Below are 452,552 nucleotides of genomic sequence, written 5' to 3' on the forward strand. Positions count from 1 at the left end.
CGGAGTCGGCGCGCTCGGCCCTCGAGGCGGCCCGCGCCGCACGGGAGGAGCTGTTTTGAGCGCTGCCCCGACCTCCGGACCCCTGACCTGCCGGCGCGCCGGCCCGCTGCGCGGCGCCATCGAGGTGCCCGGCGACAAGTCCATCTCGCACCGGAGCCTGCTCTTCGGCGCGCTGTCCACCGGCGAGACCCGCGTCGCGGGGCTGCTCGACGCCGAGGACGTCCACTCCACCCGCAGGGCGGTGGAGGCGCTCGGCGCCACGGTGCGCACGGAGGGCGCCGAGGTGGTGGTGACGCCGCCCGCGACGCTGCGCGAGCCGGGGGACGTCATCGACTGCGGCAACTCCGGCACGAGCCTGCGCCTGCTCACCGGCGTGCTCTCCGGCGTGCCCGGCCTGTCGGTGCTCACCGGCGACGCCTCGCTGCGGCGCCGCCCGGTGCGGCGGGTGATCGACCCGCTCCGGGTGATGGGCGCGAACCTGTCCGCCCGCGACGGCGATCGCCTGCCGCCGGTGGTCGTCCGCGGGGGCGCGCTGCGCGGGGCGCGGCACCTGCTCCCGGTGGCGAGCGCGCAGGTGAAGAGCGCGCTGCTGCTCGCCGGCCTGTTCGCCGAGGGCGAGACCACGGTGGTCGAGCCGGAGAAGAGCCGCGATCACACCGAGCGCATGCTGCGCGGGATGGGCGTGCCGGTGAAGGTCTCGGGCCTGGAGGTGTCGGTCTCGGCAGCGCGGCCCGCCGGCGGGCGCGTGGACGTGCCGGGTGACATCTCCTCGGCGGCGTTCTTCCTCTGCGGCGCGGCGGCGCTCCCCGGCTCCGAGGTGACGGTCCGCAACCTGGGCGTGAACGAGACGCGCACCGGGCTGCTCGACGTGCTCCGGGCCATGGGCGCCGACGTGCGGCTCGCGAACCTCCGCGAGGTGGCGGGCGAGCCGCGCGCCGACGTGACCGTGCGCGCCGATCGCCTGGAGGGCACCGAGATCCGCGGCGCGACCATCCCCCGGCTCATCGACGAGCTGCCGGTGGTGATGGTGATGGCCACGCAGGCGCGCGGCCGGACCGTGATCCGCGACGCGAAGGAGCTCCGGGTGAAGGAGTCCGACCGGCTCGCCGCCATGGGCGAGACGCTCTCGCGCGCCGGCGCCCGCATCGAGCTGTTCGAGGACGGCTGCGCCATCGACGGGCCCACGCCGCTGCGCGGCGTCGAGGTCCGCACCCGGCTGGATCACCGCATCGCCATGTCCATGGCGGTCGCGCAGCTGTTCTGCGGCGGGGAGCCGGTGGTGCTCGACGACGTGGCCTGCGTCGCGACCAGCTTCCCGAGCTTCTTCCGGCTGCTCGACCAGGTGTCCGGCCAGGCGTCCGGCGGAGGCGCGCCGTGATCACCGGGCGGACCGCGCTCTACGGCGTCGTCGGCCACCCGGTGGCGCACAGCCGCTCGCCGGAGATGCAGAACGCGGCGTTCGCGAGGCTGGGCGTGGACGCGGTCTACGTGGCGCTGCCGGTCGCGCCGGAGCGGATCGACGAGGCGCTGCGCGGCGCGCACGCGCTCGGCTTCCAGGGCCTGAACGTCACCGTGCCGCACAAGCCGCGGGCGGCGTCGCTCTGCCACGCGCTCGACCCGGTGGCGACCGCGGTGGGCGCCGCGAACACGCTGCGCCGGACCCGCGACGGCTGGGACGGCTTCAACACCGACGCGCCCGCGTGCCGCACGCTGCTCGAGGCGGCCGGGGTCGTGCGCGGGTCGCGGGCGCTGCTCGTCGGCGCGGGCGGCGCGGCGCGCGCGGCGGCCTGGGCGCTCGTCCAGCTCGGGACGGAGGTCCGGGTGGCGGCGCGCCGCGAGGAGGCCGCCGCCGAGCTGTGCCGCGACCTCGCCGCCGCGGTGCCCGGCGCCGACCTGGCCGCCGCCGACTTCGAGGACCTGGAGGCCGAGGCGGACGCCGCCGCCGTGGTGGTGAACGGCACGTCGGTGGGGCTGCCCGGGCACGAGGGCCGCCTGCCGCCGCTCCGGTTCCGCGCCGCCCAGGTGGTGCTCGACTTCGTGTACGGGGACACCGAGCTCGCCCGCGCCGCGCGCGCGGCCGGCGCCCGGCTGGTCAGCGGCGAGCAGGTGCTGGTGCGCCAGGGCGCGCTCGCGTTCACGATCTGGACCGGCCAGCCCGCCCCCGAGGCGGACATGGCCCGCGCGCTCGAGGCGCGCGAGGGAGCACGATGACACTTCGGTACCTGACCGCCGGCGAGTCGCACGGCCCGGCGCTGGTCGCCATCGCCGAGGGCTTCCCGGCGGGGCTGGCGGTGGACTTCGAGGCGGTGGACCGGGACCTGCGCCGCCGGCAGAAGGGCTACGGCCGCGGCGGCCGCATGAAGATCGAGACCGACGCGGCGCAGTTCCTGGCCGGGCTGCGCGGCGGGCTCACCACCGGCGCGCCCATCGCGCTCGCGGTCTGGAACAAGGACCACGAGAACTGGAAGGACCTCGTCTCCCCGTACGCCCGCGGCGGCAAGAAGTTCACCCAGGTCCGCCCCGGCCATGCCGATCTCGCCGGCGCGCTCAAGTACGGGCTCGACGACGCGCGCGACGTGCTGGAGCGGGCCAGCGCCCGGTCCACCGCGGTCACGGTGGCGCTCGGCGCGCTCGCGAAGGCGCTGCTCTCGACCCTGGGCGTGGAGGTGTGCTCGCGGGTGGTGGCCATCGGCCCGCGCGAGATCCGGCCGGACGCGCCGCCCACCCCGGCGCAGCGCGACGCCATCGAGGCCTCCGACCTGCACGTGGACGACGAGGCGCTCGCCGCCGAGTGGCGCGCGCTCATCGACGCGGAGAAGGCGCGCGGCGGCTCCATCGGCGGCGCCTTCGACGTGTACGCCACCGGGCTCCCCATCGGCGTCGGCAGCCACGTGCACCCGGACCGCCGCCTCGACGCGCGCCTGGCTGGCGCGCTCTGCGGCGTGCAGGCCATCCGCGCCGTGGAGATCGGCGACGGCACGCAGGTGGGCCGCCCCGGCTACGAGTTCCACGACGCCATCCACCACGACCCGGCCCGCGGCTTCTGGCGAGACACGAACCGCGCCGGCGGGCTGGAGGGCGGCATGACCGACGGCATGCCGCTCCGCGTGCGCGCCTACATGAAGCCCATCCCCACCATGCTCCACCCGCTCGCCACCGTGGACCTCGCCACCCGCGCGGCCACCCAGGCCCGCTACGAGCGGAGCGACGTGTGCGCGGTGCCGGCCGCCGCGGTGGTGGGCGAGGCGGTGGTGGCCTGGGAGCTCGCGAACGCGCTCCTGGAGAAGTTCGGCGGCGACGCCGTCGAGGACGTGCGCCGGGCGGTGGAGGCGTATGCCGCTCGGATCCGCTGAGACGCTGGCGCTCACCGGGATGATGGGCTCGGGGAAGTCCACCGTGGCCCCGCTGCTGGCGCGCTGGCTGGGCCGGCGGCTGGTGCGGCTCGACGACGAGATCGTGCGCGCGGCGGGCAAGCCCATCGCCCGGGTGTTCGCCGAGGACGGCGAGGGGCGCTTCCGCGCGCTGGAGCGCGCCGCGGTGGCCGCGCTGCCGCCGGGCGCGGTGGCGGACCTGGGCGGCGGCGCGTTCTGCGACCCGCACGGCGCCGCGCGCCTGCTCGCCACCGCGCGGGTGGTGTTCCTCGACGTCTCGGCGCAGGAGGCCGCCCGCCGCATCGGCGAGGATCCGGCCCGCCCGCTCGCGGCGCGCTGGGAGGCGCTCCGCGCGCGCCGGCTGCCGCTCTACCGGCGCGCCCACCTCACCGTCCACGTGGACGGGATGACGCCCGAGGCGGTGGCCCGGCGCGTCCTGGAGTCGCTATGAGCCGGACCCGCAAGCCCGCCGCGGCCGAGGAGGCCGGCGCCGCGGTCACCGAGATCATCCCGGCGCGGCAGGGCGACCACGCCTACGAGGTGCGCGTCGGTGCCGGCGCGGCGGCGGCGCTGCCCGCGCTCGCCGACGAGCACGACGCGGTGGCGCTCGTCTCCTGCCGCCGGGTGCTCTCGATCCCCTTCGGAAAGGACGTGCTCGCCCGCCTGCGGCGGGAGGCGCCGCTCGCGCTCGTGCACGCGCTCCCCGACGGCGAGGCAGGCAAGACGCTCGCCGAGCTGGAGCGGGCCGCGGCGAAGCTGCTCCGCGCCGGCGCCACGCGGCGGACGCTGGTGGTGGCGCTGGGCGGCGGCGCGGTGAGCGACGCGGCCGGCTTCCTCGCCGCGACGTACATGCGCGGCGTGCCCTGGGTGGCGGTGCCCACCACGCTGCTCGCCATGGTGGACGCCGCCATCGGCGGCAAGACCGCGGTGAACCTGCCGGCCGCGAAGAACGCGGTGGGCGCGTTCCACCCGCCCGACGCGGTGCTGGCGGATCCCGCCGCGCTCCGCACCCTGCCGCGGCGCGAGCTCGCGAGCGGCCTCGGCGAGGTGCTGAAGTACGGGGCGCTCCAGCCGGCGCTGCTCGACGCGTTCGCGGCGCTCGGCGCCGCCGCGCCGGACCCGGCGGTGATCGCCACCTGCGCCCGCATGAAGGTGGACGTGGTGGCGGAGGATCCCACCGAGCACGGCCCCCGCAAGCTCCTCAACCTGGGCCACACCTTCGGCCACGGGGTGGAGGCGGCCGGGCGGTTCTCGCGGTACACGCACGGCGAGGCGGTCGCGGTGGGGCTCGCGTTCGCGTTCCGGCTGGCGGCGCGGATGGGCCGGGTGGACGGCGCGGCGGTGGAGCGGGTGGAGGCGGCGGTCGCCGGGGCCGGGCTGCCGGTCCGGGTCCCGCCGGCGATCGCGCGTGCCGCCGCGCGCCTGATGGCGTACGACAAGAAGCGGGCGGCGGGCGGGCTGCGCTGGGTGCTGCCGGCGGCCGTTGAGGACGGCTGGCGGGTGGAGTGGGACGTCGAGGCGGAGCCCGCGGCGGTCGAGGCGGCGGTGGCGGAGATCTCGGAGGCGCGGGCGGGCGGCCGCGCCGGGCGGAGGACGCGATGATCCTGGTCGTCAACGGTCCGAACCTGAACCTGCTGGGCGAGCGCGAGCCGGACGTGTACGGGCGCAGCACGCTCGGCGACGTGGAGCTGCTCGTCCGCGACGCCTGCGCGGCCTGGGACGTCGAGGTGAAGGCGTTCCAGTCGAACCACGAGGGCGCGATCATCGACTTCCTGCAGGAGCACCGGAAGCAGGCGCGCGGGATCATCCTGAACGCCGGGGCCCTCACGCACACGAGCTACGCGCTGCACGACTGCCTGAAGGCGATGCCCGCGCCGGCGGTGGAGGTGCACATCTCCAACATCCACCAGCGCGAGGCGTTCCGCCACGTGAGCGTCCTCGCCCCGGCCTGCCGCGGGCAGATCGTGGGCCTGGGGATCCGCGGCTACCTGCTCGCGGCGGAGTGGCTCTGCGCCGAGATCGGCGCGCAGCCGCGCGTCGCGGCGGACCGCAAGAAGCCGAGCCCGTAGCCGGCGCCGGTGCCCAGGGTCGCCGTCCTCCTCCCCGCGCGCGACGCCGCCCGCACCGTGCGCGCGGCGGCCGTGTCGATCCTGCGCCAGACCGAGCGCGACCTCTCGCTCGTCTGCGTGGACGACGGCTCGCGCGACGGCACCGCCGAGGTGCTGGAGCGGCTCGCGGCGCGCGACCGGCGGGTGCGCCTGCTGCGCGGGCCGGGCGAGGGGATCGCCGGGGCGCTGCAGCGGGGCCTCGCCGCCTGCGACGCCGAGGTGGTGGCGCGGATGGACGCGGACGACGTGGCCCACCCGCGCCGGCTCGCGCTCCAGCTCGACGCGCTCCGCGCCGATCCGTCGCTCGCGGCGCTCGGCGGACGGGTCCGGCTGTTCCCGCGCGCGGCGGTGCGCCCGGGCATGGCGCGCTACGCGGCGTGGCTGAACGGGCTCGTCACGCCCGCGCTGGTGGAGCGCGACCTGCTGGTGGAGGCGCCGCTCGTCCACCCCGCGGCCGCGATCCGGCGCGACGCGCTGGAGCGCGCCGGCGGCTGGCGCGACGGCCCGTTCCCGGAGGATTACGACCTGTGGCTGCGCCTCTCGGCCGCCGGCGGGCGGCTCGGCAACCTCTCCGCCCCGGTGCTCGCCTGGCGCGAGTCGGCCGGGCGGCTCACCCGCACCGACCCCCGCTACGCGCTCGCCCGCCACGTGGCGCTGAAGTGCGCACACCTCGCCCGCCACGTCCTCGTCGGCGCGCGGGAGGTGGCGCTGTGGGGGGCCGGCGAGACCGGCCGTGCCTTCTCCGACGCGCTCCGCGCCGAGGGGATCGCCACCGCCGCGTTCGTCGAGGTCGATCGCAGGAAGATCGGCCGCACCGTGCGCGGGGCACGGGTCGTCTCGTACGAGGAGGTGGGCCGGCTTCGCGGGCTGCCGCTGCTCGTGGCGGTGGGCGCGCCCGGCGCGCGCGACCTCATCCGCGCCGAGCTGGCCCGCGCCGGCTTCGAGGAGCTGGCCGACTTCCGCTGCGTCGCCTGAGCGCTACCCGCCGTCCTTCTTGAGCTGCTCGGTGAGGTAGTTCTGCACGCCGATCTGGTCGATGGCGGTGAGCTGCGTCTCGAGCCAGTTCGCGTGCTCCTCCTCGCCCTCCAGGATGTCCTCGAGGAGGTCGGCGGAGCCGTTGTCGCCGGCGTTCCGGCAGGTCTCGATGCCGCGGTTGAGCGCGCCGATGGCGTGCTTCTCGAGGTCGAGGTCCGCCGCCAGGATCTCGGGCACGTTCTCGCCGATGTTGACCTTCGACAGCTTCTGAACGTTCGGCATGCCCTCGAGGTAGAGGATGCGCTCGATCAGGTGGTCGGCGTCCTTCATCTCGTCGATCGACTCGGCCCGGAACTTCGCGTACAGCCGGTCGTAGCCCCAGTTCTCGCAGATGCGGGCGTGCAGGAAGTACTGGTTGATGGCGGTGAGCTCGTTCATGAGGACCTCGCTCAGCACGTCGAGGACCTTGGCGTCGCCCTTCATCGCTCCTCCGTTCGTGTCCGGGTCCGGCGCCGGCCGGCGCACCGAAGCCTAGCGGCGGGGAGCGCGCGTGGCTCGGGCGAGCCCCAACTGAGCGTCACCGAGGCGTCCTCCGGCCGCTCCGCCACGAGCGCCATGGCCGGATTCCGGCCCGTCTCCGCGCCGGCCAGCGCGCCCGCGAGCGGCGGCGGCGGCGCGACGATCAGGCGGCGTCGCGCCGCGCGGCCGGCTGGGCGCGGGCGCAGGGGGGTGCGGCGGCGGCGCCGCCCGCGTGCACCTTGGCGAGGGCGGCCACGCAGCAGCGGCAGGCGGTGCCCGCGCCGGTCTCGGCGATCACCTGGCGGAGCGAGGCGCCCTCGGCCGCGCGCCGCCGGACCAGCGTGTCGGAGACGTTGAAGCACAGGCAGACGATCATGCCCGGCCCCACCCGCGCGGCAGCGGGCCGGCCGCGCCGGCGCGACAGGCGGCGCAGCAGCCGAACAGGCGCAGGCGCGGCGCGCGCACCTCGAAGCCGTTCCGGGACGCGGCGGAGGCGGCGAGCGCGCGCAGATCGGGGTCGATGGCCACCACCGCGCCGCAGCGCGTGCAGACGAGCGCGCACGACGGCTCGGGGGTGGCGGAGGAGGGGGCGGGATCGCGGGGAGGGTGCACCGGGGCTCCGGAGATGATGTTGAGAATGACTCTCACTATCATGGGCGCGGCCCGCCGTCATGACGCCCATCAAGCGGGGGCCGGAATCGTGCCGGCCGGGCGGGGAGGCGCCCGGCCCGGCGCGCCGGCGGCGCGTTGCGGGCCGGGGGCCGGACGGTCTAGGGTCCCGGAAACGTGCCGGATTCCTTCGACCTGGGCGCCTTCCGCCGCGATCTCACCCGCCGGACGGCCGACGCGGTGCACGCGCTGCGCTCCCGCATCGGGTCCGAGACCCTGTACGGCTTCGCGCTGTTCACGAGCGGGGAGCGGGACTTCGCCTGGGTGCGCGCCTCGGCCAACACCGAGGACGCGCTCACCCGGCGCGCCGCCGCCGCCGCCGCGCTGGACCCGCGCTTCCGGGGCGAGGCCGGGCGGCGCCTGCTGCGCTGGTCGGCCCCGGACTGGGAGTACCACGACTTCGCGCCGGAGGTCCGCGGGCTGGCGGTGCCGCCGCCGGAGGGCCGGCGGTCGACGCTGGACCCGGCGCTCTACGACGCGTTCGTGGGCGCGCTGAAGGCGGTGGACCGGGCCGGGCTGTTCGGCCGCGGCGCGGATCGCGCCTTCCTCACCGTGAACATCCTCTGCGACCACGCCTCGCCGGCGTTCTTCCGGCGCGGGCTCCGCGTGCTCAACCCGGTGCCCACGGCGGAGCGCCACCTGCACGAGACCGCCGCCGCGCCGTTCGTCCGCTGCGTGAACCGCGCCCCGCGCCGCGAGCGGATGCGCATCTGGCTGGCGCTGTACGAGGACCTCTACATGGAGTGGCGCACCCCCATCGCCGAGGAGGCGCGGGCGCGGGGGCTGAGCCCGTGGGAGGTCGAGGAGGAGCTGGCGCGCTTCGGGCCGAAGGTGGTGCCGGCGCTCATCGACCTCCTCGCGCACTACGGCTTCGCGGCGCCCATCGACCACAACCGCGGCTTCGAGACGCGCGAGGTGTGGCTGGCCGGCTCGGCGCTGTTCCTGGTGCGCCGCATCGGGATGGTGGCGGAGGCGGAGATCGCGCGCCTGCAGCGGCTGGTGGGCGACTTCGCCGAGCGCGACCGCCGCCTGCGGGTCGCGTCCACCCTCGCCGAGAACACCGCCCGCGTGCTCCACGAGCTCCGCCCGCGCCGCTTCCCGCCGTCCGAGATGGACCCGCTCACCTTCAAGCTGACGAACCCCGAGCCGTTCCTGCTGCGGCGGCCTTGACCTGCCCGCGCCGTGGCATAGTGCGCCTCCGCGCATGACCGACCGAAGCCGCCGAGCCCGCCCCGCCGCCCCACGCCCGCCGCCGCACGACCGCCACGTCCTGTACGAGCGCGCCGTCCAGCACGCCGACAGCGAGCTCGACCTGGTGGACCGGGCGGTGCGCCGCGGCGGGGGGACGCCGCGGCGGCTGCGCGAGGACTTCAGCGGCACCGCGCTGCTCTCCGCGGCCTGGGTCCGGCGCGGCCGGGATCGCAGCGCGGTGGCGGTGGACCTCGACGCCGCGGTGCACGCCTGGGCGCGCGCCCACCGGGTGCCCGGCCTGGGCGCGGCCGCGGCGCGGCTGCGGCTGGTGGAGGCCGACGTGCGCGAGGGGCCGCCGGGGCCGTTCGACGCGGTGATCGCGTTCAACTTCAGCTACGGCGTGCTCCAGACGCGCGAGGCGCTCGGCGCCTACCTGACGGCGGCGGCCGGCGCGCTGGCGCCCCGCGGCGCGCTGCTCCTCGACGCGTACGGCGGCTGGGACGCCGAGAAGGAGCTGGTGGAGCGGCGGCGCATCGGCGGCGGCGTGAGCTACGTGTGGGAGCAGGAGTCGTTCGATCCCATCACCCGCCGGGTCCGCTGCGCCATCCACTTCGAGCTGCCCGGCGGCCGGCGCCTGCGCCGCGCGTTCACCTACGACTGGCGGCTCTGGACCGTCCCGGAGCTCACCGAGCTGATGCGCGAGGCGGGGCTCGAGCCGGAGGTGCTGTGGGACGTGGCGCCGCGGGGCGCGACCCGCTACGTGCCGCGCCGCTCCGCCTCGAACCAGGGCGGGTGGATCGCGTACGTGGTGGGGCGGCGGCGGCCCTAGCGCTCCGGCGGGCCGACGAGCGCAGCCTCGACCGCGCGGAAGTCCTCGGGCGGCTCGGCCTCGAACACCATCCGCGCGCCGGTGGCCGGATGCGGCAGCTCGAGCCGCGTCGCGTGCAGCATCACCCGCGGCGCCGCCACCTCCCCGACCCGGCGCGGCCCGCCGTAGCGCGCGTCGCCGAGCAGCGGCGCGCCGAGCGCGGCGAGGTGCACGCGGATCTGGTGGGTGCGGCCGGTCTCCGGGCGCGCCTCCACCAGCGCGCCGCCCGGCGCTTCACGCAGGGTGCGATAGCGGGTGGCGGCCGGGTCGCCGGCCGGATCGACGCGGCGCAGGCCCGGGCGCGCCGGGTCCTTGCCGAGCGCGAGCGCGACGCGGCCCTCCGCCGGCGAGGGCGCGCGGGCGCAGAGCGCGAGGTAGGTCTTCTCCGGCGTGCCGGTGCGGAACGCCTCGGCGAGCGCCGCGGCGGCGTCGCGCGTGCGCGCGAACACCGTCACGCCGGAGGTCTCCCGGTCGAGCCGGTGCACCAGCGTCACCGGCGCGCCGAGCAGCGCCGAGACCAGCTCGGGCAAGGCGCCGCGATCGGTCGTCAGCGTCGGCTGCGCCGGGACGCCGGCGGGCTTGTCCACCGCGCACAGGTCCGCGTCGGCGTAGAGCAGCCGCTCCCGGCCCAGCGCGGCCAGCGCCGGCGCGGCGCGGCCGCCCTCCTCGAGGTTCACCACCACCTGCTGGCCGGGGGTGAGCGTGCGGCCCGCCACCTTGCAGCGGCGCCCGTCCACGAACACGCCGCCCGCCTCGATGGCGCGCCGGGCCAGGCCGCGCGAGATCCCGCCGCGCGCGGCGATGAACCGGTCGATCCGCTCGTACCGATCGGCGTCCGGCACGAGCAGGGTCAGGCGGCGCACGGCGGGTGGGGGCGCGGCTAGGCGGCCGACTTGTTGGCCGGGCAGCTCGCGCAGGCCTCGGACTTCGGCTCGGCCTTCTTCTCCGGCTTCCGGTCCGGGGTGATGGCGGCGGCGCTCTTCCCGCCGTAGTCGGTGATGTAGAAGCCAGAGCCCTTGAACGCGAACGCGCTCGCCGACATCAGCTTCCGCACCTTCGAGCCGCACACCTCGTGCACCTGCAGCGCCGGATCCGACATCTTCTGCAGGGCGTCGAACCTCCCGCACTTGGGGCACTCGTACTCGTAGATGGGCATCGCGAAGAATCTCCAGCCCGGAACGTAAAGTCCGGGGTCCTTCTGTCAAGCGATCGGCCGTCCAGCGGGACGGCGCGGGGCGCGCGCGGCGGGCCGGTGGCGATCCGCGCGCCGTGCTAAGTACCCGGGCGCCGGACCGATCCGCGACGGCGGCCGCGGCGGAGGTGCCTTTCTACCATGGACGCGCAGGAGAGGGATCGGCTGGCGGGCGAGCTGGATGCGCTGACCACGGCGCTCGAGGAGGCGCGCGGGCGCCACGCCGCCGGCCTGGACCCCGAGCCGTCGCTCGCGCCGCTGTTCGCGGCGCACTCGGAGGCGGCGCACCGGCGGACGGTGGACGCGCTCCGGGAGGCCGGCGAGGAGGCGCTCGCCGCGCGGGTGGCGGCGCTCCGCGCCGGGCGGGCCGCCGCGGCGGGCGAGGAGGCCTGGCGCGCGGCGGAGGCCGCGGCGCGCGGGCGGGGGCCGGACGGCGAGGCGCCGCTCGCGACCCTGGAGCTGGCGGCGCTGCGCGAGCGGGACCGCGAGCGCCGGCTGGCGCTGGCGCGGGCCGCCGCGGCGGCGCTCGAGCCGGCGGCGGCGCACCGCGAGGCGGCCTGCGAGGCGGCGGCGCGGGCGCGCGCCGAGGTGGGCCACGCGCCCGACTGGCGGGTGGTGGTGGAGGGCGACCAGCTCCTCGCCGCCTCCGACGACGCCTGGCGCGACGTGCTCGCGTACCGGGCCCGCGCCGAGCTCGCGCTCGCGCCGCTCCCCGCCGGCGACCTCACCCGCGCCGACCTCCTGCACCTCGCCGCGCTGGCGCGCTGGGACGGCTTGTTCCGCGCCGGGATGCTCCCGGTCGCGCTGAAGCTCACGCTCGAGCCGCTCGGCCTCGACGGCCGGGCGCGGGTGGACGCGGCGGAGCGCCCGGCGCAGTGGCCCGGCGTGCACGTGCACGGCGCGCGCATGTCCTTCCGCCCCCGCGGCGGCGCCGGCGACTGGCAGGATCTCGCCGAAGGGGTGGGGCGCGCGCTCGGGGCAGCGGCGGCGCCGCCGCACCGGCGCGATCCGGCGCTCGGCGCGGCGCTGGGGTGGCTGCTCGGCTCGCTGCTGCTCGAGCCGCGCTGGCTCGCCGACCGCGCCGGCGTGGAGCGGCGGCAGGCGGCGGACGTGGTGCGGGACCTCGCGCTGCGGCGCCTGCTCGCGCTCCGCGCGCGCGCAGGGGCGCTGCGCGTCGCGACCGAGGTGGAGCGCGGGCTCTCCGGCGCGCGCTGGCGCGAGGCGTACGTCGAGGCGATGGAGGGGGCGACCGGCGCCCGCTGGGAGGGCGTGCGCGCCGCGCGCGACGCGGACGCCGCGGCGCACGCGGCCGCGCTGCGCGGGGCGGACGCCGGCGAGCGGCTCCGGCGCGACCTGCGCGAGCGGCTCGACGAGGACTGGTGGCGCAATCCGCGCGCGGCCCCGCTGCTCGCGGGCCTGCTCGCGGCGGGGGCGCTGCCCCCGGAGCCCGGAGACGCGACGCCCGCGCCGGGGGACGCGGCGCGGGCGCTGGTGGTGCGGCTGGAAGGAAAGGCGCCCTAGAGGAAGGTCTCACGGGGCTGCGCCCCGCCCCACGGAGCGGAGCTCCGCGGGGCCCCACCCTGCTCGCCGGGCCCCGTGCGCCGCGCGGGCGGCCTCGCTGCGCGCGCGACGGCGCCCCGGCCGGCTCGCTGCGCTCGCGAGGTTCGGCGTCTACAGGCCTTTCTTTCGGAGCGCGCGGATGATCTTCTCCTTGGCGCGGGACGGGGCGGCGGCGGCCGGCGCCCGGACCGGCGCAGTCGCCGGCGCGGTGGCCTGCTCGCGCTCCCGCCACTTCATGTACGCCTCGATCTCGTAGGAGAGGACCTCGATCTCGAGGTCGCTCAGCCCCTCGGCGCTGCGCTCGAGGGGCGCCGCGCGGGGCGGGGCCGCACCGAGGCGCATCCGCACGACGCGCTCCTCCTCCGGCGTCAGCTCGCGCGCCGGGCCGCGCCGAAGCGCCGCCTGGGCAGAGCCCTCCGTCACGACCGCCGTGGTGCCCTTCTTCTTCGTCTCCATGCGGGCCATCGTAGGCGCCGCCCAGGGCGTGTCCATTTTTCGAAGGACGCCAGCCTCCCCTCCGCCCGTCCAGCCAAGCCCTCGCGATTCCGGCCGATTTCGCCGCTGACCCCCTACGTTCCGGACGGGTTGCCCGCGGCCCGCCTCCGGACCCAGAGTCGTTGCGGGCGCGCCGCCTCGGGACCCAGAGTAGTTGAAGCGGGCGGGGAGCCGTGGGGCCGGCGGACGCTGGTCACCCCCAAAGGAGGCTGCGATGGCGGATTGGCGGGAGAACCTGGTCGAGCGCGACGAGGACATCCGGAGGCTGCTCGCGCCGGTGCGGCGCGTGGCGGTGCTCGGCATCAAGACCGAGGCCCAGTCCGATCAGGCCGCCTTCTACGTGCCGCGCTACCTGAAGGACGCGGGCGTCGAGGTGGTGCCGGTCCCGGTGTACTACCCGGAGGTGAAGACCATCCTCGGCGCGCCGGTCTACCGGACCATCGCCGCCATCCCCGGCACGGTGGACCTGGTGAACGTCTTCCGGCGCCCGGCCGACGTGCCGGCGCACGTCGACGACCTCGTCGCGAAGAAGCCGGCGGTGGTCTGGCTCCAGCTCGGGATCCGCAACGACCTCGCCGCGGAGGCGCTCGCGAGGGCCGGGATCCGCGTGGTCCAGGATCGTTGCCTGATGGTGGAGTGGCGCAGGCTCGGGCCGGCCGAGGATTGAGCACGGACCGGCCCGGCCCCGGGACTACGGCGCGAGCGGGATCGAGATCTCCTCCAGCACCGTCACCGCGCGCGGCGCGCTCGCCGCCCGGACGACGTCCGCCGGCGGGTTCGACATCCGCAGCGTGAACGCGGCGAGCAGCGCGACCGCCAGCACCAGCACGCCGTAGCCCTCGACCGACTCCAGCTTCGCCATGGCGACCCCCGATCGACCTCGACATCGATTGTACGGCCGGGTCGCAAGTTCATTTCAGGCCGCTCCGTCGCAGGCCCAGCCAAGGCGGGGGACGCTGTGCGTGAACGGAGGCCGGCCGCCGGCGAGGTGCTCCCTGGAGGCGGACAGGAGCGCGCAGGCGCGGACCGGCAGGTGGCCTACCCGAGCGCCGGCGCGTCGCCCGGTCGCGCGCCGGCAGGGCTGGCCGCGCCCGCCGGCGGAGAGAGCGCGGTGGCGGCGAGCACCACCAGCGCGACCCACAGCAGGTCGGCGACGAGCAGGTGGACGAGCTGCATCCACACCGGCGCGAGCAGCGCCACGTTCAGCACGCCCGCGAAGAGCTGCAGGCCGGCGAGCAGCAGCACCGCGAACGACGCCGCGCGCGTGTCCGCGTCCGGCCGGGCGCGCAGCGCGGACCGCGCCGCCCAGCCGAGCGCCAGCGTGGAGAAGACCGCCACGAACGGGTGGAGCACGCGGAGCCGGAGCAGCACGTGCGCCTCCTCCGACAGCTCCTGCCGGAGCCCCTCCGCGAACGAGGTCGCGGGGAACAGCGTGTCGCCGAGCGCGGCGATGGCGCCGCTCGCGCCGGTCAGGACGAGCGCCCCGGCGGCGAGGCCCAGCGCGCCGGTGAGGCCGGCGTGCCCGCGCAGCGCGAGCCCGCGCGCGCGTCCGGCGAGCGCCGCGGTGAGCGCGATGGCACCGACCAGCAGGAACGTGTTGGTGAGGTGGACCGCGACCACCCACCCGCGCGCGGCCGAGTCGTCCTTCGCCACCCAGCCGAACAGCACCAGCCCGGCGCCCACCAGCGCCTCCACCAGCACGAGCCCGAGCGATGCCCAGGCCCAGCGGCGCGCCGGATGGCCGGGCGGGAACGTGCGCCGCGCCGCCACCACCAGCGCGACCACCAGGAGCAGCGCCACGCCGCTCGTGGCACGGTGGGTGAACTCGATGACCGTCTCGAGCGCCGGCGAGCGCGGCACCACCTCGCCGTTGCACATGGGCCAGTGCTTGCCGCAACCGGCGCCGGACCCGGTGGCGCGCACGAACGCGCCCCACACCACCACCGCGAGGTTGTAGGCGAGCACCGACCAGGCGAAGCGGGCGAAGGCCTTCATGCCGCACGGAAGACCACGCCCGTCGCCCGAACGCAACGGCTCCGCCGGGGACCGTCGCTACCCGGTGCCGCCCCGCCCCTGGCTCCGCGCCTCCCACCGCCGCTGCAGCGCCCGCCAGCCGTCCTCGGCGGCCACCGCGGCGCGCCCCGTCTCCCCGGCGCGCGCCTGCGCCTCCCGCTCGGCGGCGACCGCCTTCGCGAGGTGCGCGTCGAAGCGCCGCGCGTCGTACTTGCCGGCGGCCGGGATGCCCGCCCTCGCGAGCGCCTGCAGCTTCGCCTGCTCCAGGCGCGCCTGCGCGGCGTCGGCGTGCGCCTCGGCGGCGTCGACATCCGCCTGGCGGGCCTCGGCCAGCCTCTTCGCGAACACGAGGTGCGCGTCGGCCGCCTGGCGGCGCAGCCCGGCGGTGTCGGCGAGCGCCTGGGCGCGCGCCTTCCAGGCGGTGTCGCCGGCCGAGTTCGCGCCCTTCGCCTCGGTGGCGGCGCGCTGCAGGTCGGCCTCGGCGGCGGTGCGATCCGCCTCCGCGTAGCCCTGCTCGCGCTTCGCCTCCTGCAGGCGCAGCTTGGCGCGGGCCACCGCGTCGTGCGCGGCGGCCGCGTCGGCGCGGGCCGGCCCCACCGGCCCGAGCTGGTCGGGCCCGAGCCGGCCGAAGTCGGCGTCGGACACCGGCGTGAAGTCCTGCCGCGTCTGGACGGTCCGGCAGCTCGCCAGGACCGCCAGCGCCATCCCCGCTGCAAAGGCGGCGCGCATGGCAACTCCCCCGGCGGGAAATCTGCGGCCGCGCGTGGGGCGCGGCACGCGCCGACGCTACTCGCCCTCGTCGGCGGGCTCGCCGGGCCGCGCCGGCTCCTCGCCGCGCTTCTTCAGGCCGGCGGCCTCGAGCGCGGTGGACGGGCCGGCCGGCTTGCGCTCGTCGGGCAGCGCGCCGGCGGGCGCGGTCACCGCCCCGACCGCCGCGCCGAGCGCCTTCACCTCCGCGAGCAGCTCGATCCGCGCCTTCACGCCGGGTGCGTTCGGCACCTCGAAGGCGCCGGAGAGCCGAACGCGCAGCGGCACCCCGGTCTCGGCGTCGGCGAGCAGCTCACCGTCCGCGGCGACCGGCACGCGACCCTGCAGGAACCCGAGGCGGCGGGCGGTGTCGGGGTCGGGCGCGGGCGTCCCCGGCGGCGGCGGCGGCGTGGCGGGCGGCTTGGCGCCGGGCGCCGGGGGCGCGAGCGAGAGGCGGTAGCGGCGGGCGGCGCGGCCGAGCAGGCGCGCCTCGCCGGCGGGCTCGAGCCGGAGCGCCGGGCCGACCAGCGCGGCCACGGTGCCGGCCAGGCGGAAGCTGTCGTCGCGGAAGCGGCGGGCGTCGCGGCCGCGGTCGGTGGGGCGCTCCCGGAACGGCGCGGGCAGCGCGCGGGCGTAGGTCGTCCCGCCCGTCCAGATCACCTGCTTTCCGCCGGACGAGCCGGGGCCGAGGCCGGGGTCGATCTCGGCGCGCACCTCGAACTCGCCGGTGGCGGACTGGCGGAGCTGGTGGTGCTCGGTCACGTGCACCTGCCGCGCCTCGTCGCCGGGCGCGGCGACGGTCCACTCGGCCGCCGCGGTCCAGTCGAACGCGCCCAGCCGGCGCGCCGCCTCGTCGGCGTCGAGCGCCAGCGCGGCCTCGGGGTGCTCCGGGTCGAACGCGGCGGGGGCGGGCTCGTGCGGCCGGTCCTCGCGCCCGAGCACGCGCGCGCGCGCCTCCGGGTCGCTGCGGGAGCAGGCGAGGGCGACGAGGCACAGGGCGAGCGGGGCGCGGCGCATGGCGGGGCATCCTCTCACGAGATCCGGCGGCCCGGGGGGCGCCTCACGAGACGCGGCGCAGCGAGGACGGGAGCAGCCGCGGCGGGCCCGGCTCGCCGGGGCCCGGCACGGAGGCGGCGGCGGGCGCGGGCGGCTCCGGGGCGAGCGGCTCGGGCGCGGCCACGTCCGCGAGGTGCTCGGCGGCGCCCGCACCCTCCTCGCCGGCGGGGGCCGCGATCACGTCGCCGAGCGCCACCCGGCCGTCGGTCCAGAGCAGCTGCTCGCAGCGCGAGAGCAGCCCGGCCAGGCCTGCCCGGGTGACCGCGGACACCGCCGCCGCGTCGCGCCGCTGCGCGAGGGCGGCCCGCGTCTCCGGCGGGAGGCGATCGACCTTGTTGAGCACGAGGAGGCGGCGCTTCCCGTCGAGGCCGAGGCCGCGCAGGATCTCCTCCACCGCCGCGATCTGCTCGTCCTGCCGCGGGTCCGACGCGTCCACCACGTGCAGCAGCAGGTCGGCGTCGCCGAGCTCCTCCAGCGTGGCCCGGAACGCGTTCACGAGGTCGGGCGGCAGGTCGCGGATGAAGCCCACCGTGTCGGTGATGATCACCTCGCGGTCGCGCGGGAAGCGCAGCCGGCGGCTGGTGGGGTCGAGCGTCGCGAACAGCTTGTCCTCGGCGAGCACCGCCGAGTCGGTGAGCGCGTTGAGCAGGGTGGACTTGCCGGCGTTGGTGTAGCCGACGATGGAGAGCACCGGCAGGCCGCGGGCGTTCCGCTGCTTGCGGCGCAGGTGGCGGTCGGCGCCGAGCGCCTCGATGCGCCGCTCCAGCGCGGTGATCCGGTCGCGCACCCGGCGGCGGTCGATCTCGAGCTTCGTCTCGCCGGGCCCGCGCCCGCCGATGCCGCCGGCGAGGCGCGAGAGCGAGTCGTCGCGTCCCACCAGCCGCGGGTACAGGTACTTCAGCTGCGCCAGCTCGACCTGCAGCTTGCCGTCGGCCGACTGGGCCCGCTGCGCGAAGATGTCGAGGATGAGCTGGGTGCGGTCGAGGATCTTGAGGCTGGTGGCCTCGGCGATGTGGCGCGCCTGCGACGGCGACAGCTCGGCGTCGAACACGATCACCGTGGCCATGCGCTGCATGGAGCGCAGGACGATGTCCTCGAGCTTCCCCTTGCCGATGAGGTAGCGCGGGTCCGGGTCGCGGCGGAGCTGCAGCGTCGCCTCCAGCACCTCCACGCCGGCGGTGCGGGCCAGCTCCTTCAGCTCCTCGAGCGAGGCCTCCGCCTCGGCGCGCCCGCGCCCCTTGCCGCCGAACCCCACCAGGATGGCGCGCTCCCGGCCGCCGGTGCGCCGCGCCGCGCGCGCCCGGGCGAACTCGTCCTCGAGCGCGAGCGCGCCGGAGAGCGCGTCGTAGGCGAGGTCGTGGACGGTGGGCGCCTCCTCGTCCTTCCACATGGCGCCCTGCGGGTTCTCCGGCAGCAGGTGGGCGTAGTGCACCCGCCCCGGCAGGCCGTCCTCGCGCACCTCGATGGCCGCCACGAGGTCGAGCCGGAGCAGCGCCAGGTCGGTGTGGTCGTCGCGGGTGAGCGGCTCGCCGTTCAGGTGCGTGTGCACGAGCCGCAGGCCGCGCAGTCGGCTCTCGCCGGCGCGACCGCGGCCGACGTCCGGGAGGTCGAGCTTGCGGGCGTCGCCGACCACCACCGCCTGCACGTCGCCCTTGCGGTCGAGGAGCACGCCGACCTGCCGGTTGGTCTCGCGGGAGACCTCGGCGAGGTGGCGCGCCAGCTCGGGCGTCACGATCGACTGCGCGTCGACGCGGCGGCGGTAGGTGCGGCGGAGGGCGTGGAGCTGCGAGGGCTTGAGGCCGAGGGTGTTGCCGTGGACTTCTTGCATTCGTTGCGGGGAGTCTATCGCGGCGCCGCCGCCGGATCGACGCGATCTGCGGCGGGCGAGGGGCCGACCGCGCGGGGTCGGCCGGCGGGGGCGGGAGCGCCGCCGCCAGGTGCCCGGCCGGCTACGCGGCGACCGCGTCCAGGCCGAGGTAGCGCAGCAGCCGGAGCTGGTGCTGGCCGAGGCCGCGGAACGAGACGCGGATCCCGCGGGCGGAGAGCGCCTGCGCCAGCACCGCCAGGCCGAAGTCGTGCAGCTCGCGCACGTGGGTGAGGTCGATCCGGACGAGCGAACCCGCCGGGGCGATGGCGAGCTGGGCCGCGAGCCGCCGGGCCGTCGGCACGTCGAGCACCCCGTCCATGCGGATGGCGTTCGCATCGAGCGCGATGGCCGGTTCCATGGCTGTGTCCCCCGGGCGGCGCACGGACGGCGCCACCGTCGCTGCCCCAGGATTATCCGCGCCCGCCCGCACGATCCGCAAACTCGCGGTGACGGCATGATGACGCACCGGAGGCGAGGCCGCGGCGGGCGCGGACGGGATCTCACGCGATCGGTGCAGGGGCGCGCCGCCCACAGCGGAGCCTTCCCCGGCGCCGGACCGGGCGCGCCCCATCCCCTGCGAGGAGGATGCGGGGCCGGCCGGGGCGGGGCCATGCTCACCGGGCCCTCACCGTGGTCCGGGATCTGCAAAGCCTGGAGACCGCCATGAACCGGTTCGTCGTCCGCCGTCGCGCCGACGGCGTCGTGCACCTCCGGCGCCGCTCCTTCCGCCACCTCCTCGTCGATCGCATCGCCTGGACGATGGCCCTCCTGTTCGTCGCCACCGCCGCCGGGATGACCGCGCTCGTGGCGGCGCTGGTGGAGTTCCCGCTCGTCGTGATCCTGCTCGCGCCCGTGGTCGGGCTGGGGATCTGGGCCGGCCGCCTGGCCCGCGGCGACGGGCTGCAGCCCGCGCCCGCGCCGGTCGACCCGCGCCCGCCGCGCCGCGTCGCCTGATCCGGCCGCGGCAGCCCGGCGCCGGAAATCCGACACCGGCGGGCCGGTGCCGTGACGCGGATGTCCCGCCGGCGCGCCTCCCCCGCGCGCGATCCCTGCGCGCGGAGCGGGCAGGCGCGCGCCGATTGCGCGGCCCGCGCCGGCGGCGCACGCCTCGACGGGAGGTCTCCGGCGTGGTCATATCGCCGCACCGATGGACTCCCCCGCACAGAGCGCCCGCGCGGGCGCCGGCACCGTATTGAACGCGGCCGTGGTCGTCGCCGCCCTCGGCTACTTCGTCGACATCTACGACCTCATCCTCTTCAACATCGTCCGGATCCCCAGCCTCACCGCGATCGGCGTCTCCGGCGACGCGCTGGTGTCGGAGGGGCTGTCCGTCCTGAACTGGCAGATGGTGGGGATGCTGCTCGGCGGCATCGTCTTCGGGATCGTGGGCGACAAGCTGGGCCGGCTCCACATCCTGTTCGGCTCCATCACGCTCTACTCGATCGCCACCATCGCGAACGGGTTCGTGCACGATCTCGCCACCTACAAGGCGCTCCGCTTCGTGGCCGGGCTGGGCCTCGCCGGCGAGCTCGGGGCGGGGGTGACGCTGGTGGCGGAGATCCTGCCGGCCCGGCTGCGCGGCTACGGCACCATGCTCGTCGCCTCGGTGGGCGTGTCGGGCGCCATCGTCGGGAACGTGGTGGCGAAGACGCTCGACTGGCGCGTGGCCTACTGGGTGGGCGGCGGGCTCGGGCTCCTGCTGCTCGTGCTCCGCATCAAGGTGAGCGAGTCGGGGATGTTCCAGGCGCTGCGCCACACCGCCGTGAGGCGGGGCGACTTCCTGGCGGTGTTCCGCGGGGCCGAGCGCTTCCGCCGCTACCTCTCCTCGATCCTGATCGGCGTGCCGATCTGGTGCTCGAACGCGATCCTGGTCGCGCTCGCGCCCGAGTTCGGGCGAACGCTGGGCGTGACCGGCCCGGTGACCGCGGGCGACGCGGTGATGTTCTTCTACGGCGGCCTGGTGCTGGGCGACCTGTCGAGCGGGTTCCTCTCGCAGGTGTGGCGGAGCCGGCGCAAGGTGGTGCTCCTGTTCGTGGCGCTGCTCGCCGCCGCCAACGTCTTCTACTTCGTGGCCGGCCGCGGCGCGTCGCCGGCGCTGTTCCTCGGCGCCTGCGGCCTGCTCGGCATCGCGGGCGGCTACTGGGCCATCTTCGTCACCGTGGCCGCCGAGCAGTTCGGCACCAACCTGCGGGCGACCGTGGCGACCACCGTGCCCAACTTCGTGCGCGGCCTGGTCCCGGTGTGCACGCTCTCCTTCCAGTGGGCCCGCCCGCACCTCGGGCTGGTGGGCGCGGCGGCGGCGGTGAGCGCGCTCTGGTTCGGCCTCGCGCTCGTGTCCGCGTTCGGCCTGCGCGAGACGTTCGGCGTCGAGCTCGACTACGTCGAGGCGGACTAGGCATGTCGGCGTACGTGGTGGACGTGGAGGCGGACGGGCCCATCCCGGGCAAGTACTCCATGGTCTCGTTCGGCGCGGTGCGGGTGGAGCCGGGGCTGTCGCGCACCTTCCGCGGCGAGGTCCGGCCCATCTCCGACCTGTGGCTCCCCGAGGCGCTCGCGATCTCGGCCGTCACCCGCGAGCAGCACCTGCGCTTCGGCGAGCCGGGCGAGGTGATGGCCGCGTTCGAGCGCTGGATCCAGGAGACCACGAAGGGGAAGCCGGTGCTGTTCTCGGACAACCTCTCCTTCGACTGGCAGTGGATGAACTGGTACTTCCACACGTACCTGGGCCGGAACCCGTTCGGCTGGAGCGGCCGGCGCATCGGCGACCTCTACTGCGGGATGGTGAAGGACGGTCACGCTCAGTGGAAGCACCTCCGCCCCACCGCGCACGACCACGACCCGGTGAACGACGCGAAGGCGAACGCCGGCGTGCTGCTCCAGCTCGTGCACATGGGCCTGAAGCTGAACCTCAAGTGAGCGCCCGGTGACGCCGTTCGCCCAGGGCGCCCTGCTCGGACTCTCCGCCGCCGCCCAGCCCGGGCCGTACCAGGCCTACCTGCTCGCGCAGTCGCTCCGGAACGGCGCGGTCCGCACGCTGCCGGTGGTGCTCGTGCCGCTCACCTCGGATCCGCCGGTCATCGCGGCGGTGCTGGTGGCGCTCGCGCAGGTGCCGGCGGGCCTGCTCCGGGCGCTGCAGCTCGCCGGCGGCGCGGTGGTGCTGTGGCTGGCCTTCTCGGCGCTGCGCGGGCTCTGCGCCCCGCTCGCCGCGCCCGAGGCGAGGGCGCCGCCGCGCGGCTTCTGGCGGGCGGTGCTGCTCAACTTCACGAACCCGAACGCCTGGATCTTCTGGAGCGCGGTGGGCGGCCCGGTGCTCGCGGCCGCCTGGCGGGACGGCCCGGCGGACGCGGGCGGGTTCCTGGCCGGCTTCTACGCGTTCCTCGTCGGCGGCAACGCCGCGCTGGTGGCCACGGCGGGCGGCCTGGGCCGGCTCGGCCCGCGCACCCAGCGCGCGCTCACCGCGATCTCCGGGCTGGCGCTGCTCGCGTTCGGCCTGTGGCAGCTCGCGAAGGGGCTGTCCGGCCCGCGCGCGTAATCGCCGCTACTTGCCCGCGCCCTGCGCCGGCGGCGCGGGCGGCGGCGGGATCGCCTTCAGCCGCTCCTTCACCTTCGCCAGCTCCGCGCCGCTCCGCCCGCCCAAGCCGGTCAGGTGGTGCTCCGCGATGTAGCGATCGACCTTCTCGATCCGGTCCGGCGTGGCCGGGTGGGTCGAGAGGTAGGTGGTCCAGCCCGGCTGCTTGCCCTCGCCCTTCTCCAGCTTCTGGAAGAACGTGGCGATGCCGTGCGGATCGTAGCCGGCCGCGGCCGCGTAGCGGGCCCCGTACTCGTCGGCCTCGCTCTCGTCGGCGCGCCCGTACGCGAGCAGCGTGCCCTTGCCGGCCAGCCCCGCCGCGAGCTGCGCCGCGCCGTTCGGGTTCTTCCCGAGCGCGATGCCCATGACCGTCTCGAGCCCCATGGCGTTCACCATCTGGCGGGCCGAGTGGCGCGCCACCACGTGCCCCGCCTCGTGCCCGAGCACGCCGGCGACCTCGGCGGTGTCGTCGGCGGCGAGCAGCAGGCCGGAGTACACGTACAGGAAGCCGCCCGGGGTCGCGAACGCGTTCACCGTCTTCGGGTCGTTGATGACCTTCACCGACCAGTCCACGTCCGGCCGTTCCTTCTTGGCGCTCGCCAGGATCTTGCCGGTGACGCCCTGGACGTAGGCGTTCACGGCCGGGTCCTCGAGGTACTGGACGTGCTCCTTCGTCTCGAGCTGCTCCTTCACCTGCAGTCCGAGCTGCTTCTCCTGCTCGGTCGGAATGAGCACCGAGGCGATGGAGGTCTCGGTGGCGATGCGCTGCTTGCCGGTGCAGCCGGCGAGCGCCAGGATCGAGAGGAGCGCGAGGAGCGGGGTGCGAGACGGTCGGTGCATGCCGGTTCCCTCCGCCGCGCTTCTAGCGCCGGCCCGGGGCGGGGTCATCGTCCGCACGGGGGTGCGGCGCGAAGCCTGATCGGCCCGGGGCGCGGCGCGGCCGGGCCGCGTCCCGCGGTCCCCGGATTTGAAGCCCGCCGCTCCCTCGCGGTACAAGCGGACGGTCGATCCTTCACGCAGGGGGGCGTCACCATGTCGCGCACGCGGGTCGCGGTCCTCTCGACCGCCTTCGCGGTGGTGGCCGCGGGGGTGTTCGGGCTCGGGTTCCTGCGCGGCGCCGCCGAGGCGTCCGCCGCGCCCGCGCCGCCGCCGCTCTCCAGCGAGTACCCGGGCGGCGCGCCCATCGACGCGGCGCGCATCCAGACCGGCCGGCTCACCTTCGAGCGGATGCCGGCCGAGGTCTCGGGCGCGCTCGAGCTCCACTCCGCGGAGATCGTGAAGCAGGCCGAGGTGCTCGCCACCAAGCAGGCCCGCATCACCGGCACCTGCGCGCCCGGCTCCGCCATCCGCGTGGTCGGCCAGGACGGCACGGTGGTGTGCCAGCGCTTCCCCCGCGGCGTCGTCTCGGTGTCCTCGCTCGCCGGCCTCCCGCGCGTCTCCACCACCGCCACCACCCAGCTCAGCGTGCCTGGCGGCGTGGGGCGCTACCAGTCCGCGGGGGAGGACGACTTCCTGGTGGTCCCGGTGGACCTGCCCGACGGCGCGGTGGTGACGGGCTTCTCGTTCGTGTTCTGGGACAGCGACGCCAGGATCGACGGCGCCGCGTACCTGTACCGCTCCGACGACACCGCCATGGCTGCGCTCGTGACGAAGGAGGCCGCCGACGAGGTGCGGGTGGTGTCCACCCAGGACGTCGCCGCGCAGAAGGTGGACAACGCCGCCTTCGCGTACTTCGTCTACATGCAGCTCTCGGCCGCGGCCGGGCCGCGGCTCGTGCCCATCGCCGCGTCGGTGGCCTACAAGCTGCCGTGAGGCGGCGCGCCGGATCGCGCCGCCGCGCGATCCCCGCCGCGATCGACGCGCGGTTTGCGTCTACAATGCCGCTCCCCATGTCCCGAAGCGCCCTCCGCCGCGTGAAGCGGCTCGTGGTCAAGGTCGGCACCGGCACGCTCACCGACCGCGCCGGCCGGTTCGATCGCGACAACTGCGCGCGGCTCGCCTCCGAGCTCGCCGAGGTGGCGCGCGGCCGGAAGGTGGTGCTCGTCTCCTCCGGCGCGGTGGCGCTCGGCGCCGAGCGGCTCGGCCTCGCGCGCAGCCGGGGCAAGCCCTGGGACATCCCCACCAAGCAGGCCTGCGCGGCCGCCGGCCAGCCCCACCTCATGGCCGCCTGGGGCGAGGCGCTGGGCCGCCACGGGCTCGTCACCGCCCAGGTGCTGCTCACCGCCGACGACCTCGCCAGCCGCAAGCGCTTCCTGAACGCGCGCCGCACCTTCGAGCGGCTGCTCGACGCGGGCGCGGTGCCGGTGGTGAACGAGAACGACACCGTGGCGGTGGACGAGATCAAGGTCGGCGACAACGACACGCTCGCCGCGCTGGTGGCGGGCTGCGTGGAGGCCGACGCGGTCGCGATGCTCACCGACGTGGACGGGCTCTACGACCGGAACCCCGCCGAGCCCGGGGCGCGGCTGCTGCGCGACGTGCCGCGGGTCACCGCCGAGATCGAGCGGAGCGCGGGCGGGGCGGGGAGCGAGCGCAGCGTGGGCGGGATGATCACCAAGGTGAAGGCGGCGCGGCGGCTCGGTGCGCAGGGCGTCGTCACCGCGCTCCTCTCCGGGCGCCGCGCGCGCGCGCTCCCGGCGCTGCTCGCCGGCGAGCCGGTCGGCACCGTGTTCGCGCCCGGGGCGCACCGGCTCAGCTCGCGCCAGGGCTGGCTCGCCGCGGCGGCGCGCGGCAAGGGCGTCATCCTGGTGGACGCGGGGGCGCGGCGCGCGCTGGTGGAGCAGGGCCGGAGCCTGCTGCCGAGCGGCGTCCGGGGCGTGCAGGGCCAGTTCGGGGTCGGGGACCCGGTGGACGTCGCGGTGGACCCGGCCCGCCCCTTCGCGCGGGGCCTGGCGGGCTACGGCGCCGACGAGGTCCGCCGCATCGCCGGGCTGAAGACCGGCGAGATCGAGCGCGCGCTCGGGTATAAGTACCTCGACGAGATCGTCCACCGGAACGACCTGGTGGTCCTCGAGACCGGCCGGGAGTGAGCATGCGCAAGGAGAAGTCGCTGGGCCTCGCCGCCGAGATGCGGAAGCTGGCGGAGGCCTCTCGCGAGGCCGCCCGGGCCCTCTCGCACGCCGACCCCCGCCGCAAGGACGCCGCGCTGCGCGCCGCCGCCGAGGCCATCGGCCGCCGCGAGAAGCGGATCCTCTCCGAGAACGCGCGCGATGTCGCCGCGGCCCGCGCGGCCGGGCAGAACGCCGCCTACCTCGACCGGCTGCGGCTCGACCCGAAGCGGCTCGCCGGCATCGGCGCGGCGCTGCACGAGATCGCCGGGCTGCGCGACCCGGTGGGCGAGGTGACCGCGAGCTGGCGGAGGCCGAACGGCCTCGAGATCCGCAAGGTCCGCATCCCGCTCGGCGTGGTCCTGATGGTGTACGAGGCCCGGCCCAACGTGACCGTCGACGCGGCCGCGCTGTGCCTGAAGAGCGGCAACGCGGCCATCCTCCGCCCCGGCTCCGACGCGCTCCGCTCGTCGCTCGCGCTCGCCGCGGCGTTCGCCGAGGGGCTCGAGAAGGCCGGGCTGCCCGCCGCCAGCGCGCAGGTGGTGCCCACCCCGGATCGCGAGGCCACCTACGAGCTGCTCGCGCTCGACGACCTCATCGACCTCGCCATCCCGCGCGGCGGGCCGTCGCTCATCCGCGCGGTGGCGGCGCGCTCCCGCGTGCCGGTGCTGAAGCACTACCAGGGCGTGTGCCACCTGTACCTCGACGCGTCGGCCCCGCCGCAGCAGGCGGTGGACCTCGCGCTGAACGGCAAGGTGCAGCGCCCCGGCGTGTGCAACGCGACCGAGTGCCTGCTCGTGCACCGCGGCGCCGCCGGCAAGCTCCTGCCGCCGGTGGGGCGCGCGCTCGCCGACGCCGGGGTGGAGCTGCGCTGCGATCCCACCGCGCTCACCATCCTGAAGCGCGCCGGGGTGGCGGCGGTGCCCGCCCGCCCGGACGACTTCGGCAAGGAGTTCCTGGACAAGATCCTGGCCGTGCGGGTGGTCGCGGATCTCGACGGCGCGCTCGACCACATCGCGCGCTACGGCTCGCTCCACACCGAGGCGATCGTCACCCGCGATCTCGCGAGCGCGCGGCGCTTCCAGCGCGAGGTGGACGCGAGCGCGGTGATGGTCAACGCGTCCACCCGCTTCAACGACGGCGGCGAGCTGGGGCTCGGCGCCGAGATCGGCATCTCCACCACCAAGCTCCACGCGTTCGGGCCCATGGGGCTCGCCGAGCTCACCACCCAGAAGTTCCTGGTCGAGGGCGAAGGGCACGTGCGGTAGCGAGAGGAACCTGATGGCGACGAAGAAGAAGGCAGCCGGCAAGAAGCCGTTCGCGAAGAAGACCCCCTCGAAGCGCGCCCCCGCGCGCCGCGGGCCGCCCATGAAGGCGCCCGGGAAGAAGAAGGGCGGCCCGGCGAAGGCGCCGGGCAAGAAGGGCGCGCCCAAGGAGCGCGTCCTCCGCGCCCGCCGGCCGCCTCGCGCCGCCGCGCCCCCCGCCGCGATCGAGGCGGCGCCGGCGCCGGCCCGCCCCGCGGCCGACCGGCCCGACCCGGCGCGCCCCACCGCCATGGCGATCGCGGCGGCCGCGCTCGACAAGAAGGCCGAGGACGTCACCGTCCTCGACGTGCGCGGGCTCACCAGCTACGCCGACTACTTCGTGCTCATGACCGCCGACTCCGACCGGCAGGCGAGCGCCATCGCCGACCACGTCGAGCAGACCATGAAGGCGCAGGGCGTCACCAAGGTCGGCGTGGAGGGCTACCAGGGCGGGCGCTGGATCCTGGTGGACTACGGCGACGTGGTGGCCCACGTGATGGGCCGCGAGGCCCGCGGCTTCTACGATCTCGAGGGGCTCTGGGCCGACGCGCCGCGGGTGGCGGTCGAGGCCTAGGCCGCCGCGGGCTTCCGCCACACGAGCTTCATCCAGGTCCGCGGCGTCCGCGACGGCGGCGAGGCCTCGAGGAGCTCGAGGCCGAGCCCGTCGCACAGCGCCACCGGCGCGGAGAGCCGCCGCCGGCCCGGGGAGCGGGTGCGCAGCATCAGCCGGCCCGGCGGCTCGACCCACAGGTCGTGCCGGTGGAGCCCGATGAACCGCTCGGCGCTGCCCTCGCGGCACCACCCCTGCACGACCAGGTATCCGCCGGGCGCGAGCACGCGGACGAGCTCGCGCATCACCGCGCCGGGATCCTGCGTGTGGTCGAGCGCGTTGTGCATCCAGGCGAGGTCGAACGCGGCCTCGCCGAAGCGGCGCGAGAGCGCCTCGCCGCCGCACTGCACGAGCGGGTAGCGGGTGTGGAGCCCGTGCCGGGCGAGCAGCTCGCGGTAGCCGTCCGCCAGCGCGTCGGAGCAGGTGAGCGCGATCCGGCCCTGCTCGGCCCCGTCGGCCCACATCGAGAGCGGCCCGGAGCCGGCGTCGAGGACGCGCGGCGGCGCGCCGGTCCGGGCCCGGCGCTCCTCGAGGAGGGGCTCGAGGTAGTGCGGGTAGACGAGCGTCATGAGCGCCGGGGTGGAGCGGCGCCGGATGTCCTCCGCGTACTCGCCGCGGCCGGAGAGCTCGCGGTCCCAGAAGGCGAGCTCGTCGCGGAACCCGTCGCCGGGCTCGGGAGGGCGGCCGCCGATCAGCTCGGCGCAGAACGAGAAGGCCTGGCGGAGCACCGTGCGGCACCTCCGGGGGCGATCCGTGCAGACGGCCGCCCGGCCCAGCAACGTTGGCGCGCGCCGGGACGGGCGCAACCTCCGCGCAGGTCCGCCTCCGACGTGGCCGTCAGCGGCGGCGCGGGATGGTGAGCGCGGCGGCGGCGAGCACCATCCCGCCCCCGAGCGCCAGGTTCCAGCCCACCGGCTCGTGGAGCACGAGCGCGCCCAGCGTCACCGCCACCGTGGTGTCGAGCAGCGGCAGCGCGCCGATCGCCGCCATGGGGACGCGCGGCACCAGCCAGTAGAGGCCCACGTAGGTGAGCGCGGTGCCGAACACCGCCAGCCACGCGAGCGCCGCGATCGCGCTCGGGGTGAACGCCGCCGGGCGCCCGTGCTCCAGCAGCGCCGCCGCCGTCAGCAGGAGCGCCGCGCCGAACGCGGTCTGGCCGGCGGTCATGGCGAGCGGCGAGACCGCGGCGAGGTGTCGGCGCACCAGCACGTTCGCGAGCGCGACGATCATCGAGGACAGCACCACCAGCGCGCCCCCCAGCAGGAGCCGGCTCGAGCCCTCCAGGTCGCCGAGGTGCGGGAGCTGCAGCACGGCCACGCCCGCGATCCCGAGCAGCGCCGAGGCGACGCGCGCCGGCGTGAGCGACTCGCCCGGGACCAGCGCGCGCGCCAGCAGCGCGATCCAGACCGGGAAGGACGCGAACAGCACCGCGGCCAGGCCGGACGGGACCCACTGCTGCGCCACGAACATGAGGCCGTAGGGGAGCGCGATCTGCAGCACGGCGACGAGCGCGAGCTGCGCCCGCGCCGGCCCCACCACCTCGCGCCAGGCGCCCCCGCGCAGCGCGAACGGCGCGAGCACCAGGGCCGCGATGGCCATCCGCACCCCCGCGAAGCGCAGCGGCGGCAGGTCCTCGAGGCCGATCCGGATGGCCATCCAGGTCGAGCCCCACAGCGCGGCGACGGCGAGGTAGGTGGCGACGATGCGGGTGCGCACGGCGGGGCGCATGGTAGGCGAAGCCGCGGTGGACGGGGAGCCGTCCGCGCGGCCGGGGGCGGTCCGGGCTCGCGTCAGGGGAGGGTGAGCGGGGCGAGCCACACCGCCGCGGCGGCGGCGAGCGCGAGCGCGGCCTGCAGCGCGGTGGCGCGGCGGCGGCGGCGCACCGGGAACTCGGCCACCGTGGCGGTGCCCTTCTCGTCGGCGAGGCGGGTGGCGTTCAGCGTGGCCACGTCCATGCGCGAGAGCGCCACCTCCTCGGTGGCGAAGCCGCGGTTCGCGAGCAGCGCCACCAGGCGCGCGCGCGGGTGGAGCCTGGCGAGCTTCTTCGCCGCGAACGCGTCGAGGTGGCGCGCCAGCGCGCCGGCGCTCTTCCAGCGCCGCTCCGGCGTGCGCGCCAGGCAGCGCTCGATGGCGGCGGCCACGCGCGCCGGGCAGCCGGGGGCGAGCGAGCGGACCCGGCGGAAGCGCCCGCGCCGCACCAGCCGGAACAGCTCGTCCGCGTTCGCGCCGCGGAACGGCTTCTCGCCGCAGACCAGCTCGTAGAGGGTCACGCCGAGCGCCCACACGTCCGCCGCGGGCCCGCCCTCGTCACCGGCCAGCACCTCCGGCGCCATGTACGACGGGCTGCCCACCAGCATCCCCACCCGCGTGAGCGAGGGATCCTCGGCGCCCTTGGCGATGCCGAAGTCCATCAGCTTCACCTCGCCCAGCCGGGAGATCATGACGTTCGCCGGCTTCACGTCGCGGTGCAGCAGCCCGCTCCAGTGGACGTAGTCGAGCGCCTCGGCGAGGCGGGCGCCGATCACCGCCACGCAGTCGGCGGGCAGCGCGCCGCCCTGCGCCAGGACGCGCGCCAGGTCGGCGCCGTCGACGAGATCGGTGACGAGGTAGAGCTGATCGTCCTTCTCCACGAGGTCGTGCACCGCCACGATGGCCTCGTGGCGGAGCTGCGCGTAGGCGCGGCCCTCGCGACGGAAGCGCTCGACGACCTCGCTGGAGCGGACGAGCTTCTGGTCGAGCGCCTTCACGGCGACGGGCCGCTCCAGGCCTTCCTGGAACGCCTCGTACACCACGCCCATCCCGCCGCGGCCGATCTCGCGGACGATCCGGCTCGTCCCGACCTTCCTCACCATAGGTCGCGGAGGATGACCCGTTCCGCCTATCCCACTCAATGCGCAGCCCGCGCCTTGCGCGCAGAAATCGCGCCGGGGAAGCGCGTCGTGCTGCGGCGGGTTGTCAGGGCGGAGGGTCGATCTGCTACACTTCGCGGCTCCGATCCGGTTTCGCCGCGGCCTCGCAGGAAGGATCGGGAGTTGCACGTTCCCCCTTGATTCTCGTCAATTCCGCAAGCTTTGCGCCGCGGCCCGTGGCGGCCGTGGCGCCCTCACCGGAGGACGCAACATGGCGAGCAGGCGAATGGTGACGATGGACGGCAACGAGGCCGTCGCCTCCGTGGCCCACCGGGTCAGCGAGGTCATCGCCATCTACCCGATCACCCCGTCCTCGAACATGGGGGAGTGGGCGGACGAGTGGTCGGCGAAGGGCCGCAAGAACGTGTGGGGCACGGTGCCCAGCGTGGCGGAGATGCAGTCGGAGGGCGGCGCCGCGGGCGCGGTCCACGGCGCGCTGCAGGCGGGCTCGCTCACGACGACCTTCACGGCGTCGCAGGGCCTGCTGCTCATGATCCCGAACATGTACAAGATCGCGGGCGAGCTCACCGCGTTCTGCATGCACGTGAGCGCGCGCGCGGTCGCGACCCACGCGCTGTCGATCTTCGGCGACCACTCCGACGTGATGGCGGTGCGCCAGACCGGCTTCGGGCTGCTCTCCTCGGCCTCGGTGCAGGAGGCCCATGACATGGCGGCCATCGCGCACCGCGCCACGCTGCTGTCGCGCGTGCCGTTCTTGCACTTCTTCGACGGCTTCCGCACCTCGCACGAGGTGGCGAAGATCGAGGAGCTCACCGACGACGACCTGCGCGCCATGATCCCGGAGGAGCTGGTGGCGGCGCACCGCGCCCGCGCCCTCACCCCGGACCGGCCCACGCTCCGCGGCAGCGCGCAGAACCCCGACGCGTTCTTCCAGGCGCGCGAGGCCTGCAACCCGTACTACCTCGACGCCGCCGGGCACGTGCAGGCGGCGATGGACCACTTCGGGAAGCTCACCGGCCGCAAGTACAAGCTGTTCGAGTACTTCGGGCACCCCGAGGCGGAGCGCGTGGTGGTGGCGATGGGCTCGGCCTGCGACACCGCGCAGGAGACCGTCGAGCACCTGATCGCGCGCGGCGAGAAGGTCGGCCTGCTGAAGGTCCGGCTCTACCGGCCGTTCGACCTGGGCGCGTTCATGACCGCGCTGCCCCGCACCGTGCAGGCGCTGGCGGTGCTCGACCGCACCAAGGAGCCGGGCGCGCTCGGCGAGCCGCTCTACCAGGACGTGGTCACCGCGCTCCGGGAGGCGGAGCAGGCGCACATCGACCGGTTCCACCACCAGATCACGGTCATCGGCGGGCGCTACGGCCTCTCCTCGAAGGAGTTCACGCCCGGCCAGGTCAAGGCGGCGCTGGACGAGCTCCTGAACGCGCGCCCGAAGCGGCACTTCACGGTGGGCATCAACGACGACGTCACCCACCTGTCGCTCAGGGCCGACCCGACCTTCGACACCGAGGGCAAGGACGTGGTCCGGGCGCTGTTCTTCGGCCTCGGCGCGGACGGCACGGTCGGCGCGAACAAGAACTCCATCAAGATCATCGGCGAGGACACGCCCAACTTCGCGCAGGGCTACTTCGTCTACGACTCGAAGAAGTCCGGGTCGGTGACCATCAGCCACCTGCGCTTCGGGCCGCGCCCCATCCACTCCGCGTACCTCATCGAGAAGGCGAACTTCGTCGCCTGCCACCAGTTCGGCTTCCTCGAGAAGTACGAGATGGCCGAGATGACGGTGCCCGGCGCGACGCTGCTCCTCAACTCGCCCTACGGTCCGGACGAGGTGTGGGGCCACCTCCCGCGCGAGGTCCAGGAGCAGATCCTGACGAAGGGCCTCAAGCTGTACGTCATCGACGCGTACAAGGTCGCGCGCGACACGGGCATGGGGGTGCGCATCAACACCATCATGCAGACGTGCTTCTTCGCGATCTCCGGCGTCCTGCCGCGCGACGAGGCCATCGGCCACATCAAGAAGACCATCGAGAAGACCTACGCGCGCAAGGGCGCCGAGGTGGTGCAGAAGAACTTCGCCGCGGTGGACCACACCCTCGCGCACCTGTACCAGGTGAAGGTGGAGGGCCGCGCCGCCACCGGCGCGCCGCGCCCGCCGACGGTCTCGGAGGCCGCGCCCGACTTCGTGAAGCGCGTCACCGCGCTCATGCTCGCGGGCAAGGGCGACCAGCTCCCCGTGTCGGCGTTCCCGGTGGACGGCACCTGGCCCACCGGCACGTCGAAGTGGGAGAAGCGGTCGATCGCGCTCGAGATCCCGGTGTGGGAGCCGAGCCTCTGCATCCAGTGCAACAAGTGCGCGCTCATCTGCCCGCACGCGGCCATCCGGCCGAAGTTCTACGGCGCCGAGGCGCTCGGGAGCGCGCCGAAGGGCTTCCTGGCGATGGACTACAAGAGCGCCGACGTGAAGGGGGCGAAGTACTCGCTCCAGGTGGCGCCCGACGACTGCACCGGCTGCACGCTGTGCGTCGAGATCTGCCCGGCGGAGTCGAAGACGGAGAAGGGCAAGAAGGCCATCAACATGGCCGAGGCCATGCCGCTGAAGGAGAAGGAGCGGGCGAACTTCGAGTTCTTCCTCTCCATCCCCGACGCCGACCGCAAGAAGGTGAAGCTCGACGTGAAGGGGACGCAGTTCCTCGAGCCGCTGTTCGAGTTCTCCGGCGCATGCACCGGCTGCGGCGAGACCCCGTACCTGAAGCTCCTCACCCAGCTCTACGGTGACCGCGCCGTCATCGCGAACGCCACCGGCTGCTCGTCGATCTTCGGCGGCAACCTCCCGACCACCCCGTACACGCAGAACTGCGAGGGGCGCGGGCCGGCCTGGGCGAACTCGCTGTTCGAGGACAACGCCGAGTTCGGCTTCGGCATGCGCCTCTCGATCGACAAGCAGGCCGAGCAGGCCCGCGAGCTGCTCGCCGTGCTCGGGCCGAAGCTCGGGGACGCGCTGGTGGACGAGCTGCTGAAGGCCGACCAGTCCGACGAGACCGGGATCGAGAAGCAGCGGGCGCGGGTGGCGGAGCTGAAGGCCAAGCTGCAGATGATGGACGGGCTCGAGGCGCGCTGGCTGCTCCGCATCGCGGACTATCTCGTGCGCAAGAGCGTCTGGATCGTCGGCGGCGACGGGTGGGCGTACGACATCGGGTACGGCGGCCTCGACCACGTCATCGCGCAGGGGCGCGACGTGAACATCCTGGTGCTCGACACCGAGGTGTACTCGAACACCGGCGGCCAGGCGTCGAAGGCGACGCCCATGGGCGCGGCGGCGAAGTTCGCGGTGGCCGGCAAGAACCTTCCCAAGAAGGATCTGGCCATGCTCGCGATGAGCTACGGGCACCCGTACGTCGCGCGGGTCGCGATGGGCGCGAAGGACGCGCAGACCATCGCCGCGTTCAAGGAGGCGGACAGCTACCCCGGGACCTCGGTGATCGTGGCGTACGCGCACTGCATCGCGCACGGCTACGAGATGAGCGAGGCGCTCGGGCAGCAGGAGAAGGCGGTGGACTCCGGGTACTGGCCGCTGTTCCGGTACGACCCGCGCCGCGTCGCCGCCGGCGACAGCCCGCTGAAGCTGGACAGCGCCGCGCCGAAGATCGACCTCGCGCGCTTCACCGAGGGCGAGACCCGGTTCCGGCAGGTGGAGCAGGCGAACCCGGCCGGCTTCGCGAGGATGCTGGAGCAGGCGCAGAAGGACGTCCGGGAGAAGTACGCGCTGTACGAGCAGCTCGCGAAGGCGATGAACCCGGCGAACCTCGTCCCCGGCGCCGCCGGGGGGAACGGCAAGCCGCGCGCCTGACCCCTGACCCCTGACCCCCGACCCGGAGTCATTGCGCCGGGAACGGAGATGACGACGGCCCGGTCCGCCATGCGCGGGCCGGGCCGTATCGTTTCGGGGCCCACCCGGACGCCTTCGTCGGTGCCGAGGGAGCGGCCGATGCGGGGGAACCGCACGCCGGGGGCGGGGCGCGATACGGGCGGAGCGCGCGCTTCACCGCGTGGCCGCGTCGCAAGACGCGACGGCTCGAGCGCGACCGAGTAGAACGGCGCTCCTCGCGAGCGCGTGAACTTCGCGGGGAAGCTGCGCACTCGGCGGCTCCGACCTCGCTTGGCGGTCGCCGCTCGCCACGCCTGCGGGCCGCGCCTGAGCGCGCGGACGGGGACGAGGGCGGGCGCTCAGCCGAAGCTGGCGCAGGGAACGCCGTGCAGGACGCGCAGCAGGTACGTGCCGGCCGGGAAGATCACGCCGGAGCGCCCGGCGCGTCGCGCGCGCCAAGCCTCCCGGTACGCGCGCAGGAACCCGACCAGCCGCCCGATCGCCTCGATCCGCTTCCAGCGGTCTCGCGCCGCCACCCGTGGGCGGAGGCCGCGCATCGGCGGCGGCTCCGGCGGGCGGGCCGTGGGTCGCTGCGCGAGCACCCGCCGCGCGCCCACGAACCCGATGCCGGCCAGCGCGTGCGCGTGGGCGACCTCGCGCTCCCGCGCCGCGATCGCGTCGACGAGCAGCGAGCGGAACGCATCCGCAGGCTCGAACCCAGGCGGCGGCACGAGCGCGAGCTCGACGACTTCCGGCATCGGACCGCTCCGGCGGAAGAACCCATCCGGTCGCGTCACCCGTAACGCGCCCGCGCCGATCGACTCCGGCGCCGACCAGAGCCCTGGCCACTCCTTGGCGGAGGCGACCAGCCCGGCCTTCACCGGGTTCGTGAGGACGTAGGCGACCTTCTCGAGCACGTCCTGCGGCGACGAGAGCGCCACGGCGCTGTAGCTGCCCGGCGCCCAGAACGACTCCCAGCGGCCGAGCGAGGCGTTCACCGCCCGGGCCACGAGCGCGTTCAGGTACTGCTCGAACTCTGGCAGGCGCGCGTTCACGTCGGTGACGACCAGGTGGAAGTGGTTCGACATCACGCAGAACGCGTGCACCAGGATCCCGTACCGCCGCGCGGCGACGGCGAGCACGTACAGGAAGATCGCGTTCGTCGCGGGTGAGGGGCGGAGCAGGAACATGCGCTGGAAGCAGCGGCGCGTCACGAGGTACGTGACGCCCGGGAGGACCTGACGCGGAGCGGTCATGGCGCGGGTGCAAGGCAGGCGGCGTGCCGCGCGGCCGGCCCCGTGATCCTTGGGCGAAGCCAATGGGCGGGGCGTGCCGTGGTCCGCGGATCGGACCCCTGGTCCGAAATGCACTACTCTGGGTCCGGAACTGCGACAGGAACGTCCATGCCCCCGACCCTGGTCACCGGCGCCGCCGGCTTCATCGGATTCCACCTCGCGAAGGCGCTGCTCGACCGCGGCGACGTGGTGCTCGGCGTCGACTCGATGGTGCCGTACTACGACGTCCGCCTGAAGGAGGCGCGCCTGGCCCAGCTCACCGGGCGCCCCGGGTTCACGTTCGAGCGGCTGGATCTCGCCGATCGCGAGGCGACCTCCCGTCTGTTCGAGCGCGGCGGCTTCGGCGCGGTCGTGCACCTCGCCGCCCAGCCCGGCGTGCGCTACTCGCTCGAGAACCCGCACGCCTACGTGGACGCGAACGTCACCGGGTTCCTCGACGTGCTCGAGGGCTGCCGCCGGCACCCGGTCCGCCACCTGGTCTACGCGTCCTCGAGCTCCGTCTACGGCGGCAACACCAAGGTGCCGTTCGCGGTCACCGACAACGTCGATCACCCGGTCAGCCTGTACGCCGCCACCAAGAAGGCGAACGAGCTGATGGCGTACACGTACAGCCACCTGTTCGCGATCCCCGCCACGGGGCTCCGCTTCTTCACCGTGTACGGTCCGTGGGGACGTCCGGACATGGCGCCCATGCTCTTCGCCCGCGCCATCCTCGAGGGCCAGCCGATCAAGGTCTTCAACCACGGGCAGATGCGGCGCGACTTCACCTACGTGGACGACATCGTCGAGGGCGTCATCCGCGTCCTCGACCGCCCGCCCGCGGCGGGCGTGGTGCCGCCGCACCGGCTCTACAACATCGGCAACAGCCAGCCCGTCGAGCTGCTCCGCTTCATCGACGTGATGGAGGCGGCGCTCGGGAAGAAGGCGGTCCGCGAGCTCCTGCCGATGCAGCCCGGCGACGTCCCGGCCACGTTCGCCGACGTGTCGGATCTGGAGCGGGACGTCGGCTTCCGGCCAGCGACCTCCATCGAGGAGGGCGTGCGACGCTTCGTGGCCTGGTACCGGGCGTACCACCGCGCGTGAGCCGCCGGCGCGGCCCGGTCCCGGCCGGGCGCGCTCCCCACCCTCGCGGACGCCGGACCCGAACGCAGGGTCGCGCCGCGCAGGCAGGCGGCCCACCGTGCAGGAGGTGCCGCCGCCCGTCCCTGCCGTCCGCCGTTCCTCCGGTCGAGACCCTTCCTATCCAGCCGTCGATTGCCTGGGCGTGAAGGTCGCGCGCCTGGAGTGGCCGGACCTCCTCGAGTGGTTCCTCCGCCGCCTCGACGCGCCGGCGCCCGTCCGGTGCGGCACGCTCGTGCTGGCGAACGCGCACACGCTCAACGTCGCGTCCGCGAACCCCGCGGCGCGCGAGGCGATCCGCGCGGCGACCCTGGTCCTGAACGACGGCGTCGGGCTCGACGTGTACGCGCGGCTCCGCACCGGCGCGCCGTTTCCGTACAACTTCGCCGGCACCGATCTCGTGCCGCGCCTGCTGGGGGAGTGTGCCCGGCGCGGCCTGCCGCTGCGCGTCTTCCTGTACGGGGCGCGCCCCGGCCGCGCGGCGGAGGCGGCGCGACGCATCGAGCGCGCGTACGCACCGGTGAAGGTGATCGGCGCACTGGACGGCCACGAGACGACCGGCGACGAGGCACGCCGGGCCATCGACGCCGCCCACCCCGACCTGCTGCTCGTCGGGCTCGGGAACCCGCGGCAGGAGGAGTGGCTGGCGGCGAACGCGCCGGGGCTCCGGGCGCGCATCGCGATCGGGGTCGGGGCGCTGTTCGACTTCATGAGCGGGAGCGTCGTGCGCGCCCCCCGCGCGGTGCGCGCGATGCGCCTCGAGTGGATGTTCCGCCTCGCCCTGGAGCCCCGCCGGCTCTTCCGCCGGTACGTGGTCGGGGTGCCGCTCTTCCTCTGGCGAACCCTCACCTACCGCCCCGAGCCGGTACCCTCCCACCCGACCCAGAGTCCTTTGGGCGCCGGAAAGCCCCGGATCGGGCCACGCAACGACTCCGGGTTCGGCGCGGTGCTCGCGAGGACGGGGACCGACGCGAAGGACTCCGGGTCGGGGGTGAGGATGGGGTCGGCGGGCTGACCCCGCACCGCCGGGCCAGCAGCCGCGGGGCCTTCGCGCCGGTCGCGCGCTGCCGCAACTTCAGACGTGATCCGTCCGCTGACCGCGCGTGTGTCCGCAGTGCTCCTGGTGGCGCTCTGGAGCGCGTCCGCCGCGGTCGCGGCCGAGCCGCTCCTCGTCCCGGGGCGGATGGGCTACAACGCGCTCCCTGCGCTCCGGAACGTGGACCCCGTCGTCGGGAACCGGACCGAGCTGGAGCTGTCCGCCACCGCCCAGCTCGCGGGCCTCGGCGCGCAGGACGCGGCGGGGACGCCCTACGTCCGCCTCACCGTGCCGTTCCGCGAGGTGGCCGCGCTGGAGCTGGACGGGACGCCCTTCGAGCTGTTCCGCACGTCGGCCGCGACGGGGGAGCGGATCGGCGCGCGCGTGCGCTCGGGCGCGTCGCCGGGCGACCTCCGCGCCGGCGCGCGGTTCCTGGTGCTCGAGGAGCGGGGGAAGCGGCCGGCGCTGGGCCTGCGCCTGGTGGTGAAGTCCACCTCGGGCAAGGACCGTGGCGCGCGCCGCTTCACCAACGCGCCGGGGTACGTGTTCGACGTGCTCGCCGGGAAGGACCTCGCGGCGGCGGGTCCGGTCCGCCTGCGGGCGCTCGCGAAGCTCGGCTTCCTCGCCTGGCAGGTGGCGGACGGCCGGCAGGACGACGCGCTCGACTACGGGGCGACGCTGCGCGCCGCGTTCGCAAGCGGCGTCGCGCTCTCGGGCGAGTGGCGCGGCTACGCCGGCTGGCGCGGCGACGATCGCCCGATGGTGCTGGGCCTCACCGCCGACGTTCCGGCCGGCTCGCGGGTGCTGCTGCGCGCGTCCGCCGACCGCGGCCTGACCTCCGACGCGCCGCCGCTCGACGTGCGGCTCGGCGTGGTCCTGTTCCTGGACGCGCCCATGGCCCGCGACCGCGCCGCCGGCCAGGCCGACCCGCGCCTGGCCTCGGGCGCGCGCCCGCGGCGGCAGCCCGGGCCGCGGTGATCACTCGCCCGCGTGCCGCCCGTCGGTCACGCGCACCTCTGCCGCCACCCCCGCGTGATCGCTCGGCCACAGGCCACCCACCCGCTCGTCGGCGGTCTCGCCCACCACCTCCGCGCTCCACGGCTCCACCGGGCCGCGCACGAGCACGTAGTCGATGCGCGTGGACAGGTCGGCGAAGCCGGGGTCGCCCGGGCCGATGCGCAGGTCCTCGGGGAAGCAGCAGGTGAGCCCGGGCGCGTCGCCGTTCACCGCCGCCCAGACGTCGCTGAACCCGGCGGCGGCCAGCACGGCCTCGCCCTCGGTGCCGGGCTGGGAGTTGAGATCGCCGACCAGCACCACCGGGCGCGTCTCGGCGGCGAGCGCGCCGGCGAGCTCCGCCGCCTGGGCGGTGCGCACGCCCGCGTGGTAGGCCTCGAGGTGCGTCGAGACGAAGCGCAGCCACTCGCCGCGGTACCTCGCGTCCACCGACACCCAGCCCCGCTTCACCTGCACCGGGTTCCCGAGCACGGTCACGGGCAGGAGCGTCGCGTACACGCCGCCCGTCGGCAGCGCGGTGGCGAGATCGCTCCGCGCCAGGATCACGCCGCGATCCGTCATGCGGACGTCCTGCCCGGTCGCCACCGGCGCCTCGAAGTCGAACAGCGTCACCTCGGCCGCGACCACGTAGTGGAGGTCGCGCGCGGCGAGCGCGTCGAGGAGGTCCTGGACGTAGTCGTACGCGACCGTGGTGGCGGGGGTGGTTCCGCCGGCGAGGAAGTCGCCCGGGTCCTGCACGCGCCAGAGGTACGCCTCCTGGAGCCCGACCAGGCCGGGCCGCGTGGCGGCCAGCTCGTCGGCGATCGCCTCCGCGCGCACGTGGAAGTCGTTCGCCTGCACGGTGACCCACACCGCGGTCGTCGCCGCGACGAACGCCGCCGGGGTGGCGGCGGCCATGACCGGCCCGAGATCGGCGCCGAGGTACAGGTTCCGGGTGGTCACGCCCAGGATCTTCTTGCCTCCTGCCATGGAATGGGGATCCATGCCGGCGCCATGCGCGCTCGGTGAACCCGCGGCGGGCGGGGCACGGACCGCGTCGGAGGCCGCTGCGGAGGAGCCGTCGCCGTTGCTGCAGGCGACCAGGACGAGCGGGGACAGGGCGAGCGCAAGGACGGCCAGGCGCGTGCGGGACATGGTCACCTCCGGCGGTGGGGTCAGGAGCCGGGCGTGTGGAATGTGGATGGGAACGTAGCACCGCCGGTGCGCTGGCCCGACGCGCCGGGCGGGCCGCCCCGGACGGAGTGCCGGGCGGGGTGTAGCGCCAGCCCCCGGCTGGCCCGCGCGCGGGAGCCCAAGCTGGGCCCAGCGCCTGTGAAGACCGCAGCGTAACTCGTTCCGGGCCGAGATCGCCCGGCAGGTCGTCGGAAGGGAAACGCGATGCCGAGAGCCACCGGACCTCGACACGGATGCAGGCTGCTCGGGCTGGCGCTCGCCGCGGCGGTCGGCCTGGCCGGCTGCAAGCGAGACGGCGGCAGGGCGGCCGAGGCCGCGCAGGAGCAGCCTCCGGTCGCGCTCGCGCCGGAGAACGTCGCGGTGGTGTCGTCCCGCCGTCTGCAGTCCGGCCCGGAGGTGGCCGGCACGCTGCACGCCCGCCGCACGGCCACGCTGCGCGCCGAGGTGGGCGGCGCCGTCGCCGAGGTCCGCGTCGACGCGGGCGAGCGGGTGAAGTCGGGCCAGCTCCTCGCCCGGATCGACGCCTCGGCGCTGCAGGACGCGGTGCGGGCGGCCCACTCCGCGGTGACCTCGGCGCAGAACGCGCTGCGCGTGGCGGAGTCCGGCGCCCGGCGCGCACACACGCTGGCGCGCGAGGGCGCCATGGCCGAGCAGGACGCGGAGCGCGCCGACGCGCAGCTCGAGGCGGCGCGCGCGCAGGTCGAGGACGCGAAGGCCCGGCTCGCCGCGGCCGAGCAGCAGGCCGGCAAGACCGCCGTGCGCGCGCCGTTCGCCGGCGTGGTCTCGGAGCGGAGCGTCTCGTCCGGCGACGTGGTGGCGTCCGGCGCGGCGCTCTACACGGTGATCGATCCCTCGCGGCTCCAGTTCGAGGGCTCGGTGCCCGCGGCGAGCGTGGGCGCGCTCGTGCCGGGCGCGCCGGTGGACTTCTCGGTGACCGGCTTCGGCGGCCGCCGCTTCGACGGCCACATCGAGCGCGTGAACCCCGCCGTCGATCCCAGCACCGGCCAGGTGCGCGTCTACGTGGACGTGCCGAACGCCGACGGCCGGCTCCTCGCCGGCCTCTACGCGCAGGGGCGGGTGGCGAGCCAGGCGAGCGAGGCCCTGTCGGCGCCGGCGACCGCGGTCGACGCGACCTCCACCCCGCCCACCGTCATGAAGGTGCAGGACGGGAAGGTGCAGAAGGTGGCGGTCGAGATCGCGCTCCGCGACGACGTGGCCGGCGCGGTGGGCTTCCGCTCCGGCGTGAAGCAGGGCGACGTGCTCGTGCTCGGCTCGGCCCGCGGCGCGCTCGCCGACGGCACCCCGGTCCGCGTGGTCGAGGACCCGCGCGCGCAGAAGTCGAACTAGCCGCCCCGGGCGCTCCGCATGTTCATCTCCGACTTCGCCATCAAGCGGCCCATCGTCACCATCACGGTGATGCTGGCGCTCGTGATCTTCGGGCTCCTGGCGCTCGTCACGCTCAAGACCGACGAGTTCCCGGACGTCCAGCCGCCGGTGGTGGCGGTCACCATCGTCTATCCCGGCGCCTCGCCCGAGACCGTCGAGCGCGAGGTGATCGATCCCATCGAGGACGCGATCTTCTCCATCAGCGGCATCGACGGAAAGCAGACCACCGCCTCCGCCACCGACGGCCTCGCCCAGTTCATCGTGTTCTTCGACTTCGAGAAGAACCTGATGGAGGCGACGCAGGACATCCGCGACGCGATCAGCTCGAAGCGCCAGGACCTGCCCACCGAGATGGAGGAGCCGGTGCTGGTCCGGTTCGATCCGTCGCAGGAGCCGATCGTCACCCTGACGCTCACCTCGAAGACGCTGCCGGTGCCGGCGCTGACGCGGCTCGCCGACGAGGTGGTCTCGCGCGACCTGCGCTCGGTGCAGGGCGTCGCCGACGTGCGGCTGGTGGGCGGGCAGAAGCGCGAGCTCACCGTCCAGCTCGACCCGGAGGCCATGGCCGCGGCCAGCGTCTCGGCCGCGGAGGTGGTGGGGGCGCTGCAGGCGCAGAACCTGGCCGCGCCGGTGGGACGGGTCAACACGCCGCTCGGCGAGCAGAGCATCCGCCTCTCCGGCCGCCTCGGCACGCCGGAGGAGTTCGAGCAGGTGGCGGTCGCGAGCCGCGGCGGCCAGGTGGTCCGCCTCGGCCAGGTGGCGACGGTGCTCGACGGCGCCGAGGAGGCGCGCACGCTCGCGCTGTTCAACTCGGGCGAGGCGGTGGGCCTGGAGGTCCTGAAGACGAAGGGCTACTCCACCACCGCGGTCGCGGACGCGGTGAAGCAGCGGGCGCGGGCGCTCGAGCCGCGCATGGAGGGGGCGAAGCTCGCCATCGTCCAGGACTCCGGCACGCGCGTGCGCCAGTCGGTGGACGACGTGCAGCGGACGCTCGTCGAGGGCGCGCTCCTCACCGTCCTGGTGGTGTTCCTGTTCCTCAACTCGTGGCGGTCCACCGTCATCACCGGCCTCGCGCTGCCGGTCTCGGTGCTGGCGGCCTTCGTGAGCGTCTGGGCGTTCGGCTTCACGCTCAACACCATGTCGCTGCTGGGCCTCTCGCTCGCCATCGGCATCCTCATCGACGACGCCATCGTGGTGCGCGAGAACATCGTCCGGCACATCGAGCTGGGCGAGGACCACACCACCGCCTCGCACAAGGGGACCGACGAGATCGGCCTCGCCGTGACCGCCACCACCTTCTCCATCGTGGCGGTGTTCGTGCCGGTCGCGTTCATGTACGGGGTGGCCGGCCAGTGGTTCAAGCCGTTCGCGCTCACCATCGCCGCGGCGGTGCTGGTGTCGCTGTTCGTCTCGTTCTCGCTCGACCCGATGATGTCGGCGTACTGGCCGGATCCGCAGGTCGAGAAGGGCGAGCGGCGCGGGCCGGTGGGGCGCGCGCTGGGCGCCTTCAACCGCTGGTTCGATCGGCAGGCCTCGAGCTACCGGCGCGTGGTGGCCTGGGCGCTCGACCACCGCTGGCTGGTGGTGGCGTTCGCCACGCTGTCCCTCGTCGGCTCGTTCGCGTTGCAGGGCGCGTTCGGCGGGGCGGGCTTCGTGCCGGTGTCGGACCGCAGCGAGGTGAGCCTCATCGTGCAGACGCCGCCCGGCTCGTCCATCGAGTACACGCGGCGCAAGGTGGAGGAGACCGACCGCATCCTCCGCAGCCACCCCGAGGTCGCATACACGTACGCGTCCATCGGCACGCCCATCCCGCTCCAGGCGCCGGGCGTGGACCAGGCGCTCATCTACGCGCGGCTCACGCCCAAGCGCGAGCGCGACCTCTCTCAGGACGCGCTCGGCGCGGTGCTGCGCCGCGAGCTGTCGCGAGTGGCCGGCGCGGAGATCTCGGTCTTCACGAGCGGCTTCGGCGGCGCGTTCAAGTCGATCCAGCTCGAGCTGCGCGGCCCCGACTCGCGGGTGCTCACCGAGCTCGCCGAGAAGGTGAAGGCCGTCGCCGCCGGCGTGCCCGGGGCCGTGGACGTCGGGCTGTCCACCCGCGGGCAGAAGCCGGAGCTGGCGGTGGAGGTGGACCGCGGCCTCGCCGGCCGCCTCGGGGTCACGGTGGGCCAGGTGGCGCAGTCGCTCCGCATCGCGTTCGCCGGGCTCGACTCGGGCGACTGGGTGGACCCGACCGGCGAGACGCGCAAGGTGATGGTGCGGCTCGCGCCCGAGGCGCGCGAGCGCGCCTCCGACCTGCGGCAGCTCCCGCTCATCCTGCCGAGCCGGGAGGGCGCGCCGCGGATCCTGCCCGTCGGCCAGGTGGCGCGCATCACCGAGGGGCTCGGCCCCGCACAGATCTCGCACCTCGACCGGCAGCGGGTGGTGAGCGTGCAGGGGAACGTGGCCGGCCGCTCGCTCTCCGAGGTGGTGAACGAGATCGAGCGGCGGCTCGCCGGCGAGGTGAAGCTGCCGCCCGGCTACACGCTCCGGCAGGGCGGCGAGTCGGCGGACCAGGCCGAGGTGTTCACGCGCATCGGCGTGGCGCTGCTGCTCGCCGTGATGCTCATGTACCTCGTGCTCGTGCTGCAGTTCGGATCGTTCCTCGATCCGTTCGCCATCCTGCTCTCGCTGCCGCTGTCGCTCATCGGCGTGGTGCTGGCGCTGCTCGTCACCGGCGACACCATCAACCTGATGAGCCTCATCGGCGTGATCCTGCTGTTCGGGATCGTCGCGAAGAACGCGATCCTGCTCATCGACTTCGCGAAGTGGGCGCGGGAGGAGCGAGGCCTGTCGATCCGCGACGCGCTCGTCGAGGCCGGCGGGATCCGGCTCCGGCCGATCATGATGACGAGCGTCGCCGTGATCGCCGGGATGATCCCGGTCGCGTCCGGGCTGGGCGAGGGCGGCGACTTCCGCGCGCCGCTCGGCCGCGCGGTGATCGGCGGCGTCATCACCTCCACGCTGCTCACGCTGCTCGTGATCCCGACCGTGTACGAGATCATGGACGGCTGGCGGACGCGGCTGGGCCGGCTGTTCCGCCGCGCGTTCGCGCGCGGCGGCGAGCGGCACGCCCGCGAGGCGGCGCAGCGGCGGGAGGAGCCGTAGCCGCGGCCGCCCGCGGGGTCACGCTCAGTAGATCGGCACCAGGTGGTAGCCCTGCGCCTGGTAGCCGATGAGCGAAACGAAGCCGTCCGCCACCACGGTGAGCTCGGGGAGGAGGCGCGCGTCCTCCACCTGGAACACCTTCGTCGCGATCGTGCAGACCTCCAGCGCCGCGCCGCGGCGCTTCAGCTCCCGCACCGCGGCGGCGATCTCGACGGCGGCGGCGCGATCCGCGGCGCGGCTCGGCGCCGGCGCCTCGCCGGTGAGGAACCGGACCGTCGGGCCGATGAAGACGACCTTGAAGTCCGGCGCCACGCCTTGCGCGCGCAGCCCGTCGTACGAGCCCGCGATGAGCTTCAGGTACATGGCGATCTTGGGCCCGTCGGCGAGATCCACGAGGAACAGGCCCTTGCCGCTGGTGACGCCGCGGAGCGCGTCGGCGTTCCCGGGCGTGGCGGAGGCGCGCGCGGTGAGCGGCGTCCCGGCGGTGAGCGCGAGCAGGGCGCCGAGGGCGAGGAGAGGGAGTGGACGGTGCGGGGTCATCGGTGTGGATCCTCGGGAGTGGGGCCCGCGGCCCCGCGCGCCACCATGGCGGGGGAGGGCGGACCGGATGCGTCGCGGTATAGACAGATCTGTCTACCGCGTCCAGCCCGGATTCGTGCGCCTGGCCCGCCGAGGCGGGTGAAATGGCGCGACGAGTGGGTATACTGCGCGCGCCCCGGCCCGGAGCGAGCCATGTCCCCGCGCGAGAAGCTGGTCGAGACCGCCGCAGCGCTGTTCTACCGGCACGGCTGCCACGCCGTGGGGATCGACACGGTCCTCGCCGAGGCAGGCGTGGCCAAGATGACCCTGTACCGGCACTTCCGCTCGAAGGACGAGCTGGTGCTCGCAGCGCTGCGCCGGATGGACGAGCGGTTCCGCAACGCGTTCATGGCCGCGGTGGAGCGGGCGTCGGACACGCCGGCGGGCCGGCTCGACGCGCTGTTCGACGTGGTGCGCGAGTGGGTTCGCGGGAAGGACTTCTACGGCTGCCCGTTCATCAACGTCACGGCCGAGTTCGCCGCGCACGACGACCCGGTCCACGTCGCGGCGGCCGAGCACAAGCGGCTCGCGCTCGAGTACATCGAGCGGCTCGCCGCCGAGGCGGGCGCTGCCGACGCGCGCGGGCTGGCCCGGGCGCTGAAGGTGCTCCTGGAGGGCTGCACGGTGCTCGCGCAGGTCACCGGTCAACCCGGGTTCGTGGACGACGCGCAGCAGGCCGCGCGGCTGGTGCTCCAGGAGGGGCTCCGAGGCGCCGTGCCCGCGCGCGCGCCGCGCCGGCCGCGCCGCGCGCGGACGTGAGCTCCTCCCCGCTCCTTCGGTCGTTCGTGTTCGGTCGTTCGGTCGTTTCCCGTCGTTTCCCGACCTCGTTCGTTTCCCGACCCAGAGTCATTGATCGCGCGGGATGCGAGATCGTCCGCGCCGCGGACCCTTTCGCGCAAGTCGGCGATCTCACGGGGCCGAACGGCGACCCCGGGTCCGCCGGCCGTACGCAGACGCCGCGCGAAATGACTCTGGGTCCGGATCGGCGCAGCGGGATGAGCGGTGCCAGAATGACTCTGGGTCGGGATCAGAGGCCGAGGTCGCGCAGGGCGGCGCGGGCGGCCTGCCAGCCGCACATGCCGTGGACGCCCCCGCCGGGCGGGGTGGAGGCGGAGCAGAGGTAGAGCCCGGGCACGGGGGTGGACCACGGGTCGGGGGACAGCACCGGACGGGCGACGAGCTGGGCGAGCGACGCCTCCCCGCCGCCCACGTCCCCGCCGACCAGGTTCGCGTCCTCCTGCTCGAGCGCCGGCGGACCGCGCACGGCGCGGGCCAGCACGAGCTCGCGGAACCCGGGCGCGAAGCGCTCCACCTGCGCCTCGACCGCGTCGGTGAGGTCCCCGTCGAACCCGCGCGGCACGTGGCAGTACGCCCACGCCACGTGTCCCCCGGGCGGCGCGCGCGACGGGTCGAAGCGCGTGGGCTGCGCGAGCAGCACGAACGGCCGCGCCGGCACCTCGCCGCGCTCGACGGCCGCCTCGGCGGCGGCGATCTCCTCCAGCGTGCCGCCGAGGTGCACCGTGCCGGCGACGGCGCAGGCCGCGGCCCGCCACGGGATGGGACCGGCGAGCGCCCAGTCGAGCTTGAAGGCGCCGGGCCCGTAGCGGAACGCGGCGAGCCGCCGGGCGTAGCGCGCCGGGAGCCGCGCCCCGGCCACCCGCAGCACCTGCCGCGGCGTGAGGTCGAGCATCACCGCGCGCGCCGGCGGGAGGTCCTCGAGGCGGTGCACCTCGGCCGAGGTCGCGAGCTCGCCCCCGCGCGCCCGGAGCTCCGCGGCGAGCGCCGCCGCGATGGCGCCGGCGCCGCCCTCCGGGAACGGCCAGCCCACGGCGTGCCCGGCCGCGCCGAGCACCAGCGCGAAGGCGGCGCTGGCGGCGGCCTCCAGGGGCCGGTTCGCGTGCGCGGCGAGGCCGGCGAACAGCGCCCGCGCGCGCGGGCCGCGGAACCGGGCGCGGGCGAGGCGCGCGGCCGGGAGCAGCGCGGGCAGGCCGAAGCGCGCCAGCAGCAGCGGCCGCCGCGGGCGGTGCAGCACCGGACCGAGCACCTCCTCCAGCAGCGCGGGGAGCTCCCGCGCGAGCGGCGCGAACAGCGCCCGCCAGGCGCGGGCGTCCTCGCCGAGCGTCGCGTCGGTGGCCTCGAACCCCGGCCCGAGCAGCGCGGCGGTGCCGTCGTCGAGGGGGTGCGCGACCGCGGCGGGCGGCGAGATCCAGCGCAGGCCGTGCGCCGCGAGCGGCAGCGTGCGGAGGAACGGCGAGGCGACCGCGAGCGGGTGGACCGCCGAGCAGTGATCGTGCAGGAAGCCGGGGAGGGTGAGCGGCAGGGTGCGCGCGCCCCCGCCGGCGGTCGCCGCCGCCTCGCGCACCAGCACCCGCAGCCCGGCGCCCCCCAGCGCCACCGCGGCCGCGAGGCCGTTCGGCCCCGAGCCGACCACCACGGCGTCCGGCGTGCGCACCGCCCCCTCCTAGCGGCGGTGCCCCGGCGGCGCAGCCGGGCGGCCGGGCACGCGCGTCGGCGCCACCGCGGGTCACCCGACCGGAGCGGCCCGTTTCGACTACACTCCGGCGCCCGAGATCCTTTTCCCGCCTCGCGCGTTCCCCCGGCGAGGCCCAGGCGACACGCGCGTGCCGGACGAGAGCGACGAGCGGCTGATGCTCCGGTTCCGGGACGGCGACGCCCGGGCGTTCGAGGCCCTCGTGCGCCGCCACCGGACGCCGATCTTCTCCTTCCTGCTCCGCCTGACCCGCGATCGCGGCCGGGCGGAGGACCTCTGCCAGGACACGTTCCTGCGGGTGGTGAAGGCTTCCGGCGCCTGGGAGCCGCGCGCCCGCTTCCGCACCTGGCTCTACGCGATGGCCCGCAACCTGGCGGTGGACGAGTCGCGGCGCATGGCGTTCCGCCGCGCCAGCTCGCTCGAGGCGGACCCCGCCGCCTCCGCCCTGGCCGCGGACGATCCGGCGCCCGACCGCGCGGCCGACGCGGCGCTCGTCCGCCCGCTCCTCGAGGCGGCGCTCGCGTCGCTGCCCGAGGAGCAGCGCGAGGTGTTCCTGCTGCGCGAGCACGCGGGGCTCAGGTTCCCGGAGATCGCCGAGGTCACCGGCGCGCCGGAGCCGACCGTGAAGAGCCGGATGCGCTACGCGCTCGAGGCGCTGCGCGAGCGGCTCGCGGCGATGGGCGTGGAGCCGGAGGTGGCCGCGGGCGGCCCCGCCTCGACCCGGAGCGCGGCACCATGAGCGACGAACGCTTCCACGAGCGCCTCGGGGCGCGGCTGCACGACGCCATCCTGGAGCACGCGTACGGCGAGCTGCCGGCGGGCGAGGGGCGGGCGCTGGAGCGCCATCTCGAGGCGTGCGAGGCCTGCCGCGCCGAGCTCGGGCGCATCCGCGGGACCCGCGCGCGCATGTCCGGCCTGGAGGAGGCGCCGGCGCCCGAGCGCGGCGAGGCGGTGCTCCTCGCCGCGGCGCGCGAGGCCGCCGATGCGCGCAGGCGGCGGCGGCGCCTGCCGGCGTGGACGTGGGGCGCCGCGCTCTCCGCGGTGGCGCTCGTCGCGGTGGGCGCGGTCTCCTACCGGCTGCTCGCGCTCCACCCCGGCCCCGCGCTCCGCGACGATCCGGAGGCGCTGCTCGGCCGCGCCGCCGCGCCCGCGCCGCAGGCCGGGACCGAAGCGGCCACGCCCGCCGCGCCGGAGGCCCCGGCCGCCGCCGCGGCGCCGGTGGCCGGACCGGACGACGTCCGCGCCGAGCGGGCCCGCCCCGCCGCCCCGCCCGCGCCGGAGCGCCGGCGCGAGCCCCCGCGTCCGCTCGGCGCGGCGAAGGCGGCGCCGGCCGCTGCGCCAGCTGCCGCGCGCGCCGGCGAGCCGGAGGCTGACGCGCCCGTGGCGCCGCGCACCTTCCGCGCGCCTGCCCCCGCGCCCGCGCCCGCGACCGCCGAGCGGACCGTCGCCCCGCCCGCGCCCGCGCCGACCGCCGAGCGGACCGTCGCCCCGCCCACGCCGGAGCCCACGCCGGCGACGAGGGCCACGCCCGCGCCGGCGCCGCGCGCCCTCCGCGCGGAGGCCACCGAGGCCGCGCCGCCGGCCGCCGGCTCGGCGCCGGCCGCGACGCTCGAGGCCGTGCCCGCGCCCGAGCACGCGGCGGGCGCTCGCCGGGCCGCGACCGCGGCCCGCGGGCAGGCGCCGGACGCCGCCGCCGCGCCGGCGGGATCCAGCGCGCTGGCGCGGTGGCGCGCGCTGCAGCAGGCGGGTGCGCTGCGCGGCGAGGTGGTGACGTTCACCGACTGTGACGGCGAGGCGTGGCGCAAGGTGGAGCGCGACGCGCAGGGCCGGGTGGTGCGGTACGTCCGCCACGGCCGGCTGGCGGGGCGCGCCTTCGAGGCCGACCTCTACTACGGCGAGGACGGCGCGCTGGCGCTGGCGCGCTACCGCGAGGAGGGCGGCCCCTGGCGCGAGGCGCGGCCGCCCGGGACCGACGGCGCGATCCCCGAGGCCGCGCTCCGGCCCGCCCGCGCCGCGGATGCGCGCGCGGACGCGCCGCCCCGCTGCGGCCCCTGATGGACCGGCTCGGCGCCGAGGCCGCGCTCCAGCCCGCCCGCGCCGCGGACGCGCGCGCGGATGCGCCGCCGCGCTGCGGCCCCTGATCCCTCCGTCCGCGCCGCCGTCGACCACCGGCGCCGCCCTGCGCGCCCCGGCCTCGCTCTTCGCGTGGACCCCGCCCCGGCGCGCGCCCCCGCGGCCGCGCCGGACGGCGGCCGCCGGGAGGGGCTACACTGCTCGCATGGCGCGCATCCTCTACGGCGTGGCGGGGGAGGGGATGGGGCACGCGGTCCGCTCGCGGGTGATCATCGATCACCTCGCGCGCACGCACGACGTGCAGGTCGTCGTCTCGGGCCGCGCGCACGACTACCTGAAGGCCCGCGAGCGGGATCGCCTGGGCGTGAACCGGATCTGGGGCCTCTCCATCGTCTACGAGGACAACGAGGTCCGGAGCTTCCGCACCGTGCTGAAGAACGTCGGCGGCGCGGTGGCGGGCGGGTGGCCGCGGAACGTGAAGGCCTACTTCGACCTCACCGAGTCGTTCCGGCCGGAGGTGGTCGTCTCGGATTTCGAGACCTGGAGCTACCTGTACGCGCGCACCCACGGCCTGCCCTGCATCTCGGTGGACAACAACCAGGCGGTGAACCGCTGCGACCACCCGCCGGAGATCCTCTCCGGCCACGAGGCCGAGTACCTGGTGGCGAAGGGCGTGGTGAAGGCCAAGCTCCCCGGCTGCTTCCACTACCTCATCGCCACGTTCTTCCAGGCGCCGGTGGCGAAGCCGCGCACCAGCCTCCACCCGCCGGTGCTGCGCCCGGAGATCCTGGCGGCGCGCGCCGAGCCCGGCGCGCACCTGCTCGTCTACCAGACCTCGACCTCCAACGAGGCGCTGCCGGAGATCCTGCGCGGCGCCGGCGTGGAGTGCCGCGTGTACGGCCTGCGCCGCGAGCTCACCCAGGACCTGCGCGAGGGCAACCTCGTCCACCGCCCGTTCTCCGAGGCGCGCTTCGTGGAGGACCTGCGCACCGCGCGCGCGGTGATCTCGGGCGGCTCCTTCACCCTGATGACCGAGGCGGTGTATCTCCACAAGCCCATGCTGGCCATCCCGGTGAAGCGGCAGTTCGAGCAGGTGCTGAACGCGCGCTACCTCCAGGCGCTCGGCTACGGCGCCACCGCCGACGACCTCGACGCGCGCGTGCTCGACGGCTTCCTCGCGCGGCTGCCCGAGCTCGAGCGCGGCCTCTCGCGCTACCGCCAGGACGGGAACCGCGAGCTGCTCGCGAAGCTCGACGACGTGCTGGCGCGCGCGCTCGACGGCGGCGCGCCCGGGGAGCCGCGGGCGTGAAGGTCCGGGTGGTGGCGGTGGGCCGGGATCGCTCGGGCCTGTACGCGCCGGCGGTGGACGAGTACGCGAAGCGGCTCGGCCGCTACCTGCGCTTCGAGCTGGTGGAGGTGCCGGAGGCGCGCAAGCTCGCCGGCACCGCGGGCGCGAAGGGCGAGGAGGGCGCGACGCTCCTCGCGAAGGTCGGGCCGCGCGAGCGGGTGGTGGTGCTCGACGAGCGCGGCGACGAGCTCACCAGCGTGGCCTTCGCCGAGCGCGTGCGCCGCTGGATGGAGCGCGGCCAGGACGTGGCGCTCCTCATCGGCGGGTCGGACGGGCTCGCGCCGGAGGTGCTGGCCCGGGCCGACGAGCGGCTGGCGGTGTCGCGCTTCACGCTGGCGCACCGGCTGGCGCGGCTGGTGCTCGTCGAGCAGCTCTACCGCGCCATGACCATCCTCCGCGGCGAGCCCTACCACAAGTGAAACCGGCGCGCTGCCCCGCGCCCGCGGGCCCCGCGCACCCATGGGTCACGGCGGTGGGCTTGCGCGCCGCCGCCCGCGCTGCGACAACCAGCCGACCACCTCGGGAGCCCACATGACGCGCCTCCGCACGCCCGCCGCGCTCGCCCTGTCCCTCGCCGCCCTCGCCTGCGGCGGCGGCGGGAGCGACTCGCCGCCGCTGCCCACCGCCTTCACGCTGTCCGGCCACATCGCGGCCACCGCCGGGCAGGACGTGGACCGGGACGTGGCGGACACGTCGACCACGCGGACGCCCAACGACTCGGCCGCGCAGGCGCAGCCGCTCGCGTCGGTGACCACGCTGGGCGGCTGGGCCAGCGCGGCGGCCGGCGCCTACGACACGGGGCTCCCCTACCCGGCGGATCCGCAGGACTGGTACCGGGCCACCCTCGAGGCAGGGCAGACCGTGGTGCTGGAGGTCGCCGACACCGCCGCCACGTTCGAGCTCTGCCTGTTCTCCGCCGACGGCACGACCAGCATCTCCTGCGCCAGCTCGGGCACGGGGACGCCGGTGCTCACGGTGCCCGCGGCCGCCACCTACCTCGTCCGCGTCCGCGCGGCGAGCGGCCTCTCCAACTACGCGCTCACCCTGGGCGTGAACGGCGCTGCGGCGGTCGCCGGCGCGGCGCCGCACCTGGCGCTCCCGTTCGTGCCCGGGGAGCTGGTGGTCCGCTTCCGCGACGACACACTCGGGGTCGCCGCCGCCGGCGACCTGCGGCAGCGCGCCGCCGCGCTGGGCCTCACCGCGCTGGCGGGCGCCCGCGGCCGGGCCGCGCTGCTCTCCATGTCCGGCCCCGAGGCGCGCGCGCGCGCCCTCGCCGCGCTCGGCGTCGAGCCGCTCGCGCCGGATGCGCTCGGCGCCGGCGCCGATCCGGTGCTGGCCGAGAAGTGGGACACGCTCCGCGCCATCGCGGCGCTGCGCCGCCGGGCCGACGTGGAGAGCGCCGATCCCAACTTCGTGTTCCAGCCGGCGAGGGTCCCGACCGACACGTACTACAAGTACCAGTGGCACTACCCGCTCATCTCGCTGCCGCAGGCCTGGGACGTCACCACGGGCGTCGCGGGCGCGGTGGTGGCGGTGGTGGACACCGGCGTGTTCCTCGCGCACCCCGACCTCTCCGGCCAGCTCGTGACCGGCTACGACTTCATCCGCGATCCCACCATGGCGAACGACGGGAACGGCATCGATCCGAACCCGGACGACCCGGGCGACGCGGCCACGCCGGGCGGCAGCTCCTGGCACGGCACCCACGTCGCGGGCACGGTGGCCGCGCGCGCGGACGGCTCGGGCGTGGTGGGCGTGGCGTGGGACGCGCGGGTGATGCCGCTCCGCGCGCTCGGCGTGGGCGGCGGGACCTCCTACGACATCGTGCAGGCGGTGAGCTACGCGGCCGGCCTCGCCAACGACTCCGGCACGGTTCCGGCCACGCGGGCCGCGGTGGTCAACCTGAGCCTCGGCTGCCAGGGCTGCTTCTCGTCCACCGAGCAGGCCGTCTACAACGCCGCGCGCAACGCGGGGGTCATCGTGGTCGCCGCGGCGGGCAACGAGGCGTCGTCCGCGCCGGGCTACCCGGCCGCGTACGCGGGCGTGCTCTCGGTGAGCGCGGTCGACATGAAGGGCGCGAAGGCGCCGTACTCGAACACCGGCAGCACCGTGGACCTCGCCGCGCCGGGCGGCAACACCGCGGTGGACCTCGACGGGAACGGCTACGCCGACGGCGTGCTCTCCACGCTCGTGAAGGACACCACCGGCACCCGCGAGCCCATCTACGCGTTCTACCAGGGCACCTCGATGGCCGCGCCGCACGTGGCCGGCGTCATGGCGCTCGTGAAGTCGGTCTGCCCGAGCCTTGCCCCCGCGGCGGTGGATCAGCTGCTGCAGGAGGGACAGCTCACCCGCGACCTCGGGACGCCCGGCCGCGACGACACGTTCGGCTGGGGCCTCGTCGACGCGCTGAAGGCGGTGCAGGCGGCAGCGACGAGCTGCGGCGCGCCGCTGCCGCCCTCGCTGTCGGTGACCCCGGGGCGGCTCGACTTCGGGCCGGCCGACGCCACGCTGCAGCTCCAGGCGGCGAAGGTGGGCGAGGGCGCGCTCACCGTGACCGCGGTCTCCGACGACGCCGCCTGGCTCACCGTCACGGCGCCCGGCGTGGACGCGAGCGGCCTCGGCGCGTACGCCGCCGCCGTGGACCGGACCGGCCTCGCCGACGGCCGCTACGCCGCCAAGATCACCTTCACGCCGTCGGTGGGTGACCCGGTGGTCATCCCGGTGACGCTGCAGGTCGGCGCCGCCGCGGCGGCCGGCGACGCCGGCTACCTCTACGCGCTGCTCGTCCGCGAGGGCGTGAGCGGCCCGGAGCTCGTGAAGCAGTGGAGCGGCGCGGCGTCGGGCGGCAGCTACGCCTTCCGCTTCGACGGCGTCTCCGCGGGCACCTACTACCTCGTGGCCGGCAGCGACATGAACAACGACGGCTACATCTGCGACGCGGGCGAGTCCTGCGGCGCCTGGCCGACGCTGGGCGTCCTCACGCCGCTCGGCGCGAGCGGCCCGCGCTCCGACCTCGACTTCAGCGTCGCGTTCGACCCGGCCGTCGCCCCGGTGGGCGCGGCCGCGGGCGCGCCGGTGGGCGCCCGGGGCCTGGCGCGGCAGCCGGCGACGAAGGGCGTGGCCGGGCTGCGCTAGCGGCAGGCGGGCGCGCTCCCGGGCCGGGCGGCGTTGCCTCCGGCGCCGCCCGGGCCGATGTTCCTTGAGGCGGAGCGGCCGGGCACCTAACATCTCCGGTCCCTACCAGCCGGAGAGGTGCCCGTGCCGAAGACGAAGCCCGTCCTCCTCGTCGTTCTCGACGGCTGGGGGATCCGCGCAGCGCGCGAGGCGAACGCGATCGCGATCGCCGGAACCCCGAACATGGACGCGCTCCAGCGCGAGTTCCCGCACGCCGCCCTGGAGACGAGCGGCCTGTCGGTCGGCCTGCCCGAGGGGCAGATGGGCAACTCCGAGGTGGGCCACACCAACCTCGGCGCCGGCCGGATCGTCTACCAGGACCTGGTCCGCATCAACCGCGCCGTCGAGGACGGCAGCTTCTACAAGAACGACGCGCTGCTGCTCGCCTGCCGCCGCGCGCGCGAGGCCGGCGGCGCCCTGCACCTGCTCGGTCTGGTGTCCGACGGCGGGGTCCACAGCCACGTGGAGCACCTCCACGCCTGCCTGGAGCTGGCCCGCCGCGAGGGCGTGGCCCGCGCGTACGTCCACGCGTTCATGGACGGCCGCGACACGCCGCCCAAGTCCGGCCTCGACTACCTCGCCGCGGTGGAGCGCCGCCTCGCCGCCACCGGCTACGGCAAGGTGGCCACCGTGACCGGCCGCTACTGGGCCATGGACCGCGACAAGCGCTGGGACCGCGTGGCGCAGGCCTACGCGGCCCTGGTCTCGGGCGAGGGCTTCAAGGCCGCGTCCGGCACCGCCGCGATGGAGGCGGCCTACGCGCGCGGCGAGACCGACGAGTTCGTGAAGCCCACCGTGGTCGTGAACGGCGACGGGAAGCCGGTGGGCGCGATCCGCGACGGCGACGCCATCCTGTTCTTCAACTTCCGCGCCGACCGCGCCCGCGAGATCACGCGCGCGTTCACGCAGGACGGGTTCCACGACTTCGAGCGCAAGGCCGTGCCCCGGCTCTCGGCGTACGTGTGCATGACCCAGTACGACGAGACGTTCACGCTGCCGGTCGCGTACGCCCCCCAGGACCTCACCGAGATCTTCCCGGAGATCGTGGCGCGCGCCGGGCTGCGGCAGCTCCGCACCGCCGAGACCGAGAAGTACGCGCACGTGACGTTCTTCTTCAACGGCGGGCGCGAGACCGTCTTCCAGAACGAGGACCGCATCCTCGTGCCGAGCCCCCGCGACGTGAAGACGTACGACGAGAAGCCGGAGATGAGCGCGCGCGAGGTCACCGACAAGCTGGTCCAGGCGCTCGGCACCGGCCAGTACGGCTTCACGCTGGTGAACTACGCCAACCCGGACATGGTCGGCCACACCGGCCTGCTCGACGCGGCGGTGAAGGCGGTGCGGGTGGTGGACGAGTGCGTGGGCCGGCTCTGGCAGGCGGCCCGCAAGCAGGGCATGGCCATGCTCGTCACCGCCGACCACGGCAACTGCGAGATGATGACCGACCCGGTGACCGGCCAGCCGCACACCGCGCACACGCTCAACCCGGTGCCGTTCATCCTCGCCGATCCGGACCTCCGCGGCGCGAAGCTCCGCGAGAAGGGCGTGCTCGCCGACGTGGCCCCCACCGCGCTGCAGGTGATGGGGCTCCCGCAGCCGAAGGAGATGAAGGGCCTCGGCCTCGTGATCCGCTAGCGCCCACGCGCCGTCCGGCGGACCCGGGCGGCGCCGCGGCGCGCCCAATGCCTTCACCCGGAGAGAACCCAGGATGCTCCGCGCCGCCGTCCGCGCCCTGCTCGACCTCGTCTACCCGCCCCGCTGCGCCGCCTGCGGCGAGCCGGTGGCCGAGGAGCCGTTCTGCGAGGTGTGCGCCGGCGCGCTCGAGCCGGTCCCGCCGGGCTGCGACCGCTGCGGCGCGCCCGGGCCGGGGCCGGCCTGCGGCGCGTGCCTGGCCGCCCCGCCCGCGTTCGACGTGGTCCGGGCAGGCGGGCTGTTCGGAGGGCCGCTCGCCGACGCGGTGCACGCGCTGAAGTACGGCGGCCGGCCGGACCTCGCGCGGCCGCTGGGCGCCTGGCTCGCGGCGCGCGTCCCGCTCCCGCCGGGCGCCGCGGTGGTGTCGGTCCCGCTCGGCCGCGCCCGCCGCATCGCGCGTGGCTACGACCAGGCGGCGCTGCTCGCCGACGCGCTGGCGCGCGCCGCCGGCGCCCGGGGCCGCCGCCTGCGCGGGGTGCTCCGCCGCGCCCGCGAGACGGCGCCGCAGGTGGGCCTGGGCCGCGCCGAGCGCGCCCGCAACGTGGAGGGCGCGTTCCTGGCCGGCCCGGCGGTGGCCGGCCGCGACCTGGTGCTCGTGGACGACGTCGTCACCACCGGCGCGACCGCCGACGCGGCGGCGCGCGCGCTCCGGGCGGCGGGCGCCCGGTCGGTCACGGTGGTCGCGCTCGCCCGGGCCGAGTGACGCCGAAGCTGCGGACCGGCGGCGGGACCGGGGTTACACTCGCTCCTCGCATGCTCGCACGCCTCGCCGCCCTGCTCGCGCTCTGCCTCGCCTGGACGGGGTCCGTCCGCGCGCTGTCGCCGCTCCCGCCGCCCACGGGCCTCGACCCCGAGGCGGAGCGCGCCGCCGCGGCGGTGGCGGCGCTCGACCGCGAGCGTCGCGGGCCCCGCGGCCTCGCCGCGCTGGCCGAGCTGGACGCGCTCGCCGACGACCTGCCCGAGCTCGCCCACCTCGCCGCTGCCTACGCCCGGGCCGCCGACGACCGCGAGGCGCACCCGGAGGTCCGCGCGCTGGCGCGCTTCCGGCTCGCCGAGGTGGAGCGCGCCCGCGGCAACCTGCAGAAGGAGGCGGCCAGCCTGCAGCGGCTCGGCTTCGTCGCGCGCTGGCGGGTGCTCGGGCCGTTCGACGACGAGGGCAAGCGCGGGCTCGCCGAGGCGTTCCCGCCCGAGAAGGCCGTGGACCTCGCCGCCCGGTACCCGGGCAAGGTGCGCGAGGTGGCCTGGCGTGCGCTGCCGGACGACGCGGTGGTGGACGGGTTCGTCCACCTGGGCGCGGCGCTGCGCCCGGCCCGCGAGGTGGTGGCGTACGCGCTCGCCGAGGTCGAGGCGCCGCGCGAGGTCGAGGCCCGGCTCTGGCTCGGCGCGAGCGGCGCGGCGCGGGTCTGGGTGAACGGCGCGGTGGTGCTCACCGACGCGGACTACCACCCGGCCCGGCTCGACCAGCGCGCGGTGGGGGTGACGCTCCGGCGCGGCGCGAACCGGATCCTGGTGAAGCTCTGCCACCAGGACGGCCGCATGGGCTTCTACCTCCGGCTCGCCGACGCGCGCGGCGAGGGGCTGGAGCTGGCGGCCGCGGATCCGCGCGGCGCCGCGCTCCACGAGGTCCCCGCCCCCGGGCCGACCGCGCCGGTGCCGCCCGCGGTGGCGGCGCTGGAGCAGCGGGCGAAGGCCGCCCGCGGCGCGCGCGCCGAGGCGGAGGCCCGGCTCGAGCTGGCGCGGGTGCTGGCGGCGCGGCAGGGCGGGGACGTGCAGGAACGGCGGGCGGCGGCCGAGGCGCGCCGCGCGGCGCTGCTCGCGCCGGGCTGGGTGGAGGCGCAGCTCGAGGCGGCGGCGCTGGAAGAGGACCACGGACGCCGGCGGCAGCGCATCGAGGCGGCGCTCGCGGCGGCGCCGGAGGATTCGCGGGCGCTGCGGGCGCTCGGGCAGGAGGAGCTGGATCAGGGCCGCCCGCAGGCGGCGGCCCGGCTGCTCGAGCGCGCGGTGCGGGCCGCGCCTGGCTGGGCGGCGCCGCGCGTGGAGCTCGCCGAGGCGCTCTCCCGGGCCGGCCTGGAGGCGCGCGGCGCGCTGCTCGCGGAGGCGACCGCGTCCGCGTTCGCCACGGTGCCCTCCGCGGTGCGGGCCGCGGCGCGGTCGGCGCGGCGCCTGGGCCGCACCGAGGAGGCGTCGGCGCGCAGCCGCACGCTCGTCGCGCTCCGGTTCGACGACGCGCAGACGCGCGCCGCGCTGGCGCAGATCCTGGCCGATCGCGGCGACGTGGCCGGCGCGCGGGCGCTGCTCGAGGAGGCGCTGCGCCTCGATCCCTCCGACGCGTACCAGCGGCTGCGGCTCGGCGACCTGCTCGCGGCGAGCGGGCGCGGGGAGGAGGCGGAGCGCGCCTACGCCGCGGCGCTCGCCCTCGCGCCGGACGAGCCGGACGCGTGGGAGCGGCGCGGCCGCGCGCGGCTCTCGCAGGGCCGGGTGAAGGACGCGCAGGCCGACCTGCAGCGCGCGCTGGAGCTCCGGCCGCAGAGCCCGGAGCTGAAGCTCCTGGTGCGGAGCCTCGAGCCGGCGCGCGAGCCGTTCGAGCGCCCCTACCTGCTCGACGCGCGCGCGCTGGCCGCGGCCGCCCCGGCGCCCGAGCCGGACGAGGACGCGCTGGTGCTGGGCGAGCTGAAGGTCACGCGGGTGCTGCCCTCGGGCCTCTCCTCCACGTACACCCAGACCGTGGTGAAGGTGCTGACGCCCCGCGGCGCCGACCAGGCGCGCCGGCAGACCGTGTCCTGGTCGCCGGACCGGCAGGAGGTGCGGGTGGAGCGCGCGCGCATCCTGAAGCCGGACGGGACGGTGATCGAGGCGCACGACGAGTCCGAGCGGAGCGCGAGCGAGCCCTGGTACCGGCTCTACTACGACCTGACCGCGCGCACGCTCTCGTTCCCGGCGCTCGCGCCCGGCGACGTGCTGGAGGTGGCCTGGCGGCTCGAGGACGTGGCCGGGGAGAACCTGCTCTCCGACTACTTCGGCGACCTCACCTTCGTGGACGACACCACCCGCAAGGCGCGCTTCGAGTACGTGCTGCTCGTGCCGGCCGCGCGCGCCATCCACGCGAACGCGCCCGCCGGGATCGCGCACGCGCAGCGCACGCTGCCCGGCGAGGTGGTCGAGCACCGCTGGTCCGCCCGCGACCTGCCCCGCGTCGTGCCCGAGCCGGGCATGCCGGGCTGGAGCGAGGTGTCGCGCCACGTCCACGTCTCCACGTACGCGAGCTGGGACCAGGTGGCCCGCTTCTACTGGGGGCTGGTGAAGGACGCGGTGCGCCCCACCCCGGAGGTGCGGGCCGAGGCCGAGCGGATCGCGGCCGAGGTGCTGCGGGCTCGGCGCGGCGAGGGCACGCGCGTGGCGCGCGCGCAGGCCGCTGCGAGCGCGCTGCCGCCGCCCGGCGGCTGGGACCTCGAGACGCAGCGCGCGCTCACCCGCGCCGTCTACGACTTCGTGGTCTCGCAGACCCGTTACGTGGGGCTGGAGTTCGGCATCCACGGCTACAAGCCGTACCGGGTGGACCAGGTGCTGCAGCGCCGCTTCGGCGACTGCAAGGACAAGGCGAGCCTGCTGCGCGCCATGCTGGAGTCGATCGGGATCGACGCGCGACTGGTGCTGCTGCGCATGCGCCGGCTCGGCCGCCTCCCCGAGGCGCCCGCGTCGCTGGCGGTGTTCAACCACGCCATCGTGTACGTGCCGGCGCTCGATCTGTGGCTGGACGGCACCGCCGCCTACTCCGGCTCCGGAGACCTGCCCGGCGAGGACCGCGGCGCCACCGTGCTGGTGGTGAACCCGGACGGCAAGCCGCGCTTCGCCACCGTGCCGGAGGCGCTCCCCGAGCAGAACCGCGGCGAGACCCGCTTCGACGTGGCCCTCGCCGCCGACGGCTCCGCCGCGGTCCGCGGCGCCTGGCGCGTCACCGGCGCGGAGGCGCCCACCTACCGCCGCGCCTACCTGGTGGAGGAGCAGCGGCGCGCCCAGCTCGAGCAGAGCTTCAACCGCAGCTTCCCCGGCGTGCGCGTCGCCTCCGTGACCGCCTCCGACCTCACCCGCCTGGAGGACGACGTCACCATGCAGTTCGCGCTGGAGGTCCCCCGCTTCGCCCGGCCCGACGGCGCCGGCCTGCGCTTCTCGCCGTTCGGCGCGGCGCGCGGCTGGGGCGAGAGCTGGGCCGCGCTCTCCTCGCGGCGGCACGACCTCGACCTGGGCAGCCCCGCCGAGACGGTGTTCACGTACCGTCACACGCTGCCCGCCGGCTGGCGGATCGCCGAGCTGCCCGACGGCGACGCGGCGAGGACCCCCTACGCCAGCTTCGAGGTCCGCTACCGCCGCGAGGGCGCGGCGCTCGTGGCGGAGGCGCGCGTCCGGCTGGAGAAGGGGCGCATCCCGGCCCGCGACTACCCCGCCTTCCGCGACCTGACCTCGCGCATCGACCGGGCCTTCGCGCGCAAGGTGCGCATCGTCCCGGCCGAGGAGGCGGCGCGATGAGCCGCGCCGTGCGCCGGGCCGCGCCGCGGTTCACCGGGGTCGCCGCGCTCGCGGCGCTCGCGCTCGCCTGCGCCGGACCGCGCGCCGAGCAGGCCGAGCCCGGGCGCGCCACGCGCGAGGGTCTGGCAGCGCTGGAGCAGAACGACGTGGCCCGCGCCGAGGCGCGGCTCGGGCCGGCCTCGCGGGTCCGCGACCCGTGGGCGCGGTTCGGCGCGTCGCTGCTCGCGCGGCGGGCGCTCGACGGCGAGGCGGAGGTGCAGCGGCTGCTCGCGGCCGTGGAGGCCGGGCCGGACGAGCCCATCGCGCTCGTGGCCCTGCGCAGGCTCTCTGAGCTGGCCGAGCGCGGCCCGGCGCTGGCGGCGCAGGTGGACGCGGGCGTGCTGCGGCTCGGGGCGGGCGGCCGCCTGCGCGGGCTCGCCGCCTACCGGGTACGGGTGGCGCGGGTGACCGCGGCGGAGGTGCTCGGGGATCACGAGGCCGCCGCCCAGGCCCGGCGCGAGAACGGCGCGGTCCCGGTCTGGTCGATCGCCGGGCCGTTCGCGGCCCACCACGCGCTCGACTTCGGCGCGCCCATCCCGCCCGACCGCGGAGAGCTGCCGGCCTCGGTGCCCGGTCGTGCCGGCGGGCCCGCGGTGCCGACCCGCGCGCTCCCCGCGCCCGACGGCACCGTCGCGCTCGACGGCGAGCCGGCGGGCGGGGACCTGTTCGCGCTCGCCACCGACGTGGACCTGGCCCGCGGCGGCCGCTACCTCGTGACGCTCGGGACGCAGCTCTCGGCCCGCCTCGTCGTGGACGGCGCGCTGGTGCACGAGCGGCGCGCGTTCGGGGCCTGGCTCCCGGGGCTCGTGCACCTGCCGGTGGAGCTCGCGCGCGGCCGGCACCGCGTGGTGCTGGAGGTGACCCGCGGCGGGCCGAGCACGGGGATCCACCTGGCCTTCGCGCGCGCCGACGGCGCCGCCTCCGACGCCCGCTTCGCCGCGCCGGCTCCGGGCGCGCCGCCCGCGCCGGCCGCCGCGCGGTCCCGCGCCGAGCCGGCGCTGACCCCGCGGGCGCTGGCGCTCGCGCTCGAGCCGGACGTCGGGGCGGCCACCGCGCGCCTGCTGGCGGCCCGGGACGCGATGGTGAACGACCGCGAGGCGGCCAAGGTGCTGCTCGCCGAGGCGCTGGCCCTGCGCCCGGAGGCGGCGGCGCTCCGCGCGGCGCGGGCGGACGCCGCGGTCGACGACCCGAGCCTCGACGAGCAGGTGGCGCGGGCGCGCGCCGAGGCCGACCTGCGCGAGGCGCTGCGGCTCGACCCGGGCGACGCCGAGGCGCGCGTGGAGCTCGCGGCCCTGCTGCGCGGCGCCGAGCGCCACGACGACGCCGAGGCGGTGCTGGCCGGCCTGGCCCCCGAGGCGGCCGCCCGGCCCGCCGGGATCGCCGCCCGGGCGCGCGCGGCCCAGGCCCGCGGCTTGCTGGAGCGCGCCGAGGGGCTCGCCGCCGAGGCGCTCCGCTCGGCGGGGAGCTGCGACGCGGCCGACCTCGCCTACGAGCTGGCGGTCCGGCGCGGCGCCGCCGCCCGCGAGGACGAGGCCATGGCGGTGCTCTCGCGCTGCCGGGGCGGTCGCGAGCGCCTGGCGGGCCACCTCAGGCGGCGCGGCGATCCGGTGGCGGAGCGGGCCGCGCTCGACCCGGTGGTGCGCGCCCGGCCCTGGGCGGTCGAGCCGGGGCTGACCCGCGCCGACGCGCTCGTCGCCTCGGGGGAGACGCGCCGCGCCGTCGCGGCGCTGGAGGCCATCGCGGGGATCTGGCCGCGAGACGCCCGCGTACAGCGGCGGCTCGCCGACGCGCGCGAGCTGTCCGGGGACGCGCCCGGCGCCCGCGCCGCGCGCGAGCGGGCGCTGGCGCTCGAACCGGGCGACCTGCAGCTCCGGCGGGCGCTCGCGCTGGAGGACGGGACCGAGGTGCTCGCCGACGTGGCGGCGGACCCGCGCGCGGCCATCCGCGCGTACGAGGCCGCCGGCCGGCGCAACGGCGCGTCCACCGTGATGGTGCTCGACGCCGCCTACGTCGACGTCCACCCGGGCGGCGCCGCCACCGAGCGCACGCAGCAGCTCGTGCACGTGCTCGACCAGCAGGGCGTGGAGCAGTTCGGCGAGGTGACCGTGCCGGCCGGCGCGGACGTGCTCGCGCTCCGCACCATCAAGCCCGACGGCACCACGCTGGAGCCGGAGCGGGCCGGGAGCGCCAAGGGATCGATCTCGCTGGCCGGGCTCGCGCCGGGGGACTACGTGGAGCTCGACTACGTCCGCGCGGCGCAGTCGCCGCCCGGCCTGGAGGGCTACGTCGCCGATCCCTTCTACTTCCAGGTGCCCGGGAGCCGGCTGTTCCGGTCGCTGTACGTGGTGCGCGCGCCGGCGGGCCTCGGGCTCGAGGCCGATGCGCACGGCATGCCGGCGCCCGTGCCGGTGCGGGACGGCGGGCGAGAGGTGCTCCGGGCCGAGCGGCACGACGTGCCGGCGATCGTCCCGGAGCCGGACGCGCCGGGCGGCGCCGAGTACCTGCCGTTCCTCGCGGTCGGGACCGGCGGCGGGCGCGCGGCGCTGCAGCGCGCGATCGCCGACGCGCTGCCGGAGCGCACCCGCGCCACCGCCGAGCTCCGCGCGTTCGCGCGCGAGATCGCGGCGGGCGGCGGCGGGCCGGCCCAGCTCGCGCGCGCCGCCTACGCCCGGGTGGCGCAGGCGGTGCTCGGGTCGGGCGGCGGGATGGGCGAGGACGCGAGCGTGGCGCTCTCGCGCGGGCGCGGCAGCCGGCTGGCGGTGCTGAAGGCGGTGCTCGCCGAGCTCGGCATCGAGTCGCGCGTGGCGCTGGTGCGGCCGTACAGCGCCGATCCGGCGCCCTACCGCTTCCCGGCGCTCGGCCTCTACGCCGCGCCCCTGCTGCGGGTGCGCGCCGGGGGCGCGACCTTCTGGCTCGACCCGACCGCCCGGCACGCGCCGTTCGGCGCGTTCCCGGCGGTGCTGGCGGGGTGCGAGGCGCTCGTGCTGCCGGAGCCGGGCGAGGCGCCGGAGGTGGACCGGACGCCGGAGAGCCCGCTGGTGGAGGAGGGCCGGGAGACCACGGCCCGGCTGGTGCTCGCCGCGGACGGGTCCGCCGAGGCGAGCGGCACCGATCGCTACCTCGGCTACGGCGGCGCGGAGCTGAAGGCCGCGCTCGAGCGCCTCGACGCCGCGCAGCGGCGCCAGGCGGTGGAGGGGATGCTGGGGCGGGTGCTGCGCGGCGTGACCGTCACCGAGGTCGCGTTCGCGGGCGAGGACGATCCCGCGGCGCCGCTCGAGATCCGCTGGAAGGCACGCGTGCCGGAGCTGGCGCGGGCGGTGGAGGGCGGGCTGGTGCTGGACCAGCCGCTCTTCCCGGCGCGCCTCGGCGCGCGGCTGGTGGGCGTCGCGGCCCGCCGGACGCCGCTCCTCCTGCCCACGCCCGAGCGGCAGGTGCAGCGGGTCGAGGTGGTGCCGCCGCGCGGCCTGGCGGTCGTCGCCGACGCGCCGCGCACCGCGTCGTCGCCCTCGGGCAGGTTCACGCAGACGGAGCGGCTGGACGGCGGCGCGCTGGTCCGCGAGGAGCGCCTCGACCTGCGCCGCGGGCGCATCGCGCCGGAGCACTACGCCGAGCTGGCCGCGTTCGCGGCCGCGGTGGACCAGGCGCAGGAGCGGCCGCTGCTCCTCGCACGCTGACCCACGCCGGTGCATACCCGGGGTCGGGGTCCACCCTGGGGCAGCAGCGCCACGAGTCGCGTGATCTCGCGCAGATCCGCGGCGTGGCCGCGCGGCGCGTGCGGCACGCGCGCTGCATTTCCGGCGGGCGTGCTTCATCGGGTCCGTCCTCCCGAGGAACGCCCGGCGGCAGCTCCCCCCGCTCGCCGCCGCGCCGTCACCTCGTGAGCCCGCGATCCGCGCCCGCCCACGCGCCGTCGCCCCCCCGACGTGCAGCGAACCGCGGCGCGGATCGCGACCCGGACCGGAGCACACCGGAGGGCGCCCGCTTTCCCCGGGCGGGCGCCCTCCGGGCCTCTCTCCCGATCGGCCCGGTGCGCGTGCTCAGCTGGAGGGCGCCGCCGCGGGCAGCGCGTCCACGAAGCGGACCTCGGCGAACCCGAGGCCGAGCAGCAGCCCGCGGATGGCCCGCTCCGCCGACGCCCGCGCGCGGGCGCGGAGCGCCGCGTCCGCCTGCACCTCGCGCTCGAACGCGGCGCGGGCCAGCTCCAGCAGGCGCGCGGTCTCGGCGGAGTCGAGGTTCGAGCCGATCACCTCCGTCTCGCCCGGCCGCAGCGCGATGCGGACCTCGACGGGCGGCAGCGCGATCTCCGCGGTGCGCCCGGTCACCCGCACGCGCGAGGCGTCGAGCCGGGCCAGGTCGAGCCCGAGGTGCGCGTCGGCGAACACGATCGCCTTGCCGTGCGGCGTGCGGAACACGTGGCGCAGCCAGCCGGCCACGTCGCCCCACAGCGACCCCGCCTCGGCCGGCTCGGGCGAGAACGCGACCTTCTTGTAGAGCGTGACGTCGAGCGCCTCGAGCCGCGCCACCTCGCGGATCCGGGTGGCCACGGCGGGCGGATCGGGCAGGGCGGGGGCGCGTCCGAGCCGCAGCGCCAGGCCGAGCCCGGCGCCCGCCGCGAGGCCCAGGACGAGGAGTGCGAGGAGCCGGCGCATCCGCCGATGCTACCGCGGCCGCCGCGCCGACGGTGCGCCGCGCCGCCGCGCGCTGCCGCGCCCACCGGCGCGCACACCGGCGCGCCGCGTCTTCGGGGACGGCGCCGTCGACTTCCGCCCCGCCGCGGACGGCGCCGCCTTCCGCGCCGGCCGCGGCTTCGACGGCCGCGCGCCCTTCCTGCCCGGGCGCGCACCCGTCCCGGCCCTCGCCTTCGCCTTCGCGGCCTTCGCGGCCTTCGCGGCGGCGCCGCGGGTTCCCCGGGCCTTCGCGCCCGCCCGGCGCGGCGCGCGCGCCTTCGCCGCGCGTGCGGCCTGCGCACGGACCGCCGCGTCGAGCGCGAGCCGCGCCCACGGGAGCATCGCCTCGGCGTCCTCGTGCGCCTCGTCGGGCGGCCGGTAGTAGCTCGTCTCGTACATGCCGGGGTAGATCCACATCCGGCAGCCCGCCTCGAGGAACCACGGGCGCGTCTCGCCGTCCGTCTTGAGGAACAGCTCGTCCCCGTCGAGCAGGCCGAACATCAGGCCGTCGCAGTACAGGCCGACGCCGCCGAACATCCGGCGGGCCTGGACGGGACCGAGCGCGGAGACGAGGTCGACGGCGTGGTCCACGAACGAAGGTGAGATGGGCATGTCGGCGCGCCTCCCGGTGCCGCCGAGCGTACCTCACTCGAACAGCCGCTCCGAGATCGCGCTGTGCAGGTCGAGGCCCCGGCTGGTGAGGACCAGCGCGCCATCCCGCCGCACCGCCAGCCGGTGCCGCACCAGGTCGGCGGCCTCGCGCGTCTGCGCCGGGCCGAGCGCGGCGAGCGGCGCGCCGTCGCGGGTCCGCAGCGCCAGCATGAGCCGCTCGTTCCGGTCGGCGCGCGCGTCGATCCGGTCCTCCTCGGCGGTGGGCAGCCGTCCCGCCTCCACCGTCGCCAGCCAGGCGCCGGCGTCGCGCAGGTTGCCGTAGCGCACCGAGCCCGCGTCCCCGCGCCGGCAGCCGTACGCGCCGGCGCCGAGGCCGAGGTAGCTCTCGTGCCGCCAGTAGAGGCCGTTGTGGACCGACTCGCGGCCGGGCCGGGCGAAGTTGGAGATCTCGTAGCGGCGGAGCCCGAGGCGCCGGAGCGCCGCGCGCAGCGCCGCCGCCTGCGCCAGCGCGTCCTCGTCGGAGGGGAGCGGCAGCCGGCCCTCGCGCCGCATGCGCGCGAGCGGCACCTCCTCGGCCATCACGTCGGGATCGAGCGTGAGCGCGTAGGCGGACACGTGCACCGCGCCGGCCTCCACCGCCCGCTCGGCGTCGCGCCGCGCGGTCTCCACGCTCGACCGGCGCGCGCCGTAGATGAGGTCCACGCTCACGTTGCCGATGGCGGCGGCGGCCTCGCGGATGGCCTGCTCGGCGCGCTCCGGCCCGTGGCGGCGGCCGAGCTTCGCGAGCACGCCCGGGTCGAACGACTGCGCGCCGACCGAGATCCGGTTCACCCCGGCGGCCCGCCAGGCCTCGAGCCGCGCCGGGTCGCTGGACTCGGGGTTCACCTCCAGCGTGACCTCGGCGCCGCCGGGGAGGCCGAACCGGTCGCGGACGGCGGCGAGGACGTCGCGGAGCTCGTCGGCGTCCCAGAGCGAGGGCGTGCCGCCGCCCAGGTAGACGCTCCGGAGCGAGAGGCCCTCGAACGCGGGCGCGCGCAGCCCGAGCTCGGCCCGCACCGCGCGCGCGTACCGGCCGGCGCCGGGCGGGCGCTCGGTGGTGACCGCGAAGTCGCAGTAGGGGCAGCGGTGCGTGCAGTACGGATAGTGCACGTACACGCCGAACGGGCGCGCCATCCCGGGGAGGATAGCGCGGCCGCGCGGGCGGCGCCGCGCCGCCGGTCAGCGCCGGTCGCGCCGGGCCACCTGGAACGGCCCGCGCTCCTCCGCGGAGAGGCCGGCCTGGCGGGCGAGCGCGGCGGGCAGGCGCGGCCCGGCCGACACGATCATGGCGGCGCGCTCGAGGAGCAGCTTCCGGACGCGTGCGTGGTCGTCGCGCCAGGGCGACGCGCCCGCCGCGCCGAGCGCGACCGAGAGCTCGCCCTTGCCGGCGAGGTGGGCGAGGACGCCGGGGCTGCGCGCGAGGGCGGCGTCGGAGAGGTCGGCGGCCACGTGCCGGTGGGTGCGGGTCCGGGTGCGGGGATCGTCCCCCCGGCGCACGAAGGTGAGCTCGGAGCTGGCGAGCGGCGCGCGCCCGGCGCCGAGGTCGGCGCGGCCGAGGTGGCGGAGCGTCCCGTCGGGCTGGACGGTGAAGTAGCGCAGGCCGGTGGGCTCGTACCCTTCGGCCGCGAGCGCGGTCAGGAACAGCGCGAGCTGCACGGGGAACTCGCCGGGCCGCGAGGCGCCGCGGGCCGTCGCGCCCTCGCCGCGCAGCAGCGCCTGCGCGCCGGCGCGCACCGCGGCGAGCCCCTGCCGCAGCCGCTCGGGCGCGAGGCCGGCGAGGACGCGCGGGTCGCCGGCGGGCGCGGCCGAGAACGTGGTGACGTTCTTCAGATCGGGGAACGCGCCGAGCGCGGTGAGGAGGTCGGCGCCGCCGGGCACCACGGCGGTGCTGGGCAGGCCGGCGGGGCGGAGCGGCGCGAGCGCCTCGAGCGCCTTCGCGCGCGGGCCGGTCCGGAACGCCTCGAGCGCCCTCCGCTGCTCGGCGCAGAACGCGCCCACGACCTGCGCGTCGAGGCCGGCGGGCGCCGGGCCCCGGCAAGCCACGAGGTCGAACAGCCGGCGGACCTCGGCGCCGAGCTCGGCGGGCGGCTCGGCGGCGGGCGCGGGCTCGTCGGGGATCTCGCACGGCTTCACCGGGACGCAGGGCGGCTCGCCGGGCGCGCCGGCGGGCGGCGGGGCGTGCTGCGCCGCGGCGGGGCGGGCGGCCGCGAGGACGGTGGCCAGGGCGGCCGCGCAGGCGAGGGACGAGCGCGAGGAGGCGGGCATGGACCTCCTCTAGCACGCGTCCCAGGGGCGCGCGACGCAGCCGCGGGTGCGCGGCGCGCGAAACCGCTGCGGCGCTGCACTTTCCGTCTGCCCGCGGCGGGCGGCGAAAGGCCCGCGCGGGGGGTTCCCGGTTGTCGACATCGGCGGGCGGACGTGGTTTTCTCCCGCCGCAACGCGGAACCCCAGCACCGAGGAGACGCATGGCAGAGCCGAGCACGGTGGTGAAGCCCGAGGTGGAGCAGAAGGAGTTCAGGCCGTACATCGGCGCGGATCGAACGCTCCCCGAGTTCACCCCGAAGGCGGTGCTGCTGGGCGCGCTGTTCGGGATCCTGTTCGGCGCCGCCACGGTCTACCTGGCGCTCAAGGCGGGCCTCACCGTCTCCGCCTCCATCCCGGTCGCGGTCATCGCCATCTCGCTGGGCCGGAAGGTCTTCAAGACCTCCATCCTCGAGAACAACATCATCCAGACCACCGGGTCGGCGGGCGAGTCGATCGCGGCGGGCGTGGTGTTCACGCTCCCGGGCTTCCTGTTCCTCTCGGCGGGCCCCGGCGGCTCGTCGGTGGGCGCGGGCTACTTCAGCTACGTCACGCTGTTCACGCTCTCGCTGGTGGGCGGCATCCTGGGCGTCCTCATGATGATCCCGCTGCGGCGGTCGCTCATCGTGAAGGAGCACGGGCAGCTGGTCTACCCGGAGGGCACGGCCTGCGCCTCGGTGCTCATCGCGGGCGACAAGGGCGGCGACTTCGCGAAGACGGCGTTCCAGGGCGTGGGGTTCGCGCTCGGGTACGCGCTCCTGCAGAAGGTCTTCCACGTCATCGCCGAGACGCCGGCCTGGGTGACGAAGCAGACGAACAAGTGGCTGCCGAACGCCACCGTGAACGGCGAGATCACGCCGGAGTACCTGGGCGTCGGCTACATCATCGGGCCGCGCATCGCGGGCGTGCTGGTGGCGGGCGGCGTGCTGGCGTGGCTGGGGCTCATCCCGCTGCTGTCGGTGCTGGTGCCGGGCGAGGTCATCGCGCGGCAGCTCGTCAAGGTGGGCGCGAGCCCGGAGGGCTTCGGGTTCGACGCGGCGGCGGGTACGTTCGCGAACCTACCGCGCGCGGTGTACCTCGCCTACATCCGCCAGATCGGCGCGGGCGCGGTGGCGGCGGCGGGCTTCATCACGCTGCTCAAGACGTTCCCGACCATCGTCAGCTCGCTGCGGGACTCGATCCGCTCGCTGGGCGACAAGGCGGGGGCGGCGTCGGTGTCGCGCACCGAGCGCGACCTCTCGTTCGTGACGGTGATCGTCGGCTCGATCGCGCTGGTGGTGCTGCTGGTGGCGCTGCCGCAGGTGCCGGGCGACACGGTCCTCAACAAGCTGCTCACGGCGGTGCTCATCATCGCCTTCGGCTTCATCTTCGTGACGGTGTCCTCGCGCATCGTGGGCATCATCGGCTCCTCCTCCAACCCGATCTCGGGCATGACCATCGCGACGCTCATGGCGACGGCCATGGTGTTCGTCTCGGTGGGCTGGACGGGCGCGGCCTACGAGCCGATGGCGCTGGTGGTGGGCGGCATGGTCTGCATCGCGGCCGCGAACGGCGGCGCGACCTCGCAGGACCTGAAGACGGGCTACCTGGTGGGCGCGACGCCGCGCGCGCAGCAGCTGGCGCTGTTCGTGGGCGCGATCGCCTCGGCGACGGTCATCGGCGTGACGGTGAAGGTGCTCGACACCCCGACGGCGCGCATGATCTCCGAGGGCATCACCGAGCACGCCATCGGCTCCTCCTACTTCCCGGCCCCGCAGGCGACGCTCATGGCGACGCTCATCAAGGGCCTGCTCTCGCTCAACCTCGACTGGCACTTCGTGCTGGTGGGCGCGTTCATCGCCATCACCATGGAGCTGTGCGGCGTGAAGTCGCTCTCCTTCGCGGTGGGCCTGTACCTCCCGCTCTCCACCACGCTCCCCATCTTCGTGGGCGGCGCGCTGAAGGGCGTGGCGGACTTCGTGTCCCGCCGCAAGGGCGGCGCGGGCGAGGAGGGCGAGCTGGGCAGCGGCAGCCTGTTCGCGACGGGCCTGGTGGCGGGCGGCGCGCTGTTCGGCGTCATCGTCGCCTTCCTGCAGGTGTTCGCGGAGGGCACCATGAAGACGCTCGACCTGCAGGAGTCGATCGTCCACGCGATCGGGTCCACGGGGTACGCGGTGCTGGGCGTCGTCTTCTTCGCGGCGCTGGCCGCGGTGCTCTACCGCGCGGCGCGGAAGCCGCAACCGGGGCTGGAGGCCTAGTCCTCCGCCGCGGGGGCCGCGGCGGTCCGGCGGGGCTCGCCGGGACTTGCGTTCGGGCTGATGGGGTGGCGTGGCCGCGGGGGCCGGTCCCGGGGGGATCGGCGGCGCGGCTGCGCTCCGCGCGGCCCGGGGCGTGGCGGTCGGGGCGGCGTCTGCGCGCGCTCGGGGGCCGCCTGCAATCCCGGACGCGCCGGCCGCGCGATGAGGCCGCGCGGCCGTCACGTCGATTGCAGTGCGGGCCGCTGGGGTGGCGGTGCACAGGGCGCGCTCCGCTCCGCCGCGCCGCGACCCCCCGGGCCCGTGCCCCGGGACGGGTGGGTTGTCGTGGCGGGGTGGATGTGGCGGGGTGGCCTACTGGAGTGACCGCGGTCGAGTGGATGCGGCGGAGTGGCTGCTGGGGTGGATGCGGCGGGGTGGGTCGCGGGACGTCGTGGCGGGGTGGCTGCTGAAGTGGCCGCGGCGCTCGCGCCCGCCCATCCGCTCAGGGTGAGCCCCGTCGAACCCTGAGCGGCGCGCCGGGCCTCACACCTCGCGCAGCGAGTCGAGCTGGGCCTGCAGGTCGCGGTTCTTCTGCTGGTAGCGGGCGACCTCGCCGTTCAGGAAGTCGTTCTCGCCGCGCAGGTCGCCGAGCTCCTCGTCGAGCCGCGCCACGGCGGCCTTCAGCTTCGCGACCTCGGCCGGATCGGCGGCCGGCACGGGCGGCGGGCGCGGGGCGGCGGCGGCCTTCTCCAGCTCCTGGATCCGCTTCTTCATGACGAGCTCGGCGCGGGCGCGCGCCTCGAGGTGCTTCTCCAGCTCCACCATGGCCGCCTTCAGGCGCGCGGCCTCGGAGGCGTGGCGGCGCTCGGCCTCGCCGGCCTCCGCGGCCGCCCCCTGGCGGCGTCGATCGGCCTCGGCCTGGGCGGTCTGCAGCTCGGCCCGCACCTTCTCCAGCTCGGCGGCGCGCGCGCCCCGCTCGGCGTCCAGCTCGGCGAGCTTCCGGCGCACGGCGCCGAGCTCCGACTCGAGCCGCGCGGCGGATCCCTGCAGCTTGCCGGCCTCCACGGCGGCCCGCTCCTCGGCGCGGGCGCGCTCGGCGGCGGCGGCCTGAGCGGACCGCGAGGCGGCCTCGGCGGCCTGCGTGCGCTGCTGCACCATCTCGCGCAGCGAGCCGACCTCCTTGCGCAGCCGCGCGGCCTCCTCGGCCACGGGCTCGAGCTGCGCGAGCCGCTTCACCTCGGCGTCGAGCCGCCGCGCGCGCTCGCGCTCGGCCTCGCCCTCCCGGCGCGCGGCCTCGACCTCGCGCGCGAGCTGGTCGCGCTCGGCGGCGGCCTGCGCGCCCTTCCGCTCGGCCTCGGCCCGCCCGGCCTCGACCCGCGCCAGCTCGCCGCGCGTGCCCTCCACCGAGGCGCGCCCCTCGTCCAGCGCGGCGCCGAGGTCGGCGATGCGCTGCGCGGCCGCGGCCAGCTCGGCGGCCTTGGCCTGGAACGCGTGCTCGGCGGCGACGGCCTTCTGGTCGTACGCGCGGGCCTCGGCCTGCGCCTGCCGGAGCGCCTCCTCCAGCGCCTCGCGCGTCCCGGCGGCCTCGGCCAGCTCGGCCTCGAGGGCGGCGATCCGCTCGCGCGCCTCGGCGTGCTCGCCGGCGGCGGCCTGGGCGCGCCCCTCCGCCTCGTCCGCGGCGGCGCGGAGCGCCTGGGCCTCCGCCTCGGCCGCGCGGCGCGCCTCGCCGGCGCGCGCCTCGCCCTCGGCGAGCGCCCGGTCGCGCTCGCCCAGCTCGCCGCGCAGCGCGGCCAGCTCGGCCTCCAGCGCGTCGCGCTCGGCGGCGGCGGCGGTGGCGCGCGCCTCGGCCATGCCGAGCCGCTCGGCGGCCTCGTCGCGCTCCCGGACGCGCTCCGCCTCGACCTGCTCCAGCCCGCGCGCGGCGTCGGCCTCGGCCTGGGCGCGCGCGGCCTCGAGCGCGGCGCGCTCGTCGGCCCGGTCGGCCTCCACGGCGGCCATGGCCCGGGCGTGCGCCTCCACCGCCTCGGCGAGCTCGGCCTCGAGCCGCGCGCGCGCTTCCTCGGCGCCGGCGATCCGGGCGGAGGCCTCCTGCTCGGCGGACTCCTGCTGCTGCATCGTCTCGTTCAGCACCTCCGAGAGCGAGCGGCGGGTGGACTCGCTCTCCTCGAGCTGGCGCCGGAGGTCCTCGACGCGCGCGGCCTGGGCGGCGGCGTCCTGGGCGCCCTCGGCCAGCCGTGCCTCCAGCCCGGCGGCGCGGTCGCGCTCGCCGGCGAGATCGCGCGCGAGCAGGTCGCGCTCGCCGGCCAGCTCGGCCACCTCCGCCTTCATCGCGGCGATGGCGTCGCGCACGCGGGCCAGGAACGCGTCGCGCGCGCGGAGCCGGTCGCGGAAGTACTCCAGCTTCTCCTCGGGCGTGCCCTTCGGCGGCGCGGGGTCGCGCGGCCACTCCGCGAGCACGTCGGCGGGGTCGGGGCGCGGGGTGGCGCCGGCCACCTTCACCTTGCCGAGCGGGGCGCCGCGCGGCGGCGGGGGCGGGGGAGGCGGGCGGGGCGCGGCGACGGGGCCGGGGCGGGCGCCCGCCACGGGCGCCGGGGTGGCGGCGGCGAGCGCGCCGGCGAGCCCGCGCGCCGCGACCACGCCGGACTCCACCCGCTTCAGCACGGGCGGCGGGTCGCCCTCGCCGGCCCGCGGGGCGCGCGCAGCCGGGGTGGCGGCGGGCGGCGGCGCGGGCGGCGGCGGCGGGGCGGGCGCGTCGCCGTGGAGCAGCGCGGCGGCGCGGCCGAGCAGCTCGGCCAGCTCGAACGGCTTCTTGAGGTAGTCGTCGGCGCGGGTGCGGGTGGCCCGGTGCGCGGCGATGGCGGCGTCGGTGGCCTCGCCGGTGTAGAGCAGCAGCGGCACCGAGGCGGCGGCGCGCTTCAGCCGGTTGCACACCGAGAAGCCGCTCATGTCGGGCAGCTCGGCCGCGAGCAGGATGAGGTCGGGCGCGAGCTCGCGGCAGCGCGCCAGCGCCGGCTCGCCGCTCGCCACGGCGCTCACCGAGAAGCCAGCCGGCCCGAGCGCGCGACGGATCTCTTCGGCGAGGCCGGGATCCGGCTCGACCAGCAGGACGTTCAGGGCCATGGCTGCCGCATGCTACCGCCGATCCGCGGAGCGTGAGAAATGCCCACCCGCCTCGATATCGCCCGCGCGGAGCAGGGGCGGATGTGCGCGGAGCGAGGGGTTCCGGCGCCGCGCGGCGCCGGCCGCGGCGGCGGCCGGACGCCGGCCCGCGGCGGGGCCGCACCCGCGTCCGCGGCGGCGGCTGGCGCTGGCGCGCCGCGCGGCGGAAGGGTAGGAATCGGCGCAACGGAGGCCGCCCTTGTCCACGCACTCGCTCACCCTCGACGTCCCGCGCGCGCGCGCCGAGGACCTCTCCGCCGAGCTCTGGGAGCTGGGCGCCTCCGGCGTGGAGGTGCGCGACGGCGAGGGGACGCCCATGCCCGGCCTGCCGCAGCCGGCGCCGGGCCGCGCGCTGCTCGTGGCCTGGTTCGCGGACCGCGCCTCGGCCGAGGCCGCCGCGGCGTCCGCGGGTGGCGGCGAGGTGGCGGAGGTGCCGGACGAGGACTGGGGCGAGACCTGGAAGAAGGGCCTCGGGCCGATGGTGATCGGCCGCGCGTTCGTGCGCCCGTCCTGGGTGGACGCGCCGGTGCCGCCGGGCCTCGCCGAGGTGGTGCTGGATCCGGGGATGGCGTTCGGGACCGGCACGCACCCGACCACCTCGCTGTGCCTGGCGGGCCTCTCGGAGCTGCTCGCGGCGCGCCCGGGCGCGTCGGTGCTCGACGTGGGCACCGGCTCCGGGCTGCTCGCCATCGCGGCGAGGAAGCTCGGCGCGGGCCGGGTCACCGGCAACGACAACGACCCGGTGGCGGTCGCGGTGGCGCGCGAGAACGCGGCGCGGAACGGCGTCCCGGAGGTCGCGCTCACCGAGGACGCGCTCCCGGCGATCGGCGGCGCCTTCGACGTGGTGGTCGCGAACATCCTCGCGAACACGCTGGTCGAGCTGGCGCCGGAGATCGCGGCGCGGCTCGCGCCGGGCGGCGCGGTGCTGCTCTCCGGGATCCTGGGGCCGCAGGAGGACGAGGTGCGCGCGGCCTACCTGGCGCTGGGGCTCCGCCCGCTCGCGGGCGGCGACCGGCGCGAGGGCGAGTGGAGCCTGCTCGCGCTGGAGAAGCCGCGCGCGTGAGCCTGCGCCGGGTCCACCTCCCGCCGGAGCGGATCGGCGAGGGCCGCGCCGGGCTCACCGACGAGGCGCGCCACTACCTGCGCGACGTGCTCCGGCTCGCGCCGGGCGCGGCGGTGGAGCTGTTCGATGGCCGGGGCGGCGCCTGGGAGGCCACCGTCCTCGACGGCTTCGAGGCGCTCGCGCTCGGCGCCCGCCGCGCGGCGCCGGGGGGCGGCGCGCCGGTGTGGCTGCTCGTGGCGCTCGCCAAGGGCGAGAAGATCGACCTCGTGGTGCAGAAGGCGACCGAGCTGGGCGCGGCGCGGATCGCGCCGTTCGCGGCGGAGCGCTCGGTGGTGCGGCTCGAGCCGGAGAAGGGCGAGGCGCGCGCGGCGCGCTGGCGGCGGATCGCGGAGGAGGCGGCCCGCCAGTGCGGGCGCGCCGACGTGCCGGAGGTGCGGGCGCCGGCGCCGCTCGGCGCGGCGCTCGCCGAGGTGCCGGCCGGCTTCGGCGCGTTCGTGTTCCACCCCGGCGGCGCGGCGCTGTCCGAGGCCGCGCCCTCGCCGGCGGGCGGCTACGCCGCGGTGGTCGGCCCCGAGGGCGGGCTCACCGACGCCGAGCGCGAGGCCTGCGCGCGCGCCGGCGCCCGGGACACCTCGCTCGGGCCGCGCGTGCTCCGCGCCGAGACCGCCGCCATCGTCGCGGTCGCGCTGCTGCAGGCGCGCTTCGGCGACCTCCGTTGAGGTCGCGGGCATCCCGCCCATTCCTTGACCCCCACCGGCGCCGACCGTAGCCTCGGGCCGTGCGATGCCCGAGGTGCCACGGCGAGGCCGGCCAGGGGATGGTGTTCTGTGCCGGCTGCGGCGCGCCGCTCGCGCTCGCGCCCGAGCCGCCGCCGCGGGCGCTCGACGCCTCGCTCAGCATCGACCGCCGCGGCGACGCGAGACCGCCCGGCACGCCGCCGCCGCTCCGCGGCGCGCCGCCGCCGCCCGCCTCGGCCGCCGACACGTTCGTGTTCGGCCTGCCCGCGATGCCGCCCGCGGCGCCGGTGCCCACGGCGCCGGCGCGCACGGGCCGGGCGCGCGAGGTCGATCGCTCCGGCTGGGATCTGGGGCCCCCGCTCGGCGTGCGACAGCCGGACGCACCGCCCCCGCAGGCGGCCGTGTCCGCCGCGGACACTTCGGACGACGACTTCGAGTTCGGCCCGCTCCCCGACCTGCGGGCGGAGCCGGCCCGCGCGCTGCCCCCGCCGGCGGCCGCGTTCGCGAGGGCGCTCGAGGTCGATCGCGAGGTCCTGGGCGCGCCCGCCGCGCCCGCGGCGGTGCCGGCGCTCGAGGCCGCGCCCGACGAGGCGATCGACGTCGACGTGGACGCGGTCGAGGTCCACCTGCGGCGCCCGGCCACCTGGCGGCGCGCCGCCTCGTGGGCGATCGACGTCCTGCCGTTCGCGGCGCTCGCGATCTGGGCGCTGCAGGCCATCGCCGGCGCGGTGCCGCTCGCGCCCGGCGAGCCGGGCGGCCCGGCGCACGCGCTCGACCTGGCGCTCCGCGACGGCGGCGCCATCGCGCTTCCGCTCGCGGCGGGCGCGGTCATCCTGGGCCTCGTGTACCAGACGCTGGGCCACGCGCTCGCGGGCGCCACCCTGGGCAAGCTCGCGCTCGGGCTGCGGGTGGTCGGCCCGGACGGGCGGCGCCCGACGCTGGCGCGGAGCGCGGCGCGGGCGGCGCTGTCCGCCGCGTCGGTGCTGCTGCTCGGGCTGGGGCTGCTCGCGGCGCTGTTCACGCGCAGCGGACGGTCGCTGCACGACCTCGCGGCGGGCACCTGGGTGGTCGAGGCGCCTTGACCCCCACACCGCGAACCCCCTAGAACCGTCCCGTGCGGAGGGACCTGGCGCAGCTCTTGGTCGAGGAGGGCGCGATCCCCGCCGCCGCGGCGGAGCGCGCGGCCGCGCGCCAGGCCGAGGCCGGCGGCGCGCTCGACACCGCGCTGCTCGAGCTGGGCCTCGCCGGCGAGGACGTGGTCCTGCGCGCGCTGGAGCGCGCGAGCGGCCTCCCGGCCGCGCCGGACTGGGCGTGGGACGCGTCCGACGCGCGGGCGCGGCGGGTGTTCCCCTCGCGCGTCGCCGAGCGCCACGGCCTCGCGCCGTTCGCGCTCGAGGGCCGCGAGCTCTCGCTCGTCGCCACCCACCCGGTGGACCTGGCGCTCCTCGACGAGATCAGCTTCATGCTCTCGCTGCACCTCACCCCGCACGTGGGGCCGGAGTGGCGGGTGCGCGCGCTCATCCACCGCCTGTACGGCGGCGCGCTGCCGCCGCGCCTCGCCGCGCTCGCCGCCGGCGGCGCCGCGGCCGCGGCGCCGGGCGCGGAGGCGGCCGCGCCGGAGCCGGCCGGCGCCGAGCCGCAGGCGCCGGACGAGGGCGCGCCGCCGCCTGCCGCGGCCGCCGATCCGGAGCCGCCCGCGCCGCCGCCCCCGGCGCCCGCGGCCGCCGGCTTCGACGAGCCGGGGCAGCTCGAGCCGCTCGCGGCCGCGGTGGCGCAGGTGCTCGAGTCGGCGGACTTCTCCTTCCTGGACGCCGCGCCCCCGAGCCCGGCGCCCGAGCCGTCCGAGGCCGCCGACGCCGTCGATCCCGCGCCCGCCGCTCGTCCCTCGGCGGGCCCGGGGCGCGCGAATGCTCCCGGGGCCGCTCGCGTCGAGCGCGCCGAGCCGCCGCGGGAGCCGGCCTCGCGCCCGGCGCCGCGGCGCATGGGTGAGGCGGCCGCGCCCCCGCCGCCGCCCGCCCCCGGCGCCCAGGGCCGCTGGACGCGGGCGCAGGCGCAGGCGGCGCTCGCCGCCGCGGGCGAGCGGGACGAGGTCCTGCGCGTGGTGCTGCGCTACGCGCGCGAGTTCTTCGCGTTCGCGGCGGTGTTCGCGGTCTCGCGCGACGCGGTGGCCGGGCACGACGCGCTCGGCGAGGAGGAGGGCGAGGACGCGCGCGCGCTGTGCCGCTCGGTCGCGATCTACACCAGCGATCCGGGCGTGTTCCACACCGCCATCGAGACCCACGCGCCGCACCTCGGGCCCATCTCGCCCGAGCCGGAGGGGAACCGCGCCATCCTCGACGGCCTGGGGCGCGGGACCCCGCGCACCGTGCTCGTCCACCCGGTGGTGCTGCGCCAGCGCACCGCCTGCCTGCTCTACGCCGACAACGGCCCGTCGGCGGTCTCGCCGCGCCGGCTCGCCGACCTGGTGCTGTTCCTGGCGGGCCTCGCGCCGGCGCTCGAGCGCGTCATCCAGGCGCGCAAGCGCGCCCGCAGCGGCGTCAGCGGCGCGGGCGAGGTGCCCGCCGCCGCCCCCGCCGCGCCGCCGCCGGTGGCTGCGCCCGCGCCCGGCCCGGCGCCGTCCCCGATCCGCGCCGCCACCCCGGCCGCGCAGGCCCGGCCCACCCCGGCGCCCGTCGCTGCGCCGACCGGCGAGCCGTGGCAGGCGCACGAGCCCGCCGCGGCGCTCGCCGATCTCGAGGTGGACATCGATCTCTTCGAGGAGGAGCTCGGGGCGGCGGCGCCGCCCTCCGGCGCGGTCCGCTTCGATCCGGAGGCGGAGGTCACCGCGCTGCTCGAGACCGACGCCGGCTCGCTCGACCGGATCGCGGGGCTTGCCCGCCTGGCCGCGTTCCCGGAGGCGGCGCTGCCGGTGGTGTGGGCGCGCCTGCCCGGCCCGATCGAGTCCGACGAGGACGGCGCCTCGCCCACCGCGCTCGGTCCGCTCGCCGCGGCGCTCGCGGCGCTCGGCCCGGCCGCGGTGCCGGCCATGGTGGAGGTGCTGCGCGACCGCGACCCGGTCCGGCGGCGCATCGCGGCCACGGTGCTGGGCGCGGCCGGCGATCCGTCCACGTTCCCCGCGCTGGCGGAGCGGGTGCTCGATCCGGATCCACGCGTCGCCGGGGCCGCCATCGCCGCGCTCGCGGCGCACCGCCGCCACCCCGAGATGCGCGCGGTCCCGGAGAAGCTCCGCCGCGCGCTGCTCTCCGGCGTGGCCGCGCGGACCACGTCCGCCGCGCGGGCGCTCGGCGCGATCCGCGACGCGGAGTCGGTGCCGCTGCTGGTCCAGGTGCTGGAGAGCTCGGAGCGCGAGCCGGCCGAGGCGGCCGCCGCGGCGCTCGCCGAGATCACCCTGCAGCGGCTCGGCACCGACGCCCGGCGCTGGCTCGCCTGGTGGAAGCAGAACCGCGGGCGCGGTCGCGCGGAGTGGCTGCTCTCCGGGCTCACCAGCGCCGAGCGCGAGGTGCGCGCCGCGGCCGCCGAGGAGCTGGCCCGCGCCGCCCCGCCGCCGGTGAGCTATCAGGTGGACGCGCCCGCCCCCGAGCGAGAGGCCGCCGCGCGGCTCTGGGCCGGCTGGTGGGCGCGGTCCGGCCTGGTGCTGTGAGAGCACGTGAACCCATCCCCTCCCGTCGCCGCGGCGGCCGATCCGCGTCGCATCGCTTCGTTGCTCCTCCCTCACATGCCGACGGGCATGCTCGGTCGTCGCGCCTCGCGCTGCTCGCGTCTCGACCGCCTGGCTCGGTCCGGGGATTGATTCACGCGCTCTGAGAGCACGTGAACCCATCCCCTCCCGTCGCCGCGGCGGCCGATCCGCGTCGCATCGCGTCGTTGCTCCTCCCTCACGTGCCGACGGGCATGCTCGGTCGTCGCGCCTCGCGCTGCTCGCGGCTCGACCGCCTGGCTCGGTCCGGGGATGGATTCACGCGCTCTGAGCGGCCCCGCAGCGCCCCGGACCTCGCCGCGCCCGCCCGGGTGACGCGGGCGCGCGAATCCTTGCGCCCCGTGGATCGCGGCGCCTATCCTCCGAGCCCACGGCGAGACCACCGGCCGAAGCGTCGGCGCGAGGTGCGCACATGCCCCATTCCGATCCCGATCCGCGCAGGGCCCTCCTCGACCAGCTCGACGCCGAGGCCGAGAAGGGCGGCGGGGACGAGCGGGTGGCGCGGCAGCACCGCGAGGGCAAGCTCACCGCCCGCGAGCGCATCGACGCGTTCCTCGACCCGGGCACGTTCGTGGAGATGGATCGCTTCAAGACCCACCGCTGCGCCGACTTCGGGATGGCCGAGCACAAGGTGCTGGGCGACGGCGTGGTCACCGGCTACGGCCTGGTGGAGGGCCGGCAGGTCTTCGTGTTCGCGCAGGACTTCACCGTCTTCGGCGGATCGATCTCCGGCGCCGTGGCCGAGAAGATCTGCAAGGTGATGGACCGCGCCATGGAGGTGGGCTGCCCGGTGGTCGGCCTGAACGACTCCGGCGGCGCGCGCATCCAGGAGGGCGTGGTGTCGCTGGCGGGCTACGCCGAGATCTTCCTGCGCAACACGCTCGCCTCCGGCGTCATCCCGCAGCTCTCGGTGATCATGGGGCCGTGCGCCGGCGGCGCGGTCTACAGCCCGGCCATCACCGACTTCATCTTCATGGTGAAGGACACCTCGTACATGTTCATCACCGGCCCGGACGTGATCCGGGCGGTGACGCACGCCGAGGTGACGAAGGAGGACCTGGGCGGCGCGCGCACGCACGCGGCGCGCTCCGGCGTGGCGCACTTCGCGCTCGACACCGAGGAGGCCGCGCTGCGCGCGGTGCGCGAGCTGCTGTCGTTCCTGCCGCTCAACAACGTGGACGATCCGCCGATCCAGCCCTGCGCCGACGACCCGGGCCGCCGCGACGAGCTGCTGAAGACCATCGCGCCGGAGAACCCGGGCAAGGCCTACGACATGAAGGAGGTCGTCCGCGCGGTGGCCGACGACCGGCACTTCTTCGAGGTGGCCGAGCCGTTCGCGCCCAACATCGTGATCGGCTTCGCGCGCCTGAACGGGCGGCCGGTGGGCGTGGTGGCGAACCAGCCGGCGGTGCTGGCCGGCGTGCTCGACATCGACGCCTCGGTGAAGGCGGCGCGCTTCGTGCGCTTCTGCGACGCGTTCAACGTCCCGCTGCTCACGTTCGTGGACGTGCCCGGGTTCCTGCCCGGCACCGACCAGGAGTGGAACGGGATCATCGTGCACGGCGCGAAGCTGCTCTACGCCTACGCCGAGGCCACCGTGCCCAAGATCACCGTCATCACGCGCAAGGCGTACGGCGGCGCGTACGACGTGATGGCGTCGAAGCACATCCGCGCCGACGTGAACCTGGCCTGGCCGGGCGCGGAGATCGCGGTGATGGGGCCGGAGGGGGCGGTGAACGTCATCTTCCGCAAGGAGCTGCTCGCGGCGAAGGACCCGGTCGCCGAGCGCGCGCGCCTGGTGCAGGAGTACCGCGACCGGTTCGCGAGCCCGTACAAGGCGGCCGAGCTCGGCTACGTGGACGAGGTGATCCGCCCCGAGGACACGCGGCCCCGGGTGATCCGCGCGCTGGAGATGCTGCGCACGAAGCGCCAGGAGCTCCCGGCGAAGAAGCACGGAAACATCCCGCTCTAGCCCTTCGACGCCGGCGGCGCCTGCGGCACCGCGTACGCTCAGGTGAGCGGGTCATTGGATTCCGCTCGTCCCGAGCCCGTCGGAGGACGAGCGCTCACGAGAGCGGGGCGCCCATCCCGGACCCGTCGGTGCGCGTGCCCGGCGCCGGCGGCACGGCGCCGGTGCCCGCCTCGGCGAGCGGGCCGAGCGCGGTGCGGTCCACCCGCTCGCGGCCGGTGACGGCCCGCGCGCCGCGCGAGAGCAGCCAGCGCAGGCCGCGGACCGCGTCGCGCGCCAGCCGGCCCGGCGCCGCGGCCGAGAAGAGCGCGGGCGCCTCGCTCGCGGCGCCGCCCAGGGCGCGGATGCCGGCGCCGTGGCCGTACACGAGCTCGCCGCCGAGATACGCCGTGTACGTCGCGGCCGCCGACGCCGCCAGCCCGGAGAGCGCGGTGGTGAGGCAGGCCCGGTTCCGGCTGCGCCAGGCCGCCACGCCGAACGCGGCCACCACCAGGCCCAGGTTGCCGATGCCGTGCAGGAACATCGCGTCGCGGGCGTGCTCGCCGCGCACCTCGATCTCCTGCGACGCGGCCATGCCGGCGAGCCCGGCGGCGAGGCCGCCCGCCGCAGCGGACCACCACAGCGTGCGCCCCACCGCGTCGAGGGCGCGGTCGCGCGGCCGGGCGGTCGCCACGAGGTCCGCGATGGCGGCGGCCGGCAGGAGCGCCAGCGGCGCGTGGACGATCGCGGGGTGCAGCTCGTGCGTGCGCATCGGCATCGGGAACCCTCCCGACGGCACGGTGCGGCGGGGGCGGCGCGCGGGCAATCGACGCGCGCCCTCCCCCTCGGCCTCGCCGCGGCCTGCGCGGCGCGCGCCCGCCCGGCGCGACGCCGCCGCCCGAGACGGCGCGGGCCCGGCCCCTCTGCCGAGGAGACCGGGCCCGTTCGCCGCGAGGGTGCGTCCGACTACACCTTGCGGACGTTCGCGGCCTGGAGGCCCTTCGGCCCCTTGACCACGTCGAACTCCACCTTCTGCCCCTCGGCGAGGCTCTTGAAGCCGTCGCCCGAGATCGCGCTGTAGTGGCAGAAGACGTCCTCACCACCGTCGTCCTGCGTGATGAAGCCGAAGCCCTTCGCGTCGTTGAACCACTTCACGGTACCGGTCGCCATGCACTTCTCTTTTCTTCGATTCGACCCGCCGGGGATGACGTTCGATCCAACCGAGCAGACGGTGGACGAAATTTTCTGTATCCGAAATTGATTCGCCCGTCGAGATGTCGTCCCGACCGGGGGTTCCTGACAGTGAACGTCGACCGATCGTTCAGGCGGCCGCGCCCACCGCGGCTGGCCGGGCCTGCGACCCTGCGTCGGAAGGTCGCGCCTCATCGGCGAGCCGCTGCTCGAGATCGGTGAGGATCTCCGCAGCGCGGGGCAGGTCCGACGCGTCGCGTTCCCCGATCCGGGTGATGCTCTGCCCCGTGTAGAAGAGCCCGGCCTCGGTGTCGCCGTGCACCGCCGCCTCGAGCAGCGCGTCGGTGATGCAGAAGCTCTCCTTGAAGCCGGACGCGCGGGCCTTGCAGAGCCCCTCGCCCAGGCACTGGATGCAGGAGCCCCGCCGCCCGCGGTAGCCGTCCTTGCCGAACCACCAGAGCTTGGAGCGCGGCGGCACCGCCTCGCCGCGGGCGAGCCGCTCCGTGAACGCGTTGCGCACCGCGCGCGCCTTCATCCCCTTCACGCAGCTCGTGATGATCACCACGTCGTCCTCGCGCTTCGCGAGGTGCATCTGCTTGAAGGCGGGGTGGACGTCGCCGTCCGAGCAGGCGAGGAAGCGGGTCGCCATCTGCACGCCGGCGGCGCCCGCCGCGAGGAAGCGCGAGACGTCGGCGGCGTCCACGCCGCCGGCCGCGATCACCGGGAGCGACGTCGCCGCGATCACCTCGTCGACCAGCGTGGGCAGCGGGTGGCCGATGTCGCCGATGTGGCCGCCCGCCTCGGCGCCCTCCGCCACCACGAAGTCCGCGCCCCACTTCTCGTACATGGCCGCGAGCCGGCCGGAGGAGACGATGCCGCAGAACGGCACGCCGCCCTCGCGGCACCAGCGCACGATCTCGCGCGAGATGCCGGCGCCCTGCACGAGGAACGACACCTTCTCCTCGATCGACACGCGCGCGAGCGCCTCGAAGTCGTCCTTGTTGATGGCCGCCATCAGGTTCACGCCCACGAACCCGCCCGGCGCCTCGGCCCGCGCGCGGCGGATCTCGCCGCGGAGCTGCTCCGGCGTCTTCAGCACCGCCGAGATGGTGCCGACGCCCACCAGCCGCGCGCCGCGATGGCGCGCCACCTTGCCGGCGAGGCCGTCGGAGGCGTGGATGCCCATCCCGCCCTGCACCAGCAGGCGCTGACCGGCGCGCACCAGCGCCTCGATCGCCGCGCGGTCGAGGCGCGGGAACGGCGCGGGGGTCTCCTCGGGGTGAACGGGGGTCGCGTCGGCGGTCATGTGGGCTCCACCGCGCCCGGAGGGAGGAGGGCGCGAGGAGGCGGAAGCTACGCCCGCCGTGTCACGCGCATGTCACCGCTCCGCCGACGCGGCGCGCCGGCGCGGTGCGGCTCGGACGCTCCGTCTCGCCGATTGGTGAATCGGTCGTCCGGGGCGCACCCGGCGGTCGCGCCCCGCGCGCGGTGCCACCGGATCACGCACCGCGGCGAACTGGGGTACGCTCGGCGCGCCGCGCCATGACCGCCCCCAGCCCCGCCCCGATCGTCGTCGCCGTGGACATGGGCTACGGCCACCTCCGCGCCGCCACCGCGCTCGCCGACGCGCTCGGCACCGAGGTGCTGAAGGTCGATCGCGCGCCGGTGGCCGGGCCGGACGAGGAGCGGCTCTGGCAGCGCGTGCGCCGGGGGTACGAGGCCATCTCGCGGCTCTCGCAGGTGCCGGTGGCCGGGCGGCCGCTCGCCTGGGCGCTCGACTCCATCACCGACATCCCGCGGCTCCACCCGCGCCGCGATCTCTCCGCGCCGACGCGCGGCGTGCGGGCGCTCGAGCGGCTGGCGCGGGGCGATCTCGGCGCCGGGCTGGTGGCGCGGCTCCGCGCCGAGGGCGCGCCGCTCCTCACCACGTTCTACTCGCCGGCCGTCATCGCCGACCGGGCCGGGATCGAGCGGGTCTACTGCGTCGCGACCGACACCGACCTGAACCGGATCTGGGCGCCGCTCGAGCCCGCCCGCACCCGCATCCAGTACCTCGTCCCCACCCGCCGCGCGGCGCGCCGCCTGCTCGCCTACGGCGTGCCCGCGAACCGGATCACGTTCACCGGCTTCCCGATCCCGGACGCGCTGCTGGGCGGGCCGTCGCTGCCGGTGCTGAGGCGCAACCTGGCGGCGCGCCTGGTGCGCCTCGATCCCACCGGCGAGTTCCGCCGCTCCATGCCCGAGGAGCTGGCCGTGTTCCTGGGCGCGCTGCCGCGCGAGGAGGAGGGCAGGCCGGCGCAGCTCACGTTCGCGGTGGGCGGGGCGGGGGCGCAGGCCGCCATGGCCGACGCGTTCCTGCCCGGCCTCCGCCCGGCGCTCGAGTCGGGCGCGATGCGCCTCGCGCTCGTCGCCGGCACGCGCCCCGAGGTGGAGGCGCGCTTCCGCGAGGCGGTGCGGCGCGCGGGGGTGGAGCCGCTCCTCGGCGGCGCGGTGGAGATCCTGCGCGCGCCCTCGTTCGGCGAGTACTACGCGCGCTTCAACGCGCTCCTCGCGCGCACCGACGTGCTCTGGACCAAGCCCTCCGAGCTCACGTTCTACGGCGCGCTGGGCCTGCCGCTCGTGCTCGCGCCGCCGGTGGGCGTCCACGAGCGCTACAACCGCCGCTGGGCCCGCGAGAGCGGCGCCGGCCTGAAGCAGCGCGACGCGCGCTTCGCGGCGGAGTGGCTGTCGGACTGGCTCGCCGACGGGCTGCTCGCGGCGGCCGCCTGGGCAGGCTACATGCGCCTGCCGAAGTTCGGGCTGTACCGCGTGCTGGAGGCCCTGGGCCGCACGCCCGCCGCGAACGTGGCGCCGTGAGCCATCTCACGGGGCTGCGCCCCGCCCCACGGAGCGGAGCTCCGCGGGGCCCCACCTTGCTGCGCGGGTCCCGTGACCTCGCGCGCCCGCCTTCGCGGGCTCGCACGAGGTCCCCGCGGGCGCGGCTGCGCCGCGCGCTGCCTCACCTGTGCCGCGCTCGTGTCGCCGCCCAGCACACCCTTGCGGGATGGCCGGTCCGGGGCGAGGATGCGCCCGCGATGCTGGCCGTCTTCTCCTTCGTCTACTGGATCTTCTTCGTCCTCACGCTCCCGTTCCTGTTCGCGGTGGCGCTCGTCGTGTTCGTGCTCACCGCGCCGTTCGACCCGCGCCGGGTGGCGCTCCAGCTCTGGTCGTGCGCCTGGGCGTCGTTCTACGTCGTGGTGAACCCGCTCTGGCGCTCGCGCGTCGTCGGCCGCGAGAAGCTGCCGTGGAACGGCGCCGCGGTGCTGGTCGCGAACCACCTCTCCATGCTCGACATCCTGGTGCTGTACGGCGTCTTCCGGCCGTTCAAGTGGGTGTCGAAGGCGGAGCTGTTCCGCGTGCCGTTCGTGGGCTGGAACATGTGGCTGAACGACTGCGTGCCGGTCTGGCGCGGCGACCGCGAGTCGGTGCGGAAGATGATGGCCCACTGCCGCGCCCACCTCGCGCGCGGCGCGCCGGTGATGATCTTCCCCGAGGGCACGCGCTCGCCGGACGGGCGGCTGCAGGCGTTCAAGGACGGCGCGTTCCGGCTGGCCGTGGACGCGAACGTCCCGGTCATCCCCATCGCCGTGAGCGGCACCTCCGAGGCGCTGCCCAAGCACGGGATGGTGCTCCGCCAGCGCATGCGCGCCGAGGTGCACGTGCTCGATCCCATCCACCCCTCCGCGTTCGACGGCCCGGCCGCGCTCCGCGAGGCGGTCCGGGACGCCATCGCCGCGGCGCTGCCGCCGGAGCACCGGCCTGGCGCGTAGGTCCCGCGCAGGTCCTGGACGACGCCGCCCGGCCCGCACCCCGCGCAGGCGCTGCCCGCGCGCGATCCCCGCTGCATGTTGCCGGGATGATCACGCACACGTACGAGGTGGCCGGCGGGGTGGGCGCGCGCACGCCCGGCGCGATCGGGCCCGACGAGCTCGACGGGCGCGCGGACTGGGTCGAGATCCCGGCGCGCGGCGAGGGCGAGCTGATGGAGCGGCTCGAGGCGCGGCTCGGCTCCGAGGCGCGGACGCGCAAGGTGCTGCTGGCGGTGCTCGCCCCGGTGCGCGGCGCGCTCGAGGGCCCTGCGCTCGCGGCGATCCTCGCGCACCTGCCGCACCGCTTCGCGCGCGAGCTCCGCGAGGCGGAGTGGAACCTCGACGCCCCGGTGCGCGAGGCGGCCACCGGCGCCGAGTACCTGGCAGAGGTCTCTCGGCTGCTGCAGCGCCCGCCCCGGCACGCGGCCGCGTACGTGCTCGCGGTGCTCGCGGCGGCGCACGAGGTGATGGGCCCGGCCGCCCGCGAGGTGGCGGGCCAGCTCCCGCCCGATCTCGCCGACCTGTGGCGCGGGGTCAGGGAGCCGGGCTCTGCGATCGCGGAAGCCGAGCCGTGATCACCGTCTCGCCGTCGGAGGCGATCGAGATCTCCCCCCCGTGGCCGCGCACGATCTCGCGCGAGATGTAGAGCCCGAGCCCCAGGCCCGAGCCCTTGCGGCTCTTCTCGTCCGGCGGGCGCGAGAACGGCTCGAACAGGTGCTCGAGCACCTCGGGCGGCACCGGCGGTCCGGTGTTGCGCACCCGGAGCACGCACGCGTCCGGCTCGCCCGAGAGCTCCACCCGCACCGGCGAGGCGGGGTCGCCGTGGTCCACCGCGTTCGAGACCAGGTTCGAGATCACCTGCTCCAGGCGATCCGGGTCCCAGCTGCCCGACACGTCGCCCCGGACCTCGACCGTGATCTCGCGCCCCGGGTTCACCGCGCCGAGCTCGTCCACCGGGCGGCGCGCGATCTCGTCGAGCCGCGCCGGGCGGCGGTCGATGGGCATGCCGTTGCCGAGCCGGGTGCGGGTGTACGAGAGCAGGTCGGCGATGATCCGCGCCATGCGCCCCGCCGAGCTGCGCATCCGCTCGATGGCGCGCGCCTGCCAGCCCTCCAGGCCGCCGCGCTTCTGCAGGAGCGCGGCGGACATGTGCACGGCGCCGAGCGGGTTGCGCAGGTCGTGCCCGACGATGCCGAGGATGTAGTCCACCGCCCGCCGGCGCGAGTCCACCTCCGCGAGCGCGCGCCGCGCGGCCTCCTCGGCCGACTCGTGCGCGCGGCGCAGCCGCCCGCGCTCCAGCGCCAGCCCGGCGCGGTCCGCGGCCACGCGGAGCAGCGCCAGCGCCTCGGGATCGAACCCGCCCTCGCCGCGCGTGCCCATCACCAGCACGGCGCCGCCGCCCGCCGGCGCCGCCGCGCCGGCGCGCGCGCCGGCCGGGAGCGGCCAGCCGGGATCGCCGCGCACCCAGGGTGCACCCGCGGCGAGCCCGGCGCCGCCGTCGGCGGGCGGGGGCGGGCGGCCGTCGCCGCCGACCTCGGCCGCGATCGCGAGCCGGCCCTCGTCGCCCGGCACGAGCAGCACCGCCGCGTGGACCGCGGGGACCGCGTCGGCGAGCGCCGAGAGGATCCGGCGGAGCGCGTGCTCCTCGGGCTCGATCGCGAGCAGCCGGTCGAGGGCGCGCAGCAGGTCCACCCGGCCCTGGGCCTGCGCCGCCTGGCCCGCCTCTTGACCGGGCGCGTCGTGCGGGGCCATGAGGGGCATCCTGGGGGCGGTTCGCCCGGCGCGGAACCCCCCGGCACAGGCCGATCGGGGCAGCGCCGCCGGCGCCCAGCGTGCCGTGGCGCGGAGGCCTCGACGCGGCCGGCCGGCGGCGGGCCCGCGCTTTACCGCGCAGGTCCGGGCGGCTATCGTGGCGGACCCCGGGGCGGCCGGGGGCCCCGCCGCGGCCCGCCCCGACCGTTCCGCACATGAGCCCGACGAGACCCATCGAGAAGGTGCTGGTCGCGAACCGCGGCGAGATCGCGGTGCGCGTCATGCGCACCTGCCGCGAGATGCGGATCCCCACCGTGGCGGTGTACTCCGAGGCGGACCGCGGCGCGCTCCACGTCCGCAAGGCCGACGAGGCGGTGTTCATCGGCCCCGCGCCGGCGCGCGAGAGCTACCTCTCGATCGAGCGCATCCTGGACGCCTGCCGGCGCACCGGCGCCGACGCGGTCCACCCCGGCTACGGCTTCCTCTCCGAGAACGCCGAGCTGGCCCGCGCGCTCGACCGCGCCGGGATCGCGCTGGTCGGCCCGCCCGCCGCGGCGATGGACGCGATGGGCGTGAAGACCACCGCCCGGCGCAACATGGCCGCCGCCGGCGTGCCGGTGGTGCCCGGCTCCGAGGAGCCGTTCGCCGAGGAGGCCGAGGCGCGCGCGTTCGCGGAGCGGATCGGCTTCCCGGTGATGATCAAGGCGGCGGCGGGCGGCGGCGGCAAGGGCATGAAGAAGTGCGACCGCGCCGAGGACTTCGCCGCGCTGTGGCAGTCGGCGCGGCGCGAGGCGACGGCCGCGTTCGGCGACGACCGGCTCTACCTCGAGAAGTTCCTGGAGAAGCCGCGCCACGTCGAGATCCAGATCTTCGCGGACCAGCACGGCAACTGCGTGTGGCTGGGCGAGCGCGAGTGCTCGGTGCAGCGGCGCCAGCAGAAGGTGATCGAGGAGACGCCGAGCGCGGTGCTCGACGACCGGCTGCGGGAGGCCATGGGCGAGGTGGCCGTCCGCGCCGCGCGCGCGGTGGGCTACGTGGGCGCCGGCACGGTCGAGCTGCTGGTGGACGCGCACCGCAACTTCTACTTCCTCGAGATGAACACCCGCCTGCAGGTGGAGCACCCGGTCACCGAGATGGTCACCGGGCTCGACCTGGTGCGCATGCAGCTCGAGGTGGCGCGCGGCGCGCCGATCCTGGCGCAGGAGCAGGTGCAGCGACGCGGCCACGCCATCGAGGCGCGCGTCTACGCCGAGGACCCGGCCCGCGGGTTCCTGCCGCAGCCGGGCAAGATCACCTACCTGCGCGTGCCGGGCGGCCCGGGCATCCGCGACGACTCCGGCGTGTACGCGGGCTGGGTGGTGCCGCAGTGGTACGACCCGATGATCTCGAAGCTGGTCGCCTGGGCGCCGACCCGCCCGCAGGCCATCGACCGGCTCATCCGCGCGCTCGGCGAGTACGTGGTGCACGGGATCGGCACGAACCTGAGCTGGCTGGCGGCCGCGCTCGACCACCCCGAGTTCCGCTCCGGCGACTACGACACCGGCTTCTGCGCGCGGAACGCGAAGGCGCTCATCCGGCCGCCCGACCCGTCGCTGGAGCGGGTGGCGCTGATCGCGGCGGCGGTGGCCGCGTTCAGGCGCGAGCGCGACGCGGCCGAGGCGCACGCGGCCCGGGCCGGGCAGGGGGCGGCGCGCTCCGGCTGGGCGCGCGCCGGCCGGCTGCGGGCGCTGCGCGGGGGCGGGCGATGAAGACCTACGTGGCGCTGCTCGACGGGGGCAAGCGCGAGGTGACGCTCGGGGTGACGCGGCTCGCCACCGGGCAGTACGAGGTGCGCATCGGCGACGAGGTGCACCGCGTGGACGCGTACCCGCACGACTACGGGACGCTGTCGCTGCTGGTGGACACCCGCAGCTACTCGGCCATGCTCGACGAGCGCGGGGCGAAGGTGCACGTGCAGGTGGACGGCTCGGTGTTCCCGCTCGAGCTGCTCGACGAGCGGAAGCTGCGCATGCGCCGGGCCTCGCCGCGCGCGAGCGTGGAGGGCCGGCGGGCGGTGACCGCGCCCATGCCGGGGCGGGTGGTGAAGGTGCTGGTGGCGCCGGGCGACGCGGTGCGGGCCGGCCAGCCGCTGGTGGTCGTCGAGGCGATGAAGATGGAGAACGAGATGAGGAGCCCGAAGGACGGCAAGGTGGTCGAGGTTCGCGTCGTCGAGGGCCAGGCGGTCGAGGGCAGCGCGTTGCTCTGCGCGGTGGAGTAGCGGCGCCGCGCCTCCCACTCCCAACCGGCGCCCCCCGTGACGGGCGCGCCGTGCTCCACCCACGGTGAACACATGGCGGACGAGAAGAAGCAGCGGTGGCTCGAGGGCACCTACGCGAAGGCGGTGAAGAAGGGGCCCGAGCGGCGCCCGCGCTTCGAGACGAGCAGCGGCATCCGCGAGGAGCCGGTGTACGGCGCGGCCGACGTGCGCCCCGGCCTCGACGAGCGGCTGGGCCTGCCCGGCGAGTACCCGTTCACCCGCGGCGTGCAGCCCACCATGTACCGCGGCCGCTTCTGGACCATGCGGCAGTACGCCGGGTTCGGCACCGCCGAGGAGTCGAACAAGCGCTACCGCTACCTGCTCGAGTCCGGCCAGACCGGCCTCTCGGTCGCGTTCGACCTGCCCACGCAGATGGGCCGCGACTCCGACCACCCCCGCGCCCGCGGCGAGGTGGGCAAGGTGGGCGTGGCCATCGACTCGATCCGCGACATGGAGGTGCTGTTCGACCGGATCCCGCTCGGCGAGGTCTCCACCTCGATGACCATCAACGCGACCGCCGGGATGCTGCTCGCGATGTACCAGGCGGTGGGCGAGAAGCAGGGGGCCGCGCCGGCGGTGCTGCAGGGCACCATCCAGAACGACATCCTGAAGGAGTACGCGGCGCGCGGGACGTACATCTACCCGCCGGAGCCGTCGCTGCGGATCATCACCGACATCTTCGCCTACACCGCGAAGGTGATGCCGCGCTGGAACCCCATCTCCATCTCCGGCTACCACATCCGCGAGGCCGGCTCGACCGCGGTGCAGGAGGTGGCCTTCACGCTCGCCGACGGCATCCAGTACGTGGACGCGGCGGTGAAGGCGGGCCTCGACGTGGACGCGTTCGCGGGCCGGCTCTCCTTCTTCTTCAACGCGCACAACGACCTGCTGGAGGAGGTGGCGAAGTTCCGCGCCGCGCGCCGGCTCTGGGCGCGCATCATGAAGGAGCGGTTCAAGGCGAAGGACCCGCGCTCGATGATGCTGCGGTTCCACACCCAGACCGCCGGCTCCATGCTCACCGCGCAGCAGCCGGACAACAACATCGTGCGCGTCACCCTCCAGGCGCTGGCGGCGGTGCTGGGCGGCACGCAGTCGCTGCACACCAACTCGCGCGACGAGGCGCTCGGGCTGCCCACCGAGGACTCGGTGCGCATCGCGCTCCGCACGCAGCAGATCATCGCGAACGAGTCGGGCGTCGCCGACGTCATCGACCCGCTCGGCGGCAGCTGGGCCATCGAGGCCATGACCGACGAGATCGAGGGGCGCGCCCAGGAGTACATCCGGAAGATCGACGAGCTGGGCGGCATGGTCCACGCGATCTCGAAGGGCTACGTGCAGCGCGAGATCCAGGAGGCCGCCTACGCCTGGCAGCGCCAGGTCGAGGCGAAGGACCAGGTGGTCGTCGGCGTGAACGCGTTCAGGTCGGACGATCCGCCGGTGCCGGTGATGAAGGTCGATCCGGCGCTGGAGGCGCAGCAGGTGGAGCGGCTGAAGGCGCTCCGCGCCGCCCGCAGCGCCTCGGCCGCGCGCGGCGCGCTCGACGCGGTGCGGGCCGGCGCCCGCGGGACCGACAACCTCATGCCGCTCATCCTCGCCGCCGTGAAGGCCGAGTGCACGCTCGGGGAGATCTCCGACGCGCTGCGCGAGGTCTACGGCGAGTACCGGGAGACGGTGGTACTCTAGCGCGCGGTGAGCGACGCACCCCCGAAGCCCCCCGGCGAGACGCCTCCCCCGCGGCCCCGGCCGGCGCCCCCGGCCGGCCCGCCGCGCCTGGAGCGCGTGCCGGACGGCTACCGCCCGCCGGCGATGCCGCGCGCGGTCGCCCCGGCCGCCGCGCGGCCGCCGCCCCCGCCGCCGCCCGCGCCGACCTACGGCCTGGCGGCGCGCGAGGTCGGCGCCGACGCGGCCATCGCGGCCGGGCTCGCGCACCAGGGCGCGCTCGCCGCCGACTCCGCGCTGCGCCTGTACGGGCTCGCCGCCGCCACGCGCGCGAGCGGCCGGCTCACGCTCGCCCCCGCGGGCCGCTCCTACGCGCTCGTGTTCCGCCGCGGCGCGGTGGAGCACGCCGCGTCCTCCGACCCCACCGACGATCTCGGTCGCTTCCTGCTGCGCAAGGGCGTGCTCCGGCCCGAGCAGCTCGTGCAGGCCGAGGCGGCCCGCGGCGCCGCCGGCGGCGACCTCGCCGCGGCGCTGGTGGGGGCGCGCCTCGTCCCGCCCGGCGACGTGGCCGCGCTGCTCGCCGAGCACGGGCTCGCGCTGGTGGCCCGGGCGCTCGCGGTCGAGGACGGCACCTGGGCCTGGGAGCCGGGGGTCGCGCCGCCGCCCTCCGGGTTCCCGCTGGGCCCGCCGTTCGCGGCGCTCTGCGCCGCGGTCCGCGCGCTCGAGCTCGCCACGGTGAAGCGCCGGCTCGGCGATCGCGAGGAGCGCGCCGCCTCGCGGATGGCCGGTCGGGTCCGGATCGAGGACCTGCGCCTCACGCCGCAGGAGGCGCGCGCCGCGGCGCTGCTCGACGGTGAGCGGAGCCCGGCCGAGATCGCGGCGGCGAGCCCCGCCGACGCGGCGGCGGTGCTGCGGCTGTCGCTCCTGCTCGGGGAGCTCGACCTGCTCGCCTTCGGCGCCAGGAGAGCCCGCTCGCCCGCCCCCGCGCCCGCGAGCGTGCCCACGCCCACGCCCACCCCCCCGCCCGCGTCGACGCCCGTGTCCCGCGCCGCGACCGCGGTGCCCGCGGCGGCCGCGCCCCGCCCCCCGGCGGCGCCTCATCCGCCGGCGACGGCCGCCGCGGTCGCGCGCCCGCCCTCGGCCCCGGTGCGCCGCGCCACCGCGCTCGAGCCGGCCGCGCTGAAGGCCACGCTCGTCTCGCTGGAGGGGTCCGATCACTTCCAGGTGCTGGGCGTGAAGCGCGACGCGCCCGCCGCGCAGGTGAAGGTCGCCTACTTCCAGCTCGCGAAGCTGTACCACCCCGACGCCATCCCCTCCGACGCACCGGCGGACGTGCGGAAGCTCTGCGCCGACCTGTTCGCGCGGGTGAGCGCCGCCTGGGCCGAGCTCGGCGACGAGGCCCGCCGCGCGCAGTACCTCGAGGAGCTGCGGGGCGGCGGGGCGCCCGAGGTGGACGTGATGGGCATCCTCCAGGCCGAGAACCTGTTCCAGGCCGGGACCCAGCTCGTGAAGGCGCGCCGCTACGACGAGGCGCACGCGAGGTTCCTGGAGGCGCTCCAGCTCAACCCGGAGGAGCCGGAGTTCGGCATCTGGAGGGCCTGGTGCGACTTCCTCCGGGCAGAAGACAAGAAGCGCCAGCAGGCGCAGAGCGCCGCCGCCATCGAGGCGGGCCTCAAGAAGAACCCCCGCTGCGCGCCGGGCTACCTGTTCCTCGGTCAGATGGCGAAGGTGCTCGGCGACCTCGCGCTCGCCGAGCGCCACCTGCGCCGCGGGCTCGCCGCCGCGCCGGACAACGCGGACCTCGCCCGCGAGCTGAAGTACCTCCGCAAGTAGGACCCGACGACCATGCCCGCACCCACGAACCCGAAGAAGCGCGCCCTCATGCCGTCCTCCCCGCTGCGCCGCGCGCTGCGCGCCGCCGGTCACCACCTCTCGCCGGTGGTCCAGGTCGGCAAGGAAGGGCTCACCGAGGCGGTCCTCCGCCAGCTGGACGAGGCGCTCCTCGCGCACGAGCTGGTCAAGATGAAGGTCGGGACCGAGAGCCCCGAGGACCGGCTCGAGATCGCGGACCGGCTGCTCGCGGAGGACGTCCAGGTCGCGCAGGTGCTGGGCCGGACCGTGCTCGCGTACCGCCGCCACCCGGAGCGGCCCCGCTACGAGCCGGCGCCCGCGGGCGCGCGGGCGGAGCGCCCGGAGGCGAAGCGCGCGGCCGCGAAGGGAAGGCGCGCCCCGGCGAAGGAGAAGCGCGCGCCGGCGCGGGGGCAGCGTGCGCCGGCGAGGGAGCGGCGCGCGCCGGCGAGGGGGCAGCGCGCCCCGGCGAAGGGTCAGCGCCCCGCCGGGCGCCGGCCGGCCCCGCGCGCGAAGCGCACCAAGCGCTAGCGGACGATCCGCGCGCCGCGCGGCTAGTGCAGCGCGCCGTCGCGCTCGGGCTGGTACGCCGGCGCGGGCGCGTCGTCCTCGTCCACGCGGCGGCGCAGCGCCTCCAGCTCCTCGGGCTCGGCGATGCCCTTGTCGAGCAGCAGGCTCTCCGCGATCTCCGTCTGCGTGACCGCGTGGCCCACGTCGGCCTCGGCGGCGTCCACGCGCTCGGCGAGGTCCTTCACCCGCGCGGTCAGGCCCGCCAGCTCGCCGACGAGCGCCTGCTCCAGGCGGCGGAACCGGATCCACGATGCGACGGCGAGGAGGAGGGCTGCGGCCGCGAGGAGCGCGAACATGGCGGCGCATGCTACGAGCCCCCGGGGGACGGGACAAGACGCCCGTGCGTGTTACGGCCGCGGTAGCGGGTCGCTGCTTGTCCAGTGGACGAAGGTCGGACATGCTCCCCGGTGGTGCGCCGGGTCAACATGACACGTGCCGTGAAGCGGCTGATCCGCGACCTGGCGCTCCGGGTGCCCGAGCTCGGCCACGTGCGCGCCTCGCGCGTGCTGGTGGTGGCCGGCGAGGCCCGGCGCAGCTCGCGGGCGACCATCCGGCCGGCGCACTTCGGCGCGACGCGCCGCCGCGCCGGAGAGGGCGGGGCGGTGAAGCCCCTGGTGCGCGTGAAGGGCCGGAAGATCCTGTATGTGGTGACGCTGCGGCCGCTGTGGTTCCTGGCCTCCACGCCCGAGGAGCGGATCGGCACGATCGTCCACGAGCTGTACCACGCGTCGAACCGCTTCGACGGCACCCTGCACCGCGGCCGCCGGCACTCGCGCTTCCCGCGCGCCCGGTACAACCGCAAGGTCCGGGCGCTGCTCCGCGCCTATCTGGCGCGCGCGCCCGAGGAGGTGGTCGCGCCGTTTGCCCACCAAGGAGTGGTGCGCGCGCGGATGTGGCTGGAGCGGCCCGGGTCGTTCCGCGACGGCGAGTACTCCGGGCGCCGGCTCTACACCGAGAAGCAGCTCTTCTACGGGCTGGTGCGCATGCGCTCCGGCGCGCGCCGCCGCGGTCCGTCGGCCGCCTAGCCGGGCGCGGGCGTCGTCTCCGGCGCCTCCGCGCCGGGCGCGTGCAGCGTCTCCCCGTGCGCGTCCATGGTCACCACCGCCGGGAAGTCGTCCACCTCGGCCAGCCAGATGGCCTCGGTGACGCCCAGCGCGTCGAGCCGCGCCACGTCCAGCACCCGGGTCACGTGGCGCGCCAGCGACACCGCCAGGCCGCCCGCCGCGTGCAGGTACACCGCGCCGTGCGCGCGGAGCGCCTCGAGCGTGCGCGGGCCCATGCCGCCCTTCCCGAGCACGCCCCGCAGCCCGTAGCGCGCGATCACCTCCGCCTCCCACGGCTCCTGGCGCCCCGACGCGCTCGGCCCGGCCGCCACGAAGCGCCAGCCGCCGCCCGGCGCGCGCGCGACCACCGGGCCGCAGTGGTAGAGGACGGCGCCCTCGGTCCAGCGCCGCACCTGCGGGTCGTCGTGCGTCGCGAGGTAGCGGTGCGCCGCCTCGCGCCCGGTGACGATCCGGCCGCGGAGCAGCACCTCGTCGCCCGCGGCGAGCCCGCGCACGTCCTCCGGCAGGGCCGGCAGCGTGAGCGTCTTCGGCATCCGGGCTCCCTTCACGGTCGGTCCGACGTCCGGGCCGGGGCGGCTTCCATAACGGCCGGCGGCGCGCCAGGCCCTTGCCGTCCGGCGCGGCGGGGCGGTATCTCCAAGCGGGGCATCGCCGCGCCGCACCCCTTCCTTCAACGTGGCGACGCCGGCGGCGCGGGGCGAGGGTGCCCCGTCGCACCGCACGAGAGGGTCGCTTGAGACGCGAGATCCGCCTGCCGCTCACCGCCTCCGGTCGCCTCGATCGGGCGCTCGCCGACGCCCTCGGCCTGGGCCGCGCCGCGGTGAAGCGCGCCTTCGCGCTGGGGGAGGTCCGCGTGCGGGGTCGCCGCGCCCGCGCCTCGGACCCGGCCGCGCCGGGCGCGCTGGTGGAGCTCGACGTGGAGCTGCCCGCCGGGCCCCCCGAGCCCGAGCCGGACGCGCCGCTCTCGGTGCTCCTGGAGCGGCCGCGCTACCTCGTCGTCGAGAAGCCGGCCGGCGTGGCGGTCCACCCGCTCGCGCCCGGCGAGGGCGGCACGCTCGCGAACGCGGTGGCGGCGCGCCATCCCGAATGCGCCGAGGCGTCGCCGGAGCCGCGCGAGGGCGGGGCGGTGCAGCGGCTCGATCTCGAGACGAGCGGCTGCGTCCTGTTCGCGCGGGACCCGGAGGCCTGGGAGGCGCTGCACGCGCAGCTCGGCGCCCACACGGTGGACAAGGTCTACCTGGCGCTGGCGGTGGGGCGGCTGCCCGCCGGCGGCGTCTGCTCCGTCCCGCTCGCGCAGCGCGGCGGCCGGGTGGTGCCGGCGCCCGACGTCGAGGCGGAGGAGCGGCTCCAGGCGCGCGGCCTGCGCCCGCGCCCGGCCGAGACCCACTACGAGCCGGAGCGGCGCTTCGCGGACCACACGCTGCTGCGCGTCCGCATCGTCACCGGGGTGATGCACCAGATCCGCGCCCATCTGGCGCTGCTCGGCCACCCGGTGGCGGGCGACGCGCTGTACGGGGGGGCCGCGGCCGCGCTGCCCGGCCTCGAGCGGCAGTTCCTGCACGCCTGGCGGCTCGCGTTCGACGATCCGGACGGCGCCGGGCGGGTGGCGGTGGAGAGCCCGCTGCCGCCGGAGCTGGAGGCGGTGCTGGCGCGGCTGCCGGCCGCCCGCTGAACGACCGCTCGCGACCCGCCGTCACCGCGGTGCTCGCGGGCTCGGACGAAAACGAAGAGGGCCGGCGCTCGGCCGGCCCTCCCACCAAACCGTACGTCCGGGATCGGCTACTGCTGCTCGCCCGCCGCGCCGCCGCCGAGCGGCGGATCGGTCATCATCCCGATGGTGTTCACGCCCGCCCCGTGGGCGGCGTCGAGCACCTTGACGGCCTGCTCGTAGCGGACGGAGTCCTCGGCGTTGAAGAACATCACCTTCGACGGGCGCCCGTCGTAGGCGACGTGCAGCCGCTGCATCGCGTCGTTGATCGTCATCTCCTGCTTGTTCAGGAGGACGTTGCCGTTGCCGAGCGCGGTGAGGACCGTCTGGTCCGGCGGCACCGAGTCGGGCGGGACCGGCTGCATCTCCGGCTGGTACTCCGGGACGCGGATGAACTTCTGCTTCTCCGCGAGCGGCGTGAGCACCATGAAGATGATCAGGAGCACGAGCACCACGTCGATGAGTGGCGTGACGTTGATGTCGGTGACGGGTCGCTTGGACCCGAGCCCCATCGCCATGGCTACTTCTCCTTGTCCTTGATCTGGGACGCGGCGAGGGAGACGCCCATGATGTGCGTCTTCGAGATCTCGAAGATCATCTCGCGGATGGTCTTGTAGGTCACGTCGCGGTCGCCCTTCACCAGCACCGGCGCGCCCGGCTGCATCTGCATCGCGATGGTGAGCATCTGGGAGAGGTCCGCCTTCTGGACCTCCTCCTTGTCGATCCAGATCTTCCCGTCCTTCGTCACCGACACGAGGATCGGGTCACCGCCCTGCTTCAGCGCGGAGACGTGCTTCGCGTCCGGGAGGACGACCGGCTTGCCGCGCTGGAGCATCGGGGTGATGACCATGAAGATGATGAGGAGCACCAACACGACGTCGACGAGCGGCGTCACGTTGATCTCGCTCTTCACCCCCTTGCCGCCAACGTCCATGGACATCGGTCAGGTCTCCTTCGCGGGCCGCGGGGGGGGGGACTACTTCACCTCGCTGCGGCCTTCCTTCATGAAGAAGTCCATCAGCTCGGTGGCCGAGTCGGTGATGTCCACCTGCATGTCCTCGACGCGGTTGGTGAGGTAGTTGAACATCATCACCGCGGGGATGGCGACGAGGAGGCCGAACGCGGTCGTCACGAGCGCCTCGGCGATGCCGGCCGACACCGAGCCGAGACCGCCGGAGCCGGTGGCGGCCATCGCCTGGAAGGCCGTGATGATGCCGGCCACGGTGCCGAGGAGGCCGACGAACGGGGCGGTCGAGCCGACGGTGGCGAGCGCGCCCAGGCCGCGGCGCAGGTCGTTCACGGTGCGGAGCGAGCTGCGCTCCACCGCGCGGTTCACCGCGGCGATCACGTCGAAGTTGCCGACGTCGCGCGGGCCGTGGGTCTTCAGCGCCTCGACGCCGTGGCTGTACTCCTCGATGGCGAGACCGAGCACCTTGGGCAGGTGGCCGCGCTTCAGCTTGCGGGAGAGCTCGACCGCCTCGCCGAACTTCGCGGCCGGGAGCAGGTCGCGCAGCGCGGCGGCGAACTGCCGCGAGGCCTTCTGCGCGCGGGCGAAGGTGACGAGGCGCTCGGCCATCACGCCGAGCGAGTAGATGCTCATCACCGCCAGGACGCCCGCGATGAACTTCGCGAACGGGCCCATCGTCTTCCACATGTGCAGGAGGTCGAACGAGACCTCGGGGGTGGCCTGGGCCGCGGCCAGCTGCTGGAGCGTCTGGATCACCTGAAGCGACATGAAACTCTCCTTGGAGGCAGAATGACTTGGGACGGAAGAGGCGTGCTGCGGATCAGCCGGCGGTGAACCGGAGCGGGAGGATGACCCAGATGGCGGTGGGGCGGCCCTGCGCGTCGGCGCCGGGGACCCACTTGCAGGTCTGCACCGCGTTCCAGATGGCGTCGGCGATCCGCTTGTCGGGGACGTTCGTCATCGCCTCGAAGCGGGAGGGCGCGCCGTCCCGGCCGATCGCGAACTTCACGGTGATCGGGCCGGAGATGTAGCCCAGCAGCTCGCGGGGGAGGCGGACCGACTGCTGGACGCAGTTCGGCTGCGCCATCTGCGGCTTCTTGTAGCCCGCGGTCGCGTAGGCCGGCGCGTCCTCGATCTGGTTCTGCTGCGGGGCGGCGCCCACGACGCCGCCGACCACGCCCTCGCCCGCCGCGGCGTCGCCGTAGTCGTACTCCGGCTCGGGCGGCTCGTTCGGATCGGGCGGCTTCATCTCCGCCTGCACGTCCTTCGGCTGCAGGAGCGCGGTGGGCGGGGGCGGCTTGGGGAGATCGGTCCGCGGCTTCTCGTCCGGCGGCCGCTTCCGCGCGGCCGGCGGCGGAGGCGCCGGCGGCGGCGGCGGAGGCGGCGGGACCGCCTTGACGAACTTCACGTCCACGACCGGCTCGTCGATGACCTTCGCCTTGATGGCGGCCGACGCCGTGATGATCGCGAACACGAGAAGGACTTGGAAGAGGGTCGACCCGAAGACGTAGCCGGCCCGCTTCGCAGCGTTCTTCCCGCCCTCTTGCTTGGTGACCTCGTCGAACACGTTCCGCTCGCTGGTATTGACGGGAGAATCGGCTGGGAAAAGAAGCACCGCTACGTAGTCGTCCTCCAAGCCCTTGTCAATGCTTGTCCATCGCCGCCTCGCGAGGGGGGATGGCGGTGGCCGCCGGGCGACGCGGTAGATCTAAAGGATGGGGTTCGACGGTCGGTACGAGATTGCGCCGCACGGATCCCAATCCTGCCCGCTTCCGCGCCACCCGGTTGCGTCTTTCCGAGGCAACGCGCGAATTGACGCAGGTCGTCGCGATATCGCTCCCCGCGAAGTCGATCCCCCGTCCCCGGCCTGCGAAAAGTCCCGTGTCCGTGGGGTGTTGCGCCCCCGTCGGGGCGCGCACGACACGGCCTTATAACAGCCGCCGCTTGCTTGACATTCCTCACAGCGGAAGCCTAGAACCATCAACCAATTGACCCGTCGGTCGGTCATCCGAGCGGAGTCCCTCCGCACGGAGGTCAGGACCGTCAGGTGCGGCTGAGTGCTCTCTCCCTGGAGGAAGTCATGAGGAAGAAGTTGCTGCGCCTCCTGCGGATCGCGCCGCTCGCGCTGTTGTTCGCGGGAGTCGCGTTCGCCCAAACGACCGGCACGATCATCGGTGTGGTGACCGATGCGTCGACCGGTAAGCCCGTCGCAGGTGCCGTCATCGTCGCGCGGAGCCCGAATCTCCAGGGTGAGCAGACGGCGGTCACCGACGCGAACGGCAACTACCGCATCACCCTGCTTCCCCCTGGCGCGTACTCCCTGGCGGTCCAGCTCGAGGGCTTCAAGCCCGCCGAGCGCGCGGACATCACGATGCGCACGGACAAGACGATCCGCGCGAACATCGCGGTCGTCCCCGAGGCCGTGCAGATGGAGGAGCAGGTCGTCCGGACGGGCGCCGCTCCCGTGGTGAACATCGGCGCCGCCGAGAGCGGCGCGGTGGTCTCCCGCGAGTTCATGGCGAACATCCCGGTCGGCCGCTCGGTCGAGAACGTGGCCACGGTGGTCCCGACGGCGCAGACCGACAGCTACGGCGTCAGCTTCGCCGGCGCCCAGTCCCCCGAGAACTCCTACATCGTGGACGGTCTCAACGTGACCGACCCGGTGTACGGCACGTTCGCCGGCAACCCGAACTCGCAGACGCTCACGCCGACCCTGCAGAACAACTTCGTGCAGGAGATCGACGTCAAGACCGGCGGCTTCCAGCCCGAGTACGGCCGCACCACCGGCGGCGTGCTGAACGTCGTCACCCGCAGCGGCTCGAACGAGTACCACGGGTCGGTGTTCACCGACTTCACCCCCCGCATGCTCATCGACCCGACCGGCAAGACCGCCGGCACCAACGGTGAGGCGATCGGCTGGCGCCGCAAGCCGGACGAGGGCGCCTACGACCTCGACTTCGGCTTCGAGGTCGGCGGCCCGATCATGAAGGACAAGCTGTGGTTCTACGCCGGCTTCGCGCCGATCGTGACCCGCACCTACACCGAGCGCTTCCTGCAGCTGAACCGGATGGAGCAGGATCCCACGTCGCACGCGTGGAGCCCGGCCCTCAACGAGTCCACCGGCCTCATCGAGCAGGACCGGGTGCCGGGGACGGAGCAGGTCTACCGCTCCGGCCGCACCACCTACCAGTACGTCGGCAAGCTGACCTACCTGCTCGACGAGAACAACAACCTGACGCTGTCCGCGGTCGGCATGCCGACCAGCGCGACCAGCATCTCGATGGCCGGTGGCCCCAGCCGCCGCACCTTCGACGAGACCGGCAACACGTTCGACGGCAGCCTGCGCTACGCCGGCAAGTTCCTCGACAAGCGGCTCATCGTCGAGGCGCAGGCGGGCTGGCACTACAACAAGAGCGCCCCGAAGGACAAGACGCAGGCCGGCGTCGATCAGCTCAACACGCCGACCCTGCAGTTCCGCTTCCGGACGCCGGTCACGAACTTCGAGGCGCTGCCCGAGTGCGTCGGCCGTGCGCCGTCGACCGATCCCACGACGCCCCTCGATCAGGGCTACTCCGCGACCGACGTCTGCGGCGTCAACCTCTACAACACGGGCGGCCTCGGCTACCTGAGCGACGCCGTCTCCAACCGCCTCGCCACCCGCGTGAGCGCGTCCTACCTGTCCGAGCTCCTCGGCTCGCACAACACCAAGGTCGGCGTGGACTTCGAGCGGTCCACGTTCGCGCAGGACAAGCGCTACGCCGGCGGGTACTACTACGCCACCACCGGCAACGGCCTCATCTACGCGCGCCGCGGCTACGGCTACGTCTCCACCGCCAACGGCCGCATCCCTGCCACGACCCCGGGCACGAACGTGATCCCGTCCGAGGTGAACTTCGCCACCCGGATCCAGAACACCGCCGGCACGAACAGCACGTCCGTCTACGCGCAGGACAGCTGGCAGCTGCCGCAGAACGTGACCCTGAACTACGGCATCCGCTGGGAGGGGCAGTCGCTGAACAACGTCAGCAACCCCGAGTCCAACGGCTTCACGATCAACAACAGCTGGGCGCCCCGCGTCCAGGCGATCTGGGACTTCACCGGCAGCGGCCGCGGCAAGGTGGCCGGTAGCTGGGGCCGGTTCTTCTACGCCATGCCCCTCGATCTCGGCGACCGCACCTTCGGTGCGGAGCGCTCGCTGATCTTCTACATGCCCACCAGCGCGATCGGCACCGCGCCCGGCTGCGCGATCCCCGGCGGCGCGTCCGAGGCCGGCATGGCCGACCCGACGAACCAGTCGCTCGTGACGTACGACACGCGGCAGCTGAACCCGTCCAACTGCGGCGTGACGAACTCGGGCGGCGGCACCGGTCCGGACCGGAGCTATCTGTTCCGCACCTCCGGCACCTCGGCCTCGCCGGTGTCCCCGGACATCTCCCAGGCGTACGTGGATCAGTTCGGCGGCCAGATCGAGTACGAGGTGCTGTCCGACCTGTCCGTCGGCCTCGAGTACGCCGGCCGCCGCCAGGGCGACATCATCGAGGACATGTCGCCGAACGACGGTGAGGGCTACTACATCGGCAACCCGACCAAGGGCGGCGAGTTCGTGGGCTCCGACGGCGTGACGTACAACCCGTCGGCTCCGACCGCGACCGACACGGCCACCGGCCGGCTCATGGTCATCCCGTTCCCGAAGCCGGAGCGCAGCTACGACGGCGTCACGCTGTCCGTCCGCAAGAACTTCTCGCGCGGGTGGCAGGCGTCGGCGTCTTACACGTACTCGGTGCTCCGCGGCAACTACGCGGGTCCGTACCGCCCCGAGGACGACCAGCTCGACCCGGGCATCACGTCCCAGTACGACATCCCGTCGATCATGACGAACCAGAAGGGCTACCTGTACGGAGACCGTCCGCACCAGGTGAAGCTCTTCGGGTCGTACACCTGGGCCGCCTCGCCGCGCTTCAGCCTCACCGGCGGCGCCGCGTACACGGGCCAGTCCGGCAATCCGATCAGCGCGCTGGCCGGCTACAACGACATCTACGACGTCTCCCAGACGTTCGTGGTGCCCCGCGGCATGGCGGGCCGGTCGCCCTGGACCAACAAGGTGGACCTCCGCGGCGCGCTCGAGTACGTCATCAAGCCGCCGTACGCGCTGAAGTTCACGGTGGACGTGTTCAACGTGCTCAACAGCGAGGAGACCATCCTCATCGACCAGGACTACACGTACGACATGACGCAGCCGATCAGCGGCGCGAAGTGCTCGAGCCAGTCCGCGGTCGGCAAGGCCAACCCGGTGCAGGCGCTCCAGTCGGCCTGCCCCGACCTCAAGTACCTCAAGACGATCGACGGCCGGAACGTGACCGTCAATCCGAACTGGGGTCGCCCGGCCTCCGGCACGGCGTCCTTCATGGCGCCGCTGTCGCTGCGCCTCGGCCTGTCGCTCAGCTTCTAGCGTGAGCCAAGGAGAGACCAACATGAAGACGCTGACCAAGCTCGCGTTGACGCTGATCGCGGTCGCCGGCCTGCAGGCCTGCGATCCGTACGAGGACGAGAACAAGGGGACGCCCTCCGTCACGAACGTCATCGCCACCGACGGTGGCGCGGCGTTCGAGGGCACGAACACGGGCACGAGCTGGACGGTCGCAACCACGTCCGGCACCGTGGTGTTCGTGAAGGCGAACCCGGGCAAGCTGCTCGACGGCGCCTCGATCCAGGTGACGCCCGAGGACTGCACGCCGGCAGGCGGCTGGCTGTCCGTCAACGGCGCCGGCCCGGGCAACTGGATGTCCTGCTACTACCCGCAGTCCCCGGCGTCGTTCGAGGGCGCCTCGGTCGTGCTGTACCCCGGCCCCTCGATCTCGGCAACGGAGTCGTGGTTCAACCTGACGGAGCTCGCCGCGGGCATCTTCAACCTGAAGGGGACGGTCTCGGACAAGCAGGGGCACCCGCTCGACATCGACGTGAACGTGCTCGTGAACGACTTCGCGGCTGCGCAGTCCGACACCGCGGGCACCGAGATCACGGTCGACTTCAGCGACGCGGGCGACAACATGACCGACGTGCAGCTCTGGGAGGCGCCGGACAACAGCGGCGCGCCCGGCAACTGGACGGCGGTCGCCACGACGTCGCCGTACGTCAAGACCGGCGTCACGGTGGGCGCCACCTGGTGGTACAAGGTGAGCGCCGACACGAACGGCTTCCCCACCACGGCCGCCAGCTTCGAGACCGAGCCGGTGAGCGTCACCACCGAGCCGCCCGCTCCGTAGCCTCGTCGAAAGCCTGAAGCACCCGGGGAGCCGGCATCCGTGCCGGCTCCCCTTTTTCGTGCCCGCGCTGCGGCCTTCCGGCGACGGCCCCGCGCCACCACGGCCCCGCGCGCACGGCGCTCGCGCCGACGCGCGTTCCCGGCCCCGCAAACGACGAGGCCCCGGCCCGCGAACGCGGACCAGGGCCCCGGGATGCAGACGCCGGATGGCGGGAGCTACTTCTGCAGGCCGGCCGCCTTGGCGACCTCCTCGGCCAGGTTCTCCTGCTTCTTCTCCAGGCCCTCGCCCAGCACGAAGCGGGCGAAGCGGCGGATCTGGATGTTCTCGCCGATCTTCGCGACCGCGTCGGTGAGGACGTCCTGGATCTTCTTCTTGTCGTCCTTCACCCAGGCCTGCTCCATCAGGCAGAACTCCGAGTAGAACTTCTCCACCTTGCCGGTGGCGATCTTCTCGAGGATGGCCTCGGGCTTCTTCTGCTCGCGGGCCTGTGCCTTCGCGATCTCCAGCTCCTTGGCGACCACGTCGGCCGGGACCTCCTCGCGGCGGACCCAGCGCGGCGAGGCGGCCGCGACCTGCATGGCGATCTCCTTCACCAGGCCCTGGAAGCCCTCGGTGCGCGCCACGAAGTCGGTCTCGCAGTTCACCTCCACCAGGACGCCGATCTTGCCGCCCATGTGGATGTAGCTGGCGACGGCGCCCTCGGTCGCGGCGCGGCCGGTCTTCTTGGCCGCGGCGGAGAGCCCCTTCTTGCGGAGGACCTCCTCGGCCTTGGCGAGATCGCCGCCGGCCTCGGTGAGGGCCTTCTTGCAGTCCATCATCCCGGCCCCGGTCTTCTCCCGGAGCTCCTGCACCATCTTCGCGCTGATCTCGGCCACGAACCTTCTCCTGTCTGTGCTCCGTCTGTGCGGAAAACGATGGGGGCGGGCCTGGTGGGCCCGCCCCCGGAAACGAGCTCACCCCGCGCGGCGCGCGGGGCGGGGGCGGCTACTCCTTCGCGGGAGCGGCCTCGGGCGCGGCGGCCGGGGCGACCTCGCCCTTGCGCACCACCTCGACGTTCGCGCTGGCGGCGGCGCGGTCCTCGCGAGGCTCGCGGCGCTCGCGGGGCCCGCCGCGGCGGTCGCGGCGATCGCGGCGATCCTTGTGGCCGCGCTCGCTGGCCGCGTCGCGGTCCTCCTGCTCGCGGCGCTCGTCGTGGCCGCCGTGCTCGGCGACCCAGGCCGAGTAGCGCCCCTTGCCCTCGATGCAGGCCTCGGCGACCTTGCCGGTGAACAGGCGGATCGAGCGGATCGCGTCGTCGTTGCCCGGGATCACGTAGTCGATGCCCTCGGGATCGCAGTTCGTGTCCACCACCGCGACCACCGGGATGCCGAGGCGGTTCGCCTCGTGCACCGCGATGTGCTCCTTCTTCGTGTCGATCACGAAGAGCGCGGACGGCAGGCGGGACAGCTCCTTGATGCCGCCCAGGTTCTTCTCCAGCTTCTCGCGCTCGCGCTCGAGCTGGGCGACCTCCTTCTTCGGGAGCCGCTCGTAGGTGCCGTCGGCCGCCATCTTCTCGATGGTCTTGAGGCGGTCGATGCCCTGCTTCACGGTCTTGAAGTTGGTCAGCGTGCCGCCCAGCCAGCGGTTCGTGACGAAGAACTGGCCGGAGCGGGAGGCCTCCTCGCGGATCGCGTCCTGCGCCTGCTTCTTCGTGCCCACGAACAGCACCGAGCCTCCCTTCGCGACCGAGTCGGACACGAAGCGGAGCGCGTTGCGGGCCAGGCCGACCGTCTTCTGCAGGTCGATGATGTAGATGCCGTTGCGCGCGCCGAAGATGAACGGCTTCATCTTCGGGTTCCAGCGCTTGGTCTGGTGGCCGAAGTGGACGCCGGCCTCCAGCAGCGCCTTCATCGTGATGGCGGTGCCGCCCTGGCTGAGCGCGGCGGCCATCGTGTCGGGTGCGGGGGCGGCCGCCTCGGGGGCGGCCGGGGGCGGCACGGCGGCCGCGGGCTGCTGCTGCGTCTCCTGCGTTTCCATGGTCTTCTCCGGTTGTTCCGCCACCCCGCCTGGAGCGGCGCGCCGTACGCCCGCCGGACGCCGTGCGGGCCGTCTCGACGGAGCACCGGAGCGCGCCGATGCGGAGGGGTGTGTGAATTTGCTGCGTTTCGCCCTCGCGGGCGCCCGCCGCCAACCCAGGCGACGGGGAGCGGTCATCTAACACAGCGCGGGGCCCGATTCAAGCTCGGCACGGTCCATGCCGGGCGGGCGCGCGCTGCGGAAAAGCCCGGGGAGGACGGAGGCTTGCGGGCGGTCACCGCCGCGGCGGCGGGCCGGCGGGCCGCTTCCACCAGGTGAGCTCGATCCGCGCGCCGTCGTAGCCGCGCCAGGCGATCGGGCGGGGCGGCCGGCCGGGGCACGGATGGCGGGCGATCCGGGCGCCGAACGCGATCGCGGCGCCGCCGCAGTCCGGGCAGGCGAAGCGCGCCGCCAGGTCGGCCCGCTCCGCCTCGGTGAACGGCGCGTCCGGCCCGCCGGCGGCCCCGGGCGCGCCGGCGAGGGCGGGCGCGCGAAGCGCCGGGCCGAGCAGGCCGCGCGCGCGGTAGGCCTCCAGCTCGGCGATCTCCGCCGCCTCCCCGCCGAGCGCCCGGTCGGCGTCGGCGCGGGCGCCGGCCGCACAGGCCGGGCAGGCCGGGAAGCCGAGCGAGCGCACCGGGACGATGGCCACCGCGCCGTCCGGCTCCGCCCGCTCCCACTCCTCCCGCGCGTCGATCTCCACCGCCGGCACGCCGGCCGCGGCGAGCGCCGCCTCCTTCTCCACGTCCACGGCGTGCGTGACCAGGACCTCCAGGGCGAGCGCCGCCCGCCCGGCGCGCAGCACCAGCACGTCGGCGCGCAGCGGGCCGACCGCGCCCTCCGCGGCCGCGGCGTCCCCCTCCGCGGCGAGGTCGCGCGGCGCGAGGCGGCGGCAGGACGGGCAGCGCGCCAGCACGGTCACGGTGCGGCGGCGCCCGAACGCGTCGGCGCAGAGCGCCAGCAGCCGCTCCTTCGCGTCCAGGTGGAGCGCGGTCTCCGGCGCCGTGAGCGGGCAGGCGGAGCCGGGCGCGTGCGCGAAGTGGCGCGCCCGGACGCGCCCGAGGTGCGGGACGAGCGGCTCGCCGCAGCCGAGGCAGGTGAACGGCGCGAGCCGGCGGCGATCGGCGGGGTCGAGCCGGCCGGCGTTCACCTTCCGGCCGTCGCGATCGAGCGCCCAGGCCAGCAGCACGTCCCCCCGCGCGCCGGCGCGCACCGGCGCGCGCACCTTCCCCGCCGCGGCCGGATGGCCGGGGCGCGGGCGCGGGGAGGCGGGACGGCGGCGGGGCATGGACGGGAATCTAGCCGAGATCCTGCCGCGCCTCCCCTCCCGGGCTCCTGCGTGCGGCGCGCGCGCGCGGTAGGGATGGCGCGGCGGCGCGCTCCGCGCCGGACGATTCACGGAGGGAGAAGGCCATGGCACTCGAGGTCGGTCGGAAGGCGCCGGACTTCGCGCTGCCCGACGAGGACGGGAACGTGGTGAAGCTCTCGTCGTTCAAGGGCAAGCGCGTGGTGGTGTTCTTCTACCCGAAGGCCAACACGTCGGGTTGAACGCAGGAGGCCAGCGACTTCCGGGACGAAGTCGACGCGTTCACGAAGCAGAAGGTCGCGGTGGTGGGCATCTCGAAGGACGCGCCCGCCGCGCAGAAGAAGTGGAAGGAGAAGCTCGGGCTGCCGTTCCCGCTCCTCTCCGACGCCGACACGGCCGTGCAGCAGGCCTGGGGCGTCTGGAAGGAGAAGAACATGTACGGCAAGAAGGTCATGGGGACCGAGCGGACCACCGTCGTGATCGGGCCGGACGGCAAGGTCGAGAAGGTGTTCCCGAAGGTCAAGGTGGACGGGCACGTGGCCAGCGTGCTCGAGAGCCTGTAGATTCCGCGCGCCCGCGCCGCCTCCTTCCGTGCGCGGGAGGGAGGCGCCCGCGGGCGCACGCCATGACCCGGAAGCCCCACCCCCAGCGCCCGCCGCGCAACGACCTCGTGGACGCCCTGGTGCTCGAGGTGCACGGCCTCGTGCACGACCAGGGCTGGCTCGCCGACCGGGCGCTGGAGCGCGTGCTCCGGCGCGAGCGCGCGCTGTGGGCGAACGAGCGCCGCGCCGTCGCGGAGGCGGTCTACGGGATCCTGCGCGCGCAGGGGCAGCTCGACTTCCTGCTGGGCGGCAGCCCGCCGCTCGCCACCCGCTACGCCGCCTGGCTGGTGCGGGCGGCCGGGGTGGCGCCGGCCCAGGCCGCGGCGCGGCTCGGCGCGTCGCCGCGCGCGCTCGCCGGGCTGGCCGAGGCGGACGCGCGCGTCGCCGCCATCCCGGATCCGCTGGACCGCTTCGCGGTGGAGGCGTCGCTGCCGCGCTGGATCGCCGAGCGGCTCGTGTCGGAGCTGGGCGAGGCGGAGGCGCGCTCGCTCGCGGCGGTGCTGAACCGCCGGGCGCCGCTCACCGTCCGCGCGAACGCGCTCGCCGGCGATCGCGACGCGCTCCGGGCGGCGCTCGCCGCCGAGGGCGTGCCGGCGGAGCCGACCCGGTTCTCGCCCTGGGGGCTCACGCTCGACGGCCACCAGAACGCGTTCGCGCTGGAGGCGTTCCGCACCGGCGGGTTCGAGATCCAGGACGAGGGCAGCCAGCTCATCGCGCTCGCCTGCGGCGCGCGCCCGGGCCAGGTGGTGGTGGACGCCTGCGCCGGCGCCGGCGGCAAGTCGCTCGCGCTCGCCGCCGAGATGCACAACAAGGGCTCGCTCCACGCGCTCGACAGCGACGCGGGCCGGCTCGAGGACGCGCGCCGCCGCGCCCGCCGCGCCCACGTGCACAACCTCCGCACCCGCGTCGTCCCGGCCGGCCCCGAGGCGGAGGCGGCCGTGGCCGACCTCGCCGGCAAGGCGGACGTGGTGCTGGTGGACGCGCCCTGCAGCGGCCTCGGCACGCTGCGCCGCAAGCCCGACGCGCGCTGGCGGCTCCAGCCCGGCGACCCGGAGCGCTTCGCCGCGATCCAGCGGGAGCTGCTGGGCCGGTTCTCGCGCCTGGCGCGGCCCGGCGGGCGCGTGGTCTACGCCACCTGCGCCATGGGCCGGACCGAGAACGACGAGGTCGCCGACTACGCCGAGCGCGAGCTCGGCCTCGCGCCCGCGCCGCTGGCGCCGTTCCTGGGCGCGGAGCGGGCCCGCGCGCTCGGCGCCGGAGAGAGCCGCTGCGCGCTCTACCCGCACCGCCACGGGACGGACGGCTTCTTCTTCGCGGCGTTTGCGAAGCGCGCGTAGCCGGGGACCTCGCGCATGCCGGAGCTCCCCGAGGTCGAGATCGCGGCGCGGAACCTCCGCCGCTGGGCGGAGGGCCGCCGCGTCGAGGAGGTCGGCTGGGATCCCCGGGCGCGCCGGATCTTCCGCCCGGCGACGCCCGCCGCGTTCGCCCGCGCGCTGGAGGGCGCCCGGTTCGCCGGGATCCGGCGCATCGGCAAGCACCTGCTCGTCGCGCTCGAGCGCGGCGGCGCGCCGGTCGGGCTGCTCGCGCACCTCGGCATGACCGGCAAGTGGGTGCTCCGCGGCGCCGAAGAGCCGGCGCCGCGCCACGCGCGGGCCTGGCTGCGCCTGGACGGCGGCGGGGTGCTGCACTTCCAGGACTCGCGCCTGTTCGGGCGGCTGCGGACCGTGCCCGGCGCGCGCTTCGAGGACGTGCCGGAGGTCGCGGCGCTCGGCCCGGATCCGCTGGAGCACGGCATCGACCCGGCCGCGCTGGCCGGCGCGCTCGCGAAGAGCCGGCTGCCGGTGAAGGTCAAGCTCCTCGACCAGCGGCTCCTGCCCGGCGTCGGGAACATCCACGCCAGCGAGGCCTGCTTCCGGGCGCGCGTCGATCCGCGCCGGCCGTCGCGGGCGCTGTCGCGCGCCGAGGCGAAGGCGCTCGCCGCGGCCATCCTGGCCTCCTTCCGCATGACGCTCGACGCGGAGGACGGGCCGGAGATCACCTACGTCGAGGAGCCCGGGGCGGAGAACCCGTTCCTCGTGTACGCGCGCGAGGGCGAGCCCTGCCCGCGCTGCCGGAAGGGCGGCCGGACCTCGCCCATCGCGCGGGTGGTGCAGGCGCAGCGCTCCACCTTCTTCTGCCCCCGCTGCCAGCGGTAGACTGCGGGCGATGCGCCCCGAGGATCTCCCCCGCCTGTCCGTCGCCGAGCTGCGCGCCCGGCTGCTCGACCGCGGCGAGGCGCTGGGCGACGCGTGCGAGGCGGCGCTCGAGGCGGATCCGCGCGCCGGCGCGCGCGAGGTGCTGCGCCTCGTGCGCAAGCGACGCCGCGAGAACCGGGCCGAGGGCCAGCGGCTCCGCCACCTGCTCCGCTACGAGGCGGAGCTGTGGGAGCGGGGGCTCGTGCGCGTGGCCGGCGTCGACGAGGCCGGGATGGCCCCGCTGGCCGGGCCGGTGGTGGCGGGCGCCTGCGTGCTCCCCCTCGACTACCGGCCGCGCGGCATCGACGACTCGAAGCAGCTCGACCGCGCCGAGCGCGAGCGGCTGGCCGAGGACATCAAGCGGAACGCCGTCTGCTGGGCGGTGGCGCGGGCCGACGTGGAGGAGATCGATCGCCTGAACATCTACTGGGCGGGCATGCTCGCGCTGCGCCGCGCGGTGGACGGGCTGTCGGCGCGGCCGGAGCACCTGCTGGTGGACGCGCGCAAGCTGCCCGACCTCCCGTTCCCGCAGACGCCCATCGTGCACGGCGACGCGCTGTCGCTCACCATCGCCGCCGCCAGCATCCTCGCGAAGACCGCGCGCGACGCGCTCATGGCGGAGCTGGACCTCGTCCACCCCGGGTATGGGTTCGCGCGGCACAAGGGCTACCCCACCGCCGAGCACTTCGAGGCGCTCGGCCGGCTGGGCGCCTGCCCCATCCACCGGCGGTCGTTCACGCCGGTGCGCGTGGCGCTCGGCCTCGAGCCGGCCCAGGGCGACCTGTTCGCGCTGGCGGACGCGGCGGTCGCGGACGACGAGTGACCGCGGCGGGTGCGCGGCCGGCGGCGCGCGGCCGGAACTGTATTTGACGCAACCGCGGGTAATCGCTAGAACCAGCCCCGAGGACGAGCCCGACGGTGCAGGCGCGCTTCCCTCCTACCCGGGATTTCCCCCGGCGAGGGCGCCCCCCGATCCGGCGAACGCATGCACGAGCCATCCACGAAGAACGACCTTTTCCGTCCGGCGTACCCCGCAGAAGACCTCGAAGAGAACCGAGACCGCCGCCCGCCACCGGGCCTGGCGCTCGATCCCCCCGAAGCCCCGCCGCCGGAGCACCCGCCCGAGATCCCCGTCGATCGCCTGGACGGCGACGCGCTGAAGGTGATCGCCCGGCTGCGGCACATGCACCACCAGGCGTACCTGGTGGGCGGCTGCGTCCGCGATCTGCTGCTCGGCGCCACCCCCAAGGACTTCGACGTCGCGACCGACGCCCACCCCGGCGAGGTCCGCGCCATCTTCCGCAACTGCCGCCTCATCGGCCGCCGCTTCCGCCTGGCGCACGTGTACTTCCGCGCCGGCAAGGTCATCGAGGTCGCCACCTTCCGGAAGAACCCGACCGACGTCGCCGAGGACGTGGGCGAGGGCGAGGGCGACCTGCTCATCACCCGCGACAACGTGTTCGGCACCGCCGAGGAGGACTCGGTCCGCCGCGACTTCACGGTGAACGGGCTGTTCTACGACGTCGCCACCGGCGAGGTGATCGACTACGTGGGCGGGCGCGCCGACCTCGAGGCGCACCGGATCTCCACCATCGGCGATCCGGAGATCCGGATGCGCGAGGACCCGGTGCGCGCGCTGCGCGCGGTGCGGTTCGCGGCGCGGCTCGGGTTCACCATCGCGCCGGACACGTTCGAGGCGATGCGGCGGACCTCGGGCGAGCTTGCCCGCTGCGCGCCGGCCCGGGTGCTGGAGGAGACGTTCAAGCTGCTCCGCTGCGGGGGGTCGGCCCGCGCGTTCGAGCTGCTGCGCGCCTGCGGCGCCCTGCCGGTGATCCTGCCCGCGCTCGGCGCGGCGCTGGAGACCTGGGACGACGGGCGGCGCCGCGCGTTCTTCGCGCACCTCGCCGCGCTCGACCGGCTGGTCCGCTCCGGCGCGGAGGTCTCCGAGGCGGTGCTGCTCGGCGCGCTGCTCATGCACCTCGGCGCCGACGCGCCGCGCGCCGGCCGTGCGGACGCTGCGCGCGGGGACGAGGACGCCGGCGCTCCGCGCTGGGACGAGGCCGACGCGTTCCTCGCCTCGCTGGTGCAGACCGCCCGCCTCCCGCGCAAGGTGGCCGAGCGCATCCGGCTGGCGCTGCACGCGCAGCGGCAGCTCGAGGAGCCGGGCAAGCGCCGGCGCCGCCGCGGGCGCGGCCCCGCCGGCCAGACCTACTTCCAGGACGCGCTGCAGCTGCTCGAGATCCGCGTGCGCGCCACCGGCCGCGGGGCCGAGGTGCTGGAGCGGTGGTCGGCCGAGGCGCCGCACCCCCACGCGCCGTCGGAGCGCCCGGGCCGGGCCGGCCCGCGCGACGACCGCCACGAGCGCCGCGACCGCCGCGAGGGCTCCGCGACGCACGGCGCCGACCGCGACGAGGGCGCCGTGCGCGAGGTGGTGATCCCGACCGAGGCGGCCGAGGCCGCGGACGAGGCGGATCCGGAGGTCCGCGAGGTCGACTCCTCGGCCGCCGGCGAGGGCGGGGAGGGCGAGGCGTCGCAGGGCGGACGCCGCCGGCGCCGCCGCCGGGGCGGGAAGCGCCGCCGCCGCCGCGGGGCGGGCGCGTCGGGGCCGGACGGGGGCGCGCAGGTGCCGCCCGCCGAGGCTGGCGGGCAGGGGTGAGCGCGCGCGGGAATCCTCCGCAACACCGCCGCCTTGACCGACCCCACCGCACCCGGTACAACCCGCCGACCATGGCGAGCGAGAAAGCCTCCAACGCGAAGGCCCGTTACCAGCGCATCCTGCTCAAGCTCTCGGGCGAGGCGCTCATGGGGGACGGCAAGTACGGCATCTCGCCGAAGACCCTCACCTCCATCGCCCACGACGTGAAGGACGTGGTGGACCTCGGGGTCGAGGTCGCGCTCACCATCGGCGGCGGCAACATCTTCCGCGGCGTGTCGGGCGCGACCGAGGGGATGGACCGCTCCTCGGCCGACTACATGGGCATGCTCGCGACCGTCATCAACTCGATGGCGCTGCAGGACGCGCTCGAGAAGATCGGCGTGCCCACCCGCGTGCAGTCCGCGATCGAGATGCACCAGGTCGCCGAGCCGTACATCCGCCGCCGCGCCATCCGCCACCTGGAGAAGGGGCGGGTGGTGATCTTCGCCGCCGGCACCGGCAACCCGTACTTCACCACCGACACCGCCGCCTCGCTCCGCGCCATGGAGATCCACGCGGACGTGCTGCTCAAGGCGACCAAGGTGGACGGCGTCTACACCGACGACCCGAAGAAGAACCCGGCGGCGACCAAGTTCAAGCAGCTCAGCTACATCGACGTGCTGAAGAAGAACCTCAAGGTGATGGACTCCACCGCCATCAGCCTCTGCATGGACAACGACCTCCCCATCGTCGTGTTCGACCTCACCCAGCGCGGGAACGTGCGCAAGGTGGTGCTCGGCGAGGAGATCGGCACCACCGTCGGGCGCCCCAGCGCCAGGAACGCGTAGCCTCGGCAAGGAGACGGCCATGGGCACCATCGCAGACGACATCCTCGACGACCTGCACGGGCGCATCCTCAAGACGCTCGACCAGCTCCGGACCGAGCTCGCCGCGGTCCGCACCGGGCGCGCCTCGCTCCACCTGCTCGACAACGTCCGGGTGGACTACTACGGCACGCCCACCCCGCTGAACCAGGTGGCGACGCTGTCCGTGCCCGAGGCGCGGCTCATCGTGGTGAAGCCCTGGGAGAAGTCGATGATCCCGCCGATCGAGAAGGCGATCCGCGACGGGAACCTCGGCCTCAACCCCATGAGCGACAAGGACCTCGTCCGCGTCCCGATCCCCGCGCTCACCGAGGAGCGCCGCAAGGAGATCGTGAAGCAGGTGAAGCACAAGGGCGAGGAGCACAAGATCGCCGTCCGCAACGTGCGCCGCGAGGCGAAGGAGCTGATCGAGGTCGCGGAGAAGGACGGCGACATCTCGGGCGACGACGCCGAGAAGGCGCTCGAGAAGATGCAGAAGGAGACCGACGACGGCGTGAAGAAGATCGACGAGATCGTCGCCGCCAAGGAGAAGGACGTCCTCCAGGTCTGATGGGCGGCGCCGTGGCCCGCTCCCCCGCCGCGCTGCTCCTGCTCCTCGGCCCGCTGCTCGCGCTCGGCTTCGCCGCCGGCGCGGTCCGCGCGCTGGCCGCCCGCCCCGACCTCCCGCCCCGTCGCCGGCGGGCGCTCTCCGCCGCCTGGGTGCTCCTGCTCCTCGCCGGCACGCCGCTCTGGCTCGTGGCCGCGGCGCTGCTCGGCATCTGGTGAGCGGGGGCGGCCGGGTCGGCTAGAAGATCATCCCGGCCAGCGCGATCGCCCACAGCGCGTGGCCCATCCCGCCGAACATGGCGAGCCGCCGCGCCGGCGCGGTCGCGGCCGCGAGCTCGCCCGAGGCGACCGCCGCCTCCACCCGGCGCCACGCCGGCATGGAGGCGAACCCGACGACGAGCAGGCGCGCCAGGGTGGCGGCGAAGCCGACCAGGATGCCGGTGCGCGGGTGGCCGCCGTCGACGCCGATGAGCAGCACGCCGGTCACCAGCACGGCGACGCCGGCGTACAGGTCCAGCTTGAGCGCCGGGCGGGCGCGGGCCGCGAGCTGCTCCACGAACGGGCGGCCCAGGGCGACCGTGCGCTTCACGTCGCCCGGGACCCACAGCGCGGCGCCGATCCAGGTGGCGGCGGACAGGATGTGCAGGAAGACCAGCAGCTCTCTCACGATGGCGTTCTCCTCGCTGGCGCTGAACCTAGCGCGGGAGGGCGCCGCCGGCCGGTCCCAACCGGGACGTCGTCACCCTGCGTCGTCAACTGTCCGTGAAACAGCGACGGCCCGCACCCGCCCCGCGAGCGGGGGGGGGGCGCGGGCCGCCGGGCGCCGCGGAGGCGCCGGGACCGCTAGTCCCAGTAGCCGCCGACGCGGCCTTCCACGATGGTGAAGGTCTTGTCGTGGGTCACGCCGGCCGCGTCCGGGACCTCGACGATGCGCGCGAGCACGCCCGCCTCGACGAACGCGCCCAGGCCCATGACCCCGAGGCGCACGCCCAGCGCGCCGCCGTAGCCGATCTTGACCGGCTCCTCCACCAGCGAGTTCACGGTCATGATGCCGCGCAGGTAGACCGGGAACAGCGGCGGCGAGACCACCAGCATCGGGCGCAGGTCGATGTCGAACTTGGAGTCCTCGACGTCGCCGAGGTTCGCGACCGCGCCGAGCTCGAGCTTCAGCATGTCCGCGAAGCCGTAACCGGCGGTGAGCATCACGTTGGTCGGGATCCGCTCGGTGGGCGACGGATCGATCCGGGCGCCGCTGCCGACCGACAGCTCGAGCAGGCCGCCGGCGCGGGCGGCCGCCGGGGCGCCGAGGAGCGCGAGCGCGAGGACGGACCAGGCGAACTTCGTCATGAAGCCTCCTTCCGCGGCCGCGACGGCGGCCGATCGGGCGGCCGAGTGTATGCCGGGCCCGGCGCGCGACGAAGCGTCGCGCGCGGTGACGATGCGGGGGGAGGTGGGTGCGGCGCCGCCGCGGTGCGCGCGCGTCAGTAGCGGTAGCCCTGGGCGATGGGGAAGCGGCGCCCCTCGCCGAACGCCTTCTCGCTCACCTTCAGCACCGGCGCCGCCTGCCGGCGCTTGTACTCGCTCTGCACCACCATGCGCAGCACGCGCCGCACGATGGCCTCGTCGTGCCCGCGCGCCACGATGGCCTCGAGCGGCCGGCGCTCCTCCACGTACGCCTGCAGGATGTCGTCGAGCACGTCGTACGGCGGCAGCGAGTCCTGGTCGAGCTGGCCCGGCTTCAGCTCGGCCGAGGGCGGCTTGGTGAAGGTGCGCTCCGGCACGAGCGTCCGGCCGGCGCGCGCGTTCGCGGCGCGGGCCACCCGGTACACCAGCGTCTTCGGCACGTCGCCGATGGCGGCGAGGCCGCCGGCCATGTCGCCGTAGAGCGTGCAGTAGCCGACCGCGATCTCGCTCTTGTTGCCGGTGGTGAGCACCAGCGCGCCGGTGTCGTTCGAGATCGCCATCAGGATCTGGCCGCGGACGCGGGCCTGGACGTTCTGGTCGGCGAGGTCGCAGAGCGGCGGCGCCCCGTCGGCGGCGAGCGCCGCGAGGAAGGCGGCGTGCATCGGCTCGATGCCGATCTCGCGGAAGCGGACGCCGAGGTTGCGGGCCAGCTCGGCCGCGTCCTCGCGCGAGTGGCCGGAGCTGTAGCGGGAGGGCATCGCCACCCCGAGGACGTTCTCGGCGCCGAGCGCCTCGGCGGCGATGCAGGCGGTGAGCGCCGAGTCGATGCCGCCGGAGAGGCCCACCACCGCCTGCCGGAACCCGCACTTGCGCACGTAGTCGCGGACGCCCATCACCAGCGCCCGGAGCACCTCGTCCGCCTGCGCATCCGCGGGCGGGGGCGGGGGCGGCGGCAGCGGGCGGCCGTCGAGGCCCAGCGCGAGCGGCGCGCCGCCCTCGAGATCGCAGACCAGCACCGCCTCCTCGAACAGCGGCGCCCGTGCCAGCACCGCGCCGTCGCGCGCGAGGAGCATCGACCCGCCGTCGAACAGCAGGGCGTCGTTCCCGCCCACCTGGTTCACGTAGGCGATGGGCGCCCCGTGGTCCCGCGCGCTGGCGGACAGCATGCGCTCGCGGAGCGGCGCCTTGCCCATGGCGTAGGGCGAGGCGGAGACGTTCACCACCAGCCCGGCCCCGGCGCGCACCAGGTCGGCGATGGGATCGCGCGCGTAGCGCGGGCGCTCCCAGAAGCGCTGGTCGTTCCAGATGTCCTCGCAGACCGACAGCCCGAGCGGCACGCCCAGCCCCTCGGGCGCGGCGGCGGTGGTGGAGGCGCCGGCCGGGAGGAAGTAGCGGGTCTCGTCGAAGACGTCGTAGGTGGGCAGGAGCGACTTCCGCCCCACCGCCACCACCCGGCCGTCCGAGATCAGCGCGGCGGCGTTGTAGACGCCCGGCGGCGGCGCGCCGTCGGGCGCCTCCGGGAATCCCACCACCAGCGCGATGCCCTTCGACCAGGCGGCCGGGCGGGCGAGCTCCTCCAGCGCCTGCCGGGCGCGCTCGAGGAAGTCGGGCAGGTCGAGCAGGTCTCGCGGCGGGTAGCCGCACACCGTCAGCTCGGGGAAGACGGCGAGGGCGGCGCCGGCCTCCCGGGCGACCTCGGCGGCGGCCCGCACCCTGGCGGCGTTGCCGGCGAAGTCCCCCACCGTCGTGTTCACCTGCGCGAGCGCGATGCGTCCGGAACGGGCCATGGGAGAGGATGCTACATTAGGAGCCATCGTGCCGCGCCGCATCCTGGTCGCCGAGGCCTCCGCGCCGCTCCTCGCGCCGCTGCGCCGGCCGCTCCGCGCGGCCGGCGTGGAGCTGGACGCGATCTCGCCCGCGGCGGCGTCGGGGCGGCTCGGCCCGGCGTCGCACGTGGCCGCCATCGTGCCCGGCGGTGCGGGCGGCGCCGAGGCGGTGCGCGCGGTCCGGGCGGCCGATCCGCTGCTGCCGGTCATCGCGCTGTTCGCCGACGAGGCCGAGGCCGCCGCGGCGGCCCAGGGCGAGGCGCTCGGCGCCGACGGCGCGCTGGTCGCGCCGGTGGGGCCGGCGGCGGTGGTGGGGGCGTGCCGGCTGGCGGAGCGGCTCCGGGCGGCCACCGCCCGGGCGGTGGAGGCGGACGCGCGCCGCCTCGCGGCGGAGGCCCCGCGCCACGCGGCCGACCTCGAGTTCCTGAAGCGCCTCCTGCCGCTCGAGGTGAAGCGCTCGCGCCGGTACGGCTACCCGGTGTCGGTGGCGCTCGTGGCGGTGGACCGGTTCGCCGAGGTGGCCGGGCGGCTCGGCCCGCACGGCCGCGCCGCGCTCATGGCCGAGGTGCTCGGGCTGCTGGCCGCGTCGGTGCGCGACATCGACCTCGCGGCGCCGTTCACCGGCGAGCGGTTCGTGGTGCTCATGCCGCACACGCGCGCCGAGGGCGCGCTGCAGGTGGCCCGGCGGCTCTGCGCGCGCATCCGCGAGCGCGGCGCGGGCGAGGGGATCACCGTCAGCGCCGGCGTGGCCGGGCACGACGGCGACGGGACGGTGTCGTTCGGCGGGCTGGTGAAGCGCGCCGCCGAGGCGCTCACGCGGGCGCGCGCCGCGGGCGGCGACCGGGCCGAGCCGGCGGAGCCGCCGCGCCGCCGCGACCGCATCGTCTTGGGGTGACCGCATGCGCCGCTCCCTCGCCGCCGCCGCGCCCGCCCTCGTCGTCGCGACCGCGCTGGTCGCCGCGGGCGGGCTCGCCGCGTGCCGCCGCGCCGCCCCGGCGCTCCCCGAGGTCCGCCTGCACGCCTCGCCCGACCTGCCGGCCGAGGTGGTGCGCGACCTCGCCGCCCGCTTCGCGGTGGCGCGGGTGGTGCTCGTGCCCCGCGCCGAGGAGGCGGAGGTGGCCTGGGCCTCGGATCCCGCGGCCCTCCTCGCGCTCGCGCCCCGGCTCGTGCCCGGCAGCGCCGCGCCGGAGCCGGCCACGGCGCAGTTCGCCGACCCTCAGGGCCGCTTCGCCCCGGTGGCGGCGCGCGCGCGGGTGCTGCTCGTCGCGCGCGACGCGCGGCTCCCGGTGGACCCCACCAACCTGCGCGACCTCGCCGATCCGCGCCTGCGGGGCCGCGTCGCGCTCGCGCACCCGGCGCGCGGCGCCGGCCCGGCGACCTGCGCGGCCCTCTCGCTCGTGTACGGCGAGGCGAGCCTGGGGCGCTTCCTGCGGCTGGTCGCGGCGAACGCGCCGGTGGTGGTGGGCTCGGACGCGGAGGTGCGCGCGGCGGTGGCGGCGGGGCGCGCCGCGGTGGGCCTCGCGGGCTCGGTGGACGGCGCCGCCGGCGCGGCGAGCGCGGCCGCGCTGCGCGTCGTCTACCCGGACCAGGCCGGGCGCGGCGCGGTGGTGCTGCCCACGGCGGCGGCGGCGCTCGCGCCGGCGGCGGGCGGCGCACCCTCGCCCGCGGCGGTGCGGCTGGTGGCCTGGCTGGCCGGCGCGGACGCGGAGCGGATCCTGGTCGCGCGCGCGCCCGGGCTCCTGCCGCTGCGCCCGGAGGTCCCCGTGCCGGTCGGCGTCGAGCCCGCCGGCAACCTGCGCGCGCTCCCGCTCGACTGGGATGGGCTCGCCGCGGAGGCTGCCCGGCTCGCGCCGCTGCTCGAGCGCTGGCCGGACGCGTTCGCTGGCGCGGGGACCGGACGCGGGGCGGCGAGGGAAGCGGCGGCTCCCGAGGGACGGCCGGGGCGCCTCGAACACGCACCGTGAATGCGCTCGCCGCGTCTGCCCGGACCCACGGTCGCGGTCGCCCCCGGGTCGCCCGCACACCCTTCACCGAGCGGCTGCGGCGACGGTTCACGCCCCATTAGGGGTCTCGCGGTTCGGCCCTCCAGGGTTATCTCAGCCGCCCCGGGTGGGATGAAAGCGGGAAATCACCGCGGGGAACGCCTGCTTACCTAGCAGTCCCGTTTGGGGGCTAGAAACCATAGGGGGCGTTATTATCGTCGGGATCGCCAGCAACGGGCGACCAAGCAGGGGCGTGCGAAGGCCCCTCTGGCTCGGCCGACCGGGTGGATGCTGGGTGACAGGCCCCACAGCGGGCACTTCCGGGGAAGGAATCACGATGGCTCAGATCGATATCGAGATCCTCACGCCGTTCGCCGCCAAGTTCATGGAGGGCACCAGCCTCACGCCGGCCGAGCGCGCCGAGGTGCTCCGGATCGCGCAGGGGTTCGCGTGCAAGGACTCGGCGGCCGCGGCCGGCGTCTCGCCCGAGACGATCCGCGCGCGCCGCAAGCGCATCTACCGCAAGCTCGACGTCCCCGGCTCCGGCGAGCTGCTCGCGAGCCTGCTCTCGCTGTCGCTGAAGATGCTGGCGAAGGGCGAGCGGATCGAGCCGCGCCCGGTGGCGCCGGCGCAGCCGCAGCAGGCCGCCGCGACGACCAGCAGCGCCGTGATGGCGCGCTAGCCGCGGCGCTCCTGACCCGGACGTCTCCCGCGTCTGGCGGGCCGCCGCATCGTGGCGGCCCGCCGGGCGCGCCTCACGCCTCGACGACGGCCCGCCTCCGCGGCGCGGCCCCGCGAGCCCCCCTGCAGCGCTCACCCCGCCAGCCAGCGCGTCACGCGCGCGGCGACCTGCGCCGGCGTGAAGCCGTACTCCTCGGCGAGCGCCTTCTCCGGCGCGCTCGAGCCGAAGCGCTCGATCCCGAGCACCAGGCCGTCGCGGCCGGCGAGCTGCCACCACTCGGTGCCGCGCGCCGCCTCCACCACCGCCACCCGCTGGCCGGGCGGCACCACCTCGTCGCGCCAGGCCTTCGGCTGCGCGAGGAAGCACTCCAGGCACGGGATCGACGCGAGCCGGCCCACCACGCCCTGCTTCGCGAGCGCCTCGAGCGCGGCCTGCGCGAGCGGCACCTCCGAGCCGGTGGCGACGAGCGTGAACGTGGCGCCCGCGGGCGCGTCCACCAGGTAGCCGCCGCGGAGGATCGCCTCCGGATCGAGCGGCACCGAGCGCTTCACCGGCGCGAGCTTCTGGCGGGTGAGGACGAGCGCGGTGGGACCGTCGCGGCGCTGCAGCGCGTGCGCCCAGGCGGCGGCGGTCTCCTCCGGATCGGCCGGGCGGCAGACGTGCAGGTTCGGGATGGCCCGCAGCGCGGTGAGGTGCTCGATGGGCTGGTGCGTGGGGCCGTCCTCGCCCAGGAAGATCGAGTCGTGCGTCCACACGTAGACGGCCTGGAGCTTCGAGAGCGCGGCGAGCCGGACCGGCGGGCGCATGTAGTCGGCGAACTGCAGGAACGTGCCGACGAACGGGACGAACAGGCCGTCGTACGCGAGGCCGTTCGCGATCGCCCCCATGGCGTGCTCGCGGATGCCGAAGTGGAGGTTGCGGCCGGCGAAGCTGCCCGGCGCCACCGAGCCTGCGCCCTTGATCTCGGTGAGGTTCGACTCGGCCAGGTCGGCCGACCCGCCCACCAGGCAGGGCACGAGCGGCGCGATCTTCTGCAGGATGGCCTGCGAGACCTTGCGGGTCGCGTCGGGCGCGGGCAGCTCGGCGCGGGCGCGGTCGAGGATCCGCTCCGGCACCCAGCGCTCCACGTGCGCGTCGAGCAGCGCCGCCTGCTCCGGGTTGGCGGCGCGCCAGGCCTGCTCGGCCGCGCGCCAGGCCTGCTTCTGCGCGGCCTTCTCGGCGCGGACCTCGGCCCAGTAGGCGCGGACGTCGTCCGGGACGAGGAACCGCGGCTCGAGCGGCCAGCCCAGCGCCTTCTTGGTGGCCTCGAGCTCCGCCTCGCCCAGCGGCGCGCCGTGCACGCTCGACTTGCCGGCCTTCGCGGGGGAGCCGAAGCCGATGGTGGTGTGCACGCGGATGAGGCTGGGGCGGCCCAGCTCGGCCTTCGCCGCCTGGAGGGCGCGATCGATGCCGTCGTGGTCGCGGCCGTCCACCGACTGGACGTGCCAGCCGTAGGCCTCGAAGCGCCGGGTCACGTCCTCGCCGGAGAAGGTGATGCTGGTCTTGCCGTCGATGGTGATGCCGTTGTCGTCGTACAGGTAGACGAGCCGGCCGAGCTTGTGGTGGCCGGCGAAGCTGGCCGCCTCCGCCGAGACGCCCTCCATCAGGTCGCCGTCGGAGACGATCGCGTAGACGAACGCGTCCGAGACCGGGTTGCCGGGCCCGAGCTTCGCCGCGAGCATGGCGTGGCCGAGCGCGAAGCCCACGCCGTTCGCGAAGCCCTGGCCGAGCGGGCCGCTCGTGATCTCGACGCCGGGCAGGAAGCCGTACTCGGGGTGCCCGGGCGTGCGCGAGTGGAGCTGGCGGAAGTGCTTCAGGTCCTCGAGCGCGCAGTCGAAGCCCGCCAGGTGGAGCAGCGAGTACAGCAGCATCGAGCCGTGGCCGGCCGAGAGGAGGAACCGGTCGCGGCCCAGCCAGCGCGGCTCCGCGGGGTCGAAGCGCAGGTGGCGCGTCCAGAGGACGAAGGCCATGTCCGCGGCGCCCATGGGCATGCCGGGGTGGCCGCTGTTCGCCTGCTGCACGCCGTCGGCGGCGAGCATGCGGATGGTGTTCACGGCCTTCTCGACGAGCTCGGGGCGAGCGTTCGGCACGGGGACTCCTCGCGGGGGTGGGAAGAGGTGCGGAACATCGCCCACCGCACCGTCGAGATCAAGGGGGGCGTCAGCCCGAGCGCCGGCGACGTCAGCCCCGCCCGCCGCCGCCCCGCCCCCAGCGCGCCCCGAGGGCGCGGAGCACCCGGGCGCCCAGCTCGAGCGGTCCCGGCCCGCCGCCGAGCCCCTCCGCCTCGAGCCGCCGCCGCTCGCGCTCGCCCACCTCGCGCGCCAGGGCCTCGGCGAGCGCGCGGCGGGAGCCCGCCTCCCCGGCCTCCTCCCGGGCGAGCGCCTCCCGCCGGGCGGCCGCCGCGCGCGCCTCGACCTCGGCCTGGCGCGCCCGCTCCACCCGAAGCCGCTCGTCCGCGGCGCGCTGCTCCGGGGTGTCGAGCGCGGCGCCGCAGCCCGCGCACTCGACCGCGAGCGCGTGGCCGTCCATGCCGCAGCGCAGGCAGCGCGTGAACGGCAGGCGGTCGCCGGGGTCGAGGAGCTGGAGCGCCGGCTCGGGCTCGGCGCCGAAGCGCTCCAGCCGAGCCCCGGTCGCGGGCGTCTCCGCCGGCGCGACGCCGGGGCGCTGCACCGCGCCGAAGCGGGCGGCGCGGTCGGCGGTCCCGGGCGCCGGGTCGGGCGCGGGGGCGCCGTCGCGCGGGCGCTCGAGGTGGAGGAAGCGGCGGAGGCGGGAGGCCATGCGGGCGCGCTCCGGTCAGCCGGCGGTCGGCGCGGAGGCAGGGCGGGTGCGGGTGCGCGCCCACTCGCGCAGCCGCGCGATGTCCTCGCGCATCGTGGTCGAGAGCGGGAGCGACTCGCGCACGGCGCGCTCGACGTGGCCCTGCGCGAGGTCCACCCCCTCGGCGAACGCGTCGTACAGGCCGGAGACCACCGCCTGCTCGATCTCGGCGCCGCTGAAGCCCTCGCTCGCCGCGGCCAGCGCGTGGAGGTCGAAGCGCGCGGGGTCGCGGCGGCGCCGCGCCAGGTGGATCTGGAAGATCTCGCGCCGCTCCGGTGCGAGCGGCAGGTCGATGAAGAAGATCTCGTCGAAGCGCCCCTTGCGCAGGAGCTCGGGGGGCAGCTGCTCGATGCGGTTCGCGGTCGCGACCACGAACACGGGCGCGGTCTTCTCCTGCAGCCAGGTGAGCAGCGCGCCGAACACGCGCGCGGTGACGCCGCCGTCGCTCACCCCCGAGGACTGCGTCCCGGAGAGCCCCTTCTCGATCTCGTCCACCCACAGCACCACCGGCGCGACGCTCTCCGCGACACGGATGGCGCGGCGCAGGTTCTCCTCCGACGAGCCCACCAGCCCGCTGAAGATCCGGCCCATGTCGAGCCGGAGCAGCGGCAGCCGCCACTGCGCCGCGATCGCCTTGGCGGTGAGGCTCTTGCCGCAGCCCTGCACGCCGAGGAGCAGCAGGCCCTTCGGCTCGGGGAGCCCGAAGCGCCGCGCCGCCTCGGAGAACGCGGCGCCGCGGCGCCCGAGCCAGGCCTTCAGGCTCGCCATGCCGCCCACCCCTGCCAGCCGCGCGTCCGTCGCGAAGTACTCGAGCAGGCCGCTCTTGCGGATCACCTGCCGCTTCTCCTCCAGCACGAGCGGCACGTCGTCGCGCGAGAGCCGGCCGTCGGTGGCGATGGCCTTCGCGAACGCGCTCTCCGCCTCCGAGAGCGTGAGGCCGAGCGCGGCCTGGATGAGCTGGTCGGCGTCGTCCTGGTTCAGCTCGACCTGGGCGCGCCCGCTCTGGCGCACCACCCCGACGATCTCCTTCAGCAGGTCGAGCAGGTCGCGGTACCCGGGCAGCGGCACGTCGAGGACCGAGATCTCCTTCTCGATCTCGGGCGGGATGACGAGCGTGGGCGAGAGCAGCAGCACCGTGGTGTAGGTGGACTTCAGCGCGTGCCCGAGCTCGCGCAGCCCGCGCACCACCGCCGGATCCGCCAGGAACGGGTGGAAGTCCTTCAGCACCACCAGCGCCGGCTCGGCCAGCTTCTCGATGGCGGCGAGCGCCTCGAGCGGATCCTTCGCGCCCTCGGGCGCGGGGCCGCGGGTGCCGCCGAGCCGCCGGAAGCCCCGGGCGATGGACCAGCCGAGCAGCGCCTTCCCGTGGCGGTCGGCGAGCCCGTCGAGGATGGCCTCGAGGCGCTGCTCCTCGGAGGTGACGAGGTAGACGAGCGGGTAGCGGGCCCGCACCAGCGTGTCGAGCTCCTGCACGAAGGCGGGCTGGGGGCGCGGGGCGGCGCCGGAGGCGGACATGCGCGCGAGTGTAGCAGCCGCCGCGCGGCCGCGCGTCGCTCAGGGGGCCTCGAGCCAGGCCAGCGCGGCGGAGCCCGCGCCGAGGTCCACCGCGGCGATCGTCCCGGGCCGCACCTCCAGGCCGCGCCCGGCGGCGAGCGCCACCGCCTCGGCGACCTCCGGGTTGTGCCCCACCAGCGCCGCGCCGTCGCCGGCCGCGCGCGCGAGCGCCAGGAGCTCCGCGCCGCCGCACGCGCCGGCGGCGAGCCGCGGATCCACCTCCAGCGGCGCGCCGGTGGCCGCCGCGAGCAGCTCGGCGGTCTCGCGGGCGCGCGCGTAGGGCGAGGCGATCACGCCGCGGATCGCGAGCCGGCCGCGCAGCCGCGCCACCAGCGCCGCGAACCCGTCGCGCCCGTCGGGCGTCAGCCGGCGGTCCGCGTCGTCGCCGGCCCGTGCCTCCGCCTTGGCGTGGCGGACCAGGTAGACGCGGATGGGCGGCATGGGGGCTCCTGGATTCACTCCGAGGCGAGCAGCGCGACCGGGAAGTCCGCGAAGAGCTCGGCGAGCGCCGGCGCCTCCCCGCGGTGGACGGTGCCGGTTACCACGTCCACCCACCGGGCCGCGAGCCCGCCGAGGGGGAGCCGCCCCTCCCAGCGCGGCGCACCGCCGCCCTGATCCTGCAGCCGGACCACCAGGCGCGGCACCGCGCACGCCACCGCCCGGCCGCCGAGCGTGCGGGCGAAGGCGACCACGTGCCCGGCCTGCGGCCCCTCCGCAGCGAGCGGGCGGTGGTCGCCCTCGAGGAGCAGGGCGCGCTCGCGCCGGCGCAGCCGGAGCCCCTCCGCGAGCAGGAGCAGCTTCGCCTCGCCGCCGGCGAGGGCGTCGGGCGCCGAGAGGCGCCGCGCCAGCGCGCGGCGCGCCTCCGGCCCGCGGGCGAGCTCGGCCTGGATGGCCTCGAGCGCGCGCGCCCGGTGCGCCCAGTCCACCGGCCGCCGGTTGTCGGGATCCACGAGCGAGAGGTCCCACAGCTCGGTGCCCTGGTACACGTCGGGGATCCCGGGCGCGGCCAGCTTCAGCGCCACCTGCGCGAGCGAGGAGATCCGTCCGGCCCGCGCCGCGCGCTCGGCCAGCGCGCCGAGGTCGCGCAGAAACGTGCGGGAGGCCAGCGCGCCCGCCACGAAGGCGCGCACGCCGCCCTCGTAGTCCTCGTCCGGATGCGTCCAGCTGGTGTGGATCTTCGCCTCGCGGAGCGCCTTCTCCATGTAGGCCTGGATCCGCTCCACGTACTCGGCGTGCGCGGGCGTGCCCGGGGTGAGGCCGCCGTCGGGGAACGTGCCGAGGAGCGTCTGGTACAGCAGGTACTCGTCGCGCCGGTCCGGCGCGGTGCGGCCCTCGAGCCGGCGCACGTGGGCGCGGTTCACGCGGCCCCACCGCGAGACCGCGGCCCGCAGCTCGCCCGGGATCTCGGACAGCGCCGAGATGCGCGCCCGCACGTCCTCGCTGCGCTTGGTGTCGTGGGTGGAGCTGGCGGAGAGGGACCCGGGGAAGCGCGCGCGGCGCTCGGCCAGGAGCGCGTGCAGCGCGTCCGCCGACGTGCCGAACCGGCCCGGGTCCGAGCCCACCTCGTTCAGCGAGACGAGCCGGACGTAGCAGTAGAACGCGGTGTCCTCCACCGCCTTGGCCGTCACCGGCCCGGTGACCTGCTGCAGCTTCAGGGCGAACTCCAGCCAGGCGCCGCGCGCCGCCTCGGGCAGGCCGTCCGGGTAGCGCTGCAGGAACACGTCCCGGAGGAAGTCGTAGATCGACGGGTCGACCAGCGGGCTGCGCCGGCGGGCGCGCGCGATGGTGGCCTCCACGTAGGCCCGGTCGCGCGCGTCCACCTCGCCGCGGCGCGTGACGTAGGTGCGGTAGACCGGGAACAGCGCCACGTACTCGACCAGCGCGCGGGTGAGCTCGTTCAGGGTGAAGTCGCGGGTGCGCCGGTCGGTCTCGCTGATGCGCGAGAGCCGGTGCGCCAGCATGTTGATCTCGCTCGCCATCGACGACGACATCACCTGCCGCTTCTTCTCCTCCACCGTGCGACGGTAGTCCTGACGGCCGCCGGCCACGCGCGCGTAGAGCGCGTCCAGGGCGCGCTCCGCGGCGGGATCGACGAACAGCCCGTTCACCGCGGCCAGGAGCTCGTAGCCGGTGGTGCCGTCCACGTCCCAGCCCTCCGGCAGCCGCTCCCCCGCGGCCAGCACCTTCTCGGCCACCACGTAGAGCGGCCGCGCCGGGAGCCGCCCCGCCTCCAGCTCCGCGAAGAGCCGCTCCAGCAGGAGCGCCTCGGCGCCGTTCTCGAGCGCCGTCCCCCGCGCCTGGGCCAGGGCGCGGGCGCGCTCGGCGAGGTAGCACGCCTGCAGCCGCCGGAAGTAGGCGGCCGGCGCGTAGAGGCCGTCGGGGTGGTCGATGCGCAGGCCGGTGGCGGCGCCGTCTCGCAGCAGCGCCAGCACCCGCCGGTGCGCCTCGGCGAAGACCCGCGGCTCCTCCATGCGCAGCGCCGCGAGCGCGTTCACGTCGAAGAAGCGCCGGTAGTTGATCTCCTCGCCCGCCACCCGCCAGAACGCGAGGCGGTAGGCCTGCGCGTCGAGCAGCCGCTGCAGCAGGTCGAAGCTGCGCGGATCGCCGGGCGTGCCGTTGAACGCGGCCACGTTCTCGTCCACGAACGCCCGCACCGCCGGGCTCGCATCGCACAGCGCCGCGAGCCGGCGCTTCGCGACCTCCTTCTCCCTCGCGCGCTCCGCCACCGCCTCGGGCCGGGTCTCGCTGCGCGGCGCCAGCTTTTCGAGCGAGGCGCAGATCGACTCCAGCTCCTGGAGGCTCGGGTCCTCCGGGCCGAGCGCCTCGCGCAGCCGCTCGATGCCGTGGCGCAGCACGAGCGGCACCGAGCGCGGCGCCACCGGGAACACGTGGTCGAAGTAGCGGATGGCGAGCGCGCCGCCCTCGCGCGCCAGGCGCAGCTCGCCGCGCTCCAGCACCCGGCCGAACTGGTCGCCCAGCACCGGCACCAGCACCTTGTTCGCGAGCTCGGACTTGAGCGGCGTCCAGTCCACGTCGAACGCCGGGGCGTGCACCGAGGACGGGCCGTTCTCGAGCAGGTCCATCCACCAGGCGTTCCAGGGGCCGATGCCCATGTGGTTGGGCACGTAGTCGAGCAGGATGCCCATTCCGCGCGCGCGGCAGGCCGCGGCGAGCCGCGCGTAGCCCTCCTCCCCGCCCAGCTCCGGGTCGAGCCGGGCGTGGTCCACCACGTCGTATCCGTGCGTCGAGCCCGGCGCCGACGCGAGCACCGGCGACAGGTACAGGTCGGAGACGCCGAGCGCGTCGAGGTACGGCACCAGCGCGGCGGCGGCGTCGAACCCGAAGCCGGCGTGGAGCTGCAGCCGGTAGGTCGAGGCCGGCCGGGGCGTCACGCCCTCGCCGCGGGCCAGCGCCTCGGCGAGCGCACCCAGGAGCTCCTCGACCTTCGCCGCGTTCGCGCCGTTCTCCGCCGCCCCCAACCCGCCCCCCTTCGCCGCGCCCGGCGGCCCGCGCCGCCTAGCCCGGCGGCGCCCGCCCGGCCCGGACCGCGAGCTCGCGCAGCCGGGTCCGCGTCGCGGCGTCGGCCGCGAGCGCGCCCAGGTCCATCGGGATCCGGAACGTCCAGTTCTCGCCGGTGACCGTGCCGGGCACGTTCACGCGGTCGCGCATGCCGAGCGCGTCCTGGAACGGCACGAGCGCGAGGTCGGAGGCGGCGCCGTACACGAGCGCGAGCAGCGCGTCGCGCACGCCGTCGTCCCAGCGCTCGGGCGCCCGGGCGCGCAGCGGCTCGAGCGCCGGGAGCGCCAGGAGCTGCGCGCGCTCCTCCCTCGCGAGCCCCTCGTACCAGTCCGCCACCGACTCGCTGTCGTGCGTGCCGGTGGTCGCGACCGACACCGGCGGCCAGCGCGCCGGATCGCGGAACGCGTTCCCGCCCGCCTCCCAGTTCTTCTCCCAGCGCTGCACCCGGTAGCCGGGGATGCGCAGCCGCTCCAGCGACGCGCGCACGAAGTCGGGGACGACGCCGAGGTCCTCGGCCACCACCCGCGCCCCCTCGGAGAAGATGCCGAGCACGCGCTCGCCGTTCGCGATCTGCGCGCCCTCCTCGGAGGGCACGAACGCCGGCGGGGCGCCGTCGTTCGGGAAGTAGTAGGTCCGGTACAGGCCCACCACGTGGTCCACGCGGTAGAGGTCGAACAGGTCCGCCATCCGGCGCGCGCGCGCGGTGAGCCAGGGGTAGCCCTCGCGGTCCATCACGTCCCAGCGGTAGACCGGCAGGCCCCAGTCCTGCCCGGTGGCGCTGAACGCGTCGGGGGGCACGCCGACGCGCGCGTCGAGCCGGAAGTCGCCGCGGCGGGCCCACACGTCGGCGGAGTCCGGCGCGACCATGAACGGCAGGTCGCCGCCCAGCTCGACGCCGGCGCCGTTCGCGGCCGCGCGTGCGCGGCGCCACTGCTCCTCGGCCTGCCACTGCACCCAGGCCTGGAACAGGATCTCGCGGGCGTGCCGGGCGCGGGCGGTGGCGAGCGCGGCGGGATCGCGGTCGCGCAGCGGCGCCGGCCAGTCGGTCCAGGCGCGCCCGCCCGCCTCGTCGTGCAGCGCCACGAACAGCGCGTAGTCGTCGAGCCAGCCCGCCTCCTGGCGCGCGAACGCCTCCAGCGCCCGGGCGCGCTCGGTGCGGCGGTTCCACTCCTCGCGCTCGAAGCGGGCGAACGCGATCTCCAGCGCGCGGCGCTTCAGCCGGCGCACCTCGTCCCACTGCACCGCGGGGGCGGCGCGCACCGCGGCGAGCCGGGCGCGCTCGTCGGGCGAGAGCGCGTCGAGGCCGCCGGCGGCCTGGAAGTCGGGCAGCGCCGAGGGCGCGAGGTACACCGGGTCGAGCGCGAACGCGGAGATCGCGCCGTACGGGCTGTTCTGCCCGCGCGAGGCCTCGTTCACCGGCAGGAGCAGGGCCAGCGAGAAGCCCGCGTCCGCGCACCAGCGCGCGAACGGGACGAGGTCGGGGATCTCGCCCACGCCCCAGTCTGCCTGGGAGCGGAGCGAGAAGAGGGGGAGGAGGACGCCTGCCTGGCGGGCCATGGGTGGAGTAGTGTGGCGGTTGCCCCGCCCTCACAAGTTTTCGGCGCGCGGGGGCCAAGGGCAGCGGATATCATCGCAGCGCCCAACCGGCACCGCCCAACCGGCACCGCCCAACCGGCACCGACCTCCCGGGGCACCCGTGTCCAGCCGCGGCCGCTTCGCTCCCTCCCCCACCGGACCCCTGCACCTCGGCAACGCGCGCACCGCGCTCCTGTCGTGGCTCGCCGCGCGCACCGCCGGGGCGGCCTACGTCATGCGGGTGGAGGACCTGGACGGCCCGCGCGTGCGGCCCGGCCTGGAGGCGCGGATCCTGGAGGAGCTGCGCTGGCTCGGCCTGGACTGGGACGAGGGGCCGGACGTGGGCGGGCCGCTCGGTCCCTACCGCCAGTCGGAGCGCCTGCCGCGGTACGGCGCCGCGCTGGAGCGGCTCCGCGCCGCAGGGCTCGCCTACCCGTGCTTCTGCTCGCGCGCCGAGATCGCGGCGGCCTCGCAGGCGCCGCACGGCGCCTCGGACGAGGGGCCGCGGTACCCGGGCACCTGTCGCGAGCTCTCCCCCGCAGAGGTGGCCAGGCGCGCCGCGACGCGCCGGCCGGCCTGGCGGCTGCGCGTCGCGGCGGGCCCGGTCGCCTTCGAGGACGGCGTCCACGGCCCGGTGGCGCACGACGTCGCGGCGGAGGTGGGCGACTTCGTGATCGCGCGGGCCGACGGCGTGCCGGCGTACCAGCTCGCGGTGGTGGTCGACGACGCGGCCATGCAGGTGGGGGAGGTGGTCCGCGGCGACGACCTCCTGCCGTCCACCGCGCGCCAGCTCCTGCTGTACCGCGCGCTGGGCGTCGCCCCGCCGCGCTTCGCGCACGTGCCGCTCGTGGTCGGCCCCGACGGCGCGCGGCTCGCGAAGCGGCACGGCGCGCTCTCGCTGGGCGAGCTCCGGGCGCGCGGCGCGGACCCGCGCGCGGTGGTCGCGCTGCTCGCCGGGCTCTCCGGCCTGGCGGCCGCCGACCCGCACGCCGCGTGTACCCCTCGGGAGCTGGTCGGCCGCTTCTCGATGGCGCGGCTGCCGCGCGAACCCGCCGTCCTCTCCCCGGAACGGATCGCGGCGCTCCTCCCGTGATCGCGTACACTGCGCGCGTGCGCCTGCTCCGCTCTCCCACCGACCCGCGCTGGATCGACGTCGCGCTCGCGGAGCTGGATCGCACGCTGCAGGACCACGCGCACTGCGAGAAGAAGGCCGCGGCCAGCGCGCTCAAGCTGGTGGCGGACCACCCCGAGCGCGCCGGGATGGTGCGGGCGCTCGCGAAGCTCGCGCAGGAGGAGCTGCAGCACTTCCTGGGGGTGCTGGCCGAGCTGGGCCGGCGAGGCACGGCGCTGCCGCCCGACGACGGCGATCCGTACGCGCAGGCGCTGCTGCGCCACGTGCGCGGCGGGCCACGGCCCGAGGACCGGCTGGTGGACCGCCTGCTGGTCGCCGCGCTCATCGAGGCGCGCAGCTGCGAGCGCCTGTGGCTGCTCGCCGGCGCGCTGCCCGAGGCGCGGCTGCGGGAGCTCTACGCCCGGCTGGCGCAGTCGGAGGCCGGCCATGAGCGGCTGTTCGTGGACCTGGCGCGCGAGGTGGACGCCGCGGCGGACGCGCGGCTCGAGGTGCTCGCCGAGGAGGAGGCGCGGGTGGTGGCGGCCCTGCCGCTGCTGCCCCGCATCCACTGATGGCACCCGACGCGTCAGCGCCGCCCGCGGCCCCCGGCCCCGGTGACGCGCCGCGCCCCGGGCGCAGGGCGCCGTGGGGTGGCGTCGCCGCGGCCGCGGCGGTGCTCCTCCTCGGCGGCGCGGTGCTCCAGCAGCACGAGGTCGCAGAGGGGCGGGGCCGGCGGCGCGCGGTGCTCGAGCGCGCGGACCTCGCCGCGCGCGCCATCGAGGACGACCTGTCGCGCAGCCTCGCCGCGGCCCACGCGCTCGCCGCGCTGGTGCGCCACGCCGACGTCGACCGGTTCGAGCAGATCGCCGACGAGCTGCTCTCGCACTACGGCGGCATCAGCAGCCTGCAGCTCGCGCCCGGCGGCGTGCTCACCCGCATCCACCCGCTCGCCGGAAACGAGGCGGCGCTGGGCCTCGACCTGCTCGCGGATCCCGAGCATCGCGACTCGGCCGAGCGCACGCTGGAGTCGCGCCAGCTCACCGCCGAGGGGCCGTTCGAGCTGCGCCAGGGTGGGCAGGGGGTGGTGGGGCGGATCGCGGTGTTCCGCACCGCGCCCGGCGGCGGCGAGGCGTTCTGGGGCTTCGTGGCGGTGGCGGTGCGGCTGCCCGAGGTGGTGAGCCGGACGCGGGTGGCGGCCCTGTCGGCGGGCGGGCTCGACTGGGCGCTCCGGCGCGACGGCGCCGCGCGGCCGTTCGCGTCCTCGGGCGGCGCGCTCCCGCGCGACGCGGTCGCGGTCAAGGTCCGGCTGCCGGGCGAGGCCTGGGAGCTGGACGTGGCGCCGCGCGAGGGCTGGGTGCGCTGGGGCGGGCTGGTCATGCCGGCGGCGCTGCTCCTGCTGGTGGCGGCGGCGAGCGGGCTGCTCGCGCACCGGCTCCTGCGGCTGCCGGAGGAGCTCCGGCGCGCGGTGGACGAGCGGACCGCGGCGCTGGCGCTCGCGAACCGGCGGCTCGCGGCCGAGCTGGTGGAGCGGCAGCGCGCCGAGGAGGCGCGGCAGGCGGCGGAGGCGCAGGCGCGGCACGGGCAGAAGATGGAGGCGGTGGGGCTGCTCGCCGGCGGGATCGCGCACGACTTCAACAACCTGCTCACCGGGATCCTCGGCTACGCCGAGCTGCTGGGCGAGGCCGGCACCGCCGCGGACGAGGCGGCCGCCGGGATCCGCCAGGCCGCGCGCCGGGGCGCCGCGCTGACCCGGCAGCTGCTCGGGTTCGCGCGCCGGGGCAAGTACCAGCAGGTGCCGGTGAACGTCCACGCGCTGGTGCGCGAGGTGTCCGCGCTGCTCGAGCGCACGCTCGACAAGCGCATCGCCATCCGGCACCGGCTCGCCGCCGGCAGCGCGGTGGTGCGCGGCGACCCCGACCAGCTCCAGCAGGTCGTGCTCAACCTGGCGGTGAACGCGCGGGACGCGATGCCCTCCGGCGGCACGCTGACGTTCGAGGTCGCCGAGGTGGAGCTCGACGCGGAGGGCACGCGCGCACGGCCCGGCCTCGCGCCCGGCCCGCACGTGGCGGTCACGGTGGCGGACACCGGCGTGGGCATCCCCGCGGTGGTGCGCGACCGCGTCTTCGATCCGTTCTTCACCACCAAGCCCGCCGGGCAAGGCACGGGGATGGGCCTCGCCATGGTGTACGGCATCGTCCAGAACCACGGCGGCTGGGTCGGGTTCGAGAGCGAGGAGGGGAAGGGGGCGCGGTTCACCGTGCTCCTGCCCGAGGCGCCGGCGCCCGAGCGCGACGAGGCGGTGCCGGCGGGCGCGCCCGAGCACGGCGCCGGGCGCGTCCTGGTGGCGGACGACGAGCGCGGCGTGCGGGAGACCACCGCGCGGCTCCTGCGCCGCCTCGGCTACGACGCGCTCCCCGCCGCCTCGATGGAGGAGGCGCTCGAGGTGCAGGGGCGCGGCGCGCTCGACCTCGCGCTGGTGGATCTCGCCATGCCGGCCGGCGACGGCCCCGAGACGCTGCGCGCCCTGCGCCGCGCCCAGCCCGAGCTCCCCGCCGTGCTCATGACCGGCTACGGGCTCGACGCGCGGGTGCGCGAGGCGCTCGAGGGCGGGTTCCGCGGAATCCTGCACAAGCCGTTCAGCCTGGAGGAGCTCGCCGCCGAGGTGGCGCGCGCCGTTCGTCGGCGCGGCGCCTGATGCCGGCCCGCGGGGGCACGCCGGCGGCGACCCCCGAAGCGAGCGTCGCCGGGCGGGCATCCCAGGAGCGGCGGCTGCGCTGCGGTCCGCCGTCCGTCCGGCGGACGCCGATCTGCGGGCATTCCGGCGCGAGCGGTCGCGGAACGAACGTTTCGCCCCCTCCGCTCCCCCGCCCGCGAAAATTACTCTGGGTCGGGGACGGGGGTGCCGTCGGGGTCCACCACCACCGGCCGCGGGACCCCGGCCTTCTCGAGCTGGGGCAGCACGGCCTTCCGGTCGCCGACCAGGACGACCGTGAGCCCGCCGAAGGCGTACGGCCCTGTCCTCGCCTCGGCGGCGGCGCGGGCGGGCTCGACCGAGGCGAGCGCCTCGGCCTCGCGCCGGAGCGCGTCGGGCGGGCGGCCCTCCAGGACCGCCGCGGCGAGCGCGTCGGCGAGCCCGGCGGTGGTCTGGATCTCCTCCACCGTCCGGTGCCGCGCCGTCTCGCGTGCCTTCGCGGTCTCGGCCGCGTCCACGCCCGCGGCGGCGAGCCCGTCCAGCTCGCGCCGCAGCTCCACGAGCGCCGCGCCCGTCACCTCGGTCTGCACCGCCGCGCCGGCGGTGAACAGCCCCTGCCCGCCCTCGGTCTCGAACGCGCTCCGCGCGCCGTAGGTGTAGCCGTGCTTCTCGCGCAGGTTCTGGTTCAGGCGCGAGGTGAAGCTCCCGCCGAGCACCACGTTCACGAGCTCGCGGAGCGCGCGCGCCGGCTCGGCCGCGGGGGCCACCGGGCGCGCCAGGAGGATGCGGGTCTGCGGGGCGCCGGGTCGATCCACCAGCAGGACGCGCCCGCCCGGCGAGGTGGTCAGCGGGGCCGGCGCCGCCGCGGGCGCCGGGCCGGTGCCGCGCCAGGCGCCGAGCCGCGGCGCGAGCAGGCGCCGGAGCGCCGCCGGATCGACGTCGCCCGCCACCACCAGCGTCGCGCCGCGCGGGTCGAGCAGCCGCGGCGCGAGCCGGCGCACGTCGTCGAGCGTGACGGTGCGCACCGTGGCGGCCCAGCCGTCCACCGGCCGGCCGCGCGGGTCGCCCCTGCCGAAGATCGCCGCCGCGGCCACCACCGGCGCCACCTTGCGCGGGTCGTCGGGCCGGGCCTCCAGGCGCGCCAGCGCCAGCGCCGCCTCGCGCTCGAAGTCGGCGCGCGCCAGGTTCGGGCGGAGCACCGCGTCCGCGAACAGGTCGAGCGCGGGGGCGAGGTGGGCGGAGAGCCCGCTCACCGACACCTGGAGCGAGGCGGGGCGCGCCTCGGCCTCGACGCTCGCGCCGAGCGCGCGGATGGCGTCGGCGTACTCCGCGGCGCTGCGCCCGCCCGCGCCGGACGTGAGCAGCTCGGCGAGGATGGGCGCGAGCCCGGCCTTCTCGGCCGGGACCGCGGCGGCGCCGCCGGGCAGGACCAGGTGCGCCGCGAACAGCCCGGTGCCCGGGCGCGGCGCGACCCGCACCTCGAGGCCGTTCGCGAGCCGGAACACCTCCGGCGCGGGCGGATCGAACGGGCGGGCGGCGAGCGGCGGCGGCGGGGCGTCGGGGATCTCCGCCTTCGCGGAGCCGGCGCGGGCGGGGAGGACGCGCAGGTCGAGCCGGCCCTCGCCCAGGCCGCGGGCGGCCACGCGCAGGCCGGCGGCGGTGGCGGAGGTGATGCGGGCGAGGTCGCGGGCGAAGCCGTCCGGCTCGCCGTAGTAGGCGAGGTACTCGTTCAGCTTGTCGGCGCGGTGCACGAGGTGCTCTCGCTCCTCGCGCCGGCGGCGCTCCGCCTGCGCGCGCACGCGGGCGAGCTCGCGCGCCTCGGGCCCCTTCGCCTGCAGCGCCGCGAGCACCGCCAGCGCCTCGCGCTTCACCCGCTCCAGGTCGGCGCCGGGCGTGCCGGTCACCTCCACGCGGAACAGCGAGCCGAGCCGCCCGGGGTCGAGGTACGCGGTCACCGACTCGGCGAGCCGCAGCTCCTGCACGAGCCGACGGTCGAGGCGCGACGACGGCCCCTCCGCCAGCACGTCGGCGAGGAGCTCCAGCTCCGCCGAGCCCTCGGCGTAGGCGGCGGGCGCGTGCCACGCGAGGATGAGCTTCGGCAGCTCCACCCGGTCGGACAGGATCCGGCGCACCTCGCGCTCGAGCCGCACCGGCGCCGCGCGCGCGGGCGCGGGCGGCGCGCGCAGCGGGACGGCGCCGAACAGCTGCTCCACGAGCGGGCGCACCTCGTCCGGCCGGAAGTCGCCCGCCACCACCAGCGTCGCGTTCGCGGGCACGTACCAGGTCCGGAAGAAGCCCTTCACGTCCTCGAGCGTGGCCGCCTCGAGGTCCGCGTGGCTGCCGATCACCGGGTGGTGGTACGGGTGGCCCTCCGGGTACATGACCTCGGGGACGACCAGCTCGGCGGCGCCGTAGGGCGTGTTCTCGTAGCTCTGCCGCCGCTCGTTGCGCACCACCCCGCGCTGCAGGTCGAGCTTCTCCTGGGTCATCGCGTCGGCGAGCGCCTGCAGCCGGTCCGCGTCCAGCCAGAGCAGCGTGGGGAGGAGCTGCGAGGGCCCGACGCTGTAGTAGTTGGTCCGGTCCGACGAGGTGGACGCGTTGTTGGAGCCGCCCCCCGACTCCATGATCACGTCGAAGCGGTTCCCGGGGACGCGGTTCGTCCCCATGAACATGAGGTGCTCGAACAGGTGCGCGAACCCGGTGCGCCCGGGCGCCTCGTCCTTCGAGCCCACCTGGAACCAGGTGTCCACCGCCACCTGCGGCAGCCGGTGGTCGGGCGCGAGCACCACGGTCAGGCCGTTCGGCAGCGAGAAGCTGGTGAGCTCGAGCGGCGGCGCGGCGGGGGCGGCGGCGAGGGCGAGGGCGGCGAGCGGGACGAGCGGGACGAGCGGCGCGAGCATGCGGGTTCCTCCGGAGCGGGCAGGAAAGCACGCCTGCGGCACGGCGTCACGCAGCGCGAACGGCCGCGCCGGGGTGGTAGAACGGGGCCGTGCGCCAGAAGCTCGCGCTCCTCGCCGCGCTCGCCGTCGGGGTGATCCTCCTCGCCGCGGCGGCGCTGTTCGCGCTGGCCCGGAGCCTCGCGCCGTGAGGGCGGTCCGCCTCCAGGACCTGACCCGGGTCGGCCTCTGGATCGCGCTCTACGTGCTGCTCGCGCTGTACCCGCTGCTCTGGCTCGCCGCGGTGCCGGCGCCCGGCGGCGGCGGCGATCTCCGGCAGGAGCTCGCCGCGGCGCTCGGGTACCTCGGCCTGTCCATCATGGCGATGCAGTTCCTGCTCACGGCGCGCTTCCAGTGGCTGGCGCCGCCGTTCGGGACCGACGTCGTCTACGCGTTCCACCGCCACGTGACCGCGGTCGCGCTCCTGTTCCTGCTGCTCCACCCGCTCGTCCTGCTCGGGCCGGGGCTGGGCGGCATGGCGGAGTGGCTCGTGCCCTGGCGCGCCCCGGGCCCGGTCGCCGCCGGGGTCTGGTCGCTGTACGCGCTCCTCGTCCTCGCGGTGACGTCCTACGGCCGGCGGCGCCTGCGCCTGCCGTACGAGGCCTGGCGCGCGCTGCACGGCGTCGCCGCGACGGCGGCGGTGCTGCTCGGCCTGTGGCACGCGGCCGCGGCCCGGCGGCTCCTCGCCGGCCCCGTCACCCGGGTGATGTGGATCGCCTGGACGCTGGCCTGGGTGGCGCTGCTGCTGCGCGTGCGGATCGCGAAGCCGCTCGCGCTCCGCGCCCGGCCCTACCGCGTCCGCGAGGTCCGGCCCGAGCGCGGCGACGCCGTGACGCTGGTGCTCGATCCCGAGGGCCACGAGGGCTTCCGCTTCCGCGCCGGCCAGTTCGCCTGGCTCACGCTGGGCGCCTCGCCGTTCGCGGCGCGCGAGCACCCGTTCTCGATCTCCGGCAGCTCGCAGCGCGCGCCGAGGGTGGAGCTCACCGTGAAGGCGCTCGGCGACTTCACCCGGCGCGTCCAGGCCACGCGGCCCGGCGCGCGCGCCTGGGTGGACGGGCCCTACGGCACGATGAGCGTGGACGCGTTCCCGGACGCGGACGGGTACCTGTTCGTCGCGGGCGGAATCGGCATCGCGCCCTGCCTGTCGATGCTGCGCACGCTCGCGGATCGCGGCGATCGCCGCCCGCACCAGCTCGTGTTCGGCACCGGCCGCTGGGAGCGGACCCCGTTTCGCGAGGCGCTCGCCGAGCTCGCCACCCGGCTCGACCTCACCGTGGTGCACGTGCTCGAGCACCCGCCGGATGGCTGGACGGGCGAGGTGGGCGTGGTGGGCGAGGACGTGCTGCGCCGCCACCTGCCGCGCGGGCACCGCGGCTGCCTCGTGTGCGGGCCGCCGGCGATGATGGACGCGGTGGAGACGGCGCTGGTGCGGCTCGGCGTCCCGCTCCGCGACATCCACTCCGAGCGGTTCGACCTGGTGTGACGCAGGGTGATGAAGGGCCCGCCGCCCGGGGGGGACGGACGGCGGCGGGCCCACGGCCAGGCGATCCGCCCGGCGACCGCGACGGCGACTGCGACTACTCGACCACCAGGTTGCCGGCGATCATGTCCATGCCGCACGCGAACCGGTACGTGCCCGGCGCCTTCGGCTTCACCGTCACCGTCACCGCCTGGTCGAGCGGCAGCGGCTGGTTCACGCCGAAGTCCTTCATCACGATCTCGGTGGCGCAGGTGCGCTGCACCTTGCGCGTCACCACCAGCTTCACGGTCTCGCCGGTCTTGGCCTTCACCTCGGCGGGCGTGAAGCCGTCGGACGTCACCGTGACCGGGATGGTCCGGACGCCCTTCTTCACCGCGCCCGCGACGGCGGTGGCCGCGGCCGGCACCGCCTTCGCGCCGTGCTCGGCGTGCGCCTTGTGGGCCGGGCAGTTCTCGCACCCGCCCTCCTCGCCGGCGGAGGCGAGCGCGGGGGCGGCGAGGGCGAGCAGGGCGGCGGGGGCGAGCTTCCACAGGTTCATGCGGTTCTCCTGACAGGGTTCGGCCGATCACCACAGCATGGGGCGTGCCGGCCCGCGAACGCGGCGAAGTGCCCGGGATCCGACGGTGGTGGCCGGGCGCGAGGTGCCGCCGTCCGCTACACTGTGACCGGGGCGGTCACGGCCGCCGCGCCCCGCGGCCACCCAGGGCGCCCGGAAGTCCGCCTGGACGCCGCCGGTTCGGATCCTGCAAAGCCGTCGAGGCGACGCCCGAGAGACCTCCCGCGATGATGCACGCCACCGGTACCGCCAAGCGGCTCGCCCTCGGGCTCGGGGCGCTCGTGCTGTTGCTGGCGATCGCGTCCGCGGCGGCGATCATCGGCTCCGCCCGCATCCACCGCGGCATCGCCGAGACCATGCGGCGCGAGGAGGGCGTGCGCCTCTCCCTCGAGCTGGCGAGCGCGGTGCGCGACCAGTACGCGCACCAGGCGCACACCATCATCATCGGCGACGGCAGCCACCTCGGCTTCTACGCCGAGTCGCGCGACACGGTGCTGCGGCTCACCCGCGCGCTCCGGCAGGCGGCCGACCGCCCCGAGGAGCGCTCGCTCGTCGATCGCATCGAGGCGGAGAGCGGCCGCCTCGACCGCATCTTCCGCGACTCGATCGTGCCCGCGGTGCTCCGCGGCGAGCGCCAGAGCGTGCAGGAGGAGCACGGGCGGGCGCAGCTCGTGGTGACGCACATCCAGGACCTCACCCAGGAGCTGGTCTCGCGCTTCGAGGCGCAGATCGCGCAGGCGCGCGCCGGCGCCGACCAGGCCGAGCGGCGCACGCTCGCGGTGCTGGTCGCGATCCTGGTGGCGGCGCCGCTCGTGGCCGCGGCGGTGAGCCTCGCCATCGGACGGTCCATCGCGGTGCCGGTGGCGCAGCTCCAGGCGGGCGCGGCCCGGATCGCGGAGGGCGACCTCGACACGCGCATCGAGGTGCGCGGCGCGCCGGAGCTGGTGTCGCTGGCGCGGCGCTGGAACGAGATGACCGCGGCGGTGCGCGACCACCAGGAGCAGCTCGTCCGCTCGGAGAAGCTGGCCGGCATCGGCCGCCTCGCCGCCGGGGTGGCCCACGAGATCAACAACCCGCTCGGCGTGATCCTCGGCTACGCGAAGCTCCTGCGGAAGAAGGCCGACGGCGCGCTCGCCGAGGACCTGGCGGTGGTGGAGGAGGAGGCGCTCCGCGCCAAGCACATCGTGGACGGGCTGCTCGACCTCTCCCGGCCGCTCCCCCCGCCCTCGGAGCAGGTGGACCTGCGCGCGCTCGCGGAGGACGTGGTGGCGCGGCTGCGCGAGGCGCGGCTGCTGGAGGGCGTGTCGGCGGAGGTGGAGGGCGAGGCGAGCGCGCCCGGCCACGCCGAGAAGCTGCGACAGGTGCTCGTGAACCTGGTGCGGAACGCCGGTGAGGCCTCCGGGCCGGGCGGGCGCGTGGCGGTGCGGCTGCGCGAGCGGGACGGCGTGGCGGAGCTCACCGTGCGGGACTCCGGCCCGGGCATCCCCGCCGCGGCCCGCGGGAAGATGTTCGAGCCGTTCTTCACCACCAAGCCGCGCGGCACGGGCCTGGGGCTCGCGGTGTCGCGCGCCATCGCGCGCGCCCACGGCGGCGAGCTGGCGGTCGCGGCGGCGGCGGAGGGCGGCGCCTGCTTCGCGCTCACGCTGCCCACGGCGCCCGCGGCGGCCCGGCGGCGGGCCGCGGGAGGAGCGAAGCCATGACGGGCGGGCCGGTGCGCGTGCTGGTGGCGGACGACAAGGAGAACATGCGCAAGCTGCTCGCGAAGATCCTCGCGGACGGCTACGCGGTGGAGGAGGCCGAGGACGGCGCCCGCGCGCTCTCCCTCGTCGCCACGCGTCCGTACGACGTGGTCGTCACCGACATCCGCATGCCGGGCGCGGACGGGTTCGAGCTGCTCGGCGCGGTGAAGGCGCGCGCGCCCGACACCGAGGTGGTGATGATGACCGGCTACGCCACCATCGCCGACGCGGTGCGGGCCATGCGCATGGGCGCGTTCGACTACCTCGAGAAGCCGTTCGACCCCGACGCGGCGCTGGCCGTGGTGGCGCGCGCGGCCGAGCACAAGCGCCTCGCCGACGCCGCCCGGCGCGACGACGCCTCCGGCGGCGAGCCGTCCTCCTTCCACAACCTGGTGGGCCGCAGCGCGCGCATGCGCGCCGTCTACGGGCTCCTCGACAAGGCGGCCGGGCTCGACATCACCGTCCTGCTGCTGGGCGAGACCGGCACCGGCAAGGAGCTGGCGGCCCGCGCCATCCACTACCACTCGGCCCGGCGCGAGCGGCGCTTCGTGCCGGTGAACTGCGGGGCGCTCCCGGCGGAGCTGGTGGAGAGCGAGCTGTTCGGGCACGCGCGCGGCGCGTTCACCGGCGCCGCCGCGGCGAAGGCCGGCCTGTTCGAGGAGGCGCAGGGCGGGTCGCTGTTCCTCGACGAGGTGGGCGAGCTGCCGCTCCCGGCCCAGGTGAAGCTGAACCGCGCGCTGCAGGAGCGGGAGATCCGGCGGGTGGGCGACACGCAGCCGCTCAAGGTGGACGTGCGCGTCATCGCCGCCACGCACCGCGATCTCCGCGAGGAGGTGCGGGCCGGCCGCTTCCGCGAGGACCTGTTCTACCGGCTGCACGTGTTCCCGGTGACGCTCCCGCCGCTCCGCGAGCGGGCCGAGGACGTGCCGCTGCTCGCGCAGCACTTCCTCGCGAAGCACGCGCGCGCGCTCCGGCGCGAGCTGGCCGGCGGGTTCGACCCGGAGGCGCTCCGGCGCCTGGCGGGCTATCCGTGGCCCGGCAACGTGCGCGAGCTCGAGAACGCGGTCGAGCGGGCGGTGGCGGTCTCGTCGGGCGACCGCGTCCGCGTCGCCGACCTCCCGGCCGAGGTGGCCGGCGCGGCGCCGGCCGGGCCGGAGCCGGCGGATCTCGCGAAGCTCCCGTACAAGGAGGCGGTGGCGGAGGCGCGCGACCGCACCTCGCGCGAGTACCTGGTGGCGCTGCTGGCCGAGTTCGGCGGCAACGTGACCCGCGCCGCCGAGCGCGCCGGCATGGAGCGCGAGAGCCTCCACCGGCTGCTGCGCCGGTACGGGCTCCGCTCCGACGACTTCAAGTAGGCGGTCCGCGCCCGGAGCCGCGCGCGCCGGCGCCGGTGGACGGCGCGGTCTCGGCGCGGCATACCGGAGGCGGAGGTGGCGATGGAGATCCTGCTCTACGCGCTCGGCGCCGCCGCGCTCGTCGCCGGGGTGGCCGGCGTGGTCCTGCCGGTGCTGCCGGGATCGCTGCTGCTCGTGGCGGGCGCCGTGCTGGTGGCGTGGGCCGGGGACTTCCAGCGCGTGGGCTGGGGCACCGTGGCCGTCGCGGCGGTGCTCTCGGTCGCGATCTGGGCGGTGGACTGGCTCGCGAGCGTGCTCGGCGCGAAGGCGTTCGGCGCGTCCGGCTGGGCCGTGGCGGGCGCGGGCGTGGGGCTGCTGGTGGGGTTCTTCCTCGGGCTGCCCGGGATCGTGCTCGGGCCCGCGGTGGGCGCGATCGCGTTCGAGTACGCGCGGAACCCCGACGTGAAGCGGGCGCTCAAGGCGGGCGTGGGCGCGTTCCTCGGGTTCGTGCTGGGGAGCGCCGTGAAGGTGGCGCTCGCGTTCGCCGTGGTCGGCGCGGTGGCGCTGGCGCTGATCTGGTAGGCGGCGCCGGTCCGGCCGCTACGGCCGGGGCGCGCCGAGCCGGCCGGCCCGCGACGCGTCCGAGGTGCGCGCGCACACCGGGCCCGCCGCGGCCGACGCATTGCCGGCGGCGTCGCGGGCGCGGACGGACCAGCAGTGCTCCCGCCCCGGCACGAGCCCCGCCTCCACCGCGTCCGTCGCGGCGGCGCCCGCGCGCGCCACCACGTGCCCGTCGCGCAGGAGCTCGTAGCCCGCGACCGCCACGTCGTCGTGCGACGGCGACCAGGAGACCATCGCGCTCTCCGTTCCCAGGGCGCTCGCGCCGGGCGCGCCGGGAGGGGTGGGCGCGACCAGGTCCGGCGTCCGCACGCACGCCGCCGGCGACGCCGGCGAGCGGTTCCCGGCGGCGTCCACCGCGCGAACGGCGTAGCAGTAGGCGCGGGCGGGGCCCACCTGGCGGTCGTCGAGCGGCGGCGCCTCCGCGTGGAGCACGCGGTCGCCCACCAGCACCTCGTACGCGGCGCCATCCGTCGCGCCGGCGCCCGGCTTCCAGCGCAGCACCACGTGACGGTCGGTGACGGCGCGTGCGTCGAGGTCGCGGGGCGGGTCGGGCGCGCGCGGCGCGGCGGCGGGCGCCACCGAGGCCGGCGATGGGCCGGGCCGCGGCGCGGCGCGCTCGCAGGCGAGCGCGGCGGCGAGCACGGACGCGAGGACGGCGACACGCGAGCCGAACATTGCCTCCCCCCAGTGCGGCGCCCCGGAGCCGGGAGCACCGCTGCGCGGCGAGGCCACCGCGCACCGGCCGGCAGGTTAGCACGCCACCTTCGGACCGCCCTGACACAGGGGCGGGGGACGGGGTCGTTCCGACGGGTGCGACCCGATGTGCCCCTCCGACGCCTGGCCGGGCAGGCCTCCCCCGGCTCGGCTACCATCTCCGGCCCATGCGGCGCCGGCCACGCCTCGCGGATCCTCGTGCGGTCGCGCTCGCCGTGGTGGGCGGCCTGGTCGCGCTCGCGCCCGGGGCCCGCGCCGCCGCCCCGGCACCCGACGCGCCGCTGGGCGCCTGGACGCCCGGACCGCTGCGAGGGCTCTCGCTCGACATGCCGCTCGACGACGCGCGGGGCGCTCCTTCACCTTTCGTGGACGTGCGCTGGCTCGCGGCGAACGCCTGGTCCGTGCCCACCGTGCTCGAGCGCGGCGGCGACCGCGTGGTCGTCCGGCTCGACGCCCAGACCGACGTGCTGCAGGCGGCGGTCGCGATCCCGTGGCCGCGCGCCTGGGCCGGCGCGCTCCGGGAGCGCCTCGCCACGCGCGTCGAGGCGCGCCTGCTGCGGACCTGGGGTGGCTGGACCGATCGGCCGATCGAGGCGTGGCACGGTGCCATCGGGAGCTGGAACTTCCAGCGCGAGGTCTGGGCGCGTGACGCGGTGGACGTGCGGCTCGGGCGGGAGGACGGACGCGGCATCGGCGTCGCGGGGCCGCGCACCGCGCTCGGCGACGTGGCGGTGCGGACGGCGCTCCGCATCGCGGGCGACGGCGCCGGCGGCCCGGGGCGGCTGGCCCTCGCGCTGCGCCTCGACGTGAAGCTCCCCACCGGCGCGCCGTCGCGGCTGGGCGGCTCGGGGTCGCCGGACGCCGGGGTCGGCGTGGCGGCGACCTGGACGCCGGTGCGCTGGCTCACCGGGCACGGCATGGCCTCGCTCCGCGCGCTCGGCCCGCTCCCCCGCGGCGCCGGGCTGCGGCTGCGCCCGCTGCAGGCCGGGATCGAGGCGTCGCTCGTGGCGCGGCTGGGGGAAGGGGTCGCCGTCGTCGTGGAGGACCGGCTCCTCGCACCCGCGTTCGGCAGCCACGGCTGGACGCTCTCCCCCGAGGTGGAGCGGCCGCAGGCGAGCGCCTGGTACGCGCTGTTCCGCGCGCACAACCAGGTCTCGGCGGGGCTGCGGGTCGGCGAGCTGACGGTGTACGTGTCCGAGGACTTCACGCCGGGCACGCAGCACGCGCGCGACGCGCGCGGCGGCGGGCAGCGCTGGTTCTACGACTCGAACGCGCCGGACCTGGCGCTCGGGGTGGCCTGGACGCGCCGCCTATGAGCCGGCGCCGCCCATGAGGCGGGCGCGCCGCCAGTCCTCCGGCGTGTCCACGTGGCAGCCGCCGTGCGCGAGCGGCACCGGCGCGACCCGGGCCGGATCGCGGGACAGGAGCCGCTCCGCGCCCTCGTCGCCGTCGAGCGCGCGCAGCTCGGGGAACAGCGCGGCGGAGAACAGCGCGGGCACGAGCAGCGCGCCGCCGTCCGTCGAGGCGGCCACCGGCCGCCCGCTGACACGGAGCGCGCCCGCGAGCGCCGCCACGTGGGCGGCGTCCACGCCGGGCTGATCGCAGGCGAGGATCACCGCGCCCGCGAGCGATGGCGCGCACTCGCCGAGCCGGGCCAGGCCGCGCCGCAGCGACCCCGAGACGCCGGCCGCGTGGTCGCGGTTCAGGACGGTCGCGACCGGCAGCCCGGCGAGCGCGGCGCGGACCTCCTCCGCGCACGCGCCCACCACCACCACCACCGGCCACAGCCCGGCCTCGACCGCCGCGCGCGCGGCCCGGTGCACGAGCGGCTCGCCGCGCCAGAGGAGCAGCTGCTTCGGCTCGCCCATGCGGACCGAGGGCCCCGCGGCGAGGACCAGCCCGCCGAATCCGAGCGTCTCGGCGGTCTCGGTCACGGGTGATCCGGCGCCGGGGATCGAGGGGGCGCGGCGGGGGGGAGGCCGGGGAGCGGGCGCGGGGCGTGGCGCTGGGACGAGGACATGGTGCGGCGCGATCTCTTGTCGTCGCCGAGGCCGCGCGGCCGGTCGAATCGACGCCGGCCCCACCTGGGAAGGTCGTCCCCGCGGCGCGTGCGCCCGCCCGCGCGTGCGCCCGGTGGGGCGGGATGCTAGCGTCGGCGCATCCACCGCCGGAGCGATCGCATGTCCCACCCGCCCGCCTGCCGCCTCGTCCTCGCGCTCGCCTGCGCGCTCGCCGCCGGCGCCGCCCGCGGGGGCACGCCGCGCGAGCCCGTCGCCACGTTCTCCATCGCCGGGCGCGACCCGACGACCGGCGAGCTCGGGGTGGCGGTGGCCTCGCGCTTCTTCGCGGTGGGTACGGTGGTGCCGTGGGCCCGGGCCGGCGTCGGCGCGGTGGCCACGCAGGCCTTCTGCAACACGAGCTATGGCCCGCGCGGCCTCGACCTGCTCGCGAAGGGCGCCACGCCCGCCGAGGCGCTCGAGATCCTGCTGCGGTCGGATCCGGAGCGCGACCTGCGGCAGGTCGGCATCGTCTCGGCCGGCGGCGCCTCCGTGACGTACACCGGCAAGGGCACGAACGCGTGGGCGGGCGGGCGGAGCGGACCCGACTACGCGATCCAGGGAAACATCCTGACCGGCGAGGCGGTGGTGGCGGCGATGGAGCGCGCGTTCGTCGCGGGGAAGGGGTCGCTCGCCGATCGGCTGTACGCCGCGCTCGCGGCCGGCGACGCGGCCGGGGGCGACTCGCGCGGGCGGCAGTCGGCGGCCCTGCTGGTGGTGAAGGAGGGCGCCGGGTACGGCGGGTTCGACGATCGCGAGATCGACGTGCGGGTGGACGACCACCCGCGGCCGTTCGAGGAGCTGAAGCGGCTGCTCGACTACGCGCAGATGAACGCGGCGTGGAACGAGGGGTGGACCGCGTTCCGGCGCAAGCAGTTCCCGGCGGCGCTCGCCGCGCAGGAGCGCGCCGCCGCCCGGGCGCCCGGGAACGGGGAGGTGCTCTACGACCTCGCGGTCATCCGGCTCGCCGCGGGGCAGCGGCCCGGGGCGCTGGAGGCGCTGCGCCGGGCGCTCGAGGCGAACCCGAAGCTCGCCGCGCAGGCGCGCACCGACGCGGACCTGGCCGCCCTCCGCGGCGACGCGGGGTTCGAGAAGCTGGTCCGGTAGTGAGCGCCGCCACGCGCCGCGCGGTCGCCGGCGCGCTCGCCCTCGCCGCCGCGATGGGCATCGGACGGTTCGCGTACACGGCGCTGCTGCCCGGGGTGCAGCACGGGCTCGGGTTCGACGACGCCGCCGGCGGGGCCATCGCCTCGGCCAACCTGGTCGGCTACCTCGCGGGCGTGCTCTGGGCGCGGCGCCTGGCCGGGAGCCCGCGGCGGGGCGCGGCGCTGCGGCTCGGGCCCGCGGCGACCGCGGTGCTCACCGCGGCGGTGACCGGGGTCGGCTCGGAGGCGGGGTGGGCCGCGGTGCGCTTCGGCTCCGGCGTCGCGAGCGGGCTCGTGTTCGTGCTCGCATCCGCGGCGGCGCTGGAGGTCCCGCCCGACCATCTCCCCCGACCTCTCCCCCGACCCGGAGTACTTTACGGCGGGGTGGGCGTCGGGATCGCGCTGGCGGCGGTGGTCGCGGCGCTGGCGCCACCCGGCGGGGGCTGGCGCGTGCCGTGGTGGGCGCTGGGAGGCGCGGCGGCTGCCCTGGCGGCGCCGGCGTGGAGCGTCCTCTCCGGCCCCCTCGCGAACGACTCTGGGTCGGGGGGAGGCGTCGCGGCGGGAAGGGGCCGCGCGCCGGTCGGCTTCGGCCGGCTCGCGACCGCGTACTTCCTCGAGGGGCTGGGCTACATCGTGAGCGGCACGTTCGCCGTGGCGGCGGTCCGGCGAACCCCTGGGCTGGAGGGCCTGGCGCCGTGGACGTGGGCGTTGGCGGGCCTCGCGGCCGCGCCTTCTGCGCTCCTCTGGGCCGCGCTCGGGCGCCGGGTCGGGGTCCGGTCGGCGCTGATCACCGCGCACCTCGTCCAGGCGGCGGGCATGGCGCTCCCATCGCTGTCCTCCGCAGCGTGGGCCGCGCTCGCCGGCGCGGCGCTGTTCGGAGGAACGTTCATCGGGATCACCACGCTGACCGTGGCGGCCGCGCGCGAGATCCGCCCGCAGGCGCTGGGGCGCGCGGTGGGAACGCTCACCGCCATCTACGGGGTCGGGCAGATCGTCGGTCCGCTGGCAGCCGGAGCCGTCGCGCAGCGCTTGGGGGACCCGAGGCCCGCCGTCCTCGGCGCGTCCGCCGCCGTCGCCATCGGGGCCCTCGTCCTCCTCATCCCCTCGCGTGCATCGCTGGCGTCGAGAACGGAACCGAACGCGTGAGCGCGACGACGGCGCGCGCTACCCGGGCGCGCAGCGCACGCCATGTGCCACACGCAGCCAGTACGTGCCGTTCGGGAACACCACGTCGCGTAGCCCGGCGCGCAACGCCTTCAAGGCCTCGCGGTACTCGTTCAGGAACGACCTGAGCCGCCCGAGCGCCTCGATGCGCTTCCACTTGTCGCGCGCGCCCACCCGCGGCCGGACGCCGCGGCGCGGCGCCACCGATGCCGGGCGGGCGGTCGGCTTCTGCGCGAGCACCCGGCGCACTCCGAGGAAGCTCCGGCCCTCCGCCCGCATGCGCTCTGCGGCGAGCTGCTCGCGATCGGCGAGCGCCTGGGCGAGGCACTCCCGGAACTGCTGCACGTCGTCGAAGCCGGGAGGAAGCGTGAGCTGGAGCTCGACGGACTCCGGCATGCTGCCGCCGGGGCGGAAGAAGTGCTCGGGCCGGCGCGCGACGAACTTCTCGCCACCGATCCGTTCGGGCGACGACCAGAGCCCGGGCCACTCCGATGCCGTCGGCACCAGCCCCGCGGCCACCGGGTTTGCGAGCGCGTATGCAAGCCGATCGATCACGTCTTCCGGCGTCGCGAGCGTCACGGCGCTGTAGCTCCCCGACGCCCAGAACGCCTCCCATCGGCCCAGCGCCGCGTTCAGCGACCGCGCCACGAGCGAGTCGAGGTACTGCTCGAACGCGGGCAAGCGCGCGCCGGGGTCGGTCACCACCAGGTGAAAGTGGTTCGAGAGCACGCAGAACCCGTGCAGGAGCAGCCCGTACCGGCGGAGGGCGACGCCGAGCACGTACAGGAACGTCTCGTTCACCATCTCCGAGGGCCGGAGGAGCAGCTCACGCTGCGCGCAGCGGCGCGTGACGTGGTAGGTGACTCCGGAGAGAATCTGGCGCGGTGCGGTCATGCCTCGCGCCTCAGGCACACGCCGTGCCGACGGATGAGGCGCCCGATCCGCCTGCTTGCATCGAGGCGACGGTCCGAAACGCGGACGCACCGGCCGAAACGCATTACTCTGGGTCGGGGAGGGGAGGAGGCACGGATGCCATACGTGAACATCAAGATCACCCGCGAGGGCGCGACCGCGGAGCAGAAGGCCACCCTCATCCGCAAGGTGACCGAGCTGCTCCGCGACGAGCTCGGGAAGAACCCGTCCACCACGGTCGTGGTCATCGACGAGGTGGACACGGACAACTGGGGCATCGGCGGGGAGTCGGTCACGGTCCGCCGCAAGCGCGGGAGCTGACGCGCGCTGCGGCCCCCCCGCCGGCGGCGACGCGAGGAATCGAGCCATGCAACCCTGGGAGACGGTCGAACGCGCCCGCGCGCCGGACGGCACCGCGCTCGCGCTCGCGCGCCGCGGGGACGAGTGGGTGATCCGCGCCGCGGGCCACGTGCTCATGTCCTCGCGCGCCCACGGCTCCGAGGAGGCGCTCGCCGCGCTGGCCCTCGAGCGCTGCGCCCGCCCGCGCGCGGTGCTGCTCGGCGGCGTGGGTCTCGGCTTCACCCTGCGTGCATTGCTCGACCGCCTGCCGCCCGACGCGAAGGTGGTCGTGGCCGAGCTGGTCCCGGAGCTCGCCGCCTGGAACCGCGGCCCGGTGGCGGACCTCGCGGCCCGGCCGCTCGACGACCCGCGCGTGCGCCTCCAGCTCGGCGACGTGCTCGCCCGCATCGCCGAGGCGCGCGGCGCCTACGACGCGATCCTCCTCGACGTGGACAACGGCCCGTCCGCGCTCGCGCACGGCGCCAACCACCGCCTCTACGGCGAGGCGGGGATCCGCGCCTGCCGCGCGGCGCTGCGCCAGGGCGGCGTGCTCGCGGTCTGGTCGGCCGGGCCGGACGAGCGGTACCTGGCGCGGCTCGAGCGCGCCGGCCTCGACGCCCGCGCGGTGACGGTCCCGGCGCGCGGCCCGGCCACGCAGGGCGGCGGCGGGGGCGGCGTGCGGCACGTGGTGTTCCTCGCGACCGCGCCGGCCCAGGGCGGCGGCGCACGCAGGCCCGGCTCACCGTCCCGCGACGGAGGCGCCGGACGCCGGCCCGGACCTCACGCCCGCGGCGCGCGCGGCCGCTGACGCTCGGATCCCGCCGCCCGGCCCGCGGGCGCCGGGTACGCCGCCTTCACGGTGCCGGCGAGCCGCCGCAGCGCCTCGGCGATGGGCGAGCTGCGGCGCCACACCAGCGCGACGGTCCGGAACGGCGCCGGGTCGGCGAACGGGCGCAGGCGGAGGTCCGCGCGTCGCGTCTCGGTGGGGACCGCCAGCTCGGGCAGGAGCGTCACGCCGGCGCCGCCCGCGACCATCTGCGCGAGCGTCGAGAGGCTGGTCGCCCGGAACTCCAGCTCGCGAGTGCGCGCGCGAGAGCAGAACGCCAGCGCCTGCTCGCGCAGGCAGTGCCCGTCCTCGAGCAGCAGCACGCTCGCGTCGCGCAGCTCGGCGGCGGAGGCCGGCTCTCGCGCCACGCCGAGCGGGTGCCCGGGGGGCGTCGCGAGCACGAACGCGTCGCGCGCCACCGGCGCCACCTCCACGTCGCCGAGCTCCGCCTCCACCGCGAGCAGCGCCGCGTCGAGCGTGCCGGCGTGGAGGCTCCGGACCAGCTCGGCGGTGCGATCCTCGAGCCAGGTGAGGTGCAGCGCGGGGTAGGCCGCGCGGAGCGCGGGCGCGATGGCGGGCAGGAGATAGGGCGAGATGGTCGGGATGACCCCGACGCGCAGCGCCCCCGCGAGCGGATCCCCGGCCCGGCGCGCAGCCTCCAGCAGGTCGTCCGCCTGGAGCAGCAGGCGGCGCATCTGCTCGAGCAGCGGCCGCCCCGCCCCGGTGACGAGCACGCGCCGCCGGTCGCGCTCGAACAGGCGGAGGCCGAGCGCCGACTCGAGCTGCGCGATCTGCGTGGAGAGCGAGGGCTGGGCCACGCGGCAGCGCTCGGCCGCGCGGCGGAAGGAGAGCGTCTCCGCGACGGCGACCGCGTACTGCAGCTGGCGCAGCGAGAACGGGTGCGGGGGCAGGCGAGTGATAGCCATGGACTAACAACGTAATCGAAACGATGTAATGGCTCAATCAGAAGCCCGCGGGCATGTTGTGTCCCGTCGCGGCGATGGACGCCGCGCCCGAACCGATTCGACGAGGAGAGACACCGATGCTGACCGTGGGCGACCGCTTCCCCGAGTTCTCGCTGCAGGCCGTGACCAGCCTGGAGAGCGGCAACGAGTTCGAGACCCTCACGCAGGCGAGCCACCCGGGCAAGTGGAAGGTGGTGTTCCTCTGGCCGATGGACTTCACCTTCATCTGCCCGACCGAGATCGCCGAGTTCGGCCGCCGCAACGGCGAGTTCCAGGACCGCGACACCCAGGTGCTCGGGGCGAGCATCGACACCCACTACGTCCACCTCGCCTGGCGCAAGAGCCACCCTGATCTGAAGCACCTGCCCTTCCCCATGCTCGCCGACACCCGGCGCGAGCTCTCGAGCGCGCTCGGCGTGCTGCACAGGGACGGCGTGGCGCTCCGCGCGACGTTCATCGTCGACCCGGAGGGCGTCATCCGGCACGTGTCGGTGAACGACCTCTCGGTCGGGCGCAACGTGGACGAGGTCCTCCGCACGCTCGACGCCCTGCAGACGGACGAGCTCTGCCCCTGCAACTGGAAGAAGGGCGAGTCCACGCTCCAGGTGGCCTGAGCCATGGCCGCCCTCGACGCGATCCGGGAGGCGCTCCCCGAGCCGGCCCGGGACATCAAGCTGAACCTGCAGGCGGTGCTGCAGCCCGGGACGCTCACCCCGGCGCAGCGCTGGGGCGTCGCGGTGGCGACGGCCGCGGCGGCCCGCAACGAGCGGCTGCTCGCGGCGGCCCTCGCCGACGCGCGGGCGGAGGTCGAGCCCGCCGTCATCGAGGACGCGCTCGCGGCCGCGGCGGTGATGGCGATGAACAACGTGTACTACCGGTTCCGCCACATGGTCGGGAAGGCGTCGTACGCGGAGAAGCCGGCGCGCCTGCGCATGAACCGGCTGGTGAAGCCGGCCGCGAGCAAGGTGGACTTCGAGCTCTTCGCGCTCGCGGTCAGCGCGGTGAACGGGTGCGAGACGTGCGTGCGCTCGCACGAGCAGGTGGTGGTCGCCGGCGGCCTCTCGGAGGACCAGGTCCACGAGGCCGTCCGGATCGCCGCGGTCCTGCACGCGGCGGCGGTCTCGCTCGAGCTCGCCGGGTACGCCGCGGTCCCGTCCGCGGCGGCCGCGGCCGGGTAGGCTACGCGGCCCGGAAGTACCCCGCCGCCTCCGTCGCGAGGAGGGTGGCGCGGGCGACGGACTCCGCCTCGCGGCGGCATGCGTCCGCCCGGACCGGATCGCCTGCGCGCTCCCAGTGCGCCGCGATCCGGCCCGGCGCGCCGCCGGTCGCCGCGAGCACCTCGGCGGCGCGGCCGTGCAGGAAGCCCCGCAGCGGCGCCGGGGTGGCGGCCACCACCGCCTCCGCGAGCAGATCGTGGCCGAAGGCGGCGCCGCGGACGAGCTGCGCTGCCTCGAGCTCGCTCCACCCCACCGCCACGTCCATCGCGCGCGCCTCCACCACGGCCGCCGCGCGCTCCAGCGTGAAGTCCGTGCCGAGCACGCCGAGCGCCCGCGCGAGCTGGAGCGCCGGCGCGGAGAGCCGCTCGAAGCGCGCGCGCAGCAGCGCCTCCAGCCGCGGCGGCGTGCGATCCGGGATCCCGCGCTCCACGGCGCCGGTCTCCACGAGGTGCTTCACCGTCTCGAGCGCGAACAGCGGGCTCCCGCCCGCGTAGCGCGCCACCTCGGCCGCCACCCGCTCGATCCCCGGCACGTCCAGGCTCCGGACCAGCTCCTCCACCGCGTCGTCCGCGAGCGGCTCGAGCTCGAGGTACAGCGCGCGCCCCGCCTCGGCGAGCGCGCGGATGTGCGCGAGCACCTCCGGCGCCATCTCCGCGGTCCGGAAGCAGTGCACGGTGCGGAGCGGCGTCTCGGCGTCGCGCAGGAGCTGCTCCAGCACGTAGGCCCCGGCCGCGGCGCTGGCCGGATCGACGAACTGCGTGTCGTCGAAGCCGAGCGCGTCGAACCCGGCCCGGAACGCGACCCGCATCGCCTCGAGCTTCGCGTTCCAGAAGCGGACGCGATCCGCCTCGGTGGCGAGCGGGCCGGGCGAGGGCCCGAGCTCGGGGAGCATCCGCGCCAGCTCCGTCCGCACCCACGGCGGCAGCGCCACGCCGGCCGAGGCGAGCGCGCCGAGCGTCTCGCGGAACGTGCGCGCATGCGTGCCGTACGGCACGGCGCGGTCGCCGGGCCGGCCCTCGAAGAAGAGCGGCCGGGCGTGCGTGGAGAGGAAGTCCTGCATGAGCCGGCTCTTCCCGACGCCCGGCGCGCCGCCGAGGGCGATGCCCTTGCCGGCGGCCCAGGCCTCCTCCATGAGCGCCCACTCGCGCTCGCGGCCGGCGAGCGCCGGCGGCCGCGTCACCGACAGTGGAAGCGCCGCCGGGCTGCCCGCCCGGGCCGGGACGCGCCGCCCGCGCGCCACCTCCTCGGCGAGGCGGACCGTCTCCGGCGACGGCTCCACCCCGAGCGCGTCGCGAAGCGCGGCGCGGCAGCGCTCGTACGCGGCGAGCGCCGCGGCCCGGTCGCCGCCCAGGTAGCGCAGCCGGATCTCGAGGCGGTGCGCCTCCTCGGAGAGTGGCTCGAGCGCCAGCGCGCGCTGGGCCTGCGCGAGCGCCGCGCCGAGCTGGCCCGCCGCCTCGAGCCGGGCCGCCGCCGCCAGCGCCGCGTCGAGGCGCGCGGCGTCGAGCGAGCGGCGCGCGCCGGCCAGCCACTCCGACAGCTCCGGCGCCTCGTCCAGGTCGACCCCGTCGAGGAGCCGCCCGTCCGGCCAGGCCGCGTCCGGGCGCGTCGGGTCGCGCGCATCCACGGTCACCCTCGGTGAGAGCTCGAGCGGGTCACCGGCGCCGACCAGGTCCCCTGCCGCGGCCTCGCGCAGCCGGCGCAGCAGCTGGCGAAGGTTGGCGCGGGCCGTCTTCTCCGGCGAGTCCGGCCACAGCAGCCCCGCAGCGCGCGAGCGCGGCTGCGGACCGTCGATGGCGAGGAGCGCGAGCAGCGCCGCCGTGCGACGATCCAGCCGGACCGGCTCGGTCGCGCCCGCGAGCCGGGGTGCGCCGAGCAGGTGAAGGGTCCAGTTCGGTGAGGCGGGCATCATCTCTTCCTGGGGCGGTGAAGCGTGGGTTTCTCGCCTACCTCTCGCCGGACCCGAACGGGCCATTGGGGCTGTGCCCGACCAGGGGGCGCCTTGTGCCGCTTCCACCCGACCCTGAGTCGTTTGCTCTTCGCCCGGAGTCGTTTGTACCTGCTTCGCGCCCCGCCCGAGGCGTCGCGCCCCCTCGCCCGCACTCGCCGGATGGCCCGCACGCCCGCGCGCGCTCCTCACCCAGTCGCGCTCCTCACCCAGAGTCGTTCGGCCTGCTCCTCACCCAGAGTCGTTTGAGCCCAAGCCGTCTCATCCTCCCCGCCCCATCCGGTCCCCCCACACCCCCGCCCCTCCTGGCGCCCGTCACGCGCCGGTCACGCCCCCGGTCCTATGACCCGCACTGGCCGGGCCCCGTGGCCCGCGCCGTTCCCTGGGGGGGAAACACATGATCCGCAGTCCCGAGGCTCACCCGTGCCGCGCGCTGCCGGCGCAAGGCGCCACGCCCGCGCGGCGATCGCTCCTGCGCCTGATCTCCGCGGACGCACCGGACGCGAGCGCGTCGGCGGGACGCGCCCCGGCCGGCCCCGCGCCGGCGGCGGTCGCGCGCGCCATCGCCGACGCCGAGCGCCGCCCGCTGGCCTGGGTGGACCGGGACGGCGTGCTCCGGCTGGTGAACGCCGCCTTCGCGGCGCTGCTCGGGGCCGAGCCGGCGACGCTCGAGGGTCGCAGCGCCTGCGACCTGCTCTGCGCCGACGCGCCGGGCCGCGCCCAGGCCCTGCTGCGCGCGGCCTTCCGCGGCGCGCTGCACCGGACCGACCTGACCGCCCTCCGCGGCGGCCGCGAGTACGGCCTCAAGGTCGAGCTCGCGGCGGTGGGCCGCGGCGCCTCGGCGGCGCTGTGCATCGACGTGCACGAGGTGGTGGAGCGCGCGCCGCCGCCGGTGGCGTGCGGCGCGGCGGGGGACCTCGACTACCGCATCTCGGCCGGCGCGTCGGACTTCGGCCGGCTCCTGGCGCTGTCGGGCGCGGGTGCCGAGGCGGCGCTGCGGGTCGGGCGCCGCTGCCACGAGGTGCTCCATGGGCGGCCCTCGCCGTGCCCGGGCTGCCCGGCGCTGCGCGGCGGAGGCGAGGCGTGGCCGCGGGTGGAGGTGCGGCGCGCGGCGCGCACGCGTGGGTTCGAGGTCGCGACCGCCACGGCGCTGCCCGGCGACGAGGTCCTGGTCGCGGTGCGCCGCGTGGACGACGCGGCGCTCGCGGCGGTGCGGGAGGCGCGCACCGCGGAGCTGGTGCGCCGCTTCGAGCTCTCGCCGCGCGAGGAGGAGGTGCTCCGGCTGCTCCTCATCGGGCGCCAGGCGGCGGACATCGGCACGGCGCTCGGGATCACGCCACGCACCGCGAAGTTCCACCAGTCGAACGTGCTCCGGAAGCTCGGTGCGTCCTCGCGGCGCGACCTGCTGGGGCTCGCCTCGTGACCCGCGCCCGGACCGAGCCGGACTGGGGGGCGGTCGCGCTCGCCATGCTGGAGCGCGGGCGCGAGCCGGCGGCGTGGGTGGACGCGGGCGGGACGGTGCGCCTGGCGACGGCCAGCCTGGAGCGGCTGCTCGGCGCGTCGCCACGCGCGCTGGAGGGGCGCCCGGTCGCGGCGGTGCTCGCGGGGGCGCCCGCGCCGGCGGAAGGCCGGGTGGAGCGGGAGGTGACCACGGCGGCGGGGCGGCGGCTGCGCGTCGCGCTCGAGCCGGGGTGCGAGCCGGCGGCCGAGCCGGGCGCGCTGCTCCGCGTGCTGGAGGTGCTCGGCGATCTCCCGGGGCTGGGGGCGGGGGAGCTCGACTACGCCATCGAGACCGGGCCGGGCGCGTTCGGCCGCCTGGCATGGGTGAGGCCGCTCGGCGGCGCCGCCCTCGATCCGGTGCCGGAGGCCCGCTGCCACGAGGCGCTGCACGGCCGCAGCGAGCCGTGCAGCGACTGCCCCGTCCGCGGCGGCGGCACGTGGCCGCGCGTCCACGCGCGCACGCTCGCGCCCGCGCCGGGCTACGAGGTCGTCACCGCCGCGCCCGAGGGCGCGGAGCGGGTGCGCCTCACCGTCCGGCGGCTGGCCGAGGCCGCGGTGCACGGGCTGGTGGAGGCGCGCGCCCGCGCGCTGGCGCGCGGCGCCGGGCTGTCGGAGCGCGAGGAGGCGGTGCTGAACCGGCTGCTGCAGGCCGAGGGGCTCGCCGACATCGGGCGGGCGCTCGGGATCACGTTACGGACCGTGAAGTTCCACCAGGCGAACCTGCTCCGCAAGCTCGGCGCCGAGTCGCGCGCCGACCTGGCGCGGGTGCTGATGTGAGCTCCCGCGCGGGGCCGGACGCTCCGCCGCGCGACCCCAGACCGCGTTGATCGACCCCTGCGTCCGCTCGTACGGTGCGCGCCCGTAGTTGGGGGCCCAACCATCGGAGCGGGACATGCACGACGACAGCATCGGGCGCAGGGGCTGGATCAAGCTGGTGGGCGGCGCGGCGGGCGCGGGCGCGGCGCTGGTGGTGGCGAGGCAGGCCGGCGCGGCCCCTCCGGCCGCCGGCAAGGGCATGCAGGCCGTCCCATGGCCATACGCGCCCCTCGATCCCGACGCCACCGCGGAGCGCGCGTTCAAGGGCTACCTCGAGGGCCACTGCATGTACGGCGCCTTCGACGCGCTGGCGGGGCAGGTCGCCGACAAGCTGGGCGCGCCGTACACCTCGTTCCCCACCAGGATGTTCACCTACGGCGCCGGCGGGGTCGCCGGCTGGGCCACGCTCTGCGGCGCGCTGAACGGCGCGGCGGCGGCGTTCCAGCTCCTCTCCGCGAAGCCGGAGCCGCTGGTCGACGCGCTGTTCCGCCAGTACGAGCAGGCGGCGCTGCCGGACTGGGTCCCGGCGTCGGCCAAGTTCCCCAACGTGAAGTCGGTGGCGGGCTCGCCGCTCTGCCACGCCTCGATCTCGGCCTGGTGCAAGGCGTCCGGCAAGAAGGCCTACTCGCCCGAGCGCAAGGAGCGCTGCGGCGTGCTCACCGCCTCGGTGGCGCGCCACGCGGCGATCATCCTGAACGCGCAGCACGCCGGGAAGGCGTTCCCGGTGCTCGAGGACAAGGCCACCGCGGAGTGCGCCTCGTGTCACGAGAAGGGCGGCACCCTCGAGAACACCCGTGCCAAGATGGCCTGCGGAGGGTGCCACTTCAACCTGGGCACCAAGCACCCGGCCATCTGATCCGACGCCCGAGAAACGACACCATGACGCTGACACCATTCCTGATCGCACTCTCGCTCGCACAGACCACCCCCGCCGCCGATCCGGCGGCGGCCGCCGCGCAGCCGGCCCCCGCGCCGGTGAAGGCGGCGCCCACGCTCGCGGGCGCGCTCGCGAACGCCCCGAAGCCGACGTTCTGGGGCTTCGTGAACGCGCAGTACTCGCGCACCGAGGGGCTGAACGGCGCCGACGACACCTCCACATTCGAGCTCCGCCGCGCGCGCATCGGCGCCCGCGGCAAGGTCCACGAGCTCGTCGGCTACAGCATCCTGTTCGACGGCGCCGACTCGAAGCTGAAGGACGGCTACGTCTCCCTGTTCGCCCTGCCCGGCGTGGAGGTGCGCATGGGGCAGTGGAAGACGCCGTTCGGCTACGAGCAGTACGAGTCGGACACCAAGTTGCTCTGGGTGAACACCTCGTACGTGGTCGGCGCGCTCGCGCGCGGCCCGGACGCGCGCGACCTCGGCGCCGGGCTCCTCGTCCAGACGCCGAAGGCCGGGCCGGTCTCGGCCGAGGTGCTGGGCTCGTTCGTGAACGGCGCGGGGCCGAACAAGAAGGACGACCTCGAGACGAAGAACTTCTGGGGCCGCGCCGGGCTGACGCTGAAGCAGGGCGCGATCACGCTGAAGGCGGGCGGCTCGTACGGCACCGGCCAGCAGCTGCAGGGCACCGGCGGGAACGGCGCCTTCGACGGCGTGGGCACGCCGGTCGACGACACCTACTTCTACTTCCACACGTACGGCGTCGACGCGACGCTCGACACGCCCTGGCTCTTCGCCGCCGCCGAGCTCATCCAGTCGGAGCGCGACCAGTCGCGCTACGCCACCGCCGCGGCGGTGACCACGGTGACGCGCTCGAGCCGCACCGCGCGCGGCTGGTACGCGGGCGCGTACGGCAAGACGCCCTGGAACCTCGGGCCGATCTTCCGGGCCGAGCGCTTCGACGCGGACCGCACCGCGCCCGGCGGGCGGCTGGAGCGCTACACCATCGGCGCCTACGTGGACGTCATCCCGGTGAACGCCCGGCTCATCCTCAACCACGAGCTCGACCAGGGGCAGACCGGCGCGGCGGGTCGCACCGGCGACCGCACCACGCTGTTCGCGCAGGTCATCTTCTAGCGGAGATCTCCGGCTCGTCGGCGGGCGCCGCGCGCATCGGCGCGGTGGCCGCCGGCGAGCGCCCGAGGAACGCCTCCACGGCGCGCATCGCCTCGGCGGGCCGCCGCTGCAGCACGAGGTGCGGCGCGTCGAGCATGCGGATCTCGGCGTCGGGCCGTACCAGGCGGATCTCGATGGCGAGGCCGGTGCGGAGCAGCCGGTCCTGCCGCCCGCCCAGGAACAGCACCGGCGCCGGGCAGTCGCGGAGCCAGCCGGTCGCGTCCACGTGCAGCGCCTCGTGCGCGCGGCGCGCCATCACGCGCGGCCGGACCGAAGCGACCGCGGCCTGCACGTCCGCCACCAGCGCATCCGGCGCGTCGTGCCCGGCGAGCAGCACCCGCACCGCGTGCGCCGGCAGCGGCAGCCGGAAGAACGCGGGCGAGAGCGGCCGGAGCGCCGACACCAGCCGCGCCGCCGGCCGGCGGTGGAAGCTCGCCGCCAGCACCACCCCGACCAGCCCCGGAGGCCGCCCGGCCGCGACGCGCAGCGCGAGCGGCCCGCCGAAGGACTCGCCCACGAGCGCGAAGCGCCGCCCGCGCGGAAGCTCGGCGCGCACGAGCTCGGCGAGCTCCGCGTACGAGAGCGCCCGGTCCGGCGGGTACGAGAGCGCGCGCAGCTCGAGCCGGCCGCTCGCGGCGGCCACGAACCGATCGAGGAGCCGGCCGGTGCCGTCCAGGCCCGGCAGCAGCAGCGTGAGCAGCGGTCCGTCGGAGGCGGTCATGGTGTGACACGGTGACACGGTGGCCTGACGCGGCGCGTCTGACGCTCGTCATAGGTCAGACGCAGGCCGTCCTGGGCGGCCACCGCGGGCTCCGCCGGACGCCGCAGCCCATGCGGCGTCTCGGTCGTTGGCGGCCGCCCCGGATCCTGAGAGGTTGGGCCGGGTGGACGGCGCGCGGCACGGCACCGCCGCCGGAACGGGGAGGCCCATGATCGGGTGGATCACCGTGCTCGCGCTCGCCGCGACCGTCGCGCTGGTCGGCGTCCGGCGCGCCCGGTTCGCGCGGGAGGTCGCCGCGGAGGCGCGATCGCTCTGGGCGCTCCGGGAGGACGCGCCGCCGGCGCGCCTCGATCCCGGGGCCCTGCCCGCGCCGGTGCGGCGCTACCTCGAGGTGGCGGGGGCGCTCGAGGCGACCCCGCTCGCGGCGGCCCGGCTCCGGCATGGCGGCTCGTTCCGGCCGGCGCTCGACGGCGCGTGGCGGCCGATCCGCGGCGTGCAGTACCTCGCGGCCGAGCCGCCCGGCTTCGTGTGGTGGGGGCGGGTGCGCCTCGCGCCCGGGGTCGAGGTCGCGGCGCGGGATCGGTCGGCCGGCGGCGAGGGCGGCATGCGGATCGCGCTCGCCTCCGCGCTGGTGATGGCCGACCTCTCCGGCCCGGAGCTCGACGCGGGCGCGCTGCAGCGGCTGCTGGCGGAGCTGGTCTGGCTCCCGACGGCGCTGCTCGACGCGCGGCACGTGGCGTGGCTGCCGCGCGACGCGTCGAGCGCGCGGGCGCGGCTCCGCGTGGGCGGGCGGGAGGTGGAGGTGACGTTCCACTTCGGCGGCGACGGCCTGCCGGAGCGGATCACGGCGCTGCGCTACCGCGACGTGAAGGGGCGCGGCGTGCTCACGCCGTGGACCGGGCGATGCGCCGACTGGCGCCAGGTGGGCGGCGTGCGCGTCCCGTTCCGGCTGGAGGCGAGCTGGGAGCTCGACGGCCGGGACCAGCCGTACGCGCGCTTCGAGGTGGAGCGCCTCGAGCACGGGGTCCCGCAGCCGTTCTAGGCCGCGGATCCCTCGCCGGGTGGGGAACCTCGCCACGTCCGCGCGCACCGTCGGTCCGCGCGCGGGGCGCGATGCCCCACGGTGTCATCCGGCGTCGCACGACGTTCGGGTTCCGCCCTTGGGGCGCGGCGCCGGTGGCGCGAAGTGGGGAACACTGCCAGCTCGCCTCACCCACACGCACGTTCACTCGGGGGAAATCGATGCGCACCTCACGCACCACCACGCTGGCCTTGCTCGCGGCGCTGGCGCTCGCGCCATCGGCCGCGTTCGCCGCGTCCGACGAGCCGCAGCTCCCGGACGTCGCCGCGACGACCGACAACCCATCGCACCCGCTCGGCGACGCGCAGGCGGCGCGCAAGGCGATCGCGATCCAGGCGAAGCTCAGCGGGAAGACGAAGGGCAAGACGCACCAGGTGGCACGCGGCCAGTACGTCGAGCTGGAGCGGCAGGGCGAGGATCGGATCTGGACGGTGGTGGGCGAGTTCGGCGAGCAGGTGAACCCGACCTACGGCGGCACCGCCGGCCCGCTGCGCAACCAGATCCCCGAGCCCGACCGAACGGTGGACAACGTCACCATCTGGGCCCCGGACTTCAGCCGCGCGTACTACGAGGACCTGCTCTTCTCGGACGCGCCCGGCGACGTCTCGATGCGGAACTTCTACAAGGAGCTCTCCTCGAACCGCTACACGGTGAACGGCGAGGTCACCGACTGGGTGAAGGTCCCGCTCAACGAGGCCAACTACGGCTCGAACTACTGCGGCGGCATCGTGTGCGCCCGCACCTGGCTGTTCGTCCGTGACGCGGTGAACGCCTGGTACAACGGGCAGATCGCGGCCGGCCGGACGGTGGCGGAGATCAACGCCTACCTGGCGCAGTACGACGTCTGGGATCGCTACGACTACGACGGCGACGGCAACTTCAACGAGCCGGACGGCTACATCGATCACTTCCAGGCGATCCACGCGGGCGAGGGCGAGGAGACCGGCGGCGGCGCGCAGGGCGACGACGCGATCTGGAGCCACCGCTGGTACGCCTTCTACAACAACATCGGCGCCACCGGCCCGGCGTTCAACCGGTACGGCGGGATCCGGATCGGCGCGAGCGACTTCTGGATCGGCGACTACACCATCGAGCCGGAGAACGGCGGCGTGGGCGTGTTCGCCCACGAGTTCGGCCACGACCTCGGCCTGCCCGACCTCTACGACACCTCCGGCAACACCGGCGGCGCGGAGAACTCGACCGGCTTCTGGACGCTGTACTCGGTGGGCTCCTACGGCGCCTCGGGGCGGCCGGAGGACGGCCTGGGCACGAAGCCGATCCACATGAGCGCCTACGAGAAGATCTTCCTCGGCTGGTCGAACTACCAGGTGGTGCGCGCCGGGCAGTACGCGTCGCTGAAGCTCGGCCCGGCGGAGGCGAACACGAAGCAGGCGCAGACGCTGGTGGTGCTGCTGCCGGACAAGATCGTGGAGAGCGAGATCGGGACGCCGTACGCCGGCACGTACTTCTACCACTCCGGCTCCGGCAACGGCCTCGACCACTCCATGACGCGCCAGGTGACGCTGCCCGCGGGCGCGTCGCTCGCGGCCAAGGTGAAGTTCGACATCGAGCTGGACTGGGACTACGCGTACCTGACGGTGAACGGCGCGCCGGTCGCCACCAACCTGTCGAGCTCGACGAACCCGAACGGCCAGAACTTCGGCAACGGGATCACCGGCTCGACCGGCGGGGCCTGGGTGGACCTCACCGCCGACCTGTCCGCGTGGGCGGGCCAGACCGTGACGCTCGGGTTCCGCTACTGGACCGACGTGGCGGTGGCCGAGGCGGGCCTGTCGATCGACGACGTCGCGATCTCCGGCCAGCCGCTGGACGGCGCGGAGACCGATCCGGGCTGGACCTACGACGGGTTCGTCCGCACGAACGGCACGCTCGCGACGCCGTTCTTCAACGCGTACTTCGCCGAGTACCGGCAGTACCGCGGCTACGACCAGTCGCTGAAGACCGGGCCGTACACGTTCGGCTACCTGAACGACCCGACCCTGCAGAACTGGGTGGACCACTTCCCGTACCAGGACGGCCTGCTGGTCTGGTACTACGACACGTCGTTCGAGGACAACAACGTGGGCGACGCCTGCGCGAGCGGCCGCTGCGGCGGCCTGTTCCTGCCGGTGGACGCGCACCCCGGGTTGATCCTCCGCCCGGACAACGGGAAGGCGTGGCGCCCGCGCTTCCAGGCCTTCGACTCGACGTTCGGCCTCGAGCCGACCGACGTGGTGTGCCTGCACGCGAACAGCCAGCAGGGCTGCTTCGGCGGCCAGCCGGGCAACCCGCTCTTCGACGACACGCAGAGCTACTGGGTGCCGCCGGATCCCTCGCTCAACCACTCCGGCTGGTCGAGCGTGATCGTGCCGAACACCGGGACCACCATCCGCGTGGTCGGGACGTCGGCGCAGGGTGACTTCATGCAGGTGGTGGTCGCGCCGAAGCGCTAGCGGTGCGCGGGGCGGGGAGGGGCCGGCACGCCGCCGGTCCCTCCACCGCGCCCGCGCCGCGCGACGGCTCAGGGGACGTACACCGCGGGTCCGGGGCGGCCGGGCAGCCCGTCGGGCGCGCCGCGCGAGACGAACGTGGCGCCGCCGTCGGTCGAGACGTGGAGCAGGTCCCCGCCCAGGTAGAGCGCCGGGCCGCCCGCGGAGACTGCCTCCAGCCACGCCGGCCCGCCGCCCGCGGCGGTGAAGGTGGCGCCGCCGTCCGTCGAGCTGAACAGGCCCACGTTCGAGGCCACGTGGATCGCGCCGGAGGGCGCGACCGCCACGCCGCGCAGCGACAGCGTGTAGCCGCTCGGCGCGACCAGCCCGGCCGCCGCGCCACGCTCGGCGAAGCTGGCGCCGCCGTCGGTGGAGACGAACACCGTGTCGCGCGCGGCGACCGCGACGGTGGCGCCGCGGGCGTCCACGCCGACGGTGTCGGAGAGGTAGCTCGTCGAGCCGACGGGCGGGAGCCGCTGCGCGAAGTGCGCGCCCCCATCGGTGGAGACCTGCAGCCAGGACTTCTGCCCGAGGTAGACCGTGCTCGCGTCCGGCGCGGCGACACAGGCCGCCATGGAGGCGTTCGTGAGCGTCGCCGGCGGCGCGAAGTGGGCGCCGCCGTCGGAGGAGATCGAGAGCCCGAAGGAGGTGACCGCGTACACCCGCGTGCCCACCGCCGCGAGATCCACCACGCCGGGGTTCGCGAGCCCGTCCGCCTCGGTGCGCAGGACGAACGTCCGGAACCCGTCGGTGGAGACGGCCACGCCGGCGTCGAGCCCGGCGTAGAGCGATCCGCCCGCGGCGGCCACGTCGCGCACGCCGCCGGCGGGCAGCTCCGCGGAGCGGAAGGTCGCACCCGCGTCGGTGGACAGGAAGAAGCCGGGCGCGTAGCCGACGTACACGCGCGCGCCCTCGGCGTACACCGTGGAGGCGATGGCGTTACCCCGGTCCGGCGCCACGAACCAGCGCGGCGCGAACGTGGTCCCGCCGTCCGCCGAGGCGCAGAACGCGTCGGTGGAGCCCGACCAGTAGCGCTGGCCGCTCACCACCCAGACGCTCTGGCCGGACACGGCCACGTCGAGGATCGAGGTCTCACCCGCCGGGCACGGGCGCGCGACGGATGTCGCCGAGGCGGGCGCGCCGGTGGCGTCGCGGCCCAGGATGGCGAGGCCGGCGGCGGTGGCGACGTACACGCGGTCGGCGGTCACCGCGACGGCGCGGACGTCGCCGGAGGGGAGGGCGGGGACGGTGCCGGTGTCGAGCCGCGCGAACGTCGCGCCGCCGTCGGTGGAGCGGAGCAGGCCGGTCGAGGTCGCGGCGAACAGGTCGCCGGGGTCGGCGTCGAGCTCCAGTCCGCGACGGCCCGGTCCGCGATGGTCCAGGCGAACGTGCGCGCCCGGTCGTGCGAGACCGCGAGGCCGAGCGAGGTCGCGACGTACACGTCCTTCCCGTCGCCCGCGATGGCGGTCACCCAGGCGTCGTAGCCGTCCACGGTGCGCTGCAGGAGCGGCACGAAGGTCGCGCCGCCGTCCACCGAGCGGAAGAGGCCCTCCTCGGTGCCCGCCAGGACCAGGCTGCCCTGACCCCACACGGCGCGCGCCGGGAGCATCCGGCCGCCGCTCGCGCTCGGCAGCCGGGTGAGCGACCACGCGGCGCCGTCGTCGGAGCCGGCCACGCCGCGCTCGGTGGCGCGCCAGAGCCGGCCGGTGACCGGGTCGCGGTGGAACGCGGAGGTCCAGCCGGCGCCGCCCAGCGCGACGAACCGGGCCGGCACCACCCCAGCGCCGCGCGCCAGCCCGCCGGTGGTCGCGACGTAGGTGAAGCCGGAGGTGGAGACCGAGTACCGCTGCTGGCGCACCGCCTCGCGGTTGCCGGCGCGATCCACCGAGTAGTAGCGGAGCACGGTCTCGCCCTCGCCGACGGCGATGGGGCCGGCGACGGCGCCCTCCACCACCGTGCCGCTGCCCGGCGCCGGGACGCTCCCGTCGGTGGTGTACACGACGCGCGCGCAGCCGGAGCCGCCCGCGTCGGTGCAGGTCAGCGTGACCTGCTGCGGCGCCGCGTACACGCCGTCGGTCACGCTCGCGGTGGTGACGGGCTCGACGCAGTCCGGGTCGGTGGTGAACGTCAAGGCGACCGCGGCGGGCAGCCCGTTGCCGGCGAGGTCGGTGACGCTGGGGTCGAGCGTGGCGGTGTAGGTCGTGCCGCACTCGAGGCGGCGGTCGGGCGGGAACCGCGCCGTGCGCGTCGCGGGCTCGTACGCGGCGCCGGTCGCCTGCGCCGGCGCGAGGGTGAGCCGGGCGGCGGTCACCGTCGCCGGGTCCATGTCCTCGTCGAACGCCGCCGCCGGCACCGCGTCCAGCGCGACGCCGGTGGCGCCGTCCGGCGGGAACACCGAGGCGACGCCGGGGGGATCGACGTCGATGACGTAGGTGCCGGTGCCGGTGGCGCTCCGGTTCCCCTCGCCGTCGAGCGCGAAGAAGGTCAGCGTCGCGCTCGCCTCCAGCCGGACGAGCCCCACGTACGGATGTGGCGCGCCGCCGTTCACCGCGAACACGGTCTGCGCGCAGCCCGAGCCGCCGGGCTCGTCCGCGCAGGTGAGCACCACGTCGACCGGGTGGTTGAAGTGGCCGCCGGCCGGGTCGGCGGCGATGGTGGGGGGCGCCGTGTCCGGCGCGTCGCGCGTGTAGAAGCCGAGCACCCACCCGCTGAACGGCTCGCCGCGCGCGCCGCGAGCGGTCGGCAGGACCATGACCACGTACGAGGTCGAGAGCGCGAGCGGCGCCGCCGGCGTGAGCACCAGGGTGGCGGTGGCCGCGTCGTACGCCTGCGTGAACGGGATCGCGGTCGTGCCGCGCCGGAAGGACACCGCGCCCGCGAGCGTGGGGGTGTCCACGCAGGTGTTGAAGCGGATCCGCACCGCCGCGTTCACCGAGACGCCGTCCGCGCCCTGCCCCGGCGCGGACTCGACCACCTGCAGGGACGTGGCCGCGGGGAGCGCGCAGGACGAGCCGCCGGGGCCGGCGGCGCCGCCGCCGCCGGAGCAGCCGGCGAGCGCGAGGGCGGAGGCGAGGGCGACGGCGACGGGGTGCAGGGCGGCGGTGCGGTGCATGCGGGTCCTCCGAGGAGGCGGGCAGTGTACACGGCGGGTGCGCGCGCGCGAGCGGCAGGCCGGGACGGGGTGGGACGCTGTCGGGCACTTGGCTCCGGCGGGGCGACGGGTGCTAATGGGTGCGATGCCGATCCCCGCGCTCGCACTCACCGTGGCCGCGCTCGCCGCGGCCGCCGCCGGCGACCCCGCCCCGCGCCCGCCGCCGCTCCCGGCCGGCGAGGTCCCGCCCGCCCTGCGCCTCCCCGCGGGCGTGCGGCCCATCCGCGGGGAGGTGTCGCTGACCCTCGATCCCGCCGCCGAGCGCTACCGCGGCCGGGTCCGCTACCCGGTGGTGCTCGACGCGCCGGCCCGCGTCGTCTGGCTCCACGCCGAGGGGCTGGAGATCGAGGAGGCCAAGGTGGGCGGCCGGCCGGCGCGGGCCGTGCCCGCCGCGGGCGGGCTGCTGGGGCTCGTGCCCGACGCGCCGCAGCCGCCGGGCGAGGCGACCGTGGAGATCGCGTTCGCCGGCACCATCGACCGCGTGCGCAGCCGCGGCGTCTACGCGGCCGCGGAGGAGGGGCGCTGGTACGCGTACACGTTCTTCGAGCCCGCCGACGCCCGCCGCGCCTTCCCCTGCTTCGACGAGCCCTCGTTCAAGATCCCGTGGCGCCTGTCGCTCACGGTGAAGCGGGGGGACCGCGCCGTCGCGAACACCCCGGCGCTCCGCGAGGCGCCGGACGGCGGGGGCACGCGCGTGGAGTTCGCGGAGACGCGGCCGCTGCCCTCGTACCTGGTCGCGTTCGTGGTGGGGCCGTTCGACGTGGTGGAGGCGGGGGCCGGCGGCGCCGCCCGCGTGCCGGTGCGCTTCGTGGTGCCGCGCGGGCGCGGCGGCGAGACCCGCTACGCGGCCTCCATCACCGCGCGCCTCCTCGACCTCATCGAGGCCGAGACCGGCGTGCCGTACCCCTACGAGAAGTGCGACGTGGCGGTCGTGCCGCGCTTCTGGGGCACCATGGAGCACCCGGGGATCGTGGCGCTGGGCCAGCCGCTCACGCTCATCCCGCCGATCGCCGAGACGCGCGAGCGGCGGCTGCGCTACGCGAGCATCGCGGCCCACGAGCTCGTGCACCACTGGTTCGGCGACCTCGTCACCATGGCGTGGTGGGACGACACCTGGCTGAACGAATCGCTCACCAGCTTCGTCGATCCGGTGATCACCGACGCGCTCGAGCCGGCCTGGCGCCGCACCGCGCGCGCGCGCGCCGAAGGCCGGGCCTCGGCGCTCGCGGCGGACGCGCTCGCCGCCGTGAAGCGGCTGCGCGAGCCGGTCGGCTCGCGCCACGAGATCGAGGGAGCGTTCGACAACGCCATCACCTACGACAAGGGCGCCGCGGTGGCCGCCATGTACGAGCGGTTCCTGGGGCGCGCGGCGTGGCGCGCGGTGCTGCGCGATCACCTGCTCGCGCACGCCGACCGAACCGCCGCGAGCGAGGACTTCCTCGCCACGCTGGCGGCCCGCTCGACCCCGGCGGTGGCCGCGTCGCTGCGCGGGTTCCTGGAGCGCCCGGGCGTCCCGCTCGTCCGTGCCTCCGTGCGCTGCGACGGGCGCGGCGCCGCGGCGGTGGTGCGCCAGGAGCGCTTCCTCGCCTCGGGCGCGCCGGATCCCGCGGCCACGTGGGCGATCCCGCTGTGCGTGCGCGCCGGCGCCGGCGCGCGGGTGGAGACGGCGTGCGCCCTCGTCGGCGGCGACGGGCCGGAGGGCGAGCTCCCGCTGCCGTTCTGCCCGGAGTGGCTCTGGCCGAACGCGGGCGGGACCGGCTACCACCTCACCGCGCTCGACGCGGCCGCGCTCCCCGGCCTGTGGCCGCACCTCGCGCCGGCGGAGCGGCTCGCGCTCGCCACCGACGCGTCGCTGCTGGCCCGCCGCGGTGACCTGCCGGTCGAGGCCGCGCTGGGCCGGGTGGGACCGCTCGCCGCCAGCGAGGACCGCCTGCAGGTGGAGGCCTCCCTGGCGCTCGCGCGCCTCGCGCAGCCGGAGTGGCTCGGGCCCGACGACCACGCGCGCTGGCGCGCGTTCCTGCGCGAGACGTGGGGGCCGCGGGCGCGGTCGCTCGGGTGGATGCCCCGGCGCGGCGAACCCGACGACACGGCTGCGCTGCGGCGGCTGGTCGTGCCGGCGGTGGCGGACGAAGGCGAGGACGCCGCGCTCGCCGGCGAGGCGGCGGCGCTGGCGCGGCGGTGGCTCGCGGACCGGCGCTCGGTGCCGGCCGAGGCGGCCTGGCCGGCGCTGGAGGTAGCGGCGCGCACCGGCGACGCGGCGCTGTTCGACCGCATCCTCGCGGCGGCGCGCGCCTCGCGGGACCGGACCGTCCGCGCGCGCCTGCTCGCGTTCCTCGGCCGCTTCGAGCGGCCCGCGCTCGCGGATCGCGCGCTCGGGCTGGTCGCGTCGGGCGAGGAGGACCTCCGCGACACCTCCGGGATCCTCCGGGCGGCGCTGGCCGGACGGGAGACGCGCTGGCGCGCCTGGGCGCTCCTGCGCGGGCGCTGGGACGCGCTCGCGCCGCGGCTGCGCAGCGACGAGGCGTCGTGGCTGGTGGCGCAGGCCGCCGGGCTCGCTTGCGATCCCGGCCGCGCCGCCGAGGTCGCCGCGTTCCTGCGCCCGCGCGCCGAGGCGTTCGACGGGGCGCCGGCGGCGCTGGCCCGCGCGCTGGAGGAGGCCGGGGCCTGCCGCGCCGCCCGCGCTCGCAACGGACCCGCGGTGGCGCGCTTCCTCGCGCGCTAACCGCGCCGGCCCGCGCGGATCGGCCGCCGCGGCGACGGGAGGGGATGGGTTCACGTGCTCTCAGAGCGCGTGAATCCATCCCCGGACCGAACCAGGCGGTCGAGACGCGAGCAGCGCGAGGCGCGACGACCGAGCATGCCCCGAGGCATGTGAGGGAGGAGCAACGACGCGATGCGACGCGGATCGGCCGCCGCGGCGACGGGAGGGGATGGGTTCACGTGCTCTTCAGCCCGCGCCGGGCGGATCGAGCGGCGCGCCCTCGGCCACGTGCCGCATGGCCGCCGAGTTCATGCAGTACCGCAGCCCGGTGGGCGGCGGACCGTCGGGGAACACGTGGCCCAGGTGGCCGTCGCAGCGGGCGCACCGCACCTCGGTGCGGCGCATGCCGTACGAGCGATCGTGCACCTCCACCACCGCGTCGGGCGAGACCGGCCGGGTGAACGAAGGCCAGCCGGTGCCCGACTCGAACTTCTCGCCCGAGCGGAAGAGCGGGTTCCCGCAGCCCGCGCACACGTACGTCCCCGGCTCGTGCGTGCCCAGGAAGCAGCCGGTGCCCGGCGGCTCGGTGCCGTGGCCGCGCAGCACCTGGTACTGCTCCGGCGTGAGCCGCGCGCGCCACTCGGCGTCGGAGAGGATGAGCTTGTCCATGGGGACCTCGGGGCACCTCGGGCGCCTCCGCGGCGCACCTCGCGCGCAGAGGGGCGGCCTCGCCGCGCCGGGGTACGTAACCGCGCCCGCGGCCGCGCGCCCGGGCACGGACGGGCCGGGCGCGGGGCTCAGGGCGCCGGCTCGCCGTACTCCTTCAGCTTCCGGTACAGCGTGGCGAGCCCGATGTGGAGCCCCGCGGCGGTCGCCACCTTGTTGCCCCCGGCGGTGCGCAGCGCCGCGAGCACGTGCTCGCGCTCCACCTCGTGCAGCGGCCGGATCACGCCGGGTCGCGCCGGGGCGGGGGGCGCGTGGCGCAGCGCCTCCGGCAGATCGTCGACGCCCACCTGGTTCCCGGCGGACAGCGCCACCGCGTACTCCACCGCGTTCTGCAGCTCCCGCACGTTGCCGGGCCACGGATAGCGCACCAGCAGGTCCGCCACCTGCGCCGTGAACCCGGTGACCGGCCGGTGCGCGCTGCGGGACAGCTTCGCGAGGAAACAGCGCGCCAGCGGGACCACGTCGTCCGGCCGATCGCGCAGCGGCGGCACGCGCAGCTCGATGACGTTGAGCCGGTAGAAGAGGTCCTGGCGGAAGCGGCCGGACGCCACCTCGACGGCGAGGTCACGGTTCGTCGCCGCGACGATCCGCACGTCCACCTTGCGCGAGCGGCTGTCTCCCACGGGGCGGACCTCGCGCTCCTGGAGCGCGCGCAGGAGCTTCACCTGCATCGCGGGCGAGACCTCGCCCACCTCGTCCAGGAACAGCGTGCCGCCGTCGGCGGCCTCGAACAGGCCCACCGCGTCCGTCTCGGCGCCGGTGAACGCCCCCTTCACGTGGCCGAACAGCTCGCGCTCGAGCAGCGTCTCCGGGATCGCGCCGCAGTTCACGGCCACGAACGGCCCGCCGGCGCGCTCCGAGGAGCGGTGGACGAGGCGCGCCACCTCCTCCTTCCCCACGCCGCTCTCGCCCGTCACCACCACCGACGAGCCGGTGCGCGCCACGCTGCGCGCGCGCTCCAGCACCCGGCGCATCGCCTCGCTGCGCGCGACCAGGCCGGTGTCCTGGTCGGAGCAGGTCGCGAGCCGCTCCAGCTCCGCCTGGCGCTCGCGCAGGCGACGCTCGGTGCGCCGCAGCTTGCTCGACACCTCCTGCAGCGCGTGATCGATCGACTCCATGTGGTAGTAGGGCAGGTGGCGCTCCAGCTCCGGGCCCCAGCGCTCCTTGAAGCGCGCGGCGATGTGGCACTCGGAGTCGCCCTTGCCGACGCAGCGGTCCTCGATGACGTAGACCTCGCGCCGCTCCTTGTACGAGAGGTAGCCGCTCGCGAAGGCGGCCGAGGTCCAGCACACCGGCTCGTCGGAGAGCCCGATGTGCAGCAGGTGCTGCTCGGCCTCGTAGGAGCGGTGCCACACCGTCTCGACCAGCGGCGCGTCGCCGAGGCCGTCGGTGCGGACGTTCTCCCCGAGGATGAACTGGCCCTTCAGCGGCGGCAGGAACGGGCCGGCCTTCCCCTCCTTCCAGAGGTCCGGGTGCTCGTGCTCGAGCGCCTCGCCCACGCGCCACCCGTGGGCGTAGCCGAACCGCGTCAGGACGCCGCGGGCCGCGAACGTCCCGAACGCGTTCGTGAGCTCCTTGCGCAGCAGGCCGAGGGCCACCGCGTCGAACAGCACCACGCGCTGGCCCATGAAGCGGATCACCCCGCCCCTGGGATCGAACGAGAGGATCTCCCTCAGGTCGAGGTCCTCGATGCGCATCGCCGCTCCGGTTTCTCGAAACGGGAGGTCCGTTTCTCAGGACGAGTGATGCGCCCAGCCGCGTCCAGGGAAAAGCGGCGTGAGGTCGCAGGACTGCAGGTGTCGCGGGCGGTTCACGGTCCGTGCTGCGGCATGCGGCCGCGCCGGGACGCGGCGCCGGCGCGGACCGCCGGTCGCAGGCGGTTCTCGAAACGAGTCACCGGTTCTCGGAACGAGCGACCGGCCGCGGGCCGGCCGCCCGAAAAGACCCGTGAAGTCCATGAACGGTGCGTCACGCCCCGGGTGGCACGTCGGGTGCTCGAGGGCTCCTCGCCGTGCGCCGGACCGCGACGCGGCGCCGCGGCGCACGGCTCGGCGCACCGGGGCTGACGGAGCGTCCGTCTGCCACCGCCAGGCCGACGCGACCGTCAACGGGTGCGCCCACTGCCACACGTTCGACTCGAGGTGCCGTAGCCGTCCAACCCGCTGCACGACGCAGATCGAACATGAACATGACCCACAGACGCTCCCTGGCGCTCCTCGCGGCGCTCCTCCTCCCTGCGGCGGCCTCCGCGCTGGAGGGCGACGTGACCCTGTACGGCACGCTGATGCCGTTCTTCGACAACGCGCGCGTGTCCGACCCGACGCGCCCCGGCCTCTCGCCCGCGACCGGCGGCGCGACGCAGGTCTCCGATGCTGCGTACACGGGCGTCGCCATCCCGCAGCGCTTCCGCCTCACCTCCGGCACGTCCAACATCGGGTTCAAGGGCGGGTTCGACGTGCTGGGCGAGGACCTGCAGGTGTTCTTCCAGGTGGAGAGCGCGGTCAGCCCCGACGGCGACGCGCCGAACGCCTGGGCCTCGCGCAACAGCGCGGTCGGCGTGAAGGGCAAGTTCGGCCGCGCGTTCTTCGGCAACTGGGACACGCCGTACAAGTACCCGGTGCTGCTGGTCGGCGCGGTCCGCGGCCTGAACCCGTTCGACAACACCATCACCGCGAACCCCGGCTTCGGCGTCCCCGGCACCACCACCCAGAGCGGCCGGGTGAACGGGAAGGCCGACGCGGCCTTCAACCGCCGGCAGGGCAACAGCGTCCAGTACTGGACGCCCGAGCTCTACGGGTTCTCGGCGCGCCTCGCGTACTCGGCCAACGAGTCGAGGACCGTGGCGTCGGCCACCGCGCCGTCCATCAGCCCGACGATCTCCTCGGGCCTGGTGAGCTGGGCCTACGGGCCGCTGCTCCTGCGGTACGCGTACGAGCGGCACCAGGACTACTTCGGCCTGTCGCAGCTGGGCGGCTCGCCGGTGTCGCTGACGAACCGGTCGTCCACCGACCAGGGCCACGAGGCGATCGCGCAGCTGGCGCTCCCCACCGGGACGCGCGTCTCGCTGGTGGGCGAGCGGCTCTCCTACGAGAACGAGGATCGGGCCGTGGGCGCGGTGCGCGAGTACGCCCGGCTGGCCTACTACGCGCTCCTGCAGCAGCGCTTCGGCGCGCACCAGGTGTTCGGCTCGTTCGGCCAGTCCGACGCGGGCGAGTGCAAGGTGGTGGGCGGCGGCGCCTGCACCGTGAACGGCCTCGGCGCCACGCAGTGGAACGCCGGCTACTCGTACGCGCTCACCAAGGCGGCGGACGTGTACGTCGCGTACTACGAGACGCGGAACGACCGCTCCGCCAGCTACGGCGTGGTGGGCGGGCCGGGCGCGGTCGCGCCGGGCGGCGACACCCGCGGCTTCGGCCTGGGCCTGCTGTACACGTTCGCGGCGACGGCCAACGTCGGCGCGCCGAAGGGTTCCCCGTAGAGCGCACGGGGACGAGGGGCACCCCGGCCGCCTTCCTCCGCGGCCGGGGCGCTCCTCGCAGTCTTCGCCGGGCCGGGCGGGCGCCGGGAGCTGCTCGCGCCGCCAGCGCCGAGGACGCTCGGTGGTGGCGGCGCTGCGTCTTGCGGACGTGACGCCCTCGTCCGCCGCCGCCGTCCCGGGATCGTCCGCTCCGGGTCCCCGCCGGCTCACCGCGAACGCTCGCGCGGGTCGGGGCGCAGCGAGCCGCCTCACCCACGTCCCGGAACCGACGGCTCGGACACCCCCGCGGGCGATCACGTCGCCGCTGCCCGCGGGCGGGCGGCGCCGGGCGCGTTTCAGATTGCCCGCGCCCGTTTCAGAGAGAAACCGCGCAGCGCCGCGCACCTCGATATCCGCGCGCAATTGCAGCGCGCCGCGGGCGCAGCACGTGGCACGGGCCATGTAACCCGGACGGGCATGTCGCCCGGTCCCGAGCCCCGAAGCCGCGCCTCGCGCGCCCTGGAGTGGATCTTCGCCGCCCTGCTGCTGGGGGCGTCGTCGGCCATCCTGATCGCAGCGGCGGTGAGCCGGGCGGACACGCACTATGCGTGGATCCGGCCCGCGGGCGATCCCGCGCGCGGCGACGTCACGGCGGCGCAGGTTCGCGAGCGCCTGCACGAGGTGCTCGATCCCGAGCTCGGGATCGACGTCGTCGATCTCGGGCTCGTCTACGAGATCGCCGAGCCGAGGGAGGGGAAGGTGGCCCTGGTGATGACGCTCACCGTCCCCGGCTGCCCGTTCGCGAAGCAGCTCGTCGAGGACGTCCGTCGGGCGCTCTTCGCGCACCCCGGCGTGAAGGAGGTGTCGCTCACCGTGACGCTGGATCCTCCCTGGAGCTGGGAGCGGGTCGCGCCGGAGGTCCGCAAGCGGATGATCGAGCACGGCGCCGGGGCGGAGGAGCGGTCATGACGCTCCTCGGGCCGCTCTCCAGCGGCTTCCTGCTCGGCCTGGGAACCGGACCGCTCTGCTTCATCGGCTGCATCCCGCTGGCGCTGCCCTTCGCGCTGCCCGGCCCGGACGCAGGGCCAGGGTCGCGCCGCGGCGGATGGGGGTTCCTGCTGAAGTTCCTGGCCGGCCGGCTGGTCGCCTACTCGACCGTGGGCGTGCTCACCGGCCTCGCGTCGTCCCTGGCTGGCCCGCTGCGCCGCTGGGTGACGCCGGTGTGGCTCGCGCTCAGCCTGGTGCTGATCCTCCACGGGCTCGGGCGCGGCCTCGGGCACCGCGGGCTCTGCGGCGCGACCACGCGCCTGGTGCGGTCGCGCGCGTTCCCGTTCCTGCTCGGCCTCGCCGCGGCGCTCTCGGTCTGTCCGCCGTTCCTGCTCGCGGTCGCCTACGCGATGGATCGCTCGGGCCAGGTGCTCGGCGGCGTCGCCTTCTTCCTCGCCTTCTTCGTCGCCACCACCCTGTACGTCCTGCCCATCGCGATGCTCGGGTACCTGCCGCGGCGCGAGCTCTGGCAGCGCGTGGGCCGCGTCGCGTCCGTCATCGCCGGCGCCGCGCTCCTCGCGCAGGGGCTGAGGGAGCTCCTGGCGTAGATGCCTGGCGCAGGAGCCCGGGCCTCCGCGTCAGCGAGGTGAATGCCCCGGAATGCAGCACGGACATCCGACCGAAGCAGGAGATGGACAGCACCCATGACCAACCAACACGGACAGGAATCGACCCGAGGGCACGCGCCATGACCAAGACGGACCGTTACGTCCTCTGGGGCATCGGCGCGGTGTGGGCCCTCGACCTCGCCACCTTCATCCTCACGGACTTCCACATCTACGCGTTCCTGGCGCTCTTCGTGATCGCCGCGCTCGGGTTCGCCTGGTGGGGACTCCGCTTCCAGGTGACGGAGCCGATGCGCCGCAACGCGGCGCTCGGGGTGACCGGCTTCTGGACGGTGGCGATGGCGCTGCTCTTCGCGCCCTGGCCCATCCCCGACAAGCCGGAGTACATCGTCGGCGAGGTCCACCGGTTCAGCGAGATGGAGCACGGCTTCTCGCGCGTGCTCACCGGCGTCACCGGCCCGAACATCGCGGCGGGCGGCCTGGTGTACGGCGACCCCGCCGACCAGCAGAGCATGATGACGGAGTGGGGCTGGCCGCCGAACTTCATCAGCGGCTACCCGCTCGCCCGGGCGCTGTTCGGCGGCACCATCCTCATGGAGCGGCTCCGCGGCGCCACCACCATCGGCGGCGAGCCGGCGAACCCGCTCCGCTACAGCTGGAGCAACTTCCAGGGCGAGAAGCGCGACAAGAAGCTCGGCTGGAACAAGGGAGACCTGCTCCTCGGCGAGGTGGCCAAGGCGATGGGCTCGGCGAAGGCGACCTACACGCCGCACGAGAACACGCTCATGGTGAAGTCGATCGCGTCGTGGCTCGGCTCACCGCGCATCGCCATCGCGGCCGTCGATCCCCGCTGGTTCTACTCGCACGACCTCAGCACGTACGGCACGCCGCTGCCGCTGAAGGACGCGAAGGACCTGAAGTACGTCATCCAGATCTTCACCGACCAGGACTGGACCCGCATCCACAACGACGCCGGGACCTCCTGGTGGTCGGTGTCGAACAGCGGCCAGGCGTACTCGACGAGCGCGTGGATCGGCATCCGCATGGCGCAGATGCTCCGTGACATGGGCTACGTGGCCCGCGTCGGGTTCGGCGGGATGAACTACGAGAACATCGAGACGCCGGCCTCGGTGTACAGCGGCATCGGCGAGTACGGCCGGCTCTCCGACGCGGTGGTGCCGACGGCGGGCGGCCTGCGCTTCAAGTCCGCCACCATCTTCACCGACTTCCCGCTGGAGGCGGGCGATCCGAAGCAGGGCTGGGGCATCACCCGCATGTGCGCGAACTGCGATCGCTGCGCTCGCGCCTGTCCCGTGAACTCCGTGCCGATGGGGGAGCCCACCGTCGAGAACGGCGTGAAGATCTGGCAGGTCGACAAGGACAAGTGCACGCGCTTCCGCACCGGCAACCTGAACGGCAACATGTGCGGCGCCTGCCTGGCGGTCTGCCCGTACAACAAGCCGGACACCGCGTTCCACCGGGTGGGCAACTACATCATCCGGCACAGCCCGATCGCGACGTACCTGTTCGGCAACATCCACGGCGTCGGCCTCGAGGACTGGCTCGACTTCGAGTACAGCTCCGAGGCCAGCCCGTACAACGTGAGCCGCCCGGCCCGCTGGATCCAGGAGGATCCCGGCTGGAAGGCCACGTTCCCCTACCAGGTGGGCCAGTACATCTACACCGAGCGTGACCGCTCCAAGAACGAGGAGTGGGCGTCCGGCGTGGACCCGAAGATGGGGAAGGTCGGGCTCAGCTACAAGGGCACGACCTGGGGAAAGATCCCGGACCGCCTGCTGGACGCCAGCGGCCGCAACCGCAACGTCCACTGGGACTACGAGGCCGGCGAGCTCCCGCCGAACCTGCCGCTCCCCGGCAAGCTGCTCACGCCGGAGGAGGCCACCGCGCTGCTGAAGGAAGGCAAGGCGTTCTCCGGCGCGTCCTACTCGCCGGACGACGAGGTCTTCCCTCCGCGCGATCCCAAGTACGAGAAGCAGACGCTCACCTACGAGCAGGCGGCCCGCATGTGGGCGGAGGAGAAGTGACATGACCCGGCTCAAGCGTCTGAAGCTCAGCATCGCGCTGGAGTGGTACGAGATCCTCCTCATCGGCGTCACGGCGGGCCTGCTCGCGTTCGGCCTGTGGGCGCTCGTGGACACGCTCCTCATCTCGTCTCCCGTGGCGGCGTGGCGCTTCCTCGCCCTGTTCGTCGTCTGGTCGTTGCCGGGCATCGCGATCCTCGCGTTCGTGCGCCCCCGGCCTCCGGCGGCCCCGCCCGCTCCACGGCAGCAGGTCACCCCGTAGGTCCCCGGTCCCCGGGGCGGGGCGCTGGCCCCGCCCCCGGGGGCGGATGGGAGCATCGCGTGCGCTGGAAGGCTCGAGAGCTGGGGTGCATGGCGCTCCTCGCCGTGGGGACGGCCGCGTGGACGGCCATGACCTCGGCCGCGCTGGTGGAGCGCGAGTGGCGCGCCACCTGGATCTCGCTCGCGACGGCGCTCGGCTGCGCCGCGCTGGGCGCGGGGTTGCTGCTGGCGAAGCGCCGCGGCGCGCTGGAAGGCTCGCGCGCCCGGTGGACGCTGCGCGGCGTCCTGGGGCTCGCGGCGCTGCTCGCGCTCGCGCTGGTGATCCCGTCCGACCGGAGCTTCCCCGACAAGCGGGTCGGCGCGGCGACACCGACGCAGGCCTACGACGCGACCACCCAGCCCGGCAACGACGTCCTCGGCAAGGTGGAGCGGAGCCGTGGCCCCGACGGCCGTGACGAGCTCACCTTCTCCGTGTACGACGTGTGCGTGGGGAAGGTCGCCCACCGCGCGGCGCGCGACGGCTCGGTGGCGCCGGTCGCGGTCGAGGTGACCGAGCCCGCCGTGCTGGCGGCGCAGATCAAGGACGAGGCGCGGGCGCTCGGGGCGCAGGTGGCAGGGATCACCGAGCTCCACCCGCAGTTCGTGTTCCAGAAGGACAACGACGGCCAGCCGGTCGCGCTCCACCACCGGTACGCCATCGTGATCGCGACCGGCCTGGATTACCGGCTGGCCAGCCCGTCCGCGCCGCTGCCCTGGCGCGACTACTACAGCTCCATCCCGGAGGAGGTCGCGGCGGTGCTCTCCGGGCGCAGCACGAACCCCGCGGTCCCCATCCCTCCCGAGACCGTCCAGGAGTACCGCGACACCCTCGAGTTCTACGCCGAGGGCGGACGCGTCGCGGTGGAGCTCGCGAAGGCCATTCGCAGCCTGGGGTATCCGGCCCGGGCCCACTTCGGCCGGTGGGCGGAGGTGCAGGTGATCCCGCTCGCGATCGCCGCGGGCCTCGGCGAGCTCGGCAAGAACGGCATGCTCATCAACGACCGGTTCGGGCCGCGCGGGAGCTTCGCGGTGGTGACGACCGACATCCCGCTCGCCGTGGACCGGCAGCGCGACCTGGGGGTGCAGGAGTTCTGCCGCGTCTGCAACAAGTGCGCGGACGCCTGCCCGGTGAGCGCGGTGCCGCGCGGGGAGGCGGGCGCGCCGGCCGGCGGCGTCTCGCGCTGGCAGGTGGACGGCCCGAAGTGCTGGACCTATCTCAAGATCAACCCGAAGTGCATGGCGTGCACCGGCGCGTGCCCGTTCAACAAGAAGGATCTGCTCGCGCACCGCTGGGCGGTGGCGCTCATCGCGCGCAAGTCCGTCGCCGCCAATCGCCTGCTCGTGTGGCTCGACGACCTGCTCGGCTACGGCCGGTCCGCGTTCCGGCTCCGCGACGAGGCGCGCAACGCGCTGGGGGCGCCCGGCGAGGCGCCGCGGCCGGCGGGTGCGTTCCCGGGGCCGGAGGCGCGGTCGTGAGGTCGCCCGGTCCGAGCAGGCCGGTGAAGGAGTGGCTCGCGCTGATGGCGGCGGGGCTGCTCGTGGGTGCGCTGTTCAACGCCGCGTTCCAGGCCGCGCCCTGGAGCTCGGGCGGCCTGCTCGGCGGCGTCGTCGCCGCCGCACTGCTGAGGCTCCTGTCATGATCGAGATCGTCACCACCCTGCTGCTCGCGGTGGGGGTCTATGCGCTGCTGCGCCGCCCCGGCGCCGGCTGCGACGCTGGCTGCGACGGCGGCCGTGGCGGCTGCGAGGGTGAGCCGGTGGCGCTGGTCCAGCTCGGCCGGCCGCGCGGGAGGGCCCGCCGATGACCTGGGCCGGCCCCGCGGCGCTGGGCCTCTTCGTGGGCGGGGTGATCGCCTCGCTGCGCGGGTGGATCCCGCAGCGCGTGGTCACCCTCCAGGCGCTGCTGCTCGCGGTCGCGGGGCTGGCGATCGGGTTCTCGGCGCTCGCGGGGCGGCCCATCCCGTGGCCCCAGCTCCTCGCCTCGGCGAACGTGCATCCGGTGCCAGCGTCATCGCCGGCTTCCTGCTCGCCGGCGCGTTGCACGCCGCGGGCGCGTTCGACGCCGCGGCGCGCCTGCTCGGGCGGCTGACGCGCACCCGGCTCGGCGCGCCGTTCGTGATCTCGCTCCTGGTGAACCTCCCCACGATCCTGGCCATGCCGTGCGGCCGCATCCTGGTCTCGCCGCTCATCCCCCTCGCGCTGATGCTGGGCTGGGCGCTCGCCAAGGAGCGCGGCGAGCCGGTCCTGGTGGCCGTCACCGTCTTCGGGCTGGTGGTGAACGCGGCCGCCTCCTGCGGCCCCTCCGTGATCGGCGGGATCGGGATGCTGGGCGAGGGGATGGGGCGGTATCCGCCGGGCTCGTTCTCCAACCCGGCGCAGATCGCGATCCTGGTGATCACCGTCGCCACCATGGCGCTGATCCGGTGGGGCTACGGGACGACCCTCAGGATGCGCGCCGCGCCGCCCGAGGCCGCCGAGCGCCCGGTGCCCGAGCACGGATACCTGGCGCTCGCGATCTTCCTGGCCGTGCTGCTCGTGGTGGTGCTCGTGCGCCCGCCGGTCCCGCTGCAGGTGACCCTCACGATCGGCACGGCGTGCGTCATGCTGGTCGCGCGGCTCGGCCTGGACGATCTGCTGGGCGGCGTGATGCTCCACCCGCTCTCGGCGATGCTGGCGGGGTTCCTGGTGGCGGGCGCGCTCTCGATCGCGGGCGCGTTCGACGCGCTGCTGGCGCTGCTGGTGTGGGCCGCCGAGCACACCCCGCTCGGCTACGTGGGCGTGAGCGTGGTGCTGGCCTACGTGCCGGTGATGCTGGCGATGCCGTGCGGTCGCATCGTGTCGCTGGCGCTCATCCCCGGGGTGCTCATGTTCGGCGTGCGCCTCGCCGACGCGACCGGGCTCGAGCGCGCCACGCCGGCGCTGCTCTCCGCCTTCATCCTCGCCGGCGCGGCGTCGTGCGGCCCCTCCGCCATCGGCGGCATCGGGAGCATCGGCGAGGGGCGGCTGCGCATCCGCGACGCGTGGTCCGGCCGGCCGCAGACGCTCGGGATCTTCCTGGGCGTCCCGGTCACGGCGCTGCTCGTCTCCCGCCTGCCGCTCACCTCGACGGCCCTCGATCCGCGCTACTTCCCGGCGGCGCTCGTCCTCGGGGCGGTGGCGGGGGGCGTGGTGAACCTCGTCTACGGCTACCGGGTGCACCACCTCGGCGGCCTGCTCGGCGGCCTGCTCACCGGCGCGCTCCTGGTGCTCCTGTGAAGCGCGCGCTCGTCACCGTGAACGCGATCGCGGTCGGCGCCACGCTCGCGTACCTGGGCTGGTTGCTCGCGGACGCGCTGCGCGCACGGCAGCCGTGGGCGATCACCTGCTACGACTGCAAGGCGTGCACGGCGCGCTGCGTGCTCGGGCTGGACCCGCAGGGCTTCGTCTCGGCGGCGCTGGCCGGGAGCGGCGACGTGTACGTGTACGCGACGAACGTGCGCCTCCCGGTGCGGAGGGCGCTCGAGATCGATCCGGAGATGCTGGTCACCGTGGCGGATCGCCACCTCACCGCGCGGGAGGCGGCCGCCGCGCTGGGGCCGGACGCGGAGCTGGTCACCTTCAAGATGCGGGCGCGCGACGCGGCGCGCGTCTGCTTCCGTTGCGGCGCCTGCGAGAAGGGGTGCGGGCTGCGGCTGCCGCTGCTGCGGCTGATCGCGCAGCTCCGCGGCGACGCCGGGAACGAGTGGGCGGCCCATGCTCCGTAGCCCTGCGTTCCTCGCCACCCTGACGTTCCTGGCCGTCGCGCTCGGCGCGCGCGTGGCGCAGGCGCCGTGGACGGAGCAGTTCCCGGGCTCCTACCCGCGGGTGCACGCGCCTGCCGACGCGCGGTTCGAGTTCCTGCCGGACGAGATCCGCATCCACCTCGACGAGGAGACCAAGAGCGGCCGCATCATCGTGTTCGCACACGCCGCCGACGGCAGCCTGCTCGGCCTGCTCAAGCCCATCGTCGATGGGGCCGTCACGGTGCGACGAGGGGATCTCGCCGACTACCGCCTGGCGGTCCGGGGCCGTGAGGTGGGCGAGCACCGGCTGCTGAAGGCGATGGACCGCTACGTCGAGCGCGAGGACATGCTCGAGCGGATCCTGGACGCGCGTGCCAAGGGGCTGCGCTTCGGCGTCCAGCGCTGCCTCTACCCCATCTGCAACCGCTGCCTGGATGGCTGCAAGAGCGTCATGCGCGGCGACTTCCCCATCTCGATGCGCGTCGGTGAGCGCGGGAACGTGGAGCCGGTGTTCGCGAAGGGGAGCTGCCCGCGCTGCGGCAAGTGCTTCGTCTGGTGCCCGTCCGGAGTGATCCGCGACAGCGGGTCCCTCACCAACTAGGAGTCGCGGTGTTCGAGGCGATGGAGATCGCGGTGGTGCTGCTCCCAGTCGTGCTGGTCGCCGGGATGGTGGTCCGGCTGGTGGCGCGCGGGCACACGCAGGTGCTGCTCTGCATGGAGTGCGAGCTGTGCATGGGCGCTTGTCCGCTGTGCGTGAAGCGGGGCGAGGCGTTCCCCGGTCCGAAGGGCATCCTCGCGGCGGCGAAGACGGGCAAGGTGGACGCGGCCATCGCCGCCGGCGCGCTCGACTGCACCTCCTGCGGCGCCTGCACGCACGTGTGCCCGCGTGGCCTCGCGCCGCAGCGGGAGGTCGAGCGCTGGCGCGCCGAGGCCGAGCGGGTGGCCTCGCGCCACGCCGCGGAGGATCCCGCATGAGCGCGTCGGCGCGGTTGGCCGCCCGGACGGCGATCGCGCTCGCGTGCGCGACGTGCCCGGCGCTGGCGGCCGGCGCGGCGCCGGGACCGGATCCGGACGACCCGGTGGTGGTGCTGGAGGAGCAGGTGGTCCGCCTGCCGCGCGCAACGACGGAGGCGCGGCCGCTGGCGTCCGGCACGGTGGTGGACCGCGCGACCTTCGAGGGCGAGGCGAAGGACGTCGGCCAGCTCGTCTCCACCGCGCCCGGGATCGCCGTGGAGGAGCACGGCGGCCTGGGCCAGCTCACCACGATCTCCATCCGCGGCTCCCCGCCGAGCGGCGTCAAGGTGCTGCTGGATGGCTTGCCGCTGAACACCGCGTTCGGCGGCGGCGTGGACCTCTCCACCATCCCGCGCTCCTGGGTGGACGCGGTGGAGGTGGTGCGAGGGCCGGAGGGAGCGCGCTACGGCTCGGGCGCGCTCGGCGGCGTGCTGAACGTGGTCACGCGCCGACCCGAGGCGGGGAGCTGGAGCCTCGAGACCGGCGGCGGCTCCTTCGACACGGCGCGGGTCGCGGCCGACGTCGGCACCTCGGTCGGGCCAGGCGCGGTGTTGCTGGGCGCCACCGCCGAGACCACCAGCGGTCGGTTCCCGTTCCGGCTCGATCCGGGTCTACCGGGTGGTCCCACGGTGCGGGCGACGCGAGAGAACGCCGGCGTGCGGCGCGGAGGCCTGCTCGCGAAGCTGATCCGGCCGCAGGAGCACGGCCGGCTCGACGCGCTCCTGGAGGTGTCCGGCGGGCACCGCGGCCTCCCCGGCTTCGCCGCGGCGCCGACCCCGTGGGCCTGGCAGGACGACGCGCGGCTGCTCGCGATGGGGCGGGTCGCGCGTTTCGGTGCGCTCGGCCCGGCCACCCTCGCGGCCCGCGGCCACCTGCGGCTCGACCGGCTGGATGCGCGCCTCACCGGCCCCGACGACTCGCCGATCCGTCAGCGCGGCGCGGCGGCCGGGCTGGCGCTGGAGGCGACCGGGTCGCATCGGCACGGCGTCCTCAGCGCCTCGCTCGAGACCACTGCCGAGCTCCTCGCCGCAGACGGGCTGGGGGGCCGCCGCGACCTCTATGGCGTGGCGGCGGCGGTCGCCGACGACCTCAGCCTCGCCGGCGGCGGTCTCCGCATCGCCCCCGCCGCGCGAGCGGAGCGGGCCGGGCAGTTCGGCGGCGTCTCCGGCTCGCTCGGCCTGTCGGTTCGGCTCGCCCCCGCCCTGCGCGCCCGCGCGGGCGTGGGCCGCACCTTCCGGCCGCCCGGCCTCGCGGAGCTGCACCTGCAGCAGGGGCTCCTGGTCCCGAACCCGGACCTCCGGCCCGAGACCGCCGTCGCGGCCGACGCGGGGTGGGTGGCGGACGGCCGCGCGGGGCTGCTCGCGGTCACCGGGCACCTCACCCGCTACGAGGACCTGGTCGTGTACGAGCCGAGCGATGCGTTCGGTCGGCTGAAGCCCTTCAACTCCGGGCGCGCGTCGGCCACCGGCCTCGAGGTCGAGGGCGCGTCCGCGCCGGTCGGCGGTCCGCTCCGCGCGAGCGCCCGCGGCAGCTACACCCTGCTCGTCACCGAGCTGCTGCGCGGCGCGCCCGCGGAGGTGGGGCACTGGATCCCCTACCGCCCGAGGCAGCGCGCCTTCCTGCGCGTCGCGCTCGCCCCCGGGCCGCTGTCGGCGCACGTGGAGCTCCACCGCCTCGGCCGTCGCTACCGGGATCGCCGCGGCGTGAACCCGATTCCCTCCTCGACGAGCTGGAACGCCGGCCTCGGCGTGCGCGTGGCGCGCCGCCCCGGCGTCCGGATCCACCTCGAGGTCCTCAACCTCGCCGACGATCGGACGCTCACCGACGGCGTCGGCGATCCGCTCCCGCCGCGGACCGTGATGGTCACGCTGCGCGCCGGGTCCTCTGCCCAGGAGTACGCACCATGAGACCGACGTTCCTCGCCACGCTCGCCGCCGCCGCGCTCCTCGCGTGCAGCGCACGGAGCTCCTGTCCCGAGGGGCAGGTCGACTGCGGGGGGCGCTGCGTCGCGCTCTCCGCCGACCCGCTCAACTGCGGCGCCTGCGGCACGGTGTGCGGCGCGGGCGGAGCCTGCCGCGCGGGCGCGTGCGACTGCGGCCCGGGGACGGTCCGCTGCGGCGAGACCTGCGCGCAGCTCGAGAGCGACCCGGCGAACTGCGGCGCCTGCGGGAAGACCTGCCCCGGCGCGCAGGTGTGCGGCACCGCCGGCGGCGCGATCGCCTGCGCGGACGCCTGCGGGGCGGGGTTGACGGCGTGCGACCGCGCCTGCGTGGACCTGGCCTCGGACCGCTACCACTGCGGCGCCTGCGGCGTGCCGTGCGAGCCGGGGGAGGCCTGCGACGGCGGCACCTGCCGCTCGCTCCAGGTCGCCTGCTTCGCGACCGATGACGTCCGCCCGCTCGCGCCCGATCTCGCCGGCACCGGGTCGCCACGACCCGCGGGCGACGGCCCGGTCGCGCTGGCCGGACTCGACGGGGACGTCTGGGCCGCCGCCGCGCTGTCCGGGAGCCTGGTGCGGCTGCCGCTCGAGCTCGCCGCACCGTCGGTCGAGCACGCGCTGCATGCCGCCGACCTGGAGGGGATCGCCGCCGTGGGCGATCGGCTGCTGGTCTCGAACTCCGGGGGCGGCTCCGTCGCGGTGGTGGAGCCCGGGACCGGGCGCGTGCTGGACGACGTGATCCTGCCGGGGCCGCCCGGCGCCAACCCGCGGGGCATCGCGGTCCTGGATGGGCGTGCGTACGTGGCGCTGTACGGGAAGGACGAGGCGAGCGGGGGCCAGGCGGTCGCGGTGCTCGACGTCTCAGGCGTTCCGGGGTGCGCCGGCGCGCCGTGCGCCACGCTGGAGCGCACGATCGATCTGCGCGGCGCGGCCGATGCGGGCGCCCTGCCGTTTCCGGCGCACGCGGTGGCGCTGGGCGCGAACGTCTACGTCACGCTCGCGAACCTGGCGAAGGACTCGGACCCGACGAGCTGGACCTACGGGTACTACGTGACGCCGGCGGGTCCGGGTCGCCTCGTGACGATCGACGGTGCGAGCGGCGCGTCTCGCGTGCTCTCGCTGGGCGATGGCTGCAAGAACCCAGGCGCGCTCGCCGCACACGGATCCACCCTCTGGATCTCGTGCGCCGGCGCGGGCGCCGCCGGGCTGCTGCCGGTGGACCTCTCGAACCCCGCCGCGCCGGAGGTCGGAGGCCTGCTCCTCACCGCGTTCGACGCGCCCGGCGCCGTGGCCTTCTGCCGCGGCGCGGGCTTCGTGAGCGATCAGTATACAGGGAGGGTGCAGCGCTTCGACCCTGTGACCCGGAACGCGCAGGAGGCGGTGGAGGTCTGTCCGATGGGCGCACAGGGATGGGCGTGGGCCGCCGATCTCCTGTGCGCGCCGGGACGCTGACCTGTCGCCACCCGGGCCTCGAGGTGCACGGCGGCGCCTGGAGCGAAGCATCGATCCACCGGAAGGCGAACCATGAAGCTCCACGACATTCACCTGCTGGACCTCTTCGACGTGGGCACCGAGCAGGGCTGGCTCAGCATGCGCCAGCAGCGCATGGTGGTGCACAGCGCGGCGGCGGTCAGCATCATGCGGGCGCAGCTGATCCGCAGCCTGGGCCAGGACGCGGCGCGGGCCATCGTGTTTCGCTGGGGCTTCGCCCAGGGGTACTTCGACGCGATGATGTGCTCCGACCACCTGGCGAGCTTGCAGCCGGTGGACCGATTCGTGTTCGGCTGCACGCTCCACACCATGGAAGGCATGGTCCGGGTGGCGCCCAAGGTCATCGAGGCGAAGGGGCCCGGCAAGCTGCACATGGAGGCGAACTGGTGGCACTGCGCCGAGGCCGACGACCACGCCCGCGTGTTCGGAGCTGGCATGACGAGCTCGTGCTGGGCCACCCTGGGCTACGCCTCCGGGTTCGGCACGTACGTGATCGGGGCGCTCATCCTGTTCGAGGAGGTCGCGTGTCGCTGCTCCGGCGCGCAGTGCTGCTCGGTGGTGGGCAACGATCTGGACGGCTGGGGTGATCGCGCCGCGGAGATCGAGGCGCGCTACACGCTCGCGGGCGAGACCTCGTTCTCGCAGCAGTGGAAGGAGATCCACGCGGAGTGCGAGCACGCCCGCGCCATCGGGACGGCTGCGGCGAGCGCCAAGTCCGCGCCCACCGCCACCGTGACCACGGTGAACGGCCCCGACCGCACCACCGCACCGCTCAACTTCGTGGTGTGCAGCCAGGCCATGACGGACCTGCTGGTCCTCGCGGAGCGGGTCGCGCCGCTCGAGATGAACGTGCTCATCGAGGGCGAGAGCGGGACCGGCAAGGAGTTCCTGGCCCGGTTCATCCACGAGAAGAGCATGCGCGGCGACGCGCCGATGGTCGCCATCAACTGCGCCGCGCTCACCGAGGGGCTGCTCGAGTCGGAGCTGTTCGGCCACGCTCGAGGCGCGTTCACCGGCGCGGTGCGCGACAAGCCGGGGCTGTTCGAGCACGCCGGCCGAGGCACGATCCTCCTCGACGAGATCGGCGAGATGCCGCTGTGCCTCCAGGCGAAGCTGCTGCGCGCGCTGGAGAGCCGCGAGTTCCGGCGCGTCGGCAGCGAGAAGGTGCTGCGGCTGGACGCGCGGGTGGTCGCCTCCACGAACCGGGACCTCCGGCAGCAGGTGCAGACGGGCGCATTCCGCGAGGACCTGTTCTACCGGCTGGGCGGGTTCGTGCTCACCATCCCGCCGCTCCGGGAGCGGCGGGAGGAGATCCCCGCGCTGGCGCACTACTTCCTGCACTCCACCGCACGGCGCTGGAACAAGGGCGTGCAGACCATCAGCCCGGGCGCGATGCGGTGCCTGATGAGCTACTCCTGGCCCGGGAACGTCCGGGAGCTGCAGCACGCCATCGAGCGCGCCACGGTCGTCGCTTCCCAGTCGGTGCTCACGGTGAAGGACCTGAACCCCGAGGTCGCCGGGCGCCTCGGAGACCCCGCGCCCGACGGCGATCTGGACGTCGAGGCGAACGAGCGGCAGCTCATCGAGGAGGCGCTCCGCCGCTACCACGGCAACCGGAAGGAGGCCGCGGCCGCGCTGCGCATCAGCCCGGTCACGCTCTGGCGCCGCGTGCGCAAGTACGGGCTCTCGCTCAGCTGACCCCCTCCCCGACGCGGAGCGCGGTGAGCGCCGCGGACTGCAGGTCACGCGCCTTGGCGGCGCTGCCGGCCGGTGCGGGCGCGATCGCCAGCTCCGCATGGACCGCGTCGCGGAGCGCGGCCGGGCAGAGGCGCGCTCCCACCAGCCGCGCCTCTGCGGCGCGTGCGCGCCAGGGGCTGGGGGCGACGCCGCCGAGCACGATGCGGGCTGCCTCGACCACCTGGTCCCGGACCTGCACCGAGCCCGCCACCGCCGCCGTCACGGTGTCCCCGGTGCGCCTGGCGTCGAAGAACGTCACCGCGCCAGGGGCCGGCCAGCGGAGGTGGATGCAGGTGAGGATGTCCGCCGGCGTGGTGCAGACCGGCCGCCCCGCGCTCGAGCGGCGCGGAGGGTAGAGGCGGTCGAGCGGGACGCGCACGAGCCCGGAGACGCTGTGAGCCTCGGCGCGCGCGCCGAGCGCGATGAGCACCGGCGCGAGCGACGACGGATGCGCGCTCGCGCAGGCGCGCCGGTCGAAGAGGGCGCCGTCGGCGCGCCAGCTTCCGTCCGAGTGACAGCGCCCCGCGCCGGAGCGTCGGCACGGACGCCCCTCGGTGCGCAGCTGCCAGCAGCGCGGGTACTGCATGAGATTGCCGCCCACCGTGGCGACCTCCCGCACCGCAGGCGTCGCGGCGAGTCCGGCGGCGCGCGCGAGCGCCGGGAACCGCTCCAGCACCAGGGGGCTCTGCGCCAGCTCCTGCAGCGTCACCAGCGTCCCGATGCACACGCCGTCCGTCCGGACGTCGAGGCGGCGCAGCTCGGCGAGGCCGCGGATGCACACGATGCTCCGCGGCGCGCGGCGCACGAGACGGAGCCGCTCGCCCAGATCGACGCCGCCGGCCACCACCGCCGCGCCCTGAAAGGCGCGCCACGTCGCCTCCGCGAGCGAGCTCGCGAGATGCCACTCCGGATATGCCCTGGTGCGAGACACCGCGTGCGCCTCTCCGTGGACGGGAACGTTCGCACCGAGGCGCTTCACGAAGCGCGCCAGCACGCTGGGCCGCGATCGCGCCGGCTCCGGCGCGCGAGCAGGCGGCGCCGCGGCGCCCAGGCGTTTCAGGCAGGAGCCGGGCACTTCAGCCTGAAGCGCGACCGCGCCGCGGCACGGGGGTTGCTCCGTGAGCGAGCATGGAACGTGGACCGGAGATCATGGACGGGGCCGGCGACCGCGGTCGCGCGGCGCGGCCAGCGCGCGGCGGCGCCCGGGGGGGGCTGGCGCTCCTCGCCGGCGCTGCGCTGGCGATCGGTGCACTGGTCGTGGCCGACCGCCGCGCGGCGGCGGGGCGAGCGCCGGGCCTGGACGAGCTCGCGCCGCCGCTGGTGGTGACCTCCGTGGGCGGAGGCGGCGCGATCGACCTGGGGAAGCTGCGGGGGCGCGCCGTCGCGGTGAACTTCTGGGCACCCTGGTGCGGCCCGTGCCGGGCCGAGCTTCCGGACCTGGCCGAGGTGAAGCGGGAGCTGGCGGACGCCTGCGTGGAGCTGATCGGGGTCGCTGGCGACGGCGGGCGCGAGGAGGTGGCGCAGGTCGCCGCAGGGCAGCCGTATCCGATGGGCTTCGACGCGGACGGCGCGGCGATGCGCGCGTGGCGCGTGGACGCGGTGCCGACCACGTACCTCGTCGATCCCGGAGGCAAGATCCACGCGGTCATCTCCGGCGCCGTCGGCCGGGCAGAGCTCCTCGAGGCCCTTCGTCCCATCATCCCGGCGACGTGCCCGCGGAGCTGAGCCCGGCAGCGCGACCGCTTCGCATTGAAGCGCGCGCTTTCCGATTGAAACGTCCGCGCCGCACGGCGGCGCTCCAGGGCGGCGGGATCTCGACGGATGCGCGCTCGGCACGGCCGTTGAAGCGCCGCCGCTCCACATCACCGCCGCCGGCAGCCCGGGCGGCCAACGGAGAGGTGTGACCAACATGAAACCGCATCCATGGAAGCCCGTCCTCGCGCTCGTCGCGGCGATCACCCTGGCGACGCCCGCGGCCGCGAAGGAAGGCGGCGATCAGTACCCGGTGGGCGTCGACGGCCTCGCCGCCGGCGCGCTCCCGCCGCCGGGCACCTACCTCCTGAGCATGGTCGCGCTCGTGCACGGCGAGGTGCAGGACGCCGCCGGGCACGACGCGGGCGTCGAGGCGAACGCGCAGTTCGGCGTGCTGCGCCTGGTTCACGTCACCAAGCTGCGCGTGCTGGGGGCGCAGTACGCGTTCGGCGCGATCCTGCCGTACTGGCACCAGAGCGCGAAGATCCGCACGCCCGTGGGCAAGCTGGAGCTGGACGCGGACGGCCCCGGCGACATCACGATCAACCCCGTCTACCTGAACTGGCACCTCCCGCAGAACCTCCACCTGCTCGCCACCGTCGACCTGAACCTGCCCACCGGGCGCTTCCGCACCGACGGGGGCCTGAGCCAGGGCGTCGGGTACTACAGCGTCAGCCCGACCGTCGCCGCGACCTGGTATGCGCCGGGCGGCGTCGAGGCGTCCGGGAAGCTCCTGTACAACCTCAAGCGCGAGAACCCGGTGACGGGCGTGCAGTCCGGCGACGAGCTCGAGCTCGACTTCGCGCTGGCGAAGCGCTTCGGGCCGTTCGAGGCCGGCGTCGGCGGCTACTACACGGTGCAGACCACCGACGACGAGCTCGATGGACGCGAGGTCAACGACAAGGCCGAGGGCCTCGCCCTCGGCATCCAGGCCGCGTACCAGGCGCCGTTCGGCACGTTCATCGGGATGTGGCACCACGACGTCACGAGCGACAGCCGCCTGCAGGCGGATCGCGTCTTCCTCAAGCTCATGCTCCCCCTGTAGCACCCGCCGCGAGGCAGGTCGGGTCGTCCGATCCCCGGCCTGCCTCGCACGCGGCGCGGGGCGCGGCCCTCACCGCGGCGCGATCGCCGGCGCCGCCCAGCCGGAACTCTCCCAGCAGCTCGGCCAGCATGCCCGAGCGCGCCGACAGCTCCGCCGCCGCCGCCGAGGACTGCTCGGCGCTGGCGGCGTTCTGCTGGGTGACCCGGTCGATCTCGGCCACCGTGCCGGTGATCCGCGCGACCCCGCTGGCCTGCTCCCGCGCCGACGCGCTGATCTCGGCCGCGAGCGCGGCGAGCCGGTCCGAGCTGCCGTGGATCGCCTCGAGCCGCTCCGCGACCGCGCGCGTGATCGCGTCGCCGTCCGCCGCCTGGCGCACCGACTCGTGGATGAGCGCCTCGGTGCGGGAGGCGGCCGCCTTGGAGCGGAGCGCGAGCGAGCGCACCTCCTCGGCGACCACCGCGAACCCGCGCCCGGCGTCGCCGGCGCGGGCGGCCTCCACCGCCGCGTTCAGCGCGAGCAGGTTCGTCTGGAACGAGATCTCGTCGATGTCCTTGATGATCTGCGCGGTCTGCTCGGCCGCCAGGCGCACCTGCGCCATGGCGGCGGTCATGCGCGACACCGTGGCGGTGCCCTCGGCGGCGGCGTCGCGCGCCGCCGCGGTGAGGCCGTCCGCGGCGGAGGCGTGCTCGGAGGTGGCGCGCGCCTGCCCGGCGACCGCCTCGAGGCTCGCGCCGGTGCGGCCGATGGCGGAGGCCTGCTCGGCGGCGCCACCCGCCACCGCCCGGCTCGAGGAGGCGATCTGGGCCGCGGCCGCCGAGATCCCGCCCACCGCCTCGACCACCTGGCCGAGCGCCGCGTCGAGCGCGCCGGCAGTGCCGTTCACCACCTGCTGGAGCCGCGCGTGGTCGCCCAGGTAGCGCCCGCCCATGCGCGCTCGCAGGTCGCGCGCGGCGAGCCGCGCCAGGACCTCGCTGGCCTCGCGAACCGGCGCGGAGACCGCGTCCAGGATCTCGTTCACCCCTGCGAGGACGCGGCGGTAGTCGCCCTCGCAGCGGGCCGGGTCGCCCCGGCGGCCAAGGTCGCCGGCGCGGCCGGCCTCGATGGCCACGTCCACCTCGCCGACGAGCGCGCGGATGGCGGACGTGCAGGCGTTCACGTTGCGGCGGAGCGTGTCGAACTCGCCGCGATAGGTCTCCTCGATCGGCGCGGGCGCCTCTCCGCGCGCCAGCCGCTCGAGCGCGCCCGCCGCCGCACGGAGCGGCGCCACCACGGCGTCGAGCAAGGCGTTCATCCCCCGCACCAGGTCGCCGTTCTGGCCCGGGTAGCGCGAAGGGTCGGCGCGCACGTCCAGGCGCCCCTCCGCCGCCGCGCGCAGGAGCAGCGCCAGGTCCGCGTTGCGCAGGCGCACCACCTCGAGCAGCGCGTTCACCCCTCGCTTCAGGTCGAGGAAGCGGCCCTGCACCGCGAGATCGACGTCGGGCGGCACCTCGCCGGCGGCGAGGCGCACCACCCGGTCCGTGGCGACCTCGATCGGCCGGATCACGGTGTCGAGGAGCAGGTTGATCCGGCCGATCATGGCGCCGTTGTACCCGTGGTAGCGGGTGACGTCCGCCCGGACGTCCAGGCGGCCCGCGGTGGCCGCCTCCACCAGGCGCCGGATGTCGTCGTTGCGCTGCTCCACCACCTCGATCACCGCATTCACCGCCTCGCGCAGGCGGTCGAAGTCGCCCTCGAACGGCGCGGTGATGCGCGCGGGGAGGTCGCCGCGCGAGATGCGCTCCACCGCCTCCGCGGTGGCGGCGAACGGGACCGAGAACGCGTCCAGCGTCTCGTTCAAGGTCCGGATGATGAGCTGGAACTCCGGGTCGATGCGCCCCTCGCCCCCGCGCACCGTGAGCATGCCGGCGCGCACCGCGTCGCGCACGTGCGCGGACTCGGTGCGCATGGCGCGGATGGCGCGGCCGACCACGAGCGAGACGAACAGCCCGCCCGCGGCGATCACCGCCGCGACCGCCGCCGAGGCGCCGAGCGCGAGGGTGGCACCGCCGGGCAGGCCGCCCCGTGCGGCGAGCCAGCCGGCCATCCCGGCCGCGAGCGTGGCGCCCGCGGCGAGCAGGGAGGAGCCGAGGATCTTCGTCGAGACCGGGAGCGAGCGGAGCATGTCGGGACCTGGCGAGGCGGGCGCGGTGGACGTTCGGAGGCGGCGGAGCACCCGACGTGCCAGCGCGTCGGCGGCGGGCCGTGGCATCGGGGCGGCGGGCGCTTGCGGCCCCTCCCGGCCGCACGCCGTCCCGCGTCCTCGGTCGAGTGGCGGGCGCCCCAGGGTGGAGCGCGTGGGTCGCGCGCGAGGATCGATCGTGGACGCGGCGGCGCCGCGACGTCAGGAGCCTGACGTCGCCTGGCCCGGACGCGGCGCGGCCGTCACCGCGGCGCGAGGGCCAGCGCCGCCCCGAGCAGCGCGGAGTAGACGAGCCCGACCCGCGCCATCCGCGGCGTGAGCGGGATGAGGCGCGCCCGCTCACGGACCGTGAACAAGGTCCGGAGCGCGCCGACGGCCATCGGCGCGGAGGCGAGCGGCAGGAGCATCCACGGGCCGAGGTCGAGCAGGAGCCAGGAGCCGAGCGGTGCGAGGTACGCGAGCGCGAGCAGGGCGGAGATCTCGACGCGGTTGAAGCCTGGCCCGTGGAGCACCGCGCCGGTCCGCCAGCCCTTCAGGCGGTCGAACTCGTGGTCGCGGAGGTCGTCCACCAGGAGCACCGCGGTCACGAGCGCGCCCACCGGCAGGCCGACGAGGTAGACGGGCAGCGGCAGCGACGCGAGCATGCGCCACGGCTCGGGCGCGCCCTGCACGGCCGCCGCCTGGATGAAGTACGTCCCCACCACGCCGACCACGCCGAACATCACCACGAACAGCGGGTCGGCCTGGCCGCGGCGGGCGTAGGCCCACGGGCCCCCGTTGTACGAGAGGCTGGTCACGATCCCCAGGGCGCCGAAGGCCAGCACCGGCGCGCCGCCGATCCGGTACAGGTACGGCGCCGTCGCGAGCGCGAGCGCGAGGCACCCGACGATCGCGAGGCGCAGCGTGGCGAGCCGCAGGGCGCCCGTCTCCACGGCATGGACGAGCTCGGGGTGCTCCGGGAGCTTCGGGTGGAGCCGGAGCAGCTCGTGGTTGTCGGTGAAGAGCCCGGCCACGTGGATGACCCACGATCCGAACAGGCCCACCAGCGCCGGCCAGGGCGAGAGCACGCCGAAGTGCACCGCCAGCCCCAGGCCGACCAGCACCGGCTGCGCGGCGGTGGGCAGCGAGTGCGTCGGGTACACGAGCAGGTCCACCCAGATGCTCCGCGCCGAGGTCGCAGGCACCGCGGCGGCGCCGAGCTCCTCGGGCGGGCCGGAGAGGTGGGGAGATGGCGTGCTCACCCGCACAGCTTCGATCAGCCGGGGGGCCGTGGCGCGGCCGCGGTGCGCGGCATGGCGCCGCGGGCGACCGGGCACGCCTCCCGGCGACGCTCACCGCCGCACCCGCGGCGTCGGCGCCGGCCGGCGTGCGGCCGCCACCGACGCGTGCGGCGTGCCGGGAGCCGACGCGGTCCATCCCGCGGCCGGGCCCGCCGCCACCTCGCCGAGCGCACCGGCCACGCCCACCGTGAAGACGGCCCACAGGCCGATCCAGAGCGCGGCCAGGAGCGCTCCGACGGCGAGGTCCGGCGAGCCGCGGGCGGCGCGCGCGAACCGGGGCGCGAGCAGCCGTCCCGTGCCGGCACGGCCGGCCGGCGCCGGCCGGGGCGCCGGAGGGGGAAGCCGGGGGGCGAGGGCCTGTGGGCCACCGGTGAGCCAGAGGGCGCCCCAGGAGGGCGCAGCGGTGGAGGGTGACGCTCGCGACTTCATGTGGTTTCTCCCTCGTGCTCGCCGCGCGGGCTGCGCGGCACGTGGAGGATGTACCGATGTCGAAGCGCGCCTTGAACGCGCAGGGGGGCGCGGGCCCCGCGCAGCAACGCGCGGGGCTGGACTGGGGGCACCTCGAGTTCTTCCTCGAGCTGGTGCGCACCGGGAGCCACGCCCGCGCGGCGCGGCGGCTCGGCGTGGATCGCAACACCGTGGCGCGCCGGGTGGCGGCGCTGGAGGGCGCGCTCGGCCTGGCGCTGTTCGAGCGCGGGCCGCAGGGCTGGGCGTGCACCACCACCGGCCAGGAGCTGGCCGAGCTCGCCTCGCGGGTGGAGCAGGACGTGCTCGCGCTCGCGCGCCACGCCGACACGCGCGACCGGGCGCTGGACGGGACGGTGCGGCTCACCACCGCCTCGCACCTCGCCACATACCTGTTCCTGCCGGCGGTGGGCGTCCTCCGCGAGCGGCACCCCGGGCTCGTCCTCGAGATCGCCGCCGACCAGCGCGCCTTCGATCTCACGCGGCGCGAGGCCGACCTGGCGGTGCGCATGGGCCGCCCTCGCGACGCCGGCCTCGTCACGCGCAAGCTCTCCGACGTCGCCTACGGGCTGTACGGCGGCCGGGAGGTGGTGGGCGGGAAGCCGCGGGCGGTGGACTTCGCGGCGGATCCGTTCGTCGGGCTCGACGAGGGCCATGCCGCGGTGCCGCAGGAGCGCTGGCTGGAGCGGGTCGCGCCGGCGCGCCGGATCGTCTTCCGCTGCAACAGCACCACCGCGCTGCTCCAGGCGGCGCGGCTCGGGGTCGGGGTGGCGGTGCTGCCGCGCTTCGTGGCAGACCGCGACCCGGCGCTGGTGCGGCTGGAGGGTCCGGAGCCGGCGCCGCACGAGCTGTGGCTCCTCGTGCATGGCGACCTGCGCCGCACGCCGCGGGTGCGGGCGGTCATCGACTGGCTGGACGGCCTGGTGGAGCGCGCCCGGCCGGCGCTGGCGGGGCAGCCCTAGCGCCGGCGCAGGCTGCGGGGGCCCGGGCGCCGAGCCCGGCTCGCCCCCCGTCCGCCCGCCGGCGCGGGGCGGCGCACCGCGCGCACCTTCCCGCTCGCGGCGCCGCCGCAGAAGAACAGGCCGGCGCCGTCGGACTCGAGCCCGCTCACCAGCGCGCCCCGGGGCATCGCGAGCCGCGCCCGCACCGCGCCGCCGGCCGGATCGACCCGGCGCAGCTCGCTCTCGCCCCCCTCCATCGTCCCGTGCCACAGCTCGCCGTCCACCCAGGTCACCCCGGTGACGAAGCGGTCGGACTCGATCGTGCGCAGGACGGCGCCGGTGGCGGGATCGACCCGCAGGATCCGCCGCTCGCCGTAGCGCCCGACCCACAGGCTCCCTTCGGCCCAGCACAGGCCCGAGCCGCCGGCGCCCTCCGGCGCCGGGATGCTGCCCAGGACCGCGCCGGTGCCCGGGTCGAGGCGAAGGATCCGGTCGCCGGCGAGCTGGTGGAGGTGCCGGCCGTCGAACGCGGTGCCCGCGTCGCACGCGACCTCGAGCGCGCGGACCGTCTCGCCGCTGGCAGGGTCGAACGCGATGAGCCGCGCGCCGGTCGCGGCCCAGACGCGCTCGCCGTCGAAGCTGACCCCGGCCACCGGGGCGCCGTCGAACGGGCCGTACTCGCGCACCACCTCGGCGGCGGCGCTGGGGACTTCGGCGCCGGGTGCCTCGGCGGGCACGGCGTGCTTCCTCGCTCCGGAGCTCATCCCTGCCCGATAGCGCGGGGGAGCGGCAGCAGCAACGCCGGGTTGAAGCCGCTCGTGGGTGCCGAGACCCAGCGGCGCGCGCGCCCGCGGCCGAGCGCGCGGACGGCGCCGCGCTCGGCGAGCGCGGTCAGCCCGCGCTGCACCGTGCGCCGGCTGGCGCCGAGCGCGAGCGCGAGCGCCGACGACGACCAGGCCTGGCCGTCGGCGAGCAGGGCCGCGAGCGCCGCGGCCTGGCCGTCGGCGTCCCCCGCCGCCGCGGGGGGCGCGAGCACCGCCACGCCGGCCCGGGTGCGCGGCGCCAGCGCGAAGCCCGCGGGCGTGGCGTGCACGGAGGCCAGCGCCCGGACCGCCCGCCGCAGCCGGCCCACCTCCACCCGCAGCCGCCCGCGCAGCGACGGGGTGGCGCGGGCCGCGCCGAACGCGCGGCGCACCAGCACCTCGCGCGGCGCGTCGCCCGGCCAGGCCTCGGCGAGCGCGCGGAGCAGCGCGAACAGCACCGGCCGCCGCGCCAGGTCCACCGCGGCGCCACCCCGGCCGGCGGTGCGCCGGCAGCCGTCCACCACCAGCCGGTCGCTCCGGCGGAGCGCCTCGACCTCGCCGAGCCGGAGCGGCCGCTCCGCGCCGGCGGAGAGGAGCCGCGCGGCGGGGCTCGCCAGCGCCTCGCCGGCCCTTGCCACCTCCGCCACGAGCGCGGGGATCCCGGCGCGGTCCGCGGCGCGCCGCGCCCGCGCGTGCGCCTCCGCGGCGGCGGCGCTCCGCCCGGACCGGAGCGCGACGTCGAGCGCGGCGAGGCCGGCCACCGCGGCGAGCGCCGGCGGCGCGCCGCGCAGCGCGAGCCGGTCGAGCGCGCGGCCCGCCTCGGCCACCCGGCCGCCGAGGAGCAGGCGCCGCACCGCGAGCAGCCGGGCGTGCAGCGCGTTGGTCCGGTCCCCGCCCGCCTCGAGCGCGCGCGCCGCGTCCTCCAGGTCGATCGCGGGCGCGTCCGGCCCGCGCGCGGCGAGCGCCACCTCCGCCTCGGCCGTCGCGCAGCGCGCGCGGGCGATCGGCGCCGCCGGCCCGAACGCGCGCGCGGCGCGCCGCAGCAGCCGCCGCGCCGCGCCGAGGTCGCCGAGCTGGGCCATGGCGATGCCCCGCAGCGCGAGCCCGGTCGCGTCGCGCCGCAGCGCCACCTCCCGGAGCGCGCCGAGCGGATCCCCGGCCTGGAGCGCACGGGCGGCGGCGGCAGGGGGCGTCGCTGGCATCGGCCCGGGATCGTAACCGGAGGAGCGCCCGCGCTCCACGCGCCGGTCGAGGGGCGCCGCAGCGCCCGGTCCCGCCGGCTCGCGCCCGGTGCGCCGGTGTGCGAGATCGCCGCCCGCACGCTCCGTGGACGGGGCGCGTGGCCCCATGCTCTGTATCCGGCGCATGCGATCCGACCGGAACCTCGGCACCCTCGACCGCCGCGACGGCGTCTGGCCGCGCACCTACCGCTTCGCGAGGCGATGGCGGCTCCTCTTCCACGGGCTCGGCGCGCTCGGCCTCGCCGCGGCGGTGGCGGGCTCGATCGCCGCGCTTCGCGGCGCGCTCACCGGACCCGTGCTGATCGTGCCGCTCGGCTTCGGGGCGCTGGGCGCCGCGGCCGTCGCGGCGGCGCAGCGCGGGCGGCTCCTCCTGCACGCGGACGGCGTCGAGGTGATCGAGCTGGGCCGGTCGCCGCGCCGGCTGCGCAACGATCAGATCGCGGGACGCCGCACCATCCCGCTGCAGTACGGGATGGAGAAGCTGGTGCTGGAGCGGCGGGAGCGGGGGGAGAAGCCGGTCTCGATGGGCTTCCTGTTCGAGCGAGACGCCACGCTCGACGCGTGGCTCGAGTCCCTCCCCGACCTCGACGTGGCGGACCGGGCCTCCGCCGAGGCGGCGCTCCTGGCCTCGGCCGAGCTCGGTCCGGACGAGGAGGCTCGCCGGGCCTCGCTGGCGGGGTCCCACCGCGTCGCGAAGGTGCTGAAGGGCGCCGCGCTCGCGGCGGGCGGCTGGGGGCTGCTCTTCCCGCGGCCGTACCCGGTCGCGATCGCCGTGCTGGCCGCGATCCCGCTCGCCACGCTCGCGCTCGTGCTGGCCGGCCGCGGCCGGTACGCGGTGGAGGAGCGGCGCAACGAGGTGCGGCCGGGGGTGGGCGTGCCCATCTTCGCGCCGGGCGTGGTGCTCATGCTCCGCGCCCTCCTCGACTACGAGGTGGTGGACGTCGCGCGCGTGCTCGGGTGGACCGCCGCCGCCGCGGTGGCGCTCACCGCCCTGCTGGTGCGGGGCGACGCGGCGCTCCGGCGCCGGTGGTACGTGCCGGCCCTGGTCCTCGCGCTGGTGGCGCCCTATCCCTGGGGAGCGCTCAACGCCGCGGACGTGCTGCTCGACCGGGCGCCGGCCGAGGTCCACGAGGTGCCGGTGCTGCACAAGCACGTCTCGAGCGGCAAGCACACGAGCTACGACCTCCGCCTCCCGCCCTGGGGACCGATCGGCGCGGCGCAGGAGGTGGACGTGGGCAGGGAGCTGTACGGTCAGGTCGAGGTCGGCGACCTGGTGTGCACGCACCTGCGGCCCGGCGCGCTCGGAGCGCGCTGGTTCGTGGTCGACCTCTGCGACTGACGCCCGTGTGCGTCAGCGGCCCCTCGCCGGCGGGGCGCCGGTGAGGGGCGCGCGGATCGCGGCCGCCACCTCATCCGGCCGCTCGTTCGCGAACGCGTGGGTGCCGCCCGCGAACACCTCCAGCGCGGCCCCCGGAATCCGCGCCTCGAGCAGGCGCCCCACCGCGAGCGGGCTCACCGGGTCGGCGTCGCTCCACAGGAGCAGCGTGGGTGCGGCGAGCTCGCCGAGCCGCGCGGTGTGGTCGGTCCGGTCGTCCACGAACCAGCGCGGCACGCCGGGCAGCGACGCCAGGTACTCCGGCCGCCAGTCGGCGGCGCCGGTGCCGCGCAGGTCCACGCCGCCCGAGGTCGCGACGAGCACGAGCCGCTCCACGCGCTCCGGGTGCTCGAGGGCGAGGCGCACCGCCAGCGCGCCCCCCATCGACTGCGCGACGACGTGGCTCCGGCCCGCCGGTAGCCGCGCCAGCACCCAGGCGAACAGGTCGCCGGAGGAGCGGATGGCCGGGTCGGGCGGGCAGCCGCCGAAGCCCGGGTAGTCGAGGCGTACGGACGGGCCGAGGTCGGCGAGCCGATCGGCCACCGGCGCCCAGAAGGCGCCCCGGCCGCCGGCGCCGGGGAGGAAGACGAGCGACGTCATGGGCGCCGAGTGTAGCCGCGCCTCCGCGCGACCGCCCGCCGGACGGGGCGAGGGAGGCGCCCAGGCTCGCGCCGGGCACGCCCCGCGGCGAGGCGACGCAGCGTGAAGGCGCGCTTGACGGCGGCCCAGCCCCTGGGATATCCGTCCGCCCTTCTCACGATCGGTGCTCGCGCCGGAGGAGGTGTCCCATGAAGCTGGAGCTCGTCGCCCACCCGGGATGCCCCTCGGAGCGCGCCTAGCCGACCCGACCGTTCTCCAAAGACGGGTCCTCGCTGTGCGCGCTCGCCTCCGAAGCGCTGCGCCCAGGCATGTCCACGCGATCGCGCTCCCGCAGGAGCGCGCGCCAGGAACCCGTCGTGATGACCCCAGAACGCCCGAATCGCCCCGGCGCGCCCTCGCGCGCCACCCCGTTCACCCCGCAGCCTGCCGCCTCCGCGGCGGACGCGGCCGCCCTCCGCGCCGAGCGCCTCGAGCGCATCCTCCTCGCGCTGTTCCGCTCGGTGGTGCGCGAGGAGTCCACCGACCCCGGGCTCACGGGCGTGGACCTCGTCGCGCTCCGCCTCTCGCTGGACGGCGCCGAGGCGCGCATCGGGTACGCGCTCGAGGTTCCGCGCGGCGAGGGGCAGGGAGCGGAGTGCGAGGCGGCCGAGGCGCTGGCCCGCGCCGCGCCGCTCCTGCGCGCCCGGCTCGCCGAGGTCATCGACCTGCCCGTGTTGCCGTCGCTCACGTTCGCGCTCGAGCGCGTCCGCGAGGTGCCTCGCGCGCCGCGGGCCGGGGCGGCGTGATCCCGTGGTGCCCCTGTCAGAGGTGCACGAGCCCGGTCCGCACCGCGGCGAGCGTCGCGGTCGCGACCGCGAGCCAGAGCGCGACCGCCATCGCCAGGGCGCCGGCGCCGACGGAGCGGAGCGCCTGCCGGGAGAGGCCGAGGCCCACCAGGAACAGCGTCAGCACCAGCGCGCGGCGCCCCGCCTCGGCGGCCAGCAGCCCGGCGGGGCGCAGCGCGGGCAGGAACGTCGCGAGCGCGGCCACCGCCACGAAGCCCAGGATGAACCAGGGCGGGCGCGCCGCGGACGCCGCGCCGCCGCCGCGCGCGCGCCGCGCCACGAGGCCGATGGCCAGCGTCACCGGCACGATCCAGAGCGCGCGGGCGAGCTTCACCGTGGTCCCCACCGCGAGCGCCTGGGGGCCGTACGCGAGCGTGGCGCCCACCACCGAGCTCGTGTCGTGGATGCCGAGCGCCGCCCAGAGGCCGAACGCCGGCTCCGCCAGGCCTGCCGCGTGGCCCACCAGCGGGAACACGAGCAGCGCGGCCGAGTTCAGCAGGAACACCGCGCCGAGCGCGATCGACGTCTCGTGCTCGTCCGCCCCGACCACCGGCGCGACCGCGGCGATGGCGCTCCCGCCGCAGATGGCGGTGCCGACCGAGATGAGCGCCGCGGTGCGGGCCTCCACGTGCGCGGCGCGGGCGAGGAGCGCGCCGAGGGCCAGGCACGCGGCGATGCTGACGAAGGTGTAGCCCACGCCGCGCGCCCCGACGTGCGCGACCACGCGGAGATCCATGGCGCCGCCGAGCGCCACCACGGAGACAGGCAGGAGCCGCCGGGCCAGCGCGCGCGTGGTGGCGGCGTACGGGTTCCCGGTCGAGAGCGCGAGCGCGACGCCGGCGGCGAGCGCCAGCGCGGGCGAGACGTGCGGGATCGCCACGCAGGCCAGTCCCGCGGCCGGCACGAGGAAGGACGGGATCGATCGAGCGGATGAGGTGCGGGGCTCGGGGGTGGACCGTTCCATGCGGCGCGAACCTAGTCGCTCGGCGGCTCCGCGGCACACCGGCATTTCCGATGGGACATCGGCGGCGCCGCCGGCCTCACGGGAACCAGGCCGGGCGCACCGTCCCGGCCGCGAGCCGCTGCGCCTCGCGCAGGAAGCGGCCGGCGATCCCGGAGACCCCGCCGGCCGGGAGCGCCCACGAGAACGCGCGCTCGATGCGGAGGCCCTCGAGCGGGATCGCGCGCAGCGCGCCGGTGGCGAGCTCGGTGCGGATGGCCCAGCGCGACAGGAACCCGACGCCCAGCCCGAGCTGCACCGCGGCCTTCACCGCGTCGTTCGTCCCGAGCTCGAGGTCGGCGTGGCGGCGCGTCCTGCGGACGCCCGCGCGCCGGAGCGCCTTCTCCACCACCGCGCGGGTACCGGAGCCGACCTCGCGCCACACGATGGGCACGCGGTCCAGCTCGGCGACGCGGCGCAGGCGCAGGATCTCGGCCGGCGCGGCGCTCGAGGCCGCCGCGACGATCTCGTCCCGCGCGAACGGCTCCAGCCGGACGTGCGGCGCGCGGGAGAGCCCCTCCACCAGGCCCAGCGGGACGGTGCCCTTGGCGAGCCAGCCGAGGACGGCGTCGGTGTTGCCGACCTCCACGCGCACCGCCACGCCCGGCCGCGCGCGGCGGAGCTCCGCGACGAGGTGCGGGACCACCCAGGCCGCGGTGGTCTGGCTCGCCCCCAGCACGAGCGGACCGCCCTCCTCCGCCTCGCGATCCATCGAGGCCTCCGCCGCGCGCAGCGCCTCGTCCACGCGCTGCGCGTGCTCGAGGAGCCGCTGCCCGTCCGCCGTGAGCTGGACGCCGTGGGCGGTGCGAAGGAGGAGCGGCCGCCCGCACGTGCGCTCCAGCTCGCGGACCTGCTCCGAGAGCGCGGACGGCGAGAGGTGGAGGGTGCGCGCGGCGACCGAGATGCGGCCGGCGAGCGCGACCTCGCGGAAGGACTGCAGGCGGCGCGGATCGAGGCGGGGCATCCGGGCAGGGTAGCGGATCCGGCCCCCGTCGGCCCGAGCCGGGATCGCGTGCGGCGCCGTGCGCCGCGGACGACCCGACTCAGCGCTTCCTGCTCGCGCCGAAGGCCGCTAGCTTCGCCGCCCATGCGAATGCTGCTCACCGTCGCGCTCGCGGTCCTCCCCTTCGCGAGCCTGGCCGACGCTCACGCGCACGGCGAGGCGGAGATCGACCTCGGCCAGCGCGTCTGGGCCCGGCCCATCTCGCGCGATGCCTGGATCATCCGGTCGGTGAGCCCGATCGCTGGGTTCGGGGACGTCGAGTCGAACGCGGTCCTCGTGGCGGGCGCCGCCGAGTCCGTGCTCATCGACACGCCGGCGACCGAGGCGCAGACCGCACCCGTGCTCGCGTGGGCCGCGGAGACGCTGCGCCGGCCGGTGCGCCACCTCGTCGTCACGCACTGGCACGCCGACCGGATGGGCGGGATCGGGCTCGCGCGGCCGAACCGGATCCGGACGTACGCGCTCGGGAAGACGCGCGCGCTCGCGCAGCGCCACGGCCTGGTGGTCCCGGAGCGCGAGCTGCGGCCCGAGGAGCGACTCGCCCTCGCGGGCGTGAAGCTCGAGACCTGGTACCCCGGGCACGGGCACACCGCCGACAACCTCGTGGTGTGGCTGCCCGCGAACGGGCTGCTCGTGGGCGGGTGCTTCGTCAAGGCGGCGGAGGCGAGGACGCTCGGGAACCTCGAGGAGATCGATCCGGTGCAGTGGGCGAAGGGCGCCGCCGCGGCCGCGCGTCGCTATCCGCAGCCTCGGACGGTGGTCCCGGGCCACGGCGCGGCCGGCGGTCCGGAGCTGCTGCGGCACACCGCGGAGCTGGCCCAGGCGTACGCGGCGGAGCACGGACGCGAGGGCGAGCGGCGCCGGTGAGGCGGGGAGCCGGATCGCCGGGGAGGCGATCCCGTGCACGTCAAAGGCAATCCCCGGTCAGGAGGCAGGCGGTGGCGATGCCCGCCACCCCGGCGTACGAGATCCCGGCTGCGCCGAGCGCGATGGCCAGCGCGATCCGGACGGGCGCTCTTGCTCGACGGAACACCACCAGCGCCGTCAGCACCGAGACGAGGGGAAGTCCCGCCGCGGCGAGGTGCGGGACCAGCCGTTCACCGAGCCAGCCTGCCTTCTGCCAGCCGAGCGCCGTCGCGGTGGCGGCAAGCGCCACGAACGACGCCACGAGGATCGCGGCCAGGAACCCCGCAGCCCGGGGCCAGCGCGGCTGCGTGAGCGCGCCACCGAGCGCGACCCCGACGACGAGGATCCCGAGCGCCACGAGATACGGGACGGGCAAGAGGTGAGGCATGGCGCCGAGACTACAGCGAAGGACGCCCGCCTGCCGACGGAACCCTGCGTGAAGCGTGCGGGCGCCGGACGGGCCGCGGATCGGCACACCCCTTCACCCGGAGCGCGTCACCTCGGCGAGGCCTCGCTGGGCGGAGGCGTGCGGGCCACGCGGACGGAGCGGACGGTCGCGGCGCCGCTCGTCCCGACCGCCGGCTGCGCGGACGGGCCGCGAAACGCCTCGGGCCCGCCACGGAGGAAGCCGGCGTAGGACGTCGCGAGGCATCCGAGGAACAGGAGCGGATCGATCACGTACAGCGGGCTCAGCCGCCGGGCGTCGCCGACCGAGAAGTGCGCGATCGCGGCGGAGACGAGCGTGAGGCCGAAGCCGAAGTAGGCGAACTCCCGGACCTTGCGCGGCACACCGGGGACGAGCAGCGCGAGGACGCCGAGCGCCTTCGCGATCGTGAGCTCCACCTTGAAGTACGGGGGCAGCCCGAGGTGCACGAACGCGCCCTCCTTGCCATCGGGGAACGGGAAGCGATCGTGGAACGTGAACGAGAGGACGCTGAACACCATCACGGCGCACACCAGGCCGGTGCTGATCCAGTACGCGAGGCGCGCGCGTCGCGCGCTCCTGGGGGGAGGAGCGCGCAGCGCCGGCGGAGCGGCGGTCGTGGACGGGGTCGTCGTGCTCGTCATCGGGGGCAGATCTCCAGGGTGGGGTTCGCCGAGGAGACGACGCGGCTCGGCGGAGCGTGACGCGGCGGGCTCACGCCAGCGGACCGACGTGGCGGAGCCGCTCCGGGTCCACCTGGAGATACACGTGCCGTACCTTGCCGCCGGCGACCGCGAGCACGATGGCCGACACCGGACGCCCGTCCTCGAACGCCACCGCGGCCGGCTCCCCGTTGAGCGTGCGCTCGCGCAGCTCGAGCGGCGCCCCGACCCGCTGCCGCGCCACGGACGCGAGCAGCGCGGCCACCTTCACGCCGCCGACCACCGGCCGTCCGATGTTGCGGATGCGTCCGTAGCGCACCACGCCCGGACCCGCGTCGGCGATGAGGACGGCGTCCTCCGCGAGCAGCTCGAGCAGCGCGCGCTGGTCACCACGCGCGCTCGCCTCCATGAACGCCGCCAGGAGCCGGCGGTGCTCGTCGCGCGACGCCCGGAGCGTGCGGCGCTCCGTCGCGACGTTCTCCCTCGCCCGCCTGAGGAGCTGCCGGCACGCCGGCTCGCTCCTCTCGAGCCGCGCCGCGATCTCGGCGTGGGTCATGTCGAACACGTCGTGCAGCAGCAGCACGGCGCGCTCGGCGGGCGTGAGGCGCTGCAGGAGGACCAGGAACGCCATCGAGATCCGGTCGAGCATCTCCACGCGCCCGAGGCCCGCGCGCTCGAGGTCCACCGGCTCCGGCAGCCGATCGCTGCGGCTCTCCTCCCGCCTCGCCCGCGCCGAGCCGAGCTCGTCGAGGCAGAGGCGCGCGACGGTGGTGAGCAGGAACGCCTTCGCGGAGCCGACCTCGTCCGGGCGCCGCTGCCACCGGAGCCACGCCTCCTGCACCACGTCCTCGGCGCGCGCCAGCTCCCCGAGCATCCGGTAGGCGAGCGCGAGCAGGGCCGGACGTTGCGTCTCGAAGGTCTCCGTTCCGTCGGTCATCCCGGGCAGACGACGTAGCCGCGCGAAGCGTGACGCGCAGCGGCGGCGCGCATCTCGACGCCCTGGCGTCACACGAAAGAACGCCCGGGATCACCGGGCGTTCGGTCCACCGAAGATTGGAGCGGGAAACCGGATTCGAACCGAAACCGCGCGCGCGGGGCCCGTCTGTGGTCGGTCTCGCCTGCAACCCCCCGAATCCTTGCGGGAACTACCTCGTCTCGACGTCCGAGCTGTGGGAGGGGATCCCGCCTTTCCCGCGCATGGAACGCGGGGGGATCCCCGTCGTGCTCGGGGCGGCTCGCGAAGGGAACTGCGGCTGGGTGTAGGGGATCTCCCCGGGGTGGCACGGTGGCGCCGCGCGCCGTCGTGTTCGGGCGGGGGTACTACGTGAGCCGGGCCCAGCGCGCCCTCGTGAAGGCCTTCGCCGACGCCGTCCGGGCGGAGGCGCGGTCGCTGCGGCACGGGTCGGCCTCAAGGCGGCGTCGACCCGCGCTGCGGAGCTGACGCGGCAGCTCATGGATGCGGGGATACCGTCCACGAACGTCGCCCTCCACGCCGTTCGTGCTCTCGCGCTGCCGGCAAATGGCGGGGCACGCCGGCGGGTCGCCGCGCGCTGGCGGAAGCAGGTGAGCCGCCTTGTGACGCACGGTCACGGCTCTCCGTCTCGCCCTCTTGGTTCCGTCGAGGGCGCTCACTTAACGTCGAATGGAAAGGAGGCCAACGACATGGCCATCGTGCACCGGAAGATCACCGAGGAGTGGATCGAGGACCCCGGTCGAGACGCTCGACGACGCCGACTGCGACGAGGAGGAGTGCAGCGACGAGGAGAGCGCGGCCGAGGCGCCGCGGAAGCGACGCCAGCAGCTGGCGAGAGGCTCCGCACAGACGGGCCGTCGGGACCTCCCGATGGCCCGTCTTCATTTCCGGGACCGCCCGCGTCGACAGTGGGATGAACCCATGGTGTCATCGAGCGGGAGACATCTGATGAAGCTGCTCGCATTACTGCTCGGGGCACTCGGGTTCGCGCCGACGGCGGTCGAACGGGCCGCACTACTCCAGTTCCGCGGTGATGCCGCAGCGGCGCTCTCGGCAGCGGATACGATCCTCGCGAAGGATCCGCAGGACGCCCGGGCCTTGTTCGTCGCGGCTTGCGCCGCCGTCGAGGCGGGCGACCTTGACCGCGCTTCGGTGTACACGGGTCGGCTCGAGCAGCACGGCCGGGATCCGCACGTCGTCGTCCTGAAGCGCCTCATCGAGCGCCGTCGCGAGCGGAAGGATGAGCCGCTCCGCGAAGCACTCGTGCTGGCCTGGAGGGACACCGGGCGACCGGACCTCTCGGGCAATCGAATCCTGCGCGAGAGCGAGTCGTGGGGTCAGCTCGTGCCCAAGATCGACCGCCCTGTCCGCGCCCGCCTGACCGCCGGCGAGCGCTTCATGTTCGACGGCATCGGCTCCGCCACCAGCGCCGCGTACGTCAAGGCGGCGATCCGGGCGGCCGCGGATGCGGAGAAGCAACCCGTCGTCGTGAACCTAGACGTTCTCGGCGCCTTGACCCCCTTCGCCGCCATCAAAGGCATCGACGCGCAGGCAGCCTCGCGCGCGGCCGCTCACGTCGGCCGCGTCGTCGTCGCGGCTGAGCCGGACAACGGCTACATGGAGCTGGCGAGCCTGCTCGCGGCCGCCCCCGGTACCGTTCCGTTCAACGCCGACGATCTCTCGGCCATCGAAAGGGCCCTGGGAAAGCCCCGGTTCGAGTACCCGCGCGAAGGATCGTTGACGCAGCTCCGGCAACTGGCGGCGCACTTCGATCCGGGCCACGCCGAACTCCGGGCTTGGTCCGCAGCGCTGGGGGCGTCCGTTCCACTATTCCGGCTGTGGCAGCGTGCGGAGGCGGTCAAGGATCCCGAGCTGCGCGTCCGCGCCGGCCGGGTGCTCCAGGCGGTTGGGTTACGGCTCCGCGAGGCCGGCACCGCGCTCGAGAAGAGCCTCTCCTTCGCGCTGGAGGTGAAGGGCGCCGAGCTGCGTGGCGACGCTGCGGCCGTCGAGGCTGCGAAGGCGGCTCGTGCGCAGTGGTGGGCGTGGCATCAGGCGACCGAGGACGCCCGCAGGCGCATGGGGAACTGGCCGTTCGCGGCGGGCTGGCGCGAGTGGACGCCGGCGGGAGAGGTCGCCTACATGCGGAAGCTGACCGACTAGCATTTCGTGGACAGTGCGGGAGCGAGATGAAGCAAAGAGGACTCGAGGAGCTGCGGATCTGGATGAACTCGGTCGAAGCCGAGCGCCTCGAATTCAAGGAGGCGAAGAACAATTTCGACCTAGAAAAGCTCGTCCAGTACTGCGTCGCCATCGCGAACGAGGGCGGGGGCGTGCTCATTCTGGGGGTCACAGACCAGGCTCCCCGCCGCGTCGTGGGCAGCCGGGCGTTCGAGGATCTCGAGAGGACGAAGTCTCAGTTGGTCGACCGTCTGAAGCTCCGCGTTGATGCCGACGTGATCGCGCACCCCGACGGCAGGGTTGTCGCGTTCACGATTCCGCCCCGCCCTCTCGGCGTCCCGCTTCACCACAACGGCGCGTATCTGATGAGGGCGGGCGAGTCGCTCGTCGCGATGACGCCTGACAGGTTGCGACGCATCTTCGACGAGGTTGTGCCCGATCACTCGGCGGAGATCGTTCCCGCCGCTACGATGGCCGATCTCGAGCCCGGAGCCATCGAGAAGTTCCGAGAGCTGTGGCGACGGAAGTCAGGTAACGAGCAGATCGACCGAATGGGGCCGGATCAACTCCTGGCGGACGCCGAGCTGGCGCCCGACGGCCGCATCAGTGTTGCGGCGCTCGTGCTGCTCGGCACTCGCGCTGGGCTCGGAAGACATCTAGCGCAGGCCGAGCTGGTGGCTGAGTACCGGTCCGCGGACGCGAGCATCGCGCCACAGCAGCGTCTCGAATTCCGCGAAGGGTTCCTGCGCTACTTCGACGAGCTGCTTCGGTTTGTCCAAGCGCGCAACGAGGTGCAGCAGTTCCGCGACGGCCTCATCATCAGGGACATTCCCACCATCAACGAGGTCGCCGCACGCGAGGCGATCCTGAATGCGGTGAGCCACCGCGATTACAGGCACGCTGGATCGATCTTCCTGCGCCTGTACCCTCGACGGATCGAGATCGTGAGCCCCGGCGGGTTCCCTCCAGGCGTGACGGCGGAGAACATCTTGTGGCGGCAAGCGCCGCGGAACCGACGGCTCGCGGAGGCGCTCGCGAAGTGCGGGTTCGTCGAGCGCTCCGGCCAGGGCGCCGACAGGATGTTCGAGGAGTCCATCAAGGAGGGTAAGCCCCGTCCCGACTTTGCCGGGACGGACGACTATCAGGTCGCGCTCACGTTGCGTGGCGACGTGCAAGACGTCGCCTTCCTCCGTTTCCTAGAGCGCGTCGGTCAGGAAACCCTTGTCTCATTCTCGACGACCGACCTCGTCGTCCTCGATATCGTTCATCGCGGCGAGGAGGTCCCGAAGAACCTCGCGTCTCGTGTGCCTCAACTGGTCGAGAAGGGTGTCCTTGAGCGCTACGGCCGAGGGCGGAAGAAGCTCATGCTTTCGCGCCGCTTCTACGCGTTCGTCGGCCGCAAGGGGGAGTACACGCGCCGGCGCGGCCTCGACAAGCCGCATTCGAAAATGCTGCTGCTCCAGCACCTAGAGCAGTTCGAGACGGCGACCATCCAGGAGTTCGAGCAGGCGCTCCCTGGCCACGTCCGTCACGCCATTCACCGGCTGCTCCGAGAGTTGAAGAGGGAAGGAAAGGTCGTGATGCTCGGGTCCAAGCGTGGAAGCCGCTGGACCCTGAAGAAGTGATTTGCAGCCAGCAAAGCAGCCGTCGCACCCAGTAACAAAACTGACGTATCAAAAACCCGTAACATCCCGTTTTATCAGGAAGTAGTCTCGTGGCGCGATCGCGCCGCGCGATCGCAAAGCCATCGCCTGAACACGGCCGCCAGCGTGAGCGCGGCCGGTGAGCGGGCTGCAGGCGCGCCGGCGCCGGTTCGCCTTGCGCGCCTGACTCCCCGAGCCGCTCAGGCGCGCTCGACCGCCGCCCGCAGCGTCTCCAGCGCCTGCCGGACGTCGTGCCGGAACGGCGTGGTGAGCAGGGCGGCGGCGAAGCCGACGGTCACGGTTCCGGCCACGAGCGCGAGGACGATCCCCGCGACATCGGATGCGAGCCCGCGCAGGTTCGCCGCGGCCGCATACGAGAAGAGCGCGAACCAGACCCCCAGGAATGCGGCGAGCGCCCACCGAAGCCGGAAGCGGAGTCGGACGACGGAGCCAGCCCCGGCGCTCTCGATCTCGCCGACGACCACCGCGTGCGGCCGCTGGACGTTCCGCACCAGCTGGAAGCGCCGCCCCTGGAGCTTTCCGCGGAACGGCCGCTGCGCCGCCCAGTGCCCCTGGGTCACCAGCTCGGCCACCCGTGCAGCGATCTCGTCCGGGGTGGACGTCGAGCGAAGCTCGGTGCGGTCGAAGGGGAGGAGGTTCATCCTGGAGCGCTGTGCCTCGGGGTCGGGGGAACTCGGGTCGTACCGGTGGTGCACACCGTATCCCGGCAGCGCCTAAAACGAAACGCCCGGGGTCGCCGGGCGTTCGGTCCATCGAAGATTGGAGCGGGAAACCGGATTCGAACCGGCGACCCTCAGCTTGGGAAGCTGATGCTCTACCAACTGAGCTATTCCCGCGTCGCGACCCCGTTTTTGCCGTGAAGGCGGGCGGGAGTCAAGGAGATCGGCGGCGCGCTCGGGAGGGGGCGACCGAGGTCTACGCCCTGACCCTCCCGAGCTTCCGGTACAGCGTGGTCCGCCCGATGCCGAGCCGGCGGGCGGCCTCGGCCTGGTTGCCGCCGCACTCGGCCACGGTCCGCTCGATGAGGACCCGCTCCTGGGCGGCGCGGGCGAGGCGGAGGTCGATGGGCGGGGCGACCGCGGAGGGAGCGGTGGGCGCGGCGGCGCGGGCGGTCGGATCCGCGACCTCCGGCATCACCGCGGCGAGCTCCTCCTCGGTCACGCGCGCGCGCGGGTCGCGGTCCGCGAACAGCACCGCCACGCGCTCGAGCACGTTCTCGAGCTCGCGCACGTTCCCGGGCCAGGCGTGTCCGCGCAGCCGCGGCAGCACCATGGAGAGCGCGCGCCGGTGCGCGTCGGCGGCGCCATGGCGGAGGAGGGCGCGCTTCAGCAGGTCGGAGGCGATGAGCTCGACGTCCGCCTCGCCCCGCTCGCGCAGCGGCGGCAGGTGCAGCGGGAGGATGTCGAGGCGGTAGTAGAGGTCCTCGCGGAACTCGCCGCGCGCGATGGCCTGCCGGAGGTCGCGGTGCGTCGCGGCGATGACGCGCACGTCCACCGGGGTGGGATCGTTGCTGCCGAGCCGGAGCACCTGCCGCTCCTGCAGGACGCGCAGGAGCCGCGTCTGCAGCGTGACCGGCACGTCGCCGATCTCGTCGAGGAACAGCGTGCCGGTGTGCGCCGCCTCGAACAGGCCGGGGCGCCCGCCGCGCCGCGAGCCGGTGAACGCGCCCTCCTCGTAGCCGAACAGCTCGGCCTCGAGCAGCGTCTCCGGGAACGCGGCGCAGTTCACCGCCACGAACGGCCGGTCGCGCCGGCGGCTCGCGCCGTGGATGCCCTGCGCCACCATCTCCTTGCCGGTGCCGCTCTCGCCGGTGATGAGCACGGTGGCGTCGGTGCGCGCGTAGCGGCCGGCGAGCTCGCGCAGCCGGACCATCGCCGGCGACTCGCCCACCAGGCCGGAGAGCGCGTACCGCGCCACGAACCGCGGCGGGCGGTGCGTGGAGCGGAGCCCGCGCTCGAGCCGCTGGACCATCGCGGCGGGCTGGCAGGTGAGCACCGCGCCGCGCAGGACGCCGTGCTCGTGCAGCGGGAACCGGCTCACCACCGCGGCGGCGACGCCGATGCGCTGCACCGCCTCGACCTCCGGCGGGCCGCCCTCCAGCACCGGGCCCATGGCCAGCTCGGGCGCGACCGCGGAGAGCTTGCGCCCCTGCACCTCGGCCGCGGTGACGCCGAGCAGCCGCTGCAGCGCCGGGTTGATGGCCTGGATGCGCTCCTCGGTGTCCACCGCCACCACCCCGACCTCGAGGTGCTGGAACATCGCCTGGAGGTGTGTGCGCCGCGAGCCCTCGACGCGCGCGATGCGCGCCACCTCGGCGGCCTGGCGGATCGCCTCTTCCAGCGAGTCCTGGCCGTACAGCAGCACGGCGCGCAGGCCGGAGCGCTCCGCGACCGAGCAGATGGGCCCCGGGCCGACGATGACCTTGAAGCCGCGCGCGGAGAGGTCGTCCACCGCGGCCTGCCCTTCCTCCGGCGTCACGTAGGGCCGCTGCTCGATGACGGTGTCGTCGATGAGGTGCACGCCCTCGAGGCCCGCCACCGTGCGCCGGAAGTTCACCACGCCGATGCGCTTCGAGAGCTTGCGCGCCTGCACCAGCGCCTGGAGCGCGTCCACGGTCGAGGCGGTCACCACCACCACCGGCACGTCCGCGTGGTCGCGCAGGTAGGCGCCGTTGGTGCCGGCCGCCACGAACGCGTCCACCTCCTCGCCGGCCTGCCGGAGCTCGCGCGCGACCTGGAGCGCCTCCTCGAACCCCTTGTCGAAGACCCGGACCTCGGCCACGTCCGCCATCAAGGGCGCGACGCTCTCGAACACGTGCCGGAGTCGGCTCGTGCTGAACGCCCAGACGATGGGGCGGCGGTCGGCGGGGGTCACGACGGCTCCTCGCGAAACGACTCTGGGTCAGGAGCAAACGACTCTGGGTTCGGGGAGAGGCGGGCCTGGTGTACCGGTACTGTACCGAAACCGGAACGGAATGCGCCAGTGACGGAACAGAACGGAACACGTCTGGGAACCAGACCCTCGCGGGGAGGCTGCGTTGATTCGCATGTCAACCCGCCGCCTTGGCCGCTCGGCCGGGCAGGGGCGATGACGTGGTGCGGCACGTGCAACTTGTGCGCGTCGCGCGGCGGCCGTCAGGGCCGCGCAGCGGACGCGAACGCACCACGGAGGCCACGATGGACCGGATCGAGCGGGTGGCGGTGCTGGGGTCGGGCGTGATGGGCAGCACCATCGCCGCGCACCTCGCCAACGCGGGCTTCGGGGTGCTGCTCCTCGACATCGTCCCGAAGGAGCCGAACGCCGAGGAGCGGGCGGCCGGCCTCGGGCTCGACAGCCCGGCGGTACGCAACCGCCTCGCGGCCGCGGCGCGCGCGGGCCTCGAGAAGCTGAAGCCGGCGCCGCTCTACCTGCCCTCCTACGCGTCGCGCATCGACGTGGGCAACCTCGAGGACGACCTCCCGCGGCTCGCGAGCTGCGACTGGGTGGTCGAGGTGGTGCTCGAGCACCTCGAGGTGAAGCGCCAGCTCCTCGGGCGCATCGCCCCGCACCTCAAGCCGACGGCGGTCCTCACCACGAACACGAGCGGCCTCTCGGTGAACGCCATCGCCGACACGTTGCCCGAGGCGCTCCGCCCGCGCTTCCTCGTCACCCACTTCTTCAACCCGCCGCGCTACATGCGGCTCGTCGAGATCGTCTCGAGCCGGCACACCGACCCGGCCGTCGCGGCGGGCATGGCCGAGCTCATCCGCGTGCGCCTCGGCAAGGGCATCGTCACCGGCAAGGACACGCCGAACTTCGTGGCGAACCGCATCGGCGTGTTCGCCATGTGCAACGCCATCCGGCACATGGTGGAGCTCGACCTGACCGTCGAGGAGGTGGACGCCATCGCCGGCCCGCCCACCGCGCGGCCGAAGAGCGCGACCTTCCGCACCGCCGACCTGGTGGGCCTCGACACGCTCCTGCACGTCGCGAGGAACTCCTACGAGCTGCTGCCGGGCGACTCGCGCCGCGACGAGTTCAAGCTGCCCGCCTTCCTCGAGCAGATGGTCGCGAAGGGGATCCTCGGCAACAAGTCGAGGGGCGGCTTCTTCCGGAAGGAGAAGGGCGAGGGCGGCGGCCTCTCGATCTACGACCACCGCAAGGGCGAGTACGTGCCGGCGGCGAAGCCGCGCAGCGCGGCGGTGGAGGCGACGAAGGGGATCGACGACCCGGCCCAGCGCCTCCGGGCCGCGCTGGCCGGGAAGGACAAGGTCGCCGAGCACGCCTGGCGCAACCTGCGCGACACGCTCCTCTACGCGTTCGAGCGCATCCCGGAGATCGCCGACGACGTGGTGAACGTGGACGCGGCCATGCGCTGGGGCTTCGGCTGGGACCTCGGCCCGTTCGAGATGCTCGACGCCATCGGGGTCCCGGCGTTCGTGACCCGGGCCGCGCAGGACGGCGTGGCCGTGCCGGAGCGGCTCCGCGGCATCGAGCGCTTCTATGCCGAGGAGAACGGGCGGCGCCGCTACCTCGACCTCGCCGGCGGCGGCTACCGCGACGTGCCGCGCCCGGCCGACCAGATCGACCTCGCGGTGCTGGAGAAGTCCGGCGCGGTGGTGGAGCGGAACGCGGGCGCCTCGGTGCTGGACCTCGGCGACGGCGTCTTCTGCCTCGAGTTCCACACCAAGATGAACGCGATCGGCCCGGACGTGCTCGCCATGGTCCACAAGGCGGTGGCGCGCGCCGAGCGCGACGGCCAGGGGCTCGTGATCGCGAACCGCGGCCAGCCGGCGTTCTCGGCCGGCGCGAACCTGATGCTCATCGCGGTGGCCATCGCCGAGGGCGCGTTCGACGAGATCGCGCTCACCATCCGCGCGTTCCAGAAGGCGATGATGGCGCTCAAGTACGCGCGGGTGCCGGTGGTGGCGGCGCCGCACGGGCTGGCGCTGGGCGGCGGCTGCGAGGTGTGCCTGCACGCCACCGCCATGAACCCGCTCGCCGAGACGTACATGGGGCTCGTCGAGATCGGCGTGGGGCTGCTCCCTGCCGGCGGCGGCACCAAGGAGATGGCGCTCCGGGCGATCCGGCTCGCCGAGAAGTACGAGATCGACGCCTCGCCGTTCGTGTTCAAGCACTTCAACACCGTCGCGCTCGCGAAGGTGAGCGCCTCCGCCGACGAGCTCGTCGCCATGGGGATGCTCCGCGAGGGCGACGCGGTGACGCTGTCGCCGGACCGGCTGGTGCACGACGCGAAGCAGAAGGCGCTGGCGCTGGCCGCGAACTTCCGGCCGGGCACGCCCGCGACCGGCCTGCGCGCGCCGGGCCGCGGCGCGGCGGCGAGCATCGCCTCCCAGCTCTGGAACATGCGCATGGGCGGCTTCATCACCGAGTACGAGGAGCGGCTCGGCCGCACCATCGCCGGCGTCATGACCGGCGGCGACGTGCCGGCCGGCACGCTCGTCACCGAGCAGGACCTGCTCGATCTCGAGCGCGAGGCGTTCCTGAAGCTGTGCGGCGAGCGGAAGACGCTCGAGCGCATCCAGCACATGCTGAAGAAGGGCAAGCCGCTCCGGAACTAGCGGTCGAACCGGCGTCGAGCGCGCGAGCGCGAGAGGAGACCTGGAATGAGCGCAGCCTACGTCCTCGCAGCGGTGCGGACCCCCGGGTGCAAGGCGAAGAAGGGGAAGCTGAAGGACGTCCGCCCGGACGACCTGGCCGCCGTCGCCATCCGCGCGCTGCTGGCGCGGACCGGCGTCGACCCGGGGCAGGTGGAGGACGTGATCCTCGGGTGCGCGTTCCCCGAGGGCGAGCAGGGCATGAACCTCGGGCGCGTCGCGGCGCTCCGGGCCGGGCTGCCGGTGGGCGTGCCGGGCCAGACGGTGAATCGCTTCTGCGCCTCGGGGCTGCAGACCATCGCCACCGCCGCCGAGCGGATCATGGCCGGCCAGGCCGACTGCATCGTGGCGGGCGGGGCCGAGAGCATGAGCCTCGTGCCCATGGGCGGCTCGCACTTCAGCGCGAACCCGGCGCTGGTCGCCTCCTGGCCGGAGTCGTTCGCGGCCATGGGCATCACCGCCGAGCTGGTGGCGGCGCGCGACCAGGTGAGCCGCGAGGACCAGGACGCGTTCGCGGTGCAGAGCCACGCGCGCGCCGCCCGGGCGCAGGCGGAGGGTCTGTTCGCCGACGAGCTCGTCCCCGTCGAGGTGGAGCAGGTCACGCTCGAGAAGGGAAAGCCGGCGCGCCGCACCGAGCAGGTCACGGCCGACGACGGCGTGCGCCCGGGCACGAGCCTGGAGGCGCTCGCAAAGCTGAAGCCGGCGTTCAAGATCGACGGCACCGTCACCGCCGGCAACGCGTCCCAGACCACCGACGGCGCCGCGGCCGCGCTGGTGGTCTCCGAGGCGTTCCTCACCCGCACCGGCCTCGCGCCGCTGGCGCGCTTCGTCTCCTACGCGGTGCGCGGCGTGCCGCCGGAGATCATGGGCATCGGCCCGGTCGAGGCCATCCCGGCGGCGCTGAAGCGCGCCGGCCTGCGCGTCGAGGACGTCGGGCAGATCGAGCTGAACGAGGCGTTCGCGGCGCAGTCGCTCGCCTGCGTGCGCGCGCTCGGGCTCGATCCGGAGAAGGTGAACCCCACCGGCGGCGCCATCGCGCTCGGGCACCCGCTCGGCTGCACCGGCGCGAAGCTCACCGCCACGCTGCTGCACGGCATGCGGCGGACCGGCGCGCGGCACGGCATCGTGTCGATGTGCGTGGGCGGCGGAATGGGCGCGGCGGCGGTGTTCGAGCGCGCCTGAGGGCGCGCGGGCGGCTCACGGAAGGCGACGAGGAGGAGCGACCATGGCCAGGCTGTTGAAGGGGGCGGAGTACCTGATCTCCGAGGCGACGAAGGACGACGTCTTCACCCCGGAGGACTTCACCGAGGAGCAGCGCCAGATCGCCGAGACCGCGGAGCAGTTCGCCGAGTCGGAGGCGCTCCCGGCCGAGCACGCGCTCGAGCAGCACGAGCCGGGCGTGGCCGCGGCGCTCATGCGCAAGGCGGGCGACGCGGGCCTGCTCATGATCGACGCTCCGGAGGCCTACGGCGGCCTGGCGCTCGACAAGGCCACCAGCATGCTGGCCGCCGAGCGGATGGGCACGGGCGGCGCGTTCTCGGTCTCCTACGCGGCGCACACCGGCATCGGCACGCTCCCGCTCGTCTACTACGGGACCGACGCGCAGAAGGACCGCTACCTCACGAAGCTGGTGACCGGCGAGTGGGCCGCCGCGTACTGCCTCACCGAGCCGGAGGCGGGGAGCGACGCCATGGGCGGGAAGGCCACCGCCACGCTCTCGCCGGACGGGAAGCACTACCTCCTCGACGGCACCAAGCAGTTCATCACCAACGGCAGCTTCGCGAACCTGTTCACGGTGTTCGCGAAGGTGGACCGCAAGCACTTCACCGCCTTCCTGGTGGAGCGCACCTTCCCCGGCGTGACCGTGGGGCCCGAGGAGAAGAAGCTCGGCATCAAGGGCTCCTCCACCACCTCGGTGATCTTCGAGAGCGCGAAGGTGCCGGTCGAGAACGTGCTCGGCGAGATCGGCAAGGGGCACAAGATCGCGTTCAACGTGCTGAACGTGGGCCGCTTCAAGCTGGGCGCGGCGGTCACCGGCGCGGCGAAGCTCGCGCTCGCCACCGGCGCCGCCTACGCGAACGCCCGCAAGCAGTTCGGCACGCCCATCGCCCGCTTCGGCGCGATCCGCGAGAAGCTCGCCGACCAGGCCGCCGCCGTCTACGCCTCGGAGTCGCTCATCTACCGCCTGGCCGGGCTCATCGACGACCGGCTCGCCACGATCCCCGCCGACCAGCCCGGCTACTACGAGGCCTACCAGCAGGGCATCGAGGAGTACGCGATCGAGTGCGCCATCGCGAAGGTGTTCTGCAGCGAGGTGCTCGCCGACGTGGTGGACGAGGTGGTGCAGATCCACGGCGGCTACGGCTTCATCCAGGAGTACCCGGCCGAGAAGTACTACCGCGACGAGCGCATCAACCGGATCTTCGAGGGCACGAACGAGATCAACCGGCTGCTGGTGCCGGGCACCATCCTGCGCCGCGCGCTGAAGGGTGAGCTGCCGCTGCAGCGCGAGGTCATGAAGGCGATGGACGCCCTCATGAACCCGTCGCTCGACGAGGCCGATCCGGCGGTGCCGTTCGCGGCCGAGAAGGCCACCGTGGCCAACCTGAAGCGCGCGTTCCTGGTGGTGGCCGGCGCGGCGGTGCAGAAGTACGGCGAGGCGCTGAAGGACGAGCAGGAGGTGCTGCTCGCGCTCGCCGACGTCGCCATCCAGGCGTTCGCGGCGGAGAGCGTGGTGCTCCGCGCCGAGAAGACCGCGTCCACGCAGCCCGAGGCGCGCCGCGCGCTCGCCGCCGCCGCGGTGAAGGTCCACACCTTCGCCGCGGCCGAGAAGGCCGCCACCGCCGCCCGCCGCGCCGCGTTCTACGTGGGCGAGGGCGACACGCTCACCATCCTGCTCGGCGGCATCCGCCGCTTCTCCAAGTACGACGCCGCCGGCCTGCTCCAGGCGAAGCGGCGCCTGGCGGACGCGGTGCTGGAGAGCGAGCGATATCCGTTCTGATCTCACGAGGGCTGCGCCCTCGCCCCGCCGCCCTGCGCTTGCCGAAGGGCGGCGGGGCCCCGCTCCTGCTGCGCGGGCCGGTGACCTCGCGCGCCCGCCTCCGCGGGCGGGCGCGAGGTCCCCGCGGGCGCGCCTGGCGGCGCGCTGAGCCGTGACCTCGTCCGGCGGGTTCGGGGCTGCGCGGCGCGCCGGCGCGGGCTACGCTTCGGCGCGCCGGGCCCGCGACGGCCCGGGGAAGGGCACCCGGTGGACGACCAGCAGCGGCGGATCGCGGAGGGCGTGGCGCTCCTGCGCGCGCGCTTCGGCGAGAAGATGAAGGCCACGCCCTCCCTCGCGGACGCGAGCCCGCAGGGCGACGGGCCGGCGAACCGGCACGGCATGCCGAAGGAGCCGCCCGGCCAGAACGTGTTCGAGAAGCACGAGTGGCCGGTGATGGACCTCGGCACCGGCACGCCCGACCTCGCGCCCGAGCGCTGGCGGCTCGTGGTGGACGGCGCGGTCGAGACGCCGCTCGAGCTCTCCTACGCCGGCCTGCTGGCGCTCCCGCAGGTGGACGAGGAGGCCGACTTCCACTGCGTGACCGGCTGGTCGATCCTCGACGTGGCGTTCCGGGGGGTCCGCCTCGAGACCGTGCTGGCGCTGGCGCGGCCCACCGCGGCGGCCACCCACCTCATGGCGCACTCCGCCGACGGCTACTCCACCAACCTGCCGCTGGAGGAGGCGCTGAAGCCGGACGTGCTGCTCGTGCACGCGGTCGAGGGAAAGCCGGTCACCCGCGAGCACGGCGGGCCGGTGCGGATCGTGGTCCCACAGCTCTACGCCTGGAAGGGCGCGAAGTGGCTCACGCGCCTCGAGCTCATGACGCAGGACCGGCGCGGCTACTGGGAGATCCGCGGCTACTCCAACACCGCGCACCCGTGGCGCGACGACCGGACCTGGTGAGCGGGGGCCCGCGCGCGGGCGCCGGCTACTTCTTCTTCGCGAACGCCTTGAAGAACGCCACGATCTGCGAGGTGGCGCCCTTCCAGTCGAGCTCGGCCGCCGGCTCGTCCTCGGTCCCGTCCACCCAGATCCCGCCGCAGGACTCGCAGGTGTCGTAGGCGAGGGCACGCTTCTCGCCCCCCTCGACGACCACCAGGTCCACGTTGCAGGCCGGGCACATCCCGGAGATCTCGTCCGCGTTCACGTACCCGCCGAGCGCTGACAGCGCCGGCAGGTTGGCGTGCAGCAGCACCTTGTTGAGATCGGCGGCGTCACCCACCCAGATGCCTCCGCACTCGGCGCAGCGCTGGACGGCGCTGTCCTCGTGGGCGATCTCGTTCAGCTCGACGCTGCACCGCGGGCAATCCATGACGTAGCGGGTCCTCCTCGGACCGGTGACACGACGGGTTGGGATCGGGATTTCAAGCGAGGACGGGCTCTTGCCGAGTCCTGGTCATACTAGGCAGAAGCCGTGCCACGTTTCAACGGGCTTCGGCGCCGGCTTCGGCCACGGCGGCGCGCAATGCCTCGATCAGACGACGCAGCCGCTCCGGGTGGAGCTTCAGGGCCACCCGGTTCACGACGAGGCGCGCCGAGACCTCGAGGACCTTCTCCTCGATGACCAGGCCGTTGGCGCGCAGCGTCTCCCCGGTCTCGGTGATGTCCACGATGGTGTCGGCGAGCCCGAGCGAGGGCGCCACCTCGATGGAGCCGTGCAGCGGGATGATCTCCGCCGGCACCCCCTTGGCGGCGAAGTGCCGGGCCGCGAGCGACAGGTACTTCGTCGCCACCCGCGGCGCGACCCCGCGCGGCAGCGGCCGGGCGCCCTTCGGGCGGGCCACGATCACGGTGCAGCGGCCGATCCCCAGGTCGAGCGGCTCGTACAGATCGCGCGGTTCCTCGCGCAGCACGTCGAGCCCGACGATGCCGACCTCGGCGGCGCCGTGCTCCACGTAGCTCGCCACGTCGCCGGCGCGGATCGAGATGAAGCGCAGGCCGGCCTCGGGGGCGTCGGCGGCCAGCTTGCGCGTGCCCTCCAGCAGCTTGCGCGGCGACACGCCGAGCGCCCGCTCGAACAGCGCCGAGGACTCCTGCAGGAGGCGCCCCTTCGGCACCGCCACCGTGATGAGCTCGCTCGTACCCGGCATCAGCCTCTCACCCTCCGGATGCGCGCCCCGAGGGGCGCCAGCTTCTCCTCGATCCGCTCGTAGCCGCGGTCGAGATGGTACACGCGCAGCACCTCGGTCGTCCCGCTCGCCGCGAGGCCGGCCAGCACCAGCGCGGCGGAGGCCCGCAGGTCGGACGCCATCACCGGCGCGCCGGACAGCTCCGGGACGCCCTTCACCATGGCGACGCGCCCGTCCACCTCGACGTGGGCGCCGAGGCGGATCAGCTCCTGAACGTGCATGAAGCGGTTCTCGAACACCGTCTCGGTGATGCGCGAGGTCCCGTCGGCGAGGCAGAGCAGCACCATGAGCTGCGCCTGCATGTCGGTGGGGAACCCGGGGTGCGGCGCGGTCCGCACGTCCACCGGCCGCGGGCGGCCGTCGCCCACCACCCGCAGGCCGCCCTCCACCTTCGTCACCTCGGCGCCGACCGCGCGGAGCTTCTCGACGAGCGCCTCCTGGTGCGCCGCCACGCAGCCGCGGACGGTCACGTCGTTGCCGGGCAGCGCGCCCGCCACCAGGAACGTGCCGGCCTCGATGCGGTCGGGGATGACCGCGTGCGACAGCGGCCGGAGCGATGGGACGCCCTCGATCCAGATCTCGTCGGTGCCGGCGCCCTCGACCAGCGCGCCCATCGCGACCAGCGCGTCGCCGAGGTCCTTCACCTCCGGCTCGCGCGCGCAGTTGCGCAGCACCGTCTCGCCGTCGGCGAGCGCCGCCGCCATCATCACGTTCTCGGTGCCGGTGACGGTCTGGGCGTCGAACGTGAACACCGTGCCGCGGAGCCGGCCGCGCGGCACGCTGGCGTTCACGTAGCCGTGCTCGAGCCGGATCTCGGCGCCGAGCGCGGTGAGCGCCTTCAGGTGCTGGTCGATGGGGCGGGCGCCGATGGCGCAGCCGCCGGGCAGCGAGACGCGCGCCCGGCCGAGGCGCGCGAGCAGCGGCCCGAGCACCAGCACCGAGGCGCGCATGGTCTTCACGAGCTCGTAGGGCGCCTCGGGCGCCACCGCGGCGGGAACGCGGAGCCGGACCGTGCGCCGGTCGCCCTCGCCGCGCGCCACCTCGCAGCCCATGTGCCCGAGCAGCTTGCCGAGGGTGCGCACGTCCGCGAGGTCCGGGACGTTGCGCACCTCGTGCTCGCCCTCGGCGAGCAGGGCGGCGGCGATGACGGGCAGCGCGGCGTTCTTCGCGCCGGAGACGTCCACGCTCCCGCGGAGCGGGACGCCTCCCTCGATCACGATCTTGTCCAAACGATGGCTCCTTCGCGTCAGGGCAGGGGATCGCCCGGACGGTGCAGCGTGCAAGCGGGATGCGAGCGGCGGCGCGGATTCTACGCGGCGCCCGGCAGGCGCGCCACCGTGAGCCGGGGCAGGCCGGCCAGGTCCCGTCGGGCCTCCGCTTGCGCGAACCCCGCGTCGCGGCACAGGCGCGGCAGGAGCTCCAGGTGGCCCTCGTGCATCTCCAGCACCAGCGTGCCGCCGGGGGCGAGGCGGGCCGGGGCACCCTCCACGATGCGCCGGAGCAGGGAGAGGCCGTCCGGGCCGCCGTCCAGCGCCAGCCGCGGCTCGCGCCGGACCTCGCGGGGCAGCGTGTCCAGCTCGCCACGCGGCACGTAGGGCGGATTGGACACGATCACGTCGAAGCGCTCGCCCGCCCGGAGCGGCGCCCACAGGTCGCCCTGGCGCAGGTCCACCGCCGCGCCGAGCGCGCGCGCGTTCTCGGCGGCGACCGCGAGCGCGTCGGCGGAGAGGTCGGTCGCGACCACCCGCGCGCCGGGCCGCTCCAGCGCGAGCGACACGCCCAGCGCGCCGGACCCGGTGCACAGGTCGAGCGCGGCCCCGCCCTCCGGCAGCGCGTCGCGCGCCGCCTCCAGCACCAGCTCGGTCTCCGGCCGCGGGACGAGCACGCGCGCGTCCACGAGGAACGGCCGGCCGTAGAAGTCGCGCCGGCCGGTGAGGTAGGCGGTGGGCTCGCCCTCGGCCCGGCGCCGCACCAGGTCGCGGAACGCGGCCAGCTCCGGCTCGCCGAGCGGCTTGTCGAAGTCGAGGTAGAGCCGCATCCGCTCGCAGCGCAGCGCGTGCGCGAGCAGCAGCTCCGCGGTGAGCCGCGGCGCGTCCACGCCCTTGCGGCCGAAGAACTCCTGGGTCCAGGCGAGGAGGCGGAGCGTCGTCCAGGCCCCGCCGTCGCTCACGCCCGCCGCTCCGCCGCCCCGGCCTCGCCGCGCGACGCCTCGCGCAGCGCCTGGGCCGCGTAGAACGTCCGGCAGGCGTCGATGACGTCCTGCACGTCGCCGTCCATCACCGCGGGCAGGTTGTGGCGCGTGTAGTTCACGCGGTGGTCGGTGAGCCGGTCCTGCGGGAAGTTGTAGGTGCGGATCTTCTCGGAGCGGTCGCCGGTGCCCACCTGCGACTTGCGGGTCGCGTCGCGCGCGCTGCGCTGCCGCTCCTGCTCGATCTCGAACAGCTTGGCCCGCAGCATCTTCATGGCCATGGTGCGGTTCTTCAGCTGGCTCTTCTCCTGCTGGCACTTCACCACGATGCCGGTCGGCTTGTGGGTGAGGCGCACCGCGGAGTCGGTGGTGTTCACCGACTGGCCGCCCGAGCCGGTGGAGCGGAACACGTCCATCTCCACGTCGGCCGGGTTCACCTGGACGTCGATCTCCTCCGCCTCGGGCATCACCGCCACGGTGACGGTGGAGGTGTGGATGCGCCCCTGGGCCTCGGTGGCGGGGACGCGCTGCACCCGGTGCACGCCGGACTCGTACTTGAGCGAGGAGTAGACCGCGTCGCCGGAGACGGTGAGCGTCGCCTCCTTCACGCCGCCGAGCGCGCCGCCCGAGGTGTCCATCAGCTCGACGCGCCAGCCGCGGCGCTCGGCGTAGCGGACGTACATGCGCATGACCTCGGCCGCGAACAGCCCCGCCTCGTCGCCGCCCGCGCCGGCCCGGATCTCGACGATGACGTCCTTCTCGTCGTTCGGGTCCTTCGGCACGAGGTACAGCTTGAGCTGCTCCTCGGCGGGATCGACCTGCGGCCGCAGCTGCGCCAGCTCCTCCTTGGCGAGCTCGCGCAGCTCGGGGTCCTTGTCCGCGAGCAGCGCCTCGTTGCCCTCCACGTCCTCGAGCAGCTTGCGATAGGCGCGCAGGGCGGTGACGGTCTGCTCGATGGAGGCGCGCTCCTTCGCCACCTTCCGGAACCGGTCGCCGTTGCCGGCCACGGCCGGGTCCGAGAGGAGCTGGGTGAGCTCCTCGAACCGCTGCTCGATGGCCTCGAGCTTCTTCAGGACGTCGGGGGACAGCATGGGGGGGACTTCTTACCGTTTCCACGCGGGGATGGGCAAGGCATCGGGCCGCCGGGTGGTCCGCGGCCGCCCGGCCGCGCCCGGGGCGGGCGAAGCGCCGCACGCGCACGGACGGTGCGGCACGCCGTCGAGGGCACCTCCGCAGGGCCCGCGGAGACGCGTGGCGTGGGTACCCCTCGCGCACGGGAGGGCGGCCGCCGGGGGCCGATGGACATGCGCTCGCCCCCCGGATCCCCCTCCGCCGGAGCGGGCCGGGGCGCCGGGCGCCGCCGCGGTCAGTCCCGCCGCGCCAGCGCCTCCGAGAGCGCCTTGATGGGCCCCACGTCGGCGCGGCTCGAGTCCACCAGCAGCTTCAGCACGGTGAGCGCCGCGCGCGCGAGGTCCGAGAGCACCTCCAGCCGCCGCGCCTTGAAGCGCGCCTGCGCCTTCACCGCGGGGTCCACGTCGGCGAGCGCGGCCCGCACCTCGGCGAGCGCGCGCTCGAACGCGGCGAGCGCCTGCTCCACCGCGCGCTTCTCGCGCTCGCGCAGCACCCGGGCCACCAGCTTCCAGACGTTGGTCTCCGCCTCGAAGTGCTCCTTGCGGTCCCCGGGGACCTCCACCGTCCGCACCACGCCCCAGCGGCGCAGCTCGGCGAGGCTCATCGAGAGCAGGCCGGTGGAGATCTGCAGCCGGTCGCACAGATCGGGCGCGGCGAGCGGCCGGTCCGACAGGAACAGCACCGCCCAGATGCGCCCGAGCTGGCGCCGGAAGCCCCACAGCTCCATGAGCGCGCCCACCGCGTCGGCGACGGCCAGGTCGGCCTTCTGCAGCGCGTGGGAGGTCGGCGCGGCGGCGCGTTGCGCGGCGGCGGTCATGCGGGTCCCCCGGTCACCGGAGCGCCAGATCGGCGAGCGCGCACAGCGCGAACGCGATCGAGGCGAAGGCGTTGTAGTTGAAGAACGCGACGTTGATCCGCTCCGGCCGGAGCGCGCCGCCCGGCGCCACGTAGCGGTGCTCGGCCGCGAGCGTGGCCGCGAGGATCACCGAACCCGTGATCCAGCCGGCGCCGCGCCCGGCCAGCGCGCCGGCGGCGAAGATCGCGGCGGCGGCGGCGAGGTGGAGGCCCCGCGCCCAGCGGAGCGCGCCCGCGACGCCGAAGCGCGCCGGGATCGAGCGCAGCCCCGCGCCGCGGTCGTAGTCCATGTCCTGCATCGAGTAGAAGACGTCGAACCCGGCGATCCACGCGCCCACGCCGAGCCCGAGCACCACCGAGGCGAGCGGGGCGGTCCCGGTGAGCGCGATCGCCACCCCCACCGGCGCGAGCGCCTGCGCCACCCCGAGCCACAGGTGGCAGGCCCAGGTGAAGCGCTTCGCGTAGGAGTAGCCGAGCAGGACGGCGAGCACCGGCAGCGCCAGCGCGCCGCAGACGGGCGAGATGAGCGCGGCGGCGGCCACGAACGCCGCGGAGGAGCCGCCGAGCAGCGCCCAGGCGGCGGCGGCCGAGACCTCGCCGGTGACGAGCTCGCGCCGCTGCGTGCGCGGGTTGCGGGCGTCGAACGCCCGGTCGGCGATGCGGTTCATGGCCATGGCGGCGGTACGCGCCGCCACCACCGCCAGCGCCACGAGCGCGAGGCGGGCCGGGTCCAGCCGCGCCTCGGCGGCCACCAGCGCCACCGCCGCGGCCGCGAACGGCAGCGCGAACAGCGAGTGGCTGAGCTTCACCATGCGCGCGAGCGCGGCGACGGTCATTCGGGACGCTCCGGGCCCGGCCGCTGCCGGGCGAGCCAGGTGAACGGGCGCTCTTCGGCGCCGAAGGTGGAGACCAGCCACTCGGCCGGATCCGGCGGCCGCGCGCCCTCGAGCGGCGCGGCGAGCACGCCCGGCGCGGCGCCCGGCGCGAGCCGGCCCACGTGCGGGGCGGCCAGCGCGGCCCCGTTCCAGGCGAGCGGGAGCAGCCGGGTCGCGGCCACGGCGGGCACCTCGCGCCGCAGCAGCGCCAGCTCCGCGAGCGGCGCGAGCGAGGGGGCGCTGGCGAGCGAGTCGGTGCCGACCGCGAGCGGGATCCCCGCCGCGAGGAGCGCCTCGAGGCGCGGCAGCGCGCCGAGGATGTAGCGGTTCGACCGCGGGCAGAGCACCACCGTGGCGCCGGTGGCGGCGAGCGCGCGCAGGTCCTCGTCGTCGAGGTCGACGCAGTGCACCGCCAGGTGGTGCGGGCGGAGCTCGGCCTTCACCGCGTCCACCGGCGAGCGCCCGGTGATCCGCAGCGCGTGCAGCGCCGCGCCCAGCGTCGCGTACATGCGCCCGAAGGGGCCGGCCGACTCGGTCGCGCAGAAGGCGCGCTCGGCCGGATCCTCCGCGAGGTGCAGGGAGCCGGGGCCGCTGCGGAGCAGCGCGCGCAGGGCCGCGGCGTTCGTCGAGTAGATCGCGTGCGGGCTCTCCACCACCCGGAGCCCGGGCGGCGGGGCGGCGGCCTCGCGGACCTGGCGCGCGGCGGCGCGGGCCTCCTCGAAGCGCTCCGGCGTGAAGCCGAACACCTCGTGGAAGATCGTGCCCCCGAGGCCGGCGGCCGCGAGCGGAGCGAGCGAGTCGAGCGTGTTGCTGATGTCGCCCACCGCGGCCACCCCGGCGCGGACCAGGTCCTCGGCGGCCATGCCCATGGCCTCCTCGGGCTCGCCCTCGCGCGTGCGCCGGCGCGCCGCCACGAACAGCTGGATCCAGCCGGGCAGCCCCTCGCCGCCCGCCACCCAGCCCTTCATGTGCGAGAGCTCGAGGTGCAGGTGCGCGTTGACGAGCGCCGGCAGGAGCACCGCGTCGAGGCGCTCGCCCGGCCCGAAGCGCGCCTCCACCTCGGCGCGCGGCCCGACCGCGCGCACCCGCTCGCCCTCCAGCGCCACCGCGCCGTCGGCGATCGCCGGCGCGGACGCCGCCGGTGCGCCGGGCGCGAGGCCGGGGAGCACCCAGGGCGCGGCCACCACCCGGATCACGCGCGGGTCTCCTCCACCAGCTGGTACTTCATGTTGCGGCGGGCGGCGCGGAAGCCGGCGTCGCGGATGTGCCGCTCCACCTCCTCCGAGTCCATCTTGAAGGTGGTGCCGGCCGCGGAGACCACGTTCTCCTCGATCATCACCTGGCCGAAGTCGTTGCAGCCCATGTGCAGCGCGGCCTGGGCCACGCCCCCGCCCATCGTCACCCACGACGCCTGCAGGTTCGGGACGTTGTCGAGCACCAGGCGCGAGAGCGCGTTCGTGCGCAGGTAGGCGTGGGCGCTGCCGTCGCCCGGCTCGAGCCGGGTGTTCTGCGACTGGAACGGCCAGCAGATGAACGCGGTGAAGCCGTGCGTCTCGTCCTGCAGCTCGCGCAGCCGCATGAGGTGCGCCACCCGGTGCTCCGGCCCCTCGCCCACCCCGAACATCATGGTGGCGGTGCTCTTCAGCCCCTTCAGGTGGGCCGCCTTCATCACGGTGAGCCACTCGTCGGTGGAGCACTTGAGCGGCGCGATCCGGCGGCGGACCTCGTCGTCCAGGATCTCGGCGCCGCCGCCCGGGATCGAGTCCATCCCGGCCGCGACCAGCCGGTCGATGGTGGCCTCGAGCCCGAGCTCGCTCGTCCGGGCGATGTGCCAGATCTCCTCGGGGGAGAGCGCGTGGAGGTTGATCACCGGCCAGGTCTGCTTCACCCAGCGGAACAGGTCCTCGTACCACTCGACGCCGAGGTCGGGGTGGAGGCCGCCCTGCAGCAGGATCTCGATGCCGCCGAGCGCCACGGTCTCGTCGATCTTCTGCGTCAGCTCCTCGCGCGTGAGGACGTACGACTCCTGGTGGCCGCGGGGGCGGTAGAACGCGCAGAAGTGGCACGCGGTGGTGCACACGTTCGTGTAGTTCACGTTCCGCGACACGATGTAGGTGACGAGGTCGCCGGGGTGGAGCGCGCGGCGGCGCTGGTCGGCCGCCAGCCCGAGCTCGAGCAGCGGCGCCTTCTCGTCGAGCGTGGCCGCCTCGTCGGCGTCGAGCCGCTCGCCGTCCGCGCCCTTCTGCAGCGCGGTGTCCACCGAGACGGCGCGGCGCACGCGCCGGGTCCGCACCACGTCGTCCACGAAGCGGAGCGGCATGGGGGGCAGGAAGCCCTTCGCGGCGGCGCGCTCCAGGAACGCCTCCAGCCCCTGCAGCTCGTAGGGGCCGAGGCCGTAGCGGATCTTCTGGGTGAGGTAGCGGCGGTACTTCTCCGGGTCGCCGCCCTTCTGCGCGGCGAACTTCTGCGCCAGCTCGGTGCGGATCCCGAGGCCGTGCTGCGCAGCCCGGGTCAGCTCCTGCACGTCCTCGGGGGTGACCGCGCCCGGCCGCGCCGCCCACAGCGCGAAGATCATGGGGAGCCCGATGAGCCGGGTCCACTCGCGCCCGAGGTCGAGCACGTGGTTGGCGCGGACGCCGAACCCGCGGTCGCCGATCACGAGCGCGCCCTTGGTGCCCCTGGCGCGGGCCAGTCCCTCGTCCGCGTGCATGGGGGTGAACTTCGGGTGCACGCCCATGGCGTCGAGCACCAGCTTCGCGAGCACGTGCGAGGTGCGGGAGGCGGTGTCGAGGAACACCTCGTCCCAGATGGCCGGCGACTGCTCGCCGGCGAGCACCACCGTCTGCACCGGGCCGTCGGCGCCGATGGCGATGCCGGGCACGATGTCGTACTGGCCCTTGGTGAGCGCGGCGACCGACACGAGCGCCAGGTCCACCTCGCCCGCCTCCAGCATGGCCGCGCAGCGGGACGGCTCGGCCAGCACCAGCTCGATGCGCTCGGAGCCCTCCAGCCCGGCGGTGAGCGGCCAGGCGTTCAGGAACGAGACGGCGGCGGCGCGGATCTTCTTCGGCATGGGAGCTCTCGGGATCAGGCGGTGACCTGGAGGCGCGCGGGCGGCTCCTCGGGGAGCGGCGCGTCGTGGACCTTCAGCACGCGGTAGAGGCTGTCGCGCTCGGCCGGTACGCGGCCGGCGGCGCGGATGAGCTGGTGCAGCGTACGCTCGCTGAGCGCCTGCGGCACCGTCGAGCCGGCCATGTGGTAGATGCGCTCCTCCAGCACGGTGCCGTCGAGGTCGTCCACGCCGAACGACAGCGCGGTCTGCGCCAGCCGCTCGCCGAGCGAGACCCAGTACGCCTTCACGTGGTCGAAGTTGTCGAGGTACAGCCGCGCCACCGCGAGCGTGCGCAGCGCGTCGTAGCCGGTGGGCTTCGGGAACGCCTTGCCGATCATGTTGTGCTCGGGGTGGAACGCGAGCGGGATGAAGACCTGGAAGCCGTGGGTCTCGTCCTGCAGCTCCCGCAGCCGGCGCATGTGGTCCACCCGCTCGTCCAGCCGCTCGATGTGGCCGTAGAGCATGGTGGAGTTCGTCTTCACGCCCAGGCGATGCGCGGTGCGGTGGATCTCGATCCACTGGTCTGCGGTGGCCTTGTCGTCGCAGATCTTCCGGCGCACGCGCGGCGCGAAGATCTCGGCGCCGCCGCCGGGCATGGTCTGCAGGCCGGCGTCCATCAGCCGGCGCAGCACCTGCTCGTAGCTCATGCCGAACTTCTCGGCGAAGAAGTGGATCTCGATGGCGGTGAACGCCTTGATGGCCACCTCGGGCCAGCCGGCGCGGATGCGCGAGAGCAGCTCGGTGTAGTACTCGAACGGCAGGTCCGGGTGCAGCCCGGAGACGATGTGCACCTCGGTGACGCCGAGCGGCTTGCGCGACAGCACCTTCCCGACCGCCTCGTCGATCGACATGGTGTAGCCGTCGGAGGCGCGCTGGTCGTCCTTGCGCGCGAACGAGCAGAACTTGCAGGACGCGACGCAGACGTTGGTCGGGTTGAGGTGGACGTTGCGGTTGTAGAACGCGAGCGCGCCGTGGCGGGCCTCGCGCACGTGGTTCGCGAGCGCGCCCAGCGCGGGCAGGTCGGCGGCCTCGAACAGCCTCAGGCCGTCGGCGTCGGTGAGCCGCTCGCCGGCCAGCACCTTGTCGCGGATGGGCCCGAGGCCGTCGCGCTCGAGCGCGCGGTTCGCCAGGATCGAGAGCATGTCAGGGTTCCTCCGGGTCATCCAGGTCGGCGAGCGCAGGGTCAGGCGGATGAGCCTGGCCCGGAGCGAGCGGGGGGTCCGGGGGGGCTTCATCCCCCCGGTCCGAATGCCTCAGGCCGTCCCAGCGCTTCATCAGCTCGTTCGGGATGCCCAGCCGGTCGAGCACCCGCGCCACCACCGTGTCCACCACCTGGTCCACCGTCCTCGGCCCCGAGTAGAACGAGGGCGAGGCCGGCATCACGAACGCGCCCGCCTCGATCACCTGCGTCATGGCGCGGGCGTGGACCAGCGAGATGGGCGTCTCGCGCAGCACCAGCACCAGGCGCTTGCGCTCCTTCAGCATCACGTCGGCCGCCCGGCCGACGAGGTCCACCGAGATCCCGTAGGCGATGCGCGCCAGCGCGCCCGCCGAGCAGGGGATCACCACCATCGCGTCGTACATCGACGAGCCCGACGCGAACGGCGCGGTGAAGTCCTGGTTCTTCCAGATCTTGAACGGGTAGCGCGGCTCGGCGCCGATCTCCTGCTTCCAGACTTGCTTGCCGGTCTGGGTGAAGACGAGGTCGGCCGACACGCCCAGGTCCGCGTTCGCGGCCAGGAAGTCGAGGAGCCGCCTCGCGTAGGGGGCGCCCGACGCGCCGGAGACGGCGACCACCAGCTTCACGCGCGCACCGCCGTGACGAGCCCGCACACGCCCGGGAACAGCGTCTCGCCGCGCACCTCGCGGAAGCCGGCGCGGCGCGCCGCGTCCTCGAACTCGACCCGCGAGGCGAAGCGCTCCATCGAGGCCACCAGGTAGCGGTACGCCTCCGGGTCGGGCGAGAGGATGCGGCCCAGCACCGGCAGCGCCAGCCGGTTGTACGCACCGTGCACGAGGCGCGAGCCGCGCGACTCGGAGCGGAAGAACTCGAGCACGCCGAGGCGGCCGCCCGGACGCAGCACCCGCGCCAGCTCGGCCAGGCCTACCTCGTAGCGCTCCAGGTTGCGCATGCCGAACGTCACCGTGGCGAGGTCGAAGCGCGCGTCCAGGAACGGCAGCGCCATCGCGTCCGCCTGCGACGCGGGCAGGGCGGTCTTCTCCACCCCGCGGCGGAGCATCTGCATGGAGAAGTCGGCGCCGGTGACGCGCAGGCCCGGGGCGCGGCGCCGGGCCAGGTCGGCGACGTCCATGGTCCCGGCGCACAGGTCCAGCATCCGCTCGCCGTCCTTCGGGGCGAGGTCGGAGAGCAGGCGGCGGCGCCAGGCCTGGTCCACCTTCAGCGTCATGACCCGGTTCAGCAGGTCGTAGCGCGGGGCGATTCGATCGAACATGGCCCGGACCGCGGAGCCGCGGTGCGCCTCGCCGGGCAGCGGCACGTTCACGCTCACTGGAGGATCCCTCCGCGGCGCGGCGTCCAGGACGCCGCCGGGGGCGGGGCGATGCGCGGGCGGCGGAGCGGCGCCGCGCCCGGCACCAGCCGGTCGTAGAGCGCGTCCATCCGCGCGATCACCTCGGGGGGGTGGACGCACACCTCCGGCCACTCGCGCCCGCCCTCCTCGCGCCACTTGCGCGTGGCGTCCACGCCGATCTTCCCGCCGAAGGCGAACCCGCCGGCGGCGTGGTCGAGCACGTCCACCGGCCCGTCGGCGATCACGAGGTCGCGCTTCACGTCCACGTTCGCGAACGCGCGCCAGGCGGCCTGCGGGACGTCCTGCACGTCCACGTCGTCGTCGAACACCACCAGCGTCTTCGTCTGCGCCATCTGCCCGGAGCCCCACAGCCCGTGGATGACCTTCTTTGCCTGCCCCGGGTGCTCCTTCTTGATGGAGACGAGGCACAGGTTGTGGAAGACGCCCTCCACCGGCATGCAGATGTCCACGATCTCGGGCGCCACGACCTGCATGAGCGGCAGGAACATGCGCTCGGTGGCCTTGCCCAGCCACTGGTCCTCGACGGGCGGCGGGCCCACCACGGTGGCCGGGTAGACCGCGTCCTTGCGGCGGGTGATCGCGACCACGTCGAGCGCCGGGTAGTCGTCGGCGAGCGAGTAGAACCCGGTGTGGTCGCCGAACGGGCCCTCGCGGACGAGCGGCGCCGAGGTGTCCACGAAGCCCTCGATGACGAGGTCCGCGTCGGCCGGCACGTCGAGCCCGGTGGCGACGCCGGTGACGGTGTGGACCGAGGCGCCGCGCAGGAACCCGGCGAACAGGTACTCGTCCACGTTGGGCGGCAGGGGCGCCGAGGCGCAGTAGGTGAGGGCGGGATCGCCGCCGAGCGCGATGGCCACCGGCATCCGCTCGCCGCGCTGCTGGTAGGCGCGGTAGTGCGCGGTGGCGGTCTTGTGGAGCTGCCAGTGCAGCGCGAGCCGCCGCGGCCCGAGCACCTGGAGCCGGTACATGCCCACGTTGCGGATGCCGGTCTCGGGGTCGCGGGTGATGACCTGCGGGAGCGTGATGAACGGGCCGCCGTCGTGCGGCCAGGTGGTGAGCACCGGGAGCGTGCGGAGGTCGGGCTCGCGGTCCACGATCTCCTGGCAGGCGCCGGAGGAGACGTGCTTCGGGGCCATGGCCGCGAGCTTCCCCAGCTTCGGGAGCATCTTCAGCTTGTCCCAGAACGACTGGGGCGGCGCGGTGCGGAGCAGCGCGCGCAGCGCGTCCGCGTGCTGCTCGAAGTCGTCGCAGGAGAGCGCCCAGCTGGTGCGCCGGCGGGTGCCGAACAGGTTCATGGCGACGGGCAGGGCCCCGGGGCGCTCGAACAGGAGCGCCGGGCCGCCCTGCTTGGCGGCGCGGTCGGCGAGCGCGGCCATCTCGAGGACCGGATCGACGGGCTCGGAGATCCGGACCAGCTCGCCGGCCTCGTCGAGCCGGGCGAGGAACTCACGCAGCGAGCGGTAGGCCATGGCGCGCGGATCTGTACCCCAGGTTCCCGGGGGTTTCAATGTTCGTTGAACGGATCCCGAGGCCCCGCCGCGGCGGGGAGAGCCTCATGATTCCGGGACGCTGGCCCGGGCCGCTTGACTTCGGTCAAGCGGACGCGTGATGGTTCGCCTCGATGGAACGCCGAAACCGCGCCCGCGACCTCATCGTGCTCGCCCTCGCAGAGCTCGACGGCGAGCTGTCCACCAACCAGCACCGCCTCTGCCCCGAGCAGCTCGGGACGTGCCGCTCGCGCCTGCAGGGCTACCTCTCGGCCCTGGACGGCGACGCGCTGCCCCCGAAGCGCGACCGGGCGGAGGACCTGGGCCGGTTGATCCTCGACTCCTGGCCGTACGACGTGCCGCTCGGGCAGGTGATCCTGCGCGCCGAGCGGGCCTGGCGAAACGCCTGACCCGCCGCGCGGCGCGCGCTCCCGCGCTCACGGCACCGCCGCGCGCGGTCCGGGCGCGGGCTCCGCGGCGCCGGGCGCCGGCCGCCGCGCGATCGCCGGCAGCACCCGGGCCGGGACCCCCGCGTCCTGCAGCGCCGGCGCGATCGCCGCGGCGTCGCCCACCACCACGATGGCCTCGCGACCGAGCGCCCAGCGCCCGGCCTCGGCGACGAGCGCGCGCGCGTCGAGCGCCGCGGTGCGCGCCGCGAAGGTGTCCCACTCGTCCGGCGGCAGGCCGTGGACGAACATCTCGGTGAGCCGCAGCGCGTTCCGCCAGGAGGTGCCGAGGCCGCCTCCGGCGCGGCGCACCGCGCGCCAGCGGGCCTGCGCCAGCGCCTCGGGCTCGAGCGGCCGCGCCGAGGCGGCGAGCTCGCCCAGCATCGCCGCCAGCGCCTCGCCGGCGCGCGCGCGGTCCACCGCGGTCGAGAGCACCAGCGCGCTGCCGAGCGACTGCTCCAGGATCGACAGGGACACGCGGTAGGTGAGGCCCGCGTCGTCGCGGAGCCGGGCGGTGAGCGCGTGCTGGAGCCGCCAGGAGAGCGTCCGGAACGCCGCCTCGTCCCGGGCGCCGCGCGGCGGGACGCGCACGCCCACCAGCACCTCGGCGACCCGCCAGCCGGGGCGGTCCACCACCACCAGCTCGCGGCGCCCGGGCAGCGGCGCCGGCGGGCGGGGCGGCAGCTTGCCGTCGCCGCCGCGCGGCCGCCAGCGCCCGAGCCGCTGCTCGATCCGCTCGAACAGCGCGTCGGTCGCGGCGACGTCGCCGGCGATGACGAGGGCGGCCCGCTCCGGCCGGACGTTCAGGCCGAGCCACTTGCCCGCGTCCACGGCGCGGAACGCGCGCACCCGCGCCTCGGTGACCTCGGCCGAGTAGGGGTGCCCGGGGTAGAGCAGCTCGAGCAGCTGCTGCCCGGCGGCCTCGTGCAGCGTGGGCGGGCGGCGACGCAGCGCGTCCGCCATGGCGTCGCGCTCGCGCTCGAACGCGGCGGCGTCCACGCCGAGGTCGCCCGCGCGGCAGGCCACCTGCGCGAGCGCCAGGTCCACCAGCTCGGTGGGCGCGCGCGCGCCGAACTCCAGCCGGTCGCCGCCCACGGTGGCGGGCCGGTCCGCGCAGCGCGTCGCGCGGAGCGCCAGCACCTCGAAGACCCGCTCCAGCGGCCCGGCGGGCTCCGTGCGCACCACCAGGTGCGCCGAGAGCACCCGGTAGCCGGGGCGCGGCGACACGATCACCCGCACGCCGTTCTTCAGCTTGCGCCGGCGCGCGCTGTCGAGGTGGGGCGGGCGCATGGCGCGGGCCGCGTCGCGCGCGGGCGCGGGCTCGCCGGCGGCCGCGGCGCCGTGCGGGTCGTCTTCGTCGAGCGCGCTCGCGCCCGGGAGGCGCGGCGGCGCGTCGTCCCGCGGCGCCTCGCCGGGCACCACCGCCAGCGCCACCAGGCGCTCCTCGCGCAGCCAGCGGCGGGCGAACGCGGCGCGGTCCGGCGTCACCGCGGCGCCGACCGCCGCGGGCATGCCGGTGAGGTAGTCGGTGCGGCCGGTGAGCCGGATCCAGCGCGCGACCTCGGACGCGTCGAGCGCCTCGAGCCGCACGTGCGCGTCCAGCACCAGCCGGTCCCGCAGCTCCTCGCCCCCCGGATCCGGCCCGCCCTGCCAGCCGGCGAAGCGCATCCCGGCGCGGAGCCGCTCGACCAGCGGGCGTGCGTCGTCCGGGCCGCGCAGGCCGATGCGGATCACCGGCAGCGACGCGCCGTCCATCCCGTGGACGAGCAGCTCCACCGAGAGCGCGCGCTCGCGGTCCGGGCCGGAGAGCACCTGCTCCACCTGCGCCTCGAGCGCTCGCAGCGCGAGGTACGCCCGCGCGCCGCCGGCGGGCGCGTCGCCCGGGAGCGGCACCGTGAGCAGGAGCCAGGCGCGCTCCACCGGCGCGCGCACCACGTCGAGCGCTGCCGGCCGCGCGGCACCGAGCTCGGGCGGCGGCACGGGCGGATCGGCCGCCTGGCCCGGGCGCGTGGCCAGCTCCCCGAGCGCAGCGCGGGCGCGCGCGGCGACCGCCTTCGCCGACGCCGGCCCCGCCACGATGAGCAGCAGGTTCTCCGGGCGGTAGTGCGCCCGCGCGAACGCGCGCACGTCCTCGAGCGTGATGGCGCGCAGCGTCTCCGGCGTCGCGATCCGCCCGTAGGGGTGGCCCGCCAGCGCGCGGGCGGTCAGCCAGTCCACCTGCGGCCAGAGCGCGTCCGGGTCGCCCCGCAGCGCCAGCTCCTGCAGGACCACCTCGCGCTCCCGGCGCAGCTCGGCCTCGTCCAGCCCCGCCAGCGGATCGCGCAGCCGATCGGCCTCGATGCGGAGCAGCGCCTCGAGCTGGTCGGGGTCCCCCACCGCGTGGAAGTCGGTGGCGTCCGCGGAGGTGCGCCCGTCGAACTCGACCCCCTCCGCCTCGAGCCGCGCCGAGAGGGCGCGCCCGTCGCCGTGGCGCGCGCGGAACGAGAGGTGCTCGACGAGGTGCGCGAGCCCCTCCTTCCCCGCAGGGTCGCGCGCGCTGCCGACCCGGTACGAGGCGGCCACCAGCGTGTCGGGCCGGTGCGGCAGCGCGTACGCGACGAGCTGGATCCCGGAGGGCAGCGCCTCCGCGCCGGTGGCGCAGGCCGGCGTGGAGAGCCGGGGCCTGCCGAGGGCGCAGGACGCGAGCAGGAGGGCGGCGAGCGCGGCGACGCAGGCGCGCATCGAATGGCAGGTATGGACCGGGGCGGTCTGCGCGCAGTCCCCGGTTGGTGCAGGACGCAGCGTCGCTGCCGCGGCTGGAGACCGTCGCGGAAGCGGACCGAAGGCAAGCAGGGAGGGGTCCCCGCGCAGCGGGGGAGGGGCGCAGCCCCTCGCCGCGGGGACCGCTCGCGCGCCCGCGCACGCGGGCGCGAGCGGTCACGGGCCCCGCGCAGCGGGAGTGGGGCCCCGACGCCCTTCGGCAAGCTCAGGGCGGCGGGGCGCAGCCCCCGTTAGATCAGAACGCCCGCTCGGTCAGCTGCAGCGCCGCGGCGTGCAGCGCCCGGCGGTGCACGCCGTCCGGCACCTGCTCCAGCGCCTCGAGCGCGGTGCGGGTGTGCTCCCGGGCGAGCGCGCGCGCGGCGTCCACCCCGCCGACGCGCTTCACGACCGCGATCACCTCGCCGGCCACCGCCTCGACGTCGGCGGTGCCGTCCACCACGCCCCCGAGCCGCCCCCGCAGCGCCGGCTCCGCCTCGCAGGCGCGGATGAGCGGCAGCGTGGCCTTCCCCTCGATGAGGTCGGTGCCGAGCCGCTTGCCGAGGAGCCGCGGATCGGCGGCGTAGTCGAGCGCGTCGTCCACGAGCTGGAACGCGACCCCGATGCCCTCGCCGAAGCGCACCAGCGCGGCGGGGATCTCGCCCACCTCGCCGGCGGCCCAGGCGCCGGCCGCGGCCGCCCAGCCGAACAGCGACGCGGTCTTGCCCATCACCACGTCCATGTACGCCTGCTCGGTGGCGGAGAAGCCGCCGCGGAGCGAGAGCTGGAGCACCTCGCCCTCCACCAGCCGCCGCATGGTGGCGAGCAGCGGCGGCAGCGCCGCGGAGCGGGCCGGCTCGGCCGAGACGATCTCGAGCGCGCGGGTGAGCAGCCAGTCGCCGGAGAGCACCGACACGGCGTTGCCCCAGATGACGCGCGAGGCCGGCTGGCCGCGGCGCACCGGGCCGTCGTCGATGACGTCGTCGTGCAGCAGCGTGGCCGAGTGGGTCAGCTCGGCGGCCACCGCGTACGGCACCGCGCCGCGCATCTCGCCGCCGCAGGCGCCGCAGGCGAGCAGCGTCACCATGGGCCGGATGCGCTTGCCGCCGGCGGAGACGAGGTGGCGCGCGGCCGCCTGGAGCTTCGCCTCGGCGTCCTCGGTGGCGCGGGTGAGCTGCGCCTCCAGCTCGAGCAGGCTCTCCGGGAGGCTCGGCACGCCGGCGAGCGCCGCCTGCGCGCGCTCCGGGCGGACGCCGCGCTGCGCGCTCGCGTCGAGCTGGGAGAGGATGGCCTGCTCTTGCGCCGCCATTTCCGCGCCTCCGGGGGAACCTTCAACGAAAGTTGAAGCCGCATATAGCGCGGCTGGCGCCGCGGGGTCAACGAATGCGGCCCTCCGGGGCGCGCCGCTCACTGGTAGGACCGGAGCGCGGGCCACAGCCCGGCGAGCGGGCGCCGCAGCCCCCTGCAGATCCAGATCCAGCGCGCGTCCTCGTACGGCATCACCCACGGGCTCGAGGGCAGCCGCGCCGCCAGGACCCGCTCGTGGAACGCGCCCCCGCAGTCCTCGTCCGCGTCGGAGATCACGAGGATCGGGTCGCCGCGGCCGGGCGGGACGCCCCACAGCCAGTACTGGTTGTGCCCGGAGATGGCCGGCGGCAGCCCCAGGGCCGGGCCGTATACCTCCACCGCCGCCGCCTCGCCGTAGTTCTGGCCGAACACCGCCGCGGTGGCGCGCTCCGCCGGCGCGAGCGTCGCGGCCGCCTCGCCGACGCCGCGCACGAGCTCGGGCCAGCCGTGCTGGTCGGCGAAGATCTGCGGGAGGACGCCGTAGGCGGTCCGCTCCATCCGCTCCGGCTCCACGCCGAGCGCCGCCTGCCAGCGGACGAACGCCGGCTCCGGCAGGAGCGGGAGCGCGAGCGGCAGCGCCGGCGCGACGGACAGGACCGCCAGCGCGGGCGCGGCCAGCCGCAGGGCCGGGCGGCGGAGCAGCGGCGCCGCTGCGGCCCCGCCCGCCGCGAGCAGCAGCGGGAGGACCGGCGCGGCGTAGTAGGGCTTCCCGCCGGTGGCGGCGAGGAGCGCGAGGTAGAGCGCTGCCCCGACCCCGAGCGCCCGCGCGGCCGGCGCCGCGCCGCGCGCGAGCAGCCAGCCGAGGCCGCCCAGCCACAGCGGCGCGAGCAGCGGGTTCGCGTCGCGCAGGAGCCCGAGCGCGAACGCGGACGGCGAGGTGGGCGCGTTCTTGTGGAGCTGCCCGTTCCGCACCAGCTCGAGGAACGGGAGCCCGTGCGCGACCTGCCAGGCGAGGTTGGGGAGCACCGCGAGCAGCCCCGCCGCGGCGCCCGCGAGCGCCCAGCGCGTCCGGAGCGCGCGCCGCGCCGGGGTCGCCGCGACGCCGGCGAGGAGCGCCAGCGCCACCAGCGCGGAGGTGTACTTGAACAGCGCGCCCAGGCCGGCCACCGCGCCGGCCGCCACCCAGAGGCGCGGGTCGCCGCCCTCGGCGAGGCGCACCAGGAGCAGCGCCAGCGCGAGCACGAGCAGCGGCTCGAACGCGTTCATGGTGAGGTAGTGCCCGAGCGCGAGCAGCACGCCGCACGCGAGCGTGGCCGCCGACGCGAGCGCCGCCCCGGCCGCGCCGCCCCCGAGCCGCGCGGCGAGGCGGCCGGCGAGGAGCACCGTCGCCGCCGAGGCGAGCCACGCCGGGAGCCGCAGCCCGGGCACCCAGGTGCCGAACAGCTCGGAGGCGAGCCGCGCCACCACCGCGATGCCGGGCGGCTGGTCCACGTAGCCGGCGGCGAGGCGCCGCCCGCAGGCGACGAAGTAGAGCTCGTCGCGGAAGATGCCGTAGCGCCCACCGCAGGCGGCGTGCAGCGCGAACGCGAGCGCGGCGAGCGCGCGCGGCGCGTCGACGAGCGGCCGGTGCCCGGGGCGGGACGGATCCACGCGGCGAGCCTAGCCCGCCGCGGAGGCCGCGGCCTCGCTCCCTGGCGGGCCGGGGCGCCCGGTCACTCGCGCCAGGTCTCGAGCACGAGGTCGTCGTAGAGCACGCTGCCCTCGTAGTAGTTCACGTGCGGATCGCCGAGCATGAACCAGTCCGGCCACGCGCCGCCGGCCGGCCAGCGCGGGTAGGCCGATCCCACCGACGCGAACGCGCCCTCGTCCACGCAGCGCGCCGCGCCGGCCGCCTCGGCCGCGTCCACCGGGTAGTGGAAGACGCAGCGGGCGGCGGCGTCGACGGTGGCGCGGTAGGTCTGCTCGCCGCCGTACCGGAAGCGGCCGGAGACCTCGATCGTGTAGCGCGGCCCGTCGCGCTCGATGGTCAGCCGGTACCAGGTGCCCGGCAGGTAGGCGTCCACCGCGCGGATCGCGCCGGACGGCTGCCAGGCGCCGTTCGAGAAGGAGAGGAAGGGCGGGCCGGCGCGCTCGGTGCCGGGTTGCGTGCCGTCGAGCGCGAACAGCATCACCGGGTGCTCGCCCGACCACACGAAGCGGTCGCCGTCCCAGATCTCCATCCACGGCGGGTAGTGGTTGTCCGAGTCCACCACCACCTTGCGGTGGTGGTGGATCCAGGTGTTGACGTGCGGGCGCGGGAGCCGGTCCAGGATGGTGAGCCAGTAGAAGCCGTTCTGCCGGGTCGCGTCCTCGCCCGGCCACCACGGCCCGGCGTCGGCGGGCCCGTCGTAGCCGTTCAGCCCGCCCGCGACCCCGTCGCCGAAGGACGGGAAGCCCACCCGCACCGAGATGCGGTAGCGCGCCGGGAGCGGCGCGGAGGGGCGGAGCACGGTCGCGTCGGTGTGCGCGCGCGAGGTGATCCGCAGCGCGTGGTTGGAGGGATCGGCCGGGTCCTGGACCACCTCGGCGAGCTCCTGCGTCGAGGCGCCGGCGCGGCGCGTGTACGACTCGATCGTGAACCAGCCGCCCGCGCCCGCCGGCGTCGAGGCGCGGAACGCCGCCGGCGGGGTCACGCTGCGTGAAGCGAAGAACGCGCCGCCGTCCGAGAACGGGCCGTCGTCCGGCACGGGGTCCGGCGCGAACGCGCCGTCGGGCAGCGCCGCCTCGAAGCGCTCCGCGGCCGCGACCGCCCAGCCCGGCGCCCCCGGGGGCGGGGCGGGCGGCGGGTTCGGCCCGCCGTCCCCGGGCGGCGGCGCGCCGCCCCCGTCGCCCCCGGAGCCGCACCGCGCGAGCAGGGCGGCGGCCGCGAGCGCCACCGCGAGCAGGGCGACCGGGCGCAGCACCACGACGGCGGAGACGGGGGCGGTCCGCATGCCCGGACCCTGCGCATCGGGCCGCCCGGCCGCGAGGGCGTGGTACCTTCGCGGCGTGCCGGTGGTGAAGCTCGTGCTCGAGTACGACGGGACCGCGTACGTCGGCTGGCAGGTCCAGCCGAACGGGCCCTCCATCCAGGCGGAGGTCGAGCGGGCGCTCGCCACCCTGCACAAGGCGCCCCGCCGGGTCACCGCGGCGGGGCGCACCGACGCGGGCGTCCACGCGCGCGGCCAGGTGGTGTCGTTCCCCGAGGAGCGGCCGCTGCCGGTGAAGGCCTACGTCATGGGCATGAACGCGCTGCTGCCGCCCGACGTGGCGGTGCGCGCGGCCAGCCTGGCGCCGGACGGCTTCGATGCCCGGCGCAGCGCGCGCGGCAAGCGCTACCGCTACGTGATCGAGAACCTGCCCACCCGCGCCCCGCTCACCCGGCTGCAGGCCTGGCAGCACTTCCACCCGCTCGAGCTCGCGAACGTCCGGGAGGCGGCCGCCCACCTCGTCGGGCGCCACGACTTCGCCGCGTTCCAGGCCTCCGACTGCGCCTGCGAGCACGCCGTGCGCGAGGTGCGGCGCCTGGACGTCGTGGGCGAGGGGGGCGGGCGGATCGAGGTCGTGATCGAGGCGACCGCGTTCGTGAAGCACATGGTGCGCAACATCGTGGGCACGCTGGTGGAGGTGGGGCGGGGCAGGCGGGCGCCCGGCTCGATGCTCGACCTGCTCGCGCGCGGCGATCGCACCGAGGCCGGGCCGACCGCGCCGCCGCAGGGGCTGTTCCTGGAGGAGGTCTTCTACTGATCCGGGCGTGCTCCCCAGGACGCGGGAGCCATGGGCCCCCGCCCCCGGTGTGCTACCCTCTCCGCCTTTCCCCTCGCGTTCGCCCCTCCTCGGAGGAGAGGAGCCATGAGCCAGAAGAAGCTGAAGGTCGGAGTCCTCGGCGCCACCGGCATGGTCGGTCAGCGCTTCGTCGCCCTGCTCGAGCACCACCCCTGGTACGAGGTCACGCTGGTCGCGGCCAGCGCCAACTCGGCCGGGCAGAAGTACGCCGACGCGGTGAAGGGGCGCTGGGCGCTCAGGTCGGCGCTCCCCACGGCGACCGCCGGGCTCACGGTGAAGAACGCCTCCGACGTGGCGGCCATCGCCGGCGAGGTGGACTTCGTCTTCTGCGCGGTGGACATGCCGAAGGACGAGACCGCCCGGCTCGAGGAGGACTACGCGAAGCACGAGACGCCGGTGGTCTCGAACAACTCCGCCCACCGCGGCACGCCGGACGTGCCGATGATGGTGCCCGAGATCAACCCGGAGCACGCCGCCGTGATCGAGGCGCAGCGCAGGCGGCTCGGCACCTCGCGCGGCTTCGTGGCGGTGAAGCCGAACTGCTCGCTCCAGAGCTACGTGCCGGCCATCCACCCGCTCATGAAGTTCGGCCCGAAGCGCATCGCGGTCGCCACCTACCAGGCGATCTCCGGCGCCGGGAAGACGTTCGAGTCCTGGCCGGAGATGGTGGACAACCTCATCCCCTTCATCAAGGGCGAGGAGGAGAAGAGCGAGAAGGAGCCGATGAAGATCTGGGGCCGGGTGGAGGGCGGCAGGATCGTCGCCGCGCAGGACCCGGTCATCAGCGCCCAGTGCATCCGCGTGCCCGCCTCCGACGGCCACATGGCGGCGGTGTTCGTGTCCTTCGAGCGCAAGCCCTCGAAGGACGACGTGCTGGAGCTGTGGAAGAGCTTCTCCGGCAAGCCGCAGAAGCTGGGGCTGCCCTCGGCGCCGAAGCCGTTCCTCCAGTACTTCGAGGACGAGTCCCGCCCGCAGACCCGGCTCGACCGCGACGCCGGCAACGGCATGGCGGTCACCATCGGCCGGCTGCGCCCGGACGCGATCTTCGACTACCGGTTCGTGTGCCTGTCGCACAACACGGTGCGCGGCGCCGCCGGCGGCGCGGTGCTCACCGCCGAGCTGCTCACCTCGGACGGCTACATCCAGGCGAAGTAGCCCCGCCCGCTCGCCCGCCTTCCCCGCGCCCCCTCGCCGGCCTGCCGGCGAGGGGGTCGCCGTCTCGGCCGCCGCCGCCCCGGCCGAGGGCGAGGCGCCGCCGTTCGCGCCGGGTTACATCAGCGCTGCCGCGGCTCCCACCGGAGCCGCCGGAGGCCGCCCGCCCCATGCGCTTCGTCGACGCCAGCCAGATCCCCGAGCTGCCGCTCCCGTTCATGAACGAGGACCACGCGGAGGAGATGCGGCTGCTGGAGGGGCTGGGCGAGGCGCTCGAGGCGCACCGCGCCCGGACGGGCGGGCTGGAGACGGTGCTGGAGCGGCTCTCGCTGCTCGCCGTCCACACGCGCGAGCACTTCCTCCGCGAGGAGCAGGTCATGCGCGAGACCGGCTTCCCCGCCTACCCGCAGCACAAGGGGGAGCACGACCGCGTGCTCGCCGAGATGGACGGGGAGGCGCGCGCCTTCCGCGAGGGTGGCGATCCGGTGCGGCTCCGGGGCTACCTGTTCGAGACGGTGCCGGCCTGGTTCGTCCAGCACATCCGGACCATGGACGCGATGACCGCGCGCTTCGTCGTCTCGCGGCCCGGCGCCTCGGGCGCCGCCGCGGTGTAGTCCGCGCTCACCGCGCCGCGAGCGCGCCGCGCAGGTCCACGCCCACCTCCAGCGCGCCGTACCCGGCCCGTCCGGACATCGACAGGTCCGCCCGGCCGCGCACCGCGCCGGCCAGCGCGCCCGCGGCCGCGCCCACGGTCGAGAAGCGGACCGGCACCACCACCGTCGCCTGGCCCTGCGGCGGCACCGCGTCGAGCGGGGACTTCGCCGCCTGGATCACCGGCACGCCGGAGACGCTGAGGTCGTAGGACAGGCGGCCGGTGGGCAGCGGGAACGGGTTCGGGTTCCGCACGCTCACGCGCAGCTCGACGACGGTGTGGAACAGGGTGGACTCGCGCACCACCGCGTCGGCCAGCGTCACCGTCGGCAGGCGCGGCAGCACCACGCTGCCGTCGATCCGGTACGGCGCCGCCACCGTGCCGCCGCCGGCCCGCACCCGCGCGGCGCCGCTCACCGTCACCGGCACCGCGGGGCGCGTCGCGAGCGCCTCGAGGAAGCCCGGCACGTCGGCCCAGCGCAGCCGGACCGGGACCGTCACCGGCACCGCGCCGCCCGCCGGGAGGACGAGGTCGCTCGCCACCTGCCCGCCCCCGGCCGGCGCGCCCATCACCTCGAACGCGTAGGTGAAGCCCGCCACCGGCAGGGCCACCGGGTTCGGGTTCTCGATCCGGCCGGAGAGCGCCAGCGCCACGCCGTACGCGTCGGCGCCGGTGGGGAGGAGCGCCTCGGGGCGGAACGCCGGCGGGTCCACCGCGAGCGGCGGGGTCCGCACCGCGCGGCCGCCGCAGGCGACGGTGAGGGCGAGCAGCGCGGCGAGGGCGGCGAGGGCGGCGTGGCCGAGCGGACGCATGCGGGGACCTCCGGGGCCCGCGGCAGGCGGGCCGTCCGGTTGTAGTCCGCCGCGATCCGGGGCCGACAGGCCCGGCGTCGGGCGAGGTGGGGCCGGGGCGCACACGCGCCGCCGGCCGCCCGTCACCCTCAGTGGACGGTGACCTCCGGCCGCTCGCCCTTGCGGAACGCGATGTTGCCGTCCTTGCCCTCGTCCACCACCACGTGGTCGCCGGCCTTGAACTCGCCCTGGAGCAGGCGCGTCGCGAGCGGGTCCTGCACCATCCGCTGGATGGCGCGCTTCAGCGGGCGCGCGCCGTAGACCGGATCGTACCCGGCGTCGGCGATGGCCTCGCGCGCCGCCTCGGTGAGCTCGAGGCTGACGTGGCGCTCCTCGATGAGCTTGCGCAGCCGGCCGAGCTGGATCTCCACGATCCGCCCCACGTCCTCGCGGCCGAGCGGCCGGAACACCACGATCTCGTCCACCCGGTTCAGGAACTCCGGGCGGAACTCGCCGCGCAGGTGCTCGAGCGCCGCCTCGCGGATCTGCTGCATGTCCGCCCCGGGGCGGCCGGCGAGGCGCTGGATGTCGGCCGAGCCGATGTTGGAGGTCATGATGATGACCGTGTTGCGGAAGTCCACCGTGCGGCCCTGGCCGTCGGTGAGCCGGCCGTCGTCGAGGATCTGGAGCAGCACGTTGAACACGTCGTGGTGCGCCTTCTCGATCTCGTCGAAGAGCACCACCGCGTAAGGCCGGCGCCGCACCGCCTCGGTGAGCTGCCCGCCCTCCTCGTAGCCGACGTAGCCCGGCGGCGCGCCGATGAGCCGCGAGACGGTGTGCTTCTCCATGTACTCGGACATGTCGAGCCGGACCATGGCCCGCTCGTCGTCGAACAGGAACTGCGCGAGCGCGCGGGCGGTCTCGGTCTTCCCCACGCCGGTGGGGCCGAGGAAGATGAACGAGCCGATGGGACGGTTCGGGTCCTGCAGCCCGGAGCGGGCCCGGCGCACCGCCGCGGAGACGGCGCTCACCGCCTCCTCCTGCCCGACCACCCGCTCGTGCAGGCGCTGCTCCATCCCGAGCAGCTTCTCGACCTCGCCCTCCATCAGGCGCGACACCGGGATGCCGGTCCACTTCGAGACCACCTCGCCGATCTCCTCCGGCGTGACCTCCTCCTTCAGCATGGCGCCGCGGGTCTGGGCCTCGGCGAGCTTCTCCTCGGCGGCCTTCACCCGCCGCGTCAGCTCCGGCAGCCGGCCGAACTTGATCTCGGCGGCCTTCTGGAAGTCGGCCTGCCGCTCGGCCGCGGCCTGCTCGACCTTGAGCGCCTCCAGCTCCTGGCGCGCCTGGCTCAGCTCCTGGATCACCGCCTTCTCGGCGTCCCAGCGCCCCTTCAGCGCGGTGAACTCCTCGTTGCGGGCGGCGAGCTCCTTCTCCACCGCGGCGAGCCGCGCGCGGGAGGCCTCGTCCTGCTCCTTGCGCAGGCCCTGCCGCTCGATCTCGAGCTGCCCGATGCGCCGGCGCACCTCGTCCACCTCGGTCGGCATCGAGTCGATCTCGATGCGCAGCCGGCTGGCCGCCTCGTCCACGAGGTCGATGGCCTTGTCGGGCAGGAAGCGATCGGTGATGTAGCGGCTCGACAGGCGCGCCGCCTCCACCAGCGCCGCGTCCTGGATGCGGACCTTGTGGTGCAGCTCGTAGCGATCCTTCAGGCCGCGCAGGATCGAGATGGTGTCGGTGAGCGACGGCTCGCCCACGAACACCGGCTGGAAGCGCCGCTCCAGGGCGGGGTCCTTCTCGATGTGCTTGCGGTACTCGTTCACGGTGGTGGCGCCCACCGCGTGCAGCTCGCCGCGGGCGAGCGCGGGCTTCAGCATGTTGCCCGCGTCCATGGCGCCCTCGGCGGCGCCGGCGCCCACGATGGTGTGCATCTCGTCGATGAAGAGGATGATCTGGCCCTCCGAGCCGGTCACCTCCTTCAGCACCGCCTTCAGCCGCTCCTCGAACTCGCCGCGGAACTTCGCGCCGGCGAGCAGGGCGCCGAGATCGAGCGCGAGCAGCCGCTTGTTCTTCAGCCCCTCCGGCACGTCGCCGTCCACGATGCGGCGCGCCAGCCCCTCCACGATGGCGGTCTTGCCCACGCCGGGGTCGCCCACCAGCACCGGGTTGTTCTTGGTGCGGCGCGACAGGATCTGGACCACGCGCCGGATCTCGTCGTCGCGGCCGATGACCGGGTCGAGCTTGCCCTTCCTGGCGAGGTCGGTGAGGTCCTTCGCGTACTTCTCGAGCGCGCGGTACTGGCTCTCGGCCTCGGGCGAGGTGACGCGCGCGCCGCCCCGCACCTCCTGCACCGCCTGGCGGACGCGCTCGGGCGTCGCGCCGGACGCGCGCAGCGCCTCGCCGGCGCCGCCCTTGTCCTCGGCGGCGGCGAGCAGCAGGTGCTCGGTCGAGACGTACTCGTCCTTCAGCTTGCGCGCCTCGTCCTCGGCCCGGTCGAACAGCTTCAGCAGCCGGTTCGCCGGGTAGGGCTCCGCGCCCGACACCTTCGGCAGCGAGCGCAGCTCGTCCTCCACCCGCGAGGCGACCAGGCGCGGGTCCGCGCCGATCTTCTCCAGCACCGGGCGCGCGATGCCCTCCTCCTGCGCGAGCAGCGCGAGCACGAGGTGCTCGACGTCCACGGCCTGGTGGTCGCGTCGGCGCGCCTCCCCCTGCGCGGCGGCGAGGACCTCCTGCGCCTTCACGGTGAGCTTTTCCATTCGCATGGCGCCAACGTAAGACCGGGCGGACCCCTGGCAAGCGAGCCGTTCCGCCGCGCCGCCCGGGCCGGGAGGAGAGAGGGTTCCCTCGCCGGAGGGTCGTCCGGGCGCCGATCGCGCACGATCCGTCACGCATTCCTCGCTTGCCTGGGGGCGGCCGGCGTGGAGACTTCCGCCCCAGGCCCGGCGGTCCGGGCGGGAGAGGACGGCCATGGCGAGCGGCGGGCAGGGGTGGAAGGCGATGGCGCTGGCGGCGGCGCTCGGGGTGCTCGGCACGCCGGGGACGGCGGCCGCGGGCCCGAAGGCCGCGGGCGCGGCGCCGGCGCAGGTGCCCGCGAAGGCGAAGGCGCCGGCCGGCACCGGCCTCCTGCGCGCGCTCGACGCCGCGCTCGGCGAGGTGATCGAGAAGATCTCGCCCGCGGTGGTGCAGGTCACGGTGAGCGGGTACGCGCCCGCCGACGAGACCGCCTCCGGCGCGATCGTGCGCCAGCGCGTGCTCGGGTCCGGCGTCGTGGTGGACCCGAACGGCTACGTCGTCACGAACGCGCACGTGGTCGCGGGCGCGCAGCGGGTCCGGATCCTGCTGCCGGAGGGGCGCGGCCCGGCGGCGCACACCGCCCGCCGCATCTACGACGCGCGGGTCATCGGGGTCGAGCCGGAGATCGACCTCGCCCTCCTCAAGATCGACGCGCGGAACCTGCCGGTGCTGGCGCTCGGGCGGCGCGAGGTCCGCCCCGGCCAGCTCGTGTTCGCGGTCGGCAGCCCGGAGGGCCTCGCCAGCACCGTGACCATGGGCGTGGTCTCGTCGGTGGCGCGGCAGCCGGACCCGGCGCGGCCGGTCGTCTACATCCAGACCGACGCGCCCATCAACCCGGGGAACAGCGGCGGGCCGCTGGTGGACACCGATGGCAACGTGGTCGGCATCAACACGTTCATCCTCACGCAGGGCGGCGGGAGCGAGGGGCTGGGCTTCGCGATCCCCTCCGACGTGGTGAAGTACGTGTACGAGAGCCTGCGGCGCCACGGGCGCGTGGAGCACAGCATGATCGGGCTCGCCGCCCAGGGCATCACCCCGGGGCTGGCGGCCGGGCTCCGGCTCTCGCAGGACTGGGGCGTGGTGGTGGGGGACGTGGCCCCGGGCAGCCCGGCGGAGAAGGCCGGGGTGCTGGCCGGCGACGTCATCGTGTCGGTGGACGGGCGGCCCATCGACGGGATGCCCTCGCTGGCGCCGGCGATCTACCTGCACCCGGCGGACGCGCCGCTCGCGCTGGTGCTCCGGCGCGGCGAGGACGTGCTCTCCGTGAAGGTGGCCGGCGTGGAGCCGCGCCGCCCGGCCGAGCGGCTCGCCGAGGTGGCGGACCTGGCGCGCAGCACCGTCCCGCGGCTCGGGGTGGTGGCGATGGACCTCGACGCGCAGGCGCGCGCCGCCATGCCCGAGCTGCGCTCGCCGGCGGGCGTGGTGGTGGTGGCGCGGGTGCCCGAGGCCGGGCAGGCGGGCGCCGCGCTCGAGCCCGGCGACGTGATTCACGCGGTGAACCGGACGCCCGTCGCCTCGCTCGCCGCGCTCAAGGCGGCGGTGGCCGCGCTCCCCCCCGGCGGTCCGGGCGTCCTGCGGGTGGAGCGCCGCGGCCAGCTGAGCTGGATCGAGCTCGACCTCGACTGATCGGGGTGGGAGGGGGCGGCCGGCCGCCCCGACCGGCCGCGCGCCGGGGCGGACGCCCCGGGCGGACCCGGGCGGACCTTGCAACGCGCGCCGCGCCCCCGCATCCGATGGGTTTCGCCGCGGAGGTCGCCCGTTCCATCCACGAGCCCGAACCCCGAAGTCCTCTCCGTCGGCCGCGCGCTGCCCGCGACCGTCGCCGACCAGGAAACGCTCATCGCGGCGCTCTCGGCCCACTGGGGCGAGGCGCACTTCAACACCGGCCGGCTGGCCGAGCTCCACCGGGCCACCGGGGTGGCCCGGCGCCACCTCGCGCTCCCGCTCGAGGCGTACCCGCGCCTGGGCGGCTTCGGCGAGGCGAACGCCGCCTACGCCCGCGCCGGCGCGGAGCTGGGCGAGGCGGCGGTGCGCGACGCGCTGGAGCGGGCCGGGCTCGCGCCCTCCGACGTCGGCCACCTGTTCTACGTGACCGTCACCGGCGTCGCGACCCCGTCGCTGGATGCACGGCTGGTGAACCGCATGGCGCTGCCGCGCTCGGTGAAGCGGACGCCCATCTTCGGCCTGGGCTGCCTGGCGGGCGCGGCGGGCCTGGCGCGCGCCTCGGACGCGCTGCGCGCGTTCCCGGACGAGGTCGCGGTGCTGCTGTCGGTGGAGCTCTGCTCGCTCACGCTGCAGCGGGACGACGCCTCGATGGCGAACGTGATCGCGACCGGGCTGTTCGGCGACGGCGCGGCGGCGGTGGTGCTGGGCGGCGGGGCGCGCCCGGCGACGGCGCGGCCCCGCGGGCCGGAGGTGGTCGCCACCGCGTCGGTGCTCTACCCGGACACCGAGTGGGTGATGGGCTGGGAGGTGGTGGACGGCGGCTTCAAGGTGCTGCTGTCCTCGAAGGTGCCCGACGTCATCGCCGCGAACCTCGGCGCGGACGTGGACCGCTTCCTCGGCGCGCACGGACTCGACCGCGGGCGCATCCGGCACTGGGTCGCGCACACCGGCGGCCCGAAGGTGCTGGAGGCGGTGGGCGGGGCGCTCGGGCTGCCGCGCGCGGCGCTGGAGCGCTCCTGGCGCTCGCTCCACGACATCGGGAACCTCTCCTCGGCCTCGGTCCTGTTCGTGCTCGGCGACCTGCTCGACTCGGGCGAGGCGCGGCCGGGCGACCTCGGGCTGCTCGCCGCCATGGGCCCCGGCTTCGCGGCCGAGCTGGTGCTGCTGCGATGGTGAGCGCCCGGGAGGTCGGCCAGCCGGCGGGGGACGACGCGGAGGGGCGCGTGGCGGCGGAGATCGTGCGGATCGCCCGGGACGAGCTGCGACTCGACGGCGCGCACGCCGCGCTGGCGGCCGGGCGCGACGCGCCGCTCGTGGACGCCCTCGACTCGCTCGCGCGGCTCTCGCTGGCGGTCGCGGTCGAGGACCGCTTCCGGATCGCGCTCGACGACGAGGCCGGCCTGGCGGTCCGGACGCTCGGCGACCTCGCGCGGCTGGTGGTGGCGCGCGCCGCGCCGGAGCTGCTGCCGTGAGGCTGCGCGGGCCGCCCCAGCCGCCGCCGCGCCACACCACGCTGGTGCACGCGCTGGCGGCCGCGGCCGCGCACCCCTCCGGCGCGACCTTCCTCGACCTGCACGAGCGCGAGACGTCCCTGCCCTGGTCGGAGGTCCGCGCCCGGGCCGAGCGCGCCGCCGCCAACCTCGTCCACCTCGGCATCCGGCGCGGCGATCGGGTCGCCATCGTGCTCCGGACCGAGCCGGCCTTCCTGGACGCGTTCTTCGGCGCCTGGCTGGCCGGCGCGGTGCCGGTGCCGCTCTACCCGCCGGTGCGGCTGGGCCGGCTCGACGCGTACGCGGTGGACACCGGCCGGATGATCCAGGTGGCCGGGGCGCGCCTGGTCGTCTCCGCGGGCGGCACGCGGCGGCTGCTCGGCGGCGCCGTCGAGCGGGGCGGGCCGGAGCTCGGGTGCGTGGACGTGTCGGCGCTCTCGGCGCTGCCCGCCCGCATCGCGCGCGAGCCGGAGCCGGACGCGCTCGGCCTGGTGCAGTTCTCCTCCGGGACGACGGTGGACCCGAAGCCGGTCGCGCTCACCCACCGCGCGCTCGCGGCCATGACCGACGCGCTGGTCGCGGCGACCTCGGCGGGCCCGGACGACGTGCTCGTGTCGTGGCTGCCGCTCTACCACGACATGGGCCTCATCGGCTGCCTGCTCGCCGCGATGAGCTACCCGGGTCCGCTCGTGCTCATCCCGCCCGAGCACTTCCTCACCCGCCCCGCGCTCTGGCTGCGCGCGCTGGCCCGGCGACGCGGCACCATCTCGGCCGCGCCCAGCTTCGCGTACGCGTACGCGGCCGACCGGGTGCAGGACGCCGACCTCGCCGGCCTCTCGCTCGCGCCGGTGCGGCTGCTGCTCGACGGCGCCGAGCCGGTCTCGGCGGTGGCGCTGCGCCGGTTCGCCGAGCGCTTCGCGCCGCACGGGCTCGACCCGCGGGCGCTCGTGCCCGTGTACGGCCTCAGCGAGGCGGCGCTGGCGGTGACGTTCGCGCGGCCCGGCGGACCGCTCGGCGGGCTCGGCGTCGACGCGGCCCGGCTCGCGTCGGAGGGCGTGGTCGCGCCCGGCGGGCGGGAGGTGATGCCGGTCGGGACCCCGGTCCCGGGCGTCGAGGTCGAGCTGCGCACCGAGGCCGGGGCGCCGGTGGGGGAGGGGCGGATCGGGCGCGTGTTCGTGCGCGGCCCGGCGCTCATGCGCGAGTACCTGGGCGACCCCGAGGCGACCGCGCGCGCGCTCCGGGGTGGATGGCTCGACACCGGCGACCTCGGCTTCGTGGTGGACGGCGCGCTCCACCTCCACGGCCGCGCCCGGGACCTCGTGATCGTGCGCGGCGCGAACCACGCGCCGGAGGAGTTCGAGGCGCCGCTCGCGGCGCTCCCCGGCCTGCGCCCGGGCTGCGCGGTGGCGCTCGGCTTCGAGCCGGAGGGCGGCGCCGGCGAGGCGCTGCTCGTGCTCGCGGAGCGCGCGCGAGACGAGGAGACCCCGGATGGCGAGCTGGAGGCGCGGGTCCGGCGCGCGGTGCTGGCGGCGACCGGCATCGCGCCGCACACCGTGCGGCTGCTCGCGCCCGGCACGCTCCCGCGGACGTCCTCGGGCAAGCTGCGGCGCGCCGAGGCGCTGCGCCGGTTCCAGGCGGGGACGCTCACGCCGCCGCAGCCGGTGAGCGCGATCCGCCTCGCCCTCGCCGCCGCCCGCTCGCAGCTCGCCTTCGGGCGGTCGCGTCGCCGCGGGGGCTGAGCGGTGGTGCGGCTCCGCGACGCCGTGGTGGTGGGCGGCGGACCGGCGGGGCTCGCCTTCGCCGCCGCCGCGGCCGCGCGCGGGCTCGACGTGCTCGTGCTGGAGCGCCGGCGGGGACCGGTCGACAAGGCGTGCGGCGAGGGCATCCTCCCGGCCGGCGTGGCCGCGCTCGAGCGCCTCGGGCTGCGCGCGCGCCTCGGGCCGGCGCAGGCGCGGCCCCTGCGCGAGCTGCGCTGGGTGGACGCGTCGGGGGCCGCGGCCAGGCTGGTGCTGCCCGGGCCGGGAGGGCTGGGGGTGCGGCGGCTGGCGCTCGAGGCCGCGCTCCGCGCGCGGGCGCGGGAGGCCGGCGCGGAGCTCCAGGAAGGCGCCGAGGTGACGGAGCACCGCGTGCTCGCCGACCGGGTGCGGATCGCGGTCGCGGGCGGCGCGGCGGCGGAAGGGCGGGTGCTCGTCGCCGCGGACGGGCTCGGCTCCCCCACGCGGCGGCGGGCCGGCCTGGAGCGGCCCGTGCGCGCGCCGGAGCGCTTCGGGGTCCGGCGCCACGTGGACGTCCCGGACGCCGGCGACGCCGTCGAGGTGCACTTCGGGGACGGGGTGGAGGCCTACGTGACGCCGGTGGGCCCGCGGCAGGTCGGGGTCGCGTTCCTGTTCGAGCGCGGGGCGGCGCGCTCGTTCGAGGCGCTGCTCGGGCGGTTCCCGGCGCTCGCGGCGCGGCTCGAGGGGGCGGCCTTCGCGAGCCCGGCCCGCGGCGCCGGCCCCCTGGCGCGCGCCGCCCGGGCGCGCGTGGCGGACCGGCTCGTGCTGCTCGGCGACGCCGCCGGCTACCTGGACGCCGTCACCGGGGAAGGGCTCTCGCTCGCCTTCGGGTGCGCCCTCGACCTCGCCGCGCTGCTCCCGGGCGCGCTGGCCCGCGGCGCCACCGCCCGCGACCTCGGGGCCTACGAGGCCGCGTGGCGGCGCCGCTACGGACCGTACGCCCGCTGGACCCGGCTCGTGCTCGCGCTCGCGCGCCACCCGGCCGTGCGGCGGCGCGTCATCGCCCTCGCGGCCGCGGCCCCGCGCCCGTTCGAGCGGGCGGTCGCGGCCGCGGTGGGGTGAGGGCGAGAGCGTCCGCCGCCATCGCACACCGCGCCCGTCCCTGCGCCCAGCGCCTCCACCGACGCGTCCCGTGGACGGGGGGCCGGTCGATTGGTTCACTGTGGGGAACACCACTCGTGGTAGCGTGCCGCGTCCCTTTCCCGCACCCGGTGCGGAGGAGAGTCCGATGCGGATCCGGTTCGCCCTGCCGGTGGCGGCGCTGGCGCTCCAGGCGTGCGCCACCGTCTCGCAGCCTCCGGTGGAGGTGGAGTCCCCCGTCCCCAAGGCCGCCCAGGTCGCTGCCCAGCAGCAGGCGCAGGCGCCCGCGCCGTCGGCCAAGCGCTACAAGACCCGGATCGCCATCGCGCGGTTCACGAACGAGACGAGCTACGGCCGCTCGCTGCTGAACGACGCCGATCTCGATCGGATCGGCAAGCAGGCCTCCGACATGCTGGCGTCGCGCCTCGTCATGTCGGGCAACTTCGTGGTGCTCGAGCGCCCCGATCTGCAGAAGCTCGAGCGCGAGCAGGCGCTCCGGGGCGTCGCCGGCCTGGTGGGCGCCGACACGGTGATCTCCGGCTCGGTGACCGAGTTCGGCCGCTCGGTCGGGGGCAAGAAGGGCTTCCTCAGCAGCACCAAGGTCCAGACCGCCCGCGCCAAGGTGGACATCCGCCTGGTGGACGTGAAGACCGGCCACGCGTACTTCTCCGCGCTCGGCGCCGGCGAGGCGAGCACCGAGTCCGGCGAGATCGCCGGCTTCGGCAGCCGCGCCGAGTACGACGCGACCCTGAACGACCGCGCCATCGCGGCCGCGATCTCCGACGTGATCGACCGCCTGGTCTCCACGCTCGCCGCCCGCCCCTGGCGCTCCGACATCCTGGAGGTGCAGGGCAGGCAGGTGTTCATCTCCGGCGGCCGCCACCAGGGCGTCCGCGAGGGCGACGTGCTCGCGGTGATGGAGGCGGGCAACACGGTGAAGAGCCGCCAGACCGGGTTCGAGGTGGCGCTCCCGCCGAAGCGCGTCGGGACGATCAAGGTGCTGTCGCTGTTCGGCGACGGCGAGACGAGCGAGGGCGCCGTGTGCGAGGTGACGTCCGGCACCATCGAGAAGGCCGTCCTCCCCAAGCTCTTCGTGGCCGAGGCCACGCCGTGAGGTACGCCATGCGGAACGTGGTCTTCGCGGCGGCGGCCGCCGCGCTGGTGGCGGGCTGCGCCATGCCGCAGACGGTCGTGAAGACGGTCGAGAGCCGCCCCAGCCTGGCGGTGGCGGGCGCGCCCGCCGGCGCCGTGCTGGTGGTCGACGGGCAGCCGGTGGGCGAGGCGAGCGCGTACGACGGCAACCCCACCGTGCTGCGCGTCGAGCCGGGCACGCACCAGGTGGAGATCCGCGACCCGTCCGGCGCCGCGGTGTACCGCCAGACGGTGTTCGTGGAGAGCGAGCTGAAGACGGTGAGGGTGCACTGATGCGCGCGTCCCTCCGCGCGGTCCTCGTCCTCGCCGCGACCGCGGCCCTGCTCCAGGGGTGCGCGGGGCGCACGCTCTACCGCTGGGGCGCGTACGACGACGCGCTGTACGCCCACTACAAGAACCCGCAGGACCGCGAGGCGTTCGTCGAGCGCCTGCGCGTCGTCATCGACGAGGCGGACCAGGCCGGGGAGAAGGTCCCGCCGGGCTGCTACGCCGAGTACGGCTACGCGCTCTACGAGGAGGCCAGGTACGAGGACGCCTCGCGCTACTTCAAGCTGGAGCGCGAGAGGTGGCCCGAGTCCGGCGTGCTCATGCAGAAGATGATCGGCCTCGCCGACCGGCGCGGGGGCAAGGAGCCGGTGCCGCCCGCGCCGGCGAAGCCCGCCAGCGCCCCGCCGAAGGCCACCAAGGCGCCCGCGAAGGCGCCGGCCAAGGCCGCCGCCACGCACGGCCCGGCCGGCGCGCTGGAGCGGAGGTGAACATGGAACGGCTCGCATCGCTCGCGGGACGCATCGCATCGCTCGCGGCGCTCGTCGCGCTGCTCTCCGCCTGCGGCACCGCCCAGGTCAAGAAGGACTACGGCGCGTTCAACACCGCCCGCCCGCGCGCCATCCTGGTGGTGCCGGTGGTGAACAAGAGCGTCGAGATCGACGCGCCGGAGTACTTCCTCTCCACGCTGCCGGTGCCGGTGGCGGAGCGCGGCTACTACGTGTTCCCGGTGAACCTGGTGAAGCGCGTGCTCGAGGACGACGGCCTCGCCGACGCCTCGCTGGTGCACGGCGCCGACCCGGTGCGCCTCTGCTCGCTGTTCGGGGCCGACGCGGTGCTCCTCGCCTCCATCGAGAAGTGGGAGGCGAAGTACATGGTCGTCACCACGCAGGTGAACGTCGAGTTCGAGTACGTGCTGAAGGACGGCAAGACCGGCCAGACGCTCTGGACCGAGCGCCGGTCCATGAGCTACCAGCCCAGCAACTCCGGGGGCGGCCTCATCGGCGCGCTGGTGAACGCCGCCGTGACGAAGGCCTCGCCGAACTACATGCCGCTGGCACGGCAGGCGAACGCGCAGGCGTTCGCGTGGCCCGGCCCCGGCTTCCCCGCCGGACCGTATCGCCCGGAGTACGGCCAGGACCTCCAGGTCATGGCCGCGCAGCCCTGAGCGCGGGACCGCCGGCGCTCGCATCCGGGGGCGCCGGCGGGTAGGCTCCCGCCGCCCCATGTCCAAGCTCCTCCTGTTCTACCTGCTGGTCCAGCTGACCGGCAGCCCGCTCGGCGCCCTCGCGCTCCTGCTCGCCGTCTGGTGGGCGACCGATCGGATGACGGTCGGCGTCCTGCCCGATCCGCTCCGTGGCGTCGCCCGCTGGCGCCGCCGGCTCCAGCTCGCCCGCGCGCTGGAGGTGAACCCGCACGACCGCCGCGCGCGGCTCGAGCTCGCCGATCTCCTGCTGGCCGGGCGCCGCCCGGCCCGCGCCGCCCAGGTGCTCCGGCCCAACGTGGAGGCGGGGGACGAGGACGCGCACACCGCGTTCCTGATGGGCGCGGCGCTCGGCCGGAGCGGCCAGTCCGACCCGGCGGAGCGCGCGCTGGCCGTGGCCCGCGCCGCGGATCCCGACTTCCGGGCCGGGGAGATCGACCTCGAGCTCGGGCGGCAGCGCCTCGGCCGCGGCGATGCCGCCGGCGCCCGCGAGGCGCTGGAGCGGCTCCTGGTGGAGCGGCCCGGCTCGGTGGAGGGGCGGCTCTGGCTGGCGCGCGCGCTCGACAAGCTCGGGGACCGGGACGGCGCGCGCCGCCGGCGCGAGGAGGGCTGGCGCGAGTACGTCTCGCTGCCCCGCTTCCACCGCAAGCACGAGCGCCCGTTCGCGTGGCGGCTGCAGCCCTGGCGCCCTACGGCGGTCGCCCTGGGCGTGGTGCTGGTCCTCGCCGCGGTCGCCGCCGCGGCCGGTTGACGCACCGCGCATCGCCGGGGACGCCCCGGCGTTCCGCCCCATCACGGCCCGCCCCGCAGAATCAAGACCGTTTCGCGGACCGCTCCTGGCTAGGATGGCCACAAAGGAGAACCCATCATGCGCGCCACCGTCCTGGGCGCCGGTTCCTGGGGAACCGCGCTCGCCTCGCTCCTCGCCGGCAAGGGCTACACCGTCACCTCGTGGGACAAGGACGCCGCCGTCCTCGACGACATCGCGCGCAACCACCGCAACGAGCGCTACCTGCCCGGCCTGCAGCTCCCGCCGACGCTGCACGCCAGCGGCGAGGTCGCGAAGGCGCTGGAGGGCGCAGAGCTGGTGGTCCTCGCCGTGCCCTCGCACGCCGTCCGCCCGGTGGTGATCGAGGCGAAGCGCCACGTGCACGCCGGGACGCCCATCGTCTGCGTCGCGAAGGGCATCGAGCTCGACACGCTCATGACCATGACCGAGGTCATCGAGGACGTGCTGCCGGTCCCGCTCCATCCCTACCTGGCGGTCCTCTCCGGCCCGTCCTTCGCGAAGGAGGTCGCGAAGGGCCTGCCCACCGCGGTCACGGTGGCCGCGCGCTGGGAGCGGATCGCGAAGCAGGTGCAGGACGCCTTCCACACCAAGACCTTCCGCCCGTACACCTCCGGTGACGTGGTGGGCTGCGAGATCGGCGGCTGCGTGAAGAACGTGGTCGCCATCGCGGCCGGCATCTCCGACGGCATGGGCTTCGGCGCGAACGCCATGGCGGCGCTCGTCACCCGCGGGCTCGCCGAGATCACGCGGCTCGCGGTGCGCAAGGGCGCGAACCCGCTCACGCTGTCCGGCCTGGCCGGCCTGGGCGACCTGGTGCTGACCTGCTCGTCGGACCTGTCGCGCAACCGCACCGTCGGGCGCGGGCTCGCGGCGGGCAAGACCGCCGACGCGATCCAGCGCGAGCTCGGGCAGGTGGCGGAGGGCGTGCGCAACGCGCGCAGCGCGCGGGAGCTGGCGAAGCGGCTGGGCGTGGAGATGCCCATCACCGAGGCGATCTACCGGGTGCTGTACGAGGGGCTCGCGCCGCGCGAGGCGGTGACGGCGCTCATGATGCGCGAGACCAAGCCCGAGCTGTGACCGGCGCCGGGCGCGCACGGGGACCGCGCCGCCGTGGCCCCGCGCGCACCGCGGGTGCGGTCCCGCACCGGCCCCGTGCGGATCGGCCCGGGGCGAAGTACACATGAGGCCATGTCCGAGCCCCTGCGCCCCGAGGCCTCCCGCGAGCTGACCGGCACGCCGCCCGCCTTCACGGAGGGTTGCCGCCGCGACATGGACCGCGCCCGCGCCGAGGCCGCCCGGGCCCGCGCGCTCGGGCCGGCGGGCGGCCTGGCCACGCTGGAGGCGTTCGACGCGGCGTTCGCGGCGCTCTCCGAGGCCGCCTCGCGCGCGAGCCTGGCGCGCAACGTCCACCCGGATCCGGCGCTGCGCGACGCGGCCGAGGCCGCGGAGCGCGAGGTGGACGCGCTCTCCACCGAGCTGTCGCTCGACCGCGGCCTGTACGACGCGCTCGCGGGGCTCGACCCCTCGGGCCTCGACGCCCCCACCCGCCACCTCGTGGAGAAGAGCCTGCGCGACTTCCGCCGGGCCGGCGTGGACCGCGACGACGCCACCCGCGCGCGCGTGAAGGCGCTCCGCGAGGAGCTGGTGCGGGTGGGGCAGGAGTTCGGGCGCAACATCAAGGACGACGTGCGCCGGCTGGAGGTCGAGCCGGCCGCGCTGGACGGGCTCCCCGAGGACTGGCGCCGCGCGCACGCGCCCGGGCCGGACGGCCGGGTGACGCTCACCACCGACAACACCGACTACGTGCCGTTCCTGACGTACGCGCGGAGCGCGGCGGCGCGCGAGGCGCTCTGGCGGCTCTACCGGCTGCGCGGCCACCCGCGCAACCTCGAGGTCCTCTCGCGCATGCTGGCGCGGCGCGCCGACCTGGCGCGGCTGCTCGGGTACCCGAGCTGGGCCGCCTACGTCACCGAGGACAAGATGATCGGGAGCGACGGCGCCGCGGCCGACTTCATCGAGCGGATCGCGCGCGCCGCCGAGGCGCGCATGCGGCGGGACCACGCCCAGCTCCTCGAGCGCAAGCGCGAGGAGCGCCCCGACGCCGACCGCGTCGAGCCCTGGGACTCGGCCTGGCTCCAGGAGCGGGTGAAGGCGGAGCGCTACGGCTTCGACTCGCAGTCGGTGCGGCCGTACTTCGAGTACCAGCGCGTGAAGCAGGGGGTGCTGGACGTCACCGGGCGGATCTTCGGCATCGCCTACCGCCGCGCGCCGGACGCGCCGGTGTGGCACCCGGAGGTCGAGGCCTGGGACGTGATCGAGGACGGCGCGCTGCTCGGCCGCGTGTACCTCGACATGCACCCGCGCGACGGCAAGTACAAGCACTACGCCCAGTTCACGCTCGCGTCGGGCCAGGCCGGCCGGCGGCTGCCGGAGGGCGTGCTGGTGTGCAACTTCCCGCGCCCGGCCCCGGGCGCGCCGGCGCTCATGGAGCACGGCGACGTCCGCACGTTCTTCCACGAGTTCGGCCACCTGCTGCACCACGTGCTCGGCGGGCACACGCGCTGGGCGGGCCAGTCCGGCGTCGCGACCGAGTGGGACTTCGTGGAGGCGCCCTCGCAGATGCTGGAGGAGTGGGTGTGGGACCCGGAGGTCCTCGCCACCTTCGCGCGCCACGTCGACACCGGCGAGCCCATCCCCGCCGAGCTCGTGGCGCGGATGAAGGCGGCCGACGAGTACGGCAAGGGCCTGATGGTGCGGCAGCAGATGTTCTACGCCGCGACCAGCCTCGAGCTGCACCGGCGCGATCCCGGCGCGCTCGACACCACCGCGCTCGTCGCCGAGCTGCAGGAGCGCTACACGCCGTTCCGCCACGTGCCGGGGACCTACTTCCAGGAGTCCTTCGGGCACCTCGACGGGTACAGCGCCATTTACTATACGTACATGTGGTCGCTCGTGATCGCGAAGGACCTGTTCGGCCCGTTCCGCGAGGCCGGGCTGCTCGATCCCGCCCCCGCCCGCCGCTACCGCCGGGCCGTGCTGGAGCCGGGCGGCTCCAAGCCCGCGGCGGAGCTGGTGAAGGACTTCCTCGGTCGGCCGCACGCCTTCGACGCGTTCGCCGCCTGGCTCGAGGCCTGAGAGCACGTGAACCCATCCCCTCCCGTCGCCGCGGCGGCCGATCCGCGTCGCATCGCGTCGTTGCTCCTCCCTCACATGCCGACGGGCATGCTCGGTCGTCGCGCCTCGCGCTGCTCGCGGCTCGACCGCCTGGCTCGGTCCGGGGATGGATTCACGCGCTCTGAGCCCGGCTCGCCTCCCTCCGTCGCCGGCAGACTCGATCGCGGCATGGCGGGCCGCCGCAGCCCCGCCTATGTCCTTTCGATGAGCGAGCCTGCCCTCGAGACCCGCGCCATCCGCACCGCCGTCCCGCCGGAGGGCGAGCCGGTCCGCGCCGAGGTCCCGCGGCGGCGCATCAAGGACCTCGAGGTGATGGTCGCCGACGTCATCCAGGAGACGCCGGACACCACCACGCTCGTGCTCTTCACCGGCAACGATCGGCTCGACTACCTGGCCGGCCACTTCCTGACCATCGACCCGCGCCAGTTCCCGGCGCTCGAGCGATGGGTGGCCTACCTCGAGGACCTCAAGGGGAAGCGCGAGGCGCCGCGCGCCTACTCGCTGGCGTCCGCGCCGCACGAGCGCTACCTCGCCATCACGGTGAAGGAGGAGACGTACCAGAGCGGGCGCACGCGGTACCCGCCGCTCCTCTCGCCGATGCTGGTGCGGCGCACGCCGCGCGGCAGCCGCTTCGTCATCACCGGCTTCACCGGGCCCTACGTGCTGCCTCCGCGCGTGGAGGAGAAGACCGACCACCTCGTGCACGTGGTGGCCGGCTCCGGCTCGGTGCCGAACTGGTCGATCCTGAAGCACGCGCTCCGCGAGCACCCGCGCCTGCGCCACACGTTCGTCTACTCGAACCGGACCTGGGACGACGTCATCTACCGCGACGGCCTGCGCCAGCTCGAGGCCGAGCACCCCGACCGGCTGCGGGTGGTGCACACGCTCACCCGCGAGCCGGAGCCGGAGCGCCACGGGCCCGGCGTGCGGCGCGGCCGCATCTCGGCGGAGCTCCTCCGCGAGCTCGTCCCGGATCCGCGCGCCGCGCTCTGGTACGCCTGCGGCCCCGCGGTCGGGCCCATCGAGCGCGCCGCCGCGAAGGAGCGCGGCGAGACCCCCGCCCCCCGGTTCCTGGAGGCCGCGCTCGCCGCGCTGGACGAGCTCGGCGTGCCGCGCGACCGGGTGAAGCGCGAGTCGTACGGGTAGCGCCCCGCGCCATTCCGTGGCGCCCGCGCGCGCGACGATCTACCTTTCCGCCCGCCCGTGCCCCGGACCCTGCGCGCCATCCCCACGCTCCTCAAGGTCGGCTTCGCCGAGGCGGTCGCGTACCGCGCCGAGATGGTGGTGTGGCTGCTCTCCACCAACATGCCGCTCGTCATGCTGGCGCTGTGGACGGCGGTGGCCCGCGACGCGCCGGTGGGGCGCTTCGGCCAGCGCGACTTCGTCGCCTACTACCTCGCCACGCTGGTGGTCCGCCTGCTCACCGGCGCCTGGGTGATCTGGGAGCTGAACTACGAGATCCGCCAGGGCACGCTCGCGTTCCGGCTGCTCCGGCCGGTCCACCCGCTGCTCGCCTACGCCGCGGAGAACCTCTCCGCCATCCCGGTGCGCCTGCTGGTGTCGCTGCCCATCGCGCTCGGCGCGCTCCTGGTGGTCGGCCGCGACCGGCTGACCGGCGACCCGCTGCTCCTGGCGCTGTTCCCGGTGACGGTGCTGGGCGCCTGGCTCATCACGTTCCTCGCCATGGCGATCATCGGCGCGCTGGCGTTCTGGATCGACCAGGCCGGCTCGCTGTTCGAGATCTGGCTGGGCCTGTTCGGCGTGTTCTCCGGGTACCTCGTGCCGCTCGAGCTGTTCCCGCACTGGGTGGCGACCGCGGCGCGCTTCCTGCCGTTCCGGTACATGCTGGCGTTCCCGGTGGAGATGATCATCGGGATGACCCCTCGCTCGGCCGCGCTCGCCGAGCTCGCCATCCAGTGGACGTTCGTGGGCGCGCTGGCGCTGGGCGCGCGGGGCGCCTGGGCGCTCGGGCTGCGCCGCTTCGCGGCGTTCGGAGGGTAGGTGAGACGCTACCTCCGCCTGCTCGCCGTGCAGTTCCGCGCCTCGGCCGCGGTGGCCATGCAGTACCGCGTCGAGTTCCTGGTGGAGGGCGCGCTGGCGCTGTTCTGGACCGGGTGGTCGCTCGTGCCGCTGCTGGTGGTCTACGGCAGCCGCGACGCGGTGGCCGGGTGGAGCTTCGACGAGGCGCTGGTGGTGATGGGCTGGTTCACGCTCATGAAGGGCGTGCTGGAGGGCGCGGTGAACCCGTCGCTCACCACCGTGGTCGAGCACATCCGCAAGGGCACGCTCGACTTCGTGCTGCTGAAGCCCGCCGACGCGCAGTTCCTCGTGTCCACCGCCAAGTTCGAGCCGTGGCGGATCATCGACGTGCTGGGCGGGCTCGTCATCTTCGCGGTGGCGTTCCACCGCATGGGCCGGGCCCCGGCGCCGGGGGGCGTCCTGGCGGCGTGCCTGCTGTTCGCCGCCGCCACGGTGATCCTGTACTCGCTCTGGATCATCGTGGTCGCCGCCGCGTTCTTCGTGGTGAAGGTGGACAACCTCTCGTTCCTGTTCGTGTCCATCTACGACGCCGCGCGCTGGCCGGCGTCGGTGTTCCGCGGCGCGCTCCGGGTGATCTTCACGTTCGTCGTGCCGCTCGCGGTCATGACCACCTTCCCCGCCGAGGCGCTGCTGGGCCGGCTGGCCGCGCCCCGCGCGCTGCTCATCGCCGCCGGCGCGGTGGCGTTCGCGGGGCTCGCCCGCGCGGTCTGGCTCCGGTCCATCTCCCGGTACACCTCGGCGTCCTCCTAGCGAGGGCTGCGCCCCATCGATCCGGCGTGCCGCCGGGCCCGCGCTTCGACTACATTCCGGCCGGCATGCTCCGCCTGACCTTCCTCGGCACCTCCGCCGCCCAGCCCACCATCCGGCGCAACCTCACCGGTCACGCGGTGCGGCGCGAGCGCGAGCTGTTCCTGGTGGACTGCGGCGAGGGCACCCAGCGCCAGCTCATCCAGTTCGGCGCCGGGTTCGACGTGGCGGCCATCTTCTTCACGCACTTCCACGCCGATCACTACCTCGGCGCGATCGGCTTCCTGCGGACGCTGTCCATGCAGAACCGCGCCGAGCCGCTCGACCTCTACGGCCCGCGCCCGGCGAAGCGCCTGCTCGAGACCATGCTGTTCACCGGCGCGGAGCGCTTCAGCTACGAGGTGCGCATCCACGAGGTGCGCGCGGGCGAGGCGGTGCGGCGCGACGGCTGCGCCATGGTCCCGTTCCCCACCGAGCACCGGACGCCGTCGCTCGGCTGGGCGCTCCGCGAGGACGCGCGGCCGGGCCGCTTCCACCCGGACAAGGCCGAGGCGCTCGGGATCCCGAAGGGCCCGCTGTTCGGCGCGCTCCAGCGCGGCGAGCCGGTGACGCTGCCCGACGGCCGCACCGTGCGTCCGGAGGAGGTGGTCGAGCCGGCGCGGCGCGGCCGGGCGCTGGTCATCACCGGCGACACGCGCCCGTGCGCGGCGACGGTGGAGGCGGCGCGCGGCGCGGACGTGCTGGTGCACGACTGCACCTTCGGCGACGGCGAGGCGGAGCGCGCCGAGGAGACGCTCCACTCGACCGCCCGCGGCGCGGCGCAGGTGGCGCACGACGCCGGCGTGGTCCGGCTCGTGCTCACGCACCTGTCCACCCGCTACGACCGCGCCTGGGAGCCGCTGGTGGAGCAGGCGCGCGAGGTCTGGCAGGGCCCGCTCGACGTGGCGCACGACGGCATGGTCCTCGAGGTCCCGCTGCCGGCGTGACGGGGCGGACTCGCCGTGCCTCGCCCATAGGCGGGGCCATCGGCATGGCCTGCGCTGGACCGGGCGGATCCCGCCCTTAGGTTCCTCGCATGATCACCGTCCGCAAGTCCGAGGCCCGGGGCCACGTCGATCACGGCTGGCTCGACACCCGCCACACCTTCTCGTTCGCCGACTACCACGACGAGGCGCACATGGGCTTCCGCGCCCTGCGCGTCGTCAACGAGGACCGCGTGAAGCCGGGCGAGGGCTTCGGCACGCACGGCCACCGCGACATGGAGATCCTCACGTACGTCCTCGGCGGCACGCTCGCGCACCGCGACTCGACCGGCGGCGGCGGGCGCCTGCGGCCGGGCGAGGTGCAGCGCATGAGCGCGGGCACCGGCGTCATGCACTCGGAGTTCAACGGGTCGGACCGGGAGGAGGTCCACTTCCTCCAGATCTGGATCCTCCCCGACCGGCAGGGCGTGAAGCCCTCCTACGAGCAGCGGGAGGTCCCGGAGGCCGAGCGGCGCGGCAGGCTGCGCCTGATCGCCGCGCCCGACGGCGCCGAGGGCGCGACCACCCTCCACGCGGACGCGCGCGTGTACGCGACGCTGCTCGCGGTCGGCGAGCGCGCCGCGCTCCCGCTCGCGGCGGGCCGGCACGCCTGGGTGCAGGTGGCGCGCGGCGAGGCCACGGTGAACGGCGAGCGGCTCCGCGCCGGCGACGGCGCGGCGCTCTCCGGCGAGGCCGAGGTCGCGCTCGCCGGGGCGGGGGAGGGCACGGCCGAGCTGCTGGTGTTCGACCTCTCGTGACGAGGGCTGCGCGCCCTCTCCCGGCCGAGCGAAGCTCGTCGGGGCCGCCCTCGTGCTCGCCGGGTCCCATGCGCCGCCGCGAGCGGCTTCGCCGCATGCGGCGGCGCCCCGGCGGGCTCGCGCTGCTCGCCGATGGCCAGCCCACGCCCGGCGGCCGCGCGCTCGCTGTTCCGCCGGCGCGCGGGTTGGACTAGAACCACGGGCGTGCCGAACACGCCCGCCGACGACCTGGCGCGCTGGGTCCCCCGCCTGCTCGCCACCTGGCGCGCCGCGCGCAAGGGTCCCCCGCGCCGCGGCCCCCGCCCCCCGCCCGACGCGCTCCTCCCCGAGGAGCTGCGCGAGGTCGGGGCGGCGGTGGCCCGGCTCTCGCGCGGCCTCACCCGCGACCGCGAGCTGGCCGGCGCGCGCTACATGGACGAGGAGCGGCTCCTCGGCGCCTACCTGCTCTTCTACTGGCCGGTCTCGTACCTCCAGGCGCGCGGCGTCCTCTCCGAGCTGCCGCGCCGCCCGCGCGCCGTGCTCGACCTGGGCAGCGGGCCCGGCCCCATGGCGTTCGCCGCGCTCGACGCCGGCGCCGCCGAGGTGACCGCCGCGGACCGCTCCGCCCGCGCGCTCGCCGCCGCGCGCGAGCTGGCCCGCCACGCCGGCGAGCCGCTCGCCACCCGCGAGTGGAACCCGGCCCGGGCCGGCCTGGCCGCGCTCGCCGGCGGCCGGCGCTTCGACCTCGTCTCGATGGGCCACGTGCTGAACGAGCTGTGGAAGGGCCAGGACGAGGACCGGCGCCGCGCCGGGCTGCTCGAGGAGGCGCTCGCCCTGGTGGCGCCGGGCGGCTCGCTCCTGGTGATCGAGCCGGCGCTCCGCGACACCTCGAGGGCGCTGCTGCGCGTGCGCGACCTCCTGGTCGAGCGCGGCGCCGCCGTGCGCGCCCCGTGCCTGTTCCGCGGCCCGTGCCCGGCGCTGCTGCGCGAGACCGACTGGTGCCACGCCGAGCGACCGGTGGATCCGCCGCCGCTGGTGGCGCAGATCGCGAAGGCGGCCGGGCTGCGGCGGGAGGCGGTGAAGATGAGCTACCTCGTGGTCGCGCCGCCGGGCGAGGCCTGGCAGGCGCCGCCGGCCGGCAAGGTGTTCCGCATCGTCTCCGAGCCGCTGCCGTCGAAGGGCCGCCTGCGCTACATGGGCTGCGGCCCCGAGGGCCGGATGGGCCTCAGCCTCCAGGAGAAGCACGTACGCCCGGAGAACCGCGCCTTCGAGCGGCTCCTGCGCGGCGACGTGGTGGAGGTGACCGGGGCCGAGCCGCGCGGGGACGGGCTGGCCCTGGGCGAGGCCTCCACGGTGAAGGTGCTCGCGCCGGCGGGGCGGCCGGTGCCGCCGCCGCGCGGCGAGCGCTGACGCGCCCGCTACTTCGCCGGCTCCGCCGCGCGGCGCGAGGCGCGGAACAGCTCGGAGAAGACCTCCTCGAGCGGCGGGTCCTCCACCGTGAGATCGGTCACCGGCATGGCCGCGAGCAGGCGCGCCACCACCGCCGAGACCTCCTCGGCCGCCACCTGCAGCGTGGCGCTCCCGGGCTCGGCCGACACCACCTGGCCGAAGCGGGCCAGGTCCCCGCCCGACGGCCCCGCGCCGTTGCCGGTCGCGAGCCGCAGTACGATCCGCTTGTCCGGGCGCATCCGGTGCGCGAGCGCGCGCAGGTCGCCGTCGTAGATGATCCGACCGTGGTCGATGACCACCACCCGCGGGCAGAGCTGCAGCACGTCCTCCATGTAGTGGCTGGTCAGGATCACCGAGGCGCCGTAGCGCTCGTTGTACGCCTTCACGAACTGGCGCACGGTGGCCTGCATGGAGACGTCGAGCCCGATGGTCGGCTCGTCCAGGAACAGCACGCGCGGCCGGTGCAGGAGCGCCGCGGCCAGCTCGCACTTCATCCGCTCGCCCAGCGAGAGCTGGCGGGTGGGCTTCTGCACCAGCGGCCCGAGCTCGAGCAGCTCGGTCAGCTCCGCCACCGTCTCCTGGAACCGGTCGCGCGGGATGTCGTAGACGGCGCGGTTCAGCTCGAACGTCTCGGCGGGCGGCAGGTCCCAGATCAGCTGCTGCTTCTGGCCCATCACCAGCGTGATGGCCTTCAGGAACGCCGGCTCGCGGCGGCGCGGCACGTGCCCGGCCACCGTGACGTCGCCCGCGGTGGGGTGCAGCAGCCCGGAGAGCATCTTCAGGGTGGTGGTCTTGCCCGCCCCGTTCGGCCCCAGGAAGCCGACGCGCTCGCCTTCACCGACGGAGAAGTCGATGCCGTCCACCGCGCGCACCGTCTCGTAGGTGCGGTGGAACAGCGCGCGCACCGCGGCGGCGAGGCCGGGGGGGCGCCGGGCGACGCGGTAGTGCTTGGCGAGGGCGCGGACCTGGATCACGGGGGCGAGATATTGCGGCCCGGACCTCCCGGGAGCAACCCCCGTGTCGCGCGGCCGGTTACCATGGGTTCATGGCCGCCACGAAGAAGAAGCGCCCGGTCACCAAGACCGGCCGTCCCCGCGCCCGCAAGGGGGTGACGCTGAAGCCGACCGAGCTCGGCGCCCAGCAGGTGGCGCTCGCGGAGCGGCCGCCGGAGCTCGAGGCGCTGGCCCAGGCGGTCGAGGCGGACGGCGGGGCGGTGCTGGCGGCCTACCGCGAGCCGCTGGGCGGCCACCCGCTCCTGTTCGTGGCGCTGCCGGTCGAGAAGGTGGAGCGCACCGCGTTCCAGCGCGACGTCTCCGACGCGCACGTGCGCAAGCTCACGCTCGCCATGGACAAGACCCGCCGGTACCTCGACCCCATCGTCGCGGTGCGCGAGGGCGAGCGGTACCTCACGCCGAACGGCGGCCACCGGCTCACCGCGCTGAAGGAGCTCGGGGCGCGGACGGTGCTGGCGCTGCTCGTGCCGGAGCGCGAGGTCGCGTACCAGATCCTCGCGCTCAACATCGAGAAGGCGCACAACCTCCGCGAGAAGGCGCTCGAGGTGGTGCGCATGTACCGCGACCTCGCCGGCGCGCTCGATCCCAGGGAGAGCGAGATGGCGCTCGAGTTCGAGGAGCCAGCGCTCGTCACGCTCGGCTTCGCGTACGAGCAGCGGCCGCGCCTCTCCGGCGGCGCCTACGCGCCCATCCTGCGGAAGGTCGACGCGCTCTCGGACGAGAAGCTCTCCCGGGCGCTGGCCGAGCGCGAGCGGCGCGCCGCGGTGCTGCTCGCGTTCGACGACGCGGTGGGCGAGGCGGTGGCGCGGCTGAAGGCGCGCGGGTTCGACTCGCCCTACCTCAAGAACTTCGTGGTGGCCCGGGTGAACCCGCTCCGGTTCATGAAGGGCGCGGCGCCGCCGTTCGACGAGCTGTTCGCGCAGATGACGAAGCGGACCCAGGGGATGGATCCCGGCAAGATCAAGAGCGAGGACGTGGCGCGCAGCGGCGGCGCGGCCGAGGCGGAGTAGCGGCCGCGCCGGGGGTCTCAGCGGCGCTGGGCGCCGCGGGCCTCGGTGCGCGCCAGGACCAGCCGGAGCTCCAGCTCGCCCCCGATGGTGGCGAGCGTCGCCTCGTCCACGTGGTCCTCCGCGTAGGGGAAGACCTCGCGCTCCTCCCAGCGCACGTGCCGCTCCAGCAGCTCGGCGAACGCGGTGAGCGCGGCGCGCAGCTCCTGGGGGCGCGCCGTGCGCGCGCTCTCGAGCAGGCGCGTCAGCTCGGCGTGCTCCGAGCCCAGCCGGTGGAGGTCGGCGCCGGTGAGGTGCCGCCCGAGCACGTCCTCCTCGGTACGGCTGTGGGTCCGGAAGACCTGCTCGTCGAAGCGCCGCGCCAGGGCGAGCAGCCCCGGCAGGTCCTTCGGGGCGCCCGCGCTCTCCGGGTGGCCGGCCAGCCCCATCTTGAGCTGGAACGCGACCAGCATCGCCTGGTGGTGCTCGCTCGAAAGTGGCTTCAGCTGGCGGGAACGCCTCATGGATCAATCGTGCCCGGCCCCCCTGACGTGCGCAAGGGCGCCTGCCGGCTCCATCCCCGCACCCCGAATCCCCGGGGGGGAGCAGCGGTCCTTGGTTGACGCTTCGCGCCATGCTCACTAAATCTGGCCAGGCAACCGACCGATTCCCGAGTCAACCGGAGCTGCGCTCATGGGCATGAACGGTTCTCCTCCGCCCGGCCGGCGGGCCGCGGTCGTGGCCGGCCTTCGCACGCCGTTCGTGAAGGCGGGCACCGACTTCAAGGACCTCTCCGCCACCGACCTCGGCGCGCTGGTGGTGAACGAGCTGGTGGTGCGGAGCGGGCTGCCGCCGGAGGCGTTCGACTCCGTCATCTTCGGCCAGGTCATCCCCTCGCCCACGGTCACGCTCATCGGCCGGGAGATGGTCCTGCGCACCCAACTGCCGCGGAGCGTGCAGGCGCACACCGTGGCGCGCGCCTGCGCGACCTCGATCCAGGCGGCCACCGACGCCGCCGACCAGATCCGGCTCGGCCACTCCGACTGCGCCATCGCCGGCGGCGCCGAGTCGGTCTCGGACGCGCCCATCTTCGCCTCGCGCCCGCTGGCGCAGGCGCTGGTGGAGCTGAGCCGCGCGCGCACGCTCGCCGAGCGCGCCCGCATCCTCGCCGGCCTGCGCCCGAAGGACTTCACGCCCACGCCGCCCGCGCTGAAGGAGCCCACCACCGGGCTCACCATGGGCGAGAGCGCCGAGAGGATGGCGCAGGTGAACGGCATCTCGCGCGCGGCGCAGGACCGGCTCGCGTACGAGAGCCACCGCCGCGCCGCCGAGGCCTGGGACGCGGGCCGCTTCGACGAGGAGGTCATGCACGTTCCGGTGCCGCCGCGGTACGATCACGTGGCGGCCCGCGACAACATCGTCCGCAAGGACACCACCGTCGAGGCGCTCGCGAAGCTCCGCCCGGTGTTCGACCGGAAGTACGGGACCATCACCGCCGGCAACGCCTCGCCGCTCACCGACGGCGCGGCGGCGCTCGTGATCATGAGCGAGGAGCGGGCGAAGGCGCTCGGGATGAAGCCGCTCGGCTTCCTGAAGGCCTACGCCTACGCCGCGCTCGACCCGCGCGACCAGCTGCTGCAGGGGCCGGCCTACGCCGCGCCGGTGGCGCTGGAGCGGGCCGGGCTCCGGCTCGCCGACATGGACCTCGTCGACATGCACGAGGCCTTCGCCGCGCAGGTGCTCTCGAACCTGCAGGCGTTCGCCTCGAAGGACTTCGCCGAGCGCGAGCTGGGCCGGTCGGAGCCGCTCGGCGAGGTGGACCCCGCGAAGCTGAACGTGAACGGCGGCTCGATCGCGCTCGGCCACCCGTTCGCCGCCACCGGGGCGCGCATGATCCTGCAGACGCTCCGCGAGCTGGGGCGCCGCGGCGGGCAGCACGCGCTCATCACGGTGTGCGCGGCGGGCGGCCTGGGCGCGGCGGTGGTGCTCGAGCGGGAGTGACTCGCCCCCGGCGCCCGCCCCGCGGCGGCGCGCCGGCGTGCACGGAGGACGCATGATGTCGGCTGAGGCGATGACGGCGGGCCAGGGCGCGTCGAGGTACTTCCGCGTGGAGGTCGCCGGCGGCGTGGCGACGCTGGTGCTCGACGAGCCGGGCGAGCGCGTGAACACCGTGCACCCCGAGGCGATGCGGGAGTTCGCGGCCCACCTCGACCGGCTGGAGAAGGACGAGGCGGTGAAGGCCGTCGTGGTCGCGAGCGGCAAGCCCGACGTGTGGGTGGCCGGCGCGAAGGTCGAGCTGATGCAGGACGCGAAGGACGCCGCCGAGGCGGAGCGGCTGTCGCGCGACGGCCAGTCGCTGTTCGACCGGGTGGAGCGCTGCCGGAAGCCGGTGGTGGCCGCCATCCACGGCGCCTGCCTGGGCGGCGGGCTGGAGTGGGCGCTCGCCTGCCACTACCGGATCGCCACCGACCACCCGAAGACCTCGCTCGGCCTGGTCGAGGTGCAGCTCGGCCTCATCCCGGGCGGCGGCGGGACGCAGCGGCTCCCGCGGCTCATCGGCATCCAGCCGGCGCTCGACCTCATCCTCGCGGGCAAGACCGTGAAGGCGAGGAAGGCGCTGAAGCTCGGCCTGGTGGACGAGGCGGTCCCGCCGCCGCTGCTGCGGCAGGTGGCGCAGGAGCGCGCCGCCGCGCTCGCCTCGGGCAAGCTGCGCCGCGCGCCGCGGCGGGCCGCCGGGGCGGTGGCCCGGGTCACCCGCGCCGCCCTGGAGGAGAACTTCCTCGGCCGCGAGGTCCTGTTCCGGCAGGCGCGGAAGCTCACGCTCGCGAAGACGAAGGGGCACTACCCGGCGCCGCTGCGCGCCCTCGAGGCCATCGAGCACGGGTACGCGAAGGGGTTCGAGAAGGGGCTGGAGAAGGAGGCGGAGCTGTTCGGGAAGCTCGCCATGACGCCGGAGGCGCACCGGCTCATGGAGATCTTCTTCGCCACCACCGCGCTCAAGAAGGACAACGGGGTGGACGATCCCGCCGTGAAGGCGCGCCCGGTCTCCGCGGTGGGCGTGCTCGGCGGCGGCCTGATGGGCGGCGGGATCGCCTACGTGACCGTGAACGCCGGCCTGCCGGTGCGCCTGCGCGAGCGGGACGACGCGGCGGCGGCGCGCGGGGTGGCGGCGGTGCGCGGCGTCCTCGACGAGCGGGTGAAGCGCCGGTCCATCGACCGGCTGGAGCGCGCCGAGAAGCTGCGCCTGCTCACCACCACCACCGCCTGGTCCGGCCTGGAGCGGGTGGACGTGCTCGTGGAGGCGGTGTTCGAGGACCTGTCCCTGAAGCAGGAGATGGTGCGCGCGTTCGAGGCGGTGAACCCGACCGGCATCTTCGCGTCCAACACCTCGTCCATCCCCATCGGCCGGATCGCCGAGGCGTCGCGCCACCCCGAGACCGTGCTCGGGATGCACTACTTCTCGCCGGTCCACAAGATGCCGCTGCTCGAGGTGATCGTCACGCCGCGCACGGCGCCGGAGGCGACCGCCACCGCGGTGGCGCTCGGCAAGAAGCAGGGCAAGACGGTGATCGTGGTGCGCGACGGGCCCGGCTTCTACACGAGCCGCATCCTCGCGCCGTACATGAACGAGGCCGCGCACCTGCTGGTGGACGGCGCGGCGGTCGAGGACCTGGACCACGCGCTGGTGGCGTTCGGGTTCCCGGTGGGCCCCATCACGCTGCTCGACGAGGTCGGCATCGACGTCGGCGACAAGGTCGGGAAGATCCTGCAGGAGGCGTTCGGGGCGCGCATGGCGCCGCCCGCGGCGCTGCACGACGTGGTGAAGGCCGGGCGCCTGGGCCGCAAGAACGGGAAGGGCTTCTACACCTACGGCGGCAAGGAGAAGCGCGTGGACGAGACCGTCTACGACCTGCTGCCCGGCGGCCGCCGCCGCAGGCGCGTCGCCGCCGACGAGATCCAGGAGCGGCTGGTGCTCCAGCTCGTCAACGAGGCGATCCGCTGCCTGGGCGAGGGCATCCTGCGCTCGGCGCGCGACGGCGACGTCGGCGCGGTGTTCGGCCTCGGCTTCCCGCCGTTCCGCGGCGGGCCGTTCCGCTGGGCCGACGCGGTGGGCACGAAGGCGCTGCTCGACCGGCTGGAGCGGCTCCGCGCGCGGCACGGCGAGCGCTTCGAGCCGGCGCCGCTGCTCGCCGAGCTGGGCCGGGCGGGCCGGCCGTTCCACGGCGGCTAGCGCCCGGCGCCGCAGGCGGCCCCGGAACGAGCGAGGCGAGCCGGGGGTGCCGGCTCGCCTCGCGTGCTACGGGGTGTCGCGTGAGCGGGGCGGGCCGGAGCCCGCCCCGCCTTCGCCGCTAGTTGAAGATCGAGAAGATCTTCGCGATGGCGGCCTCGTAGTCGGCACCGGCGGTGGCCGACGAGGTCTCCAGCAGGAAGCCGAACGTGGCCGCGTGCTGGTTGAACGACGCGAGGTCACCCGCGGCGTCCGCGTTGATGTCCTGCGACCGGTGGCACGAGCCGCAGGCACGGCTGGCCGGGCCGGAGACGTACATCGGCACGGCGCCGATGGTGCGATCCCAGCTCGTGTTGGCCGCGGCCTTCGAGAACACGCCGGGCAGCGACTTCGTCTGATCCGGGACCTCGAACGTGCCGTCCTCGTGGCAGGACTTGCAGTTCAGGATCGTGAAGTTCGGGTAGGCGGAGCCGATGTGGTGCTCGTACTCCATCTTCTCGACCGGATTCGCGAAGTCGATCCCGGCCACGTCGAACACCTGGAACGAGTGGATGGCGTGGACGTAGGAGTCGATCGACCGCGACTGCATCTCGAGGTGCGAGCCGCCGTCGCGCGGCGTGTGGCAGATGCGGCAGGCGACGACGCCGGCGCTGCCGTACGACGGGCTGTGGAACGTGGTGCCGAGCGACTCGTGGCACGCGTTGCACTTCGACGTGCTCACGATGGCCTTGCCGTACGCGTCGGCGTCAGGGACGATCGCGTTGGCGGCGAGGTCGAACGTCACGCTCTTGCCGGCGACCGCGATGGCCGCGTTGGTGGCGCTGACGGCCGCGCCCTGGTCCAGGCCGAGGACCGGCAGGAAGGCGATCTCCACCTTCTGCACCGTGCCGTCGGCGATCAGGTTCGCCCACAGCGTCAGGTCGGCGACGGCCGTCCACTCGGCCTGGCCCGCGGCCGCGGTGGCCGGGGTGACCGTGAGGCGGTTGCTGTTGGCCGACTTGGTCGGGTCGCCGCGCTGGACCGCGCCCTCGGACCACTCGAGGTTGCGGGTGCCGTCGGCCTGGCCGTTGTGGCCGCTGACGTACATGTCCTTCGTGCCGTAGCCGTACAGGCCGGCGACCACGGTGGGCTTCACGAGCGCGTCGGCGTCGGCGCCGGTCACCGTGAACTTCACCGTCAGCTTGTTCGTGGCGCTGTCGAACGTCGCCGAGGACACCGCCGAGGTGATGGCGGTCGCGTACTTCGTGGCCGCGTCCTTGTAGATCGCCTTGTTGTAGCCGGTGTGGATCCGGCTGAACACCGGGCCCATGCCGCCGGCCTTGTGGCAGTCGTTGCAGGCGACCTGCGTCGCGTAGAAGTCCGTCGGGTGGTACGGCATCACGCTGACGACGTCCTTCAGCGCCGGGGCGTTCGCGCCCGTGCCGGTGACCGGGTGGCAGCTCTTGCAGGTCTTCACCGTGAAGTTCGCGTCGGTGAGGATCAGCTCGAGCTTGCCCTCGTGGCAGGTCACGCAGTTCGCCATCGACTGCGGGTACGGGAACTCCATCGCGTGCGACATGTGCGTGTCGTTCACGATGGTCGCGGTGTAGGCGTACTTCGTCATCTGGTCGGCGCTGTAGATCGTCTCACCCGAGGCGTCCGTCGTCAGCGCGGCGGCCGCGGCCGGGTCGTCGCCGAGGATCTGGAACACGAAGTCCGTGCCCTCGCGCTGGTCGGTGTGGCAGGCCTTGCAGGCCACCATGTCCTGGAGGCCGTTGACGGTCGCCTGGCGGTAGCCGTGCTTCGCGTACGGCGCCGGATGGCACTTCTCGCAGCCGGCGACGTTCGCGACCGACGTGTACGACCAGGTGCCGTAGGTCACGCCGGCGCTGGCCACGTTGTCCATCAGGTTGTAGTGCCCTTCGGCCGGCAGGATCAGCTTGTCGCCGAGGTACAGGTACACGAACGCGTTCGACGTCTCGGGCGCGAAGGCGGCGCCCGTCTTGGTGGCCGTGTACTGGCCGTTCGCGACGTGCGTCGGCGTGCCCCAGCTGAAGGCCGTGTCGGTCGTGAAGGTGTTCGTCGCCACGTCGAACTGCGTCGCCGTGAAGCGCTTCTGCTTCAGCGCGGCGATCCCGGCGGTGTACGGCTGGCCGTCGACCGTCACGTTGAAGGTCAGCGTGGAGTCGAACGTGCCGGCCGCGGTGCCCGCGACGCTCACGACCGTGATGTTGGAGATCTGCAGCTTGGAGGTGGCCGGGTCGAGGCCGTCGGAGAAGTTGTTGTAGATGGCCTGGTGCTGCCCACCGGCGGAGCCGTGGCACACCGAGCACGACTCGGGCTTGGCGGTGGCAGTGAGGTCCTGGCCCGGCTGGCCGGGCTGACCGGGCTGGCCGGGCTGGCCATCCTGGCCGGCAGGACCCTGGGGACCGACGTCGCCGTCAGAACCCTTGCACCCAGCAAGCGCGAGCACGCCGGCGAAGAACAGCGCGCCGCTGTACCGCATGACATTTTGCATGGCGTGAAGCTCCCAAGCGTGGATAGGGCAATATCGCCCCCGAATCCGATCGCGGCGCGAGTCTACCAAGGCGAAACGGATTGGCCAGACGATTGTCCATCTTTCAGTCGGCGATCCGCGTCGCCTCCACAATCCATCGGGATTCCGTGCGCTTCGGACCTGCGGCATCGTGCCCGGGTCGGCGAGATGGGGGTGGGCGCTTTTGTCCTGGCAGCAATCTGGATGTGCGCTTCGGATGACCGCAATCAACCGTGATCGGCCGCAACGGGATGGCCGGCGGCCGGATCGCGGACCGCGTACGAGCCCTGATCTCGCGGCGTTTTGGCGCGATCGTCACGGCGGGCGCCCCGCGGCGATCCGCCGCGGGCATTGCGCCGCATGCGCGCAATCGCGCGGCGCTGCGCGGGCGCGTTCCCTCCCGAGCCAGGCAATCGAGGCGAAACCCGGAGTGGCCACGGCGCGGTGCGCGCCCGGCCGTGCACGCACCGGAGCGCCCGGCGTGGCGGCCGGGCGGCGGGTGGTCATGGCCCCGGCGCCGACAGGATTGCGCAGATCTCTCGCAGCCATTTCGCGCGCGCCAATCGCGACCTGACGCGGGCGGCCAATGCGTGCCGCCGCTCCGGACCGCGGCCGGCCGCCGGGGCCCCCGGGCGACGCCCTCCGCCCGCCCGCTCCCCCGCCAGCCGGGGAGGCCGGAGACGGAGGCGTCGGGCAGGCGGTCGGCTTAAGATGCCGCGCCAGAGGGCCCCTTGAAGCTCCGCCACGTCCTTCCGCTCATCATCGGCTTCGTCTTCGTGCCCGCCGCGCTCATGCTGACGGTGGGGATCCTGATCCTCGTCTACGGCTCGGTGGCCCGGGACTACCTGTTCGGCATCCTGATCGTGTCGCTGGTCGGCACCACCATCATCGGCAGCGCGGCCACGCTGGCGGTGCTGTTCCGCGAGGCCCGGGTCGCGAAGCTGCAGACCGACTTCGTGAACAAGGTGAGCCACGAGCTCCGCACCCCGCTCACCTCGATCCGCATGTTCGTGGAGACGCTCCAGCTCGGCCGCCTGCAGGACCCGCAGCGGCAGCGCGAGGCGCTCGAGATCGTCGCCGAGGAGACCGCGCGGCTCTCCGGCCTCATCAACCGCCTGCTCGACTGGGCGCGGATGGAGTCCGGCCGGCGCGTCTACGAGCTCTCCCGGCAGCCCCTCGGCCCGGTGCTCGACGCCGCGCTGGCGGCGTTCGAGCCGCAGCTGCTGCACCACCCGGTGCAGCTGGAGCGGGACCTCCCGCCGCGGCTGCCCTCGGTGATGGCGGACCGCTCGGCGCTGGTCGAGGCGGTGCTGAACCTGCTCAACAACGCGTTCAAGTACACCGGGCCGGACAAGCGGATCCGGCTCTCGGCCGTGGCGAGCGGGCCCACCGTGACCATCGCGGTGACCGACAACGGGCCCGGGATCCCGCTGCGCGACCAGAAGCACGTGTTCGACAAGTTCTACCGGGCCTCCGACCCGCTCCGGCGCACGGTGGAGGGCACCGGGCTCGGCCTGGCGATGGTGAAGCACATCGTGGTCGGGCACGGCGGCAAGGTGTCGGTGGAGAGCGAGCCCGGGTGCGGCGCGACGTTCCGCATCGCGCTGCCGGTGGCCGGAGGGGCCCATGGCTGAGCGGATCCTGGTGATCGAGGACGACCCCTCCATCCTGCGGGGCCTGCAGCTCAACCTCGGGATGGAGGGCTACACCGTCCGGTCCGCGACGGACGGCGAGACCGGGCTGCAGCTGGCGCGCACCGAGCAGCCGGATCTCGTGGTGGTGGACGTGATGTTGCCACGCATGGGCGGGCTGGAGGTGATCCGCGAGATCCGCAAGGAGGATCCCGAGCTCCCCATCCTCATCCTGTCGGCGAAGAACCAGGAGACCGACAAGGTGGCCGGGCTGCAGCTCGGCGCCGACGACTACCTGGGCAAGCCGTTCGGGCTCAAGGAGCTGCTGGCGCGCATCGACGCGCTGCTGCGCCGGCGCCGCGCGCGCGGCGAGGGCGTGCAGCCGAAGGCGATCCGCAGGGTGGGGGGCATCGAGCTCGATCTGGACGCGCGGCGCGCGCTGGTGGACGGCCGCGCCCTCGAGCTGACCAGCCGCGAGTTCGACCTGCTCGCGTTCTTCGTCACCCACCCGGACCGCGTCTACTCGCGCGAGCAGCTCATGGAGGCGGTGTGGGGCTCGCGCTACTTCGGCACGGCCCGCACCGTGGACAACTTCGTGGCCCGGCTCCGCGCCCACATCGGCGACGACGCCGAGCAGCCGCGCCACCTCGAGACGGTCCGCGGCATCGGCTACAGATTCAATGTTTGAGGGCAGCCGGCTTCAGACGGCCAGCGCGGCCCGCACCGCCGCGACCAGGGCCTCGTCCTCGGCCGGCAGCACGGTCCGCGGGTCGAGCACCACGCGATCCTCCTCGATGCGGCCGACCACCGGCGGCTCCCCGCGGCGCAGCCGGGCGGCGAGCGCGTCCGGCGGGCCGGGGAGGGCGAGGACGGAGGTGGGGAGGGTGACCTCGGGCAGCGAGCCGCCGCCCACCGCGGAGCGGCTCGGGCGCACCGCGCAGCCGGCGCCGGCGGCGCCCAGCACCGCGAGCCAGCCGCGCGCCCGCGCCTCGAGCGCCTCCGGCGCCGCCGCGATGGCGCGCCACACCGGCACCTTCTCGAGCGCCTCGCCGCGCTCGTAGTGCGCGAGCGTGGCCGAGAGCGCCGCGAGCGTCACCTTGTCCACCCGGAGCGCGCGCATGAGCGGGTGGCGCTTCACGCGCGCGATCGCCTCGCGCGTGCCGCACAGGATCCCGGACTGCGGGCCGCCCAGGAGCTTGTCGCCGGAGAAGCACACCAGGTCCGCGCCGGCGCGGATCCGCTCCTGCACGGTGGGCTCGATCCCCAGGCCGAACGGCGCCGTCTCGAGGAGCGTGCCCGAGCCCAGGTCGTCCACCACCCACAGCGCGCGACGGCGGCCCAGGTCCACCAGCTCCTCGAGCGGCGTGTCGTGGACGAACCCGGACAGCCGGAAGTTGGACCGGTGCACCGCCAGCAGGATGCGCGTGCGCGGGCCGACCGCCGCCTCGTGATCGCGCAGGTAGGTGCGGTTCGTGGTCCCGACCTCGACGAGCGCGGCCCCGGAGCGGCGCAGCACGTCCGGGATGCGGAAGCCGCCGCCGATCTCGACGAGCTGCCCGCGGGACACGATCACCTCGGGGAGGCCCGGCTCCGCCTCGCCGCGGCCGGGTGCGGCCAGCGGGCGCACCCCCGCCTCCCCGCCGCCCGACCGATCCGGCGGCGCGTCCATCAGCGCGGCGAGCGCGAGCATGACCGCCGAGGCGTTGTTGTTCACCGCCACCGCCGCCTCGGCGCCGGTCAGCCGGCACAGCGGCGCCTCGGCGTGACCGTACCGGTCGCCCCGCTCGCCGGCCACCAGGTCGTACTCGAGGTTGGTGTAGCCCCGGGCCGCCCGGCCCATGGCCGCGATGGCGTCATCGGACAGCGGCGCCCGACCCAGGTTGGTGTGGATCACGACGCCGGTGGCGTTGACCACCGGCCGGAGCGACCCGCGGGCGTCCTCGCGGAGCCGGTCCAGCAGCCCTGCCTCGATCGCCTCGGGGGAGGGGCAGGGGTCCCCCGCCAGCACCGCCGCCCGGTGGCGGTCGAGCTCGGCCCGGACGGCCTCGAGGACCGCGCCGTGCCCGAGCTTCTCGACCATGCCGGCCTGATCCGCCGCCTCCACCAGCCGATCCGTCCGCGGGAGCCCTCGCAAGGCCGCGCCGGCGGGCCCGGGGGCGAATTTTGGAGTGGTCATGTCCGCATGCTCCGGGAGGTTTTCGGCCGACAAGACCCTTGCTAGAGCGGCTCTATGAAGGTAATCCTTCGCCCCACTCTATGCCCTCGATCGTACCCTCTCCCGCTGCGGCAGAGTCCTATCTGTGGGCCATCATCCTGTTCCCGCTCGCGGGCGCCATCGTCAACGGTCTCACCGGCCGCAGGCTCGGTCGCGGGAACGTGACGGTGATCGCGATCGGCGTGATGGTGGGCGCGTTCCTCGTCTCGTCGGTCGCGTTCTACCACGCGCTGACGGGCACCGTGCTCCGCTTCCGCGGTGATCCCTGGATCCAGGTGACCGGCGCCGACGGGCGCACGATCATCTCGATCGGCTGGGGCCTGCTCGTGGACCGCCTGTCGGCGACGATGATCATGGTCGTCACCGGCGTGGGCACGCTCATCCACGTCTACTCGGCGTCGTACATGTCGCACGAGGACGACGCGGGCTACGCGCGCTTCTTCACGTACCTGAACCTGTTCGTCGCGGCGATGCTCACGCTCGTCCTCGGCGACTCGCTCATCCTCACCTTCGTCGGGTGGGAGGGCGTGGGCCTCTGCAGCTACCTGCTGATCGGGTTCTGGTACACCGACCCGGCCAAGGCGTACGCCGGCCGCAAGGCGTTCGTCACCAACCGCATCGGCGACTTCGGGTTCCTCATCGGGGTGTTCGCGCTGTTCTCGATCTTCGGGACGGTGGGCTACGCCGACCTCTCCGCGATCGCGCACGGCGTGGACCCCTCCGCGGCGATCCAGACCGGCGTGTTCGCCGGCCGCACCTACCAGGCGGCCGTCACGTTCGCGCTGATCGGCCTGTTCGTGGGCGCGTGCGGCAAGAGCGCCCAGCTGCCGCTCTACGTGTGGCTCCCCGACGCGATGGCCGGCCCGACGCCGGTCTCCGCCCTGATCCACGCCGCCACCATGGTGACCGCCGGCGTGTACCTGGTGGCGCGCAACGCGTACCTGTTCTCGCTCGCCCCCGCCGCCATGGCCACGGTGACGCTGGTGGGCGCGCTCACCGCGCTGTTCGCGGCGCTGATCGCGTTCGTCCAGACCGACATCAAGAAGGTCCTCGCCTACTCCACGGTGAGCCAGCTCGGCTTCATGTTCATCGGCGTCGGCGTCGGCGCCTGGTGGGCCGGCGTGCTGCACCTCGTCACCCACGCGTTCTTCAAGGCATGCCTGTTCCTCGGTGCCGGCTCGGTCATGCACGGCATGAACGAGGACACCGACATCCGGAACATGGGCGGCCTGGCGAAGAAGATGCCGCACACCGCGGCGACGTTCGGCATCGCCACCCTGGCCATCACCGGCTTCGTGCCGCTGTCCGGCTTCTTCTCGAAGGACGCCATCCTCGGGAACGCGCTGTTCAGCCACAACCCGGCCTGGCACCAGGTCGGCCAGATCGCGTACGTGCTCGGCTCGCTCGCCGCGCTCGGCACCGCGTTCTACATGTCGCGCCTGTTCTTCCTGACCTTCACCGGCAAGCCGCGCACCGCGGCGGCCGCGCACGCGCACGAGTCCTCGCCGGTCATGTACGTGCCGCTGTGGGTGCTCGCGATCCTCTCGATCGTGGCGCTGCTGCTCGGCCTCCCCGGCCACGGCCCGCTCGCCGAGGTGTTCGCGCGCTACACCGAGCCGGTGTTCGCCGCCGGCACCGAGCGGCTCCACGAGGTCGGCCACCTGCACGCCGGCGCGCACCCGGCCTGGCCGTTCGCGGTGGCCTGGGGCCTCGCGGCGGTGGGCACGCTCGTCGCGTTCCTCATGTACGCGGGCGCGCTCCGCTCCGCCCCGGCCGCCCTGGCCCGCACGTTCCCGCGCCTGTACCAGCTCGCGGTGGACAAGTTCCGGGTGGACGAGCTGTACCAGATGGTCGTCATCGAGCCGCTCAAGACCGCCGCCTACCTGCTCTGGCGCATCGTGGACGTGTTCGCCATCGACGGCCTGGTGGTGAACGGCGTGGCGCGGCTGGTGGGCTACGCGGGGGCGGTGCTCCGGCTGGCCCAGAACGGCGACGTGCAGCGCTACGCCGCGATCATGGTGGTCGCCGCCGCCGTCATCCTCTGGACCGTGGTCGGCGCAGGAGGGCGCTAGCTCGTGAACCTGCTCACCGTCGTCACCTTCCTCCCGCTCCTGGGCGCGCTCGCGATGGTGCTCGTCCCGCGGGACGAGCCGTCGCAGCACCGGGCGCTGGCGCTGGTCGCCTCGCTCGTCACCTTCGCGCTGTCGCTGGGGCTCTGGTTCGGGTTCGACGCGAGCCCGGGCGCGCCCGAGTTCCAGTTCGAGCTCATGGTCCCGTGGATGCCCACCATCGGCATCGGGTTCCACGTCGGCATCGACGGCGTCGCGCTGCTCCTGTTCATGCTCACCACCGTGCTGATGCCGGTGGTGGTGCTCTCCGCCTGGAAGGCGGTGGGCGACCGCGTGAAGGAGTTCATGATCGCGCTGCTGGTGCTCGAGAGCGCCATGCTCGGCACGTTCATCGCGCTCGACCTGGTGCTCTTCTACGTGTTCTGGGAGGCGATGCTCATCCCGATGTACCTGCTCATCGGGATCTGGGGCTCGCAGAACCGCCTCTACGCGACCGTGAAGTTCTTCGTGTACACGTTCGCGGCCAGCGTGCTGATGCTGCTCGCCATCCTGTACGTGTACTTCCACGACGGCGGCACGTTCGACTACGTCGAGGCCCGGCGCGCGCTGGCGGTGACGCCCGGCGCCGCGAGCTGGCTGTTCCTCGCGTTCGCGCTGGCGTTCGCGGTCAAGGTGCCGATGTTCCCGTTGCACACCTGGCTGCCGGACGCGCACACCGAGGCGCCCACCGCCGGCTCGGTGATCCTGGCCGGCGTGCTCCTGAAGATGGGCACGTTCGGCTTCTTCCGCTACGCGCTGCCGCTCTTCCCGGAGGCGGCGCTGCAGCACCGCAACCTGGTCGCGGTGCTGGCGGTCATCGGGATCATCTACGGCGCGCTCATGTCGCTCGTGCAGACCGACATGAAGCGGCTGGTGGCCTACTCCTCGGTCTCGCACCTCGGCTTCGTGATGCTGGGCCTGATGGCCCTCTCCGCCGAGGGGATGACCGGGTCGGTCTACCAGATGCTGAACCACGGCGTGTCCACCGGCGCGCTGTTCCTCCTCGTCGGCATGCTCTACGAGCGGCGCCACACCCGCCTCATCTCCGAGTACGGCGGCATCGCCAAGCGCGTGCCGGTGATCGCGGCGGCGTTCGTGATCGTGACGCTCTCCTCGATCGGCCTCCCCGGCACCAACGGGTTCGTGGGCGAGTTCCTGATCCTGTCCGGCACCTGGCTCTCGCGCCTGGGCGGGTCGGCGGTGTTCGCCACGGTCGCGGCGCTGGGCGTCATCCTGGGCGCGGTCTACATGCTGCTGCTGGTGGAGAAGGTCTTCTTCGGGCCGAACCAGAACCCGCAGAACCACCGCCTCCCGGACCTCTCCGTCCGCGAGGGCTTCGTGCTCGCCCCGATGATCGCGCTGATCGTGGTGATGGGCCTGCTGCCCGGACCGTTCCTGGCGCCGGCCAAGCCGGCGGTGGACCGCCTCATCCAGCGCTTCCAGGTGGCCGAGGCGCGCCTCGGCAAGGGCCCGCAGGTCGGCACCGCGGTCCCGGCGGTGATGGTGCGCGCGCCCGCGCCGGCCCCGGCGGCGGAGCCCGCCCCGCTGCCCGCGCCGGCGCCGGTCCCGCTCCAGCAGCCCGGAGGGAATTACTGACATGAGCGGCTTCCCGACCCAGGACTTCGTCGCGCTGGTCCCGGTGGCGATCCTCACGATGGGGGCGCTGGTCCTGCTGATGACCGAGGTGTTCCTCACCTCGGGCCGGCGGGCCTACCAGGCCTACCTGACCATGGTGTTCGCGGCCGCCGCCGCGGGATACGCCGCCTGGATGCCGGTGCCCGGCAACGTGTTCGGGCGCCAGGCGGTGGTGGACAGCTTCTCGGCCTTCGTCACGGTGGTGCTCTGCGCCGGCCTGGCGCTTTCCGCCCTGGTGGGCCAGAGCTGGCTGAACGCCCGCAACTCCGAGCGCGGCGAGTTCTACGCGCTGGCGCTGTTCGGCACCGCCGGCATGGTGCTGCTGGGCATGGCCACCGACCTCCTCATCGCGTTCATCGCGGTCGAGGTGATGAGCCTCTCCACCTACTGCCTCGCCGCCTTCCTGCGGCGCGGCAAGAAGCCCGCCGAGGCGGCGTTCAAGTACGTGGTGCTCGGCTCGATCTCGTCGGCGCTGCTGCTCTACGGGTCGGCGCTGCTCTACGGCGCGTCGGGCTCGACGCTGTTCTCGGTGCTGCCGCGCGGCCAGGGCTCGGCGCTGTACCTCGCCGGCATCGCGCTGGTGGCCGGCGGCGTCGCCTTCAAGATCGCCGCGGTCCCGTTCCACGCCTGGACCCCGGACGTCTACGAGGGCGCGCCCACCCCGGTGACCGCGTTCATGGCCGCGGGCGTGAAGACCGCCGCGTTCGCGGTGCTGGTCCGCCTGTTCCTGGCCACCGAGAGCGGCTCGGCCGCCATGTCCACCTCGCTCGGCACGGTGCTCTCCGCCCTGGCCGTGCTGACGATGATCTTCGGCAACCTGCTCGCGCTGCCGCAGCGCAGCGTGAAGCGGATGCTGGCGTACTCGTCGATCGGCCACGCCGGCTACCTGCTGGTGGGCGTGGTCTCCGCGGTGGTGGCGGGCGCGCGCGACAAGGCGCTCGCGGGCCTGCTGTTCTACCTCGCGGCCTACACCGCCACCGTCATCGGCGCGTTCGCGGTGGTCGGGGCGCTGGAGCGGCGGACCCGGGGCGACTTCGAGCCGGCCGACGCGTGGGACCTGGACCGCTTCGCCGGCCTGGCGCGGCGCCGCCCGGCGCTCGCGTTCGCCATGGCGGTGTTCCTGTTCTCGCTCGCGGGCGTCCCGCCCACCGCCGGCTTCATCGGCAAGTTCTACATCTTCAAGGCGGCCATGGGCGCCGGGCTCTACGGCCTGGCCGTGCTGGGCGTGCTCACCAGCGTGCTCGGCGCGTACTACTACCTGCGCGTCGTCCTCTACATGTACTTCCTGCCGTCCAAGGACGAGGCCGGCGAGGTGGTGCTCTCGGCCCCGTCGCTCACCATCGCGCTCGCCGCGGCGGTGGCGGTGGTGGTCCTGCTCGGCGTCGTGGCCGACCCGATGGTCCGGCTGGCCCAGGCGGCGAGCGCCATCATCCTGTAGCGGCGGCGCACGCCTCACCTCACGCGCGGCGGCCGGGGCGACCGGGCCGCCGCGCCGTCGTCTCCGGGCGGCGCGCCGCGGGGGCGGAGGGGTGGGTGGGCCGGGCTACTGCGCGGCGCGTCCCGCGTCTGCGAGCTCGGCCGCGCGGAACGGCTTCGGCAGCGCGGTGGCGGCCGGGTGCCGGCGGGCGGCCTGCTCGAGCACGTCGGCGTAGGGGCCGGTCATGACCGGGCGCGCGCCCGCGGCGGTCGCCGCCGCGAGCACCTCGTCGGCCCCGGCCATGTGGGCGTCCACCAGGCAGCAGTCGACGCCGCCCGCGGCGAGCCGCGCGAGCGCCTCGTCGGCGCTCACGCACACCTCGACCCGGTGCCCGTCCAGCCGGAGCGCGATCGCGAGGGCCTCCCGGAAGTTCCGATCCGCATCCACGAGCAGGAAGCACTGCGCCATGGGGACGCTTCCGGGAGAAAAGAAAAAGAAGTGCAAAGCGCAGCTGAAGTGGCGGGGGGGGACCTACTTCAACAGGCTGCTTTGCACTTCTCCCTGTCCCGAAGAGCAATGACGATGCCAGCCCGGTCGCGGATGCCTGCCCTGGAGGATAGGCCCTCTATCCGGGCACTTGCCCGCCTGGCCGGCGGAGCCACTCCGGGACCGCATCCCTCGAAGGTCCGGGGCGTGATTTCGTAGGTGCAAGATGGCGTTGCAAAAGTGAAACGGGCCCCGGGCGCGGATGCCTCCCGGGTCCGGCGGAGCTCCCCGTCAGGGGGTGACGGGAGGGTGCTCGCGCGCCTCGATGCCGAGGCGCTTCATCTTGCGCCACAGCGTGGTGCCGGAGATGCCGAGGTCGCGGGCCACCCGGCCCAGGTCGTTCCCGCAGCGCGCCAGCGCGGCGGTGATGGCCCGGCGCTCGGTGTCCTCGACCGCGTCGGCGAGCGTCACCCCGGCGCCGCCCGCCGGCGCGGCCCGCGCCTCGATCTGGACGTCGGCGGCCCGGATCTCGCGGCCGGTGCAGAGCGCGGCCGCCTGCTCGATGATGTTCTCGAGCTCGCGGACGTTCCCCGGCCAGTCGTGGGCCACGAGCGAGGCCACCGCCTCGGGGGTGAGCACGCGCTCGCTGCCGGTGCGCTGCACGAAGCGCTGGAGGAAGTGCGCGGCGAGGAGCGGGACGTCCTCGCGGCGCTCGCGGAGCGGCGGGATGCGCAGCGGCACCACGTTCAGGCGGTAGAACAGGTCCTCGCGGAAGCGCCGCTCGGCGATGGCGCGGCGCAGGTCCTGGTTGGTGGCGGCGATGATGCGGACGTTGACCTGCACCGGGCTGGACTCGCCCACCCGGCGGATCTCGCCCTCCTGCAGCGCGCGCAGCAGCTTCGCCTGGAACCCGGGGGAGGTCTCGCCGATCTCGTCGATGAACAGCGTGCCGCCGTTCGCCTCCTCGAACATGCCCCGGCGCGCCCGCGTGGCGCCGGTGAAGGCGCCGCGCGCGTGGCCGAACAGCTCCGACTCGAGCAGCGTGTCGGTGATGGCGGCGCAGTTCACCGGGACGAACGGCTTGTCGCTGCGGCGGCTGGTCACGTGGAGCGCGCGGGCCACCAGCTCCTTGCCGGTGCCGGACTCGCCGGTGACGAGCACGGTCGCGTCGGTGGGCGCGACGCGCAGCACGCGGTCGAGCACCTCGCGCATGGCGGGCGAGCGGCCCACGATGTGCTCGAGGCCGTAGCGCTTGCGGAACTCCTCGGCGAACAGGTTCACCTCGCCGAGCAGCCGCCGCTTCTCCAGCGCCTTGGCGACGCGGAGCAGGACCTCGCTCTCCTTGAACGGCTTCGCCAGGAAGTCGTACGCGCCGCGCCGGATCGCCTCCACCGCCGACTCGATGGTGCCGTACGCGGTCATCACGATGACCTGCGTCTCGGGCGACGCCTGCTGCACCGCCCGCAGCACCTCCATGCCGTCCACGGTCGGCATGCGCAGGTCGGTGAGCACGACGTCGAAGCTCTCGTGCTGCACCCGCTGCGTGGCGGACGCGCCGTCCTCCGCCTCCTCCACCACGTGGCCGGCCTGCCGGAGCAGGATGGCGGTGGTGGCGCGCATGTTCTTCTGGTCGTCGACGACCAGCACCTTGCCGCCGGTGGGCGGCTCGGCGATCCGCGGCGCCCGCGGGTCCTCCGGCGGAGCGGGGTCGATCATGCGTCCCGGAATGTCAGCCAATCCCCGCCTCCTTTTCAACCGGGCCGCCGTCCTCCCCCGCGAGCGGGGTGAGCGGGAAGCGCAGCGCGAAGGCGGTTCCGGCGCCGGGCCGGCTGGTCACGGTCACCTCGCCGCCGTGCCCCTCGACGATCCGCCGCACCACCGCCAGCCCGAGGCCGGTCCCGCTCGCCTTGGTGGTGAAGAACGGCTCGAAGATGCGGCCGCGGACCTCGTCGGGGATGCCCGCGCCGGTGTCCTCCAGCTCGAGCACCGCGGCGTCCCCATCGCGCCGCAGCCGGACGGTGAGCCGGCCCCCGCGCGGCATGGCCTGCACCGCGTTCACCGCCACGTTCACCACCGCCTGCCGCACCAGGCGCGCGTCCATGGGCACCTGCGGCAGCGCCGGGTCCACCTCGCGCTGGATCTGGATCGGCTGGCCGTTCTGCGCGAGCGCGGTGGCGAGCGCCTCCTCCACCACCCGGTCCAGCGGCTCGGGGCGCACCTCCGGCGTGGACGGGCGGGCGAAGTCGAGCAGGTCGCCCACGATCCGGTTCAGCCGGTCCGCCTCCTCGCCCACGATGTCGAGCAGCATCCGGGCGTCGCCCTGGGGGCGCAGCATGCGCCGGAGCGAGCCGAGCGAGTTGAAGATGACGCCGAGCGGGTTGCGCACCTCGTGCGCGACCACCGCCGACAGCTCGCCGAGCGCCGCGAGCCGCTCCTGCTGGATGAGCTGGCGCTGCGCGTGAGCCAGCTCGGCGTAGCTGCGGCGCAGGTCCTCGTAGAGCCGCGCGTTCTCCGCCGCGACCGCGAGCTGGTTCGCGATGGCGGCCCCGCGCTCGATCTCCGCCGGGCTGAAGCGCCGCGGCCCGCGGGTCTCCAGGATCACCGCGGCGCCGATGTAGCGGTCGCGCACCAGCAGCGGCAGCCCGAGCATGGCGCGGATGGACGGGTCGAGCGCCAGGTCCTCGCGCACCCGCGGATCGCGCGCCGCGTCCTCGATGGCGATCGGCTCCCGGCGCTCGAACACCAGGGCGGCGAGGCGCGGGGCGGCGGGCTCGACCGGCACGTCCACGCCCACCGCGGCCTGCGGCAACCCCCACGCCGCCCGCACCTGGAGCTGCTCGCCGCCCGGGGAGGTCAGCGCGATGACCGCGCGCGGCGCATCCACGATGCGCGCCAGGTTCCGCACCCCCGCGTCGAGCACCTGCTCGAAGTCGAGCGTGGCCACCAGCGAGCGGCCCACCTCGTGGAGCAGCCCCAGCTCCTCGGCGCGCCGGCGGGTCTCGGAGTAGAGCCGCGCGTTGTCCACCGCCACCGCCAGCTGGCTGGCGATGGCCATGGCGCGCGACAGCTCGCCGGGCGAGAACGTCCGGTCCGTGGTGGCGGCGGCCACCAGCGCCACGCCCACCGGCTGGTCGCGCACGTGGAGCGGCACCGCCAGCAGCGCCCGGTCCGGCACGCCGGGCTCGGCGAGCCGCCCGGCGATCGGGGTCCGCGCCTCGAGCGCGTCGCGCGCCAGCGACCGCTCGGCGAGCGGGACCGAGGCCGGCCCGATGGGCGCGCCGCGGGTGGCCGCGCGCCGCAGCTCGCGCCGCCGGTAGTCGTCGAGCAGGATGGTGCAGTCGGAGCCCTGCAGCGTCTGCTTCAGGTGCTCGGCGCCGGCGGAGAGCACCTCCTCGAGGTCGAGGGACGAGGACACCACCCGCGCCACGTCGATGACGGTGGAGAGCTCGTGCAGGCGCCCGCGGGCCTCGGCGTACAGCCGGGCGTTCTCGATCGCCACCGCGAGCTGGTTCGCCACCGCCGTGACCCGCTCCACCTCGGCCGGCGTGAAGCGGCGCGGCCGCTCGGTGTCCACCACGACCAGCACGCCCAGCGGCTCGCCGCGCAGCAGCAGCGGCGCCACGATGGCGGCGCGCGCCCGGTGGTACTCGACCAGCAGCCGGTTGAGCCCGGCGGGCTCGGCGTCGACGTCCTCCACCACGAACGTGCGCCGCTCGCGCACCGAGCGCCAGCTCAGCCCCTCGCCGCCGGCGAGCGCGTCGGAGGCCCGCTCCAGCGCGGCGGGGCCGCCCGGGCTGACGGCGGCGGCGCGCAGCGAGAGGTGGACGGGGTCGTACAGGTGGACCACGCCGACGCCGGCGCCGAGCAGCCGCCGCGCCGCCACCACGCCCTCGGAGAGGACGTGGTCGAGGTCGAGGGAGCCCGCCACCGTGCGGCTCATCTCGTTCAGCAGCGACAGGTCCTCGACCCGGCGGCTGGCCTCGGCGTACAGCTCGGCGTTCTCCAGCCCGACCGCCAGCTCGCCGGCGAGCGCGTTCGCCAGCGCCAGCTCCGGATCCGAGAAGCTGCGCCCCGCGTCGTCGAAGAGGAACAGGACGCCGCGCGTGGCCTGGCGCGAGGTGAGCGGGACCACCAGCAGCGCGGTGGGGGGCAGGCCCTCGCGGCCGCAGAGCGCGCTGCGCGGGTCGCGCGAGGCGTCCTCGGTCCAGGCCGGCGCGCCGCGGCGCAGCGCGTCCTCCGCCAGCAGGTCCTGGCCCGCCGGGATGCGCAGCGCCTCGGCGCGCAGCGGCCCGCCCCAGCCGCCCACGCCGCGCAGGCAGCGCTCCTGCGGGTCCACCAGCAGCACCGCGGCGCCGCGGCAGGAGAGGGCGCTCGCCACCTCGCGGCAGCCGTCGTCGAGCAGCGCCGGCACGTCCCCGGGCGCGTTCCCGAAGATGCGCAGCGCGAGCGCGTGCACCGCCTCCAGATCCGACAGGCGCCGGCGGACGTCGGCGAACAGGCGCGCGTTCTCGACCGCCACGCCGATCTGCACCGCCATCGCCGAGAGCAGCGTCACCTCGCGATCGGCGAACGGGCGCGCGGTGCGGCGCCCGAGCACGATCGAGCCCACCGCGGACTGTCCCTTCGCGAGCAGCGGGACCGCCATGGCCTCCCGCAGCCCCTCGGCCTGCGCCACCTGGACCGCGGTGGGGTCGGCGTCGTCCGGGTACCGCGCCGGCGCGCAGCGCTTCACCGCCAGCCCGGGCAGCGACTCGCCCAGCCCGAGCCGCGCGGCGCGCCGCAGCGTCTCGGACGAGAGGCCGTGGCCGGCGACCAGCGCGAGCCGCTCACCCTCGCGGACGAACGCCGCGCCGGTGTCGGCCTGGAACGTCTCCACCACCCGGCGCAGCGAGGTGTCGAGCAGCAGCACCGGGTCGAGCTGCGCGCTGCCCATCGCCACGTCGTTGATGAGCGTGAGCTCGGCCACCCGGCGGCGGAGCGCGCCCAGCAGCCCCTGCGTCTCGACCGCGCTGGCCACGTGCGGGCCGACGGCGCCGAGCAGCCCGAGCCAGGGCCGCACCGCCTCGAGGTCCTCGCGGAACGCGGCCACCATGACGCCGACCGCGCGCCCGCGGGCCACCAGCGGCACCCAGATGCCGGCGCGGATCCCCTGGGCGCGGAGCGCGTCGGCGCCGGACTCGGCGTCGTCCACCGGCACGGCGCGCGCCGCGCGGTCTCGCAGCACCTCGCCGATGCGCGCGGTGACGGGCACGCGCTGCAGCCGCGCCTGCACGTCGGGGCTCGTCCCGCTCGCGAACGTGCGGACGAGCTCGCGGCCACCCTCCTCCACCAGGTACACGGCCACCACCGCGCAGCCGGTGGCGGAGGTCAGCACGGTGGTGACCTCGCCGAAGAACGTGTCGAGGTCGGCGGCGTCCCCCGCCAGCCGTCCGACCCGGTTCAGGAGCGCCAGGTCGGCGTTGTGGCGGGAGAGGTCGGCGATGGTCCGCGCCGCGTCGAGCGCCGCGGCGAGCTGCGCGCCGAACAGCCGGAGCGCGCCCAGGTCCTCGCTCCGCAGCCAGCGCGCCGCGATGAGCAGCCCCAGCGCCGGGCCGGCGCGCGTGTCCACCCGGACCGCGACGGCGCGGGCGATGCCGATGGCGGCGATGGCCTCGCGGGTCGCCGCGGCGCGCGCCTCGGGAACGAACGCGGCCGCCTCGTTGGGGAGGTCGTCGGAGTAGGCCGCGCCCGCGTCCCACGCCGAGCGGAACATGGGCGGCCAGCGCCCGGGCTGCCCGTCCAGCGGTCGCTCCAGCGCGCGCTCCAGCCGCGCGGCCGCAGCGGGCGGCAGCGCCGACCAGTCCACCCGCAGCCCGTCGCCGTCGGGCCGCGCGAGCAGCACGAGCGCCGACAGCTCGTCGGCGGCGCCGCGCAGCCGCTCCAGCACCGCCGCCTCGCTGGGCTCGCGCTGGAGCGCCGCGCCCAGCGCCGCGAGCGCCTCCAGGCGCGGCCGCCGGGTCGCCTGCGCGGTCGCGTCGCGCACCTCCAGGACGACGTCGGCGCCGTGCACCCGGACGCGCAGCTCCACCGGCCGCCGGGTGCCGTCCGGCAGGAGGACGCCGACCTCGTACTCGGCCGGCGCCGCCTCGCCGCGCAGGCGCCGCTCGTGCCGCTCCACCACCCGCGCCACGTCCTCGGGCGCGACCAGGTCGAGCACGTCCAGCCCCACCATGTCCGGCACGGTGCGGCCGGCGAGGGCCGCCGCGCCCTCGCTCGCGTGCACGATCTTCCGATCGCGCAGCACCAGCGAGCCGGCCTGGAACCGCTCCGCCATCAGCGTCCCTCGCCGCGCAGCACCCGCTTCTCGCCCACCCGCAGCGTGACCTTCTCGCGGTCGAAGAACTCGGCCAGCGGGATGACGTGCTTGCGGGTCGCGCCCACCAGGTCCTTGAACTCCTGGGTGGTGATCTGGCGGCGTTCCCGCAGCCAGGCCACCAGCTTCGTCTCGAGCGTCTTCACCGCCGCCGCGTCGAAGTACAGCTCCGACGAGACGCGCAGCGCGCGCCCCTCCGCGGCGAGCAGCTTCAGGACGGCCTGCACGTCCGGGGCGCTCGCGCCCACCGCGCCTGGCAGCTCGGCCAGCCACGGCGGGGTGAGCCCGCCCTTGGCCAGCGCGGCGGCGACCTTCTCCTTGAGCGCGCCGCCGGCGCTCTCGCCGCTCGCGGCCGCGTGGCCCTTCTCGCGGACCGCGTCGCCCTCCACCACCAGCTCGCCCCGCTCGGCGGCGTGCGCCAGCAGCCGCTGGAACAGCCGCGGATCGGTCACCGGCGGCAGCTTCCCGCGCAGCGCCTCGCGCCCCATGCCGGCCGCGAGCGGGTGGTCGCGGTGGAACGCGGCCACCGCCGCGGCCATCCGGCGGGTCAGCTCCTGCGCGACCGTCCCGGCCACGTAGGCGCGCCGCTCGCGGTCGAACAGCACCGCGCCGCCGCGCGCGCCCAGCCGGTCCAGCGTCGCCTGCGCGGCCTTCGGGGAGAGCGCGGTGCGCCCCACCAGCGCGGGCAGGTCGAGGCCGGCCGGTCCGGCCATGGCGAGCACCGTGGCGAGGCGCGCCTCCGGGTCGGCGCCGGCGAGGACCGTGAGCTGCGCGAGCGAGTCCGGCCGCCCGCGGCGGCGCTTCGGCGCGGCCACCGCGAGCACCCGCCCGCCGCCGACCGTCTTGCCGCGCCCCTCCAGCACCGCGAACCCGCGCAGGATGAAGCGCTGCCCCGGCAGCGCCGCGGCCGGCTCCGCCAGCCGGAGCTGCGCGTGAGCGGTGGCGCCGGGCGCGAGCTCGGCGCGATCGAGGAGCGAGATGACCGCCGGGACCTGCGCCGTGCCCACGTGCAGGAGCAGCTTGGCGCGGTGGCGGAGCGGCTTCGGGGCGGCCGCGAGCAGCGTCAGCTCCGCGTCGACGATGGACGACGGCGGCACGACCCCGGGGTGGACCAGCACCTGACCGCGGCGGATGGCGGCGGGCTCGATGCCGGGCAGGTTCACCGCCGTGCGCTGGCCGGCGAGCGCGCGCGGGGTGGGCTTGCCGTGCACCTGGACCGAGCGGACCCGCAGCCCGTCGCCGCCGGGCGAGGCGGGCAGGAGCGCGGCGGCGTCGCCCTCGGCGATCTGCCCGGAGAGCAGCGTGCCGGTGACCACGGTCCCGAAGCCCTTCATCGAGAACGCGCGGTCGATGGGCAGGAACAGCGGGCCGTCGGTGGGCCGCTCCGGCACCTCGGCGGCGAGCGCGGCCAGCGCGGCGCGCAGCGCGTCCAGCCCCTCCCCCGTCGCGGAGGAGACGGGGACGATGGGCGCGCCCTCCAGGAACGTGCCGCGCGTCACCTCGCGTACGTCCTGCTCGAGCAGCGGCAGCCAGTCCGCGCCCAGCTCCGGCAGCAGGTCGGCCTTGGTGACGGCGACCAGCCCCCGCGGCACGCCCAGCAGCCGGCAGATGTCGAGGTGCTCGCGGGTCTGGGGCATCACCCCCTCGTCCGCCGCGATCACGAGCACCACCAGGTCGATGCCGCCCGCGCCGGCCGCCATGGAGCGGACGAAGCGCTCGTGGCCGGGCACGTCCACCACGCCGGCCACCGAGCCGTCGGGCAGCGCCAGGTGCGCGAAGCCCAGCTCGATGGTGATGCCGCGCCGCTTCTCGTCGCGCAGCCGGTCGGTGTCGATGCCGGTGAGCGCCCGGACGAGCGAGGTCTTCCCGTGATCGATGTGGCCGGCCGTGCCGATGACGACGCGCTTCATGGCTCTCCGGCCGCGACCGGCTAGACCCCGACCTCGCCCGGATCCACGGCCGCGCCCAGCTGGTCGAGCTGGTAGTCCCAGGCGAACAGGATGAGCTCGTCGGTCTCGAACGCGTGGAAGTCGGGCCGGGCGCCGCTCGGGCGCACCACCAGCACCGCGGTGCGCACCTCGCGGGCGCCCGCCTTGCGCGCCGCCGCGCGCGCCTTCGCGAGCGTGGCGCCGGTCGCGGCCACGTCGTCCACCACCAGCACGCGGCGCCCGGTCAGCGGCGGCAGCTCGGAGGCGGGGGCGCCGGGGCCGCCCGCGTCGCGGCGGCGCTTCTCGATGCGGACCGGCTGGAACTCGGCGCCGAGCGCGGCGGCGAGCGCCCCGCCCACGAACACGCCGCCCTTGGCGATCCCGACCACCACGTCGGGCCGGTAGGACTCGTGGATGCGCGCCGCGAGGTTGCGGGCCACCTCGCCGAACGCGGCCCAGCCGATCTCGCGCATGGCCTTCTTGGGCGCGCGGCGGAGGTGGGCGGGCGCGGCGAGCCGGTCCATCGCGAAGCCGTCGGCGACGCCCATGCCGAGCGGCTGCTCCGGACGGCGCTTCACCTTGGCCCGGGGCGCGGCGCGCTTGCGGGGCGCGGCCTTGCGCGGCGCGGCGGCGCCGGCGCGCGCGGCCTTGCCGCGGGAGCGCGGACGCCTGCGGACGGTCTTCCTCTTCGTGGCGGAAGCGATGATGTCCCTCCGGGACTCGGGCCGCGGGCGGCCCGTGACGGGCGCCCGGAATCTACCACGCGGCGGGGCGGATGGCGCCGCTACCGGTCCTGCGCGTCCCGCTCCGCCAGCCGCCGGGCGATGTCGCGGAGCTCCGCCTCGCCGATCACGTAGCGCTGGCGGCAGAACTCGCAGGAGATGACCGCTTGCTTCTCCTCGGCGAGCACCTGCGCGATGCCCTCCCGCCCGAGCGCGGACACCGCGGCGCGGGCCCGCTCCGGGCTGCAGCCGCACCGGTAGGCGATCTCCTCGTCGGCGAGCACCTCGAAGCCGTCCCCCGCCACGTCCCGGATGACCTCCTGTGCGGGGGCGCCGCGCGCCAGCGCGGCCCGGAGCGCGCCGGAGGCGAGCCGCTCGCGCGCCGCCTGGACCGCGGCCGCGTCGCCGTCGGGCAGCTTCTGCAGGAGCAGCCCGCCCACGTCGGCGAGCGGCTCGCCCTCGCGGCCCACCACCGCCAGGTCGAGCGCCGTCTCCACCTGCTCGCTCGCGGCGAACCAGCGGCGCAGGTCCTCGGCCACGTCGAGCGCCTCGAGCTCCACCGCGCTCCGGTAGTACTGGCCGCTCCCCGGGTCGCGCAGCACCGACAGGAACCCGGAGCCGCCCAGGGCGGCGCGCGCCGCGCGGGCGGGATCGCCGGGGAAGTGGACCGCCGGGCGGCGCACGTAGCCGCGCACGTTGCCGTCGCGGTCGGCGTCCACGAAGATCCCGCCCACCGGGCCGTCGCACTCGATCTGCAGGTTGACGCGGCCCTGCTCCTTCTGCAGGGCGCCGAGCAGCGCCCCGGCCGCAAGCCCCTGGGCGAACAGGTGGGCGCTCGTCGGGTAGAGCCCGTGGAGCACGCGCGCCATGCGGGCGGTGTCGCCCACGCGAACGAAGACGGCGCGGAGCCCGCGCTGCGGGAGGAGGCCACGGCAGAGGCGGTCGGTCATCGGCCGGATTCTGTTCGGAAAGCGCGCGGCGCGCCACCCCGCCCCTCGACGGCGCGCCGCTCACGCGCCGCGACGCCGCGGGCCGAGCGGCCCTGGATCCACGCACCCGCGAGCGCAGGCGGCGCCAGAGGGAGTCGCAGGGCTCAGTCGGCCATGGTGGCGAGCAGGGCGAGCGCGAGCTGCGGCAGCGGGGGCGGCTCGTTCGCGGCGTCGCCGATGAGCTGCACGCTGGCGCGCGAGCTGGACGGGAAGGAGGCGCCGCGGCGCAGGCACGCCGCGTCGCCGCGGAGCTGGCCCGGCGCCTTGAGGCGCTTCGCGTCCACGGTGCAGTCGCCGAAGCGGGCCGAGAGCCGCTTGCCGTCGAGGTCGAAGCGGAAGCGGATGCCGTAGAACAGCCCCTCGCCGTGCGTCGCGCTGCCCTTCTGCGTGAGCACCAGGTTCACGTTCGCCCCGGTGAGCCGGCCCTCGCGGATCTCCAGCGCGATGTTGCGGCCGGCGAGATCGCCGGCCCAGGTGCCGTCCTCTCGCCGGGTGAGGTTCACGGTCGGTCCCACGATGCGGCCCTCGTCGAACGCGGCGCTCGTCCCCATGGTGCCCCAGGCCAGGACGCGGACCTCGCCGGAGGGCTCGAAGGGCACGTCCTGGGCGCGCGCGGCGGCGGCCGCGAGCAGGCCGGCGCACAGGGCGGAGAGGCGCAGCAGGGTGGGGGTACGCATGGGGCGACGATAACGCGGCCCTGCCCTCACAGCACGCTGCGGATGGTCTCGCGCATGGAGAAACGGGGGGCCCACCCCGCCTCCCGGGCGAAGCGCGAGCCGTCCACCACGCAGAGGTACTGGATGTGGTCCACCTCGTCCGGCGGGAAGCTGGTCAGGCGCGCGTCGAACAGCCGCCGGACGAGCGGACGGATGAGCGGGTGCGGGACCGGCACCGGGCCGCGCCCCAGCTCGCGCAGCACGGCCGAGAGCGGCACCTCGCCCGGACCGGACACGTTGAAGACGCCGCGCAGCCCGGGCCGGAGCGCGAGGACGAGCGCCCGGCAGACGTCCTCCTCGTGGATGAGCTGCAGCATGGGGTCGAAGCCCATCACCGTGAGCGGCGACTCGAGGCGCAGGTAGTTGCTGGGCGCGTTGCGCACGGTCGGGCCGACGATGTTCACCGGACGTACGATGACCGTCTCCAGCTCCGGGTGGCGCCACATGAACGACTGCGCGTACATGTCCACCTCGACGAGATCGCGCACGTCGCTGGCCCGGTCGGCGCCCATGAGCGGCGTCTCCTCGGGCAGGAAGTTCGAGTTCTGCGGGCGCGGCCCGTAGACGTTCGCCGAGGAGAGCACCACCACCTTCTTGACCCGGTGGCGCACGCACAGCTCGAGCAGCCGCTGCGTGCCCACCACGTTGAAGCTGTGGGCCTCGCTGAACGGCATGCGCGGGTCGTGCATGATGCCCATGTGGATCACCGCGTCCACGCGCCGGCGGCGGAACGCGTCCTCGGCGCGCGCCTTGCGCAGGTCGGCCTGGTGGTGCTCGATGTCCTTGGGCTTGCCCGGGAACGCCCGCCGGTCGAGGCCCACCACCTGCGCCTCGGTGTGCAGGTGCTTGGCGACCGCGCGCCCGAGGTTGCCGGAGATCCCGGTGACGAGGACCGTGCGCGGCATGCCGGGGAAGGTGACGGGATCGGCGGGCATGTTCGCTACCAGTAGACGTGCTCGCGCTCGGCCAGGCCGCGCGCGAGCAGCCCCCGCACCGCCCCCTCCACCTCCGCCACCTTGCGCTCGAGCGCCTCGTCTTCCTCGTCGGGCGAGCCCTGGAAGCGCATCGGGGCGCCGAAGTGGATGTGGTAGCGCGAGGGCAGCGGGAACGGCAGGAGGGTGGGGGTGATGGGGAAGGCCGGGAACGAGAGCAGCTTCGCGAGGGGCTTCAGGTCGAAGAGCGCCGGCGCCTGCTCCTCCGCGCCCACCACGCCGATGGGCACCACCGGCGCGCCGGACTCGAGCGCGAGCCGCAGGAACCCGGCCCCGAAGCGCTGCAGCTGGTAGCGCTGGCTGAACGGCTTGTTGAGCCCGCGCACGCCCTCCGGGAAGACCAGGATCGCCTCGCCCGCCGCGAGCAGGCGCCGGCAGTTCTCCGGCGTCCCGACGATCTGCCCGCAGCGGGCCATGAACGTGGAGACGAAGGGGAGCGTCGGCACCCAGCGCTCCACCAGCGCCCGCACCGCGCGCGGCGGGTCGAGCTCGATGAGGCAGGCGACCTCGATCATGGCCGCGTCGAAGGGGAGCTGGCCGGAGTGGTTCGACACGAGCACCACCCGGCCCTCGGTCGGCAGGTTCTCGAGGCCGTGGACCTGGACCCGGAAGTACTTGCGGTACAGCCACAGCAGCGGCGCGATGGCGGCCACCGCGTATTCGCTGTCGAAGCCGTAGGGGTCGACCCCGTACTCGTTGCGCGGCGGGGTGAGCTTCTCCAGCCGGCCGCGCGTCCCGGGGCCGCCGAGCGCGAAGGTCCAGGCGCGGAGCCGTGCCTTGATCGCCTCGGACAGCTCGGCCATGCCCCGGTCCTATCACGTGCGCGGCCCCGACGGGACGGCGGCGGTGTCGCCTTGAATGGGGCGCGGCGCCGGTGTTACGGTCGCGAGAATCCTGGGGATTCCTGGATCCACACCACGAGCCCCGCTGCCCCGGACGACGCCATGAGGGTCACCTGCCCGCACTGCAAGGCCGCGTACAAGATCGATGACGCGCGGGTCACGCCGGCCGGCGTCAAGGTCCGCTGTCCCAGATGTCACCAGTCCTTCCCGGTGCGTCGACCGGACGACGAGGCCGCCGCCGTCCCCCTGCCCGGGGGAGAGGCGGCGTCCGCCGCCGGGGTGCCGCTCCCCGCGCCGCCCTCCGCGACGACCGGCGGGATCCCGCTGCCACCCCCGTCCGGCACCGGCAGCACGTCCGGCACCGGCAGCACGTCCGGCACCGGCAGCATCCCGCTCCCGCCGCCCGACGCGGCCCAGGCCGGCGAGCCCTCTGCCTTCGCGCTCGGGCCCGCACCGGAGGCGCCGTCGCCATTCGCGTTCGGGCCCGCACCGGAGGCGCCGTCGCCGTTCGCGCTCGGCCCCGCGCCCGAGCCTGCCCTCACCGGTGCGGCCGGCACGCCCGCGCCGGTGGAGCTGCCCGCGCCCGCCGGCGCGGACGATGCGCCGCTCGGGTTCGGCGAGGTGGACTTCTCGGGCGGGACGGCGGCGCCGCCGTCCGGCGACACGCCGGACGCGCTCGACGCCGGGCCGGCTCCGGTGGACGACGCCGACATCGTGGTGGACGAGCCCGGGCCCGACGCGGATCCGTTCGCGGGCGCCGCGGCCGGGGTCCCGTTCGCCGCCGCGCCCGCGGGCGGCCTGGGCATGGGCGGCCCGGGCGGCCCGAGCGGCGCGGCGCGCGCCGGCGCCAGCGAGGAGCTGGAGATGCTCTTCGGCGACGCGGCGCGGCCGGCCCCGGCGACGGGCGGCGACGGCTACCAAGTGCGCCGCCGCTCGGGCAAGGTGTTCGGCCCGTTCAGCGAGGCCCAGATCGCCGAGATGCTCTCGAAGGGCGAGCTGCTCGGCAACGAGGACGTGTCCGCCGACGGCGCCACGTTCGAGGCGCTCTCGGCGGTGCCCGCGTTCGCGGCCGAGCTGGAGCGGCTCGCGGCGCAGGAGGCCGCGCACGCGCCGCCGGTCGCCGCGGCCCGCCCGCCCGGCGGGCAGCCGTTCGGCGATCGGATGGCCGCGGCCAAGGTGGTGGAGGGGGAGCGCGAGCCGCTGGCCCGGCGCCTCGCGAAGCCGCTCGCGGCCGGCCTCGCCGTCGCCGCGGTGCTGGCGATCGGCGTGGGAGCCGGGCTCACCGGCCACGGCTGGTTCTTCACCGGTCACCTGCGCGGCGGCGACGCGAAGGTGCTCGCCCCGAAGCTCGCCGGCGCGCGCGCCGCCCTCGCCCGCGGCGACCACGCCTCGGAGCGGAGCGCGCTCGACCTCGCCGCCCAGGCGGTGGCGGCCGACGCCGGGTCGGCGGAGGCCGCGGCGCTCCACGCCATGGCCGTGGCCGCGCTGGAGCGGCGCCACGCGGCGCCCGGCCCCGCGCTCGACCAGGCCCGCCGCGCGGCGGAGGCGCTGGAGCGCGACGACCCGGGCAGCCTCCCGGCGCTGGAGGCGCGCCTGGCGGTGGCGCTCGCGACCGCCCCGGGCGCCGGCACCGCCGCGGCCGAGGCCGCGCTGGGCGCGGCGCTCGCCCGGGCGAGGCCGGACCCGCAGGCGTTCGCGCTGCTCGGAGAGGCGGCGCTGGCGCGCGGCGACGCGGTGAAGGCGGCCGCCGCGTTCCAGCGGCTGGGCGGCCTGGAGCAGGGGCCGCGCGCGCCCATGGGGCTCGCCCGCGCCGCGCTCCTGCGTGGCAAGCCCGACGAGGCGCGGCCGACGCTCGAGAAGCTCGCCGCCGCCGACGCGGCCTACCTGCCGGCCCGCCTCGAGCTGGCGGTGCTGGCCGAGGCGGCCGGCGACGTGGGGGGCGCGCGGACGCACCTCGCGCCGGTGCTCGCCGACGCGGCCCAGCCGCGCCTCGCGCCGCTGGAGCGGGGCCGGGCGCGCATGGTGGAGGCGGCGCTGCTCGACCGCTCGGCGGCCACCGCGGCGGACGCGGAGAAGGCGCTGCTCGCGGCGCTCGACGCGGACCCGCGCCTCGCGGCCGCCCGCGCCGCGCTGGTGCGGCAGCGGCTGCGCCGCGGCGACGCGGCCGGGGCGGTGGCGGCCTCCGACCCGGTGGCGGCGGAGGCGGCGTCCGACCCGGAGCTGGCGGCGGCGCGGGTGCGTGCCCTGGCGCTCGCCGGGCGCGCGCTCGACGCGGCCCAGCTCGCGGACCAGGCGCTGCGCGCTGCGCCGGGGACGCCCGCGCTCCTCGTGGCCAAGGCGGTGGCGCTCTCGGCGGCCGGCAAGCCGCAGGAGGCGGCGGCGCTCTATGGCGAGGCGCTGGCGCGCGACGCGGAGGCGGTGGAGCCGCGGGTGGCGCTCGGGCGGCTCGCGCTCGCGCGCGGCGACCTCCCCGCGGCCCGCGAGGCGCTCGCGCAGGCGGTGGAGAAGGGGCCGCGCGACCCGGCCGCGCACGCCGCGCTCGGTGAGCTCCGCGCCGCCGACGGCGACGCGGCCGGCGCCGAGGCGGCGTACCGGGCGGCGCTGGCGCTCGACGCCGAGCACGCCGCGGCGGTGCTCGGCCTGGCCCGCCTCGCCCAGGCGCGCGGCGACGTGGCGGCGGCGCGCGACGGCCTGGTCCGGGCGCTCGCGCTCGAGCCGCGGAGCGCCGAGGCGCAGCTCGCGCTGGGGACGTTGGAGTGGTCGGCGCGCGACCTGGCGAAGGCCGAGGCGGCGCTCGCGATCGCGGTGGACCTGCAGCCGCGCAACGCGGCCGCGCTCACCCGCCTCGGCGCGGTGAAGCTGGAGCGGGGCGACGCCGAGGCGGCGGTGAAGCTGCTCGGCGCCGCCACCAGCGAGGCGCCCGGCGCCGGCGAGGCGCAGCTCTGGTTCGGGCGCGCCCTCCTCGCGCGCGGCGAGACGCCCGCCGCGCTGGTGCGGCTCCGCAAGGCGGTGGAGCTCTCGCCCGGCGCGGCCGAGCCGCGGCTCGAGCTCGGCCAGGCGCTGGAGCGGTCGGGGGCGCTGCAGGAGGCGATCGACGCCTACCAGGCCGCCGCCGCGGCCGCCCCGGCGCTGCCCGACCCGCACGAGCGGACGGCGCTGCTCTACACCGCGAACGGGCGCTGCGACCTGGCGCTCGCGCCGCTCGCGCGGGCCATCGAGCTCGCGCCGCGCGCCACCCGGCTGCGCGTCGAGCTGGGCGAGTGCCAGGGCAAGCTGGGCAAGCACGCCGACGCGGTGCGGACGCTCCGCGCCGCGCAGCGGGCCGACCCCGCCGCGGCGCAGGTGCTGTACCCGCTCGCGCGGGAGGTGCACCAGGCGGACGGGGCGCGCGCTGCGCTGCCGCTGTACGAGCGGGCCGCGCGCGAGGACCCGAAGAACGCGATGCCGCACTACTTCCTCGGGTACGCGTACAAGGAGCGCAGCCAGCGCGAGCGCGCCATCCAGGCGTTCCGCACGTTCCTGGCGCTGAAGCCCGACGCGCCGGAGCGCCGGGACATCGAGGCGGAGATCGAGGACCTGGGCGGCGCGCGCTGACCCGTGCCGCCCGGACGGGGCGGAGCGGCGCGCCAGGTCTTCGTTGACAGCCGCGACGGTCCGCTCTAGGGGTGCTCCGCAATGCGGAGTACCCCCGCCCGCCCCGGCCCCGGCCCGGCCGCCGACGCCCGCCGCGTCCGCGAGCTGCTGGTGCGCCTGTCGCGCCGCGGCTCGCTCCGCGATCCGATCGGCGGCAGCGGCCACGGGCTCGACCTCTCCCCGGTGCAGGTGCACGCGCTGCTCTGGCTCGGCCTGGGCGGCGCGCTCACCATGGGCGAGCTGGCGCGGCACGTGGCGGTGACCGAGAAGACCATCACCGGCGTGGTGGACCGGCTGGAGCGCGACGGGCTGGTGCAGCGCGCGCGCAGCCGCGACGATCGCCGGGTGGTGCGGGTGTCGCTCGCCGCGCGCGGCGAGGCGGCCTGGCGCGCGCTCGACGCGGAGATCTCGGCGCGCCTGGAGGGCCTGCTCGCGCTGCTGGAGCCGCGCGACCGGCGCGACCTGGTCCGCATCCTGGTCCGGCTGGACGAGCGGCTCGGGCCGGCGGCGGAGGCCGCCGCCCCGGGGCCGGCGCGCGCGCGGCCGCCCCGCGGCGCGGGCGGAAGGCAACACGAACGGCGGGAGGACGCATGAACGCACTGATCACCGCGGCGCTGGCGCTGGCGCTCGCGCAGACGCCCGGGACCCCTTCGACGCCCGCGCCCGCGCCGGCGACGCCGCCCGCGCCCGACGCAGCGCCGGTCGCCGCCCCCGCGCCGGTCGCGCTGCCGGTGCTCACGCTCGACGACGCGCTCGCCGCTGCCGCCGCGCAGAACCTGGATCTCAAGGCGGCGCAGGCGCGGCTGCGCCAGGCCGACGAGCTCTCCTGGAAGGCGTGGTCCGGGTACCTGCCGCAGGTCACCGCCAGCGGCACCTACACGCGCAACGAGACCGAGGCGGTGCTGCCGGCCGGCTCGCTCGGACCCGGCTCTCCGAAGATCACCATCCAGGCGCAGGACCAGCTGAACGGGCTGGTCGAGGCGACCCAGGCGCTGCTCGCGCCGCAGCTCCTGTTCGCCATCCCCAACGCGAGCCGGGCCGAGGAGATCGCCCGGCTGAACGTGGAGACGGCGCGGCGCGAGGTGCTGTTCGGGGTGGCGCAGGCGTACTACGGCGCCGCCTCGCTGCGGCGGGCCATGGAGGTGTCCGAGCGGCTGCTCGAGATCGCCGCGCGGCAGGAGAAGGACGCCCGGGTGCGCTACCAGGCAGGCGCCATCGCCAAGGTGGGCCTGCTGCGCGCCGAGATCGACCGGGCCCGCGCCGAGCAGGACGTGAAGCGCTCGCAGAACGCGTTCGCCTCCGCGCGCATCGCGCTCGCGACGCTGCTCGACCGCCGGCCGGACTTCGACGTGGTCGATCCGCCCGAGCCGGTGCTGGCCGGCGACGCGGACGCGCTGGTCGCGGCGGCGCTGCGGGATCGCCCCGACGTGCAGGCGGCCCGCCTCAACGTGGAGCTGCAGCGCGGCGCCCGGAACCAGGCGGTGGCGCGGTACCTGCCGAACCTGGGCGCGTTCGGCCGCTACACGCTCGCGAACGAGGCCGGCTTCACCGGCACGAACCACGCCTGGGCGGCGGGCCTGGCGCTGCAGTGGAAGGTGCTCGACGGCGGCCTGCGCGAGTCGGACATCCGCGAGGCGAACGCGAAGATCGACGAGGCGAACGCGTCGAGCGGGAGCGCCGAGCTGAAGGCGCGGCAGGAGGTGGAGCAGGCCTACCTCGACCTGGAGAGCGCCCGCGCCAACGCCGCGAAGGCGAAGGAGCAGCGCGACCTCGCCGCCGAGAACCAGCGCCTGGTGGACGTCGCGTTCCGGGCCGGCACCGCGACCGCGGTGGAGCAGGCGGACGCGACCGCCCAGCTCCGCACCGCCGAGGTCGGCCAGATCACCGAGTCGCTGACCGCGCAGCTCGCGGCGCTGCGGGTGCTGAAGGCGGCCGGCGCGTTCCACCCGACCCGGCGCTGAGCGTCCCTCGACTCCGCGCGGCCTCGAGGCCGCGCTACGCTCGGGATGAGCGACATTGCCGCTCACCCTGAGCGTAGGCGAGCCGAAGGCTCGCCGGAGTCGAAGGGTCGGGACGAGCGGACGGAGTCGAAGGACTACCGCGCCTCGTCGCGGAGCCGGGCGCGCTCGAGCGCCTGCGCCACGATCTGCGCCACCGTGAGCACGAAGCGCTTCTCGTCGGCGTCGAGGTCGCGCGGGTGCGCGAACCCGAGGCCCAGCGCGCCGACCGTGCGGCCGTCGCAGCGGAGCGGCACCGCCGCCCAGGCGCGGTCGCCCACCCGGAGCGCGAGCTCGGCGGCGTTCGGGTAGGAGTGCGCCAGCGCCTCGGGGTTGGAGACCCAGATCGCGGTCTGGATGCGGTAGGCCTCGGCGAGCAGCGCCGGCGAGTCCGCCCGCAGCTCGCGCAGGTCGATGGTCAGGTCGTCCGCCCAGCCCTGGCAGTGCAGCACCTCGAGCACGCTCGCGCCGGGCGCGGCGCGGACCACCATGGCGGTGGCCGGCTCCAGCACCGAGAGCCCGTTCTCCACCGCCACCCGCGCGATGGCCTGCGGCGCAAGCACCGAGGCGAGGCTGGCCGAGACCGACTCGATCCGCCGCAGCCGCAGCACCCCGCGCTGCGCCTCGACGCGGTCGTGCCGCTCGCGGTCCGCCTCCTCCAGCGCGGCCCCGCGCCCGGCCTTCTCGACCTGGTACCAGCGCGCGTTGTCGAGCGCGAGCGCGGCCGGCTCGGCCAGCGCCTCGGCGAACAGCAGGTCCGACTCGTCCAGGCCCGGGAGCATGGCCGAGCGGATGAGCGTGATGGAGCCGATGACCCGGTCGCGCGCGACGAGCGGCACCGAGAGGAGCGAGTTGGGCTTGATGGCGCGCAGCACCGCCAGGTGGCGCTCGCCGTGGGTGGCCCACTCCATCACCTCGGTCGTCACCTGCCGGAACAGGCGCGGGGCGCGGTCGCGGATGGTCTGCGCGCCGGGGGTGGCCCAGCCCGGCCCGAACGCGATCGAGCGCATCTCCTGGGCGAGCGGCGCCTTGGTCGGATCGCCGTGCGCGACCTCGACGCGGCGCGGGATCCCGTCGCCGTCGATGAGGTCCACGAAGCACCAGTCGGCGAACCGCGGCACCACCGCCGAGACCAGCACGCGCAGCGTCTGCCGGAAGTCGAGCGCCGCCTGCAGGAACGCGCGCTCGATGGGGATCTCCGGCTCCCGCTTGCCCTCGGCCAGCGCGCGCTCCGCGCGCTGCGCCTGCGTGAGGCTCGCCAGGTCCCCCGGCGCGGGGGCGGGCTCGTCGGCGACCGCCGGGACGTGGATCACCCCGCCGGCGTGGCCCGTCCCGCCCATCGCCGCCGCCCGTGCGTCGTGAGACCGCATGATCTGGATGCCTCCGGATCGCCGCCGCCCGGAGCCGTCGGGCGGCGCCGCGTCGCGGGCGCCGCCGGGCTCGCCGGGGAGCGGAACGGCGCGAGGATCGCAGGCCCTCCCCCCAGCGTCAAGGCGCCGCGCCGCCGCGCGTCATGGCCGCTTGCGCCGGATCAGGCCGCCCCTCGGCTGGCGCCATCGGGAGCGCGACCACGGTGTTGCGGCCCGCCTGCTTCGCGAGCTGGAGCGCCCGCCCGGCCGACTCCATCACCTCGCGCTGCGTGCGCCCCTCGGCGACCTCGGCCACGCCCACCGAGACCTTCACGCCGATGGAGGCCGCCTCGCCGCCGTCCTGCGGCTGCCACGCGCAGCGGCTCCGCGCCACCGCGCGCCGGATGCGCTCGCCGAGCGCCCGGCCGCCCGCGAGCGTCGTCTCCCGGGCGATGACCGCGAACGCCGCGCCGCCGGCGCGCGCGAGCACGTCCTCGCGCCGGAGCGCGCCGCGGAGCACGAACGCGACCATCTTCAGCGCCTCGTCGCCGGCGGCCTGGCCGTGCGCCTCGTTCACGGCCCGGAACCGGTCCACGTCCACGAGCAGCACCGACATGGACCGGCCGTGCCGCTGCGCCGCGGCGAGCTCGGCGGCGAGCCGGTCGTCGAGGTGGCGCCGGTTGAACACGCCGGTGAGCGGGTCGAGCAGCGCGATCTCGGCGAGCTTCATCTGCCAGCGCGCCTCGAGCTCGTCGGCCCAGGCGAACTTCAGCACGGTCGCGCCGCCCAGGCTGACCCGGCCGCCGTCGGCGAGCCGCACCTCGCCCTCGGCGCGCGCGCCGTCCACGTAGGTGCCGTTCGCGCTGCCCAGGTCGCGCAGCAGCGCGCCCTCGCCCTCGACGCGGATGGCCGCGTGGCGGCGTGACACGCCGTCGTCGTGGATGGGGAGGTCGCAGTCGTCGCGCCGGCCGATGACGAGCTCGCGGTCCGAGGCCAGCGGGTAGATGTCCCCGAGCTGCGGGCCGGCCAGCACGAGCAGGAAGGCGTGGCGCCGCCCCGCCGCGCAGGGCGTGGTCGGCAGTGTCGTCCAGGTGCGCTCGCTCCGTCGCTCGACCGGCAAGTGGCCTCCCGCGCCGCCGCGGATTCTACCCGCACGTGGGTCTCCGGCCCGCGTCCCTTGGCCGCGGGTTGAACGGGCGGTCACCTCGCGTTACGCGACCGGCGTGATCCGCTACGGGCCGGCGGGCTGGGAGTACCGGGACTGGGCCGGCGTGGTCTACCCGCCGGGCGAGGGCAAGCGCTTCGATCGCCTGGCGTATCTGGCACCCTGGTTCTCGACCGTCGAGGTGGACGCGACGTTCTACCGGCCGTTCCCGGCGGCGGTGGCGGCGCGCTGGTGCGAGCGGGTGCGCGAGGTCCCCACCTTCCGCTTCGGCGCCAAGATCTGGCGCCGGTTCACGCACGAGCGCGAGGCGTACGGCGCCGAGGAGGTCGCGCAGGCGCGGGCGGCGCTCGATCGCCTGCACGAGGAGGGCAGGCTCGGCGCGGCGCTGCTCCAGTTCCCGTGGTCGTTCAAGCGGAGCGAGGCGTCGGAGGAGTGGCTGCGCGGGCTGTTCCGCGCGTTCGCCGGCCTGCCGCTCGCGCTCGAGGTGCGCCACGCCTCGTGGGACGACCCGGAGGTCCTCGAGGAGCTGGCCGCGGCGGGCGTGGCGCTCGTGAACGTGGACCAGCCGCGCTTCCAGCGCTCGCTCGCGCCGGCCGCGCGGGTCACGGCGCCGGTGGCCTACGTGCGCGTGCACGGCCGCAACCACCGCGACTGGTTCCGCAAGGGCGCGCCGCGCGACGCGCGCTACGACTACCTCTACGGCGCCGACGAGCTCGCGCCGTGGGCCGGGCGCATCGCCGAGATGGCCGACTCGCCGCGCGCACCCGACGTGTACGTCGTCACGAACAACCACTTCCGCGGCCAGGCGCCCGCCAACGCGAAGATGCTCGAGGCGATGGTGGAGCACCGCCGCGTGGCGGTGCCGCCGCCGCTCCTCGCCGCCTACGAGGCCGCGCTCGCGCCGTTCGCCGCGCCCGCCGGGGACGCGGCCACCGGGAACTCGGCCACCACCGGCGCGTGATCGCTCGTGCCGAAGTCGGCCAGCACCCGGCAGCGCGTGGCGCTGGCCGCGAGCGACGCGCTCGCCAGCACGTAGTCGATGCGCCAGCCGATGTTCCGCTGGCGGAGGTTGCGCCACGGCGCCCACCAGGTGAACAGCCCCTCGTTGGCGGGATCGAGCGCGCGCCCCACGTCCACCAGGCCGCGCGACAGGATGCGCTCGAACAGCGCCCGCTCCTCCGGGAGCTGGCCGATGGCGCCCGCCTTTCGCTCCTTCGGGTGAACGTCCAGGTCGGTGCGCGCGACGTTCAGGTCCCCGCAGAGCACCAGGCGCCGCCCGGAGGCCTGCGCGTCGGCGGCGAAGCGCTCCATCGCCTCGAGGAAGCGGAGCTTGGCGGCGAGGTCCTTCCCGCCGTTCGGGACGTAGATCGACGCCACCGTGACGCCGCCCAGCTCGCAGGTGGCGATGCGGGTCTCGAGGTCGAACGGCGGGTGGACGAAGGCCGGCCGCTCGGGTGCGATCGCCTTGCGCACCAGCAGCGCCACGCCGGAGTAGGCGGTCTCGCCGTGCCACAGGCACCAGTAGCCCTCGAGCTCGCAGAGCGAGGGCGGGACCTTCGACGGAGGCGCCTTGATCTCCTGCAGGCAGACGACGTCGGGGCCCTCGCGGGCGATGAACTCGCCCACCTGCGCCTCGCGCGCGCGGATGCCGTTCACGTTCCAGGTGCCGATCTTCACGCGGTCCCCTCCCGGCCTCCTGTCTAAGGGCCCGGCGGGCGGATGTCACCGGGCACGGGCGCGCTCCACCTGAGGCCGAGGGCGGCCGGGCGGGGCTGACAGCGCCGCCCATTCGCGTGGAGCCCTGCTGCGGCGCACGCTGGCTGCCTGCGCCGGGCAGACTCGTCCCTGCGCTGCTCGACGTGCCGACGGGCACGCCTGCGCTGCTCGGTCCTCGTGTGCCCGGCTCGGCGACGCCATCGTGTGCCTCGCGACGGGCCCCACGCGAACGGGAGGCGCGATGAGATCCCGCCGCCGGGCGCGGCCGCGCTTGATACACATGGAGGAGTGACCGACCTGTCCCGCGCCCTGGAAGCCGCCCTCCGCGCCGCCCGCGCCGCGGCCGACCTGCTGCGGGCGGAGCTGTTCCGGGCCGGCGGGCCCCGGGGCGAGCCGGGGCACTGCCCCGCGGACGAGCAGGCGGAGGACCTCATCCGCGCCGTGCTCGAAGCGGAGTTCCCGGGCGACGGCTTCGTGGGTGAGGAGCGGCCCGAGCGCAACCGGCCGCCGGCCCTGCCGGGCGGCCGGTGCTGGCTCGTCGATCCGAACGACGGGACCGCCGACTTCCAGCGCGGTCACCGCGGCGCCTCGGTGTCGATCGGCCTGGTGCAGGGCGGCGTGCCGGTGCTCGGGGTGGTGCTCGCCCACACCGCGCCGCACGGCGGGGAGGATCTGCTCGCCTGGGCCGAGGGGCAGGGGCCGGTGCGGCGGAACGGGGCGCCGCTCCCGCCCGTCTCCGCGGCGCCGCTCCGGGCCGGCGACGTGGTGCTCGTGTCCTCGTCGGCGGCGAAGCGGGCGCGCGGCAACGCCGAGGCGGTGCAGCCGGCGCGCTTCCGGCCGCTCACCAGCATCGCCTACCGGCTCGCGCTCGTCGCGACCGGCGAGGCTCGCGGCGCCATCTCGCTGCACCGACCCCGCGCGCTCGACATCGCGGCCGGGCACGCGCTCGTCCGCGGCGCGGGCGGCGTGCTCCTCGACGAGGCCGGGCGCGAGGTGCGCTACGGGCCGGCGGGCGAGGGGCGGGTGGCGTTCTGCTTCGGCGGCGCGCCCCTGGTGGCCGCGCGGCTGGCGAGCCGGAGCTGGGTCGAGGCGCAGGCGTACGGGCCCGGGGCGCCCGGCCTGTGCGCGCCGCTCGCCGGGCGCGCCGTGCGCGAGGACGGGCTGCTCCGTCGCGGGCAGGGCGCGCTGCTGGGACAGCTCGCCGGCGACGCGCTGGGCGGGCAGGTGGAGTTCTCCGGCGCGGCGCGGATCGCCGCCGCTTACCCCGACGGCGTGCGCGACCTCGCCGACGGCGGCCACTGGAGCACGCTCGCCGGGCAGCCGACCGACGACTCCGAGCTGGCGCTGGCGCTCGCGCGCACCGTGATCGCGTTCGGGCGCTTCGACGCGGCGCGGGTGGCGGAGGCCTACGCCGACTGGCTCGGCTCCGAGCCGTTCGACGTCGGCCGGACCGTGGACGCGGCGCTCCGGCCGGCGCTGAGGATCCGGGCCTCGGGCGCGCCGGCCGAGCAGGTGGCCGAGGCGGCCCGCGCCGCCGCGCCGCGCGGGAGCCTCGCGAACGGCGCGCTGATGCGCGTCTCGCCGCTCGGGATCGCCGGCCACGCCGCGCCCGCGGCCGAGGTGGCCGCCTGGGCGCGCGCCGACGCCGCGCTCACCCACCCGGCCGCGCCGTGCCAGGACGCGAGCGCGGTGTTCGCGGCCACGGTCGCCTTCGCCATCGCGACCGGCGCGTCCGCCGCCGAGGTGGCGGATCGCGGCGAGGCGCTCGCCGCCGAGCTGGGCTGCGGCGCGGAGGTGCGCGAGGCGCTCGCGGCGGCGCGGACCGGCCCGCCGGAGGACTTCGAGGCGAGCGCCGGGCTCGTGACCATCGCCCTGCAGAACGCGTTCTTCCAGCTCCGCCACGCGCCGGATCTGGAGGCCGGGCTGGTGGACACCGTCGGCCGCGGCGGCGACACCGACACGAACGCGGCCATCGCCGGCGCGCTGCTCGGCGCCGCGCACGGCGTGCTCGCCGTCCCGGAGCGCTGGCGTCGGGCCGTGCTGAGCTGCTGGCCGGTGGAGGGCGCGCCCGGCGTCCGCCGCCCGCGCCCGCCGGTCTGCTGGCCGGGCGACGCGCTCATCCTGGCGGAGCGGCTGCTGGGGCTGTGAGGGGAGCGCGACATCCGCCCGCTCACCCCTCCGGCACCACCAGACGGCTGCGGCCGGCGGAGACGCGCTCGACGGTGACCTGCACGCCGATGCGCTCGTGCAGCTCGGGGACGTGGGAGATGACGCCCACGGTGCGGCCGGTCTGGCGCAGCCCCTCGAGCGCGGCCATGGCGTGCTCGAGCGTGTCGCGGTCGAGCGTCCCGAAGCCCTCGTCGATGAACAGCGTCCGCGCGTGCGCGGCGCGGGTGGAGAGCGAGGCGAGGCCGAGCGCGAGCGCGAGCGCGAGCGAGACCAGGAACAGCTCGCCGCCCGAGAGGCCGTTCACGGTGCGCACCTCGTCGCCGAGGTCGTGGTCCACGACCTGGATCTCGAGGTCGGCGCCGGGGACGCGCATCAGCTCGTAGCGGCGGGCGAGGTCGCGCAGGTGGACGTTGGCGGCCGCGAGCAGGCCGTCGAGCGCGAGCCCCTGGGCGTAGCGCCGGAAGCGGCTGCCGTCGGCGGAGCCGATCACCTTGGCGAGCCGCTCCCACCGGTCCGTCGCGGCGCGCGCGGCCTCGAGCGCGCCGGACACCTCTTCGTGCCGGGCGCGGGCGTCCTCGTCGCGCCGCAGGTCGAGCGTCACCTGCGAGTGCTCCTCGCCGAGGCGCGTCGCCTCGCGCTCGGCGCCGGCGTGGCGGGCGCGGGCGCCCGCGGCGTCGCAGCCGGGGCGGCTGCCGCCGTGCGCCTCGACCTGCCGGCGGCGCTCGTCGCGCACCGCGGCGGCGGCCTGCGCGGCCCCGGCGCAGGCCTCGAGATCGGCGCGCGCCTGCGCGGCCCACGCATGGCCGCGGGCGAGTCGGACCTCCAGCGCGGGCCGATCGACGCCGAGCGCCGTGAGCGCGGCGGCGAGCGTCGCGCCGGCGCGGGCCGCGTCGGCGTCGGCGGCGTCGCGCGCGGTCGCGCCGGCCCGGGCGGCCTCCGCGGCGGCGGCGTGCGCACGGTCCGCGTCCGCGCGCGAGGCGCGAGCCCGCTCGTGCGCGGCCCGGGCGCGCTCGAGCGCCTCGCGCAGCGCGCCCTCCACCTCGTCCGCCGGCTTCCCGGCGAGCACGGCGCGCCGCTCGGCCTCGGCCCGCTCGCGCGCGGCGCGCGCCTCCGCGGCGGTCTCCTCGGCGCGCGCGGCGCGGGCGCCCCGCTCGCCGGCGAGCGCCGCGGCCTTCTCCGCGCCGGCGGCGCGCGCGGCGACGTCCGCCGCGGCCGCGTCGCGCGCCCGGACCTGCGCGGCGTGCGCCTCGGCGCGCGCGGCGCAGCCGGCCCGGAACGCCTCGGGTCCTCGCCGCGCCGCCTCCGGCCAGTCCGGCAGGAACCCGAGCGCGGGGGCGAGCTCGGCCTCGATCCGCCCGAGCGCGGCCGCGTGTCGCGCGGCCGCGGCCTCGTGCGCCGTCACCGCGGCGGCGGCGTCGTCCCGGGCCTTCTCGAGCGCGCGCTGCCGCGCCCGCGCCGCCTCGTGCGCCTCGCGGGCCGCGTCCACCTCCGCGCGCGCGGCGCGCTCCGCCTCGGCGGCGCCGCGCGCCGCCTCCAGCGCGGCCTTCGCGGCCTCGAGCGCGGCCTTCGCGTCGCGCCCGCGGGCCTCGACGGCGGCGGCGGCCTCCTCGGCGCGCCCCGGCAGCTCGACGCCGCCGGCCGCCGGCGCCGCCAGCCGGGCGCGGAGCGCGTCGTACTCGGCCGCGTGGTGCGCGCGATCGACCTCGGCCTGCGCCTCGGCCCGCCGCGCCGCCTCGACCCGCGCCGCGAGCTCCGAGGCGCGCGCCGCGACCGCCTCGCGCTCGCGGGTGGCCCCGCGCACCGCCTCCTCCGCCTCGGCCGCGGCCGCGCGCTGCGCCTCGAGCAGCGCCGGGAGCGGCGCGCCGTGCGCGTACGGGTGCTCGGCGGCGCCGCAGAGCGGGCAGGGCTCGCCGTCCACGAGGTCGGCGCGCCGGTCGGCGAGGCCGAGCGTCAGCTCCACCCGCCGCAGCGCCGCGCGGGCCTGCGCGGCCCCCGCCTCGGCCGCCCGCACCGCCGCCTCGGCCGCCGCGTGCGTGCGCTGCGTCGCCACCTGCTCCGCGCCGCCAGCGGCCGCCTCCGTCCGCGCCTGCTCGCGGCGGGCCGTCGCCACGGCCGCGGCCTGGGCCGCCTTCCACGCCTCGCCGAGGAGCGCGCGCAGGTCGCCGAGCCGGGCCACCTCGGTGGTGAGCGCCGCCGCGTCGGCGCCGGCGGCCGTCCGGGCGGCGTCCGCGAGCGCCGCGCGGGCCGCTTCGAGGCGCCGGGCCGCCGCCTCCGCGCCGCGGGCCTCCGCGGCGAGCGCGCGCGCCGCCTCCGCGTCGGCCTCGCGCGCGGCGCGCAGCCCGGCCTCGGCCTGCGCGGCGCCGGCGCACTCCGCCGCGTGCTCCGCGAGCCGCGCCGCCCACCGGTTCCACTCCGCCGCGAGCGGCGCCTCGGCCGCGTGCGCCGCGAGCCACGCCTCGGCCGCGTCGCGCGCCGTCGCCGCCGCCTCGCGGGCGCGCGCCGCCGCGTCCGCCTCGGCCGCCGCCTGCGCCTGCTCCGCGCGCGCGGTCGCGAGCGCCGCCCCCGCGTCGGCCTCCGCGCGGCGCGCGGCCGCGAGCGACTCGTCCCGCCGGCGCGCCTCGGCCAGCTCCGGCCGCGCCCGCGCCTCCGCGGCGTCCGCCGCCTCGAGCGCAGCGCGCGCGTCCGCCTCGCCGCGCGCCGCGGCGGCGGCGCCCACCTCCGCCCGCCCGAGCGCGACCTGCGCCTCCGCCGCCCGCGCCTCCACGCCGGTCCGCGCCTGCTCGGCCCGGACCGCCTCGGCGAGCGCCGCCCGGTGCGGCTCGGCCGCCTCGACCTCGGCCAGCTCGGCGCGGAGCGCGGCCCCCTCCTCCACCGCGCGCGCCGCGCGGGCGAGCTCCGCCTCCGAGCGCTCCAGCCCGTCGCGCAGCTCCGCGTCCCGCTGGTGCCAGCGGACCTCGGCCTCCGCGGCACGCGCCGCCGCCTTCGCCTCCTCGAGCGCCCGCGCCAGCTCCGCCTGCCGCGCCTGGAGCGCGGCGCGGGCCTCGGCGTCCAGCACCTTCACGCCGCCCAGCTCGCCTTCGAGCCGCTCGCGGACCTCGAGCTCGCGCCCGAGGCGCTGGTGCGCCGCCTGCGAGAGCCGCCCGTACACGGCGGTGCCGGTGACGCGCTCGAGGATGGCGGCGCGCACGTCGGCGTCGGCGCGCAGGAAGTTGGTGAACTCGAACTGCGGCAGGACCACCGCCCGCTTCAGCTCGTCGAAGGTGAACCCGATGGCGCGCTCGTTGAAGGCCACCGCCTGCGTGACCTTCTCGGCCAGCACCTCGCCGGTGTCGAGGTCCTCGACCGTCATGGCCTGCGCCTGGAACGCGCCCTCCACCCGGTCGCGCGCGCGGCGCACGCGCCAGCGCGCCAGGTACCGGCGCCCGTCCATGCCCTGGTACTCGACCTCTGCGGTGGCGCCGGCGGTGCCGCGCGACACGAGGGCGCGGACGTCGTTCATGTCGAGGGTCTCGCCCTCCTCCGACCAGCCCACCATGACGCGCTTGCCGGCGGCGCGGTCGCGCAGGCGCGGGGTCTTGCCGTAGAGCGCCAGGCAGAGGGCGTCGAGCAGGGTGGACTTGCCCGAGCCGGTGGGACCGGCGATGGAGAAGATGCCCGCGCCGGCGATGGGCGCGCGGTCGAGCCGCAGCTCGAACTTGCCGTAGAGGCTGGCGAGGTTCTCGCCGCGGATGGCCAGGATCCTCACCGCGCCCCCTCCTCCGACTCGACCTCCTGGAGCAGCGCGCGGAACGCCTCCAGGAGCGCGTCGGGCGGCGGCCCGCCGTAGTCGGCGTCGTACTTCCGCCGGAAGACCTCCTCCGGCACGAGGTCGCCGAGCGCGCGCCGCTCGCCGTCGCCCAGCGCGCGGCCGGTGCCGGCGAGCGTGGTGGCGATGCGCACGAGGCGCGCCTCCTTGCCCGCGAGCGCCTGGTCGAGCAGCGCGCGCAGCGCCGGCTCGGGCCGCTCCAGCCGCACCTTCACCTCGAGGAGCGGCCGCAGCGCGTCCGGCCCGTCGCCGCGCGCCGGCAGCGCCTCGAGCGCGGCGAGCACCTCGGGGAGCGGCGCCGGCGCCTCGGCGTCCGGCACCGAGACGAGCTCCACGAACCGCGGGACGCGCAGCACCCGCTGCGCGCGCACCGCCTCACCGTCCAGGTCGGCCACCACCACGCCGTGGCGGTAGCCGCGCTCGGCGAACGAGAGCGGCAGCACCGAGCCCGAGTAGCGCACCGTCTCGCGGCCGCCCACCGCCTGCGCGAGGTGCAGGTGGCCGAGCGCGACGTAGGCGAGGTCGGCCGGGAACGCGTCGGCGGGCACCGCGGCCTGGTTGCCCACCGCGAGCCGCCGCTCGGAGAGCTCCGAGATCTTCCCGCCCACCGCATAGAGGTGGCCGGTGGCGAGGAGCGCCTCGCCCGGCGCGCGCCTCGCTCGCGCCCGCTCCAGCGCGGCGGCGTAGAAGCGGCGCGTGGCCTCGGCGGCGTCGTCGTCGGCCGCGCCCGCGCCCGCGCCCAGATCGGCGGCGCGCAGGTACGGCACCGCCGCCACCCAGGCCGCCCGCCGGCCCGCCGCGTCCTCCAGCGGCACGAGCAGCCGCTCCAGATCCGGCGCGCCGGCGGCGGCGCGCGGCACGCCGCCCACCACGTGCAGCCGGCCCATCTCGCGCAGCAGCGGGTCCACCGCGTCGAGCCGCGAGGCGGAGTCGTGGTTCCCGCCCACCACCACGAGCTGCAGCCGCGGCAGGCGCCGCCAGGCCTCGGCCAGGAAGCGATACCAGAGCGCCTGCGCGCCCGCGGGCGGGTTGGAGGCGTCGAACACGTCACCCGCCACGATGACCGCGTCCACCGCCTCGGCTTCGACGGTGTCGAGCAGCCACGCCACGAAGCGCTCGTGCTCGGGGCCGCGGTCCACGCCGTGCAGCGCGTGGCCGAGGTGCCAGTCGGCGGTGTGGAGGATGCGGATGGCCACGAACGCCAGGAGGATACGCGCCGGTCGGACATGCGCCGTCCGCGTCCGGCGGCGGCGGGTCCGGGGCCGCTCACGCCAAAGACCGTGTCGGACGAGGTGGGCGGGCGGCGCCTTCCGCACGCGCCGTGCGGATCGGGGCCGAGATTCCGCACCGGACGTGTGCACCGGACGGAGCCGGGGCCCGTGTGGACGTCACGCGCGTCCGGCGGCGACGTTCCGTACTGGGTCGGGGGGCAAGGAGGCAGGGCATGGGTGCACGAGCGCAGACGAGGTCCGAGCGGCTGCGGCGGCGGCTGCAGGCGGAGCGGGTGCACCTGGTGATCGAGTACGTGACGCTGGCCGACGGGAGCTGGGCCGCGCTGTGCGGCATGCCCGAGGCGATCGCGCTGGGGGCGACCTACGCCGAGGCGCGCGAGCGGCTCTGCGCGGAGCTCGGCGAGCGCATGGGCCGCGCGGCGCTCGAGGCCGCGACGGTGGTGGAGGACGTGCCCTTCGGCGCCGAGGAGCTGGGGATGGCGTACTGAGCCATCACCCTTGGTGAACAGGGCTAGCCCTTCACCTCGGGCAGGCGCGCGCCGCGCCAGGCGAGCATCCCGCCCGCGAGCTGCGCGGCCTCGAAGCCGCCGCGCTCCAGCAGGCGCACCGCCGGCACGCTGCGGTGCCCGGACAGGCAGATCGCCACCACGGGCCGGGCCGGGTCGAGCTTCAGCGCGTCGAGGCGCGAGCGCAGCTCCCCGATCGGCACGTTCACCGCGCCGCGGATGCGCCCCTGCGCGAACTCGGCCGCGGTGCGGACGTCCACGAGCTGGGGCGCCGGGCGCCCGCGCAGCCGATCGTTCAGCTCGACCGCCGAGACCTCGGCTACGCTGCCGAACGGGAACCACCAGGGGACCTTCATGGCGCGTGAGAGCCGCGGGCCGCCGCAGGGGTTCGCGCCGCCCGGCGGCGGCGGGGCCGTGCGGGGCGGCGGGAATCCGGGCGGCGGCGGCCGGGTTGGGCCGGGCGTGGGTGCGCACGCGACCCCTCCGCCGGGCGCGGCGCCGGCGACCCTGTCCCGGCGCCCGCGCCCGACGCTGCCCGCCCTCGCGCGCGCCTCCGCCTGGCTCGGCCTGACCGGCTTCGGCGGCGGCCTCTCGGTGCTCGGGACGATGCACGACCTGCTGGTCGAGCGCCGCCGGTGGCTCACCGACCGGGAGTTCACCGTCACCGCCACCGTCTCGCAGATGCTGCCCGGCGGCGCGGCCGCGAACGCGCTCGCGTACACCGGCCTGCGCTTCCACGGGCCCGCCGGCGCGGTGGCGGCGTACGCCGCGTTCATCGCGCCCGGCGCGATCGGGGTCACCGCGCTCGCGGCGCTCTACGTGCGGCTCGGCGTGACGCCCACCGCGGCGCCGCTCCTGGCCGGGCTGAACGCGGCGGTGGTCGGCATCGTGGCGTCGATCACGCTGCAGATGCTCCGCGCCGCGGTGCAGCGCCCCTGGCAGATGGGCGTGGCCGCGGCGACGCTCCTGTTCTCGCTCGGCGCGGCCGCCTCGGCCGGCGAGATGGCGGCGCTCGGGATCGGCGCGGGGCTGGTGCTCGACCTCGGCGTGAAGCGGATGCGGCTCGCGCGCTTCCAGCGGCGGGCCCGGCGCCCGCCGCCGCCGGTGGCGCTGCCCGACGAGGGGATGCCGCTGCCCGCGCCCGAGCGCGACGACGACCCGCCGGCCACTCCCGCCGACGCGCCGCCGCGGCTGCCGGCGCTCGCGCTCCTCTCCGTCCCCGCGCTCGGCGCGCTGGGCGCCATGGCGCTCCTGTTCCTGCGCGCCGGGTTGGGCGCCTACGGCGGCGGCTTCGCCATCATCCCGCACCTGCAGGCCTCGGTGCTCGCCGAGCACTGGATCGGCCCGCGGCAGTTCGCCGACGCGGTCGCGATCGGCAAGCTCACGCCCGGCCCGGTGCTGCTGATGGCGACGTTCATCGGGTACCTCGTCCACGGGATCGCCGGCGCCGCGGTCGCCACCGCGGCGGTGTTCGCCGGCCCCCTCGCGCTGGTGCTCGCGGTCGGCGCCTGGCTCGCGCGCGTGCGGTCGCGACGGCCGGTGCGGGCGGCGCTCCGCGGGCTCACGCCCGCGGTGGTGGGGCTCATGGCGGCGGCGGCGCTGGCGCTGGGGCGCTCGCTGGAGGGCCGCGTCGAGCTCGCGATCGCGGCGGCGTCGCTGCTCACGCTGGTGCGGTTCCGGGTGAACCCGGTGCTGGTGATGGCGCTCGGCGGCGGGGTGCGGCTGGCGCTGTCACTCGCGGGGCTGTAGCCGCCGCGCGCGGCGACGTGCCACGCACCTCGCCCGGGAGCCGGGGCCTACCATCGTCGGACCACCGACGGAGCCCTGCGATGTCCCCCCTGCGATCCCTCCTCCTGCTCGCCGCGCTCACCACCCTCGCCGCGCCGGTCCAGCCAGGCGCCGCCGGCGCCCCTGGCGCCGCCGCCGCGACATCCCCGGGCCCGAAGGACCGCTGCGCCGTCTGCGGCATGCTGGTCGCGAAGTTCCCGCAGTGGGTCGCCTCGATCCGCTACCGCGACGGCGAGGTGGCGTTCTTCGACGGCGTGAAGGACCTGCTCACCTACTGGCACGACCTGCCGCGCCACGCGCCGGGCCGCGCGCAGGGCGACGTCGCCGCCATCTCCGTGACCGACTACTACTCGACCCGGCCCATCGACGGCCGGGCGGCGTTCTACGTGATCGGCGGCGACGTGCGCGGGCCGATGGGCGCTGAGCTGGTCGCGTTCGCGCGCGAGGGCGACGCCAAGGCGTTCCTGAACGAGCACCGCGGCGAGCGGATCCTCCGCTTCGACGACGCCACGCCCGCGGTGCTGGAGGCGCTGCGGTGAGCCTGCGGCGCTCCGACCGGTTCCTGGCGGCGCTCGCCGTGGCCGCCGTGCTCGGGGCGGCCGCGCTCGCCGACGCGCGCGCGCGGCGGGCCGTGGCCCGGCCGGCGGCGGAGGAGCGGGCGCGCCTGGTGGCGCGGCTCGGGCTGACCGATCCGTGCCTGTTCAACGACGCGCGCTACACCCGCCACCTCTCCCAGGCCGACCGCTTCGCGCCGTTCCAGGACCACCCGCGCGCGCTCGAGCACTTCCCTTCGGGCTCGCTCACCGCGGGGGCGCGGTGAGGCTGCGCGCCGCGCTGGAGCGGCAGCGCTCGCTCCTCGACTTCGCGCTGGGCGCGCTCGGCCGCCGGCGCGGGAAGACCCTCGCGCTCGTCGCGGTGCACGCGCTGCTGGTGTTCGCGCTCGCCTCGGTGCTGCTCTTCACCGGCGGCCTGCGCGAGCAGGTGCGGGAGGCGCTCCGGGGGGCGCCGGACCTGGTGGTGCAGCGCATGGCGGCGGGGCGGCACGAGCAGGTGCCGGCCGGCTGGGTGGAGACGCTCGGCGCGCTGCGCGGCGTGTCGGCCGCGCGCGGCCGGCTGTGGGGCTACTACTTCGAGCCGGTGAGCGGCGCGAACCTCACCGTGATGGTGCCGGACGGCGGCTGGGCCACCCCGGGCGGCGCGGTGGCCGGGCCGGGCGTGGCGCGGGTGCTCGGCCTGAAGGAGGGGGATCGCCTCCCGCTGCGCACCTATGACGGCGAGGCGCTCGACCTCGGGGTCGCGGCGATCGCGTCGCCCGCGGTGGAGCTGGTCGCGTCCGATCTCCTGCTCGTCTCGGAGGGCGACTACCGCGCGCTGTTCGGCGCCGAGCCGGGGCGGTTCACCGACGTGGCGGTGGCGGTCCCGAACCCGGACGAGGTGACGAGGCTGGCCGAGAAGATCGTCCGCATGTTCCCCGACGCGCGGGTGGTGACGCGCGCCGAGATGATCCGCACCTACGACGCCGTGCTCGACTGGCGCAGCGGGCTCGCCGCCGCGGTGCTCGCCGGCGCGGTGCTGGCGTTCGCGATCCTGGCCTGGGACCGGGCCAGCGGGCTCTCCGCCGAGGAGCGCCACGAGCTCGGCCTCCTGAAGGCGCTCGGCTGGGACCCCCGCGACGTGCTCGCGGCGAAGGCGTGGGAGGGCGCCGCGGTGTCGCTCTCCGCCTTCGCGGTGGGCGCGCTCGCCGCGTACGCGCACGTGGTCCTGGGCGGCGCGGCGCTGCTCCGCCCGATCCTGGAGGGCTGGGCGGCGCTCTACCCGGACCTGCGCCCCGCGCCGCCGGTCGAGCCGCTGGCGCTCGGGACGCTGTTCTTCCTCACGGTGATCCCCTACGTGGCGGCGACGGTGGTCCCCTGCTGGCGGGCCGCCACGGTGGACCCCGACGCGCTCATGCGGGGGGACGCGTGATCCAGCTCCGCGAGGTCACCAAGGTGTTCGACGAGGGCCGGCCCGGCGCGCTCGCCGCGGTGGACCGCGTCACGCTGGAGGTGGCCGGCGGCGCGGTGACCGTGCTGGTGGGGCCGAGCGGCTCCGGCAAGACCACGCTGCTCACGCTGCTCGGCGCGATGGCACGGCCCACCGAGGGGCGCATCTTCCTCGACGGCCGCGAGCTCACCAGCCTGCCCGAGCACTTCCTGGCGGCGCTGCGCCGGCGGACGTTCGGCTTCGTGTTCCAGCAGAACCACCTCCTGCCCGCGCTCACCGCGCTCGAGAACGTGATGCTGCCCGCCTTGCCCTCGGGCGAGCCGCGCCGCGCGGTGGAGGCCCGGGCGCGGGCGGCGCTGGCGCGGCTCGGGGTGGAGGCGCGCGCCGGGGTCCGCGCCGGCCGGCTCTCCGGCGGCGAGGCGCAGCGCGTCGCGCTGGCGCGCGCGCTGGCGGACGATCCGAAGGTGATCGTCGCCGACGAGCCGACCGCGCACCTCGACAGCGCCCGGGCCCGCGCGCTCATGGAGATCGTGCGGGGGCTGAAGGCGGAGGGGAGGACCGTGGTCGTCGCGAGCCACGATCCCATCGTGTACGCCGCGGACTGCGTGGACCGCGTGGTGCGCATGCGCGACGGCCGGATCGTGACCCCCGGGGCCGAGCCGTGATCCTGAGCCCGCCGGTGCTGGCGCTGCAGGCGGGGGCGGCGGCGTCGAGCGGCTTCCTGCTGGTCGCGCTGCGCTGGGCGGCGCCGGTGGTCCGGCGCTGGGATCCGGCGAGCGGGAGCCGCGCCCAGCTCCGCCTGGAGCGCCGGGCGCTGCTGGTGGGCGTGCTGGTGCGGACCGCGCTCGCGGTGCAGCTCGCCTCGCTGGCGCTCTTCGTCCACGCCTCCGACGCGCTCGCGCCCATGTTCACCGGCGCCATGTGCGCGGCCGGCACGCTCTCGGCGAGCCGGTACGGCTGGCCGGCGCTCGCGGTCCAGGTCGCGGCCACCGTGCTCGCGGGGGCATGGCTCGCGCTCGATCGCGCCGACGGGCTCGCGCCCGATCAGCCGCTGGTGCGCGTGAAGCACGCGCTGCTCCCGGCCGTGGCGATCCCGGTCGTGGCCGGGGCGGCGCTGCAGGCGGCGCACTTCCTCGCGCTCCGGCCCGAGATCATCACCTCGTGCTGCGGCAGCCTGTTCGGGCGGGAGGGGCGCGGCGGGTGGGCGGGGCTGGCCTGGCTGCCGCCCCGCGCCGCCGGCGCGCTCCTGGTCGCGCTCCCCGGCGCGGCGGCGCTGGCGGCGCTCGCCCTGCGCCGGACCGGGCGCGGCGCCTCGGCGGTGGCCGCGCTCTCGGGGCTGGCGGGGCCGGCCGCGGCCGCGGGGGTGATCGCCTGGTTGTCACCGTACGTGTACGAGGCGCCGGGACACCGCTGCCCGTTCTGCCTGCTGCAGCCGGAGCAGGGCTGGGTGGGCTACCCGCTCCACGCGGCCGTCCTGGTCGGCTGCGTGGCCGGCGTCGCGGTGGGCGTGCTCCAGCCGTTCCGCCGCGTCCCCTCGCTCGCCGGCCCGCTCCCGGCGCTCCAGCGGCGCCTCGCCGGCGCCGCGGCGCTGGCCTGGACCGCGCTGCTCGCTGGCGCCGCCGCGCTGGTGGCGGCCTCCGGTCTCCGCGCCTGAGGGGACCGCACGCCTGCCCCGCCGCACCGCGCGCCCCACCTCCGCGGTGGCGCGCGGGCCGCTCAGGGTCCGGTCCCGCAGCAGCGCGCGCGCGAGCCCGGCCACCGCGGTGCGCACCACCGGGTCGCCGAGGAGCCGCTCCACGCGGCGGCGCATGCGACGCAGGTAGGCGCGCTGCGCGGCGGCGCCCCGGTGCAGGCGCGCGGTGAAGCGGAGCGCGATGCGCGCATCGTCCTCCGAGCCGGGGGCGAAAGGTGCGAGGCGGCGGCCGGTGCGGGCGTCCACCGCCACGAGGCCGCGGCCCAGCGCGGCCGCGTCCTGCGCCACGCTGCCGGCGAGCGCCACCGCCACCGCGGCGCGCACCGCGCGATCGACGGCGCGGCGCGAGCGCGCGGGCCGGGCGCGGTAGCGGTACTCGCAGGAGCCGCCCACGTCCCCGCGGCGGGTGATGGTGACGTGGCGGAGCTCGAATCCCTCGAGGAGCGCCACCACCGCGTGCCCGGCCTCGTGCCAGGCGCGCAGCTCGAGCGCGCCGGGGGGCGCGGGGCGGAAACGGGGCGGGACCGCGGCGGTCACGGGAGCCTCGCCGACAGGATCGCACCGCGACGCGCCCGGGTCGCCAGGCCGCTCGGGTGGTGGTGAGGGCGGGCGAGCAGGCGCGCGGTCGCGCCAAGCGTGGATCGAGAGGCCCGGGACGATCGAAGGGCCGCCGTGCAACGTGGCGGCCCTTCTTGGCTCGGGGGACTTCCCGTGCCGCGCGTGCCGTGTACGGGCCTCGAACCAGCGCCCGGACAGGAGGAGGGACGCCTCCTCGCAATCGGCCCTCACGGCGGACCGCCGCAGTTCGGCGCGCGGTCCCCGAGCTGGTTCCAGGCTACGCCGTCCCCGCGGCCCCGGCGGCGGTCCTGCGGGCTCGCCCGTTCGACCCGGATCCGGCGCCGCGGGCGCTATACTGCCGCCCCCATGCACCTCGAGGACCTCGGACCCTGGAAGCACGGCCACGCGTTCGGCACGGCGGTGGAAGCGAGCGGCGAGCGGCGCACGCGCTGGGTGGTGGCGCTCACGCTCGCGATGATGGTGGGCGAGATCGCCGCCGGGATGGTGTACGGCTCGATGGCGCTGCTCGCCGACGGCTGGCACATGGGCACGCACGCGGCGGCGCTCGGCGTGGCGGCGTTCGCCTACGCCTACGCGCGGCGGCACGCCGCCGACCCGCGCTACAGCTTCGGCACCGGCAAGGTGGGCGCGCTGGGCGGGTTCGCGAGCGCGGTCGGCCTGGCGGTGGTGGCGCTGCTCGTGCTCGGGGAGAGCGCCGTCCGCCTCGCCTCGCCGGTCGCGATCCGCTTCGACCAGGCCATCGGCGTCGCGGTGCTCGGGCTGCTCGTGAACCTGTTCAGCGCGTTCCTGCTGCGCGACGAGGACCACGGGCACGCGCACGGCCACGGCGATCACGAGGACCACGACGACCACCCCGTGCACGACCACGGCGCGCACGGTCACGCGCACCACGACCACGACCACGACGCGCACGCTCACGCGGTCCACGACCCCGAGCTGGACCTGGAGGCCGAGCTCGGCATGGACGAGCACCGGGACCACAACCTGCGCGCGGCCTACCTGCACGTGCTCGCCGACGCGCTCACCTCGGTGCTCGCGATCGTGGCGCTGCTCGCGGGCCGGGTGCTCGGCTGGACCTGGATGGACCCGGTGATGGGGATCGTCGGCGCGCTGGTGATCGCGCGCTGGTCGGTGGGCCTGCTGCGCGACACCGGCGCGGTCCTGCTCGACGCCGAGGTCGCGGAGGGACGCCGCGCCGCCATCCGCGCCGCGCTCGAGCAGGGCGAGGACCGGGTGGCGGACCTGCACCTGTGGCGGGTGGGCCCGCGCCACCTCGCCGCGATCGTGTCGGTGGTCGCGACCGCGCCGCGCGCGCCCGCCGAGTACAAGGAGCGGCTGCACGCGTTCCCGGACCTGGTGCACCTCACGGTCGAGGTGCACGCCTGCGAGGCAGCGCCCGGCGCCCGGGCCGCGCGCTGACTACCGCGGGCCGGGCCGCGCCTCGGCCTGCTTCGCGGACTGCTCCAGCGCCGCCTCGGCGGTGCGCAGCACCCGCGGCCCGTCGTTGTACGCGGCCACCTTCACCGGCGGATACGCGGCCATGCGCGCCACGATCTCCTGCGCGCGGGCCGCGAGCAGGCGGTCGCAGGTGGCGTAGAGGCCGTCCGGCGCCTCCTCCAGCAGGTTGTGCGGCGCGAGGATCTTGCGGATCTCGCCGATGAGCGCGTGCGTCGGGGTGGGGACGAGCAGCGACGCGATGGCGCCGTGCTCGATGCGCAGGCGGCGCGCGAGCGGGAGCGGCTCGCCGCCCTGCGCCTCGCGCGCGGCCGGGAGCAGCACCTTCTCCTCCAGCGCGATGTGGCGCAGCAGGCCGGCGCGGAACGCGTCGTAGGGCGGACGGTCGATCGCCGCCGGGTCGGCCGCGGCGCGGGTGAGCAGGCCGTCCAGCCGCAGGTGGTCGTCGGAGAGGAACCGCTCGATCCGGCCGGCCTCGCGCGCGCTCACGGTGACTCCTCGTCGTCCTCGTCGGACGCCTCGCCCATGAGCTGTCGGTGCTGGGCCTCGCGGACGATGCGGTCCACCAGCGGGAACGCGGCGCCGGCCAGCTCGGGATCGTCCCGGCCGGCGTCGCCGTCGTGCCCGGCCGTGAGCAGCGCCAGCAGCAGCCAGTCCTGCTCCGAGATGGGCAGGTACGCCTCCGGCCGGTACCCGTCCGCCGAGGCGCGGAACGGCTCGAGATCGCCGTGCGCCGGGCGGAGCACCACGAAGCGCCCGCGCTCGAGCTCGCGGTGCGCCTCCAGGAGCCACTCCCGGCGCGCCGAGTCGCGCACCCGCGCCGCCCCCAGCCGGCCGGCGTCGGGACGGCCGAGGGCGGCCCAGGCGGCCGCCGCGTCCGGGGCGAGCGGCTTGCCGTTGGGATGGGTCGCCGCGCCGGCGGCGTAGCGGGTGACGACCTCGGCGGCCGGGGTGGGCATGCAGGACCTCTAGTGAGCGTGGTGCGTGTCCGCAGCCGGCTTCACGGGGGCCCTGGCGGGCGCGCGGCCGTGGGCGGCGTGCGGGTCGGCCGCGGGCGCCTGGGCGCCGGGCTTCGCGTGCGCGGCGTGCGGATCCGCGGCGCCGGCGTCGGCGTGCCCGGCGTGGGCACCACCCTGGGTGGCGGCGGCGTTCACGCCCTCGGCCCAGTGCACGAGCGGCACGTAGGCGGCCACCCAGCGGCGGCCTGCGGCCACGTCGTCGGCGGGCGCCTTCTCGGCGGCGAGCCGGGTCCAGTGCTTCTCCAGGCCCTGGTGCACCGCCGCCTGGAGCAGCCGCTCCACCTCGGCCGGATCGCCCTTCGCGATGGCGCGGTCCATCGCGACCACGGCGGGGTCGAGGTCGGCGCCGGCGGGCTTGAGCCCGGTGTACGGCGCGCCCTCGCCGGCGCGGTGCACGCGGACCAGGGTCTCGAGGAACCAGGTGTCGGCGACGTCGCGGGCCTCGCCGCCGGCCTTGCGCGCGGCGCGGGTCTTCGCGAAGGCCGCCTTGATCTCGGCCTCGTCCGCGGGCTGCACCCAGGCCAGCACCGGGGACAGCTTGCCGGACTCGAGGGCCGCCTTCGCGGCCACCACCACCGGGCCGTCGAGCGTGTCGCAATGCGCGCGGGCGGCGGCGGGGGCGAGCAGCGCGGCGAGCGCGAGGGAGAGGAGGGGAACGAGCTTCTTCGGGGTCATGTGCTTCACCTTTCGTCTGTCCGTCGTGACCGGGGGGCCCGCGGAGGACGGCGCTCCGCGGCGGCTGCGCGGCCGTCGGGCCGGCGCAGGAAGGTCTCGAGCGTGCGCCAGACGCGCTCGACGAGCTCGGGGGGGCGGCTGGCGGCGCCGGGGGAGTGGGCGAGCGCGAGCAGCGCGCCGAGCACCAGCACCTGCGCCTCGTCGATCCCGGCCGCCGGCGAGAGGCCGCCCGCGCGGCGCGCCTCCTCGAGGCAGCCGCGCACGAACGCGGTGGACCGGCGGCGGAACGCCTCGAGGCGCGCGGCCCCGGCCCCGTCGCCCACCAGGCCGACGTCGTCCGAGGCGAACACGCGGGCGATGGCCGGGTTGGCCCGGATGACCGCCACGCGCTGCCGGAAGAACGCGCCCAGCCGCGCCAGGGGCTCCGCCGCCTCGGGTGGGAAGCCCTCGAACAGCAGCTCCTCCATCCGGTCGATGGCGGCCGCCGCGATGGCGTCCTTGGTGGGGAAGTGGCGGAACAGCGCCGCGTCGGAGACGCCGACCTCCCGCGCGATGGCGAGCGCGGTGAAGTGGGCGGCGCCCTGGGCGGCGATCACGCGCAGCGCGGCGTCCGCGATCTCGCGGCGACGATCGGTCCCGGGCTTGCGCGCGCTGCGGCTGGCGGAGGAGCTCTGCACCCCGCTGATGTAAGTGAGTGCTCACTAACATGCAACGAGGAGACGACGTCCCGGTGGGGCCGCCCCGGAGGAACGTGACGCGGGTGAGATCGACCGCGCGGCTACAGGTGCGCGATGCGGGGCGGCTCCTCGTCGTGGGGGTGCGCCTCGTCGCGATCGCGCAGGCGCCGCTCCCAGGAGCGCGTCACCACCTCGCGCGAGCCGAGCCCCACCGCCAGCGCCAGCGCCAGGACGATGCCGCCGAACAGGATCGAGAACGAGATGGTGACGAGCGCGCCACCCACCCCGAGGTGCTGCAGCGCCATGGCGCCGCCCAGCACCGTCACCAGCCAGCGCGCGCCGGTGGCGAGCAGCCGGGCGGAGCGGATCTGCATGTTCACCGCGCTCACCAGCACGCTCGCCTCTACCCACCGCGAGAGCGCCACCGCCGCGGCGAACAGCACGCCCGCCACGATGACGCTCGGCGTGTACGTGAGCACCCGCTCCGCGAGCGCGCTGGTCCAGCGCGACTCGACCGAGGTCAGGCTGAGCGCGAGGCCCACCGCGAACGTGAGCCAGAACGTGAAGCGGGTGGCCGCGGTGACGAGCGAGGGCAGGCGCGAGCGATCCTCGGCCGGCGCCCACCGGCGCAGGAGCCGGTCGAGCTGGACCGCCTTCAGGATCCGGCGGACCAGCCGTGCGCAGGCCCACGCGAGCGCGAGCGACAGCAGCGCGAACACGAGCGTGGCGAGCAGGCCGGGCACCAGCCGGGCGGCGTTGACGGCGAGCCGCTGGAACGACTCGCGGAGGGTGATCGCGACCGCTTCCCACATGACCGGCCTCCTCTCTGCGGGGGACGACCACCGTAGCGCCCGGAGGGCGGCCGGTCAAAGCACCCCCGGTCCGCCTGCGCCCCTCACGAGGTTCATTTGGGACACCAACGGACCGGGCTGGTAGGATCGACGTCACCGCGACCGGTTGCCGCGCCCCGGGCGCGCCGGGCGCGGATCTCCGGCTCCTGCGAAGGAAAGGTGCGATGTCGCGCGTGGTGATCGTATCGAACCGGCTGCCCGTCACCGTGGAGCGCGCGGGCGAGGCCGTTCGCGTGGTGCCCAGCGTGGGAGGCCTCGCCACGGGCCTGCGGCGGCCGCACGAGCAAGGCGGCGGGCCCTGGGTCGGCTGGCCGGGCGACCTGGCCGGGCTGGATCCCGAGCAGCAGGCGCGCGTGGAGGCGCGGCTCTCGGACCTGCGGCTCGCGCCGGTGCACCTCACCTCCGAGGAGGTGCAGCGCTACTACCAGGACTACTCGAACGCGCTGCTCTGGCCGGTGTTCCACTCGTTCCCCGGCGAGGTGCCGCTGGAGATGGGCGGCGCCGCCGAGTACGAGCGGGTCAACGGGCGCTTCGCCGACGCGGTCGCAGCCACCGCGCGGCCGGGCGACGTGATCTGGATCCACGACTACCAGCTGCTCCGGCTGCCGGCGCTCCTGCGCGAGCGGCTCCCCGAGGCGCGCATCGGCTTCTTCCTGCACATCCCCTTCCCGTCGTCCGACCTGTTCCGCGTGCTCCCGCAGCGCGAGGCGCTGCTCGAGGGCATGCTCGGCGCGGATCTGATCGGGTTTCACACAGCGTCGTACATGCGCCACTTCTCCTCGTCGGTCCTGCGCGTCCTGGGCGCCTGGACCGACGTGGACCGCATCCGCTGGCGCGGGCGCGAGGTCCGCATCGGCGTGTTCCCGATGGGCGTGGACGCGGCCGACTTCGCCGGCACCGCGCACGGCGCCGACATGGACGAGGAGGTCCGCGCGCTCCGCCGGGACGGGAGCCGGCTCATCGTGGGGATCGACCGGCTCGACTACACGAAGGGCATCCCCCGCCGCCTGCTCGCCTACGAGCGGCTGCTCCGCGAGCACCCGGAGCTGCGCGGCAAGGTGCGGCTGGTGCAGGTGGCGGTCCCGTCGCGCACCGAGGTGGGCGCATACCAGGAGTTCCGGGACCAGGTCGACGGGCTGGTGGGCCGCATCCACGGCGCGTTCGCCACGCCGACCTGGTCGCCCATCCACTACCTCTCGCGCGGGCTCGACCGCGCGCAGGTGGTGGCGCTGTACCGCGCCGCCGACGTCATGCTGGTCACGCCCATCCGCGACGGGATGAACCTGGTCGCGAAGGAGTTCGTGGCCGTGCGCGACGACGGCGACGGCGTGCTGGTGCTGTCCGAGTTCACCGGCGCGGCGGCCGAGCTGGCCGAGGCGGTGCAGGTGAACCCGTACGACGAGGCGGGCACCGCGGCGGCGATCCAGCGCGCGCTGGAGATGCCGGAGGACGAGCGGCGCACGCGCATGACCGGGCTGCGGCGGCGCGTCACGCGCTACGACGTCCACTGGTGGGCGCGGACGTTCCTCGAGCGGCTGCGCGAGGCCCCCGCGCCGGTGCGGCCGCAGGGGCTGGAGGTGTCGCCGCGCGCGGCCGTCCAGGACGCGCTCTCCCGGCTCCGCGCGGCGCCGCACGCGACGCTGCTGCTCGACTACGACGGCACGCTGGTGCCGTTCGCGCCCACCCCCGAGCTGGCGCGGCCGGACCGCGAGCTGCGCGACCTGCTGCGCGACCTCGCCCGCCACCCGCGCCTCGCCGTGCACCTCGTCACCGGGCGCCAGCGCGACACGGTGGACCGCTGGTTCGGGGACCTCGGCATCGGCCTCCACGCGGAGCACGGCTTCTGGTCGAAGCTGCCCGGCAACGGCTGGCAGCTCGCCGCCCCGGTGTCCACCGCCTGGCGCGAGCCGGCCCGCGCCATCCTGGAGGAGTTCGCCGCGCGCACGCCGGGGTCGCTCGTGGAGGAGAAGTCGGCCGGGTTCGCCTGGCACTACCGCACCGCCGACCCCGACTTCGGGGCGGCGCAGGCGCACGACCTCATGCTCCACCTCTCCACGGTGCTGTCGAACGCGCCGGTGGAGATCCTGCCCGGCGCCCTGGTGGTCGAGGTACGTCCGCAGGGCGTGGACAAGGGCAAGGTGGTCGCCCGCGCCGCCGCCGCCTCGCCCGAGGGAAGCCTGCTCGCCGCCCTCGGGGATGACCGGACCGACGAGGACATGTTCGCGGCCCTGCCGGACGGCGCCATCGCGGTCCACGTCGGGCCGTCGCCGAGCCGCGCCCCGCTGCGCCTCGCCGGCGTGCCGGAGTCACGGGCGTTCCTGCGCGGGTTGCTGTAGGGCGGCCGGGCCCCGGCTGGGCGGCTCAACGTCCCGGGAGCCTGGCGAGCCTGCGCCGGCGTGCCGGAGTCACGCCGGCGGGAGCCCCGGGTGCCGGGAGCCCCGTGCGCCGGCGCGCCGGAGTCGTCACGCGCCGGCGGCCGGCGGGGCCGGGGTGCCGGAGTCACGGGGCCGGGATCCCCGGGTGCCGGAGTCAAGGCCGGAGCCCCGGGTGCCGGAGTCAGGCCGGTGTGCCGGAGTCACGGGGCCGGGGTGCCGAGGCCGGGGGGGCCGGGGTGCCGGAGTCACGCGGGTCCGGCGGGCCGGGGGCCGGGGTGCCGGAGTCACGGGGCCGGGGTGCCGGAGTCCTCACGCGGGGCCGCGCCGGCGCGAGCCCCGGGTGCCGGAGTCAAGGCCGGGGAGGCCGGGGTGCCGGAGTCACGCGGGTCCGGCGGGCCGGGGTGCCGGAGTCGTCACGGGCCGGCGTGCCGGGGTGCCGGAGTTGCGGACGGGGGCTGCAGACCGGCTGCGCCGGATGGGAGGCCCCATTCGCGGGCCTCCGCCGTGACACACCCATCACACGTCCCGCATAGGCAAGTGGGCCTTCCGACGACGAGGTGCCCACGTGCTGTATCCCGAGCTGTTCAGGTCCCTGGAGCGCGCCCGCTGGAGCCTCGAGGACGACGTCCCCTGGTCGAGCTTCGATCCGACCGCGCTCTCCGACGAGCAGGCGCTCACGGTCAAGATGAACGCCATCACCGAGTGGTCGGCGCTGCCCGCGACCGAGATGTTCCTGCGCGACAACCGGCACGACAGCGACTTCTCGGCGTTCATGTCGATCTGGTTCTACGAGGAGCAGAAGCACGCGCTCGTGCTCATGGAGTACCTGCGCCGCTTCCGCCCCGACCTCGTTCCCACCGAGGACGAGCTGCACGCCGTCCGGTTCGAGTTCGACCCGGCGCCCGCGCTGGAGACGCTCGCGCTGCACTTCTGTGGCGAGATCCGGCTCACCCAGTGGTACCGCCGCGCCGCCGAGTGGCACACCGAGCCGGTGCTGAAGCAGGTGTACGGCCTCATCTCGCAGGACGAGGGGCGCCACGGTGGCGCCTACCTCCGGTACATGCGGCAGGCGATCGAGCGGCACGGCGACGCTGCGCGCGCGGCGTTCGCGAAGCTCGGCGTCCTCATGGCGAGCAGCGGCCGCAGCGGCAAGCCGCTCCACCCGACCAACCTGCACGTCAACCAGCGGCTCTTCCCGCGCGACACGGTGCAGAGCCGGCTGCCCGACCCGGGCTGGCTCGACCGCTGGCTCGACGGCCAGATCCGCTTCGACGAGGGCTGCGAGCGGCGGGTGGTGCGGACCATGCTGCGCAGCCTGTCGGCGCTCCTCGGCGAGAGCTTCGAGACCGTCCGCGACCTGAACCGCTACCGGAAGTCGCTCGCGGGCGCGGCGGCGCCGGCGGCGAGCGCCGCGCCCATGCACGCCTGAGCCCGCCGCTCAGCGTCCGCCAGCGCCCTCGAGCCGCGCCACGTCGTCCGGCGTGAGCGCGACCTCGACGGCGCCGGCCATGTCCCGCACCTGCGCCGCGCTCGTCGCGCTGGCGATGGGCGCGGTGACGCGCGGGCTCCGCAGCTGCCACGCGAGCGCGACCTGCGCCACGGTCGCGCCGTGCGCCCGGGCCACCTCGCGCGCAGCGGCCAGCACCGCCTTGGCGCCCGGGTCGGCGAGGAGCGCGTTCACCTTGCCGGCGCGGGCGGTGGGCGGGGGCAGGCCCGGGCCGTACTTGCCGGTGAGGAAGCCTGAGGCGAGCGCGTAGTAGGTGCACACGCCCAGCCCGCGCGCCGCGCACAGGTCGGCGAGCGCGCCCTCGTAGCCGCCGCGCGAGACCAGGTTGTACTCGGGCTGCAGCACCGCGAACCGCGCCAGGCCGGCGCGCGCCGAGAGGTCGAGCGCGGCCGCGAGGCGCGGCGCCGCGTAGTTGGAGGCGCCGAGGTGGCGCACCTTGCCCGCCCGCACCAGCCGGTCGAACGCCCCGAGCGTCTCCTCGAGCGGCGTGGCCGCGTCGTCGCGGTGCGCGTAGTACAGGTCGATCCGCTCGACCCCGAGCCGCCGCAACGAGCCGTCGCACGCGTGCAGGATCTTCTCCGCGGAGAGCCCGGCCGCCGAGTCCGGGCCGCCCATGCCGACCTTGGTGGCGATCACCACCTCGTCGCGGCAGCGCCGCTCGCGCAGCCACGCGCCGAGGACCTCCTCCGACTCGCCGCCGCGGTGGCCCGGCACCCAGGCGCTGTACACGTCGGCGGTGTCCACGAAGTTGCCGCCCGCCTCGCGGTAGGCGTCGAGGACGGCGAAGCTGGCGGCGCGGTCTGCGGTCCAGCCGAACACGTTGCCGCCCAGGCAGACGGGAAAGACGGACAGGTCGGTGGCGCCGAGGCGGCGCCGCTGCGGGATCGAGGAGGTCATGATGTGGGGGATCTAACCGCGCGCCGGCCCGCGTTCACCCGCGCGTGTGCGCGCACCTCCGCGCGCGGCCGGCCGCGCCGCAATCAGCCGCGCGCGGCCTCGAGCTCGTAGAACGGCAGGCCGGCCCGGCGCGCCGCCCACAGGCCCGCGCCCACCTGCACGAAGTGCCGCGCCAGCCGCCGCCGGTACCAGGCGCCGGTGCGCCGGTGCATCGCGGTGTCAGTGCGCTCGAGGTCCACCACCGTCTCGAGGTCGCCGCGGGTGATCACCTCGAGGTAGAGGAGCCCGCGGCACATCGCGCCCAGGTTGTCGATGGCCCGCGCCGCGGCGCGGTCGTCGAGGTAGTGCAGGACCCCGTGGCACACGACGAGGTCGAAGCGCTCGCGCGCCCGCCACCGCGAGATGTCGCGCTGCTCGTGCCCGTAGCGCGCGCAGGCGTAGGGCGACACGTCCACGGAGCGGTAGGCGACGGCGGGCCGATGCCTGCGCAGCCACGCCCGCCACAGCCCGGTCCCCGCGCCGACGTCGAGCACCGAGCGGACGTCCACCCCCAGCCAGCCAGCGAGCCCGCACACCCCGCTCGCCAGCCGCGCGATCTCCGCCGCCGAGTGGACGCGGTCCTTCCCCCGGTAGTGCCGCCGGTAATAGGCGGCGTCGAAGCGCCCGGGCGCGTCCGGCGACGCGCGGCGGGCGGACGCGGCCGCGGGCGGTGGGGCGGGGCGAGCGGGACGGCGGCGCGGCGCGCGGGGCGGCATGGGCGAGAGAGAACGGCCGGCACGCCGCGGCGTCAAGCGCGCCGTCACACGTCCAGCGTCGGCGCCCCACCGTCGAGCAGCGCCGCGATCATGCGGACGCGCCGCTCGGCGCGGCGGCGGCACGCGGGATCGAGCGAGCGGTCCAGGGCGGCCCGCACCTCGTGCACCGGGTCGCCCAGGCGGCGGTTGCCGGTGATGGGGCCGCAGGGGCCGGGGGTCTTCATCCGTTCGCGCATCGTTGCACCTCCATGTTTCGACCTGAACGCAATATCAGGATGGTCTGACATCGAGGTGCCCGCCTCGACGCGGGGCTGGCGCCCCCGGCCAAACGGAGCGATCCAGTTCACATGCCCGAGCCCACCCAGCGCGAGCGCCGCCCTCTCCGCGGCGGCGACCTCGCGGCCATCGTGCTCGCGCTGGCCGTCGCCGGCGCCATCGCCTACTTCTGGGTCCAGCGCCGCCCCGCGGCGCCAGCGACCCCTCCCGCGGTGCCGGAGCAATCCGCCCCCGCGGCGACGCCGTCGACCGCGCCGCCTTCGGCCGCGGTCCAGGCCGACCCGGCGCAGGTGAAGACGCTCCTCGAGGCAGCGTCGGCGGATCCGGAGTACCGCCGCTGGCTCGGCGCCGGCGGCGACCTCGTCCGGCTCTGGGCGGTGCTCACCGACAACCTGGCCGAGGGCGTCTCGCCGCGGAAGCAGCTCCCGTTCCTGGTGCCGGAGCAACCGTTCTCGGTGACGGAGCAGGGCGGCCGGCGCGTGATCGCCTCCGCGTCGTACGCGCGCTACGACCGATTCGGCGACGCGGTGGCGTCCATCGACGCGAAGGCGATGGCCGCCGCCTACCGCGCGCTGCGGCCCGCCGTCGAGACCGCGTACCGGCTGCTCGGCTACCCGGACGCCGTGCTCGACCGCGTCACCGCGCGGGCGCTCCACCGGCTCGAGTCGGCGCCGCACCCTGGGGGGCCGGTCGAAGTGGTCCCGCACGCGGAGCCCGGGGCCGGATGGGCCTACGCGGATCCGGCGCTCGAGCACCTGGGCGCCGTGGAGAAGCACCTCGTGCGCCTGGGCCCGCGCAACGCCAGCAAGGTGCAGGCGAAGGCGCGCGAGATCCGGGAGGCGCTGGGGCTCCGGGAGCCGCGGTAGCCGCCTGGCGGGCCGCGGGGGCGCGCGCGGGCGCGGGGCCGCCGTGGTGCCGGACACGCGCCGTGGTGCCGGACACGCGCCGTGGTGCCGGACACGCGCCGCGGTGCCGGACACGCGAACCCGCCGGCCCCCCGGAGACCCACGGTGCGGGAGACGGATCCCGGCGGTGCCGGAGACGTCCCGGCGGTGCCGGAGACGGGTCCCGCGGGGACCCACGGTGCCGGAAACGGACCCCCGCGGTGCCGGAGACGGACCCCGGTGCCGGAGACGGGTCCGGTGCCGGAGACGGGTCCCGGTGCCGGCCGCCGGTGGCGCCGTGAGGCCGCCGGTGCCGGAGACGCGGGTGGTCCGCGGCTGACGGCCCTCGTGGGTGGCGCGAAGCTTGCCCGGCAACCGTTCCGCCGCTACACAGCCCCGCATGCCGCAGCGCCCGGAAGCCGCCCGCGCGGGTCCCGTCGCGGGGCCGGACGCCACCCGCTCCGCGCCTCCGGGGCCGGCGCTCGCGCTGCGCGGCGCCGGGCGCGCCTACGGAGCCGTGCGCGCCCTCCGGCCGCTCACGCTGGAGATCCGCCGCGGCGAGCGCGTCGCGCTCCTCGGCCCGAGCGGCGCCGGGAAGTCCACGCTGCTCCGCCTGCTCGACACCTCGCTCGCGCCGTCGGAGGGCGTGGTGGAGGTGCTGGGGCAGCCGATCGCCGCCGCCGACGCCCGCCGCCTCCGCGCCCTGCGGGCGCGCATCGGGACCGTGCACCAGCAGCTGCTCCTCGTCCCGCAGGCCACCACCATGCAGAACGTGGTGGCCGGGCGGCTCGGCCGCACCTCGCTCGCGCGCACGCTCGCCGCGCTCGTCTCGCGGCGCGAGGCGGCGCGCGTCCGGGCGTTGCTCGACGACGTCGGCATCGGGGACAAGATCTTCGAGCGGGTGGACCGGCTCTCTGGCGGCGAGCAGCAGCGCGTCGCCATCGCGCGGACGCTCTACCAGGACCCGGAGCTGATCCTCGCCGACGAGCCGCTCGCCTCGGTGGACCCGGCCCGCGCCGCCGACATCGCCGCGCTCCTCACGCGCGCGTTCGCGGGCCGGACGCTGGTGGTCTCCACGCACCGCATCGAGCCGCTCCTCGCCCATGTCGATCGCGTGATCGGCCTGCGCGAGGGCACGCTCGCCTTCGACAAGCCGGCCGCGTCGCTCACGCTGCGCGACCTCGGCGAGCTGTACGAGGCGCGGCGCGGCGCGGCCGACCCGGCGCGCGCGCCGGCGGCCCGGCCGCCCTCCGATCCCGACCTCGCGCCCGGCGGAGCGCTGCGCATCGGCGCGTCCAGCACGCCCGGCGAGCACCTCCTCCCGCCGCTCGTCCGCGCGTTCGCGCGCGCCTACCCGGGGACGCGGGTGAGCCTGAGCCTGAGCGACTCGGCGGCGGTGACCGAGCAGGTGCGCGCGGGGGCGCTCGACCTCGGGTTCGTGGGCGCTCGCGAGGACGATCCCGCGCTCGCTTACGAGGACGTGGCCCGGGACGAGATCGTGCTCGTGGCCGCGCCGGCGCTGGAGCTGCCGCCCGAGCCGCTGCCGCTCGAGGTCGCGGCGCGGCTGCCGCGCGTCGATCGCGAGCCCGGCTCCGGCACGCGCGCGGTGGTGGAGCAGCACCTCGCGAACATGGGCGCCGCGCTCGACCCGGCCGCGGCGGTGCTGGAGGCGGGCGCGCTCGTCGCGCTCAAGGCGGCGGTGGTGTCGGGCATGGGCGTCGCGTTCGTGTCGCGCCGCGCGGTGGGCGACGATCTGCGCAGCGGGCACGTGCGGGTGGTGCGCGTGGAGGGGCTCAGCATCCCGCGCCACGTGTTCGCGGTGGCGCGGCGGAGCCCCGGGCCGAGCGCCGCGGCGCGCGCGTTCCTCGAGGTCGCGCGCGCCGAGGTGCCGCCGGCGTGAGCCAGGCCGCCTTGCACGAGCGCCCGCCGCTCCCGCTCCTGCTCCGCTGGCCGGGCCTCGTGCTCGCCGCCGTGCTGGGGATCGCCTGGCGCATGTCGGAGGGGAGCCTCGGGGCCCTGCTCGCGCCCGAGGCCCGGTCGGCCGCGGCGGAGTTCGCGCGCGGCTTCTGGCCGCCGGCGCACTCGCCTGCGTTCCTCCGCTTCCTGGCCCGGCCGCTCGCCGAGACCGTCGCCATCGCGTTCGCCGGCATGACGCTCGCGCTCGTGCTCGCCGCGCCGCTCGCGTACCTCGCGACCGCGCCGGACGTCGGCCGGGTCCGGGGCGACGCGCCGGGGCCGCTGCGCCGAGCGGCGTGGATCGGTGCGCGCACGGTGCTCAACCTGATGCGCTCCGTCCCGGAGCTGGTCTGGGCGCTCGTGTTCGTGCGCGCGCTCGGGCTCGGGCCGGCCGCAGGGGTGGCGGCCATCGGGATCGGGTACGCGGGCGTGGTCGGGAAGGTGTTCGCCGAGATCTGGGAATCCTCGCCCTGCGCGCCGGCCCGCGCGCTCGCCGCCGCCGGGGCGCCGCCGCGCCGCGCCTTCGCGCTGGCGGTGCTGCCCGGGTCGGCGCCGCTGCTCGCCTCCTACGCGCTCTACCGGCTCGACTGCGCGCTCCGGGCCTCGGCGGTGCTGGGGCTGGTGGGGGCGGGCGGGATGGGCGTGCAGCTCGAGCTGTCGCTCAAGATGTTCGCGTACGACGAGGTGGCGACGCTGGTGCTGGCGCTGTTCGCGGTGGTGGCCGCGGTGGACCTCCTCTCCGCCTGGGCCCGCCGGCGCCTCGCGGAGAGCCGCGGGCTCTATCCGGCCGGCCCGGGCGCGCTCCGCTGGCGCGCGGCGATCCTGGGCACCTGGCTCGCGCTCGCCGCCGGCGCGGCCGCGTACCTCGAGCTGCCGCTCGGCGAGCTGTTCTCCGGGGCCACGCTGCGGAGCGCGGCAGCCTTCTTCGGCTCGATGTTCCCGCCCGACCTCTCGCCCGGCTTCCTGCGCGGGCTCGCCCCCGCCGTGGCCGAGACGCTGGCGGTGAGCGTGCTCGGGAGCGCCCTCGCGTCGGTCCTCGGGCTCGGCCTCGCGCTGGCCGCGGTCCACCCCGGCGCGCGCGGCCTGGCCGGCGCGCCGGGCGACTCGCGCCTGCGGGCCGGGGCGCGGCTCGCGGTCACGGCGGGCGCCCGCGGCGCCATGAACCTGCTCCGGACGCTGCCGGAGCTGCTGTGGGCGCTCGTCGCGATCTTCGCGGTGGGCCTGGGCCCGTTCGCGGGCGCGCTCGCGCTCGGCATCCACAACGCCGGCGTGCTCGGGCGGCTCTACGCCGAGGCGCTCGAGGAGGTGCCGCCCGGCCCGGTGGCGGCGCTCCGCGGCGCCGGGGCGCGCCCGCTCGCGGCGACGCTGCTCGGCGCGCTGCCGCAGGCCTGGCCGCAGCTCGTCGCGTACACGCTCTACCGGTGGGAGGTGGCGGTCCGCGCCTCGGCGGTGCTCGGCGTGGTGGGGGCGGGCGGCATCGGCGCGCTCCTGCACGTCTCGCTCAACCTGTTCCAGCACCACCGCACGCTCACGCTGGTCGCCGCCATCGTGCTGCTCGTCACCGCGGTGGACCTGTTCTCCGGCTGGCTCCGGGCCCGCATCCTGGCGGGCCCCGCGAGCCGCGCCGCGCCGCGCGCCGGCTGCGCGCCCGGGCTCGCGAATGCGACTTGAGCCCGGCCCGGAAGCGAGAGGGGAGGTGAGCCGCGTGCAACGCATCGAGCAGCGCGTCCCGCTCGACGCCTGAGGCCGAGAGGCCCGCGGGGCGAGTTCGCCCCGGCACGTTCGCAGCAGCCCGAATGCTTCTCACCTCCGGCGCGCCCGCGCCGGTACCACCGGAGCGTCCTTCATGCACCGCATCGCCGCCCTCGCCGTCGCCGCCGTCCTGCTCTTCCCGCCCGCCGCGCGCGCGCTCGACGCGCTGCGGGTCAGCGCCATCCCCGACGAGTCGCCCACCGAGCTGCAGCGAAAGTTCGAGCCGCTCGGCAAGTACCTCGAGAAGCAGATCGGCATCCCGGTGAAATTCGTGCCGGTGACCGACTACGCCGCCACGGTCGAGGGCCTCGCCGCCGGCAAGCTCGACATGGTCTGGTACGGCGGCTTCACGTTCGTGCAGGCGCGGCGCCGCACCGGGAACGCCATCCCGCTCGTGCAGCGCGCCGAGGACGCCCGCTTCCACTCCAAGTTCATCGTGCCCTCGGCGTCCAAGGCGCAGTCGCTGAAGGACCTGAAGGGCGGGAGCTTCGCGTTCGGCTCGGTGAGCTCGACGTCCGGCCACCTCATGCCGCGCTACTTCCTGCTCCAGACCGGCATCGATCCCGACACGGACTTCGGCAAGGTCGCGTACTCCGGCGCGCACGACGTGACCGCGAAGTGGGTGGAGGCCGGCAAGGTGGACGCCGGCGCGCTGAACGAGTCGATCTGGCAGCGGCTGGTGGACGAGAAGAAGATCGACACCAGCAAGGTCCGCGTCCTGTGGACCACGCCCGAGTACCAGGACTACAACTGGACCGTCCGCGGCGACCTCGACCCGAAGCTCGTCGAGATGCTCCGCGCCGCGTTCCTCGCGCTCGATCCCGCGAAGCCCGAGGACAAGGCCATCCTCGACCTGCAGCGCGCCAGCCGCTTCATCCCCACCTCGCCCGACGCGTACAAGAACATCGAGCAGGCCGCGAAGTCGGCGGGGCTCATCAAGGACTGAGGTCGGGCGGCCCGTGCGCGCGGCGCGGTCCTCGGGCCCGGCGCGTGCCCGGACTTCATCCGCGACCCGGCGGCGACGAGATTGGGTCCGTGCCCAGCGCGCGAAGGCACGCTCGATACTCCTCGCCGCAACGCTCCTCGGCAGGCTTCCCGGCGTAGACGTCGCGCGGCACACGATGGCCCGGATGCTCGGCCTCGTACCTTGCGTGGAGCTCGCAGCTGCATGCCAAGTACGCGATCGTTGCTGCCAGGAACGCTTGCTCCTGACGTGAATGCGGAGCGCCGATGAACATGAGCGCTGGGCGCGCGCCCAGCTTGACCGTGGTCCGCGTCCCCTCAACGATCGTGCCCACGTGCCGCGTGACGGTGTGCCAGGCGGGAAGACCCTCATCGCGAAGCAGGCGCAGCGCCTTCACCACCGCACCCCTGAACTCCGGACTCCCGTACACCTCGACGCGGCCCACGCGCTCGATCCCACGCCGGACTGCACGTATGACATCCAAGGCGCCGATCATAGAGTGCAGCGGATTGACCATCCCGTCGTCCTCTCAGGTAAGCGTGCGGATGCCGGGTACGTTCGTGAGACACATCAACTGCTGCCGCGAGTGCGCGCGTTCCCGTCGTTTTCCGCTCTCCAGCCGGCCCTGCACTGATCGTATGACACGGACGGACCACGGAGGTCCTGGACGCTGAACGTGAGTACCGCCGGGATGGCGCTCAACGCGATGCGAAGCTCCCAGGAGAGGCGCGTCCAGAACATGCACGAGGTACGAGGTAATGGGGTAATGGTGCCGGAGTCCGCGTAGCAAACCAAGGGCGAGCAAGGGTGCCGGAGTTCGCGCGACCACGTGACCGCGTGTGAATCGGCGGAAGTGGTACGCGCCGCGACCGCAGGTCCGTCCTGCGGACGGATGGACGCGAGGTTCGCGAGGAGTTCGGCGGTCGATCGTTGGTATCGGACTTGCGTGAAGGCCCAGGATGGCCCGCGTCCCCAGGTTCGCGCTCGTCGAGCGCGATTCGTCAAATCACTGCACCTGGCGGGCGCACGATCTCGAGTTCGTCTTCGAGGAGCCGGGCGCGCGCGACGAGTTCCTGGAACTCCTGGGTCGGTACAAGGAGCGCTACGGCGTCGAGATCCGGTCGTACTGCCTGATGGGCACCCACCCGCACGTCACCTGCACGTGCCGCCAGGAGCAGGCGCAGTTCAGCCGCTTCTGGCAGGTCGTGAACGGGCAGTTCGCGCGCTGGTACAACAAGGTGAGGAACCGACGCGGTCAGGTCGTGATGGAGCGGATGCGCACGCCACGCATCCAGGAGGGCGGCGCGCATCAGCTCACCGTGATGCGGTACGGCGACCTGAACCCGGTGCGCGCCGGGCTCGTGAAGAGTCCAAAGGACTGGAAGTGGTCGAGCTACCGGCACTATGCGTTCGGCGAGCCGAACCCACTCATCACCGACGCGCCGGAGTACCTTGCGCTCGGGAAGACGGCTCCGGAGCGCCGAAAGGCTTACCAGACGCTGTTCGCGTTGCCGTTATCCGAGTCGCTTCGCACGCGGCGCGTAGAGCTCGTCAGCTTCCCTTTCGTCGGCGACGCGAGCTGGGTGAGGCGCCGACTCGAGCTCGCAGGGCTTTCGCCACCGGACTGACGTCGCGACGCGGGGCCGGGCGCCGCACGCGTGAGGTTCCACGAAACGTGGAACCCGGGCACCGCTGTCGGTTCGCTCCCGTCATCCGCCACGCGACGCGCATCATCCCCTCAGCTCTAGATAGAGGCCCGCGGCGAACACGGCGAAGCCCGCCAGCGCGAGGACGGCCCCGAACGCGGCCGACCAGGCCGCCGACCAGCGGATCATGCCAGCCCAGCTCCTCGCGTCGCGAGGTACCCATGCCGTGTGGGGCGGCACTCCGCGTGCCTCCAGGTTGCGCCGCCGCTCCTCGGTCGTGTCGACGGGATCACGAAATGCGCGCACACTGGTCCGGAATACAGCGACGCCAATGGCGGCGACGACGCCGCCGAGGAGCACGAGCTTCCCCGCCTGCTGCTCCAACGTCACGTTCCGCCTCGCGCGCTCGACATGTCTCGTCTCTTCGTGGATCCGCGGCACCGCCGCCGGGGAGACGCCATCATACGCCGAGTGCAGAGGCTCTCGCCGTGAGCCGGCTGCGGCAGGGATGCGCCGAGACGATGGAATAGCCAGCGCCTATCAACTAGCTGGGAACGATGTATTGGTGGCCATCCTCACCCCCGCGCATCCTCCATGTGTCCCCGCGGGCCCGACGGCCTGTGTGGACGAGCGGAGGAACCCGATGACCGTCGCCCTCACCGCCGCAGGCTTCGGCGCGCTGCACGCCGTCTCCGGCCCCGACCACCTACTCAGCCTGGCGCCGCTCTCGCTGGGGCAAGGGCGCCGGGCCTGGCGCATCGGATTGCAGTGGGGACTCGGGCACGCCGCCGGCACGGCCTTTGCCGCGGCGGTGCTGCTCGCGGTCCTGTCCGGCGCCGGGCTGCACGTGGTGGACGCCTGGGCCGAACGCGCGGCCGGCCTGGCGCTCGTGGCGATGGGCGCGGCGAACCTCGTGGCGCTCCACCGCGGGCGAGGGATGGCAGCGGGCGGGACGCGTGGGGGACGCCGGGCGGTCTTCTCGGTCGGCCTCGTGCACGGGGTCACCGGCGCGGCCGCGCTGCTGCTGCTCCTCCCCGCCGCGCAAGCGGGCGCGCCGGTGAAGGCGCTCGCCCTGGCCGGGTTCGTCGCGGGCAGCACGGCCGCCATGGTCGCGGTTACCGCGGCTATCGCCGCGCTCTCCGCGGCGGCCGCGCCCCGGCTCGCGCTCGCCACCCGGCGACTCCCGGCGCTCGCCTCCGCCGTCTCGGTGGCGGTCGGGATCGCCTGGACGATCGCGGGCTGACTCCGGCACCTAGGCGCACCATCGGTTTGCGGTGCCGTAGGCGGCCTGACTCCGGCACCGTCATCCCGCGGGCGCTGACTCCGGCACCCTCGGCTCCATCGGCCCGCGGCCGCGGCTGACTCCGGCACCATCGGCACGGCTGACTTCGGCACCATCGGCATCGCCATCGGCCATCGGGCTGACTCCGGCTCCATCGGCTCGCGGCACCATCGCATCGGCCATCGGCGCTCCGCTCCGGCTGACTCCGGCACCATCGCCACGATGGGCGCGGCGAACCTGGTGGCGCTCCGCCGCGGGAGGACCGTGGCCGCGGGACTCGCCGCGAGCGGCGCGCGCCGGGCGGTGTTCTCGGTGGGCCTGGTGCACGGGATCACAGGCGCTGCCGCGCTGCTGCTCCTCCTCCCGGCGGCGCACGCGAGCGCGCCGGTGAAGGCGCTCGCCCTCGCCGGCTTCGCCGCGGGCAGCACGGCCGCCATGGCCGCGCTCACCGCGGGCATCGCCGCGCTCTCCGCCGCGGCCGCGCCCCGGCTCGCGCTCGCCACCTGGCGGCTCCCCGCGCTCGCCTCGGCCGCCTCGGTGGCTGTCGGAATCGGCTGGGCGGTCGCGGCCTGACTCCGGCACCGTCGGCCGCTCCGCCGCGGCCGCGCCCCGGCTCGCGCTCGCCACCTGGCGGCTCCCCGCGCTCGCCTCGGCCGCCTCGGTGGCTGTCGGAATCGGCTGGGCGGTCGCGGCCTGACTCCGGCACCATCGGCGCGCTCCTCGGCCGTCAGCTGACTCCGGCACCGTCGGCCGGCCTGACTCCGGCACCGTCGGCCGCCGGCACCGCCCGCTCCTCGGCCGTCAGCTGACTCCGGCACCGTCGGCCCCGTCGGCCCGGCAGCGCGGTCGTGACTCCGGCACCGTCGGCCGCCGTCGGCCGAACCTGTGAACGCGGCAGCGCCGCGCGCGCCGGCCGAACGGGCGCCGCGGGTTCGCCGACAGTGACGACCCCGGCGACCAGCCAGCCGGCCGAGCGGGCGTTCTCGACCGCACCGGTCGGTCTTTGACGCGGCGAGGCAAAAGGGCCGCTCCCTCTTGCTCCGGCGCGCCGACCTTGTCACACTTCTGCTCCTTTTTTCCTGGGCGGGGTCCGCGCAGCGCGCTGCTCGATCCGAGCGCGCTGCGGCGGTTCCGCGCAGGGCCGCAGTCGACGCCAGCCACCTCCTGGAGGTCCGTGCCCGTGACCACGAAGGCGATCATCCCGACCCTGACGAACCCGCTCGATCCGCCCGAGAAGGTGGAGTTCACCATCCCCGGCGAGATCGCCAGGGCCACCGGCGGCTACGAGGAGGCCATGAAGGAGGGCTGGGAGCTCATCCAGCGTCCCATCCGCTCGGTCCCGGTCGATCAGATCGAGAAGCAGCACATCAAGAAGCGCATGACGGTGTGGGAGCGGATCCGCGTCCTCTCGGACAAGGAGCCGATGGTCCTGTACCAGAACTGGGGCAAGAACCTCGACGGCGCCTCGCTCGTCACCGCCGTCCTGAACATCGGCGGCCGCGACGTCGCGGTGTACGGGCACGACTTCACCGTCCGCGCCGGCTCGATGGACGCGACCAACGGCTCGAAGCTGGCGCGCCTGTTCCGCATGGCCGGCGAGAAGGGGATCCCGCTCATCGGCATGAACGACTCGGCCGGCGCCTACGTGCCGGCGGGCGTGGGCGGCCTCGACGGCTACGCCGAGGCGTTCACCGCGCTGCGCCGGATCAGCGGCGTGGTCCCGTCGATCATGTGCATGTTCGGCTTCAACGCCGGCGGCGGCTCCTACCTGCCGCGCCAGGGCAGCTTCGTGATCCAGCCTGCCGACACGTTCTTCGGCCTCACCGGCCCGGGCGTGGTGAAGTCGGTGCTGGGCGAGGAGATCTCGCCGGAGGACCTGGGCGGTCCCAAGGTGCACGGCGCCTCGGGCGTGGCCGACCTCACCGTCATCGACGAGCTCGCCGCGCTCCGCCAGGCGGTGCGCCTGCTGAACTACGTCCCGGACAACAACCGGACGATGGCGCCGTTCCAGGAGACGAGCGACCCGCTCGATCGCAAGACCTGGGAGATCAACACGCTGCTGAAGAAGGCGTTCAACTCGCCGACGGGCTTCAACACGCCGTTCGACGTGTCGATCATCATCCAGCAGGTCTGCGACTACGGTGACTTCTTCGAGATCCAGCCGGAGCGCGCGCGCGAGGTGGTCACCGCGTTCGGCCGCCTGGGCGGCCACGTGGTCGGCTTCGTCGCGAACAACAGCGCCATCGGCTCCGGCCAGATCGACTGCGACACCGCGCTGAAGATCGCGAGGTTCGTGCGCTTCTGCAACGTCTACAACATCCCCATCATCTTCATGGAGGACACCACCGGCTTCCTCCCCGGGCGCGAGCAGGAGGCGCGCGGCATCGTGCAGGCCGGCCGCTCCATGCTCGACGCGATCGTGGACGTCCGCACGCCGCGCATCCTGCTCATCCTGCGCAACGCGTTCGGCGGCGCCTACGCCTCGTACAACAACTACCCGACCGGCGCCGACGTGGTGCTGGCGCTCCCCACCACGCGGCTCGCGGTGATGGGGCCGGCCGGCAAGGAGTTCGTCTACAAGGACGAGCTCCGCAAGATGCGCAGCGCCGCCGCCGAGCGCGCCAAGAAGGGCGCGCAGCAGCGCGTGGCCGCGGGCATGGAGGGCGAGGCCGCCCGCAAGGACGCCGAGAAGGAGGCGGCCGAGTGGCTCAAGGGCGAGGAGGCCGCGCTGGGCCGCCGCTACGAGAAGGAGCTGATGAACCCGAAGGAAGGCCTGGCGCTCGGGTCGATCTCGTCGCTGGTCATGCCGACCGACCTCCGCAAGGTGCTCGGCCAGAACCTGCACTTCCTGCTCCGCCACTACACGCCGTCGCCGATGAGCGGCCCGCAGCGCGAGTTCCACTAGGCCCCGCGCACCGGACCCGAGACCCGGAGAACCGAACGACATGGCTTCCAACGTCGACCACTACCGGAACAACCCGCTCATCCACCGCGACCGCCGCCTGGGCAGCTCGCCCTCGGCCTGGGTGCGCTCCTTCGCCTGCGAGGACCTGAAGCCGCTCATCGTGTGCCGCGGCCCCATCCGCAAGGAGGCGATGGACGTCTTCGCCGAGATGGGCATCACGCACGTCGGCATCCTGCTCTCCGAGAAGGACTCGATCGTCTACGCCAACGCGCTCGCCCCCGAGCTGCGCCAGCTCGCGAACCACGACCGCGTCCACCGCGTGCCGGATTACACCGGCGCCACGAAGGAGGAGCGCGTCGAGCGGATGAACCAGATCGTCCAGATCGCGCTCGACAACGGGTACGACTCCATCTTCGCCGGTTACGGCTTCATGGCCGAGGACGAGGAGTTCGTCGCCACCGTCGAGCGGGCCGGCCTGAAGTTCATCGGCCCGAACTCGACCACGCAGGCGCGCGCCGGCAAGAAGGACGAGGCGAAGCGCACCGCGCTGGAGGTGAAGGTCAGCGTCACGCCGGGCGTGAACGACGTGGCGGCCCGCACGCTGCTCGCGAAGCACAGGACCCGCAAGCAGCTCCTCGCGCTGGTGGAGGCGGAGGGCCTCGCCTGCGACGCGAAGGTGCTGGCGGACGAGAAGGTGGAGCTCCCGGTGCTCGCCGAGCACGTGCTCCAGGCGTCCTACGCCAGGGGGCTCGACCTCTTCACCATCGACGAGCTGGGCGCGCAGGTCCAGGTCGAGGTGGCGGAGATGTTCCGGAAGTACCCGCGCAGCCGCGTGCGCCTGAAGGCCATCGGCGGCGGCGGCGGCAAGGGCCAGCGCATCCTGGGCGCCTCGCTGCTCACCGCGAAGGCCGCCGACGAGAAGGCCGTCGCGGCGGCCGCGGCCGAAGCGCCCGCGATGGTGCGCGAGGTGCTGAGCGAGGTGAAGGCCACCGGCGTCGGCGACAACAAGAACGTCCTCATCGAGCTGAACATCGAGCAGACGCGGCACAACGAGATCCAGCTCCTCGGCAACGGGGAGTGGTGCGTCTCGCTGGGCGGCCGCGACTGCTCGCTGCAGATGCACGAGCAGAAGCTGCTCGAGGTCTCCGTCACGCAGGAGGCGCTCGCCGCCACCATCGCGCGCGCCGCCAACAACGGGAAGACCGCCCGCGCCAAGGCGCTGGCGGTGGACCTCGAGATCCTGAAGCGGATGGAGGACGACGCCGCGCGCTTCGGCCAGGCGGTGGGGCTCGACTCCGCCTCCACCTTCGAGTGCATCGTCGATCGCGACCGCTACTACTTCATGGAGGTCAACACCCGGATCCAGGTGGAGCACCGGGTCTCCGAGCTCTGCTACTCGCTCGAGTTCGCGAACCCCGACGACCCGAGCGACACGTTCGTGGTCGAGTCGCTGGTCGAGGCCATGGCGCTGCTGGCGCGCCACAAGAAGCGCCTGCCCAAGCCCCGCCGCATCCCGCGCTTCGGCGCGGCGGTGGAGGCCCGCCTCAACGCCACCGACGCCTCGCTGTCGCCGCACGCGGGCGGCGTGATCCGCTACTGGTCGAAGCCCATCGAGGGCGAGATCCGGGACGACCAGGGCATCAGCATGCCCAACCCCGACACCCGCATGTTCATGCGGTACAAGGTGGCCGGCGCGTACGACTCGAACATCGCGCTGCTGCTCACCAAGGGCGACCGGCGGCTGGAGAGCTACAAGCACATGGCGCGCGTGCTGGCGCGCATGGAGCTGCGCGGCACCACGCTCGCCACCAACATGGAGTTCCACTACGGCCTGGTGAACTGGTTCCTGGGCCAGAGCGTGAACGCCAAGCCGACCACGCGCTTCGTGGTGCCCTACCTCACGCTGGTGGGCATGCTGAAGGACGAGGCGAACAAGCTCGACACCGCCTACGCCTTCGCCGAGATGAAGAAGCACTACGCGAAGCTGATGGCGACCGAGAACCCGGGCGACGCGGCCGCGCAGAAGGCCATGACGGACGTGCTCGACCGCAAGGTGACGCTGCTCACCCGCGTGATCGACCGCTTCCTCGACGACCCGCACCTGTTCGCCGGCTGGCTGAGCATGAACCGCCGCCACTACCGGATCGAGAACGGGAAGCTGCTCTGGATCCGGAACCCGCTGGGCGTGCTCAACGACGCCTACGCCTACCTGAACATGGCGTTCCACCCGCGGCGGCCCGCGTCGCAGGTGATGTGGGAGCACGACCACGAGCTGCTGACGAAGTCGCTGCGCTTCTACGTGGCGCTGCGCGAGCGCTTCGGCCTGAAGCGCGAGGAGTACTACAAGCTCAACGAGATCCTGCAGAAGGAGGAGCCGCAGGACGGCTTCGACGCCGAGACCTGGACGAGGATCCGCTCCGCCCACCTCGGCTACGAGGCGGGCAACGAGCTGCTCGGCCTGCTGTTCATGGTGGCGGAGTCGGTGCGCTTCTTCGACTTCAAGGTGGAGGACGACCTCGAGGTCACGATTCCCGAGCACCTGCACGATCCCGAACTGCAGGCGCGCATGAAGAAGGTGCTGTGCCCGCCGCCGGCCACCAAGGCGGACGAGCTGGTGGCGCCGTTCGGCGGCATGTTCTACCGGCAGGAGGCGCCGGGGCGGCCGCCGTTCGTCGAGGAGGGCCAGCACTTCGAGAAGGGGCAGCCGCTCTACATCATCGAGGTGATGAAGATGTTCAACACGGTGCGCGCGCCGTTCTCCGGGACCATCGAGAAGGTCCTGATGCAGGGCGCGGACGGCACCGTGGTGCAGAAGGGTCAGCCGCTCTTCAAGATCACGCCGGACGAGAAGTTCGTCCCGGTGGACCCGAAGGCGGTCGAGCGCGAGCGGCGCACCCGCACCCAGAAGCACCTCGAGGGTGTGCTGATGACGTTCGCCGAGAAGTTCACCACCGTCGAGCCCGTCCGGTTCGAGGAGCCGGAGGAGGAGGTGGCCTGGGCCGGGGTAGAGGCGGTCTAGCGTCCCAGCCCACGCCGTGATCCCGGGGACCCCGCCTCGCCAGAGGCGGGGTCCCGCCGTCTCCGCCTCCCGATCCTCAGGGCCGGGTCGCCGCCGGGTGCGCCGCCGTCGCCTGCGGCTCGACCGCCGTCGCACGCCGCGCCCGCACCGGCTCGTGGACCGCCGCCAGGCGCGCCAGCGCGAACGCGGCCACCGCCATCACCGCGTCGCGCGCGGCCACGTCCAGGAACGCGCCGCTCGCGATGAGGTTGAGCGCGATGGCGGCGAGCCAGGCCATTGCGATCCAGCCGAACGTGCGCGCCCGCCCGGACAGGATGCCGACGCCCACGATCACCTCGATGACGCCGGCCGCGCGCATGAACGCCGCCGGGCTCACCGGCAGCAGCCGCACCGCGAGCGGGCTGAGGTAGCCCGCCCAGTCGGCGAGCAGGTTGGTGAACTTGTCCAGCCCGGCCACGATCGGCACCACGCCGAGCGCGATCCGGAGCGCCCAGTACGCGGGAGCCGTCCGGTGAATCTCGTCCCTGTCGGTCCTGTCGGTCATGTGAACCTCCTGCCCCATCGATGCGGCGGGCGGCGGCGGCGTTACGGCGGTAACGATCCGGCCGCCGGTGCATCGGATGGACGAGGGGACTGGAGGCTCCATGGCCGTGCAGGCAGGCAGGACCCGCGTCGTGCCCACGCTGGCGCCCGCGGACGACGAGGTGGTGGCGCGGGTGCTCGAAGGGGACGTGGCGCTCTTCGAGGTGCTCATGCGCCGGCACAACCCGCGGCTGTACCGGGCGATCCGCTCGGTGCTGCGCGACGAGGCCGAGGTGGAGGACGCGATGCAGCAGGCGTACCTCCAGGCGTATGCACACCTGGGCGACTTCCAGGGGCAGGCGGCGTTCTCGACCTGGCTGGTGCGCATCGGCGTGAACGAGGCGCTCATGCGCCTGCGCGGGCGCGGGCGGCTGGTGCTCGCGGCAGAGCCGCCCGAGGGCGGCAGGGTCGGCGAGGAGGAGCACGTGGCGGATCCGAGCCCCGAGGACCAGGCGGCGACGCACGAGGCACGGGCGCTGCTCGAGCAGGCGGTGGACCGGCTGCCGCTGCACCTGCGGACCGTGTACGTGCTCCGCGAGATCGAGCAGCTCTCCACCGCCGAGGTGGCGGCCGCGCTCGAGCTGGGCGAGGAGGCGGTGAAGGTGCGCCTCCACCGCGCCCGCCTCGCGCTCCGCGAGCTCATCGCCGCGCGCGTCGGCCAGAGCGCGCCCAAGGCGTTCGGGTTCCTCGCGCCGCGCTGCGACCGCGTGGTCGCGGCGGTGCTCGCGGCCATCCCGGCGCGCCGTTGAACGTCCGCGACACCGGGCCGTCCGCTCGCCCTACGACCTGGGCGAGCGGACGACCGTGTTTCCTCAGTAGCCGCCGCCCCCACCTCCGCCGCCACCACCGCCGCCGCCGCCGGTCCCGGGGCGAGCGGGCGGTGGAGCGGGCTGGGCCGCCGGATCGATGGTGATGCTGCCGTTCGGCGTCGCCATGCCGCCCAGGTGCGTCGAGCAGTAGTAGGGGATGACCGTCCCCTGCGCGGCCGTCGCGGGGATGCTGAACGTGTGCACGCCGTTGAACGCGCCGGTGTCGAACGCGATGCCGCTCACCTCGCCCGGCGTGTACGCCCCCGGCGTCGCCTCGCTCGTCACGGAGTGCGCCATCGAGTCGTCGTTGATGACGGTGACCGTCGCGCCCGCCGGCACCTTCAGATCGAGCGGGTTGAAGCGCATGCCCGAGATCTGGATGTAGTAGCCGGCCGCCGTCGGGCGCGTGCTGGACGCGCTCCCGCTGTCGCTCGAGCCGCCGCACGCCGCCACGCCGGCGGCCGCCAGCGCGGCCGCTCCCAGCCTCCACGTCTTCCAGCTCATCATGGCTCACCTCCGCTGCCGGGCCGCGCGGGACGCGCTGCCGTGTCGCTCGCAGCATTCGATGACCAGGACACCCGGACGTTTCGCCGTGGCGCGCGGGCGCCCCGTCCGGCATCCGTCCCCGGTGGGCTTCACGCGGACGGGGTGGCGCGGCGGACGGCGAGCTTCGCGAGCTCCAGCACGGGCAGCACCGTGAGGGCCGCGCCGGTCACCAGCAGCCAGTCCGCCGCCGGGAGCGCGTAGGTGCCGAAGGCGGCCCGCAGCGGCGGCAGGTAGACGACCAGGAGCAGGAGGGCAAGCTCCCAGGCGACGGCGAGGTCGAGCCAGCGGTTCGCGAACGGCCGGCGCAGCACCGAGTGGCGCTCGGAGCGGAACGCGAACGCCTTCGCGAACTGCACCAGCACGAGCGACATGAAGCACATGGTCATGGCCTCGGCGTCGCCGCGACCCGAGGCGCGCGCCCAGGCGAACAGGCCCAGGTTGACGGCCGTGGACCAGGCGCCCCCGGTGGCGATGAGCGCCACCACCGGCCGCGTGAAGATCCCCGCCCGCGGATCCCGCGGCGGCTGCCGCATCAGGTCGGCGTCGGGCGGGTCGACCGCCAGCGCCAGCGCCGGGAGGCCGTCGGTGGCCAGGTTCACGTACAGGATCTGCACCGCCGTCAGCGGCAGCGGCAGGCCGAGCAGGGTGGCGGCGGCCATGAGCCCGATCTCGCCCACGTTCGAGGAGAGCAGGTACATGAGGTACTTCTTCACGTTCGCGAAGATGGCGCGGCCCTCCTCCACCGCGCCGACGATGGAGGCGAAGTTGTCGTCGGTGAGCGTCATCGCCGCCGCCTCGCGGGTGACGTCGGTGCCGGTGATGCCCATGGCCACGCCGATGTCCGCCTTCTTGAGCGCCGGCGCGTCGTTCACGCCGTCGCCGGTCATGGCCACCACCTCGCCGCGCGACTGCAGCGCGGTGACGATGCGCAGCTTGTCGGCGGGCGAGACCCGCGCGTAGACCTCGAGCGCCTGCACCCGCCCGGCCAGCTCCGCGTCGGAGAGGCGCGCCAGCTCGGGCCCGGTCACCACCGCGCCGGTGCGCAGGAGGCCCAGCTCCGCCGCGATGGCGCGGGCCGTGACCGGGTGGTCGCCGGTGATCATCACCACGCGCACGCCCGCCGCCGCGCACCGCTCCAGCGCCGCGCGCGCCTCCGGGCGCGGCGGGTCGATCATGCCGACCAGCCCGAGCAGCGTCAGGTCGCGGTCGGACTCGGCCAGCGAGACGCCCTCCCGGCGTGCCACCGCCAGCACGCGCAGCGCCCGCTCCGCCATGCCGCGCACCACCTCGAGCAGCGCCGCGCGGCCGGCCTCGTCGAGCGGTCGCTCGCCCTCGCCGCTCGCCACCCGGGCGCAGGCGGGGAGGAGCACCTCCGGCGCGCCCTTCACGAACGCCAGCGGCCCGCGCTCGGTGCGGTGCAGCGTGGTCATCCGCTTCAGCTCGGAGGTGAAGGGGATCTCGCCGACCCGCGGCGCGCGCGCGTCCAGCTCGGCGCGATCGAGGCCGGCCTTGAGCGCCGCCACGACCAGCGCCGCCTCGGTCGGATCCCCCGACACCGTCAGCTCGCCGGAGGGGGTGCGCTCCACCTTCGCATCCGAGGCGAGCACGGCGCCGGCGAGCAGCGCGAGCAGGGCGGGCGGCGAGTCCACCGGCGCGCCGTCGTGGCGGAAGTCGCCGTCGACGCGGTAGCCGGACCCCGTCACCTCCAGCGTGCGCCCGTCCACGTGCAGCGCGCGGACGGTCATCTCGTCGCGGGTGAGCGTGCCGGTCTTGTCCGAGCAGATCACCGTGGTGGAGCCCAGCGTCTCCGCCGCCGCCAGCCGGCGCACGAGCGCGTTCCGGCGCGCCAGCCGCTGCACCCCCAGCGCGAGCGCGATGGTGACCACCGCCGGCAGCGCCTCCGGCACCACCGCCACCGCCAGCGCGATGGCGAACACGACCATCTCGAGGAACGGCTGGCCGCGCAGCAGCCCCAGTCCGGCGAGCAGCACCACCACCACGCCGGCCGCGCGCGCGAGCTGCGCCCCCACCCGGTCCAGCTCGAGCTGCAGCGGGGTGCGCGCCGGCTTCACCTCGGCCAGCATGCGGGCGATGGCGCCCAGCTCCGTGCTCGCGCCCGTGGCCACCACCACCGCGCGGCCGCGTCCGTAGGTCGCGGCGGTGCCGCCGAACAGCATGTCGGTCCGGTCGCCGACCGGGATCGGGCCGGCGGGGAGCGGCCCGGCCACCTTCGGCACCGGCACCGACTCGCCGGTGAGCGCCGCCTCGTCGGCCTGCAGGTTGACGGCCTCGATCACCCGGGCGTCGGCCGGGATCCGGTCGCCGGCGTGCACGAGCAGGAGATCACCGGGCACCAGCTCGCGCGCCGGCACCCGGCGCTCGGCGCCGCCACGGATCACCGTCGCGTGCGGCGCGGCCATCTGCCGGAGCGCGGCGAGCGCGTTCTCGGCCCGGTGCTCCTGCACGAACCCGAGCACCACCGTGAACGCCAGGATCGCGCCGATGGTGAGCGCCTCGAGATCGTGGCCGAGGAACAGCGACAGCGCGATCGCCACCATCAGGATGACGACCAGCACGTTCTCGAACTGCGCCGCGAGCAGCGCGATCCAGGGCGCCCGGCGGGCGCGCGCCAGCTCGTTGGGGCCGTGCTCGGCGAGGCGGCGGGCCGCCTCGGCGGGAGCGAGGCCATCCGGCCCCGAGCCGAGCCGAGCGCGGGCGTCGTCGGCGGACAGCGCGTGCCACTCCGGGACGTTCGCCATCGGGTCCCCGGCTCCCTGGGTGAGCGCGCCCAGTGTACGGCGCGAGCGCCGGGCCGCGCGCCGGAATCCGGGCCGGTGCGGCGGCGCGCCGCGCGGGTGCGGTAGGATGGGCGCATGAGCGCGTCCGCCCCCGTCCTGCTCGGCTACGGCACCCGCCCGCTCCCGTTCCCCTCCGGCGTGCCGGCGCGCGTGCTCGCGGCCCCGCCCGCGCCGGCGGTGGCCGACCTGCCCGCGGCGCTGGACGCGGCGCTCGCGCACCCGGAGGGCGCCCGGCCGCTGCAGGAGGTGGCCGGCCCGCGCACGCGCGTGCTGGTGATCGTGAGCGACGCGTCGCGCGACGAGCCGCGCGCCGAGCTCTTCGCGGCGGTGCGGCGCGCGCTCGCGGTGGTGCCCGACGACCACCTCACCGTCGGCGTCGCGAACGGCACGCACGGGCCCGGGCCGCTCGCGGCGCTCGGGCTGCCGGAGGACGTGTTCCGGCGGCACCGCGTGGTGAACCACGACGCGCGCGACGAGGCGTCGATGGTGGAGATGGGCCGCACCAGCCGCGGCACTCGCCTGCGGGTGAACCGGTGCGTGGCGGAGAGCGACCTCGTCGTCACCACCGGCCGCGTGAAGCCGCACTACTTCGCCGGCTGGGGCGGCGGCGCGAAGGGGATCTTCCCCGGGCTCGGGCACGACGACGACATCCGCCAGAACCACAAGCTGAAGGCCGACCCCGCCTCCAGCCTGGGCCGCGCCGACGGCAACCCGTGCCGCGAGGACCTGGAGGAGGCGATCCGGCGGCTCGGGCGCGACACGTACATGCTGAACGTGGTCGAGGCCGGCGGGGTGGTGCTGGGCGCGGTGGCGGGCGACGTGGTCTACGCGCACCGCGCCGGCGTGCGCATGGCGCGGCCGTGGTGCGAGGTCGCCGCCGAGCCCGCCGACGTGGTGGTGGTCTCGGCGCCGCTGCCGGTCTCCGGCAGCCTGTACCAGGCCTCGAAGCTGGTCCCGCCGGCGGGGATGCTGCTGCGGGAGGGCGGAGTGGTGATCGTCTGCGCAGAGTGCCCCGGCGGCGTCGGGCCGCTCAGGACGGTCAACGAGGGCATCTTCCAGCTCGGCGTCCGCCGCTTCCTGCCCGAGCGCTACGCGCTCCTCCTCGTCTCGGGCATGCCCGAGACCACCGTCCGCGAGACCTACGCCACGTTCGCGCCCTCGCTGGACGCGGCGCTCGCGAGCGCGCGGGAAATCGTCGGCAAGGCCGAGCCGGACGTCCTCGTCCTTCCGGACGCCGGCGATCTCGTCCCGCGGCGGCGCTGATCGCCTCGCGGGCGCGTGGTAATCTCGCGCTCCCGTGACCGACGAACCCATCCCGCAAGGCGGCAAGCTGTCCTCGTTCCGGCAGGTCCCCCGCACCGGCGTCATCTACGCGACGTCCGAGGCGACGAAGCTCGGCTTCTCGATGCAGGATCCGGAGTGGTGCAACCTCGGGCAGGGGCAGCCCGAGACCGGCCCGCTGTCCGGCGCGCCCGACCGCGTCCACTCCGTCGCCGTGTCGGTGGACGACCAGGAGTACGCGCCGGTCGCCGGCCTCTGGGAGCTGCGCGAGGAGGTGGCCGGCCTCTACAACCGGCTCTACCGCCGCGGCCTGCCCTCCCAGTACAAGGCCGAGAACGTCTCCATCTCCGGCGGCGGCCGCACCTCGCTCACCCGCGCGGCGGCGAGCCTCGGGCGCGTGAACATGGGGCACTTCCTGCCCGACTACACCGCCTACGAGGAGCTGCTCGACCTGTTCCGCACGTTCACGCCCATCCCCATCCTGCTGGAGGGCGAGCGCGGGTACGCGTTCACGGTGGACGACCTGCGCCGCGAGGTGACCGGCCGCGGGCTCTCGGCGCTCTTGCTCTCGAACCCGTGCAACCCCACCGGCAAGCTGGTGCAGGGCGAGGAGCTGGCGCGCTGGGTGGAGCTGGCGCGCGAGCTCGAGTGCGCCATGCTCATGGACGAGTTCTACTCGCACTACGTCTGGACCGCGCCGCCGGGCCGCCTGCCGGTGGAGAGCGCGGCGCGCTACGTCGAGGACGTGGACCGGGATCCCATCGTGCTGTTCGACGGGCTCACCAAGAACTGGCGCTACCCGGGCTGGCGCGTCACCTGGACGGTCGGGCCGCGCAAGGTCATCGACGCGGTGGCCAGCGCCGGCTCGTTCCTCGACGGCGGCGGCTCGAAGCCGCTGCAGCGCGCCGCGATCCCGCTGCTCGCCGAGGAGGCGGTGCGCCAGGAGACCGAGGCCATCCACCGCGGCTTCGGCGAGAAGCGCCGCCACATGCTCGACGCGCTCGAGACCATGGGCGTCCGCATCGACCGCGCGCCGGACGGCACGTTCTACGTCTGGGGCAACCTCGCCAACCTGCCGGCGCCGCTCAACGACGGCATGGGCTTCTTCCGCGAGGCGCTGCGCCGCAAGGTGATCGTGGTGCCTGGCGAGTTCTTCGACGTGAACCCCGGCAAGCGCCGCGCCCGCCATGTCGCCCGCTTCCGCTCCTACGTGCGCTTCTCCTTCGGCCCCTCGCTGGAGACGCTGGAGAAGGCGTTCGGCCGGCTCGCGGCGATGATCCAGGAGCGGTCGTCCTCGACCGCGTCGGTGGGGTAGGCCGCCGGCCGTCGCCGGCCGCTAGTGCCGGTGCCCGTGATCGTGGCCGTGGCCGTGATCGTGGCCGTGGCCGTGATCGTGGGTGTGCTCGGCGGCGTGGGTGTGCTCGGCGGCGTGGTCGTCCGCGTGCGTGTGATCGTGCCCGTGCCCGTGCTCGTGCGTGTGCGACCGCGCGTGCGCTGGCCTCAGGATGGGCCGCCGCAGCTCCTCCAGCCACGCGATCCAGCGGTCCATGCCCTCGCCCGTGCGAGCGGACAGCTCGATCACCTTCGCGGTCGGCATGACGTGCGCGATGGCGTCGCGGAGCTTCGGGAGATCCACGTCGAGGTGGGGGACGAGGTCCACCTTGCTGACCAGCACCAGGTCCGCCGCCTTGAACATCACCGGGTACTTGAGCGGCTTGTCCTCGCCCTCGGTGACCGAGAGCACCACCACGTTCGCCGCCTGGCCCAGGTCGTAGATGGCCGGGCACACCAGGTTGCCGACGTTCTCGATGAAGAAGACGTCGGTGTCGCGCCAGGGGAAGTCGTGCAGGCTGCGGTGCACGAGCTCGGCGTCGAGGTGGCACGCCTGGCCGGTGGTGATCGCCTTCGACGGGATGCCCGCCTTCTCGAGCCGGCGCGCGTCGTTGTCGGTGGCGAGGTCGGCGGACACCGCGCCGAGCTTCCAGCCCTTCGACGCCGCGGCCTTCGCGGTCGCCTCGAGCACGCCGGTCTTTCCGGCGCCGGGCGAGCCCATGATGTTGAGCGCCAGGACGCCGGCCTCGAGGAAGTGCTCCCGGTTGTGGCGGGCGGCGCGATCGTTGCCGGCCAGGATCTTCTCGTGCAGCTCCACCGGGACGAGCTCGGGGTCACCGCAGCCGCAGGTCGTGCACATCAGGGCACCTCCATGTCGATGCTGTCGAGGGTGAGCGCGTCCGAGCCCTCGTCGAGCCGGGCCGGGACGTCGCAGGTCGGGCAGCGCAGGACCGCGCCGCGCGCGATGGGGGCGCGGCAGGCCGGGCAGGACCAGCGCGCCTCCAGGCGCTTCAGGGTGAGCGGGGTGTCTGCGCACAGGCTGCCGGCGCGGAACGTCTCGTAGGCGGTGCGGAACAGCTCCGGGTCCACGCCGGAGAGCTCGCCCACGCTCACGGTGAGCCCGCGGATCGCGAGCGCCTCGCGCCGCCGCGCCTCCTGCTCCACGCGCCGGACCAGCGCCTCCACCAGGGAATACTCGTGCATGCGGCTCGACCTGCCTAGCAGATGCGCGGCAGGAGCTCCCCCTCGGGCTCGGCCAGCATCCGCCTGCCGAAGCCGGTGTCGAGGATCACCGCGCCGGGCCGCTCGGCGATGGCCCGCGCGAACACGGTGGCGCGCGCGCCGAGCGGGTGGGCCCGCAGCGCCGCCAGCACCTTGTCGGCCGAGCGGGCTCGCACGCCGATCACCGCCTTGCCCTCGTTCGCGACGAGCAGCGGGTCGATGCCGATCATCTCGCCGGCGGCGCGCACCTCGTCGTTCACCGGCAGCGACGGCTCGTCCACCACGATGCCGACGCCGCCCTTCGCCGCCATCTCGTGCAGCACGCCCGCCACGCCGCCGCGGGTCGGGTCCTTCATCGCGACCACGTCCTCACCGCCGGCGGCGAGCGCCGCGCGCACCAGGCCGTTGATGGGCGCGACGTCGGAGCGGAGGTCGCCCTCGAGGCGCAGATCGTGCCGGCGCGCCATCACGGCCATGCCGTGGTCGCCGATCGAGCCGGTGACGACGAGCAGGTCGCCGGCGCGCAGCCCGGCGTCCGAGACCACCCGGTCCGCCAGCGCCACGCCGGTGGTGTTGAGCAGGAGGCCGTCCACCTGGCCCTTGCCCATCACCTTGGTGTCGCCGGTGACGAACGGCGCGCCGGCCTCCTTCGCCGTCTCGCGCATCGAGGCCACCACCCGCTCCAGGTCGGCGCGCGGGAAGCCCTCCTCGATGATCACCGCGCAGGTGAGCCCCACCGGCTCGGTGGCGCCCATCATGGCGAGGTCGTTCACCGTGCCCGAGACGCTGATCCGGCCGATGTCGCCGCCCGGGAAGAAGATGGGGTGCACCACGTGAGAGTCGGTGGTGATCACCAGCCAGCGGTCGCCCACGCGGATGGCCGCGCCGTCGTCCAGCGCCGAGAGGCCGATGCCGTCCACCGGCGAGGCCAGCGAGAGGAACACGTCCTCGATGAGCTGGCGCATGGCGCGCCCGCCGGAGCCGTGCTTCAGGCCGATCTTCTGCTGCACCTTCGTGTCCATGGGTCTCCGCGCCTTCCTAGCCGACCTTGCGCAGATCGGGCACGCCGCCGTACGTGTGCCAGATCCGGCACTGCCCCTCCGACGACACCATGCACGCCCCCACCGGCGACTCGGGGACGCAGGTGGTGCCGAACAGCGCGCAGTGCTCCGGGGTGGCGAGGCCGAGCATGATCCGGCCGCAGAGGCACCCCTTCGCCTCCTCCTCCGCCGCCGCGTCGCGCACGCCCGCCGTGTCGATGCGGAAGCGCTTGCGGGCGTCGAGCGAGGCGAGCTCCGGCACCAGCTCGAGGTTGCCGCCCGGGACCTCGGCGATGCCGCGCCAGCGGCCGGTCACGGTCCGGAACGCCCGCCACAGCGAGCGCTGCGCCGGGAGGTTGCCCTCCTTCGTCACGCAGCGCGGGTAGACGTTCGCCACCTCGGGCCGACCCTCGCGGATGAGCTCGGTGAGCTTCACCAGCGCCGCCAGGATGTCGAGCGGCTCGAACCCGGCCACCACCACCGGCGCGCCGGTGCGGGCCGCGAACGGCTCGAAGATGGCCCAGCCGGTGATGATCGCGGCGTGCCCGGCCGCGATGTAGCCCTCGATGTGCGTCTCCTTCGAGGCGGCCACGATCTCCATCGCCGCCGGGACGTACTTGTGGACCGAGAGGATGGAGAAGTTCGGGGGCGGGGACGCGAGCGCCACCGCCGCGGTGGCCACCGCGGTGGTCTCGAAGCCGCTCGCCAGGAACACCACCTGCTCGTCGGGGTGCGCATGGGCGAGCTCGACCGCCTGCGAGATCGAGTACACCACCTCGACCTTGCCGCCGTCGGCCTGCGCGTCGGCGAGCGAGCGCGCGGTGCCGGGGAGCCGGAGCATGTCACCGTACGTGCACACGCGCACGCCCTGCATCGCCAGCGCGACCGCCTCGTCCACCTCGGGGCCGTCGGTGACGCAGACCGGGCAGCCCGGGCCCATGATGAGCTCCAGGCCGGGCGGGAGCACCGCGCGCAGGCCGAAGCGGGCGATGGCCTGCTCGTGGCTGCCGCACACGTGCATCACCGACACCTCGCGGCCGATGGCGTCCATGTTGTGGCGGAGCGCCTCGGCGAGCGCGCGGGCGCGGGCCGGATCGCGGAACTTGAGCTGCCGGAAGAGATCCTCGTTCGACATCGCGGGGCCTCCCTACTTCTGGTCCTTCCCGGCGGCCATCTCGCCCCGGACGTCGGCGGCCATGAGGTCCTCCTTCGCGCCGGAGACCTCCAGGATCTGGTCGAACAGCGCCAGCGTCTCCTGGACCTCCTCCGGCGGGATGCGCCGGATGGCGAAGCCCACGTGGTTGAGCACGTAGTCGCCGACCTGCACCGGCTCGTCCACGATGTCGAGGCGGAGCGACTTGCGCACGCCGAAGAAGTCCACCGTGGCGTCGAGCCCGTCGATGGCGATGACCTTCCCTGGAACCCCGAGGCACATGTCTTCCGTCTCCTCCAGCGGCCGGCGCTAGGCGCGGGCCACCGCGTCGGCGACCACCGCCTGGCCGAGCGCGATCCCGCCGTCGCCGGGCGGCACCTCGCCGTGCTGGTATACCGCGAACTCCCCGTCCAGCCGCGCGCGGATCGCCTCCGCGAGCCGCGCGTTCTGGAAGCAGCCGCCGGTCAGCACCACCGGCAGCTTCCCCGTCCGGCGCGCCGCGCGCCGGACCTGCTCGGCGCCGGCCGCGGCGAGCGCCGCGTGGAACCGGGCCGACATCTCCCCCGCCGGCCGGGCCGCGAGGACGTCCGCGGCGAGCGCACGCCAGAGCGGGCGCAGGTCGAGCGCCTCCACCGGCCCGGACGCGTCGAGGTCGAACGGGTAGGGCGCCGCCTCGTGGCCGTGCGCGGCCGCGTCGAGCGCGAGCGCCACCTGGCCCTCGAAGCGCGCCGAAGGGCGGCAGAGCGCCAGCGCGCCCGCGGCGTCGAAGGCGCGGCCGGCGCCGTGCGCGGGCGGCGCGTTCAGGCCGGTGGCCAGCATGCGGCGGACGACCTCCAGCTCCCGCGCCGGCACCCCCGCGAACAGGGGGAGCCGGTCGAGCGGCGCGTCCTCGCCGAACGCGTCGAGCAGCGCGGCGAGCGCGATGCGCCAGGGATCGCGGATGGCGCGGTCGCCGCCCGCGAGTGGCACCGGCCGGAAGGTCGCGAGCCGGTCGAACCGCGCCGCCTCGGCGAGCAGCAGCTCCCCGCCCCAGGACGCGCCGTCGGTCCCGAGCCCGGTGCCGTCCCAGCACAGCGCCAGCGCCGGGCCCTCGAGCCCGTGCTCGGCCATGCAGGCGGCCGCGTGCGCGTGGTGGTGCTGGACCTCGACGAGCGGGAGCGCCAGCGCCCCGGCGCGCTCGCGGGCCCAGCGCGTGGAGAGGTAGAGCGGGTGGAGGTCGCAGGCGAGCAGCTCGGGGCGGAAGGCGAGGAACGTCTCCAGCCGCGCCACCGCCGCCTCGAACGCGCCGTAGGTCTCGAGGCCGTCGAGGTCTCCCACGTGCGGGCCGAGGGTGGCCTCGTCCCCGCGCGCCAGGCAGCAGGCGTTCTTGAGCTGCGCGCCCGCCGCCAGCACCGGGCGGGCGAAGCGCCGGGCGGTGCGCACCGGGCGCGGCACGAACCCGCGGCTGCGGCGCATGACCATGGGCCGCCCCGCCACCACCCGCGCCACCGAGTCGTCGCAGCGCGACGCGATGGCCCGGTCGTGCACCAGGAACAGGTCGGCGATGCCGGCGAGCCGCGCCAGCGCCTCGCCGTCCTCGAAGGCGATGGGCTCGTCGGAGAGGTTCGCGCTCGTCATCACCAGCGGCACGCCCGCGTCGGCGAGCAGGAGATGGTGGAGCGGCGCGTACGCGAGCATGAGGCCGACGATCGGGCTGCCCGGCGCGATCTCGGCGGCGAGCGCCGCGTCCGGGCGCCGCCGGCACAGCACGATGGGGCGCTCGGGAGACGTGAGCAGCGCCGCCTCCGCCGGCGAGACCTCGGCGAGCGCCCGCGCGGCGTCGAGGTCGGCCACCATCACCGCGAGCGGCTTCTCCTCGCGCCGCTTCCGCTCGCGCAGCGTCCGGACCGCGGCGGGCGCGCTCGCGTCGCACGCGAGGTGGTACCCGCCGAGCCCCTTCACCGCGGCGATCCCGCCCGCCCGCAGCAGGTCGGCGCAGTCGCGGATCGGGTCGGCCGAGGGTCGTGGCGCGCCGGCGGCGTCGCGCAGCGCGACGCGCGGGCCGCAGGCGGGGCAGGCGTTCGGCTGCGCGTGGAAGCGCCGGTCGAGCGGGTCGCCGTACTCGCGCGCGCAGGCGGGGCACATCCGGAAGCCGGCCATGGTGGTGGCGGGCCGGTCGTAAGGGACGTCGAGCGCGATGGTGAAGCGCGGGCCGCAGGCGGTGCAGTTCGTGAACGGGTAGCGGTGGCGGCGATCGGCGGGGTCGCCGAGCTCGCGCAGGCACTCGGGGCAGGTGGCGAGATCCGGCGGGATGGCGACCCGGCGCTCGGCCGACCTGCCGCTCTCGACGATCTCGAAGCGCGGCGCCGGCTCGGCGGGGATCACCTCGGCGCGCAGCGCTGCGATCGAGGCTGCGGGCGGGCGGTCGCTCACCAGGCGGGCCTGGAACGCGTCGAGCGCGGCGGGCGAGCCGAACGCCTCGATGGTCACGCCGGCGGCGTCGTTCCGGACGCGGCCGGTCACGCCGGTCTGGTGCGCGAGCCGGTAGACGAACGGACGGAAGCCGACGCCCTGCACCGTGCCGCTCACGGCGATGCGTCGCCCTTCGGCGGAGAGGTCCGGCCCGCCGTCTGTGGTCCGCTGCGTGGTCATGCGGCGCGGCGCGTGCGCCTCGGCCTTCCGTGCTGGGGCGGCGCGAGCTTACCGCCGCGCGTTTCGCCGCCGCAACGCGCGGCGGCCACCCGGTCGATCAACGTCCGCTTGCCCGTCGCGCATTCCCTGCGGGCGGGCCCGGCGCTAGCCGGCGCGGCCCTTCTCCCACCACAGGTCCGGCTCGGCGGGTGGGTCGCGGGGTCGCGGCGCGACGCCCAGCGCCCGGAGCTCGGAGAGCACCTGCTCGACCGCCGCCGGCACCGCCGCCTGCACCGCCGGGGAGAGCGCGCAGCCGAGATCGGTCCGCTCCGCCACCACGCCCACCAGGCGCACCGTGGCCGGGCACACGCCCATGAACTCCGCGTTCATCACCGCCTCGCGCAGCCCGGGCTCGTGGGGGCTCACGGCCAGCACCGGCGAGCGCTTCACCAGGTCCTCGCGCGAGTAGGTCCGCAGCTCGCCCGGCGCGGCGCGCGCCTTCACCGCGTCCACCAGGACGGCCGCGTCGAGGCCCGCGAAGTAGGCGGTGAGGTCGAGGCCGGGCGTGCCGGCGTCCACCACCTCGACGCCGGGCAGCTCCCAGCCCGCCTCCAGCACCTTCACCACGTATGGCCCGACGGCGTCGTCGCCGGTGAGCACGTTGCCGATGCCGAACACCGCGATGCGCGCCACCCCGGGCCTCCTCCCCGCGCGGCGGGGCCTCCGAAAAGACCGATCCCGTCCTCGGCGGTCGAGGACGGGATCGGGTGTACCACTCGACGCAGGAAGCTACAGCACCTTCACCCGCGAGATCTCCTCACCCTCCGCGTCCACGGTGTGGATCGCGCAGGCGAGGCATGGGTCGAACGAGTGGATCGTGCGGAGCGCCTCGAGCGGCAGCTTCGGATCGGCGATGGGGTTGCCGACGAGCGACTTCTCGTAGGGGCCGAGGGCGCCGCTCGCGTCGCGGGGCCCGGCGTTCCAGGTCGAGGGCACGACGGCCTGGTAGTTCTTCAGCTTCATGCCCTTCTTGTCGGCCTCGATCACGCACCAGTGCGAGAGCGTGCCGCGCGGCGCCTCGTGGAAGCCGACGCCCTTGTAGATGCCGGGCTTCAGGTTCGCCATCGGGTCCACCCAGATGCGCGTGTCGCCCTTGCCGATGTTCTCGACCAGGAGCTTCCACTGCTTCTGGGCCATCTCGGCCATCATGGCCGCGCGGATGGCGCGCGCCGCGTGGCGGCCGAGCGTGGAGTGGAGGTGGGCCGGGGTGAGGTCGATCTTGTGGACCGCCTTCACCGCGCCGATGGCCGCGGTGGCCCACCGGGTGGTGGGCTCGTGGCCGGAGGCGAGGCCCACCAGCACGCAGGCGAGCGGCCCGACCTGCACCGCCTTGCCCTCGAGCCGCGGCGCCTTCACCCAGGTGTAGCGGTCGGGCGCCGGCGTCTCGTGCTTCCACTCACCGGCGAACTTCGGCTTGTCGTCCTCCTCCCACGGCCCCTTGGCCCACGCGCCGTCGTAGTGGGCGTGCGCGATCGACTCCGTCACGTTCTGCTTCAGGTAGTCGTCGTTCCAGCTCGTGATCTTGTGCGCGACCTCGAGCTTGCCGTTCCAGAGCACGCCGCCCGGGATGTCGAACTTCGACATCTTCTCGTCCAGCGGGAGCTCGGGCACCGAGAGGTAGTTCGTCACCCCCGCGCCGTACTTGAACCAGTCCGGGTAGAAGCCGCCGATGGCGGCCACGTCGGGCAGGTAGCACTGCTGGATGAAGGTGGCGACCTCGTCGATGAGGGTCTTCACCTGGTACAGCTTCTCCATGTTCAGCGCGGCCGGGCTGTCCAGGTTGATGGCGTTGGCGACGCCGCCCACCGCCAGGTTCTGGATGTTCGGCGTCTTCGAGCCGAGGATCGCCACCGCCATGTTGGCCTTGCGCTGGATCTCCAGCGCCTGGAGGTAGTGCGCGACCGCGAGCAGGTTCACCTCCGGCGAGAGCTTCATCGCCGGGTGGCCCCAGTAGCCGTTGGTGAAGATGCCCATCTGGCCGGCCTTCACGAAGCCCTCGAGGCGCGCCTTCACCGCCGCGAGCTCGTGCTTCGAGTTGCCCGGCCAGCTGGAGATCGACTCGGCGAGCTGCGCCGCCTTCACCGGGTCGGCCTTCAGGGCGCTGGTCACGTCCACCCAGTCCAGCGCGGACAGCTGGTAGAAGTGCACGATGTGGTCGTGCAGCGTGTGCGCCGTGACGATGAGGTTGCGGATGAGCTGCGCGTTCAGCGGGATCTCGAGGCCGAGCGCGTTCTCGACGCTGCGCACCGAGGCGATCGCGTGCACGGTGGTGCACACGCCGCAGATGCGCTGCGTGAAGATCCAGGCGTCGCGGGGATCGCGGCCCTGGAGGATGGTCTCGATGCCGCGCCACATGGTGCCCGAGGACCAGGCGTTCTTGACCGCGCCGCCGTCGACCTCGACGTCGATGCGGAGGTGACCCTCGATGCGCGTGACCGGGTCGATGGTGATGAGCTTGCTCATTTAGGCACCCCTCAGTGGCCGGAAGCGGCCCGGACCTCGCCGCGGCCGATCGTGGACTTCTTCCCCTGGTCGACGACGACGACGGGGAACAGGCGGGAGATGAAGATGAAGATGGCCATGCCGACCGCGGCCATGCCGACGGTGACGACGGTCTCGCCGAGCGACGGGAAGTAGTCCCAGCCCGCGGCGATGGACTTGCCGTCGGCGGTCCAGCCGGCCGGCCGGTACATGGTCATGTACGTGTCGGCGCGGTAGACGGCGCCGGCGAGCAGGGCCAGGAGCGCGGCGCCGAACAGCTTGCCGCGGTTCCGCTGCACGCCGGGCATGACGAACATGACCGCCGGCGCGATGAACAGGGCCATCTCCACCACGAACAGGAAGGTGGCGAAGTCGGCGCCGAGGAAGCGGAGCTTGCCGTTCAGGACGACGTCGCCGAGCCGGAGCACCACGTACAGCAGCAGGAACCCCGCGTTCACCTTGGACATGCTGGCGAACAGGGCCTGGTCCTGCTTCGCGTTCCAGTTGAGCCGCAGGATGTTCACCAGCACCACCACCGCGCCGTAGCCCATGGACAGGCAGGAGACGAGGAAGAGGGTGGGGAGCAGCGCGGTGTGCCAGAGCGGGTGGAGCTTCGGGCCGGCGATGAGGTACAGGCCGCCCAGCGAGCTCTGGTGCATGGTGGGGAGCAGGATGGCGAGCGCGATGATGTAGGGCATCGCCTTCGCCATGCGCGCGCCCCACTTCTTCCCGACCGCGGACCACCGGGGCGACTTGCTCTGGGCGGCGCCGTCGAAGACCGCCGGCAGCACCTCGATCCAGAGGACCATCACGTACATCATCACGCAGACGGCGACCTCGAGGAGCGCGGAGCTGAGGTTCCACCACGGGACGATGGGCAGCGTGACCGCGTTCCAGTAGCGGCCCAGCGCGATCATGATCGAGCTGCCGCCCAGGGTGTACGCGATGGCGCCGAGCAGCACCGCCGGCCGCACCAGGCCGTGGTACTGGCCCTTGTTGAGCAGGTAGCAGAGGAGCCCGACGCCGTAGGCGCCGGCGCCGATGCCGGTGAAGACGACGACGTTGATCGGCTCCCAGATGCCCCAGGTGAAGCCGTCGGTCATGTTGGAGACCGCGCCGACGCCCATCACGAAGCGGTACGCCATCACCACGGCGGAGACGCCGAAGACGGCGAGCAGGATCTTCATGAGGGGGTCGAGCATCTTCCCCCCGATGGCCTGCGGGTGGTCGTGGCCGCTCATCGCTTGCCCTCCTCGCCGTGCTCGGCGGCCTTTTCCTTCTTCTTGTTGCGGTTGATGACGAAGGCCATCGCCGCGTACAGCGCGACCGGCGTCACGCCGTGCAGGTACGGCGCGTGCGAGACGCTCTCCGAGAACTCGGCCTGCGAGCGCTCGGGGAGGTCGGGCAGGCCGAGGTCGTGGAACTGGACCCCGGCCGCGGCGAGGTACAGCACCTGCGTGCCGCCGCCGTCGTGCTCGCCGTAGACGTGCGGGTTGTAGCGCTGCGGGTCGGCGGCGACGCGCCGCTTCGCCTCGGCGAGCAGGTCCTTGCGGTAGCCGAAGACGACCGCCTCGCGCGGGCAGACCTCGCAGCAGGCGGGGTTCGCGACCGCGTACGGGCCGGTCTTCTGCTCGTCGCGCCGGTGCCGGCACAGCTCGCACTTCACGATGGCCGGGAACGCCTCGAACCACTCGAACTTGGGGACGTTGAAGGCGCAGCCGATCTGGCAGTAGCGGCAGCCGACGCAGGTCCACTTGTCCCAGAGGACGATGCCGGTGCCCTTCTTCTCGCCCTTGAAGTCGCGCTTCCCCTCGCCCTCCTTGTGCAGCGCGCCCAGCATGCAGACGGACACGCAGGAGGGATCGACGCAGTGCATGCACTGCTGCTTCATGTAGTGCTGCACGTCGCCGGCGGGGAACGCCTTGATGACGTTCTTGGTGGTGCTGTTGAGGTCGTTCGGCGCGTCGTAGACGCCGCCGTTCGCCTCCACCTTGTCCTCGGGGAGCTTGTTCGAGGCCTTGCAGGCGCTCTGGCAGGCGCGGCAGCCCACGCAGAGCGTCGAGTCGAACAGCATGCCCACCGCGTCGGGGAGCGGCTCGATCTCGTGCCGGGCCTCCGCCGTGGCCGGGATGGCGACGGCGGCTCCCGCGGCGACCGCTCCCTTGAGCAGGTCTCGTCGAGAGATGGTCATCGCCGCTACTCCTTCCCGTCTGCGTCGTCGGCGGCGGCCATCTTCCGGGAGGCCACCACGCCCGCGCCGACCAGGGCGCCGATCACCGCGCCGCCCAGGCCGACCGCGACCGGGCTGCCGCCCACCACCCCGTGCTCGGGGTGGATGGCCGGGTAGGCCATCGGGGCGGTGGGGTGCTCGATGGGCAGGTTCTGGTTGATGGGCACGTTGAAGACGATGCCCTGCTCGGTGCAGCCGACGCACGGGTGGCCGATGCCGATGGGCCACGCGCCCGGCACCTCGCAGAACGAGAGCAGCGAGCAGTTCGCGTGCGTCTGCGGTCCCTTGCAGCCGATCTTGTAGAGGCACCACCCGTTGCGGTGGCCCTCGTCGCCGTAGGCCTGCGCGAAGCGGCCGGCGTCGAAGTGCGGGCGCCGCGGGCAGTCCTCGTGGATCACGCGGCCGTACGCGAACGCCGGGCGGCCCTTCTCGTCCAGCTTGGGCAGCGTCCCGAACGTCGCGAACTGCAGCACGGTGCCGAGCAGGTTGTACGGGTTCGCCGGGCAGCCGGGCAGCGTCACCACCGGCTTCTTGATCCCCTTCTCCTTCAGGATCTCCGGGGCGCCCACCGCCTGCGTCGGGTTCGGCGCCGCGGAGGGCACGCCGCCCCAGCTCGAGCAGGAGCCGATGCAGATCACCGCCGCGGCCTTCTCGGCGCACTCGACCAGCGAGTCCACCGCGGTCTTGCCACCGACCATGCAGTAGATGCCGTCGTCCTTCTTCGGGATCGCGCCCTCGACCACGAGCACGTAGCCGCCCGCCTTCTTCGCGGTCTCGAGCGCCGCCTCGATCTGCTTGCCCGCCGCGGCGAACAAGGTCTCGTGGTAGTCGACCGAGACGAGGTCGAGGATCAGCGCGCCGACGTCCGGGTGGCTGGTCCGCAGGAGCGACTCGGTGCAGCCGGTGCACTCCTGGAAGTGGAGCCAGACGACCGACGGCTTCTTCTTGCCGACGTTCTCCGCCATCTTCTCGCCGGCCCATGCGGGCAGGCCGACGGCGGCGGCAGCGACGCTGCACACCTTGATGAAGTCACGGCGAGAGACGCCCTTGGTCTCCGGGCCGCTGATCATCTGGGAGCCGATATTGTCCATTCCGTCCTCCGGGTGCGCGCGAGACTAGCGCCCCGGATTGGAATTGCAACGCGGCAAAATTGCGGAAGGAAACGGGATTCCCGGCGGCGCACGATTTGCGGAGGGGCCGGTGGGACGAATGACCGCAGGCGCGCCAGCGCGCACCGAGCGGACGCGTCCAGAATTGACAGGCGTCAACGCCGACCCGGACAGAAGCGCACGGAGCCCCCGAAAAATGGCATTTCTGGACTCCGCGACGCAACATTGACCTGTCCGGTCGGGTACAAAATTTGCGCGCGCTCCGGGATCGAAAAAAATCCGGCCTCGCCCGCGCGGCCGAGCGGATCCGGGGCGCAGAACCCGATCCACGCGCACGGAGCGTGCGGGACCGCGCGGGGAGCCCGCAAGGCGTGAATTGACCATCCGTGAGTGTTGACCGCGCCAATCCAGGCGGCGCGGGAAATGTCCGGGGCGCCGCGCGCGCCGCGGTCAGCCGGCGCGCGCGCCGCGGCCGTTCCGGCGTGCGGCGGCGGGCTGGGCGGGCGCACCGGCCAGCTCGGCCAGGTTGTCGATGAGCTTGCGCAGCCCGGAGCGCAGCGCCTCCACCTCGGCGGGCTCCATGCCGCGGAGCGACTCGGCGTGGTAGCGCGCGGCGTCCTCGGCCACCCGGCGCGCCAGCGGCTCGCCCTTCTCGCTGAGGAACAGCCGCGCACGGCGGCGATCGGCGCGGTCCGGCCGCGCCTCGACCAGCTTGCGCTTCGCCAGCTCGCTCACCAGGCGCGAGCCGGCCGGCGGGTCGAGCAGCATCGCCGCGGCGAGCTCCCCGGGCGCGAGGCCGGGCTGGTGCAGGAGCCAGTACAGCGCCCAGAACTGCTGCACGGTCAGGCGGTGGCGCCCGGCGCGCGGGCCGACCACGTCGCGGATGCCGTGGCGCGCCAGGAGGACGAGCAGGCCGATGCTGGGCTCCGGGAGCGCCACGCGATCAGTAAAGGCCGGGCCGCGCGGGGAGGTCAAGGCGACCGACCGCGACCTCACCGGGGCGACCGCCCGCCGGCCCGCCCGGCGCCCCGGCGCCGGTGTAGAACATGGGCCTCCCGGAGGAGCCCTCATGAACGCCGTCCGCAACCTCTCCACCTCGCTGCTCGCCTCGATCGCGGCCCTGGCCGCAGCGGTGCCGGGCGCGTCGCGCGCCGCCGAGGCCGCGCCGCCCGGCGTCGCCGCGCTCCGCCGCGCCGAGGCCCGCTTCGCGCCGGTGGACCTGAAGGTGGATCTCTCGAAGCTGCCCGCGTCCGAGCGCACCGCCCTCGCGAAGCTGGTCGAGGCGGGCCGGATCATGGACGCGCTGTTCCTGCGGCAGGTGTGGGCCGGCAACGAGGCGCTCCTGCTGCGGCTCGTCGACGATCGCAGCCCGCTCGGCGAGGCGCGGCTCCGCCTGTTCCTGCGCAACAAGGGGCCGTGGGACCGGCTCGAGGAGGACCGCGCGTTCCTGCCCGGCGTCCCGGAGAAGCCGCAGCAGGCGAACTTCTACCCTGCGGGCGCCGGCAAGGACGAGGTGGAGCGCTGGGCGGCCGGGCTCGCGCCGGAGGAGAAGGACCGGGCCATGGGGTTCTTCACCACGGTCCGCCGCGACGCGGCGGGCAAGCTCGTGGCGGTGCCCTACAGCCTCGAGTACCAGGGCGAGCTGGCGCGGGCGGCGGCGCTGCTGCGCGAGGCCGCCGCGGCGACCCAGGACGCCGGGCTGCGCACGTTCCTCGAGGCGCGCGCGGCCGCGTTCGTCGGCAACGCCTACCGCGACTCCGACGTGGCCTGGATGCGCCTCGACTCGGCCGTGGAGCCGACCATCGGGCCGTACGAGGTCTACGAGGACGGCTGGTTCAACGCCAAGGCGGCGTTCGAGGCGTTCATCGGGGTGCGGGACGAGGCCGAGACCGCGAAGGTGGCCCGCTTCGCCGCCGAGCTCCAGGGCATCGAGGACGCGCTGCCCATCGACGCGGCGTTCAAGAACCCGAAGATCGGCGCGCTCGCGCCCATCCGCGTCGTCAACGAGGTCTACGCCGGCGGCGACGCCGCGAAGGGCGTGCAGACCGCGGCCTACAACCTCCCCAACGACGAGTGGGTCACCCGGACCATGGGGTCGAAGCGGGTGATGCTGAAGAACGTGCAGGAGGCGAAGTTCCAGAAGGTGCTGCTGCCGGTCGCGCGCCGGCTGCTCTCGCCCGCCGACCGCGCCCACGTCGCGTTCGACCCGTTCTTCACGCACATCCTCATGCACGAGCTGGTGCACGGGCTCGGCCCGCACCACGCGAAGGTGAACGGTGAGGAGGTCACGGTCCGCGCCGCGCTGGCCGACACCTACAGCGCGCTCGAGGAGGCGAAGGCCGACGTGGCCGGGCTGTTCGCGCTGGAGAAGCTGCTCGACGACGGCAAGCTCGACCGGCGCATGCGCGCCACGCTCTACCCCACGTTCCTGTGCGGCGCGTTCCGCTCGATCCGCTTCGGCCTGAACGAGGCCCACGGCAAGGGCATGGCCATCCAGCTCAACTGGCTGCTCGACCACGGGGCGATCGTGGCGCGCAAGGACGGGACGTTCGCGGTGGACGCCGCGAAGATGCGCGACGCCGTCGCCGGGCTCACCCGCGAGATCATGACCATCCAGGCGAGGGGCGACCGCGCCGGCGCGAAGGCGATGCTGGAGAAGCTGGGCGTGGTGCGGCCCGAGGTGGCGCGCGCGCTCGCGCGGATCGAGGACCTGCCGGTGGACATCGCGCCCCGGTTCGTCACCGCCGACGCGCTCACCGCGCGCTGATCCCGGCAACGGGCCGCGCGGCGGCGCCGCGCCCGCGGGGACCTCGTGCGAGCCCGCGAAGGCGGGCGCACGAGGTCGACGGAACCCGCGCAGCAAGGTGCCCCGCGGAGCGTCGCTCCGCGGGGCGGGGCGCAGCCCCGTCAGAACGTCCACTGCGCGTTCGCGTACAGCGTCCGCCCCGGCTCCGGCACCTTCACGCCGGCGGCGAACGGGTCCCGCAGGTACGACAGGTGCTCGGCGTACGTCTTGTCGAGCAGGTTGCGCACGCCCACGAACGCCTTCACGCCGCGCCACCCGGCGCCGGCGCGCAGGTTCGTGATGAACCACGCGGCGGTGGGCCGCTCGCCGAGCGCCGGGTCCACGCGGTCCTGCCGCGCCGCCCACTGCTCCTCCGCCTCGGCGAAGAAGCGGCCGTCGTCCCACCGGAGCGACGCGCTCGCGCGGAGCGGCGGCACCTCGGCGAGCGGCGTCCCGGCGGTGTCGTTGCGGGCCCACACGTACGCGACCGCCGCGCCGGCGTGGAGCCGCAGCGGCAGCGCCAGCCGCGCCGAGGCCTCGCCGCCCACCCGGCGCGCGCTGACGCCGGCGTAGGTCCTGGCCGTCGCGCCGCTCGCGAGCGCGAGCGGGACGAGCGTGATCTCGTCCTCGACCCAGGCGTGGAACACCTGCGCCTTCGCGAGCAGCCGGTCGGCGGTGAAGCGCAGCCCCGCGTCCAGCTCGTCGCTGCGCGTGGGGCGGAGCGACGGGTCGCCCACCCAGGCCGGCTTCCCCATCAGCCCCGCGAGCGCCATGTAGCGCTCCTGCGGATCCGGCAGGCGCGTGCCGTGCCCGTAGCCGGCGAACACCGTGAGGCCGCGCGCCGCGTCCCAGTCGAGCTGGACGTTGCCGGCGAAGAGCAGGTCGGTGCGCGAGCGCTCCGGCGTGGTGTCGGGCCGCCAGGTGGCGTAGAAGTCGCGGCGGTCCACGCCGGCGTAGGACTCCGCCACGTCGAGCCGCGCGCCGGCGGTGGCGCGCACCGACGGCGCGAGCGCGTGGCGCAGCTCGGCGTAGGCGCCGCCGGTGGTCTGGGTGACGTCGGGGATCGACGCCTCCCCCACGTACGGCTGGCCGGGCATGGCGCGCCGCACGCGGATGGTCTCGTTGTCCCAGTTGCGGACGACGAGGTCGGCCCCGATCCTCGCCTCGACCGCCGCGTCGGCGCCGCCCAGGCCGGCCTCGAGCTTCGCGCCCAGCGTGCGCGTGCGCGCCTCGGTGCGCATCGACCAGGCCTCGGCCAGGCCGCCGGCGCAGGCGGCCGGATCGGCCGCGGAGCTGCAGCGGTCGCGATCGTCCATGTCGTGCGCCACCCGGGTCCAGTAGAGCTGCGCCCGCGCCGACGCGAGCGGCCCGAGCGCGCCGGCGCGCCAGGTCGCGTTCACCCGGTCGGTGTCGTCGCGGATGCCGTCCATGAGCAGGTACGGGTACAGGACGTCGTCCGCCTCCTGGCGCGTGTAGGCGACCTCGAGCTGCTGCCCCTCCGCCGGCGTCAGGCCCACCTTGGCCCAGCCGCTCCGGACGTCGTACGCGGTCTGGTGATCCGACGTGTCCCGGTAGCGGCCGGTGCTCGTCGCCGGGATCACCTCGGTGATGTTCCGCCCGTCGCCGGCGAGGTACGGGTCGCTTCGCTTGAACGCGCCGCCCAGCAGCAGCGAGGCGCGGCCGCCGCCGTAGGACGCGACGGCGCTGCTCTCCATCGCGCCGGACGAGCCCGCGCCCAGGTTCACCTCCGCGCCGGGCCCCGGACGCGCGCCGCGGGTGCGCACGTCCACCACGCCCCCGAGCCCGCCCGGCTGGCTCACGTCGAACGGTCCGCGCCGCACCTCCACGCCGTCCACCTCGGCCCAGTCGAGGTGAAACGCCGGCGGGTCCATGCGCGACGGGCAGGCGCCGTGCGTGCGCGTGCCGTCCACCAGCACGTTCACGTCGTCGCGCTTCAGGCCGCGCAGCACCACGTCGCTGGCGATGCCCGCCTTGCGGACCTTGCCGAGGCCGAGCGTCTGCTCCAGTGCCTCGCCCAGGTCCCGGGCCGGCGTCTCGCGCACCTCGCGGACCTCCAGCCCGTCGGCGCGCGGCTCGCGCCGCGACTTCACCACGATCTCCTCCAGCAGCACCTCGGTCCGCGGCTCCGCCGCGGGCTCCTCCGCCGCGCCGGGCGCGGGGAGGAGCGTCAGCGCGGCCACGAGCCGCGCGAGCTTCCAGTTCCTGGACATCGGTCCTCCGGACAGACGGGTACACGTCCGCCGCGCGCACGCCGGCTCGCGCCGGCGGCCGCGGCCGCAGGTTCACGGTTCGTGATGGTGCGGGGCGCGCCCGATCAGAGCGCGCGCACGGCGGACGGCCTGGGCGGCGGCACGGCGGGGCGCGGCGCCCGCTCCGGCGCCGTCGCGGCCGGGGCCGCGGGCGTGGTGCGCCACTCCGCCAGCGCGAGCGCCGGCCGGGCCGGGACGGCGAACGGATCCAGCGCGCCGGGGGCGGCCAGGCCGCCCTCCGGGTCGCCGCAGGTCGGCAGGAGGCCGGGCAGGGCCGCGCGCCGCGCCCGCGCCTCCTCCTGCGCCGCCGCGCGGCGGGCCGCGTCGCGGTGGCAGGGGGGCAGGTCCTCGGGCCGCGCCGCCTTCCGCGCCCGGCGCGCCTGGGCGTTGCAGACCGCGCAGGCGCAGAGGTGATCCTCGCCGTGGGACCGGCACGAGCACCGGTGCGGCCCGGACACGGGCCCGGCCGGCAGCAGGCGCACGCCGCCGGAGAGCGCCAGCGCGAGCAGCGCGGCGGCGACGCGGGCGGCGGGGCGGCCGGCGACGGCGAGCATGGACAGGCCACTCTCGCGGCCCGTGCGGCCGGACGCAAGGTCCGTGGTTGCCGCGCGACGATGCGCCCCCGCCCGGGACGGAGTTCACGAACAGTGTGACGCGCCGGCTAGGCGGGCCGCTCGCCCGCCGCCGGCGCCTTCGGGGCGGGCGGCGCCGGCTTCTTCCGCGCCGGCGCCTTCTTCCCCGGCTTCGCGCCGTCGGGCGTGGCGGGCGCGGGTGGCGGCGCGGCCGACGGCGCGGGCGCGGGCGCGGGCCCGGCGGGCTTCACGACCGGCGCGGCCGCCGGCGCGGGGCCCGCCGGCACCGGCTGCGCCGGGGCGCCCGGGACGGCGGGGGCCGGGCCGAGCAGCGCCAGCCGGCGCTGCGCGAGCGCGTGCGGGGCGGTGGGATCCAGCGGATCCGGCGCCACCCGCGCGTAGGCGGCCCGCGCCGCCTCGGGCACGCCCCAGGCCTCGGCGATCCGGCCGAACACGAACCAGTCGGCCGGCTCGAGCGCGTCGCCGCTCACGTCGAGCGACCGCAGGAACACCTCGCGGGCCTCCGCCGGCTGGCCGCTCGCGGCGTAGATGGCCGCGAGCGTGTTGAGCGAGGGGTGGTTCTGGCCGCGCTCGCCCTCGACCGCGCGGCGCGCCCAGTCCAGCGCGTCCTTGCCCGGCGTGGCGCGGAACAGCTCCAGCCACGCGGCGTTGTTGAGCACGAGCGGGCTCGCCTTGCCGGCGTCGATGAGCCGGCGGAACGCCTTCGCCGCCTCGTCCACCTTCCCGGCCCCGAGCCGCAGGTTCCCGAGCAGCCCCAGCACCTCGGGATCGTCGGGCAGGCGCTGCAGCACGCCGGCGGCGAGGGCCTCCAGGTCGGCGGGGCGCTTCAGGTCGGCGAGCGCCACCGCCCCGAGCGCGAACGCCTCGCGCGAGGCCGGGTCGTCCTGGAGCAGCTCGCGCGCGACGCGGAGCTGGTCCTCGCGCTTGCCGGCGGCGCGGTACGCCTGCGCCAGCGCGAACCCGAGCGCCCGGCGCTCGGCGGGATCGGCCGCCTGCGCGCGCGCCTCGGAGAGCGTGGGCAGCGTCCGCCCGGCCTCGTCGGCCCAGGCCAGCACCGCGGCGGCGGCGCGGCGCACCTCGGGCGCGCCGGCCTCCGCGCCCGGGCGCCACAGCCGCGCCAGCACGCCGGCCGGGGTGGACGGATCCGACTCCGCGCCGGGGAGCGTCTCGCGCGCCCAGTCCAGCCAGCGGCGCGCGCCGGCGAGGTCTCCCGCGCCGGCCAGCCGGAGCGCCTCCGCGCCGAGGATGGGCCAGGCGGTGTCGGTGGCGAGCACCTTCGGCTCCTTGCCGTCCCGCACCACGAACACGGCCGACCGTCCGTCACCCGGCGTGAACGGGAACTGGACCCGGACGCGGACCGCCGCGCGGGGATCGCCGTCCTCGAGCATCTCCACCCGCGAGAGCACCAGGTCGAGCAGCACGTCCGGCGGGATGCCCTGCTCGTGCAGCGAGCGGCGCGCGCCGGCCACCGGCCCGCCCAGCCCCTGGTCGGCGATCCGCGCCAGCTCCGGCCCGAGGCGCGCGCGGGCCACCATGCCCGGCAGCTCCTTGCCCGGCTCCGGGGAGCGGAGGGCCACCACGAACAGGCGCTTCACCAGCCGGGCCGCCTCGCTGCCCTGCGGCGCGAGCGACTCCCAGGGCTTCAGCCCCAGGAACAGGTCGGCCTGCTGCCGGATCTCGGCCGCGTTCGGCGCCCCCTGCGCCGCCGCGCCCGCGAGCGCCGCGGCGGCCGCGTAGCTGCGGCGCCCCACCATCAGGCGGGCGGCGTCGCGGAGCGCGTCGCGGCGCCCCTCGCCCATGCCGCGCGCCTCGTCCTCGGCGGCGGGCGCGCCGCGCTGCATGGCCACCGCGGCGAGGAGCAGCGCGTCGCGCTCGCGCCCCCGCGGAACGTCGCGCGCGAGCTTCTCGGCGTCCGCGTCGCGGCCGGCGTCGAACAGCGTGCGCAGGTAGGGGCCGTCGAAGGCCTGCTCGTGCAGGTCGGAGCGGATGGCCTCGAACTCCTCGATGGCCTCCCCGATGGTCGCCGCGGGCGCGCCGTTCGCCTCGCGCGCGAGCAGCTCGGCGAGCGCGGCCCGACCGCCGGCGTGATCCGGGTCGAGGTCCTTCGCCTTGCGGTAGGCGGCGAGCGCGCCGGCGCGGTCGTGCCCCGGCCCCTGGTAGCGGCCCACCGCGTCGTGCTGCAGGATCCACCCCAGGATGCGGTGCGCCCAGGCGCTGTCCGGCTCGAGCGCGATGGCCTGGCGGACCTCGGCGGCGGCCTGCTCGGAGAACCCGAGCCGGACCAGCGCGGCGGCGAGCTGGACGTGGTGGAGCGCCTCCTTCGGATGGAGCGCCGCGAGGCGCCGCATCTCCGCGAGCGCCTCGGGCACCTTGCCCGCCGCGAGGAGGGCGGCGGCGGTGCGGTCGAGCGCGACCACCGGCGAGCCGCCGCGCACCACCTCGCGGGCGCGCTTGCCGAGCCGGGCCGCGTCCGCCGCGGAGAGGCGGCGGCCGCCGGTGTCGAGCCGGAAGGTGGCCGTCACGGTGCCGTCCGGCTCGAGCGCGTACGCCTGCGAGTAGGTGGCCGGGCCGAAGCGCTCGGTGGTGCTCGCCGGCAGGGGGCGGGGCTGGAAGCCGTCCGGCGCGTGGATCCGGTAGGTCACCTCCCACTGGTAGGGCACCACCAGGAGCAGGTCGGCGGTGCGCTTCGCCGGCGCCGCGGCGTGGCCCTCGGGATCGCCGGTGAGGAAGCCCGGCAGCGCGTCGAACACCTGGTCGGGCGTGACGGGCAGCGCGGCCTCGTCGTCGGCGGTGCGCACCGCGTCGGTCTCCTTCGCGTCCACCACCAGGCGCAGCGGGGCCGACGGATCGTCGAGGCCCTCGGTGGTGGCGGAGAGGACCTCGGCGGCGCGGAGCACCTCCTTCGCGTAGTGCTCGGCCACCTCGTCGCGCCGCTCCGGCGGGATCCGCTCCCGGAACGCGCGCTCGCTGGCGGCGAGCGCGCCCACCAGCTCGCGCGTCTCGCGGATCCGGCCGCGCCCGCTCTCCGCCATGAACAGCTCGCGCACGATGCGCACCCGGTTGTCGGCCGCGGCGCGCTCCGGCGTCCGGACCAGCTCGCGCCCGCCGGGCGTCACCAGCGCCAGCCGCCCCTCCACCGCGGGCGGCAGCACGCCGGGCGGCGTGTACGGGTCGGTCGCGTCCACCCAGATGGCCGGCGAGCCCTCGACCCGCACCACCACGTGGTCGAACTGCGAGATGCCGGGCAGCTCGGGGTTCACCTCGTGCCAGTCGGTGCGCACCAGCGCCAGGCGCGCGTCGTGGCCGGCGGCCCGCAGCAGGCCCGCGACCAGGAGCGACAGGTCCTTGCAGTCGCCGTAGCGCCGCTTCAGCACCTCGGTGGGCGTGGCCGGCACCAGCGCCGCCTCGCCCAGCTCGAGCCCGGTGTAGCGCACGCTGCGGTGGACCCAGGCCACCACGCGGCGCACCGCCTCGGCGCGATCCGGCGCCTTGCCCTCGCCGAGCGCCTCGCGCGCGGCCGCGGCGAGGTCGCTGCCCGCGAGCTGGCGCTCCCAGGTGGCCGCGTAGCGCGCCGACACGTCGGCCCAGGACCGGCCCCAGCCGAACGCCAGGTAGGGCGCGGGCGGCGTGTCGCGCGGCGCGCCCGGCTCGACCGCGGTCCAGCCCGGCACGTCGCGGCGGTCGATCACCAGGCGGCGCTCGCCGCGGTCCTTCGTCTCCTTGGGCGCGGCGTCGATCCCGCGCACCACCCAGCGCAGCGGGAGCCCGGCGGGCGCGGCCACCTCCACGCGGATCCGCCGCGCCGGCAGCGCCTGCGCCAGGAAGAAGCGCGTGCTCGTGCCGCCGTCGAACGCGGGCGCGGTGTCGCGGACCACGATCAGCTCCTCGACCAGCGAGCCGGCCCGCACCGCCGGCAGCGGCCCGGCCACCGCGCGCCGGTCGGAGTACATGAGATCGGCGCGGTCGGCGACGCCTTGCTCGGTGAGCGTGGACGGGTCGAGCTCGTGCACCTCGCCCTGCGCGGTGATCACGCGGGCCCGCAGCTCCGGGCGCGCCTGCTGCCAGGGCGCGTAGGACCGCTCCACCCGCGACCAGCTCCGCGCCGCCTCGGCGGTCAGCAGCCGGAACACCAGCCGGTGCTCGAGCGTGAGCGCGCCGCGCGCGTCGTAGCGGAACCGGCCCTCCTCGAGCAGCACGTCCACCCCGGCCGCCTTCGGCGGCGCGAGCGCCTGGGCGGCGGCGAGCATCGCCTTCGGGTCGGCGGAGAACGGCGCGCCCTCCCACGGCGCGTCGGCGGCGCCGGCGCGAGCGGCGAGGAGGGACAGGCTCGCGGCGGCGAGCGCGGGGAGGACACGGAGGTTCATGTGGGACGCACCGGAGCTGGGGATCCCCTCATTGTGGAGGAGAGCCGCCCGGCACGCCAGCGCGCCGCGCGGCGCGCGCGAGCACGGCGGGCGCGGGCCGTCAGTCGCCGGCGGGCGAGAGCACGAACTCGCGGACCACCGCGAGCCCCTGCAGCGTCGCGGCCAGCCTGGAGAAGTTGCGCGCGTCGGAGGTGCGGACGGTCATCCGGTACTCCACGCAGCGCCCCTCGTCGGTGAGCCGCCAGGACATCGAGCTCACCTTGCAGCCGTGGCGGGCGAGGAGCTCGCGCACCGCCTCCTCGCCGAGCGCCTCGTCGCGGTGGAAGCGCAGGCGGTGCGCGGCGTACTGGTGCGCCGGCAGCCGCGCCTCGATCAGCCGGAACCCCGAGAGCACGCCCAGCGTCAGCACGGTCGCGGCGAGCGCCGGGAAGTACATGCCGCTGCCCACCATCACGCCGATCGCGGAGGTGATCCAGATGGACGCGGCGGTGGTGAGGCCGCGGACGGTGATCCCCTCCTTGAAGATCACGCCGGCGCCGAGGAAGCCGATGCCGGTCATGATCCCCTGCGCCATGCGCGTCGGGTCGAGCCGCACCGACTCCGCGGAGGGGAACCACCGCTGCTGGTACAGCGTCAGCAGCATGAGGAGGCTGGAGGCCAGGCACACGAGCGCGTGCGTCCGGAAGCCCGCCGGGCGGCCGTGGTACGAGCGCTCGATGCCGATCGCGCCGCCCACCACCAGCGCGACGCACAGGTGCGCCAGGATGCGGAGGTCCTCGGCGTCGACGATCGCGGGCGGCACGTCAGAAGGTTCGCCCCTCGGGCGGCCGGGCGCAAGCTCGCGACCCGGCCCTGCCTCGCGACGGCGGCGCGATCCCGCGGTGGATCAGCCGGCGATCGCCGCCCAGGCCGAGATGAGGCCGAACAGGAAGAACAGGCCGGCCGCCGCCCAGCGGATGCGCGCCGAGGACACGCGCGCCGCGAGCTTCTCGCCCAGGAACACCGCCAGCCCGTCCGCCGCGAGCATGCCGAGCGTCGTGCCCATGGTGACCCGGATCACGTCGCCGTAGCGGGCGGCGAGCGCCACGGTGGCGAGCTGCGTCTTGTCCCCCATCTCGGCGAGGAAGAACAGGACGGTGGTGGTGAGGAACGCGCCGAAGCGCTCCGGCCCCTTCGACGCCTCGAGCGAGTCCGGGCGCAGCGTCCACAGGCCGAACAGCAGGAACGTGAGCGCGAGCACGCCGGCCAGCATGCGCGCGGGCACGTTCGCCGAGATCCAGGCGCCGAGCGACGAGGCCAAGCCGTGGTTGGCGAGCGTCGCCACCAGGATGCCCGCCATGATGGGCCAGGGCTTCCGGAAGCGGGTGGCGAGCGAGAACGCGAGGAGCTGGGTCTTGTCGCCCATCTCGCTCGCGGCGACGAGCAGGAACGATCCGAGGATGGATTCCATGGTGGGCCGCAGGGCGGGGAGCGCACGGATACCGGACCGGCGCGGGCGGGTCAAAGCCTATCGCCGGTGGCTGGCGCCGCGCGCGCGGGGATGCTAGATGCGGGGCTCCGCCGTGCCCGCACGCCGTGTCCTGATCGCCGCCGCCTGCCTGGCGCTCTCCTGGCCGCAGCCCCACGACGCCGCGGACCCGCGGTCGCCTCCACCCGCCGCCGAGGACGAGGTCGCCGCCGCGTCGGCGCCGGCCGCGCCGCTGCGCGCGGTGGCGCCGGACGCGCCCGCCGCCACGGCGGCGACGCTGCCGGCCTCGGTGCTGCCGCCGCCCGCGCTCTCGCCGCGCCCCTCGCCGCACCCGCTCCCGCCCGGCGCGAACGTGTTCCTCCCGGCGGCGGAGTCGGCCGCGGTCACGCTGGCGATGATGGGCTGGAACCGCTGGGTGGGCGAGGCGCCCTGGGCCGACATCACCGGCGACTCGATCGGCCGCAACCTCCGCAGCGCCTGGGTGCTCGACGACGACCAGTTCTGGATCAACCAGTTCGGCCATCCGTACCAGGGCATGTGGTCGATGACCGCGGCGCGCAGCGCCGGCCTCGGCTTCTGGGGCTCGACGCCGTACACCATCGCCTCCAGCCTGGTCTGGGAGATCGCCGGCGAGACCGAGCCGCCCTCCATCAACGACCAGATCACGACGCCCATCGGCGGCATCGTGCTCGGCGAGGTGCTGTTCCGCCTCGCGGGCATCCTGCGCGGCGACGGCAGGAACCCCTGGCGCGAGCTCGGGGCCGGCCTGCTCGCGCCCATGGACGCGCTCAACCACGGGCTGCTCCACGACGGCCACGACGAGCTGGACGAGCCGCGCGCGTGGACGCTCTCGGCCGGCCCGGTGGCCGCGCGGCTGGCGTGGGACGCGGCGGGGCCGCCGCCGGGCTGGGAGACCTCGCCCGAGGTGGCGTTCCGGATGGTGCACGGGCTCGCGTGGCATCCGGCCTTCCGCTTCGAGCGGCCGTTCGACCACTTCGAGCTGGAGGCGGCGTACGCGGGCCGCTCCAACCCCGACGCGACCCTCATCCTGCGCGGCCTGCTGGCGGGCGCGACCTACGGCGACCCGGCCGGCTGGCGCGGCGTCTACGGGCTGTACGGGAGCTTCGACCTGGACACGCCGGGCGTGTTCCGCGTCTCCACCAGCGCGCTCGGCCTCGGCACCTCGGGCGGCCGCCTCCTCGCGCACGACGTGCGGGTCGAGGGCACCGCGATCGTGTCCGGGATCCTCATCGGCGGCGGCGGGCAGGTGGCGCGCGACGCCGAGGGCAAGGGGCGGGACTACCGGCTCGGCCCGGGAGGCCAGTCGGTGCTGGAGCTGCAGCTCACCGCCGCGGAGCGCGCCACGGTGCGGCTGGGCCTGCGCCACTACCTGCTCTTCGGCGCCGGGACCATCGGCGGCGACGAGCTGATCGGCGCGGGCGACGCGGCGGTGGTGGTGCGGATCGCCGGCGAGCACGGGGTCGGCATCGAGGGCACGCTCCACACCCGCACCCTCTGGCCCGAGACGGGGGGCCGCGAGGCGTTCACCGGGCGCAGCGTGCGCGTCTTCTGGGAGATGAACGGCTTCCACGCGCCGCCCGAGCCGCTCGACCCGGCGCTGCTGACCCAGTGACCCGGGGCCGCCCGGACGGTCCCTGGGCGGTCGCGACCGTCGGGAATCCGTGGGGCCTGCACCGACCGGCGGGTGCGCGGTGGGCGCGGACCAGGAAACCCGCGGATCACCCGGGGGTTGCGGCTGGCAGCCCCCTTGCTACATCGACGGGTGACCCCCACGTCCTCCGGAGCCCGCGAAGTGCCCAGCCAGCCCATCATCGCCCGACAGGCCCCCGAGGCCCCCGCCGCCGCGCCGGCGAAGCGCCGCTCCATGCTGCCGCACGAGCACGGCGCCTGGGGCCAGCTCGCCATGCCGCTCCTCACCGCGCTCGCCATCGCCCGGCCCGGCGCCGCCGCCTGGCTGCTCACCGCCGCGGTGGTGCTCGCGTTCGTGGCGCACGAGCCGCTGCTGATCGTGCTCGGGCAGCGGGGCCGCCGCGCCGTCGCCGAGGACGGGGCGCGCGCCCGCCGCTGGCTCGCCGCGCTCGGCGCGCTGACCGCCGCCACCGGGCTCGCCGGCATCGCGCTCGCGCCGCCCGCCGCGCGGCTCGCGCTGCTGCTCCCGGCGGCGCTCGCGGTGGTGGTGGGCGTGCTGGTCTGGCGCCGGCTCGAGAAGACGGTCGCCGGCGAGATCACGGTGGCCGCCGCGCTCGCCTCCGCCGGCTACGCGGTGGCGCTCGCCGCCGGCGCCGAGCACCCCGCCGCGCTCGCCGCGCTGCTCGCCTGGATCCTCGCGTTCGGGGCCGCCACGCTCGCGGTGCAGGTGATCCTGGTGCGCGTCCGGTCGAAGGGCGCGGCCGACCCGGGCCGCCGCCACGCGGTGCTGGCGGGCCTGCTCGCGGTCGCGGCCGTGGCGCTCAGCGCGGCGGGCCTGCCCGGCGCGCTCGCGCTCGCCACGCTCCCCACCGCGCTCTTCTCCATCGTGGTGTGCCTGGTGCGCGTCTCGCCGAAGCGGCTGCGCGAGCTGGGCTGGGCGCTGGTGGGCTCGTCGGCGGTGACGCTCGTCATCCTGGTGGTCGGCCTCCGCTGACGCGTGTCCGCCCGCCGTGCGATCCTGGCGGCGTGATCCGGTCCCGACCGCCGCTCCTCGCGCTCTGCTGCCTCGCCCTGGCGCTCGCCGCCCCGTCGGAGGCCCGCGCCCGCCGCGGCCGCTCCGCGCGCGCGGCCGAGGGGCGGGTGGTGCTCGACGGCGAGGCGGCCGCGGTGCGCTGGACCGACGGCGACACCTTCCGGCTCCTCACCGGCCCGCGGGCGGGCCAGCGCGCGCGGCTCGCCGGCGTGAACACGCTCGAGACCTACGGCCCCGTCCACCGCTGGGGCGGCTGGCGGCCCGAGGCGCTGCTCGCCGTGGCGCGCGCCGCCGGGCCGCGCGCGGCCGCCGGGACCTGGGACTGCCGCAGCGTGCGCGGGCGCGGCGGGCGCGATCGCTACGGGCGGCTGCTGGTGGACTGCCCCGGGCTGTCGCGCGCGCTGGTGCGCGAGGGGCTCGCGACGGTGTTCGCGATGGACGGGCCCGCCGATCCCGCGCTGCTCGCTGCGCAGCAGGAGGCGCAGCGCGCCGGCGCCGGCATGTGGGCGGAGGGCGTGCCGGACGTGATCGTCTCGAGCGCGCACTCGGCCGGCGAGGCCGGGCTGGGGCGGCGCGGCGCGTACGACCGGCTCGTCGACGTGCGCACCGGCGCCGCCACGGCGCGGCCGCACGCGCGGACGTACCGCGCCTGCGAGGAGGTGTGCGCGGGGGAGGGCGGCGGGCGTTCGTGCCTGGTCTACGTCCCGTACGAGCGCCGCTTCCGCGATCGCCCGCGCTGCCTGGGCGGCCGGTAGTCGGGCCCGCGGCGCCGGCGGGCGTCACGCTCCGCTCACTGGCGTCACCCACCGTGTAGCTGCCCTGCGCCCGCCAGGCTCGCTCGTTCGGGCCTACCCGGATAGGCCTTGCCTCTGGCGGGTACGGATGGAAGGACTGTGGCGAGGCGCCCGACCGGGCGCCGGGAGCCCGGACATGATCGAAGCGCACGCCTGGAACGAGAAGCTCGACCTCGGCCACGAGGCCATGGATCACGAGCACCACCTGCAGATCGCGCTCGTCACCGCGCTGACCGAGGCCATCGAGCAGGCGCGTCCCTGGATGGCCCGGCAGCTCTCGGCCCAGCTCCTCTCGTACAGCGGCATCCACTTCGGCAGCGAGGAGATGCTCATGCAGGCGAGCGCGTTCGTCGGGCTCCCCGACCACGCGTCGGAGCACCGCACCCTCCTCGAGGCGATGCGCGAGATCCAGGGGGCGCTGGAGCGCGGTGAGGACGACCTCGCGCTCGCGTTCGCGGTGGAGCTCCGCGCCGGCCTGGCCGGCCACATGGCGGGCTCCGACCGCCGCCTCGCCGATCACGTCCGCCCCGTGCAGCCGGCAGGCGCCGTGGTGATCCCCATCCGCTGATCCCCGCGGGCGCGCGCCCGCGGCTACTCGGTGTCGTGCACGTGGAAGTGCGCGTGCACCTCCACGCCGTGCGCGTGGACGTGCCGGTGCGCGAGCCCGCTCTCCACCAGGGCCCGCTCGTCGCCGAGCAGCGCGGCGGTGGGGCCGTCGAACAGGACGCCGGGGCGATCCGGCCCGAGCAGCACCGCCCGCGTGCCCAGCTCCTCCGCCAGCGTCAGGTGGTGCGTGGAGGTGACCACGGTCACCCGCTCCAGCCCGGCCAGGAAGTCCACCAGCCGCCCCGCGCTCGCGGGATCCAGGCCGGCGGTGGGCTCGTCGAGCAGCAGCACCTTCGGTCCGACCGCCATGAGCGCCGCCATCGCCACCCGCTTCTTCTCGCCGCCGGACAGCTCGAACGGCGGCCGCTCCAGCAGCGCGGTGAGCTCGAACGCGCCCGCCCAGCGGGCCACCCGCGCCTCGACCTCCGGCTCCGCGACGCCGAGCTGCCGCGGCCCGAACGCGATCTCGTCGGCGACCGACGGGTTGAACAGCATCGCGTCCACGTTCTGGAACAGGAGCGCCACCTCGCCGCGGAAGGCGCGCCGGAACGCCGCCCCGGCGAGCGCGGGAGCGTCGAGCGCGCGCCCGCGCCAGCGCACCGCGCCCTCCTGCGGGAACGCGAGCCCGTCCATGAGCTTCAGCAGCGTGGTCTTGCCGCAGCCGTTCACGCCGAGCAGCACCACCCGCTCGCCCGCGGCCACCGAGAACCGGAGCTCGCGCAGCACCGGCCGCCCGCGCAGCTCCATCCGCCCGACGTCCACCTCGAATTCCACGGCTAGAACCCCCGGGACCGCATGGCGTCGGACACCTCGCGCGCGTTCCGGACCGCGAGCACCAGCAGCGCGGCGGTGATGCCGCTCGCGTTCCGCACCACGTCGAGCGGCCCGGGGCGGCGCGGCAGGCGGCTGCGCAGGCCGTCGGCGGACTCGGTGGCGAGCAGCCGGAGCGCGTGGATCTGCGCGAGCGCGATCACCACGAGCCGAGTGGCCGCCGGCCAGGGCGCGAGCGCGCGGAGCAGGTTCACGCGCGCGAGCACCGAGAACGCCAGGAAGGCGAGCAGGAGCGTGCGCGCGGTGAGCGCGAGGAACGGCGCGATCGGCGGCGCGGCCGGCGCGCCGAGGCGGAGGAAGGCCCAGGACAGCGCGGACATGCCGAGCGTCACCGGCAGCACCAGCCGCGCCACCCGCGCCAGCGCGCGGGGCAGGCCGCGCCGGAACGCGACCGCGGCCGCGAGCGCCGCCAGGCCCAGGGTGCGCAGGTCGGTCACCGCCGAGAGCGCGAACGCGGCGGCGAGCCAGCCGGCCAGCAGGAGCCGCTCGCGGCGCGGGTCAGGCGGCGCCACGGAGATCCGCCCTCCGGAGGAGCGCCAGCGCGAGCAGCGTGTACAGCCCCTCCACCGGCCCGGTCACCGCCAGGCTGGGCGCGAGCAGCGCCGCCCCGGACACCGCGAACGGCACCGGGAAGTACTCCGGCGCGATCCGGTGCTGGAGCCCGAGCACGAGCGCGACCGCCGCGGCCGCCACCTGCATCGAGACCCACGCGCCGAGGAACGCCGCGGCGCGTGCGGCCCGGCGCCGCAGCAGCCGGTGCACGGCCCAGCCGGCGAGCGGGCCGAGCAGGCCCATGGCGAGCGCGTTCACCGCCAGCACCGTGACGCCGCCCGCCCCGAAGAACAGCGCCTGCAGCAAGAGCACCAGCGACTGGCACAGGAACGCGAGCAGCGGGTCGTAGAGGAGCGCGAGCAGCGTCACGCCCACGAGGTGCGTGGAGGTGCCGCCCGGCACCGGGATGGCGAGGGTCTGCACCACGAACGCGAGCGCGGTCAGCGCGCCCACCACCGGCAGCGCGTCGGCGGCGTCGCGCCCGAGGTGGCGGCGGGCGGCCAGCGCCCACAGCGGCGCCGCGGCCGCGTAGGCCGGCAGCGTGATGGCGGGCGAGAGGAAGCCGTCCGGGACGTGCACCGCTAGCCTCCCTGGCCGGCACGCCGGCTCACCGGCGGACGCCCCGGCGTCGCTGGACCAGGAACAGCGCCGCGAAGATCGCCGCGACGACCGCCGCCCCGAGCAGCGGGCGCAGCACGAAGCCCGCGCCCGGCCCGGAGGGCGCGCCGGCGGCGGGTCCGCCCGGTGCGATCTGCACGGTGGTGTCGAGCCCGTGCCCGCCCGGATCGACCACCTTCACGCGCCAGGCGCCGGGCACGTCGGGCACGAAGGCGATCCAGCCGGCGCGATCGGTGCGCCCGGCCTGCCAGGGCGCTCGCGCGTCGGACGGGGACCAGAGCTCGTACGCACGATCCGCGAGCGGCTCGCCGTCGGACTCGTACACCCGCAGCCCGGCCGCGTGCCCGGGCACGAGCTCGTGCAGGACCTCGTGGCCGCGGGCGGCGGCGGGGGCGAGCAGGACGGACAGCAGCATGAGCGCGGCTCGCATCGGCGAGGCTCCCGGCGCCGGACGCCGGGGGGCGCGGGCGCGTAGCACGATTCCGAGGGGCGTGATACTGGAGTCCCGCGGCCGGGTCAACCGGACGGGACGACGCAGGCAGCGCGCGGCGGGCCCTTCAGCCGAGGTCGTGCCCGGCGGTGGCCGGCACGAGCTTGCCGTACTTCACGCCCCTGGTCGCGACCAGGCTCTCGCCCATCGCGACCACGTCCTTGCCCCGCCCGCGGAGCACCAGCACCTCGAGGCAGTTGTGCGGGTCCATGTGGACGTGCAGGGCCGAGACCACCGCCCGGTGGTTCTCGTGCTGGATGTGCGCGAGCTTCTGCGCCAGGCTGGACGAGTCGTGGTCGTAGACCAGCGTCACCACCGCCACGCGCTCCTCGCGCCCCGAGGACTCGGTGAACGCGCGCTGCACCAGCGCGTCGCGGATGAGATCGCGGATCGCCTCCGAGCGGTTGACGTAGCCCTTCTCGGCGATGAGCTTGTCGAACTGCTCGAGCAGCCCGTCCTCGAGCGAGATCCCGATGCGCTCCAGCATGTGGCCTCCGTGCGCGCCGACGCTACCGGAGGGCGGCCCCGCCCACAACTGCGCCGCGCCGGGGCGGGCCGCGGGCGTCGGGCCGTGTTACCTCCCAGGCCATGACGTCGCCCGCTCGCCCCCCGCTCCGGCTCGCCGTCGTCGGCCACGTCGAGCACGTCACCATCGGCCGCGTGGCGGCGGTGCCGCGCGCCGGCGAGATCGCGCACCTCGAGGCGCCGCGCTGGTTCCCGGGCGGCGGGGGCGGGGTCGCGTTCTGGCAGCTCGCCCGCTCGCCGGCCGAGGTGCTGCTGTACACCGCGCTCGGCGACGACGAGGCCGGCGCGCAGGTGGAGCGGGCGCTCGGCGCGGCCGGCGCGCGCGTGCGCGTGCACGCGGCGCGCCGCGCCGAGCCGCACACCCGCGACCTCGTCCTGCTCACGCCCGACGGCGAGCGGACCATCGTGGTGGTCGGCGAGCCGCTCCACCCGCGCGCCGACGACCCGCTGCCCTGGGGCGCGCTGGCCGGCTGCGACGCCGCGTACTTCACCGCGCAGGATCCCGCCGCGCTCCGCGCCGCCCGCGCGGCGCGCCTGCTGGTGGTCACCGCCCGCCGCCGCGAGGCGTTGGCCCGGTCCGGCGTGGCGGCCGACGTGGTGGTGGGGAGCCGCCTCGACGCGCGCGAGGTGAGCGCGCGCGCCGACTACCCGATGCCGCCGGCCGCGCTGGTGCTCACCGAGGGCGCGGCCGGTGGCATCATCGAGACCGCCGCCGGGGTGGAGCGCTTCCCGGCGCCGCCCTCGCCCGAGGCCGTCGGCGGCGCCTACGGCGCGGGCGACAGCTTCGCCGGCGCGCTCGTGTTCTTCCTCGCGGCCGGGCTGCCGCTCCGCGACGCCTGCGCGGCGGCGGGCCGTCACGGGGCGGCGGTGCTGCGCGCGGTGGACCCGCGCGACGGCCAGCTCCCGCTGGAGGCGCCGTGAGCGGCGCACGGCGGCTGCGACCGCTCGTCCTGTTCGCGCCGGGCGCGGGCGCGCCGTCCACCTCGGCGTGGATGGAGCGCTGGGCCGGACACCTCTCCGCCCTCGGCGAGGTGGGCCGCTTCGACTACCCCTACCGGCTCGCCGGCCGCCGCTCCCCGGACCGGCTGCCGGTGCTGCTCGAGGCGCACCGGGCCGCGCTCCGGACGCTGCGCGGGCGCTCGCGCCGACCGGTGGTGCTGGCGGGGAAGTCGATGGGCTCGCGCGTCGGCTGCCACCTCGCGCTCGAGGAGGAGGTCGCGGCCCTGGTGTGCCTCGGCTACCCGCTGCGCGGCGCCTCGGGCGCGCTGCGCGACGAGGTGCTGCTGGCGCTCCGCGCGCCCGTCCTGTTCGTGCAGGGGACCCGCGATCCGCTCTGCCCGCTCGACGCGCTCGAGGGCGTCCGCCGGCGCATGCGCGCGCCGAGCGCGCTGCACGTGGTGGAGGACGGGAACCACTCGCTCGAGGCGGGCGTGCGCGCGCTCCGGGCCCGCGGCACTACGCAGGCGGAGGTCGAGGCCCGCGCCCTGGAGGCGGTGCGCGCCTTCCTGGCCGACGCCGTCCGCTGAACGAGGGCGCTGTACCGGCCCGTACGCGCGGGCGTACCATCCGGTACACCGGGGGGCGCTCCGGGCGGCGCAACCCCGCGAGATCCGGTGCGGCACGCGGGTTGCTCTGGGATCAGGTCGAGCCGCATGTCGCGGCGCAGTGAGGACACCATGAAGCGATGGATCATCGGAGCCGCAGCGGCGCTGCTCGCCTCCGGCGCCGCCCGCGCGCAGACCACCCCGACCACCGACTCGGTCCAGCAGCAGGATCACGATCGCCTGCACGACGGCACCGGCACCGGCGACCAGCTCCGCCAGCACGACCGCCTCCACGACGGCAGCGGGATCGGCGACCAGGTCCGGCAGATGGCGAAGGACCCGGCGCACCAGGCCGATCCCACCGCCATGGGCGACCAGGTCCGTGAGATGGCGCAGGATCGCGACCGGCTGCACGACGGAACGGGCACGGGCACCGGCGACCAGACCCGCGCGCGGATGCATGACCAGGCGCGCGCCCAGATGCACGAGGCGATGATGCAGCACGCGCCGGTGGGCGCCGCCCACCCCGAGCTGCCCGGCCAGGCGATGCAGGGCATGGCCCAGCGCAGCGCGGCCGAGGCGCGCGAGGCGCAGGCCACCCGCGCGGCCGAGCGGCACGCGCTCCGGCACCAGGCGGGCCAGGCCGCGACGCAGCGGCCGGAGGGTGCGCAGGGGCACCACGGCACCGGCCACGGGGAGGGCATGAACGGCGCGGGCGAGTGCGGCGAGGCCGCTGGCGCGCACCACCTGATGGAAATGCACGGCGGCACCATGGGCGGTCACGGCGGGACCGGCGGCATGGACGGCGGGTCCGGCACCGGCGGCGGCATGGGCGACCACGGCGGGATGCGCTGAGCGGTGCGGCCGTGAGCACGCACGCCCTGATCCTCCTCGGAGTCGCGCTCGCGGCCGGCGCGGACGCCGGCGAGCACCTGCTCGCCGGCGCACGCCATTTCCGCGAGGGGCGCTACACCGAGGCGCTGGTGGAGTTCCGGGTCGCCGAGCGGATGGGCGATCCGGACGCGCGGCCGTACGCCGGCGCGACGCTGGTCAAGCTGGGCCGTCCCGAGGAGGCGCTCGAGGCGTTCGGGACGGGCGCGGCCGCGGGCGGCGACGCGCTCATCGCCTACTACCAGGCGCTCGCGTGCTACGACGCGCGCCTGTACCTCTGCGCCGACGCGCTGCTCGCGGGCGTCGGGGAGCGCTCCGGGCCGCGGGTCGCCGCCGAGGCGGCGCGGCTCCGCGCCGACATCGCCCGGACGCTGCGCGCGGAGCCCTCCACCGCCGCGGTGGACTTCTACCTGGCGCGGTGCCAGGCGCTCGGCGGCGAGCGGCGCCCCGCCGCCGCGGCCGCGTTCTGCCGCGAGGCCGCGGGGCTCTCCGCCCGGCGGCGCGACGGCTACCGCCGCGACGACGCGCGCAAGCTGCTCGCCGGGCTCACCGCCCGCGCCGAGGCGGCGGAGGCACGCCCGTGATCGCCGCCCTCCTGCTCGCCGCGGCCGCCGCGGCCACCTCGCCCTGCGCGCCGGTCGCCGCGGCCGCTGCGCCGGACGCGTCCGCCGCCGCCGAGTACCGCGCCGTGGCGGAGGCGGGCGCTCGGCGCCGGTGACCGCGGCACCGCCGCCGCCGCGTTCCGGGCGGCGGCCGAGCGCGACCCCGCCGACGCGCGCTCGCGCGCCGCGCTCGCGAAGCTGTGCGCGGCGGGGCCGGCCGGCCCGGATCCGTTCGAGGAGGGGCTGCGGCTGCTCGACGCCGGCGAGACGCGCCAGGCCGCCGACGCGTTCGCCGCGGCGCGCGCCGCCGGGGCAGGGGAGTCCGCCGCGCTGCTGGAGGGCATCTGCCGGTACGATCTGGGCGAGGACGACGCGGCGCGGCCGCTGCTCCGCGAGGCGGAGCGGGTGCCGGCGCACCGCGAGCTGGCCCGGCTCTACCTCGGCCTCGTCGCGCTCCGCGCGGGCCAGGGCGCCGAGGCGGCCTCGCTGTTCGACGCCGCCACCGCCAACCCGGCCCTGGCGCGCATGGCCACCGACCTGTCGCGCCTCGCCAGCCGCGACGGCCGGCTGGTGCTGTCGGCCTGGGCCGAGAGCGGCTGGGACTCCAACGTGACGCTGGCGTCGCCCGGCTCCGCGGGCAGCGGCGACGCGGACGGCATCTGGGCCGTCGGCGCGACCGGGCTGTGGCGGCCGCGCGGCGCGGTGGGCCCATACCTCCGGGCCGGCGGCGCCGCGCACGAGCAGTTCCAGCTCGGCGCCTACGACCTCGCCGCGCTCGACGGCGCGGCCGGCTGGCAGGCGCGCGCCGGCGCGGCCTCGCTGCTCGCCGAGTACGCCTACGGCTACCGCACGCTGGCGGGCGATCGCTACCTCTCCGCGCACCGGCTGCTCGCGTCGGCCGGCCTGCCGCTCGGCCGGGCGGTGCTCTCCGGGACCGCGTTCGTGCGCCTCGAGTCGTACTCGGGCGCGTACGATCCGTTCTCCGGCGTGCTCACCCGCGGCGAGGTGAAGCTGGCCTTCCCGGTCGGCCTGGCCTGGCTCGGCCTCGCCTACGGCGCCGGCCGCGACGCGGCCGACGTCGGCTACCTGTCCTGGGTGGAGCACGGTCCCCGCGCCGAGCTGCGCCTGCCGCTCGGCGCGCGCGCCCGCCTCGCCGGCGAGGTCGGCGCCTCCTTCCGCACGTACGACGCGGCGGACCCGGTGCTGCTCGACACGCGGCGCGACACCTACCTCGACGCGGCGCTGCTCGGCGAGCTCGACCTGGGCCGCCGGCTCACCGCGCGCCTGGGCCTGCAGGCCCGCCGCGCGCTCTCCAGCATCCCGTCGCTCGAGTACGACAAGCTCGTGCCCACCGTCGGCTTGCAGTGGACGGCGGGGTATTGATGGGCCGCGCGCTCGCGCCGCTGCTCGCCGGCCTGCTCGGACTGGCCGGCGCGCTCGGCGCGACGCTCGCGCTCCACCGCGCCGCCTCCGCGGCGCTGGATCGCGTGCTCGAGGAGCGGCTCGCCGGCGCGGGCGCCACCGCCGCCGAGCTGCTCGGGCGGGCCGGCGCGGATCCGGCCGCGCTCCGCGCGGTGATGGCCGCGAACGGGCTGGAGGGGGCGTACCTCGTCGATCGCGACCTCCGCGTGCTGGCCGACGCCACCGGCGCGGCCGGCGGGCGCGCCGATCTGCTCCGGGCGGACCCGGCGCGGGTGGCGCGCGCGCTGCGCGGCGAGCCCTCGGTGGCGTTCGCCTACGCGGTCGGGGACCTCCCGGTCGCGACCGGCTACTTCCCGGTGCGCGGGCCGGACGGCGCGCCGGTGGCCGCGCTGGCGCTCGAGGCGGGGCAGGGCTTCGCGGCCGCGCGCGCCGGGCTGCGGCGGGCGCTGTGGACGGGGGTGGCGCTCTCGGCGCTGGCCGCGCTGGCGCTGGCGCTCGGGGCGGCCGGCTTCGCGCGGGCGGAGCGGCGCTCGGCGCGGGCCGCGGCGCGGGCCGCCCGCGGCGAGGCGCTCGCGACGATGGCCGCCATGGTCGCGCACGAGATCCGCAACCCGCTCGGCGTCATCCGCGGCGCGGCCGAGCTGGTCCGCGCGCGCTCCGGGGCCGCGCTCGCGCCGCGCGACCAGGAGGCGCTCGCCGACGTGCTCGGCGAGGTGGAGCGGCTGCGCCGCCTCACCGAGGACTTCCTGGACCTGGCGCGCGACCCGGCCATCGCCGCCGAGCCGGCCGACCTCGCCGAGCTCGCCGCGGAGGCGGCGCGCGCGCTGGGCCGCGCCCACCCGTCGGTCGAGGTGGCGCTCTCGGTGCCGCCGCTCCGGGTGCGCGCCGACGCGGCGCGGGTGCGCCAGGTGCTCGCGAACCTGCTCGAGAACGCGGCGCTGGCCGGGGCGCGCCGGGTCGCGGTCACCGCCGGCCCGGCCGGCCCGATGGCGCGGCTGGAGGTGCGCGACGACGGGCCGGGCGTGGACGCGGCGGTGCGCGCACGCCTGTTCGAGCCGTTCGCGAGCGGCCGCGCCCGCGGCGCCGGCCTGGGGCTCGCCATCTCCCGGCGCATCGCCGAGCGGCACGGCGGCGCGCTCGAGCTCGCCGACCCGGGCCCGCCCGGCGCGGCGTTCGCGCTCACCCTGCCGCTCGAGCCCGGATAGGATCGCCGCATGTCCCGCGTGCTGGTGGTGGACGACGAGCCCAAGCTCGGCCGCTTCGTGCAGGAGATGCTGGAGCTGGACGGGCACGAGGTGGTGCGCGCCGGCGGCGGGGTCGAGGCGCTGGCGCGGCTCGGCGAGGGGGCGTTCGACGTGGTCGTGACCGACCTGCGCATGCCGCAGGTGGACGGCCTCGCGGTGCTCCGCGCGGCGCGCGCGCGCACCCCGCCGCCCGAGGTGGTGATGATGACCGCGCACGGCTCGGCCGAGAGCGCGGTCGAGGCCATGAAGGCGGGCGCGGCCGACTACGTGACGAAGCCGTTCCCGATGGACGAGCTGCGGCTCCGGGTGCGCCGGCTCGCCGAGCAGCGCGCCGCCGCGGCCCGGAGCGCCGGGCTGGTGGCGCGCCTCGCCCCGGACCTGGTGGCGGAGAGCGCGGGCATGCGCGCGGCGGTGGCGGCCGCCGAGCAGGTGGCGGCCACCGACGCGACCGTGCTCCTGCTCGGCGAGAGCGGCACCGGGAAGAGCCAGCTCGCGCGGCTCGTCCACTGGCGGAGCCGGCGCGCGGCCGGGCCGCTGGTGGAGGTGCACTGCGCGGCGCTGCCCGACACGCTGCTCGAGGGCGAGCTGTTCGGCCACGAGCGCGGCGCGTTCACCGGCGCGGCGCAGCGCCGCCCCGGCCACCTGGCAGCCGCCGACGGGGGCACGCTGTTCCTCGACGAGATCGGCGAGATCCCGCCGTCCACCCAGGTGAAGCTGCTCCGGTTCCTGCAGGACCGCAGCTTCGTGCCGCTCGGCGCGACCGCGCCGCGGACGGTGGACGCGCGGGTGGTGGCGGCGACGAACCGCGACCTCGCCGCGGCGGTCGGCGCGGGCGCGTTCCGCGAGGACCTCTACTACCGGCTCGACGTCTTCGCGATCCGCGTGCCGCCGCTCCGCGAGCGGCGCGAGGACGTGCTGCCCATCGCCGAGCGCCACCTGGCCGGCCACGGCGTGCCCCCCGAGCGGCTCGGCCCGGACGCGCGTGCGCGGCTGCTGGAGCGCCCCTGGCCGGGGAACGTCCGCGAGCTGGAGAACGCGCTCGAGCGCGCGCTCATCCTGGCGGGCGAGGGCGAGATCCGCGCCGAGCACGTCGCGCCCGGCGCGGCGCCGCGGGCCGCCGGGCGCGCCGCCGAGCTGCTGGTGGAGGGCTTCGGCCTGGACGCGTTCGAGCGCGAGGTGATCGAGGCCGCGCTCGCGCGCGCCGGCGGGAACAAGACCCGCGCCGCGAGGCTGCTCGGGGTGACCCGGCGCCGCCTGTACTCGCTGCTCGCGAGCCACGGGCTCGCGGTGGAGGGCGAGTAGGGGCCCTTCGACTCCGCCCCGCTCACCCCGACCCTTCGACTCCGGCGAGCCTGCGGCTCGCTCGCTCATCCCGAGCGTAGCGCGGCCCCTGGGGCCGCGCGGAGTCGAGGGACGCTCAGGGTGAGCGGGTGCCGCGGCGTCGAGGGAGCGCTACCCGCCGCTCGCGGCCGCCGGCTTGGCGCCGAGCAGCGTGGCGAGGTCGCCGGGGTAGACCTTGCCCCCGTACACGTAGCTCGGGGTCCCGCGCACGCCGGCCTGGATGGCGCTCTCGATGTCGTCGGCGAGGCGCTTCTCGGTCTCGGGCGAGGAGAGGCAGGCCTCGAAGCGCGGCAGGTCGAGCCCGATCCGCCGGGCCAGCTCCCGCACCGGCGCCTTCTCCGCCTGGTTGCGGAACAAGGCGTCGTCCATCTGCTCGAACCGGCCCTGCGCCTCGGCGCAGATGGCCGCGCGGGCGAGATCGCAGGCGCCCACGTGGAAGGGCCGGATGAGCTTCGGGTTGCAGGTGTCGTCGAGCGGGAAGTGGCGCCGCACCACCTTCACGTCGGGCCGGGACGCCAGGATGGGCTTGTTGGCCTCGTGGCTCCTGGCGCAGAACGGGCACTCGTAGTCGCTGTACTCGTACAGCACGATCGAGCCGGGCGGGCCCAGGCTCGCGGCCGGCGCGGCGGCGGGCGCGCCCGCCGGGGCGGGTGGCGGACCGGCGTAGCGGGCCAGCAGCCCGCCCGAGGCGGCCAGGAGCGCGAGCGCGGCCGTCGCCGACGCGAGCGGGCGCGCGCGCAGCGTGGCCACGTCGGACCGGAGCGCGGCCGCGGGGCCGCCGGCGCGCCGCGCCAGGGCGAACGAGCAGCCGGCGAGCGCGAACGACACCAGCCACGAGCCCGCGCACACGATGCACAGCGAGCCGATCACCAGCTCGGAGATCGCCGCCAGGAACACGGCCCCGGCCGCCATGAACGCCGACGCGGCGAACAGGAGCCCGGCCGGCCATCCGGCGTCCCCGCGCGGCCGCCGGAGCGCCGAGAGCGCGAGCGCGGCGACGACCAGGTACGCCAGGAGGCCCCACGCCGCGAGGGGCACCCCGAGCAGCGACGACCAGGCGCTCAGGGCGACCTTGTCGCAGTTCACGCGCTCGGAGATGGCGCAGAAGCTGGACGCGCCGCCGGCGTGGGCGCGGCCGTGGAGCAGGGTCAGCTCGGCGGCGAGGCCGGCGCCGGCCAGCGCCAGGACGAGGATGGCGAGCGCGAGCGCGCGCGAGCGGGCGGGGAGCCCCCCGCGATCGGGCTGCTTGCCCCTGGAGGTGTCGGGAACGTGGGATGCGGGCACGGGGGGATGGTAACCGGAAGTCGCCCGGGCGTCCTGCCTCGCGATGCCCCCCGCCGTCAGGCGGGGGACTCGAGCGGAAGGCGGAGCGAGAACCGGGCCCCCTTGCCGCTCGCGCTCTCGACCGCGATGTCGCCGCCGTGCGCGTTCAGGATCTGCCGCGCGGTCCACAGGCCGACGCCGAGCCCGGGGTAGTGCGCCACCGGCGCGGCGCGCTCGAACCGCTCGAACACGCGCGACTGGTCCTCCGGCGCGATGCCCGGCCCCCGGTCCTCGATGACGACCAGCGCGCGGCGGTCGTCGCGGCTGGCGGTGACCTCGATCGGCGAGCGCCCGCCGTACTTCACCGCGTTCCCGAGCACCGCGGCGATCGCATCGGCCACCCGGCGGCGGTCCCACCGGCCGGGGATCGGCCCGGGGGCGTGCACGCTCAGCGCGGTCCCCTTGCGCCGGACGTCCGGCTCGAAGCGCGCCGCCACCTCCTGCACCAGCTCGGACAGGTCGAACGGGGCCGGCTCGAGCTGCAGGGCGCCGCGCGACATCTCGGCGAGGTCGAGGAGCCCGCTCACGAGCTCGCCCAGCCGCGCCACGTGGCGCTGGAGCTGGTGGAGCCGCTCCACCTGCTGCCCGGTGACCGGCTGCCCCTCGTGCGTCTGCCGGGCGAGCGACTGCGCCACGAGCTGCACGCAGGTGAGCGGGGTGCGCAGCTCGTGCGACGCGACCGCCAGGAAGTCGTCGCGCGACCGCACCGCCTCGCGGGCCTCGGCCAGGTTCCGCCGCGCCTCCTCCCCGCGCCGGCGCTCGGTCAGGTCGCGCGTGATCTTCGCGAACCCGCGGAGCGCGCCGTCCGGGCCGCGGAGCGCGGTGACCACCACGCTCGCGAAGAACCGCGTGCCGTCGCGGCGCACCCGCCAGCCCTCGTCCTCGCTGGAGCCCTGCTCGGCCGCCTCGCGCAGCTCCGCGGCCGGCTTGCCCCGGCGCACGTCCTCGGGCGTGAAGAACACCGCGAAGTGCCGCCCCACGATCTCGTGCGCCGGGTAGCCCTTGATCCGCTCCGCGCCCGGGTTCCACGAGAGCACGTGGCCCGACGGATCCAGCATGAAGATCGCGTACTCCTTCACGCTGTCCACCAGCAGGCGGAGGAGCTGCTCCTGCTCCTGCAGGTGTCCCGGGCCGGCCGGGTGCGGGCGGTGATCGCTGGGGTCGCTCATCGTCTCGAGGCACGAGGTGCACCGCGCCAGCGCGAACGCTCGCGCGCACCCGACGGGGGGAATCTTGCCTCGGCGCGCGGCTGGCGCCGCGGCAGTTCGACGCCCGCCCCAACAGGTCCCGCGGCGTGGGACGCGCGGCGACGTGCGGACGCCCGGCCGGTCCCCCGCGTCGCGATCGCACGACCCGTCCGGCGAAACGCCGCGCCCGATCCGTGGCGCGAACCGGGGCCCCGCGCGCGGGCTACACTCCCGCTCATGGCGGGGACCGAGGGATCGCCGGTGGTGATCGTCGGGGCCGGCGTGGCCGGGCTCTCCTGCGCGAGGGCGCTCGCGGAGGGCGGCCGGCGCGCGCTGGTGCTGGACCGGGCGCACGGTGTGGGCGGCCGCTGCGCCACGCGCGCGCTGGAAGGCCAGCCGGTGGACTACGGCGCGGTGTTCCTGCACGGGCGCGACCCGGCGTTCCTGGCCGCGCTCGACGCGGTGCCCGCGACGCGGCTCGACTGGCCCGCCGACGTGCACGGCAGCGGCCCGCCGTGCCAGCCGGAGGCGTTCTCGCCGGGTGAAGTCCGCCGCGCGTTCGCCGAGGGCGTGAACGCGTTCCCGCGCCACCTGGCGGAGGGGCTGGAGCTGCGCCTGCAGCGCAAGGTGGTCGGGCTCGTGCCCGGCGACGGCACCGTGGCGCTCCGGCTCGACGACGGCTCGTTCCTGGAGGCCGAGACCGCGGTGCTGGCGCTCGCCGCGGAGCAGGCCGACGAGCTGCTCGCCACCGTGCTGCCGGCGCCGCCCGCCGTGGCCGCCGCCCGGGCGCTGCTCGCGACCGCCTCGAGCCACTGCGCGCTCGCGCTGCTCGCCGTGTACGGGCCCGCCGCGCCGCGCCCGCCCTGGCACGTGAGCTACCCGGAGACCTCGCGCATCGTCCAGCTCGTCTCGCACGAGTCGAGCAAGCGCCCCGGCTCGCCGCTGCTCGTGCTCACCTACCAGGCCCACCCGGCCTGGTCGCGCCAGCACCTCGACGATCCGGACTGGCCGCGCCGCGTGCTCGACGAGGCGGCGCGCCTCCTCGGCCCGTGGGCCGCGGACCCGCGCACCGCGCACCCGCACCGCTGGCGCTGGGCCCGCACCGATCTCGCCGCGGAGCTGGCGCGGCCGCTGCTGCTGGCGCTGCCGGGCGGCGCGCGGCTGGGCGTGGCGGGCGATCGCTTCGCCCCGGGCGGCGGCATCGAGGCGGCGTGGCGCTCGGGCCGCGCGCTGGCGGGACGGGTCCTCGCGGGGGAGGGGGCATGACCGGCGGCGGCGACGCGCTGGCGCAGCTCGTGCTGCGCGATCGGGATCACGAGTGCGAGGGCTTCGGGCCGGGCCGCGTCTGCGTCCGCGTCGTCGCGGTGGCGCGCCTCCCGACGCGCGCCGGCCCGTTCCGGATCGTCGCGTTCTGGAACAACCGCGACGCAAAGGAGCACGTGGCGCTGGTGCACGGCGACGTGGTGGGCGCGGCGGACGTGCCGGTGCGCCTCCACTCGGAGTGCCTGACCGGCGACGTGATGGGCTCGCTCCGCTGCGACTGCCGCGACCAGCTCACCGAGGGGCTCGCCGCGATCCAGCGCGAGGGGCGCGGGGTGCTGCTGTACCTGCGGCAGGAGGGGCGCGGGATCGGCCTCATCAACAAGATCCGCGCGTACGCGCTGCAGGAGCAGGGGCTCGACACGGTCGAGGCGAACCTCGCGCTCGGCTTCCGCGACGACGAGCGCGACTACGCCGTGGCGGCCCACATGATCCACGGCCTGGAGCTCCGCTCCATCCGCCTCATCACCAACAACCCGGAGAAGATCCGGCAGCTCACCGCGTACCGGGTCGACGTGAGCGGGCGCATCCCGCACGTGATCCCGCCGGGCGAGCACAACCGCTTCTACCTGGAGACGAAGGCGCGGCGGTCCGGGCACCTGATCGACCTCGCGGCGCTCGAGCCGCGCTCCGAGCAGGCCGACCCGGTGGTGGTCGCGCCGGCGCCCGGCACGCCCGGCGGGGAGTGATCGTCCGGTCCCGTGGCGGCCGACCGCTCCGCCCCGGCACGCGGCCCGCGGGAGGCGGGCGCCGCGCGGGGCGCACGCCGGCGGGTCGCTCGCCGGGGCGTGGCTGCTTACATCGACGGGATGCGTCCCGCCCGCCCGGCCCTCGCGCCGCTCCTGCTGCTGCTCGCCTGCGGCGCCGCCTCCGCCCGACGGCCGGCCCCCGGCTGCACGATGGTGGAGGAGGGCTTCGGCCCGGCGGGCGCGATCCCGATCCGCGTCGAGCGGGTGGCGAGCGGCCTGGAGGTGCCGTGGGGGCTCGCCTTCCTCCCCGGCGGCGACGTGCTGGTGACCGAGCGGCCCGGGCGCGTGCGCCTCATCCGCCACGGTCAGCTCCAGCCGGAGCCGGTGGCCACGGTCGCGATCGCGCCCGGCGGGGAGGGCGGGCTGCTCGGCATCGCGGCCGATCCGCGCTTCGCCGAGAACCGGCGCTTCTACCTGTACGCCACGGTCGAGGCGGGCGGCGCGCCGGTGAACCAGGTGTCGCGCTGGACGCTCTCGGCGGACGGCCGCGCGGCGACGCGCGAGAAGGTGCTCCTCGACGGCATCCCCGCGGCCCGGTACCACGACGGCGGGCGCATCCGCTTCGGGCCCGACGGCATGCTGTACGTCGGCACCGGCGACGGCGGCCACCCCGATCGCGCCCGCGACCCGGCGAGCCCGAGCGGCAAGCTCCTGCGCGTCACGCCCGACGGCGCGCCCGCGCCCGGCAACCCGCGGCCGGACAGCCCGGTGCTCCTCTCCGGCGTCCGCAACCTGGAGGCGTTCGACTGGCTCGACGCCGGCACGCTGATCCTGGCGGACCACGGGCCGAGCGGGGAGCGCTCGCGCACCGGCCAGGACGAGGTGACGGTGGCGCGCGCGGGGGACGACCTGGGCTGGCCGGCGGTGTCCGGGTGCGACGCCGAGCCGGGCACGGTCGCGCCGATCCTCTCGTTCCGCAGGGCCGCGCCGCCGGGCGGCGGGAGCGTGTACCGCGGGTCGGCGGTGCCGCAGTGGAGGGGGAGCTTCCTGTTCGGGACGCTCGGCTCGCGCCACCTGCACCGGGTGGTGCTGGACGGGCGCGGCGGGCTGCGCGCGCACGAGGTCTACCTCGCCGGCGATCCGCCCTCGGGGCTGGGCCGCGTCCGCGAGGTCGTGGAGGGCCCGGACGGCGCGCTCTGGGTCACCACCAGCAACTGCGACGGCCGGGGGACCTGCCCGGCGGAGCGGGACCTGGTGGTGCGGCTGGTGGGCGGTTGATCTTCTCGGCGCGCGCGGCTACATCAGAGGGACCGTGCACGCGCCCGTCCACACCTCCCGGCGCCCCTGCCTCGCCCCGCCCCGGCGGCTCGCGAGCGGGCGCCCGTGCGCCCACGGCACGGCCTTCCTCGGCCAGGGCGCCTCGATCTCCTCGCGCTAGAGCGCAGGACCGAGGCGCGCCCCACCCGCACCGAAGCACCGCAGGACCGCCCGCTCGTCGCGCCGCCGCTCGAGGCCGCGCGCGGGCATTCACCGCTGGACACGCCCGGGCCAGGCCCGGACCGAGCGACTGGAGGAACCATGAGCCGCGACCGCATCTACGTCAGCGAGACCGATCACGAGCGCCTGCGGGCGCTGGTGGAGCAGCACCAGGAGGGCCGCGACGCGGCCGCGGCGGAGCGGCTCGACGCCGAGCTCGACCGCGCCGTGCGCGTGCCGGACGGCCAGGTGCCGCCGGACGTCGTCGCCATGAACTCGCGCGTGGTCTACGAGGACGGCGCGACCGGCCGCCTGCGCGAGGTCACGCTCGTCTACCCGACCGCCGCGGACCTGCGGGAGGGCCGGCTGTCGGTGCTCGCGCCGGTGGGCGCGGCGCTGCTCGGGCTGTCCACCGGCCAGTCCATCTCCTGGACGCTGCCGGACGGGCGCGAGGTCGAGCTGCGCGTGCGCTCGGTGCAGCAGCCCCCGGCCGCCCCGGCCGCGAGCGCGGCGGTGTGAGCCCGCCGCGTCCGCTCAGCCGGCCTGCCCCGGGCCGGCCGGGGGCGGCGCGGCGGCCAGCGCCGGCCCGGGCTCCGGCTCCGTCACCTCGAGGTGGACCTCGTCGAAGCTCGCGGTCGCGCCCAGCGTCAGCGCCGGGAGCATGGTGTTGAGGAGCGCGTACGGGATGATCCCTCCGACCAGCCAGGGCGGGACGCCCTCGAAGCGCTCGATCACGATCTCGGCCAGCACCAGCGAGAACACGAGCGTGGGCACGAGCGCCGTCGCCACCCGCCGCGCCTGGCCCAGGTGCTCGCGGAGCGCGAGCTTCCGGTGCACCGCCACCAGGCCCACGCGCAGCGGGATCATGGCGGCCAGGTAGACGACGCCGGTGGCCAGGGAGGACAGGGTGAGCAGCTCCGGGTGCAGGTGCGCGCCGGCGCTGAAGAAGTAGAACGGCGCGAAGAACGACGCGAACACCTCGACCGCGTGCAGCAGGCGGTCGGACGAGAACGCGGGGAGCCGCTCGCGGAAGCGGCGCGCCGCCACGCCGACCAGGAACGCGCCCACCAGGTAGTACACGCCCAGCTTGCGGGTGGCGAACGCCGCCATCACCGCCAGCATCACCAGGAACGCGAACTCGGAGCGCGGCGCCCAGGGCGCGATCGCCACCGCGAACGCGCGCATCACCAGGGGGATGAGCACCACCACCGCGAGCAGCGCCGCGCTGGCGCCGGCGAAGCGCGCCGCCGAGGTGGACTGGAGCACCGCGAACAGCACCGCCAGCGCGAGCAGCTCGGTGGCGACCGCCTTGGTGCGCGTCCAGAAGCGCTGGTCGGCGTCGAGGCCGAAGGACTGCAGCGAGTCGAGGATGAAGCCGGTCGAGGGCGTCACCAGCGCGAGCGCGACCAGCGTGGCCGGCCGCCAGTCCACGCCGGTGGCTGCGGCGATGGCCCAGGCCACGCCCGCGAGCAGGAGCGCCTGGATGACGAGGTGCTGCGCGACCAGCGCGGCGCCGCGGCGGAGGTCCTTCGCGTCCACGTCCAGCCCGGCGAACAGGAACAGCCCGGTGATGCCCAGCGTGGCGAGCAGCGCCAGGGTGGGATCGCCGGTGAAGAGGCCGGCGCGGGCCGCCGCCAGCCCGAGCAGGAGGCTGGTGATGGCGCCGGGGATCCGGAAGCGCTGCAGCGCCTTGGGGATGACGAACAGCGCGAACAGCAGGGCGATGTAGGCGAGCTCGGAGGACACGGTCCGCAACATCGCAGCAGGCCGCCCGGCGGGCAACCCGCGATCGCGCGACGCCGGGGCGTCAGGCGTGCTCGGTGAGGAGCGCGTCCAGGCGCTGCACGAACTGGCCGCGCGAGATCACCTCGTCCACCCCGGCCGCGCGGGCGGCGCCCGCCAGCTCGACCTCCACGTGGCCGAGGAAGCCGATGATCCGGACCGGCAGCCCGGCCGCGCGGGTGGCCCGCACCTCGTCGAGCACGCCGGGCTCGGAGAGGTCCGCGAGGATCGTGCCCTGGCCCAGGTCGCGCGCGGCCTCGGACAGGCGGCCACCGCGCGGGGCGAAGCGGAGGGCGACGCCGAGCCGCTCGCCGGCGGCGTGGATCTTGGAGCGGAAGACGAGGTCGCGGACGGAGACGAGGAGGGGCATGGGGGCGGATGTACCGGCGCGGGCGCGTCGGCGCCGCGCCCGGCGGGGCGCTGCGCGCTATCGAGGCTTCGGGATCCCGGCCTCGATGCGCGCCGCCTCCTGCGGCGCCAGCAGGCGGGCCAGCTCCAGCTCCAGGTCCACGTCGCGGGAGGGCTTCCCGCGGCCGTGCTCGGTCTGGTCCTCGACCAGCCGGGTCAGCCGCACCTGCACGCCCCCCTCGCCCGGCGAGGCCTCGGCGTGCACGCGGGTCTGGTCCTTCCGCCACCCGGTGTCGAGCTTGCGCCGTCCGGCCTTGTCGATCTCGGTGGGGCGGGCGGGCGTGAACAGGTTCACCACCAGCCCCTGGATCCCCTCGCGCGGATCCTCCTCGTCGGCGAGCGGGAACTCGTTCTGCATGAGCAGCCGGCGCACGTCGCCCCAGATCTCCTCCGCCGGCTGCGGGTACCGGAGCCGGTCGAGCTCGGCCTCCAGGTACCGGGTGCGCGCGCGCTGGGCGGCCACGGAGGCGCAGCCGGACAGCGTGAGGGCGAGCGCGGCGGTGGCGATCCAGGCGGTGCGGTTCATCGGCTCTCCTCGGGTCGAGACGGCCCGAGGACTCTACCTGATGCGGGAGCGGCGCGGTGGCCGCGCGCGCGGTCGCGCCAGGCGCCCAGCAGGACCGGTGCGACGAGCAGCGCGGCGACGATCGCGAGCGACAGGGCGGGCGGGACCTTCACCCAGTCCATCGCCAGCATCTTCACGCCCACGTACACCAGCACCGCCGAGAGCCCGGTCTTCAGCCCGGAGAAGCGCTCCACCATGCCGGCCAGCAGGAAGAACATCGAGCGCAGGCCGAGGATGGCGAAGATGTTCGAGGTGAACACGATGAACGGGTCGAGCGTCACCGCGAAGATCGCGGGGATGGAGTCCACCGCGAAGATGACGTCGGAGATCTCCACCAGCACCAGCGCGAGCAGGAGCGGCGTGGCGACGCGCCGGCCGTTCTCGATCGTGAGGAAGTGGGCCCCGCGCAGCTCGTGGGTGGAGGGGATGACCCGCCGCACCAGCCGCATCAGCCGGCCGCCGGTGGGATCGGGCGCCTCGTTGCGGCCGAGGAACAGCTTCACGCCGGTCGCGACCAGCAGCGCGCCGAACAGGTAGATGGTCCAGTGGAAGCGGGCCAGCAGGGCGGTGCCGGCGAAGATCATCCCGGCGCGCAGGACGAGCGCGGAGAGGATGCCCCAGAACAGCACCCGGTGCTGGTAGAGCGGCGGCACGCCCAGCGCCGAGAAGATGATGACGAAGACGAAGATGTTGTCGACGGCGAGCGACTTCTCGATGAGGTAGCCGGTGAGGAACTCGAGGCCGCGGTCTGCCCCGAACTGCCACCACACCAGCGCGTTGAAGGTGAGCGCCAGCGCCACCCACACCACGCTCCAGCCGAGCGCCTCGCGCACGCGGATGACGTGCGCCTTCCGATGGAACACGCCCAGGTCGAGCGCCAGCATCAGCGCGACGAAGGCGAGGAAGCCGATCCACAGGGCGGGTGAGCCGATCGATTCGACCAAGACGTACCTCCGAGAGCGTTCCCGGCGGATCTACGGTCCCGGCCATCCCTTAGACCATGACAAAATGACGCGTCGGAGCATTCAGAAAACCTGCGTCCGGGTGCGCGCAGACCGGGGCGGGCGCGGCCGCAGGAACGCCAGGTCGCGCGCGATGCGCTATGACGGCAGCATGACCTCGCTCCGCCGTGCCGCCCGCTGGTGCCTCCCCGCCCTCGCGCTCGCCGCTGCGCCGGCCGTGCGCGCCCAGGGCGAGCCGGCCGCCGACGCGCCGTTCCCCCTCACGCTGGACGTGGGCGAGGTGAAGCCGCTCTGTCCGACCGGCACGGTGCAGTGCCCGCCCCGCGCGATCCTCTGCGACGATCCGAAGGTGGCGGTGGGCGCGGACTCGCCGGAGGGCGGCGCGCTGCGCGGCGTCGGCCCGGGCACCACCACCTGCTCGGCCGCGGGCGGCTCGCCGCTCGGCGCGCGCCGCGTGTACCGGGTGACGGTGGTCGCCCCCGGCGACGGCGGCGCGCGCGGCGGCGGCCGCTAGCCCTGCTGCGGGGGCGCGTCCGCACCGTGAGTACTCCAGGCGAGCGGAGCGAGCCCGCCGGGGCGCCGCCGCGTCAGCGGCGAAGTCGCCCGCGGCGGCGCAGGGGACCCGGCGAGCAGGGTGGGGCCCCGCGGAGCTCTGCTCCGTGGGGCGGGGCGCAGCCCCGTCAGGACTTCCCGTGCTCCAGCCATCCGCCGCCGAGGGCGCGGTACAGGCCGATGGAGTTCGAGAAGCGGGTGAGCCGGGTCTGGATGAGCTGCTGCTGCGCGCCGTACAGGTCGCGCTGCGCGGTGAGCACGTTCAGGTAGCTGTCCACGCCCTTGCGGTAGCGCAGCTCGGAGATGTCGTAGCGCCGCTGCTCCGCCTGGACGCGCCGGGTCTGGGCCTCGAGCTGCTCGTCGAGGCGCCCGCGCGCCACCAGCGCGTCGGCCACCTCGCGGAACGCCACCTGGATCGCCTTCTCGTAGCTCGCGATCTCGATCTGCTTGCGGACGTTCGCCGCGTCGAGGTTCGCCTTGTTGCGGCCGCCGGTGAAGATGGGCAGGTCGATGCGCGGCGAGAACGCCCAGGTGCCCGAGCCGGCGGTGAACAGGTTGGACAGCTCGGTCGAGGCGGTGCCCACCGAGGCGGTGAGCGAGATGGAGGGGAAGAACGCCGCGCGCGCCGCGCCGATGCTGGCGTTCGCCGCCTTGAGCTGATGCTCGGCCGAGAGGATGTCGGGACGGCGCTGCAGCAGGTCGGACGGCAGCCCCGCCGGCAGCTCCGCCACGGGAGGCTGCGACTCGAGCGGCGCCGTCGGCAGGTCCTTCGGCAGCGGTCCGCCGGCGAGCAGCACCAGCGCGTTCTCGGCCTGCGCGAGCTGCTGCTGGTAGGCGGACAGGTTCACCCGCGCGGTCTCGACCTGCGCCTCGGCGGTGCGGAAGTCGAGCTCGGAGGTGCGGCCGGCCTCGAAGGTGCGCTTCGCGAGGTCGTACGACTGCTGCACGGTCTGCAGCGTCTGCTCCGCGAGCGCCACCTGCGACTGCAGCGCGCGCGAGGCGAGGTACTGGACCGCCACCTCGGAGACGAGCGCCAGGTGCGCGCTGCGGTGGGCCTCCTCGGTCGAGAGGTACTGCTCGAGCGCCTGGTTCCGCAGGCTGCGGACGCGGCCGAACAGGTCGATCTCGAACGACGTGAGGCCCACGCCGGCCGAGAAGGTGTTCCCGACGGAGGGCTCGCCGGTGAAGCTGAGGTCCTTCGCCGTGCGCGCGCGGCTGCCGCTCCCGGTCGCGCCGACCGTGGGCAGCAGGTACGAGCGCTGGATGCCGTACTGCGCACGGGCCAGCTCCACGTTGAGCGCGGCGACGCGGAGGTCGCGGTTCTCGCGGAGCGCCTGGTCGATCACGGCCTGGAGGCCGGGATCCTGGAACACGTCGCGCCAGCCCAGGTCGGAAGCGGCGGGGCCGGTCGCCGCGCCGGCGCCGGCGGGGAACTCGGCGGCCACGGGCGCGGCGGGGCGCTGGTACCGGGGCGCGAGCGTGCACCCGGAGACGGCGAGGGCGGAGGCGGCGACGAGCGTCGCGAGGCCAGGGCTACGCATGGGCGATCTCCTTCGGCGCGGCCTCGTCCTCGTCGTCGCGCGGTCCGGCCACCAGGTCGGGCGGCGGCGTCTTCCGCTTGCCGGCGATCTTCACGAAGAACACCGGCACGAGCAGGATGGCGAGGAAGGTGGCCGAGACCATGCCGCCGATCACCGCCACGCCGATGGCGTTCTGCCCGGCCGCGCCGGCCCCGTTCGCGATCGCGAGCGGGAGCACGCCGAGGATGAAGGCGAGCGAGGTCATGATGATGGGGCGGAGGCGCATGCGGGCCGCCTCCACGGCGGCGTCGAACAGGCTCATGCCCTGCTCGTACAGGGCCCTCGCGAACTCGACGATGAGGATGGCGTTCTTGGCGGAGAGGCCGATGGTGGTGAGCAGGCCGACCTGAAAGTAGACGCCGGCGTCCATGCTCGCGAGCTCGGTGAACAGCACCGCGCCGAGCACGCCGAGCGGCACCACCAGCATCACCGAGAACGGGATGGACCAGCTCTCGTAGAGCGCCGCCAGCGCGAGGAACACCACCAGCAGCGAGATGGTGTAGAGCGCCGGGGCGTTCGCGCCCGAGAGCCGCTCCTCGTACGAGAGGCCCGACCACTCCAGGCCGATGCCGGCCGGGAGCGCCTTGACGTGCTCCTCCATGGCGGCCATGGCCTCGCCCGAGCTGTGGCCCGGGGACGGCTCGCCCTGGATCACCATGGCCGGGGAGCCGTTGAAGCGCTCGAGCTTGGTGGGGCCGTGCACCCAGGTGCCGGTGGAGAACGCCGAGAACGGGACCATCTGCCCGGCGGCGTTGCGCACGTACCAGCGGTTCAGGTCCTCCGGCTTCATGCGGAACGGCGCGGCGGCCTGCACGTACACGCGCTTGGTGCGCCCCTTGTCCACGAAGTCGTCGACGTAGTTGACGCCCCAGGTGCTGGACAGGGTGGCGTTGATGTCGGAGAGCGAGAGCCCGAGGGCCGCGGCCTTCTGCTGGTCCACGTCGATGCGGTACTGCGGCGTGTCCTCCAGGCCGAGCGGGCGGACCTTGGCGAGGCGCGGATCCTGCGCGGCCATGCCGAGGAGCTGGTTGCGGGCCGCCATGAGCGCCTCGTGGCCGAGGTTGCCGCGGTCCTGGAGCTGCAGCTCGAAGCCGGTGGCGTTGCCGAGCTCGGGCACCGCCGGCGGCACGAACGCGAACGCGAGGCCGTCCTTGATCTGCGAGAACGCCCGCATGGCGCGCCCGGCGATGGCGGGCGCGTGCTGCTCCTTCTTCGGGCGCTCGGACCAGTCCTTCAGGCGCACGAACGCGAGGCCGGCGTTCTGGCCGCGGCCGGAGAAGCTGAAGCCGGTGATGGCCATCACCGCCTCGACGTTGTCCTTCTCGTCCTCGAGGTAGTGCCGCGTCACCTCCTGCATCACCGTGCGGGTCCGGTCCATGGTGGCGCCGGCGGGCAGCTGCACCATGTTGATGATGGAGCCCTGGTCCTCCTCCGGGAGGAAGCCGGTGGGCAGGTGCAGGAACAGCCCGCCCAGCGCCGCGAGCAGCACGGCGTAGACGATCAGGGCGCGACCGGCGCGGCGCAGGATCCAGCCCACCGACTTCTCGTAGATCCCGCTGCCCTGCCCGTAGAGCCGGTTGAACCAGCCGAAGAACCCCTTCTCCGAGGCGTGGTGCCCCTTCTCGACGGGCTTCAGGATCGTGGCGCACAGCGCGGGCGTGAGCGTCAGCGCGACCACCACCGACAGCGCCATGGCCGAGACCACGGTGATGGAGAACTGCCGGTAGATGACGCCCACCGAGCCGCCGAAGAACGCCATGGGGACGAACACCGCGGCGAGCACCAGCGCGATGCCGACGAGCGCGCCGGTGATCTGGCCCATCGACTTGCGGGTGGCCTCGCGCGGCGAGAGCCCCTCCTCGCTCATCACGCGCTCGACGTTCTCGACCACCACGATGGCGTCGTCCACCAGCAGCCCGATGGCGAGCACCAGGCCCAGCATGGTCAGCGTGTTCACGGTGAAGCCGGCCGCCGCCAGCACGCCGAACGTGCCGAGCAGCACCACCGGCACCGCGATGGTCGGGATGAGCGTGGCGCGGAAGTTCTGCAGGAACAGGAACATCACCAGGAACACGAGGATGATGGCCTCGGCGAGGGTCTTCACCACCTCCTCGATCGAGATCCGCACGAACGGCGTGGAATCGACCGGATAGACGACCTTCATCCCCGGCGGGAAGTACTGCGACAGCTCGGTGAGCTTGGCGCGCACCAGGTCGGCGGTCTTCAGCGCGTTCGCGCCCGAGGCGAGCCGGATGCCCATGCCGCCGGCGGGCTTGCCGTTGTAGTAGCTCTCGAGCTCGTAGGTCTCGCCGCCCAGGTTCGCGGTGCCGACGTCGCGCAGCCGCACCTGCGAGCCGTCGGGGTTGACGCGCAGGAGGATGTTCAGGAACTGCTCGGGCGTCTGGAGCCGGGTCTGCGAGGTGACCGTGGCGTTGAGCTGCTGGCCGGGCACGGCCGGGGCCGCGCCGAGGGAGCCGGTGGACACCTGCGCGTTCTGCGCCCGGAGGGCGCCGCTCACGTCGAGCGGGGTGAGCTTGAAGCTGGCGAGCTTGTCGGCGTCGAGCCAGATGCGCATGGCGTACTGGGTGCCGAACGCGGTCACCTCGCCGACGCCGGTCACACGGCTGATCGGGTCGACGATGTTCGAGAACGCGTAGTCGTTCAGGTCGTCGCGCGTCATGCTGCCGTCCTCGGAGATGAGGCCGGCGATGAGCAGGTAGTTGCTGACGGTCTTCAGGACGCGCACGCCCTGCTGCTGCACCTGCTGCGGCAGCAGCGGCATGGCGTTCTGCAGCTTGTTCTGCACCTGCATCTGCGCGATGTCCGGATCGGCCTCGGCCTCGAACGTGAGCGTGACGCTCGCGTTGCCGGAGCTGTCGCTCGCGGCGGACATGTACCGGAGGTGGTCGATGCCGGTCATCTTCTGCTCGATGACCTGGGTGACCGAGTTCTCCAGCGTCTGCGCGTTCGCGCCCGGGTAGGTCGCGTACACCGTGACGACCGGCGGCGCGATGGCGGGGTACTGCGAGACCGGCAGGCCCAGGATGGCGAGCCCACCGGCCAGCATGATCATGATCGAGATCACCCACGCGAAGATGGGCCTATCGATGAAGAACCTGGCCACGACGACTCCTCGACTGAAAAAAGGGAAGGGGTGCGCGGGCGGCCGGCTCGGGTCCGGCCGCGCGCGCGGTCACGCTGTCGGGCGCCTCAGCGGGCCGCGCCCGCCGGGGCCTGCTGGCCCGGGGTCGCGGCGTTCGCCTGCTTCGCGCCGCCGGCCGGGACCGGGTTGACGGGGGCGCCCGGGCGCACCTTCTGGAGGCCCTCGACGATCACCTGCTCGCCGGGCTTCACGCCGGAGGTCACGAGCCACGCGTCGCCGATGACGCGCTCGGTGACCAGGTTGCGCAGCTCGACCTTGCCGCCGGCGACGATCAGCGCCGTGGGCTCGCCCTTGTTGTTGCGGGCGACGGCGCGCTGGGGGACGAGAAGCGCCGCCGGGTTCACGCCCTCGGCCAGGCGCGCCCGCACGTAGGTGCCGGGGAGCAGCTCGGCGCGCGGGTTCGGGAAGATCGCGCGCAGCGCCACCGAGCCAGTGCCGGGATCCACGGTGACGTCGGCGAACTGCAGCGTGCCGGGGAGGCCGTACTCGCGGCCATCCTCGGTGGTGAGCGCGACCTTCGCCTTGCCGGCGCCGGCGGACTGGAGCTTGCCGGCCTCGAGATCGCGCCGCATCCGGAGCAGCTCGGCGCTGGACTGCGTCACGTCCACGTAGACCGGGTCGAGCTGCTGCACGGTCGCGAGCAGCGTGGCCTGCGCGGCCTGGACGTAGGCGCCCTCGGTGACCCCCGAGCGGCCGATCCGGCCGCTCACCGGCGAGGTGACGGTGGTGTAGCCGAGGTTGATGCGGGCGGCGTCCACCGCGGCCTTGCCGGCGGCGACGTCGGCCTCGGCCTTCTTCAGCGCGGCGACGGCGTCCTCGTGCTCCTGCCGGCTCACCGCGTTCGCGGCGACGAGCTCGGTGTAGCGCTCGGAGGTGAGCTTGGCCGACGCGAGCGTCGCGTCGGCGCGGGCGAGCTGCGCCCGCGCGCTGTCGAGCGCGGCCTGGTAGGGCGCCGGATCGATCTTGAACAGCGGCTGGCCCTGCTTCACGTCGCTGCCCTCGGTGAACAGGCGCTTCAGCACGATGCCGTTCACGCGGGCGCGGACCTCGGCGACCTTGAACGCGGAGACGCGGCCGGGGAGCTCGGTGGTGAGCGTCACCGCCTGCGGGGAGACGGTGATCACGCCGACCTCGACCGGGCCGGGGGGGCGCGCCTCCGGCTTCTTGCCGCAGCCGGCGGCCACGAGCGCGAGCGCGGCGAGCGCGAGCGCGCGCTTGCCGAAAAGGAGGCCGTGAGCGCGCCGCGTGGCGGCGCGAGGGGAGCGGAGGGAGGGGTTCATCTCGATTCCTTTGAGGCCCGGGGAACGGTTCCGTGAGCCCGGGAGGGCGGTACTGATAGCCATGCGGCCGGACGGGGTCAACACTAAACCGTTCAGTTCATCAGGCGGTCGGAACCTACGCGAACGTGGGTTGACAGTCAAGACTGAACCGTTTAGTTCATCTGACATGGCTGAAAATCAGCTCCAGAGACCCCCCGATTGGTGCGTTGGCAAGCGCCAGCAGATCCTTGATGGGGCGCGCAAGGTGTTCCAGGAGCACGGGTACGAGCGGGCCAGCGTGGACGTGATCGCCGCCCGAAGCGGTGTCTCCAAGGCCACCCTCTACAACCATTTCCACGACAAGAGCGCGCTGTTCGTCGCCTGCTTCGAACAGGGCTCGAACCAGATGCAGGCCGACCTCGAGGCGCTGTTCGCCGAGACGAGCGACGACCTCGAGTCGGCCCTCCAGGCCGCGGGGGAGCGCCTGCTCGGGAAGTTCCTCTCCAGCGAGGCGGTGGCGCTGTACCGGAGCGCGCTCGACGGGTTCCGCCTGCCCGACATCGGGAAGATGCTGTACGAGCGCGGCCCGCGGGTCACGCACGAGCTCATCGCCGCGGCGCTCTCGCGCTGGGCGGCGCGCGGCCTGCTGCGGCTCGACGATCCGTACTACGCGGCGGTGCAGTTCGTGAACCTGTGCCACGGCGACGTGATGATGCGCCTGCACCTGGGCGTGCTGCAGGAGGCCTCGCCGGACGACGTCCGTGCCACGGTGCGCCGCGCGGTGCAGACGTTCCTGCGCGCCTTCCGCCCGTGAGCGGGCCCGCGCGTGGCGCGACCTCCGGGACGTTGACGCAGCTCCGCGTCCGCACGTAGAGAGCAGGGCGGCGCCCGCCGGACGCGCTCCCGCGCCCGGCCGGTCCGCCGGAGGCGCCCATGACGCCCGCGCGATCGCCACGCCGCACCCCGCTCGCCCTCCTCGCCGCGATCGCCCTGGCCGCGCTCGCCTGCGGCGGCGGCTCCACCCCTCCGCCGCCGGTCGACGTCTCGCCGGTGCCCGCCGCCGATCCCGGCAGCGCGCTCCCCGACGGCTGGGAGCGCGGCCCGTTCGCCGAGATCTACGTCCGCGGCTACCAGGACTCCGACGGCGACGGCGTCGGCGACCTGCGCGGGCTGGCGAGCCGGCTCGACCACCTCGCCGACCTCGGCGTCCGCGGGATCTGGCTCATGCCGGTCACCGCCAGCCAGGACCACGATCACGGCTACGCGGTCGCCGACTACCGCGGCGTCGAGCCCGGCTACGGCACGCTCGAGGACCTCGACGCGCTCGTCGCGGCCGCCCACGCGCGCGGCATCGGCGTGATCCTCGACTACGTGATGAACCACAGCGCGGCCACCAACCCGCTGTTCCTCAACTCCGCGGACGACAAGTCGAACCCTTACCGCGGCTGGTACGTGTGGAGGTCGTCGCAGCCGTCGGGCTGGTCGGTGTACGGCGGCAACCCGTGGCGCCAGTCCGGCACCGGCTGGTACTACGCGCCGTTCGCCACGAACATGCCGGACTTCGACCTCGCGAACCCGGCGGTGGCCGCGTACCACGCCGACAGCCAGCGCTTCTGGCTGAACCGCGGCGTCGACGGGTTCCGGTTCGACGCGGTGGGCATGCTGTACGAGAACGGACCCGGCGCCTGGAACGACCAGCCCGAGAACTACGTCCGGATGGCGGAGGTGCGGGCGCTGCTCGACGGCTACGAGCGGCGCTTCATGGTGTGCGAGGGGCCGGACGACCCGGCCGGCTTCACCGCCGCCTGCGGCAGCGCGTTCGCGTTCGGCCTCCAGTCCGACGTGATGGGCGCGGCGCGCGGGGACGCCGCCGCGGTGGCCCGGGTGGCGGCGTACTTCGAGGACCCGGCCCGCCTCGCCGCGTCCACCCTGCTCTCCAACCACGACGCCTTCGCCGGCCAGCGCCCCTGGGATCAGCTCGGCGGCGACGAGGCGCGCTACCGCCTCGCGGCCGCGACGTACCTGCTGCTCCCCGGGATCCCGTTCGTCTACTACGGCGAGGAGATCGGCATGGGCGGCGCCGCCTCGCTCTCCGGCGACTGGCGGCTGCGCACGCCCATGAGCTGGACCGGCGACGCGCGCACCGCCGGGTTCACCACCGGCAAGCCGTTCCGCGCGCTCTCCTCGAACGCGGCCACGCACAACGTGGAGGCGGAGCAGGGCCGCGCCGGCTCGCTGCTCGAGTTCTACCGCGAGGTCATCGCGCTCCGCCGCGCGGTGCCGGCGCTCGACCGCGGCGGCTACGAGGGCGCGCGCGCGTCCGGCGCGACGCTCTCGTTCCGCCGCACGCTGGGGACCTCGCACGCGCTCGTGCTGCTCAACTACGACGTCGTCCCGCTCACGCTCCCCGTGACCGGCCTCCCGCCCGGCGCCGCGCTCGCGCCGCGCCTGCCCGCCACCGCGCCCGCGGTCACGGCCGACGCGGCCGGCGCGGCCTCGTTCGACCTGCCCGCTCTCTCGGTCCGCGTCTACACCTGGGACGGCTGAGCTAGAACTCGCCCGCGATCCCGCCCGGCGACGGCATCAGGCGCACGTGGGCGATCGGGTGCCAGTGGAGCAGCGGCACCAGGATCCCCACCGCCGTGCCCCACCCCGCGCCGGCGAGCACGTCGGTCGCCCAGTGGCGATCGGCCGCCAGCCGCAGGTAACCCACCGCGCTCGCCGCCGCGGCGCCGCCGCCGACGATCCACGGCGCCGCCGGCGCGTCGCGCAGGGTGGCGATCGTGCCCGCCGCGGCCACCGCCGCGAACGCGGTGGCGGTGTGGCCCGACCAGAAGGAGAGGCGCGAGTCGAGCGCGTGCACGGGCCCGCTGCCGTCCCAGGCGTCCGGCCGGATCCGGTCGGTGCCGACCTTCACGAGCTCGGTGCCGAGCGTCGCGATCGAGACCGCCTCCGCGACCAGCAGCGCGTCCTCCGCCGCGCGCCGGGGCGCCCCCGCCGCGAGGTCGGGGACCGCCAGCGCAGCGGTCGCGCCGAGCGGCACGCCCACGCCGAGCAGGTCGGAGGCGGTCGCGGCGCGCGAGGCGGTCTTCCAGGCGAGGGTCCGGTGCGCCCACGCGTCGAGGCGGCCCGGGCTGCACCAGCGGCAGGAGACGGGGAGCAGGTCGCGCTCGAGCAGGCGCACGCCCAGCGCCGCGGCGAACGCGGCGGCCGTCACCGCGCCGTCGGCCGCGACGTTCACCTGGAGGTCGGCCGGCGCGGGCCGCGCCGGGGCCGGGACGGCGGCGAGCGCGAGCGCCGCGGCGAGCGCGGAAGGGACGAGCAGGGGGTGGCGTCTCACGTCGCGGACCTCCCGGTGGCCGCGCCGAGCCAGCGGAGCAGCGCCGCGTTCACCTGCTCCGGCGCCTCGTTCTGCACGAAGTGGCCCGCGCCCTCGATCGGCACGATCTCCGGCGCGTTGCCGGGCGCGAGGTACGGCGCGAGCTTCGCCCGCGCGATCGTCTCCACGCCCAGGAAGCGATCCTCCACGCCCCACAGGATGAGCGTGGGCGCGGAGATCGGCCGGGGACGCGGCCCGCGCGATCGCCGGCCGCGGAAGGCCGCCCGGTAGTAGCCGAGCGCCGCGCGCGCGGCGCCGGGCTGGAGGAACGCGCGGCGGTAGGGCTCCAGCTCCTCGGCGGGCCAGGCGCTGCGCACGTACGATCCGCCGCGGAGCGCGCGCGCCACGCCGGCCGCGCGGTCGCGGGTGAGCAGCCACTCCGGCAGGAGCGGCACCTGGAACAGGAGCATGTACGACGAGCGGAGGAGCTGGCGGCGGTTGCGGCGCAGCTCGCGCGCGAACGCGCTCGGGTGCGGCGCGTTCAGGACGACGAGCCGCGAGACCACCTCCGGATGCCGGCCCGCCACCGCCCAGGCCACCGCGCCGCCCCAGTCGTGCCCGATCACCACCGCGCGCTCGCGCCCCAGCGCCCGGACCAGCCCGGCCGCGTCCGCCGCCAGCGTGGCGAGGTCGAACGGCCCGCGCTTCTCGGTGCCGCCGTAGCCGCGGAGGTCCGGCGCCACCGCGCGCCAGCCGGCGGCGGCGAGCGCAGGGAGCTGGTGCCGCCAGGAGCGGGCCAGCTCGGGGAAGCCGTGCAGGAGCAGCGCGAGCGGACCGTCGCCCGGGCCGTCGGCGAGCGCGGCGAAGCGGAGGCCGTTGGCCTGGAGCGCGAGCGTGTCCACCGACCCAGCGTAGCGTCCGCGCGCGCACGCCGCCCGCGACTCGTGGCGAACCTCCCCGACGCGGGTATGCCCCGTCGGTGGCGCTGGCGACGCGGTGATGCGGGACTGCCGCACGCGCACGGGGGCGGTGACACTTCCGCGCATGCCGGCCTCGCCTCCAGGCGCACGGGCCGCGCTCAAGGGAGAAGACCAGATGAGAACGCTCACGTGCCTCGCGGCGCTGTTGCCCGCGCTCGCCGCCGCCGACACCAGCCCGCTGCTCCTCGCGGGCGCCCAGATCGACGCCACCGGCACCACCGCCGTCCAGACGCAGCCGATGCCGAAGGGCTGGTTCAGCACGCGCAACGTGCTCGACCGGACCAAGACGTCGCTCGTCACCCGCCTCGCGGCGGGCGCCACCACCTGCTCCGCCGACCAGGGCGTGGTGGCGACGCTGAGCAGCGTCACCGCCGGCAACTTCACGGAGGTGCTGAACCCTCAGGACCGGACGGTGCGGTACGTCTGGGACACCGTCACCGACCTGTCGCCCTTCCAGAACCGCTGGCACTACTACACCGGGTGTGACGGCGTGCAGGTGGTGCTCGGGTGCCCGGAGGCCATCCCGGTCACCTTCACCATCGAGGCGTTCGCGAAGTCGGGCACCTGCCAGACGTACGTGAACGACCTCGGCCAGACGGTGTGCGCCGCGGACCAGGCCGTCGCGATGCTCCCCGCGGTGCAGGAGGCGGATCAGGTCGCCACCGGCTGCGTGGAGGAGGGCGGGGACCCGAGCTGCGGGATCGGCCCGTGCGAGAGCGCCTGCACGCAGTCCTGCGACGCCGCGTTCCCGGTGGGCCGCGGCGCCGACAAGGGCAACGTGGCCCTGCTGAAGGCGTGCAAGGAGGCCTGCCCCTGCACGTGCAAGTACGAGCGGCCGGCGCGGTGCCCGCAGCCGCAGAACTGCGAGTGAGCGAGGTCGCGAGGTGGACGGGGTCGCCGGCGGCCTCCGACGCGGGCGACCCCGCCGGGCGGCCGTCCCCGAGCCGCCGCGCGGGCCGGCTTGCGGCCGGTGCGCGATCCGCCCTACACCTCTCCCGTGCCGCCCGACCCCGAGCCGACGACCGCCGCGACCCGCGCCGCCCCGGCCCGCCGGCTGCTGCTCCTCGCGCTCGGCTGGACGGCGTTCGCCCTGGGCGCGATCGGGCTGCTGCTCCCCATCGTCCCCACCACGCCGTTCATGCTGGTGGCGCTCTGGGCGTTCTCCGCCAGCTCCGAGCGCTTCCACCGCTGGCTGTACACGCACCGGCTCTTCGGGCCGCCGCTGCAGAAGTGGCAGCGGGATCGCGCCATCCCGGTCTGGGTGAAGGCGATCGCGCTCGGGAGCATGGCGGTGAGCCTCGCCTGGCTGGCGTTCGTGGTGCGGCCGCCGCGCTACGCGCTCCTCGCCGCCGCGGCCCTCGTCGCCTGCGGCGCCGCGTTCGTCCTGCGCATCCCGAGCCGCCCCCGGCAGCCGGTGCGGGAGCCGTGATGGCGCGCCGGCGGCGCGCGCCGCTCGCGCTCCTCGGGGCAGCGGCCCTGCTGGCCGCCTGCGGCGGCGATCGCGGGCACCGCGGGGACGGCGCGCGCCCGCCGGCCGTCACCGGGGGATGCGGCGCCGGCTGCCCCGAGGGCCAGGCCTGCGTGGACGTGCCCGGCGACGCCTGCACCTGGCCGTCCGACGCGGGCTGCCCGGGTGCCTGCGTCGTGCCGGTGTCCTGCGGCGGCTTCGCGGCGATCCGGTGCCCGGACGGCCGGGCCTGCGTGGACGACCCGCGCGACGACTGCGCCCCGCCGCGCGGCGCGGACTGCGGCGGCCTGTGCGCACCGGCACCCGCCGCGGGCGCGCGCTGAGCGGGGCTTCGGTCTATCCTCCCGACCGTGAAGGACCTCCCCCTGAACGCGCTCCGCGCCTTCGCGCTCGTGTTCGCGCACCGCGGCGTGCGCCCCGCCGCGCGCGAGCTCGGCGTGGCCCACTCGTCGCTGAGCCGGCACATGGCCGAGCTGGAGGCCTGGGCCGGCACCCCGCTTACCCGCGGCCCCGGCGGGCGGGCCGGGCTCTCGTTCACGCCGCAGGGCGAGGCGCTCGGCCAGGCGGCGCTCGCCGCGCTCCGCGAGCTGGAGCGGGCCGCTGCCGCGGTGCGGGAGGCGCGCTCGGAGCGCTCGGTGGTGATCTCGACCACCGCCTCGTTCGCGAGCCGCTGGCTCCTGCCGCGGCTCCCGGCGCTGGAGGCGCGCCACCCGGACCTGGAGGTCTCGGTGCTGGTGGACCCGCGGCCGGTGGACCTCGGGACCGCGGGCGCCGGGGAGGTGGACCTCGCGATCCGGCTGGGGCGCGGCCCCTGGCGCGACCTGGACTGCCAGCCGCTGCTCGACGAGGTGCTGTACCCGGTGATGAGCCCGGCCGCCTGGCGCGCGGCGGGCTCGCCGCGCCGGCCGCCGGCGCTGGCGCGGCTGCGGCTCCTGCACGACCGCGATCCGGGCGCGACCTGGGAGCTGTGGCGACGCGCCCATGGGCCCGCCTCGCTGGACGTCCGGCGCGGCCCGCGCCTCGCCTCGACCGACCTCGTGCTCCGCGCCGCGGCGCAGGGGCAGGGGGTGGCGCTGGCGCGGCACCGGCTCGCCGCGGACGACCTGGCGGCCGGCCTGCTGGTCCGGCCCTTCGAGCGGTCGGTGGCGCTCGGCCCCGCCTACTGGCTGGTGCTCCCGCCGCACGCGCGCGGCCGCGCCGCCACCGCGGGGGTGGTGGCCTGGCTGGAGCAGGAGGCCCGCGCCTGCGGGCCGCTCCCGGCCTGAACGGTCTCGTCCCGAGACCGAACCTCGCGCCCGTCCGACCGGCCCGCGCCGCAGATCCCCGGCATGGAGGGCGCCGGCATGGAGACGTGGATCGCGACCGCAGGGCTGGTGGCCGTCGGGGTGTTCACCCCCGGGCCGAGCAACTTCGTGGTGATGCACCGGGCCGCCGCGGCCGGGCTCCGGGGCGCCGCCCCGGCCATCGCGGCGGTCCTGCTCGGGCTCGTCGCCCTGCTCGGGCTCGCGGCCGCGGGCGGAGGCGCGCTGCTCGCGGCGGCCCCGGCGCTGGGGCGCGTGCTGCAGGCGGGCGGCGCGGTCTACCTGGCGTGGGGCGGCGTGGCGCTCGTGGTGGAGAGCTTCCGGCGCGGACCGGCCGAGGGCGGCGCGGCCGGCGGCGCGCTGCCGCAGCGGCCGGCGGCGGTGTTCCTGTTCCAGTTCACGAACCCGAAGGCCTGGGCCATGGTGCTCACCGCGGCGTCGGCCTGCGGCGGCGGCGGCGCGGGCGCGGCGTTCCTCCGGCTCGTGCCGCTGTTCACCGCGCTGTCGCTCGCCGGGCTCCTCACCTGGGCGGTGCTCGGGTCGGCGCTGGAGCGCGCCATGCGCGTGCCGCGCTGGCGGCGCCGGATCGACCGCGCCATGGGCGCGCTGCTCGCCGCCTCGGCCGCCCTGCTGCTCGCGGGCGCCTGAGCGAGAGCAGCCTCCGCCTCTTACACCCCAGCACGAGGTTCCATCGCATGCAGCCGATCGTCGGAATCGTGGGCGGGCTCGGTCCCGAGGGGACCGTCCACTACTACCGGAAGCTCACCGCCCTGCTCGCCGGGCTGCCCCTCGACCTGGGCCGGCCGGGCATCGTCGTGGACCACGTCTGGATCGACCGGTTCTCGGGGCTGCTCCGCGCGGGAGCGGACCCGGAGGCGCTGGAGCTGTTGCTGGGCTCGCTCCGGCGGCTCGAGCGCGCCGGCGCCACCCTGGCGCTCTTCGCGGCGGTGACGCCGCACCGGTTCCTGCCGGCGCTCCGGCCTCGCTCGCCCCTGCCCATCGCCGACCTGGTGGGCGCGACCTGCGAGGACGTGCGCGCCGCCGGCCACCGCGTGGTCGGGCTCGTCGGCACGCGCTTCACCGTTTCCGAGCCGTTCTTCCGCGACGCGCTCGAGGCGGCCGGCGTGCGGGTGGTGGTCCCGGACGAGGCCGGGACCGACTACCTGGACGCGCTCATCTTCGGGCCGCTCGCGCGCGGCGAGAAGACGCCGACGATGAAGGGCGAGCTCGCCGCGATCGTGGGCCGCATGGCCAGGCGGGAGCCGCTCGACGCGCTGGTCGTCGCCTGCACCGATCTCATGGACCTCATGGGGACCGAGGTCCCGCTCCTCGATCCGATCGACAGCCACCTGCGCCTGGCGCTCCGGATGCTCGCGGCGTCCGGAGCGCGGGCGCAGTGACGGCTCACATGGGCGGCAGCGCCGCCATGCGCCGCTGCATCTCCTCCGGCGAGACGTCCTCCTTGTGCGTGCCGACGTGCCAGAGGTGGCCGAACGGATCCACGATCGAGCCCATCCGGTCGCCGTAGAACTTGTCCTCCACGGCGCCCTTCACGGTGGCGCCCGCGGCGACCGCGCGGGCCACGGTGGCGTCCGCGTCGGGCACGTACACGACGAGGCCGACCGCCGTGCCGCCGATGGACTTGGGGCCGAGCGCGCCCATCTCCGGGTGCTCGTCCGCCAGCATGAGGCGCGCGTCGCCGATCTTCAGCTCGGCATGGCCGACGCGCCCCTCCGGCCCGGGCATGCGCATGAGCTCGACCGCGCCGAAGACCTTCGCGTAGAAGTCGATGGCGCGGGCGGCGTCCTTCATGACGAGGTACGGCGTGAGGGCCTGGTAGCCATCGGGGATGTGCTTCACGGCGGGCATCGGGTGCTCCTCGGCTCGGGTTCGCACGAGGAGTGTCACGCGGCACCGCCGGGATCGAGGCCCCGGGTGGGTGAACGGCCGTTCAGGGTACGGGCGGCGGCGGCGCCGCCCGGCGGCGCTGCCGCGCGGCCCAGAGCCGGGTCGCGAGCAGGCGCGCCACCATCCCGCACACCACCCCCCAGGCCGCCCCGGCGAGCACGTCGGTGGGCCAGTGCACGCCCACGTAGACCCGGCTCAGCGCCACCAGCACCGCCACGCCGAGCGCGGCGAGCCCGAGGCGCGGGCCGGCGGCGGCGGCCACCGTGGCCATGGCGAAGAAGTTCGCCGCGTGCAGGCTCGGCAGCGAGCCCACGTCGGCGGCGGGCGCCAGCCAGCGGAAGGTGCCGGGCGGCAGCGCGTAGCACGGGCGGCGGCGCGCGAGCAGCGGCCGGAGGAGCTGCGAGCCGAGGCCGTCGCTCATGGCGATGGCGGCGCCGAGCGCTGCCACCAGGCGCAGCCGCGCCGGGCCGCGGACCGCGCGCGCGATGAGCACCGCCAGCAGGATCGCCCACGCCGCGCCGAAGGGCTTCGACGACAGCACCACCATGAGGCCGTCGAGGATGGGGCCGCCGTCGGCGTTGAGCGCGCGGAACAGCCAGGCCTCGCCGGCGGTGTGGAGGTCGTGGGTGATCGCTGCGAGCACGGGGTCCCCGGGGAGCGTGGGCCTGCGGCCCTCCTCTTACCCTGTTTCGCGCGGCTCGGGGGCGGGCCGCTACACGCGCGGGCGCGCCCGCAGCTCCGGGGCCGGTCGGGGGGCCCGCTCGGTCAGGTCGCCGCCCGTTGCCGCGGTCGCCTCCACCAGCCGGTCCACGCCCTCCAGCGCCGCGCGCGCGCAGTCCGCCTGCGGCCCGGTCACCGGGTAGCTGCCGCGCCGGCCCCGGTGCGCCTCGAGCAGCTCGAGCAGCGCGGCCCGCCCGGCCGTGCCGGGCGCGTGCGCGGTCCAGGTCGGCGCGACGTAGCGCTGCATCACGTCGAGCAGCGAGCGGAAGCGGATCCAGCGGTGGTCCTCCCAGCGGAACCGGTCGCGCAGCCGCTCGCCGGCGGCGGCGCCGCGCGCGGCGAGCCGCTCGATCACCTCCGGCGGCATCTCGAGGTTCAGCCCGCCCTCGTCCGCGGCGTGCGACACGTGCACGATGCGGTCGCGGTAGCCCGGCGCGGCGAGCTGCATCTCGTCCACCCAGGTCTGCATGGTGGTCACCACCGCGGCCAGGAACCGGAGCGGCGCGGCGCGCCCCTCGCCCAGGCGGTGCCAGCGCTGCGCGATGCCCGAGGCGTTGTTCGCGGGGAGCCAGGCGCCGAGCGGGTGATCGGGGTGCTGCTCGCGCAGGTCGATCGCGAACGTGGGGCGGGTGGGCAGGGCGGCGTCGAAGAAGTGGATGGGGATGTTCGAGCAGATCCCGCCGTCGGAGAACCAGGCCCGCTCCAGCTCCGGCGCGGCGCGCCGCCGCTGGTTCCGCTTGCGCGTCCAGTCCACGCCGTACAGCGGCACCGCCCCGAGGAGCAGCGGGAAGCTGAGGCTCATGCGCGCGAGCACCACCACCGGCAGGCCGGGCCCGCGAGGGAACAGCACCATCGACGGATCGTGGGCGGGGAGCCGCACGCGCCGGCCGTCGGTGCGCGCCCGGCGCTCCGCCTCCTCGGCGCGCCCGGCCTCCACCAGCCGGTCGACCACCTCGGCCGGGAACAGCGCCCGGAACTCCATCTCGCGGAAGAAGAACACCGGGTCGTCGGGGTGGAGCGGCAGGCGGAACGGGCGCTGGTGCGTGACGCTGGTGGTGGTGACCTCGAGGCGCAGGCCGTGGCGCTCGAGGTCGCCGAGCGTGAGCACCTCGCGCGTGCCCGCCAGCCGCTGGATGAGCCCGTGCAGCCACGGGGTGAGCGGCGGCGGCCGGTCTCCGCCGGGCGGCGCGAAGCCGCTGCACACGCCCAGGCCGTTGCCGGCGATGGCGCCGAGCGCCGACGCGGCCGACGCCGCCACCGCGCCGAGCGCGGCCAGCACCAGCACCGCGGCGGCCGAGAGCGCCAGCGCCATCGCGGCGGCGGCGCCCTCCTGCCGCGCCGCGAGCGCGCCCACCGCGCCGGCGAGCAGGAGCCCGGCGAGCGCCACCCAGCACCCGGGCGCCGCGAGGACGAGCGGCGCGAGCGCGCGCGCCACCTTGCCGGCCGCGCTCCGGCCGCGCGCGGCGCCGAGCAGCGCCTCCAGCACGGGCCGGGTGCGGCGCGACGGCTGGAACAGCGAGACGAGCCGGGAGCGGCCGTCCGGGAGCCGCTCGCCCAGGCTGGCCGGGAGCGCCGCCAGGCCGGCGAAGCCGGCGCCGTCCGCGGTCGCGCCGGTCTGGCGGCCGTACTCGGCCGCCACCGCCGCGGCGGCCGCGATGGCGCCTGCGGACGAGCCGCCCACCGAGCGGAAGCGGTACCGGCGCGCCAGCTCCACCAGCGCGAGCGGGTACACGACGCCGCTGGTGATGCCGCCCTTCATCACCAGGTCGCACTCCAGGAGCCCCTGGGCCTCGGTCGTTCCGGTCTGCATGCGGTGCCCTCGCGGCTGGTCCGGCGAGGCCACTTTGCCATCCGTGAGGGGCTTGTCGAGCGGGCGACCGCGAGGCGCGGGTCCGCCGTCCGCGGGCGCCGCCCCGCGCGAGCCCGGCGCGCCGCCGCGCCCGCGCACATGTGCGGGGCCGGAGGCGCTCCGATGACCCGAGTTTCCGCCGCGGCCGCCTGGCCCGACCTGCCGCTCGCCCCGTGGGACGGCACCCGCCACGCGCTGCACATGTGGACCCAGATCATGGGTAAGACGCTGCTGGCGCTCGCCCCGCCGTGGAACCACTGGTGGCACACCGCGCTGCGCGTCTCCGCCCGCGGCCTGGCCAGCCCGGTCCCGATCGCCACGCCCGACGGGTGGCTGGACCTCGAGCTCGATCTCGTGGACCACGTGCTGGCGATGCGGACCGAGCGGCGCACCGCCGCCATCCCGCTCGGGCCGCGCTCGGTGCACGCGTTCCACGACGAGTACCGGGCGCTGCTCGACGCGCTCGGCGTCCGGGCCCGCCTCTCGACGGTGCCGTGCGAGGTGCCGGATCCGATCCCGTTCGACCGGGACGACGCGCCGCGGCCGTACGACGCCGAGGCTGCGAACCGCTTCTGGCGGGTGCTCCGGCGCTGCGCGGCCGCGCTGGAGTCGCTCTGCGACGGGTTCCTCGGCAAGCAGAGCCCGGTGCACTTCTTCTGGGGAAGCTTCGACCTCGCGGCGACGCGCTTCTCCGGGCGGCGCGCGCCCGAGCGGCCGGGCGCGGACGCGGTGACGCGCGAGGCGTACTCGCACGAGGTGATCTCGTTCGGCTTCTGGCCGGGCGGCCCCGCCGCCTCCGGGGTCCGCGTGGAGGAGCCGGTGCTCTACGCCTACGCGGCGCCGGAGCCGGCGGGCTTCCGCGACGCGGACCTGGGCGTCGCGGGCGCGCGCTACGACGCGCGCCTGGGCGAGTTCCTGCTCCCCTACGCGGCGGCCCGCGCCGCGCCGGATCCGGCGGCCGAGATCCGGGCGTTCTGCGAGGCGGCCTACCGCGCCGGCGCGAGCCTGGGCGGCTGGGATCGCGCCGCGCTGGAGCGCACCGCCGGCGCCGCCGCGCCCGGCCCGTGACCGCCCCTCGCCGCGCCTGCGCCGCCCCGCCTCGCCCGGCCGCCGGATGGTGTAGAACGGACGGCCCGGCACGGAGGCGAACATGGACGTGGTCACCCGGCAGATCCGCAGCGAGATGGAGGGCGCCTCCTGGATCCGGCGCATGTTCGACGCCGGCCTGGAGCTGAAGCAGCGCATCGGCGCGGACCAGGTGTTCGACTTCAGCCTGGGCAACCCGGACGTCCCGCCGCCGGCCGCGGCCGCCGCCGCGCTGCGCGACCTCGCCGGGAAGGTCACCGCGCCCATGGGGCTCGGCTACTGCCCGAACGCCGGGCTGCCCTCGGTGCGCGCCGCGCTGGCGCGCCGGCTCGCGGCCGAGCAGCAGGCGCCGGTCGAGGCGCGCCACCTGGTGCTCACCTGCGGCGCCGCCGGCGGGCTGGTCACGTTCTTCCGCGCGGTGCTGGAGCCGGGCGACGAGGTGCTCTGCTTCGCGCCGTACTTCGTGGAGTACGGCGCCTACGCCGGCCACTTCGGCGGCGTGCTCCGGGCGGTGCCGTCGATCGTCCCGGACTTCACGCCCGACCTCGCCGCGCTCGAGGCGGCCATCGGCCCGCGCACGCGCGTCGTGCTGGTCAACTCGCCCAACAACCCGACCGGCCGCATCTACGACGCCGCCACGATGCAGGCGCTCGGGGCGCTGCTCTCGCGCGTCAACCAGGGGCGCGAGCGGCCGGTGTTCCTCGTCTCCGACGAGCCGTACCGCCGGCTCGCCTACGGCGGCGCGGCGGTGCCGGCGATCCTCCCGCTCACCCCGTTCTCGCTGGTGGTGGGCTCGTTCTCGAAGAGCCTGTCGCTCGCCGGCGAGCGCGTGGGTTACCTGCTGGTGAACCCCGCCATGCCCGACGCGCAGGTGCTGGTGGACGCGCTCACGCTCACGAACCGCACGCTCGGCTTCGTGAACGCGCCGGTGGTGGGGCAGCGGCTGGTGGAGGCGCTGGTGGACGAGAGCGTGGACGTGGGCGTCTACGACCGCCGCCGCCGGGCCATGGCCGAGGCGCTCACCGGGGCCGGGATCCCGTTCCACCTGCCCGAGGGCGCGTTCTACTTCTTCCCCGAGGTGCCGGGCGGCGACGACCAGGCGTTCGTGCGGCTCCTGCTCGAGGAGAACATCCTGGCCGTGCCCGGGCGCGGCTTCGGGATGCCCGGGTACATGCGCCTCACCTTCTGCGTGGACGAGCAGGTGATCCGTCGCGCGGCCCCGGGCTTCGCGCGGGCTGCCCGGAAGGCGCGCGGCGGCTAGTCCCCGGCGGGCGCCTCCGAGGTCCAGCCCTCGGAGATCCAGCCGCGGTGCGCGTGCCGGAGCAGCGCCGCGTGCTGCCGGCGCGCCGCGAGCAGCCGCGCGTCCTCGGCGAACGTGGTCGGGTAGACCGCGAGGGCGTCGCGCGGGCGCATCTCCCGGTCCACGTTCACGAACGTGAACAGGCACGAGTTGGAGAGCGCGCGCACGGTCCGGTCGCGGCTGCGCCGCTCGATGCTGGCCTCGACCGACACGAAGCTGCCGGCGGTGTGCACCACGCGGCAGGAGAAGTGGAGCGTGTCCCCGAGGCGCACCGGATGGAAGAAGTTCACCCGGTTCACGGCGGCGAGCACCGGCCGCTCCGGCGCCGCGTGCTCGGCGCAGATCGAGGACAGCTCGTAGGCGCGCCGCATCACGTAGCCGCCGAAGATCTTCCGCGGCACGTTCTCCTGCTCCGGGAACATCCGCTCCCAGGCGTCGGTCGCGAGCTCGGCCGCGAGCAGCCCCGTGAAGCCGGGCACGTCCTGCGCGCGGTGGAGCCCGCGGAGCAGCTCGAACTCCGCGCGGTCGGGCGGCTCGTCCGACGCGGCCAGGTGGCGCCGGTACTCGTCGCGCCGCTCCAGCGCCCGCCGCTCCCGGTGGCGCGCCCGCTCGTCGGGGTACTCGAGCGGCGGCAGCGGCACGCTGCGCGCCTCGTCGCCCTCGCCGAGCCGGGCCACCATGGTGAAGTAGCAGGACGCCACGTGGAGCGGCGGGTCGCCGGGCTGCGTGACCCGGATGCCCACCTCCATCGACGTCCGGCCCACGTGGTTCACGCGCGCGGACAGCTCGAGATCGCGCTCCACGTCGGGCGGGTGGCGCACGAGGATGTTGTCGACCGCGGCGGTGACCACCCGCGCCTGCGGGTGCGCGCTGCGCGCGTAGTCGAGCGCGGCCTCCTCGGCGAGCTTGTCGAGCGCCTCGAGCAGCAGGCCGAAGCGCAGGTTCCCCTGCAGCGGCTCGTCCACCACCATGAAGCGCCGGCGCAGCGCGAGGTCGCGGGAGAGCGGCAAGGTCAGCGTGCGATCGGTCTGGGCGGGCGTCATCGATCTCCGGTCCGGTCCGTCCCCTGGCGGCGACGGACTCGATGTTCTTAGCCTCGCGCTCCGCGGCGCGCCGCCGCACGCGCGCCGCGAACGCGCAAGACGATCCCACCGCGCGGGCGGCAAGCCCGCCCCACCGGCGCCGCGCCACCGGGCGGGACGCCCGTCGCGCTGCGCACCTCCGCGGCGGCGCCCCGGTTGCAGAGCAGGCCGCGCACACAACGTGACGGCCGGGCGCGCCCGGCCTCCAAGGAGAGCCCGATGAAGCGGATGCTGCTCGTGATGGCGCTCGCGGTCGCGATGGCGCCGGTGGCGAAGGCGCAGGAGCCCACCCCGGAGTCGGGCCTGATGGTCCGGCTGCGCGCGCTCTCCCTGCGCCCGGCCGACCGGTCCGACGCGATCCCCGCGCTCGGCGTCCCGAAGGACGCGATCACCGTGAGTGACAAGGTCATCCCGGAGGTCGATCTCTCCTGGTTCTTCAACCGCTACCTCGCGGCCGAGCTCATCCTGACCTACCCGCAGGAGCACGACGTGAAGCTGTCGGGCACGAAGATCGGCACGTTCAGCCACCTGCCCCCGACGCTCACCGTGCAGGGCCACCTGCCGCTCGGCCGGGTGAAGCCGTACCTCGGCGCCGGCGTGAACCTCACGCTCGTCACCGACACGAGCCTGAGCGTGCCCGGCGTGGGCAAGCTCGAGCTGGAGGACTACAGCTTCGGGCTCGCGGCCCAGGCGGGCCTGGACGTGCGGGTGACCGGCCGCTGGTACGTCAACGCGGACGTGAAGTACGTCACGATCCGGTCCGACGTGAAGGCGGGCGGGACGAAGGTGAGCGAGGTCCGCGTCGATCCGTGGCTGATCGGCGGCGGGGTCGGTTACCGGTTCTAGACGGGAGGCGACCCGGCCGCGCGCGTGACGTGCGCGTTCTTGCGCGGGCCCTGCGCCAACCTGCGCGTTCAGCCGGCGCGCGCCCGCTGGTATCTCCCCGTCGTCCGCGACCGCGGGCGACGGGGAGGAGGTCGCAGCCATGAGGGACGCGAGGGAACCGGGCGAGCCAGCGGCGGCGGGCGGCGCGGACGGGGCCGCATCCCGCGGCGAGCGCCTCGACGGCGCGACGCTCGCGCACGAGCTGAAGAACCCGCTCACGGCGGTGAAGGCGCTGGTGCAGCTCGGGCTGGCCAACCCGCGAGAGGCCGCGTCGCACGAGCGGCTGGAGCAGGTGGCGCGGGCCGTCGAGCGGATGGAGCGGATCCTGCGCGACTACCTCGCCTCGGCGCGCGGGATGGCGGAGCTCGCCCCGGCGCAGGTCGAGGTCGGCCCGCTCGTCACCGGCGTGCTGCAGGGGCTCTCGGCGCGCGCGAGCGAGGCGCGGGTGCGCCTGGTGGCGCGCGGCGACGCGACGGTCGAGGCCGATCCGCGGCGGCTCGAGGAGGCGCTCGTCAACCTGGTCGCGAACGGGATCGAGGCCACCCCGCCGGGCGGGGAGGTCGCGGTGGAGGTGCTGTCGTCGGCGGAGGGCGCCGAGCTGGTGGTGCGCGACACGGGGAGCGGCATCACGGCCGACGCGCTCGAGCGGCTGGGCACGCCGTTCTTCAGCACCCGGTCCGGGGGGAACGGGCTGGGCGTCGCGCACGTGCGGTCGGTGATCGCGATGCACGGCGGCTCGCTCCGCTACGAGAGCGAGCCCGGGAAGGGCACGGTGGTCCGGGCCACGCTGCCCCGGCGCGCCCGGGCCGCCTGAGGCGCTTCAGAGCAGCGCGGCCGCCGCGGCTGCGAGGACCGCCACGGCGGCGCCGGCGCACCAGTCGCGGGCGCGGGGCGGGGGCGCACCGGCCCACGCCTCCGGGCTGTCGAGCCGCCGCGCGGCCACCGCCAGCGTCTGATCCCAGGTCATGCGGGCGAGGTTCCGTGTGCCGGCCTCCACCACCAGCGCCAGCGTGCGGGTCCTCGACAGGCGGACCCGGCGCGCCCGCAGGGCGGCGCGCGCCGCCTCGAACGCGGCCAGCGCGCGCGGGACGAAGTGCACCATGAGCAGGAGCGCGAGCGAGGCGGTCCAGGCGCGATCGCGCAGCACCGGCCGCGTCAGCGTGGCGAGCGCGAGCCCCAGCGCGCGCGGGGTGACGAGCGCGCTCACCGCGGCGCCGAGCAGGAGCAGCGCCGCGAGCCGCAGGCAGAGGAGCCCGGCGGTGGCGAGCGCGGCCGGGGGCGGGACGCCGCCGGCGAGGTCGAGCGCGAGCTTCACGCCGCCCCACAGGAGCGCGAACCCGCCCGCCCACCGCGCCAGGCGGCGCGCCTCGCGCGCGGTCGCGCCGGACGCCGCCAGCGCCGCCGCGAAGCCGGCCGCGTAGAGCGCGTTGGCCGCGGCGCCGGCGCGCCACACCAGCACGCCGAACAGCAAGGCGAGGAGCAGCACCACCCGGCCGTCCACCTCGCCGAGCGGACCGCGCGCCCGTCGCGCGGCGGGCCAGGACGGCGCTCCGGTCACGCCCATGGGTCGAGCCCGTGCGCGGAGAGCCACGCGCCCGGCGGCCGGACCCCGTGCCGCCGCAGCAGCGGGAACACCGCCTCTGCCGCGCCGTCGGCCACCAGCCGCCCGCGCTCCAGCACCAGCCAGCGATCGGCGAGATCCGCCAGCGCCTCGAGGTCGTGCGCGGCCACGACCTGGGTGACGCCCGCGGCCCGGTTCGCGGCGAGCACCGCGCGCACCTCGCGGATGGCCGGGTAGTCGAGGCCGGCGAACGGCTCGTCGAGCAGCAGCACCTCCGGCGCGTCGCGGAGCGCGGTCGCGATGCAGAGCTTCCGGCGCGTGCCGAGCGAGAGCGCGTGGACCGGCGCGGCCAGGTCCGCCAGGCCGAGCCGGGCCGCGAGCGCCCGGGCCGCGCCGCGCGCGGTGGCGTCGCCGGGCCGGAGGCCGAGCAGCAGGTCCTCCTCCACCGTCGCGCCGATGATCTGCTGATCCGGATCCTGCAGCACCAGCGCGGCGCGCCGGCGGATGGCCTCCTCCGCGCCGGGCGAGGCGTCGCCGCCCACCGCGAGCGTGCCGGCGCTGGGCGTGAACAGGCCGGCGAGGAGCGCGAGCAGCGTGGACTTGCCGGAGCCGTTCGCGCCCACCACCGCGCAGAGCGCGCCGCGCGGCAGCGCGAAGCCGATCGCCTCGAGCGCCGCTCCGCCCGCGCCGAACGCGTAGCCGAGCCCGTCCGCGCGGATCATGCCGGCGCGAGCCCCTGCGCGCGCAGCCGGCGGGCCACCCACAGCGCCACCACCACCTTCACCACGTCGAACGGCAGGAACGGGACCACGCCGGCCACGATCGCCTGGCGTGCGCCGAGGTGGAGCACGGCCGCCAGCCAGGCCGCGCCGACGAGGTAGGCGGCCGCGAGCGCCGCCGCGCCGGCCGCGAGCCCGGCGGCCCAGCCGATGGGGCCGCGCCGCGGGACGAGGCCGGTGAGCGCCGCCGCGACCACGAAGCCGAGCAGGTAGCCGCCGGTCGGCCCGAGCACCACCCCCAGCCCGGCGGCGCCGCCGGCGAACACCGGCAGACCGAGCACGCCCGCCGCAACGTAGAGCGCCACCGCCGCCGCGCCGCGCGCCGGGCCGAGCAGGTAGCCGGCCAGGAACGCGAACAGCGGCTGGAGCGTGATGGGGACGGCGCCGATGGGGACCTGGATCCAGGCGCCCACCGCGATGCAGGCCGCGAGGAGCGCCGTCCAGACCAGCCGGTGCACGCGGGCGAGCGGGGGAGACGGGGCGGGGCGCGGAGGGGCGGGGTCGGCGTTCGGGGCGGGCATGGCTGGCCTGCGTGGCCGCGGGTGCGGCGCGCCAAGGAACCACCTCCGGCGCGTGGGCGCAAGGGCGCGCACGGGCGAGGCGCGCCGCCAGGCGGCGGGTTAGAACCGTCGCCGGCCATGACCTCCCGACCCGCGCTGCCGCTCGTCCACGTGGTGCGCCCGCCGCGCGTCCCGTCCGCGCACCCGCCGCTGCTGGTGCTGCTGCACGGCATCGGCGCCGACGAGCGCGACCTGCTGCCGCTCGCCGCCCACCTCGATCCGCGCTTCCTCGTCGTGTCGCTCCGCGCGCCGCACGAGGCCGAGCCCATGGGCTTCGCCTGGTACGCCATCGACTGGCGGACGTCACCGCCGCGCCACGACGCGGCGCAGGCGGCCGCCAGCGTCGACACCCTGGTGGCGTTCCTGGCGGGCGCGCCGGCCGCGCTCGGCACCGACCCCGCGCGAACGTTCCTGTTCGGCTTCAGCCAGGGCGCGGCCATGTCGCTCGCGGCGGCCCTGGCGCGCCCGGACCTGGTGCGCGGCGCGGTGCTCCACTCCGGCCGCCCGCTCCCGGGCCAGCCCGCGCCCGCGGGCGAGCTGGCCGGCCTGGAGGTGCTGGTGCTGCACGGGCGCGCCGACCCGGTGCTGCCGCCGGAGCACGGCCGCGCCATCCGCGACCTGCTCGCCCCCGCGCTCGGCCCGCGCCTCGTCCACCGCGAGCTCGACGGCGCGCACGAGGTCACCGCCGAGACGCTGGGCGAGGCGGCGCGCTGGCTCTCGGCGCGCCTGGGATAGGCTCGCGCCGTGCACCTGCGCGGCTCCATCACCGCCCTGGCGACCGGGCGAGCTGCACCACGTGCTCGTCTCGGCGGGCCGCGCGCTCGGCTCCCGCGCCGCGCAGGCCTACCTCGCGTACCAGCTCACCTTCGGTCCCGGCGGCGGATCGGAGCAGCCCCCCGGGAACGGCGCCGCGCGCTGACCGGGCCGCGCCCACCCGCCAGCACCCCGAGCGCCGCCGCCTGCCGGCGCAGCAGCTCCACCAGCGCGGCCGCGGCCGGCGAGAGCGGGCCGCCGCGCCGGCGCCGCACCAGCGCGGTGTCGCGGAACACGGGCGGGAGGTCGCGCACCGCGACCTCCACCAGCGTGCCGCGCGCCAGGTCCTCCGCGACGTAGGTCCGCACGAAGAACCCGACCCCTGCACCCTCCAGCGCCAGCGCGCGCGCCGTCTCCATGGGGATCTCCACCGGCGTGCCGGCCTGCTCGGCGAGGCGGGTGAGGAGCGGGTGGGGCGCCTGCCACCAGCGCAGCCGGAACATGGGCCGGCCCAGGCGGACCAGCTCACCCTCGGTGAGGTCCGGGCGCGCCGTCACGGGGTGGCCGGGGCGCGCCACCAGCAGCACCGGCTCGTGGAACCGCAGCACGTCCTGCAGCTCGGCGGCGACCGGCTCGGGGCACGGCCAGGTCACGATCCCGAGATCGACCAGCCCGTCGAGCAGCAGCGCCACGATCCGCTCGTGGTCGCCGGCCCGCACCAGGCACTCGACCTCCGGGTGGCCGCGGACGAACGCGCCCAGCGCCGGCCCCACCAGCCCGCCCGCGACCGAGCCGAGCGTGCCGAGCCGCACGCGGCCGCGCTGCCCGATCTGCGCCAGCCGCGCCGCCTCCAGCCCCTCGGAGAGGACCTCGAGCGCGCGCCGCGCGTACGGCAGCAGGCTCTCGCCGAGCGCGGTGAGCGACACCCGCCGGCCGCGCGTGAAGAGCGCGCCCCCGACCTGGTCCTCCAGCGCCCGGATGCGCGCGCTGACCGCGGGCTGCCCGAGGCCGAGCGCGATGGCTGCGCGGGTGAAGCTCGCCTCCCGCGCCACCTGGTCGAACGCCGCGAGCTGCTCCCGGTCCATGCCGAGCCTCCATCGAGGACGTCGATGCGAACTATATGGCGCATCGGGTGTGTCAATCGAGTGCCGGCGCTATGTTGAGCGGGTCCGGGGCCGCACCGCCCCGCGGAGGACGCCATGAGGCAGATCCGGATGGCCACGCTCGACGACGCCGGGGACGTCGCGGAGATCTACGGCGCGGTGGTGGCGGGCACGCCCATCTCGTTCGAGCTGGAGCCGCCCGGTCCCGGGGAGATGGCGCGCCGGATGGCGGCGGTGCTCGAGCTGGCGCCGTGGCTGGTGTGCGAGGAGGACGGCCGGGTGGACGGGTACGTCTACGCCTCGCGCCACCACGATCGCGCTGCCTACCGCTGGAGCGTGGACGTGACGGTGTACGTGCGCGACGGCCGCCGCCGCGGCGGCCTCGGGCGCGCGCTCTACACCGCGCTGCTCGAGCTGCTCCGCGCGCAGGGGTTCCACGCCGCCCACGCCGGGATCACGCTGCCGAACGCCGGGAGCGTGGGGCTGCACGAGGCGCTCGGCTTCCGGCCCATCGGCGTGTACCCGCGCGTCGGCTGGAAGATGGGCGCGTGGCACGACGTCGGCTACTGGCAGCTCGAGCTGCGCGAGCGCACCCGCGCCCCGGGGCCGATCCTCGCGGTGGATGCGCTCCGGCGCTCGCCGGCGTGGGATCGCGCCCTCGCCGCCGGCCAGGTGCTGCTCGCGCGGTAGCCGCCGCGCGCCGCCCGCCGGTCCCTCGGTCCGTGCCCACGCCGTCGCGCCCCGGGTGTATGGATGGCCGGTCCGGCGGCGCGCACGCGGCGCGGCGCGCATTGCGGAGGAGCGATGGCAGAGGTGACGGCGACGCAGGGCGGCACGGTGGTGGTGGTGAACGCCGAGCAGATGGGGCGCGGCGACGACGGGCTCGGGGCGAAGCTGCTCGGGAACTACCTGCGCACGCTCGCCTCGCTCGAGCCGAAGCCGGAGGCCATCGTCTTCTACAACGGCGCGGTGCGGCTGCTCGGGCCGGGCTCGGCGCACCTCGAGGCGCTGCGCCAGCTCGACGACGCGGGCGTGGACCTGCTCGCGTGCATCACCTGCCTCGAGTTCTTCCAGCTCACCGGCAAGCTCGAGGTCGGGCACGTCAGCAACATGCGCGAGATCGCGCAGCGCACGCTGGCGGCGGCGAAGGTGATCACCCTCTGACGTGCGCTACGCCGGCGGGCGCAGCACCTCGTAGCCGCCCAGCTCGGACCGGACCCGCCACCGGGCCAGCGCCGCGGTCCGGTCGAAGCCGATCCGCTCGGAGTGCGCGCGGACCGCCGTGGCGGCGGCGTCGAGCGCCGCCCGGCTCTCCCACACCGCGAGCGTGATGAGGCCGAAGCGCGAGGGCCCGCCGGTCTGGCGGAACACGAGGTGCCCGCGGAAGCCGGGCAGGCCGGCGAGGACCTCGAGGTTGGCGCGCATCGCGGCCTCGAACTCGGCGCGCGCGTCCTCGGGGACCTCGAACGCGTCGATGCGGAACTGCAGGGAAGGATCGTTCTCGAGCGGGGTGGTGAGCTTGGTCATGCCCGGGATCTGGCGCGCGCGACCGCCCGGCGATTGTACGAATTCATGGCGTTGCGCCCGGCCCCTTCCGGCGCCAAGTACCGGTCGTGCAGGTGCGAACCATCCAGCCGGGACCGGCGCTCGCGGACCTCGTCCGCTGCTTCCAGATCGTGGAGGCGCCGGAGGAGGCGACGCGCACGCTCCTGCCCGACCCCGGCGCCGTCGTCGCGTTCCGGTACCGGGGCGCCGCCGCGCTCGTCGAGGGCGGGGAGACCTCGCGGATCCCGGATGCGTCGATCACCGGGCCGCGAGGAACGTGCCGGCGCATCCGGACGTCGGCGGGCGGCGGCCTGGTGGTGGCGAAGCTCCGCGAGGACGGCGCCGCCCGGCTCATGGGCGTCCCGGTGAACGAGCTGTACGGGGCCGTGCTGCCGGCGGACGCGCTCGCGCCGCGGGCCGCGGTGGACCGCGCCACCGCGCAGGTCGCGGAGGCAACGACGGACGAGGCGCGCGTCGCGGCCGCCGAGGCGTTCCTGCTGGCGGTCGGGCGCCGCGCGCCGGACCGGCTCGTCGGGGCCGCCGTCCAGGCGATCCGGGCGCGGCGCGGCTGCCTGCGGATCGCCGGGCTGGCCCGGCAGCTCGGGGTCGGCCAGGACGCGCTCGAGAAGCGCTTCCTCGGCGTGGTGGGCACCTCGCCCAAGCAGCTCGCGTCGCTCCTGCGCCTGCACCACGCGGTCGAGCTCCACCTCGGCGGCGCCTCGCTGTCGAGCGCGCCGTACCAGGCCGGCTACTACGACCAGTCGCACTTCATCCGCGAGTTCCGGGCCGTCACCGGCGAGCCGCCCGGGCGCTACTTCGCCGCGGGCACCCATGGCTGAGGCGGGGCGCGCCCTCAGCGCCTTCGCTTCAGGCGCGCCTCCGTGTACGTCGTGAACTCCTTGCCCGGCGCCGCCAGCTCGAACACCTCCACGAGCTCGTCCGGTCCCTCGAAGCGATAGGTCTCGCGGGCGCGCCAGCCCGGCGCGATGTTCTCGATGGCCTCGCTCGTGAAGACGAGCGGGCTCGCCGGCGGCGATCCGGCCGGCGCCGCGTAGGTGTTCACGAACCCCTCGACGTGGAACTGCCGCAGCACGTAGACACTCCGCGCGCGATCGAGGCTGACGTAGCCCACGTCCTCGTGCAGCTCGCCCTCGCGGTTCCCCTCCTGCGGCGGATAGGCCGAGGCGTTCCGCACCTCGATGAAGCGGTCGCCGAGGACGAGGCGGTACTCGCGGCGCACCGTGCCGGCGCCCGGGGCGCCGCGGCTCGTCCCCTCCCAGACGCCCAGGAAGCCGCGGAACGCCGCCCACGGGTCGGGTGCCTGCGCCGGGGCCGAGGTCCCGCCGGCGGGCTTCGCCGGGCCGGGGTCGGCCGCCGCGGCCGGCATCGCGAGCGCGCAGAGCGACAGCATCAGCAGGCCGGGGGCGGGGACGGGAGTGGAAGGGTGCATCCCCGGACTGTACCGCGGCGCGCGCGCCGTGCGGCGGCGCCATCGTGTGCACGCGCTCAGCGTCGGCCCGGCTCGCCCGCCGCCAGCGCGTCGGCGAGGCGCCGCTCCAGCTCCTCGATGCGGGCTCGCAGCGGCGCGGCCGCCGCCTCGACCTCGGCCGCCGTCCACCGCGGCGTGATGTGCTGGCTGCAGTTCCAGTCGAACGCCGCCACCTGCACCACGAAGGCGCGCTCGACCCGGGCCGCGGCGGGCGAGGGCGCGAGCGCCGCGAGGAGCGCCGGGTCCTCCGGCCCCACCCGCCGCGCGTGCCCGAGCAGCTTCAGCCGCGTGCGCGCCGGGTAGTCCATGAAGAACAGCGCCACCCGGTCGTCGTGCGCGAGGTTGCCGACCGTGACGTACTGCCGGTTGCCGCGGTAGTCGGCGAACCCGATCGTCCGCGGCCCGAGCACGCGCACGAAGCCCGGCGGTCCGCCGCGGTGCTGCACGTAGGGCCAGCCGGTCTCGCCCACGCTCGCGAGGTAGAAGCTGTCGCGCGCGGCGATGAACCCGGCCTCGTCCGGGCCGAGCGCGTCGTGGTGGTCGGGGCCGGCCTCCATCCGCGCGTACGCGGCCCGGCTCCCCATCGCCTCCTGAACGGCGCGGACCGAGGGCGTGAAGGCGAGCTCGGCGAATCGGTGTCCCATGTCTGCGCTCCGTGGTCCAGGGGCCGCCCCGCCGCGCCCGGCGCCAGGACGGCGGCCGGACGCGGTCGGGGACGGGCCGGCTCAGTTCGCCGCCGCCTTCGCCGGCACCGCCCGCCCCAGGAACTCGCGGATGCGCCGCGCGATCTCCGGCCCGTGCGTCTCCAGCGCGAAGTGGCCGGTGTCGAGCAGGTGGATCTCCGCCGAAGGGTTGTCGCGCCGGTACGGCTCCGCGCCGGCGGCGACGAAGATGGCGTCGTTCTTCCCCCACACCACCAGCGTGGGCGGGCGGTGCGCCCGGAAGTAGGCCTGCCACGCCGGGTAGAGCGGGAGGTTGGTGCGGTAGTCGTAGAACAGGTCGAGCTGGATCTCCTGGTTCCCGGGCCGGTCGAGCCGCGCCTGGTCCACCGTCCAGGTGTCGGGGCTGACGAGCGACGGGTCGGGCACGCCGTTCGTGTACTGCCAGTGCGTCGCCTTCGGCGAGGTGAGCCAGCGAATCGCCTCGCGGTCCGCGGCGCTGCCCGAGGCCCAGTACGCCTTGATGGGATCCCAGAAGTCGCGGATGCCCTCGTCGTACGCGTTGCCGTTCTGGACCACGAGCGCGGTCACGCGCTCCGGGTGTGCGGTGGCGAGCCGGAACCCCACCGGCGCGCCGTAGTCCATCACGTAGAGCGCGTAGCGCCGGAGCCCGAGCCGCTCGGTGAGCGCCTCCACCACCTGCGCGTAGCGGTCGAACGTGTACGAGAACGCGTCGCGGGCCGGCATGGCGGAGTGGCCGAAGCCGGGGTAGTCGGGCGCGATGACGTGGTAGCGGTCCGCGAGCGCCGGGATGAGGTTCCGGAACATGTGCGAGGACGTCGGGAAGCCGTGCAGCAGGAGAATCGCCGGCGCGCCGGGGCGGCCGGCCTCCCGGTAGAAGACCTCCACGCCGTCGATGTTGGCGGTGCGGTAGCGGACCTGCACGGCGCCCGTCGCCGGGCCCGCGGACGCGGCGGCGGTGCGGGACGGCAGCGCGGCCGGGGCGAGCGCCAGCGCCGCGAGGAGCGCCGCGGCGAGGGGCCGCGCGGGGCGGCGGGTCGGGGGGATGGGGATCACGTGGACCTCTCTCGTTCGGTGGCGGGGGCGGGAGTGCCCCCGGACGCGAGAGAAGGTGGCGCGGGCGACCGCCCGAAAGAATACGTGGTGCGCGCAAGGCATTCTTCCGCGGAGAGGAACGATGGACCGGCTGCACCAGCTCCAGGTGTTCGTGGCCGTGGCGGAGGCGGGCGGGTTCGCCCGGGCGGGCGCGCGGCTCCGCCTGTCGCCGCCCGCGGTGACGCGCGCGATCGCCGCGCTGGAGGGGCGGGTCGGCGCGCGCCTGTTCAACCGCACCACCCGCACGGTGCGGCCGACCGAGGCAGGGCTCCGGTTCCTCGAGCCCGCGCGCCGGGTGCTCGCGGACCTCGAGACCGCCGAGCGCGAGGCCGCCGGCGAGGGCGCGGCGCCCGCCGGCCACCTGACGCTCACCGCCTCGGTGACGTTCGGCCGGTGGGCGCTCGCGCCGGTGGTGCGCGCGTTCCTGGGCCTGCACCCGGGCGTCACCGCCTCGCTCGTGCTGGTGGACCGCGTCGTGAACCTGGTGGAGGAGGGGGTGGACGTGGCGGTGCGCATCGGGCAGCTCCCCGACTCCGACCTGGTGGCGCGGAAGGTCGGCGAGATCCGGCGGGTGCTGGTGGCGAGCCCGGCGTACCTGCGCGCGCACGGGGCCCCGTCCTCGCCCGCCCGGCTGCGAGCGCACGCGGTCATCGCGTTCACCGGCCTGCACGCCGGGCGCGAGTGGCGCTTCGTGGACGGCGGCCGGCAGGTGGCGGTGCCGGTCGCGCCGCGCCTGGTGGTGAACGACGCGCTCGCGGCGCTGGACGCCGCCGAGGCCGGCGACGGCATCACGCTCGCGCTCTCCTACATGGTGGCGGAGCGGATCGCCGCCGGGCGGCTCGTCCCGGTGCTGGGCCGCTTCGCCCCGCCGCCCGTGCCGGTCCAGCTCGTCCACCCGCACGCGCGGCTGGTCGCGCCCAAGGTGCGCGCGTTCGTGGACTTCGCCGCGCCGCGCCTCGCGGCGGCGATCGCGGCCCTGCCGCCCATCCCGGAGCGGTCGCCGAGATCGCCGCGGCGCCCGGACCGCGCTACTCGCGCATGAGCGGGTTCGACCGCGTGCCCGCGGCGCCGGGCTCCCGGGACAGCCGGGCCCAGTGGCGATCGCCCGGGAAGTGCGAGACGAGCGCCGCGAACGCGATCGCCCACGGCGGGAGCGCGCGCGTGTCGCGCGTCACCATGAACACGACCACCGCGAACAGCGCGGCGCCCTCGCACAACGCGGTGGCCACGATGAGCCGCGTCAGCGCGAGCCGCTCGCGCGTGAGCGCCGGTCCGGTGGGCGTCGCGGCCGGGCGCATCCGGACCGCCCACAGCCAGGACACCGCCACCTCGACGCCCACCGCCACGGTCAGCACCAGCAGGAGCGGCTGCGCGATGTCCGGGGCGGACTCGCCTGCGAGCGGGAACGCGAACGCCACCGCCAGGAACAGCACCGGGGCCGCGGCCAGCGCCCTCCAGATTATCACCGCGTTGCGACGCTCCGGCGACCGGTCCATGCGACCTCCCGTGGACGCACAGTGTAGCCGCATGGGCGGGCCGGGTCGCGTGGCGCGTTCGCGGGACGTTTCCCCGCGGCGATGCGTCACCGGTACCCGGTCACGTCCGCCGGCTTCCCCGGATCCTGCACCTCGACCATGTAGCGCCACGCGTCGGGCCGGCTCCCGTCCACGTCGGTGAAGCCGTAGACCTTCGCGAGCTGGCCGCTCGAGAGCGACTGCCCGTTCCAGCGCGCCACGTCCGGATCGCCCGCCAGCGCCGCCACCGCCCGGCCGACGAAGGCCGGCGTCTCGGAGATGGCGAAGTGCGGCTCCTTCGCCAGCGCGTCGCGCCAGTTCGCCTCCGTGACGCCGAACACCTCCAGCATCATTTCCGACCGCATCCAGCCCGGGGTGAGCGCGACCGCGGTCGCCCGGTGCGGCGCGAGCTCGTGCCCGAGCGACCAGGCCATACGCAGGTTGGCGGCCTTGACGAGGTCGTAGAAGAACGAGACGCGGTAGTTCCGGGCGTTGTAGTCGGCGGTGCCGTCGGTCACCTCGACCACCAGCCCGCCCGGCGAGCGGATGAGCAGCGGCAGCGCGTGGTGCGCGGTGATGGCGTGCGTGTCCACCGCGAGCCGGAGCGTGTGGAGGCCGTACTCGAGGTCGGACTCCCAGACCGTCTTGTTCCACTCCATCTTCGTGCCGCCGAAGATGTCGTTCACGAGCACGTGGAGCGCGCCCTGCTCGCGGTCGATCCGCTCCACCAGCGCGCGGACCTCCGCCGGCACCAGGTGATCGACCGCCACCGCGATGCCGCGCCCGCCGGCGCGCGTGACGAGCTCGGCGGTCTCCTCGATGGTCTCGGGCCGGTCCATCTCCGAGCGCCGCGCCCGCGTGCTGCGGCCGGTGCAGTACACCGTCGCGCCCGCGGCGCCGAGCTCGACCGCGATCCCGCGCCCCGCGGCGCGCGTCGCGCCGGCCACGAGCGCAACCTTTCCTTCCAGGGGCTTCGTCATGGTGTGGGTCTCCTCCGGTGGGCCGACCATTTACTCGCGGCGAACGGCGCCTGCCACCCCTTGCGCCCGCCTCCCCATCGGTGGCATCGGCCTCAGCGCACCCCGCCGCGACCCGGGTCGTGCCCCTCGCCCGGCCGCTTCCCCAAAGAGCCGCGCCTCGGTGCTGGACGCCGCTGCGGCGCGCGACGACCGTCGTCGGCATGGACACGACCGGCACCCGCACGGCGAGGGACGGCGTCGCGTCGTTCCACGGCGGCGATCGCCTCCTGCTCGGGATCATCCTGGGCGTCCTGACCTTCTGGCTGTTCGCGCAGACGACGCTCAACATCGCGCCCGACATGCGCCGCGACCTCGCCACCGGCGAGAGCGTGATGAACATCGCCGTCGCGCTCACCGCGCTGTTCTCCGGCATCTTCATCGTGGTGATGGGCGGCCTCGCAGATCGCGTCGGGCGCGTGAGGATGGTCCGGCTGGGGTTCCTGGCGAGCATCGCCGGCTCGCTGCTGGTCGGCCTCGCGCCGGCCGGCGGGCTGGCGGTGGCGTTCCTCCTGGCTGGGCGCGCGCTGCAGGGGCTCTCGGGGGCGTGCATCATGCCGGCGAGCCTCGCGCTCGTGAAGGCGTACTGGGACGGCGCCGAGCGGCAGCGCGCGATCAGCCTGTGGTCGATCGGCTCCTGGGGCGGCTCCGGGGTGTGCTCCCTGTTCGGCGGGCTCGTGAGCCAGAACCTGGGCTGGCGCTGGATCTTCTTCGGCTCGGTGCTGGTCGCCGTCATCGGGCTGCTGCTGCTGCGCGGGACGCCAGAGAGCCGGGCCGAGGGCGGCGCGGCGGACTACCGGTTCGACCTCGCCGGCGTGCTCACGTTCATGGTCGCGATGGTGGCCCTGCAGGTGGTGGTCACGCAGGGGAACCAGCTCGGCTGGACCAGCCCCGCCTCGCTCGGCCTCGTCGCGGCCACGGTCGTCTTCGGCTGGCTGTTCCTCCGGGTCGAGCGCCGGGCCCGCAGCCCCTTCATCGACTTCGGCCTGTTCCGGAGCTCGACCTACACCGGCGCGACCGTCTCGAACTTCCTGCTGAACGGCGTCGCCGGGACGCTGATCGTGTCGCTGCAGCTGGTGCAGGTCGGCGGCGGCATGACCGCCCAGCGCGCCGGCGTCCTGACGCTGGGCTACGCCGTCGCCATCATCGCGTTCATCCGCGTGGGCGAGAAGCTGCTCCGGCGCTTCGGCGCGCGCCCGCCCATGCTCTGGGGCTGCGTCATCACCGGCGCCTCGATCCTGCTGCTCGCGCCCTCCAACGTGATGCTGGCGCGGTACGAGGCGATGGCCGTGATCGGCTACACGTTGTTCGGCGTCGGGCTTGCGTTCTACGCGACGCCCTCCACCGACGCGGCGCTCTCGAACCTGCCCGCGTCGCAGGCCGGCGCCGGGTCCGGTCTCTACAAGATGGCCTCGTCCCTCGGCGCCGCGTTCGGCGTCGCGATCTCCGCGGCGATCTTCACCGCGCTCCGCGCCGCGCCGCAGAGCGTGCGCTGGCTCGAGGGCGTGATCACGTTCCAGGGCCGGCAGGACAACCTCGCGGTGCGCGAGGCCGCCATCGTCGCGCTCGGCTTCAACGAGCTGATGGTCGTCGTCGCGATCGTCTCGATCGTCCTCACCATCCCGCGGGGCGAGCGGGGCCAGGGCGCGTGAGCGCCTCGCCCGCGTCCGCGCGCGCCAGCCGCACGATGGTGGTGATGCTCGCGGCGGCGATGAGCGCCTCGAGCACCGTGCCGCCGACCGAGCCGGCGAGCACGTTGTTCGCGAGCCAGGCGAAGGTGCTGGTGAGGAGCACGAGCCGCATCGGGATGCCCTGCATCGTGAAGACGGCGACTGCGCCCAGGCACGAGCCCGCCACCGGGATCCACCCCGTCCCGCGGGTCCCGACCCCGACCGCGAGGGCCAGGTTCACCGCGATGGCCGCCGCGGCGAGCCAGGCGGAGCGGTAGCGGATGGAGAGCAGCGTGCGGACGCCCGACACGCCCGCGCTCGTCGCCGCCGGCGGCCGGCCCAGCAGCGCGAAGTGGAAGACGTAGGCGACGCACTCCGCCGTCACGAGCTGCTTGAGGCGCCGGTCGTCGCGCTGGAGGAAGCCGGTGACCCCGAGGACCAGGGCCACGTACCCGGCCACCTGGGCCGGGGAGAAGAGATGCATCGCGGAACGCTCCTGAAGGGCGCGGATGCTGCCACGCGGGCGCGCGGCGTGCAAACGGCCGGAACCCGGCCACCCCGGACGCCCCCTGAATCGCGCCGCCTCACTCGATCGGAGCGGCCGCGGGGTCCGGTGAGGCCGCGAGCGATCCGGCCACGCGCCGCTCGAGCTCCTCGACGAACCGGTCGAAGCCGGCGCGCTGCCGCTCGTCGAGGACCTCGCGCATCTCGGCCCACTGCCTGCGCCTCGCCGCCTCGAGCTGCGGGGCCACGGTGCGCCGGATCGCGGCGAGCTCGCCGCGGTGGCGCGCGAGCACCGCGCGGAGCTCGGCGCGCTGCTCGCGGGTGAGGTCCAGGTCCCGGTCCAGCCGGAACAGGATCGCGCTGGCCCGGGCCTGCTCCGGCGGGCCGGAGAGCAGCCGCGCCACCGCGCGCTGGACCACGGCGCGAGACACCACCGCGCCAGTGGCGCCGCCGGCCAGGAACACCAGCGCGAGGACGAGCACCACCTGCCAGCGGGCGCGGCTCACGGCAGCACCTCCAGGACGTAGGCGGCGCGCGAGACCTGCTCCTCGAACGTCCGGTCGGCGCGCCAGCCCAGGAGCAGCATCGCGACGGTGAGCGCGGCCGCGCCGAGCGCGATCGGCCGCGCCCCGCCGGCGAGGACCATCCAGGCCGGCGGGCTCCGCAGCCGGGCGGCGATCGCCGCCTCCAGCCTCGCGACGACCGCCGCGGAGGGATGGAGCGCCCCGGTGGCGTCCCGGAGCCGGCCGAGGCGGGCGTCGTCGGTCTCGTCATGGTCACGCATGCTTCCTCCTCTCGCGCAGAAACGCTCGCGCGCGCACCAGCCGCTGCTCCACCGCGCCCTCCGAGCAGCCCAGCAGCGTCGCCACCTCGGCGGTGCTGTGCCCCTCGAGCTCCTTCAGCACCAGCGCCACCCGCTGCTCCGCAGGCAGCTCGTCCAGCCACTCCGACAGCTCGCGCAGCGCGGCGCGGGCCTCGAGCGAGGCGCCCGGGTCGAGCACCTCGTCGGCCGGCGCGGCGTGCGTCTCGCGGACGCTCCGGCGGCGGCGGGCGCGGAGCGCGTCGAGCGAGGCGTTCACCACGATGCGGTGCAGCCAGGTCTCGACCGACGAGCGACCCTGGAACGCGCGTCCGCCCAGCCCGGCGCACGCTCGCACGTAGCTCTCCTGCAGCACGTCCTCGGCCTCCGCGAGGTCGCCGGTGAGGCGCGCCGCGAGGCGGTATAGCCGCGGGGCGGTCTCCCGGACGATCCGCCCGATGTCGTCGTCGTGGCTCGCCGTCACGCCGCTCCGCCGCTCCGGTCCCGAACACCTCGACGGCTTGGACGCCGCCGCCCGGGCCGACCCTACGGCCGTTCCGGGCGCCCATCCTCTAACGGAGGCGCGAGGCGAACGGAGCCGCGAGGCGCGCCGCCCTGCGGGTGGAGTCCCCGCCGGGCGCGGCGTAGGGCGCCCCGGACCGGCGGCGTCAGAGCGGCATGATCCACACCGAACCCCTGTCCCTGCTCGCCCTCGCCGTCCTCGCGCTCTCCTCCCCCGCGTCCGCCTCGGCCGCCGACCCGGACCTCGTCGCCCGCGCCCGTGCCAGGGAGTCCGCCCAGCTCGCCGAGCTGGCGCGGTCGCCGGTTCGAGTCGAGGCCGAGGGACGCGCCTCGGGCGGCCGGCGCTCGCGCGACCTCGCCTGGACCCGCGAGATCACCTACGCGCCCGACGGGACCGTGCAGGTCCGCCAGCTCTCCGGCTCGGGCGAGCGAGCGCGGGGCGGGCGCGGCGTCCAGCTCCTCGGCCCGCTCACGCTCGCGCCCTTCTCCGTCCCCGGTGCGCAGATCGCGGTGCGCCCGTCGCCCGGTCCGGACGGGAGCGTCCTCGTCGAGGTGAGGTCGCCCGCGGGCGGCGCCCTCTCCGCCGTGGTGGTCGAGGTGGACCCGGCCACCGGCGCGAAGCGCGCGCTCGAGGTCTTGCCGGGGGGCGGGGAGGGCGGGCGCGTGTCCGAGGCCCGGGCCCGCATCACCTTCGACGCCGACGGCGCGATCGGGCGCCTCGAGTCGCACGCCGAGATCCAGGGGCGCCGGGGCACCGGGACCGTCGAGGTGCACGGCCGCCGCGTGGCCGCCGCCGCGCAGCACTGAGCCGATCGCCCGCCCGTCCGGAGCCGCGCCATGCTCGCCCCGCTCGCCGCCCTCTCGTCGCTCGCCGTCGCCGCGACCGTGGTCGTCACCCACCCGCGCACCGTCATCGTGGCGCCGCCGCGGCCGCGCGCCGTGGTCGTGGTGCCCGCGCGTCCACCGCCGCCCCCGCCGCCACCTCCCCCCATGGCGCGGCGGGAGGCGGTGGAGCGCGGCTACGGCTGGTGCGGCGCGAGCGGCTACGCCTGCGTGCTGGTCGAGGCGCACCCCCGCGGCCCGGTCTGGGACGTCCACTTCCGCGCGCGCCGACCCGGCGCCGCCGGTCCGCTCCGCGTCACGCTCGACCGGCAGACGCGTGCGCTCGTCGAGGTGGTGGAGCCCGGGCCGAAGCCGCCGCCGGCGCGCTGACGAACCGCTGCCGCCGGGACGGACGGCGCCGCTGTCTTCGCGCAGAGTGCGATGCTACGCTGGCGCGGCAATCGACCCGTCAGGGATCGCTTCGTGCGAGCCCCCATCACCGCCGCTTCCGTTCACCCGATGACCACACCGAAGCTCCCGCTCGCCACCCTCGCCGCGATGGCGTTCGTCGGCTGCGCCACGAAGGCATCGTCAGCCCCCGTCCACCCGTCACCTCCTGGCGATCCGGCGCCCGCGAGCTTCGAGGCAGTGGTCGTGGGGACGATCCACCGGTCGCACCTCACCGAGCCCGCCTATCCGCTCTCGTATCTGGCCGGGCTCATCGAGACCTATCGGCCCGACCTCATCCTCGTCGAGGTTCGCCCAGAGCCGTTCGCGCTCGGACGCCTCGAGGACGGGCCGTTCGAGATGACCTACGTGACCTGGCTCGGCCAGGCCAGGGGGATCGCGGTCAGCCCCGTCGACTGGTTCCGGGACGGGGACGTCGGCGTCGATGCCGATCCCGAGCCCGAACCCGCCGACAGGAACGCGTTCGAGGAGGAGACGGCCGCGCTCGAGGCGCGCATGGACCGCCCGCTCACCTTCGCCGAGGTCCACTCACCTCGCCAGGATGCGGCGGTCCTGTCCACGCTGAACGTCCGCGCGCGCTACCTCGCCGGCAATGCCGCCTGGAACCGGCGCCAGGCGTGGCTCCACCAGCAGGCGCTGGAAGCCATCCGCCGTCGGGGCGCGCACAAGGTGCTCGCGTTCGTCGGAGCGTTCCACCGACCGGAGCTCGAGGCGTTCCTCGCCGGCCAGGGCGGATCGGTCCGCAGCCCGCGGTCCATCCGCTTCGACGCGGCGAAGCGCGCCGCGGTGCCGCCGCAGGTCGTCCAGCTCTGGCGCGAGGGCGCCGCGCGGCTGAGGGCGCAGGCGGCCACGGCCCCGGTGAAGCGCGCCGAGGCGCTCGCGGGCAAGGCGAGGTACCTCGAGGTAGCGGCCGACCGCGCCGGGCAGTGCTGCGTCGAGCCCACCGCGTTCGAGACGCCGTCCTCGCGGTGACGGGGGGATCCGATGGTGAGGCGAGTCCTCGGAATCGACGTCGCGAGCGCAGCGTGGCGCGACAATGGGAGCGCGATCATCGAGTTCGATGATGCGTCCGGCGCGTTCACGGCCGTCCGGGCGCCCGCCATCGCCTGGCCCACGACGTCGCTCACGCCGGCGTCGCTGGCCGCGGCCATCGACACGGTCGCGCGCACAGCGGGGGTCACCGCCGTCGCGCTCGACGGGCCACAGGGCTGGCGGGATCCGGCGACCGACCCTGCGCTGCGCGGCGTCGGTCGAAGGTGCGAGCTCGCCTGCCGCACGCAGGGGAAGACCGGCGCGTATCCGAAGACGTACCCCGGCAACCAGCGCCGCTGGATCGAGTTCAGCATCGAGGTGTTCGACGCGCTCCTGTCCAGGCCCGGCGTCGTGCTCGCGAACGAGCGAGGCGGGTGCCGGCCCCCGGTCGACGGGTATGCGGTAATCGAGTGCTTCCCGACCTCCGCCTGGCGGGCGAGCGGGCTGAAGCCGCTCCCGGGCAAGGGGTCGCGCCCCGCGCTGGAGCCGCACGCTCGTGCGCTCTGGGACGCCTTCGCCCTGCCGGAGCCTCGGTCACGGCTCTCGAGCCATGACGATCTGCAGGCCGTCGTCGCAGCGCTCTGTGCCGTGCCGGTCTGCGGTGGCCCGGCCATCGCCGTTCCCGAGGGCGTTCCAGCCTTCGTGGACCGCAGCGGCCGGCGGCTCGAGGGGCTCATCTGGAACGTTCGTCCCGGAGCTTCCTCGGCGTCCTAGCGCGCGCACGCTCCCGGCGCTCCGGAACGGCGCGCGGCTCGCCCCATCCGGCAGCGCCCGGCGGCTCGACTTCACCCGCGCGACGTAGGATGGGAGCCGGATGATGCAGGCGGTCGTCCCCGGCGGCGCCGAGCAGAGCCGCGTCCCCGCGCCGGCCGCGCTCCCGGGGCGCAGGGTGCACGGACCATGAACAAGAGCCGTCTCGAGGCGTTCAGCGATGGCGTCCTCGCGATCATCATCACCATCATGGTGCTCGAGCTGAAGGCACCGCCCGGCGACACGCTCGAGGCGCTCGCGGCCATGCGCTCGACGTTCCTCGGCTACGTGCTGAGCTTCGTGTACGTCGGCATCTACTGGAACAACCACCACCACCTGATGCACACCGTCCACCACGTCACCGGCGGCATCATGTGGGCCAACCTCCACCTGCTGTTCTGGCTGTCACTCGTCCCCGCGGTCACGGCGTGGGCCGATCACTACCCCTCGTCGCCCTTGCCGACCGCGCTCTACGGCGTCGTCCTGCTCGCGTCGGCGCTCGCGTGGCTCGTCCTCCAGCGCGCCATCATCCGCGCCGGCGGCTCCCTCCGGCGGATGATCGGGGCCGACCTGAAGGGCAAGCTGTCGCCGCTCCTCTACCTGACCGCGATCGCGCTCTCGTTCGTCCGAACCTGGGCCGCCGACGCCGTCTACGCGCTCGTCGCCGCGCTCTGGTTCATCCCCGACCGCAGGATCGAGCGGAGATCGGGGGAGGGGGATTAGGCGCGCCGTGCGCTGCCAACGAAGCGCTCCGCATCCGTCCCGGCGAGTGAGCTCCGTCCATTTCCGGGGAGCGCTGGACGAGCGTGGGCCCCGATCCTGGTCGGCCCGCGCGTGTAGCCGGAGCTTTCGGAGGACGCGTCCGTTGCACGCGGTAGGATCCCTGCAACACGCCGGCGGGGGCCCATGCTGACCGACATCCACATCGAAGGGTTCCGGTCCGTGCGCGCGGTGAGACTTCGCCTCGCGCCCGTTACCGTCGTGCTCGGCGCGAACGGAACGGGGAAGACGAATCTCTACCAGGCGCTCCGTCTGCTCAAGGCCGCGGCGTCAGGCACGCTCGCACGGACGGTTGCGGACTCCGGCGGGATGCCGTCCGTCCTCTGGGCCGGTGCAAGGAAGAAGGGAGCCATCCGCCTGCGGGTGGGCGCGACGATCGACGAGTTCACGTACGAGCTGGCCCTCGGCCTCCCGACGCCGTCGGAGGCGGTGTTCCCTACCGATCCTCTCGTGAAGGAAGAGCGGATACGCTTCGACGGCGCGCTCTTGCTCGATCGGTCGAAGCGGTCGGCAAAGCTGCGGGACGCCGACGGTCGTCCCGTGACGCATGCCTTCGAGCTCTGGGCATCGGAATCAGCGCTCGCGCGGCTGTCCGAGCCGCAGCGATATCCGTCGCTCTTCGCGGTCAGGGAAGCTCTGCTGGCGTGGCGGTTCTATCATCAGTTCCGCACCGACGAAGGCTCGCCCATCCGGCAGTCGCAGGTGGCGGTGAGCACACCCGTCCTGGCGCATGACGGGCGTGATCTGGCCGCTTCACTTCGAACGATCCAGGAGATCGGCGACGAACGGGCGCTCGCGGCCGCCGTGGACCGCTTGATGCCGGGCGCCCGCCTCGATGTCGCGGACGGCACCCTCGTTCGCGTCGAGACCCCAGGCCTGCGGCGGCCGCTGGACGCCCGCGAGCTGTCCGACGGCACCCTCCGCTACCTCTGCCTGGCGGCCGCCCTGCTGTCGCCACGGCCACCACCGCTCCTGGCCCTGAACGAGCCCGAGACGAGCCTTCACGAGAGCGTCCTCCCCGCGCTCGCAGACCTGATGTCTGCCATGCCTCGCAAGACGCAGCTCTGGATCACGACGCACGCCAGGTCGCTCGCGGACGCGCTCGCGTCCCGCGGCGCGAAGGTCGTCGAGCTGCACAAGGTGGACGGAGAAACGCGAGTCGTCGGCGCCCCGCAGATGGAGCCGGAAGCGGGCGACGAACCGGAACCGTGAGCCCCGGCGGCAGGCCGACCTGTCAGCGATGTCCTGAGACGATTTCCGTCAGCGATGTCTTGGTACACCGAGGACGGTCAGGTCTTGGAGGTCGTCTTCCGGCGGGGTGACGGCCGGGAGGGCTCGTCGTCGTCGGTCGGGATCGCGAGGTCGTGTTCGAAGTCGTTGATGAGGTCGAAAAGGTCGCGGGCTTCCCAGGCTCGGTTCCGCTTCGCGAGGGTGATCGCGTGGAGGATGCCCTTCTCGGCGAGCGTGGCGATGGCCTCGTTCACGGCCTGCTTGGAGCGGTCGAGGAACTTCTGGGCGGTCGCGACGGTGACGATGGGGTGGGCGGGGAGCTCGACGATGAGCGCCTCGGCGCTGGAATGGCGGCGCGGGCGACCGGCACGCTCTCGCCAGCGTTCCTGAAGCTCTGCAAGGCGTAGCGCGAGGTCGCTGGCCTTCGCGGAGGCCCGCTCGATGGCCTCGGCGAACGAGAGGATCCAGTCGGCGGGCCGGTCCTCGCGGAACGCGGTCAGCCCGCCGATGTACGCCTTCGCGTCGGCAGCGAGGACGAGGCTGACGGGCGGAACGTAGCGCGGCGCGAGGCCGCGCCGGCGCAGCATGACGTGGATGAGCGCGCGGCCGACGCGGCCGTTGCCGTCGGCGAACGGGTGGATGGTCTCGAACTGCGCGTGGGCGATGGCTGCCTGGACCACGGGCGGGAGGTCCGTGCGGTTCATGAACGCGACCAGGTCCTCCATCAGCGCCTTCACCCGCTCGGGCGCTGGCGGGACGAAATCGGCGCGTCCGGGATTGAACGCGTTGCCGCCGATCCAGTTCTGGCGGTCGCGGATCCTGCCGGCGATCTCGGGTGTATTGGTCGCCAGCATCAAGTGGCGGTGGATCTCGAGCAGATCATGCAGCCGAAGGGGTTTCGCCGCGGCGCCGAGCGCGACCGCGTGCTCCATGGCGGCGACGTTTCCGAGGACGGATCGGGCGGTCTCGTCGCGGGCGTCGGGTGCCTCGGCCTCGGCGCGCGCGAGGCGCCGCTGCGACAGGACCAGACCTTCGATCCGGGAGGACGCGACGGACTCGGCCCGGAGGAGCCGGCGGGCGAGCACCTCCAGGCTGGCCAGGCGCGGCGGGTCGCGGTTCAGCGCATCGACGGCGCGCTCGGAGACCGACACGGCTGCCGCGACGCCGGACGGCAGGGCGGGCTGGAGCTTGGCGATGGGGTCCGGAAAGAACACGCGGTAGCGGAACGCACGCCGCTCCGCGCGTCCGCCGGGGGCGGACGGGTCGGCGGGCCAGGAGCGGGTCTCGTAGCGGGCCATCTTCAGAAACCTTGACCAGCGCGAAGCCTTAGTCAAGGTTTCGTGCGGAACCTTGACCAACGGGCGCCGCGGGTCAGGGTTTCGAATCGGCCGTGTCGCCCGTGCGCCCCTCGACTCCGCCTGCCCTGAAGAGCACGTGAACCCATCCCCTCCCGTCGCCGCGGCGGCCGATCCGCGTCGCATCGCGTCGTTGCTCCTCCCTCACATGCCGACGGGCATGCTCGGTCGTCGCGCCTCGCGCTGCTCGCGGCTCGACCGCCTGGCTCGGTCCGGGGATGGATTCACGCGCCCTGAGCCTGCCGAAGGGCTCGGGGCGAGCGGGGGAAGGGAAGGCGGGTCGCGCGGACGGGGATGCGAGCCTGTTCGCGTCCGGAGGTGCGACCCGGGAGCGCCGATCACCGACCGCCGAAAAAGACGAAGGCCGGGACCCTTGCTCAGGGTCCCGGCCTCGTGGAGTGGCGGGGAGTACGGGACTCGAACCCGTGGCCTCCGGCGTGACAGGCCGGCGTTATAACCGACTTAACTAACTCCCCAAGAACTGGTGGGCGGAACAGGCTTCGAACCTGTGACCCTCGCCTTGTAAGGGCGACGCTCTACCCCTGAGCTATCCGCCCAAGGCGCGAAAGCGTGGGGTTTCTAGCTTGACCCGCCGGCGGTGTCAACGGGCTCTCTCACGGGAGGGCCCGGACCGAACCAGCCGTCCGGTCGGGGGGATCGGTCGGGCGACGGTCTTGCTGGACCGGCCTGGGTGCCGATGGTAAGGGGCGCGCGATGGCCTGGAAAGCAGGGATGAAGGTGGTCCACCGCGCCCAGCGGGCATGGGGCGTGGGGGTGGTGGTGCAGGTCGCCGACGAGGGCCGCCGCCTGGCGGTCCGGTTCGCGGGCCGCGAGGGCATCACGGTGGTCTCGGGCCGCGATCAGGCGCTGGTCGAGGTCCCGGCGGACACGCCGATCGAGCAGGTGGCCTCGGGACCGATCGAGGCGCTGGGCTCGGCCCAGCCGGCGACGGCCTCGGCGTTCGCGCTCCGCACCCGCGTGAACCGCCTGGAGGCGCTGCGCCGCGCGGACTCGCTCGGCGCGCTGCTCTCCTCGCGCGTGCACGTCCTGCCGCACCAGGTGGGCGCGGCGGGGCGCATCCTGTCCGATCGCATGCCGCGCTTCGTCCTGGCGGACGAGGTGGGCCTGGGCAAGACGGTCGAGGCGGGCCTGGTGTTCGCGGGCATGCGGCAGCTCGGCCTCGCCGAGCGCGTGCTGGTGGTCGTCCCGGAGCACCTCGCGTTCCAGTGGCTGGCGGAGCTGTTCCACAAGTTCAACGCGCTGTTCGCGCTCCTCACCCCGGAGCGGATCGAGGCGCTGGGCGGCCCGGAGGCGGCGCTCGCCCGCTCGCCGCACGCGATCGTCTCCTTCGAGGCGCTCCGCGCCGACCCGGACCTGTCCGAGGCCGCGGCGGACCTGCCGCTCGACCTCGTGGTGGTGGACGAGGCCCACCACCTCGCCGAGGACGCGCTGCACGACCGGGTCGCGCCGATCTGCCGCGCCTCCTTCGGCGTGCTGCTGCTCACCGCCACGCCGGTCCGCCTGGATCCGCGCGAGTACTTCCGCCTGCTCTCCCTGGTCGAGCCGGTCCCCTCCACCTCGCTCGACGACTTCCTCGCCCGCCTGGAGCAGCACGAGGCCTACGCGCAGGTGGCCCGCGAGCTCCTCGCCGGCGGCGACCTCGCCGCGGCGGCGGAGCGGCTGCGCGCGCTGGCGCCGGACGACCCGGTGTTCTCGAAGGCGCCGCCGGCGCTCGACCGCGCCGCGCTGCTCGCGCACCTCGCCGAGCGCTACGGCCTGTCCGCCCGGCTCATCCGCAACCGCCGCGTGAAGGTGGGCGCGTTCACCTCCCGCGTGCTCCGCCGCGTGGACGTGGGCGAGGGCGAGAAGCCGAAGGCGCTGGTGGACCTCTGCGCCGGGCTCGCGCGCGGGGGCGAGAAGGTGCTCGTGTTCGGCGGCGACCTCGAGGCGCTGCGCGGGCTGCAGGGCGGGCTCGCCGAGGCGGGGCTGGAGGCGCTGCTCTACGACGACGCGCCCTCGCTCGAGGCGCGCGACCGGCTGGTGGCCCGCTTCCGCGATCCGGAGGGCCCCATGTTGCTGCTCTCCGGCGAGTCCGGCGGCGAGGGGCGCAACTTCCAGTTCGCGCACCACCTCGTGTGCGCCGACCTGCCGGCGTCGCCGCTCGTGCTCGAGCAGCGCATCGGGCGGCTCGACCGGCTGGGCCAGACGCGGCCGGTCGAGATCCACGTGCCGGTGGAGCCGGGCGACGAGGCGTTCCTGGCCGACCTGTACGAGAAGGAGATCGGCATCTTCGACGAGCCGGTGGGCGGCCTGGACGCGGTGCTGGCCTCGCTGCCGGAGGAGCTGGCGGCGCTGCAGCGCAAGCGCTCCGACCGCACCCGCGACGCGTTCCGGAAGGACCTCGCGAAGCGCGTCGCCGCCGCCCGCAAGGCGCAGCACGAGGGCGATCCGCTCCTCGACATCCGCTCCGCGTCGCTGCCCGAGCTGGGCCGCCTCGTACGCGGCGCGTTCGAGCGCATGGGCGAGGACGCGCCCGAGGGCATCGACGGCGGCGACGGAGCGGGGGCCGCGCTGGAGCAGTCGCTCATCACGCTCTCGCGCTGGCTGGAGGAGGAGCTGGAGGACGTCTGCGCCGACGTGGGGCGCCGTGTCGGCATGGACGTGGACACCGACCAGAACGTCCAGCCGTTCGAGGTGTCGTTCACGCTCGGCTCGGGCATGCGCATCGAGGCGCTGCCGGGGATGCAGATCCCCGACGAGCCGGAGACGTTCGTGGGGAGCTTCTGGCGCGAGACGGCGGTGGCCCGCGACGAGCTGCACTGGTACGCGACCGGCCACAAGCTGGTGGAGGCGCTGCTCGGGCTGGTGCGCGACGGCGACGCGGGGCGGAGCGCGGCGGTGAAGCGGGAGTGGGCGCCGCGCCGGGGCGGCCTGTACGCGCGCTTCGAGCCGCGCCTCGCCACCGCCGCCGACGTGGCGCCGGGCGCGCGGGTCGCCTCGCGGCAGGCGTCGCGCTACCTCGACCTCTCGCCCATCGCGGTGGTGGTGGACCTGGAGGCGGGGAACCGGGTGCTGCCCGGCGCCGCGCACCGGCTCGAGGACGAGATCGACGACGTGCAGGACGCGCGGGTGGGCGCGCCGCCGCCGGCCGCGCTGGAGGCGGCCCGCGCGGCCGCGGAGCGCGAGGCGCGGCTGGTGATGGAGCGGCGCCGCGAGGAGGCGGTGGGCCTGCTCCTCGCGCACGCCGACGCCGAGGAGGAGCGGCTCATCGAGGCCGCGTTCGCGGGCGGCGCGCCGCGCGAGCGGATCGACGGGGCGCTGGCGGTGCTGCGCCACCACCGCGACGTGGTGGCGAAGTCCATCGAGCGGGTGAAGCTCGACCTCGACGCGGCGGCGCTGATCGTGCCCTGAGGCGGGCGCGCCGCAGGGCGCCGTCACGCGCAGAAGCGCGCGATGGCGTTCCCGAGGATCGTCACCGCCCGCTCGACCTGGTCGAGCGGCACCGACTCACCGGTGCGGTGCGCCTCGCGGATGTCGCCCGGCCCGAACACGCACGCCTCGGCGCCCATGCCGATGAGCTCGGGCAGCTCGGTGCCGAACGGCACCGTGGCGGCCTCGTTCCCGCTCTCCGCCTCGAGGAAGCGGACGATCTCCGCGCCGGGCGGCGTCACCGCGGCCGCGTCGGTGCGGAGCGGGATCACCTTCACCGCGACCTTGCCGCCGCTCGCCGCCGCCAGCCGCGCGCAGGCGTCCTCGAGCAGGCGCAGCGCGCGCCTGGGATCGTGCCCGGGGAGCGGCCGCCACTCGAACGTGAAGCGGCACTCTCCGGCGATGATGTTGCGGGCCTTGCCGCCGCGGATGACGCCCACGTTCCAGGTGGTGTACGGCGGCGAGAACGCCTGGTCGGTCTCGCGGGTCAGGTCCGCGCCGATGGCCTCGAGCTCCGGCCAGAGCCGGCCCACGTGGTGGATGGCGGAGGCGCCGACCTCGGGGTACGCGCTGTGCCCCTCGATCCCGCTCACCACCACCTCCACCGCGCAGTAGCCCTTGTGCGCGCGGATGGGCGTGAGCCGGGTGGGCTCGCCCACGATGGCGTGGGCCGGGTGGAGCGCGCCCTCGGCGAGCAGCTTCTTCGCGCCCAGGCAGCCGATCTCCTCGTCGGCGGTGAACACCAGCGTGAGCGGGAGGCGCCCGGGCCGGGCGGCGCGCGCCGCGGTGAGCGCGGCGGCGAGGAACGCCTTCGTGTCGGCGGAGCCGCGGCCGACGAGCCGGCCGTCCACCACCTCGCCCGAGAGCGCCTCCTTCCACTCGGGGTCGAACGGCACGCAGTCGGTGTGCCCCACCAGCGCGAGCCCGCCCGGCACGTCGGGCCCGCGGCGGCAGACGAGGTTGCCCTTCTCGACCCCGGCGGCGTCGGTCCAGCGCTGGCGGCGGGTGACGAAGCCGGCGGCGTGCGCCTCGCGCTCGAGCAGGTCGAGCGCGGGCAGGTTGGTGCGGGCGGAGGTCGTGTCGAGCGCGACCAGGGACCGGAGCAGCGGGACGAGATCCATGCGCTCCCGAGCCTACGCGAGGCCGCGCCGCCGCGCTGCTTCTCTATCACGCGCCGCCCCACAGGGCGCGCATGGCGGCGCGGAAGTCCTTCAGCAGCTCCGCGCCGGTGGGTCGCCCCGGCGGCGCCCACCCGTCCTCGACCACCGGCTCCCCTGCCACGAACGTGCTCCGCACCGCCCCGGGCTGCGCGCCGAACACGAGCGAGGGCAGCAGCGCGTCCCGCTCGCCCCCGGCGATGGAAGGGTCGTCCACGTCCACGAGCACGAAGTCGGCCGGCTCGCCCACCGCGAGCCGCCCGCCCTCGAGCCCGAGCGACGCCATCCCGCCGGCCGTGGCCGCGTCGAAGAGCCGCGCCGCGAGCGTGCCCGGCGGCCCGTCCAGCACCGCCCGCTCGCCGCGCACCAGCCGGAGCTGCAGCTCGAGCGCCCGGGCCTCGCCGAGCGGGTCGGCCTCGGCGTGCGCGTCCACCCCGAGCGCCAGGCGCGCCCCCGCCGCCACCAGCCGGTCGGCCGGGACCACCCCGTCGCCCAGGTTGCGCTCGGTCAGCGGGCAGGCGCAGACGGTGGCGCCGGCGCGGCCGATGGCCGCGACGTCGGCGTCGTCGAGGTGGATCGCGTGCACGAGCGTGGTGCGGGCCTCGAGCGCGCCGGCGTCGGCGAGGAGCTGCACCGGGCTCCTGCCGTGCTCGGCCCGGCAGGCCGCGACCTCGGCCGGCTGCTCGGCGGCGTGCACGTGCAGCGGCAGGTCGCGCGCCCGGGCCGCGCCGGCGAGCGCCGAGAGCCAGGCCGGCGGGCAGGCCCGGACGCTGTGCGGCGCGATGCCGACCCGGACGCCGTCGTCGTTGCGGAGCTGGCGGGCGAGGTGCTCGAGCCGCTCCAGGAACACCTCCGGCGACGGCTCCACGAAGCGGCGCTGCGCCGGATCCGGCTCGGTCCCGGCGCCGGCGCGCGCGTACGCGGCGCGGAGCAGCACGATGCGCAGGCCCACCGCGCGGGCGGCGCGGACCACGCGCAGCTCGAGCTCGGCGGGATCGGCGTAGGGCCGGCCGTCGGGGTCGAGGTGCAGGTAGTGGAACTCGCCGGCGCAGGTGACGCCGGCCCGGGCCAGCTCGAAGAACGCGAGGCGGGCCACCGCCTCGAGCAGGTCGGGGTCGAGCCGGCGCGCGGCGGCGTACATGGCCGAGCGCCACCCCCAGAAGTCGCTCCGCCCGCCGGCGCCCGCGCGCGCCTCGGTGCGGCCGCGCAGCGCGCGCTGGAAGGAGTGGCCGTGGGCGGACACGAAGCCGGGGACCAGGATGCGCCCGGGGAGCGGGACGCGCTGGAACCCGGGCAGCGGCGGCCCGATGGCGGCGACGACGCCGTCCTTGACCGAGAGCGCGGCCCCCTCGTGGAGGGAGCCGCCGGCGAGGAGGAGCTCGGGCTGGAACGCCTGCGCGGTGGTCACGGTCCCAGGGTTACCCCGCGGACGGCCGCGCCGCCAGCCCGCGCGCGGGCGCCGGCCGGGCGGCCGTCGTTGCCCGGGCGGCCCCGCTGCCGGTATCGCCTCGCGGCGCCCCGGAGCGCTCCCGGCGCACCCGGAGCGCGGGGCGCGCCGCCGGTATATGATGCGCCGCGTGCCGCTGCCCTTCGTGAAGTATCACGGCCTCGGGAACGACTTCGTGGTGGTGGACGGGCCGCTCATGGACGCCGCGCGCGCCCGGCGGATCTGCGACCGCCGCCGCGGCGTGGGCGCCGACGGCGTGCTCACCGTCCTGCCGCCGCGCACCGCCGGCGCCACCGCCACCATGCACATCTTCAACTCCGACGGCTCGGTGGCCGCCATGTGCGGGAACGGCATCCGCTGCGTGGCCCGGCACCTCGCCGACACGCGCGGCCTCGACGGCGACCTCGTCGTCGACACCGACTCCGGGCCGAAGCGCTGCACCATCCACCGCGGCCCGGGCGGCGCGGTGGAGGCGGTCTCGGTGGAGATGGGCCCGGCGCGGCTCGAGGGCGAGCAGGAGTTCCGGGTGGGCGGCGAGGCGCTCCGGGCGCTGCGCGTGTCGATGGGCAACCCGCACGCGGTGCTGTTCGACGCGCCGGAGCGGGCGCGGGCGCTCGCGGTCGGACCCGCGCTCGAGCGGCTGGTGCCGGGCGGCGTGAACGTCGGCTTCGCCCGGCCCGGCCCGTCGGGCATCGACCTGGTGGTCTGGGAGCGCGGCGCGGGGCTGACCGACGCCTGCGGCACCGGGGCCTGCGCCGCGGCGGTGGCCGCGGTCTCGCGCGGCCTCGCCCGCGCCGGCGCGCCGGTGGAGGTCCGGCTGCCGGGCGGCGCGCTCGCCATCACCGTGGCCCCCGATCTCGTCGGCGTCACCATGCGCGGCCCGGCCGAGCGCGCCTTCACCGGCGAGACGGACCTCTAGATGGCGAACGGGCGGATCCTGGTCGTCGACGACGAGCGGTTCTTCCAGGAGCTGTTCCGCGACGTGCTGACCGGCGCCGGCCACGCGGTCCGCACCTCGTCCTCGGCGGAGGAGGCGCTGGAGGTGCTCGCCGCCGAGCGGGTGGATCTCCTGCTCACCGACATGGTGATGCCGGGCCTCGACGGCCTGGGGCTCATCCGCGAGGCGCGGCGGCGCGACCCGGAGCTGGAGGTGGTGGCGGTCACCGGGCGCGAGGACGTGAAGCTCGCGGTCGAGTCGATGAAGGCCGGCTGCTCCGACTTCCTGACGAAGCCGCTCGAGCCCGGCGAGCTGCTCCGCGTGGCGGAGCGGGTGCTCGGGCGGGTGCGGCTCCGCCGCGAGCACAGCCAGCTCCTCACCGAGAACCTCGAGTTCGTGAAGGCCCAGGCGCTCTACCGCCAGGGCCTGCAGATCCTCGCCACGCTCGACGGCGAGCGGCTGGTGGACCTGGCGCTCTCCGTGCTGGCGCGCACCACCGACGCCCAGGGCGCGGCGCTGTGGGTGGCCGACGAGAAGGGTCAGCTCGCGCTGCGCGGCTATCGCGGCCTCGTCGATCGGGCGGCGCTGCCGGTCCGGGTGGACCCGCGCGATCCCGCGTTCGCCGACGCGCTGCGCGGCGGCGCGCCGTTCCTGGCGCCGGACGGCTGGGGCGGCGAGGCGTTCCTGGTGCCGCTCGTGGCCGACGACGAGCCGCTCGGCCTGGCGCTGCTCTCCGACCGCGCCCGCGGGCGCTTCGGCCGTGACGAGCACGCGGCCGCGCTGGTGGTGGCCGACTTCACCGCCATCGCGGTGAAGAACGCGCGCCGCTTCCAGGCGGTGGAGCGGGTGGGGCTGCGCGACCGCGAGACCGGCGCGTACAACCTCTCCTACTTCGTCGACTACGCCGGCAAGGAGTTCTACAAGGCGCGCCGCTACGGCCGGGCGTTCTCGCTGGTGGTGCTCTCGGTGGACAACGTCGAGCAGCTCCGCAAGGAGGCGGGGCGCGAGCCGTTCCGGCGGCTGATGCGCGACCTGGTGGCGGCGGTGGGGCGGGCGGTCCGCGACGCGGACATCCTCGCGAAGGTCTCGGAGAGCGAGTACTACGTGCTGCTCCCCGAGACCGACTACTTCGGCGCGCTCATGTTCGTGCGCCGCGCCACCGAGGAGGTCCGGCGCGAGGCGTCGGTCCGGACCATGGAGGAGCGCGTGCCGGTGCTCCTCTCGATCGGCGCCGCCAGCTTCCCGAAGGACGGGGAGGACTTCGACGAGCTGCTCCACTGGGCGCGCGACCGCGTGCAGGACCAGCGCGGGTCGCTGCTGCGCCGCCTGCACCTCGGCGACCTCGAGCCGGGCGCGTTCTGGGAGCTGACCGACGTGCTGCTCTCCGGCTCCGCGCGCCTGCCGGACAGCTCGGCCAGCGCGCGGCTGCAGCCGGACGCGGAGCTGTTCGCGGCCGCGCAGCGCGAGGCGGCCCGCGAGATCGCGCGCGACCCGCGCGCCCGTGGCCTGCTCTACGTGGGGCTGCGCACCGCGCTCGCCGCGTCGCCGGTCCGGGCGGCGCTGCCCCCCGGGGACCCGGCCGCGCGCGCCGGCGATCCCTCCGCCCGCGTGTACCTGCTCGGCCCGCGCGGCACCGACGCCGAGGCGGCGCCGCACCCGCTCGTCACCGAGGTGTACGTGGACGGCGACCAGCGCTTCGCCGGCCACGAGTTCCTGCTGTTCCTCTCCGAGCGCTCCGCGTACGCGCTGCTCGCCGGCCCGGACGGCCGGACCTTCCACACCTCCGACATGCCGCTGGTGGACGCGCTGGTCTCGAAGCTGCAGACCGCGTACGACCTCCAGCCGATCTGAGCGACCGCGCGAATGGCCACCGTCCGCAAGATCCTCGTCGCCGACCCCGACCCGGCCACCGTTCGGGCGCTGGCGCCGGTGCTCCGCCAGCGCGGCTACCAGGTGCACGCGGCCCGCGACGGCTCGCGCGCGCTCCAGGCCGCCATCCTCCGCTTCCCCGACCTCATCCTGCTCGACGAGGACTGCCCGCTGCTCGACGCACGAAGCTTCGTCCGCATCCTGCGCACCAACCCGCGCACCGAGCGGATCCCGGTCGTGATCACCGGCGTCTCGTCCGACCCGGACCGCTCGCGGCTCGGGCTCTACCTGCGCAAGCCGTTCAACCTGGACGAGGTGCTGGCGCGGGTGGAGCAGGTGTTCCGCCGCGCCGAGGCGTCGCGGGCGGTCTCCGGCGACGGGCGCGAGATCGAGGGCAACCTGGCGCAGATCCCGCTCGTGGACCTGCTGCAGATCCTCTCGGTGAACAAGAAGTCCGGCACGCTCACGGTCGAGCGGGAGGGTGACCGCGCCTCCATCGCGCTCGCCGAGGGGCGGGTGGTGGACGCGGCCATGGGGACGGTGGTCGGAGAGAAGGCGCTGTATCGCCTGCTCACGCACCGTGAAGGCCAGTTCGCGTTCCTGCCCGGCCTGCCGCCCGCGGCGCAGCGGATCGACCGGCGCGTGGAGGAGCTGGTGCTGGAGGGGCTGCGCCAGGCCGACGAGGTGGCGCGGCTGCTCCCGGAGCTGCCCGCGCCCGAGGACGGCGTCGAGCTGGCGGTGCATCCCAGCGAGATCCCGGCCGGCCTGCACCCGGTCACCGAGGAGGTGCTGGGCCTGCTGCAGTCCGGCGCGGCGCGCCCGTTCCAGGAGCTGCTCGACCGCTGCCGCGCCACCGACCTCGAGGCGATGCGCGCGGTGGGCGCGCTGCTCGAGCACGGCTACGCCCGCCGGCGCGAGGCGCTCGCCCCGGAGCCGCGCGGCCAGCTCCTCGCGCCGCACGAGCTGCACGCGCTCCGCGCCCGCATCGCCCGCGGCCGCTCCTCCGGACCGCAGACCGTCGGCAAGGTCGTGGTGGCCGGCGGCGGGCCGCTGGCGCGCCGCGCCGCGCTCTCGCGCTTCCAGGCGGTGCCGGGGTTCCGTCCCGAGCCGGAGCCGCCCACCGGTGGCTTCGGGACGGTGGGGCGCGTCACGCTGGCGGATGGGGTGCGGGTGGACCTGGCCGAGCTGCCGGGCGATCGCGCGCTCATGCCGCTGTGGCGGCCGTTCGCGGCCGGCGCGGTGGGCGCGCTGGTGCTCCTGCCCGCCGACGGGATCGACCCGCTGCTGGAGGAGCTGGTGAAGGTGCAGCGGCTGCCGGTGGTGGTGTGCGGGCCCTCGGAGGCGCGCGTGCCGGAGGTGCTGCGCGAGGCGCCGGGCGGCTTCGCGTTCGAGGGCAGCGACGCGGCCGAGGGGCTGCGCGCGCTCCTCGCGGGCGCTGGCGCGCGCACGCCGCTCGTGTAGAACGGCCGCATGCGCATCCCGATCTGGCAGGTGGACGCCTTCGTCACCGGCGGCGTCTTCACCGGCAACCCCGCCGCGGTCTGCCCCCTCGACGCCTGGCTGCCCGACGCCACGCTGCTCGCCATCGCCGCCGAGAACGCGCTCTCCGAGACCGCGTTCCTGGTCCCGGAGGGCGAGGGCTGGCACCTGCGCTGGTTCACGCCCGAGGTCGAGGTCGAGCTGTGCGGGCACGCGACGCTCGCCTCGGCGCACGTGGTCTTCGAGCACCTGGCCCGCGGGCGCGACGCCGTCGCGTTCCGGACGCAGGCCGGCACGCTCACGGTCACGCGCGACGGCGCCGGCCGCATCGCCCTCTCGCTGCCCCGCCGTCCGCCGGCGCCGGCCGGGCCGCCGCCCGCGCTGGTGCGGGCCCTCGGCGGCCGCGCGCCGGACGCGACGCTGCTCGGCCGCGACTACGTCGCGGTGCTCCCGACGGAGGACGAGGTGCGCGCGCTCCGGCCGGACCTCTCGGCCGTGGCGGAGCTGCCCGGCCACGGCATCGTGGTCACCGCGCCGGCGAGCACGCCCGGGGTGGACTTCGTCTCGCGCTACTTCGCCCCGCAGGTCGGCATCCCCGAGGACCCGGTCACCGGCTCGGCGCACTGCACGCTGGTGCCCTACTGGGCGGACCGGCTCGGCCGTCGGACGCTGGAGGCGCTGCAGGTCTCGCGGCGCGGCGGCCGGCTCGCGTGCGAGGACCAGCCGGACGCCGGAAAGGTGCGCGTCGCCGGCCGGGCCGCCGAGTACCTGTCCGGCTCCATCGAGGTCTGAGCCCGGCGAGCGGCGCGAACGGCGGCGCTAGCCGGGATCCAGCCCGCCCGCCGCGAGCGCGGCGCGGGCCACCGGGCTGGTGAGCAGCAGCCGGTACTCGGCGCGCGTCAGCCAGGCGGTGCGGGCGCCGCGCTTCCCGCGCAGCGTGAGGCGCACCCGCTCGGCGTCGTGTGCCACCGTGGCGGTCGCGCCGTCGGAGAGGTCGTGCTCGAGCGAGCGCAGGTGCCGGTGGATGCGCAGCGCCCGCTTCCCCTCGGGCGACGAGAGCGCCACGAAGTAGCGGTTGCGGCTGAAGCCGGGGTCCTCCCGGAGGCGCTCGACGGCGCGGATGACGAAGTCCGCCATGGAGCGTCGAGCCTAGCATGAAGCCCGCCGGCCGGACGCACCCCGGTCGCACCCTTCCGCGCGGTGCGCCGCTGCGTACCGCGCTGCGCCAGGCGCCTAGGCGGGCGTGCGCTCGCCCACCTGGCCGCGACGCTGGTGCTCGCGCGCGAACGCGCCCAGCGCCACGTCGTGCGTCGCGAGGTGGCCCTCGATCCAGCTCGTCACCGCGCGCTCCACGTCGTGCACCAGCACCGCGGTCGGGCCGTTCGCGTCGTGCCGCCGCGTCAGCTCCCGCACCGTCGCGAGGAACGCCTCGTGCTCCCGGAGGTGATGCTCGCGCTCCGGGTAGCCGATCGCGAGCATCATCGTCTCCTCGGCGGCCAGGTGCCGGACCGCGTGCTCGCGCAGGAACGCGATCATGCGCGAGACCTCCGAGCGATCGCCCGCGAGGATCGCGTCGTGCAGCCGGTCCATCCGCGCGAACATCTCCTGGTGATCGGCGTCCAGCTCGGGGACGCCGATCGACAGCACGCTCGTCCAGTGCAAAGCCATGGCGGGCCCCCGGAGCCACGTCCACGGTAAGGTCGTGCGGCAGCGGGCGGAAGGGCCTCGCTGACGCAGGTCAAGCGGATCGCGCCGC

At 75.6% G+C, this 452,552-nt stretch carries 398 protein-coding genes and 3 tRNA genes (1 of these 401 cut by a window edge); 218 read left to right on the forward strand and 183 right to left on the reverse strand.

Going from position 1 to position 452,552, the window contains the following annotated elements:
* The 8 genes in view from A2CP1_RS01020 to A2CP1_RS01055 are tightly spaced (at most 9 nt apart) and all read left to right on the forward strand, a layout consistent with a single transcriptional unit that may run on beyond the window.
* Positions 1–59: the final stretch of a prephenate dehydrogenase gene (locus tag A2CP1_RS01020; protein ID WP_012631629.1), read on the forward strand. Its footprint begins 808 nt before the window's first position; only the last 59 of its 867 coding nucleotides appear in the window; the start codon falls outside the window, past its left edge; its stop codon occupies positions 57–59.
* Entirely contained in the window at positions 56–1,378 is a 1,323-nt protein-coding gene (gene aroA / locus A2CP1_RS01025; RefSeq protein WP_012631630.1) for a 3-phosphoshikimate 1-carboxyvinyltransferase, read from the forward strand. Before A2CP1_RS01020 ends, aroA begins: the two co-directional genes overlap by 4 nt.
* Complete coding sequence (locus tag A2CP1_RS01030) at positions 1,375–2,211, forward strand: shikimate dehydrogenase (NADP+) (RefSeq protein WP_012631631.1); 837 nt, start codon at positions 1,375–1,377, stop codon at positions 2,209–2,211. The genes aroA and A2CP1_RS01030 overlap by 4 nt, the downstream gene beginning before the upstream one ends.
* A complete protein-coding gene (aroC, locus tag A2CP1_RS01035) occupies positions 2,208–3,353 on the forward strand; it encodes a chorismate synthase (RefSeq protein WP_012631632.1) in 1,146 nt (381 codons plus the stop codon). Before A2CP1_RS01030 ends, aroC begins: the two co-directional genes overlap by 4 nt.
* Positions 3,334–3,822: a shikimate kinase gene (locus tag A2CP1_RS01040; RefSeq protein ID WP_012631633.1), complete on the forward strand. Its 489-nt coding sequence runs from the start codon at positions 3,334–3,336 to the stop codon at positions 3,820–3,822. The genes aroC and A2CP1_RS01040 overlap by 20 nt, the downstream gene beginning before the upstream one ends.
* Entirely contained in the window at positions 3,819–4,973 is a 1,155-nt protein-coding gene (locus A2CP1_RS01045; protein WP_012631634.1) for a 3-dehydroquinate synthase, read from the forward strand. The genes A2CP1_RS01040 and A2CP1_RS01045 overlap by 4 nt, the downstream gene beginning before the upstream one ends.
* Positions 4,970–5,440, forward strand: a complete 471-nt coding sequence (gene aroQ / locus A2CP1_RS01050) for a type II 3-dehydroquinate dehydratase (RefSeq protein ID WP_012631635.1) — start codon at positions 4,970–4,972, stop codon at positions 5,438–5,440. Before A2CP1_RS01045 ends, aroQ begins: the two co-directional genes overlap by 4 nt.
* Positions 5,441–5,449: 9 nt before the next feature.
* Positions 5,450–6,454 carry a glycosyltransferase family 2 protein gene (locus tag A2CP1_RS01055; RefSeq protein ID WP_012631636.1) on the forward strand — a complete coding sequence of 335 codons (1,005 nt, stop codon included), beginning with the start codon at positions 5,450–5,452 and terminating at the stop codon, positions 6,452–6,454.
* A 3-nt stretch (positions 6,455–6,457) separates the two neighbouring features.
* Here the strand turns inward: A2CP1_RS01055 and bfr are convergent, their stop codons facing one another.
* The 3 genes from bfr to A2CP1_RS01070 form a co-directional block, all read right to left on the reverse strand.
* The gene (gene bfr, locus A2CP1_RS01060; RefSeq protein WP_012631637.1) at positions 6,458–6,937 is read right to left on the reverse strand and encodes a bacterioferritin; all 480 of its coding nucleotides are present in this window, start codon (positions 6,935–6,937) and stop codon (positions 6,458–6,460) included.
* A 199-nt stretch (positions 6,938–7,136) separates the two neighbouring features.
* Entirely contained in the window at positions 7,137–7,349 is a 213-nt protein-coding gene (locus A2CP1_RS01065) for a (2Fe-2S)-binding protein (protein ID WP_012631638.1), read from the reverse strand.
* Positions 7,346–7,585, reverse strand: a complete 240-nt coding sequence (locus A2CP1_RS01070) for a hypothetical protein (protein WP_041450412.1) — start codon at positions 7,583–7,585, stop codon at positions 7,346–7,348. Before A2CP1_RS01070 ends, A2CP1_RS01065 begins: the two co-directional genes overlap by 4 nt.
* A 174-nt stretch (positions 7,586–7,759) precedes the next feature.
* Between A2CP1_RS01070 and A2CP1_RS01075 the strand changes: the two genes are divergently transcribed.
* On the forward strand, positions 7,760–8,812 hold the full coding sequence (locus A2CP1_RS01075; RefSeq protein ID WP_012631640.1) for a DUF4303 domain-containing protein: 1,053 nt from the start codon (positions 7,760–7,762) through the stop codon (positions 8,810–8,812).
* A 34-nt stretch (positions 8,813–8,846) separates the two neighbouring features.
* Positions 8,847–9,662 carry a class I SAM-dependent methyltransferase gene (locus tag A2CP1_RS01080; protein ID WP_012631641.1) on the forward strand — a complete coding sequence of 272 codons (816 nt, stop codon included), beginning with the start codon at positions 8,847–8,849 and terminating at the stop codon, positions 9,660–9,662.
* Here A2CP1_RS01080 and A2CP1_RS01085 read toward each other — a convergent pair.
* Positions 9,659–10,564: an RluA family pseudouridine synthase gene (locus A2CP1_RS01085; RefSeq protein ID WP_012631642.1), complete on the reverse strand. Its 906-nt coding sequence runs from the start codon at positions 10,562–10,564 to the stop codon at positions 9,659–9,661. The two genes, A2CP1_RS01080 and A2CP1_RS01085, sit on opposite strands and share 4 nt — an antisense overlap.
* A gap of 17 nt (positions 10,565–10,581) precedes the next feature.
* A complete protein-coding gene (locus A2CP1_RS01090; protein ID WP_012524286.1) occupies positions 10,582–10,857 on the reverse strand; it encodes an FmdB family zinc ribbon protein in 276 nt (91 codons plus the stop codon).
* 177 nt (positions 10,858–11,034) lie between these two features.
* Between A2CP1_RS01090 and A2CP1_RS01095 the strand changes: the two genes are divergently transcribed.
* On the forward strand, positions 11,035–12,414 hold the full coding sequence (locus A2CP1_RS01095; RefSeq protein WP_012631643.1) for a hypothetical protein: 1,380 nt from the start codon (positions 11,035–11,037) through the stop codon (positions 12,412–12,414).
* A 150-nt stretch (positions 12,415–12,564) separates the two neighbouring features.
* Here A2CP1_RS01095 and A2CP1_RS01100 read toward each other — a convergent pair whose 3' ends face one another.
* Entirely contained in the window at positions 12,565–12,909 is a 345-nt protein-coding gene (locus tag A2CP1_RS01100; RefSeq protein ID WP_041450413.1) for a hypothetical protein, read from the reverse strand.
* A gap of 253 nt (positions 12,910–13,162) precedes the next feature.
* On the opposite strand from A2CP1_RS01100, the gene A2CP1_RS01105 reads away from it, so the two are divergent.
* Positions 13,163–13,615, forward strand: a complete 453-nt coding sequence (locus A2CP1_RS01105) for a CoA-binding protein (RefSeq protein ID WP_012631645.1) — start codon at positions 13,163–13,165, stop codon at positions 13,613–13,615.
* 24 nt (positions 13,616–13,639) lie between these two features.
* Here A2CP1_RS01105 and A2CP1_RS23360 read toward each other — a convergent pair whose 3' ends face one another.
* From A2CP1_RS23360 to A2CP1_RS01130, 6 genes are all read right to left on the reverse strand, one after another.
* Positions 13,640–13,810, reverse strand: a complete 171-nt coding sequence (locus tag A2CP1_RS23360) for a hypothetical protein (protein WP_012524290.1) — start codon at positions 13,808–13,810, stop codon at positions 13,640–13,642.
* A 176-nt stretch (positions 13,811–13,986) separates the two neighbouring features.
* The gene (locus tag A2CP1_RS01110; RefSeq protein ID WP_012631646.1) at positions 13,987–14,943 is read right to left on the reverse strand and encodes a COX15/CtaA family protein; all 957 of its coding nucleotides are present in this window, start codon (positions 14,941–14,943) and stop codon (positions 13,987–13,989) included.
* Positions 14,944–15,000: 57 nt separating this feature from the next.
* Positions 15,001–15,690, reverse strand: a complete 690-nt coding sequence (locus tag A2CP1_RS01115) for a hypothetical protein (RefSeq protein WP_012631647.1) — start codon at positions 15,688–15,690, stop codon at positions 15,001–15,003.
* 57 nt (positions 15,691–15,747) lie between these two features.
* Positions 15,748–16,725, reverse strand: coding sequence for a hypothetical protein (locus A2CP1_RS01120; RefSeq protein WP_012631648.1), 978 nt, complete (start codon positions 16,723–16,725; stop codon positions 15,748–15,750).
* Between the two features lie 43 nt (positions 16,726–16,768).
* On the reverse strand, positions 16,769–18,592 hold the full coding sequence (gene hflX / locus A2CP1_RS01125; RefSeq protein WP_012631649.1) for a GTPase HflX: 1,824 nt from the start codon (positions 18,590–18,592) through the stop codon (positions 16,769–16,771).
* Between the two features lie 121 nt (positions 18,593–18,713).
* Entirely contained in the window at positions 18,714–18,989 is a 276-nt protein-coding gene (locus A2CP1_RS01130) for an STAS domain-containing protein (RefSeq protein ID WP_012631650.1), read from the reverse strand.
* 305 nt (positions 18,990–19,294) lie between these two features.
* Here A2CP1_RS01130 and A2CP1_RS01135 point away from each other — a divergent pair, with 305 nt between their 5' ends.
* The 4 genes from A2CP1_RS01135 to A2CP1_RS01150 all read left to right on the forward strand — a co-directional run bounded on the left by A2CP1_RS01135 (position 19,295) and on the right by A2CP1_RS01150 (position 22,163).
* On the forward strand, positions 19,295–19,585 hold the full coding sequence (locus A2CP1_RS01135; RefSeq protein WP_012631651.1) for a hypothetical protein: 291 nt from the start codon (positions 19,295–19,297) through the stop codon (positions 19,583–19,585).
* Between the two features lie 193 nt (positions 19,586–19,778).
* Entirely contained in the window at positions 19,779–21,026 is a 1,248-nt protein-coding gene (locus A2CP1_RS01140; protein ID WP_012631652.1) for an MFS transporter, read from the forward strand.
* A 2-nt stretch (positions 21,027–21,028) separates the two neighbouring features.
* Complete coding sequence (locus tag A2CP1_RS01145) at positions 21,029–21,547, forward strand: 3'-5' exonuclease (protein WP_012631653.1); 519 nt, start codon at positions 21,029–21,031, stop codon at positions 21,545–21,547.
* A gap of 7 nt (positions 21,548–21,554) precedes the next feature.
* Positions 21,555–22,163, forward strand: coding sequence for a LysE family translocator (locus A2CP1_RS01150; RefSeq protein WP_012631654.1), 609 nt, complete (start codon positions 21,555–21,557; stop codon positions 22,161–22,163).
* A 6-nt stretch (positions 22,164–22,169) separates the two neighbouring features.
* Here A2CP1_RS01150 and A2CP1_RS01155 read toward each other — a convergent pair whose 3' ends face one another.
* The gene (locus tag A2CP1_RS01155; protein ID WP_012631655.1) at positions 22,170–23,039 is read right to left on the reverse strand and encodes a M48 family metallopeptidase; all 870 of its coding nucleotides are present in this window, start codon (positions 23,037–23,039) and stop codon (positions 22,170–22,172) included.
* Between the two features lie 192 nt (positions 23,040–23,231).
* Between A2CP1_RS01155 and A2CP1_RS01160 the strand changes: the two genes are divergently transcribed.
* The 4 genes from A2CP1_RS01160 (at position 23,232) to rsfS (ending at position 27,124) form a co-directional block, all read left to right on the forward strand.
* Positions 23,232–24,011 carry a hypothetical protein gene (locus tag A2CP1_RS01160; RefSeq protein ID WP_012631656.1) on the forward strand — a complete coding sequence of 260 codons (780 nt, stop codon included), beginning with the start codon at positions 23,232–23,234 and terminating at the stop codon, positions 24,009–24,011.
* Between the two features lie 77 nt (positions 24,012–24,088).
* Entirely contained in the window at positions 24,089–25,228 is a 1,140-nt protein-coding gene (gene proB / locus A2CP1_RS01165) for a glutamate 5-kinase (RefSeq protein WP_245529941.1), read from the forward strand.
* 2 nt (positions 25,229–25,230) lie between these two features.
* Positions 25,231–26,514 (forward strand): glutamate-5-semialdehyde dehydrogenase, encoded by a 1,284-nt coding sequence (locus A2CP1_RS01170; RefSeq protein WP_012631658.1) that lies wholly within the window; start codon positions 25,231–25,233, stop codon positions 26,512–26,514.
* A gap of 13 nt (positions 26,515–26,527) precedes the next feature.
* Positions 26,528–27,124, forward strand: a complete 597-nt coding sequence (gene rsfS, locus A2CP1_RS23545; protein ID WP_012631659.1) for a ribosome silencing factor — start codon at positions 26,528–26,530, stop codon at positions 27,122–27,124.
* Here rsfS and A2CP1_RS01180 read toward each other — a convergent pair.
* From A2CP1_RS01180 to A2CP1_RS01190, 3 genes are all read right to left on the reverse strand, one after another.
* On the reverse strand, positions 27,121–27,888 hold the full coding sequence (locus tag A2CP1_RS01180) for a class I SAM-dependent methyltransferase (protein WP_012631660.1): 768 nt from the start codon (positions 27,886–27,888) through the stop codon (positions 27,121–27,123). The genes rsfS and A2CP1_RS01180 overlap by 4 nt on opposite strands.
* A gap of 109 nt (positions 27,889–27,997) precedes the next feature.
* Entirely contained in the window at positions 27,998–28,876 is an 879-nt protein-coding gene (locus tag A2CP1_RS01185; RefSeq protein WP_245529943.1) for a DMT family transporter, read from the reverse strand.
* A gap of 74 nt (positions 28,877–28,950) precedes the next feature.
* On the reverse strand, positions 28,951–30,012 hold the full coding sequence (locus A2CP1_RS01190; RefSeq protein ID WP_012524307.1) for a serine/threonine-protein kinase: 1,062 nt from the start codon (positions 30,010–30,012) through the stop codon (positions 28,951–28,953).
* Between the two features lie 268 nt (positions 30,013–30,280).
* On the opposite strand from A2CP1_RS01190, the gene nifJ reads away from it, so the two are divergent.
* Positions 30,281–33,883, forward strand: a complete 3,603-nt coding sequence (gene nifJ, locus A2CP1_RS01195) for a pyruvate:ferredoxin (flavodoxin) oxidoreductase (RefSeq protein ID WP_012631662.1) — start codon at positions 30,281–30,283, stop codon at positions 33,881–33,883.
* A 377-nt stretch (positions 33,884–34,260) separates the two neighbouring features.
* Here nifJ and A2CP1_RS01200 read toward each other — a convergent pair whose 3' ends face one another.
* Positions 34,261–35,157: a transposase gene (locus A2CP1_RS01200; RefSeq protein WP_012631663.1), complete on the reverse strand. Its 897-nt coding sequence runs from the start codon at positions 35,155–35,157 to the stop codon at positions 34,261–34,263.
* A 147-nt stretch (positions 35,158–35,304) separates the two neighbouring features.
* Here A2CP1_RS01200 and A2CP1_RS01205 point away from each other — a divergent pair, with 147 nt between their 5' ends.
* From A2CP1_RS01205 to A2CP1_RS01215, 3 genes are all read left to right on the forward strand, one after another.
* On the forward strand, positions 35,305–36,279 hold the full coding sequence (locus tag A2CP1_RS01205) for an NAD-dependent epimerase (RefSeq protein WP_012631664.1): 975 nt from the start codon (positions 35,305–35,307) through the stop codon (positions 36,277–36,279).
* Between the two features lie 181 nt (positions 36,280–36,460).
* Positions 36,461–37,330, forward strand: coding sequence for a WecB/TagA/CpsF family glycosyltransferase (locus A2CP1_RS01210; RefSeq protein ID WP_012631665.1), 870 nt, complete (start codon positions 36,461–36,463; stop codon positions 37,328–37,330).
* Between the two features lie 90 nt (positions 37,331–37,420).
* Entirely contained in the window at positions 37,421–38,329 is a 909-nt protein-coding gene (locus A2CP1_RS01215; protein WP_245529945.1) for a hypothetical protein, read from the forward strand.
* Here the strand turns inward: A2CP1_RS01215 and A2CP1_RS01220 are convergent, their stop codons facing one another.
* On the reverse strand, positions 38,330–39,334 hold the full coding sequence (locus tag A2CP1_RS01220; RefSeq protein WP_245529947.1) for an endonuclease/exonuclease/phosphatase family protein: 1,005 nt from the start codon (positions 39,332–39,334) through the stop codon (positions 38,330–38,332).
* Positions 39,335–39,742: 408 nt separating this feature from the next.
* Here A2CP1_RS01220 and A2CP1_RS01225 point away from each other — a divergent pair, with 408 nt between their 5' ends.
* Both A2CP1_RS01225 and A2CP1_RS01230 read left to right on the forward strand, forming a co-directional pair.
* Entirely contained in the window at positions 39,743–40,885 is a 1,143-nt protein-coding gene (locus A2CP1_RS01225; RefSeq protein ID WP_012631668.1) for an efflux RND transporter periplasmic adaptor subunit, read from the forward strand.
* An 18-nt stretch (positions 40,886–40,903) separates the two neighbouring features.
* On the forward strand, positions 40,904–44,068 hold the full coding sequence (locus A2CP1_RS01230) for an efflux RND transporter permease subunit (protein WP_012631669.1): 3,165 nt from the start codon (positions 40,904–40,906) through the stop codon (positions 44,066–44,068).
* Positions 44,069–44,092: 24 nt separating this feature from the next.
* Here the strand turns inward: A2CP1_RS01230 and A2CP1_RS01235 are convergent, their stop codons facing one another.
* The gene (locus A2CP1_RS01235; protein ID WP_012631670.1) at positions 44,093–44,608 is read right to left on the reverse strand and encodes a DsrE family protein; all 516 of its coding nucleotides are present in this window, start codon (positions 44,606–44,608) and stop codon (positions 44,093–44,095) included.
* Between the two features lie 192 nt (positions 44,609–44,800).
* Between A2CP1_RS01235 and A2CP1_RS01240 the strand changes: the two genes are divergently transcribed.
* Complete coding sequence (locus tag A2CP1_RS01240) at positions 44,801–45,406, forward strand: TetR/AcrR family transcriptional regulator (RefSeq protein ID WP_012631671.1); 606 nt, start codon at positions 44,801–44,803, stop codon at positions 45,404–45,406.
* A gap of 268 nt (positions 45,407–45,674) precedes the next feature.
* Here A2CP1_RS01240 and A2CP1_RS01245 read toward each other — a convergent pair whose 3' ends face one another.
* Entirely contained in the window at positions 45,675–47,099 is a 1,425-nt protein-coding gene (locus A2CP1_RS01245) for a phytoene desaturase family protein (RefSeq protein ID WP_012631672.1), read from the reverse strand.
* A gap of 169 nt (positions 47,100–47,268) precedes the next feature.
* Here A2CP1_RS01245 and A2CP1_RS01250 point away from each other — a divergent pair, with 169 nt between their 5' ends.
* The 9 genes from A2CP1_RS01250 to A2CP1_RS01290 all read left to right on the forward strand — a co-directional run bounded on the left by A2CP1_RS01250 (position 47,269) and on the right by A2CP1_RS01290 (position 63,665).
* A complete protein-coding gene (locus tag A2CP1_RS01250) occupies positions 47,269–47,877 on the forward strand; it encodes an RNA polymerase sigma factor (RefSeq protein WP_012631673.1) in 609 nt (202 codons plus the stop codon).
* Positions 47,874–49,193, forward strand: coding sequence for an anti-sigma factor family protein (locus A2CP1_RS01255; protein WP_012631674.1), 1,320 nt, complete (start codon positions 47,874–47,876; stop codon positions 49,191–49,193). The genes A2CP1_RS01250 and A2CP1_RS01255 overlap by 4 nt, the downstream gene beginning before the upstream one ends.
* Positions 49,194–49,416: 223 nt before the next feature.
* Entirely contained in the window at positions 49,417–50,520 is a 1,104-nt protein-coding gene (locus A2CP1_RS01260) for a glycosyltransferase family protein (protein WP_012631675.1), read from the forward strand.
* Positions 50,517–50,978 (forward strand): 23S rRNA (pseudouridine(1915)-N(3))-methyltransferase RlmH, encoded by a 462-nt coding sequence (gene rlmH / locus A2CP1_RS01265; RefSeq protein ID WP_012631676.1) that lies wholly within the window; start codon positions 50,517–50,519, stop codon positions 50,976–50,978. Before A2CP1_RS01260 ends, rlmH begins: the two co-directional genes overlap by 4 nt.
* A gap of 112 nt (positions 50,979–51,090) precedes the next feature.
* On the forward strand, positions 51,091–53,697 hold the full coding sequence (locus A2CP1_RS01270; protein WP_012631677.1) for a S8 family serine peptidase: 2,607 nt from the start codon (positions 51,091–51,093) through the stop codon (positions 53,695–53,697).
* Between the two features lie 123 nt (positions 53,698–53,820).
* Positions 53,821–55,371, forward strand: coding sequence for a 2,3-bisphosphoglycerate-independent phosphoglycerate mutase (gene gpmI, locus A2CP1_RS01275; RefSeq protein WP_012631678.1), 1,551 nt, complete (start codon positions 53,821–53,823; stop codon positions 55,369–55,371).
* A gap of 73 nt (positions 55,372–55,444) precedes the next feature.
* The gene (locus A2CP1_RS01280) at positions 55,445–56,131 is read left to right on the forward strand and encodes a ComF family protein (protein WP_012631679.1); all 687 of its coding nucleotides are present in this window, start codon (positions 55,445–55,447) and stop codon (positions 56,129–56,131) included.
* A 50-nt stretch (positions 56,132–56,181) separates the two neighbouring features.
* Positions 56,182–59,952, forward strand: a complete 3,771-nt coding sequence (locus A2CP1_RS01285) for a DUF3857 domain-containing protein (protein ID WP_012631680.1) — start codon at positions 56,182–56,184, stop codon at positions 59,950–59,952.
* The gene (locus A2CP1_RS01290; protein WP_012631681.1) at positions 59,949–63,665 is read left to right on the forward strand and encodes a DUF3857 domain-containing protein; all 3,717 of its coding nucleotides are present in this window, start codon (positions 59,949–59,951) and stop codon (positions 63,663–63,665) included. The genes A2CP1_RS01285 and A2CP1_RS01290 overlap by 4 nt, the downstream gene beginning before the upstream one ends.
* 363 nt (positions 63,666–64,028) lie before the next feature.
* Here A2CP1_RS01290 and A2CP1_RS01295 read toward each other — a convergent pair whose 3' ends face one another.
* From A2CP1_RS01295 to A2CP1_RS01310, 4 genes are read right to left on the reverse strand one after another with little or no spacing between them, the layout of a single operon-like run.
* Positions 64,029–64,640 carry a DUF4230 domain-containing protein gene (locus tag A2CP1_RS01295; protein ID WP_012631682.1) on the reverse strand — a complete coding sequence of 204 codons (612 nt, stop codon included), beginning with the start codon at positions 64,638–64,640 and terminating at the stop codon, positions 64,029–64,031.
* A gap of 9 nt (positions 64,641–64,649) precedes the next feature.
* Positions 64,650–65,270 (reverse strand): TfoX/Sxy family protein, encoded by a 621-nt coding sequence (locus tag A2CP1_RS01300; protein ID WP_012631683.1) that lies wholly within the window; start codon positions 65,268–65,270, stop codon positions 64,650–64,652.
* A 33-nt stretch (positions 65,271–65,303) separates the two neighbouring features.
* On the reverse strand, positions 65,304–66,443 hold the full coding sequence (locus A2CP1_RS01305) for a coproporphyrinogen-III oxidase family protein (RefSeq protein WP_012631684.1): 1,140 nt from the start codon (positions 66,441–66,443) through the stop codon (positions 65,304–65,306).
* Positions 66,444–66,488: 45 nt separating this feature from the next.
* Complete coding sequence (locus A2CP1_RS01310) at positions 66,489–67,574, reverse strand: hypothetical protein (protein ID WP_012631685.1); 1,086 nt, start codon at positions 67,572–67,574, stop codon at positions 66,489–66,491.
* 200 nt (positions 67,575–67,774) lie between these two features.
* Between A2CP1_RS01310 and A2CP1_RS01315 the strand changes: the two genes are divergently transcribed.
* Positions 67,775–69,847 carry an OPT family oligopeptide transporter gene (locus A2CP1_RS01315; protein WP_012631686.1) on the forward strand — a complete coding sequence of 691 codons (2,073 nt, stop codon included), beginning with the start codon at positions 67,775–67,777 and terminating at the stop codon, positions 69,845–69,847.
* Between the two features lie 522 nt (positions 69,848–70,369).
* Here A2CP1_RS01315 and A2CP1_RS01320 read toward each other — a convergent pair.
* A complete protein-coding gene (locus tag A2CP1_RS01320; RefSeq protein WP_012631687.1) occupies positions 70,370–72,946 on the reverse strand; it encodes a response regulator in 2,577 nt (858 codons plus the stop codon).
* Between the two features lie 238 nt (positions 72,947–73,184).
* Between A2CP1_RS01320 and prmA the strand changes: the two genes are divergently transcribed.
* From prmA to A2CP1_RS01345, 5 genes are all read left to right on the forward strand, one after another.
* Entirely contained in the window at positions 73,185–74,048 is an 864-nt protein-coding gene (gene prmA, locus A2CP1_RS01325; protein WP_012524334.1) for a 50S ribosomal protein L11 methyltransferase, read from the forward strand.
* Positions 74,045–74,767 (forward strand): 16S rRNA (uracil(1498)-N(3))-methyltransferase, encoded by a 723-nt coding sequence (locus A2CP1_RS01330; RefSeq protein WP_012631688.1) that lies wholly within the window; start codon positions 74,045–74,047, stop codon positions 74,765–74,767. The genes prmA and A2CP1_RS01330 overlap by 4 nt, the downstream gene beginning before the upstream one ends.
* A 59-nt stretch (positions 74,768–74,826) precedes the next feature.
* Positions 74,827–75,867 (forward strand): RDD family protein, encoded by a 1,041-nt coding sequence (locus A2CP1_RS01335; RefSeq protein ID WP_245529949.1) that lies wholly within the window; start codon positions 74,827–74,829, stop codon positions 75,865–75,867.
* A gap of 32 nt (positions 75,868–75,899) precedes the next feature.
* Positions 75,900–78,425 carry a GspE/PulE/PilB domain-containing protein gene (locus A2CP1_RS01340; protein ID WP_012631690.1) on the forward strand — a complete coding sequence of 842 codons (2,526 nt, stop codon included), beginning with the start codon at positions 75,900–75,902 and terminating at the stop codon, positions 78,423–78,425.
* Positions 78,426–78,894: 469 nt separating this feature from the next.
* Positions 78,895–80,454, forward strand: a complete 1,560-nt coding sequence (locus A2CP1_RS01345; protein WP_012631691.1) for an acyl-CoA carboxylase subunit beta — start codon at positions 78,895–78,897, stop codon at positions 80,452–80,454.
* A 94-nt stretch (positions 80,455–80,548) separates the two neighbouring features.
* Here the strand turns inward: A2CP1_RS01345 and A2CP1_RS01350 are convergent, their stop codons facing one another.
* The 3 genes from A2CP1_RS01350 to A2CP1_RS01360 all read right to left on the reverse strand — a co-directional run bounded on the left by A2CP1_RS01350 (position 80,549) and on the right by A2CP1_RS01360 (position 82,927).
* The gene (locus tag A2CP1_RS01350) at positions 80,549–81,208 is read right to left on the reverse strand and encodes a DUF2231 domain-containing protein (RefSeq protein ID WP_012631692.1); all 660 of its coding nucleotides are present in this window, start codon (positions 81,206–81,208) and stop codon (positions 80,549–80,551) included.
* 188 nt (positions 81,209–81,396) lie between these two features.
* Positions 81,397–81,600 (reverse strand): cold-shock protein, encoded by a 204-nt coding sequence (locus A2CP1_RS01355; RefSeq protein ID WP_011419311.1) that lies wholly within the window; start codon positions 81,598–81,600, stop codon positions 81,397–81,399.
* A gap of 151 nt (positions 81,601–81,751) precedes the next feature.
* On the reverse strand, positions 81,752–82,927 hold the full coding sequence (locus A2CP1_RS01360) for an NAD(P)H-dependent flavin oxidoreductase (protein WP_012631693.1): 1,176 nt from the start codon (positions 82,925–82,927) through the stop codon (positions 81,752–81,754).
* A gap of 236 nt (positions 82,928–83,163) precedes the next feature.
* On the opposite strand from A2CP1_RS01360, the gene A2CP1_RS01365 reads away from it, so the two are divergent.
* From A2CP1_RS01365 to A2CP1_RS01375, 3 genes are all read left to right on the forward strand, one after another.
* Positions 83,164–84,477: a glycosyltransferase family protein gene (locus A2CP1_RS01365; protein WP_012631694.1), complete on the forward strand. Its 1,314-nt coding sequence runs from the start codon at positions 83,164–83,166 to the stop codon at positions 84,475–84,477.
* 218 nt (positions 84,478–84,695) lie between these two features.
* On the forward strand, positions 84,696–85,430 hold the full coding sequence (locus A2CP1_RS01370) for a lysophospholipid acyltransferase family protein (RefSeq protein WP_012631695.1): 735 nt from the start codon (positions 84,696–84,698) through the stop codon (positions 85,428–85,430).
* 86 nt (positions 85,431–85,516) lie between these two features.
* A complete protein-coding gene (locus A2CP1_RS01375) occupies positions 85,517–86,044 on the forward strand; it encodes a DUF2267 domain-containing protein (RefSeq protein ID WP_012631696.1) in 528 nt (175 codons plus the stop codon).
* On the opposite strand, the gene A2CP1_RS01380 is transcribed toward A2CP1_RS01375, so the two are convergent.
* Positions 86,004–87,221: a sensor histidine kinase gene (locus tag A2CP1_RS01380; RefSeq protein WP_012631697.1), complete on the reverse strand. Its 1,218-nt coding sequence runs from the start codon at positions 87,219–87,221 to the stop codon at positions 86,004–86,006. The genes A2CP1_RS01375 and A2CP1_RS01380 overlap by 41 nt on opposite strands.
* Positions 87,222–87,436: 215 nt before the next feature.
* Between A2CP1_RS01380 and A2CP1_RS01385 the strand changes: the two genes are divergently transcribed.
* From A2CP1_RS01385 to A2CP1_RS01405, 5 genes are all read left to right on the forward strand, one after another.
* On the forward strand, positions 87,437–88,969 hold the full coding sequence (locus A2CP1_RS01385) for an acetyl-CoA carboxylase biotin carboxylase subunit (protein ID WP_012631698.1): 1,533 nt from the start codon (positions 87,437–87,439) through the stop codon (positions 88,967–88,969).
* On the forward strand, positions 88,966–89,478 hold the full coding sequence (locus A2CP1_RS23900; protein ID WP_012631699.1) for an acyl-CoA carboxylase biotin carboxyl carrier protein subunit: 513 nt from the start codon (positions 88,966–88,968) through the stop codon (positions 89,476–89,478). Before A2CP1_RS01385 ends, A2CP1_RS23900 begins: the two co-directional genes overlap by 4 nt.
* A 72-nt stretch (positions 89,479–89,550) precedes the next feature.
* Entirely contained in the window at positions 89,551–91,200 is a 1,650-nt protein-coding gene (locus A2CP1_RS01395; RefSeq protein WP_012631700.1) for an acyl-CoA mutase large subunit family protein, read from the forward strand.
* 6 nt (positions 91,201–91,206) lie between these two features.
* Positions 91,207–93,009 carry a J domain-containing protein gene (locus A2CP1_RS01400; RefSeq protein WP_012631701.1) on the forward strand — a complete coding sequence of 601 codons (1,803 nt, stop codon included), beginning with the start codon at positions 91,207–91,209 and terminating at the stop codon, positions 93,007–93,009.
* 12 nt (positions 93,010–93,021) lie between these two features.
* A complete protein-coding gene (locus A2CP1_RS01405) occupies positions 93,022–93,555 on the forward strand; it encodes a YhbY family RNA-binding protein (protein WP_012631702.1) in 534 nt (177 codons plus the stop codon).
* A gap of 23 nt (positions 93,556–93,578) precedes the next feature.
* Here A2CP1_RS01405 and A2CP1_RS01410 read toward each other — a convergent pair whose 3' ends face one another.
* Positions 93,579–93,890 (reverse strand): hypothetical protein, encoded by a 312-nt coding sequence (locus tag A2CP1_RS01410; protein ID WP_012524350.1) that lies wholly within the window; start codon positions 93,888–93,890, stop codon positions 93,579–93,581.
* 129 nt (positions 93,891–94,019) lie between these two features.
* On the opposite strand from A2CP1_RS01410, the gene A2CP1_RS01415 reads away from it, so the two are divergent.
* Positions 94,020–94,619, forward strand: a complete 600-nt coding sequence (locus A2CP1_RS01415; protein ID WP_012631703.1) for a hypothetical protein — start codon at positions 94,020–94,022, stop codon at positions 94,617–94,619.
* Here the strand turns inward: A2CP1_RS01415 and A2CP1_RS01420 are convergent.
* Positions 94,616–95,191 (reverse strand): fumarate hydratase C-terminal domain-containing protein, encoded by a 576-nt coding sequence (locus A2CP1_RS01420; protein WP_012631704.1) that lies wholly within the window; start codon positions 95,189–95,191, stop codon positions 94,616–94,618. The two genes, A2CP1_RS01415 and A2CP1_RS01420, sit on opposite strands and share 4 nt — an antisense overlap.
* A 200-nt stretch (positions 95,192–95,391) precedes the next feature.
* Between A2CP1_RS01420 and A2CP1_RS01425 the strand changes: the two genes are divergently transcribed.
* Positions 95,392–96,330 (forward strand): RluA family pseudouridine synthase, encoded by a 939-nt coding sequence (locus A2CP1_RS01425; RefSeq protein WP_012631705.1) that lies wholly within the window; start codon positions 95,392–95,394, stop codon positions 96,328–96,330.
* Positions 96,331–96,437: 107 nt separating this feature from the next.
* On the opposite strand, the gene A2CP1_RS01430 is transcribed toward A2CP1_RS01425, so the two are convergent.
* The 4 genes from A2CP1_RS01430 to A2CP1_RS01445 are packed head-to-tail and all read right to left on the reverse strand — an operon-like array spanning position 96,438 to position 98,900.
* The gene (locus A2CP1_RS01430) at positions 96,438–96,884 is read right to left on the reverse strand and encodes an ExbD/TolR family protein (RefSeq protein WP_012631706.1); all 447 of its coding nucleotides are present in this window, start codon (positions 96,882–96,884) and stop codon (positions 96,438–96,440) included.
* Positions 96,885–96,886: 2 nt separating this feature from the next.
* On the reverse strand, positions 96,887–97,306 hold the full coding sequence (locus tag A2CP1_RS01435) for an ExbD/TolR family protein (protein WP_012524355.1): 420 nt from the start codon (positions 97,304–97,306) through the stop codon (positions 96,887–96,889).
* A gap of 36 nt (positions 97,307–97,342) precedes the next feature.
* Positions 97,343–98,101, reverse strand: coding sequence for a MotA/TolQ/ExbB proton channel family protein (locus A2CP1_RS01440; RefSeq protein WP_012524356.1), 759 nt, complete (start codon positions 98,099–98,101; stop codon positions 97,343–97,345).
* A gap of 52 nt (positions 98,102–98,153) precedes the next feature.
* Entirely contained in the window at positions 98,154–98,900 is a 747-nt protein-coding gene (locus A2CP1_RS01445; protein ID WP_012631707.1) for an energy transducer TonB, read from the reverse strand.
* 513 nt (positions 98,901–99,413) lie between these two features.
* On the opposite strand from A2CP1_RS01445, the gene A2CP1_RS01450 reads away from it, so the two are divergent.
* A complete protein-coding gene (locus A2CP1_RS01450) occupies positions 99,414–102,782 on the forward strand; it encodes a TonB-dependent receptor (RefSeq protein ID WP_012631708.1) in 3,369 nt (1,122 codons plus the stop codon).
* A gap of 22 nt (positions 102,783–102,804) precedes the next feature.
* Entirely contained in the window at positions 102,805–103,596 is a 792-nt protein-coding gene (locus tag A2CP1_RS01455; RefSeq protein WP_012631709.1) for a hypothetical protein, read from the forward strand.
* A gap of 215 nt (positions 103,597–103,811) precedes the next feature.
* Here A2CP1_RS01455 and tsf read toward each other — a convergent pair whose 3' ends face one another.
* From tsf to A2CP1_RS01470, 3 genes are all read right to left on the reverse strand, one after another.
* Positions 103,812–104,471, reverse strand: coding sequence for a translation elongation factor Ts (gene tsf / locus A2CP1_RS01460; protein ID WP_012631710.1), 660 nt, complete (start codon positions 104,469–104,471; stop codon positions 103,812–103,814).
* Between the two features lie 109 nt (positions 104,472–104,580).
* Positions 104,581–105,525 (reverse strand): 30S ribosomal protein S2, encoded by a 945-nt coding sequence (gene rpsB, locus A2CP1_RS01465; protein WP_012524361.1) that lies wholly within the window; start codon positions 105,523–105,525, stop codon positions 104,581–104,583.
* 361 nt (positions 105,526–105,886) lie between these two features.
* The gene (locus A2CP1_RS01470; RefSeq protein WP_012631712.1) at positions 105,887–106,936 is read right to left on the reverse strand and encodes a competence protein CoiA family protein; all 1,050 of its coding nucleotides are present in this window, start codon (positions 106,934–106,936) and stop codon (positions 105,887–105,889) included.
* A gap of 125 nt (positions 106,937–107,061) precedes the next feature.
* Here A2CP1_RS01470 and bcp point away from each other — a divergent pair, with 125 nt between their 5' ends.
* The 8 genes from bcp (at position 107,062) to A2CP1_RS01510 (ending at position 114,074) form a co-directional block, all read left to right on the forward strand.
* Positions 107,062–107,517, forward strand: coding sequence for a thioredoxin-dependent thiol peroxidase (gene bcp, locus A2CP1_RS01475; protein ID WP_012631713.1), 456 nt, complete (start codon positions 107,062–107,064; stop codon positions 107,515–107,517).
* A gap of 62 nt (positions 107,518–107,579) precedes the next feature.
* Positions 107,580–108,893 carry an RsmB/NOP family class I SAM-dependent RNA methyltransferase gene (locus A2CP1_RS01480; protein WP_012631714.1) on the forward strand — a complete coding sequence of 438 codons (1,314 nt, stop codon included), beginning with the start codon at positions 107,580–107,582 and terminating at the stop codon, positions 108,891–108,893.
* Positions 108,894–108,908: 15 nt separating this feature from the next.
* Entirely contained in the window at positions 108,909–109,751 is an 843-nt protein-coding gene (gene mutM, locus A2CP1_RS01485) for a bifunctional DNA-formamidopyrimidine glycosylase/DNA-(apurinic or apyrimidinic site) lyase (protein WP_012631715.1), read from the forward strand.
* 1 nt (position 109,752) lies between these two features.
* The gene (locus A2CP1_RS01490; protein WP_425358205.1) at positions 109,753–110,613 is read left to right on the forward strand and encodes a ribonuclease HII; all 861 of its coding nucleotides are present in this window, start codon (positions 109,753–109,755) and stop codon (positions 110,611–110,613) included.
* Positions 110,614–110,775: 162 nt separating this feature from the next.
* The gene (gene pcnB / locus A2CP1_RS01495; RefSeq protein WP_012631717.1) at positions 110,776–112,446 is read left to right on the forward strand and encodes a polynucleotide adenylyltransferase PcnB; all 1,671 of its coding nucleotides are present in this window, start codon (positions 110,776–110,778) and stop codon (positions 112,444–112,446) included.
* 71 nt (positions 112,447–112,517) lie between these two features.
* Positions 112,518–113,273 carry a UMP kinase gene (gene pyrH, locus A2CP1_RS01500; RefSeq protein ID WP_012524368.1) on the forward strand — a complete coding sequence of 252 codons (756 nt, stop codon included), beginning with the start codon at positions 112,518–112,520 and terminating at the stop codon, positions 113,271–113,273.
* 19 nt (positions 113,274–113,292) lie between these two features.
* Positions 113,293–113,859 carry a ribosome recycling factor gene (gene frr / locus A2CP1_RS01505; protein ID WP_012631718.1) on the forward strand — a complete coding sequence of 189 codons (567 nt, stop codon included), beginning with the start codon at positions 113,293–113,295 and terminating at the stop codon, positions 113,857–113,859.
* An 11-nt stretch (positions 113,860–113,870) separates the two neighbouring features.
* Positions 113,871–114,074: a hypothetical protein gene (locus A2CP1_RS01510; RefSeq protein WP_245529953.1), complete on the forward strand. Its 204-nt coding sequence runs from the start codon at positions 113,871–113,873 to the stop codon at positions 114,072–114,074.
* 19 nt (positions 114,075–114,093) lie between these two features.
* Here the strand turns inward: A2CP1_RS01510 and A2CP1_RS01515 are convergent, their stop codons facing one another.
* The 3 genes from A2CP1_RS01515 to A2CP1_RS01525 all read right to left on the reverse strand — a co-directional run bounded on the left by A2CP1_RS01515 (position 114,094) and on the right by A2CP1_RS01525 (position 117,046).
* Positions 114,094–114,522 (reverse strand): hypothetical protein, encoded by a 429-nt coding sequence (locus tag A2CP1_RS01515; RefSeq protein ID WP_012631720.1) that lies wholly within the window; start codon positions 114,520–114,522, stop codon positions 114,094–114,096.
* Between the two features lie 176 nt (positions 114,523–114,698).
* Positions 114,699–115,202 (reverse strand): hypothetical protein, encoded by a 504-nt coding sequence (locus A2CP1_RS01520; RefSeq protein WP_012631721.1) that lies wholly within the window; start codon positions 115,200–115,202, stop codon positions 114,699–114,701.
* 134 nt (positions 115,203–115,336) lie between these two features.
* Entirely contained in the window at positions 115,337–117,046 is a 1,710-nt protein-coding gene (locus A2CP1_RS01525; protein WP_012631722.1) for an NAD+ synthase, read from the reverse strand.
* Between the two features lie 28 nt (positions 117,047–117,074).
* Here A2CP1_RS01525 and A2CP1_RS01530 point away from each other — a divergent pair, with 28 nt between their 5' ends.
* The 3 genes from A2CP1_RS01530 (at position 117,075) to A2CP1_RS01540 (ending at position 119,749) form a co-directional block, all read left to right on the forward strand.
* Positions 117,075–117,980: a GGDEF domain-containing protein gene (locus A2CP1_RS01530; protein WP_012631723.1), complete on the forward strand. Its 906-nt coding sequence runs from the start codon at positions 117,075–117,077 to the stop codon at positions 117,978–117,980.
* A 4-nt stretch (positions 117,981–117,984) separates the two neighbouring features.
* Positions 117,985–119,049 (forward strand): ABC transporter substrate-binding protein, encoded by a 1,065-nt coding sequence (locus A2CP1_RS01535; protein WP_012631724.1) that lies wholly within the window; start codon positions 117,985–117,987, stop codon positions 119,047–119,049.
* A 355-nt stretch (positions 119,050–119,404) separates the two neighbouring features.
* Positions 119,405–119,749: a LuxR C-terminal-related transcriptional regulator gene (locus A2CP1_RS01540; protein ID WP_012631725.1), complete on the forward strand. Its 345-nt coding sequence runs from the start codon at positions 119,405–119,407 to the stop codon at positions 119,747–119,749.
* 131 nt (positions 119,750–119,880) lie between these two features.
* Here A2CP1_RS01540 and tkt read toward each other — a convergent pair whose 3' ends face one another.
* The 6 genes from tkt to A2CP1_RS01570 all read right to left on the reverse strand — a co-directional run bounded on the left by tkt (position 119,881) and on the right by A2CP1_RS01570 (position 129,235).
* Entirely contained in the window at positions 119,881–121,878 is a 1,998-nt protein-coding gene (tkt, locus tag A2CP1_RS01545) for a transketolase (protein WP_012631726.1), read from the reverse strand.
* A 91-nt stretch (positions 121,879–121,969) separates the two neighbouring features.
* Positions 121,970–122,566, reverse strand: a complete 597-nt coding sequence (locus A2CP1_RS01550; RefSeq protein WP_012631727.1) for a hypothetical protein — start codon at positions 122,564–122,566, stop codon at positions 121,970–121,972.
* A gap of 15 nt (positions 122,567–122,581) precedes the next feature.
* A complete protein-coding gene (locus tag A2CP1_RS01555; protein ID WP_012631728.1) occupies positions 122,582–124,120 on the reverse strand; it encodes an AAA family ATPase in 1,539 nt (512 codons plus the stop codon).
* A gap of 39 nt (positions 124,121–124,159) precedes the next feature.
* Positions 124,160–124,600: a SixA phosphatase family protein gene (locus tag A2CP1_RS01560; protein ID WP_012631729.1), complete on the reverse strand. Its 441-nt coding sequence runs from the start codon at positions 124,598–124,600 to the stop codon at positions 124,160–124,162.
* A gap of 14 nt (positions 124,601–124,614) precedes the next feature.
* Positions 124,615–127,638 carry a malto-oligosyltrehalose synthase gene (locus A2CP1_RS01565; protein WP_012631730.1) on the reverse strand — a complete coding sequence of 1,008 codons (3,024 nt, stop codon included), beginning with the start codon at positions 127,636–127,638 and terminating at the stop codon, positions 124,615–124,617.
* A gap of 37 nt (positions 127,639–127,675) precedes the next feature.
* A complete protein-coding gene (locus A2CP1_RS01570; protein WP_012631731.1) occupies positions 127,676–129,235 on the reverse strand; it encodes a 4-alpha-glucanotransferase in 1,560 nt (519 codons plus the stop codon).
* Positions 129,236–129,374: 139 nt separating this feature from the next.
* Between A2CP1_RS01570 and gluQRS the strand changes: the two genes are divergently transcribed.
* Genes gluQRS through A2CP1_RS01585 form a run of 3 tightly spaced genes read left to right on the forward strand, consistent with a single transcriptional unit; the run spans position 129,375 to position 133,059 of the window.
* Positions 129,375–130,346 (forward strand): tRNA glutamyl-Q(34) synthetase GluQRS, encoded by a 972-nt coding sequence (gene gluQRS / locus A2CP1_RS01575; protein ID WP_012631732.1) that lies wholly within the window; start codon positions 129,375–129,377, stop codon positions 130,344–130,346.
* Positions 130,343–130,936 carry a MiaE family protein gene (locus tag A2CP1_RS01580; protein ID WP_012631733.1) on the forward strand — a complete coding sequence of 198 codons (594 nt, stop codon included), beginning with the start codon at positions 130,343–130,345 and terminating at the stop codon, positions 130,934–130,936. Before gluQRS ends, A2CP1_RS01580 begins: the two co-directional genes overlap by 4 nt.
* Positions 130,936–133,059, forward strand: a complete 2,124-nt coding sequence (locus A2CP1_RS01585; protein WP_012631734.1) for an ATP-binding protein — start codon at positions 130,936–130,938, stop codon at positions 133,057–133,059. Before A2CP1_RS01580 ends, A2CP1_RS01585 begins: the two co-directional genes overlap by 1 nt.
* A 182-nt stretch (positions 133,060–133,241) precedes the next feature.
* Here the strand turns inward: A2CP1_RS01585 and A2CP1_RS01590 are convergent, their stop codons facing one another.
* On the reverse strand, positions 133,242–135,956 hold the full coding sequence (locus A2CP1_RS01590; protein ID WP_012631735.1) for a M16 family metallopeptidase: 2,715 nt from the start codon (positions 135,954–135,956) through the stop codon (positions 133,242–133,244).
* A 184-nt stretch (positions 135,957–136,140) separates the two neighbouring features.
* On the opposite strand from A2CP1_RS01590, the gene A2CP1_RS01595 reads away from it, so the two are divergent.
* The gene (locus tag A2CP1_RS01595; RefSeq protein ID WP_012631736.1) at positions 136,141–137,475 is read left to right on the forward strand and encodes a ferredoxin reductase family protein; all 1,335 of its coding nucleotides are present in this window, start codon (positions 136,141–136,143) and stop codon (positions 137,473–137,475) included.
* A gap of 94 nt (positions 137,476–137,569) precedes the next feature.
* On the opposite strand, the gene A2CP1_RS01600 is transcribed toward A2CP1_RS01595, so the two are convergent.
* Positions 137,570–138,010, reverse strand: coding sequence for a cupredoxin domain-containing protein (locus A2CP1_RS01600; RefSeq protein WP_012631737.1), 441 nt, complete (start codon positions 138,008–138,010; stop codon positions 137,570–137,572).
* A 245-nt stretch (positions 138,011–138,255) separates the two neighbouring features.
* Here A2CP1_RS01600 and A2CP1_RS01605 point away from each other — a divergent pair, with 245 nt between their 5' ends.
* From A2CP1_RS01605 to A2CP1_RS01615, 3 genes are all read left to right on the forward strand, one after another.
* Positions 138,256–139,728, forward strand: coding sequence for a sensor histidine kinase (locus tag A2CP1_RS01605; RefSeq protein WP_012631738.1), 1,473 nt, complete (start codon positions 138,256–138,258; stop codon positions 139,726–139,728).
* Positions 139,725–141,122, forward strand: coding sequence for a sigma-54-dependent transcriptional regulator (locus A2CP1_RS01610; protein WP_012631739.1), 1,398 nt, complete (start codon positions 139,725–139,727; stop codon positions 141,120–141,122). Before A2CP1_RS01605 ends, A2CP1_RS01610 begins: the two co-directional genes overlap by 4 nt.
* An 81-nt stretch (positions 141,123–141,203) precedes the next feature.
* Positions 141,204–141,683: a DUF456 domain-containing protein gene (locus tag A2CP1_RS01615; protein WP_012631740.1), complete on the forward strand. Its 480-nt coding sequence runs from the start codon at positions 141,204–141,206 to the stop codon at positions 141,681–141,683.
* A gap of 18 nt (positions 141,684–141,701) precedes the next feature.
* On the opposite strand, the gene A2CP1_RS01620 is transcribed toward A2CP1_RS01615, so the two are convergent.
* Complete coding sequence (locus tag A2CP1_RS01620; protein WP_012631741.1) at positions 141,702–142,397, reverse strand: fibronectin type III domain-containing protein; 696 nt, start codon at positions 142,395–142,397, stop codon at positions 141,702–141,704.
* Positions 142,398–142,603: 206 nt separating this feature from the next.
* Here A2CP1_RS01620 and A2CP1_RS01625 point away from each other — a divergent pair, with 206 nt between their 5' ends.
* A complete protein-coding gene (locus A2CP1_RS01625) occupies positions 142,604–143,752 on the forward strand; it encodes a hypothetical protein (protein ID WP_012631742.1) in 1,149 nt (382 codons plus the stop codon).
* Here A2CP1_RS01625 and A2CP1_RS01630 read toward each other — a convergent pair.
* Positions 143,747–144,370: a nucleotidyltransferase family protein gene (locus A2CP1_RS01630; RefSeq protein WP_012631743.1), complete on the reverse strand. Its 624-nt coding sequence runs from the start codon at positions 144,368–144,370 to the stop codon at positions 143,747–143,749. The two genes, A2CP1_RS01625 and A2CP1_RS01630, sit on opposite strands and share 6 nt — an antisense overlap.
* 246 nt (positions 144,371–144,616) lie before the next feature.
* Between A2CP1_RS01630 and A2CP1_RS01635 the strand changes: the two genes are divergently transcribed.
* Both A2CP1_RS01635 and A2CP1_RS01640 read left to right on the forward strand, forming a co-directional pair.
* The gene (locus A2CP1_RS01635; protein WP_012631744.1) at positions 144,617–145,600 is read left to right on the forward strand and encodes a DUF1028 domain-containing protein; all 984 of its coding nucleotides are present in this window, start codon (positions 144,617–144,619) and stop codon (positions 145,598–145,600) included.
* Positions 145,600–146,784 (forward strand): YbfB/YjiJ family MFS transporter, encoded by a 1,185-nt coding sequence (locus A2CP1_RS01640; RefSeq protein WP_012631745.1) that lies wholly within the window; start codon positions 145,600–145,602, stop codon positions 146,782–146,784. Before A2CP1_RS01635 ends, A2CP1_RS01640 begins: the two co-directional genes overlap by 1 nt.
* Positions 146,785–146,802: 18 nt before the next feature.
* On the opposite strand, the gene A2CP1_RS01645 is transcribed toward A2CP1_RS01640, so the two are convergent.
* A complete protein-coding gene (locus tag A2CP1_RS01645; RefSeq protein WP_012631746.1) occupies positions 146,803–147,696 on the reverse strand; it encodes a transposase in 894 nt (297 codons plus the stop codon).
* A gap of 135 nt (positions 147,697–147,831) precedes the next feature.
* Here A2CP1_RS01645 and A2CP1_RS01650 point away from each other — a divergent pair, with 135 nt between their 5' ends.
* Both A2CP1_RS01650 and A2CP1_RS01655 read left to right on the forward strand, forming a co-directional pair.
* Entirely contained in the window at positions 147,832–148,035 is a 204-nt protein-coding gene (locus A2CP1_RS01650; protein WP_011419369.1) for a 2-hydroxymuconate tautomerase family protein, read from the forward strand.
* 46 nt (positions 148,036–148,081) lie between these two features.
* Entirely contained in the window at positions 148,082–148,861 is a 780-nt protein-coding gene (locus tag A2CP1_RS01655) for a spermidine synthase (protein WP_012631747.1), read from the forward strand.
* Here the strand turns inward: A2CP1_RS01655 and A2CP1_RS01660 are convergent.
* On the reverse strand, positions 148,834–149,805 hold the full coding sequence (locus A2CP1_RS01660) for a LysR substrate-binding domain-containing protein (protein WP_012631748.1): 972 nt from the start codon (positions 149,803–149,805) through the stop codon (positions 148,834–148,836). The genes A2CP1_RS01655 and A2CP1_RS01660 overlap by 28 nt on opposite strands.
* A gap of 116 nt (positions 149,806–149,921) precedes the next feature.
* On the opposite strand from A2CP1_RS01660, the gene A2CP1_RS01665 reads away from it, so the two are divergent.
* Positions 149,922–150,458 (forward strand): peroxiredoxin, encoded by a 537-nt coding sequence (locus A2CP1_RS01665; protein ID WP_012631749.1) that lies wholly within the window; start codon positions 149,922–149,924, stop codon positions 150,456–150,458.
* Between the two features lie 3 nt (positions 150,459–150,461).
* Positions 150,462–151,022, forward strand: a complete 561-nt coding sequence (locus A2CP1_RS01670) for a carboxymuconolactone decarboxylase family protein (protein ID WP_012631750.1) — start codon at positions 150,462–150,464, stop codon at positions 151,020–151,022.
* A gap of 1 nt (position 151,023) precedes the next feature.
* Here the strand turns inward: A2CP1_RS01670 and A2CP1_RS01675 are convergent, their stop codons facing one another.
* Positions 151,024–152,967 (reverse strand): BTAD domain-containing putative transcriptional regulator, encoded by a 1,944-nt coding sequence (locus A2CP1_RS01675; protein WP_012631751.1) that lies wholly within the window; start codon positions 152,965–152,967, stop codon positions 151,024–151,026.
* A 436-nt stretch (positions 152,968–153,403) separates the two neighbouring features.
* Here A2CP1_RS01675 and A2CP1_RS01680 point away from each other — a divergent pair, with 436 nt between their 5' ends.
* From A2CP1_RS01680 to A2CP1_RS01695, 4 genes are all read left to right on the forward strand, one after another.
* Positions 153,404–154,429, forward strand: a complete 1,026-nt coding sequence (locus tag A2CP1_RS01680; protein WP_012631752.1) for a LuxR C-terminal-related transcriptional regulator — start codon at positions 153,404–153,406, stop codon at positions 154,427–154,429.
* Positions 154,426–155,283: a LuxR C-terminal-related transcriptional regulator gene (locus tag A2CP1_RS23905; RefSeq protein WP_012631753.1), complete on the forward strand. Its 858-nt coding sequence runs from the start codon at positions 154,426–154,428 to the stop codon at positions 155,281–155,283. Before A2CP1_RS01680 ends, A2CP1_RS23905 begins: the two co-directional genes overlap by 4 nt.
* 115 nt (positions 155,284–155,398) lie before the next feature.
* Complete coding sequence (locus tag A2CP1_RS01690) at positions 155,399–156,178, forward strand: C-GCAxxG-C-C family protein (RefSeq protein WP_012631754.1); 780 nt, start codon at positions 155,399–155,401, stop codon at positions 156,176–156,178.
* A 23-nt stretch (positions 156,179–156,201) separates the two neighbouring features.
* Entirely contained in the window at positions 156,202–157,335 is a 1,134-nt protein-coding gene (locus tag A2CP1_RS01695; RefSeq protein ID WP_012631755.1) for a porin, read from the forward strand.
* Here the strand turns inward: A2CP1_RS01695 and A2CP1_RS01700 are convergent.
* The gene (locus A2CP1_RS01700) at positions 157,325–158,095 is read right to left on the reverse strand and encodes an alpha/beta fold hydrolase (protein ID WP_012631756.1); all 771 of its coding nucleotides are present in this window, start codon (positions 158,093–158,095) and stop codon (positions 157,325–157,327) included. The genes A2CP1_RS01695 and A2CP1_RS01700 overlap by 11 nt on opposite strands.
* Positions 158,096–158,303: 208 nt before the next feature.
* On the opposite strand from A2CP1_RS01700, the gene A2CP1_RS01705 reads away from it, so the two are divergent.
* Together A2CP1_RS01705 and A2CP1_RS01710 are read left to right on the forward strand one after the other, a co-directional pair.
* A complete protein-coding gene (locus A2CP1_RS01705) occupies positions 158,304–159,137 on the forward strand; it encodes a DUF6544 family protein (protein ID WP_012631757.1) in 834 nt (277 codons plus the stop codon).
* A gap of 200 nt (positions 159,138–159,337) precedes the next feature.
* A complete protein-coding gene (locus A2CP1_RS01710) occupies positions 159,338–161,629 on the forward strand; it encodes an immune inhibitor A domain-containing protein (RefSeq protein ID WP_012631758.1) in 2,292 nt (763 codons plus the stop codon).
* 68 nt (positions 161,630–161,697) lie between these two features.
* Here the strand turns inward: A2CP1_RS01710 and A2CP1_RS01715 are convergent, their stop codons facing one another.
* Together A2CP1_RS01715 and A2CP1_RS01720 are read right to left on the reverse strand one after the other, a co-directional pair.
* A complete protein-coding gene (locus A2CP1_RS01715) occupies positions 161,698–162,873 on the reverse strand; it encodes a WD40/YVTN/BNR-like repeat-containing protein (RefSeq protein WP_012631759.1) in 1,176 nt (391 codons plus the stop codon).
* Complete coding sequence (locus A2CP1_RS01720; protein ID WP_012631760.1) at positions 162,870–164,777, reverse strand: Ig-like domain-containing protein; 1,908 nt, start codon at positions 164,775–164,777, stop codon at positions 162,870–162,872. The genes A2CP1_RS01715 and A2CP1_RS01720 overlap by 4 nt, the downstream gene beginning before the upstream one ends.
* Positions 164,778–164,901: 124 nt before the next feature.
* Here A2CP1_RS01720 and A2CP1_RS01725 point away from each other — a divergent pair, with 124 nt between their 5' ends.
* Positions 164,902–167,538 carry a M1 family metallopeptidase gene (locus tag A2CP1_RS01725; RefSeq protein ID WP_012631761.1) on the forward strand — a complete coding sequence of 879 codons (2,637 nt, stop codon included), beginning with the start codon at positions 164,902–164,904 and terminating at the stop codon, positions 167,536–167,538.
* Between the two features lie 225 nt (positions 167,539–167,763).
* On the opposite strand, the gene msrB is transcribed toward A2CP1_RS01725, so the two are convergent.
* Both msrB and A2CP1_RS01735 read right to left on the reverse strand, forming a co-directional pair.
* Positions 167,764–168,186: a peptide-methionine (R)-S-oxide reductase MsrB gene (gene msrB, locus A2CP1_RS01730; RefSeq protein WP_012631762.1), complete on the reverse strand. Its 423-nt coding sequence runs from the start codon at positions 168,184–168,186 to the stop codon at positions 167,764–167,766.
* 128 nt (positions 168,187–168,314) lie between these two features.
* Positions 168,315–169,940 carry a sigma-54-dependent Fis family transcriptional regulator gene (locus A2CP1_RS01735; protein ID WP_012631763.1) on the reverse strand — a complete coding sequence of 542 codons (1,626 nt, stop codon included), beginning with the start codon at positions 169,938–169,940 and terminating at the stop codon, positions 168,315–168,317.
* A 491-nt stretch (positions 169,941–170,431) separates the two neighbouring features.
* Here A2CP1_RS01735 and A2CP1_RS01740 point away from each other — a divergent pair, with 491 nt between their 5' ends.
* From A2CP1_RS01740 to A2CP1_RS01800, 16 genes are all read left to right on the forward strand, one after another.
* The gene (locus A2CP1_RS01740; RefSeq protein ID WP_245529957.1) at positions 170,432–171,721 is read left to right on the forward strand and encodes a porin; all 1,290 of its coding nucleotides are present in this window, start codon (positions 170,432–170,434) and stop codon (positions 171,719–171,721) included.
* Between the two features lie 456 nt (positions 171,722–172,177).
* Positions 172,178–172,669: a metal-sulfur cluster assembly factor gene (locus A2CP1_RS01745; protein WP_012631765.1), complete on the forward strand. Its 492-nt coding sequence runs from the start codon at positions 172,178–172,180 to the stop codon at positions 172,667–172,669.
* Positions 172,666–173,295 (forward strand): sulfite exporter TauE/SafE family protein, encoded by a 630-nt coding sequence (locus A2CP1_RS01750; RefSeq protein ID WP_012631766.1) that lies wholly within the window; start codon positions 172,666–172,668, stop codon positions 173,293–173,295. Before A2CP1_RS01745 ends, A2CP1_RS01750 begins: the two co-directional genes overlap by 4 nt.
* A gap of 140 nt (positions 173,296–173,435) precedes the next feature.
* Complete coding sequence (locus A2CP1_RS01755; RefSeq protein ID WP_012631767.1) at positions 173,436–175,358, forward strand: 4Fe-4S dicluster domain-containing protein; 1,923 nt, start codon at positions 173,436–173,438, stop codon at positions 175,356–175,358.
* A gap of 1 nt (position 175,359) precedes the next feature.
* On the forward strand, positions 175,360–175,617 hold the full coding sequence (locus tag A2CP1_RS01760; protein WP_012631768.1) for a hypothetical protein: 258 nt from the start codon (positions 175,360–175,362) through the stop codon (positions 175,615–175,617).
* An 89-nt stretch (positions 175,618–175,706) separates the two neighbouring features.
* A complete protein-coding gene (locus A2CP1_RS01765; RefSeq protein WP_012631769.1) occupies positions 175,707–177,131 on the forward strand; it encodes a 4Fe-4S dicluster domain-containing protein in 1,425 nt (474 codons plus the stop codon).
* Positions 177,128–177,295 carry a hypothetical protein gene (locus A2CP1_RS23370; protein WP_012631770.1) on the forward strand — a complete coding sequence of 56 codons (168 nt, stop codon included), beginning with the start codon at positions 177,128–177,130 and terminating at the stop codon, positions 177,293–177,295. The genes A2CP1_RS01765 and A2CP1_RS23370 overlap by 4 nt, the downstream gene beginning before the upstream one ends.
* The gene (locus tag A2CP1_RS23375) at positions 177,292–177,459 is read left to right on the forward strand and encodes a hypothetical protein (protein WP_012631771.1); all 168 of its coding nucleotides are present in this window, start codon (positions 177,292–177,294) and stop codon (positions 177,457–177,459) included. The genes A2CP1_RS23370 and A2CP1_RS23375 overlap by 4 nt, the downstream gene beginning before the upstream one ends.
* On the forward strand, positions 177,456–177,743 hold the full coding sequence (locus A2CP1_RS23650; protein WP_245529958.1) for a hypothetical protein: 288 nt from the start codon (positions 177,456–177,458) through the stop codon (positions 177,741–177,743). The genes A2CP1_RS23375 and A2CP1_RS23650 overlap by 4 nt, the downstream gene beginning before the upstream one ends.
* Positions 177,692–178,909: a hypothetical protein gene (locus tag A2CP1_RS01770; protein ID WP_245529959.1), complete on the forward strand. Its 1,218-nt coding sequence runs from the start codon at positions 177,692–177,694 to the stop codon at positions 178,907–178,909. The genes A2CP1_RS23650 and A2CP1_RS01770 overlap by 52 nt, the downstream gene beginning before the upstream one ends.
* The gene (locus tag A2CP1_RS01775) at positions 178,906–179,397 is read left to right on the forward strand and encodes a hypothetical protein (RefSeq protein WP_012631772.1); all 492 of its coding nucleotides are present in this window, start codon (positions 178,906–178,908) and stop codon (positions 179,395–179,397) included. The genes A2CP1_RS01770 and A2CP1_RS01775 overlap by 4 nt, the downstream gene beginning before the upstream one ends.
* Positions 179,387–180,016 carry a hypothetical protein gene (locus A2CP1_RS01780; protein WP_012631773.1) on the forward strand — a complete coding sequence of 210 codons (630 nt, stop codon included), beginning with the start codon at positions 179,387–179,389 and terminating at the stop codon, positions 180,014–180,016. Before A2CP1_RS01775 ends, A2CP1_RS01780 begins: the two co-directional genes overlap by 11 nt.
* 8 nt (positions 180,017–180,024) lie before the next feature.
* Positions 180,025–180,390 (forward strand): 4Fe-4S dicluster domain-containing protein, encoded by a 366-nt coding sequence (locus A2CP1_RS01785; RefSeq protein WP_012524424.1) that lies wholly within the window; start codon positions 180,025–180,027, stop codon positions 180,388–180,390.
* On the forward strand, positions 180,387–182,336 hold the full coding sequence (locus A2CP1_RS01790; RefSeq protein WP_012631774.1) for a TonB-dependent receptor plug domain-containing protein: 1,950 nt from the start codon (positions 180,387–180,389) through the stop codon (positions 182,334–182,336). Before A2CP1_RS01785 ends, A2CP1_RS01790 begins: the two co-directional genes overlap by 4 nt.
* Positions 182,333–183,820 carry an MXAN_6577-like cysteine-rich protein gene (locus tag A2CP1_RS01795; RefSeq protein ID WP_012631775.1) on the forward strand — a complete coding sequence of 496 codons (1,488 nt, stop codon included), beginning with the start codon at positions 182,333–182,335 and terminating at the stop codon, positions 183,818–183,820. The genes A2CP1_RS01790 and A2CP1_RS01795 overlap by 4 nt, the downstream gene beginning before the upstream one ends.
* 72 nt (positions 183,821–183,892) lie before the next feature.
* Positions 183,893–185,557: a sigma-54-dependent Fis family transcriptional regulator gene (locus tag A2CP1_RS01800; protein ID WP_012631776.1), complete on the forward strand. Its 1,665-nt coding sequence runs from the start codon at positions 183,893–183,895 to the stop codon at positions 185,555–185,557.
* On the opposite strand, the gene A2CP1_RS01805 is transcribed toward A2CP1_RS01800, so the two are convergent.
* Entirely contained in the window at positions 185,550–186,527 is a 978-nt protein-coding gene (locus A2CP1_RS01805; RefSeq protein ID WP_041450591.1) for an FAD binding domain-containing protein, read from the reverse strand. The two genes, A2CP1_RS01800 and A2CP1_RS01805, sit on opposite strands and share 8 nt — an antisense overlap.
* Before the next feature lie 197 nt (positions 186,528–186,724).
* Here A2CP1_RS01805 and A2CP1_RS01810 point away from each other — a divergent pair, with 197 nt between their 5' ends.
* On the forward strand, positions 186,725–187,321 hold the full coding sequence (locus A2CP1_RS01810) for a TlpA family protein disulfide reductase (protein ID WP_245529960.1): 597 nt from the start codon (positions 186,725–186,727) through the stop codon (positions 187,319–187,321).
* A 184-nt stretch (positions 187,322–187,505) separates the two neighbouring features.
* Complete coding sequence (locus tag A2CP1_RS01815) at positions 187,506–188,393, forward strand: SphA family protein (protein WP_012631779.1); 888 nt, start codon at positions 187,506–187,508, stop codon at positions 188,391–188,393.
* Here A2CP1_RS01815 and A2CP1_RS01820 read toward each other — a convergent pair.
* The 3 genes from A2CP1_RS01820 to A2CP1_RS01830 form a co-directional block, all read right to left on the reverse strand.
* A complete protein-coding gene (locus A2CP1_RS01820; RefSeq protein WP_012631780.1) occupies positions 188,377–190,554 on the reverse strand; it encodes a methyl-accepting chemotaxis protein in 2,178 nt (725 codons plus the stop codon). The two genes, A2CP1_RS01815 and A2CP1_RS01820, sit on opposite strands and share 17 nt — an antisense overlap.
* 260 nt (positions 190,555–190,814) lie before the next feature.
* Entirely contained in the window at positions 190,815–191,813 is a 999-nt protein-coding gene (locus tag A2CP1_RS01825) for a prenyltransferase (RefSeq protein ID WP_245529961.1), read from the reverse strand.
* 90 nt (positions 191,814–191,903) lie between these two features.
* Positions 191,904–192,281 (reverse strand): hypothetical protein, encoded by a 378-nt coding sequence (locus A2CP1_RS01830; protein WP_012631782.1) that lies wholly within the window; start codon positions 192,279–192,281, stop codon positions 191,904–191,906.
* A 56-nt stretch (positions 192,282–192,337) separates the two neighbouring features.
* Here A2CP1_RS01830 and A2CP1_RS01835 point away from each other — a divergent pair, with 56 nt between their 5' ends.
* Positions 192,338–193,279, forward strand: a complete 942-nt coding sequence (locus A2CP1_RS01835) for a LysR family transcriptional regulator (protein ID WP_012631783.1) — start codon at positions 192,338–192,340, stop codon at positions 193,277–193,279.
* Here A2CP1_RS01835 and A2CP1_RS01840 read toward each other — a convergent pair.
* Together A2CP1_RS01840 and A2CP1_RS01845 are read right to left on the reverse strand one after the other, a co-directional pair.
* Positions 193,276–193,995, reverse strand: coding sequence for a Vgb family protein (locus A2CP1_RS01840; RefSeq protein ID WP_049771351.1), 720 nt, complete (start codon positions 193,993–193,995; stop codon positions 193,276–193,278). The two genes, A2CP1_RS01835 and A2CP1_RS01840, sit on opposite strands and share 4 nt — an antisense overlap.
* 23 nt (positions 193,996–194,018) lie before the next feature.
* Positions 194,019–195,263 carry a hypothetical protein gene (locus tag A2CP1_RS01845; RefSeq protein WP_012631785.1) on the reverse strand — a complete coding sequence of 415 codons (1,245 nt, stop codon included), beginning with the start codon at positions 195,261–195,263 and terminating at the stop codon, positions 194,019–194,021.
* Between the two features lie 163 nt (positions 195,264–195,426).
* On the opposite strand from A2CP1_RS01845, the gene A2CP1_RS01850 reads away from it, so the two are divergent.
* Positions 195,427–196,641, forward strand: coding sequence for a hypothetical protein (locus A2CP1_RS01850; RefSeq protein ID WP_245530064.1), 1,215 nt, complete (start codon positions 195,427–195,429; stop codon positions 196,639–196,641).
* Between the two features lie 12 nt (positions 196,642–196,653).
* Here A2CP1_RS01850 and A2CP1_RS01855 read toward each other — a convergent pair whose 3' ends face one another.
* Entirely contained in the window at positions 196,654–197,277 is a 624-nt protein-coding gene (locus A2CP1_RS01855) for an alpha/beta fold hydrolase (protein ID WP_012631787.1), read from the reverse strand.
* Positions 197,278–197,636: 359 nt separating this feature from the next.
* On the opposite strand from A2CP1_RS01855, the gene A2CP1_RS01860 reads away from it, so the two are divergent.
* Positions 197,637–198,062: a ribosome-binding factor A gene (locus tag A2CP1_RS01860; RefSeq protein WP_012631788.1), complete on the forward strand. Its 426-nt coding sequence runs from the start codon at positions 197,637–197,639 to the stop codon at positions 198,060–198,062.
* Positions 198,063–198,078: 16 nt separating this feature from the next.
* On the opposite strand, the gene A2CP1_RS01865 is transcribed toward A2CP1_RS01860, so the two are convergent.
* Positions 198,079–199,065 carry a YeiH family protein gene (locus A2CP1_RS01865; RefSeq protein WP_012631789.1) on the reverse strand — a complete coding sequence of 329 codons (987 nt, stop codon included), beginning with the start codon at positions 199,063–199,065 and terminating at the stop codon, positions 198,079–198,081.
* Positions 199,066–199,141: 76 nt separating this feature from the next.
* Entirely contained in the window at positions 199,142–200,065 is a 924-nt protein-coding gene (locus tag A2CP1_RS01870; RefSeq protein WP_012631790.1) for a LysR substrate-binding domain-containing protein, read from the reverse strand.
* 123 nt (positions 200,066–200,188) lie between these two features.
* On the opposite strand from A2CP1_RS01870, the gene bla reads away from it, so the two are divergent.
* On the forward strand, positions 200,189–200,971 hold the full coding sequence (gene bla / locus A2CP1_RS01875) for a subclass B1 metallo-beta-lactamase (protein ID WP_012631791.1): 783 nt from the start codon (positions 200,189–200,191) through the stop codon (positions 200,969–200,971).
* Positions 200,972–201,011: 40 nt separating this feature from the next.
* On the opposite strand, the gene A2CP1_RS01880 is transcribed toward bla, so the two are convergent.
* The 3 genes from A2CP1_RS01880 to A2CP1_RS01890 all read right to left on the reverse strand — a co-directional run bounded on the left by A2CP1_RS01880 (position 201,012) and on the right by A2CP1_RS01890 (position 203,033).
* Positions 201,012–201,398, reverse strand: coding sequence for a hypothetical protein (locus A2CP1_RS01880; protein ID WP_012631792.1), 387 nt, complete (start codon positions 201,396–201,398; stop codon positions 201,012–201,014).
* Positions 201,399–201,505: 107 nt separating this feature from the next.
* On the reverse strand, positions 201,506–202,078 hold the full coding sequence (locus tag A2CP1_RS22725) for a DoxX family protein (protein ID WP_049771352.1): 573 nt from the start codon (positions 202,076–202,078) through the stop codon (positions 201,506–201,508).
* A gap of 70 nt (positions 202,079–202,148) precedes the next feature.
* On the reverse strand, positions 202,149–203,033 hold the full coding sequence (locus tag A2CP1_RS01890; protein ID WP_012631794.1) for a sigma-70 family RNA polymerase sigma factor: 885 nt from the start codon (positions 203,031–203,033) through the stop codon (positions 202,149–202,151).
* Positions 203,034–204,017: 984 nt separating this feature from the next.
* On the opposite strand from A2CP1_RS01890, the gene A2CP1_RS01895 reads away from it, so the two are divergent.
* A complete protein-coding gene (locus tag A2CP1_RS01895) occupies positions 204,018–205,229 on the forward strand; it encodes a hypothetical protein (protein ID WP_012631795.1) in 1,212 nt (403 codons plus the stop codon).
* A gap of 62 nt (positions 205,230–205,291) precedes the next feature.
* Positions 205,292–206,872: an ATP-binding protein gene (locus tag A2CP1_RS01900; protein WP_218917131.1), complete on the forward strand. Its 1,581-nt coding sequence runs from the start codon at positions 205,292–205,294 to the stop codon at positions 206,870–206,872.
* Positions 206,873–207,090: 218 nt separating this feature from the next.
* Here A2CP1_RS01900 and A2CP1_RS01905 read toward each other — a convergent pair whose 3' ends face one another.
* From A2CP1_RS01905 to prpR, 3 genes are all read right to left on the reverse strand, one after another.
* On the reverse strand, positions 207,091–207,552 hold the full coding sequence (locus A2CP1_RS01905) for a hypothetical protein (protein ID WP_012631797.1): 462 nt from the start codon (positions 207,550–207,552) through the stop codon (positions 207,091–207,093).
* 119 nt (positions 207,553–207,671) lie between these two features.
* Positions 207,672–207,747, reverse strand: a tRNA-Gly gene (locus A2CP1_RS01910).
* A 79-nt stretch (positions 207,748–207,826) separates the two neighbouring features.
* Positions 207,827–209,785 (reverse strand): propionate catabolism operon regulatory protein PrpR, encoded by a 1,959-nt coding sequence (prpR, locus tag A2CP1_RS01915; protein WP_012631798.1) that lies wholly within the window; start codon positions 209,783–209,785, stop codon positions 207,827–207,829.
* Positions 209,786–210,087: 302 nt separating this feature from the next.
* Here prpR and A2CP1_RS01920 point away from each other — a divergent pair, with 302 nt between their 5' ends.
* From A2CP1_RS01920 to A2CP1_RS01935, 4 genes are all read left to right on the forward strand, one after another.
* Positions 210,088–212,472 carry a 3-hydroxyacyl-CoA dehydrogenase/enoyl-CoA hydratase family protein gene (locus A2CP1_RS01920; protein WP_012631799.1) on the forward strand — a complete coding sequence of 795 codons (2,385 nt, stop codon included), beginning with the start codon at positions 210,088–210,090 and terminating at the stop codon, positions 212,470–212,472.
* Positions 212,473–212,517: 45 nt separating this feature from the next.
* A complete protein-coding gene (locus A2CP1_RS01925; RefSeq protein WP_012631800.1) occupies positions 212,518–213,690 on the forward strand; it encodes a thiolase family protein in 1,173 nt (390 codons plus the stop codon).
* A gap of 43 nt (positions 213,691–213,733) precedes the next feature.
* Positions 213,734–215,509, forward strand: coding sequence for an acyl-CoA dehydrogenase family protein (locus tag A2CP1_RS01930; protein ID WP_012631801.1), 1,776 nt, complete (start codon positions 213,734–213,736; stop codon positions 215,507–215,509).
* 246 nt (positions 215,510–215,755) lie between these two features.
* On the forward strand, positions 215,756–216,451 hold the full coding sequence (locus A2CP1_RS01935) for a sulfite oxidase-like oxidoreductase (protein WP_012631802.1): 696 nt from the start codon (positions 215,756–215,758) through the stop codon (positions 216,449–216,451).
* 25 nt (positions 216,452–216,476) lie between these two features.
* On the opposite strand, the gene A2CP1_RS01940 is transcribed toward A2CP1_RS01935, so the two are convergent.
* The 13 genes from A2CP1_RS01940 to A2CP1_RS02000 form a co-directional block, all read right to left on the reverse strand.
* On the reverse strand, positions 216,477–216,860 hold the full coding sequence (locus A2CP1_RS01940; protein ID WP_012631803.1) for a zf-TFIIB domain-containing protein: 384 nt from the start codon (positions 216,858–216,860) through the stop codon (positions 216,477–216,479).
* 112 nt (positions 216,861–216,972) lie between these two features.
* Positions 216,973–217,638, reverse strand: a complete 666-nt coding sequence (gene hisG, locus A2CP1_RS01945) for an ATP phosphoribosyltransferase (RefSeq protein ID WP_012631804.1) — start codon at positions 217,636–217,638, stop codon at positions 216,973–216,975.
* On the reverse strand, positions 217,638–218,906 hold the full coding sequence (gene murA, locus A2CP1_RS01950; RefSeq protein ID WP_012631805.1) for a UDP-N-acetylglucosamine 1-carboxyvinyltransferase: 1,269 nt from the start codon (positions 218,904–218,906) through the stop codon (positions 217,638–217,640). The genes hisG and murA overlap by 1 nt, the downstream gene beginning before the upstream one ends.
* An 80-nt stretch (positions 218,907–218,986) precedes the next feature.
* Positions 218,987–219,847 (reverse strand): peptide chain release factor N(5)-glutamine methyltransferase, encoded by an 861-nt coding sequence (gene prmC, locus A2CP1_RS01955; RefSeq protein ID WP_012631806.1) that lies wholly within the window; start codon positions 219,845–219,847, stop codon positions 218,987–218,989.
* Positions 219,844–220,956, reverse strand: a complete 1,113-nt coding sequence (prfA, locus tag A2CP1_RS01960) for a peptide chain release factor 1 (RefSeq protein WP_012631807.1) — start codon at positions 220,954–220,956, stop codon at positions 219,844–219,846. Before prfA ends, prmC begins: the two co-directional genes overlap by 4 nt.
* A 275-nt stretch (positions 220,957–221,231) precedes the next feature.
* Positions 221,232–221,813, reverse strand: a complete 582-nt coding sequence (locus A2CP1_RS01965) for a GbsR/MarR family transcriptional regulator (protein WP_011419427.1) — start codon at positions 221,811–221,813, stop codon at positions 221,232–221,234.
* 13 nt (positions 221,814–221,826) lie between these two features.
* Positions 221,827–222,687, reverse strand: a complete 861-nt coding sequence (locus A2CP1_RS01970) for a UbiA-like polyprenyltransferase (protein WP_012631808.1) — start codon at positions 222,685–222,687, stop codon at positions 221,827–221,829.
* Complete coding sequence (locus A2CP1_RS01975; RefSeq protein WP_012631809.1) at positions 222,684–223,922, reverse strand: amidohydrolase family protein; 1,239 nt, start codon at positions 223,920–223,922, stop codon at positions 222,684–222,686. The genes A2CP1_RS01970 and A2CP1_RS01975 overlap by 4 nt, the downstream gene beginning before the upstream one ends.
* Positions 223,919–225,799 (reverse strand): cyclic dehypoxanthinyl futalosine synthase, encoded by a 1,881-nt coding sequence (gene mqnC, locus A2CP1_RS01980; protein ID WP_012631810.1) that lies wholly within the window; start codon positions 225,797–225,799, stop codon positions 223,919–223,921. Before mqnC ends, A2CP1_RS01975 begins: the two co-directional genes overlap by 4 nt.
* A gap of 14 nt (positions 225,800–225,813) precedes the next feature.
* Entirely contained in the window at positions 225,814–226,980 is a 1,167-nt protein-coding gene (mqnE, locus tag A2CP1_RS01985; RefSeq protein ID WP_012631811.1) for an aminofutalosine synthase MqnE, read from the reverse strand.
* Between the two features lies 1 nt (position 226,981).
* A complete protein-coding gene (locus A2CP1_RS01990; RefSeq protein ID WP_012631812.1) occupies positions 226,982–227,644 on the reverse strand; it encodes a UbiX family flavin prenyltransferase in 663 nt (220 codons plus the stop codon).
* Positions 227,641–228,342, reverse strand: coding sequence for a ubiquinone/menaquinone biosynthesis methyltransferase (locus A2CP1_RS01995; protein ID WP_232288344.1), 702 nt, complete (start codon positions 228,340–228,342; stop codon positions 227,641–227,643). Before A2CP1_RS01995 ends, A2CP1_RS01990 begins: the two co-directional genes overlap by 4 nt.
* A 2-nt stretch (positions 228,343–228,344) precedes the next feature.
* Complete coding sequence (locus tag A2CP1_RS02000; protein ID WP_012631814.1) at positions 228,345–229,859, reverse strand: menaquinone biosynthesis decarboxylase; 1,515 nt, start codon at positions 229,857–229,859, stop codon at positions 228,345–228,347.
* Between the two features lie 152 nt (positions 229,860–230,011).
* On the opposite strand from A2CP1_RS02000, the gene A2CP1_RS02005 reads away from it, so the two are divergent.
* A complete protein-coding gene (locus tag A2CP1_RS02005; RefSeq protein WP_012631815.1) occupies positions 230,012–230,287 on the forward strand; it encodes a hypothetical protein in 276 nt (91 codons plus the stop codon).
* Between the two features lie 27 nt (positions 230,288–230,314).
* Here the strand turns inward: A2CP1_RS02005 and A2CP1_RS02010 are convergent, their stop codons facing one another.
* The 4 genes from A2CP1_RS02010 to A2CP1_RS02025 form a co-directional block, all read right to left on the reverse strand.
* Positions 230,315–233,044, reverse strand: coding sequence for a M16 family metallopeptidase (locus A2CP1_RS02010; RefSeq protein WP_012631816.1), 2,730 nt, complete (start codon positions 233,042–233,044; stop codon positions 230,315–230,317).
* 274 nt (positions 233,045–233,318) lie between these two features.
* Positions 233,319–234,368, reverse strand: a complete 1,050-nt coding sequence (locus A2CP1_RS02015; RefSeq protein ID WP_012631817.1) for a polyprenyl synthetase family protein — start codon at positions 234,366–234,368, stop codon at positions 233,319–233,321.
* 98 nt (positions 234,369–234,466) lie between these two features.
* Positions 234,467–235,996 (reverse strand): glycosyltransferase family 39 protein, encoded by a 1,530-nt coding sequence (locus tag A2CP1_RS02020; RefSeq protein ID WP_012631818.1) that lies wholly within the window; start codon positions 235,994–235,996, stop codon positions 234,467–234,469.
* 62 nt (positions 235,997–236,058) lie between these two features.
* The gene (locus A2CP1_RS02025; RefSeq protein ID WP_012631819.1) at positions 236,059–237,318 is read right to left on the reverse strand and encodes a hypothetical protein; all 1,260 of its coding nucleotides are present in this window, start codon (positions 237,316–237,318) and stop codon (positions 236,059–236,061) included.
* Positions 237,319–237,373: 55 nt separating this feature from the next.
* Between A2CP1_RS02025 and truA the strand changes: the two genes are divergently transcribed.
* From truA to A2CP1_RS02040, 3 genes are all read left to right on the forward strand, one after another.
* Complete coding sequence (truA, locus tag A2CP1_RS02030) at positions 237,374–238,111, forward strand: tRNA pseudouridine(38-40) synthase TruA (RefSeq protein ID WP_012631820.1); 738 nt, start codon at positions 237,374–237,376, stop codon at positions 238,109–238,111.
* Positions 238,112–238,216: 105 nt separating this feature from the next.
* Positions 238,217–239,305, forward strand: a complete 1,089-nt coding sequence (asd, locus tag A2CP1_RS02035) for an aspartate-semialdehyde dehydrogenase (protein ID WP_012631821.1) — start codon at positions 238,217–238,219, stop codon at positions 239,303–239,305.
* A gap of 167 nt (positions 239,306–239,472) precedes the next feature.
* Positions 239,473–239,916 (forward strand): bacteriohemerythrin, encoded by a 444-nt coding sequence (locus A2CP1_RS02040; RefSeq protein ID WP_012631822.1) that lies wholly within the window; start codon positions 239,473–239,475, stop codon positions 239,914–239,916.
* 7 nt (positions 239,917–239,923) lie between these two features.
* Here the strand turns inward: A2CP1_RS02040 and A2CP1_RS02045 are convergent, their stop codons facing one another.
* Together A2CP1_RS02045 and clpB are read right to left on the reverse strand one after the other, a co-directional pair.
* On the reverse strand, positions 239,924–240,766 hold the full coding sequence (locus tag A2CP1_RS02045; RefSeq protein ID WP_012631823.1) for an LEA/WHy family protein: 843 nt from the start codon (positions 240,764–240,766) through the stop codon (positions 239,924–239,926).
* 128 nt (positions 240,767–240,894) lie between these two features.
* Positions 240,895–243,507, reverse strand: coding sequence for an ATP-dependent chaperone ClpB (gene clpB, locus A2CP1_RS02050; protein WP_012631824.1), 2,613 nt, complete (start codon positions 243,505–243,507; stop codon positions 240,895–240,897).
* A gap of 205 nt (positions 243,508–243,712) precedes the next feature.
* Between clpB and A2CP1_RS02055 the strand changes: the two genes are divergently transcribed.
* The 18 genes from A2CP1_RS02055 to A2CP1_RS02140 all read left to right on the forward strand — a co-directional run bounded on the left by A2CP1_RS02055 (position 243,713) and on the right by A2CP1_RS02140 (position 262,088).
* Positions 243,713–245,164 carry a trypsin-like peptidase domain-containing protein gene (locus tag A2CP1_RS02055; RefSeq protein ID WP_012631825.1) on the forward strand — a complete coding sequence of 484 codons (1,452 nt, stop codon included), beginning with the start codon at positions 243,713–243,715 and terminating at the stop codon, positions 245,162–245,164.
* 78 nt (positions 245,165–245,242) lie between these two features.
* Entirely contained in the window at positions 245,243–246,379 is a 1,137-nt protein-coding gene (locus A2CP1_RS02060) for a type III polyketide synthase (RefSeq protein WP_012631826.1), read from the forward strand.
* Positions 246,373–246,675 (forward strand): acyl carrier protein, encoded by a 303-nt coding sequence (locus tag A2CP1_RS02065; protein ID WP_012631827.1) that lies wholly within the window; start codon positions 246,373–246,375, stop codon positions 246,673–246,675. Before A2CP1_RS02060 ends, A2CP1_RS02065 begins: the two co-directional genes overlap by 7 nt.
* The gene (locus tag A2CP1_RS02070) at positions 246,672–248,432 is read left to right on the forward strand and encodes an AMP-binding protein (RefSeq protein ID WP_012631828.1); all 1,761 of its coding nucleotides are present in this window, start codon (positions 246,672–246,674) and stop codon (positions 248,430–248,432) included. Before A2CP1_RS02065 ends, A2CP1_RS02070 begins: the two co-directional genes overlap by 4 nt.
* 6 nt (positions 248,433–248,438) lie before the next feature.
* The gene (locus A2CP1_RS02075) at positions 248,439–249,530 is read left to right on the forward strand and encodes an NAD(P)/FAD-dependent oxidoreductase (RefSeq protein ID WP_012631829.1); all 1,092 of its coding nucleotides are present in this window, start codon (positions 248,439–248,441) and stop codon (positions 249,528–249,530) included.
* 166 nt (positions 249,531–249,696) lie between these two features.
* Positions 249,697–250,662, forward strand: coding sequence for a CsgG/HfaB family protein (locus tag A2CP1_RS02080; protein ID WP_012631830.1), 966 nt, complete (start codon positions 249,697–249,699; stop codon positions 250,660–250,662).
* An 8-nt stretch (positions 250,663–250,670) separates the two neighbouring features.
* Complete coding sequence (locus A2CP1_RS02085; protein WP_012631831.1) at positions 250,671–250,973, forward strand: hypothetical protein; 303 nt, start codon at positions 250,671–250,673, stop codon at positions 250,971–250,973.
* Positions 250,973–251,455: a DUF4810 domain-containing protein gene (locus A2CP1_RS02090; RefSeq protein ID WP_012631832.1), complete on the forward strand. Its 483-nt coding sequence runs from the start codon at positions 250,973–250,975 to the stop codon at positions 251,453–251,455. The genes A2CP1_RS02085 and A2CP1_RS02090 overlap by 1 nt, the downstream gene beginning before the upstream one ends.
* Before the next feature lie 2 nt (positions 251,456–251,457).
* The gene (locus A2CP1_RS02095) at positions 251,458–252,132 is read left to right on the forward strand and encodes a DUF799 domain-containing protein (RefSeq protein WP_012631833.1); all 675 of its coding nucleotides are present in this window, start codon (positions 251,458–251,460) and stop codon (positions 252,130–252,132) included.
* Between the two features lie 58 nt (positions 252,133–252,190).
* The gene (locus A2CP1_RS02100; protein ID WP_012631834.1) at positions 252,191–252,919 is read left to right on the forward strand and encodes a tetratricopeptide repeat protein; all 729 of its coding nucleotides are present in this window, start codon (positions 252,191–252,193) and stop codon (positions 252,917–252,919) included.
* 117 nt (positions 252,920–253,036) lie between these two features.
* A complete protein-coding gene (locus A2CP1_RS02105) occupies positions 253,037–254,035 on the forward strand; it encodes an NAD(P)H-dependent glycerol-3-phosphate dehydrogenase (RefSeq protein ID WP_012631835.1) in 999 nt (332 codons plus the stop codon).
* Between the two features lie 111 nt (positions 254,036–254,146).
* Positions 254,147–256,093: a M3 family metallopeptidase gene (locus A2CP1_RS02110; protein WP_012631836.1), complete on the forward strand. Its 1,947-nt coding sequence runs from the start codon at positions 254,147–254,149 to the stop codon at positions 256,091–256,093.
* Between the two features lie 207 nt (positions 256,094–256,300).
* The gene (locus A2CP1_RS02115) at positions 256,301–257,278 is read left to right on the forward strand and encodes a ferredoxin reductase domain-containing protein (RefSeq protein ID WP_012631837.1); all 978 of its coding nucleotides are present in this window, start codon (positions 256,301–256,303) and stop codon (positions 257,276–257,278) included.
* 57 nt (positions 257,279–257,335) lie between these two features.
* Complete coding sequence (locus A2CP1_RS02120) at positions 257,336–258,133, forward strand: ABC transporter permease (protein WP_012631838.1); 798 nt, start codon at positions 257,336–257,338, stop codon at positions 258,131–258,133.
* Positions 258,134–258,922: an ABC transporter permease gene (locus A2CP1_RS02125; RefSeq protein WP_012631839.1), complete on the forward strand. Its 789-nt coding sequence runs from the start codon at positions 258,134–258,136 to the stop codon at positions 258,920–258,922. It abuts the gene before it with no gap.
* A gap of 65 nt (positions 258,923–258,987) precedes the next feature.
* Positions 258,988–259,905 (forward strand): ribonuclease Z, encoded by a 918-nt coding sequence (gene rnz / locus A2CP1_RS02130; RefSeq protein WP_041450594.1) that lies wholly within the window; start codon positions 258,988–258,990, stop codon positions 259,903–259,905.
* 89 nt (positions 259,906–259,994) lie between these two features.
* Positions 259,995–260,699, forward strand: a complete 705-nt coding sequence (locus A2CP1_RS02135) for a pirin family protein (protein ID WP_012631841.1) — start codon at positions 259,995–259,997, stop codon at positions 260,697–260,699.
* A gap of 204 nt (positions 260,700–260,903) precedes the next feature.
* Positions 260,904–262,088 carry a small ribosomal subunit Rsm22 family protein gene (locus tag A2CP1_RS02140; RefSeq protein WP_041450416.1) on the forward strand — a complete coding sequence of 395 codons (1,185 nt, stop codon included), beginning with the start codon at positions 260,904–260,906 and terminating at the stop codon, positions 262,086–262,088.
* 8 nt (positions 262,089–262,096) lie between these two features.
* On the opposite strand, the gene A2CP1_RS02145 is transcribed toward A2CP1_RS02140, so the two are convergent.
* The gene (locus A2CP1_RS02145) at positions 262,097–263,101 is read right to left on the reverse strand and encodes an ABC transporter ATP-binding protein (RefSeq protein ID WP_012631843.1); all 1,005 of its coding nucleotides are present in this window, start codon (positions 263,099–263,101) and stop codon (positions 262,097–262,099) included.
* Positions 263,102–263,172: 71 nt separating this feature from the next.
* Between A2CP1_RS02145 and A2CP1_RS02150 the strand changes: the two genes are divergently transcribed.
* Positions 263,173–264,150 carry a ParB N-terminal domain-containing protein gene (locus tag A2CP1_RS02150; protein WP_012631844.1) on the forward strand — a complete coding sequence of 326 codons (978 nt, stop codon included), beginning with the start codon at positions 263,173–263,175 and terminating at the stop codon, positions 264,148–264,150.
* A 17-nt stretch (positions 264,151–264,167) separates the two neighbouring features.
* Here the strand turns inward: A2CP1_RS02150 and A2CP1_RS02155 are convergent, their stop codons facing one another.
* Positions 264,168–264,650: a hemerythrin domain-containing protein gene (locus A2CP1_RS02155; protein WP_012631845.1), complete on the reverse strand. Its 483-nt coding sequence runs from the start codon at positions 264,648–264,650 to the stop codon at positions 264,168–264,170.
* Between the two features lie 169 nt (positions 264,651–264,819).
* Between A2CP1_RS02155 and fadI the strand changes: the two genes are divergently transcribed.
* A complete protein-coding gene (fadI, locus tag A2CP1_RS02160; protein WP_012631846.1) occupies positions 264,820–266,127 on the forward strand; it encodes an acetyl-CoA C-acyltransferase FadI in 1,308 nt (435 codons plus the stop codon).
* A gap of 52 nt (positions 266,128–266,179) precedes the next feature.
* A complete protein-coding gene (gene fadJ / locus A2CP1_RS02165; protein ID WP_012631847.1) occupies positions 266,180–268,357 on the forward strand; it encodes a fatty acid oxidation complex subunit alpha FadJ in 2,178 nt (725 codons plus the stop codon).
* Positions 268,358–268,475: 118 nt separating this feature from the next.
* Here the strand turns inward: fadJ and A2CP1_RS02170 are convergent, their stop codons facing one another.
* Positions 268,476–270,851, reverse strand: a complete 2,376-nt coding sequence (locus A2CP1_RS02170; RefSeq protein ID WP_012631848.1) for a multiheme c-type cytochrome — start codon at positions 270,849–270,851, stop codon at positions 268,476–268,478.
* 749 nt (positions 270,852–271,600) lie between these two features.
* Here A2CP1_RS02170 and A2CP1_RS02175 point away from each other — a divergent pair.
* Positions 271,601–272,503 (forward strand): sensor histidine kinase, encoded by a 903-nt coding sequence (locus tag A2CP1_RS02175; protein ID WP_012631849.1) that lies wholly within the window; start codon positions 271,601–271,603, stop codon positions 272,501–272,503.
* Positions 272,496–273,188, forward strand: coding sequence for a response regulator transcription factor (locus A2CP1_RS02180; protein ID WP_012631850.1), 693 nt, complete (start codon positions 272,496–272,498; stop codon positions 273,186–273,188). Before A2CP1_RS02175 ends, A2CP1_RS02180 begins: the two co-directional genes overlap by 8 nt.
* Before the next feature lie 12 nt (positions 273,189–273,200).
* Here the strand turns inward: A2CP1_RS02180 and selA are convergent, their stop codons facing one another.
* On the reverse strand, positions 273,201–274,676 hold the full coding sequence (gene selA / locus A2CP1_RS02185; RefSeq protein ID WP_012631851.1) for an L-seryl-tRNA(Sec) selenium transferase: 1,476 nt from the start codon (positions 274,674–274,676) through the stop codon (positions 273,201–273,203).
* An 80-nt stretch (positions 274,677–274,756) separates the two neighbouring features.
* On the opposite strand from selA, the gene nuoL reads away from it, so the two are divergent.
* Genes nuoL through A2CP1_RS02200 form a run of 3 tightly spaced genes read left to right on the forward strand, consistent with a single transcriptional unit; the run spans position 274,757 to position 279,896 of the window.
* Positions 274,757–276,787, forward strand: a complete 2,031-nt coding sequence (gene nuoL, locus A2CP1_RS02190) for an NADH-quinone oxidoreductase subunit L (protein WP_012631852.1) — start codon at positions 274,757–274,759, stop codon at positions 276,785–276,787.
* A 3-nt stretch (positions 276,788–276,790) separates the two neighbouring features.
* The gene (locus A2CP1_RS02195; RefSeq protein WP_012631853.1) at positions 276,791–278,419 is read left to right on the forward strand and encodes a complex I subunit 4 family protein; all 1,629 of its coding nucleotides are present in this window, start codon (positions 276,791–276,793) and stop codon (positions 278,417–278,419) included.
* Position 278,420: 1 nt separating this feature from the next.
* A complete protein-coding gene (locus tag A2CP1_RS02200; RefSeq protein ID WP_012631854.1) occupies positions 278,421–279,896 on the forward strand; it encodes an NADH-quinone oxidoreductase subunit N in 1,476 nt (491 codons plus the stop codon).
* 105 nt (positions 279,897–280,001) lie between these two features.
* Here the strand turns inward: A2CP1_RS02200 and A2CP1_RS02205 are convergent, their stop codons facing one another.
* From A2CP1_RS02205 to A2CP1_RS02245, 9 genes are all read right to left on the reverse strand, one after another.
* Entirely contained in the window at positions 280,002–280,343 is a 342-nt protein-coding gene (locus A2CP1_RS02205) for a response regulator (RefSeq protein WP_012631855.1), read from the reverse strand.
* 309 nt (positions 280,344–280,652) lie between these two features.
* Positions 280,653–282,077 (reverse strand): sigma-54-dependent transcriptional regulator, encoded by a 1,425-nt coding sequence (locus tag A2CP1_RS02210; protein ID WP_150106310.1) that lies wholly within the window; start codon positions 282,075–282,077, stop codon positions 280,653–280,655.
* A 13-nt stretch (positions 282,078–282,090) separates the two neighbouring features.
* Positions 282,091–286,674, reverse strand: coding sequence for a GAF domain-containing protein (locus A2CP1_RS02215; RefSeq protein WP_012631857.1), 4,584 nt, complete (start codon positions 286,672–286,674; stop codon positions 282,091–282,093).
* Positions 286,674–288,623 carry a selenocysteine-specific translation elongation factor gene (gene selB, locus A2CP1_RS02220; protein ID WP_012631858.1) on the reverse strand — a complete coding sequence of 650 codons (1,950 nt, stop codon included), beginning with the start codon at positions 288,621–288,623 and terminating at the stop codon, positions 286,674–286,676. Before selB ends, A2CP1_RS02215 begins: the two co-directional genes overlap by 1 nt.
* Positions 288,624–288,643: 20 nt before the next feature.
* Positions 288,644–289,189, reverse strand: a complete 546-nt coding sequence (locus A2CP1_RS02225) for a phosphoribosyltransferase (protein ID WP_012631859.1) — start codon at positions 289,187–289,189, stop codon at positions 288,644–288,646.
* 236 nt (positions 289,190–289,425) lie between these two features.
* The gene (gene hslO, locus A2CP1_RS02230) at positions 289,426–290,313 is read right to left on the reverse strand and encodes an Hsp33 family molecular chaperone HslO (protein ID WP_012631860.1); all 888 of its coding nucleotides are present in this window, start codon (positions 290,311–290,313) and stop codon (positions 289,426–289,428) included.
* Between the two features lie 143 nt (positions 290,314–290,456).
* Positions 290,457–291,029, reverse strand: a complete 573-nt coding sequence (locus tag A2CP1_RS02235; RefSeq protein ID WP_012631861.1) for a hypothetical protein — start codon at positions 291,027–291,029, stop codon at positions 290,457–290,459.
* Between the two features lie 26 nt (positions 291,030–291,055).
* The gene (locus tag A2CP1_RS02240; RefSeq protein WP_012631862.1) at positions 291,056–292,003 is read right to left on the reverse strand and encodes an SDR family oxidoreductase; all 948 of its coding nucleotides are present in this window, start codon (positions 292,001–292,003) and stop codon (positions 291,056–291,058) included.
* Between the two features lie 5 nt (positions 292,004–292,008).
* On the reverse strand, positions 292,009–292,863 hold the full coding sequence (locus A2CP1_RS02245) for a lysophospholipid acyltransferase family protein (RefSeq protein ID WP_012631863.1): 855 nt from the start codon (positions 292,861–292,863) through the stop codon (positions 292,009–292,011).
* A gap of 141 nt (positions 292,864–293,004) precedes the next feature.
* Here A2CP1_RS02245 and A2CP1_RS02250 point away from each other — a divergent pair, with 141 nt between their 5' ends.
* The 3 genes from A2CP1_RS02250 to A2CP1_RS02260 all read left to right on the forward strand — a co-directional run bounded on the left by A2CP1_RS02250 (position 293,005) and on the right by A2CP1_RS02260 (position 298,496).
* On the forward strand, positions 293,005–296,496 hold the full coding sequence (locus A2CP1_RS02250) for a tetratricopeptide repeat protein (protein WP_012631864.1): 3,492 nt from the start codon (positions 293,005–293,007) through the stop codon (positions 296,494–296,496).
* An 81-nt stretch (positions 296,497–296,577) separates the two neighbouring features.
* Positions 296,578–297,129: a MarR family winged helix-turn-helix transcriptional regulator gene (locus A2CP1_RS02255; protein WP_012631865.1), complete on the forward strand. Its 552-nt coding sequence runs from the start codon at positions 296,578–296,580 to the stop codon at positions 297,127–297,129.
* Complete coding sequence (locus tag A2CP1_RS02260) at positions 297,126–298,496, forward strand: TolC family protein (protein ID WP_012631866.1); 1,371 nt, start codon at positions 297,126–297,128, stop codon at positions 298,494–298,496. Before A2CP1_RS02255 ends, A2CP1_RS02260 begins: the two co-directional genes overlap by 4 nt.
* Before the next feature lie 134 nt (positions 298,497–298,630).
* Here the strand turns inward: A2CP1_RS02260 and A2CP1_RS02265 are convergent, their stop codons facing one another.
* Entirely contained in the window at positions 298,631–299,902 is a 1,272-nt protein-coding gene (locus A2CP1_RS02265; RefSeq protein ID WP_012631867.1) for a GAF domain-containing protein, read from the reverse strand.
* 118 nt (positions 299,903–300,020) lie between these two features.
* Positions 300,021–301,001: a GGDEF domain-containing protein gene (locus A2CP1_RS02270; RefSeq protein WP_012524532.1), complete on the reverse strand. Its 981-nt coding sequence runs from the start codon at positions 300,999–301,001 to the stop codon at positions 300,021–300,023.
* 103 nt (positions 301,002–301,104) lie between these two features.
* On the opposite strand from A2CP1_RS02270, the gene A2CP1_RS02275 reads away from it, so the two are divergent.
* A complete protein-coding gene (locus A2CP1_RS02275) occupies positions 301,105–302,007 on the forward strand; it encodes a DUF72 domain-containing protein (protein WP_012631868.1) in 903 nt (300 codons plus the stop codon).
* Here A2CP1_RS02275 and A2CP1_RS02280 read toward each other — a convergent pair.
* Positions 301,929–302,723 carry an exodeoxyribonuclease III gene (locus A2CP1_RS02280; RefSeq protein WP_012631869.1) on the reverse strand — a complete coding sequence of 265 codons (795 nt, stop codon included), beginning with the start codon at positions 302,721–302,723 and terminating at the stop codon, positions 301,929–301,931. The two genes, A2CP1_RS02275 and A2CP1_RS02280, sit on opposite strands and share 79 nt — an antisense overlap.
* Before the next feature lie 327 nt (positions 302,724–303,050).
* On the opposite strand from A2CP1_RS02280, the gene A2CP1_RS02285 reads away from it, so the two are divergent.
* Positions 303,051–304,910 (forward strand): inositol monophosphatase family protein, encoded by a 1,860-nt coding sequence (locus A2CP1_RS02285; protein WP_012631870.1) that lies wholly within the window; start codon positions 303,051–303,053, stop codon positions 304,908–304,910.
* Between the two features lie 22 nt (positions 304,911–304,932).
* On the opposite strand, the gene A2CP1_RS02290 is transcribed toward A2CP1_RS02285, so the two are convergent.
* The gene (locus tag A2CP1_RS02290) at positions 304,933–308,676 is read right to left on the reverse strand and encodes an AAA family ATPase (protein WP_012631871.1); all 3,744 of its coding nucleotides are present in this window, start codon (positions 308,674–308,676) and stop codon (positions 304,933–304,935) included.
* Complete coding sequence (locus A2CP1_RS02295) at positions 308,673–309,932, reverse strand: exonuclease SbcCD subunit D C-terminal domain-containing protein (RefSeq protein WP_012631872.1); 1,260 nt, start codon at positions 309,930–309,932, stop codon at positions 308,673–308,675. The genes A2CP1_RS02290 and A2CP1_RS02295 overlap by 4 nt, the downstream gene beginning before the upstream one ends.
* Positions 309,933–310,180: 248 nt before the next feature.
* On the opposite strand from A2CP1_RS02295, the gene A2CP1_RS02300 reads away from it, so the two are divergent.
* Positions 310,181–310,456 (forward strand): hypothetical protein, encoded by a 276-nt coding sequence (locus A2CP1_RS02300; protein ID WP_012631873.1) that lies wholly within the window; start codon positions 310,181–310,183, stop codon positions 310,454–310,456.
* Positions 310,457–310,479: 23 nt separating this feature from the next.
* Here A2CP1_RS02300 and A2CP1_RS02305 read toward each other — a convergent pair whose 3' ends face one another.
* On the reverse strand, positions 310,480–310,830 hold the full coding sequence (locus tag A2CP1_RS02305) for a rhodanese-like domain-containing protein (protein WP_012524543.1): 351 nt from the start codon (positions 310,828–310,830) through the stop codon (positions 310,480–310,482).
* A 106-nt stretch (positions 310,831–310,936) separates the two neighbouring features.
* Here A2CP1_RS02305 and A2CP1_RS02310 point away from each other — a divergent pair, with 106 nt between their 5' ends.
* The 7 genes from A2CP1_RS02310 (at position 310,937) to dmeF (ending at position 317,936) form a co-directional block, all read left to right on the forward strand.
* Entirely contained in the window at positions 310,937–312,223 is a 1,287-nt protein-coding gene (locus tag A2CP1_RS02310; RefSeq protein ID WP_150106311.1) for a chromate transporter, read from the forward strand.
* An 80-nt stretch (positions 312,224–312,303) separates the two neighbouring features.
* Positions 312,304–312,801: a nitrous oxide reductase accessory protein NosL gene (locus A2CP1_RS02315; RefSeq protein WP_012631875.1), complete on the forward strand. Its 498-nt coding sequence runs from the start codon at positions 312,304–312,306 to the stop codon at positions 312,799–312,801.
* Complete coding sequence (locus A2CP1_RS02320) at positions 312,798–313,082, forward strand: hypothetical protein (RefSeq protein WP_012631876.1); 285 nt, start codon at positions 312,798–312,800, stop codon at positions 313,080–313,082. The genes A2CP1_RS02315 and A2CP1_RS02320 overlap by 4 nt, the downstream gene beginning before the upstream one ends.
* On the forward strand, positions 313,079–314,227 hold the full coding sequence (locus tag A2CP1_RS02325; protein ID WP_012631877.1) for an ABC transporter permease: 1,149 nt from the start codon (positions 313,079–313,081) through the stop codon (positions 314,225–314,227). The genes A2CP1_RS02320 and A2CP1_RS02325 overlap by 4 nt, the downstream gene beginning before the upstream one ends.
* A complete protein-coding gene (locus tag A2CP1_RS02330) occupies positions 314,224–314,910 on the forward strand; it encodes an ABC transporter ATP-binding protein (protein ID WP_012631878.1) in 687 nt (228 codons plus the stop codon). Before A2CP1_RS02325 ends, A2CP1_RS02330 begins: the two co-directional genes overlap by 4 nt.
* A complete protein-coding gene (locus A2CP1_RS02335) occupies positions 314,907–315,899 on the forward strand; it encodes a hypothetical protein (RefSeq protein ID WP_012631879.1) in 993 nt (330 codons plus the stop codon). The genes A2CP1_RS02330 and A2CP1_RS02335 overlap by 4 nt, the downstream gene beginning before the upstream one ends.
* Positions 315,900–316,862: 963 nt before the next feature.
* Positions 316,863–317,936, forward strand: a complete 1,074-nt coding sequence (gene dmeF / locus A2CP1_RS02345; RefSeq protein ID WP_012631880.1) for a CDF family Co(II)/Ni(II) efflux transporter DmeF — start codon at positions 316,863–316,865, stop codon at positions 317,934–317,936.
* On the opposite strand, the gene A2CP1_RS02350 is transcribed toward dmeF, so the two are convergent.
* The 5 genes from A2CP1_RS02350 to A2CP1_RS02370 form a co-directional block, all read right to left on the reverse strand.
* The gene (locus A2CP1_RS02350; RefSeq protein WP_012631881.1) at positions 317,937–318,461 is read right to left on the reverse strand and encodes a hemerythrin domain-containing protein; all 525 of its coding nucleotides are present in this window, start codon (positions 318,459–318,461) and stop codon (positions 317,937–317,939) included.
* Positions 318,458–318,931 (reverse strand): hypothetical protein, encoded by a 474-nt coding sequence (locus A2CP1_RS02355; protein ID WP_012631882.1) that lies wholly within the window; start codon positions 318,929–318,931, stop codon positions 318,458–318,460. The genes A2CP1_RS02350 and A2CP1_RS02355 overlap by 4 nt, the downstream gene beginning before the upstream one ends.
* 9 nt (positions 318,932–318,940) lie before the next feature.
* Positions 318,941–319,666 (reverse strand): DUF6448 family protein, encoded by a 726-nt coding sequence (locus tag A2CP1_RS02360; protein WP_012631883.1) that lies wholly within the window; start codon positions 319,664–319,666, stop codon positions 318,941–318,943.
* Positions 319,667–319,671: 5 nt separating this feature from the next.
* Positions 319,672–320,343, reverse strand: a complete 672-nt coding sequence (locus A2CP1_RS02365; protein ID WP_012631884.1) for a TetR/AcrR family transcriptional regulator — start codon at positions 320,341–320,343, stop codon at positions 319,672–319,674.
* Positions 320,344–320,444: 101 nt separating this feature from the next.
* Positions 320,445–321,155: a hypothetical protein gene (locus A2CP1_RS02370; RefSeq protein WP_012631885.1), complete on the reverse strand. Its 711-nt coding sequence runs from the start codon at positions 321,153–321,155 to the stop codon at positions 320,445–320,447.
* 203 nt (positions 321,156–321,358) lie between these two features.
* Here A2CP1_RS02370 and A2CP1_RS02375 point away from each other — a divergent pair, with 203 nt between their 5' ends.
* Positions 321,359–323,530, forward strand: coding sequence for a bifunctional alpha,alpha-trehalose-phosphate synthase (UDP-forming)/trehalose-phosphatase (locus A2CP1_RS02375; RefSeq protein WP_012631886.1), 2,172 nt, complete (start codon positions 321,359–321,361; stop codon positions 323,528–323,530).
* Positions 323,531–324,134: 604 nt separating this feature from the next.
* Positions 324,135–324,998, forward strand: coding sequence for a ferritin family protein (locus A2CP1_RS02380; protein ID WP_012631887.1), 864 nt, complete (start codon positions 324,135–324,137; stop codon positions 324,996–324,998).
* A gap of 9 nt (positions 324,999–325,007) precedes the next feature.
* Here A2CP1_RS02380 and A2CP1_RS02385 read toward each other — a convergent pair whose 3' ends face one another.
* The 3 genes from A2CP1_RS02385 to A2CP1_RS02395 form a co-directional block, all read right to left on the reverse strand.
* A complete protein-coding gene (locus A2CP1_RS02385) occupies positions 325,008–325,973 on the reverse strand; it encodes an aldo/keto reductase (RefSeq protein WP_012631888.1) in 966 nt (321 codons plus the stop codon).
* A gap of 83 nt (positions 325,974–326,056) precedes the next feature.
* Positions 326,057–326,728, reverse strand: coding sequence for a class I SAM-dependent methyltransferase (locus A2CP1_RS02390; protein ID WP_012631889.1), 672 nt, complete (start codon positions 326,726–326,728; stop codon positions 326,057–326,059).
* A 44-nt stretch (positions 326,729–326,772) separates the two neighbouring features.
* Positions 326,773–326,964 carry a hypothetical protein gene (locus tag A2CP1_RS02395; protein ID WP_012524560.1) on the reverse strand — a complete coding sequence of 64 codons (192 nt, stop codon included), beginning with the start codon at positions 326,962–326,964 and terminating at the stop codon, positions 326,773–326,775.
* A gap of 111 nt (positions 326,965–327,075) precedes the next feature.
* On the opposite strand from A2CP1_RS02395, the gene A2CP1_RS02400 reads away from it, so the two are divergent.
* The 4 genes from A2CP1_RS02400 (at position 327,076) to A2CP1_RS02415 (ending at position 332,542) form a co-directional block, all read left to right on the forward strand.
* Positions 327,076–327,870, forward strand: a complete 795-nt coding sequence (locus A2CP1_RS02400) for a DUF3014 domain-containing protein (protein ID WP_012631890.1) — start codon at positions 327,076–327,078, stop codon at positions 327,868–327,870.
* A gap of 418 nt (positions 327,871–328,288) precedes the next feature.
* On the forward strand, positions 328,289–329,788 hold the full coding sequence (locus A2CP1_RS02405; protein WP_012631891.1) for a LysR substrate-binding domain-containing protein: 1,500 nt from the start codon (positions 328,289–328,291) through the stop codon (positions 329,786–329,788).
* Positions 329,785–331,515, forward strand: coding sequence for a PhnE/PtxC family ABC transporter permease (locus tag A2CP1_RS02410; RefSeq protein ID WP_012631892.1), 1,731 nt, complete (start codon positions 329,785–329,787; stop codon positions 331,513–331,515). Before A2CP1_RS02405 ends, A2CP1_RS02410 begins: the two co-directional genes overlap by 4 nt.
* Positions 331,516–331,690: 175 nt before the next feature.
* Positions 331,691–332,542, forward strand: a complete 852-nt coding sequence (locus A2CP1_RS02415; RefSeq protein ID WP_012631893.1) for a putative selenate ABC transporter substrate-binding protein — start codon at positions 331,691–331,693, stop codon at positions 332,540–332,542.
* Between the two features lie 55 nt (positions 332,543–332,597).
* Here the strand turns inward: A2CP1_RS02415 and A2CP1_RS02420 are convergent, their stop codons facing one another.
* Complete coding sequence (locus A2CP1_RS02420; RefSeq protein ID WP_041450418.1) at positions 332,598–333,077, reverse strand: hypothetical protein; 480 nt, start codon at positions 333,075–333,077, stop codon at positions 332,598–332,600.
* A 442-nt stretch (positions 333,078–333,519) separates the two neighbouring features.
* Here A2CP1_RS02420 and A2CP1_RS02425 point away from each other — a divergent pair, with 442 nt between their 5' ends.
* Positions 333,520–334,188 (forward strand): transposase, encoded by a 669-nt coding sequence (locus tag A2CP1_RS02425; protein ID WP_012631894.1) that lies wholly within the window; start codon positions 333,520–333,522, stop codon positions 334,186–334,188.
* A 102-nt stretch (positions 334,189–334,290) separates the two neighbouring features.
* Here the strand turns inward: A2CP1_RS02425 and A2CP1_RS02430 are convergent, their stop codons facing one another.
* On the reverse strand, positions 334,291–334,596 hold the full coding sequence (locus A2CP1_RS02430; RefSeq protein WP_150106312.1) for a hypothetical protein: 306 nt from the start codon (positions 334,594–334,596) through the stop codon (positions 334,291–334,293).
* Positions 334,597–334,849: 253 nt separating this feature from the next.
* Here A2CP1_RS02430 and A2CP1_RS02435 point away from each other — a divergent pair, with 253 nt between their 5' ends.
* The 4 genes from A2CP1_RS02435 to A2CP1_RS02450 all read left to right on the forward strand — a co-directional run bounded on the left by A2CP1_RS02435 (position 334,850) and on the right by A2CP1_RS02450 (position 341,412).
* Positions 334,850–335,449 carry a hypothetical protein gene (locus A2CP1_RS02435; RefSeq protein ID WP_012631896.1) on the forward strand — a complete coding sequence of 200 codons (600 nt, stop codon included), beginning with the start codon at positions 334,850–334,852 and terminating at the stop codon, positions 335,447–335,449.
* Between the two features lie 261 nt (positions 335,450–335,710).
* Complete coding sequence (locus A2CP1_RS02440) at positions 335,711–336,061, forward strand: hypothetical protein (protein WP_012631897.1); 351 nt, start codon at positions 335,711–335,713, stop codon at positions 336,059–336,061.
* Positions 336,062–336,668: 607 nt separating this feature from the next.
* Positions 336,669–338,393, forward strand: a complete 1,725-nt coding sequence (locus A2CP1_RS02445) for an acyl-CoA carboxylase subunit beta (RefSeq protein ID WP_012631898.1) — start codon at positions 336,669–336,671, stop codon at positions 338,391–338,393.
* A 40-nt stretch (positions 338,394–338,433) separates the two neighbouring features.
* A complete protein-coding gene (locus A2CP1_RS02450; RefSeq protein ID WP_012631899.1) occupies positions 338,434–341,412 on the forward strand; it encodes an ATP-binding protein in 2,979 nt (992 codons plus the stop codon).
* A 76-nt stretch (positions 341,413–341,488) separates the two neighbouring features.
* Here A2CP1_RS02450 and A2CP1_RS02455 read toward each other — a convergent pair whose 3' ends face one another.
* Complete coding sequence (locus A2CP1_RS02455; RefSeq protein ID WP_012631900.1) at positions 341,489–341,956, reverse strand: DoxX family protein; 468 nt, start codon at positions 341,954–341,956, stop codon at positions 341,489–341,491.
* 100 nt (positions 341,957–342,056) lie between these two features.
* Between A2CP1_RS02455 and A2CP1_RS02460 the strand changes: the two genes are divergently transcribed.
* Positions 342,057–342,743, forward strand: a complete 687-nt coding sequence (locus A2CP1_RS02460; protein WP_012631901.1) for an RNA polymerase sigma factor — start codon at positions 342,057–342,059, stop codon at positions 342,741–342,743.
* 63 nt (positions 342,744–342,806) lie between these two features.
* On the opposite strand, the gene A2CP1_RS02465 is transcribed toward A2CP1_RS02460, so the two are convergent.
* Both A2CP1_RS02465 and A2CP1_RS02470 read right to left on the reverse strand, forming a co-directional pair.
* Positions 342,807–343,310, reverse strand: coding sequence for a plastocyanin/azurin family copper-binding protein (locus tag A2CP1_RS02465; protein WP_012631902.1), 504 nt, complete (start codon positions 343,308–343,310; stop codon positions 342,807–342,809).
* 128 nt (positions 343,311–343,438) lie between these two features.
* A complete protein-coding gene (locus A2CP1_RS02470) occupies positions 343,439–346,108 on the reverse strand; it encodes a cation-translocating P-type ATPase (RefSeq protein WP_012631903.1) in 2,670 nt (889 codons plus the stop codon).
* A 114-nt stretch (positions 346,109–346,222) separates the two neighbouring features.
* Here A2CP1_RS02470 and A2CP1_RS02475 point away from each other — a divergent pair, with 114 nt between their 5' ends.
* Together A2CP1_RS02475 and A2CP1_RS02480 are read left to right on the forward strand one after the other, a co-directional pair.
* Complete coding sequence (locus A2CP1_RS02475) at positions 346,223–347,410, forward strand: lactate racemase domain-containing protein (RefSeq protein ID WP_012631904.1); 1,188 nt, start codon at positions 346,223–346,225, stop codon at positions 347,408–347,410.
* 34 nt (positions 347,411–347,444) lie between these two features.
* Positions 347,445–348,743, forward strand: coding sequence for a pyridoxal phosphate-dependent aminotransferase (locus A2CP1_RS02480; protein ID WP_012631905.1), 1,299 nt, complete (start codon positions 347,445–347,447; stop codon positions 348,741–348,743).
* Positions 348,744–348,764: 21 nt separating this feature from the next.
* Here the strand turns inward: A2CP1_RS02480 and hypB are convergent, their stop codons facing one another.
* The 12 genes from hypB to A2CP1_RS02540 form a co-directional block, all read right to left on the reverse strand.
* Positions 348,765–349,619, reverse strand: coding sequence for a hydrogenase nickel incorporation protein HypB (hypB, locus tag A2CP1_RS02485; RefSeq protein ID WP_012631906.1), 855 nt, complete (start codon positions 349,617–349,619; stop codon positions 348,765–348,767).
* Entirely contained in the window at positions 349,619–349,963 is a 345-nt protein-coding gene (locus A2CP1_RS02490) for a hydrogenase maturation nickel metallochaperone HypA/HybF (protein ID WP_012631907.1), read from the reverse strand. The genes hypB and A2CP1_RS02490 overlap by 1 nt, the downstream gene beginning before the upstream one ends.
* Positions 349,964–349,977: 14 nt before the next feature.
* On the reverse strand, positions 349,978–351,003 hold the full coding sequence (gene hypE, locus A2CP1_RS02495; RefSeq protein WP_012631908.1) for a hydrogenase expression/formation protein HypE: 1,026 nt from the start codon (positions 351,001–351,003) through the stop codon (positions 349,978–349,980).
* A gap of 16 nt (positions 351,004–351,019) precedes the next feature.
* Complete coding sequence (hypD, locus tag A2CP1_RS02500) at positions 351,020–352,156, reverse strand: hydrogenase formation protein HypD (RefSeq protein ID WP_012631909.1); 1,137 nt, start codon at positions 352,154–352,156, stop codon at positions 351,020–351,022.
* 12 nt (positions 352,157–352,168) lie between these two features.
* Positions 352,169–352,456 carry a HypC/HybG/HupF family hydrogenase formation chaperone gene (locus tag A2CP1_RS02505; protein WP_011419534.1) on the reverse strand — a complete coding sequence of 96 codons (288 nt, stop codon included), beginning with the start codon at positions 352,454–352,456 and terminating at the stop codon, positions 352,169–352,171.
* Positions 352,457–352,483: 27 nt separating this feature from the next.
* On the reverse strand, positions 352,484–354,742 hold the full coding sequence (hypF, locus tag A2CP1_RS02510) for a carbamoyltransferase HypF (protein WP_245529963.1): 2,259 nt from the start codon (positions 354,740–354,742) through the stop codon (positions 352,484–352,486).
* Between the two features lie 207 nt (positions 354,743–354,949).
* Complete coding sequence (locus tag A2CP1_RS02515) at positions 354,950–355,477, reverse strand: hydrogenase maturation protease (protein ID WP_012631911.1); 528 nt, start codon at positions 355,475–355,477, stop codon at positions 354,950–354,952.
* 96 nt (positions 355,478–355,573) lie between these two features.
* A complete protein-coding gene (locus tag A2CP1_RS02520; RefSeq protein WP_012631912.1) occupies positions 355,574–357,307 on the reverse strand; it encodes a nickel-dependent hydrogenase large subunit in 1,734 nt (577 codons plus the stop codon).
* 11 nt (positions 357,308–357,318) lie between these two features.
* The gene (locus A2CP1_RS02525; RefSeq protein WP_012631913.1) at positions 357,319–358,566 is read right to left on the reverse strand and encodes a Ni/Fe-hydrogenase cytochrome b subunit; all 1,248 of its coding nucleotides are present in this window, start codon (positions 358,564–358,566) and stop codon (positions 357,319–357,321) included.
* Positions 358,563–359,516, reverse strand: coding sequence for a hydrogenase 2 operon protein HybA (hybA, locus tag A2CP1_RS02530; protein WP_012631914.1), 954 nt, complete (start codon positions 359,514–359,516; stop codon positions 358,563–358,565). Before hybA ends, A2CP1_RS02525 begins: the two co-directional genes overlap by 4 nt.
* A gap of 5 nt (positions 359,517–359,521) precedes the next feature.
* Positions 359,522–360,646 carry a hydrogenase small subunit gene (locus tag A2CP1_RS02535; protein ID WP_012524585.1) on the reverse strand — a complete coding sequence of 375 codons (1,125 nt, stop codon included), beginning with the start codon at positions 360,644–360,646 and terminating at the stop codon, positions 359,522–359,524.
* A 468-nt stretch (positions 360,647–361,114) separates the two neighbouring features.
* The gene (locus A2CP1_RS02540; protein ID WP_245529964.1) at positions 361,115–361,639 is read right to left on the reverse strand and encodes a MarR family winged helix-turn-helix transcriptional regulator; all 525 of its coding nucleotides are present in this window, start codon (positions 361,637–361,639) and stop codon (positions 361,115–361,117) included.
* A 94-nt stretch (positions 361,640–361,733) separates the two neighbouring features.
* On the opposite strand from A2CP1_RS02540, the gene A2CP1_RS02545 reads away from it, so the two are divergent.
* Complete coding sequence (locus A2CP1_RS02545) at positions 361,734–363,431, forward strand: dipeptidyl-peptidase 3 family protein (protein ID WP_012631916.1); 1,698 nt, start codon at positions 361,734–361,736, stop codon at positions 363,429–363,431.
* A gap of 140 nt (positions 363,432–363,571) precedes the next feature.
* On the opposite strand, the gene A2CP1_RS02550 is transcribed toward A2CP1_RS02545, so the two are convergent.
* From A2CP1_RS02550 to A2CP1_RS02570, 5 genes are all read right to left on the reverse strand, one after another.
* Complete coding sequence (locus tag A2CP1_RS02550; RefSeq protein WP_012631917.1) at positions 363,572–365,680, reverse strand: TonB-dependent receptor; 2,109 nt, start codon at positions 365,678–365,680, stop codon at positions 363,572–363,574.
* A gap of 104 nt (positions 365,681–365,784) precedes the next feature.
* Complete coding sequence (locus A2CP1_RS02555; RefSeq protein ID WP_012631918.1) at positions 365,785–366,273, reverse strand: hypothetical protein; 489 nt, start codon at positions 366,271–366,273, stop codon at positions 365,785–365,787.
* Positions 366,274–366,380: 107 nt separating this feature from the next.
* Complete coding sequence (locus A2CP1_RS23910) at positions 366,381–370,676, reverse strand: DUF3857 domain-containing protein (RefSeq protein WP_012631919.1); 4,296 nt, start codon at positions 370,674–370,676, stop codon at positions 366,381–366,383.
* A 100-nt stretch (positions 370,677–370,776) separates the two neighbouring features.
* Positions 370,777–371,478, reverse strand: a complete 702-nt coding sequence (locus tag A2CP1_RS02565; protein ID WP_012631920.1) for an MgtC/SapB family protein — start codon at positions 371,476–371,478, stop codon at positions 370,777–370,779.
* Between the two features lie 84 nt (positions 371,479–371,562).
* Positions 371,563–372,126: a TMEM165/GDT1 family protein gene (locus tag A2CP1_RS02570; RefSeq protein WP_012631921.1), complete on the reverse strand. Its 564-nt coding sequence runs from the start codon at positions 372,124–372,126 to the stop codon at positions 371,563–371,565.
* A 112-nt stretch (positions 372,127–372,238) separates the two neighbouring features.
* Here A2CP1_RS02570 and A2CP1_RS02575 point away from each other — a divergent pair, with 112 nt between their 5' ends.
* From A2CP1_RS02575 to A2CP1_RS02590, 4 genes are all read left to right on the forward strand, one after another.
* Positions 372,239–373,777 carry a DUF3943 domain-containing protein gene (locus A2CP1_RS02575; protein WP_245529965.1) on the forward strand — a complete coding sequence of 513 codons (1,539 nt, stop codon included), beginning with the start codon at positions 372,239–372,241 and terminating at the stop codon, positions 373,775–373,777.
* Between the two features lie 180 nt (positions 373,778–373,957).
* Positions 373,958–374,788: a YwiC-like family protein gene (locus tag A2CP1_RS02580; RefSeq protein WP_012631923.1), complete on the forward strand. Its 831-nt coding sequence runs from the start codon at positions 373,958–373,960 to the stop codon at positions 374,786–374,788.
* A gap of 32 nt (positions 374,789–374,820) precedes the next feature.
* Positions 374,821–375,582 carry a thermonuclease family protein gene (locus tag A2CP1_RS02585; RefSeq protein WP_012631924.1) on the forward strand — a complete coding sequence of 254 codons (762 nt, stop codon included), beginning with the start codon at positions 374,821–374,823 and terminating at the stop codon, positions 375,580–375,582.
* Between the two features lie 175 nt (positions 375,583–375,757).
* Positions 375,758–376,189 (forward strand): bacteriohemerythrin, encoded by a 432-nt coding sequence (locus A2CP1_RS02590; RefSeq protein ID WP_012631925.1) that lies wholly within the window; start codon positions 375,758–375,760, stop codon positions 376,187–376,189.
* Positions 376,190–376,212: 23 nt separating this feature from the next.
* On the opposite strand, the gene A2CP1_RS02595 is transcribed toward A2CP1_RS02590, so the two are convergent.
* The 5 genes from A2CP1_RS02595 to nikR all read right to left on the reverse strand — a co-directional run bounded on the left by A2CP1_RS02595 (position 376,213) and on the right by nikR (position 379,205).
* Entirely contained in the window at positions 376,213–377,001 is a 789-nt protein-coding gene (locus tag A2CP1_RS02595; RefSeq protein WP_245529966.1) for an energy-coupling factor ABC transporter ATP-binding protein, read from the reverse strand.
* A 2-nt stretch (positions 377,002–377,003) separates the two neighbouring features.
* Positions 377,004–377,570 carry a hypothetical protein gene (locus tag A2CP1_RS02600; RefSeq protein WP_012631927.1) on the reverse strand — a complete coding sequence of 189 codons (567 nt, stop codon included), beginning with the start codon at positions 377,568–377,570 and terminating at the stop codon, positions 377,004–377,006.
* The gene (locus A2CP1_RS02605) at positions 377,557–378,189 is read right to left on the reverse strand and encodes an energy-coupling factor ABC transporter permease (protein WP_012631928.1); all 633 of its coding nucleotides are present in this window, start codon (positions 378,187–378,189) and stop codon (positions 377,557–377,559) included. Before A2CP1_RS02605 ends, A2CP1_RS02600 begins: the two co-directional genes overlap by 14 nt.
* A 28-nt stretch (positions 378,190–378,217) precedes the next feature.
* Positions 378,218–378,658 (reverse strand): hypothetical protein, encoded by a 441-nt coding sequence (locus tag A2CP1_RS02610; RefSeq protein ID WP_012631929.1) that lies wholly within the window; start codon positions 378,656–378,658, stop codon positions 378,218–378,220.
* A gap of 127 nt (positions 378,659–378,785) precedes the next feature.
* On the reverse strand, positions 378,786–379,205 hold the full coding sequence (gene nikR / locus A2CP1_RS02615) for a nickel-responsive transcriptional regulator NikR (protein ID WP_012631930.1): 420 nt from the start codon (positions 379,203–379,205) through the stop codon (positions 378,786–378,788).
* A gap of 101 nt (positions 379,206–379,306) precedes the next feature.
* Here nikR and A2CP1_RS02620 point away from each other — a divergent pair, with 101 nt between their 5' ends.
* The 8 genes from A2CP1_RS02620 (at position 379,307) to A2CP1_RS02650 (ending at position 386,248) form a co-directional block, all read left to right on the forward strand.
* On the forward strand, positions 379,307–380,164 hold the full coding sequence (locus A2CP1_RS02620) for a PfkB family carbohydrate kinase (RefSeq protein WP_012631931.1): 858 nt from the start codon (positions 379,307–379,309) through the stop codon (positions 380,162–380,164).
* Positions 380,161–380,769 (forward strand): alpha/beta hydrolase family protein, encoded by a 609-nt coding sequence (locus tag A2CP1_RS02625; RefSeq protein ID WP_012631932.1) that lies wholly within the window; start codon positions 380,161–380,163, stop codon positions 380,767–380,769. The genes A2CP1_RS02620 and A2CP1_RS02625 overlap by 4 nt, the downstream gene beginning before the upstream one ends.
* A 150-nt stretch (positions 380,770–380,919) precedes the next feature.
* Positions 380,920–381,642, forward strand: a complete 723-nt coding sequence (locus A2CP1_RS02630; RefSeq protein ID WP_012631933.1) for a hypothetical protein — start codon at positions 380,920–380,922, stop codon at positions 381,640–381,642.
* 11 nt (positions 381,643–381,653) lie between these two features.
* Entirely contained in the window at positions 381,654–382,262 is a 609-nt protein-coding gene (locus tag A2CP1_RS02635) for a hypothetical protein (RefSeq protein WP_012631934.1), read from the forward strand.
* Positions 382,259–382,396 (forward strand): hypothetical protein, encoded by a 138-nt coding sequence (locus tag A2CP1_RS23665; RefSeq protein WP_012631935.1) that lies wholly within the window; start codon positions 382,259–382,261, stop codon positions 382,394–382,396. The genes A2CP1_RS02635 and A2CP1_RS23665 overlap by 4 nt, the downstream gene beginning before the upstream one ends.
* A 289-nt stretch (positions 382,397–382,685) precedes the next feature.
* On the forward strand, positions 382,686–383,663 hold the full coding sequence (locus A2CP1_RS02640) for a hypothetical protein (RefSeq protein ID WP_012631936.1): 978 nt from the start codon (positions 382,686–382,688) through the stop codon (positions 383,661–383,663).
* Complete coding sequence (locus A2CP1_RS02645) at positions 383,663–384,907, forward strand: sensor histidine kinase (protein ID WP_012631937.1); 1,245 nt, start codon at positions 383,663–383,665, stop codon at positions 384,905–384,907. Before A2CP1_RS02640 ends, A2CP1_RS02645 begins: the two co-directional genes overlap by 1 nt.
* 9 nt (positions 384,908–384,916) lie before the next feature.
* Positions 384,917–386,248 (forward strand): sigma-54-dependent transcriptional regulator, encoded by a 1,332-nt coding sequence (locus tag A2CP1_RS02650; RefSeq protein WP_012631938.1) that lies wholly within the window; start codon positions 384,917–384,919, stop codon positions 386,246–386,248.
* A gap of 150 nt (positions 386,249–386,398) precedes the next feature.
* Here A2CP1_RS02650 and A2CP1_RS02655 read toward each other — a convergent pair whose 3' ends face one another.
* Together A2CP1_RS02655 and A2CP1_RS02660 are read right to left on the reverse strand one after the other, a co-directional pair.
* A complete protein-coding gene (locus A2CP1_RS02655) occupies positions 386,399–387,571 on the reverse strand; it encodes a vitamin K epoxide reductase/DsbA family protein (RefSeq protein WP_012631939.1) in 1,173 nt (390 codons plus the stop codon).
* A 56-nt stretch (positions 387,572–387,627) separates the two neighbouring features.
* Positions 387,628–388,779 carry a PAS domain-containing sensor histidine kinase gene (locus tag A2CP1_RS02660; RefSeq protein WP_012631940.1) on the reverse strand — a complete coding sequence of 384 codons (1,152 nt, stop codon included), beginning with the start codon at positions 388,777–388,779 and terminating at the stop codon, positions 387,628–387,630.
* A gap of 255 nt (positions 388,780–389,034) precedes the next feature.
* Here A2CP1_RS02660 and A2CP1_RS02665 point away from each other — a divergent pair, with 255 nt between their 5' ends.
* From A2CP1_RS02665 to rnk, 4 genes are all read left to right on the forward strand, one after another.
* Positions 389,035–390,063 carry an NAD(P)/FAD-dependent oxidoreductase gene (locus A2CP1_RS02665; protein WP_012631941.1) on the forward strand — a complete coding sequence of 343 codons (1,029 nt, stop codon included), beginning with the start codon at positions 389,035–389,037 and terminating at the stop codon, positions 390,061–390,063.
* The gene (gene ribA / locus A2CP1_RS02670; protein WP_012631942.1) at positions 390,060–390,806 is read left to right on the forward strand and encodes a GTP cyclohydrolase II; all 747 of its coding nucleotides are present in this window, start codon (positions 390,060–390,062) and stop codon (positions 390,804–390,806) included. Before A2CP1_RS02665 ends, ribA begins: the two co-directional genes overlap by 4 nt.
* 120 nt (positions 390,807–390,926) lie before the next feature.
* A complete protein-coding gene (locus A2CP1_RS02675; RefSeq protein ID WP_012631943.1) occupies positions 390,927–392,084 on the forward strand; it encodes a PQQ-dependent sugar dehydrogenase in 1,158 nt (385 codons plus the stop codon).
* Between the two features lie 300 nt (positions 392,085–392,384).
* The gene (gene rnk, locus A2CP1_RS02680) at positions 392,385–392,801 is read left to right on the forward strand and encodes a nucleoside diphosphate kinase regulator (protein ID WP_012631944.1); all 417 of its coding nucleotides are present in this window, start codon (positions 392,385–392,387) and stop codon (positions 392,799–392,801) included.
* Between the two features lie 15 nt (positions 392,802–392,816).
* Here rnk and A2CP1_RS02685 read toward each other — a convergent pair whose 3' ends face one another.
* From A2CP1_RS02685 to A2CP1_RS02700, 4 genes are all read right to left on the reverse strand, one after another.
* Positions 392,817–394,028, reverse strand: a complete 1,212-nt coding sequence (locus tag A2CP1_RS02685; RefSeq protein ID WP_245529967.1) for a cation:proton antiporter — start codon at positions 394,026–394,028, stop codon at positions 392,817–392,819.
* 61 nt (positions 394,029–394,089) lie between these two features.
* Positions 394,090–394,434: a hypothetical protein gene (locus A2CP1_RS02690; RefSeq protein ID WP_012631946.1), complete on the reverse strand. Its 345-nt coding sequence runs from the start codon at positions 394,432–394,434 to the stop codon at positions 394,090–394,092.
* 57 nt (positions 394,435–394,491) lie between these two features.
* Positions 394,492–394,998 (reverse strand): hypothetical protein, encoded by a 507-nt coding sequence (locus A2CP1_RS02695; RefSeq protein ID WP_012631947.1) that lies wholly within the window; start codon positions 394,996–394,998, stop codon positions 394,492–394,494.
* Entirely contained in the window at positions 394,995–395,981 is a 987-nt protein-coding gene (locus A2CP1_RS02700; protein WP_012631948.1) for a TerC family protein, read from the reverse strand. The genes A2CP1_RS02695 and A2CP1_RS02700 overlap by 4 nt, the downstream gene beginning before the upstream one ends.
* Before the next feature lie 169 nt (positions 395,982–396,150).
* On the opposite strand from A2CP1_RS02700, the gene A2CP1_RS02705 reads away from it, so the two are divergent.
* Positions 396,151–396,513, forward strand: a complete 363-nt coding sequence (locus A2CP1_RS02705; RefSeq protein ID WP_041450421.1) for a hypothetical protein — start codon at positions 396,151–396,153, stop codon at positions 396,511–396,513.
* 166 nt (positions 396,514–396,679) lie between these two features.
* Here A2CP1_RS02705 and adeC read toward each other — a convergent pair whose 3' ends face one another.
* The 3 genes from adeC to A2CP1_RS02720 form a co-directional block, all read right to left on the reverse strand.
* The gene (adeC, locus tag A2CP1_RS02710) at positions 396,680–398,092 is read right to left on the reverse strand and encodes an AdeC/AdeK/OprM family multidrug efflux complex outer membrane factor (protein WP_012631950.1); all 1,413 of its coding nucleotides are present in this window, start codon (positions 398,090–398,092) and stop codon (positions 396,680–396,682) included.
* Positions 398,085–401,255: an efflux RND transporter permease subunit gene (locus tag A2CP1_RS02715; protein ID WP_012631951.1), complete on the reverse strand. Its 3,171-nt coding sequence runs from the start codon at positions 401,253–401,255 to the stop codon at positions 398,085–398,087. The genes adeC and A2CP1_RS02715 overlap by 8 nt, the downstream gene beginning before the upstream one ends.
* An 86-nt stretch (positions 401,256–401,341) precedes the next feature.
* Positions 401,342–402,574 (reverse strand): efflux RND transporter periplasmic adaptor subunit, encoded by a 1,233-nt coding sequence (locus tag A2CP1_RS02720; RefSeq protein ID WP_012631952.1) that lies wholly within the window; start codon positions 402,572–402,574, stop codon positions 401,342–401,344.
* Between the two features lie 166 nt (positions 402,575–402,740).
* Between A2CP1_RS02720 and A2CP1_RS02725 the strand changes: the two genes are divergently transcribed.
* Together A2CP1_RS02725 and A2CP1_RS02730 are read left to right on the forward strand one after the other, a co-directional pair.
* On the forward strand, positions 402,741–403,367 hold the full coding sequence (locus tag A2CP1_RS02725; protein ID WP_012631953.1) for a TetR/AcrR family transcriptional regulator: 627 nt from the start codon (positions 402,741–402,743) through the stop codon (positions 403,365–403,367).
* 119 nt (positions 403,368–403,486) lie between these two features.
* Positions 403,487–405,100 carry an alpha-amylase family glycosyl hydrolase gene (locus tag A2CP1_RS02730; RefSeq protein WP_012631954.1) on the forward strand — a complete coding sequence of 538 codons (1,614 nt, stop codon included), beginning with the start codon at positions 403,487–403,489 and terminating at the stop codon, positions 405,098–405,100.
* A 1-nt stretch (position 405,101) separates the two neighbouring features.
* Here the strand turns inward: A2CP1_RS02730 and A2CP1_RS02735 are convergent, their stop codons facing one another.
* Both A2CP1_RS02735 and A2CP1_RS02740 read right to left on the reverse strand, forming a co-directional pair.
* Positions 405,102–405,893: a phosphatase PAP2 family protein gene (locus A2CP1_RS02735; RefSeq protein WP_012631955.1), complete on the reverse strand. Its 792-nt coding sequence runs from the start codon at positions 405,891–405,893 to the stop codon at positions 405,102–405,104.
* A complete protein-coding gene (locus tag A2CP1_RS02740; RefSeq protein WP_012631956.1) occupies positions 405,890–406,774 on the reverse strand; it encodes an alpha/beta fold hydrolase in 885 nt (294 codons plus the stop codon). Before A2CP1_RS02740 ends, A2CP1_RS02735 begins: the two co-directional genes overlap by 4 nt.
* 193 nt (positions 406,775–406,967) lie before the next feature.
* Between A2CP1_RS02740 and A2CP1_RS02745 the strand changes: the two genes are divergently transcribed.
* The 6 genes from A2CP1_RS02745 (at position 406,968) to A2CP1_RS02770 (ending at position 411,021) form a co-directional block, all read left to right on the forward strand.
* A complete protein-coding gene (locus A2CP1_RS02745) occupies positions 406,968–407,723 on the forward strand; it encodes a hypothetical protein (RefSeq protein WP_012631957.1) in 756 nt (251 codons plus the stop codon).
* Positions 407,724–407,849: 126 nt separating this feature from the next.
* A complete protein-coding gene (locus tag A2CP1_RS02750; RefSeq protein WP_150106313.1) occupies positions 407,850–408,281 on the forward strand; it encodes a YbaN family protein in 432 nt (143 codons plus the stop codon).
* On the forward strand, positions 408,281–408,643 hold the full coding sequence (locus A2CP1_RS02755; protein ID WP_011419584.1) for a hypothetical protein: 363 nt from the start codon (positions 408,281–408,283) through the stop codon (positions 408,641–408,643). Before A2CP1_RS02750 ends, A2CP1_RS02755 begins: the two co-directional genes overlap by 1 nt.
* A gap of 27 nt (positions 408,644–408,670) precedes the next feature.
* A complete protein-coding gene (locus A2CP1_RS02760; RefSeq protein WP_012631959.1) occupies positions 408,671–409,585 on the forward strand; it encodes a LysR substrate-binding domain-containing protein in 915 nt (304 codons plus the stop codon).
* A gap of 78 nt (positions 409,586–409,663) precedes the next feature.
* Entirely contained in the window at positions 409,664–410,269 is a 606-nt protein-coding gene (locus A2CP1_RS02765) for a LysE family transporter (RefSeq protein ID WP_012631960.1), read from the forward strand.
* A gap of 47 nt (positions 410,270–410,316) precedes the next feature.
* A complete protein-coding gene (locus tag A2CP1_RS02770; RefSeq protein WP_012631961.1) occupies positions 410,317–411,021 on the forward strand; it encodes an aspartate/glutamate racemase family protein in 705 nt (234 codons plus the stop codon).
* 4 nt (positions 411,022–411,025) lie between these two features.
* Here the strand turns inward: A2CP1_RS02770 and A2CP1_RS02775 are convergent, their stop codons facing one another.
* The 3 genes from A2CP1_RS02775 to A2CP1_RS02785 all read right to left on the reverse strand — a co-directional run bounded on the left by A2CP1_RS02775 (position 411,026) and on the right by A2CP1_RS02785 (position 414,059).
* The gene (locus A2CP1_RS02775; RefSeq protein ID WP_012631962.1) at positions 411,026–411,490 is read right to left on the reverse strand and encodes a VOC family protein; all 465 of its coding nucleotides are present in this window, start codon (positions 411,488–411,490) and stop codon (positions 411,026–411,028) included.
* An 82-nt stretch (positions 411,491–411,572) separates the two neighbouring features.
* Complete coding sequence (locus tag A2CP1_RS02780; RefSeq protein WP_012631963.1) at positions 411,573–412,172, reverse strand: phosphatase PAP2 family protein; 600 nt, start codon at positions 412,170–412,172, stop codon at positions 411,573–411,575.
* Positions 412,173–412,241: 69 nt separating this feature from the next.
* Positions 412,242–414,059 (reverse strand): patatin-like phospholipase domain-containing protein, encoded by a 1,818-nt coding sequence (locus A2CP1_RS02785; protein ID WP_012631964.1) that lies wholly within the window; start codon positions 414,057–414,059, stop codon positions 412,242–412,244.
* A gap of 162 nt (positions 414,060–414,221) precedes the next feature.
* Here A2CP1_RS02785 and A2CP1_RS02790 point away from each other — a divergent pair, with 162 nt between their 5' ends.
* The gene (locus A2CP1_RS02790; protein ID WP_012631965.1) at positions 414,222–415,166 is read left to right on the forward strand and encodes a DUF5996 family protein; all 945 of its coding nucleotides are present in this window, start codon (positions 414,222–414,224) and stop codon (positions 415,164–415,166) included.
* Positions 415,167–415,248: 82 nt separating this feature from the next.
* Positions 415,249–416,445: a pyridoxal phosphate-dependent aminotransferase gene (locus A2CP1_RS02795; RefSeq protein WP_012631966.1), complete on the forward strand. Its 1,197-nt coding sequence runs from the start codon at positions 415,249–415,251 to the stop codon at positions 416,443–416,445.
* Here the strand turns inward: A2CP1_RS02795 and A2CP1_RS02800 are convergent.
* Positions 416,442–417,527 (reverse strand): acyl-CoA thioesterase, encoded by a 1,086-nt coding sequence (locus tag A2CP1_RS02800; protein ID WP_012631967.1) that lies wholly within the window; start codon positions 417,525–417,527, stop codon positions 416,442–416,444. The genes A2CP1_RS02795 and A2CP1_RS02800 overlap by 4 nt on opposite strands.
* 258 nt (positions 417,528–417,785) lie before the next feature.
* Between A2CP1_RS02800 and A2CP1_RS02805 the strand changes: the two genes are divergently transcribed.
* Both A2CP1_RS02805 and A2CP1_RS02810 read left to right on the forward strand, forming a co-directional pair.
* Positions 417,786–418,412 (forward strand): OmpW/AlkL family protein, encoded by a 627-nt coding sequence (locus tag A2CP1_RS02805; protein ID WP_012631968.1) that lies wholly within the window; start codon positions 417,786–417,788, stop codon positions 418,410–418,412.
* Between the two features lie 139 nt (positions 418,413–418,551).
* Entirely contained in the window at positions 418,552–419,265 is a 714-nt protein-coding gene (locus A2CP1_RS02810; protein WP_012631969.1) for a sensor histidine kinase, read from the forward strand.
* Positions 419,266–419,271: 6 nt separating this feature from the next.
* On the opposite strand, the gene A2CP1_RS02815 is transcribed toward A2CP1_RS02810, so the two are convergent.
* The 3 genes from A2CP1_RS02815 to A2CP1_RS02825 are packed head-to-tail and all read right to left on the reverse strand — an operon-like array spanning position 419,272 to position 421,312.
* Positions 419,272–420,015, reverse strand: coding sequence for a hypothetical protein (locus A2CP1_RS02815; protein ID WP_012631970.1), 744 nt, complete (start codon positions 420,013–420,015; stop codon positions 419,272–419,274).
* Positions 420,006–420,734, reverse strand: a complete 729-nt coding sequence (locus tag A2CP1_RS02820) for an energy-coupling factor ABC transporter ATP-binding protein (RefSeq protein ID WP_012631971.1) — start codon at positions 420,732–420,734, stop codon at positions 420,006–420,008. The genes A2CP1_RS02815 and A2CP1_RS02820 overlap by 10 nt, the downstream gene beginning before the upstream one ends.
* A complete protein-coding gene (locus A2CP1_RS02825; protein ID WP_012631972.1) occupies positions 420,731–421,312 on the reverse strand; it encodes a biotin transporter BioY in 582 nt (193 codons plus the stop codon). The genes A2CP1_RS02820 and A2CP1_RS02825 overlap by 4 nt, the downstream gene beginning before the upstream one ends.
* Positions 421,313–421,429: 117 nt before the next feature.
* On the opposite strand from A2CP1_RS02825, the gene A2CP1_RS02830 reads away from it, so the two are divergent.
* Positions 421,430–422,086: an alpha/beta hydrolase gene (locus A2CP1_RS02830; protein ID WP_012631973.1), complete on the forward strand. Its 657-nt coding sequence runs from the start codon at positions 421,430–421,432 to the stop codon at positions 422,084–422,086.
* Positions 422,087–422,211: 125 nt separating this feature from the next.
* Here A2CP1_RS02830 and A2CP1_RS02835 read toward each other — a convergent pair whose 3' ends face one another.
* Positions 422,212–423,189, reverse strand: coding sequence for a LysR family transcriptional regulator (locus A2CP1_RS02835; RefSeq protein ID WP_012631975.1), 978 nt, complete (start codon positions 423,187–423,189; stop codon positions 422,212–422,214).
* A gap of 114 nt (positions 423,190–423,303) precedes the next feature.
* Between A2CP1_RS02835 and A2CP1_RS02840 the strand changes: the two genes are divergently transcribed.
* Entirely contained in the window at positions 423,304–423,897 is a 594-nt protein-coding gene (locus tag A2CP1_RS02840) for an arsinothricin resistance N-acetyltransferase ArsN1 family B (RefSeq protein WP_012631976.1), read from the forward strand.
* A gap of 63 nt (positions 423,898–423,960) precedes the next feature.
* Positions 423,961–424,371: a sulfurtransferase-like selenium metabolism protein YedF gene (gene yedF, locus A2CP1_RS02845; protein ID WP_081444521.1), complete on the forward strand. Its 411-nt coding sequence runs from the start codon at positions 423,961–423,963 to the stop codon at positions 424,369–424,371.
* A gap of 6 nt (positions 424,372–424,377) precedes the next feature.
* Here yedF and A2CP1_RS02850 read toward each other — a convergent pair whose 3' ends face one another.
* Positions 424,378–424,734: an antibiotic biosynthesis monooxygenase family protein gene (locus A2CP1_RS02850; RefSeq protein ID WP_012631978.1), complete on the reverse strand. Its 357-nt coding sequence runs from the start codon at positions 424,732–424,734 to the stop codon at positions 424,378–424,380.
* A gap of 86 nt (positions 424,735–424,820) precedes the next feature.
* Between A2CP1_RS02850 and A2CP1_RS02855 the strand changes: the two genes are divergently transcribed.
* Entirely contained in the window at positions 424,821–425,591 is a 771-nt protein-coding gene (locus A2CP1_RS02855) for a helix-turn-helix domain-containing protein (RefSeq protein WP_012631979.1), read from the forward strand.
* A 14-nt stretch (positions 425,592–425,605) separates the two neighbouring features.
* On the opposite strand, the gene A2CP1_RS02860 is transcribed toward A2CP1_RS02855, so the two are convergent.
* From A2CP1_RS02860 to A2CP1_RS02870, 3 genes are all read right to left on the reverse strand, one after another.
* Positions 425,606–426,202 (reverse strand): lipocalin/fatty acid-binding family protein, encoded by a 597-nt coding sequence (locus A2CP1_RS02860; protein WP_012631980.1) that lies wholly within the window; start codon positions 426,200–426,202, stop codon positions 425,606–425,608.
* A gap of 56 nt (positions 426,203–426,258) precedes the next feature.
* Complete coding sequence (locus A2CP1_RS02865) at positions 426,259–426,885, reverse strand: pyridoxamine 5'-phosphate oxidase family protein (protein WP_012631981.1); 627 nt, start codon at positions 426,883–426,885, stop codon at positions 426,259–426,261.
* 81 nt (positions 426,886–426,966) lie between these two features.
* The gene (locus tag A2CP1_RS02870; RefSeq protein WP_012631982.1) at positions 426,967–427,977 is read right to left on the reverse strand and encodes an alpha/beta fold hydrolase; all 1,011 of its coding nucleotides are present in this window, start codon (positions 427,975–427,977) and stop codon (positions 426,967–426,969) included.
* Between the two features lie 121 nt (positions 427,978–428,098).
* Between A2CP1_RS02870 and A2CP1_RS02875 the strand changes: the two genes are divergently transcribed.
* Positions 428,099–429,058, forward strand: coding sequence for a LysR substrate-binding domain-containing protein (locus tag A2CP1_RS02875; protein ID WP_012631983.1), 960 nt, complete (start codon positions 428,099–428,101; stop codon positions 429,056–429,058).
* Here the strand turns inward: A2CP1_RS02875 and A2CP1_RS02880 are convergent.
* Together A2CP1_RS02880 and A2CP1_RS02885 are read right to left on the reverse strand one after the other, a co-directional pair.
* Positions 429,045–429,512, reverse strand: coding sequence for a hypothetical protein (locus A2CP1_RS02880; protein WP_012631984.1), 468 nt, complete (start codon positions 429,510–429,512; stop codon positions 429,045–429,047). The two genes, A2CP1_RS02875 and A2CP1_RS02880, sit on opposite strands and share 14 nt — an antisense overlap.
* A gap of 86 nt (positions 429,513–429,598) precedes the next feature.
* Positions 429,599–430,510: an SDR family oxidoreductase gene (locus tag A2CP1_RS02885; protein WP_012631985.1), complete on the reverse strand. Its 912-nt coding sequence runs from the start codon at positions 430,508–430,510 to the stop codon at positions 429,599–429,601.
* A gap of 200 nt (positions 430,511–430,710) precedes the next feature.
* Between A2CP1_RS02885 and A2CP1_RS02890 the strand changes: the two genes are divergently transcribed.
* Positions 430,711–432,198, forward strand: a complete 1,488-nt coding sequence (locus A2CP1_RS02890) for an MFS transporter (protein WP_012631986.1) — start codon at positions 430,711–430,713, stop codon at positions 432,196–432,198.
* Here A2CP1_RS02890 and A2CP1_RS02895 read toward each other — a convergent pair.
* From A2CP1_RS02895 to A2CP1_RS02910, 4 genes are all read right to left on the reverse strand, one after another.
* Entirely contained in the window at positions 432,161–432,700 is a 540-nt protein-coding gene (locus A2CP1_RS02895; RefSeq protein ID WP_012631987.1) for a YgjV family protein, read from the reverse strand. The two genes, A2CP1_RS02890 and A2CP1_RS02895, sit on opposite strands and share 38 nt — an antisense overlap.
* A gap of 100 nt (positions 432,701–432,800) precedes the next feature.
* Entirely contained in the window at positions 432,801–433,226 is a 426-nt protein-coding gene (locus tag A2CP1_RS02900; RefSeq protein ID WP_012631988.1) for a hypothetical protein, read from the reverse strand.
* Entirely contained in the window at positions 433,223–433,504 is a 282-nt protein-coding gene (locus tag A2CP1_RS02905) for a hypothetical protein (RefSeq protein WP_012631989.1), read from the reverse strand. Before A2CP1_RS02905 ends, A2CP1_RS02900 begins: the two co-directional genes overlap by 4 nt.
* Positions 433,497–434,003 (reverse strand): RNA polymerase sigma factor, encoded by a 507-nt coding sequence (locus A2CP1_RS02910; RefSeq protein WP_012631990.1) that lies wholly within the window; start codon positions 434,001–434,003, stop codon positions 433,497–433,499. The genes A2CP1_RS02905 and A2CP1_RS02910 overlap by 8 nt, the downstream gene beginning before the upstream one ends.
* A gap of 194 nt (positions 434,004–434,197) precedes the next feature.
* Here A2CP1_RS02910 and A2CP1_RS02915 point away from each other — a divergent pair, with 194 nt between their 5' ends.
* The 6 genes from A2CP1_RS02915 (at position 434,198) to A2CP1_RS02940 (ending at position 439,105) form a co-directional block, all read left to right on the forward strand.
* Positions 434,198–434,848, forward strand: coding sequence for a hypothetical protein (locus A2CP1_RS02915; protein ID WP_012631991.1), 651 nt, complete (start codon positions 434,198–434,200; stop codon positions 434,846–434,848).
* A 30-nt stretch (positions 434,849–434,878) separates the two neighbouring features.
* Entirely contained in the window at positions 434,879–435,253 is a 375-nt protein-coding gene (locus tag A2CP1_RS02920; protein ID WP_012631992.1) for a hypothetical protein, read from the forward strand.
* A gap of 129 nt (positions 435,254–435,382) precedes the next feature.
* Positions 435,383–436,303 carry a hypothetical protein gene (locus A2CP1_RS02925; RefSeq protein ID WP_012631993.1) on the forward strand — a complete coding sequence of 307 codons (921 nt, stop codon included), beginning with the start codon at positions 435,383–435,385 and terminating at the stop codon, positions 436,301–436,303.
* Between the two features lie 12 nt (positions 436,304–436,315).
* Positions 436,316–437,077 carry a DUF429 domain-containing protein gene (locus tag A2CP1_RS02930; protein ID WP_012631994.1) on the forward strand — a complete coding sequence of 254 codons (762 nt, stop codon included), beginning with the start codon at positions 436,316–436,318 and terminating at the stop codon, positions 437,075–437,077.
* Between the two features lie 186 nt (positions 437,078–437,263).
* Positions 437,264–437,836, forward strand: a complete 573-nt coding sequence (locus A2CP1_RS02935) for a TMEM175 family protein (RefSeq protein ID WP_012631995.1) — start codon at positions 437,264–437,266, stop codon at positions 437,834–437,836.
* A gap of 183 nt (positions 437,837–438,019) precedes the next feature.
* Complete coding sequence (locus tag A2CP1_RS02940) at positions 438,020–439,105, forward strand: AAA family ATPase (RefSeq protein WP_012631996.1); 1,086 nt, start codon at positions 438,020–438,022, stop codon at positions 439,103–439,105.
* Between the two features lie 77 nt (positions 439,106–439,182).
* Here A2CP1_RS02940 and A2CP1_RS02945 read toward each other — a convergent pair whose 3' ends face one another.
* From A2CP1_RS02945 to A2CP1_RS02955, 3 genes are all read right to left on the reverse strand, one after another.
* Entirely contained in the window at positions 439,183–440,421 is a 1,239-nt protein-coding gene (locus tag A2CP1_RS02945) for a Fic family protein (RefSeq protein WP_012631997.1), read from the reverse strand.
* A gap of 456 nt (positions 440,422–440,877) precedes the next feature.
* A tRNA-Asp gene (locus A2CP1_RS02950) sits at positions 440,878–440,954 on the reverse strand.
* A 6-nt stretch (positions 440,955–440,960) separates the two neighbouring features.
* Positions 440,961–441,035, reverse strand: a tRNA-Val gene (locus tag A2CP1_RS02955).
* Positions 441,036–441,192: 157 nt separating this feature from the next.
* On the opposite strand from A2CP1_RS02955, the gene A2CP1_RS02960 reads away from it, so the two are divergent.
* Positions 441,193–443,889 carry an SNF2-related protein gene (locus A2CP1_RS02960; protein ID WP_012631998.1) on the forward strand — a complete coding sequence of 899 codons (2,697 nt, stop codon included), beginning with the start codon at positions 441,193–441,195 and terminating at the stop codon, positions 443,887–443,889.
* A 23-nt stretch (positions 443,890–443,912) separates the two neighbouring features.
* On the opposite strand, the gene argE is transcribed toward A2CP1_RS02960, so the two are convergent.
* On the reverse strand, positions 443,913–445,028 hold the full coding sequence (gene argE, locus A2CP1_RS02965; protein ID WP_012631999.1) for an acetylornithine deacetylase: 1,116 nt from the start codon (positions 445,026–445,028) through the stop codon (positions 443,913–443,915).
* A gap of 46 nt (positions 445,029–445,074) precedes the next feature.
* Entirely contained in the window at positions 445,075–446,472 is a 1,398-nt protein-coding gene (locus tag A2CP1_RS02970) for a formimidoylglutamate deiminase (RefSeq protein ID WP_012632000.1), read from the reverse strand.
* Between the two features lie 157 nt (positions 446,473–446,629).
* On the opposite strand from A2CP1_RS02970, the gene dapF reads away from it, so the two are divergent.
* The 4 genes from dapF to A2CP1_RS02990 are packed head-to-tail and all read left to right on the forward strand — an operon-like array spanning position 446,630 to position 451,588.
* A complete protein-coding gene (gene dapF, locus A2CP1_RS02975) occupies positions 446,630–447,430 on the forward strand; it encodes a diaminopimelate epimerase (RefSeq protein ID WP_012632001.1) in 801 nt (266 codons plus the stop codon).
* A complete protein-coding gene (locus A2CP1_RS02980) occupies positions 447,431–449,299 on the forward strand; it encodes a GGDEF domain-containing response regulator (RefSeq protein ID WP_012632002.1) in 1,869 nt (622 codons plus the stop codon).
* Between the two features lie 12 nt (positions 449,300–449,311).
* Positions 449,312–450,778 (forward strand): response regulator, encoded by a 1,467-nt coding sequence (locus A2CP1_RS02985; RefSeq protein WP_012632003.1) that lies wholly within the window; start codon positions 449,312–449,314, stop codon positions 450,776–450,778.
* A gap of 9 nt (positions 450,779–450,787) precedes the next feature.
* Positions 450,788–451,588 carry a PhzF family phenazine biosynthesis protein gene (locus A2CP1_RS02990; RefSeq protein ID WP_012632004.1) on the forward strand — a complete coding sequence of 267 codons (801 nt, stop codon included), beginning with the start codon at positions 450,788–450,790 and terminating at the stop codon, positions 451,586–451,588.
* 27 nt (positions 451,589–451,615) lie between these two features.
* Here the strand turns inward: A2CP1_RS02990 and A2CP1_RS02995 are convergent, their stop codons facing one another.
* A complete protein-coding gene (locus tag A2CP1_RS02995) occupies positions 451,616–451,933 on the reverse strand; it encodes a hypothetical protein (RefSeq protein WP_012632005.1) in 318 nt (105 codons plus the stop codon).
* Between the two features lie 96 nt (positions 451,934–452,029).
* Positions 452,030–452,464, reverse strand: a complete 435-nt coding sequence (locus tag A2CP1_RS03000; RefSeq protein ID WP_012632006.1) for a bacteriohemerythrin — start codon at positions 452,462–452,464, stop codon at positions 452,030–452,032.
* Positions 452,465–452,552 lie beyond the last annotated feature (88 nt).

The sequence above is a fragment of the Anaeromyxobacter dehalogenans 2CP-1 genome (assembly GCF_000022145.1).
GTDB lineage: Bacteria > Myxococcota > Myxococcia > Myxococcales > Anaeromyxobacteraceae > Anaeromyxobacter > Anaeromyxobacter dehalogenans.

Coding starts and splice junctions, on each gene's coding strand:
- rnz (WP_041450594.1), top strand. CDS start 258,988: ATGCTCCGCCTGACCTTCCTCGGCACCTCCGCCGCCCAGCCCACCATC.
- proB (WP_245529941.1), top strand. CDS start 24,089: ATGTCCCGAAGCGCCCTCCGCCGCGTGAAGCGGCTCGTGGTCAAGGTC.
- A2CP1_RS01740 (WP_245529957.1), top strand. CDS start 170,432: ATGACCCACAGACGCTCCCTGGCGCTCCTCGCGGCGCTCCTCCTCCCT.
- nikR (WP_012631930.1), bottom strand. CDS start 379,205: ATGCTGGAGCGCATCGGGATCTCGCTCGAGGACGGGCTGCTCGAGCAG.
- A2CP1_RS02370 (WP_012631885.1), bottom strand. CDS start 321,155: ATGTGGGAAGCGGTCGCGATCACCCTCCGCGAGTCGTTCCAGCGGCTC.
- mqnC (WP_012631810.1), bottom strand. CDS start 225,799: ATGCCGAAGAAGATCCGCGCCGCCGCCGTCTCGTTCCTGAACGCCTGG.
- A2CP1_RS01280 (WP_012631679.1), top strand. CDS start 55,445: ATGCTCCGCGCCGCCGTCCGCGCCCTGCTCGACCTCGTCTACCCGCCC.
- A2CP1_RS02390 (WP_012631889.1), bottom strand. CDS start 326,728: ATGCCGCCCCGCGCGCCGCGCCGCCGTCCCGCTCGCCCCGCCCCACCG.
- A2CP1_RS01080 (WP_012631641.1), top strand. CDS start 8,847: ATGACCGACCGAAGCCGCCGAGCCCGCCCCGCCGCCCCACGCCCGCCG.
- A2CP1_RS01585 (WP_012631734.1), top strand. CDS start 130,936: ATGGCACCCGACGCGTCAGCGCCGCCCGCGGCCCCCGGCCCCGGTGAC.
- A2CP1_RS01225 (WP_012631668.1), top strand. CDS start 39,743: ATGCCGAGAGCCACCGGACCTCGACACGGATGCAGGCTGCTCGGGCTG.
- A2CP1_RS02155 (WP_012631845.1), bottom strand. CDS start 264,650: ATGAGGCGTTCCCGCCAGCTGAAGCCACTTTCGAGCGAGCACCACCAG.
- A2CP1_RS01120 (WP_012631648.1), bottom strand. CDS start 16,725: ATGCGCCGCGCCCCGCTCGCCCTGTGCCTCGTCGCCCTCGCCTGCTCC.
- A2CP1_RS02590 (WP_012631925.1), top strand. CDS start 375,758: ATGATCGAAGCGCACGCCTGGAACGAGAAGCTCGACCTCGGCCACGAG.
- A2CP1_RS01850 (WP_245530064.1), top strand. CDS start 195,427: ATGCGATCCGACCGGAACCTCGGCACCCTCGACCGCCGCGACGGCGTC.
- A2CP1_RS02660 (WP_012631940.1), bottom strand. CDS start 388,779: ATGAGCGACCCCAGCGATCACCGCCCGCACCCGGCCGGCCCGGGACAC.
- A2CP1_RS01815 (WP_012631779.1), top strand. CDS start 187,506: ATGAAACCGCATCCATGGAAGCCCGTCCTCGCGCTCGTCGCGGCGATC.
- A2CP1_RS02375 (WP_012631886.1), top strand. CDS start 321,359: ATGTCGCGCGTGGTGATCGTATCGAACCGGCTGCCCGTCACCGTGGAG.
- A2CP1_RS01285 (WP_012631680.1), top strand. CDS start 56,182: ATGCTCGCACGCCTCGCCGCCCTGCTCGCGCTCTGCCTCGCCTGGACG.
- aroQ (WP_012631635.1), top strand. CDS start 4,970: ATGATCCTGGTCGTCAACGGTCCGAACCTGAACCTGCTGGGCGAGCGC.
- A2CP1_RS01355 (WP_011419311.1), bottom strand. CDS start 81,600: ATGGCGACCGGTACCGTGAAGTGGTTCAACGACGCGAAGGGCTTCGGC.
- A2CP1_RS01205 (WP_012631664.1), top strand. CDS start 35,305: ATGCCCCCGACCCTGGTCACCGGCGCCGCCGGCTTCATCGGATTCCAC.
- hypE (WP_012631908.1), bottom strand. CDS start 351,003: ATGGACACGAAGGTGCAGCAGAAGATCGGCCTGAAGCACGGCTCCGGC.
- fadJ (WP_012631847.1), top strand. CDS start 266,180: ATGATGTCGGCTGAGGCGATGACGGCGGGCCAGGGCGCGTCGAGGTAC.
- A2CP1_RS01370 (WP_012631695.1), top strand. CDS start 84,696: ATGCTGGCCGTCTTCTCCTTCGTCTACTGGATCTTCTTCGTCCTCACG.
- A2CP1_RS01310 (WP_012631685.1), bottom strand. CDS start 67,574: ATGCCCGCCTCCTCGCGCTCGTCCCTCGCCTGCGCGGCCGCCCTGGCC.
- A2CP1_RS02475 (WP_012631904.1), top strand. CDS start 346,223: ATGAGCGCGTCCGCCCCCGTCCTGCTCGGCTACGGCACCCGCCCGCTC.
- A2CP1_RS01160 (WP_012631656.1), top strand. CDS start 23,232: ATGTCGCGCACGCGGGTCGCGGTCCTCTCGACCGCCTTCGCGGTGGTG.
- A2CP1_RS02170 (WP_012631848.1), bottom strand. CDS start 270,851: ATGCAAAATGTCATGCGGTACAGCGGCGCGCTGTTCTTCGCCGGCGTG.
- A2CP1_RS03000 (WP_012632006.1), bottom strand. CDS start 452,464: ATGGCTTTGCACTGGACGAGCGTGCTGTCGATCGGCGTCCCCGAGCTG.
- A2CP1_RS23650 (WP_245529958.1), top strand. CDS start 177,456: ATGACCTGGGCCGGCCCCGCGGCGCTGGGCCTCTTCGTGGGCGGGGTG.
- A2CP1_RS02885 (WP_012631985.1), bottom strand. CDS start 430,510: ATGACGAAGCCCCTGGAAGGAAAGGTTGCGCTCGTGGCCGGCGCGACG.
- A2CP1_RS02825 (WP_012631972.1), bottom strand. CDS start 421,312: ATGCCCGCCCCGAACGCCGACCCCGCCCCTCCGCGCCCCGCCCCGTCT.
- A2CP1_RS01360 (WP_012631693.1), bottom strand. CDS start 82,927: ATGACCGCCGACGCGACCCCCGTTCACCCCGAGGAGACCCCCGCGCCG.
- A2CP1_RS01810 (WP_245529960.1), top strand. CDS start 186,725: ATGGAACGTGGACCGGAGATCATGGACGGGGCCGGCGACCGCGGTCGC.
- A2CP1_RS01270 (WP_012631677.1), top strand. CDS start 51,091: ATGACGCGCCTCCGCACGCCCGCCGCGCTCGCCCTGTCCCTCGCCGCC.
- A2CP1_RS01190 (WP_012524307.1), bottom strand. CDS start 30,012: ATGGTGAGGAAGGTCGGGACGAGCCGGATCGTCCGCGAGATCGGCCGC.
- A2CP1_RS02395 (WP_012524560.1), bottom strand. CDS start 326,964: ATGCGCGAACGGATGAAGACCCCCGGCCCCTGCGGCCCCATCACCGGC.
- A2CP1_RS01095 (WP_012631643.1), top strand. CDS start 11,035: ATGGACGCGCAGGAGAGGGATCGGCTGGCGGGCGAGCTGGATGCGCTG.
- A2CP1_RS02545 (WP_012631916.1), top strand. CDS start 361,734: ATGAACGCCGTCCGCAACCTCTCCACCTCGCTGCTCGCCTCGATCGCG.
- A2CP1_RS23375 (WP_012631771.1), top strand. CDS start 177,292: ATGATCGAGATCGTCACCACCCTGCTGCTCGCGGTGGGGGTCTATGCG.
- A2CP1_RS01450 (WP_012631708.1), top strand. CDS start 99,414: ATGAGGAAGAAGTTGCTGCGCCTCCTGCGGATCGCGCCGCTCGCGCTG.
- A2CP1_RS01170 (WP_012631658.1), top strand. CDS start 25,231: ATGCGCAAGGAGAAGTCGCTGGGCCTCGCCGCCGAGATGCGGAAGCTG.
- A2CP1_RS02995 (WP_012632005.1), bottom strand. CDS start 451,933: ATGGCGGACTTCGTCATCCGCGCCGTCGAGCGCCTCCGGGAGGACCCC.
- A2CP1_RS01395 (WP_012631700.1), top strand. CDS start 89,551: ATGGCGGACGAGAAGAAGCAGCGGTGGCTCGAGGGCACCTACGCGAAG.
- A2CP1_RS01735 (WP_012631763.1), bottom strand. CDS start 169,940: ATGCGCATCGAGGACCTCGACCTGAGGGAGATCCTCTCGTTCGATCCC.
- A2CP1_RS02730 (WP_012631954.1), top strand. CDS start 403,487: ATGACGCCCGCGCGATCGCCACGCCGCACCCCGCTCGCCCTCCTCGCC.
- A2CP1_RS01940 (WP_012631803.1), bottom strand. CDS start 216,860: ATGGATTGCCCGCGGTGCAGCGTCGAGCTGAACGAGATCGCCCACGAG.
- A2CP1_RS02420 (WP_041450418.1), bottom strand. CDS start 333,077: ATGGTCAATCCGCTGCACTCTATGATCGGCGCCTTGGATGTCATACGT.
- A2CP1_RS02820 (WP_012631971.1), bottom strand. CDS start 420,734: ATGATCCGCGCGGACGGGCTCGGCTACGCGTTCGGCGCGGGCGGAGCG.
- A2CP1_RS01130 (WP_012631650.1), bottom strand. CDS start 18,989: ATGGAACCGGCCATCGCGCTCGATGCGAACGCCATCCGCATGGACGGG.
- A2CP1_RS02630 (WP_012631933.1), top strand. CDS start 380,920: ATGAAGCGATGGATCATCGGAGCCGCAGCGGCGCTGCTCGCCTCCGGC.
- A2CP1_RS02725 (WP_012631953.1), top strand. CDS start 402,741: ATGGCTGAAAATCAGCTCCAGAGACCCCCCGATTGGTGCGTTGGCAAG.
- A2CP1_RS01255 (WP_012631674.1), top strand. CDS start 47,874: ATGAGCGACGAACGCTTCCACGAGCGCCTCGGGGCGCGGCTGCACGAC.
- A2CP1_RS02055 (WP_012631825.1), top strand. CDS start 243,713: ATGGCGAGCGGCGGGCAGGGGTGGAAGGCGATGGCGCTGGCGGCGGCG.
- A2CP1_RS02215 (WP_012631857.1), bottom strand. CDS start 286,674: ATGGCGGAGCGGTTCCAGGCCGGCTCGCTGGTGCTGCGCGATCGGAAG.
- A2CP1_RS02535 (WP_012524585.1), bottom strand. CDS start 360,646: ATGGACAATATCGGCTCCCAGATGATCAGCGGCCCGGAGACCAAGGGC.
- A2CP1_RS01300 (WP_012631683.1), bottom strand. CDS start 65,270: ATGCCCATCTCACCTTCGTTCGTGGACCACGCCGTCGACCTCGTCTCC.
- A2CP1_RS02960 (WP_012631998.1), top strand. CDS start 441,193: ATGGCCTGGAAAGCAGGGATGAAGGTGGTCCACCGCGCCCAGCGGGCA.
- A2CP1_RS01140 (WP_012631652.1), top strand. CDS start 19,779: ATGGACTCCCCCGCACAGAGCGCCCGCGCGGGCGCCGGCACCGTATTG.
- A2CP1_RS23910 (WP_012631919.1), bottom strand. CDS start 370,676: ATGAACCTCCGTGTCCTCCCCGCGCTCGCCGCCGCGAGCCTGTCCCTC.
- A2CP1_RS02920 (WP_012631992.1), top strand. CDS start 434,879: ATGCTCGCCCCGCTCGCCGCCCTCTCGTCGCTCGCCGTCGCCGCGACC.
- rnk (WP_012631944.1), top strand. CDS start 392,385: ATGAGCCGCGACCGCATCTACGTCAGCGAGACCGATCACGAGCGCCTG.
- A2CP1_RS02235 (WP_012631861.1), bottom strand. CDS start 291,029: ATGCGTACCCCCACCCTGCTGCGCCTCTCCGCCCTGTGCGCCGGCCTG.
- A2CP1_RS02935 (WP_012631995.1), top strand. CDS start 437,264: ATGAACAAGAGCCGTCTCGAGGCGTTCAGCGATGGCGTCCTCGCGATC.
- A2CP1_RS02090 (WP_012631832.1), top strand. CDS start 250,973: ATGCGCGCGTCCCTCCGCGCGGTCCTCGTCCTCGCCGCGACCGCGGCC.
- A2CP1_RS01625 (WP_012631742.1), top strand. CDS start 142,604: ATGCGGCGCCGGCCACGCCTCGCGGATCCTCGTGCGGTCGCGCTCGCC.
- dmeF (WP_012631880.1), top strand. CDS start 316,863: ATGCACCTCGAGGACCTCGGACCCTGGAAGCACGGCCACGCGTTCGGC.
- A2CP1_RS02305 (WP_012524543.1), bottom strand. CDS start 310,830: ATGAAGGTCCCCTGGTGGTTCCCGTTCGGCAGCGTAGCCGAGGTCTCG.
- A2CP1_RS02115 (WP_012631837.1), top strand. CDS start 256,301: ATGGCGGGCCGCCGCAGCCCCGCCTATGTCCTTTCGATGAGCGAGCCT.
- pyrH (WP_012524368.1), top strand. CDS start 112,518: ATGGCGAGCGAGAAAGCCTCCAACGCGAAGGCCCGTTACCAGCGCATC.
- A2CP1_RS01750 (WP_012631766.1), top strand. CDS start 172,666: ATGACGCTCCTCGGGCCGCTCTCCAGCGGCTTCCTGCTCGGCCTGGGA.
- A2CP1_RS02690 (WP_012631946.1), bottom strand. CDS start 394,434: ATGCCCCTCCTCGTCTCCGTCCGCGACCTCGTCTTCCGCTCCAAGATC.
- A2CP1_RS01540 (WP_012631725.1), top strand. CDS start 119,405: ATGGCTCAGATCGATATCGAGATCCTCACGCCGTTCGCCGCCAAGTTC.
- A2CP1_RS02470 (WP_012631903.1), bottom strand. CDS start 346,108: ATGGCGAACGTCCCGGAGTGGCACGCGCTGTCCGCCGACGACGCCCGC.
- A2CP1_RS01290 (WP_012631681.1), top strand. CDS start 59,949: ATGAGCCGCGCCGTGCGCCGGGCCGCGCCGCGGTTCACCGGGGTCGCC.
- A2CP1_RS02385 (WP_012631888.1), bottom strand. CDS start 325,973: ATGACCTCCTCGATCCCGCAGCGGCGCCGCCTCGGCGCCACCGACCTG.
- selA (WP_012631851.1), bottom strand. CDS start 274,676: ATGACCACTCCAAAATTCGCCCCCGGGCCCGCCGGCGCGGCCTTGCGA.
- A2CP1_RS02490 (WP_012631907.1), bottom strand. CDS start 349,963: ATGCACGAGTATTCCCTGGTGGAGGCGCTGGTCCGGCGCGTGGAGCAG.
- A2CP1_RS02720 (WP_012631952.1), bottom strand. CDS start 402,574: ATGAACCCCTCCCTCCGCTCCCCTCGCGCCGCCACGCGGCGCGCTCAC.
- fadI (WP_012631846.1), top strand. CDS start 264,820: ATGGGCATGAACGGTTCTCCTCCGCCCGGCCGGCGGGCCGCGGTCGTG.
- A2CP1_RS02815 (WP_012631970.1), bottom strand. CDS start 420,015: ATGGGCGTGACCGGAGCGCCGTCCTGGCCCGCCGCGCGACGGGCGCGC.
- A2CP1_RS02695 (WP_012631947.1), bottom strand. CDS start 394,998: ATGAACCGCACCGCCTGGATCGCCACCGCCGCGCTCGCCCTCACGCTG.
- A2CP1_RS02875 (WP_012631983.1), top strand. CDS start 428,099: ATGGACCGGCTGCACCAGCTCCAGGTGTTCGTGGCCGTGGCGGAGGCG.
- A2CP1_RS01780 (WP_012631773.1), top strand. CDS start 179,387: ATGCTCCGTAGCCCTGCGTTCCTCGCCACCCTGACGTTCCTGGCCGTC.
- hypD (WP_012631909.1), bottom strand. CDS start 352,156: ATGTCGAACGAGGATCTCTTCCGGCAGCTCAAGTTCCGCGATCCGGCC.
- A2CP1_RS01845 (WP_012631785.1), bottom strand. CDS start 195,263: ATGCCAGCGACGCCCCCTGCCGCCGCCGCCCGTGCGCTCCAGGCCGGG.
- A2CP1_RS01105 (WP_012631645.1), top strand. CDS start 13,163: ATGGCGGATTGGCGGGAGAACCTGGTCGAGCGCGACGAGGACATCCGG.
- A2CP1_RS01110 (WP_012631646.1), bottom strand. CDS start 14,943: ATGAAGGCCTTCGCCCGCTTCGCCTGGTCGGTGCTCGCCTACAACCTC.
- A2CP1_RS01765 (WP_012631769.1), top strand. CDS start 175,707: ATGGCGCTCCTCGCCGTGGGGACGGCCGCGTGGACGGCCATGACCTCG.
- A2CP1_RS02015 (WP_012631817.1), bottom strand. CDS start 234,368: ATGGCGGCGCAAGAGCAGGCCATCCTCTCCCAGCTCGACGCGAGCGCG.
- A2CP1_RS01065 (WP_012631638.1), bottom strand. CDS start 7,349: ATGATCGTCTGCCTGTGCTTCAACGTCTCCGACACGCTGGTCCGGCGG.
- selB (WP_012631858.1), bottom strand. CDS start 288,623: ATGAAGCGCGTCGTCATCGGCACGGCCGGCCACATCGATCACGGGAAG.
- yedF (WP_081444521.1), top strand. CDS start 423,961: ATGGCCGGTCCGGCGGCGCGCACGCGGCGCGGCGCGCATTGCGGAGGA.
- A2CP1_RS01470 (WP_012631712.1), bottom strand. CDS start 106,936: ATGCCCCGCCGCCGTCCCGCCTCCCCGCGCCCGCGCCCCGGCCATCCG.
- A2CP1_RS01650 (WP_011419369.1), top strand. CDS start 147,832: ATGCCATACGTGAACATCAAGATCACCCGCGAGGGCGCGACCGCGGAG.
- rsfS (WP_012631659.1), top strand. CDS start 26,528: ATGGCGACGAAGAAGAAGGCAGCCGGCAAGAAGCCGTTCGCGAAGAAG.
- A2CP1_RS01745 (WP_012631765.1), top strand. CDS start 172,178: ATGTCGCCCGGTCCCGAGCCCCGAAGCCGCGCCTCGCGCGCCCTGGAG.
- A2CP1_RS02745 (WP_012631957.1), top strand. CDS start 406,968: ATGAGAACGCTCACGTGCCTCGCGGCGCTGTTGCCCGCGCTCGCCGCC.
- A2CP1_RS01350 (WP_012631692.1), bottom strand. CDS start 81,208: ATGCCGATGCGCACGCACGAGCTGCACCCCGCGATCGTCCACGCGCCG.
- A2CP1_RS02150 (WP_012631844.1), top strand. CDS start 263,173: ATGGCCGCCACGAAGAAGAAGCGCCCGGTCACCAAGACCGGCCGTCCC.
- A2CP1_RS01970 (WP_012631808.1), bottom strand. CDS start 222,687: ATGACCGTCGCCGCGCTCGCGCGCATGGTGAAGCTCAGCCACTCGCTG.
- A2CP1_RS01410 (WP_012524350.1), bottom strand. CDS start 93,890: ATGTTCGCGCTCCTCGCGGCCGCAGCCCTCCTCCTCGCCGTCGCATCG.
- A2CP1_RS02705 (WP_041450421.1), top strand. CDS start 396,151: ATGACCTCGCTCCGCCGTGCCGCCCGCTGGTGCCTCCCCGCCCTCGCG.
- adeC (WP_012631950.1), bottom strand. CDS start 398,092: ATGCGTAGCCCTGGCCTCGCGACGCTCGTCGCCGCCTCCGCCCTCGCC.
- A2CP1_RS01965 (WP_011419427.1), bottom strand. CDS start 221,813: ATGACCGCCGCCGCGCAACGCGCCGCCGCGCCGACCTCCCACGCGCTG.
- A2CP1_RS02260 (WP_012631866.1), top strand. CDS start 297,126: ATGAACGCACTGATCACCGCGGCGCTGGCGCTGGCGCTCGCGCAGACG.
- A2CP1_RS02315 (WP_012631875.1), top strand. CDS start 312,304: ATGTCCCCCCTGCGATCCCTCCTCCTGCTCGCCGCGCTCACCACCCTC.
- A2CP1_RS02250 (WP_012631864.1), top strand. CDS start 293,005: ATGAGGGTCACCTGCCCGCACTGCAAGGCCGCGTACAAGATCGATGAC.
- A2CP1_RS01700 (WP_012631756.1), bottom strand. CDS start 158,095: ATGACCGCCTCCGACGGACCGCTGCTCACGCTGCTGCTGCCGGGCCTG.
- A2CP1_RS02765 (WP_012631960.1), top strand. CDS start 409,664: ATGGAGACGTGGATCGCGACCGCAGGGCTGGTGGCCGTCGGGGTGTTC.
- A2CP1_RS01795 (WP_012631775.1), top strand. CDS start 182,333: ATGAGACCGACGTTCCTCGCCACGCTCGCCGCCGCCGCGCTCCTCGCG.
- A2CP1_RS02450 (WP_012631899.1), top strand. CDS start 338,434: ATGGCTTCCAACGTCGACCACTACCGGAACAACCCGCTCATCCACCGC.
- hflX (WP_012631649.1), bottom strand. CDS start 18,592: ATGCAAGAAGTCCACGGCAACACCCTCGGCCTCAAGCCCTCGCAGCTC.
- A2CP1_RS02895 (WP_012631987.1), bottom strand. CDS start 432,700: ATGCATCTCTTCTCCCCGGCCCAGGTGGCCGGGTACGTGGCCCTGGTC.
- bfr (WP_012631637.1), bottom strand. CDS start 6,937: ATGAAGGGCGACGCCAAGGTCCTCGACGTGCTGAGCGAGGTCCTCATG.
- A2CP1_RS01090 (WP_012524286.1), bottom strand. CDS start 10,857: ATGCCCATCTACGAGTACGAGTGCCCCAAGTGCGGGAGGTTCGACGCC.
- A2CP1_RS02675 (WP_012631943.1), top strand. CDS start 390,927: ATGCGTCCCGCCCGCCCGGCCCTCGCGCCGCTCCTGCTGCTGCTCGCC.
- A2CP1_RS02360 (WP_012631883.1), bottom strand. CDS start 319,666: ATGACCCCGAAGAAGCTCGTTCCCCTCCTCTCCCTCGCGCTCGCCGCG.
- A2CP1_RS01230 (WP_012631669.1), top strand. CDS start 40,904: ATGTTCATCTCCGACTTCGCCATCAAGCGGCCCATCGTCACCATCACG.
- A2CP1_RS02110 (WP_012631836.1), top strand. CDS start 254,147: ATGTCCGAGCCCCTGCGCCCCGAGGCCTCCCGCGAGCTGACCGGCACG.
- A2CP1_RS02980 (WP_012632002.1), top strand. CDS start 447,431: ATGGCGAACGGGCGGATCCTGGTCGTCGACGACGAGCGGTTCTTCCAG.
- A2CP1_RS02045 (WP_012631823.1), bottom strand. CDS start 240,766: ATGCGTCCGCTCGGCCACGCCGCCCTCGCCGCCCTCGCCGCGCTGCTC.
- A2CP1_RS01830 (WP_012631782.1), bottom strand. CDS start 192,281: ATGAAGTCGCGAGCGTCACCCTCCACCGCTGCGCCCTCCTGGGGCGCC.
- A2CP1_RS01660 (WP_012631748.1), bottom strand. CDS start 149,805: ATGGCTATCACTCGCCTGCCCCCGCACCCGTTCTCGCTGCGCCAGCTG.
- A2CP1_RS02425 (WP_012631894.1), top strand. CDS start 333,520: ATGGCCCGCGTCCCCAGGTTCGCGCTCGTCGAGCGCGATTCGTCAAAT.
- A2CP1_RS02460 (WP_012631901.1), top strand. CDS start 342,057: ATGGCCGTGCAGGCAGGCAGGACCCGCGTCGTGCCCACGCTGGCGCCC.
- A2CP1_RS02040 (WP_012631822.1), top strand. CDS start 239,473: ATGCGCTTCGTCGACGCCAGCCAGATCCCCGAGCTGCCGCTCCCGTTC.
- A2CP1_RS02440 (WP_012631897.1), top strand. CDS start 335,711: ATGGGCGCGGCGAACCTGGTGGCGCTCCGCCGCGGGAGGACCGTGGCC.
- A2CP1_RS02810 (WP_012631969.1), top strand. CDS start 418,552: ATGAGGGACGCGAGGGAACCGGGCGAGCCAGCGGCGGCGGGCGGCGCG.
- ribA (WP_012631942.1), top strand. CDS start 390,060: ATGACCGGCGGCGGCGACGCGCTGGCGCAGCTCGTGCTGCGCGATCGG.
- A2CP1_RS02830 (WP_012631973.1), top strand. CDS start 421,430: ATGACCTCCCGACCCGCGCTGCCGCTCGTCCACGTGGTGCGCCCGCCG.
- A2CP1_RS01135 (WP_012631651.1), top strand. CDS start 19,295: ATGAACCGGTTCGTCGTCCGCCGTCGCGCCGACGGCGTCGTGCACCTC.
- A2CP1_RS02800 (WP_012631967.1), bottom strand. CDS start 417,527: ATGACGCCCGCCCAGACCGATCGCACGCTGACCTTGCCGCTCTCCCGC.
- A2CP1_RS01725 (WP_012631761.1), top strand. CDS start 164,902: ATGCCGATCCCCGCGCTCGCACTCACCGTGGCCGCGCTCGCCGCGGCC.
- A2CP1_RS01900 (WP_218917131.1), top strand. CDS start 205,292: ATGAACTCGGTCGAAGCCGAGCGCCTCGAATTCAAGGAGGCGAAGAAC.
- A2CP1_RS02645 (WP_012631937.1), top strand. CDS start 383,663: ATGGGCCGCGCGCTCGCGCCGCTGCTCGCCGGCCTGCTCGGACTGGCC.
- A2CP1_RS02180 (WP_012631850.1), top strand. CDS start 272,496: ATGGCTGAGCGGATCCTGGTGATCGAGGACGACCCCTCCATCCTGCGG.
- A2CP1_RS01570 (WP_012631731.1), bottom strand. CDS start 129,235: ATGGCCCGCCAGGCAGGCGTCCTCCTCCCCCTCTTCTCGCTCCGCTCC.
- A2CP1_RS01115 (WP_012631647.1), bottom strand. CDS start 15,690: ATGCGCGCCGCCTTTGCAGCGGGGATGGCGCTGGCGGTCCTGGCGAGC.
- mutM (WP_012631715.1), top strand. CDS start 108,909: ATGCCGGAGCTCCCCGAGGTCGAGATCGCGGCGCGGAACCTCCGCCGC.
- A2CP1_RS01235 (WP_012631670.1), bottom strand. CDS start 44,608: ATGACCCCGCACCGTCCACTCCCTCTCCTCGCCCTCGGCGCCCTGCTC.
- A2CP1_RS01710 (WP_012631758.1), top strand. CDS start 159,338: ATGCGCACCTCACGCACCACCACGCTGGCCTTGCTCGCGGCGCTGGCG.
- A2CP1_RS02355 (WP_012631882.1), bottom strand. CDS start 318,931: ATGCCCACCCCGGCCGCCGAGGTCGTCACCCGCTACGCCGCCGGCGCG.
- A2CP1_RS02570 (WP_012631921.1), bottom strand. CDS start 372,126: ATGGAATCCATCCTCGGATCGTTCCTGCTCGTCGCCGCGAGCGAGATG.
- clpB (WP_012631824.1), bottom strand. CDS start 243,507: ATGCGAATGGAAAAGCTCACCGTGAAGGCGCAGGAGGTCCTCGCCGCC.
- A2CP1_RS01440 (WP_012524356.1), bottom strand. CDS start 98,101: ATGTCGCTTCAGGTGATCCAGACGCTCCAGCAGCTGGCCGCGGCCCAG.
- A2CP1_RS01600 (WP_012631737.1), bottom strand. CDS start 138,010: ATGAACCTGTGGAAGCTCGCCCCCGCCGCCCTGCTCGCCCTCGCCGCC.
- A2CP1_RS01260 (WP_012631675.1), top strand. CDS start 49,417: ATGGCGCGCATCCTCTACGGCGTGGCGGGGGAGGGGATGGGGCACGCG.
- rpsB (WP_012524361.1), bottom strand. CDS start 105,525: ATGGCCGCCGCGCTCAGCCAGGGCGGCACCGCCATCACGATGAAGGCG.
- A2CP1_RS02790 (WP_012631965.1), top strand. CDS start 414,222: ATGACCCGAGTTTCCGCCGCGGCCGCCTGGCCCGACCTGCCGCTCGCC.
- A2CP1_RS01800 (WP_012631776.1), top strand. CDS start 183,893: ATGAAGCTCCACGACATTCACCTGCTGGACCTCTTCGACGTGGGCACC.
- A2CP1_RS02915 (WP_012631991.1), top strand. CDS start 434,198: ATGATCCACACCGAACCCCTGTCCCTGCTCGCCCTCGCCGTCCTCGCG.
- prfA (WP_012631807.1), bottom strand. CDS start 220,956: ATGCTGTCCCCCGACGTCCTGAAGAAGCTCGAGGCCATCGAGCAGCGG.
- A2CP1_RS01345 (WP_012631691.1), top strand. CDS start 78,895: ATGCCCCATTCCGATCCCGATCCGCGCAGGGCCCTCCTCGACCAGCTC.
- A2CP1_RS01415 (WP_012631703.1), top strand. CDS start 94,020: ATGACACGTGCCGTGAAGCGGCTGATCCGCGACCTGGCGCTCCGGGTG.
- A2CP1_RS01690 (WP_012631754.1), top strand. CDS start 155,399: ATGCACGACGACAGCATCGGGCGCAGGGGCTGGATCAAGCTGGTGGGC.
- msrB (WP_012631762.1), bottom strand. CDS start 168,186: ATGGACAAGCTCATCCTCTCCGACGCCGAGTGGCGCGCGCGGCTCACG.
- A2CP1_RS01385 (WP_012631698.1), top strand. CDS start 87,437: ATGAGCCCGACGAGACCCATCGAGAAGGTGCTGGTCGCGAACCGCGGC.
- A2CP1_RS02455 (WP_012631900.1), bottom strand. CDS start 341,956: ATGACCGACAGGACCGACAGGGACGAGATTCACCGGACGGCTCCCGCG.
- dapF (WP_012632001.1), top strand. CDS start 446,630: ATGATGCGCCGCGTGCCGCTGCCCTTCGTGAAGTATCACGGCCTCGGG.
- A2CP1_RS02520 (WP_012631912.1), bottom strand. CDS start 357,307: ATGAGCAAGCTCATCACCATCGACCCGGTCACGCGCATCGAGGGTCAC.
- A2CP1_RS01405 (WP_012631702.1), top strand. CDS start 93,022: ATGCCCGCACCCACGAACCCGAAGAAGCGCGCCCTCATGCCGTCCTCC.
- A2CP1_RS02265 (WP_012631867.1), bottom strand. CDS start 299,902: ATGCGGTCTCACGACGCACGGGCGGCGGCGATGGGCGGGACGGGCCAC.
- A2CP1_RS02000 (WP_012631814.1), bottom strand. CDS start 229,859: ATGGCCTACCGCTCGCTGCGTGAGTTCCTCGCCCGGCTCGACGAGGCC.
- A2CP1_RS02775 (WP_012631962.1), bottom strand. CDS start 411,490: ATGCCCGCCGTGAAGCACATCCCCGATGGCTACCAGGCCCTCACGCCG.
- A2CP1_RS01655 (WP_012631747.1), top strand. CDS start 148,082: ATGCAACCCTGGGAGACGGTCGAACGCGCCCGCGCGCCGGACGGCACC.
- A2CP1_RS02435 (WP_012631896.1), top strand. CDS start 334,850: ATGACCGTCGCCCTCACCGCCGCAGGCTTCGGCGCGCTGCACGCCGTC.
- A2CP1_RS02805 (WP_012631968.1), top strand. CDS start 417,786: ATGAAGCGGATGCTGCTCGTGATGGCGCTCGCGGTCGCGATGGCGCCG.
- A2CP1_RS01535 (WP_012631724.1), top strand. CDS start 117,985: ATGCGCCGCTCCCTCGCCGCCGCCGCGCCCGCCCTCGTCGTCGCGACC.
- A2CP1_RS02135 (WP_012631841.1), top strand. CDS start 259,995: ATGATCACCGTCCGCAAGTCCGAGGCCCGGGGCCACGTCGATCACGGC.
- A2CP1_RS01145 (WP_012631653.1), top strand. CDS start 21,029: ATGTCGGCGTACGTGGTGGACGTGGAGGCGGACGGGCCCATCCCGGGC.
- A2CP1_RS01320 (WP_012631687.1), bottom strand. CDS start 72,946: ATGGCCCTGAACGTCCTGCTGGTCGAGCCGGATCCCGGCCTCGCCGAA.
- A2CP1_RS02505 (WP_011419534.1), bottom strand. CDS start 352,456: ATGTGCCTCGGGGTTCCAGGGAAGGTCATCGCCATCGACGGGCTCGAC.
- A2CP1_RS01820 (WP_012631780.1), bottom strand. CDS start 190,554: ATGCTCCGCTCGCTCCCGGTCTCGACGAAGATCCTCGGCTCCTCCCTG.
- A2CP1_RS02400 (WP_012631890.1), top strand. CDS start 327,076: ATGCCCGAGCCCACCCAGCGCGAGCGCCGCCCTCTCCGCGGCGGCGAC.
- A2CP1_RS01220 (WP_245529947.1), bottom strand. CDS start 39,334: ATGGCAGGAGGCAAGAAGATCCTGGGCGTGACCACCCGGAACCTGTAC.
- A2CP1_RS01760 (WP_012631768.1), top strand. CDS start 175,360: ATGACCCGGCTCAAGCGTCTGAAGCTCAGCATCGCGCTGGAGTGGTAC.
- A2CP1_RS01615 (WP_012631740.1), top strand. CDS start 141,204: ATGGAGATCCTGCTCTACGCGCTCGGCGCCGCCGCGCTCGTCGCCGGG.
- A2CP1_RS01610 (WP_012631739.1), top strand. CDS start 139,725: ATGACGGGCGGGCCGGTGCGCGTGCTGGTGGCGGACGACAAGGAGAAC.
- A2CP1_RS01665 (WP_012631749.1), top strand. CDS start 149,922: ATGCTGACCGTGGGCGACCGCTTCCCCGAGTTCTCGCTGCAGGCCGTG.
- A2CP1_RS01695 (WP_012631755.1), top strand. CDS start 156,202: ATGACGCTGACACCATTCCTGATCGCACTCTCGCTCGCACAGACCACC.
- A2CP1_RS02840 (WP_012631976.1), top strand. CDS start 423,304: ATGAGGCAGATCCGGATGGCCACGCTCGACGACGCCGGGGACGTCGCG.
- asd (WP_012631821.1), top strand. CDS start 238,217: ATGAGCCAGAAGAAGCTGAAGGTCGGAGTCCTCGGCGCCACCGGCATG.
- A2CP1_RS01680 (WP_012631752.1), top strand. CDS start 153,404: ATGATCCGCAGTCCCGAGGCTCACCCGTGCCGCGCGCTGCCGGCGCAA.
- A2CP1_RS01040 (WP_012631633.1), top strand. CDS start 3,334: ATGCCGCTCGGATCCGCTGAGACGCTGGCGCTCACCGGGATGATGGGC.
- A2CP1_RS01880 (WP_012631792.1), bottom strand. CDS start 201,398: ATGCCTCACCTCTTGCCCGTCCCGTATCTCGTGGCGCTCGGGATCCTC.
- A2CP1_RS01895 (WP_012631795.1), top strand. CDS start 204,018: ATGAAGCTGCTCGCATTACTGCTCGGGGCACTCGGGTTCGCGCCGACG.
- hslO (WP_012631860.1), bottom strand. CDS start 290,313: ATGACCGACCGCCTCTGCCGTGGCCTCCTCCCGCAGCGCGGGCTCCGC.
- A2CP1_RS02005 (WP_012631815.1), top strand. CDS start 230,012: ATGGAACGCCGAAACCGCGCCCGCGACCTCATCGTGCTCGCCCTCGCA.
- A2CP1_RS01305 (WP_012631684.1), bottom strand. CDS start 66,443: ATGGCGCGCCCGTTCGGCGTGTACGTGCACTATCCGTACTGCACGCAC.
- pcnB (WP_012631717.1), top strand. CDS start 110,776: ATGCACGAGCCATCCACGAAGAACGACCTTTTCCGTCCGGCGTACCCC.
- A2CP1_RS01555 (WP_012631728.1), bottom strand. CDS start 124,120: ATGTCCGCCTCCGGCGCCGCCCCGCGCCCCCAGCCCGCCTTCGTGCAG.
- A2CP1_RS01430 (WP_012631706.1), bottom strand. CDS start 96,884: ATGGCGATGGGGCTCGGGTCCAAGCGACCCGTCACCGACATCAACGTC.
- A2CP1_RS02300 (WP_012631873.1), top strand. CDS start 310,181: ATGGGTGCACGAGCGCAGACGAGGTCCGAGCGGCTGCGGCGGCGGCTG.
- A2CP1_RS01720 (WP_012631760.1), bottom strand. CDS start 164,777: ATGCACCGCACCGCCGCCCTGCACCCCGTCGCCGTCGCCCTCGCCTCC.
- A2CP1_RS01930 (WP_012631801.1), top strand. CDS start 213,734: ATGGCCAGGCTGTTGAAGGGGGCGGAGTACCTGATCTCCGAGGCGACG.
- A2CP1_RS02925 (WP_012631993.1), top strand. CDS start 435,383: ATGACCACACCGAAGCTCCCGCTCGCCACCCTCGCCGCGATGGCGTTC.
- A2CP1_RS02200 (WP_012631854.1), top strand. CDS start 278,421: ATGAGCGGCTTCCCGACCCAGGACTTCGTCGCGCTGGTCCCGGTGGCG.
- A2CP1_RS01755 (WP_012631767.1), top strand. CDS start 173,436: ATGACCAAGACGGACCGTTACGTCCTCTGGGGCATCGGCGCGGTGTGG.
- A2CP1_RS01905 (WP_012631797.1), bottom strand. CDS start 207,552: ATGAACCTCCTCCCCTTCGACCGCACCGAGCTTCGCTCGACGTCCACC.
- A2CP1_RS02080 (WP_012631830.1), top strand. CDS start 249,697: ATGCGGATCCGGTTCGCCCTGCCGGTGGCGGCGCTGGCGCTCCAGGCG.
- A2CP1_RS01645 (WP_012631746.1), bottom strand. CDS start 147,696: ATGACCGCACCGCGCCAGATTCTCTCCGGAGTCACCTACCACGTCACG.
- A2CP1_RS01375 (WP_012631696.1), top strand. CDS start 85,517: ATGATCACGCACACGTACGAGGTGGCCGGCGGGGTGGGCGCGCGCACG.
- argE (WP_012631999.1), bottom strand. CDS start 445,028: ATGGATCTCGTCCCGCTGCTCCGGTCCCTGGTCGCGCTCGACACGACC.
- A2CP1_RS02085 (WP_012631831.1), top strand. CDS start 250,671: ATGCGGAACGTGGTCTTCGCGGCGGCGGCCGCCGCGCTGGTGGCGGGC.
- A2CP1_RS01480 (WP_012631714.1), top strand. CDS start 107,580: ATGACCCGGAAGCCCCACCCCCAGCGCCCGCCGCGCAACGACCTCGTG.
- A2CP1_RS02850 (WP_012631978.1), bottom strand. CDS start 424,734: ATGACCAAGCTCACCACCCCGCTCGAGAACGATCCTTCCCTGCAGTTC.
- A2CP1_RS01890 (WP_012631794.1), bottom strand. CDS start 203,033: ATGACCGACGGAACGGAGACCTTCGAGACGCAACGTCCGGCCCTGCTC.
- A2CP1_RS02465 (WP_012631902.1), bottom strand. CDS start 343,310: ATGATGAGCTGGAAGACGTGGAGGCTGGGAGCGGCCGCGCTGGCGGCC.
- A2CP1_RS01380 (WP_012631697.1), bottom strand. CDS start 87,221: ATGGCCCCGCACGACGCGCCCGGTCAAGAGGCGGGCCAGGCGGCGCAG.
- A2CP1_RS02940 (WP_012631996.1), top strand. CDS start 438,020: ATGCTGACCGACATCCACATCGAAGGGTTCCGGTCCGTGCGCGCGGTG.
- A2CP1_RS01560 (WP_012631729.1), bottom strand. CDS start 124,600: ATGCCGCCCATCCGCGTCTACCTGGTCCGCCACGCCAAGGCGGAGGCA.
- A2CP1_RS01100 (WP_041450413.1), bottom strand. CDS start 12,909: ATGGAGACGAAGAAGAAGGGCACCACGGCGGTCGTGACGGAGGGCTCT.
- A2CP1_RS23900 (WP_012631699.1), top strand. CDS start 88,966: ATGAAGACCTACGTGGCGCTGCTCGACGGGGGCAAGCGCGAGGTGACG.
- A2CP1_RS01420 (WP_012631704.1), bottom strand. CDS start 95,191: ATGCCGAAGACGCTCACGCTGCCGGCCCTGCCGGAGGACGTGCGCGGG.
- A2CP1_RS02100 (WP_012631834.1), top strand. CDS start 252,191: ATGTCCAAGCTCCTCCTGTTCTACCTGCTGGTCCAGCTGACCGGCAGC.
- A2CP1_RS02650 (WP_012631938.1), top strand. CDS start 384,917: ATGTCCCGCGTGCTGGTGGTGGACGACGAGCCCAAGCTCGGCCGCTTC.
- A2CP1_RS02245 (WP_012631863.1), bottom strand. CDS start 292,863: ATGGCCGAGCTGTCCGAGGCGATCAAGGCACGGCTCCGCGCCTGGACC.
- A2CP1_RS01635 (WP_012631744.1), top strand. CDS start 144,617: ATGTCCCACCCGCCCGCCTGCCGCCTCGTCCTCGCGCTCGCCTGCGCG.
- A2CP1_RS02010 (WP_012631816.1), bottom strand. CDS start 233,044: ATGCGCGCCTGCGTCGCCGCGCTCGCCGCCCTCCTGCTCGCGTCCTGC.
- A2CP1_RS02525 (WP_012631913.1), bottom strand. CDS start 358,566: ATGAGCGGCCACGACCACCCGCAGGCCATCGGGGGGAAGATGCTCGAC.
- A2CP1_RS01920 (WP_012631799.1), top strand. CDS start 210,088: ATGGACCGGATCGAGCGGGTGGCGGTGCTGGGGTCGGGCGTGATGGGC.
- A2CP1_RS01520 (WP_012631721.1), bottom strand. CDS start 115,202: ATGACGAAGTTCGCCTGGTCCGTCCTCGCGCTCGCGCTCCTCGGCGCC.
- A2CP1_RS01675 (WP_012631751.1), bottom strand. CDS start 152,967: ATGCCCGCCTCACCGAACTGGACCCTTCACCTGCTCGGCGCACCCCGG.
- A2CP1_RS01670 (WP_012631750.1), top strand. CDS start 150,462: ATGGCCGCCCTCGACGCGATCCGGGAGGCGCTCCCCGAGCCGGCCCGG.
- A2CP1_RS02405 (WP_012631891.1), top strand. CDS start 328,289: ATGCCGCAGCGCCCGGAAGCCGCCCGCGCGGGTCCCGTCGCGGGGCCG.
- A2CP1_RS02865 (WP_012631981.1), bottom strand. CDS start 426,885: ATGGGACACCGATTCGCCGAGCTCGCCTTCACGCCCTCGGTCCGCGCC.
- A2CP1_RS01790 (WP_012631774.1), top strand. CDS start 180,387: ATGAGCGCGTCGGCGCGGTTGGCCGCCCGGACGGCGATCGCGCTCGCG.
- A2CP1_RS02210 (WP_150106310.1), bottom strand. CDS start 282,077: ATGATCGACCCCGCTCCGCCGGAGGACCCGCGGGCGCCGCGGATCGCC.
- frr (WP_012631718.1), top strand. CDS start 113,293: ATGGGCACCATCGCAGACGACATCCTCGACGACCTGCACGGGCGCATC.
- A2CP1_RS02770 (WP_012631961.1), top strand. CDS start 410,317: ATGCAGCCGATCGTCGGAATCGTGGGCGGGCTCGGTCCCGAGGGGACC.
- A2CP1_RS02785 (WP_012631964.1), bottom strand. CDS start 414,059: ATGCAGACCGGAACGACCGAGGCCCAGGGGCTCCTGGAGTGCGACCTG.
- A2CP1_RS02890 (WP_012631986.1), top strand. CDS start 430,711: ATGGACACGACCGGCACCCGCACGGCGAGGGACGGCGTCGCGTCGTTC.
- A2CP1_RS02610 (WP_012631929.1), bottom strand. CDS start 378,658: ATGCGAGCCGCGCTCATGCTGCTGTCCGTCCTGCTCGCCCCCGCCGCC.
- A2CP1_RS02095 (WP_012631833.1), top strand. CDS start 251,458: ATGGAACGGCTCGCATCGCTCGCGGGACGCATCGCATCGCTCGCGGCG.
- A2CP1_RS01455 (WP_012631709.1), top strand. CDS start 102,805: ATGAAGACGCTGACCAAGCTCGCGTTGACGCTGATCGCGGTCGCCGGC.
- A2CP1_RS01045 (WP_012631634.1), top strand. CDS start 3,819: ATGAGCCGGACCCGCAAGCCCGCCGCGGCCGAGGAGGCCGGCGCCGCG.
- A2CP1_RS02620 (WP_012631931.1), top strand. CDS start 379,307: ATGACGTCGCCCGCTCGCCCCCCGCTCCGGCTCGCCGTCGTCGGCCAC.
- A2CP1_RS01315 (WP_012631686.1), top strand. CDS start 67,775: ATGGCAGAGCCGAGCACGGTGGTGAAGCCCGAGGTGGAGCAGAAGGAG.
- hybA (WP_012631914.1), bottom strand. CDS start 359,516: ATGACCATCTCTCGACGAGACCTGCTCAAGGGAGCGGTCGCCGCGGGA.
- A2CP1_RS02860 (WP_012631980.1), bottom strand. CDS start 426,202: ATGCACCCTTCCACTCCCGTCCCCGCCCCCGGCCTGCTGATGCTGTCG.
- A2CP1_RS02205 (WP_012631855.1), bottom strand. CDS start 280,343: ATGGCGCAGTGCTTCCTGCTCGTGGATGCGGATCGGAACTTCCGGGAG.
- A2CP1_RS01590 (WP_012631735.1), bottom strand. CDS start 135,956: ATGCTCGCGCCGCTCGTCCCGCTCGTCCCGCTCGCCGCCCTCGCCCTC.
- A2CP1_RS01605 (WP_012631738.1), top strand. CDS start 138,256: ATGATGCACGCCACCGGTACCGCCAAGCGGCTCGCCCTCGGGCTCGGG.
- A2CP1_RS01620 (WP_012631741.1), bottom strand. CDS start 142,397: ATGTTCGGCTCGCGTGTCGCCGTCCTCGCGTCCGTGCTCGCCGCCGCG.
- A2CP1_RS01295 (WP_012631682.1), bottom strand. CDS start 64,640: ATGCGCCGGCTCCTCGCACTCCTCGTCCTGGGCCTCGCGGCGGGCGCC.
- bla (WP_012631791.1), top strand. CDS start 200,189: ATGCGAATGCTGCTCACCGTCGCGCTCGCGGTCCTCCCCTTCGCGAGC.
- A2CP1_RS01705 (WP_012631757.1), top strand. CDS start 158,304: ATGATCGGGTGGATCACCGTGCTCGCGCTCGCCGCGACCGTCGCGCTG.
- A2CP1_RS02065 (WP_012631827.1), top strand. CDS start 246,373: ATGGTGAGCGCCCGGGAGGTCGGCCAGCCGGCGGGGGACGACGCGGAG.
- A2CP1_RS01200 (WP_012631663.1), bottom strand. CDS start 35,157: ATGACCGCTCCGCGTCAGGTCCTCCCGGGCGTCACGTACCTCGTGACG.
- A2CP1_RS01865 (WP_012631789.1), bottom strand. CDS start 199,065: ATGGAACGGTCCACCCCCGAGCCCCGCACCTCATCCGCTCGATCGATC.
- A2CP1_RS01525 (WP_012631722.1), bottom strand. CDS start 117,046: ATGGCCCGTTCCGGACGCATCGCGCTCGCGCAGGTGAACACGACGGTG.
- aroC (WP_012631632.1), top strand. CDS start 2,208: ATGACACTTCGGTACCTGACCGCCGGCGAGTCGCACGGCCCGGCGCTG.
- hisG (WP_012631804.1), bottom strand. CDS start 217,638: ATGCCGGGTACGAGCGAGCTCATCACGGTGGCGGTGCCGAAGGGGCGC.
- A2CP1_RS02225 (WP_012631859.1), bottom strand. CDS start 289,189: ATGGGCGTCGCCGACGGCTTCGCGATGGACCGGCTCGCCGCGCCCGCC.
- A2CP1_RS02755 (WP_011419584.1), top strand. CDS start 408,281: ATGGCGCGCCGGCGGCGCGCGCCGCTCGCGCTCCTCGGGGCAGCGGCC.
- nuoL (WP_012631852.1), top strand. CDS start 274,757: ATGCCCTCGATCGTACCCTCTCCCGCTGCGGCAGAGTCCTATCTGTGG.
- A2CP1_RS02555 (WP_012631918.1), bottom strand. CDS start 366,273: ATGCTCGCCGTCGCCGGCCGCCCCGCCGCCCGCGTCGCCGCCGCGCTG.
- A2CP1_RS23360 (WP_012524290.1), bottom strand. CDS start 13,810: ATGGCGAAGCTGGAGTCGGTCGAGGGCTACGGCGTGCTGGTGCTGGCG.
- A2CP1_RS01870 (WP_012631790.1), bottom strand. CDS start 200,065: ATGCCCCGCCTCGATCCGCGCCGCCTGCAGTCCTTCCGCGAGGTCGCG.
- A2CP1_RS02240 (WP_012631862.1), bottom strand. CDS start 292,003: ATGCCCGCCGATCCCGTCACCTTCCCCGGCATGCCGCGCACGGTCCTC.
- A2CP1_RS02255 (WP_012631865.1), top strand. CDS start 296,578: ATGCGGAGTACCCCCGCCCGCCCCGGCCCCGGCCCGGCCGCCGACGCC.
- A2CP1_RS02930 (WP_012631994.1), top strand. CDS start 436,316: ATGGTGAGGCGAGTCCTCGGAATCGACGTCGCGAGCGCAGCGTGGCGC.
- A2CP1_RS02835 (WP_012631975.1), bottom strand. CDS start 423,189: ATGGACCGGGAGCAGCTCGCGGCGTTCGACCAGGTGGCGCGGGAGGCG.
- nifJ (WP_012631662.1), top strand. CDS start 30,281: ATGGCGAGCAGGCGAATGGTGACGATGGACGGCAACGAGGCCGTCGCC.
- A2CP1_RS02665 (WP_012631941.1), top strand. CDS start 389,035: ATGGCGGGGACCGAGGGATCGCCGGTGGTGATCGTCGGGGCCGGCGTG.
- A2CP1_RS01155 (WP_012631655.1), bottom strand. CDS start 23,039: ATGCACCGACCGTCTCGCACCCCGCTCCTCGCGCTCCTCTCGATCCTG.
- A2CP1_RS02905 (WP_012631989.1), bottom strand. CDS start 433,504: ATGCGTGACCATGACGAGACCGACGACGCCCGCCTCGGCCGGCTCCGG.
- A2CP1_RS22725 (WP_049771352.1), bottom strand. CDS start 202,078: ATGACGAGCACGACGACCCCGTCCACGACCGCCGCTCCGCCGGCGCTG.
- A2CP1_RS01860 (WP_012631788.1), top strand. CDS start 197,637: ATGACCCCAGAACGCCCGAATCGCCCCGGCGCGCCCTCGCGCGCCACC.
- mqnE (WP_012631811.1), bottom strand. CDS start 226,980: ATGCTCTCGATCCTGGCGAACCGCGCGCTCGAGCGCGACGGCCTCGGG.
- A2CP1_RS02985 (WP_012632003.1), top strand. CDS start 449,312: ATGGCCACCGTCCGCAAGATCCTCGTCGCCGACCCCGACCCGGCCACC.
- A2CP1_RS01835 (WP_012631783.1), top strand. CDS start 192,338: ATGTCGAAGCGCGCCTTGAACGCGCAGGGGGGCGCGGGCCCCGCGCAG.
- A2CP1_RS02415 (WP_012631893.1), top strand. CDS start 331,691: ATGCACCGCATCGCCGCCCTCGCCGTCGCCGCCGTCCTGCTCTTCCCG.
- A2CP1_RS01240 (WP_012631671.1), top strand. CDS start 44,801: ATGTCCCCGCGCGAGAAGCTGGTCGAGACCGCCGCAGCGCTGTTCTAC.
- hypB (WP_012631906.1), bottom strand. CDS start 349,619: ATGTGCACGACCTGCGGCTGCGGTGACCCCGAGCTCGTCCCGGTGGAG.
- A2CP1_RS02550 (WP_012631917.1), bottom strand. CDS start 365,680: ATGTCCAGGAACTGGAAGCTCGCGCGGCTCGTGGCCGCGCTGACGCTC.
- A2CP1_RS01365 (WP_012631694.1), top strand. CDS start 83,164: ATGACCGCCCCCAGCCCCGCCCCGATCGTCGTCGCCGTGGACATGGGC.
- A2CP1_RS02795 (WP_012631966.1), top strand. CDS start 415,249: ATGGACGTGGTCACCCGGCAGATCCGCAGCGAGATGGAGGGCGCCTCC.
- A2CP1_RS02105 (WP_012631835.1), top strand. CDS start 253,037: ATGCGCGCCACCGTCCTGGGCGCCGGTTCCTGGGGAACCGCGCTCGCC.
- A2CP1_RS02990 (WP_012632004.1), top strand. CDS start 450,788: ATGCGCATCCCGATCTGGCAGGTGGACGCCTTCGTCACCGGCGGCGTC.
- A2CP1_RS02880 (WP_012631984.1), bottom strand. CDS start 429,512: ATGGACCGGTCGCCGGAGCGTCGCAACGCGGTGATAATCTGGAGGGCG.
- A2CP1_RS01435 (WP_012524355.1), bottom strand. CDS start 97,306: ATGTCCATGGACGTTGGCGGCAAGGGGGTGAAGAGCGAGATCAACGTG.
- A2CP1_RS01855 (WP_012631787.1), bottom strand. CDS start 197,277: ATGACGTCGCTCGTCTTCCTCCCCGGCGCCGGCGGCCGGGGCGCCTTC.
- A2CP1_RS02025 (WP_012631819.1), bottom strand. CDS start 237,318: ATGCGGACCGCCCCCGTCTCCGCCGTCGTGGTGCTGCGCCCGGTCGCC.
- A2CP1_RS01925 (WP_012631800.1), top strand. CDS start 212,518: ATGAGCGCAGCCTACGTCCTCGCAGCGGTGCGGACCCCCGGGTGCAAG.
- A2CP1_RS02945 (WP_012631997.1), bottom strand. CDS start 440,421: ATGGCCCGCTACGAGACCCGCTCCTGGCCCGCCGACCCGTCCGCCCCC.
- A2CP1_RS01550 (WP_012631727.1), bottom strand. CDS start 122,566: ATGGCCTCCCGCCTCCGCCGCTTCCTCCACCTCGAGCGCCCGCGCGAC.